Source organism: Paenimyroides aestuarii (assembly GCF_024628805.1).
In the GTDB taxonomy this organism is placed as follows: domain Bacteria; phylum Bacteroidota; class Bacteroidia; order Flavobacteriales; family Flavobacteriaceae; genus Flavobacterium; species Flavobacterium aestuarii_A.
In genome coordinates this window covers 2,016,901-2,478,273 of record NZ_CP102382.1, presented here as the reverse complement: position 1 = coordinate 2,478,273, position 461,373 = coordinate 2,016,901, and the positions used below count along the sequence as shown (strand labels likewise).

Here is a 461,373-nt window from a genome sequence, read left to right as displayed (position 1 = left end):
CCCAACAACAGAAAAACACATGTTAATCCAATGTTTTGTTTGATATAAAATTTTCCGTACGGATCTTTTTCTTCTTGGTTGATAAAAAAAGCAATCACTGGTCCTAGAATAAAAAAGTGCGCAATAATTGCAGCCAATTTGCCGTCTTTTGAAATATTATTTGCTTGCATTACTTAATTATTAATTGGTTGTTATGACAAATTCCGTACACATAGCCTTTCATTTTATGGTTTAAAAAGGCCGAGTTTTTAGATTTTGACATGATATCATTTTTAGTGAACGTCCATTCTTTTGAAGGATCAAATAAGGTTAAATCTGCTTTCTCCCCTACTTTAATCGTTATTGAATCATTCAAGAAAATCGATTTTGCTGCTTGAAGTTTTTCAATAACAACATCTAACGGAAGTATTTCTAATAGTGCACCAAAAGCCGATTCCAGCCCAATAGTTCCGTCTTTTGCCATATCAAACTCCATTTTTTTATGCTCTATATCTATCGTACAATGGTCTGAAGTAATCACATCAATTGTTCCGTCTAACACTCCATTTATCAGCGCTTGCTGGTGTATGGAATCACGAACAGGCGGATTTACTTTAAAACGTGTATCAAAATCAGATAAAACAGCATCGGTTAAAACCAAATTATGCACCGCAACACTGCAAGTAACTTGTAAACCTTTTGCTTTGGCTTCTTTAATCATTGCAACAGATTTTGCTGTAGAAATAGTAGGAACGTGCATTTTACCGCCAGTATATTCCAACAAAAATAAATTTCTTGCTAAAACAATTTCTTCTGCCAATGGCGGAATTCCCTTTAAACCTAAAAGTGTAGATTGAACACCTTCGTGCACCACTCCTTTTCCTTTAATCGATGCATCGTTACAAAAAGCAATCACCGTGGCGCCGAAATCTTGTGTATATTGCAAACCAATTTTTAATAAATTAGCATTTGCAATACTTTTCTTATAATCTCCAAAAGCAATTGCACCGGCATTTTGCATATCAAACATTTCAGCTAAGTCGGTCCCTTCTTCACCTTTGGTTAATGCGCCGATGGGGTGCAAAGTGGTAGCCGAAGATGCGGCTTTGGTCTTTACAAAGCTTACGATAGATTGACTATCAATCACAGGAAAAGTGTTTGGCTGATATGCAATTTGAGTGAACCCACTTTTTGCTGCTACATTTAAGCCGTTTGCGATGGTTTCGCGGTCTTCAAAACCAGGTTCTCCAAATGAAACCGAAGCATCCATCCAGCCACTCGAAACATGCAGATTTTCTAAAGAAATCATTTCGTATTGATCAGCAGTAATGTTTGATGCTATTTCGGTAATCACACCGTTTTCGATTTTTATATCAACTTTTTGGTGATTAAATGCACTTGAAGAATCTACAATTGTAGCATTTTTTATAACGATATTCATTGTGTGAATGGTTGTGTTGTTTAAAATTGTACAAAATTAATCAAATTATCTAATTAATAAATCACATATTGCAATTATCAATTTTGTATTTCACAAAATCTTTTAAAACGATAACCTTTTAAATATCAATAAATAACAAATATTAAGTATTCTATTTAAAACATACATTAGGATATCCCATAAAAAAATAGTATATTAGCACGTTAATTTTGAACTAAAAATACGAAATATGATCTCTGAAGGAGAAAAGTTAATTCCTATTAACATCGAGGAAGAAATGAAATCGGCATACATTGATTATTCAATGTCGGTTATTGTTTCAAGGGCATTACCAGATGTTCGTGATGGATTAAAGCCGGTTCACCGCCGTGTACTTTTTGGAATGTACGAATTAGGTGTTACTGCAACCAAAGCCCATAAAAAATCTGCCCGTATTGTTGGAGAAGTTTTGGGTAAATACCACCCACATGGCGATTCATCGGTTTACGATGCCATGGTACGTATGGCGCAAGAATGGAGCATGCGTTATTTATTGGTTGATGGACAAGGAAACTTTGGATCGGTAGATGGCGACAGCCCTGCAGCGATGCGTTATACCGAAGCCCGAATGAAAAAAATTTCAGAAGAAATTTTAGCCGATATCGACAAAGAAACGGTTGATTTTCAGTTGAATTTCGATGATACTTTAGAAGAACCTAAAGTAATGCCTACCAAAATCCCTACCTTGTTAATAAACGGAGCATCGGGAATTGCAGTAGGTATGGCTACAAATATGGCACCACATAACCTTACAGAAGTTATCAATGGTACATTAGCATATATTGAAAACAACGAAATTGAAATTGACGAATTACTGCAGCATGTAAAAGCGCCCGATTTTCCAACCGGTGGTATCATTTACGGATACGAAGGTGTAAAAGAAGCTTATAAAACCGGACGTGGACGTGTGGTGATGCGTGCGAAAGCTAATTTTGAAGAAATAGACGGTAGAGAGTGCATCGTGGTTTCTGAGATTCCTTATCAAGTGAACAAAGCCGAAATGATTAAAAAAACGGCAGAACTTGTTAACGATAAAAAAATCGAAGGAATATCTACCATTCGCGATGAATCAGACCGTAAAGGTATGCGCATTGTGTATGTGTTGAAGCGCGAAGCTGTTCCAAACATTGTAATGAACATGTTGTATAAATATACACAATTACAATCATCGTTCAGTATCAATAACATTGCTTTGGTTAATGGTCGTCCGCAACTATTAAATCTAAAAGAATTAATTCATTACTTTGTTGAGCACCGTCACGATGTAGTTACACGCCGTGCGGAATACGAATTAAGAAAAGCGCAAGAACGCGCACATATTTTAGAAGGATTAATTATTGCTTCGGATAATATTGATGAAGTGATACAAATTATCCGTAGTTCTAAAAATGCCGATGAAGCACGTGAACGTTTAATTGAGCGTTTCTCTTTATCGGAAATTCAAGCTCGTGCCATTGTAGAAATGCGTTTACGCCAATTAACAGGTCTTGAGCAAGAAAAACTTCGTGCAGAGTTTGATGAAATAATGAAGTTAATTGCTCATTTACAAGAATTATTGGCAAGCAAAGAATTGCGAATGAACTTGATTAAAGAAGAGTTAACCGAAATTCGAGATAAATACGGCGATGCCCGCAGATCACATATCGAATATGCCGGTGGCGAAATGAATATTGAAGATTTAATTGCCGATGAGCAAGTGGTAATCACTATTTCGCATGCAGGTTATATCAAACGTACACCTTTAAGCGAATATAAAACACAAAACCGTGGTGGTGTTGGTCAAAAATCAGCAGGAACCCGCGATCAAGATTTCTTAGAACACATGTATGTGGCAACAAACCACCAATATATGTTGTTCTTTACCCAAAAAGGAAAATGTTTCTGGCTGCGCGTTTACGAAATTCCTGAGGGAAGCAAACAAGCAAAAGGTCGTGCAATTCAAAACTTAATCAATATTGAAAACGACGATAAAGTAAAAGCTTTTATTTGTACCCAAGATCTGCGTGACGAAGAATACACAAGCAATCACTATATTGTAATGTGTACAAAACAAGGTCAGGTTAAGAAAACATCACTTGAGCAATATTCTCGTCCACGCCAAAATGGTATCAATGCCATTACAATTAAAGAGGGCGACGAATTGTTAGAAGCAAAATTAACCGATGGAAATTCTAAAGTATTGGTTGCTGCCAAAAATGGTAAAATGGTTCGTTTTGATGAATCAAAAACCCGCCCAATGGGTAGAACAGCATCTGGTGTACGTGGTATTAAATTGGCCGATGAACAAGATGAGGTAATTGGTTTGGTAACGGTATCCGATTTAGAATCAGAAATTTTGGTTGTTTCAGAAAACGGTTACGGTAAACGTTCGTCTTTAGATGCATACCGCGAAACAAACCGTGGTGGTAAAGGTGTGAAAGCAATGAACATTACTGATAAAACTGGTGCATTGATTTCCATTAATTCGGTTACAGATAACGATGATTTAATGATTATCAACAAATCCGGATTAACCATTCGCCTGCGTGTTTCTGATTTACGCGTTATGGGTCGTAATACACAAGGTGTACGTTTAATCAACATTAAAGGGAACGATTCAATTGCAGCGGTTGCAAAAGTAATGCGCGATGAAGACGAAGAAGATGAAATGGATGATGAATTGAAAAAAGATCTTTTAGCGGTTGATGAAAACGACATTTTAGAAGATGTGGTTGATGAGGTTGAAGAAGAAGAAGATGACGATAATGTAGAAGACGAAGAAGATACAAATGAAGAATAAATTAATGATAATGAGCATGTTTTTATTAGCATGCTCTTCTTCTTTTGCTCAAAAAAATGAGTTAAAAGAACTGGAAAAACTAATCAAAAAAAATAACACTACCGAAACGACAGCTTTACTTGCTACTGTTGAAAAATTATTGCCCAATGCCACAGAAGATCAAAAGGCAGCTTATTATTATTTCAAAGCACAAAATGAATTAAATTTGGCAAAAAGTGGTGTTGATTTTAATGAAAATCGCAGCAAAGCAATTGAATCAATCAATCAATTAATCAAGTTTGAAAACGAAACCAAAAGCAAAAAGTACACTTTAGAAATAATGCCTATAAAGAATGCATTATTGGCAGATTTAGTGAACGAAGCAGTAGAAAATAATCGCAATAAGAATTATAAAAAATCAAGCAGATTATTTGAACAAGCATACCATTTGAATACAACGGATACCATTTATTTATACAATGCTGCAAACGATGCAGTAAACGCAAAAGATTTTGATTATGCCGAAACCAAATTAAAAGAATTGATTAAGTTGGATTTCAATGGTGCATCTAAAACTTTTGTGGCCACTTCGCAAGTAAACGGCAAAGTAGAATCGTTTGGAACCGATGAAAAAGCACGCGATATGGCTGTGAGAAATGGTTCGCATTCTAAGCCCGAAACTATCGTAAACAAAAGCGCAAAAGCAAGTATTTATAATAACTTGGCGCAAATTTTGTTGAATAAAGAAAACTATTCAGAAGGAGAAAGTTATGCTTTAAAAGCGTATGAGCTAGACAAAGACAATATAAATAATTTGCTGAATGTTTTATATGTTTTTTATAACACAAACCGCATTTATAAATATGAAGAATATGCTTTAAAAGGTTTAGAGCGATTTCCCGAAAACGAAAATCTGCTTTTTAATCTAGCAGTTATCAAGTTAAAAGACGGCGAAACCGAAAAGGCTGTTGACTTTTTGAATAGAATTTTGAAACTAAACAAAAATCATTTTGAAGCATTGAAAACCTTAGGAAATATTGAGCTTCAGAAAGATGCAGAGGTTACCAATAAAATCAATGCCTTACCCAATACTGCTTCTTCCAACAAAAAAAGGGAAGAATTAATGAACGAAAAAAAACAAGTTTATACAAACACTCTAGCCTTCTACAAAAAGGCGCAAGCAGTGAACCCCAAAGATGAAAGTTTAAACGAATTGATTAAACAAATTCAAGACTTTTTAAATACGAATAATTAAAATTTTTGCATATAAAAATGAAGCCTTGCAAGTATGCAAGGCTTCATTTATTTTATGTAAGGATATTAAATCGCTTTTAAAACATCAATTAAATAATCTATTTCTTCTTCTTTGTTTTCGTGGCCGAATGATAAACGCAAACTTGGTTTTTTAATTTCCACATCGTCTAAAAATTCTGCTAAAACATGCGATGGTTTTTGGCTGCCTGATTGGCATGCACTTCCTCTTGAAACTGCTATTCCTTTCATATCTAATTGAAAAAGCATCATTGCAGCTTTTTCTGGTGAAAAAGGCAAACGAATATTTAACACGTTGTAAAAAGTAGATCCGTTTCCATTAAATTGCACATCTGCAAAAGTTTCCTGCAATTTCGCTTTACAATAATCGCGAAGTTTGGTGATTTTTTCACGGTCTTTATTTAGTTCTTGATACGATAGTTCTAAAGCTTTTGCCATACCAACCACTTGATGAGGAGCTTCGGTTCCTGCACGCATACCTTTCTCTTGTTCGCCGCCCACAATTAATGGTTTTAAAACATTCTTTTTTCGAATAAATACAAAACCTGCCCCTTTTGGACCATGAAATTTGTGTGCCGAAGCTACGATGAAATCAATTGGAATTTCATCCAAAGGAATTTCTACTTTTCCCACGGATTGCACTGTATCTGAATGAAACAAAGCATTATGATTTTGGCATAAATCGGCCACTTTTTTTAAATCTAACACAGTTCCTACTTCATTGTTAACATGCATTAAACTTAATAAAGTAGGTGTTTCATCTTTTAATAATGTTTCTAAATGATTGTAGTCTATTTCACTATTCGGCAACACGTTTACATAGTCTATTTTAGTGTTGTATTCTTTCTGCATTTCCTTTACAGCGTATAGGGTGCAATGATGTTCCATTTTGGTAGTAATGATTCTTTTAATACCTAAATCGCGAACACACGAGCGAATAATCCAGTTGTTTCCTTCCGTTCCACACGATGTGAAAATTATTTCACTTGCCGTTACATTAAATTGTTTTGCGATAGATTTTCGAGATGCTTCGATCAATGCTTTTGTATGCCTGCCTATTGCATAAGTTGATGATGGGTTTCCAAAATCATTGGTAAGAATTTTCACCATTTCTTCTACAACTTCTGGTCGTACAGACGTGGTTGCTGCATTATCAAAATATATCTGGCTCATTTATTTTATTCGTTTCTTTGTTAGATTAGTTAAAATATGGTAGTTAAAAATAAAAACCGATAGCAAAATTAAGAAATATGAAACAATTTGTAAAGTGTTTATATGTTCTTTATAATAAAAGATTGCCAAAGTGAAGGCAATTAACGGATTTATATACAACATGATCCCAACATTGGAAGCAGGCGCACCTTTTAATGCATATAAATTCATATATAAAGGTAAAAGTGTAAAAAGTACCGCAATGATTAATATATATCCGTAAAAAGAGGGCGCTGCTGGTACACTAAAACCATTAATGAAATAATATGGTAAGGAACAAATTAAGATGATAATGATTTGGAAAACCAAATTATTGAACTTATCAAAATAGTTATTTCTACGCTGCGAAATTAAATAAAAGGAATACGTCAAAGCCACCACGATAGAAAACAACAGATTATTTGCATTGCTTAAAAAGCAAATTATACAACCAATTAAACTAATGCCAATTGAAAGCCATTGCATTTTGAGCAATTTTTCTTTTAAAATAAAATGGGCTAAAAAAGTGGTGATAATGGGGCAAATAAGGTATGCAAACGAAGCCGATTGCACATTTACTTGATTCACTACATAAATAAACAAAAACCAGTTTAAACCTAATAAAAGCCCTCCAGTTAGTGTTAAGGACAATGCTTTTCTTTTATCTGCTTTATCAAGATTTTTAAAATGATTGATATCGCCCATAAAAATTTTTCTTCTAAAAAGAAGAGTAAACAAAACAATGATTACAAACGAACATACTAGTCGGTAGAATAAAATATCAAAAGCCGGAACGTATGATATTGGTTTTAAGGCCAAACTGAAAAAACCCCACAACATAAAAGCCAATAAGGCAATCATGTAATACTTTAAGTTTTGCATTGCACAAATAAAAAAGCAAATTTAGGTTAGTTTTTTTGATATGTGGGGGATATTTCACTTATTTAACAAAACTGTTTTGTGGTTAATCAATAGTAATGTTTTGCTTCCTTAAAATCCGAACTACAACAAATGCAAAAATCAATAGATATATAAAGCAAACTAATGACACAATGTATGAGGAATGCACACCAATAATATCGGCTACTTTTCCTTGAATGGGTGGAATTATACCGCCGCCCAAAATCATCATTACTAAAAAAGCAGAGCCCTGTGCGGTATATTTTCCTAAGCCCATTAAACTTAAATTATAAATGGCTGGCCACATAATGCTACACGCCAAGCCACCGCACAAAAATGCATAAATCGCAACGGTTCCTGTGGTATTTAAACCTACCAACATTGCTGCGATGCCAAATAAACTAAATGCAAACAATGTTTTTGATGGACTGTTCTTTGTAAGAATAATCAGCGCAATTTGTAGCAGTACACACACGATAAACAGATAGAAATGCTGCATATTGTATGCTGCCAATGTGTTTGCGGTGAGTATGATTCCAAAAGCTATTATGGGCAAGACAATGGTTAATAGTAACTGTTTATTTTTTGAAAGATTAAATGCGCTCACTGCACCCGCCCAGCGACCAATCATCATACTGCCCCAATAAAGTGAAATATAGGGAGCTACTTCTGAGGAAGAAAGTGCACCAAATTCGTTTGATTTTAATAATTCCCCTAAATTGCTACCAATAGCTACTTCTACTCCAACGTACATAAAAATGGCCAACATTCCCAAGACCAACTGCGGGTATTTCATTGCTCCCCAACCTTTTGGTGATTTTTTTGCTGAAAAATAGGCAAAAAAGATTCCTGATAAAACAACAATAAACGCTACACTTAGCCATTTAAAACGATTGTTATCCAAAGGCTTCTTCAAGGTTTTTATTTCGGTTTCAACAGCTTCTATTTTAGTTTTATAGGTAACTAACTCCGTTTTTGAAAGTTGCTTTACTTGCTTTTCGCTTAATTTTTGTTTTTCAAGTTGTTCTATTTTCAGAGCAGCTTCGCTTCTGTAACTATTAAATATGGGTGCAAAAGCCAAACCTAACAAAACTGTCATCAGCAACAAAATGTTTAATGCTTTTGGAGCTTTTTCAATAGATTCACTACTTTTTCCTTCAGGAAGTTTTTTAGAAAAATAAAAAAGTGCGGCTGCGCCCACAAACAATAACCCCACACAGATATATAAAAGAATAACTTTATCTAAACTCAATGCTTTGATTTGTTCTTCACTTACGGCAGCCGTTGTTCCAAAAAGTGCAAATGCCACCACCAATGGTCCAATGGTAGTACCTAATGAATTGATTCCACCGCCCAGATTTACTCGGCTTGCTCCTGTTTTTTCATCGCCCAACAAAATAGCAAACGGATTTGCGGCTGTTTGTTGCAACGAAAAACCCAATGCAACAACAAATAAACCAATCAGCATACCGTAATAAACATTCGCCTCAACAGCCAAAATCATTGCAACTGCGCCAATGGTAGAAAAAAGCAAACCAAACACAATACTGCGTTTATAGCCCCAATGCGTAACTAAATCTTTACCTTTTACGTTGCTTAAAGCAAACAAAATCAATGCTCCCACATAATATGCTGTGTAAAAAGCAAAATCAATTAGCTGTGATTGAAATTGATCTAAATGAAAATAATCTTTACAAAAAGGAATAAAGATATTGTTGCCCGCTGCAATAAATCCCCAAAAGAAAAAAACCACAATAAGGGTGTAAAGCGCCGGATAGTTTGTTTTTACAGATTGATTCATATTGTTTAGAATAAAAATCAAATATAAAAATTTAATGGATAACAGCTGTTTTGCTGCTAAAAAAGTTATTTTTGTAGCAAACTTTGTATTCTATGAAAAAAATAGTGGGTTTATTGGTGCTTGCTTTAAGCGTAACTGCTTGTAATGACGGCGATTTGGTTTTTGAAAACTTGAATTTTGATGGCAAAGAAATTCAAAAGTGTGCTGATAAAGAGCTTTATTTTAAAACAAATAATAGCGAATTGCTACTGATTGATTTTTCTAATGGAACAGATTTAGACACCTTGTCTGATTTTAATGTGCGCAGAACATTGAATACTTCCAATTCACAAATTTACTACCGAACATATGACAGTGCAATTAACTCAAATGCCATTTGTGCATTGCTGCCACCTGCAAATCCTAAGGTAACTTCGGAATACACCTCACTTCCAGGCGGAAGCATTCATTATACCCGCACAATGGTTCCAGTGGTAACAGAAACATCGGTAAACATAAGTTATGCATATACCATAAATTTCGAAAATATTACCCTAACAAATGGCAGTTCTGAAATTAAATACACCACATTACCTTACGGAACGTATGTGTATCGTGTAAACCGCATGGGCTTTAATTTTACTACAAATTTTGGAAATTGTGACAATGTTTTAACGGGAAGAAATTTAAATGAAATTGTGCAATTACAGTTGCCAGAAGGTTTTGTTTTTCCAACTAGTAATCAAACACAAACGATTACTTTAAGCAACACCAATTTTTTAAGATATGTTGTTTTTGGTAGAAACATTCCGGGCGATTTAGGTTTTTGTGAATTTCCTTCACAAATCATTAATGAAGATTGGCTGGCAACAAACGGAACCGTTCAAATTGATTCGAGTGTTCAAACAAACGCAAACGGACAAGTAACCGGTTATCAGCATACTATTCAAATTATTCAAGCCCGATTTATAAAAGATGACAATTCATTTGTGGTGAGCAATAAAACAATAGGCTCCTTTTCACCAGAACAATAAAAAAATCCGAATGTTTAATAATACATTCGGATTGGAATATTAAAGCATATCAATAGCACCTTTACCTTCACGAATAACTTCTGGTTCAGGGCCAGTTAAATCAATAATAGTTGATGCGATGTTATCTCCATAGCCACCGTCTATTACTGCATCAACTTTGTTTTGCCATTTTTCAAAAATCAATTCTGGGTCTGTTGTATATTCAAGCACCTCGTCTTCATCATAAATAGATGTTGAAATAATAGGATTTCCCAATTGTTTTACCAATTCTAATGCAATAGAGTTATCGGGTACACGGATACCAACTGTTTTCTTCTTTTTGAACTCTTTTGGTAGATTGTTGTTTCCCTCTAAAATAAAAGTGTAGGGCCCTGGCAATGCTTTTTTGAGAATTTTGAAAGATGATGTATCTAAATTTTTTACATATTCAGAAATATTGCTCAAATCATTACAAACAAAAGAAAAATTTGCCTTTTCTAGTTTAATTCCTTTGATTTTTGCAATACGCTCCAGCGCTTTACTGTTGGTAATGTCGCAACCCAAACCATAAACAGTGTCGGTCGGATAAATTACCAAACCGCCTTCTTTTAATATTTTTACAACTTTCTGAATTTCCTTTTCGTTAGGATTATCAGGATATATTTTTATAAATTTTGCCATTTTTATACAATTAGATAATTTGAAAATGAATTGTTTAGCAAATTGTTCCGAATGAAAGCTTTCAAAAAACTTTAAACTTTGAACTTTAAACTTTAAACGAACCTACCCTATTGGTTTCAATTTTGCAAAACGCAGCAGCAATTTTTTAATTCCGCCTACTTCAAAATGAATTTCAGCTTTTTTGTCTGCTCCGGCTCCTTCTAAGTTAAGAATTTTTCCTTTACCAAAACGTTCGTGCATGATAATTTGTCCTTCTTGTAACGACGAATTTTCGTTTGATGAAGCATTTGAAGTTGAAATCTTACTCATATCTTTCAATCTTCTGATGTCATGATTGGGTTTTGGGTCTTCGTTTTCTTTCACCCATTTTGGTGGAATGCCTGCCACGGGTTTGTTTAAGCGCAATTTAGATTTATCTACATCTCCAAAAATATCTTCATTGATACTTGATTTGTATCGGTAGTTGGTTTCAGGTGCAGAAAGAAATTCTATATACTGCGGATCTATTTCTTGAATGAAGCGCGACGGATCACAATCTACTAATTTTCCCCATCGGTAACGCGATTGTGCATACGTTAAATATGCTTTGTGCTCGGCACGTGTTAAGGCCACATAAAACAAGCGGCGTTCTTCTTCTAATTCGGCACGAGAATTCACGCTCATGGCACTTGGGAACAAATCTTCTTCCATACCAACTACAAAAACGGTGGGAAATTCCAATCCTTTTGCCAAGTGAATGGTCATTAATGCCACACGGTCGTCATCGCCTTTGTCATTATCCAAATCGCTTGCAAGGGCTACATCTTCTAAAAATTCAGCCAAACTTCCTCGTGCACCATCTACTTCTTTTTGTCCTTCAGTGAAATCTTTAATACCGTTTAAAAGTTCTTCAATATTGTCTAAACGGGTAATACCTTCAGGAGTGCCGTCTTTTTTCAATTCTTGGATCAATCCTGTTTTTTTTACCACATAATCTGTTAAATAATACGCATCGTTATTTTGATTAATGATTTGAAAGTTCTTAATCATGGTAACAAAATCGCTTATTTTACTTTTTGTGCCGGCGTTCAGTTTTAAATCGATTTTATCGATATGCTCCATCACTTCAAAAATACTTCTTTTGTAATGGTTGGCAGCAATATTCAGTTTTTCCACCGTAGTGTTTCCAATTCCGCGGGTTGGATAATTTATCACGCGCACGAGTGCTTCTTCGTCTTTTGGATTTACAATCAGTCGTAAATATCCTAAAACATCTTTAATTTCTTTGCGTTGATAAAACGATAAACCGCCGTAAATTCTATAAGGAATATCTTTTTTTCGCAACGCATCTTCCATTGCACGCGACTGGGCATTGGTTCGATACAAAATTGCAAAATCGCCATTCTGCATTTGATGGGTCATTTTTTCTTCAAAAATGGTTGATGCCACAAAGCGTCCTTCTTCTGCATCGGTAATTGATCGATGAATTTTAATTTTGGAACCATCGGGATTTTCGGTCCATACCAATTTATCTAATTTGGTTTTATTTTTGTCGATAACGGTGTTTGCAGCTTCCACAATATTTTTTGAGGAGCGATAATTTTGTTCCAATCGATAGGTTTGCACGTTATCAAAATCTTTCTGAAAATTGAAGATATTATTGATATTTGCCCCTCGAAATGCGTATATAGACTGTGCATCATCGCCCACCACACAAATATTTTGAAAACGATCTGCCAGGGCTTTCACGATTAAATATTGCGAGTTATTGGTATCCTGATACTCATCAACCAAAATATACCTGAAGCGATCTTGATATTTTAACAACACTTCTGGAAAACGAATCAATAATTCATTGGTTTTCAACAACAAATCGTCAAAATCCATCGCACCTGCTTTAAAACATCTTTCCACATAGGCTTGATAAATATCCCCAATTCGTGGTTTTTTTGCCATTGCATCGGCCTCCATCAGTTCGGGATTGTTGAAATAAGCCTTAACTGTAATCATATTGTTTTTGTAGTTGGATATACGGCTAAGCACCTGATTGGGCTTGTAAATATCCTTATCTAACTGCATTTCTTTGATGATTTGTCCAATTAACCGCTGAGAATCTTGCGAATCATAGATGGTGAAATTAGAAGGATGTCCCAGTTTGTCTGCTTCGGCTCGCAAAATTCGGGCAAAAACAGAGTGAAAAGTTCCCATCCACAAATTTTTGGCTTCTGCCGAACCCACAATCTTAGAAATACGCTCTTTCATTTCTTTGGCAGCCTTGTTGGTAAAAGTAAGGGCCAAAATATTAAAAGCATCAACACCTAAGTGCATTAAATAAGCAATTCGCAGCGTTAACACACGTGTTTTACCCGAACCTGCACCCGCAATGATGATCATAGGTCCATTTTTTTGCAGTACGGGAGCACGCTGTGCTTCGTTTAACTGATCGATATATTGTTGCATAGATTTATTTTCAGAAAAAACAAAGTTACTACTACTAAAAATAAGTAGCAAATAATATTATTTTAGGTTTATATTTGTTTTTTAAAATGCATTAAAATGATCGATTTAAAAGTAGATTGGAAAGAATCATTACTTATTTTACTAGGTTTAGTTGTAATTGTTCTGTTGTTTTATTTGTTTAACAGAAAGGCAATTGCGCGCGAAAAACAAACCGAAGCCTTTTTACGCGAACGTCTTCAGCAACAAGGAAATGCCGTTGCACCGCAAGAACCAGCCCGAAAAGCTACGCCACAAATTGTGCAGGCTTATGAGCGATTAATTATTTTGATGGAACGTATAGATTTACAAAAATTAGTGGTTCGAGTGGCACCTATTTCAGAGTTGAAGCAAGATTATGCCTCATTTCTAATTCAAAATATTGAACAAGAATATGATTTTAATATCTCGCAACAATTGTATGTTTCCGAAGAAGCATGGGCATTGATTGCTACCGCGAAACAAACCATTATTCAACAAATTTTAAAAACAAGTTTAAAAGAAGAGGTGCAAGATGCCCAAACATTACAACAGAAATTAATGCAAGTAAGGGAATCGAATTCGGTTACCGACTTGGCAAAAAACCGATTAAAGCAAGAATTTAAAGATTTGGTTTAATTTTTGATAATAATTAGTCATAAAATATTAAAAATAAGAATGATGAAAAAGTTTTTAACCCTTTTAGGAATTGCTTTTTTAGCAAGTTGTGAATCTTCGGACACTTGTCATTGCGAAGTGTATGAAAATATAGGCACCGAAGAACAGCCGCAGTTAAGATACATTGGCAGTTTAGACGGAAATTGTGACGATAAAATTAAAGAAGAAGACAAAATATATCAAAACGTAAGTTGCGATTAATCCTTATGAACAGCCTGTTTGGGCTGTTCATTTAATTTTCATATATTCGCTAAAATAAAACATAGTATATGAAATTTGGAATAATACGCGAAGGAAAAACACCACCTGATAAAAGGGTAGTTTTTTCGCCGCAAGAATTATTAACTTTTAAAAATACCTATCCTACTGCAACTTTTAAAGTAGAATCTTCACCAATCAGAGTTTTCAAAGATGAAGAATACGAGCAATTAGGTTTTGAAATAACAGAAGACATGGCAGATTGCGATGTGCTTTTTGGCGTTAAAGAAGTGCCTATCGAAAAATTAATTTCTAACAAAACGTATTTCTTTTTCTCGCATACCATAAAAAAACAAATATACAATCAAAAGTTGCTTAAAGCTTGTTTAGAAAAAAACATTCGTTTAATTGACCATGAAACATTGGTAGATAATAAAGGAGCACGTTTAATTGGTTTTGGTAGATATGCCGGAATTGTTGGTGCTTACAATGCTTTTAGAGCTTTCGGAATAAAATTTGATTTGTTTAACCTAAAAAAAGCCGAAGAATTAAAGACTCAAAAAGATTTAATTGATCGTTTAAACAAAGTGCTTCTTCCTCCTATCAAAGTGGTTTTAACAGGAAAAGGCAAAGTAGGCTTTGGTGCGAAAGAAATTTTAGACGGAATGAAGATGAAAGAGGTTTCGGTTGAAAAATTCTTGACTAAAGAGTTTGATGAGCCTGTTTATGTACATATCGATGTGGAAGATTACTATAAAAAAATCGATGGAACAACTGGTTCATTTGAAGATTTCAAGAAAAATCCTTTGGATTACACCAGCGATTTTGAAAAATTTTCGAAAGTAGCCGATATTTTTATTGCCGGACATTTTTATAAAGATGGGTCGCCAAAAATATTAACAAAAGAAATGCTGAACCATGCAAATAATGCCATAAAAGTAGTTGCAGATATTTCTTGCGATATCAACGGACCAATTGATTGCACTTTGCGAGCTTCAACAATTGCCGATCCAATTTACGGATATTATCCGCGAGAAAACAAAGAAGTAGCAATTGATCATCCTGCGGCTGTGGTAGTAATGGCAGTTGATAATTTACCGTGCGAGTTGCCAAAAGATGCAAGCGAAGGCTTTGGAGAAATCTTTTTAAAAGAAATCATTCCTGCTTTTTTTGATAACGACAAGGAGGGTATATTGGAAAGAGCCACTATTTGCGAAAATGGAAAATTAACCGAACGATTTTCTTATCTGACTGATTTTGTACAATAATTATACACAAACATCCTGAGTTTTTTGCTCAGGATGTTTTGCTTAAATAGTCATTGAAAACAATTGGGTTGAAGGTGTGCTTTGAATTAAATATTCATCAAAAGCCATACAAATATTGCGCACAAAAGTTTTACCCAAATGAGTAACTGTTAATTGATTGTTTTCAATTGTAATCAATTCATCGTTTAAAAATTCATTCAAACGATTTTGCAATTCCTCTTTAGGAATTATTGCATAAACAGCCGTTAAATCGGTACTGTATCGGCAAATGATATCTGTGATACAATGGCGCAAAACTAAATCATCATTTGATAAAACATGCCCTTTAAAAACAGGAATTTCATTTCTATCGATAGATGCTAAATACAAAGGAATTTGTTTTTCGTTTTGTGCAAAAGCATTTCCACAATCGCTGATTGCCGATGCTCCCAAACCAATCAAAACTGTTGTTTTAGAAGGTGTGTATCCCATAAAATTTCTGTGCAATTGCTTATTCTTAGATGATTTATACAAATCGTCTGTTGCTTTTGCAAAATGATCCATCCCTATTTCGTAATAACCAAATTGCTGCAATAACGCTCTTCCCTCTTCATAGAGCTGTCGTTTATATTCGTTTTTTGGAAGATCATGGTCTTTAAAACCCCGTTGCCCATTTCCTTTCATCCATGGCACGTGTGCATAGGAATAAAAGGAAATTCTATCGGGCATTATCTGTGCTGTTTTATAAATAGTGTCTTTTATGCTTTCAATTGTTTGAAACGGCAATCCATAAATAATATCATGAGTTATAGATTGATAGCCGATTTCTCTGGCTTTCAAAGAAACGGCACTCACTTGGTTAAAAGCCTGGTTTCTGTTAATTGCTTTTTGCACTTTTTCATCATAATCTTGTACACCAAAACTCACTCGCTTAAAACCTAAATCAAACAAAACCTGCAAATGTGTTTCTGAAGTATTATTAGGATGTCCTTCAAAACTCATTTCTAAATGCTTATGTTTTACAGATTTTTGAAAAATTCCATCAACCAATCTTTTTAATTCCGTACTACTAAAAAAGGTAGGCGTACCGCCACCCAAATGCAACTTTTTAATAATAGGCTTACTTCCAAACAGATTCAAATACAAATTCCATTCTTTTAAAACAGCATCGATATATGGTTGCTCTACTTTGTGTTGCTTTGTAATGTGTTTATGACACCCACAAAAAGTGCACAAACTTTCACAATATGGTAGATGAATATATAACGATATGCCTTCAATATTGTTTGTTAAATCAAAATTTTGTTGCAAACGATCGATCCATTTATTACTTGAAAAATAATCTTGATTCCAAAAAGGAACAGTTGGATAACTTGTGTATCGGGGGCCGGGAACATTATATTTGTTAATTAAGCTATTCATTCCAAAACTTTTAAACAAAAATAATAAGAGGCAAAAAAATAAATTCTGATATTTGTCATAAATAAACAATTCGTACTATGAAAAAAGTCATTTTAGTTTTAAGCATTCTTTTAAGTGGATTATCGGTTCATGCACAAAATATCGAAATGGATCAATTAATGAAACTCACAGAAAAAGCGCCAATTTTAATTGATGTGAGATCCACTGAAGAATACAAAGAAGGTACAATACCCGGCGCAATGAATTTGAATATTCATGAAGAAGAATTTACAAGAACCGTACGTCATTTTCCGAAAGATAGAGAGCTAATTGTTTTTTGCCAGTCTGGAGAAAGAAGTGCTGAAGCTTATGAACTATTAAAATCGTTTGGTTTTGAGAAAGTTTCACAGTTGAATGGTGGTTACGAGCATTGGAAAAAGCGTGCGGAAGATCGTTCTGAAAAATAATTTTTAAGATTTCTATAAGAATTTATCACGGGAAAAGGTGCTATATTTGAAATTATATCTAAAAAAATAAATAAAAATGGACCAAGCGTCTTTTCAAAGTTTCATAAAAACCGTTTTAATTATTGTATTGGTTTACTATCTGTTTAAGTTTACCTTTAAGTTGCTAGCACCCTATTTATTGAACAAAGCGGTTAATAAAGTTTCTGAAAACTTTCAAAAACAACAGCAAGCCTATCAAAATCAACATAATCAACAAACACAAAAACCTGATTTTGAAAGTGAATTAAAACAGAATAAAATTCCGAAAGAAAAAAAGAAAGTTGGTGAATATATCGACTTTGAAGAAGTAGAATAATATTTAAGTCTTGCATTGCAAGACTTTTTTTTCTTCAATTCCTAAATAATAAGTACATTTAGCATCAAATTTATGTACTATGAAAAATTTTAAAAACTATGTACCTCATATTTTAGCAATATTGGGTTTTGTAGTTGTGGCTTTGGCATACTTTTATCCGGTACTTTCGGGCAAGCAAATCATGCAATCCGATATTGTGCAATACACCGGAATGGCTAAAGAATTAAACGATTTTCGACAAACAAATAACGAAGAAACTTATTGGGTAAACAATGCTTTTGGCGGTATGCCCACTTATCAATTAGGCGCAAAATATCCACATAATTACATAAAAGAATTAGATTATGTGATTCGTTTTCTTCCGCGTCCTGCCGATTACGTTTTCTTATATTTCATAGGATTTTATATACTGCTTTTAACCTACAAAGTAAAACCTTTAAAGGCTTTTATTGGCGCATTATTGTTTGGTTTTTCCACCTATTTAATTGTGATTTTAGGAGCCGGACACAATGCCAAAGCTCACGCAATTGCTTATATGCCGTTGGTTTTAGCTGGTGTGCATCTGGTTTTTAGGAAAAAATATCTTTTGGGAGGAATTCTTACAATGATTGCTGCTGCGCTGGAAATTTCGGCTAATCACTTCCAAATGACATATTATCTATTGCTATTTTTAGTGATTGTATCCATTTATTATTCCGTATATTATATCAAACAGAAAGAAGTTTCTTCTCTACTAAAAATGTTTGGAATATTTGCTGTTGCTGGAATTTTAGCAATTGGTTTGAATGCAACCAATTTAATGGCTACATCAGAATATGCAAAATTCAGTACCAGAAGCGATAGCGAATTAACAATAGCTCCAGATGGTTCACCGAAAGCATCAACCAACGCAATGACCCATGAGTACATCACAGAGTATAGTTACGGTAATTTTGAAACCTTTAATTTACTCGTTCCCCGAATTATGGGCGGTGGTAATGGCGAAAAAATTGGTACACAATCAGAAACCTATCAATTTGTATTTAATTTTTTACAATCGCAAGGATACGATCCAGCTCCGGCACAACAATTTGCCGACCAAGCACCTACCTATTGGGGCGAACAGCCAATTGTAGCTGCACCAGCATATATTGGAGCTGTGGTGTTGTTTTTAGCGCTCTTGTGTTTTTTTGTAGATGATAGAAAAGCAAAATATTACTTGGGTACGGGGGCTGCTGTTTCCATTGCTTTATCTTGGGGACACAACTTCTTTTTAACCGATTTTTTGATTGATACGTTGCCGCTTTACAATAAATTCCGTGCCATAACATCCATTCAAGTAATCGCTGAATTATGTTTTCCGGTGTTGGCAATTTTAGGTTTACAGGCATTTTTTAAAGCATCTAAAGAAAAACAGTTTAAAGCCCTAAAAATGTCGGGAATTGTTTTTGCAGCACTTCTTGTTGTACTATTTGTTTTAAAAGGAACTTTAGGCTTTGAAGGGACAAACGATTCGTATTATGCGCAAGTTTTTCAACAAGCCGGGTCTGATTTTCTGGCTGCTTTAATCAATGACCGCAAGGCAATGTATTCAAAAGATTTATTGCGAACTTTTATCTTTATAGCTTTGGCTTTCGGAGCATTATTAGCATTCAATAAAGAAAAGTTAACTGCAAAAGTTACCGTAATTATCGTTGGTTTTTTAGGTGTGATTGATTTAATTTCCATTGATACCAACTATGTAAACAAAGATAACTTTGTAGCAAAATACATGGTAGAAAAGCCTTTTCAGCAAACACCAGCAGATCAGCATATTTTAAAAGATACTACACATTTTAGGGTTTTTGAACAACAAGGCGGTTTTAGTAGCGCGCGAAGCTCCTATTTTCATCATTCTTTAGGTGGATACCATGCGGCAAAACCTAAGAAAATTCAAGATTTGTTTGACTATCAAATTGCACAGCAAAACATTCAAGTTTTAAACATGTTGAATGTAAAATATGTGATTAATAAAAACGAAGAAGGAGCTGATATTGCCTTAGAAAATCCGGATGCAAACGGAAATGCTTGGTTTGTTAAAAACATTCAAAAAGTAGCAAATGCAGATGAAATGATGACAGCAATGAAATCGTTTCAATCAAAAGAAACAGCGTTGGTGTATGATGCAGTGCAAGTATCGAAAACAAATTTTGAGGTAGATAGTTTGGCACAAATACAATTAGTGCGTTATCAACCTAATAAATTAGTATATAAATCGCAGAACAAAGCAGATGGTTTTGCGGTATTCTCTGAAGTTTACTATCCAAAAGGATGGAATATTTCAATCGATGGAAAACCTACGGAAATGCTGGAAGTGAATTACACCTTACGCGGATTATATGTTCCTGCTGGAAATCATGAAATTACATTTGCTTTTGAACCAGAAGTGGTGCAAAAAGGAGGAATTGTATCATTAATAACCTCGATCATAGCATTATTAATTGTAATTGCTGGTGTTTTTTACATATGGAAATCTGCTCCGAAAAAAGAAGAAAACCCGAATTAAATCAACAGGAAATAAATCTGTTTTAACCAATAAACTACTTTCAAAGCTATGAAAAAAGTGCTCATTATTGCTTATTATTGGCCGCCAGCAGGTGGTCCAGGTGTGCAGCGTTGGTTAAAATTCGTGAAATATCTACCCGAATTCAATATAGAACCTATTGTCTATGTGCCTGAAAATGCGTCCTATCCCATTATTGATAATGATTTAAAAAGCGATGTTCAAAACCGCACAATTGTTTTAAAACAACCAATTAATGAGCCTTATAAAATAGCATCGTTTCTATCAAAAAAAAATACCAAAACAATCAGTTCTGGAATTATTAAAGCAAAGAAAAAACAAACATTTGTAGAAAAATTGTTGCTTTATATTCGCGGTAATTTTTTCATTCCAGATGCGCGAGTTGGCTGGGTAAAACCCTCTGTGAATTACTTGTCGAACTATATAAAAAAGAATGCTATTGATACCATTATTACGACAGGACCGCCACACAGCATGCATTTGATTGGTTTGGAATTACAGAAACAATTGTCCGTAAGATGGATTGCTGATTTTCGGGATCCATGGACAAATATCGGCTATCATAAAGAATTAAAACTAAGTGCTAAATCGGCTCAAAAACATAAAGATTTAGAAAAGGAAGTTTTAACAAAAGCCGATATTGTTATTACTACAAGTTACACAACTAAGAAGGAATTTGCAGAAATAACATCAAAACCAATTCATGTAATTACCAATGGATACGATGTAGAGACGGTTGAAAAACCAGCTTTAGATACCAAGTTTACAGTAAGTCATATCGGTTCGTTGCTTTCCAAACGAAACCCCAAGATTTTATGGCAGGCATTGAACGAAATTTTAAAGGAAAATGAGCAATTCAAATCCGACTTCCAACTGAAATTGATTGGTAAAGTGAGTCCTGAAATTTTAGATAGTCTAAAAGAATTTAATTTACAAAATCATACAAAAACAATAGGATATATTCCACATTCAGAAGCATTAAAATACCAACGAAGTGCACAGGTTTTGCTATTGATTGAAATTGATTCTTATGAAACAATAGGCATCATTCCGGGAAAATTATTTGAATATATGGCTGCCGAAAGACCCATCTTGGCTATTGGTCCGGAAAAAAGTGATGTGGAAAAAATTATAAAAGACACAAATACAGGTAATTATTTTAGTTACAGCGACTTAGAAAGTGTTAAAAAATATATTTCAGATTGTTATTATAAGTACCAACAAAACCAACTAAAAATAAACGGTATTGGCTTGCAATATTTCAGCCGAAAAAAACTTACCGAAAAATTGGCAGAGGTTATTAACAACCTCTAAAAATCAAAGGAGTTTACCCCGAAAAGTAAACTCCTTCTTTTAAACACACTTTTGCGAAAAAATGAATTTAAAAATTAACTAACCAAAATAACCTTATATTTCGTTTACTTTATTTTTATTTATAGAATGATTATATACTGTATTGATATACTTTAATCATTAAAATTTTACTTGTTGTGTTTACCTATTGAATGTTGGCACAAAATTGAACCTTTAAAATGAACTAAATATTACTGTAATATTAAGATAATGTAAAGTTTTATAAGATTTTTTAGCATTGAAAGAGCTTTAAAAACACACAGAATGAGTATAAATTACCGCCATTTTTTGGAATGTATGTCTAATTATATTATTTTTACTTAAAAAGAATATAATATTATGAAAAGAATTTTTTTAGTGAGCTTTTTAGCTCTTACAGGGCTTGCTTCACAAGCACAAGAAAACGTTTCTAAAAACGCACTTGGTTTACGCTTTGGTGACAGCGATGGTTTTGGTGCTGAAGTTTCGTACCAACGTTTACTTTCTGAAAATAACCGTTTAGAAATTGATTTAGGCTGGAGATCATCTAAAAACTACGATGCTATCAAGGCTACGGGTATTTACCAATGGTTATGGAATATTGACGGTGGTTTTAACTGGTATGCTGGTGTTGGTGGTGGACTAGGTTCATGGTCATACAGTTTACCAAACTACAACGAAAGCGATTTATTTATTTTTGCTGCTGGGCAAATTGGTATTGAATATAATTTCGATATACCGTTGCAAGTTTCGCTTGATTTTAGACCAGAGCTTTATCTAAATGGAAACGATTATCACGACAATTTTGGTCCTGATATCGCTTTAGGCGTTCGTTATAAATTCTAATTGCAAATTATTTAAAAAGGAGTCTATTAATTTAGACTCCTTTATTTTTGATGCAATTCTATTAATCCTTCTAATGGTTTTTGATAAAAAACACCTGCTTTCAAATGATTTTTGCTTAGTATCGATTCAAATTCTTCTTGCAAAAGAAATGCTGTGGATCCAATGAAATGTATCGGAACATCTGCGTGATTTGCATATTGTTTAATGTAATAATCTATAAAAAATTGAAAACTTTCAGTAATCATCTTTTGCAAAAAAGAATGATTTTTATGCGCAATTAAAAATGGAAGAAATGAAGCCAAATAAGCATTGGGATTAGGTTCTTTATAAAAATTTTTCTTTATATAATCGGCATCAAGATTGTAAGAAATTTCAAATTCGTGCTTTAAATCTGCGGGCATGACATTGAAATAATAGGCACGAATTAAACGGCGGCCAAAATCTACCCCAGAGCAATCATCCATAGCTAAATATCCCAACGAATTTACTGCCTGCTCTACTTCTTTACCATTAAAAAAACTGCAATTTGAACCCGTACCGTTAATGCAAACAATTCCCGGTTGCAAATCATGGCAGGTTGCATAAACTGCGGCATATGTATCTTCTAAAATTTCAAAAAATTCAGCATTCTCAAAAACGTGCACCAAAGCATCTTGCATTACCTTTTTAGAATGAACGGTACTACAACCCGATCCGTAAAAATATATTTCTTTTAGAGATGTGCGCAAATTGGCAATTTCTTCGTTTGCCAAAATACGTTCTACCAACACATTTGTATTTAAAACTTCAGGGTTTAACCCCAACGTGTTGTACACGCCCAAATGTTGTTTATTGTTAAACAATAACCAATCTGCTTTGGTAGAACCACTATCAACTACGAATTTCATAAAAAATGTCTGAATTAAATTCAAGCACAAAATACGTTATTTTATACAATAATACCTAAAGAGATGGTAGAAAAAATTATGTTGATATTATATTTTGATATTGATATTGTATTTTGATATTGATATTGTATTTTGATATTGATATTGTATTTTGATATTGTATTTTGATATTGTTTGTTGATATTGATGTTGATATTGATGTTGATATTGATCTTGATATTGATGTTGATATTGATATTGTATTTTGATATTGTATGTTGATATTGTATGTTGATATTGTATTTTGATATTGGTGTTGATATTGAACCGTTTCTCTTTAGTGTCTTACATTTCGTAAGGACATATGAAAAAAAAACTGTGTCTAAGTTCTAATCTTTGACACAGTTTGTGAAATACTTTCAATTTTTCTATAAACCATTTGTATATACAATCAGGTCTAAAAGTTTGGCAGAATAACCGTATTCATTATCATACCATGATACAATTTTAAAAAAAGTATCATTTAAGGCAATTCCAGCATCGGCATCAATGATGGATGTTCGGGTATTCGAAAGAAAATCTTGAGAAACAACCGGTTCGTTTGTAAAACCTAAAATTCCTTTATAATGGGTTTCAGATGCTTTTTTAAACACCTCCATAAGGTTTTCATATGTAGTTGGTTTTGCCAATTTCACGGTTAAATCTACCACCGAAACATTGGGTGTGGGTATGCGAAAAGCCATTCCTGTTAATTTACCATCTAATTCCGGAATAACTTTAGCAACTGCTTTTGCTGCTCCTGTACTTGCAGGAATAATGTTGTTTAAAGCAGATCTACCACCGCGAAAATCTTTCTTTGAAGCGCCATCTACAACCAATTGAGATGCCGTGGCTGCATGAACAGTAGTCATTAATCCTTCCAGAATTCCAAATTCATCGTTTAATATCTTAGCAATGGGTGCTAAACAGTTTGTGGTGCAGGAAGCATTTGAAAGAACAACATCATTTGCAGTGATTTTTTCGTGATTTACGCCCATGACAAACATTGGAATATCATCTGATGGCGATGATATTACTACTTTTTTTGCACCTGCCTGTAAATGTAAACTTGCTTTATCCATTGTTTTAAAAACTCCTGAACAATCTGCAACTACTTCTACGCCCACATCATTCCATTTTAATAAAGAAGGATCTTTTTCAGATGTAACTCTGATTTTCTTTCCATCGATTACTAAATTAGTTCCATCGATTGCAACTTCTTTATTGAATGTTCCATGAACTGAATCATATTTTAAAAGATATGCCAATAAATCAATTTCCATTAAATCGTTTATTGCTACAATTTCCACATCGTTTCGCTCAAATGATTCCCGCAAAACCAATCTTCCGATTCTTCCGAAACCGTTTATTCCAATTTTTACTTTTTTCATAACTTAAATAGATAATATATCTGATATTCTTATTAATTCTTCATCGATTTTGGCTTCGCCTTTCACTGCTTTTTCAAGCGGTGTGTATGCCATTAAATCGTTTTGCAATCCAATCATTACATTCTTTTTTCCTTTTAATAAAGCTTCAACTGCTGCCACCCCGGATCTACTTGCCAAAACACGATCAAAACAGCTGGGCGAACCGCCCCGTTGAATATGTCCAATTACCGACACCCGCACATCATATTCTGGTAAATGTTCTTCAACATAATCACTTAACTCATAAACATTTTTACCCGATTTTTCACCTTCGGCAACTATAACAATGCAACTCGATTTTCCGGAAGCTTTGCTTCGTTTCAGTTTTTCTAACAATTTCGGTAAACCGATATTTTCTTCAGGAATTAAAATTTCCTCTGCTCCTGCTCCTATTCCGGAATTCAAAGCGATAAAACCTGCATCGCGCCCCATGACTTCTACAAAGAAAATACGCTTGTGCGAGGTGGCTGTATCTCGAATTTTATCAACCGCATCGATCACCGTATTCAAAGCGGTATCATAACCCAAAGTGTGCGATGTGCCATAAATATCGTTATCAATCGTGCCGGGAATGCCAATAATGGGAATGTCAAATTCTTTAGAAAGTTGCATTCCACCGGTAAAACTTCCATCACCGCCAATAATAATCAATGCATCCAATTGATTTTTTTTAAGCGTTTCAATGGCTTTTTGTCGGCCTTCAACGGTCATAAATTCTTTAGAACGAGCCGATTTTAATATGGTTCCGCCTTTAGATACAATATATTTCACATCGCGAGGTCCCATTTCTTTTAAGTCGCCTTCTATTAATCCTTGAAAGCCACGAAAAATACCAAAACAAGCTACTTCGTAAAAAGTACAAGCCCTTACTACTGCCCTAATTGCAGCATTCATTCCGGGTGCATCACCACCTGATGTTAACACGCCGATTCTTTTTATTTTATTTGATTTCATAAACCTGCTTATTCAACTAAAGATACAAAAAAAATTGAAAAAGCCAGAATCAATTTGGTTCTGGCTTTTTATTATTTTCTTCGGTGGTATCTTCTCTTCTTTTTTCCTGAAATTTTAAAAATTCAATACCGTAATCATCATCTTCCGGAAAGTTTTCATTGTCTGTTTTCTTTTTCTTGTTTTGACTCTTTTTATTGGCATTTACTAAGATTTTTTTGATTAATTCTTTAAATGTATTAAAATCTACTTCGTATGTTAACCCAACACCTTGCTTGTAGCCAATTCCTTCCCCAATATAGTTGATCTCGTTTTCGCGATTAAAAACTCTTGCTCTTAGAGAACCGTCATCGTTTAGCAAAAGTTGCACTTCCACATCGCCCACAATCACGTTTTCTTCACGACCACCAACAGGTACACCTAACTTACTATTTACCAAAATGCGATCGCTAATTTGGGTAGAAAAAGTAACACCAACTCGCGCAGATAGATTATCTACATCTCGGTTTGGATTCACTTCGGTTTGGGAATAATTTAACCCCACCCGAAACTTGCCTTCATCGTCTGAAAATAAATCATCGAACAAACTACTTGCACGTTCAAATAAACTTCCGTAAACAGCGCTTCCGCCTGTACCTGCTGCAATAAACCCGCCCGTAGCAAGCAATGCCATTGCTTGGGTTTCGCGCGTGTCTTTATCTGCCAAGCGGTATTCAATTTCCGATTTTATACTGGAACTTACATTCGGAAAATCAATCAAGAAATCGATTTCCGGAGTGCTTAGATTTCCTTGTAGGGCAATGGTTACCTTTGTATCAATTTTGCGGTTGATTTCTGAACTTTCTACAATAATTCCTGGGTTTGCTTGGGTTCTATATACAGCTTGCAAATCTAAAATGGCATTTAATGGTTCGCCGTCCCAACGAATGGTTCCGTATTTCACCACATCGAGCTTTTTATCAATAATTCCGCCGTATTTAAAATTGTATTCTCCGTTGTACACCTGAAAATCGCCCCACATATTAAATCGCCCCAAAGTATTGATTTCCATTGTTATAAAACCAGCACCGTTGCCTTTCATTCCATGACCTGAATCGCGGTCTAATAAAATTTCAATTTCGGCATCGGGCGTTATATAAAATTCAAAATTAAGCTGCACTCCTCCAAAACGCGTATTGGTAAGCGATGTGTTGATGCCTTTTAAACGGTCTGCTTTTTCCTGAGGAGATAAAAAATGTACAAAGTTGTTATCGCCCAAACCACCTGCATCGTCTAAAGGAATTTTAATATTGGTGCCCTTGTTTGATTTTGCTTCAATTGTCACTACTAAATTTTCTACAGGACCTAATATAGAGGCGATACCATCGATAAATGCAGTTCCATAATACGGAGTTCCTTCCTTGTAATCACTATCTAAAGCCAAAAGATTATTGGAAGACAAACGTGCATCAATGTTCCAATTTTTTAATTTGTTGTGTGAAATGGTTCCATTCAGCAAACCTTTTGTTTTATGTTTAGAATCGGTGATGTTTACGTTTCGAAGGATGAATTGGCTTTCGGTTACATCTAACGGCGCATTTTCATCAAAAACATAATCAACACCAGTAAAAACAGGACGCATTCCGGCATTTGATAGATATAATTTTCCTTCGATATCAGGATTTGTGTGTGTGCCTTGAATGGTTGCCCGCCCAGAAGCATCGCCACGAACATCACTCATGATCGAAGATAAAAACGGTGCGATTGCTTTTAGATTGAATTTATTAAAACCTGCGTCAAGGTTTAAACGGCTTTTGCCTTTTGTAACAGAAATGGCTCCGTTCATATAAAAATTCTCGGTGAAATCGTTTACTATATTCGATCTTACATTAAAATTTTGGAGTGATTCATCGCCCACCACCTCAAAATTGAACAATCCCAGCAACACTTCGTTTATTTCTAAATCTTCAACAGTTATTTTTGATTTTGGCTTAAAAATTTGATCCTCTTGCACAAAAGAAACAGTTCCATTAATCAAACCTGCAAAAGTTAAATTATTTAGATCGGGGGTGATTTTATCTAATTCCACATTTTTAAAATCCAGCTCTAAATCTTTATAATTCTTGCCATGCATGCTTCCATTTAATAAAACCGTTTGATCTTTATGAGAAAGTTCAATATCTTCTATTTCAAAATCATTGATTTCTTTATTAAAAATAATACGGTTTTTATTATTGTTGAATTCATTTAAAAACCAAACAGATTCTTTAAACTGAATTTCAGATTTTTGGATGCCCACAACCGATTTATTTTCTTCGTTTATGGTGTGGTAAAAATTTAGGTAGTAGTTATCAGCCGCTTCTGTTCCTCCTTTAAATTTTGTATCGGCATAAAGCGTATCGTTTTTCTTGGCATTGTTCAGCACAAAATCGTATGCTTTGTAAAACTTTAAATCAATAGTATCAATAGCGATAAATGCATTCTGATTTTCGCGCAAACTGTTAATATCGATTTGAATATTACTGAATTTATTGTTGTCGTATTTTACAAACGGCGCATTCATGTTTAAGATAAATTCACCGGTATCTGCAGTAATTTTACCAGAAAAAGACGTTTCATTTGCAATTTCGAGCTTCGGAACTAATAAATCGATAATTTTGTTTTGAAATTGCAAGTCGTATTCAATATATGAATTTGTTGCAATGGGATTAGGAGAATAGTTTTGGTACAAGCTTCCTAGCGAATTTTCTACAATTCCTTTTAACTGGTTGAATTTAAAATTTCCGCGAATAAATCCGTTTACAATATCGGAGGATTCTATATCAATTTGGCGGATATTATTAGGTTCAAAGGATGATTTCACCAAAATGTGATCAAAGATATAGGTAGCGTTTGCGTTGGTGTAAGTGGCGTTCTCGGCAAGAATGGTTCCTTCAAAAGTATCCAAGTTTTCGCCCGTTCCTGCTAGTTCAAAATGTCCGTTAAAAACACCCAAAGAATCTTTAACAATATGCAAAGCATTCATATTCAAATGTTGCACATCAGCTTTAAAATCAACCGCCGTTTTATCTTTTGATAAATCTAAAGTGCCATTAAAATTCAACAACGCATTTGGATCGTTACTAACCAAAGTTCCAGTATATGCGGGTAGTTTCAGACTTCCGTCGATTGTAATATCTTTATAAACATAATTGTTGAAGGTAAACTGCTGCACCTGGCTTTTGATGATTGTGTTGAAAGATTCCGGATCGAAACTTTTACCATCAACACTTGCTGTAAGCGTTGCCGTTCCCATTTTTTCGTTTGCAATTAATCCTCCAATATCAAAGTTATCAAGCGAAATAGTGCCTTTATAGGTAGCGTTTTGCTTTTGGTTAACGTTCCACAATTCCACATCGGCTTTGGCAAAACCGAGATTTGTAATGGCTTCGACATCTGCATCCACATAAAAATTTTCATACGCCACAAAGCCTTGCATATTCAGCAATCCCAACTTTTCTAATTCTACTGGCAACGATTTTCCTAAAATATTTGGAAGCAGTGCCACAGCATTTGAACGCATAATATTCATGCGATTCAAATTTGCTTCCACCCGAAACGGATTTTTCTTTACAAAAAGGTTTTTTAAGGCAAAATTGCCAATAATTTCTGAACCTAATTTATCAGACAACTGGGTGTTTGCCAACTTAATATTATTTAAAGTACCGGTTGCTTTTGTGTTGATATACAGTGTATTATCAGTTCCGAATTCTTTATAAAAATACTTTAAATCGTTAGTAGCAATTTTAGATTTATTCAGATCAATGGCCAAATTTACCTTTTCAGTGAAATATTTTAAATCACCTTCGGCATAGCGCATCGCAATATTCCCTTTAATGTAAGATTCTTCGGTTTCAATTGCAAAAGGTTTTAGATCCATCGAAGTTTTGGTCATTGAAAAAGTGGTAACCAAATCTTTAATATAAATACCTCTTTTGTCTTTTAAAGCCAAGTTGGTGATATCTGCTGTAATATTTGGCCCTTTAATAAGTAAATTATTTAAAGAACCGTTCATTTCTTTGAAATCAATTGGAGTGTTGCCGGTATGATCATCGGTAATTTTAAAATGACCATTTGTTAGGTCTAAATGATCAATTTTCATCAAAAAAGTACCTTTTCCAGGCTTTCCGTCATCAAAAACGGCAATAAATTTATCTAAATTGGTAAGCGAATCGCCTTTGTATTTGTGGATATAAAATTTTACATCTTGCAGTTCGGTACTTCCAAACAACAATTTACCTTCTGTAAGTTGCTTGAAATCAGTAATATTCGTATAAAGTCGGTCAATGTAAGCTAAATCGTTATTTCGGTCATCTAGAACGTGTATCTGCTTTAAAAGTACATTTCCATCTAACTGCACAGCAACTTGCCCGATAGATGTTCGGATGTTGAACTGTTCGTTGATGCGCTTGGTGGCGTAATGCGCCAGTTCTGTTTGAACAATTGGGGTGGTAATGATAACTGCCACCAATATAAAAACCAGTGCCACACCCAACAACAATGCAAACAGTATTTTAAAAAGTTTTTTGATAGCTGTATTTGTTTTAAATTTGCTTATTAAAATTGAAACAAAAATAATTAATTTATATAAAGTTTATGTGCAATTTATACTCTTTTACGCATAAACTGTACCATTTTTTTTAAAATGAAAAACAAAAACTACATATTAGCGATAGAAAGTTCGTGCGATGACACTGGGGCGGCTGTATTGTGCAATGAGAGTGTGTTGAGCAATGTGGTGGCAAAGCAGGAAATTCATGAGTTGTATGGTGGTGTAATTCCAGAATTGGCATCGCGTGCACACCAACAAAATATTGTTCCAGTGGTTGCTATTGCTTTGAAAAAAGCAGGCATACAAAAAACCGATTTAAGCGCGATTGCTTTTACACAAGGTCCAGGTTTAATGGGCTCTTTGTTAGTAGGTGGTTCGTTTGCAAAATCGTTGAGCATGGCTTTGAACATTCCGTTAATAGCCGTAAACCACATGCACGCGCATATTTTGGCTCATTTTATTGATGAGGAAGGCTATGACAAGCCTACCTTTCCCTTTTTGGCAATGACCATTAGCGGCGGACATACACAGATTGTAAAAGTGAATTCGTTTGTTGATATGGAAATTTTAGGCGAAACAACTGATGATGCTGTTGGCGAAGCGTATGACAAAACCGCTAAAATATTAGGTTTTCCTTATCCTGGTGGTCCTTTGATTGACAAACATGCCCAAAACGGAAATCCAAAAGCATACAGATTTACCAAACCAAAAGTTGACGGATTAAATTTTAGTTTCTCGGGTTTAAAAACACAGATTTTATATTTTATACAGAAAGAAGTTCAGAAAAATCCGAACTTTATCAAAGAAAACATCGATGATATTTGTGCATCTGTACAACACATCATCATTAAAATTTTAATGGATAAAATTAAAATGGCTGTGGAACAAACTGGAATTACACAGATTGCAATTGGCGGTGGTGTCTCAGCAAATTCGGGGATTCGCAAAGCCTTAAAAGAAACCGAAACCAAATACGGCTGGAAAACTTTTATACCAAAATTTGAATATACCACTGATAATGCCGCAATGATTGGCATTGTGGGTTATCACAAATATCGTTTAGGAATTTTGAGTGATGACGAAGTGGTTTCTAAAGCAAGATTAGAGTTTTAAAAAGCTAATCTTCAAATCTTACATGTAAATTATGAAGAACATTTTTATATTACTTTTTTTGTTTTTGAAATTAAATAGTTTTTCACAAACTAATGTTGAAGTATATTCATTACTGAAAGAAATATCTTTAGTTAAACATTCACGAGAGATAGTAAACACAAACGCGGGTAAAATTTTATTAAGTTATGATTGGAAAGCTGCAGAGATATTATCAGAATATTTCTTGGACTCTAATAAAACTAAAGTGTATTCTGATTGTTTGGAAAGATATTTGACTATTGGCGAAATCGCAATCATTATTGCAGATAGAATAGATGGAATGAATTATTACAGATTGACTTTACTTCAGAATTGCCTTATGGAATTTTGTCAAGGAAATGCTAACATAATTGAATATTATTTGCCTTATATACATGAAACAAGTTTATCTGATTTTAAAGAAAGATATTTACTTTGGATTAAAAGTGAAGAATATGTGAAGTCAAGACATCTTTTTACAGATAAATCTAAAAAACAACTTAAAAGAATTCAACGAGAAAAGTTAAAAGCTTTTAAAAATAATATTTGATCATTAAAATGCAGTTATTTTACGCTCCGCACATAGACAATGAAACAAATGAGTTCACTTTTGATAAAGAAGAAAGTAAACATATTGTTAAAGTTTTACGTAAATCAGAAGGTTCTATTTTACACATTACCAACGGAAAAGGTTTTTTATTTGTTTGTGAAATTATTTTAGCATCAGAAAAAAAATGTGTGGTTACAATAAAGGAATCGCAATTTACAGAAGCAAAAAATTTTCGAATTCACATGGTGGTTGCACCCACTAAAATGAACGATCGATACGAATGGTTTTTAGAGAAAGCTACCGAGATTGGTGTGGATGAAATCACACCGATTATTTGCGATCACTCCGAAAGAAAAATTATTAAAACCGAACGTTTTGATAAAATTTTGGTCAGTGCCATGAAACAATCAAACCAAATGTATCTGCCTGTTTTAAACGAGCCTGTAAAACTAACTGACTTTTTATCGAAAGAAATCAGCGGACAAAAATTTATTGCACATTGTGAAGAAACCGATAAAGTGGAATTAAAAGACCGCATTGAAAAACAGCAGCATTACACGTTGTTAATTGGTCCCGAAGGCGATTTTTCTACCAACGAAATTAATAAAGCACTAGCAAATGGTTATTTACCCGTTGCTTTAGGAAACACCCGTTTGCGTACCGAAACCGCTGCAATTGTTGGTTGCCATACATTTGTTTTAGCAAATAATTAGTTTTATTTTATGATATTACCAACTGATTTAAAACAATTTATAAACGATAATTTAAAGCAAAACATTAATACTTTAGCTTTAAAAAAAAATCCGTTTGTTGCTTATGAATGGTCGTGGGTTTTAAATCAAATACAAGCAAAACAGAAAGCCGAAAAGAAATTACCCACTTGGTTTGCAAATAATGATATTGTTTTTCCCAACACATTATCTATCGAACAAACTTCATCGGAAGCCTTGGCAAAGTTTAAAAGCGAATTAGTTTCAGGAGAAAAACTAATCGACTTAACTGGTGGTTTTGGTGTGGATGCTTTTTATTTTGCAAAGCGATTTAAAAAGGTCGTTCATTGTGAATTTCAAGAAGATTTATCAGCAATTGTTCAACATAATTTTAGGGTCTTGAATGTGGAAAATATCGAAACTATTTCTGGCGATAGTATTTCTCATCTTGAACAATCTACAGAAAATTTCGATTGGATTTATATCGATCCTGCTCGAAGAGACGACAAGAAAACCAAAGTTTTTCTTCTGAAAGATTGCACACCTAATGTAGTTGAATTGCAGGAATTTCTTTTTGAAAAATCAGAGCATATTTTAATTAAAGTCGCTCCGTTACTTGACATTTCGTCTATATTAAACGAATTAAGCAATGTGAAAGCAATTTATGCGATTGGTTTACAAAACGAAGTGAAAGAGCTTTTAATTGTTCTGCAGAGAGATTTTACAGAAGAACCTGATTTGATCGCAGTTAACATCTCAAACGATGGAAGAATTCATCAAGATGTTTTTTCTTTAAATGACGATTCCAATTCGCAGTTGTCGCTTCCGTTAAACTATCTGTATGAACCGTTCAGCAGTTATCTTAAATTGGGATCTTACAATAGTATTGCCGCAAAATTTAAGGTGCAAAAGTTGCATAAACATTCACATTTATATACTTCAAATGAATTGATCGATTTTCCGGGAAGATCTTTTAAAATTGAACAAATTGTTCCTTACAATAAAAAAGACATTAAGTTTTTAGAAAATACAAAGTGTAATATTACCACTCGAAATTTCCCTTTAAAAGTAGAAGAAATCCGCAAAAAGCATAAAATTAAAGACGGTGGCGATTTATACGCTTTTTTTACGACTGATTTAAATAATGATAAAATAGTGGTCATTTGTAAAAAAATAACGACCAATAATTAGTCGGTCGTTATTATTATTTTTAATTTATATATCATCCTGAAATCATCTTTTAGATTCCTATGGAATGACAAAAATGCTGTAAATTATATATTAGATAAATCTATTAATACTTCAATTCTAACGTTTTAGAAGTTTCTGCTCTTAACTCTTTTAATAATTCAGGATGATCGTTTAGTTTTAATCCAAACGAAGGAATCATTTCTTTGAATTTTGCCTGCCACTCTGGAGATTTGAATTCATTCGGGAAACATTTTTCAATCAATTGCAGCATAATAGTTACAGTTGTAGAAGCTCCTGGTGAAGCACCCAATAAAACCGCCAAACTACCATCTGCAGCATTCACCACTTCAGTTCCAAAAGCCAATTCTGCTTTACCGTTTTTATCGCGCTTCATGGTTTGCACACGCTGTCCTGCAATTTCTAATCGCCAATTTTCTTGTTTTGCATTAGGAAAATATTGTTTTAATGATGCCAGCTTTTTTTCAGGTGAAGCCAAAACTTCAGAAATCAAATATTTAGTTAACGCCATATTGTCTAAGCCAGCACCAACCATCGTTCCGATGTTCCCAGTTGAAATAGATTTGAACAAATCCCAATACGATCCGGTTTTTAAAAATTTGGTTGAAAAACCTGCATATGGCCCAAAAAGTAATGATTTTTTACCGTTTACAAAACGTGTATCTAAGTGTGGAACCGACATGGGTGGTGCACCAACAGATGCCAATCCGTAAACTTTTGCAAAATGCTGTTCTGCCAATTGCTCGTCTTCGCAAACCAACCATTGACCAGAAACTGGAAATCCGCCGTAGTGTTTTCCTTCGGGAATTCCCGATTTTTTTAATAATAAAATAGAAGCACCACCTGCACCAATAAATACAAATTTTGCTGTTATGGTACGTTGTTTTCCAGTTTTTATATCTTTAACAAAGATGTTCCATTTACCATCTTTTGTGCGTTTTAAATCATAAACCTCGGTATTAAAAGTAACACTTACACCGTTTTGGTTTACCTGATGCTTAATCATTCTGCGGGTTAATTCACCAAAATTCACATCGGTTCCCAAATTCATATACGTTGCGGCAACTTTGTCGTTTTCACTGCGATTTTGCATGATAAGCGGTGCCCATTCTTTAATGGTTGCTTTTTCTTCGCTGTATTCCATTGCTTCAAAAAGAGGTTCTTTCTTTAAAGCTTGGTATCTTTTTTGAAGGAAGTTTACATTTGCATCGCCCCAAACAAAACTCATGTGCGGCACCGAATTCACAAACGTTTTAGGTGATTGAATAATGTTTTTTCGAACAAGATACGACCAAAACTGACGCGATTCTTCAAACTGTTCGCAAATATTCAAAGCTTTTGTTGTATCAATCACTCCATTTTTTTCGGGTGTATAGTTCAATTCACAAAAAGCTGCATGACCGGTTCCGGCATTGTTCATGGCATCAGAACTTTCTTGAGCAGCACTGTCTAAACGCTCAAAAATCTCGATGGTGGCATCGGGATTTAATTCTTTTAACAATAATCCAAGCGTAGCACTCATGATTCCAGCACCAATTAATACGATGTCGCTTTCTGTACCTTTGTTTGTTGACATTTTAAAATGATCTATTATTTTAAACTTTTGTTGTGTGTTCTATTAGCGGTTGCTGTTCATATAATCTTGCAACAAAATGGTCGCTGCAATTTCGTCAACCAATGCTTTATTTTGGCGTTGCTTTTTCTTTAATCCGCTGTCAATCATTGTTTGAAATGCAATTTTGGATGTAAAACGCTCATCCATTCTAATGATTTCAATTTGCGGATACAAGTTAGCTAATTTTTCTACAAATTGATTAATTTCAGCTCCGATACTTGACGCCTCATTGTTCATGCGTTTTGGTTCGCCAACTATTATTTTTGCAACTTTTTCGGTTTTAAAATAGTTTTCCAAAAACGGAAAAATATTTTTTGTTTCAACAGTTGTTAAACCCGATGCAATGATTTGCATTTCATCGGTTACGGCAATTCCGGTTCGTTTTCCGCCGTAATCAATTGCCATTAGCTTGAAATTATTCGTATTCAAACGTTCCGAAATTAGATTGTATGGTTAATTTTTTGTTTTCAGATGCTTCTACCCTACCTACAATTTGTGCATTTACATTAAACGACTTTGAAATGGCAATGATTTCTTCGGCAATTTCTGGGTTCACATACAATTCCATTCTATGGCCACAGTTAAAAACTTGATACATTTCTTTCCAACCGGTTTGCGATTGCTCTTGTATCAACTTAAACAAAGGGGGAACATCGAACAAATTATCTTTAATAACGTGCACTTTATCAACAAAATGTAAAATTTTTGTTTGTGCACCACCTGAACAATGCACCATTCCATGAATATCTTGTGCGGTGTATTTTGCTAAAATTTCTTTGATAATGGGTGCGTAGGTTCGCGTAGGTGAAAGGACTAATTTTCCTGCATTTACGGGAGCTCCTTCCACTTCATCGGTTAATTTTTTAGCACCCGAATAAATCAAATCTTTTGGAACAGACGGATCAAAACTTTCCGGATAATTTTCTGCCAGATAGTGTGCAAAAACATCATGACGAGCAGATGTTAATCCATTACTACCCATTCCACCGTTGTATTCTTTTTCGTAGGTTGCTTGCCCAAATGATTCCAACCCAACAATCACATCTCCTGGTTGAATATGGGCATTATCAATTACATGGCTGCGTTTCATTCGAGCTGTAACAGTGGAATCTACAATAATTGTTCGAACCACATCGCCCACATCTGCCGTTTCGCCACCAGTTGAATGAATGGTAACCCCGAATTTTTTTAAATCTTCGATTAGTTCTTCCGTTCCGTTGATGATAGCCGAGATAACTTCGCCAGGAACCAAGTTTTTGTTTCTACCAATTGTTGAAGATAACATGATATTGTCTGTGGCACCTACACACAACAAATCATCGATATTCATAATTAAAGCATCTTGTGCAATGCCTTTCCAAACAGATAAATCGCCGGTTTCTTTCCAATACAAATAAGCCAAAGACGATTTTGTTCCAGCGCCATCGGCATGCATGATTAAGCAATATTCCTCGTCATTGGTTAAATAATCGGGAACAATTTTGCAAAATGCCTTGGGAAATAATCCTTTATCAATGTTTTTTATAGCGTTGTGCACATCTTCTTTTTGGGCAGATACCCCGCGCTGTGCATAACGATTGGTGCTATTATCTGAATTCATATTTTTGTGTGTTGTTTTGCAAATTTACATTTAAAAAAAATGTTCCCAAAAGATTATTTTATTTTTATAAAAATAAAAGGTTTCGAATAGATCCGAAACCTTAAAATAAATGATTAATTACTGGCTTTTAAAAATTAAATAACACACCTGCATTGATTGCAAAAGGCATTCCCGGTCTTAATCCAGAAGGCACTCTTGCAACCGCATATTGGTTATTCAACACATTTAATATTTGTGATTTTAGTGTTAAGTATTTGTTTATTTCATAGCTTGCAGAAAAATCGAACACAAGAAACCCATCAATTTTATTTTCTGGTGCAATAGTTCCCTGACCTGCTTGTGTTCTGATGTCGCCATTGTAACGTGCATTAAGATAGGCTTTCATTTTTTTGTACTCTACTCCCGCACTTGCCGATAATGCATGTTTAGGGATATAAGGTATTTCATCGCCTATTGATACATTTCCCCAAGCTTCAACGCTGCTGTTAAAGTTGCTTTTTAATTGCGTTTTGGTATAGGTGTAATTAAATGTTAAAGGAATATTTACTTGGTTGCTATTGGTGATTACATAGCTTAATAAAACTTCTAAACCAGCAACTGTTGCTTTTCCGGCATTGAATAAATTACCTTCTCCTGTACCACCCGCTGCATTTGTATCTGCACCAAGCATATTTGTGTAGGAATTATTAAAGAAAACCACTTCCGATGAAAAATTATTTTTATTAAATCGCGTACCTAATTCAAAATTTACACTTTCTTCAGGTTTTTGACCTTCTTTAACCCCTGGAGGTGCAAATCCTTTATGAATACTTGTAAAAGCAGCTAATTTTTCATTGAAATTGTACAAAGCACTTATTCCAGGAATAAAGACATTTGCGGTGTTTTGATTTACTACAATATTTTCATTTGGTATTCTTTCGGTATTGTTTGTACCAAAATTTCTACTTGTAAATTTCATACTTTCGTAGCGAATACCAGGAGTTAACTTTAGATTATTTAATGTAACATTATAAAGTGCAAAGGTTGAAAAAGCATAACCGGTAGTCAATAAATTGGTTTGCGTCCCCGGAACTCCGGCAGATGTTTTCAATAATTTTTCATCTTGAATTTGGTAGCCATCTGTCCAATGAAAACGATCTTCACTTTCTTCATGGTATCTAATCCCTAAATCCAAATCGTGCTTTATTTGGCTTCCATTAAAATTAAAATTCGCAACCGTTTGAATACCTGTTGTGGTATAAGATCTGTTATTGGCACGGTATCTTAATGAATTTTCTCCGCCATTTGTATTGGCTGTCAATACATCATACGCATCTTGATATTCAGTTGGACTTTTTAAAATATTTGCTAGAGAAAAACTTTCATTATTTAAAAAAACATCTTGCAATTTGTACCAATTACGCTTAAAGTTATTTCTATAAGCTTTTGTAGTTATATTAATATTTTTAGATGGTTTGATAAGGTGCGTAGCCATTAATTGAAAATGCTCTGTGGCAATATGATCGTTTTCTGATGCCAAATACCTTCTGTTAGGATTTGCTTTAAAATCTTGATCGGTTAGCCCTAAATAGGTTTCATTGGCACCTTCTTTAGAATATTGCAATTTGAATGTTAATGATTGATATACCGCAGCATTCTTATTAGTATTTACTCTAAATTTTGCTAAATAATCATTTCCAGAAAATCCGGTGTTGGTATTGCTGTAATCAATCTTTTTAAAACCGTCAGACGAACGATTATTGTATTCAACCACATACCCAAAATTTTCATTAGAATCACCAAAGTTAAAATAGGCATTTCGGGTGTTAAAACTGCCATAATTCAACAGAGCTTTTCCTTTAAAATATTTTGGTATTTGCGTAGAAATCAAATTTACTGCACCACCTGTGGTAAATGGACCATACTGTATTTGACTGCTTCCTTTTAAAATTTCAAAAGCATGAATACGGTTTGTTGTAGGAAAATAATAAGCTGCCGGGGCAATATAAGGCGCCGGGGAAATAAGCACACCATCTTCCATCAATGTGATTTTAGAAGTTCTTGTAGGTGCTGTTCCACGAATACCAATGCTGGGACGATGCCCAAAACCTTCTTCATCAACGATAGCAACACCTGGCACACTTTGTAATATTCTATTTACATCACTATAATTAAATCGACTTAATTCTTCGGGTGAAATAAAGTAATTAGAACCCGTTTGATTTTTCGATTTAAATTTGCTTCCAATTTCTGCATCTGTAATGATGACCATTTCTTCTAATTGAACAGAATCAATTGGTTGTGTAACTTCCTGAGCTGTTGTTAAATAAAAACTAAACGTTGTAAAAGTAAGTAATACGCCTCTTTTCATGACTATTAAAATTTGGCGCAAATATATTAATTTAGAATTAATAAAAATAACACAAAAAGAACTAATAGTGAAAGAATTTTTTAACAACTTGAAAATAAAATCATTATAAATTATTTTTAATTAGATTATTCATCAACCTGCTTCAAAATCGTTGTGGCATCGGCTTGTGTTTGGGGTAAAATGGTTATATCGGCAACTTGAACATGTTTCGGTTGATTTACTGCAAAAGCAATGGTTTCCGCTATATCTTCAGCTTTTAGTGGTTGGTAGCCTTGATAGACTTTATTTGCAATAGCTTCATTTCCTTTAAATCGAACCAAAGAAAATTCTGTTTCAACGGCTCCGGGTGCAATTCCGGTGACTTTTATTCCCAAAGGAAGAAAATCTAATCGCATACCTTTTGTAAGGGCTTCAACCGCCCATTTTGATGCACAATATGTTCCGCCGTTTGCATATACTTGCTTGCCGGCAATCGATGAAATGTTGACAATATGTGCTTCACTAGAATTTTTAATAAAAGGCAAACATGCTTTGGTTACATAAATCAATCCTTTAACGTTGCTGTTTATCATAGCGTCTAAGTCATCTAAATCGGCATCTTGAAAACTTGCCAAACCATGTGCATTTCCGGCATTGTTAATCAATACATCGATGTTTTGCCATTCAACAGGAATTGTATCAAAAGCATTAAAAACTTCTTCTTTTTGGGACACATCAAATGTTAGTATTAAAGTAGGTGTATCGGCAAGCTCGGTTTGTAGTTTTTGCAAACGTTCCACTCGTCTTCCACAAAGTATCAATCGGTTGCCTGCAGCTAATTTTTTGGCAGTCGCATAGCCAATTCCTGAACTAGCGCCCGTAATTAGTATTGTTTTCATTTTAATCAGGATTTTTTGTAAAGATAAAACACATTTTTAAATAACCGTTTGCTTTAGCCCTTGCATAATACATTGCCACAAATAATTAAAGAACGATTTTTCTTTGATGCGGTCCACAGGTTTTATTGCTACTTTTTTAAATCCATCGGTATCAGTTCGCACCACCAAATTGGCAGCTGCCGTTAACAGTTTCCGTTCTTTGTTTTCTTTATTAAACAGCTTCATTTTCAGATTGTTGAAATCCATAGCATAATGTCCGTTTGCGGTATTGTTGTTTCCGCTGAAGTTAAAAGCCATGTGGTCAATTGTTCCGTTGGCCTGCACATTTAAATAAGGTTTCAAGAACGGATTCATAGCTGTGGCAGGAAAATTCTTTAAATCGCCATTGATATTGAATCGTTCTGATCGATCCATGATGTCAAATTGCCAACTTGCCACCAAATCTCCTTGTTGCATGAATTTTGTACGCACGTTTATTTGTGTTTTGGGTCCTGATGAACGCTTGTAACCACTATAAAGATTTTTAGCAGTAAGGTTAAAATCACTAAAACTGAGCTTGCCCGGACTGGTTGTGTTTTGGGTGTCTTCTGAATAAGAAAGCTTAGAATTTTTAATTTTTAAAGTGGCTACTTCAAACGGAAATTCTACATTTCGCAATCTGTAACTGTACAAGTGATTTTCCTCTGGGTTGAGCGGAACGGAAACATCGCGATAAATTGTAGCATCCATATTGTTGAGCACCACTTCGTTAAATTTAATAAAAAATGCTTCTTGGGCATCAAATCCCCACGTAAAATTATGGAGCAACAAGTTGTTAACCGAAACATTGTAATAATCTTGGGCGTATTTTAGTTGGGCTTTATGCTGCGCTTTTGAAATCTTAGGTATCAATTTAAAATGAGTAACCGATGCATTTTTTTGTTGAATTTTGGTAGATTGCGCCTGTATTTTGTAGATTCCATTGGTATCAAAATCAATTTTTCCTGTGGTTAGCAAAGGATTTTCATAGGTAAACGGAACTTTTTGTGCCAGTGTTTCATCATCCACCCGAATATTATTTAATGATAAATTAAATTTTTCAACACTTAATTTATCGGCAGCGCCTGAAGGCTCTTTTAATGTGTAGTGGGCATTGTTTACGGTTACTTTTTTAATAAAAACCAAATCGTTCAATTCATTGTTATTGTTTGACTTTTTTGAAGGATTTTTCTTAGGAATATGTACAAATTTGGGATTATTCAACTGAAATTCATCAATAGAAAGTTGCTGGTTTACTCGGTTTGAAAGTTTTTTTATTTTGATATTTACGTTGTTCACCATAAATGATTCCAAAGAATTAAAAACCGATTTATTGATGTGTATTTCGTTAATATCCAGCTTAAAAGGAATAAGCGATTGATTGCTTTTTGAATTATCTGGCAATTCATTTTGAACCGTTTTTTGGTCTTTTTGATCTAAGATATGCACCTTTATAGCATCGATTTCAATAGTGTGAACATTTACAAACAAGTCAAAACCTTCATATCCCCAATCGGTATTTTTTAAATGCAACTTGGGAACTTCCACTAAAAGTCGGGTGCTTGATTGCAAGTCGTTTTGCTTGAATTCTTTGGAAGATTTAAAAGGAAGCATTCTAAAATTTGTAACCGAAATTTGGTCTTTATCAATTGCAATTTCTTCAGATTTCACCATCTGCAAATCGTTGACCCTGCTGTAAAGCGAATCGATTTTAAAGGTGTAATCGGTATAAGTAAACGGAATGTCTTTTTGCGCCGTATATTCGCCCATATGAATTCCGTTTATTTCTGCATTAAAATTAAAAACTTCGTGAAAAAGCGTATCGTTTGCAGCATCTACCATACGCAAATGAGCTTTTTCTACGCTAATTTTATCAATATCAATAACCGAAGTAAGTTTGGAGGTGCTTTTTAAAGTGTCACGTTCTTGTGGTTTTATAACTGTTAAATCCGGACCAATCACCGAAATGGTATAAGCTTTTAAATTTTTATCTTTTATCAATTCAAAAAAATTGACACCGGTCACGCTGATTCGTTCAATTTTTCCATAGAAATCAATATCTTTCTTAATATTGCGCTGCTTTTTAGGTGTTATTGCTGCATTTTCAATCGAAATACTGTTATTAAAAATCGAAAAACTTAGGTCTTCGTAAGTTAAATCATAAGCTGTATCGTTTTGCTTATTGATAATCGCAGGAAGCTGGTTTTTTATAAGTAAATTTATGACGATGTTTGCAATAAGGGCAAGCAAGAGAAGGCTTATAGCAACAATTCCTATTGTTTTTATTGGTTTAGAAAGTTTCATGTCGTAGCAATTTGCAATAAATGTAGTGAAAATTACATAAATATGCTATGAAGCGGTATAAGTATTCTTAAAGAAAAAATAAGTATATTTATACCTATCTATTTGGATTCATCGCCAAAAAAAGATTGCCCAGTAGGTCTAAGCAATCTTAAAAAAATAAATATGAAATACAAAGTTCTGTTTTGTAATGATTCAAAGTTATTGATTTATAATTAATTACACAAAATATTTAACATGTCTGAAATTACACTGTTAAAAATTAACGATTTTAAAACAACAAATAGTCCCAATTCATTTTACACCAATACCATTGCAAACCACTTGCAGTTGCATCATTCGCGGATTGAAAAACCACATAGGCATAATTTTTATGCCGTTTTTTTATTCACCAAAGGCACCGGCACACACGAGATTGATTTTAATAGATATGATGTAAAGGCAGGTTCGGTTTTTTTTCTTTATCCCGGACAAACGCATTCATGGGAATTGTCTGATGATGCCGATGGATTTATTTTCTTTCATTCAGAAGATTTTTACGAAATGATTTATTTGAATGATTCCATTAAAGATTTTCCGTTTTTTGAATCGAACTTCTCTGAAAAATGTATTTACTTAAACGAATATCAAAGCAAGCATATTCAGACTTTGTTCGAGCAAATTATTAACGAAACCACCAATCAACAATTGAAAAACAAACAGTTGATGGTGGCTTATCTTACCCAAATGTATATTCATTTGAACCGGTTTCACGAAAAACAAAACCCCATAAACCTAACCCATTTAAAACATTATCAAACTTTGTTTTCAAACTTTGAAAAATTGGTAGATTTGCATTTTAAAGAAAACAAATCGGCATCACAATATGCTGATTTATTGAATATTACTCAAAAACATTTAAACCGTATTGTGCAATCTGTTACTCAAAAAACCACTACGCAAATTATCACCGAACGTGTAATTTTAGAAGCAAAAAGACAGTTGCTTTATACCGATTTAACCTTAAACGAAATTGCTTTAAAACTCGGTTTTAACGATTATACCTATTTTTCGCGTTTGTTTAAAAAAAACACGGGAATCAAGGCATCCGATTTTAAAAAGCAATATCAACTAGACCGTTAATTACCTTTTCAACAAGGCAAAGATTAACTATTCTTCTTGATCGTTTTTGTAAAATAAATTCAACCACATTAAACGCGACATGCGGTAATTAAAAGTAGATAGCAAAATAATTACAACCACAACGGCAATAAAAATGCTGAAAAAGTTTAGTTTAAATAATAAACCCAACACAAAAACGGCTACCATTTCTGCAACAGTCAACGCATAGCTCATATACATACCGCCAAAATAAAAACCAGGTTCACGGTGAAACGAATAGTTACAATTTGCACAACGCTCGTTCATAACGGGCATTGAAAACAAAAACGGATTTCCTTTCTTTTTAAACACTTTGGTTTGCCCGCATTTTGGACAAGTTCCCTTTAAAACTTTATTAACGTAAGACATTTCTTATTAATTTTGTATGCAAATATACAGCTAATTGCCTTTGCAGTGATTTAATAATAAACGCAAAAAGTTGTACTTTTCAGACATTAATACTTTGTATATGACAACAGCAAAAAAACAAAATACAAGTTGTTTTATTTCGTTTACCGAAGATGTTTCGCATATACCTCTTCCTGAAAAACTAAACTTTCCGTTTTATTACAATGTGCATCCGTTGTGCGAGATAGCTGCAAAGCAGGTACAGCTTTTTTTAGAGAAAAATGAAAATTTGAATCATAATTTTGGTTTAAATAATCATTCTGAACTAGCGCCAATTGGAAAAATGTTTGGTGTTTTAGTGGTTCAAAAAGATGATGAAATTGGTTTTTTGGCCGCTTATTCAGGAAAGCTGGCAAACAGCAATTCGGTTGCATTTTTCGTACCTCCGGTTTTTGATATGCTTAAAAACGATGGATATTTTTTAAAAGAAGAAGAAAAATTGAATGCACTCAACCGTCAAATTGATGCTTTTGAGAATAATGAAGAATTACAACTTCTTAAAAAACAATTAGTTGCTATAAAAAATGCAGCGCAAACTGAAATAGAAGCATATAAAAAACAAATGAAACTTCATAAAGAGCAACGCAAGCAAAAGCGAATTGCTTATAAAGAAACTGCAACTGCGGAAGAGTTTCAGTTAATTGAAGCCGATTTAATCAAACAAAGTTTGCATGAAAAACACTTGCTAAGAGTGTTAACAGCAAACTATCAATCTAAGGAAAATGAAATAAGCAATCAAATAGCTGGTTTTCAAGATAAAATAAATCATTTGAAAGAGCAGCGAAAAGCCCAATCAAACGCCTTACAGCATTGGCTTTTTAACAATTACACTTTTTTAAATGCCCATAACAAAGAAAAATCATTAGTAGCTATTTTTAAAACAGCACTTCACTCCCAACCTCCTGCCGGTGCTGGTGAATGTTGTGCGCCCAAATTGTTTCAATATGCTTTTCAACATCAATTAAAGCCTATTGCATTGGCCGAATTTTGGTGGGGAGTACCGCCTAAATCCGAAGTGCGGAAACACAAACAATTTTATCCATCGTGTTGGGGTAAGTGCGAACCCATTTTGGCTCACATGATGCAAGGTTTAAAGGTTGAAGAAAATCCTTTTTTGCAAAATCCCGCTGCAGGAAAAGAGTTAGAAATCGTTTATGATGATGCTTATTTGGTAATTGTGAATAAACCCGCAGAATTTTTATCGGTTCCGGGCATCAACATCAGCGATTCAGTTTATGAACGCATTAAAAAAAGATATCCACAAGCTACCGGACCTTTAATTGTGCATCGATTAGATATGTCCACATCGGGTTTAATGGTGCTGGCAAAAAACAAAGAAATACACGAAAATTTACAAAAACAATTCATAAAACGCCGTGTTAAAAAAAGCTATATTGCTTTGCTAGACGGAGTGGTGCAAAACAAGTCGGGAACGATTGAATTGCCTTTACGTGTTGATTTAGATGATCGCCCGCGACAAGTTGTTTGTTTCGATTATGGAAAAATGGGAGTTACAACATTTAAAGTATTAGAACAAAATGAGAAAACCACACGCATTCAATATGTTCCCATAACAGGTCGCACACACCAATTACGTGTTCATTCAGCACATAATTTAGGTTTAAATGCACCCATCAAAGGCGATGATTTGTATGGAACAAAAGCCGATCGATTGTATTTGCATGCCAATATGTTAGAATTTCATCATCCCGTACGAAATGAAAAAATGTGTTTTGAGTTGCCACCCGATTTTTAACCCTAACAAACTTTTATTACATTTGTTTTCTTATTGATGCCCATGTACACAGTTGAAGTAAAAAATAGCAAAACACGCCGACAGTTTTTAAACTTTCCGGCAAAGCTTTATGCCCACGACAAAAATTGGATTCACCCGCTAGACCAAGATATCGAAAAAGTTTTTGATACCGAAAAAAATAAATTATTTAAGCGTGGTGGAAAAGCCATTCGCTGGGTGCTTTTCAATGGAAACGATGAAATAATAGGACGAATAGCCGCTTTCATAAACCCAAAATATGAAGGAAAAAATCCGGTGGGCGGTTTTGGTTTTTTTGAATGTATCAATGATCAAAAAGCAGCCAATCATTTGTTTAATCAGGCCAAAAAATGGTTGGAAGAAAACGGTATGGAAACCATGGACGGTCCTATAAATTTTGGGGAACGCGATCAATGGTGGGGATTATTAGTAGAAGGTTTTCATGAGCCTCTTTATAATATGAATTACAATTTTCCATATTATGTGGAATTATTCGAAAACTATGGTTTTAAAACCTATTTTAACCAAGAGTGTTATTCCCTACCCTTTAATCAGCAATTGCAGTCTAAATTGTATGATCGACATGCCAATATTGCAAAAGATTCTGCTTTTAAAGCCGAACATTTAAAGCTAAACAATTTAGATAAATATGTAGCCGACTTTGTAACAATTTACAACAAAGCATGGGCAAGTCATGGCGGAGGAAAAGATATGCCGCTTTCCCAAGGCAAACTCATTTTTAAAACCATGAAACCCGTAATTGATCCAAAAATTGTGTGGTTTGTGTATTATAAAGAGCAACCTGTAGCTTTTTGGCTGAACTTACCAGACCTTAATCAATATTTTAAACATTTAAACGGTAAGTTTGGTTTGCTAGAAAAAATTAAATTTTTATGGTATAAAACCTTTCAAAAAAGCAAGCGTGTTATTGGAATTGCTTTTGGAGTTGTACCCGAATGGCAAGGAAAAGGCGTTGATAACTTCATGATTATCGAAGGTCAGAAAGTAATCAGACAACAAAGAGGTTACACCGATTATGAAATGCAATGGATTGGTGATTTTAACCCAAAAATGATTAATGTAGCCAAAAGCTTAGGAGCCAATTTAAGCAGAAAATTACGAACCTATCGCTATCATTTTGATCCGTCTAAACCGGTAGAAAAACATAAAGTTTTGAGATAAAAAAAAAGAGGCAACATGCCTCTTTTATTTTTCAAACTCTTTCAAAGTTTCTGTGATAATTCTAACGCAATCAAGCAATTGTTCTTCGTTCATAACCAATGGTGGTGCAAAACGGATAATGTTTCCATGAGTTGGTTTTGCAAGCAATCCGTTGTCGCGTAGTCGCAAGCAAATATTCCAAGCGGTGTCGCTGTCTTCACTGTCGTTAATTAAAATAGCGTTCAGCAAACCTTTTCCACGAACCAATGAACAAATGTTTGATGTTTGAATATAATCGTTCAATTTTTCACGGAATAAATTCCCTAACGCTTCTGCATTTTCTGCTAACTTTTCTTCTTTCACAATATCCAAAGCTGCCATTGCAACAGCTGCTGCCATTGGGTTTCCGCCGAAGGTAGATCCATGCTGACCTGGTTTAATCACGTTCATAACTGCATCATCAGCCAAAACCGCCGAAACCGGATACATTCCGCCAGACAATGCTTTTCCTAAAATCAACACATCGGGCTTAATGTTTTCATGGTCAACTGCTAACATTTTTCCTGTACGCGCAATTCCTGTTTGCACTTCATCGGCAATAAACAGCACATTGTTTTGTTTACACAATTCAAATGCAGCCGATAAATAACCACTATCAGGAACAAAAACACCTGCTTCGCCTTGAATAGGCTCTACTAAAAATCCTGCTACGTTTTTATTGGTGATTACTGCTTTTAACGCATTGATATCATTATATGGAATACGCACAAAACCTTCGGTATAAGGGCCATAGTTTTTACGTGCGTTGTGATCGTTTGAAAAAGAAATAATAGTAGTTGTTCGTCCGTGAAAATTATTTTCACATACAATAATCACCGCTTCTTCTTCTTGTATATTTTTTACTTCGTAAGCCCATTTGCGGGTCAACTTAATTGCTGTTTCCACAGCCTCAGCACCCGAATTCATTGGCAATACTTTATCAAAACCAAATAATTTGGTGATTTTTTCTTCGTAAACGCCTAATTTATCGTTGTAAAAAGCACGTGAAGTAAGTGTAAGTTGTTGTGCTTGTTTGTTAATTGCTTCCACCAATTTTGGATGGCAGTGCCCTTGGTTTACTGCCGAATAGGCCGACAAAAAATCGTAGTATTTTTTTCCTTCTACATCCCAAACATAAACACCTTCACCTTTTGTAAGTACTACCGGAAGCGGATGGTAATTGTGCGCTCCGTATTTTTCTTCTAATGCAATTGCATCGTTACTTGTTAATAAACTACTCATTATTATTAGTTTATAAATTTTAAAATAAGCCATTCCTTCTTAATGGAGAGAAATCATCCAAAGGTGCAAGTTAGTGAAAATGGCTGAAAAAACATAATTAGATCCCCAAGATATAACATTTACACTTCAAAAAGTGTACTTTCCAAAGACGTGTTAAACTCGTTTTCGTTGTTGTAATTGTAAAACGGAACAGCTGTTATTAAATAAGTATCTGTGTGAATGGTAATCTGTTTTTCTTTTGCTCTAATTGCTTTTAAAAAATCTTCTTTCCATTTGTCGTGTCCTTTTAAATGCTCTCCTTTCGGTTCTATGAAAACCTGAAAAGTCATTTGTTCTCCGTCACGTTGTTTGCAGAACAATAAAAAGTCTGGTTCAAATGCTCGTCCGAGTTTGTCGAAGATTTTAATTTCTCTTTCGTTACGAATTAGGTAAATGTTCTCAAACTTCTGATTAAGTCCTTCAAATCGCCTTGAAAACAGTTCTACAAATCTCTTTTCTTCACTTGTGCCGTAGTTGGCATTGTAAACATACCAAGGCTCGTTGGCTACCAATGTTTCTTGTCCATCTGCTCGTTCGCTATCTCTGTAAACCTTAATTTCTTTGTCTTTGAAAACTTTATAAATTGGTTCTTTGATATAATCTGAACCTTCGTATACTGTCGAGTTGCTCTTTATGTCTGCTTCAATGTTTTGTAAAAGTCCGTTTAAGGCTTGTAAATAGTCGAAATGGCTAATTTCTTTGAGTCGGTTAGCTGTTCCGCTAAATGTTATTTCTAACCCTGCTAAAAAGTCTGTGCTTTCAATGAAATTGGAAAGTGAACCAACATTTGGAAAGTAATGCAATAAACTATCAAAATAGAAAAACGGGTTTTTACTTAATGCAAAACGGATTGTGTTTTTCGGAATTTCAGTCAGCTTTACATCTTTAGTTTTAATTACTTCATCATTGGATTGTGTAGGCTCCAGCTCAAAAAAAGCACTTGACATTCTGCCAACTCCCGAAGATAATGTGTGTCGAAAGTTGGTTTTCGTAGCTCCTAAATCGGCAAACGATTTTATGTTGTCAAAACTCTTTGGCACTTTCTTATTGAAGAAAACGTGTCCATCTCTATAAAAATCTGTTTTCTTAAATTCTGGTTTTAAGAACAAACTTAGTTGAACCAAATTTGCATCATCTTCATAAATACCCGAATCCACAAGGGCTTTCTTCAATTCCGAAATGTAACGGCTATCTTCTTTAGTGTGGTAATACAATTCTTCCAATGTTTTTAGTTCGTTGGAAATATCATCATCAAATTTTCGGGTGAATTTTTCTTGACCTTGTTCCAAGGCAAACGGATAATATCTTGCACCACGCCCAATTAACTGAGCTTCTGAAAGTGTGGTTTTTCCTGGCTTTCCGTTTTTTCCATCGCGCTCTTCATAGAGCCGAACAATGTCAAATAAATTCAAAACATCCCAACCTTCATTCAGTTTTTGAACAGCAAAAACAGCACGAATTGGATTGTTTTCATCTTCTAAAGTATTCAATAAAAGTTGGTTTTTCTCGGCTTCTGCATCATTGTTGGCACTTAAGCAATTCTCAAATCTGAAATTAGTTTGAATACGCTTAACAATTTCATTGGCTGAAATACCTTTAGCTTCAAAGAAATGAAAAGCCTTTTGAACAATTGGAACGGTAGAAGTCTTTTGAATTTTCTCAACCATTGCAACTGAAAAATCATCAATAAGCTTGTGAAAGTTTTCTTTATTTTGTTCCGATTCTTTAATGGTTCGTTTGGCTTTAAAAAGAATTACTGGCTTTAGATTGATATTGTTTGAAGTTGCCAATTCCTGACGATACAAGTTCAAAATCAATGCCTGAATGATTCGGTATTGCTCGTCATACAAAGAACGTATAAGGTTTATTTCTTTAGAATATTTGTCGTTACGAAACTCGGCAAGGTCGTATTTAAAAATTACTTTGTCTTGATATTTTTCAACGATTGATTTACTTTCATAGTCCATTGTTGCTGTAAATTCCAAGAGAATGTTTTCAAAACTCATTCTGTGTATTTTTTCAACTAAATCGCCCCAAACACTAGCATTATTATGGTGTGCTTCGTCGCCAATCAATACTAACTTTCGATTTTCAAAATCTTCGAAACTTAAACCGTTTTCTCGAACATTTAAAAGTAAGCCCGACGTAAGCATTTGAATAGAAACAAACTTTATATTGATGTTTCTGTCGTCTGCTTCATCAAAATTATCAATCTCTTTGATAAGTACTTCTTTTCCGTCAATCACAATTTTGTTATTGAACAAATATTTTGAAGCCTGAGGATTCAAAAAATTATCTTTGGTTTTCTGAATGATATTGTTGCTGTTTACAAAAAACAAAAAATTGCGATAGCCTTTTTGGTAAAGATGCAACATTAAACCCGCCATTATCAAGGTTTTTCCGCTTCCCGTTGCCATATTGTAAAGCAAATGGTAAGGTCTTTTTGGTTTTTCCTCTAAATCTTCTTGGTCTAAATATATATATCTTTTGAAAGCTTCTACCTGATAAGGTCTTTGCTCAAATTTCAAGTTATCAGAAATCCAATTTGGTAGCTGTACTTGTGCTAAGGCTTTTTTTGCAAAAGGATTATTGAATATTTCGTGAAGAAACGCCATTTGCTTATTTTTTTAATTGATAAAAATCTTGGGTTATTTTCTTTTCTTCTTCGGTGCAAGCAAAGTCTGCATCATAAAGCGAAGATTGGTTTACATACAATTGGTTTTTATCCAACAATTCGCAAAGATGCTGTTTCTGCTCAGCAAGGCTTAGGGCTTTAAAATCTTCTAAATGTTCGTCTTGTTTTTTAATGTCCACATTGTAATTGAGGAAACTTTTGGCTTTCATTTGTTCCCAAATTTCTAAAAGCTGGGTAGCTGAGCTTGCCGAAGCTATTTGCTCAATAAATGTTTGATTGTATTTTTTGAGTTCGAGGTAAACGAATGAGCCACCTCCTTGCCAGTTGACAGATTTTGAAATGCCGCCTTGTTTACCAGCTATAACTTTTTTTAATCTTTCAACAGCAACGGTTTCTATATAATCCATTTGTTCTACACCAATGTACTGACGATTCATTTTATGCGCTACGGCTGCTGTTGTACCAGAACCAAGATGAAAGTCTAGAACAATGTCTTTTTCTTTACTAGCTAACTGAATTATTCTTTCGATTAGTGATTCTGGTTTAGGATTTTGAAATACGGTATTCTTAAAAAGCGCTTTTAAATGTTGTGTTCCATTAGTAGTTGTGCCAATATCATCCCAAATTGTTTTGGCAACTTTTCCTCTTTCAAGAGCTTCACTTAAAAATCGTTTTCTTTGAGGACCAGCTTCACCTGATACACCAAAAATAATTCTATTTTCTCGAAATAATTCTTGAAATTTCGTAAAATCATTTTTCCAAGAACATCCTACATTTGGTTTATAAACAACTCCAGTATTTGGATTAATTATATCGTATTGTTGATTTGGTCGCCAACCACCCACCTGAAAAGGATCAGCCTTCCAAAGACCTCTTGGATCATTGTCTGGATTCTCAAAACCTTCTCCATCTTCTTTCAAACGAAATTCTGTTCTATTTTCAATAAAATACTTTTTGTTTTTAAAATAAATTAAAGTATGATTGTGAGAAACTGAAATAAGTGCTGTATTGGTAACTGATTTTGTAGAATTCCAAATTACATCATTAAGAAAATTGTCACTTCCGAAAATTTCATCGGCTAATACTTTTAAGTGTGCAAATTCTCTATCATCAATAGAAATAAAAATACTTCCATCATTACTCAATAATTCACGAGCAATTTTTAGTCTATTGTAAACAAATGTCAACCAAGTAGAATGATTAAAACTATCATTATATTTAAATCCATCATTACCTGTATTATAAGGCGGATCAATATAAATCAGTTTTACTTTTCCGGCAAATTGTTCTTTCAGCGTGTGCAAGGCTAAAAGGTTGTTGCCTTTAATAATAAGGTTGTCGGTTATGGTGCCGTTTTCGTTTCGGTTAAAAAGAGATTCTTCACTTCGTTCAGAATGACAAAGAGGGTGTTCTCCTTCTTTGTCAATGCGTTTGGCATTGGTTAGAACTTTTGGTTCTAAAAGTTGGGTGATTTCATCTTGTGCTAAAATTTCATTAAAGAAAATTTCTTCGCGCTTGTCTTCTTCACGGCTTTGTCCACCCTCTAAAACGCAGTCTTTAAACGGCCAAACCAAAGCTACTTCATTGCGTTGCTTTAAATATTTTCCATCAATAGTTAAACCTACTTTGTTTTTGTATTGGGTGTAACTGTCGTTCAGATAGTTTTTTTGTTCTAAAAATTGAGTAAATAGGTTTTGGTTAAAAACTAGAGTGCCTTTTACGTTTACAAAAAATTGCTCTTTAAGGTCTGCATTATCGAGTAATAGACCAATCAATTCTTCATCAAAATTCTGTGCTTTGTTCAGAACTACCCATTTTTTTAATTCACCATTATCGGTAACGTAGTTGTTTTCTTTTTTAAGTTGGGCTTCAAGTGTTTGGTATAGTTTCATTGCAGTGGTAAAAAACAGCGTAGGCTAATTCCCTTTACTTTTACCAGAAGCCCGACCAAAGGCGTAGAACAAAGCAAAAAGGAACGCCCACGCTTTACCGCAGGCGTTTCCAACTTCTACCTTCCCGTTCTACATTGAAAAATTGGTCGTATTTCTGGTATGGGAAATTTTAAAGCGAAACGCTAATATTTATAATATGTTATCTTTTTTAAATCATCTAATTTTTTTGTGACTGTAAATATAAGATGAAAAACAAAATCTTTCTAAAAATTTTAGCACTTAATTTTATAAACAATATAAATAACACTACTTTTCACAATGTATGCAAACAATTAGTATTTTTGCAGCATGGCACGAAAAAAAACAGATAAAATCGTATTTGAAAACGTAGAAGTCCTTGATGCAGGTGCAAAAGGCGTTTCCGTGGGCAAAGCTGCCGATGGTAAAATCATTTTTATTCCGAATGTTGTTCCGGGCGATGTGGTGGATGTTCAAACTTTTAAAAAGCGAAAAGCTTATTACGAAGGTAAAGCAGTGGCTTTTCACAAATTATCTTCACAGCGTGTTGAACCTGTTTGTCAACATTTTGGAGCATGTGGTGGTTGCAAATGGCAAAACATGGGCTACGAATTTCAGTTGGGCTACAAACACCAAGAAGTAGAAAATAATTTAAAAAGAATCGGAAAGATTGAACTTCCGCAATTTGAACCAATTTTAGGTTCGAAAGAGCAATTTTTCTACCGCAATAAAATGGAATTTTCTTTTTCTAATGCGCGTTGGTTAACCGATGATGAAATTAAATCGGGCGAAGAATTGGGTAAGGAAAATGCTCTAGGTTTTCATATTCCAAAAATGTGGGATAAAATTCTAGACATTAAAAAATGTTATTTGCAGCAAGATCCTTCGAATGCTATTCGCAATGAAATTCGGGATTTTGCTAATGAAAACGGGTTGAAATTTTTCAATCCGCGCGAAAATACCGGTTTGTTGCGCACATTGAGGATCAGAACGGCATCGACTGGAGAAATCATGGTTTTGATTCAATTTTTTAAAGAAGATAAAAAGAAACGTGAATTGTTGCTTGATTTCTTAAAAAATCGTTTTCCGGAGATTACTTCGCTTCAATATGTGATCAACGGTAAATTGAACGATACCATTTACGATCAAAATGTAATTTGTTACCATGGTCGCGATTATATTTTGGAAGAAATGGAAGGACTGAAATTCAGCATTAACGCTAAATCGTTCTATCAAACCAATTCTGATCAAGCATACGAATTGTATAAAATTACACGCGATTTTGCAGGATTAACAGGCAACGAATTGGTGTATGATTTATATACCGGAACAGGAACTATTGCACAATTTGTATCGAAAAAAGCTAAAAAAGTAATTGGTGTGGAAGCAGTTCCTGAAGCAATTGCCGATGCAAAAGTGAATGCCGAACGCAATAATATTACCAATTGTGATTTTTTTGTGGGCGATATGAAAAATGTCTTTAACGATGCATTTATCAAGCAACACGGGCATCCTGATGTGATTATTACTGATCCGCCGCGCGATGGTATGCACAAAGATGTGGTGGCTCAAATTTTAAAAATTGCTCCGGAACGCGTGGTTTATGTGAGTTGCAATTCGGCAACGCAAGCCAGAGATTTAGCTTTGATGGACGAAATGTATAAAGTGGTTCGTGTGCGACCTGTGGATATGTTTCCGCAAACGCATCACGTGGAAAATGTGGTTTTATTAGAAAAACGATCATAGTGAAAAGCAGCTTTTGGGCTGCTTTTTTTTATAAACTGAACCTGTATTTTGCAGTTAGCAGTAAAAAACGAGGCATTAAACGATAGCTGGTACTGCTGTAACCAATATCGCTTACATTGAAAGTTGTGAAATTTTGCTTGTTAAACAAATTATTTCCTCGCAAACCCAAGGTGTATTTATCTCCTTTAAATTTATAAGTGGCTTCGAAATCTAGAAAAACATGGTTGCGTTGGTTAGCCGCTAAATTGCCAAAATAATAATGTTCTGTTACTGCTTTAATATCTAATAATTCCCCAATTTTATAATACACATCTAAAAAGTTGAAAACGTTTGTAAAGCTGTTTTCAAAATCGGGCGATTTTACTTTGGAACGATTCCATTCGCTGCCGATATGAAAATTGAAGGGACTTTTAAAACTGGTGCGCCATTCCATATTGTAACGCTGATTGGCAAAATTGTTTTTGCGTAGTCCGGAATTGTTTACTTCGTTAAACGATGTGGAATAGGTGTAATTACTTTCAAGTTTTAAGTTGCTTTTTATCTTTCTAAAATAAAAATTACTTGCAAAATTTACTCCAAAAGTATCGCCTCCTTTTATGAAAACACTCTCACTTAGCGAGCTGTTTTGTTCAATAAAACTGCGATTGGTAAGCACATTGCTTTGTTTGCTGTAATTGAAATTTAACGAAAAACGATAGCGGTTTAAATAGTGGCGAATGCTGTATCCGATATTTGCCATTTGCGAATCGGTAAGGCGGAATTGCCCCAAACCTTTTGAAAAGCTTCGTGAGGATGTTAACAAATACGTATCGTTTACATCAACAAACGAAGTATTGTTGAAAAACACCATATAAGATCCGTTGAAATAATGCGTAGGCGTTACATCCCACATGAAATTTACGGAAGGATTCACATAAAAAGGATGCTGCTTTTTGCTTGATTGAATGGTTGAAAAACTATTGAACAATTGATGTGCTTCTGCCCTACCCGAAACTTTAAAAGTGTTCCATTTCCAAGTGTATCCGCTTTTTGCATAAAAATCGCCCAAGGTAAACGAACTATCGGTTTGAAATCCTTCTGGACGAACAATTTCCGCATCATTAAACAATTGAAAAACAGTATTCATGGATTGGTTGTGATGCTCATATCCTACTTGAAATTCAATTAAATCGTTGTTTTTTTGTTTCAGTTTAAAATCGGCTTCAATGCCTGCAAATGTTTTATTGTTGGTGATGTCGTTGTTCATTGCGGCTGCATCAAACGCAAACAAATCGCCCATTAAATAATCGTTGATGCTGTAAAATTGCGGCAATTTGTTGGTGAAATACCTGGTTTTTAGCAATACCACATTTTTATCGTTCCATTTATGGGTGTAGGTGATTTTTTGATCGAAAAAGGTGTTGTTAGTTTGCAGATTCTCTAAAGTGTTTTTTCCATTAAATGTTAAATCGTTGGTATTGTTGGTGTTTCCTTGATTATAAACCGAACTCACTTGCAGCATTTGGGTTTTAGAAACATCATAGGTTGCTAAAATATTCACATAACCGCTTTTTAAATGACTTTTAAACTGGTTGTTTTCGATGTTTTCAAAATAGGTTGCACCTACATTGGTAATGCTGTAATTGTTGTTAAAAGCGTAGTTTTCATCGAACCCGAGAAAACCAACTGCTTTTATTTTTAACTTTTCGGTTATGGGTACAATAGAACTCAGCGAAACATGTTCGGCATTGTTTATCCGTGTACGATGGTCTTTTAACCGACTGGCTCTTGCACCGTAAAGCCCCATTAGCTGATGCAACTGTCCGCCATTACCAATAGATTCTACTTCGTAATTGTTGTAAAACATACTTTCTAACGATCCCACACGGTCTTGGCCCACATTGTTTAAACCGTAGGTTAAAAAGTTTTTATATTTTTTACTGAAGTTCATCAAGTTACCCGAAACTTCATAGCGGTTTTCTGTAGCCAAACCATAACCAGCACTTATATCGCCAAACCACAAGTCTTTGTATTCTTCATCAATGGTTAGGTTTAGCGCCACTTTATTACTTTCTTCTACCCCTTTTAATAATTTATTGTTGCTGTAACGGCGCAAAACTTGTACTTTATCAACCGGCTTGTTGGGCATATTTTTGGTAAGAATATTGTATCCCCGATTAAAAAAATCGTCGCCATCTACCATTACTTTTTCAATTTCGGTGTCTTCAAACTTTATTTTACCGTCTTTTTCAACAGTAATGCCCGGAATATTTTTCAGCAAATCTTCTACTACCACTTCACGGCCGGTGCTGAACGCTTTGGCATCGTAGCTAAGCGTGTCGCCCCGCAATTGTATGGGATTATCTATTTCTATGACCAAATCCTCTAACACTTCATTGCTTTCTTCTAACGTAAACAATAGGTTGTATTCTTTTTTGTCTTTGGTAATGGTTATGGGTTGTTGTTGCTTTTCAAAACCCATTTTGTTTACCTCTACCACAAAACTGCCTTCGTTTTCGGTTTGAATGCTAAAATTTCCTTGTGCGTTGGTAAAACCAAACTGCAAAATATGATCTTCGGTATTTTTTATTAAAACCGATGCATTTGAAATGGGCACTTTAGCCACAGAAACAACCGTTCCTTTGCAAACAGTTTGTGCGTGCAAGTAAACGGTTGTGAATAGCAAAAATAAGGTTATTAGTATTTTTGGCATCTATATGTTTACTTTTTTTGTTCTTCCCATTCGTAGATAAGTTCTCTTCCGTATCTAACTTTACCTCCATTTTCGGAAGCGTTTCTTACTTTTACTTCACCACCTCTTTTTATATTTGCTAAAATAGCTTCTAAAGCCTCATCTTTTTGGGTTATAAACTCTTTCATCGTCATTTTAGCATAAATTTTTTCAGTAGTCAAATCTTCTAAATCTTTATCTAACAAACCTAAAGCTTTTGTGTATTCTATACTTCTTGCGCTATAATTGTATTTTTTATTTACATCATACGCTTCAATAATTAAGCCTGGTAATCCTCTTAATTTCCAAGGTCCATAAGGATAAGGGATAGAAGGAGCAAACCATGCTTCCCATTCTACACCTCTAAAAATGCATATTGCTTTTTGGCATGTAATGTTATTAATTTGTTTGGTTTCGTTGGTTAGCTTCCAGTTTTGACCTGCTTTGTCTGAAATTAATATTAATTTACCTTTTTGTAAATCATCTAAAAAAAGAAAATCATTATCTTTTAAAAAAGTTAGATAATAATAATTACGTGTAATATCAGCTTTAATTACGTGTAGTGTAGTATTTTTTATTTCAGGTTTGTCATCTTTTTCATCTTTAGTTAAAGCAGAAAGAATATCTACCTCAAAAATAGATTTTTCATTATCAGCCCACAAACAACCTGTTCTTTGTAACGTTTTAGTTGTCTGATATAGAATATCATATTTAACAACTAATTTATTATTTTGCCCCCAAGTTTTTATGACTAAAAAAAATAAACTGTATATAAAAATTTTTTTCATTATTAATTTATTTATTAAAACAAGAGGGAATTAAACTTCCCTCTCTTTTTTTGTTAATTTATTATATCCATACTTATGTTCATTCCGGGATACTCAATACTAAGTTCCTCTTGTTTTCTTAAGCCTTTTTCAAAACAATCGTCAGCACTTCCTGCTGTTCCAACATAATCGAAACCGTAGATAGCTTCTCCCGTTTCAGGATGGTAAACACAAATACTAAATCTACAAGGAGCAGCATCAAAATCTAAATTCACATTTGAACTTTTGTTTGCTTCTACTTCTTTAACAATCTCATTAGAAGCAAAACTGCTTCCAGCAAAAGCTACGCAAGCTAATGCACTTAAAAATTGAAATTACAAATTACAAAATCAAAATACAATTAATTATGTTAAAATACTATAAATATGCTATTGTTTTTTAGGTTGTTCTTCCCATTCGTAGATGAGTTCTTTACTGTTACGCTTTACATTATGCCTAATAACCTCATAGTCTCTTTCAATTATGTTTACACTATTTTCAATTATTTCAAAATTACCCAATATAAAATTTTTAAAATCAATCTTCTTTAAAAAATGAGTATTTGGTTCCATTGGTAAATTTTTATCATTCTTAATTTTTATAGCTACAAAATGATATCGATGACTGTCATCATAAGCTTCTAAAATTAACCCTGGTAAACCATGCAGTTTCCATGGTCCAAAATTATAAGCCAATTCAGGAGCAAACCATGCATCCCAATTTCGCCCTCTAAAATTTGTAGAGGCTTTATAAACCTTATAATTAGAGATCGTTTTTGTTTCATTCGTTATTTCCCATTGCAAATTAAAGTTATCCGAAATAAGAAATTGCTCTTTGCCAAGTTCACCTGTAAACAGAAAAGTCTTTTTACTTTGGTCATACATGTAATACTGATCATAATTACCACCAACCTGTAAATTAATTTTTTCTCCTTCTTTTATTTCTGTATATCTTTCATGGTCGGAAAGGTTATCTAAGTATGAAATATTCGTATCACTATTTTCCTTTATAGGTCTTTTACTTTTCATTAAATCTACAAAAATAGATTGATTACTATTCACTTGAAGCAATCCGGTTCTTATTAAAGGAAAATCTGTATTGAAAATTTGATTGTACTCTATTTGTAAAGAGTATTGACCTCTCAAAAATGTTGAAAATAATAAGCAAACTAGTAACGTTAAAATTCTTTTCATATAGTTAAATCTTACATAGTGCTAGCAATTTAATTGCTAGCACATGATAATTATTGAAACATAAGAGGTATGTGACCATCAGGGGTAATGTTCTTACTTATTTGTGCTGCTAATTCAGCACCTGTTGCAGCACAATTAATTGCCCCAGCATAACCAGTACCAGAAACTATTCTAAAAAAAGTTCTTTGATCTACAACGTTTCCATCTTGGTCTGATACAGTAATTGTTATTGTACAGTAAGTAAAACCATTATCGTCTTGAAAATAATTAGAGTCTATACTAGTCTCAACTTTAGATACTACATTAACAACTTCATTCGAAGCAAAACTGCTTCCAGCAAAAGCTACGCAAGCTAATGCGCTTAAAAATTGAAATTACAAATTACAAAATCAAAATACAAAAAATTATGTTAAAATACTATAAATATGCTATTGTTTTTTAGGTTGTTCTTCCCATTCGTAGAGGAGTTCGATGCCTTGCCTTTTAAAAGGTTCGCCTTCAATAACATAACCTCTTGAATTTTTAAGATCTTTTAAATTCATGGCATCATGAAAAATTTCATCAAATGTTTTTAGATCAATTTGTTTGTGTTTCGAAAGGTTTAAGTTGGGTAAAACCGCAGTTGGTTTTTCTAATATTTCTATTAAGACAAAAGCAAACCTATTAGTATCTTCAGTTACTTCTACCATCAAACCGGGTAAGCCATAAAACTTCCAAGGTCCGTAAACCACCGGTATATCTGGGCAATACCAAACAGTCCATTTTCTACCTCTAAAAAAGGTGGTGGCTTTCTTACAGTTTAAACCTTGAATTTCTTTTTGATCGGAATGCAATTCCCAATTTATATTTATTGTAGAATCATTTATAAAATAGGGTATCTTAAGTAATTCATAAGTATAATTCAATTCATTGACGTTTTTTTTGTAATACACAAAATCATTAAATCCATCTACAGAAACTGTAAAAACAGGTTTTCCTTCAGCTTTGGTCGATTTAAGATTCTCCATTTTGTCAATATATTCTGCAGTGTTTGTTTTTTCGTTAAATAGCAACGCCCCTGTTCGTACGGTGTTATCCACATAAAATAAATAGTTATATTGCTTTTGGGAATGTAGTATATTGTAAACTAAACAAAATAAACTAACTAATATTAATTTTCTCATATATAAGTTATTAATCAATATTAGTGCTAAAATAGCACTAATATTGATTTTATTAGTATTTATTGGCTAACACCCCATGTCAAAGTCACATCTTCTTCTGCAAAAGTATATCCTTTCGCTCTAAGATCTTCTTCAAAACGAACTCTTATTCCATCACAATCTGATAAAGACACGTTTCCAACTGACCCTGCAAATTGTGTAGAATGATTCCCTTCTCGATCTCTTACCCTTACCTCAATTTTACAAGGTTTATTAAACTCTACTGGTTCATTTGTTGTTTCTTTAGTAATTGCCATACAATTATCATCTTTAACAATCTTATTAGAATCAAAACTGCTCCCAGCAAAAGCTACGCAAGCTAATGCACTTAAAAATTGAAATTACAAATTACAAAATCAAAATACAATTAATTATGTTAAAATACTATAAATATGCTATTGTTTTTTAGGTTGTTCTTCCCATTCGTAATTTGGTTCTAAGGGATCTCTAAAAAGTATATTTTGAGGTAATTCTCCACGACTAAAGTCTGTATTTGGAGTTAGATTGTATTTATATTCAATAAAATCTTTAAACTTAACAAGATCATTTTTTACTACGGGCGTTATTGTAATCGGTTCATTTGAATAGCTGATTTTATTTGCTATAAACTGAATTTTTTTATTTGATGTGCTTGCCTGCAAAATGGTACCTGGTAAACCAGAAAGTTTCCAAGGACCAAAAGATCCTGGCAAATCATACGAAAACCAAGCGTTCCAAACATTACCTCTAAAGTTTGCTATTGCTTTATAGCATTTCAAATTTGCAATATTTTTGGTTTTTGTTGTTATTTTCCATTCTATTTTTTCAAATTCATCTTTTATCCAAGCGTTTTGTCCTTTATAGATCTCATTAAACATAACTGTTTGTGGCTGGGTATTTATACGATAAAAGAAATTCTCAGAAGTGATGGGACTATTATATACGTTGTCAAAACCTGCTAATGAAATCCCTAGAATACTGTCTGTTACATTTTGACTATCCCAATCTTCAGATTTGCTTATATACTCTATAAAAATTGACTCGTCGTTATTGTAAATTAACTGTGAAGGTATTTTTTTGGGAAAGTTAAAATCATAATATGAGGTATAGTCAATAGTCACTAGCTTCTGTGAAAAAGAAGCTTGTGCTGTAAAATATACAAGTATAAAAATGTATGTAATTCTAGTGGCATTCATAATTCTAGTTTGCTACTCATTTTGATTTATCATTCTACAAAAGTTATGAAATACAGTTTTTGCACTTTTTTAGTTAGTAACTCAATATTAATTAAAAAAACCTTTATTATGTTAAAAAACTACTACTTTTCAGATTGTTCTTCCCATTCATAGATAAGCTCTCTTCCTGACCGTTGTCTTTTTTCTCTTATGATTTCTTTCCCTCTTTCAATTGTTCTACCAGAAAAAGATGATTCCACAATTTTTTCTCTTTCCAAAACAAATTCTTTTAACGTTTGTTGCACATCATATTTAATGCTTTTAAAATGTTTTAATTTGTCGTTGTAAATGTTTTCTTTAAGGTTTTCAATTTTTTTAACTGCAAAATTATAGCGTTTGCTTTCGTCATGAATGGAAATAATTAAACCTGGTAAGCCATAAAACTTCCAAGGCCCAAATGAATAGGGAATTGAAGGTGCATACCAAGCTTCCCATTTTCTACCTCTAAAATCAGTAGTTGCTTTATAACACTCAATATCATTTATCATCTTTTTTTCATTAATAGTGGTCCACTTTATGGAGAATTCATCAGTGATTTTAGATTTTTTAGACGATTTTAAATATTCAAAATATTCTACATCTTTATTATTAATATCAACAATAAATATTTTGTTATCATTAATTAAAGGCTGATAAACTTCAACAATTTCATTTTCATTTTTTTCAACTTTTTCACTTAAAGGTCTTCTTGTTTCAAGTAACTCTTCATAAATTGCTTCTGAAGGTAAAGCGTATAAATAACCTTTCATTTCAACAGCTTTTTCTGTATCAATAACTTGAAGATACTCAATTAAAAGACCATTAGATTGACCGAAAGAATAACACGCAATAAATAAACAAAAAATAATAGTAAAAGATTTTTTTTTCATTTTCGTTAAATTTTAAAACAAATTCCTATCAAATATAATTTTTTTTTTTGGATTATTTTTATTAATTAATACACATAACACTATAAAATTCTCACTGATGCACATATAATTAATATTACTTCAAGCAAAGTCTAAAAATTGTGCCTCTTTGTTGAATCAACGCATTCAAGATTTGTGAAAGTTTAATGGATTAGTACGATTAATTTGTAAAATTATATCCTTGCATTTGTGGTAATAAAAAAGCAAATTTTGGATTTTAAGGTTTCGAAATTTATATAGATAGTCCACTACAAATTAACTGACACATTAATTAACTTGCAGTTGTTCTTCCCATTCGTAGATAAGTTCGATGCCGTTTCGTGGTGCAATAAAAATTTCTGCATTTTCCCCTCTTGGTAAATTCGCTCTTCGAGATTCAAAAGACTCCTTTAAACGGTTTTCTGTTAGCATTACAAATTCTTTGTACGTTTTTTTTACACCTGATTTAGGTATAGCATTATATAAACTTACAGCCGAATCTGTTGTTTTTTCAACTTTAATTGCAGAAAAATAAATTTTTCCGGTTTTTTCTCTGGCTTCTACTATTAAACCTGGCAATCCTCTTAATTTCCAAGGTCCGTATGACATCGGAATATCGTGTGTAAACCAAACTTCCCATTCTCTGCCTCTAAAATTTGCAACCGCTTTGTGCGTAACAAATTTGCCAATTTCTTTGGTTTCGTTTGTTAAAAGCCAATTGATATCGTTAGGTGTATCTACAAACTCTTTACAAACATTTGAATTTCCGCCCACAAGAAAACTAAACGATTGGCTATTAGCATCGTAAAAAGTATATTCATTGGTTCCTGTTAGCACAACTTGTTCTGTTATACCTTCCCGATTTTTAAAAAAATCTTGATTATCTATTGGATTAGTAACATAACCTTGCTTTCTGGTATTAACATCTTTTAAAAACAATGATCCCGTCTCAGAAATTACCAACCTGCTGGTGAAATTTACCGGTATGGCAAAATTATATTGTTCTATATACGTTATTTTGTAATGCTGCGCATTTGTTGCGTGACAGTAAAGCCAAACTATGGTAAGAATGATATTTTTCATGTATTCTTTGTGTTCTCTTTTTTGTTTGTTACATTTTGAAATTCTGTTTTTATTGTAGGTTATAACACATAAGCATGCTATTGTTTTTTAGGTTCTTCTTCCCATAAAAACTTGATTGGAAATTCAAATTTCAATTCTTTTGTTAAAATACTTTTTTTTGTATAACTAACAGTAGTTCCTCGCGGCAAATCGGCTTCTAAATTATTTGTAAAATTATCTTGTAATATGAGATACTCTTTAAGTGTAATCTTATGTAGATTATTACCAGGTGGTGTACAATCATTACAAATTACGTTATATTGTATTTTTTCTACATTAAAAACTATGTTTCCGGCAATATCTTTTGCTTCTAAAATCAATCCTGGTAAACCATTTAGTTTCCAAGGACCAAAACTATAAGGAATTGAAGGTGCATACCAAACATACCATGTATTACCACGATAGGTGCCAATTGCTTTATTAACTTTTATATCATTTATTGTTTTTTGCTCATCAATTAATTGCCAGCTAATTTCTGGAAATACATCATCAACCATGTAAATTTTCCGAGCAAAATCTTCATACATACTTATAGATTTTTTAGTTAAATCTAAAAAAATAAAATCATAAGGGATACTTCTATCAAGTGTTGCATACGCGTCAGCATGTGCGATATCATTTATTTTTTCATCTAGCTCTTTTTGAGATTTATAATCTTGAACTAAAATAGATTTGTTTTCTTTAGTATTTATATACAAATAGGTATCTATGACAGATGTATAATCATATGTTTGAAATTGCTTGTAGGTAATTTTTAAATGCTGCGCATTTGTTGCGTGACAGTAAAACCAAACGAGGGTAAGAATGATATTTTTCATGTATTCTTTGTGTTCTCTTTTTTGTTTGTTACTTTTTTGAAGCTCTTTTTTTATTGTAGGTTATAACACATAAGCATGCTATTGTTTTTTAGGTTCTTCTTCCCATTCGTAAACCCGTTCCAAGCCAAATCTACCTAAAACAGTCTTTGTAACAGATACACTTCGATCGCTTTCTATTTCTGCCCAGAAAGCATCCATTACTTCATCTACCTTTTTAAAATACTGCTGCAATGTTAGTTGTTCTAATCCTTTTGAAGGAAACGGTATTTCGACTGTGAGTTGCTCCATTTTTTCTATTTTAAAAACCACACTTTTGTCTGTATCGGTGGCTTCTAGAATAAGACCTGGCAAACCGTACCATTTCCATGGCCCTGCATTTATAGGAATATCGGGCGTAAACCATGCCTCAAAAGTATTACCACGGAAGGAAGTGGTGGCTTTGTAACACGTATAATTTTGAATTTTTTTGGTTTCGTTTGTTATGTTCCACTTATAATTCAGCTCATCTGTAACCAAGAAATTCTTTTTTTGAACATCTTTAATCATTTCTATTTTATTGGCTACGTGATCTACTTTTATATAATCGTCTGGAAATTTACTGTAATCTGTAGAGCCAGTGCCTTTTTTCCATACCGTAGCACCGTTTTCATCGATATAAGTGGTGTCTTTTATCACTTTTACAGGGACAGTAGAGGCTGAAATAATATGCATTACCGTTGGTTCACCTTGTTTTACATACAAAATAGCGTCTTTTTTAAGATTGTCTTCAAAACGTTTATAGGTAATTTTATAATTGTTGGTTTGCGCTCCCATTATTTGGCAACATATCAATAAAGTAAGTACATGAAATATGTTCATAAATGAATAGTTTTTGTTAAAAATAAACAAATAATAAATAGATGCAAAACAAACTATTAAAATACTATAAAAATGGTATTGATTTACGCAAAAAATGCATGCGATTCAATTGATAATACTTCTTTTTATACTGCTTATTGATTTTTCAACAAATTAGTAAGACCTGTTTCTCCCCTGCTTTTTTTACAAAATGATTTTGTATTTTTACCGCATATTAGTACCCTATGAAAAAAATAACATGTGCCGTTCTATGCCTTTTTGCATTTTCAGCTTGCGAAAAAGATGATATTTGTGTGGGCGGCGAGTCGGTTACGCCCAATGTGGTGATTGATTTGTTTGATCGGCTTGATTCGCAATTGTTGAAACCGGCTCCCAAAATTAGTATTTTTGTGGAAGGTTATACAGATACAATTGTGTTTAGAAACACTTCTAAAATAGAAATTCCGTTGCAAATAAACACTACTGAAACCGTTTGGAACATTCGTTTGCATCAATTAAATTCGTCGAATGATACCATTTTGAAAAACGATCAATTGCGGTTTACATATAACCCCGAAGCGTTTTATGTATCAAAAGCTTGTGGCTACAAAACGGTTTTCTACAATTTTAACAGTGTAAAATTACCCAATACTTCCAGCGATGGCTGGATTGAAAATATTTTTAAAGTAACAAACGAAATTTCAAACAACAACAATGCGCACATTCAGATTTACTATTAGTTTGCTTTTGCTGATAACTGCAAAAATTTCGGCTCAAGAAAAAGCACCTCAAAAGGTATATCCAGAAGTTTACGGATTGCGTATTGGTACTGATTTGGTGAAAGCTTCACGGAATATTTGGGATAAAAACTACAAGGGATTTGAAGTGGTTGCTGATTACCGCTACAATAAAAATTGGTATTTGGCTGCCGAAGCGGGGTTTGAAGACCGTTTTCAAGAAGATGAACAACTTTCGTTTACCACCAGCGGTATGTTTTTAAAAGTTGGGGCCGAAAAAAACTTTCACAAAAATTGGTTGGATATGAACAACCTTATTTTTGTGGGCGGACGCTATGGTTTAAGTTTACACAACCAAACCTTGCACCGCTACCGCGTGAATACCGGCACAGCATATTTTGATGAAGAGCTGCAATATCCGGAATTGAAATCAACCGGACTTTCTGCCCATTGGTTAGAATTGGTGGTTGGAATTAAAACCGAAGTGGCTCAAAATGTGTTCATTGGTATGAATGTTCGCTTAAAAGGTTTGCTGTTTCAAAAACAACCCGACGGTTTTGAAAACTTGTATTATCCGGGTTTTGATCAAAAATACAGCGGCAATATTGGTGTGGGCTTTGGTTACACAGTGAGCTATTTGATTCCTTTTAAAAAGAAAAATCCTAAATAATCCATTCTTAATCGTAAACTTTTTAAAAAACAGTTACAAGAATGCCATACAGATAAAAAACTAGTGCAAATATCATATATCCATTTGCAAAAGATTTTTCATTAGGCGCTGTTAAATTTTGCCAAACATATAACTGACTTAAAAACAGTAAACTCACTAACAGCAACAATGGATTGGAACTTTGCAACACACCAAAACGCAACTTATCGGTTTGTTGGGTTTCTGAGTTAGTCATACGAATGTATGCCACTTCTCCACTACGCTCTTTTGCCAAGGCAAACCGATTGTATGCTTTGCGATGAACGATTTGGTTAAATTGGTCTTCGCTCACATTTACAGCATATTTTTCATTAAAAACTAGATAATAATCAACGTTTATACCACTTTGTTTGGAAGGGCGCGAAGTTTCGGTATAATGATTTGTGAGCTGCATTGGTTGTTCGTCGTAAGTAACAGAAGCTTTGATAAAAACTACTAACCAAAGCAACACAAAACTACCCATCGATATTTTTTGAAGCTTTGTTAAATGCTGGTTTATTATTCCCATTCGCTGCTGTATCCAACCCCAAAAAGTATATTTTGATGCGGCTGGAAGCATTCCAAATTCATTTACAGCTGGCTCGGTAGGTGTTTTAAAAAGCTGGGCGGCAATATATAAATTATAAAAAGGGACAAATAAATAATATACTTTGTTCTTATATGCCAAAGTGTCGTGTGCCCGTTTATAAAGTTGGGCAAAGGTCAACCAAAAAAGGATTAATGCTAGTAAAAACAAAATTACTTTTAAGGAAGTTAAAATGAAAAACACAAGGCAAATTGCTTGCAAAATTCCAAGAAAAAGCATTCGATTTTTAAATTCATTGCCGTTTATTCGGGCATTCATTCCAAAAAATGTTTCTTTTTTAAAATGAATTTCATCAACCTGCGGAAAACGTGCTTTTATTTTTTCAAAGGCCACTTGAACAGGATTGCTGTTGTCGTACAAAAGTTTAATTTGGTATTTATACAATGTTCCATCTGTTGCTTCCACGGTCATTAAAATGATAAATTCTTCGGTGAAATGTTCCATTTTAATGTAGTGTGTTCCCGAAAAATGCACATCGCCCAACAAACTAATATGCACCCTTCGGCAATTGGATACGTTCCATTGCAACAGCATATAATCGCCCACTTTAAAATACTTTTTATCAACAGCAAAAAGCAAAATATCGGGTGCAGCCGCTTTTTGGTGCACATGGGTGGTTTCTTGAGAGTTTGTGGCAGCTGCGTGTTGCACCGTGTGAAGGTATTGATGCAATAGAAACCGCTTATTGGCATCCATTAAAAAATCATATGCTTCGTTTATTTTCAAAAAATAAGTGTGGGCAAACGGATCTTTGTTCACATCGGGATGGTATTTTTTGGAAAGCTTTCGATAAGCTTTCTTTATAACGGTCTCCTCTGAAAAATTAGGAATTTCTAAAACAACATAATAATTAATCATCAATGCAGCTTCTATGATTTTAATTGCTAAAGAACGTCATTTTTTTAGAAAAAGCAATAAATAGGAAGCAAGAAACAAAGAGTTTATATAGTAGCCCACTTGATATTGAACGATTTTACGAAAGATTAACTTAGAATTCCTTATTTTTGCACCACATAATTTATTTTTTAATTACCCAATTAATTTAAAAAAGGAAACTAAATGGAGCACAAAAGGAAGACCCCTATAGAAAAAATAGTATCGCCTATTCAAAGTTTTATTAAACAAGAAAAATCTGGGGGAATTGTTTTAGGAATCAGTGTTATTATTGCGTTGTTTTTAGCAAACTCTGTTTTTGCTGACGAATACCATCATATTTTAGAGCATAAATTTGGGTTTCAGTTAGACGGAAACACTTATTTTGAATACAATCTGCATCATTGGATCAACGATGGTTTAATGGCTATTTTCTTTTTTGTGGTTGGTTTAGAATTAAAACGCGAAATTGTGGGTGGCGAATTATCAAATCCCCGAAAAGCATTGTTGCCAATTGCAGCTGCTTTGGGCGGTATGGTGGTTCCGGCGATTATTTATTTCGCGCTAAACCCATCGGGCGAAGTACACAGCGGTTGGGGAATACCAATGGCAACCGATATTGCTTTTGCGCTTGGAGTGCTTTATTTGCTTGGAAACCGTATTCCGTTAACATTAAAAGTGTTCTTAACTGCCTTGGCAATTGTAGATGATTTAGGAGCTGTGTTGGTAATTGCATTTTTCTATACATCCGAAATATCAATGTATTATTTGATTTTGGGCATACTGATTTTAATGGCCATGTATATTGGAAACAAATTGGGGGTTAGAAGCATTTTGTTTTATGCGATTCTGGGAATTGGTGGCGTGTGGTCAACATTCTTATTATCGGGTGTTCATGCCACAATCGCAGCCGTTTTAGCAGCCTTTACCATTCCAGCAAATGTAAAAATCGATGAAAAAGTATTCAGCTCTAGCATACAATATTTATTGGATAAATTCAAGAGCTTAGACCCCGACAACACCAAACCTACATTAACAAATGAACAGTTGCATGTTTTAGACGAGATCAAAGAAAACACGGTGGCTGCCACGCCGCCTTTGCAACGATTAGAACATGCCATGCACCCAATGGTAACCTTTATCATCATTCCAATTTTTGCGTTGGCAAATGCGGGCGTTTCTTTGGCTATTGATTTTGAACATTTATTCAGCACCAATGTAGCTTTGGGTGTGGCACTTGGGTTATTAGTAGGAAAAGTTGTGGGAGTTGTTGGTTTTACCCTACTTTTGGTGAAATTAAAAATTGCATCGTTTCCCGCTGGTATGAATGTGCGAAACTTGTTTGGTTTGGGCTTATTGGCATCCATCGGTTTCACTATGTCATTGTTTGTAACTTCATTGGCTTTTAAACATGAAGAATATATGATTCAAGCCAAAATAGGTATTTTTGTGGCATCGATTATTGGTGGTGTTTTGGGATATATTGTTCTCAATAAACAAGCAAAAAAGAACAACTAAAATAATGTTTAATGAGCAATAAACTGTTAGATTTTATCAATCTGCACTACGGTGAAGAAGATAAAGAAAAGGTTTTAGAAAATGTTACTGCAAACATTTCTTTTAGAGGTTCTAATTTATGGATTTTGGCTTGTGCAATCATTATTGCATCAATTGGTTTAAACGTAAATTCAACAGCAGTGGTGATTGGTGCCATGCTTATATCGCCTTTAATGGGTCCTATTTTAGGAGCAGGTTTAGCATTGGGAACATACAACTTTGTGCTGTTAAGAAAATCGATAAAAAATTTATTAATTGCCACAGCTGTAAGTTTATTTGTTTCGGCTTTTTACTTTTATTTGAGTCCGTTTAAAGATGTGCAATCAGAACTATTGGCTCGAACCTCTCCGAATATTTACGATGTATTAATTGCTTTTTTTGGTGGATTAGTAGGTGTAATTGCATTTACCCGAGTTGAAAAAGGTAATCCAATTCCGGGTGTGGCCATTGCAACCGCCTTGATGCCGCCTTTGTGTACGGCTGGTTATGGCTTGGCTACTTTTAATTTCTCTTATTTTGCAGGAGCTTTCTATTTGTACACCATCAACTGTTTTTTTATATGTTTGGCTACATTCTTTGTAATTAAATACTTAAAATATCCGGCATCGGCTGCTATCGATCCAAAAAACGAAAAAAGAATCCGCTACGGTATTTCTACTTTAATGATGGTGATGATTATACCAAGTTTTTATTTGGCTTATAATCTGTATCAAGAAAAAAAATTTACTAAAAATATTGACGATTTCATTAATACGGAATTTAACAGCCGTGGCTACACCGTTATCTATAAAAAGGTGTCGTATAACAGCAATCCGAAAAAAGTGGAATTGGCTTTTTTAAATAAAAAGTTGAGCAAAGAGGATATGGCTTTGTACAACAAAATGCTACAGGAAACAGGGCTTACCAACACCCAAATGATTTTTAGACAAGATGATGCCGATTTAAAAGCTGAAATTTTAAACGAGGTAAATAAACAAAACGCTACACTTTCCGAAAAAGATGTAACCATTAACAACCTGCGCCAAGAATTAAATAAATACAAAGTAAACGAACCTGGCTTGGTAAAAGAAATTAATGTGCTTTTCCCTGAATTAAAAGAAGTTTCGTTGGGAAAAATTGAAAAATACTCAGGTACAGATAGTGCCCAAATTGATTGGGTGGTTTTGTATCATTTACAAAATCCAGAAAAAAAACCCGATATCGCTAAAATAAAAAAATGGCTTAACCAGCGATTAAATGTTTCCAACACCTTACTTTTACAGGATGTTGATGAAAATAAATAAAAAACGATTCCATGAAAGATTTTTTATATGCAAAATGGATACAGCAATTTATTGTATTTTTACACTTAGCGGCGCTTGTTAGTCTTATTTTAGATTATGGTTACAGCTTGTATCCGTTTGCAAAGAACAGCATTTTGGTATTGTATATCTTGGTGCTTGTGATTGGGGTGAGTTTCACCGTTTTAAAATATTATTACCACCGTAAAGATATCATTTTATCGGTTTTTATTTTTGATGTGCTCAGCGTGCTTTTTGTGGTGTATTGCTTACTAAAACAAATTTCGCTAGAAGGTTTTTCAGACACCACACATTGGTTGCGCTTAGCAGTAATTTTAAAACTTGTTCGCGAATTTACCCGCGCAAAAATCAGCTATAAACGCTCTTTGCTCAATCCGGCACAGCTGTTCATTATTAGCTTTATGATGCTAATTTTGTCGGGAGCTTTGTTGTTGATGTTACCAAAAGCTACTACCAACGGCATTAGTTTTATCGATGCTTTATTCACCTCTACAAGTGCCGTTTGTGTTACCGGATTAATCGTGGTTGATACCAGTAGTTATTTCACCATGTTTGGAAAAACGCTTATTTTACTCTTAATTCAGGCTGGCGGTTTGGGAATTTTGACATTTGCCAGCTATTTCAGTTATTTTTTTAAAGGTGGATCAACCTACGAAAATCAATTGGCTTTGAGCGATATGACCAATTCAGAAAAAATAGGCGAAGTTTTTACCACGGTAAAGCGAATTTTAGCCATTACTTTTTTTATTGAATCCATTGGCGCATTACTTATATTTATAAATTTAGATAAAACCATTTTACCTGCATTGGGCGATCGCATCTATTTTTCTATTTTTCATGCGGTTTCAGCTTTCTGCAACGCTGGTTTTTCAACCTTGGCAAATGGTTTAATGGAAACCGGGTATGTCTATAATTATTCCTTGCAATTCATCATCATTCTTATTTTTGTTTTCGGTGGATTAGGATTTCCAATTGTTATCAATTCCATTAGATATTTAAAACATTTAATCATTCGATACATCTTAAGATTCACAGAGAAAAGAAACAACTACCGCCCATGGATTTTAACCCTTAGCAATAAAATTAATTTGCGCACTTCTTTAATTTTAATTGTTCTGGGAACCACAGTGATTTACATTAAAGAATATTACAATGTATTGCATACGCATACAGGCATAGGAAAAGTAGTTACGGCTTTGTTCACAGCTACCACACCGCGGACTGCAGGCTTCAACTCCATAGATTTTAGTGAACTGCATTTTTCATCAATCATTATCATTATCTTTCTTATGTGGATTGGAGCATCGCCAGCTTCAACAGGTGGTGGTATAAAAACCAGCACCTTTGCAATTGCCACATTGAATTATTTTAGTTTGGCAAAAGGAAAAACCAAAATTGAAGCTTTCAGACGTGAAATCGCAGATATTTCAGTTCGTAGAGCATTTGCAGTAATGAGTTTATCATTGATTGTGATAGGTTTTAGTATTTTCTTAATTTCACATTTTAATAACGAAATTCCTTTGTTAGACATTGCCTTTGAAAGCTTTTCTGCATATAGCACCACAGGTCTTAGTTTAGGTATCACAGGAAATTTAAGCAGTGAAAGCAAAATGGTTTTAATCACCACTATGTTTGTAGGAAGGGTAAGTATGCTTACCATTTTAATTGCGTTTTTCAAGAAAAGCAGGCAAGCAAATTATCATTATCCTTCTGATGAAATATTAATTAATTAAAAGTAGAAAAAATGAAATTTATAATAATAGGTTTAGGAAATTTTGGTGGATCTTTAGCCGAAAAATTAACACAGCAAGGAAACGAAGTAATTGGAGTTGATTCAAGACCTGAAAGAGTTTCTTTATTAAAAGATAAGCTGTCGCACACAATTTGCATGAACGCCACCGACCAAACTTCCATTTCGCATTTACCACTAAAAAACACCGATGTGGTGATGGTTTGTATTGGTGAAGATGAAGGGGCAAACATTATGGTTACAGCGCTATTTAAAAACTTAGGCGTTAAAAGATTGATAAGCCGCTCCATTAATCCATTGCATGAAAACGTATTGCAAGCAATTGGTGTAAGCGAAATTGTTCGTCCGGAAGAAGAAACCGCCGAGCGTTGGTCTAAAAAACTATGTTTAAAAGGCGTTGTAGATTCGTTTGAATTAAACAAAAATTTCAGTATTGTGGAAATTGTTGTGCCTCAAAAGTACATTGGAAAAACAATAGCAGATGTGAAATTCACCGAACACCACAATGTGTTGATACTAACAATAATTCGCGATACACAAGAAAAAACCTTTCTTGGACGAAGCAAAACCGTAGCAAGCGTTCAAGGAATCCCCGAACCCTCCACTATCCTATTGCAACACGATATTATCGTAATTTACGGAGCTAACGAGGATCTACAGAAATTTGCGAAAGAAGCATAGAAATTTATTATTATAAACATCATGAAAAAAGCACTAGTAATTTTTACAACCATTTTAGCGACAAACCTTTCATGCGTTTTACCGATGAAAAAATAACCGAAACTACTGAACAAAAAAACATGGAATTATTCAAAAAAACAAATTTCGGTCTTACTGCAGGAGCTTCTTATACTTTTCTTAAAAACTTTTGTTTCGAAGCGCGTTACTATTTTGGTCTGAGCAATATTTATAACGAAGACAATTTACCAAAAACACCAAATGCTGTAACGACGGCTAATGCTAAAAACCATGCATTCCAAATTGGTTTGGCTTATATGTTTAATCTAAAAAAGATGTAAAACAGTTTACAAATACTTATTGACTTTTTACTTGTTAAATTTTCAAAACTAAAACAATATTACTAATTTGATTGATACCGTAAAGTTTACATATTAAATATGCCCCAACGAGTTAAACGCTCTTTGGGGCATATTTAATTAACGAGATTTCTTAAATAAAACAGAAACTACATCTCCTTCAAAACAGTTTGATCTTTTTTAGTTAATCCTTTAACCACTAAATCGTAAGAGTTTACAACTAATTCTTGTAGCAATTTGGGAGAAACATCGCTGTTAAAATACACGCTGTTCCAATGCTTTTTGCTCATGTGGTAGCCGGGTTTAATGCCGTTGTGTTCTGCACGCAGTTCTTCAGCTTGGTCGGGATCGCATTTTAAGTTGCAAAATTCAAAGGTTTCAATATCCACCAAACAAAACATTTTGTTCATTACATAAAAAACAAGTGTGGTTTCATCGAACGGAAATTTTTCTGTAACGCCTTTAAACGATAAACAGTATTCGCGAAAATCTTCTATATTGTTCATATTAAATTTATTAAAACATAATTAAAAATCAAGCCTACTAAAATGGCGCAACCAAAGCTTAAAAAAGTGCCTATTAAAACATACTCGGTTAAATGGCGTTCTTTGGCATTGTTTAAATCACCAAATCTAAATATAGATTTTGCAGCCAATAAAAAACCTATTCCCTCCCAAAAGTTGGCTACTACAAAGCCAAAAATAAACAATCGCTCTAATATTCCAATGTATTTTCCGGCATTGAATAACACTTTTTTATCATTTTGTTTATCTTCATTACTAATTTTCTTGTGCTCTTGATAAGGCGATAAAATAATTCGAATAAAAATAGCGGTTACTTGGGTTACTAAAATAATTGCTACCAACACCAACCACCATTGCGGTTGATTGAAAAAATCAAGCGAAATGCGCAATGTTGAAAAAAGCATCAATGCCGATGCAATCGCAACAAAATGCAGCAGCTGATCCAATACAAACAAAACCGATGATTTCATTTTATGGCTTAATTGCAATTTTAACCAATCGGTAATTGCATGTAAAACAACCACATAAGCTATTGCCCACCACATTTCATCGTTCCATAAAAAAACAATGAGCAATGCAGTATGTATCATGATATGGCTTAAAAAATAAATGCTTTTCTTTTTGTGTTGCACCATTTTTTTGGTCTGAAAAACAAAATCGCCCAGAAAATGAGCTGCCAGAAATTTAAGTAGAAGTAGCCACATAATGTATCATTGTTTCTTTATAATAATTTATGAATTGTTCAATTTCTTCAAAACCGCCGCGTTTCAAGGCTTCGCTTATCGTGCTTTGTTTTTTGTTCAATTGTACTGCAATTTGTGTTTGGTTCCAAGTAGGATTTTTAAGCTTTAAATAGATAATTTCGGCCGATTTATCCGACCATTTATCCATAATAAGCAAAGATAAATCGGTCATAACCCTAAAAGTGTCGTTTAGCGATTTATGGGGTGTTTTTATGGTTAAATTTTTCTTGTCTAATGCATCAAAACCTTCACCCGAAAGCTCAAAAGCAGAACCGTTTGCTTCGGTAATTTTTGTTCCTTCAAACGATTGTTCTCCAATTCCAATGCTTAAACGCACGTCTATTTCCTTTAAATGTTTAACCCATGTTTTTAACAAAATGGCGTGTAATAAAGCATCTTCGGGGGTGGTTTTAAATTGAAAACTGTCGCCTCGGTATATTTCCCAATGAAAGGATGATGCTGCAAGCGTTTCTAAACCTTCCCTAAGGTGATGAAGCCAAATTCTGGGGTCTAAAGTGCGCGATGAAACGATATCGCCTGTTATAATTGCAATCATGTGTATGAATGTATTAAAGGTTAAAGGTACAAAAAATATCGTTTGTTTAACCTATATTTTAAAATATCGCTTATTTAACCGATAATCTGAATTATCGTCTTTAAAACCGATAATTCTAATTTCAGATGGTTTGTTCCGTTATTTATTGTGAAATTGCTCTAAATTAGAAGCAAAATCATAAAAAATTCATTAAATATGAATAATTTTGAAAGATGGAAGGCAATTTAAAAGGATTTAACATTCGGGTATATGCATTGTGTGTTATAAACAACAAGTTATTAACATTGAAAGAACCTTTTTCGGGTGTAGTGGTCACTAAGCTTCCGGGCGGTGGTTTAGAATTGTGCGAAGGAACGGTAGATTGTCTGAAGCGGGAATTTGCAGAAGAGCTCAATTTGAAAATTGATGTCAATGAACCTTTTTATATCCAAGAAAATTTTGTAGATTCATTAGCAAAAGACCACAAACAATTGTTAACGCTTTATTTTTTTGCAACTATTTTAAATATAGAGCAAATGCAAGTCTTAGATGAAAACATTCAGCAGATAGAATGGGTTGCAATTGATGGAAATAATCCGTTTACATTGCCGGTTGATCAATTGGTTTTTAATAAATTGCAAAAAAAGTATAACTTATAAATTTGTAACTATGCTAAAAGAAATACCTATAATATATGTAGTAGCTTTTTTATTTTTAATGTATCTCACTGCATATTTTGTTCGGTTTAGAAGCAAAAATGTGGATGCATTTAGCAAAATGAAATTATCATTAATACTCTTCGGTATTTATTCGGTGGTTTTATGGTTGTGCGTACCTTCTACCCCAATATTAGAAACTTTTGGCTATCCTGAAACCGTTAACGATATTAAAACAGATGGTCAGATTTTAAAATTATTACAAGATTATAACAAAGCAATTGTTCGCACTGCCGATATTCTTAAGTGGTTTTTATTTGGTTTTATCTGGTTTTTTATGACCAATATTTATTTATACACCACTCATCGCGAAAACGAATTCAACCCAAAAAATAAAGAATAAACCTAATCTATACTGCTATAAAATGAGCTTAAAATCGAAAGCCAATGTGGTTCGCAAAAAGCTAATGCACGCTTTAACCCAAAACATTGGGAAAAAATCGATCGGCGAAATGCAAAAAAAAGCAAACAATTTCCAAGTGCAGCGTGTGTTAATTAGTCGGCCCAATCATCGGTTGGGCAACATGCTTTTAATTACGCCTTTGGTGCAGGAAATTTGCAATACTTTTCCAAACTGCACCATCGATTTATTTGTAAAAGGAAAAATAACGCCCATTATTTTTCAAAATTATCCACAGATTCAAAACATTATTGAACTTCCCAAAAAACCTTTAAAAGATTTTTCGGAATATTTAAAAGTTTGGTTTTCACTAAAACGCAACACATATGATTTGGTCATAAATGTGGAAAAAGGTTCGTCATCAGGCAGAATTTCAACCATCATTCCGTCGGCAAACTTTAAATTTTATGGCGATGATTTTGAAGAGTTGAAAAGTGTTTATAACGATATAGCGCATATTGCCAAATATCCTGTTTATAATTTCCGTAGATTTTTAGAAATTCTTCACCAAAAACCTTTAAGCGGCGCTGTTCCTGTTTTAGATATAAAATTATCTGCCGATGAACTTGCCCAAGGTAGATTAAAAATAAACGATGTAACAAAAAGTGGAGATAAAAAAACCATTGCTTTTTTTACATTTGCAACAGGCGCTAAATGCTATTCGGTGGAATGGTGGAACGCTTTTTATGAAAAATTCTATCCAAAATATGCAGCAGAATATCATTTAATAGAGATTTTACCTGTAGAAAATATTTCACAATTAGAAGGAAAACTGCCCACATTTTACAGTAAAGATATCCGTGAAATTGCATCGGTAATGGCAAATTGCGAATTGGTTGTTGCAGCCGATTCAGGCATGATGCATTTAAGCAGTGCGGCATTAACCCCCACAATAGGCTTGTTTTCGGTAACGAGAACAGAAGTATATGCACCGTATGGCAACAAAAGCACCTTTGTGAACACCAATAAAGAGTCGCACGAAGATATTCTTCAAAAAATGGATGCGATTCTAACACCAAAAAATAGTTAAAACAAATATAAATTCATTTAAAATTTTAACATCAGTTAGTATCTTGCTAATCAAAATAGATGAAAATGAAACTAAAAGATTTATCCAACGAATTAGAAATATCGTTAGAAAGCCTTCAAAACTTTATTTACGATTTCAATATAGATTTAAGTTTTTGTATTGATGAACAATTCAATGTTACCGAAAAATTCAAACAATTTACTTTAAAAAACATCGATTTTCTGAAGAAATATGCCGAAGATCATTCTAAGGAAAAAACATTACCCGAAATAGCAAAAACCATTGGTGTTGATGAACAATTGGTATTGCAATTCTTTGTATCAAACGGCATTCCCGAAGAATTGGCAAAAAACATAAAAACGCATATCTCTAGTTTTTTAATACATATATATATAGGTGGAAAATACCCGTTTATAGACGAAGCATTTCCGGAAACCCAGAATTATGCAGCCAAACGATTGGTAGGATACACCGATTTATACTTTTACCTAAGCGATATGATGGATCCGTTTATGAACAAAGATCAATCAAAAACGTGGGGTATTTCAAAACCTGCAGGAATGGTGCTTTATGGTCCGCCGGGCAGTGGTAAAATCTTTTGGGCACAACAAATAGCACAAATGATTGGTTATGAATTTGTGCATGTGTACAAAGATTATTTAGCAGGAAATTTAAAAACCAATAAAAATTCGCTTACCCACTTTTTAAATGCTAAATTACAGCAACCCAAAACCATGCTTTTTATCGATTCGTTAGACGAGTTGCTTACCAAAAATGGCGAACAAAGTGTTTTTTCTGAAAATATGGAATTAATCAACTCTATTTTGCGTCATTCTCAGAAAAACATCCATCAAGAGTTGCTGATTGTGGGCTCGGCAGAAATTTTAAATTTATTTAATGATGAGGTTTTGGCACCCGGAAGGTTTGATATGCAAATACCCATTTTTCCACCCAATGCAGACGAGCGCGCCCAACTGATTATTTACCACCTCACCCAAAATTTAATAGACGAATCGCCTTTATTGGCCATTCTTAGAAAACACAATGCTTTGTGCAAATCGTTTTGGGAGCCATTGGCAAACCAAATGAAATTGTTTTCAAATACCATGATTATTGATTTCACTCAGTCACTAAAAAAGCGTTTGTATGCCTTGCACCGCAAAGATGAAACTAAAAATATTGAATTGAGCGATAAAGTACTCATGGCATCATTCAACGAAGCCAAAGCTAAATTAACAACCGATTATATCAAACGTTGCGCAATTTTTCTGATTGAAGTAAAACAAAATTTAGGACAAGATTTTCCGCATCGTATATTAGAATTAGAAGCCGATTTAGAATCGTTTCAAGCTAAAAAAGCTCCAATCAACAAAATTGGTTTTAAACAAGACGACAGCGAAAAACAAACTATTGCAAACAACAAATCAGCCGATCCAACCGATTTGGCTCTATAAAAACCAAAGTTTTAGCCTAAAAACAACAATATTTCATTTTTTTTAGGCAATGTAAAACAAGTTTTATATTTTTGTAACTCTAAAAAACGTATAATTAATGAATTTACACGAATTTCAAGGTAAACAGATACTTTCTAGTTACGGTGTACGTGTTCAACGCGGCCATGTAGCTAACACAGCTGAAGAAGCAGTAACAGTAGCAAAACAGTTAACAGAAGAAACAGGTACAGGTTGGCATGTTATTAAAGCACAAATTCATGCTGGTGGCCGTGGAAAAGGTGGTGGTGTTAAGTTAGCAAAAAACTTAGACCAAGTAAAAGAAATTGCAGGTCAAATCATTGGCATGGATTTAATTACTCCACAAACACCTCCAACAGGTAAAAGAGTAAACAAAGTATTGATTGCTGAAGATGTTTACTACCCGGGCGATAGCGAAACTTCCGAATTCTATATGTCTGTTTTATTGAACAGAGGTACTGGTAAAAACATGATTATGTATTCTACCGAAGGAGGTATGGATATTGAAGAAGTAGCAGAAAAAACACCTCATTTAATCTTTACTGAAGAAATTGATCCAGCTGTTGGTTTACAATCATTCCAAGCACGTAAAATTGCATTCAACTTAGGTTTATCAGGTGGTGCATTTAAAGAAATGGTGAAATTTGTTGATGCATTGTACAAAGCTTATGTAGGTTGCGACGCTTCAATGTTTGAAATTAACCCCGTTTTAAAATCTTCAGATGACAAAATCATTGCTGTTGATGCAAAAGTTACTTTAGACGATAACGCTTTATACCGCCATGCAGATTATGCGGAAATGCGCGATACTACAGAAGAACGCCCAATTGAAGTGGAAGCTAAAGAAGCAGGTTTAAACTATGTAGATTTAGATGGAACCGTAGGTTGTATGGTAAACGGTGCTGGTTTGGCAATGGCTACAATGGATTTAATTAAGTATGCAGGTTTTGAACCAGCAAACTTCTTAGACGTAGGTGGAACTGCAGATGCTAAACGTGTAGAAATTGCTTTCCGTATCATTTTAAAAGATCCAAACGTAAAAGCAATCTTAATCAATATTTTTGGTGGAATTGTTCGTTGCGACCGTGTGGCTCAAGGTATTGTTGATGCATACAAAAACATGGGCGACGATATTAAAGTGCCAATTATTGTACGTTTACAAGGAACAAACGCAGATTTAGCTAAACAAATTATTGATGAGTCTGGTATGCCAATTTTATCGGCTATTGAATTCCAAGAAGCATCAGATCGCGTTAAAGAAGCATTATCATAATTAATTGATTCTTTAAATTAAATATACAGATAAGTCCGATAGTTGTATCGGGCTTATTTTTTTTGCTCTAAAAAAATAGCACTCGTATCAAATCATTTTTTATTTTTGATAAAATTTAGAAAGAAAAAAATGGAAACAAGCAATGAAAATTTACAAGAAAGGTACGGTTCCGTGCCGCCAAAAAAATCTAAAAAAGGGCTCTATATCATTTTAGGCATTGTAGCACTGCTTCTTATTTCAGCAGGAATTTTTTGGAAAACAACAACAAAAAATGAGGAAGAATTGCCCGTTGAAACCGCTACCCCAGCCTACGAACAAATATTTTCTGTGGCCGAATATGATCAAATTCCAGATCATTATAAGCAATTTATCTATGACTTTATGGAATATAACGGTTATTTAGACGGCACTTACTTTTTAACTAAAATTCCAGATCGGGCAAAATCGGTTTATGCGTTTGGCGATTTTACCGATGATGACAATGATGAAGACGATTTAGCAGTTTTGTTTGAAAACAACGATTACACAAGCAGCATGTTGGTCATTTTCAATCATAAAGGTGAAGGTTTGTTTATAAAAAAATATACCGGTGATTTGCCAATTATTAATTCCTTTAAAGTAGGTTCAAAAATTTATGAAAACGAAGCAAAATTGACACCTGCTTCTTGTGGTGGATTAATTGTGAAAACCGATTATAGAAAAGAAGCAATTGTATATGACAAAAAATCAAAGAAATTCAATATACATTATCAATATACCGAAGACGATATCAGATCAATGAACGAACCCGAGGAATATTATGAGGAAGGCTATGACGAAGCTGCAACAGAGGTTGCATCCGAAGCAGCAGTTGAACCATCAATCATTAACTCTATAAATGAAGATAGCTACTAAGCTGTCTTTTTTCTTTTAACAATTGTAGGAAAATACAAAATAGTTTCATATATTAGTTATAGTCAAATAAAACAAACTGACATATAAATTGTAACGGTACGAAATTTGATATGTTAATTAAAAAAACCCTAAATATTTAAAAATGGACGACAATTTTTCACCAAGAGTAAAGGAAGTAATTACCTTTAGTAGAGATGAAGCTTTACGTTTAGGGCACGATTATATTGGTACAGAGCATATCATGCTTGGTATTTTGCGCGAAAGCCAAGGCGAAGCAATCACGATATTACAAAACTTATCAATTGATTTAGAATTTCTTAGAAATCGCTTTGAAGCGTTGATTCCTGAGAACCCTAATAAAATCATCAACACAGAAAAAAAGAATATTCACTTAACAAAACAAGCTGAAAATGCCTTGAAAAGAGCGTTTTTGGAAAAAAAATTATACAAAACCGATGTGATCAACACAGGACATATTCTTATGTCGATCCTTCGAAATACCGAAGATCCATCCACTATTCTGTTAAACCGCTGTAAAGTAGATTACGACAGTGCTAAGGAAGAATTTGTAGGTTTATTATCTAATTCAGAATCTATGAATGAACAACCACGAAACAGCGCTTTCGACGATGAAGAAAGAGGTGACAGTATGTCAGACGGTTTTAATAATCCATCTGCCCAAAACAAGTCAGGCAAAAAATCTAAAACTCCGGTTTTAGACAATTTTGGTCGTGATTTAACAGAAATGGCTGAACTTGGTAAACTAGATCCGGTTGTAGGTCGCGAGAAAGAAATAGAGCGTGTTTCGCAAATTTTATCGCGCCGCAAAAAGAACAATCCGCTTTTAATCGGAGAACCAGGTGTGGGTAAATCGGCTATTGCAGAAGGTTTGGCGCTGCGCATCACGCAAAAGAAAGTATCGCGTATTTTGTTTAACAAACGTGTGGTAACTTTAGATTTAGCAAGCTTGGTTGCAGGTACAAAATACCGCGGACAGTTTGAAGAGCGTATGAAAGCCGTAATGAATGAATTGGAAAAGAACGATGATATTATTCTTTTTATCGATGAAATTCATACCATTGTTGGTGCCGGCGGTGCAACAGGTTCATTAGATGCATCGAATATGTTTAAACCTGCTTTGGCGCGTGGAGAAATTCAATGTGTAGGTGCAACCACCTTAGATGAATACCGCCAATATATTGAAAAAGACGGCGCTTTGGAACGTCGTTTTCAAAAAGTAATTGTGGAACCTACAACAGAAGAAGAAACAGTTACTATTCTGAACAATATCAAACCTAAATATGAAGATCATCACAATGTAATTTACACACCCGAAGCTATTGAAGCTTGTGTGAAATTAACAAGTAGATATATGAGCGATCGTTTTTTACCAGACAAAGCTATTGATGCATTGGACGAAGCAGGATCGCGGGTACATATTACCAATATTGAGGTTCCCGATGAAATTTTAAGTCTGGAAAAAGACTTAGAAGAAGTGCGCGATAAAAAAACCGATGCTGTGAAACGTCAAAAATACGAAGAAGCTGCAGCTTTGCGCGATGACGAAAAACGTATTGAAAAAGATTTAGCCGTTGCACAAGAACGTTGGGAAGAAGATTCTAAAAACAATAAAATTACTGTTACCGAAGACCATGTAGCCGATGTAGTTTCGATGATGACTGGTATTCCTGTTAACAAAATTGCACAGGCCGAAAGTAAAAAATTGGCAAAATTACCCGATGCGATTAAAGGAAAAGTTATTGGTCAAGACGAAGCAGTTGCAAAAATTGCCAAATCAATCCAAAGAAATCGCGCAGGATTAAAAGATCCTAACAAACCAATTGGTTCGTTTATTTTCCTTGGGCAAACAGGTGTTGGTAAAACACAATTGGCAAAAGTAATTGCTAAAGAAATATTCGATTCTGAAGATGCATTAATCCGTATCGATATGAGCGAGTATATGGAAAAATTTGCCATTTCGCGTTTAGTAGGTGCACCTCCGGGATACGTTGGGTACGAAGAAGGTGGTCAGTTAACCGAAAAGGTGCGCAGAAAACCTTATGCAGTGGTATTGTTAGATGAAGTGGAAAAAGCCCACCCAGATGTGTTTAATATGTTGCTGCAGGTTTTAGACGATGGACACTTAACGGACAGTTTGGGTAGAAAGATCGATTTTAGAAATACCATTATCATCATGACCTCGAATGTGGGTGCACGCCAGTTAAAAGATTTTGGAACAGGCGTTGGTTTTGGAACTAAATCCAAACAAGACCAACAAGAAGATTTATCAAAATCGGTGATTGAAAATGCCTTGAAAAAAGCATTTGCACCCGAATTTTTGAATAGAATTGACGATGTGGTGGTGTTCAACGCTTTAGAAAAAGAGCATATCCATAAAATCATCAATATCGAAATTGAGAAATTATATTTGCGTGTGATGTCTTTAGGTTATCAGTTAGAATTAACGCAAGATGCCTTGGATTTTATCGCAGAAAAAGGTTTCGACAAACAATATGGAGCGCGTCCGTTAAAACGTGCCATCCAAAAGTATGTGGAAGATTTATTGGCTGAAGAAATCATCAATGGAAACATTCACGAAAATGATGTTTTAGTGATGGATAAAATGAAGGATGAAGACCAATTAAAGGTGAGTGTGAAAAACGCAAATTCTTCTTTAAAAAATTAAATCAATCAAAATTTTAAGAAAGTAGTAAGAAAACCTTACTACTTTTTTTATACCTTTTGGTCAACAAAAAAGCTATGAATCAAATCAAAAAAATAAAACGTATTGGCAACGTAATCAGTATTTTATCTAAATATGGATTCGATGATATTATTGCGCGTACCAGTGCAGAAAAATTTCTGCCCAAAGGTTTCCTAAAATCAAAACGCGGCGAAGAAATTTTTAAACTCGGCGTTTATAAGCGTGTGCGTTTAGTGTTGGAAGAATTGGGACCAACGTATGTGAAGCTCGGACAAATGTTCAGCAACCGCGAAGATATTCTGCCACCAGAAATGATTGCCGAATTAGCCGAACTGCAAGATAATGTGCCGCCTGAAGATATAGATATATTCCAAAAATTGGCAGACGAACTTTTAATTGATCCTCAAGAACAATTTGAATATATCAACCCTACTCCTATTGCATCTGCGTCTATTTCGCAAGTATATGTGGGGCGATTGATTAACGGTGAAAAAGTGGTGATTAAGGTTAAGAGAACCACTATCGAAGAAATAATTCGGTCGGATATCATGATCATGAAAGATTTGGCAAATATTCTGGAAAAAAATTATGATACTGCCCGAAAAATGAGTTTAAAACAGCTTATAAATTCGTTTGAAAACAATATGTATCGCGAATTATCGCTGACCAATGAACTGCATAATATAGAAAAATTCCGCAAAAATTTCGAAAACCGCACCGAAGTATATGTTCCGCAAACCTATAAAGAACTATCGAACAATAACGTGCTTACCATGGAATTTGTGGAGGGTTTCAAGGTGAACAATAAAGAAAAAATCATTGAAAACGGCATGCTGCCAAAAGATGTGGCGCAAACAGGCATTGTTTTGTTTATGAAAATGGTTTTAGAAGATGGTTTTTTTCACGCAGATCCGCACCCGGGCAACGTGTTTATAATGAACAACCAAAAGTTTTGCTTTATAGATTTTGGTTCTATGGGGCAGATTATGAAAGGCGATATGGCATTGTTAGAAGAAATTATTGAAAGTTTTATGATTCAAGATGCCAAAAAAATCATTCGTCTTACCAAACGTTTGGCAATTGAATATCATATTGAAGATGAAAAAACGTTGGAACGGGAAATTTACGATATTTTTCACATGCTGGAACACACCGCTTTGAACGAGATTAACGTGAACGATATTGTGGCAAAAGTAAAATCGATTATGGCAAATAATCATGTGTTGATGCCGGAATTTATCTATTTGCTGATGCGTGGAATTTCAATCATTGAAGGAATTGGCAAGCAGTTAGACCCTGAGCTAAACGTTATGGAAAGCATGCGCCCATATGCAAATGAATTGGCTTTAAAAAAATACGGTCCCAAACAAATTGCACAAAAATCAATAAAACATTTAAAAATTTTGGCAGCAAATATGCAAAACCTGCCCGATGATTTAACCGTTTTATTAGAGAAAATAAAAGATGATAAATTAAAGATCAATTTTGAAGTACAGGGCTTAGAAGATGTTCGAAAAACCCTGCAAAATGCATCAAACCGGTTAACGTATGCCATTATCATTGCTGCTTTGTCAATTGGCTCGTCTATTTTAATGATGGCTCATATTCCGCCGCTGTTCTACGGAAATTCGTTTTTAGGTTTGATAGGTTTTATCATTTCAGGCATTTTGGGCATCGTTATTATTTATTCCATTTGGAAAAAAGACAAATAGTTTTACAAAACACCAACTTTTAGTACATTTGCACTATGCAGAAAAATATCAACATATTAAACAAACGTGCCAAATTTGAGTTTGAGTTTATTGAAAAATATACGGCTGGAATTGTTTTGGCAGGAACCGAAATAAAGTCCATTCGTTTGGGGAAAGCATCTATTGCCGACAGTTTTTGTGAGTTTCAAAACGGTGAATTGTTTATGATTAATTCGCATGTAGAAGAATATTCGTTCGGAACACATTACAACCACAAAGCAAAAAGCGAACGCAAACTGCTTTTAAACAAAAAAGAATTAAAATCGTTAAATAAAAGTGTGCAAAACAAAGGTTTAACCATTGTACCACTGCGTTTGTTTACCAACGAAAAAGGCTTGGCAAAAGTTGAAATTGCTTTGGCAAAAGGTAAAAAACTATACGATAAACGCGAAACCATTAAAGACCGCGAAAATAAAATTAGTTTAGACCGCTTGAAGAAAGCTTATTAGGAAACTAATAAGTTTTTTTTGATTTTACTGACAATATCTAATTTTTAAATAATTGATTTTTTATTTGTTTGTAATCTCTTTCAAATAAATCATTATCGGTGTGAAAAGAAACATTCAAAGTAGAATCTTTGGAAAATAAATGAACATTATCACCTGCATTGCTACCAACTTTCTCAGTTATTTTTCCTTTCATAATAAGAAGAAATAAATTTGAAAGGTATTTTTTATCTTTCTGGGTTAAAAGAATAGGTGATTTCTCGTGAAATCTCATTGAATCTCTCCAAATTCTATTTGAGTCACAATCCATATCAAACCAATAATATTTTAAATAGGTACTATCTTTATGTGTTTGGTAAATTTTATAATATTCTTGAGGTCCTCCCCATTCACCACACTTATCTAACATTATATAGCATGTTAAAGTGTCATCTAAACTCATTTGTTCAAAAAATGCATTTTCATCGATAAAGAAACGATCTGAATATATGCCCATATCAGTTATTACCGATTCTTCTTTTTTACAAGAAAAAACAGAAATAGACAATAGAAAAAGACAGAAACTTATTCTCATATTTTCTTTCAAAGATATAAAAGCTCATTAAGAGATTGATAATTTTTTTTATTTTTGGAAAAAATATAACTTATGGATGATCAAAAAATTCAAGAATTAATAAATCAATTTGATACAGAAAAATTAAAGGAAAATGCCTATTTTGGGATTTTCCAATATGGTGGTGGTAATGACGAAAGTTATATAAAAGCCAATAAAGAGGGTTTACTTCTTTATTCAATGTACATGCTAATTGCTTCAAAAAATATTAATACTATTACAGACATATCAAAAGACAAAACAATACCTTTTGAACGATTTGTAGATTGGATTGATAAAGACTCATCAACAATAATTGGATATGTTGAGAAATATGAAGCTAATCCTAAAAAAGTAATAGAAAGAAACGACTCAAATGTCTTTCAAAAACTTATTCCAATTGGTTGTTTTTTACTTTTTATAATCTTTGGAGTTTGCTTTTTTGTTGGTTTAGGAGAAATAATTAGTTGGTTTTCGTAAACCTACCTATTCTTATCCTCCAGCATCGGTACAAACTTAAAATCGCCAAATTCGTGTTGCTCAAAATGCGTTTCCGAGGTTCTAATCAATAAAGTCATTACTTGAACAGCATCGCCAACAGGAATTACCAGCCTACCTCCTATTTTTAACTGTGCCATTAACGGTTGCGGAATAAAAGGCGCACCGGCAGTAACGATGATTCCATCGAATGGTGCGTCTTTAGGCAAGCCTTTGTATCCGTCGCCAAACGAAACCACACGTGGACGATAGCCTAATTTGGGTAATAAAACCGATGTTTTTCTGTACAATTCATTTTGGCGTTCAACCGTAAAAACTTTTGCACCCATTTTGCACAAAACGGCTGTTTGATAGCCCGATCCCGTACCAATTTCTAAAATTTTATCATCGGGTTTCACTTGCAATAACTGCGACTGAAAAGCAACGGTGTATGGTTGCGAAATAGTTTGTCCGGCTCCGATAGGAAAAGCAGTATCTTGATAAGCAAAATCATGAAAGCCCGATTCTAAAAACAAATGTCTTGGAATGGTATTCATAGCTGTGAGTACATTTTGGTCATAAATACCTTTTTCAGCTAATAGCTTTATTAGTTGATTTCGTAAACCTTGATGTTTTGCAGTGTCTTTCACCTTTTAAATCGTTTCTTAAGCATTCAAAATTACACATATTTTCAAAGTTAATGCAAGCTTTTATACAGAATATTTTTAACGGCAACGTAACTTTCAGCTAATAAATCACTTCGGTTTTCAAATATATTTTAACTTTGCAAAAAACATTCAGTATGTTAAAAATTGGCGTATTAGGCGCAGGTCATTTAGGAAAAATTCATTTGCGATTGTTAAATCAATCTTCAAAATACGAATTGGTAGGATTTTATGATCCTTTTAAAGAAAATGCTGCAAAAGTAGCGGCAGAATTTGGTTATAAAGCTTTTGATTCGATTACCGATTTAATTGCAGCGGTTGATGTGGTGGATATTGTTACGCCTACCCTTTCGCATTACGATTGTGCGGTGGAAGCAATTAAAGCAGGTAAACATATTTTTTTGGAAAAACCCATCTCGAATACGGTGGAAGAAGCCGAACACATTATTGAACTAGCAAAAGAATTCAATGTAAAAGGACAAGTGGGGCATGTGGAACGATTTAATCCGGCATTTATGGCTGTGAAAGATAAAATTCACAACCCAATGTTTATCGAAACCCATCGTTTGGCAGAATTCAATCCGCGCGGTACTGATGTTCCTGTGGTTTTAGATTTAATGATTCACGATATCGATGCCATTTTAAGTGTGGTAAAATCACCTGTTAAAAACATTCACGCAACGGGAACTGCCGTAATTAGTGATTCACCCGATATTGCCAATGCCCGAATTGAGTTTGAAAACGGTTGTGTTGCAAACATTACATCGAGTCGAATTTCAATGAAAAATATGCGTAAAGCTCGTTTTTTTCAAAAAGACGCCTATATTTCTGTTGATTATTTAGATAAAATCTGTGAAGTGGTGAAAATGAAAGATGCACCTGAAACTCCAGGCGATTTTGATTTAATTCTTCAGAATGCAGAAGGCGTTAAAAAGCAGATTTATTTCGATAATCCGTCTGTTCCAAGCAATAACGCTATTTTAGATGAGTTGGAAACATTTGCCAATGCCATTAACACTAACACCACGCCAATTGTAACCCTAGAAGACGGAACAGAAGCATTAAGAATTGCACATCGAATCATTAATTGTTTCGGTAAATAAATTAAATAAAGTATATTCGCATAAAATCGTATTAAAACATAAAAATGAAAAATATAGCTGTAATTGGTGCAGGAACAATGGGCAATGGAATTGCTCATACATTTGCACAAAAAGGATTTAAAGTTTGTTTAATTGATATTTCAGACAAAGCAATTGAGCGCGGAATGAACACCATTGTGTCTAATTTAGACCGTATGATTGCGAAAGGATCAATTACCGAAGCCGATAAAAAAGCTACTATTGAAAACATCATTACTTATACCGATATTAAAGACGGTGTAGTAAACGTAGATTTGGTTGTGGAAGCTGCTACCGAAAACATCAACCTAAAATTAAACATCTTTAAAGAATTGAGCGAAGTTTGCAGAGAAGATGTTATTTTGGCATCAAACACTTCTTCTATTTCCATCACACAGATTGCAGCGGTTGTTAAAAATCCGGAACGCGTTATTGGTATGCACTTTATGAATCCGGTGCCTATTATGAAATTGGTAGAAATTATCCGTGGGTACAACACCAGCGACGATGTTACCAAAAAAATCATGGATTTATCATTGGCTTTAGGAAAAACACCAACCGAAGTAAACGATTATCCAGGATTTGTTGCAAACCGTATCTTAATGCCTATGATTAACGAATCTATCGAAACATTATACAACGGTGTTGCAGGTGTTCAAGAAATTGATACGGTTATGAAATTGGGAATGGCACACCCAATGGGCCCCTTACAATTAGCCGATTTTATTGGTTTAGATGTTTGTTTATCGATTTTAAACGTAATGTACGATGGCTTTAAAAACCCTAAATATGCACCGTGTCCGCTGTTAGTAAACATGGTTATGGCAGGAAAATTAGGTGTGAAATCGGGCGAAGGTTTTTACGATTATTCTGAAAGCAAAAAAGCAGAGAAAGTTGCAAAAATGTTTTCATAATCATATAGAAAATTAATTTTGAAAGACGATTGAACAATGTTCAATTGTCTTTTCTGTTTTTTTAATAGATACATTTAGTACCTTTATAAATACTAATTTGAAATGTTTTGGCATTCTGAACTTGTTTCGGAATCACATCTTGAAATTTAAATAATGAGAAGCTGACCCGAACTTGCGAATTGAACGCAGTTAAACAAGTTCAGCTTAACAGTTACTGTACCATAACAGAGACTATTTATTAATTTGATTTTAAATAAATGGCAGATATAATTCCTTTTAAAGCAGTTCGTCCGGCGGCAGATAAAGTTTCGTTGGTCACTACGCGTCCTTATGATGATTATTCGGCAGCCGAACTGGCTTCGTGGCTCGATTTTAATCCGTTTTCGTTTCTTCACATCGTTAATTTGGCCTTTATCAATCAAGAAAAGATTGATCCGATACGCCGTTATAAAATGGTGGCTACAAAATACGAGGATTTTAAACGAGACGGCATCTTGATTAAAGACGAAAAGCCCGCAATGTATTTGTATCAAATCAAAACTAAAAAAAATAATTTTATAGGTATTTTAGCAGGAACATCGCTTCAAGATTATAAGGAAAACATCATTAAAAAACACGAAAACACCTTGCAATACCGCGTTGAAAATCTGAAAGATTATTTCAACGAAACCCGTTTCAATACCGAACCGGTTTTAATGATGTATCCAAATTGTGAAGAACTAGAGCAATGGATTGGCGAAAAAATGAATCAACCTGCCTTGTATGATTTTTCTACAACAAACCGTGAGCGCCATATTATTTGGAAAATAGATGCGGAAGGTGACTTAGATTTTATTCAACAAAGTTTCCAAAAAATGCCCAATTTGTATATTGCAGATGGTCATCATCGTTCGGCAACATCTAATTTATTGTTGAACGAAAAAGGGGTTGATGCAAGTGATAATATGAATTATTTTATGAGCTATTTAATTTGTGAAAAATTGATACAAATTAATGAATACAACCGCTTGGTTCATGATTTAAACGGTATGGAAACTGCCGAATTTTTATCTGTTTTGGAAAATGATTTTACGGTTGAAAAAGTACATGAATTTTGGAAACCTAACAAAAAATATACGTTTGGAATGTATCTAGAAGGCACATTTTATTCGCTTGCATTAAAAGAACTTCCTGAAAACGAACGCATTATCGATAGATTAGATGCTCAAATATTATACAAAAAAATATTAAACCCTTTGTTGAATATAAAAGATCTAAGAACCGATAGCAGAATTAGTTACATCCCAGGAAATAAAAATATCATTGAATTGGTAAACAAGGTAGATAATGGGGAATTTAAAATTGGTTTTATTTTATATCCATCAACAATAAGCGAAATAAAAACTCTTGCAGATAACGATTTAACTATGCCCCCAAAAAGCACCTATATTGAACCAAAATTAAGAAATGGATTAATAATTTACGAATTGTAGATTAACCACAAAAGACACAAAGATTTCACACAAAGGAAATAAAACTATGATTGAAAATGAATTATCTAATAAAGTTATTGGTTTTGCCATTGATGTTCATAAAGCCTTAGGTCCTGGATTGTTAGAAAGCGCCTATAAAGAATGTTTATTCTATAAAATTAAACAAGAAGGTATAAAGGTTGAAAAAGAAAAAGCAATGCCTTTGGTTTTTGAGAATGTAAAACTTGAGTGTGGTTATAGAATGGATTTATTGGTTGAAAATAAATTAGTAATCGAAATAAAAAGTGTAGATGCATTAAACGACGTACATTTAGCACAAACACTAACCTATATGAAATTAGGAAATTTCAAGCTTGGATTATTAATAAACTTTAATGTTGTATTATTAAAACACGGTTTAAAAAGAGTAATAAACGGCTCTTTGTAAACTTTGTGCAAAAACTTAAAAACTTTGTGGTAAAAAAAATGAATATAGCTGAAAACTTACAAAATATAAAAGATACTTTACCGGAACATGTTCATTTGGTAGCGGTTTCTAAAACAAAACCGGTTGCCGATTTGCTGGAAGCCTATAATGCAGGTCAGCGGATTTTTGGCGAAAACAAAATTCAGGAAATGACTGAAAAATGGCAACAAATGCCTAAAGACATCCAATGGCACATGATTGGCCACGTGCAAACCAACAAGGTAAAATACATGGCACCTTACGTAAGCTTAATTCACGGTGTGGATAGTTTAAAACTGTTGAAAGAGATCAACAAACAAGCAAAAAAATGGCGAAGAACCATCCATTGTTTATTGCAAGTATATATAGCCACCGAAGAATCGAAATTTGGTTTGGCACACGATGAATTGCTGCAATTGATACATTCCGAAGAATTCAAATCGCTAGAACATATCAAAGTAATTGGATTAATGGGAATGGCATCTTTTACAGAAAATCAGGATAAAATTCGTTCAGAATTTCAATCTCTAAAAGATATTTTCGATTATTTACAGCCTTACCAATTACCCAATTGTCATTTTCAGCAACTTTCTATGGGAATGAGCGGCGACTATAAAATTGCTATTGAATGCGGAAGCACTATTGTTCGCATTGGAAGTTCAATTTTTGGAGGGAGGTAATTCAAATATTCACCAGATGAAAAAAATTAAAAATTTTGTTTTAAGTATTTTACTTACTGTAATATTCCTTTTTGCTTTAAAACAATTGATTCCAGTTTTAAACCTTGATGGATACTCCGGACTTCTACTGAATACACTTCTTGTTGAAGAAACAAAATTTTCAGAAAATTATTCTCATAAAAAATTTTTGAAAATTAAAGAAGGAATGACAAAAGAAGAAGTTTTAAAAATAATTGGTAATCCAATTGTTGAATGGAATCCACAAAATGATATCGATGCCTTACAATACTCTGAATCACCTTCTAGTACTCATTATAGATTAAGACAAGTTTATTTAAAAGATAATAAAGTAGCTGAACGTATTTCTTATTTTTATGTAGATTAAAGAATTTGTTAGAAAGAAAATCATTTTTAATACCATTAACATTTTTCGTATTTTAGCCTTTAATAAACCAGCCCACTTTTTAGAGGGCTGCCAAATCATTACAGTGTACGCAATTATAGATATAGAAACCACCGGCGGACAATTTAATAAAGAAGGCATTACCGAAATTGCCATTTATAAGTTTGACGGTGTTGAAATTATAGATCAGTTCATCAGCCTGGTTAATCCTGAAATTCCCATTCAGCCGTTTGTTGTAAAACTTACTGGTATAAACAACGCTATGCTACGTCAGGCTCCGAAGTTTTTTGAGGTTGCCAAACGCATCATTGAAATAACCGAAGGTTGTATCATTGTGGCACACAACGCATCTTTTGATTATCGGGTTTTAAAATTAGAATTTGATCGGTTGGGCTATAATTTTCAGAAATCTACGCTGTGCACTGTTGAAATGTCTAAGATTTTGTTGCCCGATGCAGAAGCGTATAGCTTGGGTAAATTGGTTCGCTCATTGGGAATTCCTATTGCTGATCGTCACAGAGCAAGCGGTGATGCTATGGCTACGTTGAAATTGTTCAAGTTATTGCTTGATAAAGATTTGGACAAGCAAATTGTGAAACAACAAATTAAGAACGAGCAACATCAGGGCATTTCACCAAAATTGTTCGATATTTTACAAAATATTCCTTCCACTGTAGGTATTTTTTATGTGCACAACGATAAAGGAAATATTATTTATATCGGCAAAAGCAACAATATCCGTAAAAAGCTCAATCAAATTTTTACTGCCGATTCCAAAATTGCCAAACGCATTCAAAAAGAAGTGTACACCGTTACATTTGAGGAAACCGGCAACGAATTAATCGCTTTGCTGAAAGAACGGGAAGAGCTGTTGCACAACAAACCGGTTTTAAATATCACACAACGAAAATCGCCTTTTTTGTGGGCAGTTTATCAAGAAAAATTAGACAGCGGTTACGAAACATTGAAAATTCAAAAATCAAACGGTCGTAAAAAAGCCCTACAATCGTTCAAAACCCAAAAAAATGCCGTACAATTTATCAACGATTTGTATCAAGAAAACGAAATTGTAGAACAGGTTCAAAACGCCCTTTCAGCTTCCGAACAAATCAACTATCCCACCGACATGCACAATACACTATTTAATGATTTATTGAGTAAAAATGAATTGCTGTGGAATAAAAAAATCATTATTTTAAAAGGAAGAACTATAAACGAAAAAAGTGCAGTGGTTATTGAGAATGGTATTTTTAAAGGCTATTGTTTTTTTGATTTGAATTATCAAGTATTGAATACCGATGTGTTGCAAAAGAAATTAATTCAACTGGTTTACACCAAAGATGTCTTAAACACTATAAAACATTATCTTTACACAAAAAAAGATTATAAATTGCTATCGTTCTAGGAATGAAAAAAGTAAAAAGCAAATACGAAATTCTTCGTCAGAAAATCTACATTATTATCTATGGCACAAGCACATTAGCAGGAAAAACATTTGATTTATTGCTGTTGGTGATCATTTTGCTTAGTGTGGTATTGATTATGATGGCAAGTATCATTAGATATGATGAGCTTTACCACGATTTTTTTGTAATAAGCGAATGGATTATCACCGTATTTTTTTCTATTGAATACATATTGCGCATCATTAGTAACAAAAAACCACTCAATTACATTTTTAGTTTCTACGGATTTGTTGATTTAATATCGCTTTTGCCCATGTATTTAAGTTTTTTTATACCTGGATCCGAAGCGCTTACTGTAATTCGCTCGTTAAGATTACTGCGATTGTTTGCTATTTTAGATTTAATTCCTTTCTTAAATCAATCTTCGCATATTAAAGAATCGTTGCGTGCCAGCATGAGTAAAATCATTGTTTTTGTGTATTTTATTTTTGTTATGTCTATAATTTTAGGAACAATAATGTACATTGTAGAAGGCCGCCACAATGGTTTTACCAATATTCCAAACAGTATTTATTGGTGTATTGTAACCATGACAACGGTTGGCTATGGTGATATTGCCCCAATCACGCCTGTTGGTAAAGCAATTGCATCGTTCATCATGATTATGGGTTATGGTATCATTGCAGTGCCAACTGGAATTGTAACCGCTGAATTGGCAAAAAACAGAAAAGGTAAAAAAAATCAGAAAAATTGTCCGCGTTGCAAAATGTATATTTATAACGAATATGCTAATTTTTGCTACAATTGCGGCGAAAAATTTATAGATGGAGCAGTTAAAATCAACAACTAACTACTTAATTGTAATCATTGGTGCCACTGCAATTGGCAAAACCGCATTATCCATAAAACTGGCAAATCATTTTAATTGCGCTATTGTATCGTGTGATAGCCGACAGTTTTTTAAAGAAATGACCATTGGTACCGCCGTTCCTTCCAAAGAAGAATTAGCACAAGCACCGCACTATTTCATTCAAAATAAATCAATTACCGAAGATTACAATGTGGGCGATTACGAAAAAGAAGCTTTGGCATTGTTAGATGAATTATTCATGCAAAACCATATACAAATTGTGGTGGGAGGTTCTGGTTTGTATGTAGATGCCATTTTAAAAGGATTTGATGATTTTCCGGAAGTTTCCAATGAAATAAAAGCCAAAATCGACCAGAATTACAACACGCATGGTTTTGAATATTTACAGAAAACCTTGCAGCAATTAGATCCCGATTATTTCCATTTTTTAAACGAAAACAATCCGCAAACGTTGCAAAACCAACAGCGCATGAAACGTTTTATCGGGGTATCAATCGCAGCACAAGCACCTTACTCTTCGTTTTTAAATCAACCTAAAAAAGCAAGAAATTTTGTTCCCATTGTGATTGGTTTAGAAGCCCCACGCGAAATAATGTACCAACGTATCAACCAACGCGTTGATGCAATGATGCAAAATGGTTTGCTACACGAAGTGGCTGGTTTAAAGGAATACCAACAATTAAACGCTTTACAAACAGTTGGTTACAGAGAGCTTTTTGATTTTTTTGATGAAAAAATTTCTTTAAATGATGCAATTGAAGAAATTAAGAAAAATACCCGCCGATTTGCCAAAAGACAACTAACTTGGTTTAAACGAAACGAAGATGCAAAATGGTTTTCGTATCAAGAATCTGTGCAAAAAATTATAAAACACATACATGCAATTACCCAATAAATTTTCATCGATTTTCAAAGGAACTTGTCACGTTACCATTGATAAATGCTCGGTAAATTCCAAAATCAGGTTTACCGATTTAATGAACATTTTGCAAGCACTTGCTGGTAAACATTCCGATTTGGGCGGCATGAGTTATTTTGATATGCAGAAAAACCATCAAGCGTGGGTGCTGAGCAGTATGCGTATCGAAGTGGAAAATTTACCGCAATGGCACGAAACAATTGAAATGGAAACTTGGATTGAAACATTAGCCGGTATCAAATCCATCCGCGATTTTGAAGTGTTTCTTAACGAAAAAAAAATTATAGGCATAAACAGTTTGTGGGTGTGTGTGAATACCAAAAAACGCAGACCCGAAGCCATTTTAATTGATCATTCGCATTTAGAGAAATTTCCCAACAAAAAACCAACAAATCAATCTTTTGCAAAAATAGATCTTTCAAAACCTGCCCAACTAATCGCAGAACACACAGTGGTTTATTCCGATTTAGATGCTTTAAATCACGTGAACAACGTAAAATACATCGAATGGTGTTTGGACTGTTTGCCTATTGAAATTCATCAGCATGCAAAAATTAAATCAATTGACCTGAATTACTTAAAAGAACTAACATTTAATCAAAAAGCTGCTATTTATTGTTGCAAAACCGAAAAAGAATTTTATTTTTATATCTGCGAAAATGCTACTATATGTTTTGCAATGCGTTTAGAATTAAATGAAAACTTATGAAAAAAATAGCTGTACTTTTTTTAGCCACAACTTTTATAGGTTGTAACACAGATATTTACGACGGCGATACTCGAATTATTGTTGAGGGAAAACTGATTTATAACAATGCACCTTTACAGGGCGTAGAAGTCAATGTGTATCCTGTGTACAATCAACCTACAAATGGATCAATAACGGCTCTGTATCCTAGCGAAATAAATATAAACAGCAAGTGGATTAGTGTTTCAAAAACAAAAACCGATGCCTCTGGAACAATTAGTTTTTCCATTCCTCGAAATGAAGAAACAAATGTATATGTAATCAGAATTACGCATAATAATGACTACCGTTATTTTGGATATATATCCAATTACAATACGAATAATTACTATGTGAATTTAGGTACTTTAAATTATTCATTATGAAAAAAATGGTTTCTTTATACTGCCTATTGATTTCGTTTTCAGGTTTTTCTCAGAACGAAAAAAATTCGAGTATTGATTTTTTTAACACTTTTCAAATGACACTGGGCTTTTCAAATCTAGCACCCAATAATAGTATGATGGGCGATGCACACAAAGTTGCATTTCCGTCGCTTCAAGGACGTTTGGCAATCATAAGCTACCAGCGATTTACGGTTGGAGCGCATTTAGGCTTTCAAAGAATGATGGTTAAAAACAACAACTATTTTGGATATTTTGAAAAAACCACCGTACTCACACCTGGTTTGTATGCAAGTTTCTACCAACCTATAAACGAACAAAGTATATTAGAACCTTATATTTCGTATGACAAATCACAATATACCAGCAATGGTTTTGGCAAAGAGCTGAATTCAGAAAGCAATGGTTTAGGTTTAGGAGTAGATTACTTGCATAAAATTGGAACCAATGCCTATTTTACATTTGGCATGAAATATTCCATCCATAAAATGCAAACCGATACAGCTCCAAATTGGGAAAAATACATGAATAACTATCAATTTTTAACAGCCAAAATTGGAATTACTTTTTCTAAAAACAGATGATAAAGTACATATTTTCCGATGGAATTTTTATTAACCCGTAACTTTTGATATTTTTACAAAAAAAATCTATGTCAACATCTATATTAAAACTACAAAACGCAAGCATTTTTCAAGAAGAAGAACCTATTTTAACAGATATAAATATCGATATTCAAAAAGGCGAATTTATTTACCTGATTGGTAAAACAGGTTCGGGAAAAAGTAGTTTAATGAAAACCCTTTATGCCGATTTACACTTGAAACAAGGAGAAGGTGTGATTGTTGATTACGATTTGCGTTCATTAAAACAAAGCGATATTCCTTTTTTAAGACGCAAATTGGGTATTGTTTTCCAAGATTTTAAATTGTTACCAGACCGCAATGTGCACCAAAACCTTTTGTTTGTGTTGAAAGCAACCGGCTGGACCAATGAAAATGATATGAATGCACGAATCGAAGATGTTTTAGACCGTGTGGGAATGTTGCAACATTTAAAAAAGATGCCGCATCAAATTTCGGGTGGCGAGCAGCAACGTGTGGCAATTGCGCGTGCACTTCTAAATGACCCTGAATTGATTTTAGCCGATGAACCAACAGGAAATTTAGACCCGCAAACAAGTGTGGAAGTAATGGAAGTACTGCAAAAAATTAATGAAAACGGTAGAACTATTTTAATGGCTACGCACGATTATGCATTGCTGTTAAAATATCCGGCAAAAACATTAAAATGCGACGAAGGTAAAGTTTTCGAGGTTGTTCAAAAAACCATTTAATGCTATCTGTACTCATACCTACTTTTAATTTCAATACGGTTTCGCTTGTTAAAGAAATTTATAAGCAGTGTGTGGAAGCGCAGATTACCTTTGAAATACTTGTTTTAGATGATGCTTCGTCTTTATATCTGACTGAAAATGAAGAAATAAACCGTTTTACTTATTGTTCGTATCGTGTTTTAAATCAAAATATTGGAAGAAGCAGCATTCGCAATTTATTGGCGCAAAATGCTGCTTTTGCTTATTTACTTTTTCTTGATGCCGATGTGTTGCCAGTGCATCAAAATTTTATTGAATCCTATGTAAATGAGATTTCAAAGGAAAGGTATCTTGTGGTTGGTGGCATTTGTTATCAACAGGCAAAACCTCCTAAAAAGGAATATTTGCGTTGGTATTACGGTTATAAAAGAGAAACAAAAAGTGCTGCAGATCGACAGAAAAATCCATACTACCATTTTTCTTCAGCCAATTTTTTAGTGCAAAAAAAACTGTTTTTAAGTATCCAATTTAATGTAGCTATTAAAAATTATGGGCACGAAGACACGCTTTTTGCTTTTGATTTTATGAAACATGCGCACCAAATTACCCACATTAACAATCAAGTTTATCATTTAGGCTTAGAAAGCAACGAAGTTTTCATTGAAAAAAGTTTAATTAGTGTAGAAAGTGCATGGTTTTTAAAAAAAAATGGACTAATTGATGATTCTTTCATAAAAATATTGGCATTTTACAGCAAATTGCAAAAGTTTAAAGTAATGAATTGGTTGATTTATTTTGTAGGAAAAAAAGCCGAGCCGTTTATCTGTAAAAATTTGGTAAGCGCGCAACCGTCGTTAAAATTGCTCGATTTTTATAAACTGTATCATTTGATAAAATTAAATCGAAATGCCTAGATTTTCCATCATCATTCCGCTGTACAATAAAGAAAAGTATATTCAACACACTTTAAAAAGCGTTTTGAATCAAACCTTTCAAGATTTTGAAATCATAATTGTAAACGATGGTTCCACAGACCAAAGTGTTGCATTGGTGAATGAAATAAACGATGTGCGCATTCAACTCATTCACCAAGAAAATCAAGGCGTTTCGGTAGCTAGAAATATCGGTATAGAAAATGCACATGCCAATTATATTTGTTTTTTGGATGCAGATGATTTTTGGTATCCGCATTTTTTGCAAACTTTTAATGATTTAATTGAAAAATACAGCGATTACGAAGTTTTTTCGGCTGCTTTTGAGGTAGAAACCAAGTGGAAAACGTTTGCATCGCTTTATTCAATTGATGCTTCTAAAACAGATTTGGTGGTAAATTTCTTTGATGCCAGTAAAAAAGAATGTGTAATTTGGACCTCTTGTGCCGTGTTTAAAAAATCTGTTTTTGAACACGTAGGAAATTTTGACACCACTATAAAAATTGCACAAGATACCGATTTGTGGATTCGAATTGGTATGCACTACCCTATTGTTTTTACATGGAATATTTTGGCTATTTATAAGCACGATGCAGAAAGTTTATCAAAAAAAACAGACGATTTAACCCATCGATTGAATTTTAAAAAGTTTGAAGAAGCAGAGAAAAGTAATCAAAAATTAAAAGCCTATCTTGATTTGAATCGCTATTTTGCTGCACTTCACAGCAAATTGAACGGTAACTACCAAAATTACAAATTGTTGGTTCAACAAATTCAATTGCGAAATTTACCCTTGCGAAAGCGTGTGCTGTTAAAAACACCGGCATTTATTCTACAAAACCTGGCGAAATTGCAACAATTATTAGTAAAATGGGGCATTAGTAAGTCGATTTTAAAATAAATCTCTTAGTAACATATCCCACTGCTTTATGGCATTTTCTTTAGAAAATTTTTCATTAAAGAGCTTGGTATTCTTCAATAATTCATTGTAAAGTTCTTCGTTGCGATACATTTTTTGAAGGGATTCTGCAAAAATGTCAAGCTGTTTTTCCACAATCAATCCGTTTTGCTGATGCTTCACTAATTCATAAACAGAATTGTTGAATGATGTAGTAATTACAGGTGTTCCATGTTGCAAGGCTTCCATTAAAACCAGCGGAAAACCTTCAAAATGACTTGCCAAAACCACTACTTTGGCATTTTGATAAAAAGGAGTAACATCGTTGGTGGCTGCATGTACCACAATTTTTTGTTCTAAATTATGATTTGCTGCAAACTGCTTGATTAGTGCGGCATCTTTACCACTGCCCACAAAGTGAAACTTTACGTTTTGTACATGCAATTCCGATAAATGATAAGCTTCTAACAAAAAAGTAAGGTCTTTTACATCATTTTCAAACCTACCTACAAAAAGGATGTCTTTTTTATCTTGGTTTTGATGAACCGCCAAATCATCAAAATAATGATACAAAACTTGATGCTTGGCTGTAATTTCTTTTGAAACCAATTGATCAATATATTTTGAAACGCTCACAAAAGCAGTTGTATGCTTATAAGCAAATTGGTTCAGCACCTTCCATCTATAAAAATAAAAATCAAAATGTGCACTGTGGATGAACTGTATTTTTGGAGTTTTTCGCAATAAAAAATCATACACTTTTTGCTTTAAAATGTTTGATTTTGTGCGATGATCCACAACCACATCAATTGCATTTTCTTTAATAAATTGGCTTATTAATAAAGGTTTTTTATAAGAAGAATAATTATTTAAACTAATCGTTTCAATATCTTTAAACTTGTATGCTTCATTAATCGCAATAATGAAAACCTTATGATTCATTTCTTTTAACAAATTTGCAGAAGCACGCACATAGTTTTGAATGCCGCCGAGCGTTAAATCTGTTACAATGATTAAGGTTTTTAATGTGTTCAATTGAATTCTTAATTTATATATTTGTAGAATAAACTTTTATATGTCGATACCTCTTGTTTCTGTAATTTGTATCTGTTTTAACCACGAAGCTTTTGTGCAACAAGCATTGCTTTCGGTGTTGAATCAAACCTATAAAAATATTGAAATAATTGTAATTAACAATGGAAGTTCAGACAATTCTGAAAAAGAAATTCAGGAAGTTGTTCAAAATCACCCCAAAATAAAGTATATAAAACGCAGCGAAACAATCAGCAATACCCAAGCTTTTAATTTGGGAGTTAAAAAATCTGCTGGAACTTTTTTAATTGATCTGTCTGCCGATGACTGTTTGTTGCCAAAATGTATAGAAAAACAAGTCGCTTTTTTTATGGAACAACCCGAAGAAGTGGGGATTGTTTTTGGAAACGCCTATCATATTGATGAGAATGGGAACCGCACAAAACCTTTTTTTGAAGTAGATAATAAAAATAAAGTAATTGATAAAGCACTTTTTAAAACCGATTATATTCGAATTTTAGGCGGTGGCAACATCATGTGTTCCGTAGCTTCTATGATCACTCGAAAACATTTTATGCTTTTAAATGGCTACAACGAAGAATTGTTTTTTGAAGATTTGGATTATTGGTTACGCCTTTCAAAAAAGTATAAAATTGCCTTTTTGGATGCCTTTTTGGTGGAAAAAAGATATTTAAAACAATCATTAGGCAATCAATTTTATAAAAATGATGAATTTTCACGTAAAATTAATCAATCGTTGCGAAGGATTTTTAAAGAATCTTTGACCAGAAACACCAGCAAAGCAGAACACAAAGCTTTGCTAAAACGCATTCATTACAGCATGGAGCAATCTTTTAAAAACAAACGCTGGATTGATTTGCTGAAATTCTGTATTATTGAATTGAAATGCCGATTTTATCTGCTTAAATAACTCTTGAATTCATTAAAATCGCGGATATAATCGTTTTCATCAAAAGCATCAGACGAAACAACCAAGCAAACTGCTCCTGCTGAGAAATTTCGCAATTCACGCCATGTATTCACAGGTACATATAAGCCTTCGTTGGGTTTAAATAAGTGATATACTTTTTCCTCACTTCCGTTGTTTAACACCACTTGAAAACTTCCCGCCACAGCAATAATAAATTCTTGTTGATTTTTATGAGCATGCCCGCCACGCTCTGCACCACTCGGCACATCGTATAAAAAATATACCCTATTGATAGCAAACGGAATGGTATTTCCCTCGATAACTGATAAATTGCCTCGTGGATCTTTTATTTTTGGCAGTGTAATTATTTTGCTCATTTTATAGTTTTATGGTTAAGTATTTTTCAAGTGCTTCTTTTTCACTTTCCCAATCGCGCACAATATGTTCTTTAATTAGTTTTGCGGGAATACCTCCAATCAGCACATTTTTTCCAAACGAACGGTAATCTTTATTCAGCAAAGAGTTTGTTCCAACTAAGCAATTATCTGCTGTGTGCGTGTTGCCTTTTATGGTTGATCGAGCTCCTATAAAATTGTAAGAACCAATGCTAATTTCTTTATCAAATGACAATTTTTCATGAGTAATACTATTTTTTATCGCATGAAAATTGGTATCGGTAATTAAACAATCGTTTCCAAATTGCACCCAATCGCCAATGGTAATACTTTTATAGCAAATAATCTCTGTTCTGCTGGCAAATGAATTGATGTGTCCTAATGTTAAAAGGGCATTTGATTTAATGTATAATTTTGTATCAATACCAAACTGAACTTTTCCATGAATTTGCAAAACACCATTTAGTACCGCCTCGCCTACTGCTCTTTTTCGTTTAAAAATTTCATAGGATTGTCCGAATCCAATCAACCCAAATTGAGGTTTTCCTATTAGCTGAATTTTTCCTTTAAATTGTAAAATTTTAAAACCACGATACACCACCACAGGAAACGCCAAAGCGTCTTTCAAAGCAAAGGCTTTTAAGTTTATTCTTAAAGTTTGAAACCAGTTAATGCTGAAAAAGTGTATCAATCTGCTAATCAAAATAATGCTTTTATTTTATTCAAAATTTTAGAATCTAGTAAATATTCATCTAACCTTTTAATACTGTAAATTAACGAAATTATCACAAACAACAAGGCAATAATATCAAAATATTGTCGGTTTAATGTATAAAAACAAACAATAATAAGAGCTGCGGCGCAAACTGCAAACAGCAAAAAAAGCTGATTGGCTTTTGTTAAACTAAACGCATATTTTTTTCGGATGTAGAAATAACAATAAACAGCTCCTAAAAAATAATTGACAAGCAACGCCAAACCAATACCAAAAAGTTGCATTTTATGGTACAACCAAATAGTGAGTATCACATTTAAAAAATCGCTTACTGCATTTATATAAAAATACTGTTTCCAGTTTTTATTCGATAAAAATAAATAGCCGGTGGAATAGTTAAATCCTTTAAAAATAATGGCTGCAAGTCCAAAAATAAGAATTTGATAAACCGGTTTGAATGCTGCCGAAAACAAAATACCTATTATAAATTCTCCCAATAAATAGAGCACTAATATTGCAGGAAGAATAAGTAATAAACAAATTTCAAATTGATTGTTTATCAATAAATTAAAATCACCCTCTTCTTCAATAACTTGAGTGAGTTTTGGGAAAAAAAATTTGCTGATTGCTATAAAAATAATTCCTAAATAGGACACTAAAATAATCAATCCGGCATTGTAGTAGCTTAAAACGGTTAAATCTATTTCTTTTAAATACAAGCGAATTATATATAGGGAAAGAAATCCTAAAACTACATTTACAGACAATAATCCACCCGATTGCATCAATTTCTTAAACTGCGCTTTTATTTCTTTATTGGTAACTGTGACCGAAACGCGTTGCACACCGCTAAATTTGTAGTATAGCAAATATGTTATAAACGCATTAACAACCATGGCAATTACAATTCCGTTTACTTTAAAATAGTAATATGCTACCAAAATAATAAGCGTGTTCACAATATTTACCAGAATATTGATTCGAATGAGTTTTTTGAAGTTTTGGCTACCTTCCAAAAAAATAATTTTACTTTGGGTGCCACTTGTGCAAACGAAATAGATGCTTAAAAGAACAAACCAAAAATAGTATTGATACGAATCAAACGTTAAAAAACTTAAATAATAAGCTCCTAAAATGGAGATAGCAGCCGCCAAAATACCACTGAACAAGCAAAATAGATTTATGATTTTTAATGTTTTGTGAAACGCTAAACTGTTTTTATCTTTAAAACCAGCAACTTCCCTGATTCCTGTAAAATTTATTCCAAAATTGGTAATAGAACTTATGAGTTGCGTGGTATTTTCTATCAAGCCCACCAAGCCAAAATTAGCCGCACCAAGAAAGTAACTCGCACCAATATTTGCTACTACTTTTAACAGCATACGGATAACCTCTACAATACCAAACAAGCTTGTAGCTTTAAATAGGGTTTTATAATGTGTGTTGCTATTTTTCATTAAATTTCACAACCAATAGCTGTATAAGATTTTTTGAATACTCTATACCAATTCTGCCAATTTACAATCAATGCTTCATCTGCTAGGTTGTTTTCAATCCAAGCGGAGGGCAAATCTGAAGAAAAGGCATCTATATCATACATTTTTTCATGGTACCACGCCTCATTTAAAATGCGATTCACTAAAAAAATATCTACTGTTTCACCCAAATTTTCTTTAGACATGAGTGTTGCTGTGGTTTTATATGTTGCTTTTAAAATTTCTTGCTTTGTGTGTCCTACATTAAACAAAATACCTCCATTTAGAAGTTGTGCAATTTGATTCAACTCATCAATAGCGCTTTGATTTTGTTGCCAACAAACCTTGTAATATCTCTTAGAAAAAACAGCTCCGGCCACAGAATATAATTGATAGTATTTTAAAAGCTCGTTATCAAAAGATACCAATCTTCGAGTAATGCTTCCTAATTTTAAAAAATTGGTTCTAAAGATTGCATCAAATAAAAATGCATTTTTAGTAAAAACAGTTGGTTGAACCAGATTAAAATAATTGTTTTCTGCAACTGTATTTTCAGAGATTAAAAGGCTGTTTTTTAACCATCTAAACTTAATCATATCTGTTTTTGAATCATACACATTTTTAGTGAATTCTTTGTAATTTACCGGAGTTGTAAACCACATATCATCTTCTAAAAGTATAAAATGTTCACTGCCTTTTAAAACTTCATCTCTCCAAAAATTGGCAGGAATAACTTTTTCCGGAACTATATTTGAAGAAATAGCTGCACTTTTTTGATTGTAATAAGGTGATTTTACAACTTCTACTTCTGGAAATAAATTTACAATTTTATCTAAATATTTTTGAGGTGTTCCATCATCTAAAACCACAATTCTTGCATCGAAATGTTGTAAAAAATGATATATACTGGCAATGGTACGATGCAGCAAATACGGGCGATTAAACGATTTTATATACACATCCATTTAAAAACCATTCATTTTTTCAATAATAAAATCTTGCTCATCAACCGTTAGCGATGGGTTCAGCGGAATACTCACAATTTGCTTGTGAACCAACTCTGAAATCGGGAAACGCAAATCATTTAATTCGCTCATTGCTTGTTGTTTATGAGGCGGAATAGGATAATGAATCAACGTTTGAATGTTGTGATCCATCAAATACTGTTGAAACTCGGCCCGATGCTCTACCCGCACTGGGAACACATGAAAAACATGCGCACTAAAATCATTTACAAACGGCAAAACAATCAACGGATTTACAATTTCTGTTAAATAACGTTTTGCAATGCCTTGTCTTTTCTTGTTGTCAAAATCTAAATCTGGTAATTTCAATCGCAAAAAAGCCGCTTGTAATTCGTCTAGTCGCGAATTGATACCTTTATATATATTGTGATACTTTAATTCAGAACCATAATTTCGCAAACTGCGCACACAATCAGCAAGTTGTGCATTGTTTGTGGTTATGGCACCACCATCGCCCAAACAACCTAAATTTTTGCCTGGATAAAAACTAAATCCGGCCGCATTGCCAATAGCACCGGCTTTTCTATCATTTGCCACCGCGCCGTGTGCTTGTGCTGCATCTTCTATTAGCAGCAATCCAAAATCTTTACAAAATGTTTGAATAGCCAACGCATCGGTGATTTGTCCGTATAAATGCACCATCAAAACCGCTTTGGTATTTTGGGTAACTTGCTGCTGCAACACATCAATTGTAAGATTATAATTTAAAAAATTAGTATCGACCAATTTCGGGGTTAAACCTGCATTTTGAATGGCTAAAATACAAGCAATATAGGTATTTGCAGGCACAATCACTTCATCGCCCGGTTGCAAAGCTCCTAATTCAATATAAGCTTTAAAAATTAACAGTAAAGCATCTAAACCATTACCCACGCCAATGCAGTGCGACACCTTGCAATAAGCTGCAAATTCCTGCTCAAATTTCAACACTTCATCACCTAAAATATAATGCCCTTTATCAAAAAAAAGTTTGGTTTTTGATAAAAAAGCTTCCTGATACGGTTGGTTTATTTTTTTTATGTTTAGATAAGGAATCATAGCCTAATTTGATAAATGTTTTGTGGATATGCACGGCATCCCAATTCTTTTTTCTGATTCATTAAACCAGGATTGACACCCTCGGGAAAAGAGGCATCAGTCGCGGTACCCATATCAAAAAAAGCAAAATTAAGTTTTTTAAATTTATGGATGAGTTCAATAAACAAAAAGTCCATAGCTCTTAATTTTTTTCCTAAAGCTGACGATGCACCGTATTGCGATTTAACAATAAATCCGGCATGTACAAACAACGTAATTCCTGCCACAATTTCATCCTTATAATAAAGGTTGCATTGAATGATATTTTTATTGAATTTTTTCTTTAAAGATGTAATTTCTTCCAACGAATGCAAAGGTTTTGTTTGGTATTTTTCGCTAAGCAATGGCTCTAAAATATTCTTCCAAAAAGGTTCAAATGCATCATCTTCCACCAATAAAAAATTATTTTTTGCTGCACGGTGATAGTGCTTTAATTTACTTTTAGAAATTTTAAAATCATTAAGGTTCACTTGAAAATTACTAGTTTGCTGAACTAATTTTCTATCAAGACTTAAATCATCATTCCACATTTGCCTTTGATAAGGCGCTGGCATTTCTTTAAAAATCAAATCGGTAAAACCTTTCACCGAAAGATAGTCTTTAATATGTTGCCAAAAAAAGGCATACGTTTCATCGGTGCAATGAGGCGCAATTAGCAATCCACCAAAAGTTAAACCCTGGTGTGAATATATCGTTTTATCTAAGACATTAGCGGGCAAAATGGCTTTTAAACTGCCCTTGCAAAAAAGCATCAGCGAAAAATCTTCGAATCGGTCTTTGTGATATTCCATAAAAACTCTATGAAACAAAAAAGTTCCATTTTCAGCATTATCAACAAAGGAATCCCAATCGTTTTTAAAACGATTTTCATACCGAACAATTTCTACCAAATCTTTTGTAATCATTATAACAACGAAATAAAGCAAAAACTATAACATTTCATAATGAAAGCTTACTATTTTTTGTTAAGGTAAAATAATTCTTTAGTATATTTGCATGATAAATTTAAAAAGCAAAATGATTAAAATAACATTACCAGATGGTTCGGTGCGCGAATACGCTTCAGGCGTAACACCGCATGAAGTCGCTTTAAGCATAAGCGAAGGTTTAGCACGTAACGTAATTTCAGCAAATTTTAACGGAACAACCGTTGAAACGGTTACGCCTTTAACCACCGATGGTAGTTTAACGTTATATACTTGGAACGATGCCGACGGAAAAAAAGCTTTTTGGCACTCTACATCACACGTTATGGCACAAGCTTTGCAAGAGATGTATCCAGGCATTAAATTAACAATTGGCCCTGCAATTGACAATGGATTTTATTATGATGTGGATTTTGGTGCAAATAAGATCTCAGACAATGATTTCAAAGCCATTGAAGATCGAATTTTAGCAATATCAAAAGAAAAACACGAGTTTAAAATGCGATCTGCAACAAAAGCAGAAGCATTGGAATTATATAAGGATAACGAATATAAAACCGAATTAATTCAGAATTTAGAAGACGGAACAATAAGTTTTTGCGACCACGCAACCTTCACCGATTTGTGTCGTGGAGGGCACATTCCAAACACCGGAATCATTAAAGCCGTAAAAATACTTTCGGTTGCAGGTGCATATTGGCGCGGTGATGAGAAGAACAAGCAATTAACGCGTGTGTACGGTATATCGTTTCCAAAACAAAAAGAACTTACCGAATATTTAGAAATGATCGAAGAGGCAAAACGCCGTGATCATCGTAAATTAGGTAAAGAATTAGAATTGTTTCATTTCTCGCAACGTGTGGGGCAAGGATTGCCATTGTGGCTGCCAAAAGGTGCTGCATTGCGCGATCGTTTGGAACAATTTTTACGCAAAGCACAAAAGAAAGCAGGTTATGAACAAGTTGTAACGCCGCATATTGGTCAAAAAGAATTGTATGTAACATCAGGGCATTATGCAAAATATGGCGCTGATTCATTCCAACCAATTCACACACCAGCAGAGGGCGAAGAGTTTTTATTAAAACCAATGAACTGTCCGCACCATTGTGAAATTTACAATGCAAAACCTTGGTCGTACAAAGATTTGCCAAAACGTTATGCAGAATTTGGAACGGTTTATAGATATGAGCAATCAGGTGAATTACATGGTTTAACACGTGTTCGTGGTTTCACTCAAGACGATGCCCACATATTCTGTACACCCGACCAGTTAGATGAAGAATTTAAAAAAGTAATTGACTTAGTACTTTACGTATTTGGATCATTAGGTTTTGAAAACTTCACCGCTCAAGTTTCCGTTCGCGATTTAAGCAATCCAGATAAATATATTGGGTCGGTAGAAAATTGGGAAAAAGCAGAAAATGCCATCATCAGCGCAGCAAAAGATAAAGGCTTAAACTATGTGGTGGAATCGGGCGAAGCAGCTTTCTACGGACCAAAGTTAGATTTCATGGTGAAAGATGCTTTAGGACGCAGCTGGCAGTTAGGAACCATTCAGGTAGATTACAATTTACCCGAGCGTTTTGATTTAACCTACAAAGGAGCAGACGATAAATTGCACCGCCCTGTAATGATTCACCGTGCCCCTTTTGGTTCAATGGAGCGATTTATTGCCATTTTATTAGAGCATACCGGCGGTCATTTCCCATTATGGTTGATGCCAGAGCAAGTTATTATCTTGTCTTTAAGCGAGAAATATGAAAATTATGCAAAAAAAGTTTTAACTTTGTTGGAAAATAACGAAATTCGCGCTAAACTTGATGACCGCAACGAAACAATAGGTAAAAAAATTCGGGAAGCCGAATTACAAAAGTACCCGTATATGTTGATCATTGGCGAAGAAGAAGAAAAAAACAACCAAGTTTCAGTGCGCAAACAAGGCGAATCAGGAAAAACAAACACATCAATGAGTATTGAAGAATTTTCTTCATTAATTCAAGATGAAATAAACAAAACAATAAAACAATTTTAAGTTTAACCGCTTGGTAACAAGCACAAAATTTTAAACCCATAGCAGTACATAACAGAAGAGGTTTCAAACCTCACGAGAAGAAGGAAGATGCACACAAAACAAATGAAGCGATTCGTGTGCCAGAAGTTCGTTTAGTAGGCGATAATGTAGAACCTGGAGTATATAAAACTTCTCAGGCAATGGCAATTGCAGATGAGCAAGGATTAGACTTAGTGGAAATTTCACCCAACGCTGCACCACCTGTTTGTAAAATTATCGACTACAAAAAGTTTCTTTACGAACAAAAGAAACGTGACAAAATGTTGAAAGCTAAAACTGCACAAATTACGGTTAAAGAAATTCGTTTTGGCCCACAAACAGACGAACACGATTACGAGTTTAAAAAGAAAAATGCAATGAAGTTTCTTAAAGAAGGTTCTAAATTAAAAGCATTTGTATTTTTTAAAGGACGATCAATTATTTACAAAGAACAAGGGCAAATATTACTATTGCGTTTGGCACAAGACCTTGAAGAATATGGTAAAGTAGAAGCTATGCCCGTTCTTGAAGGAAAAAGAATGACCATGTATATTGCACCTAAAAAGAAAAATTAGTATTTTTGCAAAATATTGTTAAGTAAGATAACATAAATACCTAGGAACAAATGCCTAAAATGAAAACTAAATCTAGTGCCAAAAAACGTTTCACCGTTACAGGTTCTGGAAAAATTAAAAGAAAACACGCTTTTAAAAGCCACATCTTAACAAAGAAGTCTAAAAAGCGTAAATTAGCTTTAACACACTCTGGTTTAGTACATAAAGCAGACGAGAAAAGCATCAAAGAACAATTAAGAATCATCTAATCGTTCTTTCGGTTAAAACAATTTAATAACCCTGGAGTGGGCTGATCTTTAAAAATATTCGGTCGAAAGAGGTGTGTTTCACATCCGCCCTACTACAAAAAAAATTTAAAATTATGCCAAAAGCAAATAATGCAGTAGCATCAAGAGCAAGAAGAAAAAGAATTTTGAAGCAAGCCAAAGGTTTCTTCGGAAGACGTAAAAACGTTTGGACAGTAGCTAAAAATGCGGTAGAAAAAGCAATGCAATATGCATACCGCGACAGAAAACAAAAGAAAAGAAATTTCCGCGCGTTATGGATCATGCGTATCAACGCTGGTGCACGCTTACACGGAATGTCTTATTCTCAATTCATGGGGAAAATCAAAGCGAACAACATCGAATTAAACCGTAAGGTTTTAGCAGATTTAGCAATGAACCACCCAGAAGCTTTCACAGCTATCGTTAATAAAATTAAATAAACGTTTGTAAAACCCGTTTATCTTACTTATCAAATATAAAAAACCTGCTTTACGGCAGGTTTTTTTATTAGATTAGAAAAAATAAGTAATAAGATTAATATATTTGCAAAAACTGATTTTATGCAAGAATTAAAAAACATCATAGAGCAAGCTTGGGAAAACCGAGAGTTACTACAACAAGAAGAAACACAAAACACCATTAGAAAGGTAATTGATTTAATTGATAATGGCGAATTGCGAACTGCAGAACCAACTGATGGTGGTTGGCAAATAAACGAATGGGTAAAAAAAGCAGTTGTTCTCTATTTCCCTATTCAGAAAATGGAAACATTGGAAGCCGGAATCTTTGAGTACCATGACAAAATGCCTTTAAAACGCAATTATGCTGAAAAAGGTGTTCGTGTGGTTCCAAATGCAGTGGCTCGTCATGGAGCATATATATCCTCTGGTGTAATTTTAATGCCATCTTATGTTAATATTGGTGCCTATGTTGATGAAGGAACAATGGTTGATACATGGGCTACCGTGGGTTCTTGTGCGCAAATTGGTAAAAACGTACATTTATCCGGCGGTGTTGGTATTGGCGGTGTTTTGGAGCCTCTACAAGCCGCTCCTGTGATTATTGAAGATAATGCTTTTATTGGTTCTCGTTGCATTGTGGTGGAAGGTGTTCGTGTAGGGAAAGAAGCTGTTTTAGGTGCCAACGTTTGTTTAACTGCTTCTACAAAGATTATCGATGTAACTGGCGAAACTCCTATCGAAATTAAAGGATATGTGCCAGAGCGTTCGGTGGTCATTCCTGGTTCTTATACAAAAAAATTCCCGGCCGGTGAATATCAAGTTCCATGTGCATTAATTATTGGGAAACGAAAAGAAAGTACCGATAAAAAAACTTCTTTGAACGATGCTTTGCGTGAACATAATGTAGCTGTATAAAAAACAAAATCCCTTTAAAATGAAAATTAAAGGGATTTTTTTATTAAACACGACCATTAATTATGTTCTGAACCACTTCGGGATTAATCATCGTTGATGTATCGCCAAAATTTTCCAATTGATTCATTGCTATTGATCGCAATAGTCTTCGCAGTATTTTACCTGAACGTGTTTTTGGTAAATCATCCACAAACTGCATTTTATCTAGTTTACCAATTGGTCCGTAATGATCTGCAATTAATTGGTTAATTTCCTTTTTCAGGTTTTCTCGGTCGCGTGTGCTTCCTTCTTTTTTTAAGGAAATGTATCCATATAAAGCATTTCCTTTTATATCATGTGGAAATCCAACCACTGCCGATTCTGCTACAGCCGGATGTTGGTTAATAGCATCCTCAATCGGTGCTGTTCCCAAATTATGTCCTGAAACAATCACCACATCATCTGCCCTACCCGTGATTCGGTAATAGCCCACTTCATCTCGCAAGGCGTTATCGCCTGTGAAATAAGTTCCTGGAAAATCAGTGAAATAGGTTTTTACAAAACGCTCATGATCGCCCCAAATAGTTCGTGCAATCGAAGGCCATGGAAACTTCACACATAAACTGCCCATTACTTGGTTGCCTTTTATTTCATTGTTTTTTTCGTCCATTAAAACCGATTGTATGCCGGGCAATGGTAAAGTAGCGTAAGTTGGTTTTGTTGGAGTAACAAACGCCAGCGGTGCAATCATTATGGAACCTGTTTCTGTTTGCCACCATGTATCTACAATCGGGCATCGTTTTTTTCCGATAAAATCATTAAACCAGTGCCAAGCTTCTTCATTAATGGGCTCGCCAACAGAACCTAAAACCCGCAAGGAAGATAGATCGTGCGAAGCTACATACGAATAATCAGTAGTCATTAACGAACGAATGGCTGTGGGAGCTGTATAAAAATGCGTGATTTTATATTTATCAATGATTTCCCAATAGCGCGATGGATCAGGATAAGTAGGTATTCCTTCAAAAAGAACTGTCGTGGCACCGTTTAACAAGGCACCATATAAAATGTATGAATGTCCTGTAATCCATCCTAAATCGGCACTGCACCAAAAAACATCGGTATCTTTATAATTAAAAACATTTTGAAAACTATAAGCCGTTTGCACCATGTATCCGGCTGTGGTGTGCACCATTCCCTTAGGTTTACCGGTTGACCCTGAAGTATAAAGGATAAATAATGGATCTTCCGCATCCATAATTTCGGCAGTATTTGTGTTTTCAGCAGCTTGGTACAGTTCATCAAACCAAAGGTCTTTCTCTGGATTAAACGCCACTTTTTCATTGGTGCGTTTCACCACCAAAACTTTTTCAACGGTAGTTACTCCTTCAATTGCTTTATCTACAACTTCTTTGGTTTTAATTGTTTTTTCGCCACGGAAACCTCCATCTGAAGTTACAATTATTTTTGCAGCACAATCTTGCACACGCGAACGAATGGCCGCATCTGAAAATCCTGCAAAAATCACTGAATGTATGGCGCCAATTCGGGCACAAGCCAACATGGTTATGGCTAATTCTGGAATCATTGGCAAATAAATGCACACACGATCGCCTTTTTTAACGCCTAACGATTTTAAAACATTTGCTGTTTTTGAAACACTAGTGTACAGTTCATTGTAACTGATGTGTTGCGGTTTTTCAGACGGATTGTTTGGTTCAAAGATTAAAGCTGTTTTTTCGCCACGCTTTGATAAATGTCGGTCAATACAATTTTTAGTAATATTTAATTTAGCATTCACAAACCATTTTATAGCGCCTTTGGGAAAATCAACTTCAAAAACTTTATCCCAAACTTGATACCAAATAAAATTTTCTTCTGCAATTTTGCTCCAAAACTTTCGAGGCTCGCGGACTGACTTTTTATAATGTTTAAAATATTGTTCTAAATCGGCGATTTTGTAATAACTCATAATTTTATTTATAGGTTGGTTTTCTAAAATTAATAAAAAAAGGAATATCTATTGTAAATATTCCTTGCTTTTATGGGTTTATTATGAATTTAGAACGATAAATCGACTTTTCTAGATTGATGAAAATCGGCAATAATTTCCTGCATCACATCATCAACTGGTTTAATTTCGTTAATCAAGCCAACAATCTGACCAATTTCGAGTTCACCATTTTCCAAATCACCTTCAAACATACCGCGTTTGGCTCTTGCACGTCCCAACAATGCTTTTAAATCGTCAGTTGTGGCACATTTTCCGTACGCTTCTTGCACTTCGTTAAAAAATTTATTGCGAATTAACCGCACCGGTGCCAATTCTTTCAGCGTAAGATAAGTGTCACCTTCTTGTGCATTCACACATGCATCTTTGAAATGTTGGTGCGAAGAACTTTCGGTAGTCATTGCAAATCGGGTGCCCATTTGAACACCATCAGCACCTAAAACCATTGCAGCATGCATCGCCTTTCCGGTTGCAATTCCACCTGCGGCAATCAAAGGAATTTGTAAATGCTGTTTTACCATCGGAATTAAGGTCAATGTTGTGGTTTCTTCCCTTCCATTGTGACCACCGGCTTCAAAACCTTCAGCAACCACAGCATCAACACCCGCCTCTTGTGCTTTAACAGCAAACTTTGACGAACTCACCACATGAACCACCGTAATGCCTTTTTCTTTTAACCAAGAGGTCCATGTTTTGGGATTTCCTGCCGATGTAAACACGACTTTCACACCTTCTTCCACAATGATATTCATAATTTCATCGATATTTGGATACAACATGGGAACATTCACGCCAAAAGGTTTATCGGTTGCTTGCTTACATTTTTGAATATGTTCGCGCAAAACTTCCGGATACATGGAGCCGGCGCCAATTAAGCCCAAACCGCCAGCATTGCTAACAGCAGCAGCTAATTTGTACCCGCTGTTCCAAATCATTCCGCCTTGGATAATAGGATATTTTATATTGAATAGTTGTGAGATTCTGTTCATTTTATTTACTTTTCAGTTCCTACAAAAATAGGAAAACCAAACTAATTTATTTAATTTTTACTTAATTTTGTACGGTAGATGGATACTAAAACCGACCAATTATACCAATTTTTCATTACCGAATTTCCTTTTAACAAAGAAGGGTTAGAACTTTTTGTGCATTCTTTTGAAACCAAAAAATACAAGAAAAACCAACCAATTTTGCATTTTGGGACAACCGAAAAGGAGCTTCGTTTTTTGGACAGCGGCATTATTCGCGAGTTTTACGCCAACAATGAAAAGGAGAAAAATATTGATTTTTTTCTTGCCAACGAATTTGTAACCGATTTTTATTCTTTTGTATCCGATAAACCCACTCGCAAAAATCAGGAATGTGTAACCGACGTACAAATTAGAACCTTATCCAAAGAAAAATTTCTACATTTTTTAAAAGAATACACTTGCGGAAAATTATTTGTAGACGAAATTTTTCAGCGAATTATAGCGAAAAAAGAACAAGACGAATTCTGCCAATTCATCAATACTGCCGAGGAAAACTACAAGAACCTATTGCAACACAAACCGCTGTGGCTGCAACAAATTCCACAGTATCATATCGCCTCCTATTTGGGCATTACACCCGAAACCTTGAGCAGAATTCGAAAACGTATTTTTTAAAAATTTGGGCGTGTCCCTCCTTCATTCTTCCGTCGGGTCGGGCTTTTCGTTTCAATTTTTTTGTTCGTTCCTCACAAAAAAGATTTCCACTGCAATCCCTCACGCAAAAACCACAATTGAAATTTCTTGATATGAATCAATGAACTGTATAGCATGAACAACTCATCTTTGCAGAAATTTTAATACAAAAAAAGATGAAATTACATCATTTACGAAACGCCACACTAATTATAGAGACACAAGAAAAATTTATTTTAGTTGATCCTATGTTAGGAAAAAAAGCCACTTTATCTCCGTTCACCCTTTTCCGTTTTAAACCTCGAAAAAATCCTTTAGTGGATTTGCCTTCCAACAGTCATTCTATCTTAGAAAAAGTGACGCATTGCTTAGTAACACACTTGCATCCTGATCATTTAGACAAAGATGCAGAATCATTTTTAAAACAAAAAAACATCCCTGTAATTTGCTCTAAAAATGATGAAAAAACGCTTCAAAAACGCGGATTAAACATTGCCGAAAGTCTGGATTTTTGGAAAGAACACGATTTTTTGGAGGGAAAAATCATCGGAATTCCTGCCATTCACGGCTACGGATTTATTGCCAAACCAATGGGAAATGTAATGGGTTTTTATCTAAAATTTCCGAATGAAAAATCCATTTACATCAGTGCAGACACTATATACACGCAAGATGTAGATCGCGTATTGAGAGAACTGAAACCCGAAATTTCAGTTTTGGCGTGCGGAAGCGCTCAATTGGATTTCGGAAAACCACTTTTAATGACAATGGAAGATATTTTAAAATTCATCAAAAATGCACCGGGAAAAGTGTTTGCCAATCATTTGGAAGCGTTGAACCACTGCCCCACTACAAGAATGCAACTTCGCAATGCACTTAAAAATCATCAATTACAAGAAAAAGTTTTTATTCCAGAAGATGGTGAAAACGTGATTTTCTAGTATTCGTTTAAATGCCATTTAAGTTAAAGCGAACTTAAACAGTCAGTAACGTATTCAACATAAAAAAAATACAAAACCAAACTAACTTTTTAGTTTGGTTTTGTAATTATAATTTCAATTTTATTACCCATACTGCAATACAGAACTTCCACATATTATTAAATAGTACCACAAGGAAAGTATAAAAATTATGTATATTTATTGAATGCAGCGCATTCCAAATCAGTGATAATTTAATTAATTAATAGCATTACTTTGTAAAATTATATCTGTGGTAATTAAAAAGTACACCTTTGAATATTAAGGCTTTGAATTTTATTTAGATAATAAATACAAGTATTTTATATCTTCGATATCACTCCAGAGCCTATTAATTCATCATCTATATGCCAAGAAACAAACTGTCCTTCGGTAATGGCTGATTGTGGTTCATCAAATCGCACAAATAATCCTTTTTCGGTTTGATGCAATGTTGCTTTTTGCAACGGCTGACGGTAACGAATACGCGCCATTACTTCCATGGTTTCGCCATTGTTCAAACGCAAATCTTCGCGTATCCAATGGATTTCATGTGGCTGCACCAGAAGGGTTTTGCGAAACAAGCCAGGATGAGCATGACCTTGACCTGTATAAATGGCATTATCTGCAACGTTTGTATCAATGATAAATAATGCTTCTTGCGTTCCGCCAACATTCAAGCCTTTTCGCTGACCAATTGTAAAATAATGCGCACCGTTGTGTTCACCTACTTTTTTGGCCATTTCGGGAGTATATTTCACTGAAGTTGCTTCCCAAGTTAATTCATCAATCAACGAATCAAAAGTAGGCTTTTGATTGGTATAAACTGCATGATCTTTAGAAACTTCGTAAATAATTCCCTTTTTAGGTTTCAATTGCTGTTGTAAAAAATCAGGCAAACGTACTTTTCCAATAAAGCACAAACCTTGCGAATCTTTCTTTTCGGCTGTAATTAAATCGTTTTTGGCAGCAATCTCACGAACTTCTGGCTTTAAATATTCACCTATCGGGAACAATGCTTTTGCTAGTTGTTCTTGTGATAATTGGCATAAAAAATAGGATTGATCTTTATTGGGATCTTTTCCAGCTAATAATTTGTAAACTTTTTTTCCGTTTACAATTGTTTCTTCTTTTCGGCAATAATGACCAGTTGCTACAAAATCGGCACCTAATTCTAATGCAATTTTCATGAACACGTCGAACTTAATTTCACGGTTGCACAAAACATCCGGATTGGGTGTACGTCCGTTTTCATATTCGTTGAACATATAGTCCACAATACGTTCTTTATATTCTTCGCTTAAATCTACTGTTTGAAAAGGAATTCCCAATTTATCGGCAACCAATAACGCATCATTACTATCTTCTAACCAAGGACATTCATCGGAAATGGTAACGGAATCATCGTGCCAGTTCTTCATGAACAAGCCAATCACTTCATACCCTTGATCTAAAAGCAATTGCGCTGCAACGCTGGAATCTACACCGCCAGAAAGACCTACTACTACTCTTTTTTTCATTGTTTATAAATCGAAAAGCAAAGTTACAACAATTGATTGAGTTATATTTTATTTGGTAGTTTTTTTAGGTACAATTAGCTTTCCGTTAACATATTCGGCTTCATCAGTAATTTTTCCATTGGTATCACGAATGATGATCTTTCCATCCAATGCACCATTTTTATAATGCGTTTCTTTAATTTTTACGCCGTTTTCGGCATATTGATTAGAAATTCCATCTTCGATACCGTTTTTGTATTCTAGTTCTTCCGACAATTTACCCGAACTGTAATAGGCTTTTTTCACACCGTGCAATTTGTCGTTCTTATAGGGTTCCTCCGCCATTATATTTTGCCCGTCCACATGATAAATCTTCCAAATGCCTTCTCGCATTTTGTTGATATAAACCCCTTCAGACATTTTCTTTTTACCATTATAAAAAACAGTGTACACCGATCCGTCAGCTTTAAACTCTTTAGTAGCAATGAGCTTTTTATCGGGTTCATCGGCATAAAACTTAAAAGTTCCTATTTCTTTACCGTTTTTGAAGGTTCCTTCGTATTTTATATGGTTTGTTTTTGGATAATATCCCACCCAAACACCTTCGCGTTGCCCTTGAGCATTGGTTTTATTCACATCTTGTGCATATACCACAACCGATGCAGACACCACAGCAACTGCTGTTATAATAGATTGTTTCATTTTTCAAAGATTATTTTTTCAAAAATACGTTTTATGATTTTGTATTTGCAATTATTTTGCCAGAAATTATAATTTCACTTATCAAATTCAAGTTGCCACCACATTTATAAACTAAAAATCAAAAATTAAGTGTGTAAACTTGAAAATTAGTAAAAAAAGCGTGTATTTTTGAATTATATAATTATACTATGCATTTAAGTTTTTGGGAATTAGAAACATACTTTCGAAATATTGATTTTACTATTGTGGGAAGCGGAATTGTGGGTTTGAGTACCGCCTATCATTTGCGACAAAAACATCCTAAGGCAAAAATTGTCATCATTGAAAAAGGAATGCTTCCCGAGGGTGCAAGCACGAAAAATGCCGGGTTTGCTTGTTTTGGAACTTTGTCGGAAATACTTTGGTATCTGGAATCGAATGCTGAAGAAGATGTTTACAAGTTGGTGGAACGAAGAGTGAAAGGTTTGCAAAAATTGCGGTCATTAATTCCCGATGAGAAAATGGATTATCATCAATACGGCGGGTTTGAAATTTTTCGAGAAACCGATAAAGAGTTAATGGATAGAAGTTTAGAAAATTTGGATCGAATTAATTCTTGGTTGCATCCCATTTTTCAGGAGAATGTATTTCGAAAAGCTACTAAAAGCTTTGGTTTTAAAGATACAATTGGCATGATTGAAACCGATTTTGAAGGACATATTCACACCGGAAAAATGATGCAATCGTTTGTACAATTGGTTATTTCTAGTGGTATATCCATTTTAAATAATGTGGAAGTAAAATCAATAAACGATTTGAACACTGAAGTAGCAATTGAATTGGAAAATGGATTTCAGTTCACTTCAAAAAAAGTATTTTTGTGTACGAATGCATTTACCAAAAAATTATATGATTTGGACGTAGTTCCCGCTCGGGCACAAGTTTTAGTCACAAAACCAATTGAAAATTTACCATTCAAAGGTTGTTTTCATATGGACGAAGGCTTTTATTATTTTAGAAATGTTGGTAATCGCGTGCTATTCGGAGGTGGAAGAAATCTGGATTTGGAAGGTGAAACCACCACGGAATTTGCTACAACAACATTAATTCAAAATCAATTGGAAACTTACTTAAGAGAAATCATTCTTCCGAATCATACATTTGAAATCGATCATCGCTGGAGCGGAATTATGGGAATGGGCGAAAAACGAAATCCAATTGTGAAACAGCTTTCGGAAAATGTGTATTGTGGCGTTCGTTTAACTGGAACAGGCATTGCGATTGGCTCAATTGTAGGCGAAGAATTGGCGGATTTGTTGGATTAAATTTATAAAATACTGTAGTATATCTATCAGCACAAGCGTGACGCTTGCGCGAATTGGCATTAATTTAATTATCTAAAATTAGATAATCTTTTATAGTCCATAATTCATCAACTTTTTCAAGTGAGATATTTAAGAGCCTATTATCTGGCATCACTTCAAATTGAATCCTTACAACAATTGGATTATTCCAATTTAATGTAAAATCACCAAGTACTACATACTTCTTTAATTTTTTGACTTTATCTCTCTCAAAAATTAAAACTTTACATTTTTTACGTTTTAATATTAATTGGGAATTTTTTGTTAATAACTCATTAGCTAAGAAACAAAATCGCTTTTGATTATAAACGCTATCAAATGGTAAACTATTAATAGCTGTATTAAGAATTTTTTCTACTGTTTCTCTTCTTTCATTAGAGCTAAAGTTTTGTGCTATTATATTTTGACCTAACAATAAAATAAGTGATCCTAAAAATAATTTAATTTTTTTCATAGCAATTTCATATTAAAACTTTTTCTGATTGAAAATTATTTACGTGTATCTCTTTTAAAACAAAAAGCACCCTCTTTCAAGGATGCTTTAAATATAATCAAAAATAAATTATTTTTTCTTTTGAGCATTTTGCTGTTGCTGTGCTTGCTCCATCATTTCTTCCATTTTGCGTTGGAATTTAGATTTGGGCTTTTCTTTTGATTTATTGGTTTCGATAATTGCTTTTACTTTATCTTCTGTAACAATTTTATTTTTAATTACATACATAATTCCTATGGTAATTAAATTTGAAATAAAGTAGTACAACGACAAACCAGAAGCGTAATTGTTAAAGAAAAACAACATCATCACTGGTGAAATATAAATCATCACTTTCATGATTTTGCTCATATCCGGCATACCTTCTTGTTGCGGAGTCATGGCAGCCTGATCGCCTGTTGTCATTTTCATGTAAACAAACGTTGCCAAAGCAGCCAAAATTGGGAACAAACTAACGTGGTTTCCGTAAAATGGAATCGAGAACGGTAAAGTAAACACACTGTCATACGACGATAAATCGTCTGCCCAAAGGAATGCTTTTTGTCTTAAATCAAACGCCGATGGAAAGAAACTAAACAACGCATAGAAAACCGGCAACTGAATAAACATTGGAATACAACCTGCCATTGGGTTTACCCCTGCTTTGTTATAAAGCTTCATGGTTTCCTGCTGTTTCTTCATTGGGTCTTTCGCGTACTTTTCATTTAATTCGTTTACTTCTGGGCGAATTAATTTCATTTTTGCCTGCGAAACATACGATTTGTACTGAACCGGCGACATGATCAAACGAATCACGATTGTGAACAATACAATAGCAATTCCGTGAGGAATTAAATTCGTTAATACTGTAAAAATCGGAATAATGATTAATTTATTCAACCAGCCAAAAATTCCCCATCCTAATGGAACAATCTCGTCTAAATTTTTATCGTAATCGTTTAAGATGTTATAGTCAGTGGGACCCATATACAAATTCATGTTATACGAAAGTTCACCACCTTTATATTCTAATGGCATTACTGCCTGAAAATCTTTTAAGAAAGCAGCATTGCTATCTTCGTCTTTCACTAAATTTTCCTGACTTAATTTTGCTGTTTTGATAGGTGTTTCGGTTAATAAAACCGACGTAAACAAATGTTGTTTAAAAGCTACATAGGTTAAATCTTGTGCATCTTCAATAGTTGTTTTTGCAGGATTCAGATAATCGTCTTTTCCGTCTTCGTATTCATACACAATCTCTGCATAACGATTTTCGTAAGTGATCGATTTTTCGTTTCGGGTAGCTTTTAGCTGCCAAGTTAATTCTGCCGGATTTGCCGTATTAAGCACATTGTTTAAACCAACCGATTTTATACTTAAATCAAGCATATAATCGTTAGGTTTCAATACATAACGATACTCCAAATAAGCGGTTTCCGAAGTTTTTAACTTCATAGAAATCACTGTGTTTTCACCTTCTTTTGTTTGTGTAGGTTCAAACAACAAATCTTTCGTATTAAGAACACGGTTGTCTTTTGTGTTGAATTTTAAATTTAGTTTGGAATTATTATCTGTAATAATCTTAACTAAATCGGTATTTTGGCTCGAAATTCTCTTTTGATCGTTTACCGTTACTTCTTTAATATAACCGCCTTTACCGGAGAAAACAACTGTTAAAACCCCGTTGTTTACAGTAATGTCTTTTGCCCCAACAACTGTGGGTAATGCTGCGCCGTATGCAAACGACCCTAGTTCATTTTTAAGTTGCGCAGTAGCAACTGTGTCGTTTTGTGCATTTGCCGCTAATTGATCAATTGGCGTTTTGGCAGCAGTTTCGGTTGTGGTGGTTTCTTTCGTTTTATCGTCTTTTTTATCTGAAAACATGTTTCCAGATACCATCCAAATTAATAAAACAGTAATAATAGCCATGCCTATAAGGCTACTTTTGTCTAACTTTTTTTCTTCCATTATTGAAAAATTAATTACTCTTAAAAAGCGAATCTTTGTAGATTACGAATTAAGTTTTTTATCAACAGCAGCCTTCACAAACGCTGAAAACAACGGGTGTGGATTGGCTACTGTACTTTTATATTCAGGGTGATATTGTGCAGCTACGAAAAATGGATGGTTGGGCAATTCAATGATTTCCACCAAATTGGTTTCAGGGTTTACGCCCGAAAACACCATACCAGCTTTTTCAAATGCTTCGGTGTAATAATTATTAAACTCATAACGGTGACGGTGACGCTCGTTAATCATTGTATTTTGGTACATATCAAATGCTTTTGTACCTTCTTTTATTTGGCAATCCCAACCGCCCAAGCGCATGGTTCCACCTTTATCTGTAATTGTTTTTTGTTCTTCCATAAAGGTGATTACCGGATATGGTGTGTTGTCGTTCATTTCAGTTGAATTGGCATTTTCGTACCCCAAAACATTTCGTGCAAATTCAATAACAGCCATTTGCATTCCCAAACAAATACCCATAAACGGAATATTGTTTTCACGGGCAAAACGAACGGTTTCAATTTTACCTTCAATACCTCTTGATCCAAATCCAGGTGCTACTAAAATACCATCTAGATTCTTCATTTTATCGGCAACATTTTTAGTTGTTAAATATTCTGAATGAATACTCACCACGTTGACTTTAGTATAGTTAGATGCGCCTGCATGAACAAATGCTTCAAGTATAGATTTGTACGAATCTTGCAATTCTACATATTTACCCACCAAACCGATATTCACTGTGTGTTTTGGATTTTTTAATCGGTGTAAGAAATCGTTCCACTTGGTTAAATCAGGTAATCCTTTTTCAGGAAGATCTAATTTTTTTAAGGCAACAGTATCCAAACCTTCTTCTAACATATTATTTGGAACTTCGTAAATGGTTGATGCATCAATTGATTGAATCACCGATTCTTGCGAAACATTGCAAAACGCTGCTAATTTACGTTTGATATCTGAAGACAGTTCGTGTTCTGTTCTGCAAACCAAAATATCGGCTTTAATACCACTTTCCATTAATGTTTTCACCGAGTGCTGCGTAGGTTTGGTTTTCAACTCACCCGCTGCTGCCAAGTAAGGCACTAATGTTAAATGAACCACAATGGCGTTTTTATCGCCTAAATCCCACAATAACTGACGCACCGATTCAATATAAGGCAACGATTCAATATCGCCCACAGTTCCACCAATTTCAGTAATCACAATATCGTAATCGCCCGATTTTCCTAACAATTGCATGCGTTCTTTAATCTCATTAGTAATGTGAGGAACTACTTGCACGGTTTTGCCTAAAAATTCGCCACGACGCTCTTTTTCGATAACCGATAAATACACGCGACCTGTGGTAACATTATTCGCTTGTGAAGTAGGAACATTTAGGAAACGCTCGTAGTGTCCTAAATCTAAATCGGTTTCGGCACCATCATTGGTTACAAAACATTCGCCGTGTTCATAAGGATTTAGTGTTCCTGGATCAACGTTGATGTATGGATCAAACTTTTGAATAGTGGTTCTATATCCGCGCGCTTGTAATAATTTTGCTAGGGATGCTGCTATAATTCCTTTTCCAAGTGATGATGTTACACCGCCGGTTACGAAAATATATTTACATTGTTTCATTTGTATAATATGTTGTGTGTTGTGTTGTTTGCTATTAAACCGGGCAAAATTACAATTATAATTTGGGTTTTGAAAGTAGATTATTCACAATTTAAACATCAAATTTTAACATTTAAACCATTGCTTTTACAAATTAAATATTTACTTTTGGTATTATACTAATTGTTTAATACTAATTAAATAATAATGAATGATAAATTATTAAATGAATTATTAACTTCATGGGAAGAAACCTATAAAAAAGGTCAACTTACTCTTTGGATTTTTTTATCCTTAAAAGAAAAACCAAAATATGTTGATGAAATAAGACAATTTATTTCGGAAAAATCGAATGGAACTATGCAATGCGAAGAACAAAGTTTGTATAGAATTTTAAGAAAATTTGAACACATTGATATTTTAAAATACGAAACCCAAAAAGGTAATAAAGGTCCGGAAAGAAAATATTATCAATTAACCAATTTAGGAAACGAACTTTTTGAAAAATTTGTAACGCGAAACATTAATTTATTTTACAACGAAGAAATTAAAAATTTATTAAAAAATTAATTATGAAAACTATTACACCTTACTTAGTGAAATTTGCTTTAATAGCAGCTTTACTTACAATTGTTTTTAGATATTTTTTATCTTTTGGATTACAAAATAATAACTTAACTTTAGTTTTAGCATCTTCGATACTTTATGGTGCTGCTATGTTTTGCTCTGGTTGGTATTTTGGCTATAAAGATGGTGAATATTTACCAATTTTTGATGTTGGTTTTAGATTTCACTTGGCTACTTTTATTGTTCACAATTTAATTTCTGAAACTTGGTTTCTTTTAAAATTACAATCGAACAAAGAAAATATAAATACAGTACACTTAACATTACTTATTTGGCTGCTTTTTCTAATTATACATTATATATTGTATTTATATGTTAAAAGAAAAACCATTAAAGGCTTAGATAAAAACAATTTATTTGAATAAACTATGGCTTTGGATATTTGTTTTTAATATTTCGTATCAGAACTTCTAATCCGTTTAGTTTAATTTCATACATCATCGCCAATTGTTTACCCAATTTACCTGCCGGAAAACCTTTGTTTTTGTACCACACATAATAAGGCTCGGGTATATCAACTAAAAAATACCCTTTGAATTTTCCAAAGGGCATTTTTGCATGTGCTAAATCTAACAATTCTTTATTATTATTATTTTCCATTTAGTTATAAATGAACACATTGTGTTTTTTTAATTAAAGTGTTACATTAAACAATTGCTCTTAAATTATCTTCAATTAGAGCTCTTGCAAATAGGTATTTATCAGGATGCACTTTTTGCAAAATTGATAATCTGTGTAAATCTTCTTCGTCTAAATCTTCTATTGAATGATAATTTTTTTCTTCTTTTTGATCAATAATAATTTTAGTAAGATCATAAAGAATGATTTCTTTTTCTTCTTCTGATAGCATATTTTTTTAATTTAAGGTTTACCTAAATATACGCATTTTTATAAAACCTTACAATTACATGACCCAGAAATTAGTTCCAGTTAAAACTTATGCTTTTTTTAATATCGGGGTGCAAACTTAAAAAAACTGGGCAGGTCATTGCTGCACGCTCTAAAATAACTCGGTTTTTTTCATCGGAAACTCCTTTCATATTTAAAACCACTATTATTTCACTGATTTTTCTAGGCTCGGCTTGCATTATTTTTGTAACATCGGCTGTGGATCCTTCTATATGAACATTCATAGCATTTGCCTTAATACCCATAATACTAAACATACACGTTGCCAGTGAATTGGCAACCATATCTGTTGGTGAAAAAGCTTCGCCTTTGCCATGATTATCGGTTGGGGCATCGGTTATAATAACTGTACCCGATTGCAAATGGGTCGATTCGGTGCGTAATGTTCCTTTGTAAACAACTGTACTTGTAGGCATTATTGAGCTTCTTTTAGGGTTAAATCTTCATTGTATTGCAAAATGTAAACTGCATTGTTATAAACACCACCATTTTCATTCACGTATGCAAATTTGTTTTCAACTTGTTGCGATCCGTAATCAAAAATATTAGAATCTTCTTCAGATTCAAACATGCGGGTAATAACATCGTAAGTGACATCGTATCCACGAACGGCAAACCTGCTCGGATTTTTTCCATAAGCAGTTCGATAGGTATTTACAAACTTGCTTTTCTTGGAATTTTCGGCATCGTTTGTAATTGATGGAAAGGTATATTTTAAAGCAATTAGATCGTTAATGGCTACATCAGAAGAATCTAATACCTCTAACTTTTCAAGTGTTACCAACTGAATTATAAACTCTTTTTGCAATGTTTTCAGTGTGTTTAAAAGCTCTACCGTTGTGGTTAGCGAATTGGCATCATACACAATATAATTTGTTTGCTCGTTTGAGAGTAAATTTCTTAAAATCGTTGGACTTACTTTTTCATCTGTTAGCACATTTAACGAGGTAATTGTAGGATAATTCGTAGCAAAATAGTTGGCATTTGTATTCTTTCCGTCGGTAATGGCAATGATTCGCTCTTGTTTAGAAAGCAAATATTCAAGCATTTCTTTTTTTACCATATCGCTGTTTGGCATGGTGTGTACTTGGCGAGGATACGGTTTACCTTTGTCGGTAGAAAGTGGCGAAACCACAATAGTGTGCTGGTTTTTAAAAGCTTCGGAAACAGCATCAACATTTTTTTGAAAAAACGGGCCAATAATTACATCGGTTGCAGCAAAATCGAAATCATCTTTTAAAGTGCTTACATCAAGTGCTCGTTTCGTTTCTTTAGAATCTACAATTCGGATGTTTAAATTATAGTTTTTATCTTTTAGATGTTCAATTGCTAGCTTTGCACCCGAATAAAAATCTAAAGTCATGTTTAAAAACACGTCTTCTTTAATATTTTGATGTATCGATGGATTATTAAAATGATGTTTTACTGTATTAAAAGGCAACAACAAAACCAATTCTTTAGTTGAACCATCGTTTGGCAACGTTAAATCGATTCCTTTTTTTGTAGAAAAAACGCTGTTTTCAAAAGGAACTGTATTAGGAATTTTACTATTCGGGATGCTATTATCCGCTTCATAACCCACAATGAGTGTGGTTCCTTGTTTTAAACCATTGATAAGTTCGGGATTCCATTTCATTAATTGTTCTTGTGAAACATTGTAAGATTTCACGATACTGTAAATGGTCTGCTTGGGTTGAACAACAATGGTTTTTGCATTTCCACTTGTATAATTCACCGTATTTAAAACTGCATTCTGAGAAACAGGAATATTAATCGCCTGGCCAACTTTCAAACCATTTTCTAACAAGCCCGGATTTAATTCATACAAAACCGAGACCGTTGTGTTGTTTTTAACGGCAATTCCGTAAATAGTTTCGCCTTTTTCAACAATTACTGTTGTGCTGGCAACGTTTTTTAGCGATGATGCATTTGAATGAGCACCACTTAAATTTAAAGATTGCCCAATCTTTAAACCATTTTCCTTTAAACCAGGGTTTAAATCGTATAATTTTTCAATGGCAATATTGTATTGCTTTGAGATGCCATAAATGGTTTCTTTTGGTTGCACAGTATGCTGAACACCCGCTGTGGTTGGTATTTTTAATATTTGATTTTCACTGATGCCATCAACTGCTTCCGGATTCAATAAAAACAAAACATTTTTGGTGGTATTATATTTTTTTGCAATCTGTGTAACTGTTTCGCCCTTTGCAACAGTGTGTGTTGTAGTAGCTGTTTGTGCATACAAAGTTGTTGCACCAAACAAAACCGATAATGTTAATAATATTCTTTTCATAAAAACAAATATAAAAACAAATAGGCTGTTTTGCACCATCAAATATTTAATAATTTGACACCTTAATGTGCGATTTATTATTTCATGAAAAGCTCCAAGCTAAAATTCTGCTTCGTTTATTACCTTGCATCATGGGCACTATTTCAATGCGTTTTGCTTTTTGTTGAAGTTGATTTTGCAAGGGTTTCAAATGATTTTCATTGGATATTAAGCTGGTAAACCAACCAACTTGCGCTTTAAAAAAAGTACTCTCTTCTATATAATTTGTTACAAAAGATAACTCACCGCCTTTGCACCACAATTCATTGTTTTTACCCGAAAAATTATGAATCAGTTTGGGTGTTTTGCGTTTATCTAATCCTTTTAATTTACGAAGCGTTTGTGCTTCAGCTTCTTCTTTCGATTTAAAAAAAGGCGGATTGCACATCACAGCGTCAAAAAAATCATTTTTAGCGATGATTCCTGAAAGTATTTTTTTGCTATCAGACTGATGTCGTACGGCAATTTTTGAAGATAAATGTGGATTTTTATCAATAATTTTTTGAGCAATTTCTATTGATTTCGGTTCGATATCGCTTGCCACAAAATTCCAATCATAAACGGCATTTCCAATGAGCGGATACACCAAACTTGCACCGGTTCCAATGTCTAAAATAGTCGTTTTATAAGAGTTGTCAACCTTTAATAAATCGGCTAAATAATGAATATAATCTGCTCTACCCGGAATGGGCGGCACTAGATTTTGATGGGGAATTTCCCAAAAATGCAACTTATAAAAATGCAGTAACAACGCTTTGTTTAAAAAATATACTGCTTTTGGATTTGCAAATTGTAAGGTGTCAAACCCATCTCTGTTTTTTACAATAAACTGCTTTAATTCAGGAACTTTTGCGGTCAATTCCTCAAAATTATAAGATTGATTATGAAAACTTCGCGGATGCAATTTATTTTTTGAATGATTCATTTTTAATCAAGAATTAGTTCTGCTATTTATAACAGAGAATATCAAGTTAATTGTCGGAATTAAAATACTGCCTAATAAAGTAATAATAAGACTGATATTAAACCACATTAGATCAATAAAGCTGCTTTCAAAATTTAGAAAGTATATTAAAATCGAAAGAGAAATAACTATGAACAAAAAGTGTAATTTTATCAGCATTGGATAAAGTTTCAATTTTATCTTTTCAACAATTAAATACAATATTCCTTGAAGAAAAATGAAAATCGATATTAATATTGATAAATGTAAATTTGAAAGTACAATATACGTATCATGTACATTTATATCAATGGTAGCATCTAAATCAGTATCAAAAATCATTGATATTAAGAAATAAACTACTGCTGTTATTATAAAAAAATAAGATGTTTTGATTGACACTTGAACTAATTTTAATAAAAATAAACAAAAAACCGTTGCTTTCACAACGGTTTTAATATTATTCCCACTCAATCGTTGCTGGTGGTTTAGAGCTGATATCGTAAGCAACACGGTTGATACCTTTCACTTCATTAATGATTCGGTTTGAAACCAATTCCAAAAATTCGTAAGGCAATTTACTCCAAGTTGCGGTCATAAAATCAATGGTGTTTGCCGAACGAACAACTGCTGTATATTCGTATGTACGCTCATCGCCCATTACCCCAACCGATTTTACCGGTAGCAATACAACGAAAGCCTGTGAAACTTGATCGTATAAATCATGGTTGTATAATTCATCGATAAAAATTTGATCGGCTTCTTGCAAAATTCTCACTTTTTCGGCATCTACTTCACCTAAAACGCGGATTCCTAATCCTGGTCCTGGGAACGGATGACGGTAAACCAATTCACGCGGAATTCCTAATTCAACACCTACTTTACGCACTTCGTCTTTGAACAATTCGCGCAAAGGTTCTAACAATTGCAATTTCATGTGTTCTGGTAATCCGCCCACATTGTGATGTGATTTTATGGTTGCCGATGGCCCTTTTACAGACTGTGATTCAATAACATCAGGATAAATAGTTCCTTGTGCCAAGAATGATGCATCTCCAAATTTTTGAGATTCTTCATCGAAAACAGCCACAAAGTCGCGCCCTATTGATTTGCGTTTTGCCTCAGGTTCATCAATTCCTTTTAAATTGGTTAAGAAACGTTCCGAAGCATCAACCATTTTAATGTTCATGTGAAAATGCTTGCCGTAATTTTTCATTACTTTTTTACCTTCGTCTTTGCGCAACAAACCGGTATCAACAAAAATACACGTTAATTGATCGCCAATAGCACGGTGAATTAAAACAGCCGCCACCGACGAATCAACACCGCCCGAAAGACCCAAAATAACTTTTTTATCGCCAACCACTTCTTTAATTCGTTGAATTTCGGTTTCGATAAAATCTTTTAAAACCCAGTTTTTCTCTGCTTTACAAATATCAAAAACAAAGTTTTCTAACATTTTAGATCCAAATTCAGAATGGGTTACTTCGGGGTGAAACTGCACTGCATAAATACTTCTGGCTTCGTTTGCCAAAGCAGCAATTTCTATATTCGATTTTCCTGAAACAACGAAACCTTCTGGTGCTTTTTCCACTTCATCAAAATGGCTCATCCAAACGGTTGATTTATCAGGAATTCCGTTAAATAATCTATTAGCAGCTAATACGGTTAATTCAGATTTTCCATATTCGCCTTTTACACCTTTCTTCACTTCGCCACCCAAAAGATGCGAAATCAACTGCATTCCATAACAAATTCCCAAAACAGGAACTCCCATTTCAAACAATTCTTTTTCCACTAAAGCAGCCTCACTGCCAAAAACAGAAGAAGGACCGCCCGAGAGAATAATTCCTTTGGGATCGTGTTTTTTTATTTCGCTAATAGGTGCATTGTAGGGAATAATTTCAGTGTAAACTCCAAATTCTCGAATTCGGCGGGCAATTAACTGGTTGTATTGCGAACCAAAATCTAAAATAATAATACCTTGTGTCATTGTGCTGTTTGTGTTTGTGCAAAAATAACCTAAATCTTGCATTTTTAAAATATATTATGCGTTTTTTACCATTATTTTTTTGTTTTGATAAATAATGGAATTATTTTTGTTAAACTTACAAAAAGATAAAAAATTGTTTTGCTTATGAATTCTTTTAAGAATTTACTTCTTGCTGCGGCTTTTGTACCTGCTTTTTTTTCTTGCACAGAAAAAAAAGAAGAAAAAGTTTTTATTCAGCCGGATTTATTAGACACTATTTTTAGCAGTTCGTTTGAAGGCGTAATTCCTTGTCCGGATTGTCCTGGAATTGAATCATCTGTAAGAATTTATAGCGACAGCACCATTTCGCGAACGGTTTATTACCAAGACCGAAATGAATTGCCGATTACCAAAGTGGGCACTTGGAAACTAAACGATAGTATTTTTACTGCAACTTTTGACAGAGAAAAATTGTTTTTCAAGATTAAAGATTACAATAAAATTTTGCGTGTGGGTAGCGATTTAAAAGAAGTTACCGGCGAATTTGCAAATGATTACGTGTTGCACAAACGCAAAACCTTTAAGCCCGAAAATATTGAAGGTATTTATTGGGTGGGCGATACATTGAATCTATACAATAAATTGCAAATCAAACATTTGAAAAAGGAAAACTATAATTTGGTTTTTTCGCACTACAATAGATTGGATTCGTTGAGTAATTGCAAAACTTCATTTAAAGCTGTATTAGATAAAAATCTGCAATTAAACAGTAAGTTGAATGATAGTTTGGGCGATTTACGCATTGTTTTTACTCGGAAAGCTGCTCATGTTTTGTTTGAAAATGTTTCAAAAGATTCTTTGCGTTTTAAATGTAACGATACTATTCGTTTTGTTCCGTACAAAGGTTCTTATAAGAAAAGATAGTTGTTTTTTTTAGCAGAAAAACAACTATCTCATTGATAATCATAAAAAAAGCTGTTCAATTGAACAGCTTTTTTTATTAAAATCTATATCCTACACTAAAGTCACCTCTAAAAATACCAGACGCATTAGGGTTTTCGTCCATAAGGTTTCTACCGTAACCTGCTTTTATTTCGAAAACAAAACCAATAGTGTTTACCCATTTCCAACCTAAAGCAAAACCTGCTGCAACGTCAAAGTAATCATCTTTTCTTTCATAATAATAATAATTTCCATACGGATCTGTTGTATAATAATTATTAATGTAGTTATAAGTTCTTCCAGAATAGAAATCTGCAAAACCTTCTACAAACATCCCTTTTGCACCGTATTCTTGACTTTTATTGAAATAAAATCGGTAGTAAGGTGATATTGAGAAAAGCTGTTCTGTATAAGCTATATCTTCATTGCTTCCAAAGCCAATAAGCATATTTGCACCAAAACTTTGGTTTCTGTCAATAATTCTTTCGTAACCTAAATCGAATGAATTTCCAGATAACAATCTTATTGTACCTATGCGCAATTCATTTTTTTTGTTGAAAACCATATCCGATGATTCGGGATAAGTGGTTTGTGCGTTTCCAATAATGCCTGTAAGCAGGGAAAACATTAGTGCAACTTTTTTCATAATTTATAGTGTTATTTTTTTAAGAATTAATTACTGCGCTTCCATATCAACCGTAGTTTCTGCAGCGATTTTTTTGTAAGTTCCATCGATTAATTTTCCTCGTATAGCTTCAAAAGCAGCCAATGTTTGGTCGATATCTTCGTAGGTATGTGATGCGGTTGGAATTACACGCAATAAGATGATTCCTTTTGGAATAACCGGATATACCACAATTGATAAAAAGATGCCATAATTTTCACGCAAATCGTTTACCATAATCATTGCTTCAGGTATAGATCCTTCTAAATAAACAGGTGTCACGCAGGTGTTGGTATCACCGATATTGAAACCGCGGTCTTTTAAACCATTTTGTAGGCGGTTTACGTTGTCCCACAATGTATCTTTTAAGCTAGGGTTTTCTCTCAACAACTGTAAGCGTTTCAATGCACCTTTAACCAAAATCATTGGTAGTGCTTTAGCAAACATTTGCGAACGTAAATTGTATTTTAAATAATCGATAATATCTTGATCGGCAGCAATAAATGCACCAATTGAAGCCATAGATTTTGCAAAAGTAGAGAAATACACATCAATGCCATCTTGACAATTTTGCTCCTCTCCTGCTCCTGCTCCTGTTTTTCCTAAAGTTCCAAAACCGTGTGCATCATCAACCAACAAACGGAAATTGTATTTTTCTTTTAAAGCAACAATTTCTTTTAGTTTTCCTTGCTGACCACGCATACCAAAAACACCTTCGGTAATCACCAAAATACCTCCGTTTTGTTCGGCAGCCATTTTAGTAGCACGTTGCAAGTTTTTTTCTAAAGACTCCACATCGTTGTGTTTGTAAGTGAAACGTTTACCCATGTGCAAACGTACCCCATCGATAATACACGCATGTGAATCTACATCATAAACAATTACATCGTTTTTAGTAACCAATGCATCGATGGTAGAAACCATTCCTTGGTATCCAAAATTTAATAAATAAGCGGCTTCTTTATGTACAAAAGCGGCTAATTCATCTTGTAATTTTTCGTGCCAATCTGTATGCCCAGACATCATGCGAGCTCCCATTGGGTATGCTGCGCCAAATTCTGCTGCTGCATCGGCATCAGCTTTCATAACTTCAGGGTGCGTAGCCAAACCTAAATAGTCGTTTATAGACCAGTTTAAAACTTCTTTCCCTTGAAACTGCATTCTTGGTCCTAACTTTCCTTCTAATTTAGGAAATACAAAATAACCTTCTGCTTGTGAAGCCCATTTTCCTAATGGACCTTTATTATCGTGAATTCTTTCAAATAAATCTTTAACCATTTTTATTTGTTTTTTTAACCGTGCAAATGTAGTGATTTTTTTAATGTAAAATATTTTATTTATTAACGTTTTGAAAATGATTGCTTTAACACTACTTAAATTTTAAATAGTGAATGATTGTAATTGCAATCACTGCATAACTGTATAATAAAATAAATAAGATGATACATGCTGTTTTACGTTCTTTAGTTGATGCGCTTCGCATATGCTTTTTGAGTTTTCTATAATTAAAAATTGTATAAATTGAGAGCGTAATGGCTAATAAATATGCAAGCACCAACGCAATTTGAAATCCAATAGAATGCCTTAATGCAAAGGCGTCGTTGCCTTTAAACATTTTCATTTTATCTTTGAGTGGATGCTGGTACAAGTTGACCGCTTTTTTATCGATGAGTTTATTTAAACTTCTTTCGTGGATGTATTCTAATTCTTTTTCAATAATCTGCTTACTAAAAAAAGGTTCTACCCCCACTATGGCATAGTGTTTAATTTTTTCATTTTTGATTTGATCAGCACCTTTTTCATCGACATAATGAATTGCAACTGGTGTATAAATCATTTCTAGGAAATTAAGCGGCGTGGATACCTTTCTGGTTTCTTCTTTATGAATAGACAACACTTCTAGTTTGTTCCACTTTGGATGCGAAATTTTAAATTCTAACGACCTGAAATAGGGTGAAAAGGTGTAGCAAACGGCCGCAATTACTGTAAAAGTGCAAAATAAATTCACGAATTGTTTGTCGGATCTTTTTCGTGTACCAAAAAAAGCACGGTCTATAATTACAATTATAAAACTGATTACAAAACCGTAAATAAACAGGCGCACACTGTTTAACAATACCCATGTTGAAAACAGCAACCAAAGAATAACTTTAAACGGATTGTATTTCATTGTTGAATTATAATTTATCAAATATAAAAAAAAGCAGACAGAAATAATAAACCCTCAAAAAGTTTAACTTCATGAGGGTTTTCAATTTTTTAAGCATTATAAACTTTTAATGCTTCTTTAATAATATCGGCCGATTTAATTAAGTCTTCTTTATTAAGAACATACGCCAATCGCACTTCGTTTAAACCAACACCAGGTGTTGAATAAAAACCTGCAGCTGGAGCAACCATCACAGTTTCACCGTTCAAATCATAAGATTCTAATAGCCATTTTGCAAAATCTTCTGCATTTGCAACCGGCAATTTTGCGATACAATAAAAAGCACCTTTTGGCATGGAAACCTGAACGCCATCAATAGCATTTAGTGCGTTTACCAAGGTATCTCTTCTGTCTTTGTATTCTGTAATTACGTTATCAAAATACGATTGTGGCGTATCTAAAGCTGCTTCTGAAGCAATTTGGGCATAAGTTGGTGGCGATAAACGCGCTTGTGCAAATTTCATAGCCGTTGCCATTAATTCTTTATTTTTTGAAACAATGCAACCAATACGGGCACCACACATACTGAAGCGTTTAGAAACAGAATCAATCATGATAGCGTTTTGAGCGATACTTTCTTCGTTCATTACAGAAAAATGCTCGAACCCATCATATGCAAACTCGCGATAAACTTCATCGGCAATTAAAAACAAATCGTGTTTTTTAACCAATGCTGCCAATTGCTGAATTTCCTCTTTGCTGTACATATACCCCGTAGGGTTTCCTGGATTACAAATTAAAATTGCTTTGGTTTTTGAAGTGATTAGTTTTTCAAAATCTGCAATTGGTGGCAATGCAAAACCTGTTTCAATGCCCGACATTACTGGAACTACTTTCACACCGTTTTGGGTTGAAAATCCATTATAATTTGCATAGAAAGGTTCTGGAATAATGATTTCGTCTCCCTCGTCCATTGTAGATCCCATTGCAAAAATCAATGCTTCTGAGCCTCCCGTGGTAATAATGATGTCTTCTTTATCAATAGGCAGTCCTTGCTTTTGATAATAGGCAGCCAACTTTTCTCTATATGAATCAAAACCTGCAGAATGACTATACTCTAGCACAGAGATATCGGCATTTTTAACAGCGTTCAAGGCAACCTCTGGTGTTTTAATATCGGGTTGACCAATGTTTAAGTGATACACTTTATTTCCTTTTTTCTTTGCTGTTTCAGCAAAAGGCACCAATTTTCTTATTGGCGATTCTGGCATTTGCAAGCCTTTATGTGAAATTCTAGGCATGATGTTTAGTTTATTTGATTTGCAAATTTAGTTTTTTATATCAAACAAAACACCTCTTTTTTTATTTGTTTAAATTTAGTTAAAATAAAGGCTAACCTATATAATTTAAGTATTTTTGTGAAATTTCAAAGTACACAACAACATACTATGAGCAAAATTATCTCCTTTTTGTCATCTACCCGGTTAATGGCCGTTCTTTTCCTTGTTTTTGCAGCTGTAATGGGAATTGCAACTTTTATAGAAAATGAATACAATACAGACACTGCCCGGATTTTAGTTTACAACACCAAATGGTTTGAAGCCATTATGCTGATTTTTGTTTTTAACTTTATTGGAAATATTAAAAGATACAATTTATTCAGCAAGGCTAAATGGGACACTTTAATTCTGCATTTGGCTTTTATTTTAATCTTAATCGGAGCTTTTGTAACACGCTATATTAGCTTTGAAGGAATGATGCCGATTCGAGAGGGCGAAACAGAAAATCAATTTTATTCCGACAAAACTTTTGTGTCTATTTGGGTTGATGGTGATTATCAAGGTGAACCTAAACGTAAGAAAATTGAGCAGCAACGCTATTTCTCTGCAGCACTTAATCAAGACAATTTCATTAGCAATTTTGCTTCAAATGATTTTAAAATCAAGGATAAATTTGATCAAACACCTTTTGAAGTAGAATTCAAAGACTTTATAATGGGTGCCGAAGAAACAATTGTAGCAGATAAAAACGGAAAAAGTTTTCTGAAATTAGTAGAATCCAGCCATGGAGAACGCCATGAACATTTTATTGAAGAAGGAACCCAACAAGATATCCACGGTATGCTGTACACTTACAACAAAAAGGTAGAAGGCGCCGTAAATTTCTTTACAAACGAAAGCGGTGAAATGCAAATTAACACACCATTTTCCGGTTCTTACCGTATCATGGCCACACAAGTTACTGGCGAAGTTACCGCAAACACTACCGCTCCGTTAAACTATCGTTCCCTGTATGAATTAGGTGGTTTGGTACAGTTTGTAATGGATCGGCCAATAAATGGAAAGCGTGTTTTGAAATCGAACGGAGATTATAAGGCAAAAGGCACAACCGATGCTTTAGTTTTAAACGTACGTTCACAAGGACAAGAAAAAGAGGTTACTTTAATGGGATCGAAAGGACAAATGGGCGTTCCGCAATCTTTTAAATTAGGTGATTTAGAATTCACTTTATTTTATGGATCAAAAGTTTACACCACTCCTTTTCAAGTAAAATTGAACGATTTTATTGCTGAAAAATATCCAGGAACCGAAAAGAATTATTCTTCGTTTGAAAGCCAAGTAACGATTATCGATCCAGAAAAAACATTTGATTACCGCATTTATATGAACCATGTTTTAGACCACAAAGGCTATCGTTTCTTTCAAGCTTCTTACGATCCAGACGAAAAAGGAACACATTTATCTGTAAACCACGATTTCTGGGGAACTTGGATTACCTATATTGGTTACACCTTACTATATATTGCCATGTTGTGTATTTTATTCAACAAAAACACCCGTTTTAACGACCTAAAAAAGAAATTAGACAAAGTTCGCAGTAAAAAAGCTGCACTAACCATTTTATTGCTCTTTTTTGGATTTATTGCAAACGCACAACACGCACACAATAAACCTACTGCAAAACAGATTGATTCGTTATTGGTTAAAACAACCGTTTCACAAGAACATGCCGATTTGTTTGGAACTATTATCATTCAGGATGCAGGCGGACGTATGAAACCCATTAACACCTTTTCATCTGAATTGCTCCGAAAAGTAAGCAAAAGCGATCATTTCCGAGGTATGGATTCGGATCAAGTAATGCTTTCTATCACCCAATTTCCGCAGTTGTGGTACCATGTACCCATTATTAATCTTAAAAAAGGAAACGACAGTATCCGCTCGGTAATTGGAATTCCAGCCGATGCAAAATTTGCAACATTAGCCGATTTTTTTGACGACAAAGGAAACTATAAATTAGATAAATATTTAGATGAAGCCCAAAGAGCCGCTGTAAAAGATCAGTTTCAAAAAGATTACATCACTGCCAACGAAAAAGTAAATCTTTTATATTCGGCAATTAGCGGACAAATCATGAAAATATTTCCAATTCCCGGACACGAAAACAACAAATGGGTTTCGTATTTAGAATTGAACGAATCGGGCATGAAAGGTATGGATTCTATCTATACTAAAAACATATTGCCCATGTACACCACCTCGCTTTTAAAATCAATTGAAACAAAAGATTTTAAACCGTCTAATGAGTTGCTGACATCAATCATCAACTATCAAAAAAAATACGGCAGCGAAGTGATGCCAAGCGAACAAAAAATTAAAACTGAAATTTTATATAATAAATACGACATCTTTAAAAAGTTGTTCTCTTATTATATGTATGTTTCAGCGTTAATGTTCATTATCTTAATCGTTCGTATATTTAAAGAAAATAAAATTTTAGCCGTTTTAACAAAAATATCTACCATTTTAATTATTGCTTTATTTGCATTACACACCTTTGGCTTAATTGCCCGTTGGTATGTTTCAGGGCATGCACCATGGTCTGATGCCTATGAATCGATGATTTTTGTGGGATGGGCTACGGTTTTATTTGGATTACTCTTTGGACGAAAATCCGAATTAACCATTGCTTCCACTGCCTTTGTTGCCAGCATGATTTTAATGATTGCACATTGGAATTGGATGGATCCTGCAATTGGAAACCTTCAACCAGTGCTTGATTCTTATTGGTTAATGATTCACGTTGCCGTAATTGTTGGTAGTTATGGACCTTTTACGCTAGGAATGATTTTAGGCGTTGTAGCATTGCTTTTAATGGTTTTCACCACGAAAAACAATAAAGCCAAAATGGAATTAAACCTAAAAGAAATCACTTATATCAATGAAATGGCATTAACAGTTGGTTTGGTGATGCTAACAATAGGAAACTTTTTAGGCGGACAATGGGCAAATGAAAGTTGGGGACGCTATTGGGGCTGGGATCCTAAAGAAACATGGGCATTGATATCAATTATGGTTTATGCGTTTGTGATTCACATGCGCTTTGTTCCGGCATTGCGCGGTTTATGGATTTACAACCTTATATCTGTTTTAGCATTTTACAGTATTTTAATGACCTATTTTGGAGTAAATTTCTACTTATCAGGCTTACACTCTTATGCAAAAGGCGATCAAGTAGTAACACCAATGTTTATTTGGATTTCGGTAGCATCAGTAGCGATACTGGCCTCTATTGCATACTTAAATTACAGAAAATTTTATAAGAAATAAACTAGAAAAGCTTTCCTTTGGAAGGCTTTTTTTGTAAATTTATAAACCTAAATATCCTTTAAACTATGAAAATTTTAGTATGTGCAGCCGCTTTTTTAGCATTGAGTTGCAATGATAAACAAAAACCAACCCCTAATCCTGAACAAATTATGGAACAACAAAAAAGTGTAGAACCAATCTATCAATTTAAAGTTAAAGATATCACTGGAAGCGATTTTAACCTGGCCGATTTAAAAGGAAAAAAGGTGCTTATTGTAAACACAGCATCTAAATGCGGGTTAACGCCACAGTTTGAACAATTAGAAGCCTTGTATCAAAAATATAAAAATCAAAACTTAGTAATTATTGGTTTTCCTACCAACGATTTTATGAGTCAAGATCCGGGAACTAATGAAGAAATTGCAGAATTTTGTAAGTTGAATTACGGAGTTACTTTTCCAATGATGAGTAAAATTGTAGTAAAAGGCGACAACAAAGAACCTTTGTTTGAATATCTTACCACCAAAGCACAGAATGGTTTAGATGATTATGAGGTGGAATGGAATTTTCAAAAGTTTTTGATTAATGAAGACGGTAAACTAGCAAAAGTGATTAGTCCGCGTACTTTGCCAAACGATCAAGAAATAATCAATTGGATTGAAGGAAAATAAGCTTATTCAAGCAAAAAATTTCAGGATAGTTTGTATCTTTGATTAATTAATTTTTAGAAATGAATTATCCTGAAATACCTTTGGCTCAGAGCATTTTGCAACTTTTTAAGGCAAAGGAAATCAAACATATTATTATATCACCAGGTTCTAGAAACGCACCGCTCACAATTGGGTTTACAAACGATTCTTTTTTCACCTGTTACAGCATTGTAGATGAACGCTGTGCTGCTTTTTTTGCTTTAGGAATTGCTCAGCAAACGCTTCAACCTGCTGCCGTTTTGTGCACATCTGGTTCGGCTTTGCTCAATTATTATCCAGCAGTTACCGAGGCTTTTTACAGTCAAATTCCTTTGATTGTTGTTTCGGCAGACCGTCCTACTTCTAAAATCGATATTGGTGACGGACAAACCATTCGCCAACGAAATGTTTTTGAAAATCATTCGCTGTTTAATGCCAATTTATCAGACGAAGCTTCCGTGGCAAACGATGAATTGATTCAAAATGCCATAGCTGCTGCCAAAAATAAAAAAGGTCCGGTGCATATCAATGTTCCTTTTGAAGAACCACTTTATAATTTGATACATGCACCAACTTATCAAGCAACGGTTATTGATATACCGCAAGCTGTGGTGGATTCCTCTGATTTCAAAAAAGTTTTTTCAACCATAGAAAATGCAAATAAAATAGTTGTACTAATTGGGGCTCAAAATCCAAACGCAATTTCAAAAGAACATATTGATTACTTAGCCAATTTACCCAATGTATTGCTTTTAACCGAAAGCAATTCCAATGTGCATCATGCGCGTGTTGTGGCTAATATTGATACTTTGATAACTACTTTTTCTGAAGAACAAATTCAGGATTTCCAACCCGATGTTTTGCTGACTTTTGGAGGAATGATTGTATCAAAACGAATAAAAGCGTTGTTCAGAAAACATCCGCCTGCTTTTCATTGGCATATCGATGAATTAAGAGCTTATGACACTTTTGGTGTTTTAACTGATCATTTGGTAATTGCTCCCAACGATTTTATTGATGAAATGAAGCAGCAAATTAGTGCAAAAAGTTCTTCGTATGCGGATTCCTTCCTACAAACAATGCAAAGAAGAAGAGAAAAGCACAACGAATATGTGGCATCTATTCCTTTTTCTGATTTAAAATCGTTTGGTATTATTTGGAACCATTTACCGCAAAATATACAACTGCAGATAAGCAACAGCGCTGTGATAAGGTATGCCCAATTATTTGAAACACACCAAAGTATAGATGTGTATTGCAACCGCGGCACGAGTGGTATTGATGGATCCACATCAACCGCAATTGGAGCAGCAGTTGCCACACAGCAACCCGTTGTTTTTTTAACGGGTGATATCAGCTTTTTTTACGACAGCAATGCATTATGGAACAATTATATTCCAAAAAATTTTAAAATCATCATCATAAATAATAGTGGTGGTGGCATTTTTAGAATTTTGCCTGGTCATCAAGAAAACAACACTTTTAATACATTTTTCGAAACAGAACATCATTTAACCGCCGAACATTTAGCAAAAATGTATCAATTTGATTATCTTACGGCAAAAAATGAAGAAGAATTAAATATGGCATTGAAATTGCTATTCTCCAACGATTCGCATCCGCAAATTTTAGAAATTTTTACACCTTCTAAGATTAATCGTGATTTGTTGCGAAATTATTTCACAAGTATCTCTTAAATAAAAATTTAGTATGAAAAAAATGATCATTCCAATCGCAGTTGTTTCATTTATGTTGGCAAACTGCTCGGGCTTACAACAAGTTGCTAATCAACTTCCGCAAATCTTAGAAAATGGTTCGCTAGGACAAACCCAAATTGCTGCTGGTTTAAAAGAAGCTTTACAGCAAGGTATAGACAAACAAGTGGTAAACCTTACCAAAACCGATGGTTTTTATAACAATTCATTGGTGCGAATTGGTTTGCCAAGTGAGTTACAAAAAGTAGAAAAAACCTTACGCGATGTGGGCTTGGGCAGCCTTGCAGATGAAGGAATTAAATCGTTGAACAAAGCAGCAAGTAACGCCGTTAAAGAAGCAACACCCATTTTTGTAGATGCCATTACCAGCATGACTATTTCTGATGCTACAAATATTTTAATGGGCAACCGAAATGCAGCTACTCAATATTTGCAAAAAACTACCAAAACATCGCTTTACAACAAATTTAATCCTGTAATTAAATCTTCGTTTACCAAAGTTGGTGCAGATAAAGTATGGAGCAATATCATTACAAAATACAACGCACTACCAATGGTGAAAAAAGTAAATCCCGATTTAACCGATTATGTTACTCAGCAAGCATTAAGCGGCGTTTACACCATGATTGAAAAAGAAGAAGCAAACATTAGAACAAATGTTTCCGCACGTTCCACAAACCTTCTGAAATCGGTTTTTGCCATGCAAGACAAGAAATAATGAAAAGGTCAGTTTAAAGCTGACCTTTTTTTATTTAATTTTAGCACCGGTATAGTAAAGTGCCAAAATTGAATAGAGAAAAAACACGTACTGGAAAATAATAAAACATGACACAGCTTCAGATTATAGAAATTATTAAGCAAACCTTGCCCCAATTTGATGTCAATAATGAAGGTGATTTAATAAAAGCTGAAAAAATTTTAAAAGCCTATCAAAAGACCGATGCCACTCTAAGCCACAACGAGATTGAAGCATTTCTTGATTTCTATAAAAACAATGGAAATAAGTACGAGGAACTGTTACAAGAAAAAAACATACACAAGCTTCTTGCAGATCCAGCGCATCAAATAGTTTTAGCCGATTGCGTCTTTTTTGCTAAATTTAAAGATTTATATGAAGAATTTGCGGTTGATTTTGCAGAACCTATTGCTGATTATATCCAATGGAATGTAAAAAATAATCGTTGGGCAAATCTTAAAAATTTCTATAACAATTACCACCAAATCATCAGTTTTGAAAACAGAGATTTGTTAATTGAAAGTATAACCTCAAAAAACAACCTGATTAGAAGTGTTATTCCTTATCCCGAACGTTATCCGTTGTTGCTGAACGAATATAAATATAGTGTGGATAGAAATTTTTTTGCCATACAATCTGCTATCGATGCCGCCTATTTCAACAGTGAAATTTTAGATATAAATAACGATATTGCCGATTATCAATTCGCACATTTTTCAAGCAAACCTTATTTTGGAAGAATTTTAGTTGCTTTGGGTGCTTTTGATGCTTACACCGATGAACTTAAAAAAATCTTGACTGATAATTCAAAGATTGGGATGAGTTGGGCAAGCAAAAACCTTACAATACCAAAAAAGAAAAAAGTTATTGTTGAAAAAGATTACGGCGTAACTGCCGAGCGAATCATGTTAGCAATATTCTATTTAATTATTGGTTTATTAGGGTACTTTTTATATACAAAAAACATTTACACTTTCTGGACACTTTTGGTTTTTGAAACGCTTCTCTTTATTATTTTAAATAAAAAGTTGAATAATCATTATATATCAAATGGTACAATAAAAGGAAACTTTAATCACAGAAAACTAAAAAAATTCAGTTTTAAATTGCTGATTCTTCAGGTGTATGCATTAATAATTGCGGCAATTTTGGCGTTAGGTGCTGCATTGGTTGGCATAGTCTTTTTATCTGGAGGTGTTGGTATTGGTGGATTTTTAGTTATTTTCTGGATTATTAGAGCAACTATCAAAAAGAATTAGCCATATAAAAGCTAAAAACCCTCATTTAGAGGGTTTTTAGTTGATTTATTTTAAACCTAAACTTCCATTGGTATCTTCGTATGGATCTTTGGGTTTCACTTTTAGCAAATCGTACAACTCATGAATGATAAATTTCACTTCTTTAAAATTGTTGTTTTCCATTGCTTTATCGCCCGAAGCGATTAATTTACTTGCTTTTTTTGCATCTTTGTATTTATCTAAATCTAGATATTTATAATGGTAATATAAGGAACCATACGATTCTTCTTTTTGATAATAAATGTCGGAACACAATTGATCCAACTCTTTAGTTTTTCGTTTAATAAGCGCTTTTTCGTTCGATTCAAGAAAAACTTTTTCGCTTTTAATGATTTTTTGAAATTGTTCTTTTTGACGAGGAGTTGCTTCATCCAACCTGCTTTCCGCTTCGGCTTTTGTATTTTTGTACAAATCAATCTCATAAATCACATCTCGAAAACGCACGATTTGATCGTATGCTTGCAAAGCACGTCTTTTGCGTTCATCCAGCTGAAAAATGCGTTCTGATTGGTCGTCTTCATCCACCTCAACCAAATCAAATTTTATATTGAAAAGTTCGTCTTTTATCTTTTTAAATTTCACTAAAACCGCAATATCTTCCGGATCTGCATCATCAATATCATCCACATAGCTCAATTCGGTTTCAATAGCATCAAGAACCTTATCAATATCTTCATCAAATTTCTTTCTGTTGATATTTTTGGTATGTGGATTAAAAATTTCTTTCTTTTCAAAATCAATCGAACTGATATAAACCGCCACCGAAAGGTCGCGCGATTCACTCATACTGAATTTCAGCTCAATATCCATTCCTTTTAAAAGATTCATCGGAAAATCTTTGGAATTGATTTCAATATAACCAATACTCATATTGCTTGCTGGCAATGTGGCACTTTTTCCTTCTAAAATATTGATGATTAATTTGTCGTTTGCCTCTACACTAAAATTTTTCGATGTGGTTTTATAAACGGTTTTTGTAAGCGGCAGAATATCATTTTTCTTGAAAATTCGCTCTAAATAAGTGTCGCCAAACTGATCATCGACTTCTAAACAAATATCATTGGGCAAAGGTTGCCCCGAAATGTTATAAATTCCGTGGTTAATGGCTATGTTGTTTGCTTCGTAAACCAATTCCTGATTTTGATTGAAAACCGAAACCGTAAACTGATTTTTTTGTTTAGGAAGAACTTTTACAAATTCAGAAAATTTGTTTTTAAAGGTCATTAAACCGGTATCAAATCCTCCATCTTTCCTAATAATTCGATAAAATCCATCAAAATCATCCAAAGCATTACCCACCAAAAGTTCCTCACTATCTTGGGTGTTTACTTCGTAAATCAATTTAAAATCGATTGTATTTTTAGGTAGATTTTCGGTGTTTTCAGTCACAGAATTGTTTATTGTTACAAGCTCGGGGTCTGTTTCTTTTGTTCCGGCAAAATACGCAGCACCAGCCATTACAGCAGTTGTAGGGTCAATTGAATGATCTACCATAATGCCAAAAACCTCCTGCAAATGTTGTCGTATATATGGAATGTATGTGGTGCCGCCCACTAAAATAATGCGTTCTATTTCGTTGGTACTTTTTTGATTGTCTTCTAAAAGTTTTTGTATCAATACAATGGTTTCGTCAACTTTCGGAGCAATTACCTCATTAAATTGCGTTCTAGAAATTTCAAAATCAATGTAATGGTCGCCGTCGTTCCATTCAATTTCGGTATGAATTACTTCTTTCACAGACAATTCTTTTTTCACCTCTTCTGCCTTGTACAGCAATTCGTAATACAATTTTGCATAGAAGTTATTTTCTTTGGTTATTAATTTTTTGAATAAATGCTGTTCCTGCAAAATTTGTTCAATCTTTGGAACAAACAAATGTTCAATCACCAAATGGTCTAGATCTACACCTCCCAAGAAATTATTGCCTTCATGGTCGGTTATTTTTAGTTCGCGTTCGTTAATTTTCACCAAAGCTACATCAAAAGTACCGCCACCAAAATCATATACCAACCAATTTTTTTCTTGCGTTTGATCTTGTTCTTGCGAATTGGCATACGCCAAACAAGCAGCAATGGGTTCTTGCAACAAAACCACTTGTTGAAAACCAGCCAATAACCCGGCTTTTTTTGTAGCATTTGATTGTACCGTATCGAAAGAAGCCGGAATGGTAATCACAATAGCTTGCGGTTTTTCATCGGGCAAAAAACTTTGCAGCTCTTTAAGAATCATTGCCGATAATTCCACCGGGCTTTTTTGCTCCTGTGTATCGGCTATCTGATATAAATGTTCGGTACCCATTTTCCGTTTGAAAGACGAAAACACATCTAAATGAGCCGTTTTTAGAAGCTCTCGGGCTTTGTCGCCAATAAATATTCTGCCTTTCTTGTAAGCAACAATCGAAGGTAATGTATCGCTAAAGCCCACGGGATTTTTGTAAATAGTTACTTTACCGTTTGTGAATTGAGCAATACCCGAATTGGTTGTTCCTAAATCTATTCCGAAATTAATTGTTCCCATATTATTCAGCAATTACAATTCCTTTTTGTAGCAAAACCGTTCCTGTGCCATCATTTTGAAAAATAGCAGGCTTTAAAACTTTAGTAATGATTGGGTTTGCAGCATTTCCAACAATATTAGCTTCTACCGAAGTATCGCGTGCATCGTATTGTTTGCCAATTGGGTTGCTGACTGTGTAGCCCATTTCTTGCAGTTCATGATGAATACGTTCAAAATTTCGTTCAAAAAGGGAAATGTTTTGATCGCTGGATTTTTTTTCGATTTCAAAAATTTGGTTAATAATTTGAAGCATGTTTTATAAGAGTTTTAAAAGTACAATGTAGGTATTTTTTTAAAATTTGACAAATAAATGCGCAATTTAAGATGCCCTTTTTAATGTGGAAAATTTTAGTTGGGGGTGATGGAAATGCCCCAAATAGCAAGAAACTAATTGGGGCATTTTTCATACTTTGAGTTTAATATATTACTCCTTATTTTTAATTACCAATCGGAAACCTTCGCCGTGGATGTTTAAAATCTCTACATTTTCATCGGGCTTTAAGTATTTTCGTAATTTGGCAATGTACACGTCCATACTTCTTGATGTGAAATAATTGTCATCGCGCCATATTTTTGTTAAGGCTACTTCGCGTGGCATTAAATCGTTTTCATAAAGAGCCAACATTTTCAACAATTCATTCTCTTTTGGTGACAATTTGATAGGTTCTTCGTTTTCGAATGTTAAAAAGCGAAGTTTGGAATTCAAATTAAACTTACCGATTTGAAATTCGAATTTAGTATTTTCTGCTTTTACTTCCGATGATTTGCGTTGCATAATTGCTTTAATCTTCATTAGTAAAACTTCAGAATCGAATGGTTTGTTTAAATAATCGTCTGCTCCTACTTTGTATCCTTTCAAAACGTCTTCTTTCATTGTTTTGGCAGTTAAGAAGATAAGCGGAATTTCCTTATTTTTATCTCTAATTTCGCGCGCCAATGTAAAACCGTCTTTATAAGGCATCATTACATCTAGAATGCATAAATCGAAGGTGTCTTTCTTAAATTTTTCGAATCCTTCCATACCGTTTTTGGCAAGAGTTACCTCGAAATCGTTCATTATTAAATAATCTTTTAAAATAGATCCGAAATTTGGATCATCTTCTACTAGTAAGATTTTTTTGTTGTTTGTTTCCATATTTACACTATTTGTTGTTTCGTTTTAATTTATTAATGGTATTTTGATAATAAAGGTGCTGCCTTTTCCTTTTTCGCTTTCCACATACACTTGTGCATTGTGGTCATCTACGATTTGTTTCACATAAGCCAAGCCTAAACCGTGTCCTTTCACATTGTGCAAATCGCCGGTGTGTTCGCGGTAAAACTTATCAAAAATCTTTTTGGTTGCAGCTTTACTCATTCCTGCTCCTTTGTCTTTTATTCGTACGATAATGGTGTCTTTTACATTTTCGGTATAAATATCAATAACTGGGGCATTGGGCGAATATTTAATAGCGTTGTCTAAAATATTTACAAAAACGCTTGTAAAATGTGTTGGGTTTATTAGAACGGTATCTCTTGTGGTGTTGAAATGCGTGTTCAATTCGCCTTCGCGGTCTTCAATCAACAAAGAAACGTGGTCTATAGCAACTTCGAGCACCTCGGTTAATTCTACTTTTTCTTTGGGAATATCTAATTCTTTTTTCTCTAATTTCGATATTCTTAATATGTTTTCAATTTGTGCGTGCATGCGTTTGTTTTCGTCGCGGATCATTTGCACATAGCGCAACACTTTTTCTTCATCGCTTATGATTTTTGGGTTTTTAATGGCATCTAAAGCAAGGTTTATGGTTGCAATAGGTGTTTTAAACTCGTGTGTCATATTGTTGATAAAGTCATTCTTTATCTCTGAAATCTGCCTTTGAGTGATTAATTGTCTAATAGCACTGTAATAGGCCGCAATGATAACAATTGTAAACAATAAGGATATCAGAATGAAAGGCAATAAATCGGATACTAAAAATTTTGATTTCTGCGGAAAACTAATATACAGTTGGTATTTTGATCGATTTTCTAAATCGGTTAAAATAGGCACTGAATAGGTGTTTTTTTCGTTGAAAACAAATTTACCCGATTTCACAGATGTTTCTAATCCGTTATTAAAAACAGCATATTCAAAATTGGTAGTAAGTTTCCTATTTGCGAGCTCTTGCTTCAATAGTGATTGCAACACTTTGTTGTCTAAGCGCTCTTCAATGGGATAGGTGGATACAATATCGTTATAATAAATATCAAAAAACTCTACCACATTCCCTTCTTTTTTAATTACTTCATCGGGTTTGTTTTGCGTATTTAAAGACCTGTGAACACCTGGTTCTAATCCGTCGATAGGTTGTTCTTTTCCTTTATATATTTCTGTTTTGCTACTGCTTATATAATTTTTATAATCTTTTTTTGATCCGCTGGCACTGTCAATGAACTTTTTTCCAAAGTTGAAATCTTTAATATTTTCAACCGATATGATGTTTGAATAAACAATTTCTTGATTGGTTCTGTTGTCTTTTTCGATATAAAATATCTCCTTTATGGCTTTTTTATCTAGTGCTTTTCCTGTTTTTGTTTGATATTCATAAAACTTCTTGTTAAATGCATATCGTTCTTTTTCTTTTACTTTATCGGCCACCTTACCAATGGTTTGATTTACCAAGTGCTGAAATTGAATATCATTGTTTTGATAGCTTGCACTGATCCAATAAAGTTGTATTAAAATGATGCCTAATAAAGCCAAGCTCATTAGCACAATTAAAAACTGAAACCTGTATTTATTCATTATTTTTTTAAACTATACTTCAAATTTAACATTTTAACAATTCAAAAATAGTGCTTTTAACCTAAAGTTAACATTAAAAATCAAATTGTTTTAATTTTTTCTAAAACATCGTCAACACTCTTAAATGTTTCGTTTAAATCGATATTCTCAACAACGAAAGTAGCTAAGAGCGATTTCTCTTCATCAGGTAGTTGGTTTTTTACCCTGTTTAATACTTCTTGTTTTGTAACCTGATCTCTTTTCATAACACGTTGCATACGAATTTCTAAAGGAGCAGTAATTAATATAGTGGCACTACATTCTTTATATGCACCCGATTCAAACAAAACAGCAGTTTCTTTAAAAACAAAAGGCTGGTGCTGATTACGTTCAAGAAAATTTTTAAAATCAATCTTCACTGCCGGATGAACAATCTGGTTCAATTGTTTCAAAAGTTGGGCATCATTGAAAACCAATTTTGCAATTTTGGATCGATCTAAAAAACCATCGTTTTGCAACACATCATTATTGAAAAGTTGTTGTACTTTTTCAATGATTTCGGGCTTTTTCATCACTTCTCTACCCGCGTCATCGGCCACATAAACGGCGTAGCCTTTTGATTGGATATAATTAATCACGGTGGTTTTTCCACTACCAATCCCGCCGGTAACTCCAATAATCTTTGTCATTTATTTAAAAAACATTTCGGGCATTGCTTCAACAGCATCCTCCTTTTTTATATTTAACAGAAAATAACTATACAAAAACCCTGCCCCATATCCAAAAAATTGAATAAAACTTGCAATTATAGTTAAAAAACTTATTTTTAAGCTTTTTGTTGCAACTAAACTTTGCATGAATAATGCCAAAAAATAGAACACATACAATGCAATGAATACATATATTCCTAGAAAAATAGCCAAAACCGAAAAGCAAAACCCAACAATAAACAACGACGGAAACCAATAGGTGATTTTGTTGTATTCAGGATAGCGCTGGTTTAAAATAGGGCGTGCCTTTCCAAATTTATTTACTTGTTTGTAGAATTTTTCCCAATCGATTCTGCGTTTGTGGAAAACATAAGCATTTGTTATTAAAGCAGTTTTAAAATGCAATTTCCACAAGCGTATCGATAAATCGGGATCTTCGCCAGGATGAATTTTTCCAAAACCTTTCGATTCCATAAATGCTTTTTTAGAAATTCCCATATTGAAACTTCGTGGTTGAAACTTACCTAATTTTTCAGATGCTCCGCGAACGCCACCTGTTGTTAAAACCGATGTCATTACTTGGTTAATTGCCTTTTGAACATCAGAAAACGATTCATGTGCAGCATCGGGTCCGCCAAAACAATCTACATAATTGTTAGTGAGATACGCATGCACTTCCGTTAAATAATTGGGTGGAAGAATACAATCTGAATCCAAAATTATGAAATAATCTCCTTTTGCCACTTTCATGCCATAATTGCGCGAATCGCCCGGACCGGAATTATCTTTATAGTGGTAAGCAATGTTTAGTTGATCGCTGTATCTGTTCACCACCTCACGGCAATCAATAGTTGATCCATCTTCCACCACCACCACTTCAAAATAATCGGTATAGGTTTGTTTGGATAAACTGTAAAGCAATTCTTCCATTTCCTCCGGACGGTTGTATATAGGTATTACAAAAGAATAATTCATTTAAAATTTTTAGTTAACCCAGCGGTTTATTGCTGTTGTTTTTATTAATAAGTGGTACAAATGTACCGAAAAACAAAATATTTATAACCTGAGTTCGATTATTATTATTTAGGATAAATATATTGTATAAAAAAAGAAATAGTTGTATATTTAATTATCTGATTGTTAAACATTTAAACAACTATTTCTTATGATTAATTTCGATAAAATTACAGAAATTTTTTGTCTTGTTGATGAATTTTGCCAGCAATTTTTTCCTTTTCTTGAAAAAAACAGTATTGGAAACAAATCTAAAAGACCCCCAATGATGTCACCCAGTGAAATAATAAGTATTATGATTCTTTTTCATTTGAGCGGTTTCAGATGCTTTAAGCACTTTTACATTTTCTATATTCAAAAACATATGCAAGCTGAGTTTCCTAAAACAGTGTCTTACAATAGATTTACAGAGCTTATGCAATCCAACATACTTCCGCTCACAATGTTTTTAAAAACCTGCTGTATGGGCAATTGTACAGGTATTTCATTTGTTGATTCCACTCCAGTAAGGGTTTGTAAAAACAAGCGAATCAAAAACAATAAAGTGTTCAAAGATATAGCTACCGTAGGCAAGTCCACTATGGGGTGGTTCTATGGGTTCAAGCTTCACTTAATTATCAATGAAAAGGGTGAAATTCTAAGCTTTACTATTACACAAGCCAATGTAGATGACCGTGAACCTCTTAAAAATGAAGGATTTCTCAAAGGGATTTTCGGAAAACTCTTTGCAGATAAAGGGTATATCTCTAAAAAAATTGCAGACATATTATTTGTTGATGGTGTTCATCTAATCACACAACTTAAAAACAATATGAAAAACTGTTTAATGACCTTGTCTGACAAAATACTATTGAGAAAACGTTCTGTTATTGAAACAGTTAACGATGAATTGAAAAATATGTGTCAAATTGAACATTCAAGACATAGATCTATAGGAAACTTTCTTACAAACCTTATTTCGGGTCTAATTGCTTATTCATTTTTTCCTAAAAAACCTTCAATACAATATAATGAACTAAAAACAAATCAGTTAACAATGTTCTGATTAATCGAACTCAGGTTTATAACATTTTTGCATTAAATAACCCTTGCAATTTTTAGGTGTTTTTTAAGAAATGGATAGAAGTTTTTTTAGTACATTTAAGCCTTGATACCCTTTTACATTTAAAAGGTTAAAACATTATTGCTATGAACGAAATTAAAATATTATGGGTTGATGACGAAATTGACCTTTTAAAACCACATATACTATTTTTAGAAAAGAAAGGCTACCAAGTAACTACTGCTACCAATGGGCAAGATGCGATTGATTTGTTCGATGAAGACAATTTTGACATTGTTTTTTTAGATGAAAACATGCCGGGAATTACTGGTTTGGAAACTTTGGCAGAACTAAAAGAAAAAAAATCGACCACTCCTATTATAATGATTACAAAGAGTGAAGAAGAATATATAATGGATGAAGCCATTGGTTCTAAAATTGCCGATTATTTGATAAAACCCGTAAATCCCAATCAAATATTATTGAGTTTAAAAAAGAATTTAGACCATTCAAGGTTGGTTTCCGAAAAAACTTCTTTAGATTATCAAAAAGAATTTCGAAAAATTGCGATGGATATGATGCATGCAAATTCGCACCAAGATTGGGCCGATTTGTACAAGCGTTTGATTTTTTGGGAAATGCAATTAGAAAACATTGAAGATCAAAATTTGGCGGAGATTCTAGAACGCCAAAAAGAAGAAGCCAATATTCAGTTTGGTAAATTTGTAGAAAAAAACTACGAAGATTGGATCAATGATGAAGAAACTGCCCCATTATTTTCGCACAAATTATTCGTAAGAAAAGTAGTTCCTGAGCTTCGTGGCGAAGAAAATATCTTATTTATTGTGATTGATAATTTGCGATACGATCAATGGAAAGCATTTGAAGGCATCGTGAACCAACATTATAAAGTATCAAAAGAAGATTATTATTTTTCAATACTACCCACAGCAACTCAATATGCCCGAAACGCCATTTTTTCTGGATTAACGCCCCTAGAAATGGAAAAACAATTGCCACAATATTGGAAAAACGATACAGACGATGGCGGAAAAAATCTTTTTGAAGCCAATTTCCTAGAAGAGCAATTAAAACGTTTGCGCATAAACATTAAACACGAATACCATAAAATCACCAATTTAAAAGACGGCAAAAAATTCGCAGATAATTTTAAATCAATGAAAGACAATAAGTTAATTGCATTGGTTTATAATTTTGTGGATATGATATCGCATGCAAAAACCGAAATGGAAGTTATAAAAGAATTAGCATCAACCGATAAAGCGTATCGTTCGCTTACTCAAAGCTGGTTTAAAAACTCTCCGTTATTAGATATTATTCAACAAGCACAAAACAACGGTTTTAAACTAATTATCACAACCGATCACGGTACCATTAACTGTAAAAATCCGTCGCAAGTGATAGGTGACAAAAACACAAGTTTAAATTTGCGTTATAAAACAGGGAAATCACTAACCTATGAACCAAAAGATGTATATGTGGTGAAAGATCCTAAAAAAGTACAATTACCGGCGATAAATATCAGTAGTTCGTATATCTTTGCTAAAAGCGATTATTTTTTGGCGTATATTAACAACTATAATTATTATGTGAGTTATTTTAAAAATACTTATCAGCACGGAGGAATTTCGCTAGAAGAAATGATTATACCATTTATTACATTAACACCAAAAAAGTAAAAAATGACCATTACCTACTCTATCCAAAATTTAGATGAAGTGGCGAAGAAGTTAATCAATAGCAGCACGCACAAAACATGGCTTTTTGAAGCACAAATGGGTGCAGGAAAAACCACGTTGATCAAAGCACTTGCAAAAAATTTGGGTGTAAACGATATGGCAAACAGTCCTACTTTTTCAATTGTAAACGAATATTTCGGAGATCAAGGCAAGGTTTTTCATTTTGATTTGTATCGATTAAAAAATCAAGAAGAAGCTTATGATATGGGATTAGATGAATATTTTACTGAAAATGTGTGGTGTTTTGTAGAATGGCCCGAAATGGCTATGGATGTAATACCCGATGAAACCCACAAAGTTTCGATCAGAATAATAAATGAACACACACGCGAATTAAATTTTGAATAATTTATGGATACAATGAGCCCTTTTTCAAAATCGCAATTAATTCCTCAAGAGGAAAAACTGGAAATCCGTAAAAAACGCGGACAACTTTTTATTGGCATTCCCAAAGAAGATTTTAAAATTGAAAAAAGGGTGTGCCTTACACCCGAATCGGTAAATATGCTTGTAAAAGCCGGACACAAAGTATTGATTGAAGCAGGTGCGGGTGTAGAAGCTAGTTATGACGATAAAAAGTACAGCGAAGCAGGTGCTGTAATTACCCACGACAAAGAAAAAGTTTTCGGCTGCCCTATTCTATTAAAAGTAGAACCACCTACAATAGAAGAAATACGGCTCATGAAACCCAAAACCTATCTGTTTTCAGCCATACAATTAAAAACGCAAACAAAGGAATATTTCGCAGCACTCGAAAAAAAGAAAATTACTGCTTTGTGTTATGAATTCATCAAAGACCGCTACAACGCTTATCCGTTTTTAGATGCAATAAGCCAAATTGCCGGAATTGCTTCAATTCAAATTGCTGCCGATTATATGTGCAGAATGAATGGTGGCAAAGGATTGCTTTTTGGCAATGTAGCCGGTGTGCCTCCAACAGAAGTTGTTATTCTTGGGGCAGGTTTGGTGGCAGAATCGGCCATACGAACAGCATTGGCTTTAGGCGTAAACGTGAAAGTGTTTGACAATAATATTCACAAATTAAAACGTTTACAAAAAACACTACCCACACAAGTCTTCACATCAACCATACAAGAAAAAGTACTTTCAAAAGCGCTTATGCGTTGCGATGTGGCCATTGGCGCCGTAAAAGGTTGCAACCGCTCCCCTATTTTGGTAACAGAAGAAATGGTGCAACGCATGAAACCAGGTGCTGTGATTATAGATGTTTGCATAGACAATGGTGGTTGTTTTGAAACATCGGAAGTAACCACACACGAAAAACCAACTATCACAAAATATGGCGTGATTCATTATGGAGTGCCCAATATCACAGCAAAATATTCTAAAACAGCCTCTTTGGCTATAAGCAACATTATATCGCCCTATTTGCTTGATTTAAGTGAAAACGGTTCTATAGATGATGCGGTGAGCTACGACAACACCATTCGTTCGGGAATTTATATGTACAAAGGAATTTTGGTTAACGAAGCAATAGGCAAATGGTTTCACTTAAATTATAAAGACATTAATTTAATAGTGCTTTAAATGAGAATAGTTGTACTTTTGGCAAAATTATTTTAATATGAAATTTTCACAGCGTTTCGCTTACTATTTATTAGGACTTTTAATTGGCGGTATCATTGTATTCTATTTTTTCGATGCAAAAGATACGGAGTTTTGCTACCTACCCAATTGTAGGGTTTTAAAAGATTTACGTTCAAAACCATTAACAATTTCTGATAAAGCACAAACAAGTTTCGACCAATCGGTGGTAGATATGAACGATATTAAAATGTGCTTAACCCACGGTGATGTAGATTTTGACAGAAGCAACATTGCCGAGCAAAATGGTAAATTATACGTTATTGAAGGACAAAATGCTCAAAAAGAACCTATTACTGTAGAAATGATCAATTACAGCGACAAAGTGCTTATTAAAGACGTTTATCCCACAAAAAAATAATTTTGTTTTTTTATTTCTGAAAATGAAACAGTTATAAAAAAAATAAAAAAAAACACACAAAAGCCCTTGCAGAATAGGAAATTCCCTCTATATTTGCATCACAATTAACGAAGGAAACAACGTTAAGGAGAAATGGCAGAGTGGTCGAATGCGGCAGTCTTGAAAACTGTTGACTGTAACAGGTCCGGGGGTTCGAATCCCTCTTTCTCCGCAAAAATGGTCTGGGGAGATACTCAAGCGGCCAACGAGGACGGACTGTAAATCCGTTGGGAAACCTTCGCAGGTTCGAATCCTGCTCTCCCCACAAAAAAGCTTAACATATTGTTAGGCTTTTTTTGTTTTATCTACCTTAAATAAACTGCATTACACTTCTTTTAATTGTTCCTTTTTAATATTTTTGTAAAACTTAAATTTTAAAAATGGAAAATAAACAACATATTATTGACCGATTTGTAAGTTACGTGACCGTAGATACAGAATCGGATCCAAATTCAGAAACTACACCATCAACCAAAAAACAATGGGATTTAGCCAACCAATTAGTGGAAGAGCTGAAACAGATTGGTATGGAAGATGTAACGATTGATGAAAACGCATACATCATGGCAACATTGCCAAGTAACGTATCGCACGATGTGCCAACAATTGGTTTTGTTTCGCATTTTGATACATCGCCCGATTTTACTGGTGCAAATGTAAAACCCCAAATTGTACATAACTACGACGGTGGTGATATTGTATTAAACAAGGAAGAAAACATTATTCTATCCCCAAATTATTTTGATGACTTGTTGCAATATAAAGGGCAAACACTAATAACAACAGACGGAACAACGTTGTTAGGTGCAGATGACAAAGCAGGTATTTGTGAGATTGTATCCGCTATGGAATATCTGATCCAGCACCCAGAGATTAAACATGGCAAAATCCGAATTGGCTTTACACCCGATGAAGAAATTGGCCGAGGAGCCCATAAATTCGATGTAGCAAAATTTGCAGCTGATTGGGCATACACCATGGACGGAAGCCAAATTGGTGAATTAGAATACGAAAATTTTAATGCTGCAGGTGTAAAATTAATCTTTAAAGGAAAAAGTGTACACCCAGGATATGCAAAAGGAAAAATGATTAATTCTATGCTTTTGGCAAATAAATTCATATCTAAATTACCAAGCAAAGAAGTGCCAGAAAAAACTACCGGTTATGAGGGCTTCTTTCATGTAAACGATATTCATGGATCAATCGAAGAAACAGAAGTGCACATGATTATTCGCGACCACAGTATGAAAAAATTTAAAAAGCGTAAAAAGTTAATCCGCGAAATGGTAAACAAATTCAACAAAAAATACGCTGAGAAATTTGGTGATAAAATCGTTGAATGTGAAATTAAAGACCAGTATTATAATATGAAAGAAAAGGTTGAACCTGTGATGCATATTGTTGATATTGCTGAGCAAGCGATGAAAGAATTAAATATAAAACCAATTATAAAACCAATTCGTGGTGGTACGGATGGCTCACAGCTTTCGTATATGGGATTACCTTGTCCAAATATTTTTGCAGGCGGACACAACTTTCACGGAAAGTACGAGTATGTTCCAGTTGAAAGTATCATGAAAGCTACACAAGTTATTGTAAAAATTGCCGAAATCACCGCTAAAAGATAATTCTTTTTAAATAAAAATTAGTTCTAAAATCAACACTCGATTTATTAGACAAAATTAAACACTTGCAAAAGTATTTTTGCAGGTGTTTTTTTTGATTTATAGGTTTATGCTGAACATGTTTTTGTCAATTTTGACTGCAAATAAGCGTATTCTATCCTCTGTATGAAGTGTTACAGATTGCGATTGCAAAAGTCCGTTTAATGACGCTGAAATAATTTCCAACATAAACTCTATAAATGGTGTTGAATTTCCTTTTTTATCGTATTCAAATAATTTGTTGTAATGGTCATCTTGTTTTTGCTTGATGAGTGATTCCACAACTAATTTTAATAAGGCATCGGTAATCTGATAAGGTGATTTCATCCGCTACTTACTATTTTTTTAATATTGTTTGATGCAATCTCATAAACTCGATTTCATTTATTATAGTATCATTTGATAGTATCAAAAGTATGAGAAAACTAATAAGCCACAGGTAAATCGTTTAGTTCTCTCTTGTAGGTCTTCCAGTTAGGCATAAACCTGCTTAAAAGAGCCTTAAAATTATCATTGTGATTGCGTTCTATAAAATGTATTAACTCGTGAACAATCACATACTCTAAACAATGCCTTGGCTTTTTAGCAAGTTCAAGGTTTAATAGTGTTTTTCTTTTTTCAATAATACAAGAACCCCATTTAGTCCGCATCTTTTTTACATCCCAAGAATTGCAATTTTGTCCAGTTTTATCTTCCCAAAACTCTAAAATTTCTGGAACAATATTTTTGAGGTGGTTTCTGTACCACTCATTGAAAACTTTTTTTCATATCTACCTATTCTTCTTAAAATTCTCTGCTTGTTCAAGTACATTTTTATATACATCTTCTTGTGTAATGGGTGGATAACCAAACTCGTGTAGTTTGATGATGATGTCCATTTTGAGTTGCGCTTTAATGTCGTCCCGATCACTCCAATCGGGATATTTAGCGTTGTTATCTACAATCTTTTTGATTTCTCGGGCAAGTTCCAGCATTTTGTCTTTCTCAAATTCAAAACCATATTGTTTGCAGATCATATCCAAAATATCATAAAAGGCTTTTTCTTCGTAATCAATCCCTAAATCTTGGAAAGAATCCATTTCTATTCGTAGTTTTATGATGAGATTCAGCATTTGCTCGGCGGTATCAAACTGGATGCCTTCATAATCTAAGATATCGCCTTCGCTGCGTTCGTTATATCGGTTAATGATCGATTGTAATCGTTCGGAAAAATCTTGTCCTTTTACTTTGTTTACTTTTTTAAAATCGTTGATTGCCTGCTTCAACAAGCGTTCTAATATTTTGATTTTTGTATTGGGTAATTCTAAATTAGCTATTTTCTCGATGAATTTATCATTGAACAAATCAATGGCATTGGCTTTATTGTCATCTAATTTAAAAATCTCTTCGACTCCTTCTGAAATAATGGCTTCTTCTACCAACTTAGCAACTTTAAGGTTCATCTGAGCTGTATCGGGTGCTTCGCCTTTTGTTAGTTTCACCACAATTGATTTTACGGCAAAGTAAAAATGAATTTCATCTACTTCTTTTTCTGTAAACAATTCTGAACCGCTGACTAAATTGTAGGAAGATTTTAACTTTTTGGTTAGGTTCACAAAAAACTTTTCTGATTCTTCGGTTTGTAATACAAATTCCGAAGCGCTGTTTAAACAGTTTAAACGCTGAATAGGCGAGCCTTCGAAATAATCTTTTGTATCAAAGCGATGAAAAAATTTGCCTAATAAATCCAATTGGTCTCTAACCAATATTTCCGCCTGCGAAATATCTTCAAAATCATCATCGGCAGTTTGGCTATTAAACATACTTAGGGCATGATTCAGATTCTTTTTGATGCCGATATAATCAACTACCAAACCACGATCTTTTCCTTGGTATTTACGATTTACACGCGAAATAGTCTGTATTAAATTATGCGTTTGTAAAGGTTTGTCAATATAAATCGTATCTAAAAAAGGAACATCAAAACCTGTTAACCACATATCCACCACAATGGCAATTTTAAAATTAGAGTTGATTTGCTTAAACTGTCGATCCAGTTCTTTGCGATCTTCTTTACTACCTAATAAATCCCACAATTCCTTTTCATCATCTTTATTACGTGTCATAATCAACTTTACACGCTCTATAGGCTTGATTTCCTTTTGTTCTTTTTCGGTTAAACCTTCAGGAAGCATCATTTCACCCCACTGAGGTCGTAAAGCTAAAATCTCTTTAAATAATTTGTAAGCGATACCACGAGATGCACAAACAAACATTACTTTGCCGGCTACCGTTGCGTTTTCTTCCAAACGATTTTCATAATGTTCCACAAAATCTTTCGCAATAGCTTTTATACGGTCACCATCGCCTAAAACGACTTCCATTTTGGCAATGGCTTTTTGACTGGCTTCTACATGATATTCCGAAGCGCCTTCTGCCACTGCATTTTCATAATATTGTTCAATTTCCTGAACTTTATTGTAATCTAAATTCACTTTTGCAGCCCGACCTTCATACACCAAACGAACCGTAATTTCATCATTTACCGATTCAAACATCGTATATTGATCTACCACGTCACCAAATACTTCCAACGTTTTATCAATTGGTGTTCCGGTAAAACCTACATAGGTTGCATTGGGTAAAGAATCGTGCAGGTATTTGGCAAAACCATACGATTTCGTGACACCTTTCTCTTCGTCAATTTTTACTTTCAAATCTAAATTGACTTGGGAACGATGGGCTTCATCTGAAATACAAATGATATTGGTTCTATCGGATAAAATTTCGGCGTCTTCCGCAAACTTTTGCACCGTTGTTAAATACACACCGCCACTTTCAATTCCTCGTAGACGATCTCTTAAATCAGCTCTTGATTCAATATTGACGATGTTTTCATCGCCAATAAATTTTTTGGCATTGGTAAAATCCTTTGATAATTGGTCATCTAAATCGGTACGATCTGAAATGATGATGATGGTTGGACTTGCAAAATCGGTTGAACGCATTAATAACCTCGAAAGATATAACATGGTATAACTTTTACCACAGCCTGTTGCGCCAAAATACGTTCCACCCTTACCATCACCTTCCGGTTTGCGGTGTTTTAAAATATTTTGATATAATTTATTCGATGCGTAATATTGCGGATAACGTGTCAGAATTTTAAGTTCGCTTTTTGAAGTATCCGGAAATAAAACAAAATGGTGAATAATATCCACCAGTCGTCTTTGGTTCAACATTCCGTGAACAATTGAAGTTGTGGTGTCAATTCCTGTCAACGCTTTTTTCTCATCGCCTGTAATTTTATTCCAACCATAAAAGAATTCGTAAGGAGAAAATACCGTTCCTGCTTTGTTGTTTACCCCATCACTAATTACACAAAACACATTGTATTTCATCAGTTCCGGAATAGCCCTGCGGTAACGAACTGTTAATTGTTTAAAAGCATCGTAAATGGTAATTTCCTCCTCAATAGCGGTTTTAAACTCAAACACCACTACTGGAATGCCATTGATGTACAAAATTAAATCGGGAATACGCAATTCCGAACCTTGAATTTCTAATTGATTGACAATTTTAAACGAGTTTTGTTTGATATTTTCTATATCGATATACCGAATATGTACATCTTTTTTTGACGGATCGTTTCGTTTAAATACCAAACCATCTGCCAATAATTTACAAATGTATTTGTTAGATTCATATAAATTAGAAGCCGATTGAAAAGCAATTTCATTGATGATACTTTCCAGTTCAATCTCTTCTAAATCGGAATATCGACCCAACAAAAAAGCACGTAAATCATCATTTATTAAGACTTCTTGATTGGAAGGTCTAACCAATTCTTTTCCGTTGATATATTGATAACCTTCTGTTTCCAAAAGGCTAATAAAAGCTTGTTCTAATTGAGATTCGGTGTATTTCATTTTTTTTAATTAATTGGGGCGAATCGTTGGGGCGAATCGTTGGGGCGAATTGCAATTCGCCCCAACTACGAAATTATTATATTCAATAAAATTTATCATCGTTCCAGCGTTTCGGATTATTTCTAATATAGTCAGAAATTCTTTCGTAAGCCTGTTCGCTTCTGATAATATGCTCATAATAATTCCTTTGCCAAATCTTAAAATCTAATTCTTTTATCTTTTCTGTTGGGGCGATTGGGGCGAATTGCAATTCGCCCGTACTGTTTATTTTTTCGCTCGTTCTTCCTGAAGATTTTTCGCCTATATTTAAAATATAATCTTTTATTTTTTTTATCGTTGCTATTTTATATCCTCTGATAATTGCTCCCACCGTTTGTGATGGCGATTGAAATTTCCCAATCTCATTATTTCCTTTTTGAAATTTTATTTCTATGATTGAATGAAAATGATTAGGCATCACGACAAATTCGTGCAACAAAACATTATCTCTAATTGCACTTGTATTTCGCCACTCTTTTTGTGCTATTTCTCCATAACTGTTCAATATCATTTCTCCGCTTACAACCTTCCCAAACAAATGCGCTCTATCCTGACAACAAATCGTGATAAAATACAATCCTTCCTGGCTATAATCATAACCTTGTAAACGTATCGAACGGCGATGGTGTTTTTGGGGATTGTAGTTTGGCATTTTTATTTTTCTAATCGGAAGCTAATTAATTCAAAATAGGATTTAATAAATATCTTCATTTTCTTCAATACCCATCATCATATTATAGTGACCAATATTATGAGTATAAAGAAATATTTCCTTAAACACTTTTAAATATGTTTCTATAGATTGATCTGGCAGCTCAACGTATAAATCATCTGGTAATGTATGCGATCCCTCGTTTATCCAACTTAACAATGATCTGAAAATTTCCTTTTCTTGCGGATTAGGGAATTTTGACAACAATGTCTCATCTCTTTTGTTTCCTAAAATACTAAAGTAATTTTCGATTACTCTTCTCATTGCATTTTGAACAGTAATACCTGAATTCTTTTCGTAATCCTTTATTTCATTCCACAATAATTCATAAGAAGAAGAAATTGGATTTTTGTCTAAGTATGAATACGATTTAGTAACGGAGTTTACTTTTCGAAGTATATAATATTGATTTTTCTCTCCCTTACCTCTATTAATACCTTCGAAGGATGCTTCTTTATGAAAATAAATATTATGGGTTAAGAGAATCACTTGTTTAATACTACCAATATCGTTTCGTACTTCTTTTAATATTTCTTTAATTAATGTACTTACGACAAATAAAACATTACTATCTAAACTTGATATTGGATCATCGATTACCAAAATACGGTCATCATTTACTGTATTTTCATCAAGTCCTCCTTTCGCAAGTTGTAAGTAATAAAGGAAAGTAATAAAAGTAATTTCACCCTCGCTTAAAGTTGTTTCTGCTATTTCGCCATCTTCTCTCTGTATTTGATAAAAGCCATCTTCAGTTGCGGGTACAATTTTAAAATTTAAAAATCCGTATGCCTTTAAAAGTTTGTTTATTTCATCTACTGTTGGTTGAATACTTGTAACGTTTTTGCTAAGCTTTGTAATTTCACTTTTTAGTGCTTTATATGCTTCTAACTTTAAAGTCCTATTTGCTTCTAATTTTGATATTCCGCTATCAAGTCCAGTAATATTTGAATTATACTTTGTAATATCAACCCTAAATTCCTCAACTAGAAATTTCCATATCTCCTGAATTAACTTGTTTTTCTCTGAAATAAAATTCTCTACTATTTCATTGTGTTTTTTAATTTCTTGATTTGCAGTATCAATCAGTTTTTTAATTAAATCTAATTGCTCTTTAAGCGAAACAAGTTCTATTTTACGACTAGGTTCTTTTATTTTACTATTTAGAAGTTCATTATTAGTAGTATTTTGACTAATTAACGTTTTTAGGTATGCGGAAAATTTATTAATGTCCAACTTAGAGCCTTTTAGATTCTTATGCTCTGTTTCAATAGAATTCAGTTCATTAATAATGTTTTCATTACTGTTATTATATTCTTGCTTTAAGTCTTTTATCTTTTTTAAATCATTTACATACACTTCATCAAAGAAACTTTCTAACTGATTCCTAAAATCTTCTGTTATTGTCTGTTGCTGACAGAATGGACAAGTTTCATCTTCCTCTATATAATTTCTACCTTCATTTACCCAATCATTGATATTTAACTTCTGAATTAATTTAGCTATATCTACATCTGCTTTTCCAACTATTATTTTATTCCAAATTGAGTCCTTTTCAATAAATAAAATATTTTCATAACTAAAATCATTAATTGGTATTATTTTTTGAGGAACTTCTCCAAATATAGTTTTTGCTTTTTCTCTTAATAATTCTATACTTTCTAAATTGGCAGTATTGCTTGAAAATTCTTTTAAAAATCTAGTTTTAAATAATTCTCCAGATTTCATTGAACCTACAAAAGCATCTTTAAATTCTTTCTCGTACTTTTTGTATATTTTTTTCCAGCATTCCTCAGTGAATTCTTTTTCTACTTTGTTTTTTTTGTCAATCTGAACTTTAAGGGTATCCTTTATTTTTGTACCTTCATCTTTTAACTTCTTTAATTCTTCTTGTTTTTCTTCTATTACTTTTATTTCATCTGTGGTTGCTTGTCCCAAAGTAAAGATTCCATTTATATTTCCTTTCCCGAAATTATGTTCTCTAAAGGCTTTATTATACACTAAAGTCGTAATGGGTTGCTCATCTTTCCACGAGACTTTACAATTCATAAATTTTGGATTAGCAGATTCTTGTAAAAAATTTGACAAAGTAGTTTTCCCACATCCGTTTGTTCCGTATAAGAAATTTACTTTTTTTAAATTATCAATTAATACTCCATCTGTTGGGTCGTAAGTAGCAACTCCTTTTAAAGTAATCGAATTAATCATAATATTTTAGTTTTCAATAGTTATCAGTTTTAGTTTTTTCCGTCGGGGCGGTTGAGGGCGGTTGGGGCGAATTGCAATTCGCCATTACACCGCTATCTTTTTCTTTTCTTCCTCCCCAACCGCCAAACGTGACAACAACAAACTTTGTAGTTGTGCGAGTTTTTGGTTTTGTCTTTTTAAAATTTCCTTACAATTATGCAGTTTTGAAATTTGATTATCGAACTGTACTTGGATAGTATATTTTGGTTTTAAAATATTTCTAAAATACAAATCTCCCGTTGTAATCATAGATTGAGCAGAGCCACTATCTAAGGTTCTTAAATCATCATTTTTCAAATAATAATAAGTAAAAAACTTACTCATAACATTTTCTTGTAATTCGACGACTATACTAAGATTAGTTATATAGGAAAAATTTGGTGATAATTTTACTTCTCCTGTTCCACTAACTCCTCGACACAAAACAAGAATCTGAGGTTCTTCGTACATATACTCTGAATAATATCCTCGAACTCCATATCCTGAAAAGACAGGATATCCAGCAGTCAGGAATTTATCAGAATCTAACATTTTACCGTATTTCAAATTAGAAACTGTTTCCAACTTTCCAACTTCCCACCCCTCCGGAATCTCCTTCCCAAGTTCTTCATTCCAAACCATCTTTCCACCAGAAGATTTATACGGCACTATTCCCCCATTGGGGGTTAGGGGGCTTGGAAACTCAAAATCTACAAACCAATGTTTATACAAAGCCTGCGCAGTGGCTTCCAGTTTTTCGCAAATCTGCTCGTTGACTTTTATTTTGTTGGCGATGCTTTGGTATTGCGCCACAATCTTTCGCTGTTCTTCGATGCTCGGAATAGGTAATTCAACTTCACACATATCTTTCCAATCAAAAACTTCTCTAACACTTCCAATAGAATGGTATCTCGCATATCGATCAAATTCTGGTCGTGAGAACCACATCATCAAATAATCAGGAGAGAGTTCATTTTCATCAATAATTTTAAAACTGGTATAAGCCTGAGAAATCATAGCCTCATCAAAATCTTTTAATAATGCTATACCTATTTTATCGCCTCTCCTAGATGTATCTGGTATATAAACGAAGTTATTTTTCTCAATCAATTTATATTTTGACATATCGGACCCAATTGTATTGGCTACTGATGTTATGAATCTTTTTTGCACAGAAACTCCTAATAGTGGGGCATCTGATAAATCCCTATTCCGATTATCTATTAATTTAATATATTTTCCTAGCTTTTTATAACTCATATCCCAAAGTTTTAAATACATTATAAACTTCGTGTTTTAATGCTTCTTCTTGCTGAAACAAGTCTTTTAATTCGCTTTGTAAACTTTGCATTTGGGTATCGTAATCTATGTTTTCATCACGGTTTACAAACTCAATGTATTTACTAGGTACTAGCGAATAATCTTTTTTACGGATGTCTTCCAGACTGGCACTGTATGAATATTCAGGAATATCCTGATAGGTTTCTTTCCAATTTTGCTGTTGCCAATTGTGGTAATGAGTTGCTATTGCTGTAATTTCTTCTTCGCCAAACTGAACAAACTTCTTCTCAAATGGTTCTCCTTTTTGGCGCAAATCCATAAACAGCACTTCGCCTTTGCGGTTACGGTAATTTTTAATGCCGTCATTCACTTCAAACGTTCTTTCGTTTTTATTGCGGTTCAGAATCCAAAGCGTAACCGAAATATCGGTAGAATAAAACATTGCTCGTGGTAAAATCACAATAGCTTCCACCAAATCATTTTCGATAATCTGTTTACGGATTTTATATTCTTCGCCACCGCCAGAAAGTGCACCGTTCGCCAAGATAAATCCGGCAACTCCATTTTGAGACAACTTTGAAATCATGGTCAAAATCCATGCATAATTAGCATTAGACTTTGGCGGTACTTCGTATCCTGCCCAACGTGCATCGTCTGTTAATTCGTTTTCAGCACGCCAATCTTTTAAATTAAAAGGCGGATTTGCCATGATGTAGTCGGCTTTCAACTCTTTGTGCTGGTCATCGCCAAAAGTATCGGCTGCTTTATTGCCTAAATTAGCAGAAATGCCACGAATGGCAAGGTTCATTTTTGCCAGTTTAAATGTGGTATTGGTCAGTTCTTGTCCATAAATGGAAATATCTTTTTTGTTTCCCTGATGTTTTTCAATAAACTTCAACGATTGCACAAACATACCACCCGAACCGCAAGAAGGATCGTAGATTTTTCCTTTGTAAGGTTCAATCATTTCGGCAATCAGGTTCACAATGCTTTTTGGCGTGTAGAATTCACCTTTTCCTTTTCCTTCGGCTATCGCAAATTTGCTCAGGAAATATTCATACACACGCCCCACAATATCTTGCGCTTCATCTTTTAGCGTATCAATATTGTTTATGGTATCCAACAAAGCCGAAAACTTAGACTGATCCAAACCTAAGCGTGAAAAATAATTGTCGGGCAAAGCGCCTTCCAAAGATTTATTGGTGCGTTCAATGGTTTTCAGTGCAGAATCAATTTTCAACGTAATATCTTCTTGTTTTGCGTTCTCGATGATAAAAGACCAACGGGAGGCTGACGGGAGGTAAAACACATTTTCCGCCTGATAAAATTCGGGAATATCCAAAAAAGCTTCTTTGTGTTCGTTGATGAGTTCTTGTCTTCGTCTCAGAAATTTATCATTCGCAAATTTGAGGAAGATGAGACTCAAAACCACGTGTTTGTATTCAGACGGTTCTACAGAACCACGTAATTTATTGGCAGAATCCCATAAGATTTCTTCGGTACTTTTTGTTTGAACTTTTTTAGCCATTTGTGATAATGATAGTGTTTTAATGTTGTCCGTAAATATACTAAATGTTAAAATACAAAAGAAACGAAAAGAAAGGAAAATATGATGAGGAAACCCGTAAATAGGTGAGATTTTTTTTGTTAAAAAAATCAAAATCATCATCTGCTAAGTCAAAATTTATGAAATTATACCTATTGTGTATTTACAGATTTAAAAGGAAAGAGCATGTTCATTAAATTAAAAAAAATTATATTAATTTGATTGTCAATTCATTAAAAACATGAACAGTCTTATTCTAAACTACTAAATTATTTTAAAAGAATTTACAAAAGCGGAATCTTTCATTAGAATGATTTTTCACTTCCAAATGTTTACGATGTAAACTATCTGAACTACATTAAACATGACTTCCAAAACTGTTTATTAATTGGTAATAGAGGATGCATCAGCAAAATATTCAGGAAGATTTATTCCATTATTTCGAGGTTAAACTCTCCGTTCCTATGAGAAAAAATCAATATACTTTTCTACAATTTTCTAAAACAAAATCTAAAATTAGAAAGCGCATTAAAACTGAAATTTCTCAATTATCGATTCAATATCTGAATTTTTACGTTTTAAAAGAAGTTAAAACAAAATAAAAATTTATTTCTGCTAAATGCACAGCAGGTAAAAAAAATCCATATTTACACCTTCAAAATTATAAAACACTAACTTTCATGTAAATACACTTTAAATGTAGTTTTGAACAGGTATTGTGAAGATAGCTAATTACTGCTTTTCAAGCTACTGCGCTGATAGAAAAAAAAATGAGTTAAAAATTATATGCATGCATATAAAATGATTATATTTGCAGTTCATAAGTGTTTTTTTTGGTTAATTAAGAGGTTGTATGTTTTCTAACTGCAACCTCTTTTTAGTTCACTTAAAATTTTGGTTTTTGCTATATATCTTTTTATTTATGGATTAATTAAGTGCAGCGAAAGTATTTAAACAATAATAAATCCATAAGCTTACAATAATATGTTGCTTAAAAGATTTTGTTTTCTCTAATCCAGTTGCAAGCTGCTTTTATTACCTCATCATTTTTTGTGTTTGATAAATCATTGATGATAACCTGGGGCACAATTGCTTCTTTATAGCTTTTTACTGTACGATCTGTAACATATGTTTTGCCAAAAGCATACACCGTTTTAGAAAGGCAATTAAACATTCCAAAAATGTTAAGAATCTTAGAACTCTTACCTTTGATCATTTATTTTACGATCCATCGCATTTTAATAAAGATTTTAAGCAGTTAACCGAAAGCAATCCTTCGTTTTTTCTAAAAAGTGTTAATACTGAAAAAGAAAACATTTGGCTATTCTTTTGATTCTTTTAGATAAAAAAGATTAATGGCATTGCTTTTATGATAGTGAGCGTGTAAGAAAGCAAAAGGCTTAGAACTTAATCTAAGCCTCGATTATTTAAGGAGATTCATCTAATTGTATAGATTATTCCTGCTCAGTGGCATCAAAGTTTATGTCGTTATAAGCTGCTTTCGTGAGCGTTATATCGGCATCTTTTTCTTCGTTCAGTGTTTCTTCTAGCAAAGAGGCTACTTCCTCTTCGCCTAAGGTTTTTGCAAATGCTACTAAAGTACCATAGGAAGCAATTTCATAATGCTCTATTTTTTGTGAAGCAGAAATAATGGCAGCATCACGAACCGCACCTGGTTCGGTTTCTTCTAAAATACTCTCTCCTTCTTTAATCAAACCCTCCATGGCATCACATTTTTTTCCTCGGTCTGATTCATCTAATATATCAAAAACTTTACGCAAACGTTCCACTTGTTGTTCTGTAACATTTACATGAGTTTCAATTGCTTTCTTAAGTTTGATGCTGCTACAGTTATTAGCCATTTTAGGCAATGCCTTTAAGAGCGCTCGCTCGGCATACACAATATCCTTTAGTTCATCAATAAACAAGGATCTTAAGCCTTCAGCAGCTGAACTTTTAGGGCTTACCATTCTGGTATTTTGTGAATTTTGGTTTTCTGTTTTTTGTTCCTTTTTCATATTCTTAATTTTTAATTATTGTTTAATTTCTAAAAAGTTTAACTAACTAATTAATAAAGCGTGCACGTTGTTCTTTTGTTGGTAGTGTGCAGTTATCAGTACGGATGTGCTTTCGATTCTTTGCTACTAAATCATAAATTTTATCGCGAATTACTTTGGGAATTATCTTAAAAATACCAAACCATTTATACCAGCCTTTTAACAAGCTACCTATTTTTAAAATAGCATCCGACTTTTTGTATGTTTTACCGTTTGGGTGAATTAAATACAAGGTGTTGAATTTATCTAAAGGTAAATTGTTTTTTGAAAGAAAATTTTGTCCAAAATCTCCTTGCAAAGATGCGAAGTTGATAACCCCTTTTTTATCATTACGCATCACCCAATTCACCCAATAATTACAGAATCCACATTCGCCATCGTATAATAAAATATATATATCATTCATTTTTTGTGCTACTTATAATTTAACAATCCTTCTGCAAGTGATTTCCATTGCAGGTTACTTATACCTAAAATACCAAAGGTTGCGAGGGTGATATTCCGTATTTTTTTTGCTACATGTGATACATTGAGATTTATTTGTTCGTTTCTTCCATGAATTGATAAATAAATCTTAGTAGCATCACGGTACAATATAAATGTATTCGAAGCTTCACTAGTAAAAAAATGGTCTATTTCATTTCCTTTTTTCTTGGGGTTGTGTGCCGGTCGCAATTGCATAACTAATGCATCACCAACCATTTTTGATTCGTTAACTAGTTGGGCTATGTGTACAAAATCATACGGAGCAAAAAGTATTTTTTGAAGTTTAGAAAATCTAATTTTTATAAAAAAACCTTCAGTTGCCCATCCGTCTGAACTGTTACCATTTTTATCTAATAGTATAAATTCAGTATTCGTTAAATGCGCATAAAGTGTCCAATTATTCACATGGAGCAATCTATTTTTTATACTGGCATAAACCGCGTCTGAAGTATTACATTCTTCAATTTTTATGCTGCTGTAAGTGTCTGTACACCTTCCTATTCGCTGTTCTGGAACTCGCTTTCTCAGTTCTATTGGTATAGTATGCCAATCATCCTGTTTCATAAAATATTTTTTTTGGTAGGTTCGATAGAACTAACAATTTTTAGCATTATAATCCAATTCATTATCTTTGTCAGCATCTGGTTTATAAGCCACTTTATCTCTCCTAAACAATTTTCCGTTTAAACCATCAATGATTTTCCCTGAAAGATAATTAGGTTCCTTATCAAATTTATTGCTTAAGATTTCACTGTCGTTGCAATTTAATTTATCTGTATCCATAACTTTTATATTTAGTTAAAAAAAGAGTATGGTAGTGGTTTTTATTACAAATCAATTAATACTGTTCTAGTTTACTTAAATACAAAATCGAGACCATAATTCTTGAACGTTTGCGATATTTATACCGCTTTTGTTATCCAATAATCCGGCGGGGTTCAAGGTTTAAAACATATTGAAATCATTTTAACCTATTATGTAAAAAACTATATAACAATCAGTTAACAAAAAAATATAGCTCTAATTGTAGTTTTAAGCACTATTAATTTAAAATACAATATAAAAATCAATTTTAATTATAATTATTTATAAAATAATCAAAAATCATATTAAATAAATAGCACTATTTTTAAATAAGATGTATAAATTGACCAATAACTCAAAAAAGAACAATAGGTAAAGATTTCTCAAAGTGTATATAAAAACCACAAGTAAGTAAGCATTTAAAATGTGCTACTTTAATGAATCACTTATAACTCAAAAGATAAGCAAAGATGGAACATTGTTTGCCCATAGATTATTATACAATTTAGTTTTTTGGAGAGATGATGTTAGGTATTGACTAAGTAAATCCAGAAAAAATATGGAAACATTAATTATAAAATTTGTAGCATTATGGCAACAGCAAGATGGAGCAAATATCCGGAGAATCAGCCTGAAGAATCAGGAGTTTATGTGGTGAATTGGAGAATAAATAACGTGTACATGACCGTTTTATCTTTTTTTGACCGCAACACAAAAAAATGGTACAATTGTAATGATCGGGATCAATTATTAGAGGGAATTAACGCATTTAATCCTTTTAAAATCGTTCCCAATATATAGAATTCCGTAATAAAAACGTATCCTATCAAATGAATTTAAACCTTCATAAGCGCTCTTTTGTAGTGCTTTTGTTCACAAATATTTTTAAAATATGAAAGACTTATTCTTCAAAAATTGGGAAAGTTTGTACCACATACTAATTTGTGGAACAATAGCGTATTTAAGCCTCTTTATATTCATTAAAATATCTGGGAAAAGAACATTAGCCAAATTAAATGCATTCGATTTTGTGGTATCTGTAACACTTGGGTCTATATTATCGTCTATTATTTTATTAAAAGTATCGATTGCCGAAGGATTAACCGGTCTTTTTATAATCATCTCGTTGCAATACCTATTAGCTTTTCTTGCTAAAAAATCAGATACAATGGAAAAAGTAATTAATTCCACACCAAGCCTTTTATTTTACAATGGAAAATTTTTAAACGATGCTCTACAAAAGGAACTGATTACAAAAGAGGAAGTTTATGCCGAAATCAGGAGTTATAAAATTGAGAAAATTGAGGATGTACGTGCCGTGGTATTGGAACTTAATGGAGATATGACCGTAGTAAAAAAATCGGATGTATTGAATAAAAAAACTTCTTTAAAAGATATAATCAAAGAATAAAAATCAAAAATTTAGCAGCTAACAAACACTTATTTATTTTATACGATACAATTATAGTTTAACAAAATAAAACAAATCATCTATGAACAATAACTTGCAAAACAGTGAAAAACCACAGTCTGATGTGTATGTGGAACTTTTTGGATTAGATCAAAATAAATTACAAAACGGTGTTATTTTTAGTAGAGGTAATTCGCTAAAGCAGGATTGTAAAATATCCTATGAACCAAATGAAAATCCATTACCTCCCGGGATTTACTCGTTTGATTTATTTTACGAACCAGATATCACTGTTGATGATGCTGCTCCGAATCAACAAACTACAAATCACCAAGCAAACAGCAACATAATACTTAAACTGAATAAACCAATAGATTAAAATTAGCAGGCAAAATGAAATCTTTCTAAAAAAATAAGAAAATGAAAACCGTATTATTCACCGAACACGATTTTAAAAAAACACCAACAGGCTTTGTGTATATTACAACATGTATCGATGCTGAAAATAGAAAATTTACTATTGAAGCACTTCAAGCCGATAATACCTACAAGGAAGTTACTGTATTAACTAAAGCTAAAAACAACATATTTGAAATTCATAAACCACCTTTTGATGGTAGAATTTTATACTATAATACTCCCGAAAATAAAGACAACAATTTATAATATAAAATTAAAAGAGTTTAATTTTAAACCCGTTAAACCTAAACTATCTGATTTCAATTTAACTATCTTCATTATTTTGGCTGAATATAAATCGATTGACTTTGAACATCAAATTTTTATAAAAACAAAAGGTTTTTGAGATTGTATCTAAAATTGAACGAAGTGGTTACAACAGAAGGAAGAGAAAACTATTTGTGTTTATGGAAGAAATTAGAATGAAAATGTTGGAAAAGTAAAACGCATTTGAAAACTATTCTGTAATGAACTGTATGCTTTTAGAAGTCTGCAAAATCTACCGCTTTCTTAATTGTTAGAACCTGGTCAGCAAACTCAAGTGCTTCTTTGTTTTCTTTTTTTCCTTAGGATTTTTTGGGTTTTCATGTAAGTACCGTTTTAAGAATTCAAATTCTCTGATGTGTTTACGTTTTCCTTCTTCATAAATGTGAGATCCTTTGTACGTCTCAATATACAAACTAATTTTTCCTTCAGATGATTTTTTTTTGTTTAACAGAAAACTTCATATTTATAAATTTATATGTAAAACTTTGTACAATCGGTTGTACAATAGTTGTTACAAAAGTATGGCTAAAGTATAAAAAAGAAAATGACTATCAAACATAAATATTTGATAATCAACTAAAAGAAAGTAAATCTTACTAAAGAAAACTATATTTATTTTCCAATACAGAAATTCGCAAAAATATTCCCCAACAATTCATCATTTGTTACTTCGCCAGTAATTTCTCCAAAATAGTACAAAGCTTGGCGAATGTCGATTGCCATAAGGTCGGCAGATATGTTCATATCTAGCGCGTACTGCACCTTTTGTATTTCTTCTAAAGCTTTAAGCAATGCATCGTAATGGCGCGAATTGGTTATTACAGTTTCATTGTTTCGCAACACACCTGTATTCACAAAAGATAGTAGGGTGTTTTTCAGTTCTTCAATGCCCATTTTATTTTTTGCAGAAATGGTTTCAAGCTTAACGTTTAAAGGTTCAAGTTGTTTTTTAATCGTTTGAATTTCATCTTCTGAAAGCAAATCCATTTTATTGATCACAACAACCAAAGGTTTTAACGGAAATTGATTTTTTATTTTTTCAATTTCTATAATGTATTCCGAGCTTTGAACTTTAAACTTTAAACTTTCAAATAGATACAAAACCACTTGGGCTTGCTCTATTTTTTCGAACGTTTTCTTAATTCCGATGCTTTCCACTACGTCTTTTGTATCTCGAATTCCGGCAGTATCAATAAATCGGAACCCAATTCCATTAATCACCAATTCATCTTCAATCGTGTCGCGGGTAGTGCCGGCAATGTCTGATACAATGGCACGTTCTTCATTTAGTAATGCATTTAAAAGCGTAGATTTTCCCACATTTGGTTCGCCAACTATTGCTACAGGAATTCCGTTTTTAATCACATTTCCAACGGCAAAACTGTCAATTAATCGTTTAAGTACAAATTGAATGCGATCCACTAAATTTCGAAAAGCTGTGCGGTCTGCAAACGCTACATCTTCCTCTGAAAAATCGAGTTCTAATTCGATTAACGATGCAAAATTTAGCAGTTCTTCACGCAATTTGGCTATTTCGTTACTAAAACCGCCGCGCATTTGCTGCATGGCTATTTGGTGCGATGCTTCGTTGTCTGATGCAATTAAATCGGCAACTGCTTCGGCTTGTGATAGATCCATTTTTCCGTTTAAAAAAGAACGCATGGTAAATTCACCTGCCGTGGCCATTCTGCAACCTTTCCTTAACAATAATTGTATGATTTCTTGTTGAATAAATGTTGAGCCATGACACGAAATTTCAACGGTTGGCTCGCCTGTATAAGAATTGGAACCTTTAAACAAGGATACCAAAACCTGATCCATAACCTTTTCATTCTCTACAACATAACCTAAATGCAAGGTGTGCGATTTCTGTTTTAAAAGATCCTTACCCTTCACCGAACGAAATATGTTTGCAACTGTTTCTATTGCTTTTGGACCAGAAACCCGTATCACGGCTATGGCACCTGCACCCGAAGCCGAAGCTAAAGCAACTATTGTATCGTTTAAAATCATAAAAAAAGAATTGAATAGCAAAGTTACGCCAAGTTTATAAATTCTACCAATATAAAATGTTTCGACTATTTGTTTAGGGAAAATAGTTTGATGATTACATTTTTTTTTGTAATTTCCTATCAGCAAAACCAACAACCTTAATGCCATGAAAAAGATTCTTTTCCCAACAGATTTTTCTGAAACTGCCAGCAACGCTTTTGTATATGCGTTGAAATTAGCACAAAGTATTGATGCAGAAATTTATGTGTTGAACACCTACGAAATGCCTATTATTTCAACTACTTCAGCAGGTCAACCAGAACTGATTCAAAGTGTTTACACTTCTATTGAGTTGAATCATTTTGATACTTATAAAAAAGAGGTTCCTAAACTGCGAGCAGTGGCAGAACAGTTGAATTGCGGCGATATACCACTCACTTTTATTTTTGAAGAAGGTATATTGCTTACAATTCTGCAAAAAATAATTACCGAAGAACATATTGATTTTATTGTGATGGGAACCAATGGCAACTCGGGTTTTGAAAAAAAACTATTAGGGTCAAACACCGTTCATGTAATGGAAAATGTAGAAATACCTATTTTAAGTGTTCCTAAAAAAGCAACATTTAAACGTTTGAATCATTTTGGTTTTGCAACAATGCTTCGCGAAAGTGATAAAGCTGGTTTGCAGCAAATTATTAAAATTGCAGCAGCTTTGAAAGCAGATGTTAAAGTGTTGCATGTTTTGCGAAAAGAAAACCCAAGCGCAATGGAAGTTTTAAATAGTTGGAAAAAAGAATTTAACGCTACAAACGTAAGTTTTCATACGGTTTTAAATGAAAAATTAGAAGATAGCGTTTTCTTTTTTATCGATGATCAACTGATTGATTTAATGTGTATTGTGAAAAGACATTTAAACTTTTTTGAAAAGATATTTTCAAGCAGTTTAAGCAAGCAGTTATCATATCATGCCGATGTACCTGTTTTGGTATTGAAGGAACAAATAAACAAGTAGTTATTATGAAATTTTAGATCTTCTCAACATCAAATAAATCACCAAAGGCGCACCTAATATGGATGTTACCGCATTGATGGGCAATATAAATTGTTCTCCAGGTAACTGACAAATAATATCACACACCACAAGCAGCAATGCACCAATTATGATATTACCAATAAACAATTGAAAGTGATTGGTGGTTTTATAAACAATGCGAGTAATATGCGGTACGGCTAAACCCAGAAAAGCTATTGGCCCTACAAAAGCTGTGCAAACTGCAACCAACAAACACGTGATTAAAATGATAAAAAATTTTATTTTTTGTATGTTTAAGCCCATGGTTTTTGCATATTGCTCTCCCATTAATAGCGTATTCAGTGGTTTGTTTAACAAAAAAGAAACTGACAAAGTTGTTAAAATGATTGGAACAATAAAGCCTATTTGTTGCCACGAAATATTTCCTAAACTACCTAAACTCCAAAACGTGAATTTTTTTAGTTCTTCGGCAGTAGAAAAATAAGCCAGAATATTTACAAAAGCACTCGTAAAACTACTGAACATTAAACCAATTATTAATAAAGTAGCTATTTGCCGAACACGTTGTGAAATTCCTAAGATAATAAGCATAACCAAGGTGCTTCCTGCCAAAGCAAAAAGGATAATGGCTACATTTCCGGTTAAATAATTTTGAACAGTCGCAGAAAATAAACTTTTCCCTAAAATACAAATAGCAACTCCCAAACTTGCACCAGAACTCACTCCCAAAATATAAGGTTCAGCCATGGGGTTTTGAAAAAGAGTTTGCATCATCATTCCGGCTATTGAAAGTGCCATTCCCACAACGCACGCAATGATTAATTTTGGCAATCGGTATTCTAAAACAATGTATTCCCAACTGACTTTTCCCGAGAAATTACCCGTTAAAATATCAATAATATCAAGCACCGGAATACGAACCGAACCAATCATTAAATTGCAAATTGCGGCAATTACCACGAATGCTAAAAGTAACAAATGATATTTTAAATAGTTTTTAAACATTATTTTAGGGGTTCAATAAATACAGGCTTATAATTGGAAAGCAATTCCGGATGAAGAATCGAAATAAAATCTTTTAGCACCAAATCAGGTCGGTTGGGTGCATCTTCATAAAAGACAATTCCGCCAGTTGGTCCTTTTTTTATTGAATAGGAAAAAATTTGTTTGTTTTGATAAGGTGCAAACTTTTCGTAGTGTTTATTCGCTTCCGTCATTTGATTATAAGTGGTAAATTCACCAGGACCAATCCAAATATTGGCGTTTAAGGCTTTGTCTAGAACAGCTTCAAATGACAATGACAAACTGCCAGTACCTTTTGTATGACTCCACAAATAATGTCCACCTGCATCTTTAATAAACGCTGCCATCCAGCTTTCACCTTGTGGCACATACCAAACATCCTGAAAAATAGCGCCGCTTAAAACTGTTGGTTTGTTGCGAACATTCTCTACCAACTTCTTGGCATTGGTGTATTCTGAAACTATATTGTTAAAATATTCATCGGCTTTTTGCTGTTGATCAAATAAAACTCCGAAAAATTTCACCCATTCTGCTTTTCCTAATGGAGAAGTTTCTACCCAATCGGCATTATACAAAACCGGAATACCAGCTTTTTCAAATTGGTTGAATTTAGATGTTTCACTGTCAATGCTCAACCCAACGATTATTTGAGGTTGCAAATCAACTGTTTTCTCAAAATTAAGATTTTCCTTGTCAGACAATTCTTGAATACCACCTTGCGCTATTTTTTTTCGAACAATCGCAGAAGAAATATAATTCAAATTGGGAAATCCTACTAATTTATCTGAATGATTTAAAGCTACAACCGATGATATATGGGTGGTTGAAGTCACAACCAAATTTTTTACAGGTACTTGAATAAAAGGATATTTTGATAAGCTATCAGGAATTTCTTTGTTTGATTTTGCACAAACGTATGTAAACGATTTTTCAGCATTTGGCCAAGGTTTGGTGACTTTCATAACTGTGAAATCGGCATAATTGTGTATTTCTAATCCGTTGGCAAATTCAATTTGGTTATTAATTTTTTCGTTTGTGAGTTCTGTAGCCTTTTTACAACTGATAAAAGCTATAAAAACCGATAGTAATACATATTTTAAAACATTCATTTTTGTGCGCTTAGTTATGCAAAGATAGTTTAACTAAAGCTTTTATTGAAGTTTATATTTAATTTTCCGAATATATTGAAATGTTAACTGCAAGAAATATATCATCTATAATTAGATAGCTAAGTCTTGGCTTAAAAATTTTATTTTAAACAAATTTAAACAAGTGGTGATATTAAAAACGTTTTATTGAATCTTTTTTACTTATATTCACGAAATTGCCATGTCGAAATATCAAAAGCCCTGCATTAGTTTGGATTCTACTTGCGTTTTAGGTAAGATTGATGCTTACTGAGTTAATTCATTTCTAGGATGGTAAAAATCTGTTTTTTGCGATTTTAAGGATATGCCCCAAAAAAGCAAGAGAAGGATGACGGTAATGTTTTTCATATTTTTCAGTTGTTAGGTTGCCCTTTTAGGGTGTTTTTTGAGATGTTCTACTGGTTGGTATCCCAATGCGCTGCATTGGGTTATACTCTTCCCGAGGCGTTGCCATCGGGTTAGGTTCTATTTCCCTTTCATGGAAATACGGTTTCAAATGGCTGAAAGCCTTTTTTATACCAGCGAAAGGCAACGTCTTTGGTTATTAGGCAAGTTGGTTGTTGTGCCCTGAAGGGGCAATATATTCTGTCCACAAATAATTTTCATCAAAATCAACATTGTATTCTTTCAAAAACTGAATGTATTCTTCCTGAAACGTTTGGGTTTTATGATGCTCCTTTTGGTTTTCAATGTACTTTTTCACTCTTTCTACCACTGACTGGCTTACAGAATAGCCTGCATAACCGCCTTGCCAGGCAAACTGATGATAGGCTTCGCCTTTGGTTTTAATCCACCGACTGCTATTGCGTTTGATTTCTTCTACAAACTTGGCTAAAGCAATATTCTTTGACATTGTGGTAAGAATATGAATATGGTTTTCTGTTCCATTTATTTTTATAGGAATAGAACCGTTTTTCTTTATAATTCCACCGATGTAGGCATAAAGCTCGTTTTCTATTTCTGGACGAATTAGAGATTGATTGTGTTTTGTGTGAAAAATAATGTGTACATACATTTTCGATAATGATTGTGACATAGTTTTTTATTTGTTATGTTGCCCTTGCAGGGCGTTGTTTTTCTCTATTTATGCCCGAGGTGTTGCCGTCGGGTTGGGTTCTATATCCCTTTCAGGGAAAACTATATTGCGTTTATCTCTTCCCGAGGCGTTGCCATCGGGTTAGGATCTATTTCCCTTTCAGGGAAAGGTTGGTTATGTTTATCAATTCCTCAATGCGATGCATTGGGTTGGGTTCTATATCCCTTTCAGGGAAATACGTTATCAAATGGCTGAAAGCCTTTTGTACTCCAGCCAAAGGCAACGCTTTTGGTGTTATAAATCGTGTTGAAATGCGCCCTGAAAGGGCAATATAGTTTTGTGTTCTCCATTTTTTTTTTTAGGTTTATCATATCATTTCTCCATATGCTTGGTTTGTTATGTTGCTCTTTGGGTTCGCCGATTTTCAATTCAGGGCGTTTTCTTTTATTCTGTCTAATCCCAATGCGATGCATTGGGTTTGGTGGTCTTTTTCCCTTTCAGGGATAGTTTGGTTGTGTTCATTTACAGTCTTCGAGCCCTGTTTACAATTAACCTAAATGCATAAAAACGTCTTCAATTTCATCGATAATGTGTCAAATCTCCTGAGAACATATTGGCTGCTTGTAATGCTGCATCAAAGCTGGGGGTTGTGATAAAAAGATAGCAATTCATTTCTTCATCATCTGCCATAATTTTTTTCATTTCTGCATAAATTTCATCGGTAAGGTAGATTTGTTTAGGCTCCGATGGGGCATCATAATAGGAATTGCCATAGTTTCTTTCGGGTTCTGGAAGCGCATAGTTGATGGGCAATGAAAACGTAATGATTTTTGATTTTTCGATGAATTTAAAATTGACTCCTTCGCCTCTAAATCCTTCTGGATGGAGTTCTGGATTTCCAAAATCCTTTATCAATTTATCCAAAATGCTGGTGATGTTTTGTGGTGTAGCATAACTTGTGTTAGCATACGCCATGATGGCTTTTTCGTCTTCCCAATCGGTGATGATTCCAAGGCTTTCGAATGATACTCCCGCAAATTTTGCCAACGGACGATCTTGGCTCATGGATCCTGTAGAGTAATTGATATACCCCATGTCGATTGAATCTTGGGAAATCCATTCTTCGTTTACGCTAACATTGAAATCTGAATTTCCACGAAAAATGTCCTCATTTTGAAAGAATTTTTCAATGTTTAAATCAAAGTTAAATTGGTCTAAATTCAGCGGTTTTTTTCCATATTCTTCTGTATTTCCTACACAAGAATTCAATAAAAGTAAAAATAAAACTGAGCCTATTGATAGATTGATTTTCATAAAATTATTGGTTTAAATTATTGGATTAGATTTCCTTTGGAATCGTAAAAATGATCATTTACTTCATAAATAGTAAGGGTGCCATCATTTTTGAAATCAATATAATTCCCATCTGGGTTTGAAGGCATGGTTTTTAGTACCTTTCCGTTGGTATCGATCAAATAAACCTTTCCGTCTTTTTCTACCATAGCGGCTCCTTGATAAAAATCAGTTGCTTGGGTGTACACTGCTGGCAAAATTTCCTTTCCTTGTGAATTGAGGTAGCCAAATTGTTTTCTGTTTTCTTTCAGAACCGAAAAAAAGATGCGTCCCTCTTGAAGATAGCCCAGATCTAAATATTTTGGAGTTACAAGTATTTTTCCTTTCAAATCCATGAGACCACGTAGGTCATAATAGCCTTGTTCTACACTATAATGAACCATTTCAGGTGACACCATATCTATTGGAACTTCGCTAAGCGGAATGCTTAACTTTCCGGATTTGTCAATCAACCCAAATTTTCCATCTCGGGAAATGATGACCACATTTGGGTTACCTTCATAATACGAAACATCTGTGATTTTTTCTGAAATTTCGATTTTATGTCCATCAATTGTTTGGAATTCATAAAAACTTCGCCCCCGTTTGGAACGATTCAAAACAAATATATTTCCTACCAAATCAATCCCATCATATGCATATGAAAGTATTTCGTCTTTTCTGTTTTTCAATATGCCTTGGTATTTATTTTTGTCCGAGAAAACGGCATAATTTCCTTTTAAATTTTTCACGAATTCAACACCTTCTGGAAGTTTTTCCAGTTTCTTATTTTTCAAATCCAAAAAGTAACCCATGGAACCATCTTCTAGCATTTCATAGTAAAAAAGACTATCTTTTTTGTACAACTTTTCATAGTTAGCAGGAATGATGATTTTTGAATGTTGATCCATCAAACCGTATTTTTCTTTTGTTTGATCATAGAAAATTTGGACTTCTTCGAGTGGTTCGTATTGGATTGCAATGGTATTGAGTGAAAGTGTTTCTTCAGAATCCGAAAGGTAAAAGTTGAATGCATTGATTTCATTTGGATATGAAATTTCAACCGTTTGATAAAGAGGCCAATGAAGATCTTCGTATTTACTTTCAAATGCACGATATCCCTTGACCATTTCACGAAACTCCTTGTCTTGTAACTGATCCAAATCATTTAGATCTTTCAAATAAGCTCCAATTTTATTTTTATAAAGAAAACTAGGCTCCGATATTGCCTTCAGTATTTTCAGTATTTCTTCTTTGCCGGAAGCATTTAGAGCTTCTTTCATTACATTTTTTGTCGAATTTAATTCCCCAATGATGACGGGATTTACGCCCATCACAGGATAAGCCGAGTAGCTGTTGTGATCAACCGGGATGCCATTTTCAGTGATTCCTTGTACTCCTTTAATTTTACGGTACAAATCCATCGGAATTTTCAGCCCAATTCTTTCTGCACCAACGGTGTCGATTTTGATGAGGTGGTTTTTAAACAAAACCGAATCTTTTGCCGATCTATCCAAAACCAATGTGTCCAAACTTTTGGGAAACGTATAGTCAATTTTCACCAAAAGACTATCCGCACGTTCAAGTCCAATTTTTGTTGGTGATAACCTTTTATTTTGGGCATAAATTTCTTTGATTTCATATTGCAAATCATTGGTTTCTAAATAGGAAAAATCATAGTCATAATTCTCTGAGTCAAAATCAAAAGTTGAGTTTGGAAGTTGGTATTTCTGTTTTGTAGAAATTGAATCTTTTATATGTTGAAAATCCAATCGAATTGAATCTTCATCAGCTAAACGAAACCAATCTGCCGTGTCTATTTCTTCCTTCATTTCGCCATCACCAAAGCCAAAAGACATCGTAAAATAAAAGGTAAGGCCACTTACTTCATCTACTTGATTTTGAATGAAATCTACATCTTTTTGAAGTTGGTTTTTTAAGGAACCTTCTGAAAGACTTTCCATTTCGGCTAGATATTCCGATTTGGATTCAGCTTTTTCAAATCCTTTCTCTGAACAGGATACAAGTGCAATAGAAATAATTAGAATTTGAATGATTAGGTTGATTTTCATAAAATTGGGGTTAAAAATGTTTGTTTCAAATTGTTTGTGGTGTTTTGATTGTTAAAGGTTTATTCTCAACCACCAATGCATTGGGTTGGGTTCTATATCCCTTTCAGGGAAATATGGTATCAAATGGCTGAAAGCCTTTACTACATTAGTCAAGGGCAACGCTTTTGGCTATTTTGTATATTGGTTGATGTTTTTTTTAGACAAAACCCCTCCAAAAACAAAAAACCTTTGCCCGAAATTTCGAAGCAAAGGCTTTTGAAAGGCTTAGGCGGATTAGTTGCTTAAGTGTGGATATTTCTCAAAGAATTTCTTTTTGAAGTAACGACCCAATAGTCCAAATTTCGCTTGGGTGTCCATTCCATTTTTCTCAAATGCCAAGGTGGTTTCAGGCATCCGTCTCACCTCATTATAGTACAAAATATCGACCGGTTTTCCGTCAATGTCAATTGATAATTTGTTCGGTTTTTGTTGCGCAATGGCCGACATACGGGTCACTTTTTCTGCATTGGTGATGGTTCCTACACGCGCATTGAGCAATCTGGTTTGGTCAAAAATCAAATGTTCTTTGGGTGCGCCTTCTTCAAAAAATAAATAATGTAATTCATCGCCACTCAACACCAAATAACTGGCATGATCGGCTTCTTGGTACTTCGCTTTTACGCCAACCGCTGCCCATGCAACCGTTTTGGCTGCCGTGGCTGCAGCAGAAGCTACTTTATTGCCTACAGTTGTGATGTGTGCACATTCTGTAAAGGCATCTATGGGTGCACCTTGCATTTGTTTTTCTAGGGATGAAAAATATTTCGGAATCAGCTCTTGTTGCATTTCAGGTGTTTTATTCAAGGCATCATCTCCTGAATATTTTTGTGCTGCTTGCTTTTGTTTGTTCATCATATAACGCATATAAATGAACGATCCTATAAAAAGCACAGCAACTATGATGATAATTGTTGGTGACATAATTAATTTATTTTAAATGTTTTACAATTTTTTAGTAGGGATAATTTTTTCGCTTTCATCTTCATCTTTACTCCACAAAACAAAAATGGCAGCGAGCAATCCAATGACCAAACTGATGATGGCAGCGACGGTTTTTCCAAAAATTCCAATCATAAAGGAAGCAATCAAAATGACCAAGAAAAATTGTCTCCCGCTCAAGTCATCAAAGAAATACATGGTATAAGCCAAATAGACAAATGTTGCCAAAACCACCAATGCCGAAAAAAGTTTGTAAAGAAATTTCATTTTACTCTTCTTCGATTAGCATATTCAACTTCCCGTCCTTATCGGTTTTGTATTCGATTTCGTAATATGTGGTTTCGATACGGCGTCCGTTCATTTGTGTAGCACCCGTTGTAGGCGTCACTTGCAACACGATATGATGCTCTAAAAACCCTTCGCTTTGCGCTTGTATTCGGTAATCGCCAATACCGGCATATTCATATTCCTCGGCTGGAATCATAGCGGCAGCTTCTGAAATATACGTCGGAACTTTTGACAAATCAAATTCGCTATACGGCATAGAATGCACTTTCCCCACGTATTCAGTATCCTCGCGTTCTACTTTGATTTCGGGTGAAAGAACCAAGCTTACTCTTTCCACTTTCTTATCTTCTCCAGGTTTTCCCAGCGTTACGTTTACCACATTGGGTTCATTGCTAAATCCATCATGGTTACTTACAATAAAATTAATTTGATGTACCAAATCCTCAGCTTTGATATTTTTGTCGATTTCTGTCTTTAATTCGGTTACTTTTTCGGGTTGTGCCAAATCGTATTTTTCAGACGAATTGAGTAAATCACAACTTTGTAGGGTTAAAATACTTGCCGCAGCAAATAAGACGATTGTTTTTTTCATATTATTTAATATTAATAGTTTAAAACTTCTTTATATTTAATTTCACTTTCTATTAAGTTTGGATTTTCAGGGTCATAATACAAAACAACTTTATCTCCTTTTTTGTAATTATTATCTGACCAACCATCTTCACGTCCTCCAAAATTTGCTGTTTTCAAAGATTGTGTGTTTTCTACCATAAATTGAACAGTATAAATTACATCCGCACCTTTTCCAATTCTCCCATTGGATTCGGTTGTAATAATTTCGGCTTCGGCACGTACATAATTTTTTAGTCGTTCTTTGGTTTCTGCCTTTTGTTTTGCGTTATGGCTATTGGGGCCGTACATAAAAAAGACTGCACCTCCAAAAACCAAAAGAACCAATACGATGAACCCAATTTTTGCTCCTTTACTTTGCATATTATTGTTTATGAATGGTTACATTTTCTAAATAAAAATCCGCACCGTTATAGATTACGGTTCCGCTAAACGTCAATTCACCATTCGAAACTTCTTGGTAATCATCGGTTGTGAATTTAATTGTTTCGTTGGAGAAATTCTTATCCACGATAGCTTGATTCCGCTCTTCCTCACCACTTAATGGCGTTTGATTATCTGCAATTAAAATTTCGGCATCCAATAATTTTTCTCCCTTGCAAAATCCGTCAGTATAAATGTTCATTCTGCTTTTCTTTCCTCCTTTAACACTAGAAAACACACCACAAAAAGAGGCGTATCCCTTCACCGAAACCAGCTTTCCATTCATAGATTGGTCATTAGCCAACGCATTCATTTGTTCTGTCGTTAGCATTTCGCCTTGTTTTGTTGGTTCGCCTTTGTGGGTGCAACTTATAAATATGGTTAAGCCTGATAGTAGGCATAAAATGTATTTTTTCATAGTTTCCTTTTTATTTCAATTAATTATTTTAAATCTCAAACCATTCCAAATTTTTCCAAGGACTTCCTTTTTTGTCTTGTAAAAATCCTACTGTTTTTTTTAGAAATTTTCTACCCAAAGCATTATTTAATCCTATATTCTGTTCACCAATAAGAAAATCAACTCCAAAGTCTTCCCAGTTCGAATAGTTCGGACGAACAAATTCATTAATTTTTTCGAGAAGTCTCAGGGCTTCTTCTTTTTGGATAAATTGGACATCGGTCGAAGCAGTGATGATATGGCTAAGAACAGCAGCATAAAGCGCATTGGCCCCTTGTTTTTCCAGATTCCAAAAAATAGAATTGGCATTGCCTTCTATGGCTTCCAAAAGGGTGTGTTCAGTCGAAATTTGGGCAAGTGCAAAGAAATCAGCCAAGGTTTTTTTACAACTTTCGGTATCAACAATGCCAAAATCCCGTTTCAGCGCCATTTTAAAATCAGAAAATCGTTCTTCTTTTCCTTGGTATTCACCAAAAGTATAGAGATGAATGGGATATTTTTCACTGTCTTTGTTTTTGTCAAAAACCGAAACCCAATCACCAAAAAGAATCGACCGAAATGGAGCGCCCAAAGCTGTTCCAAACGATTCTTGAAACGGAGTATTTTGGATTAGCTTTTGTTCTAGTTCTCTTTGGGCGAGAGCGGCTTTATCTTTGTTTGATTTTTCTTGTGCCTCCTCTGCATTGGCCTCCTCAATCCCTTCTGCTATTCCCTCTTTTACAGAGGAAATAATTTCTTTAAAAAACTTGAACATATTATTTAATTTTTTCTTCAATTTTCTTGATTAAATCGCCCTCACTGGGGATTCCTGCGGTTGGTAAAATACCGTGCTGGTCTTCATGCTCTCGTTTGTTTTGTTTGGGTTCTTCGCCCCAAATGGTATCTCGAACCAATACTTTTTCGCTTGCCAAATCCAAAAAGGAAAGGGCATAATATTGTTGATACGCTTTTTCTGACGAACGGTTTGGGTCTTCTCCATCTTCTACATAAACCCCACGCAATTTGCTGTCATGCTTTACCAGCACTATTCCTTTGATTTCGCCATTTGGAAAATATTGATTGGTTTTCAGCGCTTCATTGCGTTGTTTGTTATACACCAAATTTCCTTCCCAATCAAACAGCATAAATCGTCCATCCCAATTGACTTCTTGGGGTTCATAAGGGTAGTCTTCAATTTTTTTGGAGGCAAAAAAATCGGTTAAAGATGATGGAATTTGAGCCGATAGTTCGCGGTTTTCTTGGATGTTACTAATCTTATTATACAACCAAAAAATCCCTGCAAATGTTATCAAAAGAAAAATGCCGACTCCTATTAATATTCTCTTGTTTTTCATGGTAATATGAATGGATTTTCAAATTAATTCATTCAAAATTAACCCATGAAAGCTTCAAAAAAAGGGCAATTCTATATTTGCTTGCTCTCTTTTTATATTCGCAAGCGTTAGGTCGATTTTTGGGGATTAAAAATTTGCGTCGATATGTGCAATTAGCTCTGCACGCTTACGCTGCGAAACGGGAATGATGGCGCCATTGCACATTTCTATCTGTCCATCTTTGTAGTATTTTTTCAAAAAATTGGTATTGATAAGATACGATTGATGGCAGCGAAAAAAGAGCGGACTCGGTAACAGGGAATCAAATTCTTTCAACACTTTACTCACCAATATTTTGCTTTTATCTGCCAAATGGAATGTGGTGTATCCCTTGTCACTGTTGCAGTATAGGATATCTTCTATGTTGACAATCTCAATGACATCTGTACTGCGCAACGCAATTTTTTTGGAAAATTGGGGAGCCGCAAAATGCTGCAACGCCAATTGGGTTTGTTGTTTTTGTACTTTAAATTTTTCTGTTTTCTGATGGCATTTTTCAATAGCTGCTGTAAAAGCATCTGTGTCCAAAGGTTTTAGCAAATAAGCCAACGCCCCCAAATTCAAGGCTTGCAAGGCAAATTGGTCATAAGCCGTGATGAAAATAATCTGCAAATCGGTTGGTATTTCAGAAAAAAGCGATAGACTGTTGCCGTCTTCTAACTGAATATCAGACAAAATCAAATCTGGCTGTAAATTGGGAAGTTCCAACTTTGCTTTGGCAATGCTGGTTGAATAACCCACCAATTCTAAATGAGGATTGTCATCCACCAAAGAAATAATGTACTGCAAAATATGGCTTTCGTCTTCTAAGATATATACTTTCATCTCTTTTTGTTTAATTCAAGGGTTCTATTGGAAAATGCAAAATTACCTCATAACCCGTTTGATTTTCATTATTTAATCTTCTGGATTGGAAGCCTGCCTTTAGTTCTTTGCGGTTAAACAAAAGGTCCAATCGCTCTTGGATTATTTTTGTTGATAATGATTTTTTAGAAGGATTCATCGGTTTTGGAGTACTTGTGCCATTGTCTGTGATGGTGATTTGCAATTGCTGTACATTTTTGGCGAATTGAATGTGAATTTGGCCCAAATAATCAATTTTTTTGAAGCCATGCTCAATGGTGTTTTCAACAAAAGGCTGCAAAAGCATGGGCGGAACTCCTATGTTTTCAGTATCTAAACCATTGATTTCTATGGTGTACTCAAATTTATTTTCGTAGCGAATTTGTTGCAATTTAAGGTAATTTTTAAGCGATTCTATTTCCTGTTCCAAACTGATAAAATCTTGTCGGTTATGCTCCAACACATGGCGCATTAATTTAGAAAAAGCCACCAAATATTCATTGGCAACACGCTTGTTTCCACTGCCAATCAGTCCCTGAAGATTGGAAATGGCATTGAAGATAAAATGAGGGTTGAGTTGCATTTGGCTATATTTTTGTTCTAGAAGCAGTTTTTTATTTTCCAGTGCCAAATGTTTGTTCTGCTCAGACAACACACGCTGACGATAATAATTGTACATAAACAAAACCACTAATAAAAAAACCAAGGCAGAAATTCCAAACATCCATTTTTGCTGCGCTATGATTTTTTGATTGGTAGCATTGGTTGATTCCAAAATTTTGATGGCTGTTTCCTTTTTCTCGGTATCATAAGCAGCATGCAGCTCGGCGATTTTTTGTGCCTGAATTTTCTCTGCATTCCTTTTGTCCCATTGCACCAAAGAATCCAATGTGATGTACGCATTTTTGTAATCACCCATGATGGCATACACGCCACTCATCCCGTTGTAGATGGGGTTTAGATTGCTCTCCGGATGGTGTTCATTTGCCCAATTTAATCCCTGTTGATAATAAGACAAAGCCTCGTTGTATCGCTTGGCTTTGAGATATAGTTGTGCCAAATTGTTAAAAGCAAAAACATAGAGATTATTGTTTTTTTTAAGATAATCAAAATACAATTTTTCAGCTTGTATGGCCTCATCAAATCTATTTTGTCTAATTCTCAACTGTGCCTCGTATTCATAAGTTCGCATCAGAGCAAGGCTATCCAGCGTGCGAGTAGCAAGGGTGCGACAACTGTCGAGATAGGTTTGCATCAATTGTTCTTCCCCCAATCTTTCTGCCAATAAAAAAGAAATATCAAAATAACGTTGTTTGATGATGGGGTGACTTTTGAAGGGATGTTTTTGGAAATGCACATCCGAAAATTCTTTGGCTTTTTCGGTTTGGCGATTATTGAAATAGGCTTTTGCCAAAAGGTCATAATAGCGATAGGTATATTGACTCTGCTGTTTTTCTGCCTCTTGAATGGCTTGATAAATTTCATTAAAAGTACCCGATGGAATGGTGGTGGTATTGGCAATTGAAATGTTGAGCATTTCATAGGATTTCAAAACTTTCCATTCGGCAGGAATAGAACCAGCAATTTTCTGCAGTTGGTTTTTTGCTCGTTCGTTTTCGTTATTCAATTTGAATTGATAAGCCTTAAAGTAATGATAAACAGGATTTAAGGTGTCGTTATCGGTTTTAAACAATTGCGCCATTGAATCTGAAACAGCCATTCTTTGAGAAGCATTGAGCGTATCAAACCGAAGAGGGATTGTGGCGAGTTTTTGGGTAGTTCGTAATTTTTCAGGCAAATCTTTGCTTTTGCTGCAACTCATTTGCAACATTAAAAAAAAGAACCAAAAAATTATTTGAATAAACCACTTAGCCATTTTAACAAACCACTTATCCTTTTTAAAAATGAAATAAACTAAAACAACAATTATTAATTTTCATATTCATTCATCTCCATAACTTTATTGTCTTTTAAAAGGATTTGAGTGTATATTCTTCGATACATTGTAGCCTCATAAAACAGCATTTTAAAAGTACCTTTCTCGTTTTGATATGCATTTTTGCTACTTGGTTTTCCTAAACTTAGAATACATTCTTCTTCGCTCATTCCTTTTTTGATTTCCCGATTTTTAATAGTGCTCCAGAATTCTTTTTTTACGTTTGGATAGATTTTTTCTGGATTTTCAAATAAAAATAATTGCTGAAGATTCGTGCTCGAAAAACACGACCCCAAAGTTCCGCTCACACAGCCGTCTATAAAATAGTGTTTCCCGTCGGATTCATTTTCAAACAAAACCCGAACAGGATAGTTAGAATACGTCCCCACTCCTACTTTTACCACTTTTATTTTCGCAAAACGTTCCGGATTGTGCATATAGGATTTTTTGCCGTTCAGTTCATAACCCCATCTATCAGCATTGAGCCAAACGGTTTTTCCTTCCAATTTTTTTTGCACTGCATCGATTTCATCTAGCCAAACGACAGAAGAAGCGTCCCAATTCACAATTTTTTCTTCGTTATCGGTTTTTAGTTCTTCCAGATAATACTCCTTTCCTTTGTTTTCAAAGTAATAAAGCGTTTTATCATAACCATATTTATCAGGAACTTCTTTTGATTTTTTGTAGATGAAAATTTCGTTTTCAAAATCTTTCGTAAGCACTTTTTCCTCAGTATTGGTTTTAAAACTCAATTCCTTGGGTGAACTTGGAACCATTGGCAAAACCATAAAACGCAATCCAGGTTTCAGTGTATTATATCTAATTGGCTCTACCCATTTTTCCGCCGACTTTTCTTTCACGTTGGTTTCTGAAGTGTTAACCTGATAAGGATTTTGCGAAAAACTGCTGAGCGAAAATGTTGCAGTAAAAAGCAAGCCAAGAATGGTATTTTTTTTCATTTTTTGATGTGTTTTTTTGAGAATTAAATTTAAAAAAAATATTTGATTGTCATTTTTAAAAAAATTTAAAACGCTAAGGCCACAAAGATTTTAATGATGATTGATGACTTTCATTCAAAAAAATATTTAACATGAAAGTCCAGAAAAAATCAATTGCAAAAAAATTACTTTGCAATCGGGCAACCCCAACCGTCGTAATCTGCATTGTATTTATGGGCAATTTCGATGAGTTCCCAAACATAATCATCAATATCAATGGTAGAATTTACCCTCGAAATATTTAATTGATACGCATTTTTTGGCATATCGTCTCGAAAGTCTTTTGACAACACTTTATAGCCTATTTGCTGCACTTCGTCAATATAATTTTCTCTGTTTGCTTCCGAATCAAAATACAACCAATGATCAATTTCCCTTTCTATTTCTGGGTTGTCTTCGTGCTTGCTTAACTGAAACAAAACTTTTCTGTTTTGTATGCTTTGGTATTGGTAGTCATTCGGATACAGAAAATTAAAATAATCTTCCCATTCTGCATCTTCTTTAAAATCGGTTGCAAATTGATAATCTGAATGATTTTTTGCCATAACTTCTCCCATAATTGCATCGTAACGATCTGTATTTTTCGAGTAAAGGTACAAATCAAAAGTTCCGTTGCTTTTCAGCGCACCAACCATGATCGCACCTTTTGCGGTTAAAGCATCTACAATATCATCTTCAATTTGGCAAATTTTAGGAAATTCTTCGTTGGTTGGAAGTCCATTTTCGTCGGGATCTTTCAGCTTTACCGAAAACCAAGTTCTGTGATGATAATCAGCAATCGGTGCTATTTTATCCAAAGCCAAATTAATCCGAATACTTGCGGGATTATTGTCTACTTTGCAGGCATAAAAAACCCAATCTTGTGGAATTTCCATTGGTTTTTCTTCTTTTTTGTTGAATAAATTTTTGAACATTTTTGTATGTCTTTATTTAAATGAATATTTTTGGTACACATCAATATCTTCCATTTTTCTAAGTGCCGGATTTTGGCTGTGAAGAATTTGTTTAGTAGTTATTATTACATCATCCAAATCAAAACCTTGAATGGTTCTTCCTAATAAGAAAGAAACGGTATAATCGGTCCAATTTTGTCCCAATTGATTGGCTGTTTTTGCAGCTTGTTCCATGATAGAAAACGTTTCGGTTTCGGTGATATAACCACACCAATAACACCATTTTGCCAAAGAAACGGCTCTACAAATATCCCACGCAAAAGCAGATTTAGTTTGTTCTACGATTGCTAAATCCAATCCTAAACCTTTGGCAATGTTTTTTTGAATTTTACTTAATTCAGGTGAAGATTGTTGAAAAAGTGGCTCAAATTCTGTACTTCTCTGCAACATCAATAAATCGTTTAGGGTTTCTTTAGCTTCCTCTGAGTTTGAAATTTCCCATTGTTGTTTCAATCCGTAAGTAATTACATCTAAGTTTCCTTCGGGACTTATTCCTAGAATTTTTTCTCCCCTATGATAAAAAAGAATGGCTCCAAATGTTAATAATCGTTTTTGTTCTTCTGTTAAAGGATTTCCAGAATGATTGCTGTTAAAGTTTTCTAGTTGCTGTGCTTTTCTTTTTTTCATCATATTTTGCAACACGACCATATAGATAATGAAAGCAATAGCAACGCCGCCAATAATAAAGTAAATGTTTGTGTTCATATTTTTAATTTTAAAGTAATTATTTTTTACATTTCAAATTTCAAGGTTTCGCCTTCTAAATAAATTCCTTTTGATTGGGTGATTTTAATTTTCTGTTCTGCTGTAAACCCAATTGTTTCGCCATTTTTTAAGGTAACATCGGATTCGATAATGTAACTCAAAACCGGCAATAGAAACTCATACAAATCGCCTCCTTTTATCGGACTTTTCAGGATTTCGATTTCTGTTTTCCCGAATTCTTTCATTCCGTACGTGTAAATGCTGCTGTGGTTTTCCTCGTTGATAATCCCAATATAAATCCACAATTGTAACGGTAACATATCTTGATTCAAGAAATCTGCAAAATCGAGATACAAATTTTTTGGAAGCAAAAGGGTTTGTGTTCCTTGATAAATTCCAATCGCATTGTTACTGGTTCTAAGAATAGAAGCATTGACTTTTGTTAAAATTTTAAATCGTTCCAACTGATTGGTCCCGCTTGCCAAAACGGAAACAATAGCGTGATTGGTATGATTAGGCACTTCTTCAGCGGCGTTTTTCCACAAATAGTTAAATCCGAAAATAGGCTCCAAATCACTTTCTGGAACGGGAACAGGCATTATTGCAACAGCAACGGTTTCATTTTCAATCTTGAAGGTTGTTACGGAATCATCGCCCGAAACTTCGGAAACATTCAGTTTCCAATAATTTTGTAAATCATCAATAATATGATTGAGTGAGTAACTTTCCTCGGAATTAAACATCGGCATTGAAAGCAGTAGATTGCTTTCTTTCTGTGGTGTTTCGTTTTCTTTTTTCTTTTTAAACTTGTCGAAAAATCCCATAAGTGCTTTTTATTTTTAATTATTTTGACACAATTCAAAGTATCTCTTCAAATATAATTTTTAATTCTTAATTTTTCTTGTAGAACTTGTTTTACAAATCATGTAGTTTTTGTTGTGACAATCTGTTTAAAAAAAATTAATTTGCATTATTGATAAAATAGAGTACTTTTGCAACGTTTTAGGTTGCTATTTTATGCATGAAAAGGGAAATAGGTGCGATTTTTTCAATTCCTATGCTGTTCCCGCAACTGTAAGCTTCGTTTACTACTGTAAATACTTGTTTTTATCTGTGCCACTGATTTTTTTGGGAAGGCGAAAACAAGATGCAAGCCAGGAGACCTGCCTAATGAATACTAATTGATTATACCTTCGGGAAAAAAGGTTAACAAATGAGCAATAGATTTTTTCATTCATTGGCAGCGTGTTTTATGGGTTTTGTGGCTTTTTCGCAAAACACTGCTCCTATTGAATTAGATGAATTGGTTATTGAAAAAATTAAAATTTCTGCACAATCAAAATCCCAAAATCTTGTCGTTTTAAACGATTCGCTTATTGAAAACAGCATCGGAACGTTTACTGATTTTCTGCAAAAAAACACTACAATTTATTTTAAAGAAAGTGGCTATGGAATGGTGAGTTCGCCTGCTTTTAGAGGAACTACTGCCCAGCAAACAAGTGTTTTGTGGAACGGAATAAGAGTTAATTCGGCGTTATTAGGGCAATCTGATTTTAATGCTACCGCTTTTAAAAGTTACGACAACATTGTGGTTAAAGCAGGTGGTGGAAGCGTTTTGTATGGAAGCAGCGCTATTGGCGGAACGATTCATTTAAACAATCAATTGCAATTTAACCGTAAAACTGAAAATGAGTTGCAGTTGCACTACGGTAGTTTTAATACTCAAAGCATTCATTATAAAATAACAACTGGTTTTGATAAATTTGCAGTCAATGCTCATTTTGGTTACAATAAAAGCGATAATGATTACGAATGGATTGGTAAAAATCGCAAAAACATTAATGGTCAATTTTACAATACCAACTTTGGATTGGAAGCGGCTTATAAGATCAATCGGAAAAACACCTTGTCTTTTTATTCCACAACTTATAATGACGACCGCCACTTTGCATTGCTCACCCCATTTCAAACCAAAACAAAATATCAAAACAACAATTACCGCAATTTATTGAAGTGGCATTTTAAAACGAATACCTTTTTAAACACTTTTTATGCGGCTGTGTTGAACGAATCATATACCTATTTTGATCAATTGCCCACCAACAGCAAATCGGGCGGAAAAGCAAATACGCTGTACTTTAAAAATGAAAGTTTCTATAATGTTTTGCAACATTTTAAACTATCGGGCTTTGTTGAATACCAAAAAACAACAGGTGAAGGACAAAATTCGAGCTTGCCATTTTCTACACAAGAAATTTTTGCAGTGAGTGTTTTGGGGAATTATGAATTTACGGAACGCTTTGGAATGGAAGCAGGTGCTAAAAACGAAATGGCAAAAGATTACAGCAATCCGTTTTTGTTTTCTGCAGGATTTTTTTACAATTCACCGTTTTATCAGTTAAAAATAAATACATCTAAAAATTATCGCATACCCACATTTAATGATTTATATTGGCAACCGGGTGGAAACTTGAATTTGAAACCTGAAACCAGCTTGCAATTGGATGTCAATCAAAACTTTATCTTCAAAAACACACGAATGAATGTTTCGGCATATACTATTTCTATTAAAGATATGATTCGATGGATTCCAACAAACAGTGGTTTTTGGGAAGCCAATAATGTGGACGAAGTACGCGTTTTTGGAATAGATTTTTTTGCAAACTACCAGAAAAAATGGGCGTATCATGTGGTGGAATTGCAAGCCAATTATGGATACACCCAATCTATCGATCAAACTACAAAAAAACAGTTGACCTATACACCATTGCATAAATTGAATGCGCAATTGATTTATAAATATCGGAATTTCAGTGTGAGTCCGTCGTTTTTATATGTAGGAAAAATCTATACTACTGCTTCAAACACCGCAGCATCGGCTTTGAATTCTTATGGAATCATTGATGTAGATTTTCAGCAAAAATTCAATCTAAAAAACAACCCGTTTTATATCAATCTAAAAATAAAAAATGCTGCCAATACGGTTTACACCAATATGCCCGAACGAGTGATGCCAGGCAGAAACATTCATCTACAATTAATAAAAAAGTTTTAAAAAATGAAAAAAATTTTAGCCCCGTTATTTGCTGTTACCTTATTGTATAGCTGTAGCAATTCAGACGATAATTCAGTTGCTCCTAATCCTGATGAAAAATATTTAGACGGATTTTTTGTATCGAACGAAGGAAATTTTAATGGAGGAAATGCCTCTGTATCGCATATAAATAGTGGTTTAAGCACTGTTGCAAACGATATTTTTAAAACGTCGAACGCCCGCTCATTAGGAGATGTTGCCCAACACATGGTGGTTACCGATAAATATGTGTACATAGTTGTGAACAATTCAAACACGATTGAAGTAGTAAATAAAAAAACATTCAAATCGGTTTATACGATCTCTGAAAACGTTACTTCTCCCCGATTTGCTGTTGTTAAAAACAATAAATTATATGTAACGAGTTTGGTTGACGCTAAAGTAAATGTTTATAATGCCGAAACATTTGCTTTTATAAAAAGCATTGCACTGAACCATACTGCAGAACAAATTGCGGTTGCAAACAACTATATTTATGCTGCCAATGGATTTTATAGTGGCGGAATGGCAATTGAGGTGATTAACCCTGAAAATGATACCAATACGATGGATATTGCGTTTGAAAAAGCCATTGTTGGTATTTCAACAAACGGACAAAACGTATATGCTTTAAGTGCGAATGATACCACCACGAGCATTTCTATTGTTAACAATACCAGCATTGCATCAACAAAAGTTTTAGAACAACCCATTGCGCGCAATATTGTGGCAGAAGGAAGCAATGTGTATTACACAGCCGGCACAGGTGTTTATAAAATGAATAATTCGTTAACCTCTTCTAGTACAAAATTATTTGATGTGGCCGCTGGTGATGAATATTCTGTTTTTTACGGATTTAATGTTTTGAACGGAACTATTTTTACATCTGATGCAAAAGGTTTTACAGATAATGCTAAAATTGTGATTTATAAAGAAGACGGATCGATTATTAAAGAATTTACAGCTGGTGTAGGAACAAATGGATTTTATAAGTTCTAAGAAAACTTTTGTTTTTTTAAATTTGAATCCACGATAAAACGATCATTAAGGATGTTATTCTTTGAAAATAATGTTTTTAAAATACTTCGAATTTAGTTAACTTTATAGATTTTCTGAGCGACAGAACTTAATTTTATAGTTTTGTATTATATAATTTGATAACATAAGTTTCGAAGTAAGTACGTGCTTGCTCAGCTGGTCTAAATTTTCATTCAAGATAAATTAAATTGTGTTGTATCCAAATGTAATAGAGCAAATATTTAATGGTATTTCATCTGTCGGAATCAGTTACTTATGTTGATTTTTGGGTACTTATCAAGTTGCGAAAATTTGAGAAATTTAATAAACGTTCTTTATGCTCATCCCTCAAAATGTTATCACTTGGGAATGGGCAAGAACGTTTTAAGTTCTTATTTGCAGGAGCTAAGCAAAATCGAAACTACCACATTCTAATAATCATCTGTTCAAAAAATCAAATCATAAAATCAGCAAGCACCAAAGCAGCCATAGCTTCTACAATCACAACTGCGCGGGGAACTACACATGCATCATGCCTGCCTTTTCCTTTGATAATTTCTAATGTTCCTTTAGTGGTTAACATTTCTTGGGGTTGCAATAAAGTGGCAACTGGTTTAAAGGCCACATCGAAATAAATATCCATTCCATTGCTTATTCCGCCTTGAATTCCGCCTGAAAAATTGGTCTTGGTAGATTCGTCTTCATTGTAATAATCATTATGTTCAGAGCCAAACATTTTGGTTCCTTCAAAACCACTGCCAAAACTAAATCCTTTGCACGCATTTATAGACAGCATTGCCTTTGCCAAATTAGCTTCTAACCGATCAAAAACCGGTTCGCCTAAACCAATGGGAACATTTTTTATTACGCAAGTTACAATGCCGCCTACTGTGTCGCCTTTCTTTTTGGTGTCAAGGATTAGTTGTTCCATTTGTTGCGCAATTACCGGATCAGGACAGCGCACATCGTTGCTTTCTGCTAGATCTAATTGTAAGTCCGTATATTTTTTGTTTACCGAAATAGTTCCCACAGAAGAAACGTAAGCGGTAATTTCAATCGGATTAATAAGTTGCTTGGCAATTGCACCGCCAACCACCCGAGCAGTAGTTTCGCGAGCAGAACTCCTTCCTCCTCCCCTATAATCACGATGTTTGTATTTTTGTTGATACACATAATCGGCATGACTGGGGCGAAATGCATCTTTTAGTAAATCGTAATCGGCTGCTTTTGAATTATTGTTTTGAATTTGAAATGCTATGGGCGTTCCCAATGTTTTTCCTTCAAAAATCCCCGAAAGAAAAACCACTTCGTCCGCTTCTTTTCTTTGGGTAACTAATTTGGATTGCCCTGGTTTTCTGCGATTTAATTCTGCCTGAATAAAAGCTTGGTCTAAAACAATGTTTGATGGGCATCCATCAATAATTCCACCAATAGCCTCGCCATGGGATTCACCAAAAGTGGTTAATCTAAATTTTGTACCAAAAGAGTTTCCTGCCATTGTATTATTTTTATGTAAAAATACTAAAAGCTGCCTAAATTCTTTAGACAGCTTTTAAAATTTAAGTAAACAACAAACAAATTTTGCTTTCGTGTAAAAACAAATATTATACACTAAAAGTACTATTCTGATTAGTATGTTGCAAATTAAATATGATATTTAACATTTTCTTTCAAAATAGTCAAAACTTCATTCGTTTTTATTAAAATTTTGGACAACTGCCAATTAATAGGTGATTCACCTTTGCTAGTAAGGTATTTATTGGCTTGTGAAAAGTGTTTATTACCAAACCACTTTCCTTGATTGGCACTCATTGGTGATGGATGCCCACTTGTTAAAACCAAATGTTTCGAACGGTCTATATTTTTTCCTTTTTTCTGCGCATGATTTCCCCACAGCATAAAAACTAAATCCTTTTTATGGTTTGATAAAAATGAAATAACATTCTCAGTAAACTGTTCCCAACCCAATTTTTGATGACTTCCGGCTTGCCCAGCCTTAACCGTTAAAACATCGTTCAACAATAAAACGCCTTGTTTGGCCCATTCGGTTAAATCACCATGACCTGGATTAGAGAAATTGACATCGGTTTGTAGCTCGCCGTAAATATTTCGTAACGATGGAGGCAAACCAATTCCTTTATTAACAGAAAAACTCAATCCATGAGCTTGCCCAACTCCATGATAAGGATCTTGTCCTAAAATAACCACTTTCACTTTATCTAATGAACAATGCTTAAACGCATTAAAAATCATTTCTTTTGGCGGATAAATCGTTTCCTTTTCATAATCAGCATCAACAACTTGCTTTAATTTCGTATAATAATCTTTTGATGATTCCAAGGCAATAAATTCTTTCCAGCTGTTCATTTTATTTTTTTTATTCAAATGTAGTACATATTCCTTTAAATGATAAATTGTTTGTAAATTTGGTGTTAATACATTACAATAAAATGAGCAATAAAAAAAAGCATTTTAGACTAATCTTTATTCTTTCAATATTTATTTTATTATTGAATGATCATTTTCTAAAAGATTATTTTGGTAACTATTTCACAGGCAAATTGTCAGATTTTTCTGGTCTATTTGCTTTCCCCTACTTTTTATGCTTACTTTTTCCTTCCAAAATAAATTTCAATTATATAGTCACTGGCTTGTTTTTTATTTTTTGGAAATCTGAATTTATAGAACCTTTACTCCATTCTTTTCACTTAATAGGTATCGGACTTAATAGAACAGTCGATTATTCTGATTTGATTGCTTTAAGCGTTTTGCCATTTTCTTATCTATATTGGTATTCTAATTGGAATGATTATATAAATTTCCATAAAGCTTTAAAACCAATGGTACTAGTTGTTTGTGCTTTTTCATTTGTTGCTACATCGATGCCAAAACAATACGGAAATCTTAACCTGAAAACAAATTTAGAAGTTCGATTAAAGGCTAATAAACAAGATGTTATATCGATTCTTAATCTTTCAAAGAACAAAAAAAATTATGATTTTGAGTTTAAGCTTTCAGAATATAACGCAACCATAAATGCAATTGTTAAAGTTGATAGGTTAGAGAACGGCTTAATTAGCATTAAGTTAGACAGTATTTTAGATTTTGATGTTCGAGGCGGTTTATTTGTGGGTGTTGATGAAGATGATGTTGATTATATTAAAAATCTTAATAGTAGAGATTTTGAGAAATTTTTTGTAGAGAACGAACTACCTAAAATATTTCAGAATAAAAATGAATCGAAGTAATTTACAGGTGAGAAACCATGCCTATTCATAGAGATTTTTTTAGTAACTTTGACTATTAAAAGCAAAAGCTTTATAGCGAATTTACAATGAAATTGATTGCAAAAAAAACATTACAAGATTTAGAATTCAGCACGATATTAGAGCAGATAAGCGCATTGTGTACTACCGAGATGGGAAAAGAACAGGCATTGCTTATTGAGCCAATTCCAAGCAAAAACGAATTGATGCAACATTTGCAGCAAACATCTGAATATGTTTCATCGTTTAGTAATCAAAATGCCATTCCGTCGCATTATTTTGATCCAATTAGTTTTGAATTAAAAATGCTGCGCATTGAAGATAGTTTTTTAGAAGCTTCAAGCTTTAAGAAAATAGCCACATTGGTCCAAACTGCCAACGAATTAATACTTTTTTTTAAGAAATTTCAAGAATATTACGGTGCCTTGTATCAGGCAACAACCATTACCCAGCCCAACAAAATCATTTTGCAAAAAATAGAACAAGTGCTGGATAAATATGGTGAAATTAAAGATACTGCTTCGGTTGATTTAAAAGCAATTCGGCAAAATATTCAAATTCTTCGCGGAAAAATCAATCAAAGCTTTGGTGTTGCTTTGCAACAATACAACAATGCAGGTTATTTAGATGATATTAAAGAATCAATCGTAGAAAACCGACGGGTTTTGGCAGTTATGGCCATGTACCGCAAAAAAGTAAAAGGCACTGCTTTAGGCCAGTCGAAAACAGGGAGTATTGTTTATATAGAACCTGAAAGTACGTTTAAATTCTCGCGCGAATTAAGCAATTTAGAATATGAAGAACGCGAAGAAATCATGCGTATTCTAAAAGTGTTAACCAATGAAGTGCGTCCGTTTTATGATGATTTGTTGGTGCTTCAAAATTTGCTGTGCCATGTCGATATAGTGGCTGCAAAAGCAAAGCATGCCCAAAAAATAAATGGTATTTTGCCAACTATCACAACCGAAAAAAAACTGTTTTTCCGAGAAGCATACCACCCAATTTTACTGCTAAACAACCAAGCAAAGAAGAAAATAACCTATCCGCAAACCATAACACTGCACAACCAAGAGCGCATTATAGTGATTTCGGGTCCGAATGCCGGCGGTAAATCAATAACCTTAAAAACAATTGGCTTGTTGCAATTAATGTTGCAAAGCGGCATGTTGATCCCCGTACACGAACGAAGCGAAACCTTTTTGTTTGATCGCATTTTAACTGATATTGGCGATAACCAATCCATAGAAAATCATTTAAGTACATACAGTTATCGTTTGAAAAATATGAACTATTTTTTAAAGAAATGCAATGATAAAACTTTGTTCTTAATTGATGAATTTGGTACAGGATCCGATCCGGAATTGGGCGGGGCTTTGGCAGAAGTGTTTTTAGAAGAATTTTATGAGCGTGAAGCTTTTGGTATCATAACCACACATTATACCAACCTTAAAATTCTGGCAAACGAATTGCCCCACGCAACAAATGCAAACATGATGTTTGATGAACATTCGTTAGAACCCATGTACAAGCTAAGTTTAGGGCAAGCAGGAAGTTCTTTCACCTTTGAAGTGGCTCAAAAAAACGGCATACCGTATAGTTTAATTAATCGGGCAAAGAAAAAGGTAGAAACCGATAAAGTTCGGTTTGATAAAACCATTGCAAATTTGCAAAAAGAACGCTCGCGCTTAGAAAAAACTTCCGAAAATTTGCGCGAAGAAGAAAAACGTGCACGAGAAGAAAGCAGTAAATTGTCAAACATTAACACCAAAATTCAAGATAAATTAGAACGCTATCAAGAATTGTATGACTCCAACCAACGTTTGATTTATTTAGGACAACGTTTAGATGATCTTTCCGAAAAATATTTCAATAATAAAGATAAAAAAACGCTTATTGGCGAATTATTAAAAACAGTGGAGATTGAAAATTCAAAGCGAAAAAAAATCACCCTGAAAGAGAAAAAAGTTAAAGAGCAGAAAGAATTGAAAATCAAAGTTGAAGTAGAACAAAAACTAGATAAAATTCGTCAAGAAAAGAAAGAAAAAAAGATTAAAGAACAGCAAGTACAACAAGCCAACAAAACCAATTTTGTATTAAAAGTAGGCGATCGTGTTCGTATGATTGATGGAAAATCGGTAGGAACAATTGATGTTATCGAAAAAAATAAAGCTACGGTAAACTATGGTTTTTTCACATCAAAAGTAGCATTAGAACAATTAGAAATGGTAGAACGAAAAAAGTAAATGTAATGCGTGTAATTGATAAAATACCCGAAGGAAAGCAATTGATTTTGTTTGATGGCGTTTGTAATTTTTGTGATGAAACGGTTCAAAAAATCATTAAAGCAGATTCAAAAAATGTGTTTGTTTTTGCCTCGCTCCAATCCGATTTTGGCAAAGAAGTGGTGCAATATATCGGCATAAAACCCGAAACCGATTCTATTGTTTTGTATCAGCCCGGCATTGCATATTACACCGAAAGCAGTGCAGCCATAGAGATTGCTAAACAATTGAGCGGTTGGTATCCGTTGTTGCAAATTGGAAAAATTGTTCCTGCTTTTTTACGAAACAAAATCTATCAATACATCGCAAAAAACAGGTACAAATGGTATGGAAAAAAGGAAGCATGCAGCATACCACCACCGGAAACCCGAGCAAAATTTTTATCATAATATAAAACAAATAATTTCTTCAAACGTACAGCAATCTGTATATTTGTGCTTTTAAACAACAAACCAATGCAAATATCATATAACTGGTTAAAACAATTCATTAAATTAGAAATTACTCCTGAAGAAACAGCCGAAATACTTACCAATTTAGGTTTAGAAGTAGAAGGTATTAATGCATACGAAAGCTTAAAGGGCGGTTTGAAAGGCGTAGTGGTTGGGCATGTACTCACATGTGAACAACACCCCAATGCAGATAAACTTCGCATTGCCAAAGTAGATTTAGGCAATGGTGAACCACATGTTCAAATAGTTTGCGGAGCGCCCAACGTAGCAGCCGGTCAAAAAGTACCTGTTGCCACCATTGGTACGGTATTATATGATAAAGAAGGGAACGAATTTGTAATTAAAAAAGGTAAAATTCGCGGCGAAGAAAGTTTTGGAATGATTTGTGCCGAAGACGAATTGGGCATAGGCGAAAGTCATGACGGAATTATGGTTTTAGACGAAAAACTGAAACCGGGAACACCAGCTGCTGATATCTTTGAAATTTATACCGATACTGTTTTTGAAATTGGTTTAACGCCAAACCGTGCAGATGCAATGAGCCATTTAGGTGTTGCTCGAGATTTGCGTGCTGGTTTAATTCAAAACAAACCCAATAACAGCTATTCCGAATTAATCACTCCTAGTGTTAGTAAATTCAACGTGGATAAGCGTACCCTTCGATACGATATTGTGATTGAAGACAGCAAATTGGCACCTCGTTATGCGGGCGTTACCATTTCGGGTATCGAAGTGAAGCCATCGCCAGCTTGGTTGCAAAATACCCTGAAAGCTATTGGCATTACTCCGAAAAACAATATTGTTGATGCAACAAATTATGTGTTGCACGAGTTGGGGCAACCCTTACACGCATTTGATGCCGCACGTATTAAAGGAAATAAAATCATCGTTAAAAATGCAGAAGCAGGCACAAAATTCATCACATTAGACGGAGTTGAACGCATTTTGCATGAAGACGATATCGTTATTTGCGATGAAAACCAACCGTTGTGTTTAGCTGGTGTGTTGGGTGGATTACATTCAGGTGTAAACGAACATACAAGTGCTATTTTCTTAGAAAGTGCCTATTTTAATCCGGTGAGTATTCGCAAAACTGCCAAACGTCATGGAATTTCAACAGATGCTTCTTTCCGATTTGAACGCGGCATTGATCCAAACATCACTAATTACGCATTAAAACACGCAGCTATATTAATTGCAGATATTGCAAACGGAGAAATAACTTCGGATATAACTGATATTTACGCAAAAAAAATAGAGGATTTTTCGGTTTTCTTGAATTATAATAATGTTAACAAAATTTTAGGCGAAAATATTCCAAACGAAACCATCAAGAAAATATTGGTTTCTTTAGACATAAAAATCACCAATATTACCGATAAAGGTTTAGGATTATCAATTCCGGCTTATCGTGTAGATGTGCAACGCGAGATTGATGTGGTCGAAGAAATTCTGCGTGTTTATGGCTTCAATAATATCAAAATTGGTTCAAAAATCAATGCAACTATTGCTTATGGCAGCAAAACCGATGACCATAAAGTGCAAAATATTGTGGCAAACCAATTAGTGAGTCAAGGTTTCTATGAAGCCATGTCTAATTCGCTCACCAGCACAGCTTATTCTGAATTTATTTCAGAGCAAAACCGAAACCAGCAAGTAGCAATTCTGAATCCATTGAGCCAAGACTTATCAGTGATGCGACAATCGTTATTATTTGGTGGATTAGAAGCGATAGCCTATAACATCAACCGAAAAAATAGTGATTTAAAACTTTTTGAATTCGGTAAAACCTATGCAAAACCACTTTCGGGTTATGAAGAATACAAACATTTAGCGCTTTTTGTGACTGGAAATACCAGTACAGTCAATTGGAATGTTGCCACTACAAGTACAGATTTCTTTTTGTTTAAAGGTTATGTAGATGCAATATTATTGCGCTTAGGGTTGAAAAATGTAGCTACCAAACCCAATGAAAGCGAGCAGTTTTCAGAAAGCATTTCCTATTATTTGGGCGATCGTTTAGTGGTTTCATTTGGATCGGTTAAGAAAAGTATTTTAAAACATTTTGATATCAAACAAGAAGTTTTTTATGCCGATTTTAATTGGAGTACGATTTTGAATGTGGTTTCAAGCAAAATTAAGTTTACAGAACTATCAAAATATCCGATTGTAAAACGCGATTTGGCATTGTTGATTAAAAACGAAGTTTCGTTTGCAGATATTTACAAAACGGTAAAATTAGCCGATAAGAATTTAATCTTAGACATCTCTTTATTTGATGTGTATCAAGGCGATAAATTACCCGAAGGAACAAAGTCATACGCAATTAGCATGAAATTGCAGGATAAAGATAAAACCCTAACCGACGCCGAGATAGACAAAGTGATGCAGAAAGTACAAAAACAACTGCAAAGCGAAGTAGGTGCAGAATTAAGATAAAAAAAAGGAGCTTTAAATTAAGCTCCTTTTTTTTACATCTTTTTAAAAATTAAATCTGATTTAAAATCTAAATCAATATCTTTTATCACCACACCGCCTTGCGAGTCAAAACGGGTAAAATTATAATCTTTAATTTCCTCAGTGGCTTTTAATTCATCTACATAATTCTTTCCTTCGGCATTTGTTTTTACAGTAATTGCTACTTTTTCTTTGGTGTAAATCCAATTTTTTTCAAACATAAATTTACCGTTTTTCGATTGGCTGTGATCAATTACATAAGGTTTTATCAAAGTAAATTCTAAACGTTTTAAGTTAAAATTAGTATCATATTGAAAAAAGCCTTCGTAAAACTGTTCCGAATAAAATTCAATAATATAATCTCCAGATTTTGTTCTAGATCTTGAAAACGAATAATCTTTGAAATTATTAAAAAAGTCTAATTCAGGTATGTTCACGTATTTTCTGATTACTACTTCCGTTAACCAATACATGGGCGAATCGTTACCGCTGTATCGGTCAAAAAAAACGGTATCCATAGAAACAACATTCTTTGGATGGTTCAGAACGCTTTTATTAATTTTTTTGTTTTTTAAATTGATAGAAACATCATACATTAAAGCAGATTTAAGCAATTCTGTACTATCATTCATCGCTGCTTGGTGCGACACAAAGTACTGGTAATTATCATACGAATAATTATTATACATTTGGTTGCGTACTTTTTTAATAATATCAATAATACCTGCCCGAGATAACTTGTCGATAACCATTTCTTCTAAATCGGTATCTTCAATCTGTGCCTGTACGTTCCATGTATTAAAACATAGAAAAGCAAAAAGTATAATGATGTTTTTTTTCATTTGTATAGTATTAAGGTGCAAAATTAATGCATTATTATAGAATAACAATATGCGCTTTAATATTATACAACTAATGTACCAATTTTATTGTGCTGGTTTTAAATTAAACGGATATCTGTTTACAAGGTTTGAATTATAGTACGATCCTTTTGATGATGATGTGGATAATTCTTCCCAGATTTTTAATGGTACATGTGCGTGAATATATTCTTCAGACCGAGTAGTATATACAATTAAATAGCCATCTTCTTCGTTGCAACTGTAATACTCAATTCTTTTAATCCAAGAACTTTCAGGGGTTAGTTGCATTTTTTTTATGGGATAATTGGCTTTTGTGATTTCTTTTCGGGCTTCAACAAAGGTGCTGTAGCTGCCTTTTAGTTCATCACATTCTTTTTTATTGTTGCACGCTAAGAAAGATGCCGCTACAAATGCTAAAAGTAAAATCTTTTTCATACTATTTAGTTTTTTAGATGTATTATAAAATTAGCATTTTTTATTGAAGTTTTAAAATTTTTAACAATTATACTTCATAAATCCCATCTTCTTTAATAACGATTTTCTTTTCTTTGTAAAGCACACCAATAGTTTGCTTGAAAGTTTTTTTGCTCATCTCCAGCACACTTTTAATTTCATCGGGATGGCTTTTGTCGTTCAAACCTAGAAATCCGCCGCTTTTTTCTAATTCATTTAAAATTTTGGATGCAGCATCTGATACTTTTTCAAAACCAATTTTGGTTCTTGAAACATCAATTTTTCCGTCGGGGCGAATGTTTTTAATGTAACCAATAATACGATCTCCAGTTCTAAAATCTTCAAAAACTTCGCTTTGGTACATCAATCCCTTGTGTTTTTCGTTGATGATTACATTGATGCCGGCATCGGTTATGTGTGATACAATCAAGTCAACCTCCTCGCCTACTTTCACTGTAATGGGATCATTGCTTAAAAATTGATTAAGTTTAGAAGAGCCTACCAATCGATTGGTTTTTTCATCTAAATACATATATATCATATAATAGTTGCCTTCGGTCATGGGGCGTGCTTGCTCTCTAAAAGGCACAAACAGATCTTTTTCTAATCCCCAATCCATAAAAGCACCGTATTGATTGATGTAATTTACCTTTAAAAGTGCAAATTCATTTAAAAAAATATATGGTTCAATGGTTGTGGCTACAGGGCGTTCTTCTTGGTCTAAATAGATAAAAACTTCTATTTCGTCGCCAATTTCAAAATGCTCTGGTAAATATTTTTTGGGCAATAAAACATCTTGTGAACCATCGGTTAAATACAATCCAATGTTTGTGCGGCGAGCAATTTCTAATTTATTAAAGGTACCTATAGCTATCATAAAATTTTATTTTTACAAAAGTACAAACAATATTCGTAATACTTTTTAAGAATACTTTTACAATTGGTTTAATTTATTTTTTGTACCTTACAAATAAAAAAAGAAACTATGAAGAAAATGTATCACTACGCAACTGTTGAAAAAGCGTTAACCGAATTGAAAGAAAAAGGATTTACTACAGATTTTAATGTAGAAGAAAGCAAAATACTTGCGAAACCCAATGATTTTGAGATTGTTGAAATTTACCGATACGAAGGTATGAGCAATCCCGATGATGAATCTACGGTGTATGGTATTAAAAACACCACAACTGATGAACGAGGTGTGTTTGTTGCTGGAAATTTATCTTTTGCAGAAAATGAAGTGGCAAAAATTTTATTAAAAATTGAAATTGATGATAGAAAAAATGAAGACTAAAAAGTCTTCATTTTTTTATGGTTTTATTTCCAAATCGAATGTTTTTATAAGCACATCCAACGCCGGATTCAGTTCTTTTAGATAATCTAATTTATCATTTATGGTGTAAGCTCTTTTAATTTCAGCTTTTTCATTCACTTTCACCTCTATTTTTAAATGATAATTATTCAATTTTTTATGAATGAAAGATACTAAATCATACAAGTTTTCTTCAAAAGACAGTTTGCTTCCTTCGTTTGGAAATTCAACAATCAACAAACAATCGTCTAAGGAAAGCTGTGCCATATTCATAGTGCTCGACATCAACATTCTACCGGTTGCGTAATATTGTTTAGAGCAATAATCCCAATATTCCTTTAGTTGTTCAAAAGTGAATGAATCTTTTGGTAAATCTTCTTGATTGATCGCAACTGGATTAATGGAGGCTTCTAATTCTCTTTTCTTGCGAATACTTTTTAATGATAAAGCCGAAACTTGATGCTCGTTTGTTCCTTTAGAAATAATTACTTTTTGAGTTTCTAATTCTTCTTTTGGCGATGAATTATTATCTGTTTTTTCCGGCTCTTTTTTAGGTTCGGAACCACGCACAACTTTCGCATCTTCCACAACAATTGTATGGTTTTTTGATGCGTTTTTAAAGAACGAAGCTGGAATTAGGTGTGAACTAAATTTTTTTTTTCAGGATGTGTTAAAGTAGCCAATTGCATTAAACAAAGCTCTACCAGCAAACGTTGATTTGCCGAAGCTTTGTATTTTAAATCGCAACTATTGGCAATGTTTATCGCTTCGATTAAAGTTTCTTGATTGAATTTTTCTGCTTGTTGATAAAATAATTTTTTATTTTCATCGCTCACATCAAGTAAATTTAATGTGTGTGGATTTTTACAAACCAACAAGTTTCTAAAATGAGTTGCCAATCCCGATACAAAATGATTGCCATCAAAACCTTTTGCCAAAACCGAATCAAAAGTAAGTAACAAATTTGGAATATCGCTTGCCAGAACAAAGTCGGTAACGCGCAAATAATAGTCGTAATCTAAAACATTTAAGTTTTCTGCAACTGCTTGGCGAGTTAAATTGGTTCCGCAAAAAGAAACTACTCGGTCAAAAATAGACAATGCATCGCGCATAGCTCCATCTGCTTTTTGGGCAATAATCTGCAAAGCATCTTCTTCAAAGGTGATGTTTTGGCTGGTTGCTACTTCCTTCAAGTATTCCTTTGCATCATTAACTGTAATTCTTTTAAAATCAAATATTTGACAACGAGATAAAATAGTAGGAATAATCTTGTGTTTTTCGGTAGTTGCCAAAATAAAAATGGCGTGTTTTGGTGGTTCTTCCAACGTTTTTAAAAATGCATTAAAAGCCGCTGAAGAAAGCATGTGCACCTCATCTATGATATAAACTTTGTAAATACCGGTTTGCGGAGGAATACGCACTTGATCAATCAGATTACGAATGTCTTCTACCGAGTTGTTAGAAGCCGCATCTAATTCAAACACATTAAAAGCAAAATCTTCGTTAGGATCATCATAACCAATTTGATTGATTTTTCGTGCTAAAATACGTGCACAAGTAGTTTTTCCCACTCCGCGCGGACCGGTAAAAAGCAGTGCTTGTGCCAAATGATTATTTTCAATGGCATTCACCAATGTACTTGTGATGGTTTGTTGCCCCACAACATCTTTAAAGGTTTGCGGGCGGTATTTTCGTGCCGATACAATAAATTGTTCCATGAATTAAATGCTTACTGCAAATATATCAAAAATGTTTGATTAATCTTCTTTTGGATAATATCCCGAATCGCCCAACTTCTTTTTCCAGTTGGCTTTCACTTGTTCCATTTTTAAATCGCGTGCCGCTTTTTGGTAATTAATTTTTCCTTCCGCAGCCAATTCTTTAATAATGGTTTCGATATAAAAATCTTCTAAAACTTCTGCCGGATCATATTTTGTTTTTAGCTGAATATCAAAAAGTTTTGCCGTTTGATTGCTCCAAAAAGCACTCCATCCACTTTTTAAATCTTTCACCAATTCAAAAGTAGTTTTGTTTGTTTGGCGATTGATCAGTTTTACTAAAATTTGGCCATCTTTGCGTGACAATTTTTTTAATCGGTCTTCAAATTGCTCTTTTAAATACTTTTCAGATCGTTTTAAATATTTTCTTTTTTGTGAATTACTCTCCATTTTCGCCATATTCTCGTTCATTACGGTTAAGTTTTCACTTGTTAAAACCGCATACGGATACACGCGCAAAATGCGACGTCTTAAAATACTTTGGATTTTGATGCGCTCTAACTCTTCTTTCGAAAAATTGATGTGCATTTCAGGTAAAAGAAATTCTTTTTCAATCTCGCCATCCTCCAAAACATTGGTTCTTAGAGAGTCGGCATACTTTTCCCAATCATGAACTTGTGCAGTCATTTGCAAGGCAAAAAAGAAAAAAAACAACATTAAAATTTTTCTCATGTTAATTCGTGTAATTAAAGGTAAATATAGAACAAAATTATTACTATTTTCGTTTAAAATTATATAAAAATAATGGAAACAAAAACCGTACTAAAAACCGAATCTTTAGCATTTTTAGAAAAATATTTAAACAACGCCTCGCCAACCGGCGTTGAAAAAGAAGGACAAAAATTGTGGATGGATTACATAAAACCTTATGTAGATACCATTTTTACAGATACTTATGGAACATGTGTGGGTGTAATAAACCCCGATGCCGATTTTAAAGTGGTGATTGAGGGGCATGCTGATGAAATATCTTGGTATGTGAATTATATTACCGATGACGGAATGATTTATGTAATTAGAAACGGTGGCAGCGACCATGTAATTGCTCCTTCAAAACGTGTGCATATCCATACAAATAAAGGAATTGTGAAAGGTGTTTTTGGTTGGCCAGCTATTCACACACGTTTGCGAACGGGAAAAGAAGAACCAACGCCTAAAATTGAAACTATTTTTATTGATTGCGGATGCGAATCAAAAGCCGAAGTGGAAGCTTTGGGTATTCATGTAGGTTGTATTGTGACCTATCCGGATACTTTTGAGATATTAAACGGCAACAAGTTTGTTTGTAGAGCATTAGACAACCGAATGGGTGGTTTTATGATTGCCGAAGTAGCTCGTTTATTAAAAGAAAATAATAAAAAGTTGCCTTTTGGTTTATATATCACCAATGCGGTGCAAGAAGAAGTGGGCTTGCGAGGTGCTGAAATGATTACACAAACTATTAAACCAAATATTGCAATCGTTACCGATGTTTGTCATGACAGCACTACCCCAATGATTGATAAAAAAGTAGAGGGCGATACCAAAATTGGTGCTGGTCCTGTGATAACTTATGCTCCAGCGGTTCAGAATAATTTACGCGATTTAATTATCGACACAGCAGAAAAAAATAAGATACCGTTTCAGCGAGCAGCTTCGTCACGCGTTACTGGAACCGACACCGATGCGTTTGCATACAGCAATGGCGGTGTGGCCTCGGCTTTAATTTCATTACCGTTAAGGTATATGCATACCACTGTTGAAATGGTGCACAGAAACGATGTAGAAAACGTTATTCAACTCATTTATGAAACGCTTTTGAATATTGAAAATAAGCACGATTTTAATTATTTTAAATAGTTTTTTGTTGAGATAAATAAAGAGGCTGTCCAAAAATTGGACAGCCTCTTTATTGCTTCGTATTCGTAGAAAATTTAGATGGTACGCTCGTCCCAATCTCTAATTTCACGCTCGATATCTTCTCGCGTTCTACCAGATTTTTCTTGGATTTTTCCTAACACCTCATCAAATTTTCCTTCTGTAAAAACTTTATCGTCTTCAAACCATTCTCCATATTTTTGTTTAACGGCTCCTTTTACACGATTCCATTTTCCTTCTAATTCTAATCTGTCCATAGCATTACATTTTTAAAAATTATATATTAAATTTATTTTGATTATTAATGATTTAAAATAATTGTCTAAAATTCTGTTTTTGTTTCATAAGCAGCTTTGTAAACAACATCTTCTTTTTCGTTTGCGCTATTGTTTACGTTTGCAGGAGGTTCATTTTTTGATAATTCGGATATTTTATCTTCTAAAGTGGCAATGACTTTATCCTTTTGGTGTGCAAAGCGGTTGGTGATTTTTTGAAGCTTTTGATCGAAATTATTAGACTCTTCAGAAACCTCTTCCAACAAAATGTTTTTCAAATTATCTGTTGATGTTTCAATTGCCTCAACCCCCTTTTTAAAGTTATTCAACAATTTGTGTCGAATTTTTTCTCCTTTTGCAGGAGCAAGTAATAACCCGACTGTAGCTCCGGTTGCAGCTCCTACAAGTATGCTTCCAATTTTAATCAAATGATTCATATTATCAATTTTATGGTTTCTAGTTTAAATGTTGGATGCTAAATGCTAATAAGCACTTTAAATCCTTCGCATGTGCTAGGTTGCTTGTTGCACTGGCGAACTATTTGGAACGTTTTGTTGTACAGCTCTATATCCAAAATCTGCTTTTTTTTGAGGGCTCATCTTAAAGTAGTGAATATTTGGCAAGATGTCTTGTTTGAGTTGATTTTCTGCATATACTTCTTTTAAGCGCTGAATATCGTACTTGATAAAGTATGGTTTTCCGTCAAGTAAGCTCTCGACTATTTCAACAGCAGCAAGAGCGGCACAAGTACCAGCATGTTCATCCATATAAGGAATTGTTAGCATATTCATTCCTGTTTCATCTGATATGCTATTTTTAATAAAACGAACCTTCATTCCCGCAAGAATTTGAAGTTCAACAGCAATACAACAAATAAGTTCTGATATTGGCATACCACTCTCTAATTTTCTGAAAAATCGCACCTACATTTTCATCGTGGTACTTATGCAAATAAAGACCTGGCATGATTGCTTTAATTCGATTTGAAAAACCTTCGACTTGATTAGTCATTTTCGCAGATTTTTCCATTTTTAGTGTCATCTCTAAAAAATTCACTGCATTTGAATAGCAATTTTTTGAATTTTTTAATGCTTGTATTTTTACGATTTCCATAGCTTTCTTTTTTAATTAAAATCTATAAAAAATTGTGCCAATGGAACTACGAAACTAAATTCATTATACTACGAAAAATGAATTTTGTGGTTGCGCCCAAAAATTTCAATCCTATCCTAACCCACTCATTATCTGCATAAAAAACAGAAATAAAAGCAATAATAACTATATATTTAAACTGGAAAAATATTATAAAAAGATTGTACTTTTTAATGCAAGAAAAGATAATAGCTTTCGAAAATAAATTGATAAGAAATTTAATTTTATAGAAATAGTTCACAACATGTGGATATTTTCACTCACATTTTTATTTAAAATTCATAAATCAATATTCCTTTGTTCTTAATACATCTTTATCCTTAGTTCGATATGAAATTCCCTCAAACAAAATGAATTTATTCATTATTCAAAATAAATCATGAAAATTATGCAACTTTTTAAATGCAAATCTTTCAAATCTCTAATTAATATGTTATTGAAATCCATTAGGCAGTTAACCAATTCTTAACTTTTATTCTGGGTAGTCAGTCAACAAAAAAATACATTATTATAATAATAGTTAATTTTTTATATCTATATTCCGAAAGCTAACTATACAAGTCATAAATTTAAAGAATAGATGTAGTTTTTTAATTAAAATAGTATCTTCGCAACAAACAATTAAAAATATTTTATGAAAAGATATATCAATAAACTACAATCTTATTGGTTAGCCGATGTAAGTTTTGCTACGCTATTAGTAATGCTTATTGCTGTTGTATTTGTACTACCCATCGTAATGCAAAACAACAATCATGGGGTTTTGGTATTCAATATACTTCTGCTAAGCGTGTTCTTGACGGGGGCTTTTTCCACATCAAACAAATGGCTGATTTTTATTAGTATTACGTTATTTAGTGTACACCTTATTTTGAGAGCAGTTCGCTTTGGCAATAATCCCTATTCCTATTATGTATTGGAAAATGTGATTGCTATTGCCAATGCTTTTTTATTCATTATCATTAATTTACGCCTTTTATTCCGCGACCAAAGTATCAATGCTTACCGAATAATCGGAGCTATAAATGTGTATCTGCTTATAGCGCTGATGGGTGCACTGGTGTTAGAAGTAATTCATGCAACTGTGGGTTCATCCATCGCAGGAAATGTAAACTTAAACGGCAGTGATATTGATTATATACATTTTATTTACTTTAGTTTATCTTCGTTAACTACAGTTGGTTTTGGTGATATTTATCCTGTAAATGTTTTTTCTAAAATGCTGGCTACTTTTTTGTCATTGCTAGGTGTGCTTTTTCCTGCTGTAATCATTGCTCGATTGGTGGGAATGGCTGCAAACACAAAAGATTTTAAGTAGCCCTTGATAAACAAAATTTCCTAGAATGGTTTAAAAAAACAATGCTTTTAAACCATTCTTTCTCCATTCAAATCGCTTAGTAACACATCGGTCATATAATCAACAAACGGTTGTGCTGCTTTAAAAATAGCAACGGCTTTCTTGTGAAAGTCCTTTTGCGAAATTTCTTCATCGGTTAGCGAATGTGTTAGTAAAAACTGTTTTTTCTTTATAAGATGGATACGTTCATGGTTTTTATCAAAGCCTTTGGGTGCTGTTTTTACTTCTTCACCTTCCAATTCGCCAAAAACTTCCTTAATTTCTTTCGCATTAAGAATGATTTCTAACTCATTATCTAATTCAATTTCTTTTCTAATTCTTAATAAATCTTCTTTGTTGGGTCCAAAAAAGCCAACCCCAATAAATGACTGGTTATTCGGTTCGATATGCAGGTAATAACCACCACGCAAATCAGGCTTTACCCTTCCCACCGACATGGAAAAGTGTGCCTTATAAGGTGTTTTGTCTGGTGAAAATCGAACGTCGCGGTAAATTCTATAAATTTTAAGAGGTTCTAAGTTGCTGTCGATACGCTGAAATTCTTTATAGACTTCTTCAAATAATTGATTAGCTTCAGCCTTAGCAGTTTCAAACAGCTCTTTATTTTCTAAAAACCACTCGCGATTATTATTTGCTTTTAGCTTTTTAAGAAATGTAAAGATTTTAGTATTCATGATTTTTCTTTTAAAGATAGCATTTTAATTCGCATACATTAAAACATTTGATGCATTTTTGCCTATGTTTTTTGCAATTTTTGCCGTTGGTAAATCATTTGCACCTCCATTGAATGGGTCTTCGATTTCTTCTGCAATTAATTCAATACTCAATAAAACGTAGAAAATAATCATTACCAAAGGTACTATATAGTAGCCGGTTGAAAACACATAACCAATGGGCAGGGTTAACACATACATAAAGATGAATTTTTTAATAAAAGCTGCATAAGCCATTGGTATTGGCGTGTTTTTAATGCGTTCACAAGCACCGGCAACATCTAACAAACCATTTAAATTTTGATCAATTATCAGTTTATCTTCAAAGGAAATAACTTTATCGGCAGCTAGTTTTTGTAACATTACATACATTCTGCTCACTACTTTTGTGGGCGGATGTTGCGCTTTTAAGTACTCGTCGTATTCTGGATGTTCTTCCTCATCCAACATATATTTTGTTGATTCGCTTGTTAAGTGGGTGTGCAATACTTTTGCAAATAGCTTTATTTTGTTGCTGAAAAATACACGATTCGTTTTATCTTCCTCAGGCAATAAGGCATTTAGTTTCACGGAAAGATTTCGGGAGTCATTTACCAATTTTCCCCACATTTTTCTGCCTTCCCACCATCTGTCGTAAGCGGTGTTTGTCCTAAAAACCAACAAAAGCGACAATACAAAACCAATTACACTATGCATAATTGATGCGTTTTTTAAGGCTGAATTCTGTCCCAAATCAAAATAATCGAGTTCTAAATAAGCCACTAACCATGACAAAGCACCCATTAATAAAATAGACGGCCACAATTGCCGAATGGTATCCGACTTGTGTACTTTAAAAATAAATCCTAACCAATCTTTTGCGTTATATACTTTCATGTGCTATCGTTTTCCTAATTCTATAACTTCTAAATTTTTTATTTTTCCTTCTTCTATTTCAAAACGCAGCATAGTGCGCATTTGATGAAACCCATAAATACCTGCTGCCCCTGGGTTTAACGTTAAACAATGTAATTGTTGATCAAACTGTACTTTTAGGATATGCGAGTGTCCGCAAATAAAAATATCTGGTTTGTGTTTTAAGAAACCTTCTTTAATTCTTGCAGGATACTTTCCCGGATAACCACCAATATGCGTTATCCAAACTGTCATTCCTTCGCATGTAAAAACAGCATCTAACGGAAATTCTTTTCGTGCTTCTGCATCATCAATATTTCCGTAAACAGCCCGCAAAGGTTTGTGCTTTTTTAATGCATCGGTCACCTTTAAATCGCCAATATCGCCCGCATGCCACACCTCATCTGCTTGTTCTGTATAGTGCAATATTCGGTCATCAATGTAGCTGTGTGTGTCAGACAGTAACAAAATTTTCTTCATTTATTTGGTTTGATTTGTGGTGTAAAATAAAATCATTTCTTCGATGGCGTTGCTACAAACCGGGCAAAAATCTTTTGTATTATTAATTTTCATTCGGCAAGTTAATGTAGGAATATACAGTCCGTTGCCTTTTAATCCTTCAAATGCACCTATCACACCTTGTTTATATGTAGAATAAGGCGTTGGAACCGGCATTTTATCGCTCAATAAATACTTCCATTTAGACGAAAAATCAACCAATGATGTTATATTTTTCTCCCAAGGTTCCACACTTAAGATTGCTTTATTTTCAAAAACATCTTCTTCGTAAAAATATTCATCTGCCAAACCAGCAAAACTATGACCGAATTCATGAACTACAACCGGTGCAAATTCTTTGTTCTTCGTAGTTGTTAAACTGTACGAATTCAAAATTCCGCCACCGCCATAAAAATCGGTATTTGCTAAGATGATAATGTGCTGATACGGAATGTTTTCCAGTTGGGTGTGCAATAATTTGGTGTGTAGCGTGGTTAAATATCTTTCTGAATAAAACGTATCAAAATTTGATTGAACCGCCGTATTCAGCCAAATATTTTTTGATGGAATACTTATGCCCGATTGCTTTGAAACGGTTTTCACAGCTACAATTTCAAAATAATCTTGGTATTTTTTAAAAACCTGATGTTTAAATAAATTTTCAACAGTTTTGTGGGCGTATTTCATGAAAAGATCTAATTCGGCTTCAGTATATCCTTCGGCAACCAACGCTATTTTTATTGGATTTTTTACTTTAGAATGATGAACAATTTCATACGGATTGTTAACATCTTTAGCTTTTCGAATCAAAATATCTTTTGGGTCGATAAATTGCTGCGATACTATTTGTTCTTGTCTATCTGCTGTAAAAAAAGTAATATCAACCCGAATTGGTTCTTTAGGAAAAGGAATTAAAAAAGAGTTTTCAAAACTTTTAAATTGTTTTTTTGCATCTTCCAAGGTTAACCATTCCTGAAACAAACTTCCAAATGGCAACACATAGATTAATTGATTGTTTGCTGTGCTATAAACCCTAATTTGACCGTTGCCTTGAATGGGCGTAACAGACAGATTATCAACCCGCCCGTGCCATTTATCTAACTGTATCTTATCACCTAAAAAAGCTTGCTGATTTTCGTGATTTCCAGCAAAAATATAATCTAAACGCAAGGTTTTATCATCAAAATAATCATCGAAACGCTGTGCATTTGCTACAAAATGTAGCAGCAAAAAGAATAGAAAGAATTGTTTTTTCATAAAATATTGTTTCTACAAAAATATTTAGTTTTTTGTTAATACACGCATTCTCTGAAATTAAAGTATATTTGTATGTTTAAAATTTTAATAATTGAGGTACTTTATTCAGTTTGCATATAACGGTACAAATTACCACGGCTGGCAATTGCAACCAACCGCAATCAGCGTACAAGAAGTGTTAACAAAGGCTTTAAATATATTGTTTAAAGATCCTTTTGAGTTAATTGGTGCTGGCAGAACCGATGCCGGTGTGCATGCAAAATTAATGTATGCACATTTTGATACCGATGTGGATTTTGATGCAGCTAAAATGGTTCAAAAATTGAATTCGTTTTTGCCTGAAGATATTACCGTTTTTAATTTCTTTGAGGTGGATAAGGAGGCACACGCCCGTTTCGATGCCGTTTCGCGTTCGTATGAATATCATATCCATACATTCAAAAACAGCTTTTTAAAGAATTTAAGTTATTATCAGTTTAAAAATTTAGACATTGATAAAATGAACGAAGCAGCTCAAATTTTGCTGCAATATGAAGATTTTGAATGTTTCAGTAAAACACATACCGATGTTTTTACGTTTAACTGCAACATCACCACTGCTTATTGGGAAAAAAACGGTTCACAATTGATTTTTCATATTTCTGCAAATCGTTTTTTGCGCAATATGGTTCGCGCCATTGTGGGAACGCTGATTAATGTGGGTATCGGAAAAATCTCGGTTCAAGATGTGCATCAAATCATTCAAAGTAAAAATCGTGGAAAGGCTGGTTTTTCAGTACCTGCCCACGGATTGTATTTAACAAAAGTAGTTTATCCATATATAAATGAAACAAACTAAAACTTCTACACTAAAAAAAGTAATGCACTACGCCCAACCCTACAAAGACAAAATTTTTTGGGTGGTTGTAACGGTTATCACGCTTTCTATTTTCGGAGCGTTGCGCCCTTACATGGTTAAAAACGTTGTAGATGTGTATATTGCAAAAGCCGATTTAAACGGATTGAATATTTACGTTGCTTTAATGGCTTTGGTACTTCTTTTAGAAGTGTGTTCGCAGTTTTTCTTTACCTATATTGCAAGTTGGTTGGGACAAAACATTATTAAAGACATTCGCACAACGTTGTTTAACAAAATGCTTAAATTTCGATTGAGCTTTTTTGATAACGAGCCCGTTGGTAAATTAATCACTCGAAATGTATCCGATATTGAAAATATTGCAAGTATTTTCAGCCAAGGACTCTTTATGATTGTGGGCGATGTTTTAAAAATGTTGGTTGTTCTAGGCATTATGTTGTGGATGAATTGGAAACTAACGCTCATTGTGATTGTAGCCATGCCCATTTTACTGTATGCTACCCGAATTTTTCAAAAACACATGAAAGTTGCTTTTGAAGAAGTGCGTTTACAAGTTGCCAATTTAAACACTTTCATACAAGAACGTTTAACAGGAATGAAAATCGTTCAACTGTTCAACCGTGAGCAAATTGAATACGAAAATTTTAAAAAAATCAACCAAAAACACAACGATGCTTGGCAGAAAAACATTTTGTATAACTCTATCTTCTTCCCCATTGCCGATATTGTTTCGGCGGTAACATTGGGTTGTGTGATTATTTATGGTGGATTTACGATTGTTCAGGGCGATAATTTAACCACAACTGGCGATTTGTTTGGATATACCATGATGATTTCGATGTTGTTTAACCCGTTACGACAAATTGCCGATAAATTCAATGTGATGCAAATGGGGATTGTTGCCGCAGACCGGGTTTTTGAAATTTTAGACCGTGATGATTTAATTCAGGAAGAAGGCAAACTTACAGCTCCTGCTTTTAATGGCACCATTGATTTTAAGAATGTAGCTTTTAGTTACAGCAACGGCAAAAAAGTAATTAACAATATCAATTTGAATATTAAGGCCGGACAAACCGTTGCCTTTGTAGGAGCTTCAGGTGCTGGAAAATCGACTATAGCCAATCTTTTAAGCAGATTTTACGATATTGAATCAGGCGAAATTTTGATTGATGGAAAAAATATTAATGAATTTACTTTAAGCAGTTTAAGAAATCAAATTGCGGTGGTTTTGCAAGATGTTTTCTTGTTTTCGGATTCTATTTTAAACAATATTATTTTAGATAATCCAAATGTCAGCAAAGAAGATGTGATTGCCGCAGCAAAAAAAATTGGGATTAACGATTTTATAGAAAAACTTCCGGGCGGATACGATTACAACGTAAAAGAACGCGGTGTGATGCTGTCATCGGGTCAGCGACAATTAATTGCATTTTTGCGTGCATATATGAGCAATCCAAGTATTTTGATTTTAGACGAAGCTACTTCTTCAATTGATACCTATTCAGAAGAATTGTTGCAAAATGCAGTGGAAATCGTAACAAAAGACCGCACATCAATCATCATTGCGCACCGTTTGGCAACCATTGTAAATGCCGATTTAATCGTGGTGATGGATCAAGGTGCTATTTTGGAAACCGGCACACATGCTCAATTACTTGCAAAAGAAAGTGGTGCTTATAAAAATCTGTACGAATCGCAATATGCAAGTTCAACATCAGTCAATTAACAAATAAAAAAGCGTATAAAAGTTTTAAAAAAATTCTTAAATTCGCAACACAAATAAAGCATATTTAATATTAAAAAAAATCAACGCTGAAAAGCTGTATGCTTAAAGCTAAAAACAAATAAAAATGAAATACGACATCATTATCTTAGGTAGCGGTCCAGGCGGATACGTAACAGCTATTAGAGCTTCGCAATTGGGTTTTAAAGTTGCCGTGGTAGAAAAAGAAAATTTAGGCGGAATCTGTTTAAACTGGGGGTGTATTCCTACCAAAGCGTTATTAAAATCTGCACAAGTTTTCGATTATTTAAAACATGCTGCCGATTACGGTTTAACGATCAATGGCGAAGTTGACAAAGATTTTAATGCCGTAATAAGTCGTTCACGCGGTGTTGCAGAAGGAATGAGCAAAGGTGTTCAATTCCTAATGAAGAAAAACAAAATCGAAGTGATTGATGGTTTCGGAAAAGTAAAACCAGGCAAAAAAGTAGATGTTACAGATAAAGACGGCAACGTAACCGAAATTTCTGCAGATCACATAATTATTGCAACGGGTGCTCGTTCTCGCGAATTACTAAACTTACCGCAAGATGGTAAAAAAGTAATTGGTTACCGCCAGGCGATGACCTTGCCAACGCAACCAAAGAAAATGATCGTTGTTGGTTCAGGAGCAATTGGTGTAGAGTTTGCTCATTTCTATAATTCAATGGGAACTGATGTAACGATTGTTGAATTTATGCCAAATATTGTTCCGGTTGAAGACGAAGATGTATCAAAGCAATTTGAACGTTCTTTGAAAAAATCAGGAATCAACATCATGACCAATTCATCTGTTGAAAAAGTTGATACATCGGGCGAAGGCGTTAAAGCTACCGTAAAAACAGCTAAAGGCGAAGAAGTTTTAGAAGCTGATATTTTACTTTCTGCAGTTGGTATCAAATCAAACATAGAAAATATCGGATTAGAAGAAACAGGAATTGCTACAGATCGCGATAAGATTTTAGTAAACGATTTCTATCAAACAAATATCCCAGGATATTACGCAATTGGCGATGTAGTTCCAGGACAAGCCTTGGCACACGTTGCTTCGGCTGAAGGAATTTTATGTGTAGAAAAAATTGCAGGTTTGCATGTGGAGCCGTTAGATTACGGAAACATTCCTGGTTGTACCTATGCAACACCGGAAATTGCATCGGTTGGTATGACAGAGAAAAAAGCAAAGGAAGCGGGTTACGAAATTAAAGTTGGTAAATTCCCGTTCTCTGCATCAGGAAAAGCAAAAGCAGCCGGAACTCCAGACGGTTTTGTAAAAGTGATTTTCGATGCAAAATACGGCGAATGGTTGGGTTGCCACATGATTGGTGCTGGCGTTACCGATATGATTGCAGAAGCAGTTGTTGCCCGTAAATTAGAAACCACAGGTCACGAAATTTTAAAAGCAGTACACCCACACCCAACAATGAGTGAAGCGGTAATGGAAGCCGTTGCTGCTGCTTACGATGAAGTGATTCACTTGTAAGATTTTGTTTAAAGTTTAAGGTTCAATGTTTAAAAAGTTGAACTGAATAAAAAAACCTCAAAGGAATTCATCTTTTGAGGTTTTTTTGTATGTTTACTTTTTAAAATAATACTAATGCTTTTCCGAATTTTAGTTACTTTCTGTTTGTTTATTTCATTTGCAAAGACATTTGCTCAAGAAGAAGCAAGATGTGTTCGAATTAATAATTTTTCTGTTGAAGAACGAAATCAAAACTATCCTTTTAATAAAGCAGCACGAATTGTTTTTGCTTCGTTTGAAGAAGATCCAAAAAAATTATCAAAAAAGCAAATTGACAAATTAATAAAACAAAGTCTATTAGAATTAGATAAAAGTGGGAAAATAGAAGAATTTATACACGGTTCTATCATAAAAATGTATTTTGATGAGCTAAAAAATAATTTTTCATATTATGACGCTGATTGTTTTGAAGAAAAAGTTGATTTAAATGAGGAACAGAAAAATGAATTTACCGATTTAATTTTTAATTTCGGAATTAAGGCAAAAGACCTCGGAAGTATCGGATCTGGTTGCTATACACCAAGAAATGCTGTTTTATTTTTTGATGAAAATAATCAATTATTCGGTTTTTTAGAAATTTGTTTTCAATGTAACGGGTTTAGAAAAAGTTCTAAAAATATTGATTTGTATGATGAGTGCGGCGAGAAATTATATCTATTAAAAGATCAATTTGCGAAAGCAGGTATTCAATATGGGGTGAAAAAGAAATGATCTATCCTCCGCTCACCCCTTAATCCTTATGTTATTCCTAATAAATCCGTAGCTTCTTGTAAAATAATCTGTTTGCGTTTTTTGTTGAATTTAAAATGGTCTAACAATACTGGGTTTTTGACTAATTCGCGTACCAAAATACAATTTTTAGACAATAATTTCTGTTCTTCTTCATTGGTTAATGTTGTTAAACAGGTGATGGGATACAAACCAAATTGATCTGTTAATCGCTTAATGCTATTCTTTTCTGGATAATTCCAACTGATTAATTGAATACGATAATGTTTGGCAAAAGCAATACTATCGGTTGTAAAAAATGCATTTGTAATTAAAAAACCTTTGGTGGGTTTAAAAGGTCTGCCAAAAAATGTGAAATCTGCTTTTTTTAAATCGTTAAATCGTGATAAAAAATACATCGGAGTGGTTACACTTATTTTGGCATCCATATCGTTTCGGAATTTACATTCACAAACAATATCTGTTCTTCGGTTCGAAACAATTACATCAATCTCATGTGTAACTGTAGATTTTCCTTCTAAAACCTGACTGGTAATTGTATCAAAACCTTGAACCTCAAAGATTTTTGCGACCCATTTTTCAAAATAAAAACCTTCCGGACCTAAATCTTTTAAAGCTCTTTTTAAACTGTAACGAGCCGCTACCGAAGATTTTATGGTTTTTAACAATGCAAAAGCCTTTTCATACAGTTCTTTTGTTGTAATTCCGTTATAAATTTCTTGGGTTATGGTAGTGCAAATTGCTTGTGCATCTTTCTTGTCTGCTCCTGAATTTACCAAGGAGCGGTATAAACTTTCTTTAGAAAAAACAGCTGTTTCTCCAGACTGCTTTTTAATTAGTATTTCCATCTGTTTTATAAAGGTTGATATTTGAGATAAAACTAATAAATTATTTCAATTTTTACTTATAAAAAAAACCTCTTTTAAGGAAAAAAGAGATTTTTTGGTATGAAATACAATCGTGCGTTTTATTTCAACACATCAAAATACAATTTTTGTTCATATAGTATATTTCCGTGTTTATTTTTTAGAGTCGTAAAAGCGGGCTCTGTTGTTTTTGATTCTGCTATTTGATCCATGGCTTTTGAAAGAAAATCTTTATAATACAAAAGAAAAACTTTATCGTATCCTTTTGTGTCTGCAATAGCTAGTTTATAAACATCTTTTTGCAACTCTTCAGAAATTGGTTGCATATCGATTTGGTGAGCTGCTGCTGCACTTTTATAATCGCTTTGTAAGGTTTCTAAATCCTGTAAATGATCGCTCAAATATTTTTTCAGTTCTGGATTTGCAACTTTTTCTTTTCCAATTTTAAAAGCTTCGATTTGATATTGCAAGTTCGATATCTGTTGGTTGACAAATGCAGCTTCTGGATGTTCTTTCGCTTTTTTGTTTTTTGTTACAACGGGTTGATCTGCTGTTTCAGAATTGGGTTGTTTGTTGCAACCGATAAGTAAAAGTACGGTAAAAAATAAAATATAGTTTGTTTTCATAAAGCAGTTAAATTTTTTAATAAAAATACAAACTTTTATTCAATTAATTAATTTTTAGATAAAAAAATTAAAAATAATTTTACTTTAATATAAAATCGATTTAAATAATTCACTTTTATGCCTCATAAAATATTGTAAAAGGTTGGCTTTAATAAAAATCTTAATTGTATATTTGTGGCGTTATTCGCGAGGAAAAATTTGACTGATTGCAACCTCTTTAAAAAATGCTAAAGCAGAAAACTACTTTAGTAAAAGGCATGCAATTTAGTTACCTCCTTAAATTTTTTAAAACTAAATTATGGCATATTATTTTACATCAGAATCTGTAAGTGAAGGACATCCAGACAAAATCGCAGATCAAATTTCAGACGCATTAATCGATAATTTTTTAGCTTTCGACGAGGAATCTAAAGTTGCCTGCGAAACATTAGTAACAACAGGCCAAGTAATTTTGGCGGGCGAAGTAAAATCAAACACCTATTTAGATGTTCAGCAAATTGCACGCGATGTGATTAAAAAAATTGGTTATACAAAAAGTGAATATATGTTTGATGCCAATTCGTGCGGTATTTTATCGGCTATTCATGAGCAATCGGCAGAGATTAACCAAGGGGTTGATAAGGTGAACAAAGAAGAACAAGGTGCAGGTGACCAAGGAATTATGTTTGGATATGCAACCACCGAAACCGAAGATTATATGCCATTGGCTTTGGATTTATCACATAAATTGTTGCAAGAGCTGGCAGATTTGCGCCGTGAAAACAGTGAAATTACCTATTTGCGACCAGATGCTAAATCACAGGTAACTTTGGAATATGATGATGACAACAAACCCAAACGCGTGGTAACTATTGTATTATCAACCCAACACGATGATTTTATTAAGCCCGAAAATGCATCTTTAGAAGCCAAAAACAAAGCAGAAAAAGCGATGCAAGATCAAATTAAAAAAGATATTGTTTCAATTTTAATTCCTCGTTTATTAAAAAAATACCCGCAATACCAAGCATTTTTCAATGATGAAATTACTTATCATGTGAATCCAACAGGTGTTTTTATTATTGGCGGACCACACGGAGATACTGGCTTAACGGGCAGAAAAATCATTGTGGATACTTATGGCGGCAAAGGTGCACACGGAGGTGGTGCTTTTTCAGGAAAAGACCCAAGCAAGGTAGATCGTTCTGCTGCGTATGCTGCGCGATACATTGCAAAAAATTTAGTGGCTGCCGGTGTGGCCGATGAATTGTTGGTTCAAGTTTCTTATGCAATTGGAATTGCAGAGCCAATGGGTGTTTTTGTAAACACTTACGGCACTAAAAAAGTAGATGCTAGCGACGGCGAAATTGCAAAAAAAATCACTGAATTATTTGATTTACGTCCGTATCATATCGAACAAACGCTAAAATTAAGAAAACCTATTTACAGTGAAACTGCAGCTTACGGACATATGGGGCGAAAAAACCAAACCGTTACCAAAACATTTAAAAGTCCAAATGGTGATGAAAAAACCATAGAAGTTGAGTTATTTACTTGGGAAAAGTTAGATAAGATTGATGCTGTAAAGCAAGCTTTTAACCTATAATCAACCTAAAAAAGACTATTTAAACCGCTTTCGTAAAAAAAAAGCGGTTTTTTATTTTACAAAATGCATTAATCATTCGATTTTTTTAATACATTAGTTGTATTAGTTGTACACAGAAAAAAATTATGATTGACAAAATTATTGTTGGTAGCGAAGAATGGTGTTCTTTACCCAATTTAAAGGTTCCGGCTATAAAAGTGCGCGTAGATTCAGGTGCAAAAACCTCTGCCTTACATGCCGAACAAATTGTTCCTTTTGAAAAAAATGGTGAAAAATGGGTGAAATTTGTCATTCATCCCATTCAAAGAAGTGCAAAAAGCACCATAAACTGTGAAGCAAAAGTTATTGATAAACGTGTTGTTAAAAGCAGTACCGGAACACGTGAAAGCAGATATGTGATTCAAACCGAGCTTTCCTTAGGGGAACAGTCATGGAATATTGAACTTACCTTAACAAACCGCGATTCTATGGGCTTTAGGATGCTTTTGGGCCGCGAGGCGATGACGGGTAGAATCATTGTGGATCCTGATGAGCATTTTAAATTTGGCATCGTTACCCCAGAAAAACTAAAAGAATATTACAGCACATCGCACTTGGGTGATAAAAAAGGTTTGCGAATTGGTGTTTTGGCAAGCAATCCAGAGCTGTATTCCAACCGACGCATTATGGAAGCAGGTGAATTGCGAGGTCATGAAATGCACTTTCTAAACATTAAACATTGTTATATGAAATTAGATGCCGATCATCCGGAAATTCACTACCGTGGCGGTCGAATTTTAAATGATTTTGACGCTGTTATTCCTCGAATTCGTCCAAGTATGACCTATTATGGTTGCTCTTTAATCCGTCATTTTGAGTCGTTAAAAGTATATAGCTTGAACAATGCCGCATCAATCACTCAATCGCGCGACAAATTATATTCTTTGCAAATGCTTTTAAATCACGGTGTTGACATTCCTACAACTGGTTTTGCAAATTCCCCTTTAGATACCAACGATTTGATAAATATGGTGGGTGGTTCGCCATTAATTGTTAAGCTCTTAGAAGGTACGCAAGGAAAAGGGGTGGTTTTGGCTGAAACCAAAAAAGCAGCCGAATCGGTAATTAACGCCTTTAAAAGTGTGGGAGCCAATATTTTGGTTCAAGAATTTATAAAAGAAGCCAATGGAAAAGACTTGCGCTTATTTGTGGTTGACGGAAAAGTTGTGGCGGCTATGCAGCGCGAAGCTTTGCCCGGAGAGTTCAGAGCCAACATTCATTTAGGTGGAAAAGCATCGATTGTAAAAGTTACGCCCGATGAAAAGAAAATTGCCATTAAAGCAGCAAAAGCCATGAATTTAAAAGTTGCCGGAGTTGATATAATTCGCTCTGCCAAAGGACCTTTGCTTTTAGAAGTAAATTCTTCTCCAGGTTTAGAAGGAATTGAGGGTGCAACTGGCAAGGATATTGCAGGTGAAATGATAAAGGCCATTGAAAAAAACTTTAAATGGCTTCATTAATAACTGTAAACAAAAAATAAAATGAAAAAGATTCTTTATTTATTCTCATTAGTATTAGTAACTTTTACTACTATGGCACAAAACAACAACACAATTACTCCACAGGTAAATGTAAACGGCGAAGGTTCGGTAAAAATAAAACCCGATTATGCAATTATCACAATGGGTGCAGAAATTAAAGACTTGGATTCTGCAAAGGCAAAAAAGCAAAACGATGAAATTATTGCCAAAATGATTCAAGTAATCAAAAAAAGCAATATTGCCGAAAAAGATTATCAAACACAGCGTGTGAATCTTTACAAAACAAGAGAATATCAAGAGAAAAAAGACTATTTCGTGGCGAGCCAAACAGTTACCATTACGTTGCGAAATTTAGATCATTATGAAAAATTAATGGCCGATTTAATGGAAGCAGGGGCAAATACAATCAACGGAGTAGAATTCAAATCAACCCAAACTGAAAAGTATGCTACTGAAATTAGAGCAAAAGCCGTGCTTGATGCCAAGAAAAAAGCACAAGACTATGCGGCTGCCTTGGGACAGAATATTGGCAAAGCATTGATTATTAACGATCAATCGTCAATCAATAATCCGCGCGTATATATGATGAAAACGGCAATGGCCGATGAATCTGCGGGCATGAATCAAACATTGGCAGTGGGCGAAATTGAAATTTCTACCAATGTAAATGTAGTTTTTGAATTGAAATAAGTATATGAACCCATCGAAAGAGTTATGGATTACTAAATTTTTTAAATTGAGTAATCCATCTTTTTTTACTGCATTTAGCGAAGAAACATTTTACGAAAAAATTCGTGAAACAGGCTTTGTATATGGTTTTACGACCAAAACAATACAACCTATCTTTAATTCATTTGATCTTACACAAGAAGAATTTACCAAAATTGTGCTTTTAGAAGCTTTGTACGGAACATTTGTGCTTACTAAAAAACAAACCGATTTTCACGAATTTACCAAACAAGCCGAAGATTTTTATGCAAAAATAAAGAATGCCAAAACCGAATCTTATTTTTCATTCATTACCTTTCCCTCAAAAAAAGCATTTGCTTCACTCGAAAAAATTTTAAATGACCGCACGCATCGTTCTGCTAATTATTTAAACAAAACATTTTCAGAACATTTATCAAACTTTTTAATTTTTACAGATGTTTTGTGTTTTAGACGATTTTTGATGAATGAAACCGAAATTCTGAATTATTACAACTATTTAGAACACACGATTTCGCATTTGGTGGTGATTAGTTTTCATCAAAAACAGAATGTAACTAAATACGACCAAAAGATACAGCAAATCATGCAAACCTCTTTGAAATATGTTGACAAAGCACAATTTACGCCTGATCTTTTAGCCTTAAACACACAAAATATTAAAACTTTTTATGGGAAAAGTTATTTGGCAGATATTGCGCTAATGGTTTTATGGAACGATGAAAAAATCGATCGCAAAGAATTTAAATTTATTCTGGAACTCAACAAAAAATTGGAACTCCAAAAAGTGGTCACTAAAAAAGCACTGCGATTTATGTTGGAATTTATCAACGCACATAAAAAAGAAATTCCCTATTTTCAGTTTTCGCATCCTTTAAAAAAGCTGTATAAAAACACGAATAAAAGCGTTGCTTTATTTATTAAAAGAAACAAGAAAAGCTTAATTAAAGAATTGGAAAACAACAAACTACTTATGCAACTTGTTGTAAAAGCCACATACAGTAATCTTTCTAAAAAAGAAAAACAACAGCTTAAAAATCAGTTTATTGAACTGGGGAAAACAGTACCTGCGTTTACTATTTTTTTAATTCCGGGCGGCAGTTTGCTTTTGCCTATTCTTATTAAATTATTACCTGAATTACTTCCAAATTCGTTCAATGAAAACAAATAAATTCCATAAAAGCACATATTTTTGCTACATTTGGATTTAAAATTGGTAAGGTGCGTATAGTTCGTTTTATTGCAACGGTAATTTTATTAATTGTTGTTTTTTCTTGTAAAAAGCAACCCAATGTGTATGACCATGTAAAAATTCACACGCAAATCACCAATAAAAACTATACCGATTTTTCGTTAGATGATTTGTATTATGATTTATTATATGATATCAACTTTGCTGAAAATTCAAAAAATGCCGCCTTAAAAATAAATTATTTTGAAAAAACAGCTTTCAAAAAATCTGATTCACTTGCAATATTTCGGGCAAATAATCTACAAATAGCCTTAACAGCGCACCACTCTGTAAGTAAAGAACGCTACAAAACGCTGTTCAGTGCGGCAAATTATTTTGAAAACAACAATTCGCTTTATGATGCCTATCTAACTAATTATTTGATTGCTGAATATTATTTTTATTTGCAATATTTTCAGTTGGCGGAAAATTATGCCTACAAAGCCATTGAAAACTTGGGTACTAATAACAATGAATATGCTTTTGAGAAAGCCTCTACCCTACTTTTAATCAGTACCATTCATTGGCAACAAAAAAAATTTCAAGAAGCTTTTAAAGCGCTTAAAAATTATGAAGATGTAGCTGAATATTTCAATACAAAGCTGATTCATCCAGAAAAAATTAAACTCATTGAAAGCCGATATGCCAATCATTTTGCGGTGGTGGAAAGTAAAATTGGAACTACCGATTACACCCAAACCATAAAAAAATTAGCCTTAACATATCATGTCAACAGTAAAAGCAGTGGTAAAAATAGAAAAATTCATCAACTGAATACGTTGCATAATTTAATTTTACATAAAATTGAAGCCAACGATTTAGACAGCTTAGATTTTTATTTGAGCCAGTTAAAAAACGAAAAAGAATTTTTGTTCAGCATTCCGGTATTGCAATTAAATTACACTGTTATCGGTGATTACCTCGTAAAAATTAAGAAAGATACCGCGGCGGCAAAAGAATTTCAAAAAAATCTTTTGATTGAAAATAAGGAAAAATATCAAAATGTATTTTTAGAAAAACGCGTTTTAGAACAATTGATTCAACAATCAGATTCGTGTTCGGTTGCCATTAATCAACATTATTTGGATGTGGTTGGAAAAATTAAAAAAGAAAACGATCAAAAATTATTGGTGAACCAAAAAGTGGTTTATGAAAACCATGTATTGCTTCGAAAAAATGCACAATTGAAACGAGAAATATATTTTGTGGTTGCCACCATTTTAACGGTTTCGCTCTTGGTTTTATTAGTGATTTTCAACATTATACAAAAGATAAATCTAAAGAAAATTAAACTAAAAAATAATTATATCGAACAAGATACCCAAGCATTGGAAGTTACATTGAACTATAAAAATGCAATTGAAAACAAGTTGAATGAAAGCAAAAAGCAGATTTTCATGGAATTGCATGATAATATCGTGAACAAATTATTTTCGACCCGTTTTTCTTTGCATAAAGATTATATGAATCCCAATAGCTTGGCTGTTGCTGCAAATACCCTACTAGATGTAAAAAAAACCTTGATCGGAATTTGTGACAATTACAGCGAAATAAACAATTTGTTTGAAAAAGATTCATTTCACAAAATGCTGATTGAATTAATTGAAAATCAACCAAATAACTTTATTTCTTTTCAATATGAGTTTGATCAATCCATAGAATGGTTCAAAACGCATCCAAAAGTGCGCTTTCATTTGTATCGGGTATTGCAGGAATTACTGCAAAATATTCACAAACATTCTTCGGCAACTAAAGCAAAAATTCAGATTTTTAAAGAAGGCGAACATGTAAGGTTAGTTGTAACCGACAACGGTAAAGGTTTTACAAAAACTGCCAAGAAAGGTTTGGGAATAAGCAATATTTCTAACCGCTTAAAAGAAATTGATGCCGATTTTAAAATGGAAAATAATAACGGTATGCGATTTATTATAACTGTTAAATTTTAAGCCATGCACCAATTCATTAAAGTATTTATATTTGTAGGAATGCTTGCAATGCTGAGTAATTGCAGAGAGAAAAAAGTGCATTATACCGGCAATTACAAAATTGATAGCATCACTATGCGCAAAAAATACAACAAGGAATATGCTGCGCATCCAAACAATTTAAAAAAATTACACTCTTTATATAAGCAAGAAGGTGATAGCATTTTGTTGGGTATTAACCATCAACTGTACAGCGATTATTTGGTTAAAAATACCAAGTACGACAGTGCTTATTATTACTTAACCCTGGCTCACAATTTGTTTAAAAACAACAACGAAAAACGCTTTTTTAACTCCATAAGAAAAGTTGCGATTACCAACCGTTTAGAACTTTTAACCCAGTCTAGAATCGAGCTTGAAAAAGCCGAAACTTTAAGGCTGAAAGATAAACAACTGCAAAAATTGTATGTAGATGTTTTTAGTTTGCCGCTTTTACAACAGCATGATTCATTGGATTACAACCAAAAAATGCAGTTTTATATAGAAAACAAAGCTTCTTTTGATGAAATTTTAGATAAAAATCCATTTTTAGAAAACTATTTAACCAGCGAAACCAGTAAATTTTTAATGCGAAAAGCACAGCATGATGATGTAGTTATGCGCACCGGCCAACGAATTGAGCAGTTATTAAAGGAAAAACGCACCAGCGAAGATGTTTTTTTCACCAATTTATTCTACACCATTTTTGCAAAAATAAACAATCCCGATGCCCGTATTCAAAAAGATTTTGATCTATACAAAGCACATTTAGCCTCTATTCCCACCAAAGAAACCGAAGCTTTGTATTACTATTTAAAAGCAAAATACTTTCAAAAGCTAGAAACAAAAGATTCCGTTTACAGCAATTATTTGAAAGCATTGGAAATTAGTCGCGAAACCAACAATTTCATGTATGAACACCACATTTTAGAGCAGCTAATCGTGACAGACAAAGCGCTTTCGAAAAAATATATGGCAGACTATATAAAAATGAACGATTCGCTGCTTTCCTATAAAAACTACATTGATGATTTTATTTTCAGTAATAATTCAAACACGTTTTCATTAAAATCAGAACAACAAAACATTCAAAAACGCAATTTGAATATCATAGCTTTTACCTTTTTGGTGCTGTTTTCCATGGTGCTTTATTATTTTATTTACCGAAACGTAAATATGAAACAATTGGCGCGCAAACACCGGGATTATTTAGATGAAAAAACAAAAATGTATAAATATCTGATTGATATTAAAGAACAAATGGATGCGTCTATTTTAAAAGAAAACAACAACACCAAGCAGCTCATCTATACCAAAGCCATTAGTAAAATAGATGATTTAATGATTTATTTTAACGATCCCCAGCCCGATTTAACCCTTTTACAGAATAAAATTAAGGAGATTGAAGACGAATCGCGCCGTATTTCTCACATCATTTCGGCTACTGAATACCATATTGTGGATCTTAATTACATCATCAACGATATTAAAAACCATTATTCAGATTTTATAAAGATAGAAACATTTATCGATCATAAAATTATTTTAAACGACGTGGAGTTTAAAACTTTGTTGCGCATTACACTTTTTACCCGCAAATTCATCGATCGTGTGAAGTTTAAAGAAAATCTAACATGTTTTCTATCCATTTATAAGAAAAACCACAAAACCATCTACAAAATTTGGCTAAGCAAACCTATAGTCTTAAATAAAGAACAAATCAGCTTTTTAAAAGATCGAACTATTTACTTTGAATCAACAACCAGCGAAACAGAAAGCACATTACTTCTTTATATTGCGTAATTAGGTGCAAAAAAACTATTCCTTTTTTAATTGATTTAAGATGTTTTCGATAGAAACATCAATTGCATCATCAAACCACAAATGTCCGTTTTTTACATATAAATTACTTTCAAAATTATTGGTAAACAAACCGCCCGTTCCTAAACCTTGTGGCATTTTGTTTTCTAACGTAAAAGTAAATTGAGCAATTGCATTTAAACCAATATTGCTTTCTAAAGCTGATGTAATCCACCAACCAATACCTAAACGTTCGGCAATTTCGATCCATTCTTTTGTACCTTTAAAACCACCTACTAAACTAGGCTTCAAAATGATGTATTTTGGCTTGATTTTAAGCAATAGATTTTCTTTATCGTTCACTTTTGTCACACCAATTAATTCTTCATCCAACGCAATTGGAACAGGTGTAGTTTTGCACAAATCTGCCATACTGTCATATTGCTTCTGTTTAATTGGTTGTTCAATACTATGTATTTTGTATTCAGATAATTGTATTAATTTATTTAAAGCTTCACTTTTACTAAAACCACCATTAGCATCAACCCTAATTTCAATCATTTCGGGCGTAAAATGGGTTCTGATACCGGCTAATAAATTCATTTCTTCTTCAAAATCAATGGCTCCGATTTTAATTTTAATGCACTTAAATCCGTTTGCAATTTTATCTTGAATTTGTTGCTGCATAAATTCAGGAGTACCCATCCAAACCAAACCATTTATAGAGATGGCTTTTTTACTTTCGGTAAACAAACTTGGAAATAAAACAAAAGGGTGATTACTTTGCAACGACAAAAACGCTTGCTCCACTCCAAATTGAATAGAAGGCCACTCTCGTAATTCATTCCAAAGCGCATCTACACCTAAATGAATATGATCGCACACCCATTGCATTTTGTCTGAATAATCCAATCGGTCGTCATAACTCAATCCTCTAAACAAACCGCACTCACCTATTCCGATTTTACCATCATCTTGAATAATTAAAAAATAAGTCTCCTTTGTATGCATCACACCTCTTGATGTTCCCGATGCTTGTTTAAAGTTTAATAGGTATTTTTTAAATGTTGCTTTCATGGAAAATATATCATTAGTTTTCAAAAAAATACCCTGAAAAAATCAGGGTTTCTTTTATATTTCAATTGAATCACCCACAGGCAATAAAATCAGTTCTTTGTGTTTGTTTGCGAATTTTTGTTTTGCCACTTCGTGATCGATTTTAATGTATCCAAAAGTATCATAATGATAGCCTAACACTTTGGTTACATCTAGAAATTCAGCAGCCACAGCAGCGTCGTCAACATCCATTGTAAAGTTGCTTCCTATTGGCAAAATGGCTAAATCTAACGGATTTCGCATAGAAACCAGCTTCAAATCGTAAGTCAACGCGGTGTCACCGGCAATATATAAATTTTTATTATCGGCTTCAATTACAAATCCTCCAGGTTGTCCGCCATAAGTTCCATCGGGAAAACTACTTGAATGAATGGCATTTACATATTTTACGCGTCCAAAATCAAAATCCCAGCTTCCCCCGTGATTCATTGGATGTGCTTTAAAACCTTTTGCTTCGTAATACCCTGCAATCTCTGCATTTGACACAATCGTTGCACCTGTATTTTTTGCAATAGTTTCTACATCTAAAATATGATCGCCGTGTGCATGTGTAATTAAGATATAATGGGCCTTTAAAGAGTTTACATCAATATGTTTTGCCAATTCGTTTGCCGAAATAAAAGGATCTACAATAATATGAATGTCGTTTATTTCGATTCCTAAGGACGCATGTCCGTAATACGTTATTTTCATAGTTTTAATTTAAAATGATTGCAATTGAGAATAATAAAGATACAAAAAAAGTAGTGAGTGCAATGCGTTTTAATTCGGGATCTAACTTTCGAGGATTTTTTGTTTTTCCCACAATGTCTATATTTTTAAACAGCGGAATCAATGCCAAAACATATGCAAACTGATACCATTTTGTGAAGGTTCCAAAAGCAAAAATATTGAACGCAATAACAGCAGTAATGATTAAAAAAAAGTGGTAATTTTTAGCTTTTGCATATCCCATTTTCACTACAAGTGTGTTTTTATTCATGGCGGCATCGTTTTCAATATCGCGCATATTATTCATGTTTAATACAGCTGTACTTAGCAAGCCAATTGCAATTGCTGGAAACAATATTTTTAAATCGATGCTATGCATATATAAATAATACACCCCTAAAGTGCTTACCAATCCAAAAAAAACAAACACAAACACATCGCCCAATCCACGATAACCATAAGCAGACGAGCCAACTGTATATTTTATAGCAGCACCAATGCATGCCACAGCCAAAACCAAATAAATTATTGCTTCAAAAAACTGTTCCTTGCCAAACGAACAATAGATTACAGCCACCGATGAAAGCAAAGCCAATACCGAAGTGATTATAATCGCTTTTTTCATAGCTTGTTTGGATATTTCGCCGCTTTGAATGGCTCTTTTGGGTCCTACTCTATTATCGTTATCGGTACCTTTCACTGCATCGCCATAATCGTTGGCATAGTTAGAAAGCACCTGAAAAAACAACGTGGTTAGCAAACACAATCCAAAAATTAACCAAAACGAAGCGTGAGATGGAACGGCGTGATAAGCACATGCACTGCCCAAAATAATACCGGAAACCGACAATGGCAACGTACGCAAACGTGCAGCTTTAATCCATTTTTTCATGAATATGTGTGTTTACAAATTGAGTGATAGTAGAAAAAACAAATGCTTTTTCTTCTTTATGTGCGGTGTGTTTGGCACCTGAAACAATACATTTTTGAACAACTCCCGAAGCATTATCAAATGCATTGACCTGATTCATAGAACCAAATTCATCTAATTCGCCTTGAATAACCAAAATTGGGACTGTGATGCGGGGAATAAAATGCTCGATATTCCAACTTTGATGCGCATTAGAAAGCCACGTTTTGGTCCAAGCGTAGTATAAATCATATACTTTATCACCGTGGTATTTTTGTAAAGCCTTTGCAATTTGTGTGTTGTGTAACATTTCTTCTGCTTCGCGAACACCTTGCAAAGTTTCTTTTTCAATCCGCACGTGAACTCCTTCAACAATCAACAATGTTGTATTCTGTGGATACATTCCGGCATAAATTGTTGCCACCGATGCTCCATCTGAAAAACCAAACAAAACAGGTTGTTCCACTTGCCAATACTGCAACAAATCATTCAGAATAACCGCTTCTTGCTCCAAATAATCTATAGGTCGTTTTATGGTATAATTTTCCGATTTGCCGTAACCTCGTCGGTCATAAGAAATCACATTACAATTCAAAGCCATTGCCAATTCCTCTGGCCATTCCCTCCACAAAACGGTGCAACCTAGCGAATCGTGCAATAAAACAATGGTTTTTCGAGGGTTTTCAACCGACCATTTCTTGTAATAAAGCTTTGATGTTTGTATAAAAACGGTTTCTTCACTCGTTGTCACATCCATGAATGTTTATTTTTTTCTATTTTGTAAAGAATTTCATTTGCCATTTGTTGCAACAGTGTGAAATCGTAATAAAACAACGTCACCGTTCCGCCAGCAGTATGCAAATTTAGTGAACCTATTTGGTTTTTTTCTTGAAAATAACTTTGTGAAATAGAAACTTTTTGAATTTTATAGATAGGCAGATAAATGGTAGCAATATCCCAAACACCTTTTTTTAGAACGATAAAATCATCGTGATACATCAATTTTTCGTTTTTGTAGCCCAGATACATCAATAGATAAATTGCAAAAAAAGCAAGAACCACCACCCATGAATAATACAAAGAATCGGTTGCATATAACACTCCCATAGCAATGAAAACAGGTAAGCACAGCCACAACACTTTTAAAAGCAAAACCCGTTTATTCGGTTTGAAAAATTGCTGGTTATCTAACAAATTTTTGCTAAAAATAACGTGAAATAATGCGTTTAATTCAAAAAAGTTAGCTCCAGGAATAATCAATCCTTTTTTATTTTTATTATCTTCTGTTGATGCAACTTGTTTTATTTTTACTTCAAAGAGATTCATGAGCCTTTGAAAATAATTTTGCTGAAACAAAAACATTTGCACCTTGCTTGATTTTACGGATACAATATGCGAATCGGTTAAACCATAAGATGCTGTGATGTTTTGTTTTTTAAAATTGATTTGGTAATTGTAATAAGTGAGCAAGGTGCGTCCTAAATTAAAAAGAACAATTAAAACAATGAGCGCTAAAATCATGAGCACGCCCACAAAACCAATATATTGCTCGTAGGAAGCATCAAAAATATCATCGTAAACCGTCGTGTTGTTATCTATGTAAAAAAGATCTTGCAACTGGTCTATAATTTGAAAAGAAAATGCAAACATTAAACCTAAAGTTTGGAAATAATTGCGTGTTAGACCAATTTTTATAAGACTTGGCAAACCAATTTTTATGGTGTTTGATATTGTATTAGCTTGATTTTTTGTAGCTTCTTCAGATGATTCATCCGTATCAAAATCATGAATTGTTGACACTTCGGTTGATTCGTAGTTTGTAATTACTTCTTTAAATGCTAAAGCCTTTTTATAATCAACACCATTGATTTCAATTTCGGTTTTAGAGCTTCCGGCTGTGTCAATACTTATCAAATACAAACCAACTAATTTATGCACAAATTTCTGGTTTAGATTTACTTCGTGAATTTTATCTAAACTCACAACTGTAGTTGATTTGCTTAGCCAACCTTTTTTTATAATCAATTCATTATGAACAACTTCATAAGAAAAATAAAAAAAATCGACCAATTTTCTTAGAAAAGTAAAAAACGTAATTACAGCAATTCCTGCCAATAAATACCAGCTTTTTTCTCCTTTTCTAACAAACATGATGGCTAAAATGGGCCACGATGCCCGAACAACAGTCCACAAAGAGGTTGCTAAAACCAAAAACAAGGCTTTGCGGTCTAATTTATTAGGTTGATTAAAATTATAGTTCGTTTTCTGACTCATTGTTTAAATCTTCCATTCGATTCATTAAAAAACTTTTCCAACGCTCTGCTTCTTCCAATGTGAGCCCAGGAATAGATATATCTGAAAAATTGTTTGCAGCAGTGTATAGAGCCAATGTTGCCAAACCTAATTTTTTTGCATACCATCCTTGTTTAATCACTACGTGTTGCAAGCGAATATAAGGCGAAATGTGGGTGTTTTTAAAAATTAAACCTTTTTTAAAGATGACATCATGCTGGCGAAAGGCATATCGTTTCTTTTTGTAGGAAATTAAGGGAAATATAGCCAAAAGCAAACAGATAAATAGGATTCCACTAATGAAATACCACTTTTCTACTTCCTCAAAAATAAAAAAAAGAGCCGTAGCACCAGCCGCGCCTAAAAACAAAATAATCAAGGAATTTAGCCATACTATTTTTCTGTAATTGTGATGCAATGGCTGTGTTTCCACCTCTTGATATGTGGGTATTTCGTTTATTGAAATTGTATTGTTTTGAAACATGGTTTTAAATTTTCAATAAGTGTAAAGTTAAATAAACTTCTATTAAAATAATATTGATTTCGTATTTATTACAAACAAAAAAAAGCTGTCCAAAATTTGAACAGCTTTTTCACAAAATATACCTTTCAATTATGCGTTTTTCTTTAGATAAGTAGCAATCACATTTTTTTCGGCATCTAACAGTTGTAATTCGTCTTTTTTTATTTGGATCGATTTTACACTTCCAAAAGGTACACTGTATATTAAATGTTTCATTTCATCACCGCAATAGCGCATGGTTGACATGCCTTTATCAAAGCTCACTTTATTGTCTGTGATATTAAATTCGCCACCTTGTCCATTACAGCCATCACTAGAGCTGTAGTAGTTGTCATTAAAAGACAACACCAATTCTTTTTGCTCATCGGTTGGAACAAAATCACGATTTTGAACATCTAATCGCTTCAAAACCCAAGAAGTATTGTTTAATGTATTTTTTATTTGTTCGGATGTTGCTTTCTGCGAATCGAACTTATTTTGAGAACATACACACGACATAATTCCTAAATTAAACATTAAAACGATTGCTAAAAATATGATTCTTTTCATTTGATTTTTATTTCAAATATACTACTTTTTCTTCTTTAAACTAAATCCATACGCCAATCTTAATGCAATTTGATCGGTTTCGTAGTCGCTGTAATGTTCGTATCGCAAGCTGGCATCTAAATATTTATTGGCAAAACCAAAAACTGGTGCCAATATTAAAGAATTATCAAGATTACCGTTTACACCAAAAGCTGCACCCGCTTCACCCATCGCATAAAATTGATTTCCAAAAAAATACTTTACACCTAATTTTGCAGGGATAAAACCAACATCTTCTGGTTCTGTAAATAAATGTGTGTAACCCGATGTGAGTGTTAATGATGTTTTTCTGCTCATATCATATTGTGTACGCACGTCTATTCCCACACTTCCATCATAGGCTCCGTCTGTGGGAAATCCGCCATTTAGCCCAAAACCTAATCTAAAACCTCTGTTGTAATTGGTTTGGCTAAAGGCCATTGCGCTTAAAAATAAAGTTGTTGCTGTTGTTAAAAGAACTTTTTTCATACTATTTTTATTTTTTTAGGCAATAGCAACAAATGTTGTGCCAACGAGTGCCTATCTTTGCAAAAAAAAATGGAATGACGCTTAAAAAGTACACACAAGAATTTGGCTATAACTTTAAATTGGCTTACCCAATAATTTTGGCGATGCTTGGCCACACCATTGTTGGAATTATAGACAATATTATGGTTGGGAAAATTGGCGCTACTCAACTGGCAGCGGCTTCGCTTGCAAATAGTTTTGTGTTTATTGCGTTATCAATTGGCGTGGGATTTTCTTCTGCAATCACTCCATTGGTTGCTGCAGCCGACACTGAAAATGACACCGCTAAAGGTAGATCTGTTTTTATAAACGGAGTGTTTCTATGCACCGTTTTAGGATTGATTTTGTTTGCGCTTTTGTATTTCTTCAAACCTTTTATTGATTTGATGAATCAGCCAGCTGAAGTAGCACAAATGTCTAAACCATTTTTAGATATCGTTGCGTTATCACTAGTTCCTTTGGTAATCTTTCAAGGTTTTAAACAATTTGCCGATGGAAAATCGCAAACCAAATATTCTATGTATGCCACAATTATAGCCAATATCATAAATGTGCTTTTTAATTATCTATTGATATATGGTGTGTGGATTTTCCCCGAAATGGGTATAATGGGTGCTGCTTATGGCACTTTAATTTCGCGCGTTGTAATGCTTGTTTACTTTGTATATATCATGTACAAATTACCTGTTTTTAAAATTTATTTAGAAAAAATAGCGTTCAAAGAAATCAACCTAAAAATGAGCAGATACATTAGTGCAATTGGTATTCCATCATCGATGCAGTCATTATTTGAAGTGGCTTTGTTCACAGGTGCTGTTTGGCTTTCGGGAATGTTGGGAACTTCTTCACAAGCAGCCAATCAAATTGCTTTGTCTATGGCTTCCATGACTTTTATGTTTGCTTCGGGGTTGAGCGTTGCAGCCATGATACGTGTGGGCAATCAAAAAGGTTTGAAAGATTATGTGAAAATGGAAACCGTTGCCAAATCAATTATGTTAATGACCTTGATTCTTTATTCAGGCTTTGCATTGTTTTTTGTGTTATTTCACAACTATATTCCCTTGCTTTTTTTAGATAATACCGATATTAGCCAAGCAATTACAAACCAAGAAGTAATTGATATTGCTGGAAAATTATTACTGATTGCCGCGATTTTTCAAATATCAGACGGTATTCAGGTAACCGCATTGGGCGCTTTAAGAGGCTTGCAAGACGTGAATTTGCCCATGATTATTACTTTTATATCTTATTGGGTAATTGGTTTTCCGCTGTGTGTTTATTTAGGACTATACACCCGTTTACAAGCAGAAGGTATTTGGTATGGATTGTTGGCAGGATTAACCGTGGCTGCAATTTTTTCGTATCTTCGCTTCCATTTCATGTCAAAAAGATATATTAACAATAACATAAAAATTTAAGCAATGGATTTACCAAAATTTGTTTTAGCCGATAACACCGATTTTCCTGATCATTTATTTGTGATACATTTAGAATATCCCCGATTCATTATTGATTTAGAAACAGAAAACATTGAATTTTTAGAGGAATTAGACGAATCTGAAGAAATAGAACTTAAAGAAGAAATGGATCGTTTAATTGATCTTGCTGGTGAATTTTACGAAAGAGAAATTACCCGTTTTGCCGATGATGAATAAAACAAAGAGGCTGTCCAAAAAGTTTGGGCAGCCCTTTTTTTGTTGTGTTTTCTCTAAAAAATTCGTATTTTAGAGTTGAACAAAAAACCCAACTATGGCTAAGGTAACATTTAAAAATCAAACAGGCAACTCTCCAGAACTTTTCCCTATCAATATTTTTGATTTGATTCCAGAAGACCACCCCGTTCGGTTGGTGGATTCGGTGGTTAATCAATTGGATATCAGCGATATTACAAATCTTTACTTAGGCGGAGGTTGCTCTGCATATCATCCGAGAATGATGATTAAAGTGTTGTTTTACAGCTATTTGTCCAACATTTATTCGTGTAGAAAAATCGCCAAAGCCCTTACCGAAAACATTCATTTTATGTACATTTCGGGAAATTCTACGCCAAATTTTAGAACCATCAACGAATTTAGAGGGAAAATTTTGAAGGAGAAAATCAAAGATTTGTTTGCCGAAGTGGTGAAAATGCTGGTAGAATTGGGCTACATCAGCCTTGATATTCAGTATATTGACGGCACAAAAATAGAGGCAAAATCCAATAAATACACCTTCGTTTGGCGGGGTTCTGTGGAAAAGTACAAAGAAAAATTAGAAGTTAAAATCAATACGATTCTTTCAGATATTGAAAACAGTATTCAATCAGATAATCAAGAACTTAACAAGGAAGAACTGCCCAAAAAAATCAATTCCGAAGAACTAAAAGAGAAGTTATCTGAATTGAACAAAAAACTAAAAGAACCTACCAAAAAACAGGCAAAAGAGCTACAAAAACTTCAGGATGAGCATCTTCCAAAATTAGAAAAATACGAAAAAGACCTAGAAACTTTAGGCGATAGGAATTCTTACAGCAAAACCGACCCCGACGCTACTTTTATGCGGATGAAGGAAGATCACATGAAAAACGGACAGCTTAAACCGGCTTATAATACGCAGATTTCAACTGAAAACCAGTTTATTACACACATCTCTATCCATCAAAAACCTGGTGACACCACCACTTTAGAATCTCATTTGGAAGGTTTTGAAAATGCTTACAAAAAACAAAGCAAAGAAGTGGTTGCCGATGCAGGATACGGAAGTGAGGAGAATTACGAAATGCTTGAAAATAAGAGCGTTACAGCGTATGTGAAGTATAATTATTTTCATGCAGAACAGAAAAAGAAGATGGAAAACAATCCGTTTTTGGTTCAGAATTTATTCTATAACCAAGAACAAGATTTTTACGTTTGTCCGATGGGTCAACGAATGGAAAATATAGGCAAAGGCAAACGAATTTCGAGCAACGGATACGAATCGCAAGTGTCTTATTATCAAGCTAAAAACTGCAACAATTGTCCGCTTCGAGGGGAATGTTTCAATGCAAAAGGCAACCGAAAAATAGAAGTCAACCACCGATTAAATGAATTAAAACACAAGGCTAAAACATTATTAACTAGCGAAGAAGGTTTAAAACACCGAAGCAAACGCCCGATAGAAGTAGAAGCTGTCTTTGGTCAACTCAAAAGCAATAATAAATTTAACAGATTTACATTCAAAGGATTAGAAAAAGTAGAATTAGAATTTCTACTGATGGCTCTTGGACATAATTTTAGAAAAATGGTGGCTAAAGGAGCGACTTCTAAGAAAATTGTTGTAAAAACCGCAAAACGAGGTTCAAAAATGATTTTTGAAATTGAAATTTTCATTTTTAAGCATCAAGAATTTTCTTCAACTAAAAATAATCATCAAAATTTTCACTATCAAAAATTAGCCGCATAAAAAAAAGACTGCCCTTTTTGGACAGCCTCTTTTTTATGCGAGTATTCGATCTAATGTAAAACAAATCAATGCATCAATCGTTTTATAAGGATCAGCGCTAAAAGTTCCGTTTTTACGATTGGCAACAATCGCATTTAACGACAATGCTCTGTGTCCTAAAAGTTTTGCTAATCCATAAATTGCAGCGGTTTCCATTTCTAAATTGGTGGCTTTTAATCCTTTATAAGCAAACGAATCTATTTTATCATTCAAAAATGCATCTTGCAAGGGTAATCGTAAAATTCTGCCTTGTGCACCATAAAATCCGGGGGCTGTTATGGTAATTCCTTCAAAAATTCTATCAGATTGAAATTTCTTCAATAAATCATTATCAGCAGAAATAACATAAGGCAAACCTTTAGAAAGATCCCAATTGGTGTGGTTTACAAACGCTTTTTCTATGGATTGATTTTGAATATTTTGTAGCTCATAACTGCGCAACATATTGTCTGTACCAATAGCAAATGCCGACATTAACAATGAATCAACAGGTATTGCTGTTTGCAAGGAACCTGAAGTTCCCACGCGAACAATATTTAAACTGGTTAAATTTGGTTTTACTGTTTTTGTGGCGAAATCGATATTTACCAAAGCGTCTAATTCATTCAGCACAATATCGATATTATCAGGACCAATTCCAGTTGAAATCACGGTTATCCGCTTGCCTTTATAAATTCCGGTTTCGGTTTTGAATTCGCGCTTTTGTGTAGAAAATTCAATCGAATCAAAATATTTTGTTATGGATGCTACCCGATCTTGATCGCCAACAAAAATAATATCATTGGCAATGTCTTGGGGTTTTAAATTCAAATGATAAACGCTGCCATCCGGATTTAAAATAAGTTCTGAATCTTTTATCTTTTGCATATCAACCTCCCACTCGTTTTACTTTATATCCCTCATTTTTAAGATAATCTATTATTTTATCCCGAAAATTTCCTTGAATAATAATTTCACCATCTTTTGCACTTCCACCCACACCACACAAGGTTTTTAATTCTTTAGCTAAAACCTTTAAATCATCAGTAGATCCTACAAAACCTTTTATAACAGTTGCTACTTTTCCACCGCGGTTTTTCTTGTCTAAATGCGCTTCTAATAATTGTTTGTTGGGTGCTAATGTTTCTTCATTTTCAGAATTTTGTTCAAAATCGAAATCTTTATTGGTTGAAAAAACAAATCCACCTAAATCTTCTAAACTCGATATTTTTTTTGCCATTTTTTAACGATAAATTTTGATAATCAAATATACATAAACTATATAGAAAGCTTATTTTTGTAAGAATAAAATTAACAATTTTGAAGCTATCTGATTTACATCAACTTACACAAGAAATTATCGATGCCATTGCCACCAAACAACCGCTGCTCGCAAAAAACCGAATTGCAAAAATTCAAGAATTAATCGATTCTTTAATTGATTCTACCACAAATAACGAGGAATTGGTTGAGCTATCGAAATATCAAACCTTGATTACTGTGCTAAATAATAAATTAAAATAGTACATTTACTTAATTTTTAATTACAACTTTTTATGAAAACCGTTAGAATTGTTGGCGTACCCGAACATTTTAATTTTCCTTGGCAATTAACGATTGATGAAGGAATGTTTAATGAAATAGGTATTGATTTACAATGGACCGATATACCCGAAGGCACAGGAAAAATGTGTGAAATGTTGCGCAAAAATGAAACCGATTTAGCCGTGATTTTAACCGAAGGAATTTTAAAAGACATTGCCAATGGAAACGAGTCGGTTATTTTGCAAACCTACGTGCAATCGCCTTTGCAATGGGGAATTCACGTAAACGCGAAGAGCAATTACCAAACGGTTGATGATTTGTATGGAAAAAAAGCAGCCATTTCGCGCTATGGTTCTGGTTCAGAATTGATGACTTATGTGAATGCAGCCAATCAAAAATGGAGTTTCGATTCCCTATCATTCGAAATAATAAACACCTTAAGCGGTGCTGTTGAAGCATTAACCAACAACACAGCCGATTATTTTATGTGGGATCGTTTTATGACGCAACCCATTGTTGATCAAGGTGTTTTTAGAAGAATTGGTGTGTGCCCCACTCCCTGGCCATGTTTTATGATTGTTGCCCGCAAAGATTTTTACAACCAAAACAAAGCTTTGGTAAACAATTTGATAGAAACCATAAATCAAACCACGGCCGAGTTTAAAATGATACCAAGTATCGATAAAACCTTGGCAAGTGTTTTCAACCAAAAGTTAGAAGATATTCAGCAATGGTTGCAAATAACCAAATGGTCGCAAAAAAAACCAACAGAAACGCAATTTAATCAAATTATTGCCGATTTAATACAGTTTAAAATTATAAACCAACCATTGAGTTATTCTGAAGTTGTTGTTTAAAAATAGTTAATGAAAATAGCCAACATCAAATTATTGCGTACTCTAAATAAGCTTAGCCTACCTAAGCCTTGGGATACTATTATAATTTTATTGTTGACTATTTTAACTTTAATACCGGTTTTCATTATTCTGCATCAAAATTTAATCGATCCAGAATGGCCCATACACTTAGACCGCATTTTATTATTCGTAGTAATTACAGCAGTTGTAACGTATGTTTTGCATTACATTAAACGCTTTTTGTTCTTTGCGATAATTACCTATTTACTAGTACTTTTATTTGGCACTTTATCAACAGGTTACGGTTTTAAGTCGGTTTTCGAAGATTACCGTTCCATGATTTATGCCATGAGCGACAACCCCAATCCACAAGACATTATTGTATCAAAACTGTTGCCCTTTCCCAACAAATCAAAAATTATTAAGGCAATAGAATACGATAATCCCAAAGTGCGCAACTTTGCAGTGGGTGCAACTGCTAAACATTTTAGAAATATCAAAGGATACAAAGAATACCGACAAATTATTCAATGTTTTGCCATTTTTAAAGAAATTCAAGACAAATGGAACTATGTAAACGATCCCAAAAATCGGGAATATATTGCCACTGCTTCTGAATCATTACAGCATTTTTCGGGCGATTGCGACGATCACTCTATTTTAATGGCGGCATCTATCCGGGCAATTGGAGGAACTCCGCGATTAATCCACACAAAAGAACACATGTATCCTGAAATGTTAATTGGAACAAAAGCCGATTTAGAAAACATTGTGTATTTAATTAAAGAAGTTCTGTTTGTAAAAGAATCAAAAGGAAAAACGATACATTACCATATAGATGAACGCGGGCAAGTGTGGCTAAATTTAGATTATACCGCAAAATATCCGGGCGGACCTTTTATGAGTGAAGAAATTTTAGGAGAATTAACCTTGAACTAATGACCAATATATTTATAACAACCGGTGCTGTTTTTGGCGCTTTAGGAATTATTTTCGGAGCCTTTGGTGCACATGCTTTAAAAAAGATTTTTAACAATGAGCAACTAAAAAACTTTGAAACAGGTGTGAAATATCAAATGTATCATGCCATTTTGTTAATAATTGTAGGTTTCAACCTTAATTATATCACAAAATTGCAAACCTTGTTATACTATTCATTAACTTTAGGAATTGTTTTATTTAGTTTTAGTATCTATGCACTTTGCATAAGCAGTGCATGGAATAAAAAAGTTAAAATACTTGGACCCATTACGCCAATTGGAGGTTTAATGCTACTAACAGCTTGGGTTTTGCTAATTTTAAACTCTATAAATTAATTTTATTTTTATTAACATTAAATTTTATACATTTACACAGAATTAAATTAACTATTTTAAATGAAAAAATTATTTGCACTTGCTTTTACTGCAGCAGCTTTAGTTTCTTGTAATAAAGACGGATACACGATTAAAGGTGAAGTAAAAGGTTTGGAAGACGGAACAAAAGTTTATATTAATAAACAAGACGAAAACGGATTTACAAAGATTGATTCAACCGAAATTAAAGGTGGTGTTTTTGAATATAAAAGCGAAAAAACACCTGAAACCGATTTATATTTTATTGAGTTAGGAAATCCACAGCAGTTTACAATACCTTTTATTGTTGAAAGCGGAGACATTAAATTTACTTTTGATAAAGCAAAACCAGAAGATGCAAGAGTAAAAGGTACTAAAAACAACGATTTACTTGCATCATACAACGAAGAAGCATACAAAATTCAGACTGAAATAATGGATTTTCAAAAGCAAAACCAAGCTAAATTCATGGAAGCACAGCAAAAAGGCGATCAAGCAACTATGCAGTCTTTAATGGATCAAATGACAAAAATTCAAGACAAATATGTAGATCAAAACAAAAAATTCATCACTACCAATAAAGATTCTTATATTTCCTTATTGTTGTTGTCGCAATTGGCAATGTCTGATGCTTTAAAGTCAGAAGAAATCAGTAAATATTTCAACGATTTAGACGCATCGGTTAAAGAAACGAAAAAAGGAAAAGAGTTTGCCGAAAACTTGAAAAAGATGGAAACAAACCAAAAAGAAATGCAGGCAAAACAGCAAAAAGTAGCAGTTGGGCAAAAAGCACCAGACTTTTCTGCAACAACACCTGATGGTAAAACAGAATCGTTAATGGCCAATTTAGGTAAGGCAACAATCATTGATTTTTGGGCTTCATGGTGTGGACCTTGTCGTAAAGAAAATCCAAACGTGGTAGCACTTTACAACAAATATAAAGACAAAGGTTTAAAAATAATTGGTGTTTCATTAGACAAAGAAAAAGAAGCATGGATGAAAGCAATTGCCGATGATAAATTAGCTTGGATGCATGTATCAAACTTAAAATTTTGGGAAGATCCAATTGCGAAAGAATATGCTGTTGAATCAATTCCTGCAACATTTATCTTAGATGCCAACGGAACAATCGTAGCAAAAGATTTGCGAGGAGCTGAATTGGAAGCAAAAATCGCAGAAATTTTAAAATAATTTAATGTGAAAATATTAGAAAAAGTCGGTATATTGTTACCGACTTTTTTTGTTAATATGCGTAAACTATTCTACTTTATACTATTACTTATACCTTGCATGCTAAATGCCCAGCATATCATTCAGGGGAAAATAAAAAACAACAAAAAAACATTTAAGGTTTACCTAAAAACATTTGCTAACAATGATTACATAAAAGCCGATAGCGCCACAGTAACAAACAATTATTTTGAGTTTAAAATTCCTAATGACAATAGATTAGTTTATTTAGAAAGTACAGATTTAGACTCATTAGTACTTAAACTTTATAATACAAACGGTACTACAAAAATAATTTACGACCTATCTAATCAAAGTTACAAGATAAAAGGAACAGCTATCAATGAAGGGTTGGCAAAATACGAAAAATTTATAGCGCCTCTCGTAGCAGAGCTTAAAAACTTATCAAAACAAAAACCGTTTATTAAAAACACTTCTAATTTTACAATTGAAGAACGAACTGCGTATAATCAGCACTTTTGGTTAACACAAATAGTAAAAAACCGCATTGAATTAATGCAGTTTGATTTTATTAATGATAATAAAGATAATGCTTTCTCAAAAATTTTAATTGCCCAAAAGTTAAACGGGGTATTTAAAGAGATAGATTATACTTATTGGGAACGGTTTTATAGTAATTTAAATGAAAACGAACGTAAAACTGAAAAAGCTATTAAATTAGCTTTGTTTTTAAGAGAATATGAATCTGTTAAAATAGGTGCGAAAGTTGCCCCTTTTTCGTTGAATGATACAAATAATACACTACAAAGTTTGTATGAAAATTTAGGAGAAAAATATACACTTATAGATTTTTGGTCATCATGGTGCATGCCTTGTCGAGAAGAAAATCCAAATTTGGTAAAGATTTACAAGCAATATCATACACTGGGGTTAAATATTATAGGTATTTCGTTGGATACACAAAAAGATAAATGGATTCAAGCCATAGAAAAAGACCAATTAACTTGGTTACAGTTATCAAACTTACGTGGCTGGAATGAACCTCTCCTAAAAAATTTTAAGGTAACTGCTATTCCTAAAACAATCCTGCTTAATAAGAAAGGGGAAATAATAGCTAAAGATCTACGAGGCTTGGAATTAGAAAAAAAATTAGAAACTTTGTTTGAGAAATAAATATTTAATACTTATAAAAAAAATCCAACAATATCTGCTGCGATTTTTTAAAAAGTTGAACCCACGATGTTAGTATCTCGTCAATTGTGTAAATTGAAAAGCTAATTCAGAAGATTATAAGGTATTAATTCGGGTATTTCTTTTATTACAGAACTAGTGAACTAAAAAATTTACTATCTAAATGAACCTATGAACTTAACTCCTTTTCAAATACGAAGAAAGGAAATTCTTATTGTAAAAAAGATAAACGATTAACGCATCTTTAAAAGCATTTCTTCCAAGCTTGTTTTCCAATGCGGAACGGCAACTTGGTACACTTCTTTAATCTTTGATTTATCAAGCAATGAAAAATGAGGGCGCTTTGCAGGTGTTGGAAAAGCATCACTGCCAATGGCATTTATTTTGGTATGCAATCCTTTTATTTCTTTTATCGCCGTGGCAAATTCATGCCAACTTATTTTTCCTTCGTTACTGTAATGATAAACTCCTTGAACAAACACAGGTGCTTCAACAATCGTCATGATGGCTTGTGCCAAATCGCGGGCATAGGTCGGCGTGCCCACTTGGTCTGCAACTACACCGATTTCTTCCCGTTCGTTCATTAAACGCAACATGGTTTTTACAAAATTAGCGCCATACACAGAATATACCCAAGCGGTACGAATGATGACATTGTTGGCTCCTGAAGCTTGTAAAGCTTGTTCGCCTTGCAGCTTTGTTTGTCCGTACACATTAATGGGGTCTGGTGTATCGGTTTCCTTTAACGGCGTTTCACTGTTGCCATCAAACACATAATCGGTGGATATATGAATGACTTTTGCTTGGTGTGCTGCTGCCCACTCTCCTATTGTTTGCACAGCAATATGGTTTACGGCATTGCACAGTTCTTGATCACTTTCGGCTTTGTCAACAGCAGTATATGCGCCTGCACTTACAATAATCTCTGGTTTTTCGGTATTTAAAACTTCGAGAATCTGCTCCGGGTTACTTAAATCCATTTCCTCACGATCTACAAAAACCATTTGGTGTTGAGGATATGATTCTTTTAAATCGTGCAATTCAGATCCTAGTTGACCTTGACGACCGGTGATTAATATTTTCATAGTTATATAATGATCTGATGAACAAATAAACGATTCTACAGTTCTACGATTAGACGTTAAACAATTGATTAAAAGTTGGTAAGATGATGTCTTTTTCTGATACGATCTCTGCTTCTGCCTCTATTCCCCAATCAATAAGTAATTCAGGTGAATTGTATAAAACGCCTTGTTCTGATTCTTTGTTATAAAAATTATCGCATTTATAAAAAAAGATTGCTTCTTCGCTCAATACCGAAAAACCATGTAAAAAACCACGGGGAACAAATAACTGTTTGTTATTTTCTGCTGATAAATGCACAGCTACATGCTGACCAAAAGTGTCTGAGTCTGGACGAGCATCAACAGCTACATCAATTACTTCGCCTTTTAAAACGCGTACCAATTTTGCTTGGGCATGACTTCCCGCTTGGGCATGCAATCCGCGTATCACTCCTCTTTTGGAATAACTTTGATTGTCTTGCACAAAATGGGTGTTTGTTCCTGTTAAATCGTTAAATGTTTTTTCGTTAAAGCTTTCAAAAAAGTACCCGCGTTCGTCTTCAAACTTGCGTGGTTCTATAATAAAACAGCCTTTTAAATGGGTCTCTGTTGCTTTCAAACTAGCCTTGATATTGTTTGTTATAATATTTCTGATAATCTCCCGATGTGACGTTGTTCAGCCAATCTTGATTGTCCATAAACCAATCAATTGTTTTTGCCAACCCTTGTTCAAAGGTTACGCTTGGATACCACCCCAATTCCTTATTGATTTTATTGGCATCGATGGCATAACGCAAATCGTGCCCCGGACGGTCTTTCACAAAAGTAATTAACTGCTCACTAGTGCCTGGTTCCCTCCCTAATTTGGCATCCATTTGCTTGCACAATTCTTTTACTAAATCAATATTTGTCCATTCATTAAATCCACCAACATTGTAACTAGCACCGTTTTTTCCTTCGTGGAAAACCAAATCAATCGCTTTGGCATGATCAATCACAAACAACCAATCACGGGTATATTTTCCATCGCCATAAATCGGCAACGGCTTGTTATTGATGATATTATGAATACACAACGGAATTAATTTTTCTGGAAAATGATTCGGCCCATAATTGTTGGAACAATTGGTCATAATGATCGGCATGCCGTATGTATCATGATATGCACGCACAAAATGGTCAGAAGATGCTTTGGAAGCGGAGTAAGGTGAATGTGGATCGTATTTAGTATCTTCGGTAAAGAAACCTTCGCTGCCCAACGCACCAAAAACCTCATCGGTTGACACATGATGAAAACGTTTACCCTCATAATTGCCTTTCCAAACTTCGCGCGCGGCATTTAATAGATTCACCGTACCAATTACGTTGGTCATCACAAAAGCCAATGGATCAGCAATGGAGCGATCTACATGCGACTCGGCCGCCAAGTGAATAACGCCGGTTGGTTGGTATTTTTCAAAAACACGATTAACTGCCTGTGCATCACAAATATCAACTTTTTCAAAATGATAATTTGGCAAGTGATCGATATCTTTTAAATTTTCTAAATTACCGGCATAGGTCAGTGCATCTACATTTACGATGGTATAATCGGGGTATTTGGTCACCAACTCACGAACCACGTGCGAACCGATGAATCCGGCACCACCTGTAATGATAAGGGTATGTTTCATTTTTTTGAATGTTTCTAATCGAATGGGTTCAAAGATACTATTTTATTATTACTTTTCTGTTTGTTGCTGAAATTTCCAAGAGGTTTGCATAGAGGTTTGCAAACTGGTTGTGGGCTGCCAATTAAGTTGGTTTTTTGCTAACGAATAATCGGCAAATGCTTGCACAATATCACCTGCTCTGCGGGGTTTCATTTCATAGGGTATTTTGATTCCGTTTGCTTGTTCAAAAGCATGTACAATTTCTAGAACTGTTGAGCCGGTACCTGAACCCAAATTAAAAAATTCTAAATGAGCTTGGTTTTTCTTATCCAACAAACGTTGCATGGCTTTAACGTGGGCATCGGCTAAATCGTTTACATCGATATAATCGCGAATAGCTGTGCCGTCGCGCGTGTCGTAATCGTTGCCAAAAATTCCCAAACACTCCCTTATTCCCATAGCTGTTTGCGTAACATATGGAACCAAATTATTAGGTATGCCGCTTGGCAATTCACCAATCACTCCAGATGCATGAGCACCAACAGGATTAAAATACCGCAAGGCTATGGCGTTTTTTTGTGTAGCTTTCACAAAATCTTCAATAATCTCCTCGCCCATTTTTTTGGTGTTTCCATAAGGCGACTCTGGTTTTTTCAGTGGTGTTTGTTCATGTATCGGCATTTCGTCTGCTTGTCCGTACACGGTACACGATGAGGAAAAAATAAAATGATCTGCCGCATAATCGTCCATTGCTTGCAAAACATTCATCAATCCCAACAAATTATTGCGGTAATAAAGCAAAGGTTTTTCTACTGATTCGCCAACTGCTTTGTATGCTGCAAAATGAATGACACCATCAATCTCATGTGATTGAAAAAAAACATTCACCGCATTTGCATCTTTCAAATCGATATTATAAAAAACCGGCTGTATGTTGGTAATGGATGTGATTTTTTCCCAAACGTTTAGATGGGAATTTGATAAATCGTCTATAATATACACTTGAAAACCGGCTTGCTGCAAAGCCACTACGGTGTGGGAACCAATATAGCCTAAGCCGCCTGTTACCAATATATTTTTCATTTTTTCTTTTTTAAGAGTCAATTTCGGGTTCTTACTCGGTGCTTTTAATGCTTTCTTTTTCGGCTACGCTTTTGCGCAAACCCGAACTTGAGAAACGGTGATCGCGTTGGTTAAAATACAATGCAATACCTTTTTCCTCACAATAAGCTCTGCCTGTAAAATTCTTATCGCGGTATTCTTCTCCTAAAATACGAACATCGATTTTAAACGACCGAAGGATATCTTCTAAATCTTGCTCGGTTGCATAAGGAACAATCTCATCAACATGAATACATCCTTTTAACTGAATATACCGCTCTACAACGCTTTGTGCGGGTTTGTTTTTTTCAGGTCGATCTATTGTGGGATCGGTTTGCAATCCACAAATTAAATAATCGCACTGGCGTTTTGCGTCTTCGAGCATTTTTATATGTCCTGCGTGCAACAAATCGAATGCACTAAAAGTAATTCCTATTTTCATAATGTTTTGTATAACTCTTCAGATAAAATGTATTTTCGAAGGATGCATCACTTTTACTTCCTACCTTTTCTGTACACCGTCTAAAAAGCATTTATGGGTGGAAATTTACCACTTTTTTATGGATTGAAGAAAAACTTTTTAAGCGTGCGTGCATATTTGAATAAGCGAAACATTATTTTTTAGTTTGTTACTCCTTATTTATACTACTGCTTTCGGAGTGACCTTTAACGGTAACAAAATTTGATTCTCACAAAATATCAAAAAACTTTTAACTATTGATTGTGCTACATGATGCTTAATATGCATTAATATCTTGAAAGATGCTTTTAATACTATCATTCAAATTATTTCAATAATGCTTCAAAGGATACCGAGCGCCAACAATGTCTTACAGTCTGCCATCTACCGGTTCTTGTAAAACTCCTTTCACATCATAAATCACGCCGGATGGGTTCAAATGTTTTCGAACATCCATCGATAAAAATTGTTGATGGGCTACGGCTAAAACTGCTGCATCGAAGGTGGTATTTTCTAAAGATTCTAAAACACTGACTTCTTTTGGAAGCACACGATTTCTCCAATTCACCCATGGATCATATACGGAAACACAGCATCCATAATCTATAAGTGCATCTACCACATCCCATACTTTGGAATTGCGCATATCGGGACAATTTTCTTTAAAAGTGACACCTAATACCAAAACTTTAGCTTTTTTTATCTTCACATCATTTTGAATCATTAGTTTCACTACTTGGGATGCTACAAATGCACCCATTGAATCGTTTAACCTACGTGCCGATAAAATCAATTCTGAATAATAGCCCATTTGTTGTGCCTTTTGTGCCAAATAAAACGGATCCACCCCAATACAATGTCCGCCTACTAAACCTGGTTGAAAGGGCATAAAATTCCATTTGGTTCCTGCAGCTTGCAATACTTCTTTGGTATCGATACCCATTAACGCAAAAATTTTTGCCAATTCGTTTACAAATGCAATATTAATGTCGCGCTGCGCATTTTCGATCACTTTTGCTGCTTCGGCTACTTTGATTGAAGATGCTTTGTGTGTTCCAGCAGTTATAACCGATGCATAAAGTGCATCAATCTCCTGAGCAATTGCGGTTGTTGAACCAGAAGTTACTTTAATAATTTTTTCAATAGGCCGTTCTTTATCGCCCGGATTTACGCGTTCTGGTGAATATCCTGCAAAGAAATCAGTATTGAACTGTAAACCTGATTTTTTTTCTAAAATAGGCACACATTCTTCCTCTGTTACTCCTGGATAAACAGTTGATTCATAAATCACTACATTTCCTTTTCGCAGTACCAAACCCACCAATTCAGACGCTTTTTTAAGAGGCGTTAGATCGGGTGTGTTGTTTTTATCAACAGGTGTAGGCACGGTGATGATGTAATAATCGGCTATTTCCAAATCTGCCTCACAGTCTGAAAAACGCAAACCGTTAGAAGCAGTAGTGCCTACTAATGAGGTATTTAAAACAGCCTCTAAGTTTTCTTTTGACACCTCTAAGGTTCGGTCTTCGCCATTATTAAGTGCTGCAATTCGGTTTGTATCGATATCATAACCAATCACATGGTATTTTTTGGCAAATAGGCAAGCTAATGGAAGCCCCACATAGCCTAATCCAATGACCGCAATTATAGGTTGTTTGTTCATATTTCTTCTTTATAAACAGCTTTTTAAAATCAATTAACAAGCCAAAACACCATTTATATTGAACCTTATTGTTTTCAATAGTTTAAAAACTGAAAACATCAATACCTTTTGTTGGAACAATCTACAAGTTGGTGCTTACTGCCGCAAAAATAGTTAAATGTAAAATGAGTACCCAAAAGTACTCATTTTTATTTATTTTTCATTACAACTCAATATCATAGAGTTTTAATTTATTGTACAGCGTTTTTCGATCAATGCCTAATATTTGTGCTGCTTTTGTTTTGTTGTATTTTGCCTTTTCTAATGCCACTCTGATTAAATGCTCTTCGTTTTTCGATGAATACAACTTCATTTCTTCTTCTGCTGAAATACCGTTGCTAAAACTAGTCGCTGCATTTTCATCTGTCTCATTGCTCTTTAACAAATTGTTTGGCTGAAACATTTCGGCAGGTAGTACAGAAGTTTCAATAAAATCGGATTTACTTAATAATACCGCACGTTTAATTACATTGCGCATTTCTCTTAAATTTCCTGGCCATTCATAATTTAAAAACAATTCTGTAACTTCATCAGACAAACCATGAACATCGCGCTCTAATTCCTCATTTGATTGCGCTATAAAAAAATTTGCAAATTCAAGAATATCCTTACCTCGTTCATTTAAACGAGGAGCTTGAATGGAAAATTCGTTTAATCGATGGTATAAATCTTCTCTAAAATGTCCGTCTCGAACTGCTTTTTGTAAGTCTTCGTTGGTAGCAGCAATAATGCGAATATCTACATTTACTTCTTTACTGCTTCCTACAGGTTTCACTTTTCGTTCTTGCAAAGCACGAAGTAGTTGCACTTGAACATCGTAGGTTAAATTACCTACTTCGTCTAAAAAAATAGTTCCTCCATTAGCTGCTTCAAAATGACCAACTTTATCACCCGTTGCACCTGTAAAGGAGCCTTTTACATGGCCAAAAAATTCGCTTGCAGCTAAATCTTTTGGGATTGCCCCACAATCAACCGCCACATAAGGCATGTTTTGACGCTTGCTTAATTTGTGAATGGAATAGGCTATATTTTCCTTTCCGGTACCACTATCACCTATAATCAATACCGAAATATTTGTAGGTGCCACCACGTTTATAAACTCGTGCAATTGTTTAGACTTTTCACTTTTACCTTTAATGAAATGACTACCCGTGTAAGCATTTTTTACAGGTCGTGTTTCATTGGTTTCAGTATTTTTTTCGGAGTGAACCACCGTAGCTATTTTTCCGGAATCTTTCAGTGCTTTGTCAATTGTATGCAGGATTTCATCGGAATTTATGGGTTTTGATACATAGTCAAAAGCACCCATTTTCATCACATTTACTGCTGTTTTGATATCGGTGTAACCAGTCATTAATATTACTTGAATGGCTGGATTGATATCTTTAATAAATTTAAGTATTTCGATACCATCATTATCTGGCAAGCGGACATCGGTTAAAACTAGGTCAATTTTTTCATCGTTTAAGATTATAGCCGCTTCTTTGAATGAAAAAGCATGGAACACTTCGAACCCTTTTTTGGTTAGAAATGTCTTCATCATCAGGCAGAAAGACACATCATCTTCTATTATTAAAATTTTTTTCATTCTTGGGCAAGATATTTTGTATTACATAATAATAAGGATTTTGAAAGGTACAAAATTTTCTATTAATACATATTTTTTATTTGGTGAAATTTTTGCTTCCCTCAAAACACGATTATTAATCCTATGTAGTTACAAACTTGGTATAAAATCTGCCTAAAAAAATATTAAAACGGATACCCAATGGCAATATTAAACATAAGGTTATCTCGGCGCCATGTTTTTCGTGAAAAGTCTATTTCATTGAACGTCCAGCGGTCTCCTTTGGGATAGTAAGGTATGCGCAAAGGCATTGCCAAATCGGTACGAAGAATGAGGATATTAAAATCGAAACGCAAACCAAAACCAGCTCCAACGGCAATTTCTGACAAAAATTCTTTGCTAAACTGTCCGCCGGGTCTTGTAGTTTCTTCATTAAAAAGCCATACATTTCCGGCATCTACAAACACGGCTGCATTTAAAAAACTAATAATATTGGCACGGTATTCTAAATTTGCTTCTAATTTCACATCTCCTGCTTGATCATGGTAAAACGATGAACCTTCTCCGCGCGGATCATAGCTACCCGGACCCAAGGTACGTGCTCGAAAAGCACGAATACTATTGCTACCACCCACAAAAAATTGTTTAGAAAAAGGCATGTGCACCGAATTTCCATACGGATATGCCACTCCTGCAATAAAACGGCTAGCAAGTTGCGAGGTATTGTTCAGTTTTAAATAGTACCTAAAATCGTGCTCTGTTTTGATGTATTGGCTATATGCAACACCCAAAATGGTTTTAGGCGCTTCTTTTTCTGCATTTGCTCCTGATATAATACCTGTTAAATTGGCCGATAAGTCTAATAATCCTTTGTAATAAAAAGTGTGTTTTTTAGGCAACATGGTATTGGTGAAAATATACGAATATACCGGACCAAAAATCAATTGCTTTTCGGTAACACGGGCTAATGGTGGATATTTTGCAATCTCTTCTTCATATTTTGCAGTGGTTTTTTCAGGTGCAACATAGGTAACTTCAAGCAGTTTTAGATCGTGTTCGCGCAAGGCGTTTTCTTTCCATAAATAGCCAAATGATGCATTGAAATTATGCAATGTGTATAGTTGGGTGCGGTTTTGATATTCGTATCCTAATTGCACCCGAGTACGCGGCACAAAGGCACTCGATGACTGAAATTTAAACGGGGCAATGATGCGCGGCCAAGTTAAACTAAAACGGCTACCCACACGGTAAATATTATTGGCTTCCTTACTGCCACCTAATTGAAAATCGATGGCTGTGTAGAGTGTTGCTGTAAACAATTCTGCTCCGCGCAGAAAATTGCGGTGGCGCCAATTAAAGTTTACTTCTCCGCCCACATAACTTGCAGAATTCGATTTTCCCAATGTTTCCAATCGAAGCGATTTAAAATCGTTTGGAGTGAGGTAATAATACACATCGAATTTTTGAGCGGTTGAGTCTTTTAATACAAATTGATTTTTTACAAACTTAAACGTACCCAAATTGATCAGCCGGCTTAAAGTGAGGTTGTGATTGGAACGATTGTACAAATCGCCTGATTTAAAATACAACGCCCGATCATAAATTTGCGGACGGAATTTTTCTTTTGGGTCTAAAATATATACATTGTCTTTCCACAGAATGGTATCGGTGTTTGCACGCACCAAATTGCGGCGGTTGCGCGCATTTCGCAAGTTATAATCCGAAAAGATATAAATTTTATCAATCGTAAACTGCTCTTTTGCCAGTTCGGGTGTATCGTTTTTAATTTTTACTTTTAAGTTGACTTTGTGTTTTACTTCGGTACTATCTACTTGTACAATAATGTTGTTTGGGTCAAAATAATAAAAACCATTTTCTTTTAATTTCGCATCGATACGCTCGCGTTCATTTTTAATGACATCTAAACTAAACGGATCGTTTATTTTTAAAAGCGATTCATCGGTTGTTTTCCGGATTTCTTTTGCCAAAATGGTTGAATCTTGTGGAAATGTAACCTCATTAATTGTATATTGAACGCGCGGCGATACTTCATAATTGATATGTACTTTCTTATTTTTGGGCACGGTATCATAACTTGCCGAAATATTAAAATAGCCATTATTCTCACCCGTGTTTTCGATTAAATCTAAGTTGAAAGGAATGTCCACATCACTTAAATAGACCGGTTTTTTTCCTACTTTATACTTTAACCAATGTTTGAATCCCTTGTCTTTCTTTGGTTCGCTTACTTTATTGTAGATATATATTTGAGGACGCAACCCCAAAAATGATTTGTTGGGTTTTGGGGTTAACGATTCTTTTAACAAATCTTCTAATGCCGATTTTTTACTTTTCGGCAAGGAATCGCTTAAAATAGTAATAGATGCACCTGTGTATAGATAATCACCTTCGGGCACAAAACGCGTATTGCTACAGCCAACCAAAAACAAAGCTGTGGCTGCAAAAAGTAGTTTATTTAGTTGTTGAGGTAGCTTGTTCATTTTGTAATTTTCTTTGTTGTTTTCTAAAGGCGCGGTTTCGTTTGCTGCGGTTGATCAATTCTCTAAATTTGTTGTAATCTAATGTAATCACAAAACCAACACCGGTTTCAATAATTTGTCCTTGTAGTGCCACTTGGTATTCGTCTTTTCGATAGGCTTTTAATAAATACCTGCCGTCTTTAGACAATAAATATTCTATCTGAATATCGCCTGCAATATTGGTCATTTGTTCGTTTTGGCGTTCATTTCCTTCTAAACCAAAATTACTGCCCACACTCACTTTTAAACGATCATTCAACAATGTTTTAGAAATATTTACATTCAAATCGGTACGGTTTTGTTGGGTACCTGTGCTGTAATCGTCGGTAGATTCTAAATCAAAATTCAATTCCACACCATCAATTAAATCAGCAGCAATATTGTTTAACTGCTCCGAAAGCATACGGCTTACACTTTGGCGGGCAACGCTTTCTGCAGACATTCCTGCACTGCTTTGAAATGGATTTTCGCCAATGAAACGATTCAACAATAGCAAAGCAAAAACTTGTTTGTTCATTTCCGACTCTTCGGTGCGCAGTTCACTTAGTTTATTGCTTACAGCTGCGGTGATTTCAGTTGGTATGCCGGGATTATTGCCATCTACTTCTATATCAAACGTAATGATTGGTTTTAGCAATTCGCCCGACATTTTTAACAAGGTATTAAAAGGAATACGTTGTTTGTATAGGTTCGAAATTTCGTCGTTGCCCACTTGTTGTTGTACCAAATCATAAGGTGCAGCTTTGGTTTTATAAATCGCTGTGATATCAACATCTGCTTTTGTTGGCTCGCCCGTCCAAGTGATAGAACTTCCTTTTTGAATGATGAATCGACGTTTTAACAAACTTACCGACATTTCATAAGCACCTTCGTTTACCTCATATCTTCCCACAAGGGTGGTTTTGCCCGATGGATCAATACCACCTGTTAACTGCCCTTCTCCTTGCAATTTGATAAAATCTCCGTTTGCTTTATCAATTACGATAGACATTTGTGCTTCCTTGTCTAACTCGATATTTAAGTTTACATCCAAGCCGCTTAGTGTTTGGTTTAAATCTTCTTCGGGGTCTTCTATGGTATCTTCCAAAGCCAATTGATCTTGATCTACAAATTCTATAATACCTTCGCGTTCTTGCAATGCCGGACTTGATTGCGGCATTACAAATGTGAAATCGGTTTTATCGGTTACATTTATCGTTCCATCTATTTTTGGAAGATCTAAATTGCCTTTTACACCAATATTGGCATTGATAGCCATCACCCCATAAAGCATTTGATTATCGGTTTTAGTAGAATTCACCACTTTGAAATTGCGCGCCGAAAGATTCAAATCAAAATTAAAATCTTGATACGTTTTGGTAAGCACTGCACCGTTTATGGTTAAGGCATTTCCATCGGTATCATTTATTTTAAACGATTTAAACACAATTCCTCTATTAGTAAATTGAATTTCATCGTTCATGTTTTGAAAAGTAGTGTTGAGCTGTGTTACGCCAAAACCGGCATCGTTAAACTGTACATTCCCCAATATACTTGGTGCATCAGTGGTGCCGGTAAGTTTCAATTTACCCGAAATATACCCCTTAGCATCGCTGAGTTGGTTCATTGAAAAACCTTGAATACTGGTCATTTGCAAGGCTTTTATATCTAAATTTGCATCAAATTTACTCGCTGCGGTATCATAGCTTCCCAATAGCGACAGGTTGTTGTTGAAGCCGCTCAATTTAATATCTGCATTATATAAGGAAGATGTTTCGTTTGCCACCAAAGCATCTATTGTTCCAATAGCATTTCCAAAAACTTTTAAATCTTTAATGTTTAAATCGGCTGTTAATCGCAAATCATTCATCACATCTTTTAATACCGCTTTTCCATTGATGGTTCCTTCAGCAGGCAACGAATCTTTACGAACAATCTCTGTTAATGTTTCAATTTTAAAATCTTTAAACTGAATATTTAAAGGCGCTGCAGGTGTGTCGCCTTCTGAATTGATCGTAATGGAACTGTTGGCGCTTGTAAGGTCTAAATTTTGTGCCACCAATCCGGTTGGATACACAGTAAGTTTATTGTTCGGTGCAACACTCCAAGCATCATAATTCAACACAAAACCGTCTTGTTTCAAGCTTAAATCAATCAAATCATTGGCTGTGGCTACATTTCCGGCAATTTTATATTGAACTTCCTCGTTGTCGTCTTTAACCAATAAATTGTAATCAATGACATCGTTTGCTATAAATCCATCTAAAACAATATTTTCCAACCTAAATTGTTCGCTGTCTAACTGGTTCAATGTTACGGAATAATTCAAACTTTCTTCATCGTTTCCAGCCGATAATTTAATGTCATTCAGTTGATAAGCATCATATTGCACTTGGGGCACACTTCCATATACCGTAATTTTACGCGAATCGGCATTATAGGAACCGTACAGATTGATGGTTTGAAACGATGTAAGCGCAGGTGCAAACTTGCGAATGAGGTCGTCGTTTTTAATTTTTCCTTTAAAATCAAAATATTGCGATGGACTAATTGGTTTTTTGGGATCGCTTTCTTTTTGAAAATGATAATATTGATTTAATGTGCTTAGCAACGAAGCACTAATTTCGGTTAATTTATATTTTCCGGTAATGGCTGCATCAACAATTTGTGATTTTAAGTCGATGCTATTGATGCTGTCATTGCTCACCGCTTTTAGGCTAATTGTACTGATTGGATAAATTTCGTCACCGTCTGAAAGCACAAAATCTTGCAACAGCATTTCGCCATTCAAAGCATCGGGATTAAGCGATGAAAAATCGGCATTTAACTTTCCTGCCAAAGCCATTGGTGTATCGTAAAAACCAAGTTTGTTAAGATCGATTTTAAAAATGGTACCATCGGTTTTTACAGTTGGCTGCGTGGCGTTGTACACTCCGCTGGCTGCGATATTTAATTTTGCGTTTTCATCATCAGAACGAAGTGTTGCCTCGTAATTTCCATTGGAAATTTTTCCTTTTAAATCAACGCCTTGGTAAGTGTAACCTTTATAAGTTGCTTGTGTTACAAATGCATCTATCGTGGCATTGTTTTGCTCGAAATTAAAGCCAGTTCCGTTTATTTTTGCCTGAGCAGTTACGATGCCCAAATCGGGTTGTTTCAACAATTTGCCTACGTTAAAAGATGCTAACGACGCATTGATGTCATACTTTTCGGCATTTTTCACTTTTTGATTAAATGTTCCAGTGAATTTTGCATTACCAAAGGAAGATTGTAATCCTAAATCGGCATATAAATCATTCAAACCGCCTTTAATTTTCCCGGAAAGGTTCATGTTTTCCGGAATTTCTATGCTATTTGGAATCGCATTTTTTGGCGCTAAATTATTGATCAAACGCTTATCTGCTGTGAGGTTTGCAATTTTTAAATTCATCCATAAACGATCGGTATCCAATGCGTTTTTTATGGTTCCCGAAGCATTTACATTTAAACTACCCAAGCCTGAAAGTTTGAATTCTTGTACTAAAAGATCGTTTACTTTTCCTTTTAGGTTGGCAGAAACATTCAGAACCGCAGTGGGATACGAATTAAAAGGTGCCGTATTTTTTAAATCGGGTGCCAACCAAAGAATATCTTTAAAGCCGATTTTCGTATCGGGCAAATTGGCTTCTAACGCTACATTTCCCAGATTATTCGTAAAATCATCAATTGACTGGTATTGCAGTTTTAAACTGCGTTGCAAAAAGGTGTTGGGAGTCTTTAATGTTAAGTTTTCTAAAAGAGTTTCCTTTTCACCATATACAAATTTTGTTGACAGTTCTTCCAACAAAAAGCCACTGGTTTCAGTAAAACTTGCCTCTTGAATAATTCCTTTCACATTGCTGCCTATCAATTCTAAATCGTTGATGTTTGCTGTTAATTTTTTAATATCTAAATGATTGGCATTAAATGCTTTTGAAGTATTTTCGCTCAAACCGTTGTTGTAAACCACATTTACATTTTGCAGATTGGCTTTGTTTAAAAATACTTTAAACGGATTGGTTTCAGCGGCAACTTCTTCTTGATTATTAGTTGCTGAATCATTGACACTTTGTGATGCTTTTGACATGGGTGTGAGCAATACATTTACAAATGCATCATGAAATTGAAGGTCCGAAATATTAAAGCTATTAGTAGGCAGGTCTATTTTTTTAATTTTTGACTGCAATTTAGCAAAGACTATTTTTGCGCGTGTAGCACTATTTTCATCATCGTATAAAACATCAAAATTTGTGAGATTTAATGCGTTAACAGCAATGTTTAAAGGGTTTTCTTCAGATAAAGAATCTACCTTTTCTTCGGTATTAGCAGCTACTTCTTTTAGCATGCCTTGGTTAAAAATCAATTGAAACCCGTCGGCATTAATGTAATCAACAGCATAGTTGTTTTTTTCTAAGTCAAAAACCTCTACCACGGTTTGCAAATCGGTTAATTTTAAAGCAATATCGTTTTTGCTGGTGCGATCGTTGTATGTAACATTTATATTTTGTAGGTGTATCTTATCTAAATCTATTATAAAAGGTTTGCTTTCATCATCCTCTTCATCATTAGTGGCAAATGCATCAATAATATAGTCAAAATTAAAAGTGCTGTCTGCGCGTTTTTCCACGTTTGCTGTTAATCCATCAAGTTCAATAGCAGTAAATTCGGCTTTGTTGTTTAATAATTGGGGAAGGTCTAAACCAACATTTAGGTGGTTAACGTATAAAAGCGTATCGGCATTTTGATCTTCGAGATATAATTGTTCCAGCTCAATTTTATTAGGAAAATGAACATACACCCGATTTAAAGAAACCTTGGTTTGTATTTTTTCTTGCAAATAGTTTACCAATTTATCCTTCACAAAATTTTGCACAGCAGGAAACTGAAGCGAATAAATTGCCGCCAAAATTAACACCAATAAAGAGGCTAAAGTTATTAAAACGTACTTAATAACTTTTAAAATTTTCTTTTTCAAACTCAATTTCTTACTTTTTTACTAACAAAAGTACCATATATTAATGATATTTAAAAGCAAATTATGAGTTTGTTGGGAAATGTTAAAAATTGTTTTTGGTGATTGGTTTGGGGGTAAAAAAAATCGCCTTTAAAAAGGCGATTTTAATCAATTAAATAACTTTTAAGTCAACTAAGCAACTTTTCATAAGTTCAAAAGTACGTGCGATGTCATTATCTAAGCCGATAGAAAAACGAATCAATCCATCAGACAAGCCCATTTCTTTTTGTTCATCGACCGGAATTTCTGATGATGTGGATGTTCCAGGTGCACTGAATAGGGTTTTGTAAAACCCTAAGCTTACGGCCAAATATCCAATGTTTCGTTCTTGCATTAATTCCATAACTGCATTGGCATTTTCTAATGAACCAACATCGATTGTTAACATACCACCAAAACCAAACTCGCTATTGTACATGCTTTTAAAAATTTCATGAGATGGATGGGTTGATAATCCTGGATAAACCGTTTTAACCCCTAATTCATTAAAAGCTTCGGCCAAATAAAGCGCATTGGCACTGTGTTGCTTCATTCGTAAATGTAGGGTGCGCATGTTTTTTAAAATACTTGCCGACCGCATACTATCCATCGTGGAACCTAACAACATACATGCACCATTGTTTACATTCTTTAAACTGTTGATAAATTCAGCGCTGCCACAAACCACGCCGCCTACTGTATCGCTGCTGCCGTTTATATATTTGGTTAAACTGTGAATTACAATATCGGCTCCTAAATTGGCAGGAGTTACGCTTAGTGGTGAAAAGGTATTATCAACCACCACTTGTATATTGCACTGTTTGCCAATTTTAGAAATCGCAGGAATATCCGCCACTTCTAGCAAGGGGTTGCTAACGGTTTCTAAATAAATTACTTTGGTATTGGGCCTTATCAGCGACTGAATTTTATCGATATTAGTAATATCAACAAAATCGATTGTTACCCCAAATTCAGGTAAAAAATTCTTTAAAAAAGCATAAGTTCCGCCATAAATGGTTCTGCTGGCAATAATATGATCGCCACTTTTGCACAATTGCATAAGCGTTGCTGTAATTGCACCCATACCCGATGCAGTGACGTTGGCAGCTTCGGTATTTTCTAGTTGTGCCAAAGCTTCGCTTAAATACAAATTAGAGGGCGAACTGTGACGACTGTACAAATAACAACCGTCTGTATTGCCTTCAAATGTATCAAACATTGTTTTTGCGGCTAGGAAAGTATATGTTGAAGAATCGGAAATTGAGGGATTCACACCGCCAAATTCTCCAAAAAATTGTAAGTCTTGAATTTTATCTGCTGGTTTAAACATTTTTTGTATTTTTTATTTAGCGTTTTAAAATTAGGAACACCTATTTGTTTATCCAAATAAAAAACTGTATATTAGAAAATTAATCATCAAAAAGTTTAATTTTGCCGAATAAAAATCTACAATATCGACAAATAACTTAAAATATAATATGAAATTAGACGAAACAGATTTAAAATTAGTGGCATTGCTACAAAAAAATTGCAAGCAAACCACAAAAGAACTTGCAGACCAATTGCAACTTTCTACCACCGCTGTATATGAACGCATTAAGAAATTAGAAAAGCAACAAATTATTACCGATTATGTGGCAATTGTGAATAAAGATAAAATCAATCGCAGTTTTATGGCGATTTCTCACATAAAAATTAAATCGCATTCAAAAGATGCCATTTTGCGCTTTGAAAAGAAAATACATGAAATTCCTGAGGTTTTAGAGTGTTTTCATGTGAGTGGTGAGTATGATTATATTTTAAAAATTGGTGTTGCAGATATGGAAGCTTATCGCGAGTTTATGCTTTCTAAACTCACAACGATGGAAGAGGTTCAAAGCACACACAGCATGTTTGTTATTAAAGAAGTGAAGAATTTGAAAACCTATGAGATTTTATAGCGTTTTCAATTACTTATTGCTCCAAGGGTGAAATTTTTCTATTTCTTCTTTTAATTTATTTCTATCTAGATGCAAATAAATTTCAGTAGTTGTGATGGATTCGTGCCCCAGCAGCATTTGTATGGAGCGTAAATCAGCTCCGTTTTCTAACAAGTGTGTGGCAAAAGAATGCCGCAGCGTATGTGGACTGATATTTTTATTTAACCCAGCCATTTTTGATAAATTTTTCAAAATCGTAAAAATCATTGCACGGGTCAACTGCCCTCCTCTCCTATTTAAAAACAGAATGTCTTCGGCTTCTTTTTTTATTTTTAATTGAAAACGAATTTCATTTAAATAGAAAAGAACCTTTTTCATAGCAGATTGGGTGATGGGTACAAAACGCTGTTTATCACCTTTTCCCAAAACTTTTATATATCCTTCGTCAAAAAAAAGATCCGACAGCTTTAAGTGAACCACCTCAGACACACGCAACCCACAACTGTAAAGTACTTCAATGATTGCATCGTTACGCACCCCTTCGTGGGTATCTTTTTTAATCAATGACTGCAACAAATCGATCTCGTCAACAGTAAGCACCACTGGCAATTTTCTTGATTGTTTGGGCAATTCAATAAAGGCTACCGGATTTTGGTCAATTGTTTGCTGTAAAATTAAAAAGTTGTAATAGTGATTTAATGCCGAAAGTATTCGTGCTTGAGTGGATGGTGCTAAAAAATCGGCTATAAAATGAATAAAACTTCTGATATCATGTTCTTGAGCATATGCTATTTTACAATTGCTTCCCAAAAAGTGTTGTAACTTTTCTAAATCATACAAATAGTTCACTAGTGTATTTTCTGCTACACCGCGTTCTAATCTTAAATAATATGCATATTGTGCAATAGTATCACTCATAGGAAAAGCCACCTTTACGGTGGCTAAATATATTTGTAATTTAAAATGCTAATGTATGGTGCAAGCTTAAAACTTATAACCAACTGATAATTGAACCGAAGTGTTTGTTAAAGGTGCAAATTTTAAATTATTGTTGATATAATCAATTTCACGTTGAAGTTCTTCTCCTGCATCCGGAATTGTAAACTTACGGTAATCATTATCTATTTTATAAATATCTTGTAATCCCATATAGTAACGGAAGTTAAAGAATACTCCACTGTCTAAGTAATATGAAAAACCACCTGTAAGGCCATAATCTAATCTTTCATAGAAATCATCTGGATCTTTACTGCGGTAACCAGCTTCAAACAAAGCTTGGTCTAATTGAGAATATGAGGCAGCATAACGCGGATCTGTTAAATACAAATACGAGCGAGCGGTATTGTATTTATTGGCATCAAACTGACCTTGCGCATGCAACATATAACCTACTTGCCCACCAAATTCTACGGAAAAATTTTTGCTTGCGTAGTATTTAAAGGTAATTGGCAAATACATATAATGCATGGTAACATCTTCTAACTTGAATGTTTCAGTAGTTTCGCCAGTTAACATATCAATTTGATTATATTCAGCACCTTTGTAACCTTGCACTGCATATTGCAATTCGGCTTGAACGGCAAACTTTTTATAAAAAGACAAGGGAATTTCAACTGTTCCTCCTATTTGCAACCCAGGCTTGAATTCTTGAGTGTTTCCACCTGTTAAGCGTGACATATTAGGACCAATCTTAATTCCTGTTTCTATTAAGTTTCGATGATTGCGTTGCGCAAAGCTATTCGTTGTTAACAACCCTAAAAAAGCGATTGACAGTACTATTTTCTTCATTAGTTCAGCTTTAAATATATTTGAAGCCTTAAAGATATAAAAAAAGCCTTTCAAAAATGAAAGGCTCTTAAAATTTTATTAAATTTCTTTAAAAAAATTACAATTTAAAGGTTAAACCGAAGGTTGCTGTATCAAAAAAGTTATTAAAGTTATTGATATTAGCATAGAAATCGGTTGTAGCTTTAGCATTTGGCGTATCCATTTTCGAGGAATTAAAACCTATAACATTGCTCAGTGCAAAATTTACTGCAATTTTAGGTGTTACAAAGTAATTGATACCTAAAGTAGCATTCACACCAAAACGGTTTGTTTTATCTAAATCTCTAGTGATTGTGGTGCTAGTTGCTTCATCATATCTCGAAATTTCTCCGCCTAAAGAATTATAGCCAATTCCCACTTCACCATAAGGTTGAAATCTATTTAAATCCATGAAGTAATAACGTCCGAAAACCTCAAAACCTACGTTGTTAGCCTTTTGGGTATTTCGATCTGCTACTACATCTGAATAATTTTCAATCTTAGCAGAACCAAAATTTAATCCTAACCCTACTGCAAAGTTATCATTAATGAAATAACCTGCTTTCGGTGTGAAATTAAATTCCGAAGTTTTTACTGTTTCTAACTTGTTGTCTTCAGAATTTGCTTGTAAACTTCCTTCTAATAAAACATCTCCTTGGTTAAAACCAAAAGTGCGTTCTTGGGCTTGTGCTGCAACACTTGTAGCCAATACAGCTACTGATAATAAAATCTTTTTCATTCTAATAATTATTTTTTGTGGTACAAATTTAGCGAATCACAATATCCACAGACAACTTATTTAACAATACTTTAATCACTCGATAATGATTTATTCATGTTTCATTCAACTCATAGAGTAATAATAATATTGTAAGTGTTTTCATTTATTTCCTTTTAATTTTTACAATCTAGTTTGTTATCTTTACTAAAATTAAAAACTCCATTCATGAAAATAGCCATTATTAATGGACCTAATTTGAATTTATTAGGAAAAAGAGAACCCGAAATCTACGGTAATATAAATTTTGAAGATTTTTTTAAATCACTACAAAACGAATATCAAACTGCTGATTTAATTTACTTCCAAAGCAATCACGAAGGATTTATAATTGACACCTTGCATGAGATTGGCTTTTCATACGATGGCATTATTCTAAATGCGGGTGCATATTCCCATACATCAATTGCTATAGCCGATGCTGTTCGTGCCATCTCAACGCCCGTTATTGAAGTGCATTTAAGCAATATTTATAGCAGGGAACCATTTAGACATCATTCCTATATTTCTGAAACAGCGGCTGGTGTTATATGTGGTTTTGGTTTGCAATCCTATAAATTAGCGCTTCAATCCCTAATCAACCTTTAGTGAAAAAGAATTGTTTTTTTAACATAATTTTTTAATTTTGCAACGAGATTATGGACGCCAGAAACCATGAAAAACGGAGCGATGCCGAAAAGCTATACGAGTAGGACACTGAAAAAACATAAAAATGGACGCACAAAAAGTGGATATGTTCCTAATGACCAACGGAAAATTCTTTGAAAGTCATCAATTAGGATACATTAGAGAAGAACTTTTAAAGTTAGACGATTCTCAATGGTCAATCATTCAAACACAACAATTTAAAGACCCAACAACCAGCTTGATTATTTCTTTAGTAGGAGGGGGAAGTTTAGGTATTGACCGATTCATTATCGGAGATACCGGAATGGGTATTGGTAAATTATTAACTTGTGGCGGTTTTGGAGTTTGGACTATTATTGATTTCTTTTTAATCATGGGGGCTACCAGAGAAAAAAACATGGAGAAGTTGCAACAAGTATTCTTTAATGCCTCGTATTAAAAAAAATACCTTTTATTTTTTATTACTCATAGCCTGCATTGCGGGCTATATTTGGCTTTTTTACAATATTAAAACCGTTTCAAATACCCATGCGGAAGTAACAGTTTGCAGTATTAAAAGAATAACAACTTTTCCTTGTCCTTCGTGTGGATCAACACGAGCTGTAATAGCTTTAATGAATGGTGATATTCAGAAAGCATTGCTGTTGAATCCGTTGGGAATCATCATCGCAATAATCATGCTGGTGCTACCTATTTGGTTGTTGTTTGACTTATTCTTTAATAAAACTACTTTCTTAAAATTTTATAAGGATACAGAACAATTCTTGCAAAAGCCTAAAATTGCTTGGACAGCAGTCTTGTTACTTCTTTTAAATTGGATTTGGAACATCATAAAAGATGTATGATTTTAAACAAGCGTTTTTCTTATACCCCCAGCGAACACGAAGCAGAAAAAGCATCGAATAGCTATTTAATGTCGTTGGTGGCTTTGGTGGCCGGCTTGCCCTTGCCCATTGTTAACTTAATCGCTACCATAGTGTTTTATTTTAGCAATCGAAAAGGAACTTATTTTGTGCGTTGGCATTGCACGCAAGCATTGCTTTCGCAATTAGTTGTATTTATTTTTAACAATATATGTTTTTGGTGGACTATTGCCTTGATTTTAAACAAATCCGGCGTGAATACCATATATTTTGTATATCTTTCAGTGGTAATCATTTTTAACATTATAGAATTTATAGCCACGATTTACACAGCAATTGAAACACGCAAAGGAATTCATATTGAATGGTGGGGCTACAATAAATTAACCCACCGCTTTTGTAAACCATAAAAAAACTCCCAAAAATAGCTTTTTTTGGGAGTTTCTCTTTTTAGTAGGCTTTTGCAAACAATACTCTGCCTTTTGAAGGCTTGCCTGTAAGTACACAAACACCTTCTTCTGCTTTTTGATCCATTGGGATGCAGCGAATGGTTGCTTTGGTTAACTCTTTAATGCGCTCTTCTGTTTCGGGTGTTCCGTCCCAATGTGCCAATAAAAAGCCGCCTTTTGTTTTTAAAACTTCTTTAAATTCATCAAAAGAATTCACTTCAGTGATATGTGTTTCTCTAAAATTCAATGCCTTTGTAAACAAATGTTCTTGAATTTCATTCAATAAATTTTCGATATAATCTACTGCGTTTGCTGCCGAAACAATTTCTTTGGTCAATGTATCTCTTCGGGCTACTTCAAAAGTACCGTTTTCTAGATCTTTCGGACCAATAGTAATGCGCACCGGCACTCCTTTCAATTCCCATTCCGCAAATTTAAAACCCGGTTTGTGGGTGTCGCGGTCATCGTATTTCACAGATATACCTTTCTTTTTAAACGCTGCAATCAATTCATCGGCTTTGTTGCCAATTTCTTGTAATTGCTCTTCGGTTCTGTGAATAGGAACAATCACCACTTGTATCGGTGCTAATTTGGGTGGCAACACCAAACCATTATCGTCAGAATGTGTCATAATCAACGCACCCATTAAGCGCGTGGAAACCCCCCAAGAAGTAGCCCAAACATAATCTTGTTTGCCTTCTTTATTGGTAAATTTCACATCGAACGCTTTGGCAAAATTCTGTCCTAAGAAATGCGAGGTGCCTGCTTGCAACGCTTTTCCGTCTTGCATTAAAGCTTCAATGGTATAGGTTTCATCGGCACCTGCAAAACGCTCAGTTTCGGTTTTGTAACCTTTTATAACTGGTATTCCCATGATATTTTCAACCACATCCACATACACATCCTGCATTTGCTTTGCTTCAACCAAAGCTTCTTCTTTAGTGGCATGAGCCGTGTGGCCTTCTTGCCATAAAAATTCAGCAGTTCTTAAAAACAAACGGGTACGCATTTCCCATCGCACCACATTTGCCCATTGGTTGATAAGTATCGGAAGGTCGCGATAAGATTGTATCCATCCCTTATAAGTGCTCCAAATAATTGCTTCGGATGTAGGGCGAACTATTAATTCTTCCTCTAATTTTGCATCGGGATCCACCATTAATTTCCCAGGGTTGTTTGGATCATTTTTTAAACGATAATGCGTAACAATCGCACATTCTTTTGCAAAACCCTCGGCATTTTTCTCTTCAGCTTCAAATAAACTCTTCGGAACAAACAAAGGAAAATAAGCATTGCTGTGACCTGTTTCTTTAAAACGAGTATCTAATTCGCCTTGTAATTTTTCCCAAATAGCGTATCCGTAAGGTTTAATAACCATACATCCGCGAACACCCGAATTCTCGGCCAAATCGGCTTTCACAACCAATTCATTATACCATTTTGAATAATCTTCTGCCCTAGTAGTTATATTCTTGCTCATTTTTTGTATTTTGGTATATATTTTGATAAATTAAAATTAACAAATAATTAAGTGCAAATCTACTTAAATTTGTAATGTTCAACAATAAAAACTTTAAATATGCTACATATACCTATTAAAAGATTCAATGTGTTGAGCTTTTGCCTATTTGCAGCAGCAGGAGCAACACTTACAGGCTGTTCTAGTTTAAGCCAACAGCCTTATGATGTGGATGGAATTTACAACAACAGCAAAATTGTTGTGGAAGATACTCATGAAAAAGGTAAATACTACGCAGAGTATTTCAAAGAAAAAACGGAAGATAACGAAGCGTATTTTACCGATGTTGACAATTATTCCTCAAATTACAATCAACCAAACGGCGGCTGGGGCGATGCTACCACTGATACCCAAATTGTTTATAATTTTGACAACTGGGGTTGGGGCAATCCTTATTGGGGCTGGAACAATTGGGGTTGGGGCAGTCCATTTTGGGGCTGGAACAACTGGGGCTTTGGCTGGGGCATGGGAATGGGCTTTGGCTGGGGCGGTGCTTGGGGCTGGGGTAATCCTTATTGGGGCTGGGGTAATCCTTACTGGGGTTGGGGCTATCCTGGAGTTGGCTTTAGAAATATTTCGAGAAGCAATTCCTATAGAGCTTTAACTTCGCGTCAATGGGCTACAAACAACCGCATGGCGACCACAAACGCTCGTGGTTTGCGAAGCAGTAGTTTATCAAACAGAAATAGTTTTGGTAGATCTACCACCTTTGCCCGTGAAAACTCTAGAGCTACCCGAATGGCGGTATCGCAAGGAAGATTTGAAAGCAACCGAAACAGCTTCGATAGATCTCGCAACACCAACAATAATTTTAACACCCGTACTAATAGATCCAACCGCATAGAAACCAATCGCATGCAAAGAAGTGCACGCCCAGTTTACACACCTTCTAGCAACTCTCGAATGAATTCAGGCGGAAGTTTTGGTGGATCGCGCGGCGGTGGCAGCATGGGCGGTGGAATGCGTTCTGGTGGCGGAAGAAGATAAAAAAATAATTTTTAAGAAATATAAAGACAAATAGCTCTATGAAAAAAATATATCTACCATTGCTTGCCATTTGTGGAATCATGCAAACGCAAGCACAAGAGTTTAATCCGAATGATGCGGTGCGAATTGGAACGCAACAAGTAAATGGTTCGGCTCGATACAATGCCATGGGTGGTGCTTTTGGTGCATTGGGTGGCGATATTTCTGCCATGCAAATAAACCCAGCAGGAACGGCTTTGTTCAATTACAATAATTTTAGTTTTACAGGCAATTTGCAGTTGCAAAACAGCACATCGATTTTTAACGGTAATTCGTCAAAAGCGAATGAAAGTGACTTGAATTTATCAAATTTTGGTGCTGTTTTTGTAATCGATTCTAAAAATCAAGAGAAAGCATTAAAAAAAGTATCTATTGGTTTGGGATATCATTCCAACGCACGATTTAACGACCGTACGTTTTCGAGCGGAATAACCAATCAATCGGTTACCAATTACTTTTTAGACCACGCCAACAACGGATTTAACGGCGGAAGCGTGCCTTTAGATTTGGTGCAAACAATGGAAAATGAATCGATTAGCGATTTGTATGATTACTTAAATACCATTCCCAATGGTTTTTCTGCTCAGCAAGCTATGCTGGCTTACCAAGGATATTTAATCAACGACACAGGTACGGGATATACCTTGAATGGTGCCGGAAGCAGTTTTTATCAAGAAAACGAAACTTTTACCACTGGTTTCAACAATCAACTAACGGCTAATGTGGCGTTTGATATCGACAAAAAACTATATGTAGGAGCCAATTTAAACCTTCATTTCATTGATTATCTTACTTCTTCTGCCATTTATGAAGAAAACCGTGCAGCTATTACCGATGGTTATAAAGAATTGTTGTTTAGAAATAACGTATATACTTACGGTTCGGGATTCTCTTTTAATGTAGGGGGAATTTACAAAGCAACCGAAGCATTTAGAATTGGAGCATCGTATCAATCACCTACTTGGATGCGTTTGCAAGACGAGTTTTCTCAGAGTTTGCAAACAAGTATTGCTACAGGAGGTAGTTTTCAGTTATACAATATAGATCCAGCCATTACAACACTTTACAACAAATATTCAGTGAAAAACCCAGGAGCGTTTACAGGAAGTTTGGCGTATGTGTTTGGAACAAAAGGTTTATTGAGCATGGATTACATCCGTAAAGATTACAGTACCATAGAATACAGTGCAGATGATGCCAACTATGATCTTACCAACGATTTCTACAGAAACAATTTACAAGCTACCAATGAATTTAGAATTGGTGGTGAGTATCGATTAGACCGTGTAAGTCTTCGTGCAGGATACCGCTTTGCAAGCAGCCCGTATAAAAACAAAACCATTATGGACGATTTAACAAGCTATAGTGGCGGTATTGGTTACAGTTTCGGAGCGTCGCGTATTGATTTGGGTTATCAGTTCTGGCAGCAAGATGCGCAGCAACGAATGATTAGCTCGGGTACCAATGGTTTGGCAAATATTCAATCTAAAAACCACAACATCAGCTTGAGCTATACCGCAAGTTTTTAAGCAAAATAGCATAAATAGACTAGTCCTTACCTTCCAAGTAAGGGCTTTTTTTGTGGTATCTTTGCAAAAAATATAATTCATAATGAAATCACTACAAAGACTGCTTATTTTAGGCGGTTTATCTTTTATTAATGTACATATTATTTGCACAAGAAGTTACTGCAAATCAGTACACTGCAAATAACAAAGGAAAAATATTTATTTACTGGGGAGCCAACCGCGGATATTATTCCTCATCAGACATCCATTTTCAGGGCGAAGATTACAACTTTACGGTGCTTAATGCAAAAGCGCACGACAAGCCCAAAGGTTGGCACATAGACTATATCAACCCAACGCGAATGACCATTCCCGAAACCAATTTTAGGATTGGCTATTACATTACCGATAAGTACAGTATTTCTGCCGGTTTTGATCACATGAAATATGTAATGACGCAAAATCAAGAAGCTGTAATAACCGGTTATTACCCGAATCAAGGTTCTTATGGCGAAGTGTTAGAAAACGGAAAAACGAAACTTACCGATGATTTTTTGCAGTTTGAACATACCGACGGATTAAATTATATAAATGCCGAAGTTGCTCGAACCGAAGATATATCGAAGTTTTTAGGCATACGCGCAACCGATAAAATACAGTTTAATGCAATTGCTGGCTTGGGTGCAGGTTTTTTGTATCCAAAAACCAATGCCAAACTTTTTGGAAGACCACGCTATGACCAATTTAAAATAGCGGGTTATGGAATATCGGCAAAAGGTGCCCTGAATCTTACTTTTTTTTAAACACTTTTTTGTGCAATACGAAACCAAAATAGGATATATTGATATTACAAAAGCGCCAATTTCAACCAAAGAAGGCGAATATGCATCGCATAATTTCACTTTTTTACAAAGCATTATCGTTGTAGGTGGTATTTTTAGATTGTAATTTAACGCATTTTTACCAATTAAAATCGTAATTTTGCACCCTGAATTTTAATTTTATGAGAACTAAATCTTTAAAGAAAAATAAAATCAACGTAGTGACCCTTGGATGTTCCAAAAACGTGTACGACAGCGAAGTGCTAATGGGGCAATTGAAAGCAAGTGGAAAAGACGTTACACACGAAGCTGCCAATAACGAGGCAAATATTGTGGTGATCAACACTTGTGGTTTTATTAATAATGCAAAAGAAGAATCTGTAAACACGATTTTAGATTATGTGGACAGAAAAGATCAAGGTTTGGTTGATAAAATTTTTGTAACCGGATGTTTATCTGAACGTTACAAACCCGATTTAGAAGCAGAAATTCCTGATGTGGATCAATATTTTGGGACGACCGATTTGCCCTTGCTGCTAAAAGCCTTAGGAGCTGATTACAAACACGAATTATTGGGCGAACGATTGACCACCACACCAAAAAATTATGCCTATTTAAAAATTTCAGAAGGATGCGATCGTCCGTGTTCATTTTGTGCAATTCCTTTAATGCGCGGTAAACATGCATCGCAACCCATTGAAAAATTGGTGAAAGAAGCCGAAAATTTGGCAAAAGACGGCGTTAAAGAGTTGATTTTAATCGCACAAGATTTAACGTATTACGGATTAGATCTTTACAAAAAACGCAATTTAGCAGAATTGCTTGAAAACTTGGTAAAAGTAGAAGGTATTGAATGGATTCGTTTGCATTATGCTTTCCCAACTGGTTTTCCAATGGATGTGTTGGATTTAATGAAACGCGAGCCAAAAATTTGTAATTATATCGATATTCCGTTGCAACACATTGCCGACAATGTTTTAAAATCAATGCGCCGTGGCACCACTTATGCAAAAACCACACAGCTTTTAAAAGATTTTAGAGCAGCCGTTCCCGGCATCACCATTCGCACCACTTTGATTGTGGGCTATCCGGGTGAAACCGAAGAAGATTTTGAAATCCTTAAAAATTGGGTACAAGAAATGCGTTTTGAACGTTTAGGATGTTTTACCTATTCACACGAAGAGAACACCCACGCTTATTTGTTAGAAGACGATGTGCCTGCCGATGTAAAACAAAACCGTGCCAATGAAATCATGGATATTCAGGCTCAAATTTCATGGGAATTGAATCAAGAAAAAATTGGAAAAACATTTCGCTGCATCATCGATCGAAAAGAAGGCAATAATTTTGTTGGAAGAACCGAATTCGATTCGCCCGATGTGGATAATGAAGTGTTGATAGATGCCACCAAACACTATTTAAAAGTAGGCGAATTTGCTACTATTGAAATTTATGATGCCTCCGAATTTGATTTATACGGCACACCGGTAACTAAATAAAAAATCAAACCGAAAGACTAAAAAACTTTCGGTTTTTTATTGATTATAAAATATGTCTAGTATTCTTTTACTATTTCTCTGCTTGTTTATTGGTATCGCCCTACAAAGAGTAAAAAATTTCCCTACAAACACCGCTACGGTGCTAAACCAGTATATTTTGTATGTGGCATTGCCCGCCATGGCTTTGCATTATTTACCCAAAATACAATTAAGCTGGGACTTGCTTTTGCCCGCATCGGTCGCTTGGATTGCCTTTGGATTATCGTTTGTATTGTTCCATTTTTTAGGATCGATTTATAAATGGTCAAAAAAGCTAACAGGCTGTTTAATCATTACATCTGGTTTGGGAAACACCTCATTTGTAGGCATTCCGATTATTCAGGCTTTATATGGCGATGAAGGTTTAAACACCTTAATCATTGTAGATCTTCCAGGTACATTTGTGGTACTTTCAACTGTGGGGGTGCTGGTAGCAACGCTGTATTCCAATCAAAAAAAAGCCGAGGCATCTATCCTAAAAAAAATGTTCACTTTTCCGCCTTTGTTGGCTTTTTTAATAGGTGTGTTATTAATTGTCTTTCAGATTGATTTTCCCGAAGTGTTGAGCACCACTTTTAAGCAATTGGCAGCCACTATATCTCCCGTAGCACTTATTTCGGTGGGTTATCAATTAAAATTTAAAACCTATGGTAAACATTTTAAGTTTCTATTGCTAGGACTTTTTTTCCAACTTGTTATATTGCCATTTGTAATACTCACCCTGTTTTATTTTGTGTTAGGAAGAACCGATCTGGCCACCAAAGTATGCATCATCGAAGCAGCCATGGCACCAATGATCACAGGCGCTATTTTGGCATCGACTTACGGACTAAAACCCGAATTAAGCAATATGATGGTGGGTTATGGCATACCGCTATCGTTTGTTACTATTGCCGGTTGGTATTTTATTGTTGCCCATTTGTTGGGGTGATTGATAAATGGTTTTATAGATCGTCTAACGGACTTTTGATTTTGCTTTTAGAAACGTCGGAAACATGGGTGTAAATCTGCGTGGTTTTGATGCTGTGGTGCCCCAAAAGTTCTTGAATAAAACGTAAATCAGCACCACTCTCCAATAAATGCGTAGCATAACTATGCCGAAGTCCATGGATACCAATCTCTTTATGAATACCAGCTTTCTTCATTGAACGTTTAAAAACTTTCTGCACACTTCCAATACTATATTGCCCTTTGTATTGCCCATTAAACAGCCAAATATTTGGTTTGTAAATTAAATAATATTCTCGCATTAGTGGTAAAACAGATTCCGGTAAAGTGACATAACGATCCTTTTTTCCTTTTGCCCCTTGGATGTGAACCTGCATCCGCTTACTGTCGATATCGTTGATTTTAATGTTCACGATTTCGCTCACTCGAAGCCCCATTCCATAACAAAGTTGAAGCATCAGCAAATGCTTTGGATTATCAACCTTTTCAAATATTTTTTTTATATCAGCCTTGCTTAGCATTTTTGGCAGTGTTTGTGGCATTTTAGGTCTTGGTATATCAAAAAACATTTTAGGCCTATGCAAAACTTGCTCAAAGTAAAACTTAATGGCATTAATTTTACCATTCATTTTACGCTCTTTCATGTGTAAATCATTTACACAATACAAAAAATATGCCTTCAGTCGATTGGGAGATAACTCATCAACGGAATGATTTTTTAAGAGAATCAGCAAGTGAGAAAATTCGTTGACATAAGTATTGATAGTATTTTGGCTATAAGATTTCAATTTTAACTGATCTATAAAATCCAATAAAGGTTTTTGGTTTATAGGTTTAAGAAGCGATAAATACTTATCTTCAATGCGATTGGCATCCATAGATAAAGCCATTCTTATGGAGGGAAAATCTGGTAAATACCATTTTTTATGTGATTGAGACCATTTAGCTGATGGAAAACGAGATTTTAGTTCATTTTTAAGATGTAGATTATATGGAAAGGATATCCAAATAACCGATTTATGGTTATGTTTTCCCGGCTGAAATTCATATTCACTTAAATTCATGTCTGTAAAATGTATATATCAAAAATAAAAATAAAATATCATATATAAAAAATGGACAGCATGTAAAATTATATCTATCTGAATTATGATGTATTAAATAAAAAAATCAATTTGTTAGAATAAAAAAATGTCCATATATTTGCGTGTTAGCTGTAACTTTATGAAAGCAACCTACAAACTAAATATCGAAAATCCTTGTAAAAAGAAGAGCTGGAATGAAATGAATATTTCGGACAGGTCAAGATTTTGTTCTTTATGCAATAAGAGCGTTTTTGATTTTATGAATTGGACAGACGAAGAAATTATTAACTTCCTAAATAAATCTGATGAAACGATTTGTGCAAGGCTCAGCTATGGACAAATAAATAGAATAATCTCCATAAAAGAAAAATCGAAAATAAATAAGTGGCAAAAAATTGTCGCAAGTATTGTAATAATATCTTCAACAAATATTTACGCAACAGAAACGAATGTTGAAATAATTAAACACTTTCAACAATTCAATTCAGAAACATATAAAAAGCAAATAGACAAACCAAACTTAATCGAAAACGACACTATAAAAAATAAAATTTCAGGAACATTAATCGAAGAAGATTCTAAAAATCCAATTCCTAATGTAATTGTTGAAATAAAAGGAACTGACATAAAAACAGAAACCGATTCGTTAGGACATTTTCACTTTTTGCTACCAAAGGATTATTTAAGAAAAGAAATTGTAATATTAGTAAATGCAGAATATGGTTTTGAAGGACAAACCGAAAGAACTATTTACAAAAATGAACTACCAATTTCAAATCTAATAATTGAAAAACCAGGCGTTCTAATTGGAGAAATCATTTATTACAAGCCGAAGAAATGGTGGCAATTTTGGAAAAAAAGATAAAAAAAGCTACAGCTAACAAGGTATTGCCAAAAGCGGGGCTGAAGTGCAAGGTTGAACATTTGTAATTCTATTCCGCAAAAACCATTTTTTATTTCCTCTTTTTTGTACATTAGCAAATAAAAAAATGGTTTTGCTAACAGCGGTAATAAATTGAGTTTTTGTGCTTCTAATTCCCCGCCTTCGGCAATACCCGATCCGTTAGGCAACATACGAAAAACATACTGCAAAAAATGAGAAAATGAGTTATTTAAGAAATATTATTCTCGAAGAAAAAGACAAATTACCAAAAGAAGTTTCTAAAACTGTTAATCAGTTTTACAACAAAATCAAAAGTGACAGCTATTATCCTGACAATAAAAATGTAATCAAGCTAAAACCTTTTTCAACGATAGAAGTAAACAATTTTTTATTAGATTGTTTAGCCGAATACGATAAGACTGAACGATTATACATTGAACATCACGATATTGTAGGATTAAGAGGTGTTTGGACTGTTTTATCTTTTTCCAAAGAAGAAAATACTTTGAAATATTTCGATGGCTTAATTGACAAATACATATCGGGAAAACCTTTCTATTTACATTTTTTGTTCGAGCTTTTTGGGTATTCTGATGTTCAAAACCCACTATACGACAAAATCAAAAAATATTATGATAGAATTTTTGATAATCTACCAGCCTATCAGCTACTAAAAAATATTGGTGTTGAGCCTCAAAATAAATATGACTGGTCAATATCTTTTAAACTTACAACAGATGGCGAATGGTTTACTCCCAATAATTTGTCAGACGAGCAAAAAGAGAAAAGATTTTCATTTGATATGAGATTAGGGCAACCACAGACAATGGGAGATACTTATAATATCGACATCCAAAATGATTTATCTCAAAAGCGTAAGAGAATAACTTTTTCTGAAAGTCGCATCCTTGAAATCAATGTTGATAAAACAGTTTTTAAAAACCCGGATTTATTAAATCTAAATGAGTTTATCAACAAAGTTGAACAATATTTTGAAATTAAATTCAATTTTGAAAAAATCGCAAATTTATCAGTGAGCAAAGGTATTAAGAAACAGCAAGTAGAAAAATGGATAAAAAATGAGTTTAAAAATTAATGTACGTTGCCTAACAATGGCTATAAGTAATGCGGGTTTAAGTGCTAAATCAAAGTTTGGGACATCCATTCCGCCAAAGCTAAGCTTTGACGTTTTCGGAAAAAAGAAAGATAAAACGCAAAGCGTAGCTTTGGCTACCATCCGTGTCAAACTGAAAAGTTTCGGCTTCGAGAACCCGCACTACTCATAGCCCAAACCGTTGTATGCCATTTGAACAAAGCCAATGAAAAATACTAAAGACAAAATAAAAAGAATTAAAGTTGACTCTCTTTACGGAAAGAAAAAACATTTTAATGCGGCTGACAGAAAAGAAAAGCAACACTATTGGATAGGAATTCCATTAATTGTAATTAATGTTCTGACTGGCTCTGTTTTGTTTTACGTTTTAACAGATGGTGTTACAAATTGGATAAAATTTATACCATTAGTTTTAGCACTTATTGCAGCTCTTTTAAGCGGATTTCAGACTTTTTTAAATCTTCAAAAGAAAGTTGAAGGACACAGAAGAGTTGGGAATAAATATTTAGCTATTATGAAAAGATGCGATAGACTTCAAGCGTATATTGAAGATGATGCAATAAAGGACAAACATTTGATTGAAAGTGTTGAAGAAATTGCAAACGAAATAGAGGTCATAAATAAAGAAGCGGAATCGTTTCCTACAAGTAAATCAGATTATGAACTTGCCAAAAAAGGAATTGAATCTGGAGAAGAATCATATACTGAAAGCGAATTAGAATTATAATATGGCAAGTTCAATAGATACATATTTAAGAAGCTTATCCTACTCTTTTTACTTAAAAAAGGATTCAGCTGAAATTACAAGAATAAATACTTCAAAAGACAATCTTTTGGCAAACCTTGATAAGGAGTTAGGTATTCTTATCAAAAGAAGGTTTGTTTTTGGGTCGTATGACAGAGATACTATTCTTCCTCGTTCAATTGATAGCAAATCCGACATTGACATAATGGTTGTATTCAACCATACGGAATATGAAAGAACACCTGAAACGTATAGAGGCTGGTTAAAAAATTTCGGTGATAAATATTACAAAGATAGATATGGTTCAGAAGTAGTGAGGTCATTTCCTACTGTAACTATTAGACTTGGAAATATTCATTATGACCTTGTTCCAGCAAAAGAAGAGAGTACTTATTGGTCTTCGACATTGTATATCCCTGGTGACTATGGTTGGCAAACAACCGACCCAAATGATGTTAAGTCAAAACTTACCGAAGTAAATACGAAATATAATTCAGTCGTTCGGCCAATTATACGTCTTATGAAAGCGTGGAATTGCACAAATGGGTATCCGTATGATTCATATAAATTAGAGCTTTTTATCACTGGATTGAATTTTTATGGAGATAATGTAGAAAAAGGATTTTTCTATGCTGTTGGACAATTATCAACTGAATGGAACGATTCTCAAACAAAAAAGGATAAAGTAACAAGTTTAAAATACAATATTGGAAAGGTAAAAGAATGTTTGGAAAATTATGATGTAGATGGTGCGAAGAGATGGTTACATAGAGTTTTACCTTATGGATAATAAAAAAAACGGCATACAACAATGGCTATAAGTAATTGCTTGTTCTCGCCTACTTCTGAAAATCCTCGCGGATTTTCAGTTTGGTGTGTGCTTGCAAAATTAAGTGATAAACCACGCAACTACTCATAGCCGAGACCGTTGTAGGCAATTTTAACCGAACAGACGACTGACAAACAAATGAGCGAAAAAAAATGGTACATTTTACGAACAAATCCAAAAGCCGAAAAAAAAGTCGCTCTGCGGTTGACAACTCTTGGAATTGAGAATTATTTGCCTCTTCGCAAACAAATTAAATCGTGGAGTGACCGAAAAAAATTAGTGAGCGAAGTGCTTTTTAAGAGTTTTGTTTTTGTGTATCTGACTGAAAAAGAACGACAAAACGTTTTCGAAGTTCCTGGAATTGTGCGCTATTTGTATTTCGCAGGAAAAATTGCAACTTTGAGTGAAAAAGAAATTGAACATATTAAATATTTTTGTAGTTTAGACGACATAAAAATTGATGAAAATTATGAGAAAGGCGACCAAGTAGAAGTGATAAATGGACAATTGATTGGACTAAAAGGAGAATTAATCTGTTCGACAAGCGGAAATAGACTGAAAATTTACATTCCTGTTTTGGATTGTTTTGCCAACATTACCATCAGCAAAACAGAAGTGAGAAAAATACAAGTTGCAGTTTAGTTTTCGTAAAGACATTTTGAAAAATTGTTTGTCAGTTCATTATTGTTACTGACGACGGCGAAGCGCTGACTACACTCACGTAAAACATCGAAAAATGACGCTAAAACGGTAAAAAATCAAAAAAATAAACAACAAAAAATAAAAAAACTGCCTACAACATAGTATTGCCAAAATGCGGGGCTGAATGGTATCTGTAGAAACTTTTGAGCTAATTCAAGATTAAGTTTCCTATTCACATTTAGTCTTAAAATTCCCCGCACTTCGGGCAATACTCAATCGTTGTAGGCAATGCTAGAAAAAACGACACCGAATGAAACAATTAACGATTTTATTTTTTTTGATATTTTTAATCAGTTGTAACCCAAAAGCACAGACACAAAATAATAGTAAGTCAAATGTGAATATGGAAAAGTCTGATAGTATTTATGGAGAAAAACTTATTGACAATGACTTCCTAAAATATGCTGACAATTCAAAAATTGACAGTTTAAAAGCACAACTCATTAGCAACTTTTACATTTATAATGACGATAATCTCAAAATAGCTCATATTGATGCAGAAGAACTTGCCGAATTTAGTTTTGACTTTTTCCTTCCGCAAATAAATAAAATATTGGAAAAAAGAAATGTGAGTTTGACCGTAAAATCGGCAGATGATTATGAAAAAACAAATGACATAATAATCAACGGGGAAAAATTAAATCTTTACACGAAAAAAGAACTTGATAATCAAACATTTTGGGACACAGCACCAAGAAACTTTTTTAAGAAAGTGAATGAAATACTTAACAACAAAAAAATAGACGAACAATTTTATTTACTTTACGGTGGTAATGATTTACATACAATGCTTTTAACAGACAAACAGTTTTTAATCATTTCAGAATATTATAAAGACAACGAAAAAGAAAAACCATACAAACCGTAAAAACACTGCCTACAACAAGGGTTTTGCGTCAGGCGGGCTGAAGTGCAAAATTCAAGTTTTGTACTTCTATTGAAATTTGTATTTTAGCTGAACGTTTCGGCTTCGAAATCCCGCCCGAACGCAAAGATTCTGTGTTAAAAACCTAATGTTTTTTTTATAATTTTGTAAAAATTAAAGCGACTACAAGTTAGCTTCTATAGGGTGGAAATCTATTTGAGTTTTCGCCCTATTTTCTTCAAAGTTGACTTCGTAGAATGTTTTGGTTTTATATAAAATATACGTTAATTCTAATAATTTTCTCTGCACAGCTACTAACCCCTTCATTTTAACTCCTGTTTTGTTTACTATGCGTTGATACAATTCACGGTGCTCCTGATTGAATTTTACTGCCGTCATTGATGGAAAATGAAGTGTTTTGCGTAAATTCCTGTTGCCCTTTTTGCTGATTCTTGCCTTGCCTTTTACCGATGTGCCTGATTGCTTTTCCCTAATATCCAACCCGGCATAACTGGTTAACTGTTTTTTGTTTCTTATCAGTTCAAAACCATTGGTTTCTGCTAAAATTGCAATGGCTGTGGCTTTTCCCACGCCTGGTATGCTACTCATATATTGTATTGCTTCGCTAGCTTCTTGGCTGTTTTCTACCTCTTTCAACATATCGGTGTTGATTTCTTTTTCTTGTTTTTCCAGCAATGAAATTCTTGCTTTCAATCGTTTGATTGTTCGTATATTGGGCATAGCTTCTGCCTTTTCTGCATGAAGCTGGTTCATACAAACCACGCGCTCGCTGATTACTTGGTTTTTCTCCCTGCTCAACTGCTGAAGCTCTTTGTAAACCTTATTTGACGGTTGCCACTCTTCTAATTTTCTGCTTAATCCAAATTGTGCAATGGCGATGGAGCAACTTTTATCGGTAATGGTTTTAATGTCTAAAGTACGCATGAAATTGCTGATTTTAGTAGGCAATACAATCACTACTTTCTCTCCTTTATCATAAAGAAAGTAAGCAAAACGCTCGTGATAAACCCCTGTTGACTCCATCACAAAAACAACTTCTACGTCTTTAGATTTCGTTTTATCGACCCATTGTAATAGCGATTTAAAACCTTTTTCGTTATTACAGAAAACCTGATAATTTTTCGTTTCTATTGTTAAATCTTCATGGAGGGTTCCTAAAGCTACAACCAGCTCATCTTGTGCAACATCAACTCCCAAAACTTGTTTTAATATCTTCATACGTTGTAAATTTTATTAAAGCAAAATCTTCCTTCGTTTTGTCTCCTAATTGTTATTCAAGATGTTTATAAAACTCTTTACATTCTGTTCAAACTCTAAAAGAAGTAAAGGAATGAGGATGGTTCTTTGCGAGAATATATCTTTTAGATTATTAAGCCCCGAATGTTCTCTCATTCCTTTTGCTTTTTATTTGCAAATTTATTACTTTGCAAACATAGGAGCCCCAAAACGTTAGCAACAATTTAATCAAACTCCCATGAAGAAATTATTTGTATTAATTTTATTAATTAGCTCAATCAATGTTTTTTCGCAGAAAAATATTTTTGACACTTTGACAATTGATAGCACTACAAAAATTATTGGTAGATATCCGCAATATGATAAAACCAAAACTTATAAAAAATATAACTTTATCATTGAGGATTCTATAGAAATCACAAAATTTATACAGAATATTAAACTCGGTGAAGAAATTCCAAATTCTTCCGAAAGACCAGCTTTCAGAATTACTGTTGTTAAAAATTTTAAAGAAGAAGGAACTTGGACAATTAACCCTACTCAGAAAAGTGTAATGACACATGATGGTCACACTTATAAGTTTGACTTAAATCAGATTACGAATTTGAATGAAAAATATCCTTTTGGCTATTACTATGAAGAAGTAATCTTTAAAAGTCCTGAGGAATATCAAAAATATTTAACAATACAGAAAAACAATCCGAATTTCCTTTTTGATTATGCACCAAATTTTAAATATGAGGGAAGTTTTGAAATTGAATTTAAAAAATCAAATAAGTTTTCAAGTCCAAAAGCAATTAGTGAGTTTCTATATCCATACATTGATAAAATTGTTGAGAAAGATAAATATCGAGTTACTTATACTCTTAACGAAAAAAATATGAGAAATAATGGAAAATCTTATACGATGACTATTACAGGACCAAAGTGTATATACGAGAAATTAAAAATAAAAAAACATAAAAATGAAAACTGGCAACCTACTATTGAAGATGGTTGGTTCTTTTATAGAAAATAATCAAACTGTTGCTAACAAGGGCTATAAGTAATGCGGGCTTATGGGAAAAATCCGAAGGTTTGTACATAAAAGTCGCTCGCATTTTTTTATATTTGAGAAAATTTAAAAATAAAAAAACGCTCGCTTGGACTAGTGCTTAACCGAAAGTTTCGGCTTCAAAACCCCGCACTACTCATAGCCGAGCCGTTGTGGTTAATGTAAAAAACCAACGAAATTGAATGAACAAAACGATATTTGAGATTACCAAAATGGATTGTCCTTCAGAGGAAAATCTAATCCGAATGAAATTAGACGGAATCTCAAGCATTGTGAATTTGGACTTTGACATTCCCAACCGAAAACTGACCGTTTTTCACAGCGGAGAAACTGACCAAATCGAAAAGTCTGTCCTCGAACTGAATTTAGGCGGAAAGAAAATATCGACCGAACAAACCGACCAAACTGAATTTAATGAAAACTCAAACCAGAAAAAACTACTCTGGTCTGTACTCGGAATAAATTTCGCATTTTTCCTAATCGAAATGACTACTGGAATAATCTCAAAATCAATGGGATTAGTTGCCGATAGTTTGGATATGCTTGCCGACAGTTTCGTTTACGGAATTAGTTTGTTTGCGGTTGGCGGAACTCTAACAAGAAAAAAACGGATTGCAAAACTTGCTGGTTATTTTCAAATAACACTTGCGATTATCGGATTTGTGGAAGTTTTAAGGAGATTTTTCGGAGACGAGAAACTTCCCGATTTTTCAACAATGATTATCGTTTCGATTTTTGCACTTATTGCAAACGGAATTTGTCTTTACATTTTACAAAAGTCAAAGAGCAAAGAAGAAGCTCATATGAAAGCAAGTATGATTTTCACCTCGAATGACGTGATTATCAATTTGGGAGTGATTATCGCAGGAATTTTAGTAAATTGGTTAAGTTCAAATAAACCTGATTTGATTATCGGGACAATCGTTTTTGTTTTGGTAATTCAAGGAGCATTTAGAATATTAAAATTGAGTAAATGAATAAAAAAACACTAACCACAACAATGGCTATAAGTAATTGCTTGTTCTCGCCTACTTCTGAACCCCGAAGCGTCGGGGCTTGCGGATTTTCAGCTTGGTGTGTGCTTGCAAAGTTAAGTGATAACCCACGCAACTACTCATAGCCGATAACGTTATCTGCTATTTTATCAAAAAAACGTTATAAATGAGAATATTTACTAAAGAAGAATTAATCGGACAATGGAGTAATGAAATTTTTAGAGTTACGTTACAAGAAAATGATAAAATTGAATTTTTAAACTTTGACATTACTAATGAGTTAATGTTTGGTGACTATATAATTTTTGATAATTTTTTAATCTTAAAATATAATTTTAACAAACATTCTTTTTCAAAAACATTCAAAATTATTGACTTAAAATTCAATTTAAAATTATTAGATTACTCTGACAACGTTGGAAAAGAGATAGAATTGAAAAGAACATATTATGAAAAAGGACTACTCAAACAAATTAATTTTAATGAATTTGATGGAACAATTGAAGAAATAAAAAAAGAACTAAATATAAATACTTTTCATTTTAATACAGCTAAAGATAAAAGAGGAAATGATACTAACTTTTTTAGACATTGGGATAATGAAAATAGAATAGCAGTAGTAATTAAGAAAGATTTTTTAAATGAATTAAAAAAGGATAACGATATTTTTTTAACTGCTGAAAAATCTATTCGCATTGGACAATTAGGTTATTATTACAACATATTATTAAAAAAATATGATGATTATGAATATGGTAAATCACCTTTTGATTTGAGAAGTGTATATGATGACTATTATTATAATAACATTCATAACGATTATTATGGCTTTGACTGAAAATGAATATCAGAAACTTATTGACGAAATTGACGTTGAGTTAGATAAAAAATATAGAAACGAAAAATACGAAGTAGAAAAGTATCAAAATTTATATAACTCAAGTTTAGAAAAATATTCAAAAAATTGCTTAATATGTGTAGAACTTGAAAATCAAAATTTACCATATGACTGTTTATCAAAACCTGTTTATTGTGTAAAAAATAATTATGATTTTGAAATAATAATAAAATATGAAGAACTAACAGAATAAAAAAAACAGCAGATAACAAGGGTTTTATGCAAGTGGGGCTGAAGGAATTTTAATGAACATTTGTACCTGTTTGAACATTTGGAATTTTAATCAACTTAATTGCTAACTTGCCCCACCTACATAAAGCCCAGAACCGTTAGCAGTAACCGTATGAGAAACGTAGTATACATATTGATATTTGGAATTCTGATATTTCTAATTTCTTGTAAACAAAACGACAAGAAAAATGAAATGTATAATGAAAACAGAGAATTAGTTCCGAATCCAGAAGGACAAATAATGGATAAAGTAACTGTGGCTGACAATGAAATAAAATGCAACTTTGACAAATTACTTAATGATCCTAAAACGCCAAAATTAGCACAGGAGTTGTTCAACAACACAGCTAAATATTCAGAAGAGCCTCTTTTATATTTTGGTAAATTAAAAGACAAGGACAAAGCAACAAGAGAATTTTATTTCAGAGTATTGACTAACTCATACAAAATTTCTGATGGAGCATATTCTGAAGGTCTTGGAAATCTTGGAAAAGAGTTTATTGAAGATAATCCAAAAGATTTCGCTTTATTCTTTGACAATAAAGTTTGTTTTAACGAAACTGACTTGAAAGTTTGGGCAAAAATTGTGTTACTTGAATTTGAAATTATTGACGAAAATATAGAAACTGGAAAAGGAAAACCATTAGTAAATGGATATTGTAAAAAATTAATTAAGGATAGCGAAAATTATTCTGAAAGTCAAAAGACTACGATTAAAAAATTCTGTAACTTTTTACAAAATGAATGGGGGGACTTTTTAAAGCATATAGACTGATAAAAACGGCTACTGCTAACAAGGGTTTTGCGTCAGGCGGGGTGACGTATAAACTTGAAGCTTTGTGCTTCTAATGAACTTTAGTAATAAATTGAAGCTTTGTGCTCCGAAACCCGCCCGAACGCAAAGCCCTAAACCGTTATGTGGCATTTAAAAAAACGACAATGAAGATAAATCTCATCATACTTTTTTCACTTTTGACTTTGTTGTCCTGTCAATCACAGACTACGAATAATAAGGAAATTGAAATATCTTCAACTAATTCAGCCAACTTTCAAGTTAGCTTCGACACTCTAAATATTTCGATTGACGGATACCTAAGAAAAGTTGTTCTGTTTCAAGACAATTTTTACGGGATGTTTGAGACAGGCAGAAAGAACACATCACAGAGATTTAAGAAAATGATAGTGTTCAGTCAAAATGGAGATTTCGTTGAAGACGTTTTCGTCCCACAAGAAGTTCAAGGAATGCCACACTATGACCTGATAGTGCAAAATGACAGCTTATACGTGAAAGAATCCCAATTTGAAGAAATAAATCTACTGTTGGGTAAATATGTAGCTGACTTTAAACTGACCGAAACAAGAAAATTAAAATTTTACCAAGACGAACAGTATGACATTTATGCAACTTGCAATGGCGAATGGGGCGGTACAATTTATTTCAAAGACAAGAAAACCAACGAAAGTTTTGAAGCTTCTTCAACTTGTCCAGTGGTCATTAACAAAATTGATGGGGAATATTACGTAACTAACTATATGGGACATATGATGGGGTTTGCAAGTGTTTTGAAAATCAAAGACCCGTCAAAACTTGAAAAATCTGACTTAAAATTCGACCGACACGAAGGAAGCCGCTTTGAAAAAGGTGTTGAAACGTTGCTAGATACAATGGACTTTTATATACCGACTTCATTTGTTGCCGACAAGCAACTTTTTCACCTTTACTCTGACGAAAATGGAACATACATAGGACAAATCGAAAATGGGAAAATAAAACCAATTCACAAATTTGACTTTATTTTTCACGCTCATTTCAATCAACATCTTGACAATGGAAAACAATTGTTGACTTGCAGTTTTAAAGACAGTGAAAAAAGCGGAATACTAATAATTGACGGGAATAGGTTTCAATTTTATCGACAGAAATGAAGAAAAAACGCCACATAACAGCGTGTATAAGAAATAGCGGGTTCAGTGCTAAATCAAAGGTCAGTGCTTTTAATGAAAGTCAATGCCGAACTGAAAGTGAAGTACTTTTTTATCCGCTACTTCTCATACACGCAAACCGTTACCACCAATTAAAACCAATCAAGTGAAATTCTATTGTAAAAAGTGCAAAAACGAAATAAACGAGCTGAATTTACCAGAAGAGCAGAAATTTGAAGTTATTGGATTGGTAAAACAAGACTTCAAACTATTTGCTATCAAAAAGCTAATGGATGAATTTAAAGTCAGTCACAAAGAAGCGAAAATAATTGTGACACATTTAAATCCAGAATATGGAAAATGTCATCGATGTGATTTTGACGAACTGAAAAAACAAAACGCTGAATGTCCGAAATGTGGAGCCTTTAACTATAATCTTGATGAACCGATTTTTAACAATGATTTTTGCACACATTTGGAATGGAAACTTCATTTTGAAAATTTAGGAATCGAAAGCGTAAAAAGATTTTGGTGCGATGGAGTTGACCCAATTCCTTTTGACTTAAAATCATTATCAAAAGAGAATATAAAGAAAAACAAGTCTATTTTGACTCGTGCTTGGATTGGAGAAGACGGACAAGGAGTTTATGAAATGGAAATAAAACTCGGAAAAAAAGCTGTTGAGAATTATATAAACGGATTGAGTTTAATTGACTGTATTCCTGAAAAGGAAAATAAGGATTGGATTAAAATTAAACCTGAATTGAATAAGATTCAGGTGGAACTGATATAAAAATAACTGGTGGTAACAATGTATATAAAAAATAGGCGAAATAGTAGTAAACTCAAGGGTTTTGGCTCGTATCTAACTTTGTGCTTTACCGAAAGTTTAGTGTTTCGAAATCGCCTACTTTTCATATACTAACCGTTGTACGTAATGTTAAAACAAATCTCGTGAAAATTATACTCGTAATATTATTGTCTGTTTTTAGTTTTGCTAAGGTATTTGCAACTGCACAATATCCTGACAGAATCGTATTTAATAACAAAGAATATTCTTTACTCACAAATCCACTTGAAAAATATTTTGAAAAGAATGAAGATAAACGACCTAAAGGTGGTGTAATGTCAACAGCTTTATGGAGAGGCTATGTTGCAACATTCGAAATAATTGAAAATCAACTTTACGTAAAAGACATAAAAATTCAAATTTGGAATGAAAAATCCGATGATACAGAATGGAAAAGTGTGATAAATGAAGTCTTTCCGAAAACTGAAGATCGGAAAATTGATTGGTTCAATGGTCTACTTACTTTACCATATGGAGAATTAATTAATTATGTTCATATGGGATATGGTTCAACTTATGAAAATTATATAATAATTGAAATTGAAAAAGGTAAATATATAAAGTCCAAAGATTTAAACTTCAAGGAGTATGAGAATCTTAAAGAAAAACAATTTGAAGCTTACAAAAAGTCTAACGAATATCTTGAACGTAAAAAAGAACTAAAAAAAGATGGTTGGAAACAAAAAGATATAGATGGATTTTTAAGAAGTTTCGTTACTGAATACACCGAAAAATTACTAATTGAATAAAAACACTACGTACAACATCGGTTTGGCGAAATGGCGGGTTAAGTCATAATACGAAGTTTCGTCATTTTTATCCACAACAGCTTTTTATATTTCCTTTTTTAGTAATTTAGTAAAAATAAAAAGCTGTTGCTAACATCAGTGGAAAGTTTGAAGTTTAGGCTTCCAAATCCGCCACTATCGCCAAGCCGTAGCTCGTTGCCAGTAATTTGAACACATCGACCGAAAAATGAACTAAGAAAAAATAATAAGAGAAGAAGCAAGAGAATTTTATGAAAATAGTTCTCTTTCAAATCCAAATAAAGATTCATCTGATAAATTGAGTGATTTAAAATATCGATTATCGGACTTCTACTCGCCTGAATTTAAGGCGATTTTTTTGGACGAAATTAAAAATACTGTAACCGAAGAATTAAAAGAACATAGAGACAGGTCTCACGGAGGAAAACCGAGTTCGACTTGTCAATACGAAATTTCGGCTGAAAGATTAATTTTTTATCTCAACCAAGAATTAGGAACTTTACCAAAAGTTGTGCATCAGAAATACGAAATTCTAGACAAGAGCATTCGAGAAAAAGTATTTGTTAGTTATAGCCACTTTGATAAAGAATATTTAAGTGACATTCAAAGACACTTTAAGCCATTTAAAAGTCAAATCGACTTTTGGGATGATTCGAGAATACAGCCTGGACAAAAGTGGAAAGACGAAATCCGAAATGCTATTTTGGAAACCAAAGTTGCTATTCTTTTGGTTAGTACAGATTTCTTGGGTTCTGATTTTATTTCTTCAGACGAACTTCCACCTTTATTAGAAGCTGCCGAAAAAGAAGGTGCCGTAATTTTAATTGTAATTTTAAAACCTTGTCTATTTGAGGAATTTGACGATTTAAATCAATTTCAAGCAATGAATCCACCGAACAGACCTGTAAGTAAAATGGATGAAAATGAAAAAGAGGAATTATTTGTAAATCTCGTAAGACAAACTAGAAAAGTACTGAATGAAAAATAAAAAACTACTGGCAATCGAGTAGACTGCCCTGCCAGAAACTGACAGGGAGAGCCTCTCACACCACCGTACGTACGGTTCTCGTATACGGCGGTTCGTAAATCATCAATCAAAAGCTCTTTACACCTTTTGAGCTATCCATAATTTACTTTAAGACTAGGCTAAGCTAACTTTCCTAGTCGAATTTCTTGGAGATTTACGTTCAGTCCTTCCTTGTTTGTGAGGCCTATGCGGTATCTATTCGCAACTCGTTACTTTCAAGTACTATGACCTCTGCTGACTTCTTGGCTTGATTAACTCGTAATTGCCAAGACCTCCCCTGGTAAATGCTTTTTCCTTCCGTCTATCGCCGGTACATCTACATAACAATAATCTGATTTAATAGCATGTTCAGAACACTGTTTTGGACTTCGTATTGCTGTGGATACTCATCCTTATTGTTATGCCTCTTATGTACTTTCTGTTCGTCGGTACAGACTTTTGCAGTCCTGCTTCCTTCAGTGCATACCTCACGATAAACCACCTTGCAGCTTGCTAACGATTCGGGGTTCAATCCGCTCGTAAGGGACTCACACCCTCTGGAAAAATAACACCCCGAAAACTTGGTTCTTAAAACTAAATTTGTATTTTTGAACTATTTGAAAAGCTTTCGGGGTGTGTCCTGCATATGCAGGGCACACACAAGGGTTTTGCGATAGTGGGGCGAAAGTGCAAAGTTCAACGCTAGTTCTTCGGTTCAACTTTTGTGCAAAATTGAAAATTTGTGCTTCGATTGCCCCACCATCGCAAAGCCCCGAAACGTTGGCAGTAATGCTACAAACCGAAACACAGACGAAACAATGGAAGAAATAATTCAAAAATTAGACAAATATTTATCTACACTAAGACCTGAATATTATTCGGAACTTAACGAACCTTTGGACGACTCTCAATTAGACAAATTAGAAGAATATTATAAAATTGAAATACCAAAGGATTTACGAACATTATACAAATGGAAAAACGGACAAAAACCAAATTGTTATGAAGCTTTTGTAAATAATTCTTGTTTTATTCCTTTACACCAAGCACTTTATGACGCTTCTGAACTTACGCCAATGATTGGATTTGACTTCGAAATCGAAAATTGGTGGAACGAAAACTGGATACCAATTTTTCAAAATGGAGGTGGCGACAGTATTTGCTTTGACCTAAAAGGAATTTTTACTGAACAAAAAGGACAGTTAATAGAGTTTTGGCACGCTGACAATGACCGAAATGTTGTTGCACCGACCCTCGAAGCATTTTTCAGTAAAATCATTAATTTTTATGAAACCAAAGAGAAGGAGGAATTTGATGAATACTTTGAAGTTGAAGAAATTGAAAACTATCCAAAGAAATTCATTTTAGAGTAACCCGAAAAAGCACTACTGCCAACAAGGGTTTTGCGATAGTGGGGCGAAACTGCAAAGTTCAACGGTTGTTCTTCGGTTCAACTTTTGGGTAAAATTGAAGATTTGTGTTTCGATTGCCCCACCATCGCAAAGATTCTGTGTTAAAAACCTAATGTTTTTTTTATAATTTTGTAAAAATTAAAGCGACTACAAGTTAGCTTCTATAGGGTGGAAATCTATTTGAGTTTTCGCCCTATTTTCTTCAAAGTTGACTTCGTAGAATGTTTTGGTTTTATATAAAATATACGTTAATTCTAATAATTTTCTCTGCACAGCTACTAACCCCTTCATTTTAACTCCTGTTTTGTTTACTATGCGTTGATACAATTCACGGTGCTCCTGATTGAATTTTACTGCCGTCATTGATGGAAAATGAAGTGTTTTGCGTAAATTCCTGTTGCCCTTTTTGCTGATTCTTGCCTTGCCTTTTACCGATGTGCCTGATTGCTTTTCCCTAATATCCAACCCGGCATAACTGGTTAACTGTTTTTTGTTTCTTATCAGTTCAAAACCATTGGTTTCTGCTAAAATTGCAATGGCTGTGGCTTTTCCCACGCCTGGTATGCTACTCATATATTGTATTGCTTCGCTAGCTTCTTGGCTGTTTTCTACCTCTTTCAACATATCGGTGTTGATTTCTTTTTCTTGTTTTTCCAGCAATGAAATTCTTGCTTTCAATCGTTTGATTGTTCGTATATTGGGCATAGCTTCTGCCTTTTCTGCATGAAGCTGGTTCATACAAACCACGCGCTCGCTGATTACTTGGTTTTTCTCCCTGCTCAACTGCTGAAGCTCTTTGTAAACCTTATTTGACGGTTGCCACTCTTCTAATTTTCTGCTTAATCCAAATTGTGCAATGGCGATGGAGCAACTTTTATCGGTAATGGTTTTAATGTCTAAAGTACGCATGAAATTGCTGATTTTAGTAGGCAATACAATCACTACTTTCTCTCCTTTATCATAAAGAAAGTAAGCAAAACGCTCGTGATAAACCCCTGTTGACTCCATCACAAAAACAACTTCTACGTCTTTAGATTTCGTTTTATCGACCCATTGTAATAGCGATTTAAAACCTTTTTCGTTATTACAGAAAACCTGATAATTTTTCGTTTCTATTGTTAAATCTTCATGGAGGGTTCCTAAAGCTACAACCAGCTCATCTTGTGCAACATCAACTCCCAAAACTTGTTTTAATATCTTCATACGTTGTAAATTTTATTAAAGCAAAATCTTCCTTCGTTTTGTCTCCTAATTGTTATTCAAGATGTTTATAAAACTCTTTACATTCTGTTCAAACTCTAAAAGAAGTAAAGGAATGAGGATGGTTCTTTGCGAGAATATATCTTTTAGATTATTAAGCCCCGAATGTTCTCTCATTCCTTTTGCTTTTTATTTGCAAATTTATTACTTTGCAAACATAGGAGCCCCAAAACGTTAGCTGCAAGCAAGACAAAAATGAATCAGAAAAAGGAATTTAGGAATAATGGAGCAATTGGAGCCTTACTTGATGAATACGAAAAGTCATTGAATGAACTCATTGAAACTATTAATGACATTTCAGAAAATGAATTAGCAGAAATTATTGATTTTGAAACTAATGATGAAGATTGCAAGTCAATACAAAACATTCTGACTCACGTTGTCCAAAGTGGATATACCTATGTTGTGGAAATTAGAAAATGGTTGGGTGAAAACGTAGATTATAAAAACAAAATAAAACTTCAAACTGCCCAAGATTATAAATTGGCACTAAATGAAATGTTTAAATACAATGAACAGTTATTTTTTGACTATCCGAATCTTGAATTGTGCGAAAACGACCCGAAGAAAAAAATAAGTGTTCGGTGGGGACAAAACTATGATGTTGAACAACTACTTGAACACGCAATTGTGCATATATTGAGACACAGAAGACAAATTGAAAAATTTAAAGAAAAAAAGCCAGCAGCTAACAATGTATATAAAAAATAGGCGAATTAGTGCTAAATTCAAGTGGTTTGACTCGTATCAAACACCATGCTTAACCGAAAGTTTTGTACTTCGAAATCGCCTACTTTTCATATACTAGACCGTTGCCCACAATTTAAGAAATGCGAACACTCATCATAATTTTAGCTCTAATTGTAATTTCCTGTAAAGGACAAAACAAAGAGGATATTCAGACTGAAAAACCAGTATCTGATGAAATAACAACATCGGATATTGAATTAATTAAGTCAGAAAAACAAAACGGACTATTGATTTTATTCCCTTGCTTTCCTTGTGATGCCAAAAACACATTTTCCGAATTTAAAATTTCAGAGATTAGCATAAAAAATGGATTTTCGGTTTTAGCTATGAACTTTAATCAACATTTATTCTTAAACAAATCGGAAAAACAAAAATTAGCAGAACAATTGGAGAAAATAGTATTAGAAAACAACTTGTCCAAGGAAAACATTTTTATTGGTGGATTTTCGAGTGGTGGAAATGTAAGTCTACTAATCAGCGATTATCTTGTTGCAAGCAAAAGTAAAATCCAGCCGAAAGGAGTCTTTGTTGTGGACTCGCCTATTGACCTTTTAGCTCTTTATAAGACGGCTCAAAAAAACTTGAAAATGGAGTTTTCAGAACCATCAATTCAAGAAGCAACTTGGATAAAAAGTTTCTTTGACAAAGAATTTGGAAATCCTGAAAATGGAATTGAAAATTATGAGAAGTACTCGCCTTTTACTCTCGAAACACAAAATATCGAAAACTTAAAGAACCTTAAAAATCTAAAAATCAGATTTTACACAGAGCCTGATTTAAAATGGTGGCAAGAGAACAGAAAAAATGACTACGAAGACCTAAATGCTTATTATCTTAAAAATTTGTCGGACAAATTAAAAACTGAATTTGGAAGTGAAAATATCGAACTCATAGAAACAGAAAATAAAGGTTATAGAGCAAATGGAGAAAGACACCCTCATTCTTGGACAATTGTGAACGAAAAGGACTTGATGAAATGGATGACAGAATAAAAAAAACTGTGGGCAACAATGGCTATAAGTAATTGCTTGTTCTCGCCTACTTCTGAAAATCCTCGCGGATTTTCAGTTTGGTGTGTGCTTGCAAAGTTAAGTGCAAAACCACGCAACTACTCATACACGCAGACCGTTGGTGGAAATGGTTGAAAAACTAAGCGCTGAAATATTAACACTAAATAAATACAATTATGACAAAAGCAATTTTTAAACGGTTTGTAATGGTTGTCTTCGGACTAACATTTTTGATCTCTTGTCAACAGGATGATTTGCAAAACGTTCCTGATGAAAAAGCAAGTGATGGGTTAAATAGTTTTCTTGGCAAGAAATTAGAAAACCCATATTCTGTAACAAATATGCGTAAGGCATTTAATAGTTTAAAGGCGAAAAATCAAAAAAATGGTGTAGCCTTGCGAACTGATATAAATGAGGATGATGTTGAAGTAACCGATTTGTATGTAAAGTTCTTTATTGAAAATGCTGACCAACTTGATAAGCTTGAAGCTGACTCCTTAAACTTTTCCATTTTACCATTAGATTATGAAATAGTCAAAGAAGGTGATTTGGAAATTGACGAAAACACACTAACAGAAGAAGGTTACTGGCTTTATACTTCTGTTCCTGTTAGTTATAAAATGCCTACAGATACAAGATTTGAAGTTATTGAAGAATTGTTTTTACCCGAATTAGAAGATGACGAAGAAGACGGTATCTTTGAACGTAATAGCAATGCAATATCAAATAAGTTTACTGCATCATTTTTAGAAGAATTAGAAGAAGAATCACTACGATTAACAGGTAATATAGAGCAGAGCGAAGTTCAAGGTTCTGACTTGCAAATGAGAAGACCAAAAAGAAGACCACAAGGACATATTAGAGTTCAGAATACTACAACTGGTGCAATTGACCCTGTAATTGGCGTTAAAGTAAAAACAAGAAGATGGTTTAAATGGGGTAAAGGCTACACAGATAACAACGGATTTTACAGTGTAGATAATACTTTTAGAAGAGATGTAAATTATGAAGTAGTTTTTAAAAATTCTCGTGGATTTAAAATTTGGCCTTCTATCATTAGCGTTACTTCTGGCAGATATAGTGGAGGTAAACATAGTTCTGCGGGGCATAGCATAACATTTTTTACAAATTCAAAGGGTTGGCGTTTTTCTACTGTAAATAATGCAACAGTAAATTATTTCAACTATTGCAATCAATTTGGAGTTGGAACACCGCATTCTAATTTAAGAATAGTTGCGCAAGATGCTACTGGTTCAAGTTCTGCACCAATGCTTAGGAGAGTTTGGGGCTTAATTGGTTTTACAACAAACTCACAACTTGTTACTTTCTTATCAAAAGCAAATGGCTTAACAATAGCTGCTAATAAAATTTGGATTTTAGCAAAGTTAATCTTGCCAGATGTAATTATAAAAGCAGCACCTTCTCAAGGAACGGCAAGAGTTTTTGAAGTTACCTTTCATGAATTAGCACACGCTTCACATTTTAAACAAGTAGGTAGTGGATATTGGATAAAATACATAAACTATATTATTACTTACGGACCTTATGGTGATGGACACGGTATGAATAATGGCGTAGCAGCAGTAGGTGAAATGTGGGGCTACTATTATGGTTATTTTCTTACTTTGCAACATTTTGGAAATAACAACAATAATCCAATTATTAGACCAGTTGCATTAGAAAATTTCACACCTTTTAACAGACCTGATGCTAGAGATATTATAAGACCTAGAGATGCGACAAATAGAATTTTCAGAATGGAGGGTTGGATTCCTGTTGGTATTGTTCACGATTTAATAGACAACAATGCAGATGTTGTTAGACCTGGATTCACCGATAATGTAAATGGTTATACCATTGGTCAAATTTTTGGAGCCTTGAGACCTGGAGTAGAAACCGTTCAAGGTTTTAGAAATAGGCTATTACAAAATAATGGAAACCATCAGCAACAAGCCGTAAATGATTTGTTTAATGCGTATTTTTATAACTAATATTGATAATTATGAAAAAGCTTATAATATTAGTTTTATTAGCATTGTCTTTTATGGGGTGTGAGCCTGAATATTGTTATAATTATTCTATTCTCAATATCTCTCAAAATAATGTAGAACTGTTATTTTATGGAGAAGAAGATTCACAAATAATATTAGAGAATGATAAGCAAATTGAACAATCTTCTTTTTGTGACGATAGAGGAGATAAATCTTATTTCGAATATTATTTAATCGACTCTGTTCAAGTTAAAATAAATAGTATTGTAAAAAAAACCTACTATCCAAATGATACAGGTAAAAGTATTTTTAAAACTCGAGACCGTGAATCTTGGAAATTGGTAGAAAGTAGAGACCATTACAGTAAGTTTGTTTTTGAAATAACGGAAGTGGATTTGCAATAACCACTTCCACCAACAACATATTTGCAAAAGTGTGGCTAAAGGCTTAACTCAAAGTTCTGTACAAGAATAAAGTTAGGTATTTAGCCTAAACTTTTGGTATAAAAACCCCAACTACTCATAGCCAAAACCGTTAGCTGTAACCTTTCCAAAAATGCCGTTAAAGAAATTAAGATTTATATTTATGGGATTAATAAGTTTGTTATCAAGTCTAGGATTCTCTCAAGACCATAAAATTTCGGAAAAATTAGAAAAAATCGGATATTTTGATTTAATAGACGATAACTTAAAAAAAATCAAACTAAAAGAAAAAATTGATTTTGACTACAATGACAATTCAAATCAATATATTGGAAAAGGTTGGTTAACATTCCCAAACGATTATTATATTTCTGACGTATATAATCTAAAAGAATATAAAAATGGTTCTTCAACTTCGGAGTTTAGAGCTTTTGAAGTTTGGTCAAGTAGTTTGTTTAGAGGACAATTTGTTGAATATTTAGAATCAGCAAAAATAGTTTTTGAAAAAAATGGATTAAGATTAGATTGGAAAGACGAAACTTTTGACGAAAATAGTACAGAAAAAATATATCATAGAATAACAGTAAATGAAACTGAATACATTATTTTTTCTGAACAAGTTAATAGAGAAAATATTGGTCAGGCTATGTATGAATATCTAAATTCTTTTAAAAATATTTTAAACAAATCCATTCAGCAACAAAATAAAGATTATAAAGTTATATTAGTAACCCTGCCAGAATATGTAGTCTTTGTCCTATTAAATAATAATATGTTAGTAGATTTCAAGAAAATAATTTCTAAAACAAAGAATAAAATCGAAGAATAAAGGCTACAGCTAACAAGGGCTATACGTAATGCGGGGTCAAGTGAATATTTTAAATTTTCTGCTTGTAATTCGCTTCGCCTTTTGTATATTTAGTGAAAATTTAAAATATATAAACGGCTTCGCTCTACTTCGTGCCGATTTGAAACTTTCAGCTTTCAAATCCCTCACTACGTATAGCCGAAACCGTTAGCGGTCAGCTTAAAAGCAAGCGACACAGAAAGAAATGAACGAAATTCAAAATATAGAAACTGAAAGAACGATAATGCGTAAACTGACAAAAGAAGACGCATCCGATTTCTATAACTTAAATCTTGACAGAGAAGTATTAAAATACACAGGAGACAAACCTTTTGAAAACATACAAGCTTCAATTGACTTTTTAACCAACTACGACCAATATGAAAAATATGGGGTTGGACGACTTGCTGTTATTGACAAAGCAACTACAAAATTTATTGGTTGGTGCGGACTAAAATATAGCCAAGATAAAAACGAATATGATATTGGATTTAGATTTAAGAGAAACTATTGGAATAAAGGTTTTGCTACTGAAACTGCAAAAAAATGTCTTGATTTTGGTTTTACAGAACTTGGAATTGAAAAAGTAGTTGGACGAGCAATGAAAGAAAATGTTGGTTCAATCAGAGTTCTTGAAAAAATAGGTATGAGATTTAAAGAAAACTTTGATTTTGATGGACAAGAAGGAGTAATTTACGAACTAACAAAAAGTAAATAAAAAGCCGAACCGCTAACATCGGTTTGGCAATATGGCGGCTGAAGTGCTTCTATGAAACATTTGTGCAAGGTTCAACAGCAGTAATTCTATTGAACTTTTGTGCTGAAAATCCCCGCCTTCGGCAATACCCAAACCGATGTAGCGAAATCCGCTTACGCTTCTTTCGCTACATCGGGGCGGCGGCTTTGCAAAATCCTTTCCCCGAGCAAGCTCGGAAAAAGAACTTCGCAAAGCCGCCGCCCCGTTGGCAGAAACCGTATGAGAACCGTATAAAAAAAGAAAATATGAAAAAAATTATTGTTTTATTTATTGGAATGTTAATTTCAAGCTGTTCAAATGACAATTCAATTGAGGAGAATAACGAAGTTCTTGAAAATCTAAATAATGTTGAACTGAAAATAAATGGGGTAAATTCAGAAGATAATATTGTGGATGTCAATTCATATTATAGTTGTGATACAGATTTGAATGTCACAGTTACTTCAAAAAAAAATAATGTAACAGGAGATTTAATTGTCTTCAATCTTACAAAACAAGGTGAATTAAAATCAATATATTTTGCTGATAAAAGTGGTGAATTTCGAAAAGATTATTATTCAGCGGATTTTGTTCCATCATCAACAATTACTATTTCTGAATTTGAATTTGTTGAAAACACTAAACTAAAGTTTAAGTTCAACGGACAACTTTTCAAAAAGAAATATAGCTTAAATCAACAAAATGAAACTGTTGAAATAGAGGGCAATGTTGAAATTAAAAAATTTTCAGAAAATATATGCAATACATTTGTCAACTTCATAACTTTGAACAACAACATTAAATTTTCAAACATAACTAGAATTAATGACAACAACCTTCCAAATTCTAGCATTCGATATGAAGGCAATTCATTAAATGGTTACAACATAAATATTAAAAATCTAAATCAAAATTTACCTGACTTACCTCTTGGAACTTACTCTTTTTCTAACAATTCAACAACTGAAAAAATAGAATTTAGAAAATATGTTGGATTACCAAAGTCATTTTCGACAAGCATTATAATTCCATCAGATTGGATTTTATATGAAACACAGGGAAGTTTTACAATCGTTGAAAAAACTATAATTAATGGTTTTCAAGTTGTGAAAATTAAACTTAATTTTACTGCATCACAAAATGGAATAGTCGAATATACTATAAACAATGCAGACTTTATTACAGCTTATTAAAACGGCTATCTGCCAACAGCGGTTTTGCAAAAAAGCGGGTGAAATGGTTAGTTGAACATTCTACCTCGCATCAACTTTTGTGCTATGTTGAAAGTAAGTGCTTCTAAATCCGCCACTTCGCCATGCTGCAAAACGTTACCAGTAATTATAAAACGACAATGAAGAAAATTACAACTATCATTTTCACAATCCTAACATTTGGCTTAGGACAAACATTTGGACAAACGGACAAAAACGGAAATCCCGTGTTCAATTCCGTTTCTAATAACGAAAAATCGTTTGACGATTTTTTAATTCTCTCTAATTATTACACACTCAAAAACAACATTGAAAATAAACAATCCTCTGTGTTCGTTTCTGAAAATCCAACATTAGACCAAGTTGAAAAGGCGGCAGTAAATCTTCCCTCTGACTTTTTTATCTTGACAAAGGAAAGCAAAATGGTTGTTATGGTTATGTTGCAGAACAGCCCTAAACGACAATTTATGACGATTGAAATGCTAACAAATCAACAATCAACTTTCGCTTGCAACCTTGTTGGCGACATTACCGAAAACAGAGCAAACGAAATCATTGAAGAAAAATATGACACGACAGCAACAATTGACAACGGAAAATTGAAATTTAACGGTAAAGAATTTAAAATCATTTCAAGTCAAGAAATTGAACAAGCCGTTTCTGCACTAATAAAAAAAGAAAAATTAAACAAAAAGAAGCCGTCAGACATTATGCTCCCATCAAGGAATGAAATTAGATCCTTCATACTTACCGAAACGAAGGAAGGTGGTAAACTTGACTTTTTTACGGAAATCAAAGGAAAAGAATATGACGGAGTTCAAATAAAAGCAGGAGTGTTTACGACAATACAAAGTGTTGCTCTTTACAATTGGGGACGGGCTTGTTTTGACATTGGCGTTAATACAATTGATGACGCTTACGAGATATTTGCCGAACATAAAGGCAAACCTGTAAACGAGCGAGACAAAGAATATATTAAAGCGGGATTTTACAAAGAATGGGAATAATAACTACCGCTAACACGGGTTTTGCGTCAGGCGGGCTGAAGTGCAAAATTCAACAATAGTAATTCTCTTAGGATTTTGTATCTTAGTCGCAACTTTCGTGTTGAAAATCACCTACTTTTCATTTACTAACCGTTGTGCGTCAGTTGAACCAAAATCGATGAAAAACCTGAGAAACATAGTATTGCTAATATTCACTTTACTTTTTGGAATTGGAAATTGCCAAAAAGTAAATGGCAAAGCAAAAGATGTGGAGGAAATCAAAAATTATGAAAAAGAAATTGACGAACCGATTAATGAATACTTACCCAAAAATTTAATACCAATTCGAGAGAATTTTAAACGGGTAAATTCAATAGAAAATTGGACAGAAATAACGCAAATTGACATTTGGGAAACTACCGAAGGTGGATTTGTAAATTTCTATTTTCAAGCACATAAATTGGAAAAAATAATTACTCGCCACTTTGGAGAAACAGCACAAAAAATGACAGAATATTACTTGTTAAACGGAGAATTATCTTTTGTTTTCGAGAAATTTTATAAATACAACAGACCTATTTACTGGGATTCTAAAGCCAAAAAAGAAAATAATGATACTGAAGTCTTCGAATTTGAGAAATCCGAAATTATTGAAAATAGAAGTTACTTTACAAATGGAAAACTTTTACACCAAATAAACAATCAAGATTACAGTTCCCCATTTGCAACTGACTACATTTTAAAAGAACAAGAAAGGCTTTTGTCTGAATTTAATAGATTGATAAAATTAGAAAAACAAAAATAAAAAAAAAACTGATAACACCAGTAACCCTTGCAAAACTCCCATTTTTGATAACATTTAGAATATCTAACCTTGTTTAAAGCCTTTTAAAGAAGATTTGTTATCTGTTTTGTGTACTGATTTTTTGTTCGGATATGTGCAAATACATTTTTTTTGAGTATAATTAATCTCTAAAAATAAAATTGGATATCTACAAAAGTTGTATTTTTAAAGCTATTTTCCATCTGAATTATATGAAAGAAATCCTATACATACTCACGACAATACTTTTCTTTTCATGTACAGAGAAAACAAAAATTAATCAATCTGAAAATACGCAAATAAAGGAAGAAATTTTTTATAACGATACTATTAATTCCAGCCAGCCTATTAAAATTTCGCAACAAGAAAAAGAATTTAATGACTTTTTAGAGTCTATTAAAAAATTTAAACTTCAACCAATTGATACAATACTAATTAGTTATGAGACAAAACAACTTGAAGAATATGAAATAGGAAAAAATAGCATTAAAATTTTTAAAAAAGACAGTTTAAATATAGATTGGATTAAGATCAACTCAAACAGGATTATTATTGAAAAACTAAAATCCATTAATCCTAGAATTGATAACGAATATGAAGAAATGTTCTGTAACAATGTCCAAAAGGTGAAATTATATAATTTTAATAATGATGAAATTATCTTTATAGAATTTACCTCTCATCCTTGTACAGGACTTGGCTGTAGTGTTACTGATTATTTGATTTATGATGTAAAAAATAATCAAGTTAACCTATTCGGTAACTTTAGAACCGCTGATTTAGACCTCTATAATTTCCCTATTGATTCTAATCTAAATTATATTTCAACAGAGTATCAAGGAGATTTTCATGGAGCAACACCAATACATTTTATTAGCAAAGTTTACTCATTGGATAAAAATGGAAAATTTCACCTTAAAAAAGATTTGAAAGGGAAAGATTATTTTTATAAAATTTCAACTTTTCCAAATGATAAAACTAAAGCATTTGAATATGAAAGAAATTGGTTTTAAAAATCCTTTTTATAGTACACAGAATCTCTCCAGCACAATCAAGAATTTAAGTATTCCTTTCAATAAAACACACATAATCAGGCTTCATCAATGAGCCATGAAGGTATGCATAGGTTATTTGTAGGAAAGCATTCAATTGGACTTATTTCAATCAGTTAAAGTTAAATTAGAAACACCAAAAACATCAAACCAAAAAGATTATAAGCCGCAACCTTATATCTTTAGAAAATCAAGAAAAAGAATTGAAACTTTGTTTTCTCAGATGTGTGACCAATTCATAATTAGAAGAAATTACGCCAAATCATTTGAAGGATTTAAAACAAGAATTTTAGCAAAAATAACATCGTTAACTTTAGTTCAATTTATCAATAAGTTTCTATTTAAAAGACCAATTAATCAAATCATTTAATTTCACCCAACGGGTTAATTAAACAATTAACAATCCAAAATTGCGCAATTGTTCGCCTTGTTTTGAGAAAATAAAAGGTTCAAAATCTTGATTGGTGTAGGCTTCAAAACTGTTTTTCATTTGTTGATAGGACATTGTTCCTTTAGAACTTTCTTTTAAATCATTACAAAACTGTACCAACCACTCTCCTATTTCTTTATCCACATCAATTTGCAATAAATCATTTTTAGAATGCACATTTATACGGGCTTTTTCAAACGTTTTGCCTTTTTTCGATTTGGTAAAATATTCCAAAACAGGTTTTGTAACCAACCAAATCACTTTTTGGGTTGATTTAAAGCTAGGAAAATTTTCATTCTCTAAAACCGATACTATATAATCGTGCGGAATTTTAGTGCGCGGAATTTTAAAATCGAACCATTCTTGCAATTCAAAATCAAAACACAAACCGTGCATATAATTAAAAAGTGATTTTTTCAATCCGAACGAAAACTTGTCGTGAATGGCACCCGATTTTTCTTTATGCACCAAATCATTGTTGGCAAATGTTCCTTTTTCTTTTGAAAGATTGATCACATCAAACGCTTCTGGATTCAATCCAACCGGACTGTGAGCGGTCATGGCAAACTGATGCCAAAAACCCGATTGCATGATGCCAACCTCAAACATTTGTCGAACCATTTCCAATGAATCAATCGTTTCTTGTGCCGTTTGTGTTGGGAAACCATACATTAAATATGCATGTACCATGATTCCGGCTTCGGTAAAATTTCTGTTTACACGCGCCACTTGTTCAACCGTGACGCCTTTGTCAATCAATTGCAACAATCTGTCTGATGCCACTTCCAACCCGCCCGAAACTGCAATACAGCCCGATGCTTTTAATAATCGGCACAAATCTAAAGTAAAATTTTTTTCAAACCGAATATTCGTCCACCACGAAACCGAAAGTTTGCGTTTTATAATTTCTAACGCCACTTCGCGCATTAAAGCCGGTGGTGCTGCTTCATCAACAAAATGAAAACCGCTGTTGCTTGTTGTGGCAATTAATTGTTCCATTCGATCAACAATTTCCTTGGCAGCAATGGGTTCATAAATCTTTATATAATCTAACGAAATATCGCAAAAAGTACATTTTCCCCAATAACAACCGTGTGCCATCGTTAGTTTATTCCAACGTCCATCGCTCCACAAGCGGTGCATGGGATTCACCACTTCAATCACCGAAATATAGTTTGATAAATCGATATCGGTATAATCCGGGCAACCTACTTGGCTTTGCTTATAATCGGGTATCAGCGGATTGTTGCTGTATTTCACTTCATCATTTTGCAACAAAAAAGTACGCTTTAATTCACTGGCAGAAATTTCATTATTCACAAAACGAATCAATTGTTCGGTTGGTGCTTCGCCATCGTCTAAATTAATAAAATCGAAGAATTGAAACACACGCACATCAGACAATGAACGCAATTCGGTATTTGGAAAACCGCCGCCCATAACCATTTTAATGTCTGGATAATTTTGTTTGATAAACTGCGCACAACGAAACGCACTGTATAGATTTCCTGGGAAAGGAACCGAAAAACCAACAATTTTAGGTTTTGTTTTTTCTATTAATTCGTTCAGACTTTTGAGCGTGATTTGGTCGATATACGTTGGTTCGTGGTGCAACTTTTCATACAATTCATCAAAAGAATTGGCAGATCTCCCCAAACGTTCGGCATAACGGCTGAATCCGAAATTTTCATCGACTGTTTCTATGATAAAATCTGATAAATCTTCTAAATAAAGCGTGGCAAAATGCTTGGCTTTGTCTTGAAAACCCATCGACCCAAAAGCCCAATCCAACTCATCTAATTGCGAAAAACGGCTTGCTTGAGGTAAAAAATCATCTTGAACAATAGCATTTGCCAACGTTGGATTTTTTCCCTGAAGAAACGAAATCACTGCATCAATCGAATGAATATAATCCGTTTTTAAAGCAAAAATCCGTTGTGCATTTTCACCCAACACACAATCATGCTGTTCCACAAAAGCAAACAAATCAATTAATCCTTGTTTGGAAAACAACTTCAAAATCACTTCTATCCCTAAATCGGCTTGATAGGAAGAAATATTTTTGGTGTTTAAAAATCCTTTTAAATAAACCGTGCCCGGATAAGGCGTGTTCAATTGCGTGAAAGGCGGCGTGATGAGTAAAATTTGTGTCTCCAAACAATGAAAAATTTAAGCAAAAATACGATTTACTTATCATTTTTTGGTGTGATTTCGCTTTTTAGTCGTTTATAATTTTACCAATAATTTATAGTTTATATGGTGCAACGATTTTAGTATTTTACTAAATTTGAAAAAAATCAGATAAATGTTCCAAATTCCCTACGAACAAACCGGCTATTTCTCTAAATTAATGATTGATTACCTTGGTAAAAACAATCAGTTGAGCAGTTTATACAACCGTTTTCCTTCTATAGAAAATTTTAAAGACCAGATTTTAGAAAAGCAAACAAATTTCTCCAGTGCAAACCGAGAGATACTTGCCGAGAGCCTGCAAAATCAATATGCTCATTTTTCGGTAACAGCTGCCACTCAGAACAACATCAATCGTTTAAAGGACACCACCACTTTTACGGTAGTTACAGGGCATCAGCTGAATTTGTTTACAGGACCGCTTTATTTTTTGTACAAAATAGTTTCTACAATTAATTTATGTAAGGAATTGAAAAAGACGTATCCCGAATACGATTTTGTGCCGATTTATTGGATGGCGACAGAAGATCATGATTTTGATGAGATTAACTTTTTCAATTTCAACCAGAAAAAATTTCAGTGGAATAAAGAAGTTTCAGGTCCGGTTGGCAGATTGAATACCGATGGATTACAGGCTGTTTTTGAAGAATTTAAAAAGCATTTACCCTTAGGAAATCACGCCAACGAACTAGCTAATTTATTTGAAAACGCTTATTTGAAACACCACAATTTAGCCGATGCTACCCGGTTTTTAGCCAATGAATTGTTTGGCAATGAAGGTTTGGTGATTATTGATGGGGATGATGTGGCATTGAAAAAACTATTTATTCCGCACATTAAAGAAGAATTGACTAATCAGTCGTCTTTTAAGGAAGTCGAGAAAAGTTACGCTATTTTAAAAGACGCTATTATTCAAGTGAATCCGCGTGAAATTAATTTGTTTTTTATTGAAGACGGTTTGCGTGAACGTATTGTTTTTGAAGATGATTTTTATAAAGTTTTAAATACGGAACTACAGTTTACAAGAGAGGAATTGTTGCATTTGGTGGATACCAACCCAGAGAAATTCAGTCCGAATGTAATTCTACGTCCGCTGTATCAGGAAGTAATTTTACCAAATTTATGCTACATTGGCGGTGGCGGCGAATTGGCTTATTGGTTAGAGTTGAAGGAAGTTTTTACTTTGCACAACATTACCTTCCCGATGCTTTTGTTGAGAAACTCTGTTTTACTGGCAACTGAAAAACAAAATCAAAAACGAGCGAAATTAAACCTTTCGTGGGAAGAATTATTTTTAAAAACAGATGAGTTTCAACAAAAGAAAACAAAAGATTTCGCTCAAAATATATTCGATTTTGAACAGCAAAAACAGTTTTTAAAAGAACAATTTGCAGCGTTAAAAGAAGTTGCCTTACAAACCAACAAATCTTTTATTGGTGCTGTAAATGCGCAAGAAGTTAAACAAATTAAAGGTCTAGAAAATTTAGAAAAACGCTATTTTAAAGCCGAACGTTTAAAAAATCAGGATCATTTAGACAGAATGCTCGATTTAAAAATTGCTTTGTTTCCAAACAACAGTTTGCAGGAACGCGTGGATAATTTTTCAACTTTTTATGTTGATTATGGTAAAGAAATGATGGATATTTTGTTAGAAAACTTAAATCCGTTGGAGCAGCATTTTGCAGTCGTGGTTTTGTAGCTAGGCATGCGTTAGGGATAGCAACAGAAAGCCCACAGCGAGGAGACACGACGAGCGAGGACTTGTCGTGAATAGCCCGACCCCCTATTCTTTTGCGGAATTTTAATACTTTGCACCAATGGTGTTTTAAGCCTATATCTTGGTTATGAAACGCAATTTTAGGGGGAAACGCCCAAAAAGAAATTTTTAAATAACTTCACCCACCACAAAAGTACTTCCGCCGATGTAAATTAGGTCGTTTGGTGTAGCATGTTGTTTGGCAAACGCTAAGGCATTGGGAATGGTATCAAAAACCGTGGATTGGAAACCGTTTGCTATTAATTTTTCTTTTAAAATGTTTGCATCTAAACCGCGAGGAACATTTGGCTTTGCAACAAAATAATGGGCATTTTTGGGTAGCAATGGCAAAATAGTATCAATATCTTTATCGTTTACAACGCCAAAAACCATATACAATTGATCAAATTTTTGTTGCTGAACTTGCTTCATTACCAGTTCAAGTCCGTTTTTGTTGTGTGCTGTATCTGCAACAATCAAAGGTTTTTCAGACAAAACGGTCCATCTGCCTTTTAATCCCGTATTTTTTTGAACATTCAAAAAGCCTTGAACCACTGCTTCATCGGCAATTTCAAAATGGTTTTTTAATAACTGAATTGCTTGATAGGCCGTTTTTTTGTTGTGCGTTTGATAATTTCCTTTTAAATCGGAGTCTAAATCGGGTATATTTTTGATTGCAGATGCAAAATAAATTGGTGCATTTTGCTGTTGCGCCACTTGCTGAAACACGTCTTTGGTTTGATTGGTAAATTCACCAATAACCACAGGGATTTTGTTTTTAATGATTCCTGCTTTTTCTGCTGCTATTTCTTCTAAAGTATTGCCCAAAACATTCATATGATCCCAGCCAATATTGGTAATAACACTCACTAATGGCGTGATGATATTGGTAGAATCTAAGCGACCGCCTAAACCAACTTCGATCACTGCGATATCAACCTTTTCGTCTGCAAAATATTGAAATGCCATGCCCACAGTCATTTCAAAAAAACTTAATTTATTCGTTTCTAAAAATGTTTTGTTTTTCTCAATAAAATGTACCACAAAATCTTTAGTTATTTCTTCGCCATTAATGCGAATGCGTTCGCGAAAATCAACCAAATGTGGAGAGGTGTACAAACCTACTTTTAAACCACATTCTTGCAAAACAGAGGCTATTAAAGAAGATGTAGAACCTTTTCCGTTGGTACCGCCCACGTGTATGGTTTTAAACTGCTTTTCGGGCTGGTTTAAATGGGCAGAAAAAAGCAACGTTTTTGTTAAATCTTTCTCAAAAGCAGCGGTGCCAATTCGCTGAAACATGGGCAGCTGTGCAAACATCCAATCTAAGGTTTGGGAATACTTATCCATAAAAGCAAAAAATGTGTTCTATTAATTTAATTATCTGATATTTTTTTCATTATTTAGCACAAATAATTTTTTCAAAAATATCAATCTACAAAAATCATTTTTTTTACGCGTTAAATAAAACTTTATGATGACATTTTTTTTGCAAGCTGCACCTGACAGTTTAACCCAAACAACACAAGCCATTGTAGAAAACGTTGCCACAACTAAGGAACTTTCTTTGTTTGAGTTTGTTATGAAAGGCGGTGTTTTTTTAATACCAATTGTAATTTTATTTATTTACACTATTTATCTAACCATTGAAAGATATTTGTTTATTCAAAAAACAGCAAAAAAAACCAATTCTGGTTTAATGGATTCTTTAGGCACACAATTAAACTCTGGAAATTTAGATTTAGCAGTAGCTTCTGTTCAAAGAGAAGATACTTCGGAAGCTAAAGTTTTGCACGAAGGTTTGCTTACAATTGGAAGACCCATTTCAGAGATTGAGTCGAATATGGAAAAAGTTACCAATATCGAGATTGCAAATATGGAACGAAAATTGAACCATTTAGGAACCATTGCTGGTATTGCGCCAACATTGGGTTTTGTGGGGACTATTTCGGGAGTAATTAAGATTTTTTATAATATTTCGATTACTGAAAATATTAGTATTGCCAATATTTCTGGAGGATTATATGAAAAAATGATCAGTAGTGGTGCCGGATTAATTGTAGGAATTATTGCTTATGCCGCATACCACATGTTGAATGGAAAAATTGATAATTTTGCCTTACGTGCTCAGAAAATCATCTTAAAATTTATTAACATAATACAACGACCAAATGGCCATAAAGAGAAATAGACGATTTCATGCGGAAGTCGCCACTTCATCGTTAAGCGACATCATGTTTTTTCTGCTACTTTTCTTTATCATTATATCTACTTTAGCAAACCCAAATGTAATTAAAATGACATTGCCTAAAGCAGAATCAACAGAAAAAACAAACAAACAGCTAATAACTTTATCTGTAAATGAAAACAAAGAATTTTTTATTGATAAAGAACCCGTTAATCCACAAGATTTAGAAGCGCATTTGCTAGCAAAGCTAGGCGAAGATAAAACCCAGACTGTGGTGGTAAGAATTCCTTATAACTTACAGGTACAAGATTTGGTAAATGTTTTACAAATTGGTGTTAAGAACAATCTTAAATTTGTAATTGCAACTAATAAACGATAAATTGAATTTTAAAAAAAACTGAGCTTTAGATTAAGCTCAGTTTTTTTATTTTTTCTTCCTTTTTTCTGCTCGTTTGCGTTCTACAGCTCGGTTTCTTGGTGCCGATTTTCTAGGGGTGCGTTTACCGGGACCGCCTAAATTCACTTTTTTGTTTTTATCTTTTTTCTCGTGAAAAGCTTCACCACGCTCATTATCGATTTTACGTTTGTTGGTTTTCATTTTAACCTTATCCTTTTCAAACTCTAAACGTTGCTCTTCTATTTTTACATGCGGTGGAATTTCATGTAACGGAATTTCATAATCCATTAAAGATTCAATTTCAAAATGGGTTTCTTCTTCTTTAGGGCTCACAAAACTTATGGCAATACCGTCTTTATCGGCACGCCCTGTTCTACCAATTCGGTGAATGTATTGTTCCGGAATTTCGGGCATTTGTAAGTTAAAAACGTGTGTGATATCGGTAATATCTAATCCACGCGCCATTACATCGGTGGTTACCAAGCCCCGCAATTCACTATTTTGAAACAATTCCATTGTGTTTAAACGGTAATTTTGTGTTTTGTTGGAATGTATCACGCCAAATTGTTCTGGAAATGCTTCTTCTAAATGTTCTAAAACATAATCTGCCAAACGCTTGTTATTTACGAACAATAACACACGCGTGGTGGTTTCATCGGTTGTTAAAATATCTTTTAAAATGTTTAATTTCGTAAGAAAATTTGGTACGATATAAGCACTTTGTTTGATTTTTTCTAATGGTGTTCCCGATGGTGCCAATGAAATTTCTTCTGGAAAATTGAAGTATTCATCTAACAGTTCATCTACTTCTTCGGTCATGGTGGCAGAAAACAAAATATTTTGTCGTTTATCTTTCATCATCGAGAGAATGGATGTTAATTGGGTACGAAAACCCAAATTCAATATTTCATCGAATTCATCAATCACCAGTTTCTGCAAATTATCAAAGCGTAAAATATTATCGAGCGCCAAATCCATCACTCTGCCGGGGGTTCCCACCAAAATATCAATTCCGTTGTAAACCGATGTTTTTTGTGTATTGATGTTTACTCCTCCATAAATTCCCAAAACACGGATAGACATATATTTGGTTAATTTTTCAACTTCTTCTACCACTTGAACAACCAATTCGCGGGTAGGAACCAATATCGCAACGCGAGGTGCATCGGTTGGTTGAAATTTCCATTGTTTTAGTATAGGTAATAAATAAGCAAATGTTTTTCCGGTTCCGGTTTGAGCAATTCCCATAACATCCTTTCCCGATAAAATTGCATTGAATGATTTTTCTTGAATGGGTGTAGGGTTTACAAAGCCTAAATCATCGATTGCTTTTTGTAAAGATTTTGGTAGATTGAATTGCTCAAATGTTGCCATAAAAAAATATTTTGGGCAAAGATAAGCATTCTAGAAAGGAAATGTGGAATTAAACAATCAAATGATTTTTTTTATCACGCGAAGTTTGTGTGTATGGCGGCCACTATCGATATTTAGAATACCTAAATGATCTAAACGGTCAATACGCACTTTACCGTGTGCATGAATGATATAGTTGTTTTCCATGATGATGCCTACGTGAATAATTTGCCCTTCTTCGTTATCAAAAAAAGCCAAATCGCCTACTTCGCTTTCTTCAATAAAGCTTAAAGGTTCGCCAATTTTTGCTTGTTGAGAAGCGTCTCTGGGAATATAATATCCGTTTAAACGATACACCATCTGCGTGAGCCCTGAACAATCGATGCCAAAAGGGGTTTTTCCGCCCCAAAGATAGGGTGCGTTTAGGTATAAAAAAGCAGTTTGTAGAAGGTTTGCTTTGGGCTGAATTCCAGTAGTTTGATTTCCATCAAAAATAAGAGCATTGGAATTAATATCAGGAAAATTTAAAAAAGACAAATCGCTTCCTAACGAAACAGGCATTAACGTGTTTGCACCTGTGACATAATCAATTAAATCTGCACAATATTTTTTAGGTGTTTGCTGTAATTGCAAGTATTGACTTTCAGAAATGGTAATAAATTGTTTGTTATCAATCCATCCTTCATATAAATCAGTAGATAAGGAAATTTTAGACCATTTTTCTTTTTGTTCTAAAATAATAAATGTTTCTCCGAAAAGAACTTGAGTAACTAATTCACTTCTATCCGAAGGCTCAAAACGCAAAGGAACAATTGCTAAATTACAAATTGCAAACATATTTAAGTTTTAAAGGAAGATGAGAAGGAATTTGATGTACCTTCTCATCTTTATAAAATATATAATTAAACCTTTTCTATAACAATTGCCGATGCACCACCGCCACCATTACAGATTGCAGCTGCACCAATTTTACCATTGTTTTGTTCTAAAATGTTTAATAAAGTAACCACAATACGTGCTCCTGAACACCCAAGTGGATGACCTAATGATACAGCACCTCCGTTCACATTTACTTTTGCAGGGTCTAATTCTAGAATATTTGTGTTTGCAATACCAACCACTGAAAAAGCTTCGTTAAACTCAAAGAAATCAACATCGTTGATAGCAACACCTGCCTTATCTAAAGCTTTTGGTAATGCTTTTGCGGGTGCGGTTGTAAACCATTTTGGCTCTTGTGCTGCATCTGCAAATCCTTTTATGTATGCTAAAGGTTTTAAACCCAATTCATTTGCTTTCTCTTCGCTCATTAAAACCACTGCCGCAGCACCATCATTAATAGTAGAAGCATTTGCGGCTGTAACAGTACCCTCTTTTGTAAAAGCAGGGTTCAATGCCGGAATTTTCTCTAACTTCACATTGGTATATTCCTCATCTTTAGTAACCATGATAGGATCACCTTTTCTTTGCGGAACCGCTACCGGTACTACTTCGTTATCAAATTTACCTGCATCCCAAGCAGCTGCGGATCTTTTATATGAATTGATAGCAAATGCATCTTGCTCTTCTCTTGAAATGTTGTATTTAGTTGCCGTTGCATCTGCGTAAACGCCCATTGCTTGATTTTCATACGCATCACTTAAACCGTCTTTTTGCATACCATCAATAAAGTTGGTTCCGCCAAACTTAACACCGTTTCTTAAATGAGCGTAATGTGGAATCATACTCATATTTTCCATACCACCAGCAACAACAATAGCTGCATCGCCATTTGCAATTGCCTGTGCGCCTTGCATTATTGCTTTCATCCCAGAAGCACACACTTTGTTTACCGTAGTACAAGGAACCGAATGAGACAATCCAGCCAATATAGCAGCTTGGCGCGCAGGAGCCTGACCAACGCCAGCTTGCACTACATTCCCCATTAAAACTTCTTCAACTTTATTTGGATCTAAATTGATTTTATCTAAAGCACCTTTAATTGCTGCTGCACCTAATTTTGTGGCAGGAACGGAAGATAATGCGCCCATAAAACTACCAATTGCAGTTCTCGCAGCTGATACAATTACTACTTTTTTACTCATAAATTATTAAAGTTTTGTTTCATGCGAATGTACTAAAATTAATGCTTTTTTACAACATTTTTTTGACAATCAAATTACAGCCTGCTTTTTGTTCGTTTAATATGAAAAAATAAATAATACTTTATTTTACTGATTATTAATAGAATGGTAGTGTAAAACATTTTGTTTTTAAAAAAAATACAATAAATACTTGCAAAGTCTTAAATCTCGTTATACATTTGCAACCGCTTAACTGATTTAAGATGAGTTGTAGCAGGAGAGGTGCCGGAGTGGTAACGGAGCAGATTGCTAATCTGTCATCGGGTAACCGATGCCAGGGTTCGAATCCCTGTCTCTCCGCGGTTAATGACCAATTCGGGGTGTAGCGTAGCCCGGTCATCGCGCCTGGTTTGGGACCAGGAGGTCGCAGGTTCGAATCCTGCCACCCCGACATTTTAAACAGTTGTTTGTTTAAGGTTGGGTCCAATAGCTCAGCTGGATAGAGCAACTGCCTTCTAAGCAGTAGGTCTCAGGTTCGAATCCTGATTGGATCACAAAAATTAAGATTCTTTGTTAGAATCGTTTCGACTCGATAGCTCAGTTGGTAGAGCACAACACTTTTAATGTTGGGGTCCTGGGTTCGAGCCCCAGTCGGGTCACAATTGAAGTTTACAGGCCGCGTGGAGGAATTGGTAGACTCGCCATCTTGAGGGGGTGGTGCTGAAAGGCGTATGGGTTCGACTCCCATCGTGGTCACGAAAAAGTCGAAATAATATTGACTCGATAGCTCAGTTGGTAGAGCACAACACTTTTAATGTTGGGGTCCTGGGTTCGAGCCCCAGTCGGGTCACAAAATTTTATTGATAAGTTACGAACTTTTTGGTTCAATGACTCGATAGCTCAGTTGGTAGAGCACAACACTTTTAATGTTGGGGTCCTGGGTTCGAGCCCCAGTCGGGTCACAAAATTTTATTGATAAGTTACGGACTTTTTAGTTCAATGACTCGATAGCTCAGTTGGTAGAGCACAACACTTTTAATGTTGGGGTCCTGGGTTCGAGCCCCAGTCGGGTCACAAAAATCATATTCTTTTAGATTTTTAGGAGAGGTGCCGGAGTGGTAACGGAGCAGATTGCTAATCTGTCATCGGGTAACCGATGCCAGGGTTCGAATCCCTGTCTCTCCGCGGTTAATGACCAATTCGGGGTGTAGCGTAGCCCGGTCATCGCGCCTGGTTTGGGACCAGGAGGTCGCAGGTTCGAATCCTGCCACCCCGACATTTTAAACAGTTGTTTGTTTAAGGTTGGGTCCAATAGCTCAGCTGGATAGAGCAACTGCCTTCTAAGCAGTAGGTCTCAGGTTCGAATCCTGATTGGATCACATACAAATCGTACTTAATTAGTGCGATTTTTTTATGTGTATATCTACTTGTTTTAAGCTTTATTGACATTACAAATAGCAGTGTTATTTATGCAGTTGAAAATTTTGTGATAGTACATTTAATTGCCTTTTTTTAAATCGTGGATTCAAGTTTTAAATGCAACTCGTCTATTTTCGTTCATTTTTAGAGCAAAAACTTCGTTAGGCGTTTTGAAACCAAATCTTTTTCGTGGTCTGTTGTTTAAAATATTAATAACTGTATTAATTTGATCTTGGGTTATCGATTCAAAGTTAGAACTTTTGGGAAAATATTGTCTTACTAAACCATTTAAATTTTCATTAGCACCTCTTTCCCAACTATGATAGGGCTTTGCAAAAAAGTAATCAATTGCGAGCTTTTCTGAGAGTTGCTCGTGGTTGGCAAATTCCTTTCCATTGTCTGATGTAATGGTGTGTAATAAAGGTTTCCAGTTTTTTAAAAGTTCTATGGTTTTGGTTTCTACGGCTTTTGCTTCTTTGCTGTCAATTTTTCCTATAAAAAGTAATCCTGTGGCTCGGTCGTTAATCGTTAGTAGTGCACCTTTATGATCTTTACCAATAACTAAATCTATTTCTAGATCTCCAAATCGTTCTTTTTTCTCCACAATTTGCGGTCGTTTGCTGATATCTACCCTATTGGCTATCAAGCCTCTATTGTCTTTTGAACTACCTCTTTTGCGGTATTTTTTACCTTTGGTTCTCAAATGTTTGTATAGGTTGCCACCGGCTCGCTTATCTTTCCAGATATACTGATAAATACGTTCGTGAGAAACCATTTTTTTTCCTTCTAAAACGGCTCTTCCCACCATTTGCTCTGGACTGAAATCTTGTGCTAAATACTGTTTTACATTGCTTATAACCTCTGGAGTGAATGTAAGTTTTTTAGGCTTGATTTGATGCCTTTTTTGGGCTTTTCGATGTGCTAAACTGGCTTTATAGATGCCGTTTCTGCCATCAGAATTTCTCTTGATTTCTCTGGAAACAACCGATTTGTCTTTCCCGATATAGTCGGCAATTTCAATAATTCGTTTACCTAAGCTGTGGTAAGTTTCAATTTTGTATCTTTGTTCAAGCGTTAAATGTCCCATCTTTATTTTGTAGTGTCGAAACCACAAAGTAAGGTATTTTTTCGCCAACAGGGGGAACATTTTAGCCCCGCGGGGCTAAAATGTTCCCCCTGTTTTTTTTATGATGTTGCATTTATTAGTTGAATCTAAGATGTAAAAAAAACGTGTAAATCTATAAATCTGTGGTTTGCTTAAGATTTAAAGTTTCAAGTTCTTTTAGATGAACTTGTCTCGAACCATAGTTCGATGGTTATGATGCAAATTTACAATTGACTTTAGCCACATTTCATGTATAATGTAAATTGTACTGCTGTACATTGAAGAAAAAAAGGCGGCGACCCGAGCTTGCGAATTGCGCCGCACCAACCGAGCGCAAAGCGAACGGTACACGTAGTAAATAACAAAAAAGAAAGCCCGTCTTGAAAAAGACAGGCTTTATTAAAAAAAGGCGGCGACATACTCTCCCACATGAAGATGCAGTACCATCTGCGCTATCGGGCTTAACTTCTCTGTTCGGAATGGGAAGAGGTGAGCCCCGATGCTATAACCACCTTAAATCTTTGTTTAAGGTTTAAAGTTTCTTTTGTTTCAGGTTTTTAACCTTGAACGTGTTAAACTTCGAACTTTAAACGCAGCTTTGCTGCAATATTGTTAACATATTTTCGATACTTTTATTTATTTGTAGATATTTCAGTCTTAATACTTAATACTTTCGTCTTAATACTAATACTATACTTTACAAAGCAACTTCCAGAGCACATAAGCATACGGGCTATTAGTACTACTCGACTATGACATTACTGCCTTTACATCTATAGCCTATCAACGTTGTCATCTCCAACGACCCTTTAAAGAAATCTCATCTTGTGGTGGGTTTCGCGCTTATATGCTTTCAGCGCTTATCCCTTCCCAACGTAGCTACTCAGCGATGCACCTGGCGGCACAACTGATACACCAGAGGTTGGTCCAATTCGGTCCTCTCGTACTAGAATCAGATCCACTCAAATTTCTAACGCCCACAGTAGATAGAGACCGAACTGTCTCACGACGTTCTGAACCCAGCTCGCGTGCCACTTTAATGGGCGAACAGCCCAACCCTTGGGACCTTCTCCAGCCCCAGGATGTGACGAGCCGACATCGAGGTGCCAAACCCCCCCGTCGATATGAGCTCTTGGGGGAGATCAGCCTGTTATCCCCGGCGTACCTTTTATCCTTTGAGCGATGGCCCTTCCATGCGGAACCACCGGATCACTATGCTCTACTTTCGTACCTGATCGACTTGTAGGTCTCTCAGTCAAGCTCCCTTTTGCCATTGCACTCTACGCACGGTTACCAAGCGTGCTGAGGGAACCTTTAGAAGCCTCCGTTACTCTTTTGGAGGCGACCACCCCAGTCAAACTACCCACCAAGCAATGTCCCCCGCAACGCGGGGTTAGATCTCAGATAAGCAAAGGGTGGTATTTCAACAATGACTCCACAACGCCTAGCGACGCCGCTTCATAGTCTCCCACCTATCCTACACATCACTTATCCAAGAACAATACTAAGCTATAGTAAAGGTGCACAGGGTCTTTTCGTCCCACTGCGGGTAATCGGCATCTTCACCGATACTACAATTTCACCGAGCTCATGGCTGAGACAGTGTCCAGATCGTTACACCATTCGTGCAGGTCGGAACTTACCCGACAAGGAATTTCGCTACCTTAGGACCGTTATAGTTACGGCCGCCGTTTACTGGGGCTTCAATTCAATGCTTCTCCGAAGATAACATCTCCTCTTAACCTTCCAGCACCGGGCAGGTGTCAGGCCCTATACTTCATCTTACGATTTGGCAGAGCCCTGTGTTTTTGATAAACAGTCGCCTGGACCTTTTCACTGCGGCCACGCCTGAGCGTGGCGACCTTTCTCCCGAAGTTACAGGTCTATTTTGCCTAATTCCTTAGCCATGAATCTCTCGAGCACCTGAGGATACTCTCCTCGACCACCTGTGTCGGTTTGCGGTACGGGTTCTAATAATCTAGGTTTAGAAGCTTTTCTTGACAGCCTTTAGGTACACTATCTCTTTGCCCGAAGGCTCCGAGTACTATCGCATTTCTCCAAGTCTTGCGCATTTTACTACAAAACCTATAGGTACGTGCTTTAACGAACTATTCCGTCAGTTCGCGGTACTTTCACCACTGCGTCACTCCATCACAATTATTACAAGTACGGGAATATTAACCCGTTGGCCATCGACGTCCCCCTTCGGGTGTGCCTTAGGTCCCGACTAACCCACAGCTGATTAGCATAGCTGTGGAAACCTTGGTCTTACGGTGTGCGGGTTTCTCGCCCGCATTATCGTTACTTATGCCTACATTTTCTTTTCTAAACAGTCCAGCAATTCTCACAAATCACCTTCTACCCAGTTTAGAATGCTCCCCTACCACTGTACCTTGTACAATCCATAGCTTCGGTAGTATGCTTATGCCCGATTATTATCCATGCTCGATCGCTCGACTAGTGAGCTGTTACGCACTCTTTAAATGAATGGCTGCTTCCAAGCCAACATCCTAGCTGTCGGGGCAATCAAACCGCGTTTTTTCAACTTAGCATACATTTGGGGACCTTAGCTGATGGTCTGGGTTCTTTCCCTCTCGGACATGGACCTTAGCACCCATGCCCTCACTGATGAAAATCATTTAATAGCATTCGGAGTTTGTCAGGAATTGGTAGGCGGTGAAGCCCCCGCATCCAATCAGTAGCTCTACCTCTATTAAACTTTTTCAGCGCTGCACCTAAATGCATTTCGGGGAGTACGAGCTATTTCCGAGTTTGATTGGCCTTTCACCCCTACCCACAGGTCATCCGAAGACTTTTCAACGTCAACCGGTTCGGTCCTCCATTTGGTGTTACCCAAACTTCAACCTGCCCATGGGTAGATCACACGGTTTCGCGTCTACCATTACTGACTCATGCGCCCTATTCAGACTCGCTTTCGCTTCGGCTGCGTAACTTAATTACTTAACCTTGCCAGCAACGGTAACTCGTAGGCTCATTATGCAAAAGGCACGCCGTCACCCAACGAATGGGCTCCGACCGCTTGTAGGCGTATGGTTTCAGGTTCTTTTTCACTCCGTTATTCACGGTTCTTTTCACCTTTCCCTCACGGTACTGGTTCACTATCGGTCTCTCAGGAGTATTTAGCCTTGGCGGATGGTCCCGCCGGTTTCAATCAAGGTTTCACGTGCCCCGACCTACTCAGGATACCACTATCTATTACATCTCTTACCAATACGGGACTATCACCCTCTGCGGTTCATCTTTCCAAATGATTCTTATTCGATTTGCATAAAATTCTGTGGTCCTACAACCCCAAAATTGCCGTAACAACTTTGGTTTGGGCTTTTCCGCGTTCGCTCGCCACTACTTACGGAATCACTTTTGTTTTCTTTTCCTCCGCCTACTTAGATGTTTCAGTTCAGCGGGTTTGCTTCCTTTTCAGGATGACATGTCTTCAACATGACGGGTTGCCCCATTCGGATATCTACGGATCACCTCGTGTGTGCCAATCCCCGTAGCTTTTCGCAGCTTATCACGTCCTTCTTCGCCTCTGAGAGCCTAGGCATTCCCCATACGCCCTTATTTTGCTTATTGTGCTCTACTTTTTTAGTTCTATGTTGTAAGTTATAGCTTATAGGTTCGAAAACCTAAAACGTATTTCTTATAACGTACTACCAAAAAATGTGCTTTATATTATTTCTAATATCTTTTCTACTTTTTAAATGTATCTCAATATGTCAATGAACTTTTTTTATTGTATAATGTAGTTTGTAATAGTGTATAATGTTCATTATACAATATACAACTTACATTTTACAGTAAATTGTGGAGAATAAGGGAGTCGAACCCTTGACCTCCTGCGTGCAAGGCAGGCGCTCTAGCCAGCTGAGCTAATCCCCCAATTTAATTACGAATCTTTTAATTACGAATTACGAATTGTGGATTCTTAACTTCTAGAATTTCCTTTGAATAAAATACTTTGTAGTCCCGGGCAGACTCGAACTGCCGACCCCTACATTATCAGTGTAGTACTCTAACCAGCTGAGCTACGAGACTCTGTATTTTTTATTCTGCTTTTTTTTGAACCAACAGTTAAAGAGTAAAAGATGTTTAAACCATCTCTAGAAAGGAGGTGTTCCAGCCGCACCTTCCGGTACGGCTACCTTGTTACGACTTAGCCCTAGTTACCGGTTTTACCCTAGGCAGCTCCTTGCGGTCACCGACTTCAGGTACCCCCAGCTTCCATGGCTTGACGGGCGGTGTGTACAAGGCCCGGGAACGTATTCACCGGATCATGGCTGATATCCGATTACTAGCGATTCCAGCTTCACGGAGTCGAGTTGCAGACTCCGATCCGAACTGTGACCGGTTTTATAGATTCGCTCCTTGTCGCCAAGTGGCTGCTCTCTGTACCGGCCATTGTAGCACGTGTGTGGCCCAGGACGTAAGGGCCGTGATGATTTGACGTCATCCCCACCTTCCTCACAGTTTACACTGGCAGTCTTGCTAGAGTTCCCGACATGACTCGCTGGCAACTAACAACAGGGGTTGCGCTCGTTATAGGACTTAACCTGACACCTCACGGCACGAGCTGACGACAACCATGCAGCACCTTGTAATTTGTCCGAAGAAATATCTGTTTCCAAATACGTCAAACTACATTTAAGCCCTGGTAAGGTTCCTCGCGTATCATCGAATTAAACCACATGCTCCACCGCTTGTGCGGGCCCCCGTCAATTCCTTTGAGTTTCAGGCTTGCGCCCGTACTCCCCAGGTGGGATACTTATCACTTTCGCTTAGCCACTCAAACCGAAGCTCGAACAGCTAGTATCCATCGTTTACGGCGTGGACTACCAGGGTATCTAATCCTGTTCGCTACCCACGCTTTCGTCCATCAGCGTCAATCATTTGTTAGTAACCTGCCTTCGCAATTGGTATTCCATGTAATATCTAAGCATTTCACCGCTACACTACATATTCTAGTTACTTCACAAATATTCAAGCCCTACAGTATCAATGGCATTTTTTTGGTTAAGCCAAAAACTTTCACCACTGACTTATAAAGCCGCCTACGGACCCTTTAAACCCAATGATTCCGGATAACGCTTGGATCCTCCGTATTACCGCGGCTGCTGGCACGGAGTTAGCCGATCCTTATTCTTACAGTACCGTCAAATTCCCACGCATGGGAGTGTTTCTTCCTGTACAAAAGCAGTTTACAATCCATAGGACCGTCATCCTGCACGCGGCATGGCTGGTTCAGGCTTGCGCCCATTGACCAATATTCCTCACTGCTGCCTCCCGTAGGAGTCTGGTCCGTGTCTCAGTACCAGTGTGGGGGATCTCCCTCTCAGGACCCCTACCCATCATCGTCTTGGTATGCCGTTACCACACCAACTAACTAATGGGACGCATGCTCATCTTATACCAATAAATCTTTATAATAATATTGATGCCAATACTATTAACTATAAGGTATTAATCCAAATTTCTCTGGGCTATCCCTTAGTATAAGGTAGATTGCATACGCGTTACGCACCCGTGCGCCGGTCTCAAAGCAGCAAGCTGCTTCTACCCCTCGACTTGCATGTGTTAGGCCTGCCGCTAGCGTTCATCCTGAGCCAGGATCAAACTCTTCATCGTATATTTTTTTTTATTGTTGATGTGTCGTTTAAAACCTCTTGGTTGCCCAAGAGCTTTTACTCTTTAATTCTCTGTTAATCCAATATGTCTATGAACTTATTCTTCTTATCTTCGCCTCTCTCTCAAAGCGGTTGCAAAAGTAAAACTTATTTTTTAATCAGCAAATTTATTTTTGCTTTTTTTGAAAAAGTTTTTTTTTGTGGGCGATGAGGGGTTCGAACCCCCGACCCCCTCGGTGTAAACGAGGTGCTCTGAACCAGCTGAGCTAATCGCCCTTTTTCTTTTTTGAACGGACTGCAAAGACAACAACCTTTTTCTATACCATCCAAATTTATTTTTTAGTTTTTTTTCTATGAATGTAGCTTTCGTTGTCCTGAAAGCGGTTGCAAATATACTACTCTTTTTTTGGCTTTTGCAAATGGTTTTTGAAAGTTCTTTAATTTTTTTTGTAATTGTTGGAAAGCGTGTGGTTTTGAAGTTTAAGCTAGGTAAGAATAATCTTTGCCAAAGTTCCAAACTTTGGCAAAGTTGTTTTGAAGCTCCAGAAAAAAAACTACTTTTTCACCAGTTTTTTAACCGCTATGCCTTGCTTGGTTTGCAAGTGCAGCATATATGTGCCGTTTGCTAAGTGTTCTACATTTAATTGTATTTCGGTTTCGTTGTTGTAGGTTTGGGTACTTAATTGCTTGCCTGCAATATCATAGACCGTGATTTGCTGTATTTGCATATTTTCGGCGTTGGTGATGTTTACTACGCTGTTTGCCGGGTTAGGGTATAAATTAAATTTTTCTGCCAACTGCTCGGTGGTGCTTAACGCAATTACATTAGGCGGCACTGCACTGATAGCCGTTATTTTGATGTTGTCGTAACGGTTTTGGGCATACCCTAATGGCCCATTTAGTGGGCTATCTAAAGAAGTGAATAACATTATGGTATCTGGTGCAAAATCGTGCAGCAAGTTGGTAGATGTGCTGTTTTTTAAAAAATCGCCCGAAAAAACCTTATTGAAATAAGGAATATTAAAATAAACCTTTCTATTGCCATAATCTAAATAAACCTCTATTTTTATCCACGTATTAAACGGCAAATAATGATCCAGTCCCAACCCATAAGGAATAATATTTTCTGGTGCGGAATCTACCTCTCCTGTGGTATCAGCAGCTCCTCTGATAATAGCAAGAGTTTTTTCAAAATCTAAAAGAGCTATAGGAAATTCAAGCGAAATAAAAGGGTCTCCTTTAAGGAGAAATATACCACTTTGGTTACCTACAACTCCCACTGGTTGCTTAGGCCCTGTAAAATAATCAATCTCGAATTTTAAAACCTCATTTCCGGCGGTGCGGTTTCCCATCAGTGGGCTCAGGTTGCTTTTATAAGCACGTAATGACTCACCTGGTGATAAAGGAATACTGATATCTAGCACTTTACCTTTTCCTGATTCATTTACAATACTAAAAAAATTGTTGGATTGCGTGTACATAGAATAGGTAAGCCAACCGCCTTGTCCGGGTATTTTGGCTGTGGGGTCTGTTCCTAAATATCCCCAATTAAAGCTGTCGAAATTTTCGGTATAGAGTACTTGGCTGTATGCAGTATTCATAAAAAACAAGTACATGCACCATACGAGTAGCTTTTTCATAGTTGTATATTTTTTATAGTGCAAGGCTGCTTTTTTGGGCAGCCTTGCATATTTATAAGGTTACGTGTAAATATAATGCAGAATTTTGCCACAACCATAAACTGTTTTGCAAAAAGTCCAAGCTAAGTTTATAGGTTCCGTCTATGTCCACTTTATGCAACTTTAAACTCTGTGGCACATCAAACACAATTTCGTGCGAATCGCATTGACCGTTGCTGGGGTTGCCGTTTATGTTCCAAACTGTTCCGTTTATGGAAAGGTCATTATAGTAGTACAAATCTAAAGTACCCAATGCTGGAGCGTTTCCCTGTGAATGATTACCCCATGAATCGAGAACCGGCTGCCAATTCTGGTCAGGATCGCTACCCGTTGGCAATGTTTTAATTTCAGGATGTAACAAAGCTGTTGTTACTAACGAACCGGTAAATTTATCATAAACTTCCACTTCATAGAAAAACACTTTACCGTATTCATACAACAAATCACGTTCCGGACCGGTTAACTGTCCAAAGAAAAAACCGTCATCTTCTCCTGGCATTCCAGGATGAGCTGCTTGCTGAGGTTGACCTTTTCTAGCCAAATGGAAAGTTTCACTTTCTACGCGATACGTCCAACCTGCTTGCGGATATGCTCCTATATCAAAAAAATTGGTTATTCTCACCAGCTTACCGGCTTCTTGCCCTTGACCCGGAATGGTTGAATTTCCACCATACAAATTCGGATAATTCCCTCCTAAATTAGTTGCCAAAGGAATCGCAGCACCCGTGACTGGGTCGTGAAAAACACCATCGTCATCGCCGTCAAAATATGCTAAGCCCACGTATGCAAAAACTTTTAATTTATAGGGCGACGCAAATTCTGAATTGCCGTTGTTAAATAAATAAGATGGTTGTTTTCTGCGAACATTTCTGTTCCAAATGTCCCACGGTGAGGCATAATTATCACCCGCCCAAATAGTTCCGCTTTGCCCGCTGTTTCCATGTGCATTTCCTGGATTGTTGTTGTTAAAGCTGTTGGTTTGGTAGTGCGAACCTGTTTCAGCATTTTGCTGATCCAAATCGTCAACAATTGTGTCGGTTGTACATGCTGTAAGGGTTAGGCCTATTACCCCCCCCTACAAAATTTTGCTTAATTTACTCATAATTATCAAATTTTAGTTGATTGAAATGTAAATATAACAAAAAATTTAACACCTTGTTAAATAAAACAAAAATTATTTATAAAGCATTTAGTTTTTAGTAATTAGCTTTTAGTTTTTTTTAGTTTGAAACTTTGGCATAGTTGTACAATTTTACAAAATACAATTTACAGCATACAGTAAAATCCGCGTTAGGGATAGCAGCGAAAATCCTTTTTGTGAGCTTGCGAACAAAAAGATTGTAGCGAATAGCCCGACCCGACTGTTTACTTGTTTTTTTCTGTGATATACGAAATGGTGTGTGGGTTCTGAGCTTTGTTTTGAAACGGAATGGAAGGGGAACGCCCTAATAAATAATTTGAAAATAGATTTATGATTAATAAAAATCTACATTTATTTTGGTTCTTACGGCCTTGAAGGTACCGATGCTGTCTAAACTATTGATGCTTTTTTGGATGGATGCTTTTAAGGAATGTGCCGATTTATTGATGGGCATTTTTACTAAAATGATTTGTATGTATTTGTTTCGGATACGGTTTACAGATGGTTCTTGTGGTCCTAACACTAGGATATCGGCGATGTTGCTTCGCAGGTTGGTTGCAAGCCATTGGGCTGCGTCTTTTGTTTTATCGAAATTGGTGTGTTTTAGTTGTAATCGTATCAAACGGTAAAAAGGCGGATATTTAAAATGTAGGCGTTCATACATTTGTTCTTTGAACATGGCTTGATAGTTGTTTTGGGTAACTTGTTGTATGGTGTTGTGATACGGATTATAGGTTTGAATGATTACTTTTCCTTGTTTGTTTTTTCGGCCGGAACGCCCGGCTACTTGTGTAAGCAATTGATATGCTCGTTCGTATGCTCGAAAATCTGGTAGTGTGAGTAAACTGTCTGCATTCATGATACCTACAAGTGTAACGTTATCAAAATCGAGTCCTTTGGCTAGCATTTGTGTGCCAACCATTACGTCTATTTCTCTGTTTTTGAATCCGTCGATCAGGCGTTCAAAGGCAAATTTTCCGCGTGTGGTATCTTGATCCATTCGTGCGATATTTTTATTTGGAAAAATGGTTCGCAGGGCATCTTCTATCTGTTCGGTTCCTAACCCTTTGGTGGATAATTCATTGCTGTGGCACGAATGGCATTTGGTGGGCATTGCCATGGTGTATCCGCAATAGTGGCATTTTAAATAATTTTGTCGTTTGTAATAGGTGAGGCTTACATCGCACATGGTGCAATGCGGAACGTGGCCGCAGGTTAAGCATTCTAAAACGGGAGAAAAACCTCGGCGATTTTGAAAAAGCAATACCTGTTCGCCATTGTAAAAGGCTTCGTTCATGGCATCGATTAATTTGATGCTGAAAAAGCCGTTTATTTCTTTCTTTTTTCGAGCTTCTTTTAAATCTACTACTACTACTTCTGGCAATTGAACATTTGTAAATCGTTGATTGAGTTCCACATAGCCATATTTTTGTTGGTAGGCATTGTAATAACTTTCTAAGCTTGGTGTGGCAGAGCCTACCAACACTTTGGCTTTGAACATTTTTGCTAATACAATAGCTGCGTCGCGTGCATGAAAGCGCGGCGCTGGATCGGCTTGTTTATAACTGGCTTCGTGTTCTTCGTCTATAATAATTAACTGTAAATTTTTGAAGGGAAGAAAAACCGATGAACGCGATCCTATTACAATTTGTGCATTTTCGGTATGGTTTAAAACGTGGTGGTACACCTCTACCCTTTCGTTTTCGGAATATTTTGAGTTGTAAACTGCTACTTTGTTGCCAAAATAGGCTGTTAACCGCTGTACTAATTGCGTGGTTAAACCAATTTCGGGCACTAAAAAAAGTACTTGCTGTTGGTTTTGTACAGCTTCTTTTATCAACTCTATATACATTTCGGTTTTTCCGGAACCGGTTACTGCGTTTAAAAGGGTTACATCGTGTTTTTGAAACGATGTTTGAATATTTTGTAGCGTTGCTTGCTGTTTTTGGGTGAAATCGATATCATCTAAAAAGGCATCATTGAACTGTACGCGGTCTTCAGCCAATGTATAAACCGTAAAAATTTCTTTCTTTTCTAAATTACTAAAAATGGCTGCTGAAACTTCGGCTTCTTTCAACAACTCTTTTAAGGCAATGGGTGTGTTTTTGGCTTGTAATTGAAAATACTTTAAAACAAGTGCACGCTGTTTTTCTGTTTTCAGTTGATGGTCTAACAGGTGTATTAGTTTTTGTTCTTCTTTATAGTTTTCGTGCAAAGCAACATATTTTACTAGTTTTGGCTTGTATTTTTCGTGAATATGTTGGTTTAGGTAAATGATTTCTTTTTGCAGTAAGGCATCAATCACATGGAAAACCTTTTTTTTGTTTAATATATTCTGAACCTCATCAAACCGAAGAATGGGTTGCTGTTCAAAAGCTTCAAAAAGCAGGTATTCATCATCGGTAAGTGTGCTTAAATCTACCGTTAAATGGGTATTTAAGCTTAAAATGGTTTCGCTTTCTAACAAAAAAGCCGAAGGCAAAGCTGCTTTGTACACTTCGCCCAACGAACACATATAATAATTGGCAATCCACTGCCAAAATTCTAATTGAATTGGAGTTGCAATGGGTTGTTCATCAATAATTGTAAGGATATCTTTGGGTTCATAAAGTGCTGGTGTTTCATGGTGTTTTGCCCACACAATTGCGGTATATACCAAGCGTTTGCCAAATGGAACGGCAACGCGCATACCAGGCTGCAAAAACTGATGTTCTGCTTGAGAAACCTTATATGTGAAGGTGGTTGCTAGCGATAAGGGTACAACAACATCTATAAAATAATCCATAAAACAAAGATACAAAAAGCTTTTAGCGTTTTATTCTTAATCGTTTTTATTTATATTGATTTTATCAATTTGATGTTTAACGTAAAAAAACCTACAAGGTTCTTAAAACCTTGCAGGTATATTATAGTTTATTTTACAAAATTATTTAACGCGTACCCAGGTTTGTGTGCGTCCTAATGCTTGGATTCCAATGTATCCACGAACGTCTAATTTATCGGCACCGTTTAGTTTTAATAAACATTTATACTCTTTTCCTGAAGAAGGATCAATGATTTTACCGCCCGAATATTCTTGCCCGTCTTTTGAAAGTCCTTTGATAATAGTTAAACCTTTAATGGGTTTTCCTTTGTCTGAACCTGGACATTTATCGCATTTGGCATCTTTTTTATCGGTTAAAATTTCAACTACTTTTCCGTAAATTTTACCATTTTTTTCTGAAATTTCTACAATCGATTTTGCTTTACCGGTTTCATCGTCAATTGTTTTCCACTTTCCGGTTACTGTTTGTGCTTGCATGCTGATTGCAGCAAAAGCCGTTAATACAAAGGTTGCTAATACTTTTTTCATATCTAATTCTTGTTTTTATTGTTACTAATATACAAATTTCTTCTTTTGGCTGTATAAATCGCAGCATTTAATTCAAAACCTAATAATAAAATCATGCAATTGATCCAGATGTAAATCATTATAACCAAAAGTGTGCCAATTGATCCATACAACTCATTATATTTTGCAAATTTCGACACATAAAACCCGAAGGCTACTGATGTGAGCGACATTAAAATGGTTGTAAAAACCGATCCGTATGATATAAAAGCTAAATGTTTGGTTTCTTTTGTTCCGAATTTATAGAGAATGGAAACAGTGAGTAAAATCATTAATACCACAAAGAGATTTCGGGCAATATCTGCCGCCCAAGGAAAATCGGAAACGTGCATTAATACTTCGACTGTTAAATAAACCGCTACGGAAAGTACCAACATTAAACTTAACAAAACCGATAATACGATGGCTATTAAATATTGCCGGAAAAAATTTCTTGATACCGATAAATGTGCCGATGACTGAAACCCATTGATGATGGCATTTACGCCATTTGCCATAAAAATCACCGACATAATCACCCCGGTTGACAATAAACTTCTATACGAATTGCTCATAATATCAATCAGTATCAATTCAATGGCATCATAAGTAGTGGGCGGTACATTTTCTTCTACAAAAAGCAAAAAGCTTTCTTGAAAATTATCTATTGGAATATAAGGTATTAAATTCAGTAAAAATAATGCAAACGGAAACAAAGCCATAAAAAACGTGAAGGCAATAGATCCTGCTTTGTAATTGAGGGCACCTTCAACAATTCCTGCAAAATAAATACGCAATAACTGATACAGCGTTAAACCTTCCAATCCAGGAACTTTTGCCCGCATGGAAAACTTAATGAGTTTGCCTACTATTGGTATTTTTGTTATTTTCACTGTTTTTTTGCCCAATTTAAAGAACCGCTTTTAAACTTAAATCCATATTGTAAACCGAATGTGTCAATGCACCACTCGATATAAAATCTACACCACATGCTGCATAATTGCGAATGGTTTTTTCGTTGATATTTCCAGAAGATTCAGCCAAACATTTGCCATTAATCATTGCAACGGCAGTTTTGGTATCTTCATAATTAAAATTATCAATTAAAATTTGATAAACGCCTTCGTTTTGCAGAATTTCTTCGATTTCGGTTAAATTTCGGGCTTCCACAATAATCTTTAAATCTTTGTTGTGGTCTTTTAAGTATTGTTTTGTTTGTGTGATTGCTTGGGAAATGCCGCCTGCAAAATCGATATGATTGTCTTTCAGCATAATCATGTCATACAGCGCAAAACGATGGTTTTTGCCACCGCCAATCTTCACCGCCCATTTTTCTATGGCACGAATTCCTGGTGTGGTTTTGCGGGTATCCAGCACTTTTGCTTTGGTGCCTTCTACCAAATCAACAAAAAATTTGGTTTTAGTGGCAATGGCACTCATTCGCTGCATGGAATTCAATACCACGCGCTCTGCTTTTAAAATTGATTGTGATTTTCCGGTTACATAAAAAGCAATATCGCCGTATTTTACAGGAGTTCCATCAGGAATCAACACTTCAACCTGCATTTCCGGATCCACATAATGGAACACCATTTTAGCAAAATCAACTCCTGCCAAAATACCTTCATCTTTTACCAAGAGTTTTGCTTTTCCAATGGCATTGACCGGAATACAAGCTAGTGAGCTGTGATCACCATCGCCCACATCTTCGCGAATGGCATTTTCTATGATTAATTTTAATTCGTTCGTAAATTGTTCTTCTGAAATCATTTTTTTCTATCTTTAATTGCTAAAGTACAAATTTTTGGTATTTTTACTAACTCTCACTCAAAGGAAAATGAATAACTATTATAAAAAAAAGACAGATACTATTAATTTGTATTTAGAATTAAATGTAAGAGCTTCCTTCTTTGGAAAAACACTTCTATTGATTACTATTTTAATCGCACTAATACCACTCTTTTTCTTTGCTCGTGATTCCTATAAGAATCCAGAAAATTCATCTGATTTTATTTTACCTGCAATAATTATAATTGGGCTAATTATTATTTTTCCCGTTCGCTATTTAATTTGGAATTCTTTTGGTAAGGAATTCATCATTATAAATGCTAAAACCATTAGTTATAATTACAATTATAGAATTATCACTACAAACCTAAAAACAATTCCATTTAATAAATTAGCTACTAGAATTGATATTGTTAAAGAAGAAAATAATATTGAATATGGTAAACTTGTTTTCTTTAATTATCATAAGGAAACTAATTTACCGGAATTAATCTTTGAAACATCTGTTTTGCTTTGCTTAGATGATTTAAAAAAAATTGAGCATTCCATATGGGAATTATTGAATCCAAAAGAAGAAAGCATATTAAATACATTTTTTGTTAACTAATTTTTTTTAATTCATACTTATGATCAAACCCACAATTTCTTGGAACGATTTTGAAAAGATCGATATGCGTGTAGGAACCATCATTGATGCACAACCATTTGAAAAAGCTAAAAATCCGGCGTATAAACTGTGGATTGATTTTGGAGCAGAAATTGGCATTAGAAAAACATCGGCACAAATTACCGTTTTGTATGCTGTTGAGGAATTAATGGGGAAACAAATTGTGGCTGTGGTTAATTTTCCACCCAAGCAAATTGCCGATTTTATGAGCGAATGTCTGGTTTTAGGGGTTGTGGCCAGCGATAAAGAAGTTACCCTGCTTGCTCCAGGAAAAAAGGTAGAGAATGGTTTGGCAATTGGTTAAACTAAACTAGTTTTAATAGTACACGACAAAAGTATATATCGTTAATTTTAAACCACATAGATTAGCTATAATAATGTATATAAGATTTTATAGTTCGTCATTGACGAAACATAGCTTATATGTATTATCAAATAAGTTTTAACTCTTTTATATTCAAATACTTGATTTCTATTACCACGGATGAACGGATATAATTTTTCAGATAATGCTACTCACAATTAATCTTCACAGATTTTGAATGCGATGCATTCAATAAAAATGATGCTTCTTTATAATTTGCTTTAAGTAATATATAATAATCTGTGCATCTGTGGGAATTTTATAATGAATTAAGGGGTTATCAAAAAATGAAAAATTTCCTGCCTTCAAAAGGTAAAACCTGTGTTTCTTACGTGGTAAAATAGTATAATTTTTAATATCATTGTTCCTTTTGTTGTGTATTAAAGCTATTTTTGCAAAAACAAATTTCTATGAACATCAAACTTTTGGCAATTGGTAAAACCGACAATAAGAATCTGCAAGCGTTAATTGACGAATATACCAAGCGTTTGGGCTTTTACATTAAGTTTGATTTAGAAATTATTGCCGATATTAAAAACGTTAAAAACCTTTCGGAAGCGCAACAAAAACAAAAAGAAGGCGAATTGATTTTAAGCAAACTTACCGCAACCGATCATTTGATTTTATTAGATGAAAACGGAAAAAGTTTTTCCAGCGTTGGTTTTGCGGATGAACTGCAAAAGAAAATGAATGCCGGCATTAAAACCTTGGTGTTTGTAATTGGCGGACCTTATGGTTTTTCAGACGAAGTGTATAAAAAAGCAAACGGAAAAATATCGCTTTCTGCCATGACGTTTTCACACCAAATGGTTCGTTTGTTTGTTATTGAACAAATTTACCGTGGTTTCACTATTTTAAAGAATGAACCGTATCATCATCAATAAAACATTGAAATAGTATAATGTAAATTGTATTTCTGTATATTGTTGTTGAGGGTTTGAGGTTTAAAGTTGAAGGTTTAAAGTTGAAAGTTTAAGGTTTGAATTTGATCTTTGAATTTGATCTTTGAATTTGATCTTTGAATTTGATCTTTGAATTTGAAGTTTGAATTTGATATTGAATTTGATATTGAATTTGATATTGAATTTGATATTGAGTTTGAAGTTTGAAGTTGAGGTTTGAAGTTGAGGTTTGAAGTTTGAATTTGATGTTTGAATTTGATCTTTGAATTTGAAGTTTGAATTTGATATTGAATTTGATATTGAATTTGATATTGAGTTTGATATTGAGTTTGAAGTTTGAAGTTGAGGTTTGAAGTTGAGGTTTGAAGTTTGAATTTGATGTTTGAATTTGATGTTTGAATTTGATGTTTGAATTTAATATTGATACAAAAGGCTTTAGCCAAATCTTTTAAAATACTTTTGTATGATATGTTTTAGTCATCTTGACTTAGCTCGATGTGACAATTCTAAATAAAACCTAATTCACATAAACCTCACTATTCAAGCTTTCTGAAATCTTTTGTTTTTCTAATTCGATTAGAATATTTACAAAAGTTTCAACACCTATATTTTTATCAATTCTTACCAAATAAGTTTGTATTTTATCCAAAGGATTTTTTGCATCAGCTACCGATTTTAACAACAAACTTTGAACTCCTTCTGCTAATTCATAAACGGGTTGTTCTTCTAATGCAAAACTTTCAAAAGGCATTTTTACATACGCATTTTGTTTGTGAAGTGTATCGCTATACACCAAATAAATAGCTTTGGTATCTTCGTGCATGCCGCCTTTTTTGTGTTTCTTTTCGGTTAATTCTTGTAAAAACGGAGCTACTTCATTCATTGTTAAATCTCTATCAATTGAAAGCACCCAATGTGTGTTTCCTATTAAGCTGTTTTTTTGGATTTCAACTTTTCCTGCTTCGTTTTTTAGAATATAAGCCGGACTAAAATCGGTCATTTCGGTTACAACAGAAAAATCAGATCGACTGATTTTCATTTCTTTTTGTTGGCACGATGTGAATAAAATCGCACCAAAAATCAAGGTAAATAGTTGAGTTTTCATAATCATTAATAGATTTTTTTACCACAGATGCACAGATTTAAATTTTTATCTTTTTAAATTATAAACTGCACACAGATAATTTTAATAATCGAAATTAGAAAATCTTAATAGTTTTTTAAGAAACAATCGTATTTATCTGTGCATCTGTGGCAAATTTAACAATATGTTTTCGTATAAAGTTTTACACATTCCACAGCTTCTCTCACATCATGCACGCGCAACAAATTAGCACCTTTTATCAACGAAATCGTATTTAAAACGGTTGTTCCGTTTAATGCATCTTGCGGTGTGGTTTCAAAAAACTTGTAAATCATCGACTTTCTTGAAAGTGCCGATAATACCGGAACATTCAAATTTTGCAACAAATCCAACTTATTCAAAACTTCGTAATTCTGATCCAACGTTTTCGAAAAACCAAAACCAGGATCCACAATCACATCTACAATTCCGTGCTGTTGTGCCTGTGCCATTTTATCGGAAAAATAATAAATCATTTCGTGCATCACATCGTCATAATCGGTAAACTGTTGCATATTTTGCGGCGTTCCTTTCATGTGCATCATAATGTAAGGCGCTTTAAAACTGCCCACCACTTGCATCATTTGATCGTCTAAATTGCCTGCCGAAACATCGTTTATCATTGCTGCACCCAAATCCAAGGTTTGCTTGGCAACTTCGGCTCGGAACGTATCAATCGAAAAAACAGCATTCGGAAATTTTTTCACCAAATGCTTCACCACCGGCACCATGCGTTCCAACTCTTCTTCTTCTGAAACAAAAGGCGCATTTGGTTGGGTAGAATACGCGCCAATATCAATAATAGCAGCGCCTTCTTGCAACATTTTTTCGATTTGTTGTTCGATTTTTTCTAAGGAATGATGCCATCCGCCATCGAAAAAAGAATTGGGCGTGATGTTTAAAATCCCCATGACTTTTGGCGTTTCAAACGTGACTAATTGTCCTTTGCAATTGATTGATTTCATTATTTATTGGAATAAATACCTGCTTTTGTTTTTATTGTGCGAACAGATTGTTATTTTTGGTAAAATTTATACAAAGATACTTGAATATGCTTTCAACAGCGGAACAATATGATAAAATAATTGCCATTTGCAGACAATTATACATTAACAAATTACAAGATTACGGCTGTGCGTGGCGCATTTTGCGATTGCCCTCGTTAACCGATCAAATTTATATCAAAGCATGCCGAATTCGGTCGTTACAAGAAAATGATGTACGAAAAATTGATGAAGACGAAACTTCGGAATTCATCGGAATCATTAATTACAGCATCATGGCGTTGATTCAATTGGAAAAAGGCGTTTCTAAAGAAGCCGATTTATCCACCCAAGAAGCCATTGATTTGTACGACAAGCACATTGCCATTACCAAAGAATTGATGATGAACAAAAACCACGATTACGGCGAAGCTTGGCGCGATTTGCGGATTTCATCGCACACCGATATCATTTTGCAAAAGCTGCTGCGAGTGAAACAAATCGAAGACAACAAAGGAAAAACCCTCGTGTCTGAAGGGTTAGATGCCAATTACCAAGACATGATCAATTATGCGGTTTTTGCATTGATTTTAATGAATTTTGCCCAATAACATATATCTAAACTTATATTGAACAATGGAAAACTTAAAAAAATATCTACCGTGGACAATTAGAATCATTATTTCGTTTTTATTCTTAATTTCTGCCGTTGCCAAATTATACCCGAGTCCGTATTTTGCGATTTCAACGTTTGAAGTAAAACAGTTATATCCAATGGGTTTTTCAGAAGATGTGGCGGTATATTTTTCGCGCATTTTAATTGGAATTGAACTGGCATTAGGCATTTTATTGTTGCAGAATAACTTTTTGCGAAGAATTGTGATTCCTGCAACGATGTTAATGTTAGTGGTTTTTACGGTTCATTTGGGAATTGATACCATACAAACAGGCGGAAATTCTGGAAATTGTGGTTGTTTTGGAAGTTTATTACCCATGACTCCCATTCAAGCAATCATTAAAAACGTGATTGCTATCATCTTGTTAATCATTTACTTATACATTACACCAAAATCGGTAAAAGAAGGTAGTAATTGTTGGGTGTTATCCACCATAACTTTTGCAGCCATTTTAGCGTTGTTTATGATCGCACCTATTCAGCCAAAAGTAGCAGAAATTGCTACAGAAGAAATGGAAACACCTTTAGAAACTATTGAAAATCAACCAACTGAAACGATTGCTGTAAATCCGACTGAAACTACTGTTACTGAAGAAGTTCCGACTGAAACGGCTAAACCGGTTGTTGATGAACCTGCAAAGGTAAAATCGGGCTACACACAATATTTTTCGAATATCGATCAAGGAAAAAAAATCTTGGCATTGTTTGTACCAGGTTGCGAACATTGCCGTGATGTGGCGAAAGAGCTGACGGAGATGAAGCGAAAAGACAAAAATTTCCCTAAAATACAAATTGTCTTTATGAACGAAGAACCCGAAAAAATTTCTGATTTCTTTGAATTTGCCGGAGCTACTTATCCTTATAAAATCATTGAAGTGATTCCGTTTTGGAAATTGTTGGGGAACAACAAAGACACGCCTGGAATCATCTATTTTTGGAATGGAAATAAAATCAAAGAATGGGACGGCATTAACGAGAAAAAATTTGTGGGTTCCGAGTTAAAATCGCTCTTAAAAAAGAATTATTCCGAAATTAAAAAATAGTGCTGAGGTATTTTCTAAATAAACTGGGGTATTCGTTTTTTACGCTTTTTGGTGTAATAACCGTTGTGTTTATCTTGTTCAATATTTTGCCGGGCGATCCTGCCAGAATGATGCTGGATCAAAACGAAAACTCGGAACAATTGGCACTCATCAAAAAGAAATACGGCTTTGACCAACCCGTTATCAATCAATATTTTTATTATTTGAACGATTTATCGCCGGTATCATTTCACAAAAAACAAGCTGGTCATTACACGTTTTATACCGAAGAAAAATACGGCGGAACTGTTTTATTCAGCACCCAAAAGTATGATGTGGTTTTAAAAACACCTTATTTGCGCGAAAGTTTTCAAAAAAACGGTAAAAAAGTAACCGAAATCATTGCTCATACCCTACCCAGCACAGTGGTTTTAGCCGTTTTTTCGATTGTAATTGCATTGCTAATCGGAGTGTTTTTAGGGATCATTTCGGCATTAAACGCCAATAGCTTTTTCGACCGAATCATCGCACTCATCAGCACCTTGGGAATGAGTGTTCCCTCGTTTTTCAGTGCCATTTTGTTTGCATGGATTTTTGGTTTTTTGTGGCATCAATACACGGGTTTAAACATGACCGGCAGTTTGTACGAAGTGGACGATTTTGGCGAAGGCACCCATTTAGCCTTGAAAAACGCCGTACTTCCGGCAGTGGTTTTAGGCATTCGTCCGTTGGGTGTGGTCATTCAATTAATGCGCAATTCGTTGCTCGAAGTCTTGAACCAAGAATACATTCGCACGGCAAAAGCCAAAGGATTATCCACCTATAAAATCATCACCAAACACGCCTTGAAAAATGCACTAAACCCTGTTGTTACTGCCATGTCGGGTTGGTTTGCATCCATGTTGGCCGGTGCGGTTTTTGTGGAATATATTTTCGGATGGAACGGTTTGGGTAAAGAAATTGTAGATGCATTGAACAATTTAGACCTGCCGGTAATCATGGGATCGGTGATTGTGGTAGCAACTACATTTGTGGTGATTACCGTTTTGGTAGATTTAATCTATGCCTATTTAGACCCAAGAATTAAACTGAAATAGTGTTATTATCGAAAGGTTTATTAAATCAATCTTTGGCAGTTCGATCCTATATAAAGCTTATAATTAAAGACTACTCAATACATTTAGCTACTCAAACTATATTTTATCTACATCAACACTAAAAAAAATGAAAATTAATTTAAAAACAGAAAGATTAAATATTAGACTCATTACTGAATTAGATATTGAAAACGTTTATAATTTACAGTCTTTAGAAGAAACAGCCAAGTTTAATACCGCAGGAATCCCACAGAATATAAGTGAAACAATCGTTTCTGTTGAAAAATGGATTGCTGATAACAACCAAGAAAATATCAAGCGATATACTTTTGTAGTTGAATTGATTGAAGAAAATAAATTTATAGGATTAATTGGAATAAATTTAGGAAAAGAACATTATAGAAATGCGGAAGTTTGGTTTCAATATCATTTCAATTTTTGGAATAAAGGTTATGCGACCGAAAGTTTAAAAAGAATAATAGATTTTGGGTTTGAAAATCTTAGCCTTCATAGAATAGAAGCTGGCTGTGCAGTTGAAAACATTGGCTCTGTAAATGTTTTAGAAAAAGTTGGAATGTTAAGGGAAGCGCATACTAGAAAATTACTACCTTTAAAATCTGGCTGGTCAGATAATTATGGCTATGCAATTTTATCAACTGATGAACGAAAATAATTAAATATGAAAAAGATTTTTATAAGCCTTTTGGCTTTAGGATTTATTGCGATAGGTTGCGATACTAAACAAAAAACCAACGAACAGTCAGCACCAGCAACCGAAATTACAACCGACAGCGTTGTGGTTTCCAACGAAGCTTTTAGTGCGGTAACCCTTAACAAAATGTTTGAAGATCCATCTGGAAACAAAATATCGTTTCAAAACATTCTAGCCAAACACAAAGGAGCACCCATTGTGATTGATGTTTGGGCATCATGGTGCCCCGATTGTATCAAAGGATTTCCCGAATTAAAAAACCTTCAACAGCAATATCCAAAAACTGCATACGTTTTTCTATCACTAGACAAAACAAAAAACAAATGGACCGAAGCTATTGCAAAATATGACTTGCAAGGCGACCATTACTATTTAAACGAGAAAATGAAAGACGAGTTTGGTCAGTCCATTCAATTAGATTGGATTCCACGCTATATTGTGGTGGATGCACAAGGAAACATCGCCCTAAAAAAAGCCATTGTAGCAAATGACACCCTTTTAATAAACACCTTAAACAAGATACAACCTTCATTATGAGACATAAAATAATAGCCGGAAACTGGAAAATGCACAAAAATGCTTCAGAAACCACTCAGTTTTTAAACGATTTAGTAAACAATATGCCCACCGGCAAAGAAGTAGAAGTCTTGGTGGCACCTTCTTTTACCAATTTAATGTTGGCAACCCAAATGCTAGAAGACACCAACATTAGTGTGGCTGCACAAAACATGCACCAAGCAGAAGGCGGCGCTTTCACAGGCGAAATTTCAGCCGATATGCTGTCGAGTATCAATGTGCAAACTGTAATTTTAGGCCACTCAGAACGCCGACATTATTTTAACGAAACACCAGCGCTTTTAGCCAATAAGGTAGATACCGCTTTGCGCCACAACATGCGTGTGATTTTTTGTGTGGGCGAAGAATTAAAAGACCGCAAAAGCAAACAATTTCAAAACGTGGTGTTTTATCAGTTAAAAGATTCATTGTTTCACCTGCCAAAAGAAGCTTGGGAACACATCGTGATTGCCTACGAACCCGTTTGGGCAATTGGAACCGGCGAAACAGCCACTCCGGAACAAGCACAAGAAATGCACCAGTTTATCCGCGAACAAATTGCACACCACTACGGCAATTTGGCAAACAATGTAACCATTTTATACGGCGGCAGCGTGAAACCAGACAACGCACCCACCATTTTTGCACAACCCGATGTGGACGGCGGTTTAATTGGCGGTGCTGCACTAAATGTAGCCGATTTTACAAAGATTATTGAGGCGGTTTAAAAAAAATTATTCGAAAATGTGGATTTCCGCAATTTTCTTTAAAAATTAGTTTTTATTTTTACCATCTTTAATTAAACTTGATATTCAAGTTGATAAATATCGAATAATATAAACACTTATATGCTTAATTTAAAAATAATTTTTTTTAAGTTATATTTTGCTTATATTAAATATTATGGCAAGCTTTATACAAAATATAATTGACGAAATAATTGACCAATATTTGTTCGCAGACGAAACAAAACGTCCGTGGATTATTGGTTTTAGCGGTGGAAAAGATTCTACCGTAATGCTTCAATTGGTTTGGGAAGCTTTAAGACAAATCAAAGACTTACACGGAGTTGTAGGCAGAGATATTTATGTCGTTTGCAATGACACAATGGTCGAAAATCCTGTAATTACGGAATATGTTCATCGTGTTTTAGTGAAAATAGAACAAGCCGCAGTTGAGCAAGATATTCCTGTACGTGTGATAAAAACCATCCCTCGATTAGAAGATTCTTTTTGGGTAAACCTAATTGGTAAAGGTTATCCTGCACCAAACAACGCTTTTCGTTGGTGTACAGAGCGATTGAAAATCAAACCGACACAAAGATTTATAGTTGAGCAAGTTGATGAATTTGGAGAAGCTGTTATTTTGATTGGAACACGTTCGGCAGAATCGGCAAGTCGTGCCAAATCAATGAAGAAACACGCTATCAAAGGGAAACGACTAACCAAACACCCAACACAACCCAATACATTTATGTATGCACCTATCCGACATTTGATGTTGGAGGAAGTTTGGTACATAATTAACACAATGCCATCACCTTGGGGTGCGGATAATAGCGAATTGTTTCAAATTTATTTAGATGCAAGTGCAGATGATTATGAATGTCCAACAGTTGTAACCGATAAGGAACACAAATCTTGTGGACAAAGCCGTTTTGGTTGTTGGACTTGTACAGTTGTGAAACAAGACAAATCAATGTCTGCATTGATTGAAAACGGTTTAACTTGGTTGCAACCACTTTTAAAATTAAGAAACGAATTGGCAGAAGAGCGAAATATTATCGAAAATCGTATGCCACGACGAAGAAACGGAACAGATGCAATAAACGGAATGGGACCGTATTTTCCTTGGTATCGTGCTTCTGTTCTGCAAAGATTACTTCAAGCACAAAAAGAAGTACAGAAAGAAAAACCGCATATAGAGTTGATTACAAATCAAGAATTGATTGCGATTCAGACGATTTGGTATCGTGATTTTGTTTTTGACCAAAAGGTTTCGGAAATTTACCACAACGCTTATAAAACAGATTTGGATATGAAAAACCAAAACGATAAAAAAGAAAAAGAATTGGAATTGCTAAAGAAAACTTGTGAAAAAAATCCTCAGGATTATGAGCTAATTCAAGAGCTTTTGACATTACAAAAAAACAAATCACTTTTGAATCGCAAACGTGGTTTGAAAGATGATATTGAAACAAGAATTGAAGCTTTTATCTAAATCTAATTTGAACGAAAAATTACCATATTATATACATTGTTTAACGCATTTAAAAAGAGATGCGAAGAATGGTGGTGCACCACACAAACCAATTCTTTTTTTAAGTATTATTCGGTTGTTTGAAAAAGGAATTTTTACAGATAATCAAATTCATATTTTACCCGAATTAGTTGCCTCTTTCAAATCAAATTGGTCAAAATTAGTTGTAACTAATCATCATCCGATTTTTGCAATGCCATTTTATCATATGAGTTCCGAGCCATTTTGGAAATTGATAGCAAATGTTGGCTGTGAAAAATGGATTGAATCTAAAAGTTCAATGCGTAGTTTACAAAATCTGACAACAGCTGTAAATTTTGCTTTGATTGATATTGAACTTGCTGAATTAATGCTAAAGCCCGAAAATCGGGACGTACTTAAAATTTCTATTTTAGACCGATATTTTCCCGAAACAAAATCAAATTACGGAAACAACGGAAATGACGATTTGCCAAATATTTCAGTTCTGAATGAGCCGTCAGAAGAATACAAAAGAAAAATTATTGAATTGAAAAACCAAGTTGATGAAAATGCTTTTCAGGAAGAGGTATTTATTCGAGGTGGATTATTCAAAAGAGAAATTCCGAAAATTTATAACAATACTTGTGCAATTACAGGACTGAGAATTGATGCTATTACAAATATTTCAATGGTTGATGCTTGTCATATTGTTCCATTTTCAGAAGGTTATGATGACACATTAACTAATGGCATTGCACTTTGTCCGAATTTACACAGAGCTTTTGACAGAGGCTTAATTTCCATTTCAGACAATTACGAAGTAATTCTGAATAAGAATTTTGTAGAAAGTAAATCAGTTTATAATCTTTCACAATTTGCAGGAAAGCAGATTTTACTACCTAAGCAATTAGAATTTTATCCAACTCTGGAAAATATTGCACTTCATAGAACACGATTTAAATTTTGATGCTTCTCTGCGTGAGGGATAGTAGCGACATCCTTTTGTGTAGTGAAACGAAACAAAAGATATAGCGAATAGCCCGACCTGAAAGGACACGCCATAAAAAAACACTTCTTTTCAGATGTGCCTGATTTTTCCGAAACACATACAACATTACACGATTTTTCAGATATAGAAACCAATGAATTAAACACTTTGGTAAATACTTTGAAAAATACTTTTAGAGACAAGTTTACAAGTATAAACGATAAATATTCACGTTCTAAAAACGACCTTGATTCTATTCGCAGAAAAATAAATGCAGCAGAGAAAGATACAGAAGATGAATACATTGCAAAATTAAGAGCAGATAAAGAGCGATTAGACCACCGTGTTATCTCCATTGGTAATGATATAGATGATTTACGAGAAAAAATAGGTTCGTTTAAAGCTGAAATGAAAACGCTAAAACAACGTCAGGAAGATTTAAGGAAAAAAATTGATGATTCAAGGCGTTATTCAGAAAAAGACAGCATTACTCAAAGACAAATTGAAAATCTAAAGCATTTTATCAAAGAGTTTAAAGATGCTACAAAGAAAAAATTGGAAGAAAATATCTTAAACGAATTGAACGGTTTAATGCACAAAAAAGGGTTCATCAAAAAAGTGGTTGTGGACATTAACCAAGCAGGTGATGATGTTGATATTAACCTTTTCAACGCAAGAAATGAAAAAATTGACAAAGGTTCGTTGTCAATGGGTGAACGCCAAATGTATGCTTCTGCCCTATTGAAAGCCTTGGTTGATGAATCGGATATTTCATTTCCTGTTTTCATTGATTCTCCAATGCAAAAATTTGATAAAGACCACGCAGAAAATGTAATCAAAGAATTTTATCCAAATGTTTCGGAGCAAGTAGTTTTATTTCCTTTAATTCATAAAGAATTGACGGAAAGTGAGTTTGAGCTATTGAAACCAAATATCAGCAAAGCGTATATTATTCACAATATTAGTACAGATGCTTCAACTTTTGAAGAAGCAACTCCAGAAAATTTAATTAAAAAGTACAACGAATTATACAATGCAAATTAACATCAGAACATCGGAAGCCAATCAGGAAATCGTTAGAAAACTAACGTCAAAATTGCCTGTTGGAACAAAAGAAAATGTAATTGCAAGAATTGCGTTAGGCTATTCGTTACAAAACGATAAACATTTTTCTTCATCTGAATTTAACGTGTACGATTCCAAAGGAAAAGAATATAAAGACCATATTTTATTTGATGCAAAATATCGAGATTTTTATGTGTCTTTGATTTGCCAACATTATGGAATTTACAAAACAGACGATAATATTCCGAAATACATAAAATTACACATTGACCACGGTTTAGAGTTAATGGATAATTTATTTTCAAGCCAAAACAACTATACTTTTTTTGACTTCTTAACAGAGCATTTAGATAAAGGGATTTCATTTTTAGACTCTGTAAAAGTTGATTTAGGAGCAGTCAAAAACAACAATCAAAGCATAGAAAAAACATACTTTGGCGAACCAATTAAAATTTTGGTTGGAAATACATTAGATGATAAAACAAAAGATATTGTTTTGAATTTTAATGACACAAACCAGTACAACAATAATCACATTGCGGTTGCAGGAAGTTCGGGTACTGGAAAAACACAATTTGCATTACAGATTTTAAAGGAAATTTCTGAAAAATCAAATCATCACGTAAATTTCATTTACCTAGATTTTAAAGGTTTGAAAGATGATGATTTGAAAGATATGCAACCGTTCTTCGAGAAAACTAAATCTCAATTTATTGATGCACCAAATACGCCTTTTCCTGTAAATCCGCTTTCATTTATCGACAGCATCAATGATACAAACAAGCGGTTAGGCATAGACAAATTTGTTGATATTATTTGTAAATACTCAAATATCGGCATAAAACAACGTGGTACTTTGAGAGACGCAACAAGTGAAGCATTTGTTTTAAAGAAACCAGGAGAATATCCAAGTTTTACAGAAATCAATGAGCGACTTTTAGAAATTGTCGAAGACAAACGAGATACGTTAACGGAGATAATTGATGAATTAAGCCGATACAATGTGTTCCAAGAAGATAAAAAGATTAAAAATTTCTTGAATCAAAATGTTTATTTGTCTTTGTCAGGTGATTTGTCAAATTCAGTTCGCTTTACTTCGTTATTCTTAATCATCAATTACATTTACAACGTATTTATGAATATGGAAAGCACACCAACCGAAAACGGTTGTCGTGCAATGCGTTATGTGTTGTTAATTGACGAAGCACACGTAATATTCAAAGAGAAAAAGTATCAAGATATTTTAGAGAAAATTTTGCGTGAAATCCGTTCAAAAGGAGTTTCTGTTGTTCTTTTATCACAAGGAATAGAGGAATTTAACCAACCGACTTTTGATTTTTCAAGTATGTGCGAAATTTCGTTTTTGCTGAATGTAAAAGACAAAAACAACACAAAAGCAATCAACAAGTTTTTAGGGTTTAGCGATAAAGACGGAACAAAAGCATATAGAAGTCTTGAAAAAATCCAAAAAGGACAAGCAATATCTAACATCAAAGAATTTCCAAAAGGAGAGTTATTTGAGATTAAACAGTTTTATAATTCATAAATTATGGACGAAAATATAATTCAAGGAAATCCAACCAAGACATTTTTTATTGAAATGATTACTCGAGACATTTCAATAAAAGATGCTATATTAGATTTGTTGGATAATTCAATTGATGGAGCAAACATAATAAACCCTTTAACTTATGAAGGCTTGTATATTAATATTACAATTAGCAAAGATGAGTTTATTGTAAATGATAACTGTGGAGGTTTCTCTTTAGATACTGCAAAGAAGTACGCCTTTAGATTTGGTCGTCCTGATGATGCTCCAGAAGCTAAAGGTTCAGTTGGTAGATTTGGCATAGGAATGAAAAGAGCACTCTTCAAAATCGGTAAAACGTTTGAAGTTGAATCCAAAACAGATAATGACCATTTTGAAGTAAATGTAGATGTTAATGAATGGAGAAACAAAACAAAAACGATTAAACAAAATGAAGTTGAAAAAGAGATTGAAGATTGGGATTTTAGATACGTTAATATAACTGAAGAAAATTGTAATTTATCTGAAAATGGCACTTATGTAAAGGTTACTAATCTTCATAGTGAGGTTGCAGATTTGTTTGAAGATGAAGAATTTTTAAGTACTTTAAAAGGTGATATTGAACGTTTGTTAAATTTTAGTTTAGAGAAAAAAATTAAAATAACGCTTAATGATCAGGAACTAGATAGTAAAGACATCAAAGTATTTAATGAGCAATCGGAGCCATATTTCTATGAGGGAGAAAAAGACGGAGTGAAATTTAGAGTCATTGCAGGACTGGGAGAGGTTGGAAACCCAAGTGTTTCAGGTTGGTATATTTACTGTAATGACAGGTTGGTTTTAGAAGCTGATAAAACAGAAGCAACAGGTTGGGGAACTTCAGGTATACCAAAATGGCATATGGATTATGTCATGTTTCGTGGAATTGTATTTTTAGATGCAGAAGAAACAATAAATCTTCCCCTAACGACTACTAAAAAAGGAATTGATACAACTTCTGATATTTACAAATCGGTTCTTGTTTATATGAGAGAAGCAACTTCTAATATAATTCCATTTTTAAAACAAATAACTAAATTGGGAGATGAAGCAAATAATTACAGGAAACTTTTAGCAGAACAAGAAACGAAAATATCTGTTGTTGATATGAAAAGCGTACCAATCTCTCCTGAAAAAAGAAAATTTACCGCTCCTGAAATTGATACTGACCTGATAGCTCAAAGAAAAGAATTTGTCAGAATTGCTTATGATGTAAAAAAAGATATAGCTAATAAAGTAAAGTATCACTCTGGTTCAAAATCTTATAAGGAGCTTGGGGAAACGACATTTTATTATTATATCAAAATGGAAGATTTAGAAAATGAATAGTCCCAAGAGATTAAATTACGAAACAAGACCAGCAAAGTTTACTGAGAGAAAAATGCTACTTTCAAGTTTTCTGCGCATTTGCAATCAATATAAAGATAGATACCAATATATTGGTTTGGGAGGTCTTTCATTTACTGATTTTAAATTATTCCATAAAGAACTACATATTAATGAAATGCATAGTTTTGAGGCAGGTGGTTTTTCAATGGATAAGCTTAATGTAAATTGTCCATATTCATTTATTAATATCAAAAAAGAATCAAGCACAGAAGCTCTACCTAAAATTGATTTAACTAAGAAAACTCTTGTTTGGTTAGACTACGATGATTCATTAGAAAACTTTATGTTTGAAGATTTGGCTATTTTAATGAATAAATTACCTGTTGGTAGTATTTATTTAATGAGTTGTAATAGACAATTAAAAAGTGACGAATCGGGAGAAATCTATACGGTTGAAGAGTTTAGGGAGAAGTTTGGAGGTCTTACACCATTTAATGTGACAGAAAAAGATTTATCAGGAGGAGAAGATTTCAATACTATTAGAAAAATGTTATCTCAATTGATAAATAAAACAATTAAGGATAGAAACAGAAACGGTGAAAATATAATATTTCAACAGTTATATAACATTTTATATCAAGAAAATAGAGGGGCAAGAATGTTTACGTTTGGTGGTATAATAACGGAATCTGATAAAACATTTGAAGAATTAAATCTGTCTGATTTTGATTTTATAAAGAATGATGATTCTGTTTATAAAATTGATATTCCAAACCTTACTTCCAAAGAAATAGATTTAATAAATAAAAATATTTCTAATGATGAAGCCTTAAAAGATATTATTGATAAAAGAATTGCCACAGAAGTTGAAGTTGAAAAGCATAAAGATATATATAAATACTTGCCTAATTTTTATGATGTTAGACTTTAATCTTTGAACGACTAAAACTTCTTTCAAAAGACGACTGGAAAAGAATTATTGATATTGCAAATCAAACCAAAATTTTTACTATTCCGGAATTAGGAAATGTAAAATCCATCCAAACCGCCATCGCAAAAAAAGAAACAATCAAAGAGCAATCTTTAATAAAAGCGTTTGAGTCCCTCCAAAAATTGAAAAGGTTTGGGATAAAGGTATAAGAGATGTTTAGAAAGAGAAATTATTTTTCACTACCTTAGCAAAAACAACAGTTCGCTATGAAAAAAACACTTTTAACAGTTGCTTTATTAATGGGGTTTTGTTCCCAGGCACAAGATTTTTTGGTAGGTCCTAGTATTTCGTATCAATCGCAGGCGGGCAATGTGCTAAAAGTGGGTGGCTATTACATGCAGCCGTTGGCACAAAACGAAGTAGGCATAAAACTAGAAGCCAATGCCAATATGGCCTATTTTAGAGAGCAGTTTGTGGTGATACCCGAAGGCAGTTTTACCTTCTACCCTACTCTTAACCGATTGATTGTTCCGTTTGCCGAAGGTGAAATCACGCCTTATACTGTTACACCAAAAGTGGGCTTGTCTATCGCAACTATGCTGGAATTGGGCGTTGGTTACGGTTTTGATATGCAAACCAAACAAGATGTAAAACCCATTAAAGGTTTTACCTTTTCATTGGGATTTTATATTCCGTTGAATGCTTTTTAATGGACTTTTCGATATAAATTTATCTTAACAATGCTATTCAATGGTTTTTTATCACAGATACACAGATAGGTTAAAGTTTGATTATATGATGCTTAACGCTATTTTTCTATGTGCCTATTTGGTTTTAATAGAATTCAGGTGACTAATAAATTTCACAGATTTTCAATGCGTTGCATTCAATAAGTTGGATAATTAATGAATAAAATCTGTGCATCCGTGGGAATTGGATTTTTTTAATAATCAAACGGAAAACGGCGTTCTTTGTTCAATTTGGTATCGTTTTCAATAATTTCAGACGGAATTACTTTTAAAAACGATGGGTGTTGCTCAATAGCATATTCAATTTTTTCAACAATTTCATCAATCGTTTCGTTGTCGTAATCAATTTGCAAAGGTTCTTTAATGGTAAAAGTTTGCAAGATACCTTTTTTCTTTAGCCACAATCCTTTTTTATCAAACGAACGGCGAAATCCATCGATCACAATAGGCACCACAATTGGTCGGTGTTCTTTAATGATGTGTGCCGTACCTTTTCGCACGGGTTTAAAAGATTTGGTGGTTCCTTGCGGAAAAGTAATCACCCAACCGTCTTGCAAGGCTTTTTTAATATTTTCGGTATCGTTGGGGTTTACTGCTTTTTTTTCGGTGACATCTTTGCCTTTTTCTCGCCATGTTCGCTCAACGGTAATGGCTCCGGTATAGCTCATTATGCGCGGTAAAATGCCGGCTTGCATGGTTTCTTTGGCACTCACATAATAAATATTCATTTTGGGATTCCAAATATAAAACACGTTTTTTATGTTGTCTTCTCTGCCTTTTAAACTGGCATTAAACACGTGAAACATAGCCACCACATCGGCAAAATAGGTTTGGTGGTTCGATATAAAAAGTACGTTGTTCTCGGGCAGTTGTTTGATGATTTCAGAGCCATCGATCACCAATTCGTTAAAGCCGCGGTACCGCTTGTGGGTTAAAAAGCCAAATACACGAATAAGCCATCTTTTTATAAAAATGATGTTTCCAAACGGATCTTTTCTGAATAAACTCATACACTGTTTTAAAAAGCAAAGATATTATTTAATCGCACGTTATCATTGTTTTTTAACATTTTCACTGCCTTGTACCAACTCTTTTTTAAGCAGTTTTTCGATTTCTTTTGCTCTATTTACCGTCATAAAATGACCGCCATTTGGAATGATATAATCGGCGTGTACGTTTTTTATAGGCAAAATATGGTCATTGGTTCCATGGATATGTATGCAATTAGTGGGAATATATTGGTTGTTCCAATTCACAATTTGATCGATTGCCCAATGTAAAAAAGGCGCATCGGTATCTTTTATGATGGCTTTTAAAAGTTTTTTTTCTGCTGAAGAATGTACTCCGAAAAGCCAATGGGTGAAAAAATTGGTCGATTTTAGCAAAAAAGTAGGAACAAGATGGTGCAATTGAAGTGCTCCGGCAAGCAAAAACCATTGGGGAAGTTCGTTTTTATTTTTTGCTGATGCCAGTAGAATAACTTTTTGAACGGGAATAATTTTAGCAATTTCCACAGCCAACATACCGCCGAAAGACAATCCTATCAAAATGCAGTCTTTTTCAAAATCTTTTGAAATGCGTTGGGCATAGCTTTCGATGGTTTCGTTTTTTAAGGGAGCAATCCACGGTATAAATTGCGCAGGTACATCGGAAAAATCAATGTTTGTAAAAACCCGTTCATCTACTCCTAACCCGCTAAAAATATAAATTTTGTTCAATTTAATCACTATAAAAATTAAAACACCACTTTCAATGTTTCTTTTATTTCACTCAATATCATGGCGGTTGCACCCCACACAATATGTTCTTCAATCACAAAAGCTGGTACCGAAATATTGGTGGCATACGATGTGGTCATTTCCACGTTTTGCACTAATGCATCACTTAAAAGCTCGGAAACGGGCAGTTCAATCACAGCACTCACCTCATCGGGCTGTAAGATAAATTGTGGCGTGTTTTTGGAAATACCCATAAACGACGACACCATAAAATTGCTCGGCGGAATATAAATATCACTCCATTGCTTCACAATTTCGATTTCTGAAGCAGCAATTCCCACCTCTTCTGTGGTTTCTCTCAAGGCAGTTTCCTGCAAATCTTTGTCGGTCAACTCTCTTTTTCCACCTGGAAAAGCAATTTGCGAGGAATGCACCCCGGGATAGGATGAGCGAACAATGAGCAACAAATGAGCCGCATTGTTTTTTGGATAAAACAAACTTAAAACCGCAGATGCTTTAGGATTTTGAGCAGAATAATCGTAATTTTGAAGGTATTGAATACGCTCTAACGGTGCCATTTTTAAATGGGCATCAAGAGCAAACAAAGGTTGGGAAACCACAACATTGATTTTTTCTAAAAATTGATCGAATTGCATAACACAAAAATATCTTAAATATAAACAATGTTTAGTAAAGAAGAAGCACTACAAATAAAAAAAGATTTCTGGACAGGTTTTGCAGAAGCTTATCCCCGCAAATGGTTGTTGCACAACACCAAGATAAAAGACGTTGCCTTTAAATTTTTTGTGGACAACAAAACGGCGCAGGTAGCATTGGAAATTGAACCAAAAGACGATGAAAAACGCAAAATTTACTTTGAAAAGATAGAATCGCTAAAAACGATTTTGTTGGAAGAGTTTTTAGAAGACGCTATTTTTGAACGCAATTATTATTTGCCCAATGGAAAATTAATCAGCCGAATTTGGGTTGATATCGATAAAAAAGTGAGCGTGAACAACAAAGCAACTTGGGAAGAAATTTATGAATTTTTCGCAGAAAAAATGGGAAATTTTGAGTTGTTTTTCTACGAATATGAAGATTATATTAAAGATTTAGAAATTAACACCTAAGCATCGTTTCTATTTAAAAACTTTTAGTACTTTAATGTTTTTAAAATTTAGCCTTGAAAAAGTATCATTTCTATTTCATTATAATATGTTGCTTGTGTTGTTGCAGTACGTTTTCGCAAACGAAAGACAGTATTTCAACCACGCAACAACAGATGCAAAAAATAGAAGATCTTTCTAAAAAAGGAAAGTTTACCCGGCAATTGCACAAGTTGATTTTTCGAAAAAAACCACGCAACGTAAACACCAATGTACAAGCCGTAAAACAAGCCGACATTGATTACGATTTTGAGAAATTTCAAGGAAAAATTATTCGGAAAATTAATATCGAAACGTATGATCCATTTGGGTTTTCGATACAAGACAGTACGCGTGTTCCAACAAAATCAATAGAGAAATTAGGAAATCGCTTGCATTTAAAAACCAAAAAATTCACGGTGCGCAGTTTGCTGCTTTTTAAACGCAACCAACCACTCGATTCTATTAAATTGAAAGAATCAGAACGTTTATTGCGCTCGCAACGCTATATTCGCAGGGTTTCGGTTAAACCTATTAATCTTTCAGAAAACAACGATTCGGTTGATATTGAAATAAAAGTTTTAGATTCTTGGAGTTGGTATCCCACAGGATCTTTATCCACCTCGAGTGCCCGATTGAACTTAACAACCCGCAATTTTGGTGGTTTTGGTCACTATTTCAACAATCAATACCGCACCCGTTTTAAAGAAGGCAGACACGCCTATCGCACCCAATATCAACTAAACAATATTGGACAAACATATATAGATGCCGGTGTTTTTTACAATTTGGATCTTTTGGGAAATTATACCAAACAAATCTATGCCAACCGTCGCTTCTTTACCCCGATGACTCGTTTGGCAGGAGGTTTTACTTTGCTGCAAAATGCTTCAAAAGATTCGGTGCCTAATTTAGAAGGAAAAAGATTGCTGCAAAGTTTCAAATCGAACGATTTGGATGTGTGGCTGGGACACTCCAAACCATTGTATTACAGGTACAATAATCTGCATAAAGTACAAACCAATTTGGTTACTTCGCTGCGTTTTTTTAATCGCAATTACACGGAACAACCCATTGGCGAATATGATCCTTATAACTTTTATACTGATCAAAAACTGTATTTGGCAACTGTTGGTTTGGCTTCGATTAACTTTGTACAAGACCGTTATATTTTTTATTATGATGTGATTGAAGATATTGCAGTTGGAAAAACTTTTATGGTTACAGCCGGTATGCAACGAAAAAACAACATCAACAGACCTTATATTGGAGCCAAATTTTCATTGGGAAAATATACCAGCTCTGGGTATTTTGGGGGTGAAGTGCAATGGGGCAGTTTTATGAATGGCAATCATTTAGAAGAAGGCGTTTTAAGAATTGAAGGCTTGTATTTTTCTAAATTGTATCAATGGGGCAAATGGCGTTTTAGACACTTTTTTAACCCAGAAATTGTAGTGGGATTAAACCGTTGGGACTATGCAATGGATAAAATTACCCTGAATGGAATTTACGGAATTGATGGTTTTGACAGTTATGAATTGCGCGGAACTAAGAAAGTTTTACTGAATTTTCAGTTGCAATCCTATGCGCCGTATGATGTGTTAGGCTTTCGATTCAGTCCGTTTTTAAGCACCTCGTTAGGCTTTATGGGCGATAACGATAACCGTTTTGTAACCAAAGATATGTACAGTAAAATTGGTTTGGGTATTGTGATAAGCAACGATTATTTGGTTTTTAACAATTTCCAGCTATCATTGGCTTTTTATCCAAGTATTCCAGGAAACGGACGCAATATCATTAAAACAAATAACTTGCGAAACACCAATTTTGATTTGCAACAGTTTAATTACGGCAGACCTGAATTGGTGCCTTATAATTAAAACAAATCGCTTCCAAAAATAGAAGCGATTTGTATTTATTTCTGCCACTCTTTGGTTTCATTAAAAACATGGGTTAATATAGCTTCGTCTAAATCGGTAAAGTCAACATTTCTGCGACTCATAACAATTTTTGCGGTTTCAAACGCTTTTTTTGGCAAATAGACTTGTGTGCCTTGTGCACCACCCCATGTGAAATTTGGAATGTAATTTCTTGGGAAACCTGCACCAAAAATATTGGTAGCCACACCAACCACAGTACCTGTGTTAAACATGGTATTGATACCACACTTGCTGTGATCGCCCATCATTAAACCACAAAACTGCAAACCAGTATTTTCAAAACGTTCGCTTTCATAATTCCATAACTTCACCGATTCATAATTATTTTTAAGGTTGGAATTGTTGCTATCAGCACCAATATTACACCATTCGCCCAAAACAGCATTTCCTAGAAAACCATCATGACCTTTGTTGGAATACGCAAAAAGAACCGAATTATTAATTTCACCTCCCACACGCGAATGCGGACCAACCGTTGTTGCACCATAAATTTTTGTTGCCAATTTCACTTGTGCATGCTCGCACAATGCAAATGGTCCACGAATTACAGATCCTTCCATAATTTCAGCATCTTTTCCTATATAAATAGGTCCTGTTGTGGCATTTAGGGTACAAAAGTTTAATACAGCACCTTCTTCAATAAAAATATTTTCAGTCCCCAACACGTTCACTGTTGACGGGATAGGTTGCGATTTACGGTCTTCTGTTAGCAATTCAAAATCCTCGCGAATTGCTTGATCGTTTTTCTGAAAAATATCCCAAGTATGCTCTATTTGTAAACAATCTGCTTCGATTTCTAGCAGTTCATAATCTTCAAAAACCACTTCTTCTTGTTCGTCAGTCGTAAAGAATGCAATAATTTCATCGTTTTTTACAATCGCCTGCTTGGGTTGCAAAAACTGAATCATTTCCACTAAAACTTCGTTGGGACAAAATGATGCATTTATCATTACGTTTTCTGCCATTTCAACCATCGGGAATTTTTCAGACAAATATTCTTCGGTCACCGTAGTGGTGGTAGTTCCTAAATATTTTTCCCATTTTTCGCGAATAGTTAAAATTCCAATGCGTATATCGGCAACAGGTCGTGTAAAGGTAAAAGGCAACAAATTGTTACGCACCGATCCGTCGTATAATATGTAGTTCATTTTATGTTTATTTATAAAGGCTAAAGTTACAAAGATTTTGTTTAGGTAAACAGTTTAAATACCAACAAAAAAAGCCCTACTTTTCGGTAGAGCTTTTATATGATTATACATCCAAAAATTATTTTTTGAATTTAGCGTATTTGTTTTTGAATTTATCGATACGACCTGCTGTATCAATTAATTTAGATTTACCTGTATAGAATGGGTGCGACGTGCGCGAAATCTCCATTTTAAAAACTGGATACTCTACTCCATCAACTTCAATTGTTTCTTTTGTTTCAACTGTTGACTTGGTGATGAATACGTCTTCGTTAGACATATCTTTAAACGCTACTAATCTGTAATTTTCTGGGTGAATACCTTGTTTCATTGTAAATCTTGTTTTAAAATTAATGGCTGCTTTTTGTTCTGATGCTTTTATCTTTCAAAAAGGTATAAACAAAACAACAGCTTTTTATGTAATTGTTTATTTTTCAGAATGCAAATTTAATAACATATTTTTAATCTGCAACTATAACTTTATACTTTTTTTATTACAAAACAGTAAAATTTTCTACCACCTATTTTTGTATATTTGTAAGATTTTATAAAACGCAACATTCTATGAATATTATAAGTAAAAAAACAGGTTTAACTTTCGGCTTTATTTTAATGGCTTATTATGTATTGGTAAACCTTATTGTTTTTTTTGCAGATTACACCTTGTTTGTGAAATCATACCTAACCATTGTAAACATTGTGGTGGTACTGATTTTAGGAATTTCTTGTATATGGATAACTAAAAAACGTTTAAACAACCTTATTACTTTTAAAGAAGGTTTTACTGCTTTTTTTATAATGATTGTTTTAGGTTTCCTTGCAAACTATATTATTCAATATATATTGTTCAACTTTGTAAATCCAGAAGCAAAAATCGTGAATAATCAATTAATGATTGAAATGACACAGAAAATTGGTAAAGATTTAAACTTGTCCGAAGCTGAAATTAACGAGAAAATTAGCATAGTGAACAATAATGCCGATGAAAATTTTTCTCTTAAAACCTTGTTTTTCAATTATGCACAAACCGTTTTGGGTGCATCAATCGCAGGTTTATTAATTGCATTGACCTTTAAAAATAAATCAGAAGTTTCAGCACAAACCAACCAATAATGAACATTACTTTACTAATTCCTTTACTGAACGAAGCGGAATCACTACCTGAATTACACGCTTGGATTACAAAAGTAATGCAACAGAACAACTATTCGTATGAATTGGTTTTTATTGATGACGGAAGCACCGATGACTCTTGGAAGATTATTGAAACACTGTCTGTGACCGATACGCATGTTAAGGGAATTCGTTTTCAGAAAAATTTCGGAAAATCGCAGGCGCTACACGCTGGTTTTGCAATGGCAAAAGGCGATGTGGTTATTACAATGGATGCCGATTTGCAAGACAGCCCCGATGAAATTCCATCTCTGTACCAAATGATTGTAAATGATGGGTACGATTTAGTTTCGGGCTGGAAAAAGAAACGATACGACTCCGTTGTTTCTAAAAACCTTCCATCGAAATTGTTCAATTGGGCGGCTCGCAAAACTTCGGGTGTGCAACTAAATGATTTTAATTGCGGTTTAAAAGCTTACAGCAACAAAGTGGTAAAAAACATTGATGTGTATGGCGAAATGCACCGCTACATTCCTGTGTTGGCAAAAAATGCAGGTTTCAACAAAATCGGTGAAAAAGTAGTACAGCACCAAGCGCGAAAATACGGCGTTTCAAAGTTTGGAATGAATCGGTTTGTAAACGGTTTTTTAGATTTAATTACTATTTGGTTTTTATCCAAATTTGGTAAACGCCCTATGCACTTGTTCGGAGCTTTGGGCGTAATCATGTTTATCGTTGGTTTTTGCAGTGCAGCATTTATCGGCATCTATAAACTATACAAGCTTTCTGTGCACGAACCGGCTGTTTTGGTAGCAAACAATCCGTGGTTTTATATTTCGCTTACCGCCATGATATTAGGTACACAATTGTTTTTGGCAGGTTTCTTGGGAGAAATTATCCTTAGAACAAAAAACAACGAACCGCGTTATAAAATATCCACAAAAAGCAACTTATAATTTAATTTATTAAAAAATGGAAATCCCAAAAAACATATTAGAACAAAGCAATAAATGGATTCAAGATCCTTTTGATGCAGAAACACAAAACTTAGTTAAAGAATTAGTAAGCTCTTCGCCAAAAGAATTAGAAGACGCTTTTTACCGCAATTTAGAATTTGGAACCGGCGGAATGCGAGGCGTTATGGGCGTTGGTACCAACCGAATCAACAAATATACTTTGGGAAAAAACACCCAAGGTTTATCACAATATTTAAAACAAAGTTTTCCAAACGAGCAAATAAAGGTAGCCATTGCGTATGACTGCCGCCACAATAGTAAATCATTGGCAAAAGTAGTTGCCGATGTTTTTTCTGCAAACGGAATCAACGTATTTTTGTTTGAAGATTTACGCCCAACACCCGAATTGTCTTTTGCGGTTCGATACTTAAATTGTCATGCAGGAATTGTGTTAACCGCATCACACAATCCCCCAGAATACAACGGTTACAAGGTGTATTGGCAAGATGGCGGACAATTGGTTCCACCGCAAGACAAAGAAATTATCCAAGTGATTGACAGTTTGGATTATTCAGATGTTTTGTTTGATTCAAACCCGGAATTAATTGAATATATCGGCACAGAAATCGATGAAGCCTTTGCGCAATCATCCATAGAAAATTCTACCTTTAATCTGCCTGAAAATGCGCGTAAAAATTTAAAAATCGTTTATACATCGCTCCACGGAACATCGATCAAAGCCATTCCGAATGTTCTACAAAAAGCAGGATATACCGATGTGCATATTGTGGCGGAACAGGCTGAACCAAACGGAGATTTTCCTACGGTTCAATCGCCCAATCCAGAAGAACCGGAAGCATTGCAAATGGCACTTGATTTGGCACATGCAACAAACGCCGATATTGTGATAGGAACCGATCCCGATTCTGACCGCTTGGGAATTGCCGTGCGCGATAACGAAGGAAAAATGACTTTGTTAAGTGGAAATCAGGCAATGGTGGTTATGACTGCCTTTTTATTGGAACAATGGAAACGCGAGGGAAAATTAGAAGGTAAAAAACATTTTATAGGATCAACCATTGTATCAACACCAATGATTTTGGCACTTGCCGAAGCCTACGAAGTGGATTGTAAAGTGGGATTAACCGGTTTTAAATGGATAGCGAAATTTATAAAAGATTTTCCTGACCAAAAATTTATTGGCGGTGGAGAAGAAAGTTTTGGATTCATGGTGAGCGATGCCGTTCGCGATAAAGATGCTGTGGCTTCTACCCTATTGATCTGCGAAATTGCGGCTATTGCAAAAGCATCTGGATCATCGGTTTACAAAGAGTTGCAAAACTTGTATGCCGATTTTGGCTATTACAAAGAACATTTAATTTCGTTGACTAAAAAAGGAAAAGACGGTGCCGAAGAAATTGCCAAAATGATGACCGAATTGCGCAACAATCCGCCGAAAGAAATTGCTGGTGAACGTGTGGTTTTTGTAGAAGATTATCAAAGTTCAATCGCTACTAATTTGTTTTCAAACGAAACCGAGCCTTTGTTCTTACCAAAATCAAACGTGTTGATTTATTATTTAGAAGACGGCTCTAAAATTTGTGCACGTCCAAGTGGAACCGAGCCTAAAATTAAATTCTATTTTAGCACCAACACACCTATTGAAAACGTTGAAGAAATAAAAGATGCCGATGAATATCTTGCAGATAAAATTCAACGTATTATTAACGATATGAAATGGAATTAATGGACGAAAATTTAAAAAAGATATTTCCGTTTGCTAAAAACTATAAATTCAATATTGTTGCAAATGTTGGGTTTAATGTGCTATATGCACTATTTGCAACTTTGGGGATGGTTTTTATCATGCCGGTGCTTTCGGTGCTTTTCGATGAAAATAAAAAAGAAAATATAACCTTACCCAAATATGAAGGTTTTTTTGAAGCTTTAGCAAATTGGAAAACTTACATTTCATACTACGTAGATCAGTATTCTACGGAATATGGAGTGCAATATGGCTTAATGCTAACCGTGGGCTTGGTTTTAGTTACCTTTTTACTTAAAAATTTATCAAATTATTTTGCACTTCAAAATTTAACGAAACTTAAAAACGGAGTACTTCGAGATTTACGCGACAAAATGTTTAGTAAAATTATTTCCTTACCTGTTTCTTATTATTCTGAAAAAAGAAAAGGTGATGTAATGGCACGTATGTTGGGTGATGTAAATGAAGTTCAAAATTCGTTTTTTATGATTTTAGAATTGATCGTAAAAGAACCTTTGACTATTATTTTTTCATTAATTGCAATGATTTCTTTAAGTTGGAAATTAACCATCTTTGTCTTCATATTTATTCCTATATCAGCATTAGTAATTTCTATAATTGGAAAAAGTTTAAAAGGAAAATCAACCAGAGCACAGCAAGAAAATGGCTATTTAATTTCGATTACCGAAGAAACTCTTTCTGGCTTAAAAGTGGTGAAAGGATACAATGCTGAAAACTATTTTTCTAAAATATTTAAAGATTCCATTAATCGTTTGTACATCTTGACAAATGGTATTGCCAAAAAAAATAATTTAGCATCGCCTATGAGTGAGTTTATGGGAATTGTGGTTATTGGTGTTTTATTAATTTACGGTGGAAATTTGGTTTTGGTAGAAGGTTCTTTAAAAGGGTCTGATTTTATTGCCTATATTGGTTTGGCATACACCGTTTTAACGCCTGCAAAAGCTATTTCAAAGGCAAGTTATCAGGTTAAAAACGGTATAGCAGCCGCAGAACGCGTTTTTGAAATTCTTGATACACCAAATGTAATTCGCGATACCGAACAATCTATTGCTATAACACAATTCAGTGATCAAATAAGCATAAAAAATGTAACCTTTTCGTATGATGGCGAACAAAATGTATTGAAGAATTTTTCACTGGATATTCCCAAAGGAAAAACCGTTGCATTGGTTGGTCAGTCGGGTTCTGGTAAAAGTACCATTGCCAATTTATTGATGCGTTTTTATGACGTAGAACAAGGAAATATTTTGTTTGATGGCACTGATATTAAAAACATTCAATTGGTTTCTCTGCGCGATCAGTTAGGTTTGGTAACCCAAGACAGCATCATGTTTAATGGAAGTATTGCCGAAAACGTGCGCATTGGAAAACAAAATGCCACCGATGAAGAAGTAATTGATGCGTTAAAAATTGCCAATGCATTTGAATTTGTTCAGCATTTACCGGAAGGAATCAATACAAATATAGGCGATGGCGGCGGAAAACTGTCAGGCGGACAAAAACAGCGTATTTCTATTGCGCGTGCCGTGTTAAAAAATCCGCCGATTATGGTTTTAGACGAAGCAACATCTGCATTAGATACCGAAAGCGAACGCTTGGTTCAAGATGCGCTCGAAAAAATGATGGCAAACCGTACCTCCGTTGTAATTGCCCACCGTTTATCAACCATTCAAAAAGCCGATGTTATTGTGGTGATGAATCGTGGCGAAATTGCAGAACAAGGCACACATGAAGAACTTTTAGCAAAAAATGGAACATACGCTAAACTGGTTTCCTTACAATCGTTTGATAGTTAACTGTTCAATTTCACTAAAAAACGTGCTAAAAGAATTTTAAATAGAATTTTTGATTGTTAGCGATAGCAAATCTCCCTATAAATGCCCCAAATTGTCTTTCACTTTTGGGGCATTTTTATCGAAAATTTTAATATCCTTTCAAATGATACAGCAATATATAACGCTTAAAGCGGTAATTTTACCATTATTTTGATACATTTACTAGTATTTAATCAAAATTAACATTAAAATAGTAGTATATTTGATAAAAACACAACAAATCATCTATCACTATGAAAAACGCTCTGTTATATATGAGTTTTATTATGATTATTTGCGCTTCTTGCAAAAAGAAAGAACTTGTTGAAGCTGCGCCAAAAATGGAAAAAAAATATATTAACGACCCTCTGGTTTACGAAGTGATAAATGCTGTTTTGGAACTGCCTGAGTTTAAAAAAGATTCTGTAGATTATATGATTGATTTTGCCAACCCGCTTCTTTTTGATTTGGAAATGGATGGAGATAATTTTTATGGCTATGCAGAAAAATATTTTGGGGAATTTGACAAAGTTGCTTTTGAAAATCAAATAAAAGCTTTGAAATATAGTTACTATCAAAAAGGTAAAATAAATAATATAACATTGGTAGATTACGATTTAACAAACATTAAAACGGATCAACAATTTGATAGTTTAAATCAATCACTAAACAAATACCTTCCGTATGTTGCCATTAGTTTTCCAATCTTCAACAAACAAAAAAATACAGCCTTTATATCTTATCATTACGATTGCGGTTTTTTGTGTGGATATGGAAAAAAATTCTTCGTAAAAAAAATAAATGGCAAATGGCAAATTATTTTAGTTTACGATGAATATATAAGTTAATTATAACTCATAAAAAAAGCCCTCAATGGAGGACTTTTTTGTTTTATTCAACTCTAAACGATACTTTACAGATTACACCATAAGTTGAAATTTTACCATCGTTTACATGGCATTTCATATCTTTCACATAAACAGAATCAATATTTCTGATTGATTTTGATGCTTCTGCCACTGCTTGTTGTACAGCATCATCAAAGCTTACTTTTGATTGCGCAATTACTTCTATTACTTTTACAATACCCATTACAATTAATTTTTAAATTTATTAAATATAACCATTTTATGTGCAACAATAAAACTGTTGCATAAAAAAGTTTTTACAATTCTTCTTCAACTTCTGCTTCGGGAGCGTTATTCATAACCGATTGAATTCCGTTTTGGCATCCTGCAGCTGACTCATACATTTGGCTTGAACCAATAATTTGTCCATTTGTAGCTTTTAAATTGAAATAATGCTTTTCGTTTTTTGCTTGTAATGTTTCAAATTTAGTTTCGTCTTGGCTGTTTTTCTTAACCGATTCAATACCATTCATACAAGCTGCTTTGGTTGTGTAACCCTCGCTCGATAAAATGATTTGACCATTAGAAGCCTTTAAATTAAATTGAAATTCTTCGTTTTTTCTTTTACTTACAACAAATTTGCCCATGTTTTTTGTTTTTAAAATTAGTAATTGATGTTTAATATACTCTTATTGAATAAATTCTAAAACGGTCTTTGTGATAAAATCTATTTGTTCTTTTTCTAATTCGGTATGCATTGGCAAAGCAATTACTTGCTCTGCAAACATATTCGTTACCGGAAAATCGGCATCGTTATAGCGTGTGTCTGCATACGCTTTTTGTTTGTGCAACGGAATGGGGTAATAAATGGCACACGGAATTCCTTTTTCTTGTAAATGCGTTAAAAGTGCATTGCGTTTTCCGTTGGTAATGCGTAGAACATATTGGTGAAAAACGTGGTCATCGTCCGTTGTATCAAATGCAGGTGTAATAATGTTTTCATTCACAGAAAACGCATCGTTATAAGCTTTTGCGGCCTTTCTTCGCGCTTGGTTATAGCTGTCTAAAAGCGGTAATTTTGTGTTTAGAACTACTGCCTGAATACTGTCTAAACGTGAATTTACCCCAACCACATCGTGATGGTATCGTTCATACATTCCATGATTTACAATGCCGCGAATAGTGTGTGCCAATTCGTCGTCATTTGTAAAGATAGCACCGCCATCGCCATAACATCCTAAGTTTTTAGAAGGAAAAAACGATGTAGCACCTACATGACCTATTGCTCCTACTTTTGTTTTTGTACCATTTGCAGCTGTATAATTTGCTCCTATTGCCTGTGCATTGTCTTCTATAACAAATAGATTATGTTCTTTTGCAAGATCCATAATTGCGTCCATATTAGCTGCGCGTCCGAATAAATGTACCGGCACAATGGCTTTGGTTTTTGGTGTAATGGCTTTTTGAATGGCTTCAACCGAAATGTTCATCGTATCTTCTTCCACATCCACCAAAACAGGGGTTAAACCCAACAAAGCAACCACTTCTACCGTTGCCGCAAAGGTAAAATCGGCAGTTATCACCTCATCGCCTGGTTTTAAACCCAAACCCATCATGGCAATTTGCAAAGCATCGGTTCCGTTTGCACAAGGAATTACGTGTTTAACACCCAAATACTGCTCTAAATTCTTTTGAAATTCTTGCACTTTTGGGCCGTTGATATAAGTTGTTGTATCCAACACTTCCTGAATACCGGCGTTTACTGTTTCTTTTATATGTTCGTATTGACTTTTTAAGTCAACCATTTGTAGTTTTTTCATTTTAATTAAAGTAGCTTTATTGCAAAGATAATTAAAATGTTATTGCTGATGAACGGTTTCTTTCAACAACTGCAATGATTGCGGATAAATCTTTTTAAAATAATCTAAATATTCATCGATTACATCAATATCCACAGTAACGGTTGTAACGCCATTTTCTTCCGTAAACGTATAATTTTCATGACCTCCCGACCATTTTTCAACCAATTCGCCTTCGGTCACTTCTTGATTGCCTTGCACAAAACCGTAATGGCGCACAGAAACAAATTTTGCTGGGATATGTTCTTCCACCATGGAAACCATTCCGCCTCTCTCGCCTTTTTCATCGGTACCTATAAATAATATTTTACTACCTTTTTCCCAAGTACCTTCATAGGTTGATGTGGGGTTAAAAGCTGCTGTCCAGCTTTCGTAAGTGCTTTTGTCATTCAAACCCAGCATGCTTTCGTACACTTTTTGTGCCGAAGCTTCGATTGCAATTGTGAACTGTAATTTTTCCATAATTTACTATTTTTAAACGCCAAACTGACGCAAATGATGATCTAAATGTTTATAATACATCGTGTTCCATTCGGTGGCTGTCATTTTTCCAAACGAAAAATTTTCTCTTCCTTCAAAATACTGCGCGCCTAATTCTTGTGTTTTTAAAATATTGCCAATTAATTTAGCTTTTTCCGTTTCAAAATCGCGTTCGTTGCTAATTACAAATGCAGGTGCAGTTCGCTCGTTTTGTTTATAAGGCTTGGGGCTTGTAACTATTTTTTTTACAAAAGCTTTCATCATTAGTTTCATAAAAAAACCAGGCTTCTTAAACTGTTCTGGTTCAAAAGTATAGGCATACGGCACATTGCAATGCGCCAGCATTTGCGCCACATTCATAGTTCCCCATTTTGCAGGTGTGTTGTGTTGCAAATCATTAATGCGATTTACCACTTCGTTGGCACCTTCCGTTGTAAAGATATTTTTTATCATTTCTCAAAATTTTAGTCAAATGTAAGAAATTCCAATCTTTAAAATCTTTTCATAGGGCAATTTAAAGGTAATTTGTATTTTTACTGCTTAAATTTGTTTCATGGGTTTTCTTTATCAGTTAGGCATCAATTTAGCGGCAATTTTACTACCTATTTCGAGATTTTTTAGTTCGAAAATGAAATTGTTTGTTGACGGAAGAAAACAATCCTTTGCTATTTTAGAAAAGCAAATCAACAAAAAGCAAAACTATATTTGGTTTCATGTGGCATCATTGGGCGAATATGAACAAGGCTTGCCAGTGATGGAAGCTTTTAAAGCGAAATATCCCGAATATAAATTGTTGCTAACGTTCTTCTCGCCTTCTGGTTTTGAAATTAGAAAAAAAAACAAAATTGCAGATGTTACGATTTATCTTCCTTTAGATACAAAGCGCAACGTGAAACGCTTTTTAGATGTTGTGCAGCCTAAGATGGTATTCTTTATTAAGTATGAATTTTGGCCGAATTATTTGTTCGAACTGAAAAACAGAAACATTCCAACGTATTTGATTTCAGGAATTTTCAGAAAAAACCAATTGTTTTTTAAATGGTACGGCGGTTTTTACAGAAAAGCCCTTTTAAGTTTCGATTATTTTTTTGTTCAGAATGATACCTCGCAAAAGTTGCTACAAAGCATTGGTTTTTCAAACAGCACTGTGCACGGCGATACGCGTTTTGACCGAGTAGCACAGATTGTGGAACGTGCACAACCTTTAGATTTTATTGAAACATTTAAAAACAACACCACAACAATCGTTATAGGCAGTTCATGGGTTGATGATGAAGCCATTTATTTGCCATACCTTAATAATAGTGAAAATGTAAAGTTTATCATTGCGCCACACAATATTAAGGAAGAAGAAATTTCCCGATTGCTTACAAAAATTGATAAAAAAACGGTTCGATATACCAATTATCAATCCGAAGATTTGAAAAATGCCGATGTTTTCTTAATTGATACTATTGGTATTTTAACGCAGATTTATGCTTATGCCGATATTGCGTATGTTGGTGGCGGCTTTAAAACCGGATTGCACAATATTTTAGAACCTGCAACCTACGGAACTCCTGTGGTGATTGGTCCTAAGTACGAAAAATTTCAAGAAGCAAAAGATTTAGTTGCATTGGGAAGTTGTTTGGTTGTGAACAATACAGCAGAATTAAAAACTACTTTTAACCGATTAATTGCTGATGTTTCATACAAAAATGAATTAGGGCAAAAAAACCAAGCATTTATTCTGAAAAACAAAAATGCTACAAAAATTGTGATGGAGTTTATTGAAAGAAATATCCTATGTTATAAACTATGATAGAAAACAACAATAAAAAGATCGACTATATATATAGTTTCTTTCTAAAAAAAATTATTTGAAACAAAAGGATACAAAGAAGAACTATAACCATAATAATATCTTGAAAGAATAAATTGTAAATAAATTCTTTAGGAAACAGCGGGTTATTTAAGTCCATTTGAGTTTTGATTGTTTTTAAAGTACTCAATAAAATCAAAGCTACACTTTGAATAATTGCAATAACGCTGATTATTTTTGAAATCTTCATTTCTTACGATTCACATAAGAATTCACAATATAAAAAACCGAAGAAACAATAGGAACAAAGAAAAAAGCAGCAACCCATACCGCTTTTGATATAGAAGTTTCTTTCTGATTTTTGATTAAAAGTACACATGCCCAAACAAATGGAACAACCATTACAATTGGTAGTATTTGCCAAAAGAAAAGTCCAAAACTAAAATTGTTCACTAGTTTTTCCATAATTTTAAGTTTATTTCCAAAGATATGATAAAGTTTGAACTTTTAAAAACCGAAACCATTCCCCAAATTGTAAACCTAATGGTTGCTTTTTATGCAATTGATGGGTATCCTATCAACAGAGAAACCACTACCAAACTGTTTTTTGAATTTGTGAATAAACCCGAAGCCGGTGTTTGTTTTGTGATTACCTTTAACAATGAAATTTGCGGATACATGGTTTTGATACAATTTTTTAGTTTTGAAATGAGCGGAAATGTGCTTTTGCTAGATGAATTATATATCGACCAAAATTTTCAAGGAAAAGGAATTGGTAAAAAAGCTATGGAATTCATCAAGCAATTTGCACAGGAAAACAACTACAAAAAAATTGTGCTGGAAGTAGAACCACACAATCAACGCGCTATTCAATTATACGAAAAAGAACAATTTAAAAAACACAAACGCGATTTAATGATTTTTTCTCCAAATAAATAAAAGCAACTTTGTTTTATTTATTCATATTCACAATTTTGTCATTCCGACGAAGGAGGAATCTTTCAGGTCTTAGAAAAGATTCTTCACTTCACTACGTTTCGTTCAGAATGACAAATTGAATTTTTATTATTATTTTCTCGTAAATCTTTATCCAACAAAAACAAAAATCCAAAACCAATGACATAGCACAACATATCGCCCCATGAAAACGATGTTCCAATAACAATTCGCGCCAACTTATTATCTTGCAAACCTAAAATAGTTACCAGTTTAAAATACTGCGCTGTTTCAACCGCAAACGAAAAAATCAAAGTAAACCACGCCAAATAAATGGGTTTTATCTTTAAAAATGTACGCAAAAAATAGTAAATCAGCCATACCACAATTACATCGCCCACAAACGGACGAATAAAAGCATCGTGCACAAAAATCGCAATAAACACTTCAACCAAAAATAAAATCAGAGTGATTATAAAAAAGCGTAAATTAAATTGTAAAAACTTCATAAAATCAAGCTATAAAACATCAAACATAAAGAAAAATGGTTTAAAATTTGTATCTTGGGCACTTTAATTTTTTAGTCTATCAACAAATCTTAAAATGAAAAAATTACTACGCACGTTCGTGTTATTGGTTTCTTTTCCCATTTTCGCACAACAAGGTGGCATGTGGGTTCCTTCTTTACTAAAAGGAATGAACGAAAAAGAAATGAAAAGTTTGGGCATGAAAATGTCGGTTACCGATATTTACGATGTAAACAATTCAAGTTTAAAAGATGCAGTGCCCCAATTCAATGGCGGTTGTACAGCAGAAGTGATCTCACCGAAGGGTTTGCTTTTAACCAATCACCACTGCGGATATGGTGAAATTCAATCGCATTCTACCGTTGAACACGATTATTTGCAGGATGGTTTCTGGGCAAAATCGTATGAAGAAGAGTTGCCAAATCCCGATTTAGAAGTTACTTTTATTGTGAGCATTCACGATGTGACCAAAGAAATCATGAGCGGTGTGGACAATCTGAGTTCCGAAGCCGAAAAAAAAGCTGCTGTTCAAAAAAACATGAACGATTTGCAAAAATCATTCAAACGCGAAGCGTGGCAAAATGTGATGATTCGTACGTTTTTTGAAGGAAACCAATACATGCTGTTTGTAACCGAATCGTATGAAGATGTGCGTTTGGTGGGTGCACCGCCATCATCTATTGGTAAATTTGGATCGGATACTGATAACTGGGTTTGGCCGAGACATACGGGCGATTTTTCGTTGTTTAGAATTTATGCCGATAAAAACAACCGCCCTGCGAAATATTCAAAAGACAATGTGCCATACACTCCAAAGCATTACTTTCCGGTATCAATACAAGGTGTTGAACCTAATGATTTCACATTGGTTTATGGCTATCCAGGGAGAACGCAAGAATATTTGCCGTCTTTTGCAGTAGAACAAATTGTGAACGATTTGAATCCGGCAAAAATTGAAATTCGCGACAAGGCATTGAAAGTAGCCGATGGGTTTATGCGCCAAGATCAAGCTATAAAAATTCAGTATGCATCGAAATATGCCGGAATTGCAAATTATTGGAAAAAATGGATTGGCGAAAGTCAAGGTTTAAAAAAATCGAATGCAGTTGCTATAAAAAAAGCATTTGAACAAGAGTTTTTAAAACGTGCCAAGCAACAAAACAAAATGGACGAATACGGGGATTTGTTGCCACAGTTTGAAAAAATTTATAACGAAATAACGCCTTATACATTAGCACGCGACTATTTTATGGAAGTTGTTTTACGAAACAATGAGTTGCTTTCTGTTGGATTTCGTTTGTATCAGCTAGAAAATGCTTATACAAAAGTGGGCGAACAAGGATTTAACGACCGTAAAGAAAATTTAGTTAAAGGATTAGCATCCTTATATAAAGACTATAATAAAGATGTGGATCATGGAATTTTTACAGAAACCATGAAATTATATGGCACAAAAGCTCCTGCAAATTTAACCCCAGATGCTATTAAAAATAAAGATTACACAGCATTAGGTAATGATATTTATGCCAACTCGGCATTAACATCTTACGATGGTTTACAAAAGTTAATGAGCGGCAATGCAGAAGACGTAATTAAAAATATGCAAAAAGACCCAGGTTATGCCTTGGCAAAAAACCTTGCAGAAAATTATTTTAATATTATAGCACCAAAGTATGATAAAATGGCGTTAGAATTAGAAGGTTTACAACGTACTTATATGAAGGCACAGTTAGAATTGTTTCCTGATGCACGCATTTTCCCAGACGCCAACTCCACTTTACGTGTTACTTACGGAAAAGTAAACGGTTACCAACCAAGCGATGCGGTTACTTACAGCCACGTAACCTATTTAGAAGGAGTTATGGAAAAATACGTTCCTGGTGATTATGAATTTGATGTTCCTAAAAAGTTAATAGATCTATACAATACCAAAGATTTTGGGCAATATGCAGATAAAAACGGAAAACTTCCTGTGAATTTTATTGCAACTAACCACACAACAGGCGGAAATTCTGGTTCGCCGGCTTTAGATGCAAACGGAAATTTAATTGGTTTAAACTTTGACCGTGTTTGGGAAGGAACCATGAGCGATATTCATTACGACCCGGCTATTTGCAGAAATATTATGGTAGATACACGCTATATTTTGTTCGTTATTGACAAATACGCAGGTGCAAAACACCTAATTGAAGAGATGAAAATAATAAAACCGACCACAAACAAAAAAACAAACCATTAATAATCAATGTTTTATAAGTAAAAAATATTTTTTAAAAAAAAATATAAAAAAATATTGCGGTATTAAAAAATTCATATCTTTGTAGAGAATTAATAATTAACTTTTATAATTAAAAAAATGAAAAAATTAGCATTATCATTAGTATTAGTAGCTTCTGTAGCATTCGTTTCTTGTAAAGATACAGCTAAAGAAACTACAACTGAAGAAACTACAGTTGAAACTACAACTACAGAGGAAACTCCAGCTGTTGAAGAAACTCCAGTTACTCCAGTAGAAGAAACTACTACTACTACAACTGAAACTACTACTGAGACTCCAGCTGCTACTGAAGAAGCTCCAGCTACTCACTAATATTTTAGTTACGATAGAAAACTAATTAAGCCTTGCATAGCAAGGCTTTTTTATTGATAACAAAAAAAGGATATTGAAAAATACCCTTTTTTAATCTTTAGTTAACCGTTGTTGGGTTTAACGGAATTGCTAAATCTTGCTTTATAAATTCGCCACCAATCATTGGTATAAATAAGCGGTTGTATTTATGACCTTCTGTTTTTGAATGCAATACACCGCGAGTGGTGTGCATGGTAAACATTGCCAATTCTTGCAATAATCCTTTAGGTAAAATCAATATAATTGTATCTTTATTAAGAATTTTTTCATAGGAAGCATTCATGCAACTGGAATTCTATTTTAAATTATAGACAATATCCAGAAAACCAACACTATTTCACCGTTTTATCTTTCATATTTAATCGTGCCATGATGGGGAAATGGTCTGAATTTTTAAAGGTATTAAAGGTTTTAAATTCTTTCACATCAAACACCTCATCGACCAAAATATAATCAATTCGTGCCGGATAGTATTTATAGCTATAGGTTTGCCCAAAGCCTTTACCTGCTTCTACGAAGGCGTCGTTCATATCGCCAATAATGTTTTTATACACATACGAAAAAGCCGTATTGTTCATATCGCCACAAATTATTTTGTGTCCTTTAAAGTCTTGCATGTGTGCCTGAATTAATTCCGACTGCAATTGCTGTACTTTAAAAGCTTCGCTTAAGCGGTTAAAAATCCGCTTGGATTTGCTTTCATCAATTTCATTAATATCCGGACTGATATTAACCGATTGTAAATGAATACTATACACACGAATAGTGTCTTTATTTTTTACAATATCCGCATAAACCACATTGTTATCTGAATTGGGCAAGGCAATTTCGCCTTCATCAATTATTCGGAATTTTGAAAAAATGGCTTGACCCGTTTTAATTTTCTTTCCGTGCATGATAATATGACGGAATTTATAGTCGTCTAATTCATAACGAGCAGACTTGGAATATTCTTGAAAGCAAATGATGTCAGGGTTTTGTTCTTCTATAAATCGTTTAATATTTTCCGGTACATTCTCATTGGGCAACCATTCAAACAAATTAAAAAGCCGAACATTATAGCTTAAAACAGTAAAATCGGTTTCTGAGATTTCTTTGTTGGTTGCGTAGAATTTATAGAATTTTGTAAAAAAAGTATATCCGATTAAAAATACGATAACCGAAAGCAACACTTGTTTTTTGAACTGCAATGCCCAATACAAAACAAAAACCAAATTCAGCATTAAAAGTGTAGGTAAAATAAGTGTTAAAACCGATAAAAAAGGAAACAGTTTTGGAGCCATAGAAGGCAATACATAGCCCATTAATGTTAGGATAACCAACATAATGTTTATAACGTAGGCTGTTTTATTGAACCATTTTAGCTGTTTCATACATCTATTTTTGCTTAAACAAAAATTCTTTTTCTTCTTTTGTTAAACTATCGTATCCCGACTTGCTAATTTTGTCTAAGATAACATCTATTTTTTGTTGAACGCTATTATTGGTAGAATTATTTTTGGTTGGATTCATTTTGTGTACCGTGCGCAGATTCGATTTTTTCTTCGGCTTAAATGAAAAATCAAGGGATCCTGCTAGATATTTTCCATAACAAAAACCAAAAATACTGCCGCCTAAATGGGCTAAATGTCCGCCAGCATTATCAGTAAAAAACTGAAATATATCTATTCCCAAAGATAATAGAGCTAGGTAATATATAGGAACTTTAGCAATAATTACATTTACCCGCATATCTGGTTTGTAACCAACAATAGTAAAAAGCAAAGCTACAGTTGCACCAGATGATCCTATCATTGAGCTTTGCATACCAAGAATATTTGCTATTATAAAATAAAAAACGCCTGCAAATATCCCCCCAAAAAAATAGGCTTTTAAAAATTGATTTGAACTGAAAAAGGTAAAAAACAAATTACTAAACCAGTATAAAATTAACATACCTAAAAATAAATGCAAAGCACTAGCATGCAGAAAACTGTATGTAGCAAATTGCCAAATGCGGTAATTAAAAACCTGAAAGTTGCTAAACAATGCCAATTGTTCAATAATACTTATATAGAAACCAGGGGCAACAAACTTCATTAGCATTACCAAAAGACTGATAGTGCTAACAACGATAATAAGTTTAATTTCTACACTTAGGTTTTTAATATCGAACTTTTGCATAATTTGTTATTTATCCCAACGAAATTGATCAAACTGTTTTTTTCTCCAAATCCACATTAAAATAAAACCTACAACCGCACCGCCGATATGAGAAAAATAATTTATAATACCATTACCGAAAACAGATACGCCTCCAAAAAAACCGAATGCTAAATCCAAAGTTAAAATAATAGGTACAAAATATTTTGCTTTAATTGGTACCGGAACAAAGAATAATGACAAGCTGGTATTGGGAAACATAAAAGCAAATGCAACCATTAAACCATAAATAATCCCTGTGGATCCGAACGAAACAGACATATAAGCCAAAAGCATATTTTGAAGTTTACTATCACTAACAAACTCAGACCATTGGTTATCAAACATGCCCTTTCCTAACAACTCAAATATACTACTTTCTGAAAATCCATTTAAAACTAAAATATTTACTGTGTCGTGAATAACAAAATATTTGAATAAAGCATCAACAATACAAGCTCCTAATCCGCATGCAAAATAAAAAATAAGAAATTTTGCTCCGCCCCAAATTTGTTCTAAAACCGAACCGAACGAAAATAATACAATTATGCTAAAAAAAACATGAAAAAAACCGGCATGTAAAAACATTCTTGTAACAGGCTGCCAAAATTCAAAACTGGGATTTTCAAAATAATACATCGGAAAATAATCCATTAATTGCGGAATAAAAAAAGTTCCAACAAAAATGATTATGTTTACAATTAACAATTGTTTTACTACAGGGGTAATCTGATTCATTACATAAATTTTTTATCAATATCTTCTACTTTCATAGTAATAAAAGTAGTTTTGCCAAAAGGCGATGTTTGCGGATCTGTACATCCAAACAAACTATTTACTATATGTTCTTGTTCTTTTTCAGTGAGATATGTTCCCGTTTTAATCGCTAAACTCAGCGCCAATGATTTTGCAATACGGTCGTTTAAAACACTGTGATCACTAGGAACATCGTCTTGCAAATCGTTCAGTAAATCTTCCAATACAATTGAAACTTCACTTTCGGTTATAGAAACTGGAATGCCTAAAATCACAATTTTTTCATTTGTTAATTCCTCAAACAAAAAACCCATTTGTACCAATTGTGGTTCAATATTTCGCAGCAATTCCAACTCATAAGCCGTGTAATATAACGATAATGGAAACAATAACTGCTGACTTGCATTTTGTTTAACTGCCAGTGCATGCACATAGTGTTCATACAAGATTCGTTGATGGGCTTTGCGCTGATCGATTATAATCATGCCCGACTTTATGGGACTAATGATGTATTTTTTTTGAAATTGATAGGTTTGTTGATGATTTGCCGCTTGGGGTGTTTCCTCATCAAACAGCGAACCAGTGATGACCTCTTCATCAATTTGATGATTTGCAGATGTTAGAATGAGCTCTTTGGCATCTGAAATACCTTCGTAAAGGGTTTCCCAACCGCCCGAACGGTGTTGCTTTTTATCTTGAAAAGAATTCGTGCCCGAAAAAGACGTTCCCGAAGGCTTTGGCTTCACACTCTCAAAAGGATTAAATCCCGCACCTATTTGTTGTGCCATGGTGTTGCTGGCTTTCATACTTTCAAACGGATTGTAAAAAGCATCTACTTCAACCGTTGGTTCCACCGATTTTGTACCTTCATAACTGTATGGAACATCTAAATCACTGTCTTTTTGAAAATCGAGCACCGGAGCCACATTAAATTGTCCTAAACTGTGCTTAATCGTTGCGCGCAAAATAGCATATAAGGCTTGCTCATCATCAAACTTAATTTCGGTTTTTGTGGGATGAATATTAATATCAATGCTGTTGGGAGGCAAGGTTAAATACAGAAAATAACTAGGATGCGTACCATCTTTCAGCAATCCTTCAAAAGCGGCAGTAACCGCATGATGCAGGTAGCCACTTTTTATAAAGCGATCGTTCACGAAAAAAAACTGTTCGCCCCTACTCTTTTTAGCAAATTCGGGCTTTGCCACAAATCCATGTATTTCAACAATTTCGGTAGTTTCTTGAACGGGAACCAACTTTTCATTGGTTTTTGTGCCGAAAACATTCACAATACGCTGTCTGATATTCGATGCAGGCACATTGAAAAGCTCGCTTCCGTTGTTGATGCATGTAAACTGAATAGCAGGATGTGCCAAAGCCACCCGCTCAAATTCATCAATTACATGGCGCAGTTCTACCTGATCAGACTTTAAGAAATTGCGACGAGCCGGAATATTGAAAAACAAATTTTTTACAGAAAACGAAGTGCCGCTAGGAACCACCGCAATTTCTTGCGATATAATTTTGCTTCCTTCAATCACCACATGAGTGCCCAGTTCGGCAGTATGTTCTTTAGACTTTAACTCTACATGCGCAATTGCCGCAATAGATGCCAATGCCTCACCTCTAAAACCTTTGGTTTGCAATTGAAACAAATCTTCGGCAATGGAAATTTTAGACGTAGCATGGCGTTCAAAACACATGCGGGCATCAATTTCGTTCATTCCTTTGCCATTATCTATTACCTGAATAAGCGTTTTTCCGGCATCTTTAATCACCAATTTAATTGCAGTTGCACCCGCATCCACGGCATTTTCTAGCAACTCTTTCACCACCGATGCAGGTCGTTGCACCACTTCTCCGGCGGCAATTTGGTTGGCTACGTGATCGGGCAATAAACGTATAACGCTAGACATGTATTTTTATACTTTTTTTGAATGATTTACAAAAATACAATTTTATGTGGGATTTTACTTATCAATTAGCCCCTGCAATGAGTTAAAGAAAACCAAAAAAGATGGAAGGGGTTATGGGGTAATGTGTTAGATTTTCTGTAGCAATTTTAATTTTTACTATTTATGATTGATTTCTACTAGATTTTGCAGAATATAATGCACCAAAATATAAAACATCACAGCCACTGCGAAGAAGGTTAATAAAAGCATTAAATTAAAAAATCAACCAAATAGCCATTCAAGAATTGTATTTCTTATCGAAACTAACAAAACGATTATCCACGGTGTTAAAGAAAAAGCAATGGTAATTAAGTATTTTGATTTTAATCTAAAATTATCTGAATACCATAAATACAAACCAGCAAAAGGAAATATAAACGAAAAAAACGCAAAAAGCATCAATAATAAAGTTAATCCAAAACCTGGATCGTCTAAAACATCACTAAATGATGAAAGAAAAAAAAAGGCAAACCACAGTAAAGTAAAAACTATTGTGATAATTTTTAACAAAAAAGATTGTCTTTTTTTATCCATAATACTCCCAGGGATTCATCTAACAAAGTAAATCATATTTATTTATAAAAATAATATTTTTCGTAATTATTATATTCACAAATCATTTATAAAAACCAATAATATTTTTTATTCATAAAATAAAGCGTAACAAATTATAATTTTATATTTTTGTGCACCTATCAATAATGATATTATGAAAACAATTCAATTTAGAGAGGCTATTTGCGAAGCAATGAGCGAAGAAATGCGCCGCGACGATAAAATATATTTAATGGGTGAAGAAGTTGCCGAATACAACGGAGCTTACAAAGCCAGTAAAGGTATGCTTGACGAGTTTGGTGCAAAACGGGTAATTGATACACCAATTGCAGAACTTGGTTTTGCAGGTATTGCAGTAGGTTCTGCAATGAACGGTTTACGACCTATTGTAGAATTTATGACGTTTAACTTCTCTTTAGTGGGTATTGACCAAATTATTAACAATGCAGCAAAAATGCGCCAAATGAGTGGTGGACAGTTCACTATGCCAATTGTTTTCCGCGGACCAACAGCATCTGCCGGACAATTAGCCGCAACGCACTCTCAAGCTTTTGAAAATTGGTTTGCAAACACACCTGGTTTAAAAGTGGTTGTACCATCAAACCCTTATGATGCAAAAGGGTTATTAAAATCGGCTATTCGCGACAATGATCCAGTGATTTTTATGGAATCGGAACAAATGTATGGCGATAAAGGCGAAGTACCAGAAGGCGAATACACCATTCCGTTAGGCGTGGCTGATATTAAACGCGAAGGTACCGATGTAACCATTGTATCTTTTGGAAAAATTATCAAAGAAGCCTATCTTGCTGCAGACGAGTTGGCAAAAGAAAATATTTCTTGTGAAATTATCGACCTGCGCACTGTGCGCCCAATGGATTATGAAGCCATTATTAAATCGGTACAAAAAACAAACCGCTTAGTTGTTTTAGAAGAAGCTTGGCCGTTTGCATCGGTTGCTTCAGAAATCACATACATGGTTCAAGAGCGCGCGTTTGATTATTTAGATGCACCCGTACAACGCATTACAACTGCCGACACACCTGCACCCTATTCACCTGCCTTATTAAAAGAATGGTTGCCAAATGCACAAGATGTGATTAAAGCAGTTAAAAAAGTTATGTATAAAAAATAGTAAAATTTCATTTACATTTGTAACTCCAATCAAAAAAGATTGGAGTTTTTTTATTTATGAAAAAGTTGTTATTGATTGTTATTACTTTATTATCGCTGCAAGTAATGGCACAAACTAAAGTAGGCGGAAAAGTTTTTGATGAGAAAAACGAACCAGTTGCCTATGCCAGCGTATATTTTAAAAACACTTCAGAGGGCGTTATTACAAATGAAGATGGTAAATTTTATTTAGAATCCAACAACAAGCAAGATACATTGGTGGTATCGTTCACAGGCTTTGCAGATGTTTATTTGCCACTTGAAAAAGCTGTGAATTATGATCTAAGCATTGAATTGCGAGAAGATAATGTTCTCTCAGAAATAAAAATATATACGGGCAAAACCTCAAAGAAAGACAATCCGGCACTAGACATCCTTCGGAAAATATGGGAAAATCGCCGAAAAAACGGGTTGCATAAATTTGACCAATATGCCTATCAAAAATACGAAAAAATTGAATTCGACTTAAATTCCATCGACAGTGCCTATATGAAAAGCCGCGTATTTAAAGGTATGGAATTTATTTTTGAAAAGGTTGACACTTCCAATATCACCGGAAAAACCTATCTGCCCATCTTTATTAATGAACAAGCATCAAACGTTTATGGCGACAATGTAGCCAACTTAAAAAAAGAAATTTTAGCAGGTAATAAAAATTCAGGCTTTGAAAACAACCAGCACATAATGGCGTTTTTAAAGGATTTGTATGTAGAATATGATATTTACGACAATTATCTAAAATTGTTTGATAAAGATTTTGTGAGCCCGCTTTCGCGCACCGGCATCAACGTATATAATTACGTTTTGACTGATACGGCTGACATCGACGGCAAAAAATGCTACAATATTGTGTACTATCCGCGCAGAAAAGGCGAACTAACTTTTAAAGGCGATTTTTGGGTGAACGACGGCACTTGGGCAATCAAGAAAATAAATATGGCAATCAGCAAAGATGCCAATATCAACTGGGTACGCGATATTTATATTGAACAAGAATTTGATGTGCTGAACGATTCGGTTTTCTTGCTTACGAAAGATCATTTAATGACCGACTTCAGTATCCGTCAAAACGAAAAATCAAAGGGAATGTATGGCAAAAGAACTACTTTCTACAAACAATTTGAATTTGATAAAAAGAAACCCGTCAATTTCTACAAAAGCGAAGTAAACAGCTATAACGAAGCTTTGATGAATCGTCCGGATGAATTTTGGGAAGGATACCGTTTTGAACCTTTATCGGAACAAGAAAAAGGCATTTACACCATGCTAAGCGAACTGAAACAAAACAAACGCTTTCAAACCTATGTGAACTTAGCAACCATTTTAGCGAGCGATTATGTGCAAATAGGCAATTTTGATTACGGCCCTATTTTTTCTTCGTTTGGATTTAATGATATCGAAGGTTTTCGTTTAAGAGCCGGCGGTAGAACCTATTTTGGGCAAAACGATATGTGGCGTTTGGAAGGATACACCGCTTACGGTTTTAAAGACAATAAGTTTAAATACGGAATTTCGGGCAGATTTATGCTTGATAAAGATTCGCGTTTTATTTTCTTTGCTGGAAACCGCAGAGATGTAGAGCAAATAGCAGCTTCTTTATCACCCATTACTGATGTTTTGGGCAGAAGTTTTGCATCGAGTGCCTTGTTGGCAAGTGGCGATAATAGTAAATTATCTAACATCAACCTAACATCGGCCGGGTTAGAAATAGAACCGTTAAAAAATCTAAAGTTTTCAACATCGTTCCATTACAAAACATTGCGCTCTGCATCGCCCACCTTTTCATTGGCTTATTACGACGAAAACGGAAATGTGCAACCTGAATTGCATCAATCGGAAATCAACCTATCAGTGGATTACACACCACGCAGAAAAACAGTTGGTTATGGCGTTGACCGAACCGATGTAGATTACAACTACGCCCATTTATTTTTCAATTATTCATTGGGTGTGAAAGGCATGTTGGGCAGCGATTTCGATTACAAAAAAGTGCAATTATTATACCGCCACCCAATCTTAGTAGGCGGCTTTGGTAGATTCACCCCTACATTAGAAGCCGGAAAAACCTATGGAACTGTTCCATTAGGGTTAATGAGTGTGATTCCTGGAAATCAATCCTATTTTATTATAGATAACGCTTTCAGCCAAATGAATTTTTATGAATTTATTACCGATGAATATGTGGCTTTGCATTTAGAACACAATTTTAACGGAAGAATTTTCTCTAGAATTCCAGGCTTGCGCAAATTGGCACTTAGAGAGTTTGTTGGAATTCGTGGAGTTTGGGGCGATGTTTCACAGCAAAACAGGGATATCAACGCCTCAAACATTCCTTATATCGCACCAACAGACAAGGTTTATTATGAATATTTTGTGGGTGTTGGTAACATCTTTAAATGTATGCGGGTGAACGTAAATTGGCGCGGAAATTATCTCGAAAATCCCAATGTACGCAAAATGGGCGTGAATGTGGTGTTTGGATTCCATTTTTAATTTGTAAGAAACTGAATTTTAACGTACTTTTGCAAGCAATTTTGAAATAAAGAAATATACAGATATGACAAACGTTGAACAATTCGATGTATTCATCGAAATTCCAGCAGGAAGTAGAAATAAATACGAGTTCGATTTTGATTTAAAAATGATGCGATTTGATCGTTTATTATTTTCATCAATGAAATATCCAACAGATTACGGATTTATCCCAGAAACATTGGCTTTAGACAATGACCCGTTAGATGTTTTGGTTTTAACAACAGAACCTACCATTCCTGGTTTGTTAATGGAAGTAAAACCAATTGGTGTGTTTTACATGGCAGATGACAAAGGAAACGATGAAAAAATCATCTGTGTACCAACAGGCGATCCTTTAATGCGCGAATTGAACGATTTAGGTGATATCAACAAACACCTTATCAAAGAAATTGAACATTTCTTTAAAGTATATAAAGACTTAGAAAACAAAAAAGTTGAAATCAATGGTTTTGGTGATAAAGCAGCAGCTATTACAATGATTAAAGAATGCCAAGAACGTTTTGCACAATTACCCGCAGAAAAACAACAATCTTTTAGTATTAGATAATTATCCCATCATGTGATAATTTAAAAAAAAATCGGAAGATTGGTCTTCCGATTTTTTTTATATATTCGAAGGTGCTTTTGTTTAAAACAGAAAACCTCATCGATTCATTAAATTCTTTATTCTGCTTGCCGCGATAATTGATGCTATTATACTCAAAACAAGCAACGTAACTATTACCAAAATTCCGTTTTGCCATGAAAAAACAATTGGATAAGGAAAGTTTTCTGATATCTTCACAAAGCCAAAATGTTGTTGCAATAAAGTGATAACAACTCCTAAAGTTAATCCAACAACAATTCCAGATACTGCTAAAATTAGACCTTGGTACAAAAATATTTGTTGGAGTTTTCTTTGAGTGAATCCCATATCGAACAAAGTTTTTATATGTTCCTTTTTTTCAAGGATAATCATGATTAATGAGCCTGTTAAACAAAACAACGTAACAATGATAATGAGGGTAAATATGAGATAAATCGCCAAGCTTTCGGTTTTTAGCATTTTGTATAAACCTTCATTAAGTTGTGCTCTATTTTTAATTTCGGTATTCGGAAAAATCTTTTGTAAATTGGCAATTACATCTTTTTCAGATACAGCATTCAATAGTTTTATTTCAATTTTTGAAACTTCGTTTGGTTTATAATGCAATAAATCTCTTCCAACCGAAATATCGGTGTAAATATATTTATTGTCGGTTTCTATATTTTCCAAGCTATAGATTCCCGATGGATAAAGCGGAAGTTTGGTGTAGGCCTCATCAGGCATTGTAATCATCCCCTTTCCGGGTTTCATTGCAAAAACTTCAAGCAACTTTTCGTTGGAATACATTCCTGCCGAAATTTCATTTGCCAGACCATTTCCTAACACGGCATCGTTGGTATTACTTTGCAGCCATTGCCCGTATGCTATATGCTCGTTAATAGCTACCGTTTTGGTATAGTTGGCATCAACAGCTTTAATAAAAGCTACAATTTGCTTTTCGCCATAGGTAAAAATCACCCGATCTTCAATCACTTTTGAAAATGCGATACTTTTCTGAAATCTTTCTAATTCTTTTTCTTGTTGTTCGCTAATCGCAATTTTTTTTCCGGTTGATGGTAATACTACTAAATCCGGATCAATCATATTCGCAAATGATAATGCAAAATTTTCTAATCCACTAAAAACCGACAGCACCACAAACAAAGCCATACTGCTCACCACAATTCCTATGGTTGAAATACGTGTGATTATATTAATGGCTTTGGTTTTACTTTTACTAAAAGCATACCTTTTTGCTATGTAGAATACCGTGTTCAAAGTATGTTATTTTTTCTTTCTACGAGCTAATAAAGCTCTGTTTTCAATAGGATTTTCATCGCCTTTCAATGCGTTATCGATTTTTTCGATATAATCTAAACTATCATCGATATAAAAAACCAAGTTGGGTACTTTTCGCAATTGATTTTTCACCCGTTGTGCCAAATCATGTTTTATAAGCGGCGCATTTGATTGGATAGCTTTTAACAATTCGCCCGCTTTTTCAGTAGGAAAAATACTCAAATATACCTTTGCCACAGATAAATCGGTGGTAATATTTACTTTTGAAACGGTAATAATAAGGTTTGAAATACCGTTTTTACGGATTTCCCCTTGCAGTATATCAACTAAGTCGGCTTGTAACAAAGCCCCCATCTTTTTTTGTCTGTTTGTTTCCATGTTTGCAAAAATACAAAAATCGAACAGATATATATTTATCTTTGTAGAAACAAAATGAAGTAGTATGCGTAAAATTGAACATATTGGTATTGCAGTTAAAAGTTTGGAAACATCAAATGCTTTATTTGAGAAGCTGTTCGGTGCCCCTGCCTATAAAGAGGAAGAAGTGGCAAGCGAAGGTGTAAAAACTTCTTTTTTTATGAACGGTCCCAACAAGATTGAACTTTTGGAAGCAACAAATCCCGATTCGCCCATTGCAAAATTTTTAGAAAAAAAAGGCGAAGGTATTCATCATATTGCATTTGATGTAGAGGATATTTTAGCTGAAACGGAACGATTAAAAAACGAAGGATTCACTGTTTTAAACGAAACTCCAAAGAAAGGAGCTGATAATAAATTAGTTGCATTCTTGCATCCAAAAGGAACAAATGGTGTACTGATTGAGTTGTGCCAAGAAATAAAATAAAAAATAAAAATTATTTAAAGAACGCTTGCAAATACTAAAAAAACATAGTAATATTGCACTCGCTAACTACAAGTAGCCGGTCCTATAGCTCAGTTGGTTAGAGCACCTGACTCATAATCAGGTGGTCCCTGGTTCGAGCCCAGGTGGGACCACAGAAAAACCTCTCAAATACTTTATTTTGAGAGGTTTATTTTTTATGCTTTTGATTATATTGTTGTTTAAAATTTGCAATTTGGTAATTGGGAACAAAAAAAACTCCCAACAACATTTGCTGAGAGTTTTTAAAAAATTGAAGTAAACTTTAAATTATTTAATACTCAAATGATAAGGCATCATTGCTTGTACGCCTTGTGATTGTTTTAAATAGTTCATTCGTTGTAATAATTCGTAATTTTCTGTACCTATTTCTTTTTTAATAGCATCTTGTCCTGCTGTTGACACAGACATTCCTAAAAATTTACGGAACAAATCGGCTAATTCAATTTCATATTCTGGATAAAGTTTTACTTTGTAATCATCGGTTTTTACCAATTTGGCTGCATAAGCTATGGCATCATCTAAGCTTCCTAATTCATCAACTAAGCCTAATTCTTTTGCCATGGTTCCTGTCCAAATACGTCCTTGTGCCATTTCATCTACTTTTGCTTTATCAATGCCTCTACCAACAGCTACACGCGAAATAAAAGTATCATAAATAATTTCTATACTTTCGGTAAGTGTTTGGCGGTATTTTGGCGACATTTCTTCAAAAACACTGTATCCGTCAGCATTTTCGTGTGTTTTTACTGTTTCTGCATTCACCCCAAATTTATCGGCCACTTTCTTGAAATTCGGAACCATTCCAAAAACACCTATTGAACCGGTAATTGTGCCGGGTTCTGCAAATATTCTGTTGGCATTACATGCAATATAATATCCACCAGAAGCAGCAACATCGCCCATAGAAACAACTACGGGTTTCACTTTTTTGGTTAATTCAATTTCTCTCCAAATAATATCAGATGTTAATGCGCTTCCGCCTGGCGAATTTACACGCAATACTACAGCTTTGATTTTGTCATTGGTTCGTGCTTCTTTCAATGCTCGGTTTATGGACTTTTCTCCAATGGTGTTCACGCTTCCCTCGCCTCCTTGAATTTCACCTTGCGCAAAAATTACTGCAATTTGATCTTTAGCAGCTATTTTAGAGCTATTTAAATGAGTGTTTTTTATGTAATCTAAAATTTCTATTTCATTGATTTCCTCATCGGTTTTAATACCTAAAGCTTTTTTTATACCACTATGGTATTGATCCAAATATGCAATTTTATCGATTAATTTATTTTCTAATGCCAAATTAGCATTGCGTGCATTCAAATTAGTAGCAACATTATTGAGTGTTTCTACCGAAATTTTTCTATTCTTAGAAATGTCTCCAACATACGATTCCCAAATCGAATTTAAAAGAACGGTTAACTGCTCCTTGTTTTCATTGCTCATAGTTTGCTGTAAAAAAGGTTCCACGGCACTTTTGTATTTTCCATGGCGAATTACTTCCATGTGGATTCCGGTTTTTTCTTGTAAATCTTTCATATACAAGACTTCCGATGCCAGACCTTTAAAATCAATACTTCCCATTGGGTTCATATACACAGTGTCTGCTACCGAAGCCAAATAATATTCTCCTTGTGAATAATAATCGGCATAAGCCACCACAAATTTGCCCGTTTTCTTGAAAGCTTCCAATTGCTCCATAATAGCTTTTCGCTGGGTAACACCTAAACTGCTGCTGTTATTTTCAATAGAAATTCCTTTGATTTTATCATCGTTTTTAGCATATTCAATCGCTTGTAACACATTGATTAAACCATCGTTATTGGTTTCTCGGAAATCAAATTCTTCAATATAAACACTGCCTCCGTAATCATTGGTAACATCGGCTAAATCTAACTTTATCACCGAATTATTTTTGGTTGATTTTGACGAAGAAGACGAACCACCTGCCGATGCAACCACGCCTACAATCAACAGCAAAAAGAAAGACATCATGCAAAACAAGATGATACCTACGAATGTTGCTAATACATTTTTTAAAAAATTCATTGTTGTAAATTTAATCTTTCTGTATTAGTAGTATAATTGTATAAAATGTTACAAAAATTGGATTCTTTTTTTCGGGGAACGAAATGAAACAATTATTATTTTTGCAATATGCACACATATCATAAAGTTATTCTAGCATTAGGAAGTAATTTGGGCGATAAAAAAAGCCATTTAGAAGATGCTATTCGCCATATTCACAACCATATAGGGATTGTTACACAAACCTCGGCAGTTTATGAAACGCCTGCATGGGGTTTTAATAGTTTTCCGTTTTATAATATGTGTGTGCTTGTGCATACAACTTTAGTAGCCGAAGAATTGTTGGCTGCCTTACAACAAATCGAAAGAAAATTGGGCAGAACTGTTAAAACAAGTGCAAGTTACGAAGCCCGAACGGTGGATATAGACATTATTTATTTTAACAATGAAGTTTTAAAAAATCCCAATTTACAGATTCCGCACAATGAAATGCAAAATCGGCAGTTTGTTCTGGTACCGCTTAATGATTTGGTTTTCGATTGGAAACATCCTGTTTTAGATAAAACAACGCAAGAATTATTGATGGAATGTACTGATGTATCGGAAATAAAAAAAATAGATCACATAAAATTACCTATTGAGGATTTTGCTTTTGAAACAATTCATTTTTTAGCTATTGAAGGAAATATTGGTGCAGGAAAAACGACACTAGCAGAAAAAATAGCTCAAGATTTTAATGGAAAAATGCTTTTAGAGCGTTTTGTTGAAAATCCGTTTTTACCTAAGTTTTATAACGATTCTAAACGATACGCTTTTCCGTTAGAAACCTCTTTTTTGGTTGATCGAACTGCGCAATTAAAAGAACAATTACACCTTTATAAAACTAAAGACAATTTATTGATTGCTGATTATTATATTTATAAGTCGCTGATTTTTGCAGAAGTAACGCTTGATACAGATGAATTTTTATTATATAAAGCCATTTTCGATGCCATGACTAAAGAAGTCAAAACACCCGATTTGTATATTTATTTGCATCAAAGCAATGAAAATTTATTGCAAAACATTCAAAAAAGAGGGCGATCTTATGAAAAAGACATTCAAGCGAATTATTTAGAACGCATCACCCAAGGCTATCGCGCATTTATAAAAACATTGCCCAAAGAAAATGTGCTGGTAATTGATGTTACAAACAAAGATTTTGTAAACAATCACCAAGATTATTTATATATTTTAGAAAAAATAGATGAAAAATTGCGAAATAAAGCTATGAATTAGTCTGCATTTTCTGAAAAACATCCCATATCACAATACCGCCGCTTACAGATACATTTAAAGAATGTTTAGTACCAAATTGCGGAATTTCTACCACATAATCGCTTTGGTTGATAACTTCTTGATGCACACCTTTCACTTCGTTACCAAAAAACAAGGCATATTTTGTTTGCTTTTCTGGTTGGAAATCCTGCAACATTACCGAACCTTCAACTTGTTCTAAAGAAACAATTCGCACATTTTCTGCTTTCAATCGTTGCACCAATTCAACCACGTTTTTTTCATGTGCCCATTCCACAGTTTCGGTAGCTCCTAAAGCCGTTTTATGAATTTCCTTATTCGGGGGTGTTGCGGTAATTCCGCACAAATAAATTTTTTCAATTAAAAAAGCATCACAGGTTCTAAAAAATGAGCCAATATTGTGTAAACTTCTAATATCGTCAAGCACCACAATTATAGGCGTTTTTGTTGCTTGTTTAAATTCATCGGTATTTTTTCGGTTCAATTCGTCTAAAATCAGTTTTTTCATGCTTCTTTTTAAAAATCCAAAGATACCCAATTTACAAGTTTTAAAAAAAATCCTTTCAAATATTTTCATATAAATACCACAGCGAATAAATTTGCAGCACAAAAGAAAAATAAGTTGAAAAATGTTGTAAAACACATTATAACGTCGCCTATCATCATTTATACCTTTCGATGTGTGCTTGGTTTTTTGGCAGGATACCTTTTAATGTTACAATTCCCAAAAATGGAACTTTTCTGGACGTTGCTATCCATAATTTTAGTGATTTCACCAGAAGGGAAAGATTCACAGAAGTTAACTTTAGAACGTGTTCGTTCTAACTTTATTGGTTCAATAGTAGGTTTGCTTTGTTTTTTAATCCACGCAACCAATATATATGTATTGCTTTTAGGAATTGTGGCAACCATTGTGATTTGCTATCTGTTTAAACCAACTTATATATTTATTTCCTAAAAAAGCATTTTGAAGCTTTTTGGTTCAATTATTAAAGCTCATGTAATTTTTTATTATATTTGATATGTTAATTTTTAACAAAAATAGCAAGCAATATATAAACATCTTAAAAATAAAAATCAATGAAACTAGGTGCATTTTCAATAAGTTTGGCAGTAAAAGACATACATCAATCTAAAGATTTTTACGAAAAATTGGGATTTGAATACAAAGGTGGAAATATCGACCAAAATTGGATCATTTTAAAAAATGATAATGCTGTTATTGGACTCTTTCAAGGTATGTTTGAGGGAAATATTCTAACATTTAATCCGGGTTGGGACAATGATGCGCAAAATTTGGAATCATTTGACGATGTGAGAACCATACAAGAGCATTTAAAAAAGCAAGGAATTGCATTAACTGCAGAAGCAGATCATAACACATCAGGAGCGGCTCACATCACACTAATCGATCCAGATGGAAACCAAATATTAATTGATCAACACAGATAAAATCTTACAATGAAAAATATTAGAATTGAAGTAAAATGGGCACTGCTTTTTGCAATCATGAGTTTAGTTTGGATGTGGCTAGAAAAACTAAGCGGCTTACACAGTACGTACATCGATTATCACATGTATATAACCAACTTATTTGCAATTCCTGCCATTTGGTTTATGGTTATGGGTTTGAAGGATAAAAAGAAAAATTTTTATAATGGTATCATGACTTATAAACAAGGATTAATTTCTGGAGCCATCCTTTCCCTTTGCATCGCTGTATTAAGCCCTATTACACAATGGATTACTTCGTATATCATAACTCCGGAATACTTTCCAAACGTAATAAAGCGCTCAGTAGAGTTGGGTTACTATCCATCCACATCTGCGGCTGAAGCATACTTTAATTATAACAACTATGCCATACAAAGTGCCATCGGAGCGCTAGCAATGGGTATTGTTACTACTGCAATTGCAATGATTTTTATTAGAACAAAGAAATAATCTAAAATTTTAAATATATAAAATGGCAACAGTACACACTTACTTAAATTTCAACGGAAATTGCGAAGAAGCGTTCAATTTCTACAAGTCGGTTTTTGGGGGAGAATTCACTTACCTTGGAAGATTTAGTGAAATGCCTCCGCAAGAAGGAATGCCACCAATGAGTGAAGCCGATCAAAACAAAATCATGCATGTTGGTTTACCAATTGGTTCAACAGTTTTAATGGGTAGCGATACAGGTGGTGAATGGGCACCGGCATTTTTGCAAGGAAATAATTTTTCAATCTCGATTAATCCTGAAAGCAAAGAAGAAGCAGATCAATTATTCAATGGTTTATCAGCAGGTGGACAAATTACCATGCCCATGGAAGATACTTTTTGGGGTGCTTATTTTGGTATGTTTACCGATAAATTTGGTATTAATTGGATGATTAATTTTGAATCACATCAAAACGCATAAATGAATATAGAAGATTTGTTTAAAGATAAAACCATAAAAGCAAAAGCAAAAGTAAAAACATTGGGTGAATGGTTACTAAGCGATGAAATGCCTATTGAAGAATTATTGGCTTTTGCAGAGCAACAAAAATCTACACACAAAGCAACTTGTATAGAAGCAATTGAATGGGCTACTAAGAAAACACCCAGTATTGCAAACGAAGCTGTTTTTGAATATGTTACTGAATTGTTGAAAGAAGAAGAACCGCGCTTGAAATGGGAAAGTGCTAAAGTGATTGGAAACACTGCAAAATTGTATCCTGAAAAATTAGAGAAAGCTATAGACAATCTTTTGCTTAATGCGGAAAACGAAGGCACAGTTGTGCGTTGGGCAACCGCATATTCCCTGGCAGAAATCATAAAATTAAAAACAGAAAACAACTGGAAATTAGTACCAAAAGTAGCAGTTCTTTGCGAAAAAGAAGCAGACAACGGTGTTAATAAAAAATATGCAGACGCATTGAAAAAAGTTAAAAAATAAATGCTGTCACAAAAAGTGTAGCATTTTATGCGTTTATATTACGCTAAGCTTAAAAAATGCTCAAAGTACATCGTCTTGAGCATTTTTTTTCAACTAATCGATTCTTTTCGTAAAACTTTTCCGTTAGGAGTTTCTTTAAATTTCTCTATGAAAATTGTTTCGCGCGGTTTTTCATATTTTTCCAAACTGTCAAAAGCTTCAGGCACCAACGTATAGGGTTTGTGTTCAATAACCAAAACCAATTTTTCACCTAATTCTTTATCCGATTTTCCCATCACGTAAAAGCGATAAGGAATGTATTCTGCTAACTTTTGTTCAATCACTTCGGGGATTAATTTTACGCCACCGCTGTTCACTAAATTATCATATCTGCCTTTCCATTCAAACTGAATTTCATTGGGCATTTCAACTAAATCATTGGTCACAATTAAATAATCGGCAATAAGAGGTGCTTCAATTACTAAACAACCGCGATGGTCTTGCGAAATATTGGCATGTGGCAACACGGTAAAATATTTTTCATCAATTCGTTTGGCTGCAATGTGTGTAATGGTTTCGGTCATTCCGTAGGTTTCATAAACATTCACCATCATATCCATCAATAAATCTTTAGTTTGATCGCTAAGTCTTGCCCCTCCTACAATTAATGTTTTGCATTGTTCTATTTGGGTTATGGAATGATGAACTTGCAAAGGTACCATTGCCACAAAATCATACACTTTATTTGTGTTTTTAAGAGGTTCTTTCGTTGGGCTCACAAAATCGAGTTCCAAACCTAACAACACGGCTCTAATAAACATCATTTTTCCTGCAATGTAGCACGTTGGCAAACAAAGCAAAGCAGTATCTTTTGGTTGCAATTTAAAAAATTCTCCTGTGGCCAATGCAGATGCTTCCATGGCTTGTTTGCTCAGTTCTATGCGTTTGGGAGTGCCTGTTGTTCCGGAAGTGGTGAGAGAAATATAGGTGTTATCGTCAAACCATTCTAAAATTAAGCGGCCAAGGTCTTTTTCGTGCGCTTCGCCATCTCTAATTAAAGCAATTGCCAATTCACAAATGCTATTTTTGGTGTATGATCTGCCGTTTAATTTAAAATCGGGATGAATACAAATTTTCTTTTCCATAGCTAAATAGGTTTAAATAATTTCTGTTTCCAATTTGCCCAATTATATTTTTTTGAAAAAATAAGCAACAAGATAGGAAAAATAATGAACACTTGTATCAACATTTCATAAATATTGCTTGAACCATTAAAAATAAAAAGGGCATCGGTTTGAAAAACAGCATCGTTTGATGTCACCAATAAAGCTCCTAACAGATTATTGGCTGCGTGAAAACCCAATGCAAGCTCTAAACCTTCGTCCATCAAAGTCATTATTCCCAAAACAAATCCACAACCAATATAAAAAATCATAACCGTGAGCCCCATGCTTGAAACTTCAGGGTTACTTAAGTGCATCAACCCAAAAACCACCGAGGTAATGATCAAAGCTGCGATTCGATTTTTGGTTACAAATGCAGAAAATTGCATAAAATAGCCTCTAAAAAAATATTCTTCGAAGCTGGTTTGTATCGGTATAAAAATCAAAGCAATTATAAAAAGTGGAATAAATGATTGTGCATTGAATTGCAACTGAAAACTTTCGGGTTGCAATAGATAACTAATCAGCAATACCAAAATATTAATGCCTCCCCAAACGCCAAACGAGAAAAAAAATCGTTTATAATCAATTTGTGCGCGCGATGTGGTTAGTTGTTTTATAGAATATTTGTGAATAACAAGCCACCAACCAAATAGCAAAACCAAGAAAAACGCAAAAGGAATTAAAAAGGTAAAAAAAGTAAAGTTTTTGCCCAAACGGTTAATAGAGTCTTGTATCATGGTGCTTGCATCTAAATTCATCATACTTGAAACAATGATATTCAGCGCCATAAAACCAATGAACCCAACAATAAAAGGAATATACTTTAAAATACTTGGTTGATCTTTTTTGAATTGTTCTAAATACATAAAAAAACGAATATTTATCTACGAAGTTAACTAAATTTGTAAAAAAATTGATACAGATGATTAAGATTTTCCATAATCCAAAATGCAGCAAATCGCGCGAAGGTTTGTGCACCCTTCAAGACCTTGGCAAAGAGGTAGAAATTGTTCAATACATAAAAAATCCGCTTTCTTTTAACGAGATAAAAGCACTTTTAAAAGTTTTAAAAATAGATGCTATTGATTTGGTTCGAACCAAAGAGGCGGTTTGGAAAGAACATTTTAAAGGTAAAGAGTTGACTTCTGATGCTATTATTCAAGCTATGGTTGATTTTCCGCAGTTAATAGAACGTCCCATTGTTGTTAATGGCAACAAAGCTGTGATTGCCCGTCCGGCTGAAAAAATTAAAGAAGTTTTATAAAAAAACTATTTGTTTTAAAAAAAACGCAATTTAATACTCCTTTTTAACATCAAATTTGCAAAAAATAGGTCATCAAATCCTACTTTTGCATAACTTAAATTCAAAAATGTATGAAAGCAATAAATTATGTTTATTGTACTGTTTTTGCATTGGCTACGTCAACCGTTTTTTCGCAAGAAAACAATCAAGTATTGGTTACCGGAACTGTTGTTGAAAAAGCAACAAACACGCCGCTAGAATATGCAAATATTACTATTGAAAGTACTACAAACGCTAATAATATTACAGGTGATGTGACCGATGCCACAGGAAAATTCAGTATTCCGGTTACACCCGACACCTACAAAATAAGAGTAGAATATTTAGGATACAAAACCTTTACCATCGATTCAAAAGAAATCAACACCGCTCTTAGCCTTGGAACCATTGCTGTGGAAGGGGATAATGAAGTTTTAAGCGCCGTTGTCATTGAAACGCAACGTGCTGCAGTTGAACTAAAGTTGGATAAGCGAATATACAATGTGGGCAATGACGCCGTTGTGAAAGGTGGAACGGCAAGCGATGTTTTAGACAATATTCCATCGGTTGAAGTTGATTCTGAAGGAAATGTAAGTTTGCGTGGAAACGAATCGGTGCGTGTGTTAATCGATGGAAAACCTTCTGGCTTGGCATCAAATATTGGCGATGCTTTGAAAATGATTCCCTCTGAATCGTTAGATCGTGTAGAGGTAATTACCAATCCATCTGCCCGATACGAAGCAGAAGGTAGTGCCGGCATCATCAATATCATTCTAAAAAAAGGAAGCAACAACGGCATAAACGGAAGCGTGACGGCTAATATTGGCGATCCTTTGAGCTATGGTACCAATGCAAGTATCAATTATCGCGAGAAAGATTTTAATCTATACACCAATGTTGGATTCGCCAAAAACAAAACGTTTGGAAATTCTTTAAACGAATCGCAATATTTTGATGAAAACGGCAACACCTCAAGTTATGTTGATGAATATTCAAAAAACACCCGCGAGCGGGAAAGTTTTAACGGTAATTTTGGCTTTGATTGGAATTTAACCGACAAGCTCATTTGGACACAAGGGTTCACTTACCGGAAAAGTACAGGCGATAATCCGCGCACATTGAATTATTCTAATTATGATGCCAACCGCAATTTATTGTACCGAAACACCCGTCAAACCGAAGAAGACGATAGGAAAGAAACAGTAGAGTATACCACCGATTTCACCTATAAATTCAACGAAGAAGGGCATCAATTATATGTTTCGGGCAGTGTGAACAAGAATACCGACATTGAAGACTCGAACATAGCAACCATTAATCAAGCAAATACGGTTTTGGCCCAAGATGTAACCAAAGCCACTGAAAACGAATTGCGACACATTGCACGTGTTGATTATGTATTGCCTTTCAATGAAAACAGTCAGTTCGAAGCAGGTTATTTAGGTAATTTTAATGAAATTGGCACAAAATTCAACATTAATTCGTTGAACGATGCAGGAGTTTTAGAACCCAATGATTTATTTAGAAACGATTTACAATATCTTGAAAAAGTACATGCTTTGTATGCACAATACGGAAACAAAATCAACAAATTTGGTTATATGTTTGGATTGCGCTGGGAAGCAACGGAAATAGATGTAAATCAATTCACCACAATGGATTTCAACAACAAAAAGTACAACAACTTTTTTCCAAGTGCTTTTTTGAATTATGAAGTTGGAAGTAATGAAAATTTCACCATAAGTTACAGCCGCAGAGTACGCCGACCACGCGGGCGTATGTTGAACCCAATTAGTAATTATTCCAGTTCAATTAATTTCTTTATGGGAAATCCCGATTTGGATCCATCGTTTACCAATGCTTTTGATTTAGGCTATATGAAACGAATTGGGCAGCTTACTTTAACATCTTCTGTTTATTACAACCATACTACCGATGCCACGCAGTTTGTGCGCCGTGTGGATGGTGTGAACGAAGAAGGCATTCCCATTACGATAAGTGGTCCAATAAACTTGGCAACCGAATACCGCTATGGATTAGAGTTGAATGCCAACTACAATCCGTTTCGCTGGTGGCGTTTAAATGCCAATGCTAACTTGTTTCAGGTTTCTACACGTGGCGACTACACCTATACAGACTTTGAAGGAAACACGGTGAACCAAAACTTTGACAACGATGCATTTACATGGAATGGTAGAATTAATTCGCGCGTAACACTTCCATCGAAAATAGATTGGCAAACCAACTTCATGTATCGCGGAGGACAAAAAACAGCTCAAGGAAAAATTCTAGGAATTGCTTCGGTAAACATGGCTTTGAGCAAAGAAGTTTTAAAAGATAAAGGTACAATCGCCCTAAATGTGCAAGATTTATTCAATTCGCGCAAACGAATCATGGAAACCAATATTGCGCAAGTAAATTCTTATGCTGAAATGCAATGGAGAGAACGCACCATCAACTTATCATTTACTTACCGTTTCAACCAAACCAAACAAGATCGACAAAAAGATCAAAAAAGACAATCTTCTTCAGGAGAAGATATGGAAGAAATGATGTAATGTTTGAAAAAACTCGGTAAAAATGCCGAGTTTTGTTTTTTTTAAAATAGTACACTTTGAACTCAACATTAAAAGGAATCATTCTCGTTGCTTTAGGAGCTAGTAGTTACGGCATGCTGGCATCGTTTGTAAAAATGGCTTATAAACAAGGATTTACAACCGCCGAAGTTACTTTTTCGCAATTTTTTTTGGCAATACTATGCCTTTTGGTTGTGAATTTATTCATAAACAACACCAAGAAAGCTACCAAAAGCGATGTAATAAAACTGCTGACCAGTGGCACATCTATGGGGTTTACAAGCGTGTTATACTATTTGTGCGTAAAATACCTCCATGCATCAATTGCTGTGGTTTTGTTAATGCAGTCGGTTTGGATTGGTGTATTAATCGAAGCTTTTATTGCTAAAAAAATGCCTACGTTTTCAAAATTTGCAGCTGTTGTTTTTGTTTTATTGGGAACTGTATTGGCAACTAACTTGTTAAACAACGAAATAATCTATGATTTTAAAGGATTTTTATTCGGATTTTTGGCTGCTATTTCTTTCTCAATAACCTTATACAGCACCAACAGCATTGCAAAAGAGTTGAATGCTTATAAACGCAGTTTGTTTATGCTTTTGGGGGGCGGTATCATTGTGTTGCTTTTTAGTTTGCTTACGCAAATACTTCCCTCCTACTTAAACATGCAATTAATTGCTTCGGATTTTATTGCTTTAAAAACATTCGATTTTTCCATTTTATATACGTGGGGCATTTTACTTTCAGTTTTTGGAACAGTGTTACCTCCTATCCTATTAAACAAAGGATTTCCATTAACAGGAGTTGGTTTAGGAAGCATTGTTTCGGCAGTGGAACTTCCTGTTTCAGTAACTTTTGCATTTATCTTTTTGCAGGAACAAGTACTGTTTTCGCAATGGATTGGAATCGCAATTATTCTTGCCGCAGTTTTATTAATCAATTGGAATTTAATCCGTACAAAGTAAAAGCCCAATTAAATAATATTAAACTAAAATCCATCAATATGAAACTGATGGATTTTTTTATTGCTTAATTTATTAATTTTATTTACATTTGTATAAACAAAATTAAAACACTACTTAATTTTATTAATATGAAAGCAAAATTACCCACCCAATGCCCAAGTTGTGAAACATTGCTGAGTGTATCGCAATTAAGTTGTGAAAATTGCCAAACGGTGGTTCAGGGGAATTATCCGTTGCCGGTATTTTTAAAACTGTCACCTAAGCAACAAGAATTCATACTACAGTTTTTTTTAACCAGCGGTAGTTTGAAAGAAATGGCAGCTCAATTGGGAGTAAGCTATCCAACGGTGCGCAACCAGTTAGACGATATGATACAACACATTAAAGACCTAAATATGTAATTTATGAAGAAATTATTACAAATTCTAAAAAACCCTTTTGCCCTTGTTGAAGATAAAAAATTGTTCTTTGTTGGAATATCTACTTTCATTATAGGTATTTTGTTAGCATATTATTTTCAATTACAGCAACAAATCTTAAGATTAAATATATCAGAAACACCTGATTTAAAAAAAGTCATTATATGGCATTTAATAATTGTTGTTTCCTTAACGATTGCATTTTTTACTTTGGGGAAAATAATCAATAAAAAAACGAGATTTATCGATATTTTGAATACCGTTCTCATTGCATTAATTCCTATTTATATTTCATTCTTCCAAAATTTCAATAATTTTTTAACCGAAGAAACCGAAAAAATGCTCAACGCTTTAAAAGACGGAAGTATTTATACACAATCACCCCCTCTATTATTCATTTTTGTTGGAATAGCTGGTCTTGTATTTTTCATCTATTATATTTATTTGCTATTCATTGGCTTTAAAACAGCAACAAACGCCAAAAAAACAGCACACTACGCACTATTTTTTGTAATCCTTTTTTTTACAGATGCAATATGTTCATTTTTAATCAACTCAATCTAAATATCATGAAAAAAATCATCCTACTTTTTGCCCTACTCTTTAGTTTTGTTTCCTTTGCCCAAATTGAAGGAACTTGGAACGGAAATATTGAATTACCCACCGGAAAACTTCCCTTTGTGTTGCATATCACCAAAGAAAATGGGCAATACAAAGCAACATCCGACAGTCCGGATCAAGGGGTTTATGGAATCGAATTACAGGAAATTCGTTTTGAAAACAATAAATTATTCTTGAAAGATGCGCGTATGTTTATGAGCTATGAAGGCGAATTAGCGAACGCGAACACTATCAACGGAAACTTTAAACAAGGCGGACAATCGTTTAAACTAAATTTCACAAAAGGTACCTTTACACGCAATCGTCCGCAGGAACCACAACCACCATTCAGCTATAAAATCCAAGATGTAACATTTGAAAACAAAGAAGCCGGAATAAAATTGGCCGGAACATTGACCATGCCAAATGGCAAAGGACCATTTCCCGCAGTTGTTTTAGTATCGGGCAGCGGCGCTCAAGACCGAAACGAAGAATTGTTGGGACACAAACCTTTCTTGCTTATTGCCGATCGCCTTACAAAAAACGGTTTTGCTGTGTTGCGTTATGATGATCGAGGTGTGGCACAATCGGAAGGTAATTTTGAAACAGCCACTACTTTTGATTTTGCGAAAGATACCAAAAGTGCCCTTGAATATCTTAAAACCATTAAAGAAATCGACAGAAAAAACACCGGTATCTTAGGACACAGCGAAGGCGGAATGATTGCCCAAATTGTTGCTGCTGAAAACAAAGATGTTTCATTTATAATTTCGCTTGCCGGTCCCGGAATTGCGATTGACGAGTTAATGCTTACTCAAAAATACGAGATTGAAAAAGCATACGGACTATCAAACGAAGATCTAGAAGCCAGTAAAAATCTTTACAAGAAAATCTATGAAATCATTAAAAACAATCCGTCCAATGAAAAAGCAAAGCAAGCGATTAAATCGTTCTTAAAAACAGATCCAGATTATAAAGAACTATCCGAAAAACAAATCAACGACTTGGCTGCTGCAACAGATTCTAATTGGTTTACAACTTTTATTAGATACAATCCTGAAAAAAATCTTGCCAAAATAAAAGCAAAAGCTTTGATCTTAAACGGCGAAAAAGATGTGCAGGTTACCGCAAAAGAAAATTTAGAAGGTTGGCGAAAAGGTTTGGCACACAATAAGAATGTTACCATAAAATCATATCCAAACTTAAACCATTTGTTTCAATTGGCAAAAACAGGCATGCCGGATGAATACGGTACTATTGAAACCACCATGGAACCTGCTGTTTTAGAAGATATTACCCAATGGTTGAACGAAAATGTAAAATAATATGAAACCACTTTTCACAGAAAAACAACGCTTTAACCAATGGTGGTTGTGGTTGTTGCTTACAGTAAGTTCAATAGCACCAATAATTGGGTTGTATCGAGAATATATCAATAGATCATCTTTTCAAAATATAAGATTATCAAGTTTTATTATAATCTTCTCAGTATTTTTACTTCTAGCAATTCTACGAATGAAAACCACAATTACACAACAAAACATTCAATTAACATACTTCCCGTTTGTTTGGAAAACCATAAAGCTGTCTGATATCGACACAATGAAAGTAATTAATTACGGATTTGTCGGCGGTTGGGGAATTCGTTTTTGGACACAATACGGAACGGTTTACAATGTACGTGGCAACAAAGGTTTGCACATAAAATTGAAAAATGGCAAGCAGCTGGTTATTGGCACCCAAAAACCGCAAGAATTAGAAAAAATAGTTACACAATTAGGCTTTTAATTGCCGATATAAAATCGATTTTACGCAACACGCATCGTTCAAAAAAACTACAAACAAATTATAGAAATGGATATGATTTTAGAATATTGCAACCAAATGCTGCTTCTTGTAGGAATAATTTTTATACTTGCTGCAGCAGTAATGTATGTGTTTCCACCAAAAAAAATCAACAGTTTGTATGGATATCGCACAGCATCATCTATGCAAAACCAGAAAAAATGGAATTTTGCGCAAACATACAGCGCCAAAATCATGATGCTTACCGGAGTTGTTTTTTTATTGATTGCCCCCACCAAAGGCTTATTTAAAACCAATGAAACCACTGATGTTGTGTTGGGTTTAGGTGTGATGATTATTGGAACAATTTTAATGGTTGTAGTTGTGGAACGCGCACTAAAAAAGATAGACTAGCACACAACAAAAAAATTATTTTACATTTTTTACTTTTACCAAAACACCACAAAGTTTTGCTTGGAACAAGTTAGCAATAGTTGCTAAAATGCAGTTACCAATTAATTTGATACACTACCGAAAGCATTGCGTATTTTAAATAGATTTCAAACAAAAACAACATTACTCTATTCAAAATACGCAACATAATTTGAAAGAAATAATCAATATTAACAAGCTATTTCAAAAAAAAAACATTTTTTTGTTAATTAAAAAACTTTCGTATATTTAGGTGTTGTGCGTCAGTGTAAAAAGACAGCCCACCCACAAATGGCACATTTGGTTTTTCCCGACATACAAGCCAACGCTCAAAAAACCAAAAGAGCCATTTTATGCCAACGCACCGACAAGACTGTGAATAAAAAGATGAGATAAATTGACACGGATAAAAATTATTTCTTTACTTTTGGACAAAATTTGCCAAAGCAGAATATGTCAAAAACAGACAACATAACATTTGGAGAGTATATCAGGACACTCAGAGAAAATGCAAACCTGCCATTGAGAAAGGTTGCAGCTGAGTTGGATATTGACACATCGACACTTAGCAAAATTGAGAAGAACGAAAGAAATGCAAACGAACAAATCATTGACGGCATTTCAAGAATTTTTCATATTGACAAATCAGAATTGAAAGTTCGCTATTTGAGCGACAAGATTACTTACCAACTTCAAGACGAAGAAAACGGACTTGAAATTTTGAAAGTAGCCGAAGCAAGAATTAAATATCAAAAACGAGCAAACAGCAAATGAATATAGACAAGAATACAAAAGATAAGAAACAAGAGCTTTTGGCTTATTTCAGAGACCGTGCAAGCGAATTTTTAACTGATGTTAAGACAAAGTTTGCCGACACTCAATCAGACAAGAGAGCAAGAGCAATTAATGAAAAGCTAAACCAGACCAAGGATAATCTTATTGCTACTTTGCTCCAAAAAGCGGAGAAAGAAAAATGGACTAATCAAGAGAAGTTAGAAACAATTTTGATGATTACCTATTGCCACATTGTGGTAATGATTGAAAGCCGAAATTCTGTAAGACCTTATGAGTATATGGACTTTTCAAGAAGAGTTGGCGAGTTGTGGGACCCGTTCTGCAAACTTTGTTTCTACTATCCAATCAATGATGTTTCATTGTTTGTTCCGCCTTTATTCTCGGAAGTCAAAAAGAAACTTACAGATGAAATCATTGAATACATTGACAACCTCAACATTTCAGACGAAGAAAAACGAGAGCTAAAATCATACTACGATAAGGTTTGGAGTTTGGTGACATCAGGAGAAATTCAATTAGAATTGGATTTACATTTCATTTCAAACGAACAGAAATATGTAGTTGATTTTAAAAGTGGATTTGGCTCAAACGAAAAAGGAAATACAAATCGACTTTTATTGGTAGCAACCATTTACCATAACCTTGACGACAATTTCAAATGTTTACTATTCGTAAGAGCAGAAGAAAATAACAGTTATTTCAATACGCTCAAAAATTCAGGTATTTGGGAAGCGTATTGTGGAAGCGAAGCATATCAGAAAATCAACGAATATTCAGGCTACAATTTGAAAAATTGGATTGAAACCAACATTGATTGGGAGAATGATTTTAATGCTGAAACTACACAGCATTTAACAGACAACAACCTTTTACAATATTTACTTTGGTAATGATAAGCGAAGCAAGAAAATATCAAGCGTTTTACACTAAATCAACTCCAATCGTTGATTATATGGTTTCAAGATTATCGCTAAAACCTAGTGATACAATTTTTGAGCCTTGCGGTGGTGATGGTGTTTTTGTAGAAGCAATTCTCAATGAAAATGAATTTGCTCACATTGATATTTGCGAGCTTAACTCAAAATCCATAGAAGTCCTAAAGGAAAAGTTTTCACATTTTCTTAATGTAAATATTCGTGAGTGCGACACTCTATTAGATTCTGAATTAGATTTTAATTCTTGCTTTGGTGGTTATTACGACAAAATAATTGCCAATCCACCTTACGGTGCTTGGCAAGATTATTCAAAAAGAACTGTTCTTAAAAAATTATATCCTGATTTATATGCTAAAGAAAGCTATGGATTGTTTTTATATCGCTGTATTCAATTACTCAAAGAAGATGGAATTTTAAGTTTCATAATTCCTGACACATTTCTCAATCTGCATATGCACAAGGCTTTGAGAAAACACATTTTTACGAATACTCAAATTGTAGAATTAGCTTTGTTTCCTTCTTCTTTCTTTCCGGGAGTAAATTTCGGTTATGCCAATCTTTCCATAATAACATTAAGAAAGAAAAGCGATATTAAAGCGTGTATGAATAATACCTTTTCTGTAATCAATAATTTTGATGAAGTAGAACAACTGAACAATGTAAAAGACAATAGCCTAAAAACCTTTACGTTTAAGCAAGAAGATGTTTTCAATAATCCAGACCACGCATTTTTAATAGCTGAAAACAGCGACATATTAAAACTAATAAATCACTCAAAACTAAAAATCGGAGATATTGCCGATTGTGTTACAGGTTTCTATTCAGGAGATGATAAAAGATTTCTACAGGTAATAAGCCCCGAACTAAAAAACGGCAAAAATTATGACCTTGTAAATACTGATTCAATTTCATCTGACTATAAAAATAATGCTGACATTTTAAGCGGAATAGATGGCGACAAACATTTTTTGCCAATCGTAAAGGGCGGAAACACCAAGTATCTAAAACCTGAAAGTTGGTTTATGAATTGGAGTAAAGAAGCCGTTCAGCATTACAAAACAGACAAAAAATCAAGATTTCAAAACCCAAAATACTACTTCAAATTTGGCATTGGTGTTCCAATGATTAGTTCATCTAGCATAACAGCATCTTTGATTGAAAACAAGCTATTTGACCAAAGCATTGTAGGCATTTTTCCAAAAGATGAAAGTCTAACATATTACTTATTGGCTTTCTTCAACTCCCCTACTTGCAACAAATTGATAAGAACTATCAATCCATCAGCAAACAACCCAGCGAATTACATCAAAAAAATTCCTGTTATCATTCCCGAAAAATCAGTATTGGACTTAATAACAGAGAAAGCCAAAAGGATTGTTGATTCTATCAAACAAAAAGGAATTTATGATGAGAAAACGGAAACCGAAATTTGGACTATAATCGAAGAAGTATATAAGATATGAACCCTTATAACAGCCACACACATTGCCAAGTCGCACCAGCCGACCCTCAAGCCAAAACTTGGCAAAGAGTGTGTCTGTCCCAACGCACAACTGACAGACAAGCAGGACGAAAAAAGAACACCGAACGCACAACAGCGGTTTGGCGTAATGGCGGGTGCAGTGCTTCGTATGACAGTTTTGTTGTAGGTTCAAGTGCAGTTCTTCGATTTAACTTTTGTGCTAAATATCCGCCACTACGCCAAGCCGCAAACCGTTATAGGTGATTTTATGACGACAAGACTAAACATATTACTGTTCATCATTTTGACTGCTTGTAATTCGAAGTCAGCTGACATGACTATTGGAAATGTTTCTATCGACAGTTCGACAGTACAAATCAAAACTCAACTTCAAGACACGGTTGACATTAAATTCGACACCATAAAAATTAACGACCACATATACATTCAGACCATCACGAACAATCATTTCAATTGCTTATTATCAATACAAGGCGACACAATTGTAAAATCGGAACACTATTACTTTGAAGCTAAGTTTCTCGACATTGACGAAGATGGTTACAAAGACATTCGTGTTTTTGTTTTTAGTAATACGCCAAATCAATGCGACAATTACCTGTTTGACAAGAAGCTCAAAAAATTTAAACACATAGAGAATTGCGACCTTGACATTCAAAAAATAAAAGGGACAGACTTTTTATATTCATATAATCGTGCGGGTTGTGCTGATATGAATTGGGAAAGCCATTTAAGTAAAATTGAAAACTATAAATTAGTTGATTACGGATACATTTATGGACAAGGTTGCGATTTTGAAATTGAAAAGAATCCGCAAGTAATTGAAATTTACAAAGTGAATAACTTAGACACAGACGACAAGAAATTGATTAAGAAACTATCCTATCAAAAGCACATCAAAGAATTTGGCGACAAATGGGACTTTATAGAAAAGTATTGGACAAAAAACTACAAGACGTTTGAATAGTGAAAAGAAAAACCACCTATAACACGGGTTTTGCGTCAGGCGGGCTGACGTGCAAACTTGTAGCTTTGTGCTTCTAAAGAACTTTAGTAATAAATTGAAATTTGTGCTTCGAAACCCGCCCGAACGCAAAACCCGAAACCGTTAGCTGCTATTTTTGACAACCACTTATAAATTTAAAGAATGGGACAAACTGCAACTCTATATCGTATAGACAAAAATGATTTTTCCAAAATTGTTGATAATCCAAATGACTTTGGGCTTTTTCAAATTTCAAAAGGCTACGAAATTTTTGAGAAGTCATTTGACGGACTTCAATTTGTATTATCAAAGGGACTTGACAATCCAAACAAAGAATTAATAGAACAAATATTTTATCCAAAGACTTTTCTCGGAGAACAAATTGATTTTTCAAAACTTGACTTTGAAAACCTGCCTGACGATTTTGATTTTGAACAGCAACCAGTTTATTATAATGACCCAAATAGAGTTTCAGAAATTTGCAATCTGTTGGAGACGATTTCAGTAGAGAAATTTCAAAAAGATTTTGACTATAATGAATTAAACAGAAAAGACATTTATCCAGGCAAAATTTGGAATGACGAGACAGCGGACAACATTGCGTTTAACGTAAGACATATGACCTTAGAGTTTCAGAATCTTAAATCGATTTTCAAGGTTGCAAAAGAAAATGACCAATTCTTGTTAAGTTACATTGGATAAAACAGCAGCTAATCGAGTAGACTGCCCTGCCAGAAACTAGCAGGGAGAGCCTCTCACACCACCACGCGTACGGGTCACGTACTTGGCGGTTCGCAAAGAGATGGGTTAAGTTGTAAATGTAATTCGGTTAAGGAAACATAACCTCTTTTCTTCAAGCGTTGTAGAGTAATGGTGGTGTTTAAAATAGGACTTTGTGCTATTGCCCAACCACCTTTTACTCACGCTTTTTTTATTGTTTTATTGGTGTTCGTGAATGCAAAGCATTTCGTGTTCTGCTCCAAGCATAGGCGTGGTCTTGGCTGGCGCCCAATCGAATCAGGTTTTTCCTTTTCCTTTCGGGTTTCTTCCAATGATGCCAAATGCAGTAGCGCAGTCGGTTGCGTAACCAACCATCTAAATCGCGTAATTTGCCTAAAATACTTGTGCCTTGAAAATAGTTCAGCCATCCGCGTTGCACTTCTTTTATCTTGGCAATACGCTCTTCAAAGGTGGCAGGTGTGGTTTTTCGGGTAATTGTTTTAAGTCGTTCTTTTAGTTTCTTCCACGCCTTTTCGGCTACTATGAATTGGTATTGATTCTTGCTTCCTTTTTCATACGTAGGTACGAACCCAAATCCTAAAATCGTGAAGTTGACGGGTTTTCTTATACCGCTCTTTTCTTCATTTATAGTCAATTTGAGTTTGTCCTTGAGAAACTTTTCAATCACCACTCTTGTAGCTTGGGCTTGATTGTGGCTTTTGCTGTAAATACTAAAATCATCCGCATAACGTACAAATTTGTGTCCTCTTCGGGTCATTTCTTTATCCAATTGATGGAGTAAGATGTTTGACATTAGTGGACTTAAGGGAGAACCTTGCGGAACGCCTTTTCTTCGTTTGCGTAGCTTTCCATTGATTTTAATCGGTGCTCTGAGCCATTTGCGTATCAGTTGCATCGTAACTTTGCATTTCACTTTTTGATAGATTAAATTCAGTAATAAACAGTGGTCAACTTCGTCAAAGAAATTTTTCAGGTCGATATCCACAATGTGGTTTAATCCTGAATGGATGTAGTCTCGTGCTTGTCCAACGGCTTGTCGGGCATTTTTGTGAGGTCTAAATCCATAGCTGTAATTACTAAATTCGGGTTCAAAAAGCGGTGCAATAGTTTGTGCTACGGCTTGTTGCAACACACGTTCTGTAGTAGTTGGAACGCCCAATAATCGGGTTTTTCCGTTTTCCTTGGGAATTTCAATACCTAAAATGGGTTGTACTTGGTAGTTGCCTTGTTTGATTGCTTCAATCAGTTGTAGTTTCTTTTCAGAAAACACCTTACGGAGTTCTCGGATAGAAACACCATCAACACCCGCATTGCCTTTATTGGCAATCACGTGTTCCAATGCTTTTTGAAGTTGAAAAGGTTGTACTACTCTTGTTATCATTTTAGTTGTTTTTCAACCTGTTTTCGTTAAGTGGGGCTATCCGCCTTGGCGAGATTCCGTTACCTATTGAAAACCTCTTTACGTTCAGTCCTTCCTTGTTTGTGAGGCCTATGCGGTATCTATTCGCATCTCGTTACTTTCAAGTACTATGACCTCTGCTGACTTCTTGGCTTGATTAACTCGTAATTGCCAAGACCTCCCCTGGTAAATGCTTTTTCCTTCCGTCTATCGCCGGTACATCTACATAACAATAATCTGATTTAATAGCATGTTCAGAACACTGTTTTGGACTTCGTATTGCTGTGGATACTCATCCTTATTGTTATGCCTCTTATGTACTTTCTGTTCGTCGGTACAGACTTTTGCAGTCCTGCTTCCTTCAGTGCATACCTCACGATAAACCACCTTGCAGCTTGCTAACGATTCGGGGTTCAATCCGCTCGTAAGGGACTCACACCCTCTGGAAAAATAACACCCCGAAAACTTGGTTCTTAAAACTAAATTTGTATTTTTGAACTATTTGAAAAGCTTTCGGGGTGTGTCCTGCATATGCAGGGCACACACAGCACCTACCCAAAAGTGGCGGTTCAGTGGTTAAATCAAGCTTTGTGCTTCTATCAAAGTTTGTGCTTGGTTGACAGTGAAGTGCTTCGAAATCGCCACCTTCGGGTAGCTGCAAACCGTTATAGGCAATTTTATAAAAACTACATACCAATATAAATTCAAAATATTAAATTGAAAAATTTAAGTAAAAGCTATAAAAGATATCATAGAATTAGTAAAGCTGAAAGAAAAAGGCGTAATAAAGCAAGAATTATTAGAATTCATCCGTTTACTAATTTTAAGGATTTTTATGTTGATTATATCAAAAGGAGAAAAAAAACAGTCATTTTAAAACCTGACAATAATTTTGAACTTTTAATTTATCCAAAAGAAGTGATAAATTTTATAGCAAATCTTAAAAGCCTTAAAAATAATGATGATATCTCAGAAATTTTAATTGATTTAGATGATGTTCAAAATATTGATATTGGAGCTATTTCTTTATTATTATCATCTGTTGAAGAATTAACATTAAATAATAAATTAGTTTCTGGCTCCGTTCCTAAAAATAAAAATGCTTATAATTTTTTATTAGAAAGTGGTTTTTTCCAAAACATCAGTAAGGTTAACAAGAGATTAACTAATAATATAAAAACAAGAAAAAACGAAAATAAAAACTTACTCCTTCTGGGATATTCCACAACTAAAGGAAAAGGTAAAATAGTTGGTGAAAATATAAAATTAGCGATGGAGGCTTTAACTGGCACAAAGCAACATTATAGACCAATATATACTTTGATAATGGAAATGAATGCTAATTCAATTGAACATGCTTATTATAAAGGTAAAGATGAAAAACATTGGGTGCTTGGTATAAATTACAAGAAAAATGAAAATAAATTATACTTTACTTTTACTGATAACGGATTAGGAATATTACAACAATTAAATATTAGATTGGACAGAAGAATCAAACAATTATTAAAAGACAGAAAATTTTCAAATGACCTTATGTTAAAGAATTTGTTTGACAAAAAGTACAATTCAAGATTTAAAACACAGAATAATAGAAATAGAGGTTTACCAATAATTCAACATCAAAGCGTTAAGAATACTGTAAAAAACCTAATTTGTATCACAAATGACGTATATTTGAATTTAGAAACAAAGAATAGCATAATTTTAGATAGAGAATTTAGTGGAACTTTTTACTATTGGGAATTAGATTTAATATTATTACAAAAAGATGGAGAACATTTTAATTAAAGTTTTAGATTTTACAGAATATCCTGACGTTAGATATATCGAGCAGGATGAAAACTCTGGAGAACAATTTTATTATGATGTTGTAAAACCTAATTACGAAAAAGCAATTTCAGAAAATAAAATTTTACTTGTAGATTTAGATAACACTGCTGGTTATGCATCTTCTTTTTTAGATGAAGCGTTTGGTAATTTAGTATATGATTTTGAATATAAAAACATTATTAGTCATTTAAAAATTAAATCAGAGCAAGAACCTGATTGGGAAGAAATAATTTTAAACGAAATTTTACCATCTTGGAAGAAAAAATATGAAAAGGGTAATCCTAGAAAAGAGGTTAAATGAAAACAATTATCTTAGTAATTATAATTATATGCTATTTATTGTTTAAATTAATACAATTCTCAATCTCAATAGATATTGACGTTTCAAATTTATTAGCATTCATATCTATTTTAGTAGATATAGGAATGCCATTATTAATTGCTTATTATCTACAAAACAAATTTTTAATTCATAGATCTTTAAAGTCTTATCACATAACTCATTGTGACCAAATTCTTGTAGAATACAAACAATTTATTGATGAACTTTCAAAAGGTGACTATAACAGGAGAGAAATTACAAATAAATTTAAAATATTTTCAATTAGATTTAATTCGATTGATAAAAACAACAATAAGAGATTTAAATCTAATATTAAGTTGCAAGATATTAATCGTAGAATTCAAATGTTAGTTACAAACTCAAGTTGTTATAATAATACAAGAACAAGTGCTAAAGTTAAGCTAAGTAATCGTTTATTAGCTGATCTGTATTTGGAGTTCGAAAATCTATTAGAATTAAATGGCGATTTAATTTTTGAACTAAATAAATAAAACTGCCTATAATCGAGTAGACTGCCCTGCCAGAAACTGACAGGGAGAGCCTCTCACACCACCGTACGTACGGTTCTCGTATACGGCGGTTCGTAAATCATCAATCAAAAGCTCTTTACACCTTTTGAGCTATCCATAATTTACTTTAAGACTAGGCTAAGCTAACTTTCCTAGTCGAATTTCTTGGAGATTTACGTTCAGTCCTTCCTTGTTTGTGAGGCCTATGCGGTATCTATTCGCATCTCGTTACTTTCAAGTACTATGACCTCTGCTGACTTCTTGGCTTGATTAACTCGTAATTGCCAAGACCTCCCCTGGTAAATGCTTTTTCCTTCCGTCTATCGCCGGTACATCTACATAACAATAATCTGATTTAATAGCATGTTCAGAACACTGTTTTGGACTTCGTATTGCTGTGGATACTCATCCTTATTGTTATGCCTCTTATGTACTTTCTGTTCGTCGGTACAGACTTTTGCAGTCCTGCTTCCTTCAGTGCATACCTCACGATAAACCACCTTGCAGCTTGCTAACGATTCGGGGTTCAATCCGCTCGTAAGGGACTCACACCCTCTGGAAAAATAACACCCCGAAAACTTGGTTCTTAAAACTAAATTTGTATTTTTGAACTATTTGAAAAGCTTTCGGGGTGTGTCCTGCATATGCAGGGCACACACAAGGTATTGCCAAAAGCGGGGCTGACGGAATTCTAATGAACTTTTTGCTATATTTGAGCTTTGGTATTTCTATTGAAGTTCGGTGCTAAAAATCCCCGCCTTCGGCAATACCCAGACGATGTAGCGAAATCCGCTTACGCTTCTTTCGCTACATCGGGGCGGCGCCTGCACCGCACGATGCGCTTGTCGCTTCGCGAACTTCGCACATCATGCGGTTTTGCAAAATCCTTTCCTCGAGCAAGCTCGGAAAAAGAACTTCGCAAAGCCGCCGACCCGTTAGCGGTAATATTAAGACGACACAACAGACAATGAAATTTTATTTAGGACTAACAATATTTCTACTTTTTTCTTGCCAAAACCGACAAGACAAAAGCGTTATGTCAAATAAGGACGCCACACAAATACATTCAACTGAAAGAGTTTCTACAGACACTGTTCAACTTGAAGAGGTTTTCATTGACAGCACAACTGTTGGAAGGAAGAAGTTCAATAAGGTAGAAGTTTATAAATACAGAGCAACAGACAGCAATTATGTTGACATAAATTTTTACATCAAGCAAGGGGATAAATGGAAACTTAATCAGACAATACATTTTTTGAAAGACGGAGTTATAGGTTGTGACACAAAATTGAGCGACTTCAATAATGATGGATTAAATGATATGACAATTGTATCCGCTGTTGCAGCAAGAGGAGCTAATGAGGTAAGACGCTTATTCATTTATGACAAGACAAAGGACCAGTTAATCGAAATGAAAAATTCGGAGAATTATCCTAACATGCTTTACAATAAGGAACTGAATTGTATTGACGCATTCTTAGTTTATGGTGGTAGCTCGACAGTTTTTCTTAGAATTAGCGGAGACAGTTTAAAAGAGTTTGCAAGTGTTGAAGCAATGGACGGTGTGACAGTTAAAGAAATTGACAGAAATGGAAAGGAAAAAGTCATATTTCAAGACACGACAAATAAAGCAGCTTACATTCGTTTCAAGACATATAAACCATTAAAGGAATATGATGAATATTAGAAATACTACCGCTAATCGAGTAGACTGCCCTGCCAGAAACTAGCAGGGAGAGCCTCTCACACCACCACGCGTACGGGTCACGTACTTGGCGGTTCGCAAAGAGATGGGTTAAGTTGTAAATGTAATTCGGTTAAGGAAACATAACCTCTTTTCTTCAAGCGTTGTAGAGTAATGGTGGTGTTTAAAATAGGACTTTGTGCTATTGCCCAACCACCTTTTACTCACGCTTTTTTTATTGTTTTATTGGTGTTCGTGAATGCAAAGCATTTCGTGTTCTGCTCCAAGCATAGGCGTGGTCTTGGCTGGCGCCCAATCGAATCAGGTTTTTCCTTTTCCTTTCGGGTTTCTTCCAATGATGCCAAATGCAGTAGCGCAGTCGGTTGCGTAACCAACCATCTAAATCGCGTAATTTGCCTAAAATACTTGTGCCTTGAAAATAGTTCAGCCATCCGCGTTGCACTTCTTTTATCTTGGCAATACGCTCTTCAAAGGTGGCAGGTGTGGTTTTTCGGGTAATTGTTTTAAGTCGTTCTTTTAGTTTCTTCCACGCCTTTTCGGCTACTATGAATTGGTATTGATTCTTGCTTCCTTTTTCATACGTAGGTACGAACCCAAATCCTAAAATCGTGAAGTTGACGGGTTTTCTTATACCGCTCTTTTCTTCATTTATAGTCAATTTGAGTTTGTCCTTGAGAAACTTTTCAATCACCACTCTTGTAGCTTGGGCTTGATTGTGGCTTTTGCTGTAAATACTAAAATCATCCGCATAACGTACAAATTTGTGTCCTCTTCGGGTCATTTCTTTATCCAATTGATGGAGTAAGATGTTTGACATTAGTGGACTTAAGGGAGAACCTTGCGGAACGCCTTTTCTTCGTTTGCGTAGCTTTCCATTGATTTTAATCGGTGCTCTGAGCCATTTGCGTATCAGTTGCATCGTAACTTTGCATTTCACTTTTTGATAGATTAAATTCAGTAATAAACAGTGGTCAACTTCGTCAAAGAAATTTTTCAGGTCGATATCCACAATGTGGTTTAATCCTGAATGGATGTAGTCTCGTGCTTGTCCAACGGCTTGTCGGGCATTTTTGTGAGGTCTAAATCCATAGCTGTAATTACTAAATTCGGGTTCAAAAAGCGGTGCAATAGTTTGTGCTACGGCTTGTTGCAACACACGTTCTGTAGTAGTTGGAACGCCCAATAATCGGGTTTTTCCGTTTTCCTTGGGAATTTCAATACCTAAAATGGGTTGTACTTGGTAGTTGCCTTGTTTGATTGCTTCAATCAGTTGTAGTTTCTTTTCAGAAAACACCTTACGGAGTTCTCGGATAGAAACACCATCAACACCCGCATTGCCTTTATTGGCAATCACGTGTTCCAATGCTTTTTGAAGTTGAAAAGGTTGTACTACTCTTGTTATCATTTTAGTTGTTTTTCAACCTGTTTTCGTTAAGTGGGGCTATCCGCCTTGGCGAGATTCCGTTACCTATTGAAAACCTCTTTACGTTCAGTCCTTCCTTGTTTGTGAGGCCTATGCGGTATCTATTCGCATCTCGTTACTTTCAAGTACTATGACCTCTGCTGACTTCTTGGCTTGATTAACTCGTAATTGCCAAGACCTCCCCTGGTAAATGCTTTTTCCTTCCGTCTATCGCCGGTACATCTACATAACAATAATCTGATTTAATAGCATGTTCAGAACACTGTTTTGGACTTCGTATTGCTGTGGATACTCATCCTTATTGTTATGCCTCTTATGTACTTTCTGTTCGTCGGTACAGACTTTTGCAGTCCTGCTTCCTTCAGTGCATACCTCACGATAAACCACCTTGCAGCTTGCTAACGATTCGGGGTTCAATCCGCTCGTAAGGGACTCACACCCTCTGGAAAAATAACACCCCGAAAACTTGGTTCTTAAAACTAAATTTGTATTTTTGAACTATTTGAAAAGCTTTCGGGGGTGTGTCCTGCATATGCAGGGCACACACAGCAGTTACAAGAAATGGCGAAAAAAGTACAAAATTCACGTTCAGTTTTCGCAAGAAATTTTATCTTAGCAGAAAATACGCAGTTCCGAAGTTCGCCACTTCTTGTAGCTGCAAACCGTTAGCTGTAATTTTAACCGAACAAACTGCAAAAAATAAAGTATGAAATTTTTCCTGACGACATTCTTATTTATTCCCTTAATCTTATTCGGACAAAACAATATTGAAGAAATAATAAATCAAGAATTTGAAAAAGGACATTTCAACGGAGCGGTTTTGTACTATGACGGAAACCAAACTCAAAAAATAAGCAAAGGCTTTTCTAACATTCAGTTTGATGTAGAAATTGATAATAAAACTCGATTTCCAATAGCATCAATAACCAAACTTTTTACATCACTTGCAATTATCCAACTTCAAGAAAAAGGTCTGATTAATTTCAACGACAAAATTGAAAAATTTATTCCCAATATTTCCGAAGAATGTAAAAGCATTACAATAGAAGATTTAATAATTCATCATTCCGGCTTGGAAAATGAACCAATAAAAGCTGTTGTAAATAAATATTCTATTGACGACTACATAAATGAGTTTGTCAAAAAATCGCCAAATAACACTTTAAAATTCAACTATAACAATGTTGATTTTGTATTGTTGTCAAAAATCATTGAAATAGTTACGGCTAAACCATTTTCAAAAGCAATCGAAGACTTAATTTTGAAACCATTAAAATTGGAAAATGCAGGATTTGTTAGTGAAAACGAAGTTATCAAAAACTTGGCTTACGGTTATCATAATTATTCTTTTGGGGAAGGAAACAAAGATGAACCTCTGTTCAATGATAGAAGATATATCTCAAATTATTTTGGAGCAGGTGGAATTTATTCGACAACTGAAGACTTACTAAAACTTTTACTCGCTATAAAAGACAATAAATTAATTTCCGAAAAATCAAAAACTCAATATCTTTTAAAACCTCAAACCGATGAATACATTGATTGGCTTTCGGGAAAACCTACATTTGGATTTTATTTCGATGAAAACTCAAATGTTTACAGACGAAGCGGAAATATTGACGGCTTTAATTCTCAAATCATCACAAATAAAAACTTTGACAAAATCCTAATTATTCTTTGCAATACTGACACTGCTGACCTACAAAACTTAGCGAACAAAATCTACTTCAAAAAATAAAAACTACCGCTAATCGAGTAGACTGCCCTGCCAGAAACTGACAGGGAGAGCCTCTCACACCACCGTACGTACGGTTCTCGTATACGGCGGTTCGTAAATCATCAATCAAAAGCTCTTTACACCTTTTGAGCTATCCATAATTTACTTTAAGACTAGGCTAAGCTAACTTTCCTAGTCGAATTTCTTGGAGATTTACGTTCAGTCCTTCCTTGTTTGTGAGGCCTATGCGGTATCTATTCGCATCTCGTTACTTTCAAGTACTATGACCTCTGCTGACTTCTTGGCTTGATTAACTCGTAATTGCCAAGACCTCCCCTGGTAAATGCTTTTTCCTTCCGTCTATCGCCGGTACATCTACATAACAATAATCTGATTTAATAGCATGTTCAGAACACTGTTTTGGACTTCGTATTGCTGTGGATACTCATCCTTATTGTTATGCCTCTTATGTACTTTCTGTTCGTCGGTACAGACTTTTGCAGTCCTGCTTCCTTCAGTGCATACCTCACGATAAACCACCTTGCAGCTTGCTAACGATTCGGGGTTCAATCCGCTCGTAAGGGACTCACACCCTCTGGAAAAATAACACCCCGAAAACTTGGTTCTTAAAACTAAATTTGTATTTTTGAACTATTTGAAAAGCTTTCGGGGTGTGTCCTGCATATGCAGGGCACACACAAAAAAGAAAGCCTATCTTGAAAAAGACAGGCTTTATTAAAAAAAGGCGGCGACATACTCTCCCACATGAAGATGCAGTACCATCTGCGCTATCGGGCTTAACTTCTCTGTTCGGAATGGGAAGAGGTGAGCCCCGATGCTATAACCACCTTAAATTTTTGTTTAAGGTTTAAAGTTTCTTTTGTGTTCTAGGTTGCCCTTTGAACATTAAACTTCGAACTTTAAACGCAGCTTTGCTGCAATATTGTTAACATATTTTCGATACTTTTATTTATTTGTAGATATTATTTCAGTCTTAATACTTAATACTTTTGTCTTAATACTAATACTATACTTTACAAAGCAACTTCCAGAGCACATAAGCATACGGGCTATTAGTACTACTCGACTATGACATTACTGCCTTTACATCTATAGCCTATCAACGTTGTCATCTCCAACGACCCTTTAAAGAAATCTCATCTTGTGGTGGGTTTCGCGCTTATATGCTTTCAGCGCTTATCCCTTCCCAACGTAGCTACTCAGCGATGCACCTGGCGGCACAACTGATACACCAGAGGTTGGTCCAATTCGGTCCTCTCGTACTAGAATCAGATCCACTCAAATTTCTAACGCCCACAGTAGATAGAGACCGAACTGTCTCACGACGTTCTGAACCCAGCTCGCGTGCCACTTTAATGGGCGAACAGCCCAACCCTTGGGACCTTCTCCAGCCCCAGGATGTGACGAGCCGACATCGAGGTGCCAAACCCCCCCGTCGATATGAGCTCTTGGGGGAGATCAGCCTGTTATCCCCGGCGTACCTTTTATCCTTTGAGCGATGGCCCTTCCATGCGGAACCACCGGATCACTATGCTCTACTTTCGTACCTGATCGACTTGTAGGTCTCTCAGTCAAGCTCCCTTTTGCCATTGCACTCTACGCACGGTTACCAAGCGTGCTGAGGGAACCTTTAGAAGCCTCCGTTACTCTTTTGGAGGCGACCACCCCAGTCAAACTACCCACCAAGCAATGTCCCCCGCAACGCGGGGTTAGATCTCAGATAAGCAAAGGGTGGTATTTCAACAATGACTCCACAACGCCTAGCGACGCCGCTTCATAGTCTCCCACCTATCCTACACATCACTTATCCAAGAACAATACTAAGCTATAGTAAAGGTGCACAGGGTCTTTTCGTCCCACTGCGGGTAATCGGCATCTTCACCGATACTACAATTTCACCGAGCTCATGGCTGAGACAGTGTCCAGATCGTTACACCATTCGTGCAGGTCGGAACTTACCCGACAAGGAATTTCGCTACCTTAGGACCGTTATAGTTACGGCCGCCGTTTACTGGGGCTTCAATTCAATGCTTCTCCGAAGATAACATCTCCTCTTAACCTTCCAGCACCGGGCAGGTGTCAGGCCCTATACGTCATCTTACGATTTTGCAGAGCCCTGTGTTTTTGATAAACAGTCGCCTGGACCTTTTCACTGCGGCCACGCCTGAGCGTGGCAACCTTTCTCCCGAAGTTACAGGTCTATTTTGCCTAATTCCTTAGCCATGAATCTCTCGAGCACCTGAGGATACTCTCCTCGACCACCTGTGTCGGTTTGCGGTACGGGTTCTAATAATCTAGGTTTAGAAGCTTTTCTTGACAGCCTTTAGGTACACTATCTCTTTGCCCGAAGGCTCCGAGTACTATCGCATTTCTCCATCTCTAACGCATTTTACTATTAAAGATATAGGTACGTGCTTTAACGAACTATTCCGTCAGTTCGCGGTACTTTCACCACTGCGTCACTCCATCACAATTATTACAAGTACGGGAATATTAACCCGTTGGCCATCGACGTCCCCCTTCGGGTGTGCCTTAGGTCCCGACTAACCCACAGCTGATTAGCATAGCTGTGGAAACCTTGGTCTTACGGTGTGCGGGTTTCTCGCCCGCATTATCGTTACTTATGCCTACATTTTCTTTTCTAAACAGTCCAGCAATTCTCACAAATCACCTTCTACCCAGTTTAGAATGCTCCCCTACCACTGTACCTTGTACAATCCATAGCTTCGGTAGTATGCTTATGCCCGATTATTATCCATGCTCGATCGCTCGACTAGTGAGCTGTTACGCACTCTTTAAATGAATGGCTGCTTCCAAGCCAACATCCTAGCTGTCGGGGCAATCAAACCGCGTTTTTTCAACTTAGCATACATTTGGGGACCTTAGCTGATGGTCTGGGTTCTTTCCCTCTCGGACATGGACCTTAGCACCCATGCCCTCACTGATGAAAATCATTTAATAGCATTCGGAGTTTGTCAGGAATTGGTAGGCGGTGAAGCCCCCGCATCCAATCAGTAGCTCTACCTCTATTAAACTTTTTCAGCGCTGCACCTAAATGCATTTCGGGGAGTACGAGCTATTTCCGAGTTTGATTGGCCTTTCACCCCTACCCACAGGTCATCCGAAGACTTTTCAACGTCAACCGGTTCGGTCCTCCATTTGGTGTTACCCAAACTTCAACCTGCCCATGGGTAGATCACACGGTTTCGCGTCTACCATTACTGACTCATGCGCCCTATTCAGACTCGCTTTCGCTTCGGCTGCGTAACTTAATTACTTAACCTTGCCAGCAACGGTAACTCGTAGGCTCATTATGCAAAAGGCACGCCGTCACCCAACGAATGGGCTCCGACCGCTTGTAGGCGTATGGTTTCAGGTTCTTTTTCACTCCGTTATTCACGGTTCTTTTCACCTTTCCCTCACGGTACTGGTTCACTATCGGTCTCTCAGGAGTATTTAGCCTTGGCGGATGGTCCCGCCGGTTTCAATCAAGGTTTCACGTGCCCCGACCTACTCAGGATACCACTATTTATTACATCTCTTACCAATACGGGACTATCACCCTCTGCGGTTCATCTTTCCAAATGATTCTTATTCGATTTGCATAAAATTCTGTGGTCCTACAACCCCAAAATTGCCGTAACAACTTTGGTTTGGGCTTTTCCGCGTTCGCTCGCCACTACTTACGGAATCACTTTTGTTTTCTTCTCCTCCGCCTACTTAGATGTTTCAGTTCAGCGGGTTTACTTCCTTATCAGGATACTAGATCTTCAATCTAGTGGGTTGCCCCATTCGGATATCTACGGATCGTCTCGTGTGTGCCAATCCCCGTAGCTTTTCGCAGCTTATCACGTCCTTCTTCGCCTCTGAGAGCCTAGGCATTCCCCATACGCCCTTATTTTGCTTATTGTGCTCTACTTTTTTAGTTCTATGTTGTAAGTTATAGCTTATAGGTTCGAAAACCTAAAACGTATTTCTTATAACGTACTACCAAAAAATGTGCTTTATATTATTTCTAATATCTTTTCTACTTTTTAAATGTATCTCAATATGTCAATGAACTTTTTGCTTCGCGCTTTACGCACTAGGCTTTTAGCTTTAAGCTTACAGCTTATTGCTTCTTGTGGAGAATAAGGGAGTCGAACCCTTGACCTTCCCGCCTATAGCGGGACGCCCCAGCCCCTTTTGGCTGAATCTCTTGTGGTGGAGAATAAGGGAGTCGAACCCTTGACCTTCCCGCCTATAGCGGGACGCTCCAGCCCCTTTTGGCTGAATCTCTTGTGGTGGAGAATAAGGGAGTCGAACCCTTGACCTCCTGCGTGCAAGGCAGGCGCTCTAGCCAGCTGAGCTAATCCCCCGTATCGTAGTTGTTAGTTAACAGTTTATAGTTAACAGTAACTGTACGGTTAGCTAACCTCTAGAATTTCCTTTGAATAAAATACTTTGTAGTCCCGGGCAGACTCGAACTGCCGACCCCTACATTATCAGTGTAGTACTCTAACCAGCTGAGCTACGAGACTCTGTATTTTTTATTCTGCTTTTTTTTTGAACCAACAGTTAAAGAGTAAAAGATGTTTAAACCATCTCTAGAAAGGAGGTGTTCCAGCCGCACCTTCCGGTACGGCTACCTTGTTACGACTTAGCCCTAGTTACCGGTTTTACCCTAGGCAGCTCCTTGCGGTCACCGACTTCAGGTACCCCCAGCTTCCATGGCTTGACGGGCGGTGTGTACAAGGCCCGGGAACGTATTCACCGGATCATGGCTGATATCCGATTACTAGCGATTCCAGCTTCACGGAGTCGAGTTGCAGACTCCGATCCGAACTGTGACCGGTTTTATAGATTCGCTCCTTGTCGCCAAGTGGCTGCTCTCTGTACCGGCCATTGTAGCACGTGTGTGGCCCAGGACGTAAGGGCCGTGATGATTTGACGTCATCCCCACCTTCCTCACAGTTTACACTGGCAGTCTTGCTAGAGTTCCCGACATGACTCGCTGGCAACTAACAACAGGGGTTGCGCTCGTTATAGGACTTAACCTGACACCTCACGGCACGAGCTGACGACAACCATGCAGCACCTTGTAATTTGTCCGAAGAAATATCTGTTTCCAAATACGTCAAACTACATTTAAGCCCTGGTAAGGTTCCTCGCGTATCATCGAATTAAACCACATGCTCCACCGCTTGTGCGGGCCCCCGTCAATTCCTTTGAGTTTCAGGCTTGCGCCCGTACTCCCCAGGTGGGATACTTATCACTTTCGCTTAGCCACTCAAACCGAAGCCCGAACAGCTAGTATCCATCGTTTACGGCGTGGACTACCAGGGTATCTAATCCTGTTCGCTACCCACGCTTTCGTCCATCAGCGTCAATCATTTGTTAGTAACCTGCCTTCGCAATTGGTATTCCATGTAATATCTAAGCATTTCACCGCTACACTACATATTCTAGTTACTTCACAAATATTCAAGCCCTACAGTATCAATGGCATTTTTTTGGTTAAGCCAAAAACTTTCACCACTGACTTATAAAGCCGCCTACGGACCCTTTAAACCCAATGATTCCGGATAACGCTTGGATCCTCCGTATTACCGCGGCTGCTGGCACGGAGTTAGCCGATCCTTATTCTTACAGTACCGTCAAATTCCCACGCATGGGAGTGTTTCTTCCTGTACAAAAGCAGTTTACAATCCATAGGACCGTCATCCTGCACGCGGCATGGCTGGTTCAGGCTTGCGCCCATTGACCAATATTCCTCACTGCTGCCTCCCGTAGGAGTCTGGTCCGTGTCTCAGTACCAGTGTGGGGGATCTCCCTCTCAGGACCCCTACCCATCATCGTCTTGGTATGCCGTTACCACACCAACTAACTAATGGGACGCATGCTCATCTTATACCAATTAATCTTTATAATAATATTGATGCCAATGCTATTAACTATAAGGTATTAATCCAAATTTCTCTGGGCTATCCCTTAGTATAAGGTAGATTGCATACGCGTTACGCACCCGTGCGCCGGTCTCAAAGCAGCAAGCTGCTTCTACCCCTCGACTTGCATGTGTTAGGCCTGCCGCTAGCGTTCATCCTGAGCCAGGATCAAACTCTTCATCGTATAATTTTTTTTATTGTTGATGTGTCGTTTTAAACCTCTTGGTTACCCAAGAGCTTTTACTCTTTAATTCTCTGTTAATCCAATATGTCTATGAACTTATTCTTCTTGTCTTCGCTTCTCTCTCAAAGCGGTTGCAAAAGTAAAACTTATTTTTTTATCAGCAAATTTATTTTTGCTTTTTTTGAAAAAGTTTTTTTGTGAATTTTAAAAACCTCAATCACATCTTCATGCTACAATTTTTTATCACATTTTTCTTTTGCAGTATTTCAAATATCTTGTTGCAATTTTAAAATAGTTTAAATAGTACGCTCTTTAAATTGCTTTCTAAAAAACCTTATTTAACAACGTGTGTCTGATTTTTTAGTGATGCAAATGTAGGGCGTTTTTTTATTCTGACAAGGTTTTTTTGAAAAAAAATAATTAAAAAAATCTTATAATCTTGTTTTCAAACAGTTGCGTTAAATAGTTTTTTTTAACCTCAATACAAAATATAGGTTTAATGATTAAATCTGACAGCTTTGATCGGTTCAAAGAGCGTTTTTAAAGCACGAAAAAGAGGTTTTTGGTTAAGAAACCTTCCTCGAATATCCTTAGTAGAATTAAATCTAGTTATAAAATCAATCAGATTTTACGAACATACTAGCAATTCCATAGGCGCAAATTGCAGCGCTAAGTCCAAAAACATTGGCATCTAGTCCAAATGGTAGCTTTGTATCTATTATTATTAAAAAAATGGAAAGACCACCCCCTACTATCATAGAAATTAATGCTGGAGTAGGTTTTGGTTTTTTGAAAACTATTGCGGCAATTACAGGTACTAAAAGACCTGAAACCATAAATGCATAAGCATAAAGCATTAATGCTAGTACATTTTCCATAACCGAAGCAAGTAAAATGGCGAGAAATCCGATGAGTAAGGTAGAAAGTTTAGACATTCTAATAATTGTATGGCTGTTTTTCTTTTTATGATCAGGTATTAAATCACCCACCACATTACCAGAGGCTGCCATTAAACAACTGTCGGCCGTGGATAAAACTGCTGAAAAATAAGCCGCCATCACAACGCCGGTTAAACCTATGGGTAAAATATTTTTTATTAATAAGGGTAGTCCTAGTTCTACATCGTTTAAAACACCGCCTTCAATGGGTACTAACTTTTGTTGAATAGCTACATTTGCAAGCATTCCTAATACAACACCTGTAAAAGCCATAATAGGCCATTCTAAAACACCCGCAAAGTACCAAGCTTTTTTTGCTGTTTTAACATCCTTACAAGCGAATATGCGCTGATAAAGTGTCATTCCAACAAACCAAATGGGTATAATTGTTACACTCCAATTAATAATTTGTTGCCAAGTAATATTTTTTAGCGAAAGCATATCTTGGTTTAAATAAGGCAATATACCTTGCATTCCACCTAATTTAATATAAGCAACCGGAATTGCAACGAGCATTAATCCCGCAAGCAAAATAATCCATTGCACAGTATCGGTATAAATTACCGCTTTCATCCCACCAAGCATGGTATAAAAAACGGCAATTATTCCCATTATCCAAAGCATGGTTTGCGTATCAACTGCGGGAAAAGCAGCTGTTGAAAGTTTTGCTCCTGCCAAAAATTGCGAACTTGTGAAACCTGTGTAGCCAATAATACAAATGATTGCTGCCACTAGTGCTACTTTTTTATTGTATAGATATTTGAAAACTTGAGGAAGTGTAAGAAAATAACCGCCTCTTTTTTGCTGCCATTCAAAAACTTTTGGTATCAAAAAAACAGCACTTAACCATGCACCTATTAAACCTGTAAAAAGCAACCACGAACCCGATAAACCCATTGTAAAACCAACTCCTCCTAAACCTATTGAAAAACCGCCGCCTACATCTGTTGCTACCACCGATAGCCCCACATGACCTGCTGACAAAGTACCGCTGCCGGTATAATAATCTCGTTCGTCGGTGTGCTTATTTGCAAAATAGAACCCCACCCCTAGCATTCCCAAAAAATAAATAATAAAAATTAATACATCAATCCAATGTGGCATCTTTTCTTTTTTATTTAGTTTAACAATAAATTTATTGATTATTATTACAGCACGAGAATATTTTACACTTGTAAAAGACCTATTTTTAAAACAACCCTTCTATAATTTTTGACTATTTTAAAAATCCATGTAGTTGATTCAATGTATGGTAGAAAAAAAAGCAACAAATCAACGTTTTATAAAAGACAGTCATTAAATTATTTAAAACAACGCGTATTTAAGTTTTATGAGTTTAAAAAATTCGTACCGCTGTTTAACTCTATCTTTTTAAGTGGTAGCATATTGTGCTAAAAAAATAAAAAAATCGTAAGTTAAACACGTTTCGAAGCATAAATATAATAAAAAAATCAATAAAAATAGTGTTTTTGGGCGAATTGTTTAAAAAACAATAATCTACAGAAGATATAACTTATAAATACAAAAGAATAAATCCACGCTAAATAATGAGATCTTTTTTAAAGAAGCTAAGAGAAAAAAAAAAGCAAGCATGTACGCAACTTCTCTTTTGCTTTCAACAACAAAGCAATTCAAAATCACCCAATTTTTTTTAGCAAATCGCTATTAAGGAAACATCTAAATTAAAAAAGACAAAACTAATTTATCTATTAATTTTGTCTTTTCTATTTGTAATGATTTGATAGTTTACGAATTTATCCTTAGATATACCTTCATGTTTAATTGCTCACATTCAAACTATCTGCAGGAGTGTCAACAATTGGAATTACTGTTTCGTTTACCGGAATAATAAATTCAGTAACCCATTCGTTTGATTTTTGCGTGTTTAAGGTGGAAGTTTTATAAAAGGAAATAGGTTTTAAATCGGCACGTTGCGTTAAATTTTTCTTAGCTATTTCTTGCTTCACTTCTGCCCAAGCTTTGTCGCTATGGATATAGTCGCCTTTTAAAACAGTCTTGTATCCATGAAAAGCGGGCATTTTTTCACACATTACATCACTGCCCTCTGCTGTACTAAAAAAGTTTTTTATCGGCATACATACGGAATAACGTACAGTTCCGGATAATACGTTGATGTTTTCAAAAATGGTAAAAGGTGCTCCGTAAGGTTCCAATTCAAAGTTTTTTGCGAAATTATTCATGTGTTCCATACTTTGAAACATTTTATCGCCAAGGTTTTCAATATCTGATTCTACTATTTGTTTCATATAAAACATTTCAGGAATCATAACGATGCCTTCGTTTTTAATAGTGAAATTTTTAAGGCTTTCTGTGATGTTTTTATTAATTTTTGATAAGCTTTGTTCAAAAATAGGCCCGATAAGAGATTGAGGCGTGCCTTGAAAAAAAATCTCGAACTTTTCTTTAAATGATAAGTTTCCTTTTATATTCCAACCAATGGTAGTTTTTCCATTTGCCTCATCAAAAAACATTTGGGTATCGTACTCATTTCCGTCTATATTCATCTTTAAATATATGGTATCATTAGGAATTGATTTAGAGATAGAAACTTCATTATTGCTCCACATTATTTTGGAGTTGGTTCCTTTGTAGATAGAATCTAACTTAAAACTATCAGGATTGTTTTCATAGGCATTCCAATCAGGGAAATTTTGCAAATTATTCACATAACGAAACAATCGTTGATTAGATAATTCGGTTTTTTCACTCACATTTATTTCGTATTCGCTTTTTCCTGTTGCGATATAAACGGTTAGAAAAACTGCTGCCAAAGCAGCGATGATAAATACATACTTTACAATTTTCATAAACAATTTTAGCTTTTTAAGGTAGTTTTAATAATGAATAATATGCCCATAAACAATAAAAAAGTAAGTAAAACCCACAAACTGCCTTTGTAATATATTTTGTGCATTTTTAAATCTTTGCGATACATAATAACTATTAGGCTAACAAAAACTACGATAAAAGCAACTGCAAAAATAATTTGTCCTTGGGTAAACATCTCTTTTTTATACAAATATATGTATTTTAACAACATAAAAAAAGCTTGCGCAATGCAAGCTTTGTATTAAATTTTCACTGTCCAGTTAAATGGATCGTCGGTTAATTTATTTTGAAGTTTTGTCAATGCGTTTTTCAACTGCAACGCATAAGCGTCTTCATCGGCAATATTGGGCAGTTCATAATAGTCATCTTTGTAAGCAAATCCTTCAATTTGATTAACAACTGCGGCTGTTCCTGCCCCAAAAATTTCTTTTAAACTACCTTCTTTTGCTGCCTGAATAATGGCTTCTACTTTTACAGGTTCAATTTTCACTTGATATCCCAAATGTTCTGCAAGCGCAATTAAACTTTTACGGGTTACACCATCTAAAATACGATCAGATGTTGGTGCAGTGTATAAGGTATCATTGATTCTAAAAAACACATTCATGGTTCCAGATTCTTCTAAATGTGTGTGCGTAGAATCGGTCCAAATTACTTGGTTATATCCTGCTTCTTGAGCAAGTTTGGTTGGATAAAACTGTGCCGAATAATTTCCTGCCGCTTTTGCAGCGCCAATACCTCCATTTGCTGCTCGGCTGTAATAATCTGCAATTTGTACTTTTATTTTGCCGGAGTAATACGATTTTGCCGGAGACAACAAAATACAGAATAAAAATTCGCTTGAAGGGCTTGCAATCACGCCACTTTCAGTAGCAATCATAAATGGGCGAATGTATAATGAATTACCTAAGCCTTTGCGTACCCATTCTTTTTCAACTTTAATCAACTCTTTTAATCCACCAATAAAACGTGTTTCATCGATCGTTGGCATTGCTAAACGAATTGCCGATTTATTGAAGCGGTGAAAGTTTTCATCGGGTCTAAACAACCAAATATCATTATTGTCTTGTTTATATGCTTTCATTCCTTCAAAAATAGCTTGTCCGTAATGAAAAACTCTTGCTGAAGGGTCTAAAGTAATTGGAGCGTAGGGTTTAATTTCTAAAGCACCCCATTCACCATTTTTGTATGCACATGTTAGCATGTGATCGGTAAATTTGGCACCAAATTTTACATTTTCAAAATCAAAAGTATCTATTTTTGAAACGGCAACTTTAGTTAGTTGTAAGTTGTTTAAAATGTTTGAATCCACTTTGTTGTTTTTATGCTGTTAAATTTGTTATGTTGTCTGTTTTGCAAAGTTAGAAAAAAAATCGGGTTTTAATTACCTAAAATTATGCGATTTACATTATAAGCAAACTTTCAATGAAAATCTTTCAATATCTTTAATCAATCTAAATACAAGCTATTCAAAATGTTATTCACTTTAATGAACAATTTCTATATTTGTAAAAAATAAGAACAATGAAAAAAATCGTATTCTTTTTTGCAGCAACCGCTTTATTGGTTGCATGTGATAAAAAACAAGACAGCAACGCTACCGAAACCGCTAACAACACAACCGATGAGAAAATGAATTTCCAGGTGTATGGTGACAGCATTTCTGCCGAAGGCGCTATTTCAAAGGAAGAAATGTTGGCAAAATATGAAGACATGAAACCAACCGACACGTTAGCTGTTAAATTGGATTCAGAAATAATTGCTACATGCAAAAAGAAAGGTTGTTGGATGACCTTGAAATTGGGCAAGGATAAAGAAGCTTTTGTAAAATTTAAAGATTATGCTTTTTTTGTTCCTAAAGAAGGTGCAGAAAATCATAGAACCATAATATCAGGAAAAGCTTTTATAGAAACAACACCGGTTGATGAATTAAAGCATTATGCAAAAGATGCAGGCAAGACCGATGCTGAAATTGCTGCAATCACAGAACCAAAAGTAGAATATCGTTTTATGGCAGATGGCGTTTTAATTGCTGAAAATTAATGAAAAAAATAATTCTTTTAGTGTTGCTTTCAGCTTTTGCTGTGAGTTGCAACAAACAAAACAAAGCGGATGAAACAAATACCGCAAAAGACACCGTTTCTTCAGATTTTAAAATGTATGAAATGAGCGAAATGGCTGCTTTAATGGAACAAATGTATGCATACAATACGCAGCTAAAAGAACGTATTGTGAACAATCAAGACTTGGGTGCATATCCAATGGCGTTTGACAAAATTCACACGGCAACCTTAACAGAAAGTGCCGATAGAGATGTTTTTTTTAATGAACAAGCCGCACTATTTATTGAAGCACAAAAAGCCATATATGCCGATACGGTTTCTGCCAAAGAAAATTTCAATAAAATGGTGAATCAATGTTTGGAATGCCATGCAAAAAAATGCGGCGGACCCATTCCAAGAATCAAAAAGCTTTATATTCCATAATGAAACGCGAGCTGATTCTTACAAACGACGGATCGCATAGTTTACTGGTTACAAACATGGGCGAAACATTTCATTCTAAGCATGGCGCTGTGCAAGAATCGCTACATGTTTATATAAAAAATGGATTGGAACACGTTTGTAAAAACTCCATTAACGTTTTGGAATTTGGTTTTGGAACAGGCTTAAACGCATTGCTAACCATGCAATATGCTAGTGAGAATAACGTTATAATTCATTACGAAACCATTGAAGCTTATCCGCTAGTGGCGCAAGAATATCAAGCGTTGAATTACAACAGTTTTGTGGAAACAACACTATCGTTGCAGTATTTACACGAACTTGCTTGCAATAAGTTGGAAAAAGTTACAACACATTTTAGTATCTTGAAGCATTTTTGCAAAATTGAAGATTTTGCTTCAACCAAGTTTTTTGATATTATTTATTTTGATGTGTTTGGATACGATTACCAAAGCGAACTATGGTCTGAAGAAATTTTACGCAAAGCATACAATTTACTACAACCAAACGGCATTTTTGTAACCTATGCGTGTAAAGGCTTAATAAACCGCAGATTAAAAGAGATTGGCTTTAAGGTAAAAAAATTACAAGGACCACCAGGAAAAAGAGAGATGGTTTTTGCTGTTAAAAAAATCTAAAAAAACTAGAATTAAATCAATTCGTGTGGTATATTTATATAAAAATTAAATGTTATGACCGAGCGATTAATTCACACTATAAAAATTTTAGAAAAAGTAAGTTTTAATAAAGATTTATTTATAAAAGAATTTACTAAAGCGATTAACTTTTTACTGCCTTTCGAGATTGATCAATTAAAAGAATGGATCATCGATTACACAAAAAACAAAACCGAATTTGAAGAAGTTTTGGCATTAGTATAAAAAATAAAGCTGTCCTTTCTGGACAGCTTTTTTATGCAGTAATTTTCGGACTAATAATTTCTATATCTTGAAAAGTAATAGCGCCTTTAACAACCCCGCTTATTGTGGTTCGAAGCGCATCAATGATATGAATTTTTAATTCGTTTTTAGGAAAAATCAAACTTACTTCTCTTGATGGTTTTGGATTTTCGAATTCAATGAGGTTTTTTTGATCCTTTTCATTCAAGTTTAAAGTGTGTAGATAGGGCAAAAAAGTTACACCCAAACCTTCATTTGCCAAGCCAATCAATGTTTCAAAACTTCCCGAAGTGAGTTCAAACCTGCGAAAAGCATCTAATTTTGATGCCTTGCAAATATTTAAAATTCCATTTGTAAAACAATGCCCATCTTGCAACAATAAAATATCATTAATATTCAAATCATTAGCAGATAGTTGCACCAAATCTTTTCTATAATCGGCTGGAAAATACCCCACAAAAGGTTCATAATACAGTACAATTTCTTTTAGATCGCTTTCTTTTAAAGGAGTGGCGGCAATTGCAGCGTCTAGCTGTCCTTTTTTTAACCGATTAATGATTTCATCTGTAGTGTGCTCCTCAACAATTAAATTAATTTTAGGATATTTTTTAATAAAATTCTTTAAAAACATTGGCAAAAGAGTGGGCATAATTGTAGGAATGATGCCTATCTTAAAATCGCCACCAATAAAGCCTTTTTGCTGTTCTACGATGTCTTTAATACGATCGGCTTCGTTTACAATGCTTTTTGCTTGTTCAACAATTCGTTTGCCCACCTCGGTGAGTTGAATAGGTTTTTTATTGCGATCAAAAATTTTCACTTCAAGCTCCTCTTCTAACTTCTGAATTTGCATGCTTAATGTGGGTTGTGTTACAAAACACTTTTCGGCAGCAATGGTAAAATTTTGAAATTCGGCTACGGCAAGTACGTAATTTAGTTGTGTAATAGTCATTTTTAATGATTTTATCTATTGAATCATAAGTACTATCGATTGTTTCTTTACACAAATATCGGCTATTTATTTGTAAATTTGAATGAATACAAAAAATTAATCACATGAAAATTTTAGGATTACCACAAAAGGAAACCAAAGAAAACATTGAGCTTTTAAACGTTCTTTTATCGAACTTTCAAGTATATTATCAAAATTTGCGCGGCTTACATTGGAACATTCGTGGAAAGCGATTTTTTGAATTACACGTAAAGTTTGAAGAATTGTACAATCAAGCCCAATTGCGAATCGATGAAATTGCAGAGCGTGTGCTTACATTAGGTGGCACTCCTTTACATACATTTGAGGATTATTTAGCAAACAACAAACTCAATGTTGCGAACAACATAACAAACGACGAAAAAGCGGTGGAAATGGTTGTGAATTCATTAGCCGATTTACTGGTAATTGAACGCGAACTTTTAGAAAAATCGGGCGCTATTAACGATGAAGGAACCAACGCAATGATGAGTGATTTAATCACGGAACAAGAAAAACAAATCTGGATGATGCAGGCGTTTTTGGGGTAATTTTAAATATTATTCTTACAAAAACAATTTCTCTAATTTATAGTTAATGATTTTGATTGTATAGATTTATGCAGCAAAATTATTTTAAAAACCAAAAACCTCAACAGCATACGGCTATTGAGGTTTTTGGTTTTATAGAATTTCCAAAAAAATGGAAGAAATAATCTGGTATAGAATATTAATTATTCAGCATTACCGGCATAACAAGCATGGTAACTGTTTCGCCTTCGTCTAATCCATCGATCGGAGTTAAAATTCCGGCACGGTTCGGTAGCGACATTTCCAATTGTATTTCATCGGACTGCAAGTTGGTCAACATCTCGGTTAAAAAGCGCGAATTGAAACCGATTTGCATATCGTCTCCTGTGTAATCACACGTTAAACGCTCGTCTGCTTTGTTTGAATAGTCAATATCTTCTGCGGAAATATTCAATTCAGTTCCGGCAATTTTTAAACGAATTTGGTGTGTGGTTTTGTTTGCATAAATTGCAACACGGCGAACAGAACTTAAAAACTGTGTGCGTGAAATAATCAATTTATTGGGATTTTCTTTTGGTATTACTGCTTCGTAGTTTGGATATTTTCCATCAATTAATCTACAAATCAATGTGTAATTATCAAAACTAAACATCGCATTTGAGTCGTTATATTCAATAGAAACGGCTGCATCAGCTGTGGCTAAAATATTTTTTAAAATATTTAAAGGCTTTTTAGGCATGATAAAGTTTGCTTCTGCAGAGCTGGTAACATCGGTGCGGGAATATTTCACCAATTTATGTGCATCAGTAGCAACAAAAATCACACCTGTTGGTGCAAATTGAAAATATACACCCGACATCACCGGACGCAAATCATCATTTCCAGCAGCAAAAATCGTTTTACTGATTGCTGTGAACAATATTTCGGCACTAATTTCTGCTTTTGAAGGATCTTCTAACATTTCTGCCTTTGGAAATTCTTCGCCTGGCAAATATGCTAAAACATACTTTCCTAAATCAGAGCTGATTTCAATAGTACTGTTTTCTTTTACTGTGAAAGTGAGCGGTTGTTCAGGAAATGTTTTTAAAGTTTCTAATAATAAACGTGCCGGAACGGCAATTGAACCTTCGCTTGTTGATTCGATCTCTAAAGTAGCAGTCATGGTGGTTTCTAAATCCGATGCCGATACTTTTAATTGATTTTGATCAAGTTCAAATAAGAAATTATCAAGAATATGTAAGGTGTTGCTGCTATTTATTACGCTTCCTAAAACTTGTAATTGTTTCAATAAATACGAGCTCGATACAATAAATTTCATCTGTTTCTTTTATTTATGCCTTTACGGCAAATTTTTACAAATATATTTCATTTAAGGCGAAAAATAAAACTTTATTTTTACCCTTTATAATAGCATAAAATATCTATTTCTTTAACCACGTAGATTTCTTTATTTTATTTGAACTATTTTTTGTTGTTAGCAATATGAACACATATTTTTCTTAAATCAGACAGCTCTTTAAGTGCTGAAGGATTTTTTGAAATATTTATTAGTGGTTTGTACTTTTGTATTAAACTTTTTTCCAAAGTATCAAAATCATCATTAAATTCAATCCAATTTACTACCAAATTATCATTAATCCAATTAATAATTTTTTGTTCATCTGTATTAGAAAATTTATAATTGTGTTTATTTTTTTTAGATACAAGCGAACCCTTAAGAGGTCTATATCCAAGAATAGCACCAATACTTCTAAAAAATGTTCCATGTCCATTAGCGCGAAGTTCTTGATTTAAAAATCTTGTTCTTAAACTCTTCTTTGCAATACCCATATAAATAATATTATGTCGTCTATCTGATAAAAAAAGATTAAATGGATTTGGAATTTTGTCAATATTTGAAATTCGAATGCAATAAATTCCTGAAGTATTTGGAACTATATTGTCAATTTCACTTGCCTTTCTATACTTTTTTTCATTCATTAAATCATTTTCAAACAATAATTTATCTTTTAGAGAAATATCGGTCAATTCAAGTATTGGTTTTATTATTTTGGTTTTATTTGTTATTGTATTTATTATTGATTTTTCTATAAGAGAAACTGATGCACCTTCTCTTTTAAAAAGATGGGAATAATTTCTTGTTCTACCATGAATTTGAAATGCCAGAATTTTGGAACCATCTCTTTTATTATACCAATTATTTTCATTTAATTCATCTGCAATTTGTTGAGTTGTCATAGACATCCCTTTTTGCCGCAAAACTTTCTCTATCGCTTCGTGTAATGTCATACTCATTATATCATTTTGCTAATAGTGTTTCTAATACAACTAAATTAAACTACCTTGTGTATTTCTTTTTGCGTAAATAAGTAAAAATAAATCCAAAAACAGCCAATACAGCCAACGGTAAAACAACTATTATGATTTGAATAAAACTATAGTCGGTATAAACTTTTTCTTTATCAAGCAATGCTAATTTCACTTCTTTGGTTCGCAATTCCATCAGTCCGGTATCGTCTAACAAATAATTTACCGCATTTACCAAAAATTCTTTGTTTCCGTACAAGGTGTTGGTCCATTTGTCATAACCTAGTTCCATTGGTTGATAATCTTGATCAAGCTGATTGCGCACTACATCGCCATCTGAAATCACAATCATTTTTGTGGCTTTTCCCTCATTCAGATAACCTTCTGTTTGAAAAGGAACTATGCGGTTTTTAAAGACCGATGTGAAACTTCCTTCTAACAAAACTGCCAACGGAAACGATTGCATTTTTACTTTTTTAGGATCTACTTTTTCATTGATAGTGTTTGATAAACTCACGACACTTGGTGTTCCTACTTTAACAGAAAGCGGTGACGAAGCCAGCAATACCGTTTTTTTGATATTGTTTTTCAGCGTGTCGATACTGTTTGCGAAATCAAATTTCACTACTTCTATATTTTTTACAATAGGATGATTGGATCCGCTCACTACATACGGAGCAAATTTCCAGTTAAACGTTTCGTAAACGGTTTCGCTGCCTTGCTGACCAACTGCCAGTTTTATAGGCGATCCGTATTCGTCTTTCACCAAATCAGGATTTACACGCACACCGTATTTAAAAAGCATTTCGCCCAAACTTTGATCTTTTGGATAAGCAAGCATTTCGCTACTTGGATTGTACAAACTGTCCATATCTGCTTGTACTTGATCCAACATCCAGATCGATTTGCCGCCGTTCATTACAAATTGATCCAACACTTGTATTTGATTTTCATCGAAGGCTTTTGTTGGTTTTGTGATGATGGCTAAATCATAAGCTTGTAAATCTTTTAATGTTTTCTGCGGATTTACAGCCACACTGTCTAGCGTAAACGGTGCAATAAAATAACTGTCTTTTAAGGTGCGCAAAAAATCGGCAATGTACACATCATTGGGTTCACCAATTCCTTTAATAATGGCTATTTTTTTAGATTTTTCGGTATTTACTTTATAGATTGCTTCGGTAATTGCATATTCTAAATGTTGCACAGAAGATGCTATCTTTTCTTCGGTTGAAGCACTCATCATGCCTTTTAGCAATTGTATTTTTGCATGGTTTTCGCCTTTGGTTGCCACTGCCCACGGAAAAACCATTTCTTGCGACTGTTTGCCTTTGTCGTTTACCGAAATATTTATAGGTTTCATACCGTTTGCATACAACTGCTCTGCCATTTGTGTAGCTTCGTTTTCGTTGGCGATCGGGTTTACAAAAATAAAATTAACAGCACTGTTATATGCCTGAAACTCTTCTAATAACTGCTTGGTTTCGGTTTGAAGTTTCCGCAATTCCGCAGGAAAATCTCCTTCTAAATACACATCAATAAAAACGGGTTCGCTTACCTGATCAAGTATGTTTTTAGTAGTTTCGGATAATGTGTAGCGCTTGTCTGAAGTTAAATCGAAACGATGATACACATATCCACCTACAATATTTAAAACAATCAATGCAATTGCAATGCCTAAAAACGACTGAATTCTTTTACTACTTTTCATTATTTACGCACGCTTTTAAGGTTAAACACTGTTGCCATTAAAAAGAAAATAGTTAATGATACAAAATAAATAACATCTCGGGTATCAATTACCCCTCTGCTCATACTTTTAAAATGATAGCTCATTCCCACTTTTTCTATAATTGTTGCCGATGATTTGAACAATTCTGCTAATTGATCAAAACCCATATACAAAACAAAGCAAATGACTACCGCAGTAATAAAAGCTACAATTTGATTTTCAGACAACGACGAGCAAAAAATACCGATACTTGTGTAAGCAGCCATTAAAAACAATAGTCCCAAATAAGAACCAATAGTGCTGCCCATATCCATATTTCCAGCCGGCAAACCATACGGGTTTAATATGATGATGTATAAAAGCGTTGGCAAAATGGCGATAACAACCAACAAAAAAGCACCTAAAAACTTACCAGTAACGATTTGATTTAAGCTCAATGGTTTGGTTACCAATAATTCAATAGTTCCTTGTTTGCGCTCGTCTGAAATACTTTTCATGGTAATTGCAGGAATCAACAAAAGCAAAACCAACGGTGCTAGTTGAAAAAACGGGGTTAAATCATTATAACCGCTTTGCAGAATGTTATAAGATCCGTCAACAATCCACAGAAAAATTCCATTTAAAATTAAAAATACGGCGATAACCAAATAGCCGGTAAGCGAACCAAAAAACGATTTGATTTCTCTTAATAACAATGCTTTCATTCTATAAATTCAATTTAATAGTGTAAAGGTGGTTAAAATTTATGCAATTTTGAATAAATCAATCCAATGTAACCAATTTATCAACACTCCACGCTTGGGGTTTATCATTAAAAAATGCTTTTGTAAAAGCCCAAACCTCTTTAAAAAGCTCGGAATTTCGATACTTTTCTAAATCTTCTTCTTCATTCCAAATAGAATATGTGAAAAAGATACTTGGATTGCTTTTATCTTGATAAAGCTCTAAAAAATTGTTTCCTGGAAAATTTCTTATATCGTTTTTAACACTGTGAAAGTTCTCTAAAAACAACGGAATTTTCTCTTCGTGAAAACTCATTTTAACTATTCTTATAAACATATCTTTATTTATTCGGTAAATTCAATAATTACGGTGTCGCGGTATGACACACCAAACAAGCTTTTGGCATTGCCCACATTTTCTAAATCGGACTTATATATTGCCATTTGCAAAAAACCCAAATCATTAAAAATAAACAACATATCACCTTCAAATTCGCGCAACGACTTGTTTTCTGTATTAAAATCACCATAAAAAGCATTAATGCGGTTAATGCGGTATCTTTTGGCAGCAATTTCAAACTTTCGTTCTTTCCGAACACGTTCAAACAGTTCCTTGGTGATATTGGTAACAGCGTTTCCGTAATGGTCAATATAAATCACAGAACCTTTAATGGCGTTTTCGTCATCTGCAACTTTTGGGCGCAATTCCACCAACAATTCGCAATCGTTGTAATCGATTGGTGCACCTAATTCCTCAAAAGGTTCCTTGTTTAAGATACTTTCTGCCACATGATTATAAAGCGAAATGGTATCCGAACAAAAATCGGGTATTTTTAAATCAATAATTTCAATCGCATCTTCGGCAGAAGCCAATAGCGTAATGGTACCATTGTTGGCCGTTAAAATGTAGTGACCGTTTAATTTTGCAAGCAAAAACGATGTTTGATCAAACATTTCTGCTTCCACCAAAACCATGTGAATAGTACCTTTCGGAAAATTATTATACGCTCCATAAAGCACATAACTTGCGTTGGCAATATTGTAAAAATCAATACAATGCGAAATATCAACTATTTGAACCAACGGCATGCGCGATAAAATTTTACCTTTAACCGCTGCAACAAAATGATCTTTTATACCGTAATCTGTTGTTAATGTAATAATTGACATTCGCTTTTTTTGTTAGTGTTTTTTGTTTTTTTTTATTAGATTTGATATATGCAAAACTAATTATTTTAATTAAACAATGTAGCTTTTGAACGAAAGAATCATAGAATTAGAACACATTACCCCGAAAGATTTTTGGGGTCCGCAAGATATACATTTAGAGGTGATTAAAAAGCTGTATCCAAAACTAAAAATAGTAGCCCGCGGAACTACCATGAAAATTTTTGGCGAAGCTGAAATTTTGGATCAGTTTGAAACGCGTTTTGAACGTATTTTAAAGTATTACGATAAATACAACCAGCTCAACGAAAACATTATTGAACGATTGATTTTAGATGATGTTCCGCAACGAATGGATAAATCAGATGAAATTTTGGTGCACGGTTTGGGTGGAAAACTCATTAAAGCCACCACACCTAATCAGCAGAAATTGGTAGATTTGGTTTTTAAAAACGATATGGTTTTTGCCATTGGTCCTGCGGGAACCGGTAAAACCTACACGGGTGTTGCTTTGGCGGTAAAAGCGTTGAAAGAAAAGCAGGTAAAACGTATTATTTTGACCCGACCAGCAGTTGAAGCAGGGGAAAATTTAGGTTTTTTACCGGGCGATATGAAGGAAAAACTCGATCCGTATATGCAACCTTTATATGATGCATTGCGCGATATGTTGCCACCAACCACCTTAGAAGATTACTTGTTAAAAGGAATCATTCAAATTGCTCCATTAGCATTTATGCGCGGACGTACGCTGGACAATGCGTTTGTGATCTTAGACGAAGCCCAAAACACCACCCACAGCCAAATGAAAATGTTTTTAACGCGTATGGGTAAAAATGCCAAGTTTATCATTACGGGCGATCCGGGTCAGGTTGATTTACCACGAAAAGTAACATCGGGCTTGCGCGAAGCGTTGCGCATTTTAGAAGGTGTAGAAGGTATAGGGTTTGTGTTTTTAGACGATAAAGACATTGTGCGCCACCGCTTGGTTAAGAAAATTGTGGAAGCTTACAAAAAGGTTGAAACTGCCAACGAATTTGCATCACATCAAAATTATTATCAGAACAATCAAAATACAGAAAATCCGACGAGTTAGTCAGATTTTTTTATGTAAATAGTTTCACTAGTGTCCCATTAAAATTGTGACGTATTAATAATTAAACAAACTATAATCATTAGAGTACTGATTATTATATACGTCATGATTCTAAATTTTATTAGAAATTACTATCCTTCAGACCTCCCAGGTTTTAAAAACCTGGGAGGTCTAATTAAAAATAGCTTATAGTATTAAACCAACTTCATCAAAACATTCGCATCAATACTTTCGTGAGATGCATGATATATAACTTTACCATCTTTAATCAATAAAATTTGAGGCGATTGATGCTCCACTTTAAATACTTCCGCGATCTCATTTGAGATGTTTCTGTAAGCAATTAAATCTAAGTAATAGGCATCCATCACATCCTGCAATGAAAAATCACTTTCAAAATTCTTTAGCGCCATTTTACTGATGATGCAACGCGTGCTGTGCTTGAAAAGCAAAACGGGTTTGTTCCAAGATTCATTAATTATTTGATCAATTTGATCTATATGTTCTAAGACCTTCCAATTCATTTTTGTAAATTTAATCTCAAATATACGTCAATTTATCCTATTTGATAACTTTCTTAAAAGCTTAAAAACGTCATTTTGTCATTTTCACCCTTCTTAAAACACTCAAAACAAGACAAATAGTCATTAAATAACATTTGGAACACCGTTTGAAAAGTAGATATCAACAACACAACCATAAAAATTAAAAAAATGAATTTAAATAATTTTACAATAAAATCGCAGGAAGTACTGCAACAAGCTCAGGTTTTAGTACAAACTTTTGGGCAACAACAAATAGAAAACGAACATCTTTTAAAAGCCATTTTAGAAATTGATGAAAACGTTACGCCTTTTATCTTAAAAAAAGTCGGTATAAATATCGATCAGTTAAAATCGCAAAACGATCAAATTATTGAATCGTTTCCAAGGGTTGAAGGTGCGCAAATTGGCTTGTCGCGCGCGGCTGGAAATGCTTTGAACGAAGCACAAGTCATCGCCAAAAAAATGAACGATGAATATGTATCCATCGAACATTTATTTTTGTCAATTTTTAAATCGAAAAGTAAAATTGCATCGTTTCTAAAAACAGGCGGAGCCACCGAAAAGCAAATCGAAGCAGCAATCAACGAACTGCGCAAGGGCGAACGCGTAACGTCGGCATCAGCAGAAGAAACCTATAACTCTTTGAATAAGTACGCCAAAAATCTAAATGAATTGGCAAACAGCGGAAAGCTGGATCCGGTGATTGGTCGTGATGAAGAAATTCGCCGGGTATTACAAATTTTAACACGCCGTTCTAAAAACAACCCCATGTTGATTGGTGAACCAGGTGTGGGTAAAACCGCTATTGCCGAAGGTTTGGCACACCGAATTGTTCAGGGCGATGTTCCTGAAAACTTGAAAGATAAAATGGTTTTTTCACTAGATATGGGTGCATTGATTGCTGGAGCAAAATATAAAGGTGAATTTGAAGAACGCTTGAAATCGGTGGTGAAAGAAGTAACTTCATCAGATGGAGCTATTATTCTATTTATCGATGAAATTCATACATTGGTTGGTGCCGGCGGCGGTGAAGGTGCAATGGATGCAGCTAATATTTTAAAACCAGCTTTGGCTCGTGGTGAACTAAGAGCTATTGGTGCAACCACTTTAGATGAATATCAAAAATATTTCGAGAAAGATAAAGCATTAGAACGTCGTTTTCAAAAGGTGGTTATTGAAGAGCCCGATACCGAAAGCGCCATTTCTATTCTTCGTGGAATTAAAGAAAAGTACGAAACACATCATAAAGTGCGTATTAAAGACGAAGCTATAATTGGGGCAGTAGAACTTTCACAGCGCTATATTTCTAATAGATTTTTACCCGATAAAGCAATCGATTTAATGGACGAAGCGGCATCGAAAATCAGAATGGAAATCAATTCAAAACCAGAGGAATTAGATGTTTTAGACCGAAAAATCATGCAGCTTGAAATTGAAATTGAAGCGATTAAGCGTGAGAATGACGAAGTGAAATTAAAAGCTTTAGGGATTGATTTAGCCAATTTAAAAGAAGAACGCAATCAGATTTTTTCGAAATGGAAATCGGAAAAAGATGTGGTTGACAATATTCAGAATGCTAAATTAGAAATCGAAGAATACAAACTGGAAGCTGAACGTGCAGAGCGCAACGGTGATTATGGTAAAGTTGCCGAAATTCGTTACGGAAAAATTCAGGATGCAGAAAACCGTTTGGCTAGTTATCAAAAGCAATTAGAAGAAAATCAAAAAGGAACTTCGCTAATCAAAGAAGAAGTTACTTACGAAGATATTGCCGAAGTGGTTGCAAAATGGACTGGTGTTCCTGTGACGAAAATGCTGCAAAGCGATCGGGAAAAACTGTTGAATTTAGAAAACGAACTGCACAAACGCGTGGTGGGTCAGGAAGAAGCAATCGAAGCCATTTCAGATGCCGTTCGTCGCAGTCGTTCTGGTTTGCAAGATCCTAAAAAACCCATCGGATCGTTCTTATTTTTGGGAACAACGGGTGTGGGTAAAACCGAATTGGCAAAGGCATTGGCAGCATACTTGTTTGATGACGAAAACGCCATGACCCGAATTGATATGAGCGAATATTCAGAGCGTCACAGCGTGAGCAGATTGGTGGGTGCACCTCCCGGATATGTGGGTTATGATGAAGGCGGACAGTTGACAGAAGCGGTTCGAAGAAGACCTTATTCGGTTATTTTGTTAGATGAGATTGAAAAAGCACACCCTGATACCTTTAATATTTTATTACAGGTGTTAGATGAAGGACGATTAACCGATAACAAAGGCCGTTTGGCTGATTTTAAAAACACCATTATTATCATGACGTCAAACATGGGAAGTGCGATCATTCAGGAACAATTTGATAATCATCCAACTGAAATTGCCGCAGAAAATGCCAAAGAAGAAGTGTTGAACCAATTAAAAACAATGGTTCGACCGGAATTTTTAAACCGTATTGATGAAATTACGATGTTTACGCCGTTAACCAAAGGAAACATTGAACAAATTGTAGGCATACAATTAAGAGGTGTGTTTAAAATGCTGGCAAATCAACACATCACAATGGATGCAACGCCAGAAGCAATCAATTATCTGGCTAAAAAAGGTTTTGATCCGCATTTTGGTGCCCGACCGGTGAAACGAGTGATTCAACGCGAAGTTTTAAACCAGCTTTCGAAAGAAATATTAGCAGGAAAAATTAAAACCGACAGTATTATTTTGTTGGATAGTTTTGAAGATCAATTGGTTTTCAGAAATCAAGAATAAGCAATAAAAAGTGTCTTAAATTAAGGCACTTTTTGTTTTTTTATACAAATATATTCCCTATCTTACCAATAAAAAACTATGGAACATGTAGAAATTTTTGCAGGAAGCGCTATTATGGCAATGGCGGTAAAAAACACTTTGGAAGAAAACAATATTGGTTATATTGAACGCAACGATATTGAGTCAGCCATCACCGCTGGTTTTGGTTCAGCTGATAAAGCAGTGCATATTTTTGTTTTGGAAACAGACGAAGAAAAAGCTCGCTACGCTTTAGCCGAAACCAATTTTGACGATATTGATGAAGTGGGCGATTTAATCGACGATACAAGCGAAGAATAAAAAAAAAGCTGTTCTCATGAACAGCTTTTTTATTTTAATTAGCGTACTAATTTTTTGTATTTGATACGTGTTGGTGCCACATCTCCCAAACGTTTCTTACGGTTTTCTTCGTATTCTGAAAACGATCCTTCGAAGAAATATACTTCAGAATCACCTTCAAAAGCAAGAATGTGTGTACACACACGGTCTAAAAACCAACGGTCGTGCGATATAATTACGGCACAACCTGCAAAGTTTTCCAAACCTTCTTCCAATGCTCGTAAGGTATTAATATCCAAATCATTGGTTGGCTCATCTAATAACAACACGTTTCCTTCTTCTTTCAACGTCATTGCTAAATGCAAACGGTTTCGTTCACCACCCGATAAAGTAGCAACTTTTTTATTTTGATCTGATCCTGCAAAATTAAATCGCGACAGATAAGCACGAGCATTAACCTGGCGACCACCCATCATAATTAACTCTTGTCCTTCGGCAAAATTATCGTAAATTGATTTTTCTGTATCTATATTTTTATGTGATTGATCCACATAAGCAATTTTAACCGTATCGCCCACTACAAATTCTCCGGCATCAGGGGTTTGCTCGCCCATAATCATACGGAAAATGGTTGATTTACCTGCACCGTTTGGCCCGATAATCCCAACAATACCAGCCTGAGGAAGCGTAAAGTTTAAATTATCATACAAAATTTTATCACCAAAAGCTTTTGCAACACCCTTAGCCTCAATAACATTTGTACCTAAGCGCGGTCCGTTTGGAATGTAGATTTCCAATTTTTCTTCCAATTGCTTTTGATCTTCATTCAGCAAGCGGTCGTAATTTTGTAAACGTGCCTTTTGTTTGGTTTGTCGGCCTTTTGCACCTTGACGCACCCAATCTAACTCACGTTCTAGGGTTTTTCTGCGTTTTGAAGCTGTTTTTTCTTCTTGTTCTAAGCGTTTTGCTTTTTGATCCAACCAAGAAGAATAGTTTCCTTTCCATGGAATACCTTCTCCCCTATCTAATTCTAGAATCCAACCAGCAACGTTGTCTAAGAAATAACGGTCGTGGGTTACGGCAATAATGGTTCCTTTATATTGTTGCAAATGTTGCTCTAACCAATGCACCGATTCGGCATCTAAATGGTTGGTAGGCTCATCTAGCAACAAAACATCTGGTTCTTGCAACAACAAACGGCACAAAGCAACACGGCGGCGCTCACCACCCGAAAGTACTGAAATTGGGGTATCAGGTTCCGGACAACGAAGGGCATCCATAGCCACCTCTAGTTTATTATCTAATTCCCATCCGCCTACTGCATCAATTTTATCTTGCAAATCTGCTTGGCGATCCATCAATTTCTGCATTTTATCTGCATCTTCATAAACCTCTGGCAAACCAAACATATCGTTAATTTTGTTGAATTCGTCAAGAATAGCCACCACATCGGCCATTCCTTCGCGCACAACTTCAATTACGGTTTTGGATTCGTCTAACTGCGGCTCTTGCTCTAAATATCCTACGGAGTATCCAGGTGCAAAAACCACATCGCCTTGGTAATTTTTATCAACCCCTGCAATGATTTTAAGCAAGGATGACTTACCAGAACCGTTTAAACCTAAAATTCCAATTTTAGCTCCGTAGAAAAAGCTTAAATAAATATCTTTAAGTACTGTTTTATTTGTCGATGAGTAGGTTTTACTCACTTTCGACATTGAAAAGATTACTTTTTTATCGTCTGACATAATTTTTTTAGTGAATTTTAATACCTTTCAAAAATACCACAAAAGTTTGTATTAATAAAAAATAATATGATGGTACTTATTAAACCATTTTGTATTTTTGACGAAAAATATAACTAATATGGAATTTACAGAGAACTTTAGAAAATCGAACGATTTTAAAATAAACGGTCAGTTTTTGTATATTATAGACGCAAATGGTCATGAATTAGAACTATTTGTTGGAGAAGAAGTTTTAACGGCACGATGGAGCGATGAAGGACGCTTAATTGTTGTTTTAAAAAGCGGTGGTGTAAGGTCGTATGAAGATGAGGTGAATTATATTACAATATAACAATTTTTGAAAAACCAATTATTGCCAGTACATAAAATTTGTATTGGCTTTGTTTTATTAAATCTTTTGAAATCATAGGAAAAAAGTTTTGAATATTATGGATTTATCAATTGTAATTGTAAACTATAATTCATGGAGTGTTTTAAGTAATTGTTTAGAAAGCGTTTTAAGCTTAAAGTCAATTTTGAACATTGAAGTTATTGTGGTTGACAATCAATCTACAAAAAATATGATGGCTTCCTATGAGTTGAAATATCCTACGGTAAAATGGTTGCGCAATTCTGGCAATAATGGTTTTGCAAATGGTTGTAATTTAGGGGCGGCAAATGCAGTTGGGGATAATTTGTTTTTTTTAAATCCCGATACGAAACTAAATTCAGGTGTTTTAGAGCATTTTATTAAAATTTACGATAAAGAAAATATAGGAATTTTATCATGCCTGCAAACCAACAACAATGGTACTTTTCATAAATACAACTTACTTTTTCCTAATTCATTAAGAGTTTTTGGAATTTTAAGAAGTTTTGAACGATTTTTTAAAAAGAAACAATTAACACAACATTTTAAAGAAACAGCTACAAGAAGTTATCCAGATTGGATTTCGGGATCGGCAATATTTATATCTAAACAAAATTTTGAGCTAATTGACAAATGGAACGAAGATTATTGGATGTATTTTGAAGATGTTGATCTATGCAAAAAAATTCAGGAAAATAATTTACCTTGTGTTGTTACAAAGGAAGTATCTCTTTTTCATTTGCACGGCGGTGCTTCAAGAGTAAATCCAAAAACAAAAGCAATAACAAAATCCGAAGTAATAAAATCGCGGCACGTTTACATATCTAATTATTTTTCTGCTAACAGCCAAAAATGGCTTCACCCTTTATTAATGACAAATAATTTGTTAAGTGTTGGCATTTTATCGCTGCTTTCTTTTCCTTTGTTTTTTTTAAAAAAGCTACAAGTTAATCGTTACAAATTTTTAGAACTTTGCAATTATTATGCTTCAGCATTAAAAAACAAAACGTGGTTAAGTAACAGATCAACAAATTTTAAATTCTCAAAATGAAGAAGATTCTTGTAATACAGCAAAAAATGATCGGCGATGTGTTGGTTTCTTCTATTATTTGCGAAAATTTGGCAATTGAATTCCCCGATGCTCAAATTGATTATTTAATTTATGATACAACGTTTCCGGTACTTTTAAACAATCATTCCCATTACAACATTATTCATTTTACAAGCAAACAACGCAATTCAAAAATCGAACTATTAAAATTTGCTAGCCAAATTAGAAAAGAAAATTATGATGTAGTAATTGACAGTTATTCTAAATTAGAAAGTTGGATAATTACCGGATTTTCAGGGGCAAAAACTAAAATTTCGTTCGATAAAAAATATATAAATGCGATTTACACACATGTTGTAAAACGTCATAGACAACCAAAAACGAACTTAGGTTTAACAATTGAACAAAGATTAGCACTTTTAAAGCCTTTGGGTATTTTAAGTCCTAAAATATTAAAACCAACTTTAATTGTTAGCGAAAACGAAAAAAAACAAACTATTGAACTTTTAGAAAAGCATCATATCGATAAAAGAAAATCTTTAGGAATGATTAGTTTATTGGGAAGTAGTGAATCTAAAACCTATCCTTTGGAATATATGGCAAAGGTTATAGACGAAATTGTTGCTTCCAAACCCATAAATTTGCTGTTTAATTATATTCCGAATCAAATCAACGAAGCCAAAAAGATTTTCAACTTGTGCAAACCTGAAACTCAAAAGCACATTTATTTTGATGTGATAGGAAAGTCATTGCGCGATTTCATAGGTTTGATGAACGAATGCGATTTTATTATTGGAAACGACGGTGGAGCAATTAATATGGCAAAAGCATTAAACAAACCTGCGTTTACAATATTTTCGCCAGTTATTGATAAATTAGGTTGGAACAGTTTTGAAGACGGAACACAATATATTTCTGTGCATTTAAAGGACTTTAAACCAAATCTTTTTGAAAATTTATCCGCTAAAGATATTAAAATTAAAAATGAACAACTATATTTAGAATTTGAACCCAAGTTGTTTAATCCCTTATTGATGCATTTCTTAAAACATAATGCATAACACCATGAATAGTAATCCAAAGATTTCAGCTTTAATCATTACTAAGAATGAAGCGCATAATATTGTTGAATTAATAGAAAATTTAAGTTTTGCTGATGAAATTATCATTGTTGATTCTTTCAGCATTGATGCTACAGAAGAATTGGCAAAAAAATTTGATAAAGTAAAGTTTTATAAACATAAATTTGAAAATTATGCTTCGCAACGAAATATTGCTTTAGGCTATGCAACCAATCCTTGGATTTTATTTTTAGATGCAGATGAACGACTTACTCCTAAATTAGCTACAGAAATTCAGGAAACATTGAAAAGCCCTACTGCCGACGCTTATTTTTTTTACAGAACCTATTATTACAAAGATAAACCAATGCGCTTTACAGGCTTACAAGCTGATAAAAACATACGTTTATTTAAAAAAGAAGTAGGTACTTACACCGGTTTGGTTCATGAAAAATTAATGGTAGAAGGTAAAATTGCATCGCTTAAAAACAAATTGATTCACTATTCATTTCACGATTTTGAAAGTTATAAAGAAAAACTAAAGAATTACGGAAAACTAAAAGCTAAAGAAAAATTTAGTAAAGGTGAAAAATACAATGTTTTTAAACACTACTCTCATTCAGCGTATTGTTTTTTAAATCGTTTCTTTTTTAGACTAGGTTTTTTAGACGGACAAAAAGGTGCGGTAATTAGCTACCTTATGGCGTATTCTATTTGGGAACGCTACAAAGAAATGAAGCGCTTACAGAAAAAATAAATTATTTTTTCCAGAATTTAATACGCTTTTTAAGCCTTTGCTTTCTGTGAAATTTTTCCTGAAAATCGCTGGTTAATTCCCCCAACAACTCAAAAATTTCTGTTTCGGTTTTTTGTGTGTATAATTTTGCATATTCGTTTGCCATAATGGCAATCATATCCCTTTTGGGTGTTAATCGGCGAAGGTTGTACATGCGTTGCTCAAAAGGCAATTCGCTGTGAAAACGCATACGGTTTAAATCTACCAAATAAAAAGAATAGGTTTGGTCGTCATTGATTTTTATCAGCGTATTTCCGGGTGAATGATCTTTAAACTCTACTCCTGCTTGGTGCAATTGATAGCAAAACCTTGTAAACGCACGCAAAATTTCTTCATGATTTTCTAAACTTGGATTTTGAACCAAATCTCTATAAGTATATTCCGTTACAATGTGTTCACAAACGTAAAAACTTTTTCCTAAGCCCAACCCTAGGTGTTCTTCTGCAAAAGCAATTGGTTGCGGTGTTCCAATATTTTTATCGAGTAATTTAAGCGCATATTCATAAGAACGTTTTGCCTTTGAAGCACGAATAAATCGATAAACAAAAGCATTCAATAGATTGGGCTTTTTAAAAGCTTTAATGTTTAAAACCAAATCGTTTAGCGGAAAAGTTTTAATGGTGTTTCTGTTGCCTTTCACAAACAAATCTCCAGTAATTTCAAAATTTTCAATAATTTTTCCTATTTCAGCTTTGTGACGTTTAAATATTTGATGAACTGTAAACTTCATTTTACTTTTAGTATTAATGCTACAAAAATAGCGATAATAGTTCTCTCTTTTCATTTATTATTTAATCAATACACACAAACCCATAGATGATAAACTTTCAATTATAATAAATATACATATATTTGTAGGAAAATGTTGATGCTTAATGAAAAATGACACCCAGAAAGTAGTTGTTTTAATTCCTATATACAGAGATTTTTTTGATGATTTTGAAATAAAATCGCTAAAAAGTGTTCATAACGAACTAAGTAATTTTCCTATCATCTTTATTGCACCGGAATCGTTAAATACTGATTTTCTGAATCGTTATGAAATTACTTTTAATTTTGAAATTTATAGATTCGAAGATGATTATTTTCGGTCAATAGAAGGATATAACCAATTATTACTTTCATCACATTTTTATAAAGCTTTTCTAAATTATGAATACCTGCTGATTTGCCAAACCGATGCTTACGTTTTCAAAAACGAATTATCTTCATGGGTTTCCAAAGGTTTTGACTACATTGGTGCTCCATGGCTTGACAGTAAAAAAGTGTTGTTTAATCACACATCAAGATCTATTTTTAATAAAATAAAGAAAAAAATCGGTTTAAAAGAAAGGTTATACAACCATATAAACCAAGTAGGAAATGGCGGGTTTTCTCTGAGAAAAACTGCAAAATTTCATGAAATTTCAACAAAAGAAGAGGTTGCCATCAACAATTTTTTAAAAAACAAAGAAAAAGAAAACTATCATATAGAAGATGTTTTTTGGTCGTTATATGTTCCTCAAAAATATCCTTTTTTAAAACCCGATTATCAAACTGCTATGCGCTTTTGTGTAGATAGAAAACCTGAAGTTGCGTTTACCTATTTAAATGGCAAATTACCTTTTGCTTGTCATGGATTTAACAAAAAAGGTGTTGTAAAATTTTGGTCTAAATACATATCATGAATATTTTAAATGTAACATCAATTGTAGAATGGCGTGGTGGTGATGCGCAAATGTACACGATATATAATTTGTTAAAAAAGCACAAAGCACTTAACCAATATATCTTGTGCCCAATAAATTCTGTTTTGTATGAAAAAGCCGTTCATGACGATGCTCAAGTGTTATCATATATCAAAAAAAATAAAGTTTTTTCGCTTATAAACCCTATAATTGATGCGGTTAAAAAACATGATATCGATGTGTTGCACATTCATGATTCTAGTGCTTTATCGGCAGCAATTATTGCGAAAATATGTTTAAAAAAAGAGGTGAAACTCATCTATAGTCGCAAAAGAAACAATCGAATAAAAAAGAATTTTTTCAAAAAATTAAAATACGATAATAAATACATTTATAAAATTGTATCCGTTTCGAAAGCTGTAGAGCAAATATTTCATGACATCCATATTTCTTCTGAGAAACTGCTCACAATTTACGACGCAATTAATGTGGCTGCATTTAGCAATAAAAACAAAGTTGGGTTAATTCACAAAGAGTTGAATCTTTCGCAAGACATACAGATCATTGGAAACATTTCTTCATTATCTAAACAAAAAGATTTAGTTACTTTTATAAATACTGCTGAAAAAGTAATTAAGAAAAATCAAAATGTGCACTTTGTTATTCTTGGAAGCGGTTCCGAAGAACAACTTTTGAAAGAATTGGTGCATACAAAAAAAATAGAAAACTATGTGTTTTTCTTAGGTTTTAAGCCAAATGTTGCAGATTATTTAAACGAATTTGATGTTTTATTAATGACTTCGGTTACGGAAGGTTTGCCCTTAACAATTTATGAAGCTTTTGCCTCGCAAATACCAATAGTTTCCACAAAAGCCGGAGGAATTCCTGAAGTGATTACAGATGGAGAAAATGGCTTTTTAACAGAAATTGGCGACGACAAAACGCTTGCAGAAAAGTGCTTATTGCTACTTAACAACAGCAATTTAGCCAATAATTTTAAAGAAAAATCGTTTACTTTGGTAAAAAATAATTTCGATTTAAAAAACTTAGAAGAAAATTATTATAATTTTTACACCACTTTATAATTACAATTTATGAAAATAACAATTGTAGCTTTTGACCTTTGGGGGTTTAATAAAAAAGTTGCTGATTATTTAATCAAACAAAATCACGAGATTACTTTTTTAGATAGTAACAATATTCGTTTTATTTACAAAAACAAATTACAACGTGTTTTAAATTTTTTAAGCAAATTATTCCTTAATAAAAATATAAAAAAAGATTTTATAAATAAAACGCTTATCAAAGAGATTTCAAATCTAACAACGCAAGATTATATCCTAATTGTAAATCCTAACCAATTTCGAAATGATATTACTTTATTACTAAGAGATAAAACAGCAAATTTTATTGCATATAATTATGACTCTCTAGCAAGAATACCCTTACCATCAAATTATAATGAATTATTTGATAAAATTTTTTCCTTTGATATTAAAGATGTAAAGGAAAACAGTTTTTTAACATTGCTCACAAATTTCATTTATTTGGATAAAAACATAAATCCTTTTCCAAAAAACAAAGCATTTATAATTTTATCGAAGTCCTATGAGCGAGAAGTTATATTGAGTAAAATTGCCAATATTCTTGATGAAAAAGGTTTTCATAATTATGAATTTATTGTTGCAAATCCAGAAACTAAAAAAGTGAATAAACGAATTCATTTAACAGAAGAACACGTAAAGTTAGAAGTAGTTATTGAAAAAATGAAAGATGCCGAAATATTAATTGATTTGGTTAGACCTAACCAAACAGGTTTAAGCTTCAGGATTTTTGAAGCCATGGCATTGCATAAGAAAGTGATAACTAATAACGAGACCGTAAAAAACTATGATTTCTACAATGAAAATAATATATTAGTTATAAATAAAGATCGAATTGATATTCCAGATGCATTTTTAATTAACTCGTATCAAGAAATTCCAAAAGAAATATATTCAAAATACACAATAGAAAATTTTGTGAATACCTTATTTCCTAATTTAAAGAAAAAAAAATATGACTAAAACAAAAATTTATGTTTTTTGTCCTGAAATAAAAGTTCCAACAGGTGGTGTAAAACAATTATACAAATTAGCTGAACTGTTATCAAATGAAAACTATGATGTTTTTTTAACACATGGAAAAAAGAATTTTAAAAACAATTGGTTTTCTACAAAAGTTAAATTTGCGTATTATCCTTATCTCTTTTACAAAATTTACAAATTAACTCGAAAAAACAAAACCAAATACATTTTTAAAGATTTCTTCAAAGAACTCTTTATGGATAAATCATTACCTGAATCTGATTCCATTCTCATTTATCCGGAAATTTGGGGAGACAGAATTAATACATTAACTTCTAACAAATATATAGTTTATAACCAAAACTGTTATTACACTTTTAATTTATACCCTTTTTTAAAAAACAATACCGAACACTCCTATAACAATGACAATTTCTTAGGCTTTTTAACTGTTTCTAAAGATTCTAAAGAATATTTGAATTTGGCATTCCCAAACCAAAAAACAGAGCGTATTTGTTTAGGTATAAACCCTACATTTTCATTTAGTAGCAAAAAAGAGAAGATAATTGCTTTTATGCCGAGAAAATTAAAAGAAGATTTCAATCAAATCTATCATATTCTTGTAAACAATCCTCACTTTAAAGATTGGAAATGGCAACCTATTGATAATTGTACAGAAGATGAAGTTGCCGTTATATTACAAAAAAGTGCCTTTTTTTTAAGCTTTAATTATAATGAAGGTTTTGGTTTACCACCAGTAGAAGCTATGGCATGTGGTTGTTATGTTATTGGATATGCAGGAAATGCAGGAAATGAGTATTTTTTTAAGAAATTTTCTACATTAATTCCTGACAGAAATATAATTGAATTCACAAAATCTCTTCTAGAAAAAGTAATGATATTTAATGAAAATCCGTTATCTTTAATTAATTTAGGACAAGAAGCTTCAATATATGTTCACAAAACATATAATCTAGAATACGAGAAGCAGTCAACGCTAAATGCAGTAAATAATATATTAAAAAATGAAAACCCTCTATAACATATTGTTTTTAATAACAATCATTAGCTTTGCTTCGTGCCGCGATGATTTTAATTTTGAGCCCGCATCGGGTTCCGAACTCACTTTTTCTAAAGACACCGTTTATTTAGACACTATTTTTTCAAATATCGGTTCAAGTACTTACAATCTAAGAGTTTACAACAACAGCAATAAAGACATTAAAATACCAGCAATTCGATTAGCAAAAGGTGAAAATTCTAATTTTCGATTAATGGTTGATGGAATGCCCGGAAAAAGTTTTGAAAATGTAGAACTTTTGGCAAAAGACAGTATGTTTATCTTCGTTGAAACAACGGTTGATATTAAGCAGCAAACCAATGGAGCCGAATTTTTATACACCGATGAAATTCTTTTTCAGGCAGGCAGCAATCAGCAAAAAGTGAATTTGGTTACTTTGGTTAAAGATGCTGTTTTTTTGTATCCTCAAAAATTTCAAAACGGTTCTTATGAAAGCATCACCATAAACGACGAACAAGTATATGGTTTCTTTTTAGATGAAAACGATGCTACAAACGGCAACGAATTAGAATGGAACAACACCAAACCATATGTGATATATGGCGCAGCAGCTGTTCCGCCGGGTAAAACTTTAAACGTTACTGCTGGCACAGAAGTACATTTTCACCGCAATTCTGCTTTAATCGCTTTCCCTACATCAACAATCAATGCACAAGGAAGTATTGAAAATTCTATTTTAATGCAAGGCGACCGTTTAGAACCCAATTTTGAAGACACTCCCGGACAATGGACAGGGGTTTGGATTGGGCAAAACAGCAACATTTCTATTGCAAACACCGTTATCAAAAATGCAGTTAACGGCTTATTAATCAACGCGAATAACGGCACTGCTTCGTTAGAAAATGTGCAAATTTACAATTGCGAACAATTTGGTTTGTTATTGGCAACTGCAAATGTTATGGGCAAAAATGTTGTTACCAACAACTGTGGTAGGGCTGCATTGGCAATTACCAACGGCGGCGTGTATGATTTTACACATTGTACGTTTGCAAATTATTGGAGCCGACAAAACCAAACCGCTGCAATAATAGATAATGGCGATGGAACCCTTCCGTTTGCTTTGCAGGCACAATTTAAAAACAGTATTATTTATGGAAATGCCAGCGAATCAATTGTATTAGTTCCAGCAAATAACCAATCAAATTTCAACTTTTCATTTGATTATTGCCTGATTAAATTTCAAAATACAGGAAACCGATACAATACCGAAGTTTTTCCTTATAATTTCAATAATCCAACAAATTACAACAATAATTTAATCGCTAAAAATTTCAACGAGCATCAACCCTATTTTTCAAACACACAGAAAAATAAAATGATGATTACCGATAAAGCAACGTCGTTAATTAATTACGGAAATTCGCTTTTTGCACAACAAGTTCCGAACGATTTGCTGGGAAACAGCAGGCTAACTGCACCCGATTTAGGTGCTTATCAACACGTAACTTCTTCGGTAGATTAAATTGCTAATATTATTTTTTAGTAGTAATTTTGTTTTTTAGTTATAAATAACAATACAACAAACCTTAAAACGATGATTCAATTTTTTGAAAATGCGTCTGGTACAGTTTATGCTGTGCAAACCTCAATTCCATTAAACATGGACGATGTAGCAAAACTAAATTGGTTATTTGGCAATGCTGCACCAATCGAAACACCCGCTGTAAACCAAACTTTTGTGGGGCCGCGTGCTGCCATGATTACACCTTGGAGTACTAATGCAGTAGAAATTACACAAAACATGGGTGTAAACGGAATCATTCGTATAGAAGAATTCCAAAAAACAGAAGAAGATTTTAACGACTTCGACCCAATGATTTCTCAAAAATATCCTTCGCTTACGCAGGATATGTTTACCATTGATATACAACCGCAACCCGTTCAAGAAATTGATGATATTGCAGCTTACAACAAACAAGAAGGTTTGGCTTTAAGCGATGAAGAAGTAACTTATCTAAACAATGTTGCTGCTAAAATAGGTAGAAAATTAACCGACTCTGAGGTTTTTGGATTTTCACAAGTAAATTCAGAACATTGTCGTCATAAAATTTTCAACGGCACTTTTGTAATTGATGGAATGGAACAACCAACTTCCTTATTCAAATTGATAAAAAGCACGTCGGAAACCAATCCAAACGATATTGTTTCGGCTTATAAAGATAATGTGGCTTTTGTAAAAGGACCACGCGTAACACAATTTGCCCCAAATACCGCAGACAAACCCGATTATTACACAGAAAAAGAATTTGATTCGGTAATTTCCTTAAAAGCCGAAACCCACAATTTCCCTACCACAGTAGAACCTTTTAATGGTGCTGCAACGGGTTCGGGCGGTGAAATTCGCGATCGCTTAGCAGGTGGTCAAGGCTCGTTGCCTTTAGCAGGAACAGCAATTTATATGACTTCGTATTCGCGTTTAGAAGACGATAGAACTTGGGAAAAAGCAATGAATGAAAGAAATTGGTTGTACCAAACACCAATGGATATTTTAATAAAAGCATCAAACGGTGCTTCCGATTTTGGAAACAAATTTGGACAGCCCCTTATTACAGGTTCGGTTTTAACCTTTGAACATGAAGAAAACAACCGCAAAATTGGTTACGATAAAGTAATCATGCAAGCCGGTGGTATTGGCTACGGAAAAGCCGATCAAGCAAAAAAACACGAACCACAATCTGGCGACCAAATTGTAATTTTAGGAGGTGAAAACTACCGAATTGGTATGGGCGGTGCCGCAGTTTCTTCAGCAGACACGGGTGCTTTTGGTTCGGGTATCGAATTAAATGCCATTCAACGCTCCAACCCCGAAATGCAAAAACGTGCAGCCAATGCAGTGCGCGGCATGGTGGAATCAGATGTAAACCCTATTGTTTCTATTCACGATCACGGTGCAGGCGGACATTTAAACTGCTTGTCGGAATTGGTTGAAAACACCGGCGGATTGATCGATTTAGATAAATTGCCAGTTGGAGACCCAACCTTATCAGCAAAAGAAATTATTGGTAACGAATCGCAAGAGCGTATGGGATTGGTTATTGGTAAAAATGATATGGATACCTTAAAACGCGTTGCTGAACGTGAGCGTTCTCCGATATATACCGTAGGCGAGGTTACCAACAACCAAAGATTCACTTTTCAATCGGCTACAAGTGGCGAAAAACCAATGGATTTAGCTTTAGCAGACATGTTTGGTTCTTCCCCAAAAACCATTATGAACGATGAAACTGTTGTTTATAATTATGCCGATATAGTATATGAAAAAGAAGAAGTTTACAACTATTTAAACCAAGTTTTGCAATTAGAAGCTGTTGCTTGTAAAGATTGGTTAACCAATAAAGTAGATCGTTGCGTGGGCGGTCGTGTAGCCAAACAGCAATGTGTGGGTCCTTTGCAATTGCCGCTAAACAATGTAGGTGTCATGGCGCTTGATTTTAAAGGGAAAGAAGGTATTGCAACCACAGTGGGCCACTCACCTATCACCGCATTGGTAGATCCTGTTGCAGGTAGTAGAAATGCCATTGGCGAAGCGTTATCGAACATTCTATTTGCTCCTATAAAAAATGGATTAAGTGGTATCTCCCTATCAGCCAATTGGATGTGGGCGTGTAACAACAAAGGCGAAGATGCCCGTTTATACGAAGCAGTAAAAGGCTGCGCCGATTTTGCAATTGAATTGGGAATTAACATTCCAACTGGGAAAGATTCGCTTTCAATGAAGCAAAAATACCCTGATGGTGACGTAATTGCTCCAGGAACGGTGATTATTTCGGCTGCAGGAAACTGTACAGACATCAAAAAAGTGGTAGAACCTGTTTTATCAAAAAGTGCAGATTCTATTTATTATATCAATTTATCCAAAGATCAATTCAAATTAGGAGGATCCTCTTTTGCACAAATTTTAAACAAGGTGGGCAACGATGTTCCAACAATTACCGATGCCGCTTACTTTAAAAAAGCATTCAATACCATTCAAGAATTAATCAATGACAATCAAATCGCAGCAGGGCACGATGTGGGTTCTGGTGGTTTAATCACCACTTTGCTAGAAATGTGTTTTGCCGGATATAATTTAGATGCCGATATTGATTTAACAGGCTTAAACGAATCTGACATCATTAAAGCGCTTTTCAATGAAAACATCGCCGTAGTGTTACAAGCTCAAAACGACCGTATTTTTGAAAGCAAAATGGATGCAAACGGTATCGAGTTTGTAAAAATTGGTGTTCCTTCAGAAGGCCACGATTTAAAAGTAATCTTCGGAAAAGAGTTTTACAACTTTAATATCAATGAATTACGCGACACTTGGTTCATTACTTCGTATTATTTAGATAAAAAACAATCTAAAAACGGAATGGCTCGCGAACGCTTAATGAATTATAAAAACCAACCGTTACAGTTTAACTTTCCGTTTCATTTCAACGGACAAAAGCCTGTAATTGAGAATACAAAACCACGACCAAAAGCAGCAATTATTCGTGAGAAAGGATCAAATTCTGAACGCGAAATGGCCAATGCTATGTACTTAGCCGGATTTGACGTTAAAGATGTACACATGACCGATTTAATCACTGGTCGTGAAACATTAGAAGATATTCAGTTTATTGGTGCTGTTGGTGGCTTTTCAAATTCAGATGTTTTAGGTTCTGCAAAAGGTTGGGCTGGTGCATTTATGTACAACGAAAAAGCCAACACTGCATTGAAAAATTTCTTTGCACGTCCGGATACTCTTTCAGTAGGAATTTGCAACGGATGTCAATTGTTTATGGAATTAGAATTGATCAATCCGGAGCATGAAGTACACGGAAAAATGCATCACAACACATCCCAAAAACACGAGTCAAACTTTGTTTCTGTAAAAGTACAACCAAACAAATCGGTAATGCTTTCTACCTTAGCCGGAACAACTTTAGGGGTTTGGATTTCGCATGGTGAAGGAAAATTTAATTTACCAAATAGCGAAAGCGACTATCACATTGTGGCAAAATATGCGTATGATAAATATCCTGCCAACCCAAATGGATCTGATTACAACACCGCAATGATGTGTGATAAAACCGGACGCCATTTAGTAACTATGCCTCATATAGAGCGTTCTGTTTTTCCATGGAATTGGGCAAACTATCCCGCAGGCAGAAAAGACGAAGTTTCGCCATGGGTAGAAGCTTTTGTAAATGCACGCAAATGGTGCGAGGAAAATCAGTTATAAATTATCAATTAATAAGTTAGAAATGCAGCCAGTTAATAAAACTGGCTGTACTTTTTTAGGGCTATTTTGCTTTTTTGTTCCGAAAAAAACTTATTTTTTTGTTAAAATAAATTTCTTTCTCTCTTTACTTGCTATTTTCGTGGAAACACTTAAATACAAAAAATGATAAAAACACTAGTACTTTTTCTTTCCTGCTTGTCGATCACTTTTTCCCAGGCACAAACCAAAACCGAAAATGATCTGTATGTTGCGGGGTATCGAAATGAAGATTTTAATACAGCATATTTAGCATTTTCAAAAAAGAAAAACGATTCACTCTATTTTTTTTCAAATGATGAAAGTCGATACAGTGCATTGCCATCACATAGTTTTGAAAAGGATACATTGGGCATAAAAACAAAATTGATTGTTACAGATAACAAAATATCTCTTTACTACACTTCAGATGAATACAAACAAGATTATCATTATTTTAAAGTAGAAAATTCTGAGTTTACAATTGATCAAGTGAGAGAAATTAAAGGCAAAAGATATACAACTGAATTAGATAAGGTAGCAATGATTCCTAATCGGGATTTAAAAATACAGCGCGAAATTTATTTTTTAGATTCATTGAATGTAGAAATCACGTATACTTACACTTTAAATAATACGATACTTTTCACTGAAAAAGAAATTAAAAACATTGCTTTTCAACTGGTTGACAATAAAGTTTTCTTTAGTTTTTATGATGGTGAATTAAACCTTAACAATCGTTGGTATCAGTTAACAAATCTTCAAAAAGACAAATTTTCTTTTGTTCATTATGCCGAGACTAAAAAAAATGTTGATGTTTACACATTAAATTCTGCCAAAAACCAAGAGATTAATTCATCAAATTTTAAAATGTGTTGGGATCGTCGCCCTTATGAATATTATAACTATGAACCTGACATTAAATATACAAATGGCAATAATGCTTTATTAAAACGATTAATTAAAGATGCTCCAACAACAAAAGGAAATGGATTTATAACCATACATTTTGCCATAAATTGCGAAGGAAAAGTGGGAAGATTTGGTTTAGAACAAATGGACACGAATTATCAGTCAGCATCGTACAATCCAGATTTAATCAAGCATTTAATACAAGAAATAAGTAAAATAACCGAATGGAATCTTCCTGAAAAAATTCAGACAGATACACATCGTTTTTTAATGTTTAAAGTTACTAATGGAAAAATAACCGAAGTATGGCCTTAAATAAATTCGTTTTATACAATATTTTAATTTTTATAGGATTTTGCCATTCTTTGTATTCTCAGGAATCCAATCCGTTTTCTCATTTATCAAAAGAAGAACGTATGAAGTTGGCTGATAAATACCATGATTTATCACAAACTGTTTATCAAACTTCGGAAATGCATCGAACATACAAAGACAGTGCTTTAATGGCCGTTCCTGATCATGTGGAGTATATGGAGCGGGCATCATATTCTTATAAAAAAGCAGGGGAACACATAAAGGCTATGGAAATGCTTAACAAAGCTGTAAAGATTGATACAACAAACGGAAAAACAGCCGCATTGGAATACAAAGCGTGGAGTATGTTGTATTTTTACCGCGATTATGAAAGCACCATTAAAGATGTGGATAAAGTAATTGAAATTAGTAAATTACCCTACAAAGCGTGTCATGGCGAATCGTGTTTACTTTTAAAAGCGCAAGCATACTATCAATTGGGGGAATACAAACAAGCAATTGAAACCTTTAATTATTTGTTTACTCTGCTTAAAGAACAAGGTGCTGATCCAAAAGACGATTTTTTAAGTAATTTCTATTTGGCACGGTGCTATTTTAAATTGAATGATTTTGATAAATCGCTTTACTATTTAGAAGAACAATTAGCGATGCCCTATAGTGTGAAAGCTGAATTGAATTTTTATGCCGGACAGATTTATGTGTTAAAAAACAATACCGAAAAAGCAAAACAGCATTTTTTAAAGGCAAAAGAACTGTACCTACAAAATGATAAATTGAACGAACCGTATATTGAACGCTTCGACGAAATATTTTTACACGATATTGAATTGGAAATTAGTGAATTATAAAAAATCCGTCTTAAAATTTGTTAAGACGGATTTTTAATCTTTAGTTAACCGTTGTTGGGTTTAACGGAATTGCTAAATCTTGCTTTATAAATTCGCCGCCAATCATTGGTATAAATAAGCGGTTGTATTTATGACCTTCTGTTTTTGAATGCAATACACCGCGAGTGGTGTGCATAGTAAACATTGCCAATTCTTGCAATAATCCTTTAGGTAAAATTAATTGTTCGCCTTTAACAAAAAACTGCCATCCGGTTGGTTCAAATTCAAATTCGCAAGAAACAGCCACATCCATCACTTCTACTTTATCTAATAAAAATTTGAATTTAGCAATGGTTTTCACAAAGTGTTTTTCATTATTAACGCCAAATTGAAAATCAAAATTTAAATCTAAAGTTCCGTTTTCTGTTTCTGTTTCATTTACTTTAAACTCTTCTGTTGTAATATTAATTAATCTGAAATTAATATTTACTGGTTGTTCATTCATATTATTTATTTACTATTAATTATTCAATGTTTTTAATTGTTCCAAATAAGAGCGATCGTTAGACAAACGGGGAATTTTATTTTGTCCGCCCAACTTGTCTTGTTTGCTTAACCACAAATGAAAAAGGTTTGGCTTTGCTACGTTTAACTTTAATTCGTTAAGTGTCATACTGTTGTAACGCTTGGCTTCGTAATCAGAATTAATGCTTTGTATGTTTTCATCTAATCGTTTTGCAAATGCTTTTAAATCAGATGGATTCTTTTTAAACTCGATCATCCATTCATGCGCTCCTTTTTCTTTTCCTTCCATAAAAACCGGCGCAACTGTGTATTCTACAATATCAACCTGAAATTCATTTGCTGTTATTGCGAGCGCTTTGTCGGTATTTTCAATCATTAATTCTTCGCCAAAAACATTAATGTAATGCTTGGTGCGTCCCGTGATTTTTATTCGATACGGATTTAATGAAGTAAACCGAACAGTATCTCCTATTAAATAGCGCCATAAACCCGAATTGGTTGTAATAACCACCGCATAGCTTTTATTCATTTGAACATCGGCTAAAGATACAGTTTTTTGGTGAGATGTTGCAAATGTATCCATTGGAATAAATTCATAGAAAATTCCATAATCTAACATGAGCAGCATATCATTTGCATTATTGCGGTCTTGAATGGCAAAAAATCCTTCGGAAGCATTATAGTTTTCATAAAAACGAAAATTTTCTTTAGGAAAAAGCTTTTGATACTGTTCGCGATAGGGTTCAAAACTGATTCCGCCGTGAAAATACACTTCGGCATTGGGCCAAATTTCAAGCAAACTAGATTTATTAACGTCTTGCATCACATTGTTCAGCAAAACCAATAGCCACGAAGGTACGCCTAATAAACTGGTAACATTCTCGTTTTTGGTTTCTTTTACAATGGCTTTCATTTTTTCGTTCCATTCGCTCATTAATGAAACTTTGCTGTTTGGTGTGGAACTCAATTCTGCCCAAAAAGGTAAATTATCAATTAAAATAGCCGAAAGATCACCAAAAATCGTGTTATTGTCTGCATAAAGCTGTTTACTTCCGCCTAAACGAAGGCTTTTTCCTGTAAAAAGTTGCGAATCTTCGTTATTGTTTAAATACAAACACAGCATATCTTTCCCCGCTTTGTAATGGCAATTTTCTAGAGCATCGGTACTAACGGGTATAAATTTACTTTTGGCATTGGTGGTACCGCTCGATTTTGCAAAATATCTAATTGGTTCGGGCCAATAAATGTTGTTTTCACCTTTTCTACTGCGTTCTATAAGCGGTTCCACTTCTTCATAGGTTGAAACCGGAACGCGCTCAGCAAATTGGCTGTAGCTGAAAATCGAAGAAAAATCGTACTTCTTCCCTATTTCGGTAAATTTTGCCCGTTGAATTAGTTGCAACAGCAATTCGTTTTGCACATCGTGGGGATACTTAATAAATAGTTCTATTTGATGTATCCGTTTTTTTAAAATCCACGAAACAATAGAGTTGATAATTGATAATGCCATGATTTTTTAATTGCGCAAACTGCAAAGTATTCTATTTACTTTGTACTTTTACAATTCATTCAAAAATATAAAAAATCTTATGCAATACGAAGGAGTTTTGAATAAAATGCATACCGAATTAGCAAATCCTATACAATATTACTTGGTTTTTGACCAGGCTTTTATTCATATCAATCAAATTATTTATAAAGACATTGAAATTCAACATGTTGGCTACCAATGTTTGAATTGCAAAAAAGAGAAGAAAATTTTTAGACAAGGTTTTTGTTATGATTGTTTTATGAAAAGTGCTGCAGCAGGAGATTGGATTATGCGGCCAGAACTAAGCACAGCTCATTTAGACATTGAAGATCGCGACTTAGAATATGAAAAAAAGGTTCAATTGCAACCACATATTGTATATTTGGCTGTGGCAAGTGATGTAAAAATTGGTGTGACCCGTAAAACACAAGTGCCCACCAGATGGATTGACCAAGGCGCATCGGCTGCGATTCCGGTAGTTGAAGTTCCCAATAGGTATTTAGCCGGAATTACCGAAGTAGCCCTAAAAAAGCATTATACCGATAAAACCAACTGGCGAAAAATGGTGCTTAACCAAATTGTTTCTGTGGATTTAGACCAAGAAGTAAAGAAAATAGAAGCCCTTTTGCCTGAAGAAGTACATGCCTATTTCCGAAACACTGCGCACAATGTGTACGAATTAGCGTATCCGGTGGAGCAATACCTGACATCGTGCACTAGTTTAAATTTAGACAAAACACCAAATTTTAAGGGCAAAATTATTGGAGTAAAAGGACAGTATTTAATGTTTGAAGACGGTACTGTTTTCAACCTTCGCAGTTATGAGGGGTATAAGGTTATCCTTAATATCGAATAGCTGAAAGATAATTGCTGCATTTAATAATTCTTTAGTGCAAATTTTCTTAGTCCTTTTCACTATTAATTGATACCATACGTTTATATACTATTTTTATTATAAGTATATTTGTAAAAATTTCAATTTAAAAATGGCCGATCAAATCAATCCATATAAAGATTCTAATCTTGGTAAAAAACAGCAAGTTGAGCAAATGTTTGATACAATTTCTGGAAATTACGACAGTTTAAACCGAATGATTTCCATGGGAACTGATCAAGGATGGAGAAGAAATGTACTGAAAATGGTTTCTGAAACAAATCCTGAATCAATTCTAGATATCGCCACCGGTACAGGTGATTTGGCTATATTACTTTCAAAATCGAATGCAAAACGCATTGTTGGCTTAGATCTTTCTGCAGGAATGCTAGAAATTGGAAAAGAAAAAGTAAAAGCTTTGGCCTTACATCACAAAATTGAAATGATACAAGGCGATTCTGAAAATTTACCTTTTCAAGACAATACTTTTGATGCAATTACCGTTGCTTTTGGTATACGCAATTTTGAAAATTTGGAAAAAGGCTTGTCTGAAATTGCTCGCGTTTTAAAACCTAACGGAATTTTTGTTATCTTAGAAACCTCGGTTCCTACAAAATTTCCGTTTAAACAAGGGTACAATTTTTATATGAAAACCTTTATGCCGCTAATGGGTAAAATGTTTTCTAAAGACAAAAAAGCCTACGAATATTTATCAGAATCGGCAAAAAACTTTCCTTATGGCGAAGAATTAAATGCCATTTTACGGAAAGTTGGTTTTAAAAATGTAAAGCACACTCCACAAACAATGGGTGTTGCAACTATTTATTCAGCATCAAAATAAAATATGAAAAATTTATTTATTGCCATTTGTTTATTCGCTTCGGTTCAGTTATCTGCACAAGGCATGTTTGGGAAAAATCCCTACAAAAACCAGCAAACATGGGATCAACAAAGGGTTCATTACGGATATTATTTAGGATTTAGCTCGTACAATTTTAAGTTTGATTATTCTAAAAGTTTTCTCGATAAAAATGGAAGTAACGAAATTTTAGTCGAACCAACAACTGGTTTTAATGTAGGTTTGGTGGGAAACTTACGTTTAATGGAATATCTAGATTTGCGATTTGAACCAGGTTTGTATTACACCCGCAGAAAATTGATTTTTCCGCACATTACCAACCCTGATCAAAACACGCGCGATGTAGCTTCAACTTATATACATTTTCCCATATTGCTGAAGTTTTCTGCATTGAGAGCTGGAAATATTCGTCCGTATATCTTAACAGGTATTTCGCAATCATTAAACTTAAGCAGCAATGAAACCTCTAAAGATGATAATTACCAAGGTCGTTTTAGAATGAAAAAATGGACTGCAAATTACGAACTAGGTTTAGGAGTTGATTTATACTTTGAACATTTTAAATTTACACCTTCCATCCGTGGCGTATTTGGTTTACAAGACGAACTTATTCGCGACAAAAATCCAAACAGTCCATGGACCGGCGATATAGAATCTATGAAAACACGTGGTTTGTTTATTAACTTTACGTTTCACTAAAAGTTTAATAATAATCTGTTTATTATTCTATTTGGTTGGAATTCTAAACTCTAAATTTTACATTTTTTAACTTAAATTGAAAGTGTTATAAAATCAAAAAAGCAGTTCAATACGAACTGCTTTTTTGATTATTAACAAGGAACAATTTTTATAAATTATTAATTAATGCTTTGGTTGATTCCAAATATAAACCATAAGCCTCTTTGTTTTCCAACAATAAGTCTCTTAAACATTCTCTATATTGAAAACTCGACGCATTTGTTAGAACAACATTAACAATAAAAGCAAACTTTTATCCATAAATTGCACTATTTCAATTGATTAAAAATGAAATAAATGTCTAGTTCCTTTTAAATTCACTCAAAACAATAGCAGTTGCGGTTGCCACATTTAAACTTTCGGTTTGTTGCAAATCGCCAAAACGTGGAATAGCAATTTTAGCCGTCACCAAGGCCTCAATTTCTTTAGATATTCCGTTGGCTTCGTTGCCCATTACAATAATTCCGTTGGTAGGCAAATCGGTTTTATAGATATTAGTTCCATCCATAAACGTTCCATAAACAGCTGCTTGGGCTTGCTTTAAATAGCTCGCCAAATTGGTGTAGTGAATGTTTACACGCGTTAGTGAGCCCATAGTTGCTTGTACTACTTTTGGATTGTAAAAATCTACTGTTTCATTGCTACAAATTAGGTCAGTGATACCAAACCAATCACACAAACGAATAATGGTACCTAAATTTCCAGGGTCGCGCACATCGTCTAAAGCAACTTTTAACCCATTGGGTTCTGGCAACACCTCTTTCTTCATTTTAAAAACAGCCAAGCATTCGTTTGGTGTGGTTAAAAACGATATTTTTTTCAATTCTGCTTCCGATATTTCGGTAACTAATTCTTTTGAAACATCGATTTTTAATGGTTGCGTTGTATAAATCTGTTCCAATTCTATGTTGGAATGCAACAATTCGGTAATAACCTTGAATCCTTCAGCTACAAAAACACGGTGGGTGTCGCGAAATTTTTTTTGCTTTAATTGCGTTATATATTTGATTTGGTTCTTAGTAAGCATTCGTAAAAAATTGTAATTTTACCAGTTGAAATTGATTTGATCTTGAAAAATAATTTATCAAAAATACTATTTATCACTGTAATATCCAGCTTTTTTTTAGCATGTTCTTTAACTAAGCGTGTTTCTAATGAAGAACGCCTGTTAATGGAAAACGAAATTGTGGTGAATAATAAAAAAGAGAAAAGCGAAACCGTAACACAGCTTTTATACCAGCAGCCAAACAGCAATCTGTTAGGTTATCGCCTGCGTTTACAAATGTATAACATGGCTAAGGTGAACCCCGATTCTAGCTATCAAGCGTGGTTAGACAAACACCGAAAAACCGAACGTTTTTTAACTAAATTGCTTTCTGCGAAGCAAGTAGATCGTTTGGGTACTTCGTTTTTTGTTTCGGGTTTAGGAAAAACCTTGAAAGAGCTTGGCGAAGCGCCGGTAATATTTAACCAAGAGCGCACCAATAAATCTGTAATTCGTTTAAAAAATCATTATTTTAACCAAGGATATTTCAACACTAAGGTTTCTTATGAATTAGACAGCATCAAACCAAAAAAAATAAGTGCTTTATACAAGGTGGATACCGGCAAAGCTTATGTGTATGACAGTATTGCTGTGATGGTGCAATCAACCGAATTAGATTCGCTTTATAAAACCAATAGACGCGCCAGCATTATTAAAAAAGGAGCTCAGTACAACGCAGCAAAATTAGACGAAGAACGCGATCGCATTACATCTTTCTTTAGAAATAATGGGGCTTACGATTTTCAGAAAACATACATTAACTATGTGATGGACACTTTAAAGCAAAATCACACGGCTGATATCTATTTAAACATTGATAATAAAAGCATTAAACAAGGCGACACCCTTACTACCGAACCTTTTAAATTGTATAAAATAAGCAGGGTGAATATTTTCACAAGCAATACATCGGCAGAAACGCAAGTGATTACAGATTCGATAGCGTATAAAGACCTAAATATTTATAGCAAAGGACCATTGAGCTATAAACCAAAAGTGTTGCGAAATGCGGTTTTTATTGACAAAGACACTTATTTTTCTGACATCCGAAGGTTAATCACTTCGCGTTCATTGAGTAATCTAAAAGTTTTTAATTATCCTACTATTGAATACATTCCCGATCCGGCTGATAGCTTAGGAAAAAGCCTTATTGCCAACATTACCCTAAACCCTCGTAAAAGAATCACCTTTAATCCATCGATCGATGTAAGCCATTCCAATATTCAAGATTTTGGTATTGAAGGAAGTATTGGTTTTATGTTTCGAAATTTGTTTAAAGGAGCCGAAATTTTAGATGTAAGCTTTCGTGGAAACATTGGATCATCTGCATCGAGATATCGCAGTGTTCAAAACACCTTTTTTGATATTTTAGAATATGGTGCCGATGTAAAACTTACTTTTCCGCGATTTGTATTTTTTTCAAACCAAATCGATAAAATCATCGATCGCACCTCTTTTCCTAATACTTCATTAAGTTTAGGATTTTTCAATCAGCAAAACATTGGTTTAGACAAGCAAAATCTTACCGGAATTTATAATTACAGTTGGTCGTACAAACGCAGAAACACCATTAGTTTTGATGTTTTTAATTTGCAATTTGTTCGAAACATGAATCCTGGAAACTATTTCAATGTGTATCGATCTTCCTATAATAGATTGAACGAAATTGCGCAAACCACCAATACCAATCCAGATTATTTAGACCAAAACGGCAATTTGAATATTGCCAACAGCGGCGCCGATTTATTTATGTTTGATGTTTTAAGTGGAAACACTAATGCTAATGAAGAAGACATTAGAACCATTTTAAGTATTGCTGAACGAAAGCTGCGATTAACCGAAAACAACCTTATCTTAGCAAGTAATATTGTTTATACTTATTCCAACCGATTCAATATTAAAGATCAAGATTTTTTCACCTTTCGCACCAAGTTAGAATCAGCAGGAAGTCTATTAAATCTATTGGCAAAATCGAATAACAAAGTCAATACATCAAATAAAAATACCATTTTAGATGTGGCATATTCCCAATATATTAAAGGAGAAGTAGATTTTGTAAAATATATTGATTTAGGCAATCAAAACGTTTTGGCATTGCGGGCATTTGCCGGTATTGCGGTTCCCTTTGGCAATTCAGACAACATACCCTTTTCGCGAAGCTATTTTGCGGGTGGAACCAACGACAACCGTGCTTGGCAGTCCTACCGCTTAGGTCCTGGGCGCAGCGGCAGTATCCTAGATTTTAACGAAGCAAACATGAAACTAGCTTTCAATGCAGAATACCGCTTCAATGTTTCTGGCCCATGGAATTTAGCCCTTTTTGCCGACGCAGGAAACATTTGGAACGCTTTAGATGATATTGAAGACGAAGAAATGACCTTTACCGGATTAGAATCATTGA

425 protein-coding genes, 20 tRNA genes, 6 rRNA genes, 6 pseudogenes and 1 riboswitch (2 of these 458 cut by a window edge) are annotated in these 461,373 nt (G+C 34.4%); of the genes and pseudogenes, 244 read left to right on the top strand and 213 right to left on the bottom strand.

The annotated features are described in order from the left end of the window. A protein-coding gene (locus NPX36_RS11990; protein WP_257498955.1) for a hypothetical protein crosses the window boundary here: on the bottom strand, window positions 1-170 show its 5' portion. The gene continues 163 nt to the left of window position 1, outside the view; only the first 170 of its 333 coding nucleotides appear in the window; its start codon is at window positions 168-170; the stop codon falls past the left edge of the window. Next, window positions 170-1,420, bottom strand: a complete 1,251-nt coding sequence (locus NPX36_RS11985) for a dihydroorotase (protein WP_257498954.1) — start codon at window positions 1,418-1,420, stop codon at window positions 170-172. Before NPX36_RS11985 ends, NPX36_RS11990 begins: the two co-directional genes overlap by 1 nt. Before the next feature lie 232 nt (window positions 1,421-1,652). On the opposite strand from NPX36_RS11985, the gene gyrA reads away from it, so the two are divergent. Both gyrA and NPX36_RS11975 read left to right on the top strand, forming a co-directional pair. After that, window positions 1,653-4,238: a DNA gyrase subunit A gene (gene gyrA / locus NPX36_RS11980; RefSeq protein ID WP_317618276.1), complete on the top strand. Its 2,586-nt coding sequence runs from the start codon at window positions 1,653-1,655 to the stop codon at window positions 4,236-4,238. Next, window positions 4,228-5,472 carry a tetratricopeptide repeat protein gene (locus tag NPX36_RS11975; protein WP_257498952.1) on the top strand — a complete coding sequence of 415 codons (1,245 nt, stop codon included), beginning with the start codon at window positions 4,228-4,230 and terminating at the stop codon, window positions 5,470-5,472. Before gyrA ends, NPX36_RS11975 begins: the two co-directional genes overlap by 11 nt. 65 nt (window positions 5,473-5,537) lie before the next feature. Here NPX36_RS11975 and NPX36_RS11970 read toward each other — a convergent pair whose 3' ends face one another. The 3 genes from NPX36_RS11970 to NPX36_RS11960 form a co-directional block, all read right to left on the bottom strand. Continuing rightward, window positions 5,538-6,662 (bottom strand): cysteine desulfurase family protein, encoded by a 1,125-nt coding sequence (locus NPX36_RS11970; protein WP_257498951.1) that lies wholly within the window; start codon window positions 6,660-6,662, stop codon window positions 5,538-5,540. Continuing rightward, a complete protein-coding gene (locus NPX36_RS11965) occupies window positions 6,663-7,562 on the bottom strand; it encodes an EamA family transporter (protein ID WP_257498950.1) in 900 nt (299 codons plus the stop codon). Window positions 7,563-7,644: 82 nt separating this feature from the next. Further along, window positions 7,645-9,381: an MFS transporter gene (locus NPX36_RS11960; RefSeq protein ID WP_257498949.1), complete on the bottom strand. Its 1,737-nt coding sequence runs from the start codon at window positions 9,379-9,381 to the stop codon at window positions 7,645-7,647. A gap of 92 nt (window positions 9,382-9,473) precedes the next feature. Here NPX36_RS11960 and NPX36_RS11955 point away from each other — a divergent pair, with 92 nt between their 5' ends. Beyond that, a complete protein-coding gene (locus tag NPX36_RS11955; protein ID WP_257498948.1) occupies window positions 9,474-10,394 on the top strand; it encodes a hypothetical protein in 921 nt (306 codons plus the stop codon). A 39-nt stretch (window positions 10,395-10,433) separates the two neighbouring features. Here NPX36_RS11955 and NPX36_RS11950 read toward each other — a convergent pair whose 3' ends face one another. Continuing rightward, on the bottom strand, window positions 10,434-11,054 hold the full coding sequence (locus NPX36_RS11950) for an L-threonylcarbamoyladenylate synthase (protein ID WP_257498947.1): 621 nt from the start codon (window positions 11,052-11,054) through the stop codon (window positions 10,434-10,436). Between the two features lie 102 nt (window positions 11,055-11,156). Beyond that, window positions 11,157-13,493, bottom strand: a complete 2,337-nt coding sequence (locus tag NPX36_RS11945; RefSeq protein WP_257498946.1) for an ATP-dependent helicase — start codon at window positions 13,491-13,493, stop codon at window positions 11,157-11,159. A gap of 96 nt (window positions 13,494-13,589) precedes the next feature. Between NPX36_RS11945 and NPX36_RS11940 the strand changes: the two genes are divergently transcribed. The 3 genes from NPX36_RS11940 to NPX36_RS11930 all read left to right on the top strand — a co-directional run bounded on the left by NPX36_RS11940 (window position 13,590) and on the right by NPX36_RS11930 (window position 15,652). Next, window positions 13,590-14,147, top strand: coding sequence for a DUF7935 family protein (locus NPX36_RS11940; RefSeq protein WP_257498945.1), 558 nt, complete (start codon window positions 13,590-13,592; stop codon window positions 14,145-14,147). A 42-nt stretch (window positions 14,148-14,189) separates the two neighbouring features. Beyond that, on the top strand, window positions 14,190-14,387 hold the full coding sequence (locus NPX36_RS11935; protein WP_257498944.1) for a hypothetical protein: 198 nt from the start codon (window positions 14,190-14,192) through the stop codon (window positions 14,385-14,387). 68 nt (window positions 14,388-14,455) lie between these two features. Then, entirely contained in the window at window positions 14,456-15,652 is a 1,197-nt protein-coding gene (locus tag NPX36_RS11930; RefSeq protein ID WP_257498943.1) for an NAD(P)-dependent oxidoreductase, read from the top strand. Between the two features lie 42 nt (window positions 15,653-15,694). Here the strand turns inward: NPX36_RS11930 and hemN are convergent, their stop codons facing one another. After that, window positions 15,695-17,053, bottom strand: coding sequence for an oxygen-independent coproporphyrinogen III oxidase (gene hemN, locus NPX36_RS11925; RefSeq protein ID WP_257498942.1), 1,359 nt, complete (start codon window positions 17,051-17,053; stop codon window positions 15,695-15,697). Window positions 17,054-17,130: 77 nt separating this feature from the next. Between hemN and NPX36_RS11920 the strand changes: the two genes are divergently transcribed. The 5 genes from NPX36_RS11920 to NPX36_RS11900 all read left to right on the top strand — a co-directional run bounded on the left by NPX36_RS11920 (window position 17,131) and on the right by NPX36_RS11900 (window position 22,574). Continuing rightward, on the top strand, window positions 17,131-17,499 hold the full coding sequence (locus tag NPX36_RS11920; RefSeq protein ID WP_257498941.1) for a rhodanese-like domain-containing protein: 369 nt from the start codon (window positions 17,131-17,133) through the stop codon (window positions 17,497-17,499). 76 nt (window positions 17,500-17,575) lie between these two features. Further along, the gene (locus tag NPX36_RS11915; protein WP_257498940.1) at window positions 17,576-17,854 is read left to right on the top strand and encodes a DUF4834 family protein; all 279 of its coding nucleotides are present in this window, start codon (window positions 17,576-17,578) and stop codon (window positions 17,852-17,854) included. Between the two features lie 79 nt (window positions 17,855-17,933). Next, entirely contained in the window at window positions 17,934-20,378 is a 2,445-nt protein-coding gene (locus tag NPX36_RS11910; RefSeq protein WP_257498939.1) for a YfhO family protein, read from the top strand. A 48-nt stretch (window positions 20,379-20,426) separates the two neighbouring features. Then, on the top strand, window positions 20,427-21,710 hold the full coding sequence (locus NPX36_RS11905) for a glycosyltransferase family 4 protein (RefSeq protein WP_257498938.1): 1,284 nt from the start codon (window positions 20,427-20,429) through the stop codon (window positions 21,708-21,710). A 378-nt stretch (window positions 21,711-22,088) separates the two neighbouring features. After that, a complete protein-coding gene (locus NPX36_RS11900; protein ID WP_257498937.1) occupies window positions 22,089-22,574 on the top strand; it encodes a hypothetical protein in 486 nt (161 codons plus the stop codon). Between the two features lie 41 nt (window positions 22,575-22,615). On the opposite strand, the gene NPX36_RS11895 is transcribed toward NPX36_RS11900, so the two are convergent. The 4 genes from NPX36_RS11895 to NPX36_RS11880 all read right to left on the bottom strand — a co-directional run bounded on the left by NPX36_RS11895 (window position 22,616) and on the right by NPX36_RS11880 (window position 30,367). Further along, on the bottom strand, window positions 22,616-23,461 hold the full coding sequence (locus NPX36_RS11895; protein ID WP_257498936.1) for an N-acetylglucosamine kinase: 846 nt from the start codon (window positions 23,459-23,461) through the stop codon (window positions 22,616-22,618). Between the two features lie 407 nt (window positions 23,462-23,868). Continuing rightward, entirely contained in the window at window positions 23,869-24,870 is a 1,002-nt protein-coding gene (gene gap, locus NPX36_RS11890) for a type I glyceraldehyde-3-phosphate dehydrogenase (RefSeq protein WP_257498935.1), read from the bottom strand. A gap of 3 nt (window positions 24,871-24,873) precedes the next feature. Next, a complete protein-coding gene (gene pfkA / locus NPX36_RS11885) occupies window positions 24,874-25,863 on the bottom strand; it encodes a 6-phosphofructokinase (protein WP_257498934.1) in 990 nt (329 codons plus the stop codon). 49 nt (window positions 25,864-25,912) lie between these two features. Then, a complete protein-coding gene (locus NPX36_RS11880; RefSeq protein WP_257498933.1) occupies window positions 25,913-30,367 on the bottom strand; it encodes a translocation/assembly module TamB domain-containing protein in 4,455 nt (1,484 codons plus the stop codon). 156 nt (window positions 30,368-30,523) lie between these two features. Here NPX36_RS11880 and tsaD point away from each other — a divergent pair, with 156 nt between their 5' ends. Genes tsaD through NPX36_RS11860 form a run of 4 tightly spaced genes read left to right on the top strand, consistent with a single transcriptional unit; the run spans window position 30,524 to window position 34,012 of the window. Next, the gene (gene tsaD / locus NPX36_RS11875) at window positions 30,524-31,543 is read left to right on the top strand and encodes a tRNA (adenosine(37)-N6)-threonylcarbamoyltransferase complex transferase subunit TsaD (RefSeq protein WP_257498932.1); all 1,020 of its coding nucleotides are present in this window, start codon (window positions 30,524-30,526) and stop codon (window positions 31,541-31,543) included. 31 nt (window positions 31,544-31,574) lie between these two features. After that, window positions 31,575-32,111: a hypothetical protein gene (locus NPX36_RS11870; RefSeq protein WP_257498930.1), complete on the top strand. Its 537-nt coding sequence runs from the start codon at window positions 31,575-31,577 to the stop codon at window positions 32,109-32,111. Window positions 32,112-32,119: 8 nt separating this feature from the next. Then, window positions 32,120-32,824, top strand: coding sequence for a 16S rRNA (uracil(1498)-N(3))-methyltransferase (locus tag NPX36_RS11865; protein WP_257498929.1), 705 nt, complete (start codon window positions 32,120-32,122; stop codon window positions 32,822-32,824). Window positions 32,825-32,833: 9 nt separating this feature from the next. Beyond that, a complete protein-coding gene (locus tag NPX36_RS11860) occupies window positions 32,834-34,012 on the top strand; it encodes a class I SAM-dependent methyltransferase (protein ID WP_257498928.1) in 1,179 nt (392 codons plus the stop codon). A 103-nt stretch (window positions 34,013-34,115) separates the two neighbouring features. Here NPX36_RS11860 and mqo read toward each other — a convergent pair whose 3' ends face one another. The 6 genes from mqo to NPX36_RS11830 all read right to left on the bottom strand — a co-directional run bounded on the left by mqo (window position 34,116) and on the right by NPX36_RS11830 (window position 42,795). Beyond that, window positions 34,116-35,606: a malate dehydrogenase (quinone) gene (gene mqo, locus NPX36_RS11855; protein ID WP_257498927.1), complete on the bottom strand. Its 1,491-nt coding sequence runs from the start codon at window positions 35,604-35,606 to the stop codon at window positions 34,116-34,118. Between the two features lie 42 nt (window positions 35,607-35,648). Further along, window positions 35,649-36,050: a Holliday junction resolvase RuvX gene (ruvX, locus tag NPX36_RS11850; protein WP_257498926.1), complete on the bottom strand. Its 402-nt coding sequence runs from the start codon at window positions 36,048-36,050 to the stop codon at window positions 35,649-35,651. A gap of 10 nt (window positions 36,051-36,060) precedes the next feature. Beyond that, the gene (locus NPX36_RS11845) at window positions 36,061-37,245 is read right to left on the bottom strand and encodes an AIR synthase related protein (RefSeq protein WP_257498925.1); all 1,185 of its coding nucleotides are present in this window, start codon (window positions 37,243-37,245) and stop codon (window positions 36,061-36,063) included. A gap of 127 nt (window positions 37,246-37,372) precedes the next feature. Further along, a complete protein-coding gene (locus tag NPX36_RS11840; RefSeq protein WP_257498924.1) occupies window positions 37,373-39,595 on the bottom strand; it encodes a TonB-dependent receptor family protein in 2,223 nt (740 codons plus the stop codon). A gap of 125 nt (window positions 39,596-39,720) precedes the next feature. After that, window positions 39,721-40,473, bottom strand: a complete 753-nt coding sequence (locus NPX36_RS11835) for an SDR family NAD(P)-dependent oxidoreductase (protein ID WP_257498923.1) — start codon at window positions 40,471-40,473, stop codon at window positions 39,721-39,723. A gap of 36 nt (window positions 40,474-40,509) precedes the next feature. Beyond that, on the bottom strand, window positions 40,510-42,795 hold the full coding sequence (locus NPX36_RS11830; RefSeq protein ID WP_257498921.1) for a DUF748 domain-containing protein: 2,286 nt from the start codon (window positions 42,793-42,795) through the stop codon (window positions 40,510-40,512). A 234-nt stretch (window positions 42,796-43,029) separates the two neighbouring features. Between NPX36_RS11830 and NPX36_RS11825 the strand changes: the two genes are divergently transcribed. After that, entirely contained in the window at window positions 43,030-43,914 is an 885-nt protein-coding gene (locus NPX36_RS11825; protein ID WP_257498920.1) for an AraC family transcriptional regulator, read from the top strand. Window positions 43,915-43,941: 27 nt separating this feature from the next. On the opposite strand, the gene NPX36_RS11820 is transcribed toward NPX36_RS11825, so the two are convergent. Further along, the gene (locus NPX36_RS11820; protein WP_257498918.1) at window positions 43,942-44,301 is read right to left on the bottom strand and encodes a DUF983 domain-containing protein; all 360 of its coding nucleotides are present in this window, start codon (window positions 44,299-44,301) and stop codon (window positions 43,942-43,944) included. 100 nt (window positions 44,302-44,401) lie between these two features. On the opposite strand from NPX36_RS11820, the gene NPX36_RS11815 reads away from it, so the two are divergent. Continuing rightward, window positions 44,402-46,096, top strand: coding sequence for an RluA family pseudouridine synthase (locus NPX36_RS11815; protein ID WP_257498917.1), 1,695 nt, complete (start codon window positions 44,402-44,404; stop codon window positions 46,094-46,096). A 42-nt stretch (window positions 46,097-46,138) separates the two neighbouring features. Beyond that, complete coding sequence (locus NPX36_RS11810; RefSeq protein ID WP_257498915.1) at window positions 46,139-47,296, top strand: hypothetical protein; 1,158 nt, start codon at window positions 46,139-46,141, stop codon at window positions 47,294-47,296. A gap of 24 nt (window positions 47,297-47,320) precedes the next feature. Here the strand turns inward: NPX36_RS11810 and rocD are convergent, their stop codons facing one another. The 3 genes from rocD to NPX36_RS11795 all read right to left on the bottom strand — a co-directional run bounded on the left by rocD (window position 47,321) and on the right by NPX36_RS11795 (window position 53,122). Then, entirely contained in the window at window positions 47,321-48,556 is a 1,236-nt protein-coding gene (rocD, locus tag NPX36_RS11805) for an ornithine--oxo-acid transaminase (RefSeq protein WP_257498914.1), read from the bottom strand. Between the two features lie 119 nt (window positions 48,557-48,675). Further along, complete coding sequence (locus tag NPX36_RS11800) at window positions 48,676-51,210, bottom strand: DEAD/DEAH box helicase family protein (RefSeq protein ID WP_257498912.1); 2,535 nt, start codon at window positions 51,208-51,210, stop codon at window positions 48,676-48,678. 4 nt (window positions 51,211-51,214) lie between these two features. Next, the gene (locus NPX36_RS11795; protein ID WP_257498911.1) at window positions 51,215-53,122 is read right to left on the bottom strand and encodes a DNA methyltransferase; all 1,908 of its coding nucleotides are present in this window, start codon (window positions 53,120-53,122) and stop codon (window positions 51,215-51,217) included. A 348-nt stretch (window positions 53,123-53,470) separates the two neighbouring features. Between NPX36_RS11795 and rlmD the strand changes: the two genes are divergently transcribed. Next, on the top strand, window positions 53,471-54,886 hold the full coding sequence (rlmD, locus tag NPX36_RS11790; RefSeq protein WP_257498910.1) for a 23S rRNA (uracil(1939)-C(5))-methyltransferase RlmD: 1,416 nt from the start codon (window positions 53,471-53,473) through the stop codon (window positions 54,884-54,886). 28 nt (window positions 54,887-54,914) lie between these two features. On the opposite strand, the gene NPX36_RS11785 is transcribed toward rlmD, so the two are convergent. The 11 genes from NPX36_RS11785 to NPX36_RS11735 all read right to left on the bottom strand — a co-directional run bounded on the left by NPX36_RS11785 (window position 54,915) and on the right by NPX36_RS11735 (window position 65,696). Then, window positions 54,915-57,578: a TonB-dependent receptor gene (locus NPX36_RS11785; RefSeq protein WP_257498909.1), complete on the bottom strand. Its 2,664-nt coding sequence runs from the start codon at window positions 57,576-57,578 to the stop codon at window positions 54,915-54,917. A gap of 8 nt (window positions 57,579-57,586) precedes the next feature. Next, window positions 57,587-58,384, bottom strand: a complete 798-nt coding sequence (locus tag NPX36_RS11780) for a GLPGLI family protein (protein ID WP_257498908.1) — start codon at window positions 58,382-58,384, stop codon at window positions 57,587-57,589. Between the two features lie 53 nt (window positions 58,385-58,437). After that, window positions 58,438-58,638, bottom strand: coding sequence for a hypothetical protein (locus tag NPX36_RS11775; RefSeq protein WP_257498907.1), 201 nt, complete (start codon window positions 58,636-58,638; stop codon window positions 58,438-58,440). Between the two features lie 153 nt (window positions 58,639-58,791). Continuing rightward, entirely contained in the window at window positions 58,792-59,595 is an 804-nt protein-coding gene (locus tag NPX36_RS11770) for a GLPGLI family protein (RefSeq protein ID WP_257498906.1), read from the bottom strand. 428 nt (window positions 59,596-60,023) lie between these two features. Further along, window positions 60,024-60,758 (bottom strand): GLPGLI family protein, encoded by a 735-nt coding sequence (locus NPX36_RS11765; RefSeq protein WP_257498905.1) that lies wholly within the window; start codon window positions 60,756-60,758, stop codon window positions 60,024-60,026. Window positions 60,759-60,817: 59 nt separating this feature from the next. Beyond that, window positions 60,818-61,054, bottom strand: a complete 237-nt coding sequence (locus NPX36_RS11760; RefSeq protein ID WP_257498904.1) for a hypothetical protein — start codon at window positions 61,052-61,054, stop codon at window positions 60,818-60,820. Window positions 61,055-61,192: 138 nt separating this feature from the next. Further along, window positions 61,193-61,972, bottom strand: coding sequence for a GLPGLI family protein (locus tag NPX36_RS11755; RefSeq protein ID WP_257498903.1), 780 nt, complete (start codon window positions 61,970-61,972; stop codon window positions 61,193-61,195). 122 nt (window positions 61,973-62,094) lie between these two features. After that, window positions 62,095-62,880, bottom strand: a complete 786-nt coding sequence (locus NPX36_RS11750) for a GLPGLI family protein (protein WP_257498902.1) — start codon at window positions 62,878-62,880, stop codon at window positions 62,095-62,097. 306 nt (window positions 62,881-63,186) lie between these two features. Further along, a complete protein-coding gene (locus NPX36_RS11745; RefSeq protein ID WP_257498901.1) occupies window positions 63,187-63,981 on the bottom strand; it encodes a GLPGLI family protein in 795 nt (264 codons plus the stop codon). 77 nt (window positions 63,982-64,058) lie between these two features. Then, window positions 64,059-64,838, bottom strand: a complete 780-nt coding sequence (locus tag NPX36_RS11740) for a GLPGLI family protein (protein ID WP_257498900.1) — start codon at window positions 64,836-64,838, stop codon at window positions 64,059-64,061. A gap of 78 nt (window positions 64,839-64,916) precedes the next feature. Then, window positions 64,917-65,696, bottom strand: coding sequence for a GLPGLI family protein (locus NPX36_RS11735; RefSeq protein ID WP_257498899.1), 780 nt, complete (start codon window positions 65,694-65,696; stop codon window positions 64,917-64,919). 224 nt (window positions 65,697-65,920) lie between these two features. Between NPX36_RS11735 and NPX36_RS11730 the strand changes: the two genes are divergently transcribed. Next, window positions 65,921-66,415, top strand: coding sequence for a DUF6452 family protein (locus NPX36_RS11730; protein ID WP_257498898.1), 495 nt, complete (start codon window positions 65,921-65,923; stop codon window positions 66,413-66,415). Next, window positions 66,390-67,082, top strand: a complete 693-nt coding sequence (locus NPX36_RS11725) for a DUF6048 family protein (RefSeq protein WP_257498897.1) — start codon at window positions 66,390-66,392, stop codon at window positions 67,080-67,082. The genes NPX36_RS11730 and NPX36_RS11725 overlap by 26 nt, the downstream gene beginning before the upstream one ends. 22 nt (window positions 67,083-67,104) lie before the next feature. Here the strand turns inward: NPX36_RS11725 and NPX36_RS11720 are convergent, their stop codons facing one another. Further along, window positions 67,105-68,565 (bottom strand): DnaJ domain-containing protein, encoded by a 1,461-nt coding sequence (locus NPX36_RS11720; RefSeq protein WP_257498896.1) that lies wholly within the window; start codon window positions 68,563-68,565, stop codon window positions 67,105-67,107. Window positions 68,566-68,766: 201 nt separating this feature from the next. On the opposite strand from NPX36_RS11720, the gene nhaA reads away from it, so the two are divergent. The 5 genes from nhaA to NPX36_RS11695 all read left to right on the top strand — a co-directional run bounded on the left by nhaA (window position 68,767) and on the right by NPX36_RS11695 (window position 74,207). Further along, the gene (gene nhaA / locus NPX36_RS11715; protein ID WP_257498895.1) at window positions 68,767-70,098 is read left to right on the top strand and encodes a Na+/H+ antiporter NhaA; all 1,332 of its coding nucleotides are present in this window, start codon (window positions 68,767-68,769) and stop codon (window positions 70,096-70,098) included. An 11-nt stretch (window positions 70,099-70,109) separates the two neighbouring features. After that, window positions 70,110-71,420, top strand: a complete 1,311-nt coding sequence (locus tag NPX36_RS11710) for a DUF389 domain-containing protein (protein WP_257498894.1) — start codon at window positions 70,110-70,112, stop codon at window positions 71,418-71,420. Between the two features lie 11 nt (window positions 71,421-71,431). Next, complete coding sequence (locus NPX36_RS11705; protein WP_257498893.1) at window positions 71,432-73,171, top strand: TrkH family potassium uptake protein; 1,740 nt, start codon at window positions 71,432-71,434, stop codon at window positions 73,169-73,171. A gap of 11 nt (window positions 73,172-73,182) precedes the next feature. After that, window positions 73,183-73,869 (top strand): potassium channel family protein, encoded by a 687-nt coding sequence (locus NPX36_RS11700; RefSeq protein WP_257498892.1) that lies wholly within the window; start codon window positions 73,183-73,185, stop codon window positions 73,867-73,869. 71 nt (window positions 73,870-73,940) lie between these two features. After that, window positions 73,941-74,207: an outer membrane beta-barrel protein gene (locus tag NPX36_RS11695; RefSeq protein WP_397376452.1), complete on the top strand. Its 267-nt coding sequence runs from the start codon at window positions 73,941-73,943 to the stop codon at window positions 74,205-74,207. Between the two features lie 167 nt (window positions 74,208-74,374). Here the strand turns inward: NPX36_RS11695 and NPX36_RS11690 are convergent, their stop codons facing one another. From NPX36_RS11690 to NPX36_RS11680, 3 genes are read right to left on the bottom strand one after another with little or no spacing between them, the layout of a single operon-like run. Next, entirely contained in the window at window positions 74,375-74,731 is a 357-nt protein-coding gene (locus NPX36_RS11690) for an MmcQ/YjbR family DNA-binding protein (RefSeq protein WP_257498891.1), read from the bottom strand. Further along, on the bottom strand, window positions 74,728-75,453 hold the full coding sequence (locus NPX36_RS11685) for a DUF3307 domain-containing protein (RefSeq protein ID WP_257498890.1): 726 nt from the start codon (window positions 75,451-75,453) through the stop codon (window positions 74,728-74,730). Before NPX36_RS11685 ends, NPX36_RS11690 begins: the two co-directional genes overlap by 4 nt. Beyond that, window positions 75,434-76,048: a SatD family protein gene (locus NPX36_RS11680; RefSeq protein WP_257498888.1), complete on the bottom strand. Its 615-nt coding sequence runs from the start codon at window positions 76,046-76,048 to the stop codon at window positions 75,434-75,436. Before NPX36_RS11680 ends, NPX36_RS11685 begins: the two co-directional genes overlap by 20 nt. A 212-nt stretch (window positions 76,049-76,260) precedes the next feature. Here NPX36_RS11680 and NPX36_RS11675 point away from each other — a divergent pair, with 212 nt between their 5' ends. The 9 genes from NPX36_RS11675 (at window position 76,261) to smpB (ending at window position 86,716) form a co-directional block, all read left to right on the top strand. Beyond that, window positions 76,261-76,686 (top strand): NUDIX domain-containing protein, encoded by a 426-nt coding sequence (locus NPX36_RS11675; protein WP_257498887.1) that lies wholly within the window; start codon window positions 76,261-76,263, stop codon window positions 76,684-76,686. Window positions 76,687-76,696: 10 nt separating this feature from the next. Continuing rightward, on the top strand, window positions 76,697-77,086 hold the full coding sequence (locus NPX36_RS11670) for a hypothetical protein (RefSeq protein WP_257498886.1): 390 nt from the start codon (window positions 76,697-76,699) through the stop codon (window positions 77,084-77,086). 22 nt (window positions 77,087-77,108) lie between these two features. Next, complete coding sequence (locus NPX36_RS11665; RefSeq protein WP_257498885.1) at window positions 77,109-78,173, top strand: glycosyltransferase family 9 protein; 1,065 nt, start codon at window positions 77,109-77,111, stop codon at window positions 78,171-78,173. A 65-nt stretch (window positions 78,174-78,238) separates the two neighbouring features. Next, window positions 78,239-79,627 carry an AAA family ATPase gene (locus NPX36_RS11660; protein ID WP_257498884.1) on the top strand — a complete coding sequence of 463 codons (1,389 nt, stop codon included), beginning with the start codon at window positions 78,239-78,241 and terminating at the stop codon, window positions 79,625-79,627. A gap of 97 nt (window positions 79,628-79,724) precedes the next feature. After that, window positions 79,725-80,918, top strand: coding sequence for an ADP-forming succinate--CoA ligase subunit beta (sucC, locus tag NPX36_RS11655; protein ID WP_257498883.1), 1,194 nt, complete (start codon window positions 79,725-79,727; stop codon window positions 80,916-80,918). 129 nt (window positions 80,919-81,047) lie between these two features. After that, the gene (locus tag NPX36_RS11650; protein WP_257498882.1) at window positions 81,048-81,812 is read left to right on the top strand and encodes a hypothetical protein; all 765 of its coding nucleotides are present in this window, start codon (window positions 81,048-81,050) and stop codon (window positions 81,810-81,812) included. Window positions 81,813-81,954: 142 nt separating this feature from the next. Then, on the top strand, window positions 81,955-84,498 hold the full coding sequence (locus NPX36_RS11645; RefSeq protein ID WP_257498881.1) for an ATP-dependent Clp protease ATP-binding subunit: 2,544 nt from the start codon (window positions 81,955-81,957) through the stop codon (window positions 84,496-84,498). A 74-nt stretch (window positions 84,499-84,572) separates the two neighbouring features. Beyond that, on the top strand, window positions 84,573-86,228 hold the full coding sequence (locus NPX36_RS11640) for an ABC1 kinase family protein (protein ID WP_257498880.1): 1,656 nt from the start codon (window positions 84,573-84,575) through the stop codon (window positions 86,226-86,228). 35 nt (window positions 86,229-86,263) lie between these two features. After that, entirely contained in the window at window positions 86,264-86,716 is a 453-nt protein-coding gene (gene smpB, locus NPX36_RS11635; RefSeq protein ID WP_257498879.1) for an SsrA-binding protein SmpB, read from the top strand. A 37-nt stretch (window positions 86,717-86,753) separates the two neighbouring features. Here the strand turns inward: smpB and NPX36_RS11630 are convergent, their stop codons facing one another. Further along, window positions 86,754-87,287 (bottom strand): hypothetical protein, encoded by a 534-nt coding sequence (locus NPX36_RS11630; protein WP_257498878.1) that lies wholly within the window; start codon window positions 87,285-87,287, stop codon window positions 86,754-86,756. A 72-nt stretch (window positions 87,288-87,359) separates the two neighbouring features. Here NPX36_RS11630 and NPX36_RS11625 point away from each other — a divergent pair, with 72 nt between their 5' ends. Continuing rightward, the gene (locus NPX36_RS11625) at window positions 87,360-87,785 is read left to right on the top strand and encodes a hypothetical protein (RefSeq protein ID WP_257498877.1); all 426 of its coding nucleotides are present in this window, start codon (window positions 87,360-87,362) and stop codon (window positions 87,783-87,785) included. 2 nt (window positions 87,786-87,787) lie between these two features. On the opposite strand, the gene NPX36_RS11620 is transcribed toward NPX36_RS11625, so the two are convergent. After that, window positions 87,788-88,432 carry a protein-L-isoaspartate(D-aspartate) O-methyltransferase gene (locus NPX36_RS11620; protein WP_257498876.1) on the bottom strand — a complete coding sequence of 215 codons (645 nt, stop codon included), beginning with the start codon at window positions 88,430-88,432 and terminating at the stop codon, window positions 87,788-87,790. A gap of 152 nt (window positions 88,433-88,584) precedes the next feature. Between NPX36_RS11620 and NPX36_RS11615 the strand changes: the two genes are divergently transcribed. From NPX36_RS11615 to NPX36_RS11545, 15 genes are all read left to right on the top strand, one after another. Further along, the gene (locus tag NPX36_RS11615) at window positions 88,585-89,550 is read left to right on the top strand and encodes a Gfo/Idh/MocA family protein (protein ID WP_257498875.1); all 966 of its coding nucleotides are present in this window, start codon (window positions 88,585-88,587) and stop codon (window positions 89,548-89,550) included. Window positions 89,551-89,594: 44 nt separating this feature from the next. Further along, complete coding sequence (locus NPX36_RS11610) at window positions 89,595-90,482, top strand: 3-hydroxyacyl-CoA dehydrogenase family protein (RefSeq protein ID WP_257498874.1); 888 nt, start codon at window positions 89,595-89,597, stop codon at window positions 90,480-90,482. A 257-nt stretch (window positions 90,483-90,739) separates the two neighbouring features. Further along, window positions 90,740-91,954, top strand: coding sequence for a DUF1015 domain-containing protein (locus NPX36_RS11605; RefSeq protein ID WP_257498873.1), 1,215 nt, complete (start codon window positions 90,740-90,742; stop codon window positions 91,952-91,954). Between the two features lie 46 nt (window positions 91,955-92,000). Next, window positions 92,001-92,381 carry a GxxExxY protein gene (locus NPX36_RS11600; protein WP_257498872.1) on the top strand — a complete coding sequence of 127 codons (381 nt, stop codon included), beginning with the start codon at window positions 92,001-92,003 and terminating at the stop codon, window positions 92,379-92,381. A gap of 38 nt (window positions 92,382-92,419) precedes the next feature. Next, window positions 92,420-93,079 carry a YggS family pyridoxal phosphate-dependent enzyme gene (locus NPX36_RS11595; RefSeq protein ID WP_257498871.1) on the top strand — a complete coding sequence of 220 codons (660 nt, stop codon included), beginning with the start codon at window positions 92,420-92,422 and terminating at the stop codon, window positions 93,077-93,079. Between the two features lie 16 nt (window positions 93,080-93,095). After that, the gene (locus NPX36_RS11590) at window positions 93,096-93,464 is read left to right on the top strand and encodes a hypothetical protein (protein WP_257498870.1); all 369 of its coding nucleotides are present in this window, start codon (window positions 93,096-93,098) and stop codon (window positions 93,462-93,464) included. A gap of 103 nt (window positions 93,465-93,567) precedes the next feature. After that, a complete protein-coding gene (locus NPX36_RS11585) occupies window positions 93,568-94,887 on the top strand; it encodes an exonuclease domain-containing protein (RefSeq protein WP_257498869.1) in 1,320 nt (439 codons plus the stop codon). Window positions 94,888-94,889: 2 nt separating this feature from the next. Next, complete coding sequence (locus NPX36_RS11580; protein WP_257498868.1) at window positions 94,890-95,738, top strand: ion transporter; 849 nt, start codon at window positions 94,890-94,892, stop codon at window positions 95,736-95,738. After that, complete coding sequence (gene miaA / locus NPX36_RS11575) at window positions 95,713-96,654, top strand: tRNA (adenosine(37)-N6)-dimethylallyltransferase MiaA (RefSeq protein WP_257498867.1); 942 nt, start codon at window positions 95,713-95,715, stop codon at window positions 96,652-96,654. Before NPX36_RS11580 ends, miaA begins: the two co-directional genes overlap by 26 nt. Then, on the top strand, window positions 96,638-97,387 hold the full coding sequence (locus NPX36_RS11570; RefSeq protein WP_257498866.1) for an acyl-[acyl-carrier-protein] thioesterase: 750 nt from the start codon (window positions 96,638-96,640) through the stop codon (window positions 97,385-97,387). Before miaA ends, NPX36_RS11570 begins: the two co-directional genes overlap by 17 nt. Beyond that, window positions 97,384-97,791: a hypothetical protein gene (locus tag NPX36_RS11565; RefSeq protein WP_257498865.1), complete on the top strand. Its 408-nt coding sequence runs from the start codon at window positions 97,384-97,386 to the stop codon at window positions 97,789-97,791. The genes NPX36_RS11570 and NPX36_RS11565 overlap by 4 nt, the downstream gene beginning before the upstream one ends. Then, on the top strand, window positions 97,788-98,393 hold the full coding sequence (locus NPX36_RS11560; RefSeq protein ID WP_257498864.1) for a hypothetical protein: 606 nt from the start codon (window positions 97,788-97,790) through the stop codon (window positions 98,391-98,393). The genes NPX36_RS11565 and NPX36_RS11560 overlap by 4 nt, the downstream gene beginning before the upstream one ends. 68 nt (window positions 98,394-98,461) lie before the next feature. Next, on the top strand, window positions 98,462-99,145 hold the full coding sequence (locus NPX36_RS11555) for a cell division ATP-binding protein FtsE (protein ID WP_257498863.1): 684 nt from the start codon (window positions 98,462-98,464) through the stop codon (window positions 99,143-99,145). Further along, window positions 99,145-100,038 (top strand): glycosyltransferase family 2 protein, encoded by an 894-nt coding sequence (locus tag NPX36_RS11550; RefSeq protein WP_257498862.1) that lies wholly within the window; start codon window positions 99,145-99,147, stop codon window positions 100,036-100,038. The genes NPX36_RS11555 and NPX36_RS11550 overlap by 1 nt, the downstream gene beginning before the upstream one ends. Further along, on the top strand, window positions 100,031-100,957 hold the full coding sequence (locus tag NPX36_RS11545) for a glycosyltransferase family 2 protein (RefSeq protein WP_257498861.1): 927 nt from the start codon (window positions 100,031-100,033) through the stop codon (window positions 100,955-100,957). Before NPX36_RS11550 ends, NPX36_RS11545 begins: the two co-directional genes overlap by 8 nt. On the opposite strand, the gene NPX36_RS11540 is transcribed toward NPX36_RS11545, so the two are convergent. Next, on the bottom strand, window positions 100,949-101,989 hold the full coding sequence (locus tag NPX36_RS11540) for a glycosyltransferase (RefSeq protein ID WP_257498860.1): 1,041 nt from the start codon (window positions 101,987-101,989) through the stop codon (window positions 100,949-100,951). The two genes, NPX36_RS11545 and NPX36_RS11540, sit on opposite strands and share 9 nt — an antisense overlap. A 40-nt stretch (window positions 101,990-102,029) precedes the next feature. Here NPX36_RS11540 and NPX36_RS11535 point away from each other — a divergent pair, with 40 nt between their 5' ends. Then, a complete protein-coding gene (locus NPX36_RS11535; protein ID WP_257498859.1) occupies window positions 102,030-102,917 on the top strand; it encodes a glycosyltransferase in 888 nt (295 codons plus the stop codon). Here NPX36_RS11535 and NPX36_RS11530 read toward each other — a convergent pair. The 6 genes from NPX36_RS11530 to NPX36_RS11505 all read right to left on the bottom strand — a co-directional run bounded on the left by NPX36_RS11530 (window position 102,902) and on the right by NPX36_RS11505 (window position 108,509). Next, window positions 102,902-103,294 (bottom strand): sugar 3,4-ketoisomerase, encoded by a 393-nt coding sequence (locus NPX36_RS11530; protein ID WP_257498858.1) that lies wholly within the window; start codon window positions 103,292-103,294, stop codon window positions 102,902-102,904. The genes NPX36_RS11535 and NPX36_RS11530 overlap by 16 nt on opposite strands. A gap of 1 nt (window position 103,295) precedes the next feature. Next, window positions 103,296-103,940 (bottom strand): LbetaH domain-containing protein, encoded by a 645-nt coding sequence (locus NPX36_RS11525; protein ID WP_257498857.1) that lies wholly within the window; start codon window positions 103,938-103,940, stop codon window positions 103,296-103,298. A 71-nt stretch (window positions 103,941-104,011) separates the two neighbouring features. Next, the gene (locus NPX36_RS11520) at window positions 104,012-105,484 is read right to left on the bottom strand and encodes a lipid II flippase MurJ (protein ID WP_257498856.1); all 1,473 of its coding nucleotides are present in this window, start codon (window positions 105,482-105,484) and stop codon (window positions 104,012-104,014) included. Further along, entirely contained in the window at window positions 105,484-106,467 is a 984-nt protein-coding gene (locus NPX36_RS11515) for a glycosyltransferase family 2 protein (RefSeq protein WP_257498855.1), read from the bottom strand. The genes NPX36_RS11520 and NPX36_RS11515 overlap by 1 nt, the downstream gene beginning before the upstream one ends. Continuing rightward, window positions 106,468-107,565: a DegT/DnrJ/EryC1/StrS family aminotransferase gene (locus NPX36_RS11510; RefSeq protein ID WP_257498854.1), complete on the bottom strand. Its 1,098-nt coding sequence runs from the start codon at window positions 107,563-107,565 to the stop codon at window positions 106,468-106,470. Then, window positions 107,562-108,509: a FemAB family protein gene (locus tag NPX36_RS11505; RefSeq protein ID WP_257498853.1), complete on the bottom strand. Its 948-nt coding sequence runs from the start codon at window positions 108,507-108,509 to the stop codon at window positions 107,562-107,564. Before NPX36_RS11505 ends, NPX36_RS11510 begins: the two co-directional genes overlap by 4 nt. A 112-nt stretch (window positions 108,510-108,621) precedes the next feature. Between NPX36_RS11505 and thrS the strand changes: the two genes are divergently transcribed. From thrS to NPX36_RS11480, 5 genes are all read left to right on the top strand, one after another. Then, a complete protein-coding gene (gene thrS, locus NPX36_RS11500) occupies window positions 108,622-110,562 on the top strand; it encodes a threonine--tRNA ligase (protein WP_257498852.1) in 1,941 nt (646 codons plus the stop codon). Between the two features lie 38 nt (window positions 110,563-110,600). Further along, on the top strand, window positions 110,601-111,155 hold the full coding sequence (infC, locus tag NPX36_RS11495; RefSeq protein WP_257500747.1) for a translation initiation factor IF-3: 555 nt from the start codon (window positions 110,601-110,603) through the stop codon (window positions 111,153-111,155). 50 nt (window positions 111,156-111,205) lie between these two features. Beyond that, window positions 111,206-111,403, top strand: coding sequence for a 50S ribosomal protein L35 (rpmI, locus tag NPX36_RS11490; RefSeq protein WP_257498851.1), 198 nt, complete (start codon window positions 111,206-111,208; stop codon window positions 111,401-111,403). Between the two features lie 113 nt (window positions 111,404-111,516). Further along, entirely contained in the window at window positions 111,517-111,861 is a 345-nt protein-coding gene (rplT, locus tag NPX36_RS11485; RefSeq protein ID WP_091096657.1) for a 50S ribosomal protein L20, read from the top strand. 120 nt (window positions 111,862-111,981) lie between these two features. Then, window positions 111,982-112,797, top strand: coding sequence for a 2,3,4,5-tetrahydropyridine-2,6-dicarboxylate N-succinyltransferase (locus NPX36_RS11480; protein WP_257498850.1), 816 nt, complete (start codon window positions 111,982-111,984; stop codon window positions 112,795-112,797). Between the two features lie 43 nt (window positions 112,798-112,840). Here NPX36_RS11480 and acs read toward each other — a convergent pair whose 3' ends face one another. Together acs and NPX36_RS11470 are read right to left on the bottom strand one after the other, a co-directional pair. Then, window positions 112,841-114,748: an acetate--CoA ligase gene (gene acs, locus NPX36_RS11475; RefSeq protein ID WP_257498849.1), complete on the bottom strand. Its 1,908-nt coding sequence runs from the start codon at window positions 114,746-114,748 to the stop codon at window positions 112,841-112,843. 89 nt (window positions 114,749-114,837) lie between these two features. Further along, complete coding sequence (locus tag NPX36_RS11470) at window positions 114,838-115,776, bottom strand: NAD(P)H-dependent flavin oxidoreductase (RefSeq protein WP_257498847.1); 939 nt, start codon at window positions 115,774-115,776, stop codon at window positions 114,838-114,840. A 78-nt stretch (window positions 115,777-115,854) separates the two neighbouring features. Between NPX36_RS11470 and NPX36_RS11465 the strand changes: the two genes are divergently transcribed. Both NPX36_RS11465 and NPX36_RS11460 read left to right on the top strand, forming a co-directional pair. After that, a complete protein-coding gene (locus tag NPX36_RS11465) occupies window positions 115,855-116,433 on the top strand; it encodes a Crp/Fnr family transcriptional regulator (protein WP_257498846.1) in 579 nt (192 codons plus the stop codon). 194 nt (window positions 116,434-116,627) lie between these two features. Then, the gene (locus NPX36_RS11460; protein ID WP_257498845.1) at window positions 116,628-117,392 is read left to right on the top strand and encodes an MBL fold metallo-hydrolase; all 765 of its coding nucleotides are present in this window, start codon (window positions 116,628-116,630) and stop codon (window positions 117,390-117,392) included. A 341-nt stretch (window positions 117,393-117,733) separates the two neighbouring features. Here NPX36_RS11460 and mnmA read toward each other — a convergent pair whose 3' ends face one another. Together mnmA and NPX36_RS11450 are read right to left on the bottom strand one after the other, a co-directional pair. After that, entirely contained in the window at window positions 117,734-118,930 is a 1,197-nt protein-coding gene (mnmA, locus tag NPX36_RS11455; protein ID WP_257498844.1) for a tRNA 2-thiouridine(34) synthase MnmA, read from the bottom strand. Between the two features lie 48 nt (window positions 118,931-118,978). Beyond that, window positions 118,979-119,611, bottom strand: coding sequence for a toxin-antitoxin system YwqK family antitoxin (locus NPX36_RS11450; protein WP_257498843.1), 633 nt, complete (start codon window positions 119,609-119,611; stop codon window positions 118,979-118,981). Window positions 119,612-119,799: 188 nt separating this feature from the next. Between NPX36_RS11450 and NPX36_RS11445 the strand changes: the two genes are divergently transcribed. Then, window positions 119,800-120,915, top strand: coding sequence for an NAD(P)/FAD-dependent oxidoreductase (locus tag NPX36_RS11445; RefSeq protein ID WP_257498842.1), 1,116 nt, complete (start codon window positions 119,800-119,802; stop codon window positions 120,913-120,915). Window positions 120,916-120,979: 64 nt separating this feature from the next. Here NPX36_RS11445 and NPX36_RS11440 read toward each other — a convergent pair whose 3' ends face one another. The 3 genes from NPX36_RS11440 to NPX36_RS11430 form a co-directional block, all read right to left on the bottom strand. Then, on the bottom strand, window positions 120,980-121,408 hold the full coding sequence (locus tag NPX36_RS11440; protein ID WP_257498841.1) for a hypothetical protein: 429 nt from the start codon (window positions 121,406-121,408) through the stop codon (window positions 120,980-120,982). Between the two features lie 108 nt (window positions 121,409-121,516). Next, complete coding sequence (gene yidC / locus NPX36_RS11435) at window positions 121,517-123,394, bottom strand: membrane protein insertase YidC (RefSeq protein ID WP_257498840.1); 1,878 nt, start codon at window positions 123,392-123,394, stop codon at window positions 121,517-121,519. 42 nt (window positions 123,395-123,436) lie between these two features. Beyond that, window positions 123,437-125,053 (bottom strand): CTP synthase, encoded by a 1,617-nt coding sequence (locus tag NPX36_RS11430; RefSeq protein ID WP_257498839.1) that lies wholly within the window; start codon window positions 125,051-125,053, stop codon window positions 123,437-123,439. A gap of 186 nt (window positions 125,054-125,239) precedes the next feature. Between NPX36_RS11430 and NPX36_RS11425 the strand changes: the two genes are divergently transcribed. Together NPX36_RS11425 and NPX36_RS11420 are read left to right on the top strand one after the other, a co-directional pair. Further along, the gene (locus NPX36_RS11425; RefSeq protein ID WP_257498838.1) at window positions 125,240-125,602 is read left to right on the top strand and encodes a PadR family transcriptional regulator; all 363 of its coding nucleotides are present in this window, start codon (window positions 125,240-125,242) and stop codon (window positions 125,600-125,602) included. Between the two features lie 2 nt (window positions 125,603-125,604). Then, window positions 125,605-126,024, top strand: a complete 420-nt coding sequence (locus NPX36_RS11420; RefSeq protein WP_257498837.1) for a hypothetical protein — start codon at window positions 125,605-125,607, stop codon at window positions 126,022-126,024. A gap of 1 nt (window position 126,025) precedes the next feature. Here NPX36_RS11420 and NPX36_RS11415 read toward each other — a convergent pair whose 3' ends face one another. From NPX36_RS11415 to guaA, 6 genes are all read right to left on the bottom strand, one after another. Continuing rightward, window positions 126,026-126,259, bottom strand: coding sequence for a DUF3820 family protein (locus NPX36_RS11415; RefSeq protein ID WP_257498836.1), 234 nt, complete (start codon window positions 126,257-126,259; stop codon window positions 126,026-126,028). 46 nt (window positions 126,260-126,305) lie between these two features. Further along, window positions 126,306-126,509 carry a hypothetical protein gene (locus tag NPX36_RS11410; protein ID WP_257498835.1) on the bottom strand — a complete coding sequence of 68 codons (204 nt, stop codon included), beginning with the start codon at window positions 126,507-126,509 and terminating at the stop codon, window positions 126,306-126,308. A 70-nt stretch (window positions 126,510-126,579) separates the two neighbouring features. Further along, window positions 126,580-126,984 (bottom strand): OsmC family protein, encoded by a 405-nt coding sequence (locus NPX36_RS11405; RefSeq protein WP_257498834.1) that lies wholly within the window; start codon window positions 126,982-126,984, stop codon window positions 126,580-126,582. Then, window positions 126,984-128,864 carry a LysM peptidoglycan-binding domain-containing protein gene (locus NPX36_RS11400; RefSeq protein WP_257498833.1) on the bottom strand — a complete coding sequence of 627 codons (1,881 nt, stop codon included), beginning with the start codon at window positions 128,862-128,864 and terminating at the stop codon, window positions 126,984-126,986. Before NPX36_RS11400 ends, NPX36_RS11405 begins: the two co-directional genes overlap by 1 nt. 82 nt (window positions 128,865-128,946) lie before the next feature. Next, window positions 128,947-129,828, bottom strand: a complete 882-nt coding sequence (gene rlmF / locus NPX36_RS11395) for a 23S rRNA (adenine(1618)-N(6))-methyltransferase RlmF (protein ID WP_257498832.1) — start codon at window positions 129,826-129,828, stop codon at window positions 128,947-128,949. 478 nt (window positions 129,829-130,306) lie between these two features. After that, a complete protein-coding gene (gene guaA / locus NPX36_RS11390) occupies window positions 130,307-131,839 on the bottom strand; it encodes a glutamine-hydrolyzing GMP synthase (RefSeq protein ID WP_257498831.1) in 1,533 nt (510 codons plus the stop codon). 144 nt (window positions 131,840-131,983) lie between these two features. Here guaA and NPX36_RS11385 point away from each other — a divergent pair, with 144 nt between their 5' ends. Further along, complete coding sequence (locus NPX36_RS11385) at window positions 131,984-132,742, top strand: copper resistance protein NlpE (RefSeq protein ID WP_257498830.1); 759 nt, start codon at window positions 131,984-131,986, stop codon at window positions 132,740-132,742. A 76-nt stretch (window positions 132,743-132,818) separates the two neighbouring features. On the opposite strand, the gene NPX36_RS11380 is transcribed toward NPX36_RS11385, so the two are convergent. The 4 genes from NPX36_RS11380 to NPX36_RS11365 form a co-directional block, all read right to left on the bottom strand. Next, a complete protein-coding gene (locus NPX36_RS11380; protein WP_257498829.1) occupies window positions 132,819-133,406 on the bottom strand; it encodes a hypothetical protein in 588 nt (195 codons plus the stop codon). A 30-nt stretch (window positions 133,407-133,436) separates the two neighbouring features. Continuing rightward, window positions 133,437-134,702: an aminotransferase class I/II-fold pyridoxal phosphate-dependent enzyme gene (locus NPX36_RS11375; protein ID WP_257498828.1), complete on the bottom strand. Its 1,266-nt coding sequence runs from the start codon at window positions 134,700-134,702 to the stop codon at window positions 133,437-133,439. A gap of 91 nt (window positions 134,703-134,793) precedes the next feature. Next, a complete protein-coding gene (locus tag NPX36_RS11370) occupies window positions 134,794-135,594 on the bottom strand; it encodes a hypothetical protein (protein ID WP_257498827.1) in 801 nt (266 codons plus the stop codon). 89 nt (window positions 135,595-135,683) lie between these two features. Then, a complete protein-coding gene (locus NPX36_RS11365) occupies window positions 135,684-136,874 on the bottom strand; it encodes a pyridoxal phosphate-dependent aminotransferase (protein ID WP_257498826.1) in 1,191 nt (396 codons plus the stop codon). Between the two features lie 147 nt (window positions 136,875-137,021). Between NPX36_RS11365 and ccsA the strand changes: the two genes are divergently transcribed. The 5 genes from ccsA to NPX36_RS11340 all read left to right on the top strand — a co-directional run bounded on the left by ccsA (window position 137,022) and on the right by NPX36_RS11340 (window position 144,561). Next, window positions 137,022-140,183: a cytochrome c biogenesis protein CcsA gene (ccsA, locus tag NPX36_RS11360; RefSeq protein ID WP_257498825.1), complete on the top strand. Its 3,162-nt coding sequence runs from the start codon at window positions 137,022-137,024 to the stop codon at window positions 140,181-140,183. Window positions 140,184-140,332: 149 nt separating this feature from the next. Beyond that, complete coding sequence (locus tag NPX36_RS11355) at window positions 140,333-140,833, top strand: glutathione peroxidase (RefSeq protein ID WP_257500746.1); 501 nt, start codon at window positions 140,333-140,335, stop codon at window positions 140,831-140,833. Between the two features lie 59 nt (window positions 140,834-140,892). Next, window positions 140,893-142,548 carry a 2-succinyl-5-enolpyruvyl-6-hydroxy-3-cyclohexene-1-carboxylic-acid synthase gene (menD, locus tag NPX36_RS11350; RefSeq protein ID WP_257498823.1) on the top strand — a complete coding sequence of 552 codons (1,656 nt, stop codon included), beginning with the start codon at window positions 140,893-140,895 and terminating at the stop codon, window positions 142,546-142,548. 13 nt (window positions 142,549-142,561) lie between these two features. Next, a complete protein-coding gene (locus NPX36_RS11345) occupies window positions 142,562-143,284 on the top strand; it encodes a DUF4197 domain-containing protein (RefSeq protein WP_257498822.1) in 723 nt (240 codons plus the stop codon). A 107-nt stretch (window positions 143,285-143,391) separates the two neighbouring features. Beyond that, on the top strand, window positions 143,392-144,561 hold the full coding sequence (locus tag NPX36_RS11340; RefSeq protein WP_257498821.1) for a hypothetical protein: 1,170 nt from the start codon (window positions 143,392-143,394) through the stop codon (window positions 144,559-144,561). 45 nt (window positions 144,562-144,606) lie between these two features. Here the strand turns inward: NPX36_RS11340 and NPX36_RS11335 are convergent, their stop codons facing one another. The 6 genes from NPX36_RS11335 to NPX36_RS11310 form a co-directional block, all read right to left on the bottom strand. Continuing rightward, complete coding sequence (locus NPX36_RS11335; protein WP_257498820.1) at window positions 144,607-147,117, bottom strand: Hsp70 family protein; 2,511 nt, start codon at window positions 147,115-147,117, stop codon at window positions 144,607-144,609. Window position 147,118: 1 nt separating this feature from the next. Further along, complete coding sequence (locus tag NPX36_RS11330) at window positions 147,119-147,409, bottom strand: hypothetical protein (RefSeq protein ID WP_257498819.1); 291 nt, start codon at window positions 147,407-147,409, stop codon at window positions 147,119-147,121. A 171-nt stretch (window positions 147,410-147,580) separates the two neighbouring features. Further along, complete coding sequence (locus NPX36_RS11325) at window positions 147,581-148,291, bottom strand: response regulator transcription factor (protein ID WP_257498818.1); 711 nt, start codon at window positions 148,289-148,291, stop codon at window positions 147,581-147,583. A 24-nt stretch (window positions 148,292-148,315) separates the two neighbouring features. Then, window positions 148,316-149,923 (bottom strand): sensor histidine kinase, encoded by a 1,608-nt coding sequence (locus tag NPX36_RS11320; protein WP_257498817.1) that lies wholly within the window; start codon window positions 149,921-149,923, stop codon window positions 148,316-148,318. 80 nt (window positions 149,924-150,003) lie between these two features. After that, the gene (gene coaE, locus NPX36_RS11315; RefSeq protein WP_257498816.1) at window positions 150,004-150,591 is read right to left on the bottom strand and encodes a dephospho-CoA kinase; all 588 of its coding nucleotides are present in this window, start codon (window positions 150,589-150,591) and stop codon (window positions 150,004-150,006) included. Beyond that, window positions 150,592-151,587 (bottom strand): glycosyltransferase, encoded by a 996-nt coding sequence (locus NPX36_RS11310; protein WP_257498815.1) that lies wholly within the window; start codon window positions 151,585-151,587, stop codon window positions 150,592-150,594. A gap of 190 nt (window positions 151,588-151,777) precedes the next feature. On the opposite strand from NPX36_RS11310, the gene NPX36_RS11305 reads away from it, so the two are divergent. From NPX36_RS11305 to pepT, 8 genes are all read left to right on the top strand, one after another. Then, entirely contained in the window at window positions 151,778-152,671 is an 894-nt protein-coding gene (locus tag NPX36_RS11305) for an IS982 family transposase (protein ID WP_257498814.1), read from the top strand. Window positions 152,672-152,814: 143 nt separating this feature from the next. Further along, entirely contained in the window at window positions 152,815-154,368 is a 1,554-nt protein-coding gene (gene porX / locus NPX36_RS11300) for a T9SS response regulator signal transducer PorX (protein WP_257498813.1), read from the top strand. Between the two features lie 3 nt (window positions 154,369-154,371). Continuing rightward, window positions 154,372-154,776 carry a tRNA (adenosine(37)-N6)-threonylcarbamoyltransferase complex ATPase subunit type 1 TsaE gene (tsaE, locus tag NPX36_RS11295; protein ID WP_257498812.1) on the top strand — a complete coding sequence of 135 codons (405 nt, stop codon included), beginning with the start codon at window positions 154,372-154,374 and terminating at the stop codon, window positions 154,774-154,776. A 3-nt stretch (window positions 154,777-154,779) separates the two neighbouring features. After that, window positions 154,780-155,976 (top strand): alanine dehydrogenase, encoded by a 1,197-nt coding sequence (locus NPX36_RS11290; protein ID WP_257498811.1) that lies wholly within the window; start codon window positions 154,780-154,782, stop codon window positions 155,974-155,976. A 37-nt stretch (window positions 155,977-156,013) separates the two neighbouring features. Further along, entirely contained in the window at window positions 156,014-156,394 is a 381-nt protein-coding gene (locus tag NPX36_RS11285; RefSeq protein ID WP_257498810.1) for a DUF4258 domain-containing protein, read from the top strand. Window positions 156,395-156,520: 126 nt separating this feature from the next. Continuing rightward, window positions 156,521-156,605 (top strand) — tRNA-Ser (locus NPX36_RS11280). Between the two features lie 12 nt (window positions 156,606-156,617). Then, window positions 156,618-156,698, top strand: a tRNA-Tyr gene (locus NPX36_RS11275). 115 nt (window positions 156,699-156,813) lie between these two features. Continuing rightward, complete coding sequence (gene pepT / locus NPX36_RS11270; protein ID WP_257498809.1) at window positions 156,814-158,061, top strand: peptidase T; 1,248 nt, start codon at window positions 156,814-156,816, stop codon at window positions 158,059-158,061. A 96-nt stretch (window positions 158,062-158,157) separates the two neighbouring features. Here pepT and NPX36_RS11265 read toward each other — a convergent pair whose 3' ends face one another. From NPX36_RS11265 to NPX36_RS11240, 7 genes and pseudogenes are all read right to left on the bottom strand, one after another. Then, entirely contained in the window at window positions 158,158-158,424 is a 267-nt protein-coding gene (locus NPX36_RS11265; protein ID WP_257498808.1) for a Fic family protein, read from the bottom strand. 98 nt (window positions 158,425-158,522) lie between these two features. Beyond that, window positions 158,523-158,849, bottom strand: a pseudogene (locus NPX36_RS14405) (SprT-like domain-containing protein); the annotation flags it as partial. Window positions 158,850-158,867: 18 nt separating this feature from the next. Further along, a complete protein-coding gene (locus tag NPX36_RS11260; RefSeq protein ID WP_257498807.1) occupies window positions 158,868-162,005 on the bottom strand; it encodes a type I restriction endonuclease subunit R in 3,138 nt (1,045 codons plus the stop codon). 82 nt (window positions 162,006-162,087) lie between these two features. Next, on the bottom strand, window positions 162,088-162,696 hold the full coding sequence (locus NPX36_RS11255; protein ID WP_257498806.1) for a transposase: 609 nt from the start codon (window positions 162,694-162,696) through the stop codon (window positions 162,088-162,090). 42 nt (window positions 162,697-162,738) lie between these two features. Continuing rightward, window positions 162,739-164,964 carry an AAA family ATPase gene (locus tag NPX36_RS11250; protein WP_257498805.1) on the bottom strand — a complete coding sequence of 742 codons (2,226 nt, stop codon included), beginning with the start codon at window positions 164,962-164,964 and terminating at the stop codon, window positions 162,739-162,741. 84 nt (window positions 164,965-165,048) lie between these two features. Then, window positions 165,049-166,242: a restriction endonuclease subunit S gene (locus tag NPX36_RS11245; protein WP_257498804.1), complete on the bottom strand. Its 1,194-nt coding sequence runs from the start codon at window positions 166,240-166,242 to the stop codon at window positions 165,049-165,051. Beyond that, window positions 166,232-167,791 carry a type I restriction-modification system subunit M gene (locus NPX36_RS11240; protein ID WP_257498803.1) on the bottom strand — a complete coding sequence of 520 codons (1,560 nt, stop codon included), beginning with the start codon at window positions 167,789-167,791 and terminating at the stop codon, window positions 166,232-166,234. The genes NPX36_RS11245 and NPX36_RS11240 overlap by 11 nt, the downstream gene beginning before the upstream one ends. A 306-nt stretch (window positions 167,792-168,097) precedes the next feature. On the opposite strand from NPX36_RS11240, the pseudogene NPX36_RS14430 reads away from it, so the two are divergent. After that, window positions 168,098-168,428: pseudogene (locus NPX36_RS14430) on the top strand (IS982 family transposase); the annotation flags it as partial. Between the two features lie 372 nt (window positions 168,429-168,800). On the opposite strand, the gene NPX36_RS11235 reads toward NPX36_RS14430, so the two are convergent. From NPX36_RS11235 to NPX36_RS11215, 5 genes are all read right to left on the bottom strand, one after another. After that, complete coding sequence (locus tag NPX36_RS11235; RefSeq protein WP_257498802.1) at window positions 168,801-168,983, bottom strand: hypothetical protein; 183 nt, start codon at window positions 168,981-168,983, stop codon at window positions 168,801-168,803. Between the two features lie 280 nt (window positions 168,984-169,263). Beyond that, entirely contained in the window at window positions 169,264-169,827 is a 564-nt protein-coding gene (locus NPX36_RS11230) for a YciE/YciF ferroxidase family protein (RefSeq protein WP_257498801.1), read from the bottom strand. Between the two features lie 46 nt (window positions 169,828-169,873). Beyond that, complete coding sequence (locus NPX36_RS11225) at window positions 169,874-170,272, bottom strand: thiol-disulfide oxidoreductase DCC family protein (RefSeq protein ID WP_257498800.1); 399 nt, start codon at window positions 170,270-170,272, stop codon at window positions 169,874-169,876. 8 nt (window positions 170,273-170,280) lie between these two features. Continuing rightward, window positions 170,281-170,916, bottom strand: coding sequence for a hypothetical protein (locus tag NPX36_RS11220; RefSeq protein WP_257498799.1), 636 nt, complete (start codon window positions 170,914-170,916; stop codon window positions 170,281-170,283). A 30-nt stretch (window positions 170,917-170,946) separates the two neighbouring features. Continuing rightward, window positions 170,947-171,135 carry a hypothetical protein gene (locus tag NPX36_RS11215; protein ID WP_257498798.1) on the bottom strand — a complete coding sequence of 63 codons (189 nt, stop codon included), beginning with the start codon at window positions 171,133-171,135 and terminating at the stop codon, window positions 170,947-170,949. 612 nt (window positions 171,136-171,747) lie between these two features. On the opposite strand from NPX36_RS11215, the gene NPX36_RS11210 reads away from it, so the two are divergent. The 5 genes and pseudogenes from NPX36_RS11210 to NPX36_RS14425 form a co-directional block, all read left to right on the top strand. Continuing rightward, window positions 171,748-171,957: a hypothetical protein gene (locus NPX36_RS11210; protein WP_257498797.1), complete on the top strand. Its 210-nt coding sequence runs from the start codon at window positions 171,748-171,750 to the stop codon at window positions 171,955-171,957. Between the two features lie 91 nt (window positions 171,958-172,048). Next, the gene (locus NPX36_RS11205) at window positions 172,049-172,567 is read left to right on the top strand and encodes a DUF421 domain-containing protein (protein WP_257498796.1); all 519 of its coding nucleotides are present in this window, start codon (window positions 172,049-172,051) and stop codon (window positions 172,565-172,567) included. 82 nt (window positions 172,568-172,649) lie between these two features. Continuing rightward, window positions 172,650-172,946 (top strand): hypothetical protein, encoded by a 297-nt coding sequence (locus NPX36_RS11200; protein ID WP_257498795.1) that lies wholly within the window; start codon window positions 172,650-172,652, stop codon window positions 172,944-172,946. Between the two features lie 41 nt (window positions 172,947-172,987). After that, entirely contained in the window at window positions 172,988-173,233 is a 246-nt protein-coding gene (locus NPX36_RS11195) for a hypothetical protein (protein WP_257498794.1), read from the top strand. Further along, window positions 173,181-173,532 (top strand): annotated as a pseudogene (locus NPX36_RS14425) (IS982 family transposase); the annotation flags it as partial. The gene NPX36_RS11195 and the pseudogene NPX36_RS14425, both read left to right, overlap by 53 nt. Before the next feature lie 11 nt (window positions 173,533-173,543). Here the strand turns inward: NPX36_RS14425 and NPX36_RS11190 are convergent. Together NPX36_RS11190 and mnmE are read right to left on the bottom strand one after the other, a co-directional pair. After that, window positions 173,544-173,744, bottom strand: a complete 201-nt coding sequence (locus NPX36_RS11190; RefSeq protein WP_257500745.1) for a hypothetical protein — start codon at window positions 173,742-173,744, stop codon at window positions 173,544-173,546. 161 nt (window positions 173,745-173,905) lie between these two features. Next, window positions 173,906-175,306, bottom strand: coding sequence for a tRNA uridine-5-carboxymethylaminomethyl(34) synthesis GTPase MnmE (mnmE, locus tag NPX36_RS11185; RefSeq protein WP_257498792.1), 1,401 nt, complete (start codon window positions 175,304-175,306; stop codon window positions 173,906-173,908). Between the two features lie 145 nt (window positions 175,307-175,451). On the opposite strand from mnmE, the gene NPX36_RS11180 reads away from it, so the two are divergent. After that, complete coding sequence (locus tag NPX36_RS11180) at window positions 175,452-176,300, top strand: universal stress protein (RefSeq protein WP_257498791.1); 849 nt, start codon at window positions 175,452-175,454, stop codon at window positions 176,298-176,300. A gap of 3 nt (window positions 176,301-176,303) precedes the next feature. On the opposite strand, the gene NPX36_RS11175 is transcribed toward NPX36_RS11180, so the two are convergent. The 18 genes from NPX36_RS11175 to NPX36_RS11090 form a co-directional block, all read right to left on the bottom strand. Beyond that, entirely contained in the window at window positions 176,304-177,326 is a 1,023-nt protein-coding gene (locus NPX36_RS11175; RefSeq protein WP_257498790.1) for an iron ABC transporter permease, read from the bottom strand. Then, on the bottom strand, window positions 177,326-178,453 hold the full coding sequence (locus NPX36_RS11170; protein WP_257498789.1) for an ABC transporter substrate-binding protein: 1,128 nt from the start codon (window positions 178,451-178,453) through the stop codon (window positions 177,326-177,328). Before NPX36_RS11170 ends, NPX36_RS11175 begins: the two co-directional genes overlap by 1 nt. Window positions 178,454-179,036: 583 nt before the next feature. Next, window positions 179,037-179,528, bottom strand: coding sequence for an IS200/IS605 family transposase (tnpA, locus tag NPX36_RS11165; RefSeq protein ID WP_257498788.1), 492 nt, complete (start codon window positions 179,526-179,528; stop codon window positions 179,037-179,039). 579 nt (window positions 179,529-180,107) lie between these two features. Next, a complete protein-coding gene (locus tag NPX36_RS11160; protein ID WP_257498787.1) occupies window positions 180,108-180,842 on the bottom strand; it encodes a hypothetical protein in 735 nt (244 codons plus the stop codon). Window positions 180,843-180,859: 17 nt separating this feature from the next. Next, a complete protein-coding gene (locus tag NPX36_RS11155) occupies window positions 180,860-182,932 on the bottom strand; it encodes a WG repeat-containing protein (RefSeq protein ID WP_257498786.1) in 2,073 nt (690 codons plus the stop codon). 273 nt (window positions 182,933-183,205) lie between these two features. Then, entirely contained in the window at window positions 183,206-183,892 is a 687-nt protein-coding gene (locus NPX36_RS11150; RefSeq protein ID WP_257498785.1) for a hypothetical protein, read from the bottom strand. Window positions 183,893-183,913: 21 nt separating this feature from the next. Beyond that, window positions 183,914-184,177, bottom strand: a complete 264-nt coding sequence (locus NPX36_RS11145) for a hypothetical protein (protein ID WP_257498784.1) — start codon at window positions 184,175-184,177, stop codon at window positions 183,914-183,916. A gap of 1 nt (window position 184,178) precedes the next feature. Beyond that, entirely contained in the window at window positions 184,179-184,790 is a 612-nt protein-coding gene (locus NPX36_RS11140) for a hypothetical protein (protein ID WP_257498783.1), read from the bottom strand. Window positions 184,791-184,801: 11 nt separating this feature from the next. Next, on the bottom strand, window positions 184,802-185,191 hold the full coding sequence (locus tag NPX36_RS11135; protein WP_257498782.1) for a DUF3592 domain-containing protein: 390 nt from the start codon (window positions 185,189-185,191) through the stop codon (window positions 184,802-184,804). 1 nt (window position 185,192) lies between these two features. Next, window positions 185,193-185,669 carry a hypothetical protein gene (locus NPX36_RS11130; protein ID WP_257498781.1) on the bottom strand — a complete coding sequence of 159 codons (477 nt, stop codon included), beginning with the start codon at window positions 185,667-185,669 and terminating at the stop codon, window positions 185,193-185,195. Window positions 185,670-185,697: 28 nt separating this feature from the next. Continuing rightward, complete coding sequence (locus tag NPX36_RS11125) at window positions 185,698-186,462, bottom strand: DUF1266 domain-containing protein (RefSeq protein ID WP_257498780.1); 765 nt, start codon at window positions 186,460-186,462, stop codon at window positions 185,698-185,700. A 1-nt stretch (window position 186,463) separates the two neighbouring features. After that, entirely contained in the window at window positions 186,464-187,042 is a 579-nt protein-coding gene (locus tag NPX36_RS11120; RefSeq protein ID WP_257498779.1) for a hypothetical protein, read from the bottom strand. A 126-nt stretch (window positions 187,043-187,168) separates the two neighbouring features. Further along, on the bottom strand, window positions 187,169-187,906 hold the full coding sequence (locus NPX36_RS11115; RefSeq protein ID WP_257498778.1) for a LytR/AlgR family response regulator transcription factor: 738 nt from the start codon (window positions 187,904-187,906) through the stop codon (window positions 187,169-187,171). A gap of 10 nt (window positions 187,907-187,916) precedes the next feature. Then, window positions 187,917-189,800, bottom strand: a complete 1,884-nt coding sequence (locus NPX36_RS11110; RefSeq protein WP_257498777.1) for a tetratricopeptide repeat-containing sensor histidine kinase — start codon at window positions 189,798-189,800, stop codon at window positions 187,917-187,919. Window positions 189,801-189,853: 53 nt separating this feature from the next. Continuing rightward, entirely contained in the window at window positions 189,854-190,819 is a 966-nt protein-coding gene (locus NPX36_RS11105; protein ID WP_257498776.1) for a hypothetical protein, read from the bottom strand. A gap of 164 nt (window positions 190,820-190,983) precedes the next feature. Next, a complete protein-coding gene (locus tag NPX36_RS11100) occupies window positions 190,984-191,772 on the bottom strand; it encodes a DUF695 domain-containing protein (protein WP_257498775.1) in 789 nt (262 codons plus the stop codon). 12 nt (window positions 191,773-191,784) lie between these two features. Then, window positions 191,785-192,516, bottom strand: a complete 732-nt coding sequence (locus NPX36_RS11095; protein WP_257498774.1) for a DUF1266 domain-containing protein — start codon at window positions 192,514-192,516, stop codon at window positions 191,785-191,787. A gap of 26 nt (window positions 192,517-192,542) precedes the next feature. Beyond that, window positions 192,543-193,340, bottom strand: a complete 798-nt coding sequence (locus NPX36_RS11090) for a DUF4261 domain-containing protein (protein WP_257498773.1) — start codon at window positions 193,338-193,340, stop codon at window positions 192,543-192,545. A 163-nt stretch (window positions 193,341-193,503) separates the two neighbouring features. Beyond that, window positions 193,504-193,701, top strand: a riboswitch (cobalamin riboswitch). Window positions 193,702-193,729: 28 nt separating this feature from the next. Here NPX36_RS11090 and NPX36_RS11085 point away from each other — a divergent pair. From NPX36_RS11085 to NPX36_RS14400, 3 genes are all read left to right on the top strand, one after another. After that, the gene (locus tag NPX36_RS11085) at window positions 193,730-195,571 is read left to right on the top strand and encodes a TonB-dependent receptor plug domain-containing protein (protein WP_257498771.1); all 1,842 of its coding nucleotides are present in this window, start codon (window positions 193,730-193,732) and stop codon (window positions 195,569-195,571) included. 3 nt (window positions 195,572-195,574) lie between these two features. After that, on the top strand, window positions 195,575-196,588 hold the full coding sequence (locus NPX36_RS11080; RefSeq protein ID WP_257498770.1) for a YncE family protein: 1,014 nt from the start codon (window positions 195,575-195,577) through the stop codon (window positions 196,586-196,588). Window positions 196,589-196,861: 273 nt separating this feature from the next. Further along, complete coding sequence (locus NPX36_RS14400; RefSeq protein WP_397376471.1) at window positions 196,862-197,041, top strand: DUF4372 domain-containing protein; 180 nt, start codon at window positions 196,862-196,864, stop codon at window positions 197,039-197,041. A 19-nt stretch (window positions 197,042-197,060) separates the two neighbouring features. Here the strand turns inward: NPX36_RS14400 and aroC are convergent, their stop codons facing one another. Both aroC and ung read right to left on the bottom strand, forming a co-directional pair. After that, window positions 197,061-198,104: a chorismate synthase gene (gene aroC / locus NPX36_RS11075; protein ID WP_257498769.1), complete on the bottom strand. Its 1,044-nt coding sequence runs from the start codon at window positions 198,102-198,104 to the stop codon at window positions 197,061-197,063. Between the two features lie 146 nt (window positions 198,105-198,250). Continuing rightward, on the bottom strand, window positions 198,251-198,973 hold the full coding sequence (gene ung, locus NPX36_RS11070) for a uracil-DNA glycosylase (RefSeq protein WP_257498768.1): 723 nt from the start codon (window positions 198,971-198,973) through the stop codon (window positions 198,251-198,253). Window positions 198,974-199,056: 83 nt separating this feature from the next. On the opposite strand from ung, the gene NPX36_RS11065 reads away from it, so the two are divergent. The 4 genes from NPX36_RS11065 to pheT all read left to right on the top strand — a co-directional run bounded on the left by NPX36_RS11065 (window position 199,057) and on the right by pheT (window position 205,045). Continuing rightward, window positions 199,057-199,854, top strand: a complete 798-nt coding sequence (locus NPX36_RS11065) for a hypothetical protein (protein WP_257498767.1) — start codon at window positions 199,057-199,059, stop codon at window positions 199,852-199,854. Between the two features lie 86 nt (window positions 199,855-199,940). Continuing rightward, a complete protein-coding gene (locus tag NPX36_RS11060; protein WP_257498766.1) occupies window positions 199,941-202,115 on the top strand; it encodes an endonuclease MutS2 in 2,175 nt (724 codons plus the stop codon). Window positions 202,116-202,120: 5 nt separating this feature from the next. Further along, window positions 202,121-202,543 (top strand): thiol-disulfide oxidoreductase DCC family protein, encoded by a 423-nt coding sequence (locus NPX36_RS11055; RefSeq protein ID WP_257498765.1) that lies wholly within the window; start codon window positions 202,121-202,123, stop codon window positions 202,541-202,543. 66 nt (window positions 202,544-202,609) lie between these two features. Continuing rightward, a complete protein-coding gene (gene pheT, locus NPX36_RS11050; RefSeq protein WP_257498764.1) occupies window positions 202,610-205,045 on the top strand; it encodes a phenylalanine--tRNA ligase subunit beta in 2,436 nt (811 codons plus the stop codon). A 32-nt stretch (window positions 205,046-205,077) separates the two neighbouring features. Here pheT and NPX36_RS11045 read toward each other — a convergent pair whose 3' ends face one another. From NPX36_RS11045 to NPX36_RS11035, 3 genes are all read right to left on the bottom strand, one after another. Beyond that, window positions 205,078-205,905 carry a hypothetical protein gene (locus tag NPX36_RS11045; RefSeq protein WP_257498763.1) on the bottom strand — a complete coding sequence of 276 codons (828 nt, stop codon included), beginning with the start codon at window positions 205,903-205,905 and terminating at the stop codon, window positions 205,078-205,080. A gap of 84 nt (window positions 205,906-205,989) precedes the next feature. Further along, window positions 205,990-206,361, bottom strand: coding sequence for a KTSC domain-containing protein (locus tag NPX36_RS11040; RefSeq protein ID WP_257498762.1), 372 nt, complete (start codon window positions 206,359-206,361; stop codon window positions 205,990-205,992). 67 nt (window positions 206,362-206,428) lie between these two features. Then, window positions 206,429-207,256, bottom strand: a complete 828-nt coding sequence (locus tag NPX36_RS11035; RefSeq protein ID WP_257498761.1) for a CvfB family protein — start codon at window positions 207,254-207,256, stop codon at window positions 206,429-206,431. A 108-nt stretch (window positions 207,257-207,364) separates the two neighbouring features. Between NPX36_RS11035 and NPX36_RS11030 the strand changes: the two genes are divergently transcribed. Then, window positions 207,365-207,673 carry a hypothetical protein gene (locus NPX36_RS11030; protein ID WP_257498760.1) on the top strand — a complete coding sequence of 103 codons (309 nt, stop codon included), beginning with the start codon at window positions 207,365-207,367 and terminating at the stop codon, window positions 207,671-207,673. 15 nt (window positions 207,674-207,688) lie between these two features. Here the strand turns inward: NPX36_RS11030 and NPX36_RS11025 are convergent, their stop codons facing one another. From NPX36_RS11025 to NPX36_RS11015, 3 genes are read right to left on the bottom strand one after another with little or no spacing between them, the layout of a single operon-like run. After that, window positions 207,689-208,279, bottom strand: coding sequence for a hypothetical protein (locus NPX36_RS11025; protein WP_257498759.1), 591 nt, complete (start codon window positions 208,277-208,279; stop codon window positions 207,689-207,691). A gap of 47 nt (window positions 208,280-208,326) precedes the next feature. Next, complete coding sequence (gene dnaX / locus NPX36_RS11020; RefSeq protein WP_257498758.1) at window positions 208,327-209,409, bottom strand: DNA polymerase III subunit gamma/tau; 1,083 nt, start codon at window positions 209,407-209,409, stop codon at window positions 208,327-208,329. Window positions 209,410-209,448: 39 nt separating this feature from the next. Continuing rightward, window positions 209,449-210,141, bottom strand: coding sequence for a DUF4294 domain-containing protein (locus NPX36_RS11015; protein WP_257498757.1), 693 nt, complete (start codon window positions 210,139-210,141; stop codon window positions 209,449-209,451). Between the two features lie 72 nt (window positions 210,142-210,213). Between NPX36_RS11015 and NPX36_RS11010 the strand changes: the two genes are divergently transcribed. Continuing rightward, entirely contained in the window at window positions 210,214-211,308 is a 1,095-nt protein-coding gene (locus tag NPX36_RS11010) for a M42 family metallopeptidase (RefSeq protein ID WP_257498756.1), read from the top strand. 74 nt (window positions 211,309-211,382) lie between these two features. On the opposite strand, the gene NPX36_RS11005 is transcribed toward NPX36_RS11010, so the two are convergent. The 4 genes from NPX36_RS11005 to NPX36_RS10990 all read right to left on the bottom strand — a co-directional run bounded on the left by NPX36_RS11005 (window position 211,383) and on the right by NPX36_RS10990 (window position 212,714). Then, a complete protein-coding gene (locus NPX36_RS11005) occupies window positions 211,383-211,583 on the bottom strand; it encodes a CsbD family protein (RefSeq protein ID WP_257498755.1) in 201 nt (66 codons plus the stop codon). Window positions 211,584-211,648: 65 nt separating this feature from the next. Then, window positions 211,649-212,038 (bottom strand): YtxH domain-containing protein, encoded by a 390-nt coding sequence (locus NPX36_RS11000; RefSeq protein WP_257498754.1) that lies wholly within the window; start codon window positions 212,036-212,038, stop codon window positions 211,649-211,651. A gap of 75 nt (window positions 212,039-212,113) precedes the next feature. Continuing rightward, a complete protein-coding gene (locus tag NPX36_RS10995) occupies window positions 212,114-212,494 on the bottom strand; it encodes a cyanophycin synthetase family protein (protein ID WP_257498753.1) in 381 nt (126 codons plus the stop codon). Beyond that, entirely contained in the window at window positions 212,457-212,714 is a 258-nt protein-coding gene (locus tag NPX36_RS10990) for a hypothetical protein (RefSeq protein ID WP_257498752.1), read from the bottom strand. Before NPX36_RS10990 ends, NPX36_RS10995 begins: the two co-directional genes overlap by 38 nt. Window positions 212,715-213,387: 673 nt before the next feature. On the opposite strand from NPX36_RS10990, the gene NPX36_RS10985 reads away from it, so the two are divergent. Continuing rightward, entirely contained in the window at window positions 213,388-214,071 is a 684-nt protein-coding gene (locus NPX36_RS10985; protein WP_257498751.1) for a potassium channel family protein, read from the top strand. Between the two features lie 47 nt (window positions 214,072-214,118). Here the strand turns inward: NPX36_RS10985 and NPX36_RS10980 are convergent, their stop codons facing one another. Genes NPX36_RS10980 through NPX36_RS10965 form a run of 4 tightly spaced genes read right to left on the bottom strand, consistent with a single transcriptional unit; the run spans window position 214,119 to window position 217,472 of the window. Next, complete coding sequence (locus NPX36_RS10980; RefSeq protein ID WP_257498750.1) at window positions 214,119-214,784, bottom strand: DUF2461 domain-containing protein; 666 nt, start codon at window positions 214,782-214,784, stop codon at window positions 214,119-214,121. 24 nt (window positions 214,785-214,808) lie between these two features. Continuing rightward, window positions 214,809-215,699 carry a bestrophin family protein gene (locus tag NPX36_RS10975; protein WP_257498749.1) on the bottom strand — a complete coding sequence of 297 codons (891 nt, stop codon included), beginning with the start codon at window positions 215,697-215,699 and terminating at the stop codon, window positions 214,809-214,811. Window positions 215,700-215,702: 3 nt separating this feature from the next. Further along, window positions 215,703-216,197, bottom strand: coding sequence for a metallophosphoesterase family protein (locus NPX36_RS10970; RefSeq protein ID WP_257498748.1), 495 nt, complete (start codon window positions 216,195-216,197; stop codon window positions 215,703-215,705). Further along, window positions 216,198-217,472, bottom strand: coding sequence for an IgA Peptidase M64 (locus NPX36_RS10965; protein ID WP_257498747.1), 1,275 nt, complete (start codon window positions 217,470-217,472; stop codon window positions 216,198-216,200). Between the two features lie 91 nt (window positions 217,473-217,563). On the opposite strand from NPX36_RS10965, the gene truA reads away from it, so the two are divergent. The 4 genes from truA to NPX36_RS10945 all read left to right on the top strand — a co-directional run bounded on the left by truA (window position 217,564) and on the right by NPX36_RS10945 (window position 222,320). Continuing rightward, window positions 217,564-218,310: a tRNA pseudouridine(38-40) synthase TruA gene (gene truA / locus NPX36_RS10960; protein ID WP_257498746.1), complete on the top strand. Its 747-nt coding sequence runs from the start codon at window positions 217,564-217,566 to the stop codon at window positions 218,308-218,310. Next, entirely contained in the window at window positions 218,297-220,054 is a 1,758-nt protein-coding gene (locus NPX36_RS10955; protein WP_257498745.1) for an ABC transporter ATP-binding protein, read from the top strand. Before truA ends, NPX36_RS10955 begins: the two co-directional genes overlap by 14 nt. 124 nt (window positions 220,055-220,178) lie before the next feature. Continuing rightward, window positions 220,179-221,570: a dihydrolipoyl dehydrogenase gene (lpdA, locus tag NPX36_RS10950; RefSeq protein WP_257498744.1), complete on the top strand. Its 1,392-nt coding sequence runs from the start codon at window positions 220,179-220,181 to the stop codon at window positions 221,568-221,570. Window positions 221,571-221,714: 144 nt separating this feature from the next. Then, on the top strand, window positions 221,715-222,320 hold the full coding sequence (locus NPX36_RS10945; RefSeq protein ID WP_257498743.1) for a hypothetical protein: 606 nt from the start codon (window positions 221,715-221,717) through the stop codon (window positions 222,318-222,320). A 26-nt stretch (window positions 222,321-222,346) separates the two neighbouring features. On the opposite strand, the gene NPX36_RS10940 is transcribed toward NPX36_RS10945, so the two are convergent. Beyond that, a complete protein-coding gene (locus NPX36_RS10940; protein ID WP_257498742.1) occupies window positions 222,347-223,186 on the bottom strand; it encodes a restriction endonuclease in 840 nt (279 codons plus the stop codon). A gap of 119 nt (window positions 223,187-223,305) precedes the next feature. After that, window positions 223,306-223,830, bottom strand: a complete 525-nt coding sequence (locus NPX36_RS10935; protein WP_257498741.1) for a hypothetical protein — start codon at window positions 223,828-223,830, stop codon at window positions 223,306-223,308. A 298-nt stretch (window positions 223,831-224,128) separates the two neighbouring features. Between NPX36_RS10935 and metK the strand changes: the two genes are divergently transcribed. From metK to NPX36_RS10905, 6 genes are all read left to right on the top strand, one after another. Then, entirely contained in the window at window positions 224,129-225,415 is a 1,287-nt protein-coding gene (metK, locus tag NPX36_RS10930; protein WP_257498740.1) for a methionine adenosyltransferase, read from the top strand. A gap of 125 nt (window positions 225,416-225,540) precedes the next feature. Further along, window positions 225,541-226,914 carry a 30S ribosomal protein S6--L-glutamate ligase gene (gene rimK, locus NPX36_RS10925; RefSeq protein ID WP_257498739.1) on the top strand — a complete coding sequence of 458 codons (1,374 nt, stop codon included), beginning with the start codon at window positions 225,541-225,543 and terminating at the stop codon, window positions 226,912-226,914. 21 nt (window positions 226,915-226,935) lie between these two features. Beyond that, window positions 226,936-227,625, top strand: a complete 690-nt coding sequence (locus NPX36_RS10920; RefSeq protein WP_257498738.1) for an SIMPL domain-containing protein — start codon at window positions 226,936-226,938, stop codon at window positions 227,623-227,625. A gap of 4 nt (window positions 227,626-227,629) precedes the next feature. Continuing rightward, window positions 227,630-228,814, top strand: coding sequence for an LETM1-related biofilm-associated protein (locus NPX36_RS10915; protein WP_257498737.1), 1,185 nt, complete (start codon window positions 227,630-227,632; stop codon window positions 228,812-228,814). 50 nt (window positions 228,815-228,864) lie between these two features. After that, window positions 228,865-230,820, top strand: a complete 1,956-nt coding sequence (locus tag NPX36_RS10910; protein ID WP_257498736.1) for a sensor histidine kinase — start codon at window positions 228,865-228,867, stop codon at window positions 230,818-230,820. A gap of 3 nt (window positions 230,821-230,823) precedes the next feature. Beyond that, window positions 230,824-232,641, top strand: coding sequence for a hypothetical protein (locus tag NPX36_RS10905; RefSeq protein ID WP_257498735.1), 1,818 nt, complete (start codon window positions 230,824-230,826; stop codon window positions 232,639-232,641). Between the two features lie 15 nt (window positions 232,642-232,656). Here the strand turns inward: NPX36_RS10905 and NPX36_RS10900 are convergent, their stop codons facing one another. The 8 genes from NPX36_RS10900 to NPX36_RS10865 all read right to left on the bottom strand — a co-directional run bounded on the left by NPX36_RS10900 (window position 232,657) and on the right by NPX36_RS10865 (window position 239,246). Beyond that, window positions 232,657-233,715, bottom strand: a complete 1,059-nt coding sequence (locus NPX36_RS10900) for an o-succinylbenzoate synthase (RefSeq protein ID WP_257498733.1) — start codon at window positions 233,713-233,715, stop codon at window positions 232,657-232,659. Window positions 233,716-233,769: 54 nt separating this feature from the next. Further along, entirely contained in the window at window positions 233,770-234,447 is a 678-nt protein-coding gene (locus NPX36_RS10895) for a metal-dependent hydrolase (protein WP_257498732.1), read from the bottom strand. A gap of 4 nt (window positions 234,448-234,451) precedes the next feature. Continuing rightward, entirely contained in the window at window positions 234,452-235,357 is a 906-nt protein-coding gene (locus NPX36_RS10890) for a 1,4-dihydroxy-2-naphthoate polyprenyltransferase (RefSeq protein ID WP_257498731.1), read from the bottom strand. Next, window positions 235,341-236,132 carry an alpha/beta fold hydrolase gene (locus NPX36_RS10885; protein WP_257498730.1) on the bottom strand — a complete coding sequence of 264 codons (792 nt, stop codon included), beginning with the start codon at window positions 236,130-236,132 and terminating at the stop codon, window positions 235,341-235,343. Before NPX36_RS10885 ends, NPX36_RS10890 begins: the two co-directional genes overlap by 17 nt. Then, a complete protein-coding gene (locus NPX36_RS10880) occupies window positions 236,123-237,649 on the bottom strand; it encodes a PH domain-containing protein (protein ID WP_257498728.1) in 1,527 nt (508 codons plus the stop codon). The genes NPX36_RS10885 and NPX36_RS10880 overlap by 10 nt, the downstream gene beginning before the upstream one ends. Then, window positions 237,627-238,151, bottom strand: a complete 525-nt coding sequence (locus NPX36_RS10875) for a PH domain-containing protein (RefSeq protein WP_257498726.1) — start codon at window positions 238,149-238,151, stop codon at window positions 237,627-237,629. The genes NPX36_RS10880 and NPX36_RS10875 overlap by 23 nt, the downstream gene beginning before the upstream one ends. Before the next feature lie 129 nt (window positions 238,152-238,280). Next, window positions 238,281-238,739, bottom strand: coding sequence for an META domain-containing protein (locus tag NPX36_RS10870; protein WP_257498725.1), 459 nt, complete (start codon window positions 238,737-238,739; stop codon window positions 238,281-238,283). Window positions 238,740-238,760: 21 nt separating this feature from the next. After that, a complete protein-coding gene (locus NPX36_RS10865; RefSeq protein ID WP_257498724.1) occupies window positions 238,761-239,246 on the bottom strand; it encodes a hypothetical protein in 486 nt (161 codons plus the stop codon). 74 nt (window positions 239,247-239,320) lie between these two features. Between NPX36_RS10865 and NPX36_RS10860 the strand changes: the two genes are divergently transcribed. From NPX36_RS10860 to NPX36_RS10850, 3 genes and pseudogenes are all read left to right on the top strand, one after another. Then, window positions 239,321-240,703, top strand: coding sequence for an MATE family efflux transporter (locus NPX36_RS10860; protein WP_257498723.1), 1,383 nt, complete (start codon window positions 239,321-239,323; stop codon window positions 240,701-240,703). A gap of 3 nt (window positions 240,704-240,706) precedes the next feature. Next, a complete protein-coding gene (locus tag NPX36_RS10855; protein WP_257498722.1) occupies window positions 240,707-240,940 on the top strand; it encodes a hypothetical protein in 234 nt (77 codons plus the stop codon). A gap of 94 nt (window positions 240,941-241,034) precedes the next feature. After that, window positions 241,035-242,609 (top strand): annotated as a pseudogene (locus NPX36_RS10850) (IS1182 family transposase); the annotation flags it as partial. A gap of 129 nt (window positions 242,610-242,738) precedes the next feature. On the opposite strand, the gene NPX36_RS10845 reads toward NPX36_RS10850, so the two are convergent. Together NPX36_RS10845 and NPX36_RS10840 are read right to left on the bottom strand one after the other, a co-directional pair. Then, complete coding sequence (locus NPX36_RS10845; RefSeq protein WP_257498721.1) at window positions 242,739-243,611, bottom strand: nucleoside phosphorylase; 873 nt, start codon at window positions 243,609-243,611, stop codon at window positions 242,739-242,741. Window position 243,612: 1 nt separating this feature from the next. After that, a complete protein-coding gene (locus NPX36_RS10840; RefSeq protein ID WP_257498720.1) occupies window positions 243,613-243,963 on the bottom strand; it encodes a translation initiation factor in 351 nt (116 codons plus the stop codon). Window positions 243,964-244,043: 80 nt separating this feature from the next. Here NPX36_RS10840 and NPX36_RS10835 point away from each other — a divergent pair, with 80 nt between their 5' ends. The 6 genes from NPX36_RS10835 to NPX36_RS10810 are packed head-to-tail and all read left to right on the top strand — an operon-like array spanning window position 244,044 to window position 248,823. Beyond that, window positions 244,044-244,247: a hypothetical protein gene (locus NPX36_RS10835; RefSeq protein WP_257498719.1), complete on the top strand. Its 204-nt coding sequence runs from the start codon at window positions 244,044-244,046 to the stop codon at window positions 244,245-244,247. A 32-nt stretch (window positions 244,248-244,279) separates the two neighbouring features. Beyond that, entirely contained in the window at window positions 244,280-245,125 is an 846-nt protein-coding gene (locus tag NPX36_RS10830) for a substrate-binding domain-containing protein (RefSeq protein WP_257498718.1), read from the top strand. A 9-nt stretch (window positions 245,126-245,134) separates the two neighbouring features. After that, entirely contained in the window at window positions 245,135-246,064 is a 930-nt protein-coding gene (locus tag NPX36_RS10825) for a transglutaminase domain-containing protein (protein ID WP_257498717.1), read from the top strand. Next, window positions 246,064-246,441, top strand: coding sequence for a DUF423 domain-containing protein (locus NPX36_RS10820; RefSeq protein ID WP_257498716.1), 378 nt, complete (start codon window positions 246,064-246,066; stop codon window positions 246,439-246,441). The genes NPX36_RS10825 and NPX36_RS10820 overlap by 1 nt, the downstream gene beginning before the upstream one ends. Window positions 246,442-246,501: 60 nt before the next feature. Continuing rightward, a complete protein-coding gene (locus NPX36_RS10815; RefSeq protein WP_257498715.1) occupies window positions 246,502-247,650 on the top strand; it encodes a TlpA disulfide reductase family protein in 1,149 nt (382 codons plus the stop codon). A 6-nt stretch (window positions 247,651-247,656) separates the two neighbouring features. Beyond that, window positions 247,657-248,823 (top strand): TlpA disulfide reductase family protein, encoded by a 1,167-nt coding sequence (locus tag NPX36_RS10810; RefSeq protein ID WP_257498714.1) that lies wholly within the window; start codon window positions 247,657-247,659, stop codon window positions 248,821-248,823. Between the two features lie 251 nt (window positions 248,824-249,074). Here NPX36_RS10810 and rfbD read toward each other — a convergent pair whose 3' ends face one another. The 10 genes from rfbD to NPX36_RS10760 all read right to left on the bottom strand — a co-directional run bounded on the left by rfbD (window position 249,075) and on the right by NPX36_RS10760 (window position 265,247). After that, window positions 249,075-249,926, bottom strand: a complete 852-nt coding sequence (gene rfbD, locus NPX36_RS10805; protein ID WP_257498713.1) for a dTDP-4-dehydrorhamnose reductase — start codon at window positions 249,924-249,926, stop codon at window positions 249,075-249,077. 49 nt (window positions 249,927-249,975) lie between these two features. Then, window positions 249,976-250,524, bottom strand: coding sequence for a dTDP-4-dehydrorhamnose 3,5-epimerase (rfbC, locus tag NPX36_RS10800; RefSeq protein ID WP_257498712.1), 549 nt, complete (start codon window positions 250,522-250,524; stop codon window positions 249,976-249,978). A 1-nt stretch (window position 250,525) separates the two neighbouring features. Beyond that, window positions 250,526-251,578, bottom strand: coding sequence for a dTDP-glucose 4,6-dehydratase (rfbB, locus tag NPX36_RS10795; RefSeq protein WP_257498711.1), 1,053 nt, complete (start codon window positions 251,576-251,578; stop codon window positions 250,526-250,528). Window positions 251,579-251,626: 48 nt separating this feature from the next. Then, window positions 251,627-252,640, bottom strand: coding sequence for a UDP-glucose 4-epimerase GalE (gene galE, locus NPX36_RS10790; protein WP_257498710.1), 1,014 nt, complete (start codon window positions 252,638-252,640; stop codon window positions 251,627-251,629). Window positions 252,641-252,671: 31 nt separating this feature from the next. Then, window positions 252,672-253,100 carry an adenylyltransferase/cytidyltransferase family protein gene (locus tag NPX36_RS10785; protein WP_257498709.1) on the bottom strand — a complete coding sequence of 143 codons (429 nt, stop codon included), beginning with the start codon at window positions 253,098-253,100 and terminating at the stop codon, window positions 252,672-252,674. A 388-nt stretch (window positions 253,101-253,488) separates the two neighbouring features. Next, complete coding sequence (locus NPX36_RS10780; RefSeq protein WP_257498708.1) at window positions 253,489-254,781, bottom strand: nucleotide sugar dehydrogenase; 1,293 nt, start codon at window positions 254,779-254,781, stop codon at window positions 253,489-253,491. A gap of 202 nt (window positions 254,782-254,983) precedes the next feature. Continuing rightward, entirely contained in the window at window positions 254,984-256,408 is a 1,425-nt protein-coding gene (locus tag NPX36_RS10775) for a sigma-54-dependent transcriptional regulator (protein WP_257498707.1), read from the bottom strand. A 164-nt stretch (window positions 256,409-256,572) separates the two neighbouring features. Then, window positions 256,573-258,888, bottom strand: coding sequence for a translocation and assembly module lipoprotein TamL (tamL, locus tag NPX36_RS10770; protein WP_257498706.1), 2,316 nt, complete (start codon window positions 258,886-258,888; stop codon window positions 256,573-256,575). Continuing rightward, window positions 258,860-263,899 carry a translocation/assembly module TamB gene (locus tag NPX36_RS10765; RefSeq protein WP_257498705.1) on the bottom strand — a complete coding sequence of 1,680 codons (5,040 nt, stop codon included), beginning with the start codon at window positions 263,897-263,899 and terminating at the stop codon, window positions 258,860-258,862. The genes tamL (NPX36_RS10770) and NPX36_RS10765 overlap by 29 nt, the downstream gene beginning before the upstream one ends. Window positions 263,900-264,050: 151 nt before the next feature. Continuing rightward, complete coding sequence (locus tag NPX36_RS10760) at window positions 264,051-265,247, bottom strand: aminotransferase class I/II-fold pyridoxal phosphate-dependent enzyme (protein ID WP_257498704.1); 1,197 nt, start codon at window positions 265,245-265,247, stop codon at window positions 264,051-264,053. Between the two features lie 148 nt (window positions 265,248-265,395). Between NPX36_RS10760 and NPX36_RS10755 the strand changes: the two genes are divergently transcribed. After that, window positions 265,396-265,857 carry an Lrp/AsnC family transcriptional regulator gene (locus tag NPX36_RS10755; protein WP_257498703.1) on the top strand — a complete coding sequence of 154 codons (462 nt, stop codon included), beginning with the start codon at window positions 265,396-265,398 and terminating at the stop codon, window positions 265,855-265,857. Window positions 265,858-265,866: 9 nt separating this feature from the next. On the opposite strand, the gene xerD is transcribed toward NPX36_RS10755, so the two are convergent. From xerD to NPX36_RS10740, 3 genes are all read right to left on the bottom strand, one after another. Continuing rightward, window positions 265,867-266,754, bottom strand: coding sequence for a site-specific tyrosine recombinase XerD (xerD, locus tag NPX36_RS10750; RefSeq protein WP_257498702.1), 888 nt, complete (start codon window positions 266,752-266,754; stop codon window positions 265,867-265,869). Window positions 266,755-266,820: 66 nt separating this feature from the next. After that, window positions 266,821-267,624 (bottom strand): porin family protein, encoded by an 804-nt coding sequence (locus NPX36_RS10745; protein ID WP_257498700.1) that lies wholly within the window; start codon window positions 267,622-267,624, stop codon window positions 266,821-266,823. Between the two features lie 97 nt (window positions 267,625-267,721). Then, the gene (locus tag NPX36_RS10740; protein ID WP_257498699.1) at window positions 267,722-268,381 is read right to left on the bottom strand and encodes a porin family protein; all 660 of its coding nucleotides are present in this window, start codon (window positions 268,379-268,381) and stop codon (window positions 267,722-267,724) included. A gap of 207 nt (window positions 268,382-268,588) precedes the next feature. Between NPX36_RS10740 and aroQ the strand changes: the two genes are divergently transcribed. The 4 genes from aroQ (at window position 268,589) to NPX36_RS10720 (ending at window position 270,320) form a co-directional block, all read left to right on the top strand. Beyond that, entirely contained in the window at window positions 268,589-269,008 is a 420-nt protein-coding gene (aroQ, locus tag NPX36_RS10735; RefSeq protein ID WP_257498698.1) for a type II 3-dehydroquinate dehydratase, read from the top strand. A 124-nt stretch (window positions 269,009-269,132) separates the two neighbouring features. Further along, window positions 269,133-269,486: a TM2 domain-containing protein gene (locus NPX36_RS10730; protein ID WP_257498697.1), complete on the top strand. Its 354-nt coding sequence runs from the start codon at window positions 269,133-269,135 to the stop codon at window positions 269,484-269,486. Then, window positions 269,473-269,892, top strand: a complete 420-nt coding sequence (locus NPX36_RS10725) for a DUF2752 domain-containing protein (RefSeq protein ID WP_257498696.1) — start codon at window positions 269,473-269,475, stop codon at window positions 269,890-269,892. Before NPX36_RS10730 ends, NPX36_RS10725 begins: the two co-directional genes overlap by 14 nt. Next, window positions 269,889-270,320, top strand: coding sequence for a DUF4870 domain-containing protein (locus NPX36_RS10720; RefSeq protein ID WP_257498695.1), 432 nt, complete (start codon window positions 269,889-269,891; stop codon window positions 270,318-270,320). Before NPX36_RS10725 ends, NPX36_RS10720 begins: the two co-directional genes overlap by 4 nt. A gap of 40 nt (window positions 270,321-270,360) precedes the next feature. Here NPX36_RS10720 and proS read toward each other — a convergent pair whose 3' ends face one another. Next, window positions 270,361-271,839, bottom strand: a complete 1,479-nt coding sequence (gene proS / locus NPX36_RS10715) for a proline--tRNA ligase (RefSeq protein ID WP_257498694.1) — start codon at window positions 271,837-271,839, stop codon at window positions 270,361-270,363. Between the two features lie 99 nt (window positions 271,840-271,938). Here proS and NPX36_RS10710 point away from each other — a divergent pair, with 99 nt between their 5' ends. The 5 genes and pseudogenes from NPX36_RS10710 to NPX36_RS10690 all read left to right on the top strand — a co-directional run bounded on the left by NPX36_RS10710 (window position 271,939) and on the right by NPX36_RS10690 (window position 277,702). Then, the gene (locus NPX36_RS10710; protein ID WP_257500767.1) at window positions 271,939-272,865 is read left to right on the top strand and encodes a hypothetical protein; all 927 of its coding nucleotides are present in this window, start codon (window positions 271,939-271,941) and stop codon (window positions 272,863-272,865) included. 38 nt (window positions 272,866-272,903) lie between these two features. Continuing rightward, entirely contained in the window at window positions 272,904-274,433 is a 1,530-nt protein-coding gene (locus NPX36_RS10705) for an OmpP1/FadL family transporter (protein ID WP_257498692.1), read from the top strand. 131 nt (window positions 274,434-274,564) lie between these two features. Further along, window positions 274,565-275,360 (top strand): annotated as a pseudogene (locus NPX36_RS10700) (hypothetical protein). Between the two features lie 55 nt (window positions 275,361-275,415). Continuing rightward, on the top strand, window positions 275,416-276,732 hold the full coding sequence (rimO, locus tag NPX36_RS10695; protein ID WP_257498690.1) for a 30S ribosomal protein S12 methylthiotransferase RimO: 1,317 nt from the start codon (window positions 275,416-275,418) through the stop codon (window positions 276,730-276,732). Window positions 276,733-276,784: 52 nt separating this feature from the next. Continuing rightward, window positions 276,785-277,702, top strand: coding sequence for an AEC family transporter (locus NPX36_RS10690; protein WP_257498689.1), 918 nt, complete (start codon window positions 276,785-276,787; stop codon window positions 277,700-277,702). A 13-nt stretch (window positions 277,703-277,715) separates the two neighbouring features. Here NPX36_RS10690 and NPX36_RS10685 read toward each other — a convergent pair whose 3' ends face one another. Further along, window positions 277,716-278,783 carry a tyrosine-type recombinase/integrase gene (locus tag NPX36_RS10685; protein ID WP_257498688.1) on the bottom strand — a complete coding sequence of 356 codons (1,068 nt, stop codon included), beginning with the start codon at window positions 278,781-278,783 and terminating at the stop codon, window positions 277,716-277,718. 160 nt (window positions 278,784-278,943) lie between these two features. On the opposite strand from NPX36_RS10685, the gene NPX36_RS10680 reads away from it, so the two are divergent. The 6 genes from NPX36_RS10680 (at window position 278,944) to NPX36_RS10655 (ending at window position 283,945) form a co-directional block, all read left to right on the top strand. Further along, a complete protein-coding gene (locus NPX36_RS10680; protein ID WP_257498687.1) occupies window positions 278,944-279,669 on the top strand; it encodes a carboxypeptidase-like regulatory domain-containing protein in 726 nt (241 codons plus the stop codon). 238 nt (window positions 279,670-279,907) lie between these two features. Next, on the top strand, window positions 279,908-280,783 hold the full coding sequence (locus tag NPX36_RS10675) for a hypothetical protein (protein ID WP_257498686.1): 876 nt from the start codon (window positions 279,908-279,910) through the stop codon (window positions 280,781-280,783). 223 nt (window positions 280,784-281,006) lie between these two features. Then, window positions 281,007-281,528: an SLATT domain-containing protein gene (locus tag NPX36_RS10670; RefSeq protein WP_257498685.1), complete on the top strand. Its 522-nt coding sequence runs from the start codon at window positions 281,007-281,009 to the stop codon at window positions 281,526-281,528. Between the two features lies 1 nt (window position 281,529). Then, the gene (locus NPX36_RS10665) at window positions 281,530-282,336 is read left to right on the top strand and encodes an SMODS domain-containing nucleotidyltransferase (protein WP_257498684.1); all 807 of its coding nucleotides are present in this window, start codon (window positions 281,530-281,532) and stop codon (window positions 282,334-282,336) included. A gap of 177 nt (window positions 282,337-282,513) precedes the next feature. Continuing rightward, window positions 282,514-283,017, top strand: coding sequence for a UpxY family transcription antiterminator (locus NPX36_RS10660; protein WP_257498680.1), 504 nt, complete (start codon window positions 282,514-282,516; stop codon window positions 283,015-283,017). Window positions 283,018-283,420: 403 nt separating this feature from the next. Then, on the top strand, window positions 283,421-283,945 hold the full coding sequence (locus NPX36_RS10655; protein ID WP_257498679.1) for a hypothetical protein: 525 nt from the start codon (window positions 283,421-283,423) through the stop codon (window positions 283,943-283,945). A gap of 180 nt (window positions 283,946-284,125) precedes the next feature. On the opposite strand, the gene NPX36_RS10650 is transcribed toward NPX36_RS10655, so the two are convergent. After that, a complete protein-coding gene (locus tag NPX36_RS10650) occupies window positions 284,126-285,181 on the bottom strand; it encodes an IS110 family RNA-guided transposase (protein WP_257498668.1) in 1,056 nt (351 codons plus the stop codon). A 256-nt stretch (window positions 285,182-285,437) separates the two neighbouring features. Between NPX36_RS10650 and NPX36_RS10645 the strand changes: the two genes are divergently transcribed. From NPX36_RS10645 to NPX36_RS10600, 10 genes are all read left to right on the top strand, one after another. Beyond that, window positions 285,438-286,217 carry a hypothetical protein gene (locus NPX36_RS10645; protein ID WP_257498678.1) on the top strand — a complete coding sequence of 260 codons (780 nt, stop codon included), beginning with the start codon at window positions 285,438-285,440 and terminating at the stop codon, window positions 286,215-286,217. Between the two features lie 218 nt (window positions 286,218-286,435). Then, complete coding sequence (locus tag NPX36_RS10640; RefSeq protein WP_257498677.1) at window positions 286,436-287,230, top strand: cation transporter; 795 nt, start codon at window positions 286,436-286,438, stop codon at window positions 287,228-287,230. 184 nt (window positions 287,231-287,414) lie between these two features. After that, window positions 287,415-288,086 (top strand): hypothetical protein, encoded by a 672-nt coding sequence (locus NPX36_RS10635; RefSeq protein WP_257498676.1) that lies wholly within the window; start codon window positions 287,415-287,417, stop codon window positions 288,084-288,086. Continuing rightward, entirely contained in the window at window positions 288,073-288,339 is a 267-nt protein-coding gene (locus NPX36_RS10630; protein ID WP_257498675.1) for a hypothetical protein, read from the top strand. The genes NPX36_RS10635 and NPX36_RS10630 overlap by 14 nt, the downstream gene beginning before the upstream one ends. A 150-nt stretch (window positions 288,340-288,489) precedes the next feature. Beyond that, window positions 288,490-289,152, top strand: a complete 663-nt coding sequence (locus NPX36_RS10625; RefSeq protein WP_257498674.1) for a hypothetical protein — start codon at window positions 288,490-288,492, stop codon at window positions 289,150-289,152. A gap of 164 nt (window positions 289,153-289,316) precedes the next feature. Continuing rightward, window positions 289,317-290,303 (top strand): hypothetical protein, encoded by a 987-nt coding sequence (locus NPX36_RS10620; RefSeq protein ID WP_257498673.1) that lies wholly within the window; start codon window positions 289,317-289,319, stop codon window positions 290,301-290,303. Window positions 290,304-290,466: 163 nt separating this feature from the next. Continuing rightward, window positions 290,467-291,093: a hypothetical protein gene (locus NPX36_RS10615; protein WP_257498672.1), complete on the top strand. Its 627-nt coding sequence runs from the start codon at window positions 290,467-290,469 to the stop codon at window positions 291,091-291,093. 161 nt (window positions 291,094-291,254) lie between these two features. After that, complete coding sequence (locus tag NPX36_RS10610; protein WP_257498671.1) at window positions 291,255-291,899, top strand: hypothetical protein; 645 nt, start codon at window positions 291,255-291,257, stop codon at window positions 291,897-291,899. Between the two features lie 316 nt (window positions 291,900-292,215). Further along, window positions 292,216-292,905 carry a toll/interleukin-1 receptor domain-containing protein gene (locus NPX36_RS10605; RefSeq protein ID WP_257498670.1) on the top strand — a complete coding sequence of 230 codons (690 nt, stop codon included), beginning with the start codon at window positions 292,216-292,218 and terminating at the stop codon, window positions 292,903-292,905. 836 nt (window positions 292,906-293,741) lie between these two features. Beyond that, window positions 293,742-294,296 (top strand): SMI1/KNR4 family protein, encoded by a 555-nt coding sequence (locus NPX36_RS10600; protein ID WP_257498669.1) that lies wholly within the window; start codon window positions 293,742-293,744, stop codon window positions 294,294-294,296. Window positions 294,297-294,482: 186 nt separating this feature from the next. Here NPX36_RS10600 and NPX36_RS10595 read toward each other — a convergent pair whose 3' ends face one another. Beyond that, window positions 294,483-295,538: an IS110 family RNA-guided transposase gene (locus NPX36_RS10595; protein WP_257498668.1), complete on the bottom strand. Its 1,056-nt coding sequence runs from the start codon at window positions 295,536-295,538 to the stop codon at window positions 294,483-294,485. Between the two features lie 252 nt (window positions 295,539-295,790). Here NPX36_RS10595 and NPX36_RS10590 point away from each other — a divergent pair, with 252 nt between their 5' ends. From NPX36_RS10590 to NPX36_RS10535, 12 genes and pseudogenes are all read left to right on the top strand, one after another. Next, window positions 295,791-296,306 (top strand): DinB family protein, encoded by a 516-nt coding sequence (locus NPX36_RS10590; RefSeq protein WP_257498667.1) that lies wholly within the window; start codon window positions 295,791-295,793, stop codon window positions 296,304-296,306. A 119-nt stretch (window positions 296,307-296,425) separates the two neighbouring features. Further along, window positions 296,426-297,337: a hypothetical protein gene (locus tag NPX36_RS10585; protein WP_257498666.1), complete on the top strand. Its 912-nt coding sequence runs from the start codon at window positions 296,426-296,428 to the stop codon at window positions 297,335-297,337. A gap of 18 nt (window positions 297,338-297,355) precedes the next feature. Continuing rightward, the gene (locus NPX36_RS10580) at window positions 297,356-297,490 is read left to right on the top strand and encodes a hypothetical protein (protein ID WP_257498665.1); all 135 of its coding nucleotides are present in this window, start codon (window positions 297,356-297,358) and stop codon (window positions 297,488-297,490) included. A 41-nt stretch (window positions 297,491-297,531) separates the two neighbouring features. Then, the gene (locus NPX36_RS10575; protein WP_257498664.1) at window positions 297,532-299,346 is read left to right on the top strand and encodes a hypothetical protein; all 1,815 of its coding nucleotides are present in this window, start codon (window positions 297,532-297,534) and stop codon (window positions 299,344-299,346) included. Window positions 299,347-299,357: 11 nt separating this feature from the next. Further along, window positions 299,358-299,750: a hypothetical protein gene (locus NPX36_RS10570; protein WP_257498663.1), complete on the top strand. Its 393-nt coding sequence runs from the start codon at window positions 299,358-299,360 to the stop codon at window positions 299,748-299,750. A 181-nt stretch (window positions 299,751-299,931) separates the two neighbouring features. Continuing rightward, window positions 299,932-300,597 (top strand): hypothetical protein, encoded by a 666-nt coding sequence (locus tag NPX36_RS10565; RefSeq protein ID WP_257498662.1) that lies wholly within the window; start codon window positions 299,932-299,934, stop codon window positions 300,595-300,597. 223 nt (window positions 300,598-300,820) lie between these two features. Continuing rightward, window positions 300,821-301,333 carry a GNAT family N-acetyltransferase gene (locus tag NPX36_RS10560; protein ID WP_257498661.1) on the top strand — a complete coding sequence of 171 codons (513 nt, stop codon included), beginning with the start codon at window positions 300,821-300,823 and terminating at the stop codon, window positions 301,331-301,333. 284 nt (window positions 301,334-301,617) lie between these two features. After that, entirely contained in the window at window positions 301,618-302,544 is a 927-nt protein-coding gene (locus NPX36_RS10555) for a hypothetical protein (RefSeq protein ID WP_257498660.1), read from the top strand. A gap of 158 nt (window positions 302,545-302,702) precedes the next feature. Beyond that, window positions 302,703-303,569: a hypothetical protein gene (locus NPX36_RS10550; protein ID WP_257498659.1), complete on the top strand. Its 867-nt coding sequence runs from the start codon at window positions 302,703-302,705 to the stop codon at window positions 303,567-303,569. A gap of 247 nt (window positions 303,570-303,816) precedes the next feature. Then, window positions 303,817-304,353, top strand: coding sequence for a hypothetical protein (locus NPX36_RS10545; RefSeq protein WP_257498658.1), 537 nt, complete (start codon window positions 303,817-303,819; stop codon window positions 304,351-304,353). Window positions 304,354-304,583: 230 nt separating this feature from the next. Next, window positions 304,584-305,384, top strand: a complete 801-nt coding sequence (locus NPX36_RS10540) for a hypothetical protein (RefSeq protein ID WP_257498657.1) — start codon at window positions 304,584-304,586, stop codon at window positions 305,382-305,384. 130 nt (window positions 305,385-305,514) lie between these two features. After that, window positions 305,515-305,793 (top strand): annotated as a pseudogene (locus tag NPX36_RS10535) (transposase); the annotation flags it as partial. A gap of 18 nt (window positions 305,794-305,811) precedes the next feature. On the opposite strand, the gene NPX36_RS10530 reads toward NPX36_RS10535, so the two are convergent. After that, entirely contained in the window at window positions 305,812-308,010 is a 2,199-nt protein-coding gene (locus NPX36_RS10530) for a B12-binding domain-containing radical SAM protein (RefSeq protein WP_257498656.1), read from the bottom strand. A gap of 148 nt (window positions 308,011-308,158) precedes the next feature. Here NPX36_RS10530 and bshC point away from each other — a divergent pair, with 148 nt between their 5' ends. After that, entirely contained in the window at window positions 308,159-309,742 is a 1,584-nt protein-coding gene (gene bshC, locus NPX36_RS10525) for a bacillithiol biosynthesis cysteine-adding enzyme BshC (RefSeq protein ID WP_257498655.1), read from the top strand. Between the two features lie 186 nt (window positions 309,743-309,928). On the opposite strand, the gene NPX36_RS10520 is transcribed toward bshC, so the two are convergent. Next, on the bottom strand, window positions 309,929-311,149 hold the full coding sequence (locus NPX36_RS10520; RefSeq protein WP_257498654.1) for a bifunctional folylpolyglutamate synthase/dihydrofolate synthase: 1,221 nt from the start codon (window positions 311,147-311,149) through the stop codon (window positions 309,929-309,931). Window positions 311,150-311,276: 127 nt separating this feature from the next. Between NPX36_RS10520 and NPX36_RS10515 the strand changes: the two genes are divergently transcribed. Next, on the top strand, window positions 311,277-311,990 hold the full coding sequence (locus NPX36_RS10515; protein WP_257500744.1) for a MotA/TolQ/ExbB proton channel family protein: 714 nt from the start codon (window positions 311,277-311,279) through the stop codon (window positions 311,988-311,990). Continuing rightward, window positions 311,971-312,366 (top strand): ExbD/TolR family protein, encoded by a 396-nt coding sequence (locus NPX36_RS10510; RefSeq protein WP_257498653.1) that lies wholly within the window; start codon window positions 311,971-311,973, stop codon window positions 312,364-312,366. Before NPX36_RS10515 ends, NPX36_RS10510 begins: the two co-directional genes overlap by 20 nt. 45 nt (window positions 312,367-312,411) lie before the next feature. On the opposite strand, the gene NPX36_RS10505 is transcribed toward NPX36_RS10510, so the two are convergent. The 3 genes from NPX36_RS10505 to NPX36_RS10495 form a co-directional block, all read right to left on the bottom strand. Continuing rightward, window positions 312,412-313,758: a DEAD/DEAH box helicase gene (locus NPX36_RS10505; protein WP_257498652.1), complete on the bottom strand. Its 1,347-nt coding sequence runs from the start codon at window positions 313,756-313,758 to the stop codon at window positions 312,412-312,414. A gap of 57 nt (window positions 313,759-313,815) precedes the next feature. Beyond that, a complete protein-coding gene (locus NPX36_RS10500; RefSeq protein WP_257498651.1) occupies window positions 313,816-314,574 on the bottom strand; it encodes a C40 family peptidase in 759 nt (252 codons plus the stop codon). A gap of 65 nt (window positions 314,575-314,639) precedes the next feature. Beyond that, window positions 314,640-315,818 carry a thiolase family protein gene (locus NPX36_RS10495; RefSeq protein WP_257498650.1) on the bottom strand — a complete coding sequence of 393 codons (1,179 nt, stop codon included), beginning with the start codon at window positions 315,816-315,818 and terminating at the stop codon, window positions 314,640-314,642. 255 nt (window positions 315,819-316,073) lie between these two features. On the opposite strand from NPX36_RS10495, the gene NPX36_RS10490 reads away from it, so the two are divergent. The 11 genes from NPX36_RS10490 to NPX36_RS10440 all read left to right on the top strand — a co-directional run bounded on the left by NPX36_RS10490 (window position 316,074) and on the right by NPX36_RS10440 (window position 317,176). Beyond that, window positions 316,074-316,157 (top strand) — tRNA-Ser (locus tag NPX36_RS10490). A gap of 16 nt (window positions 316,158-316,173) precedes the next feature. Further along, window positions 316,174-316,248, top strand: a tRNA-Pro gene (locus NPX36_RS10485). Between the two features lie 29 nt (window positions 316,249-316,277). Further along, a tRNA-Arg gene (locus NPX36_RS10480) sits at window positions 316,278-316,351 on the top strand. Between the two features lie 32 nt (window positions 316,352-316,383). Then, window positions 316,384-316,456: transfer RNA gene (locus NPX36_RS10475), tRNA-Lys, on the top strand. A 15-nt stretch (window positions 316,457-316,471) separates the two neighbouring features. Further along, a tRNA-Leu gene (locus tag NPX36_RS10470) sits at window positions 316,472-316,553 on the top strand. A 21-nt stretch (window positions 316,554-316,574) separates the two neighbouring features. Then, window positions 316,575-316,647: transfer RNA gene (locus NPX36_RS10465), tRNA-Lys, on the top strand. A gap of 39 nt (window positions 316,648-316,686) precedes the next feature. Next, window positions 316,687-316,759: transfer RNA gene (locus NPX36_RS10460), tRNA-Lys, on the top strand. A gap of 39 nt (window positions 316,760-316,798) precedes the next feature. Next, window positions 316,799-316,871 (top strand) — tRNA-Lys (locus tag NPX36_RS10455). A 27-nt stretch (window positions 316,872-316,898) separates the two neighbouring features. Continuing rightward, a tRNA-Ser gene (locus NPX36_RS10450) sits at window positions 316,899-316,982 on the top strand. Between the two features lie 16 nt (window positions 316,983-316,998). Then, a tRNA-Pro gene (locus tag NPX36_RS10445) sits at window positions 316,999-317,073 on the top strand. 29 nt (window positions 317,074-317,102) lie between these two features. Continuing rightward, window positions 317,103-317,176: transfer RNA gene (locus tag NPX36_RS10440), tRNA-Arg, on the top strand. 146 nt (window positions 317,177-317,322) lie between these two features. Here the strand turns inward: NPX36_RS10440 and NPX36_RS10435 are convergent. The 13 genes from NPX36_RS10435 to nadC form a co-directional block, all read right to left on the bottom strand. Further along, window positions 317,323-318,303 (bottom strand): IS30 family transposase, encoded by a 981-nt coding sequence (locus NPX36_RS10435; RefSeq protein WP_397376470.1) that lies wholly within the window; start codon window positions 318,301-318,303, stop codon window positions 317,323-317,325. Window positions 318,304-318,725: 422 nt separating this feature from the next. Beyond that, window positions 318,726-318,837 (bottom strand): 5S ribosomal RNA (gene rrf / locus NPX36_RS10430). A 201-nt stretch (window positions 318,838-319,038) separates the two neighbouring features. After that, window positions 319,039-321,914: ribosomal RNA gene (locus NPX36_RS10425) — 23S ribosomal RNA — on the bottom strand. A gap of 233 nt (window positions 321,915-322,147) precedes the next feature. Then, window positions 322,148-322,221: transfer RNA gene (locus NPX36_RS10420), tRNA-Ala, on the bottom strand. 82 nt (window positions 322,222-322,303) lie between these two features. Continuing rightward, a tRNA-Ile gene (locus NPX36_RS10415) sits at window positions 322,304-322,377 on the bottom strand. Window positions 322,378-322,446: 69 nt separating this feature from the next. Next, a 16S ribosomal RNA gene (locus NPX36_RS10410) occupies window positions 322,447-323,964 on the bottom strand. The 16S, 23S and 5S rRNA genes sit together here with 3 tRNA genes alongside, the layout of an rRNA operon. 200 nt (window positions 323,965-324,164) lie before the next feature. Beyond that, a tRNA-Val gene (locus NPX36_RS10405) sits at window positions 324,165-324,239 on the bottom strand. Between the two features lie 278 nt (window positions 324,240-324,517). Next, entirely contained in the window at window positions 324,518-325,603 is a 1,086-nt protein-coding gene (locus tag NPX36_RS10400) for a T9SS type A sorting domain-containing protein (protein ID WP_257498648.1), read from the bottom strand. Between the two features lie 52 nt (window positions 325,604-325,655). Then, complete coding sequence (locus NPX36_RS10395; RefSeq protein ID WP_257498647.1) at window positions 325,656-326,660, bottom strand: hypothetical protein; 1,005 nt, start codon at window positions 326,658-326,660, stop codon at window positions 325,656-325,658. A 457-nt stretch (window positions 326,661-327,117) separates the two neighbouring features. Further along, window positions 327,118-329,568, bottom strand: coding sequence for a replication restart helicase PriA (gene priA, locus NPX36_RS10390; RefSeq protein ID WP_257498646.1), 2,451 nt, complete (start codon window positions 329,566-329,568; stop codon window positions 327,118-327,120). Window positions 329,569-329,709: 141 nt separating this feature from the next. Next, a complete protein-coding gene (locus tag NPX36_RS10385; protein WP_257498645.1) occupies window positions 329,710-330,135 on the bottom strand; it encodes a DUF2147 domain-containing protein in 426 nt (141 codons plus the stop codon). Between the two features lie 2 nt (window positions 330,136-330,137). Next, window positions 330,138-330,998 carry a YihY/virulence factor BrkB family protein gene (locus NPX36_RS10380; RefSeq protein WP_257500743.1) on the bottom strand — a complete coding sequence of 287 codons (861 nt, stop codon included), beginning with the start codon at window positions 330,996-330,998 and terminating at the stop codon, window positions 330,138-330,140. 64 nt (window positions 330,999-331,062) lie between these two features. After that, entirely contained in the window at window positions 331,063-331,923 is an 861-nt protein-coding gene (gene nadC, locus NPX36_RS10375) for a carboxylating nicotinate-nucleotide diphosphorylase (protein WP_257498644.1), read from the bottom strand. A gap of 67 nt (window positions 331,924-331,990) precedes the next feature. On the opposite strand from nadC, the gene NPX36_RS10370 reads away from it, so the two are divergent. The 3 genes from NPX36_RS10370 (at window position 331,991) to rlmH (ending at window position 333,856) form a co-directional block, all read left to right on the top strand. Continuing rightward, on the top strand, window positions 331,991-332,548 hold the full coding sequence (locus NPX36_RS10370; RefSeq protein ID WP_257498643.1) for a hypothetical protein: 558 nt from the start codon (window positions 331,991-331,993) through the stop codon (window positions 332,546-332,548). A gap of 19 nt (window positions 332,549-332,567) precedes the next feature. After that, window positions 332,568-332,912: a tRNA-binding protein gene (locus NPX36_RS10365; protein ID WP_257498642.1), complete on the top strand. Its 345-nt coding sequence runs from the start codon at window positions 332,568-332,570 to the stop codon at window positions 332,910-332,912. Between the two features lie 470 nt (window positions 332,913-333,382). Continuing rightward, window positions 333,383-333,856, top strand: coding sequence for a 23S rRNA (pseudouridine(1915)-N(3))-methyltransferase RlmH (gene rlmH / locus NPX36_RS10360; protein ID WP_257498641.1), 474 nt, complete (start codon window positions 333,383-333,385; stop codon window positions 333,854-333,856). A 535-nt stretch (window positions 333,857-334,391) separates the two neighbouring features. Here rlmH and NPX36_RS10355 read toward each other — a convergent pair. Together NPX36_RS10355 and folP are read right to left on the bottom strand one after the other, a co-directional pair. Continuing rightward, entirely contained in the window at window positions 334,392-334,979 is a 588-nt protein-coding gene (locus tag NPX36_RS10355; protein ID WP_257498640.1) for a hypothetical protein, read from the bottom strand. A 155-nt stretch (window positions 334,980-335,134) separates the two neighbouring features. After that, window positions 335,135-335,962, bottom strand: coding sequence for a dihydropteroate synthase (folP, locus tag NPX36_RS10350; protein WP_257498639.1), 828 nt, complete (start codon window positions 335,960-335,962; stop codon window positions 335,135-335,137). An 86-nt stretch (window positions 335,963-336,048) separates the two neighbouring features. Here folP and NPX36_RS10345 point away from each other — a divergent pair, with 86 nt between their 5' ends. The 13 genes from NPX36_RS10345 (at window position 336,049) to NPX36_RS10285 (ending at window position 348,852) form a co-directional block, all read left to right on the top strand. After that, window positions 336,049-336,591, top strand: a complete 543-nt coding sequence (locus NPX36_RS10345; RefSeq protein WP_257498638.1) for a DUF1599 domain-containing protein — start codon at window positions 336,049-336,051, stop codon at window positions 336,589-336,591. A 25-nt stretch (window positions 336,592-336,616) separates the two neighbouring features. Further along, a complete protein-coding gene (locus tag NPX36_RS10340; RefSeq protein WP_257498637.1) occupies window positions 336,617-337,699 on the top strand; it encodes a DoxX family protein in 1,083 nt (360 codons plus the stop codon). Further along, window positions 337,699-338,775: an ABC transporter permease gene (locus tag NPX36_RS10335; protein WP_257498636.1), complete on the top strand. Its 1,077-nt coding sequence runs from the start codon at window positions 337,699-337,701 to the stop codon at window positions 338,773-338,775. The genes NPX36_RS10340 and NPX36_RS10335 overlap by 1 nt, the downstream gene beginning before the upstream one ends. A gap of 127 nt (window positions 338,776-338,902) precedes the next feature. Continuing rightward, window positions 338,903-339,448, top strand: coding sequence for a GNAT family N-acetyltransferase (locus tag NPX36_RS10330; protein ID WP_257498634.1), 546 nt, complete (start codon window positions 338,903-338,905; stop codon window positions 339,446-339,448). Between the two features lie 6 nt (window positions 339,449-339,454). Continuing rightward, window positions 339,455-340,024 (top strand): TlpA disulfide reductase family protein, encoded by a 570-nt coding sequence (locus tag NPX36_RS10325; protein WP_257498633.1) that lies wholly within the window; start codon window positions 339,455-339,457, stop codon window positions 340,022-340,024. Next, window positions 340,021-340,770: a triose-phosphate isomerase gene (gene tpiA, locus NPX36_RS10320; protein WP_257498632.1), complete on the top strand. Its 750-nt coding sequence runs from the start codon at window positions 340,021-340,023 to the stop codon at window positions 340,768-340,770. The genes NPX36_RS10325 and tpiA overlap by 4 nt, the downstream gene beginning before the upstream one ends. 175 nt (window positions 340,771-340,945) lie before the next feature. Continuing rightward, the gene (gene dndC, locus NPX36_RS10315; protein WP_257498631.1) at window positions 340,946-342,262 is read left to right on the top strand and encodes a DNA phosphorothioation system sulfurtransferase DndC; all 1,317 of its coding nucleotides are present in this window, start codon (window positions 340,946-340,948) and stop codon (window positions 342,260-342,262) included. Further along, complete coding sequence (locus NPX36_RS10310) at window positions 342,234-343,229, top strand: HNH endonuclease (RefSeq protein WP_257498630.1); 996 nt, start codon at window positions 342,234-342,236, stop codon at window positions 343,227-343,229. The genes dndC and NPX36_RS10310 overlap by 29 nt, the downstream gene beginning before the upstream one ends. Before the next feature lie 117 nt (window positions 343,230-343,346). Next, window positions 343,347-344,294, top strand: a complete 948-nt coding sequence (locus NPX36_RS10305; RefSeq protein ID WP_257498629.1) for an Atg14 domain-containing protein — start codon at window positions 343,347-343,349, stop codon at window positions 344,292-344,294. Continuing rightward, the gene (locus NPX36_RS10300) at window positions 344,284-345,861 is read left to right on the top strand and encodes a DndE family protein (RefSeq protein WP_257498628.1); all 1,578 of its coding nucleotides are present in this window, start codon (window positions 344,284-344,286) and stop codon (window positions 345,859-345,861) included. The genes NPX36_RS10305 and NPX36_RS10300 overlap by 11 nt, the downstream gene beginning before the upstream one ends. A 3-nt stretch (window positions 345,862-345,864) precedes the next feature. Further along, entirely contained in the window at window positions 345,865-347,211 is a 1,347-nt protein-coding gene (locus tag NPX36_RS10295) for an ATP-binding protein (RefSeq protein WP_257498627.1), read from the top strand. Then, window positions 347,204-348,142, top strand: a complete 939-nt coding sequence (locus tag NPX36_RS10290; RefSeq protein ID WP_257498626.1) for an O-methyltransferase — start codon at window positions 347,204-347,206, stop codon at window positions 348,140-348,142. The genes NPX36_RS10295 and NPX36_RS10290 overlap by 8 nt, the downstream gene beginning before the upstream one ends. 266 nt (window positions 348,143-348,408) lie before the next feature. Next, entirely contained in the window at window positions 348,409-348,852 is a 444-nt protein-coding gene (locus NPX36_RS10285) for a hypothetical protein (RefSeq protein WP_257498625.1), read from the top strand. A gap of 233 nt (window positions 348,853-349,085) precedes the next feature. Here NPX36_RS10285 and NPX36_RS10280 read toward each other — a convergent pair whose 3' ends face one another. Genes NPX36_RS10280 through NPX36_RS10270 form a run of 3 tightly spaced genes read right to left on the bottom strand, consistent with a single transcriptional unit; the run spans window position 349,086 to window position 351,265 of the window. Continuing rightward, window positions 349,086-349,901: a lysophospholipid acyltransferase family protein gene (locus tag NPX36_RS10280; protein ID WP_257498624.1), complete on the bottom strand. Its 816-nt coding sequence runs from the start codon at window positions 349,899-349,901 to the stop codon at window positions 349,086-349,088. 42 nt (window positions 349,902-349,943) lie between these two features. Next, complete coding sequence (locus NPX36_RS10275) at window positions 349,944-350,609, bottom strand: alpha/beta fold hydrolase (RefSeq protein ID WP_257498623.1); 666 nt, start codon at window positions 350,607-350,609, stop codon at window positions 349,944-349,946. A 17-nt stretch (window positions 350,610-350,626) separates the two neighbouring features. Beyond that, window positions 350,627-351,265: an NUDIX hydrolase gene (locus NPX36_RS10270; protein WP_257498622.1), complete on the bottom strand. Its 639-nt coding sequence runs from the start codon at window positions 351,263-351,265 to the stop codon at window positions 350,627-350,629. Between the two features lie 27 nt (window positions 351,266-351,292). Between NPX36_RS10270 and NPX36_RS10265 the strand changes: the two genes are divergently transcribed. Then, window positions 351,293-351,739, top strand: coding sequence for a DUF4268 domain-containing protein (locus NPX36_RS10265; RefSeq protein WP_257498621.1), 447 nt, complete (start codon window positions 351,293-351,295; stop codon window positions 351,737-351,739). A 152-nt stretch (window positions 351,740-351,891) separates the two neighbouring features. Next, window positions 351,892-353,634: a BamA/TamA family outer membrane protein gene (locus NPX36_RS10260; protein WP_257498620.1), complete on the top strand. Its 1,743-nt coding sequence runs from the start codon at window positions 351,892-351,894 to the stop codon at window positions 353,632-353,634. Window positions 353,635-353,669: 35 nt separating this feature from the next. Here the strand turns inward: NPX36_RS10260 and NPX36_RS10255 are convergent, their stop codons facing one another. Both NPX36_RS10255 and NPX36_RS10250 read right to left on the bottom strand, forming a co-directional pair. Continuing rightward, window positions 353,670-354,842, bottom strand: coding sequence for a GlmU family protein (locus NPX36_RS10255; RefSeq protein WP_257498619.1), 1,173 nt, complete (start codon window positions 354,840-354,842; stop codon window positions 353,670-353,672). Between the two features lie 118 nt (window positions 354,843-354,960). Beyond that, window positions 354,961-355,212, bottom strand: a complete 252-nt coding sequence (locus tag NPX36_RS10250; RefSeq protein WP_257498618.1) for a type B 50S ribosomal protein L31 — start codon at window positions 355,210-355,212, stop codon at window positions 354,961-354,963. Between the two features lie 233 nt (window positions 355,213-355,445). On the opposite strand from NPX36_RS10250, the gene NPX36_RS10245 reads away from it, so the two are divergent. From NPX36_RS10245 to NPX36_RS10225, 5 genes are all read left to right on the top strand, one after another. Beyond that, window positions 355,446-355,994, top strand: a complete 549-nt coding sequence (locus NPX36_RS10245; RefSeq protein ID WP_257498617.1) for a DUF4199 domain-containing protein — start codon at window positions 355,446-355,448, stop codon at window positions 355,992-355,994. Continuing rightward, entirely contained in the window at window positions 355,994-356,950 is a 957-nt protein-coding gene (locus NPX36_RS10240; RefSeq protein WP_257498616.1) for a glycosyltransferase family 2 protein, read from the top strand. The genes NPX36_RS10245 and NPX36_RS10240 overlap by 1 nt, the downstream gene beginning before the upstream one ends. Before the next feature lie 16 nt (window positions 356,951-356,966). After that, entirely contained in the window at window positions 356,967-358,697 is a 1,731-nt protein-coding gene (locus NPX36_RS10235; protein ID WP_257498615.1) for a phospho-sugar mutase, read from the top strand. Further along, a complete protein-coding gene (locus NPX36_RS10230) occupies window positions 358,697-360,535 on the top strand; it encodes an ABC transporter ATP-binding protein (RefSeq protein WP_257498614.1) in 1,839 nt (612 codons plus the stop codon). The genes NPX36_RS10235 and NPX36_RS10230 overlap by 1 nt, the downstream gene beginning before the upstream one ends. 359 nt (window positions 360,536-360,894) lie before the next feature. Beyond that, window positions 360,895-361,401 (top strand): hypothetical protein, encoded by a 507-nt coding sequence (locus NPX36_RS10225; RefSeq protein WP_257498613.1) that lies wholly within the window; start codon window positions 360,895-360,897, stop codon window positions 361,399-361,401. Between the two features lie 43 nt (window positions 361,402-361,444). On the opposite strand, the gene NPX36_RS10220 is transcribed toward NPX36_RS10225, so the two are convergent. The 5 genes from NPX36_RS10220 to NPX36_RS10200 form a co-directional block, all read right to left on the bottom strand. Beyond that, on the bottom strand, window positions 361,445-361,645 hold the full coding sequence (locus tag NPX36_RS10220) for a dodecin family protein (protein WP_257498612.1): 201 nt from the start codon (window positions 361,643-361,645) through the stop codon (window positions 361,445-361,447). 73 nt (window positions 361,646-361,718) lie between these two features. Beyond that, window positions 361,719-362,048 carry a YegP family protein gene (locus tag NPX36_RS10215; protein ID WP_257498611.1) on the bottom strand — a complete coding sequence of 110 codons (330 nt, stop codon included), beginning with the start codon at window positions 362,046-362,048 and terminating at the stop codon, window positions 361,719-361,721. A gap of 42 nt (window positions 362,049-362,090) precedes the next feature. Continuing rightward, window positions 362,091-363,221 (bottom strand): DegT/DnrJ/EryC1/StrS family aminotransferase, encoded by a 1,131-nt coding sequence (locus NPX36_RS10210; RefSeq protein WP_397376450.1) that lies wholly within the window; start codon window positions 363,219-363,221, stop codon window positions 362,091-362,093. Window positions 363,222-363,260: 39 nt separating this feature from the next. Beyond that, window positions 363,261-363,722 (bottom strand): SRPBCC family protein, encoded by a 462-nt coding sequence (locus NPX36_RS10205; protein ID WP_257498610.1) that lies wholly within the window; start codon window positions 363,720-363,722, stop codon window positions 363,261-363,263. Between the two features lie 12 nt (window positions 363,723-363,734). Next, entirely contained in the window at window positions 363,735-364,193 is a 459-nt protein-coding gene (locus NPX36_RS10200) for a DUF1569 domain-containing protein (protein WP_317618258.1), read from the bottom strand. A gap of 100 nt (window positions 364,194-364,293) precedes the next feature. Here NPX36_RS10200 and NPX36_RS10195 point away from each other — a divergent pair, with 100 nt between their 5' ends. Then, window positions 364,294-365,541 carry a 3-deoxy-D-manno-octulosonic acid transferase gene (locus NPX36_RS10195; protein ID WP_257498609.1) on the top strand — a complete coding sequence of 416 codons (1,248 nt, stop codon included), beginning with the start codon at window positions 364,294-364,296 and terminating at the stop codon, window positions 365,539-365,541. 246 nt (window positions 365,542-365,787) lie between these two features. On the opposite strand, the gene NPX36_RS10190 is transcribed toward NPX36_RS10195, so the two are convergent. Further along, entirely contained in the window at window positions 365,788-366,006 is a 219-nt protein-coding gene (locus tag NPX36_RS10190; protein ID WP_257498608.1) for a PLDc N-terminal domain-containing protein, read from the bottom strand. A 24-nt stretch (window positions 366,007-366,030) separates the two neighbouring features. Here NPX36_RS10190 and NPX36_RS10185 point away from each other — a divergent pair, with 24 nt between their 5' ends. Continuing rightward, the gene (locus tag NPX36_RS10185; RefSeq protein ID WP_257498607.1) at window positions 366,031-366,480 is read left to right on the top strand and encodes a GNAT family N-acetyltransferase; all 450 of its coding nucleotides are present in this window, start codon (window positions 366,031-366,033) and stop codon (window positions 366,478-366,480) included. Between the two features lie 83 nt (window positions 366,481-366,563). Here NPX36_RS10185 and NPX36_RS10180 read toward each other — a convergent pair whose 3' ends face one another. After that, window positions 366,564-366,986 carry a ribosomal maturation YjgA family protein gene (locus tag NPX36_RS10180; protein ID WP_257498606.1) on the bottom strand — a complete coding sequence of 141 codons (423 nt, stop codon included), beginning with the start codon at window positions 366,984-366,986 and terminating at the stop codon, window positions 366,564-366,566. Window positions 366,987-367,080: 94 nt separating this feature from the next. On the opposite strand from NPX36_RS10180, the gene NPX36_RS10175 reads away from it, so the two are divergent. Together NPX36_RS10175 and NPX36_RS10170 are read left to right on the top strand one after the other, a co-directional pair. Further along, window positions 367,081-369,243, top strand: coding sequence for a S46 family peptidase (locus NPX36_RS10175; protein WP_257498605.1), 2,163 nt, complete (start codon window positions 367,081-367,083; stop codon window positions 369,241-369,243). Between the two features lie 117 nt (window positions 369,244-369,360). Continuing rightward, entirely contained in the window at window positions 369,361-369,594 is a 234-nt protein-coding gene (locus tag NPX36_RS10170) for a hypothetical protein (protein WP_257498604.1), read from the top strand. Between the two features lie 97 nt (window positions 369,595-369,691). Here NPX36_RS10170 and NPX36_RS10165 read toward each other — a convergent pair whose 3' ends face one another. From NPX36_RS10165 to mutL, 5 genes are all read right to left on the bottom strand, one after another. After that, a complete protein-coding gene (locus NPX36_RS10165; protein ID WP_257498603.1) occupies window positions 369,692-369,916 on the bottom strand; it encodes a hypothetical protein in 225 nt (74 codons plus the stop codon). Window positions 369,917-369,965: 49 nt separating this feature from the next. Continuing rightward, a complete protein-coding gene (locus tag NPX36_RS10160) occupies window positions 369,966-371,006 on the bottom strand; it encodes an endonuclease/exonuclease/phosphatase family protein (RefSeq protein WP_257498602.1) in 1,041 nt (346 codons plus the stop codon). A gap of 4 nt (window positions 371,007-371,010) precedes the next feature. Beyond that, window positions 371,011-371,712, bottom strand: a complete 702-nt coding sequence (locus tag NPX36_RS10155; RefSeq protein WP_257500741.1) for a rhomboid family intramembrane serine protease — start codon at window positions 371,710-371,712, stop codon at window positions 371,011-371,013. Window positions 371,713-371,802: 90 nt separating this feature from the next. Further along, on the bottom strand, window positions 371,803-372,552 hold the full coding sequence (locus tag NPX36_RS10150; RefSeq protein WP_257498601.1) for a rhomboid family intramembrane serine protease: 750 nt from the start codon (window positions 372,550-372,552) through the stop codon (window positions 371,803-371,805). Beyond that, a complete protein-coding gene (gene mutL, locus NPX36_RS10145) occupies window positions 372,552-374,486 on the bottom strand; it encodes a DNA mismatch repair endonuclease MutL (protein WP_257498600.1) in 1,935 nt (644 codons plus the stop codon). The genes NPX36_RS10150 and mutL overlap by 1 nt, the downstream gene beginning before the upstream one ends. Window positions 374,487-375,234: 748 nt before the next feature. Between mutL and NPX36_RS10140 the strand changes: the two genes are divergently transcribed. From NPX36_RS10140 to NPX36_RS10130, 3 genes are all read left to right on the top strand, one after another. After that, entirely contained in the window at window positions 375,235-376,215 is a 981-nt protein-coding gene (locus NPX36_RS10140) for a pyruvate dehydrogenase complex E1 component subunit beta (RefSeq protein ID WP_257498599.1), read from the top strand. Window positions 376,216-376,271: 56 nt separating this feature from the next. After that, window positions 376,272-378,746 carry a DUF5686 and carboxypeptidase-like regulatory domain-containing protein gene (locus tag NPX36_RS10135; RefSeq protein WP_257498598.1) on the top strand — a complete coding sequence of 825 codons (2,475 nt, stop codon included), beginning with the start codon at window positions 376,272-376,274 and terminating at the stop codon, window positions 378,744-378,746. A gap of 64 nt (window positions 378,747-378,810) precedes the next feature. After that, the gene (locus NPX36_RS10130; protein ID WP_257498597.1) at window positions 378,811-379,335 is read left to right on the top strand and encodes an inorganic diphosphatase; all 525 of its coding nucleotides are present in this window, start codon (window positions 378,811-378,813) and stop codon (window positions 379,333-379,335) included. A 96-nt stretch (window positions 379,336-379,431) separates the two neighbouring features. On the opposite strand, the gene NPX36_RS10125 is transcribed toward NPX36_RS10130, so the two are convergent. Both NPX36_RS10125 and rbfA read right to left on the bottom strand, forming a co-directional pair. After that, window positions 379,432-380,631, bottom strand: a complete 1,200-nt coding sequence (locus NPX36_RS10125) for an ABC transporter permease (RefSeq protein WP_257498596.1) — start codon at window positions 380,629-380,631, stop codon at window positions 379,432-379,434. 6 nt (window positions 380,632-380,637) lie between these two features. Then, a complete protein-coding gene (rbfA, locus tag NPX36_RS10120; protein ID WP_257498595.1) occupies window positions 380,638-381,030 on the bottom strand; it encodes a 30S ribosome-binding factor RbfA in 393 nt (130 codons plus the stop codon). A gap of 64 nt (window positions 381,031-381,094) precedes the next feature. Between rbfA and mce the strand changes: the two genes are divergently transcribed. Beyond that, window positions 381,095-381,496: a methylmalonyl-CoA epimerase gene (gene mce, locus NPX36_RS10115; RefSeq protein WP_257498594.1), complete on the top strand. Its 402-nt coding sequence runs from the start codon at window positions 381,095-381,097 to the stop codon at window positions 381,494-381,496. A gap of 78 nt (window positions 381,497-381,574) precedes the next feature. Beyond that, window positions 381,575-381,648, top strand: a tRNA-Ile gene (locus NPX36_RS10110). A gap of 154 nt (window positions 381,649-381,802) precedes the next feature. Here NPX36_RS10110 and sppA read toward each other — a convergent pair. Next, window positions 381,803-383,578 carry a signal peptide peptidase SppA gene (gene sppA / locus NPX36_RS10105; protein WP_257498593.1) on the bottom strand — a complete coding sequence of 592 codons (1,776 nt, stop codon included), beginning with the start codon at window positions 383,576-383,578 and terminating at the stop codon, window positions 381,803-381,805. A 108-nt stretch (window positions 383,579-383,686) separates the two neighbouring features. On the opposite strand from sppA, the gene folK reads away from it, so the two are divergent. After that, a complete protein-coding gene (folK, locus tag NPX36_RS10100; protein WP_257498592.1) occupies window positions 383,687-384,835 on the top strand; it encodes a 2-amino-4-hydroxy-6-hydroxymethyldihydropteridine diphosphokinase in 1,149 nt (382 codons plus the stop codon). Here folK and NPX36_RS10095 read toward each other — a convergent pair. Further along, a complete protein-coding gene (locus NPX36_RS10095) occupies window positions 384,825-385,361 on the bottom strand; it encodes an RNA methyltransferase (RefSeq protein WP_257498591.1) in 537 nt (178 codons plus the stop codon). The genes folK and NPX36_RS10095 overlap by 11 nt on opposite strands. A 114-nt stretch (window positions 385,362-385,475) precedes the next feature. Here NPX36_RS10095 and NPX36_RS10090 point away from each other — a divergent pair, with 114 nt between their 5' ends. From NPX36_RS10090 to NPX36_RS10070, 5 genes are all read left to right on the top strand, one after another. Continuing rightward, entirely contained in the window at window positions 385,476-385,811 is a 336-nt protein-coding gene (locus tag NPX36_RS10090; RefSeq protein WP_257498590.1) for an FUSC family protein, read from the top strand. A gap of 122 nt (window positions 385,812-385,933) precedes the next feature. Next, on the top strand, window positions 385,934-386,305 hold the full coding sequence (locus tag NPX36_RS10085; protein ID WP_257498589.1) for a VOC family protein: 372 nt from the start codon (window positions 385,934-385,936) through the stop codon (window positions 386,303-386,305). Window positions 386,306-386,314: 9 nt separating this feature from the next. Further along, entirely contained in the window at window positions 386,315-386,797 is a 483-nt protein-coding gene (locus NPX36_RS10080) for a DUF4199 domain-containing protein (protein WP_257498588.1), read from the top strand. 22 nt (window positions 386,798-386,819) lie between these two features. Continuing rightward, entirely contained in the window at window positions 386,820-387,257 is a 438-nt protein-coding gene (locus NPX36_RS10075; protein ID WP_257498587.1) for a VOC family protein, read from the top strand. After that, window positions 387,258-387,776 (top strand): HEAT repeat domain-containing protein, encoded by a 519-nt coding sequence (locus NPX36_RS10070; protein WP_257498585.1) that lies wholly within the window; start codon window positions 387,258-387,260, stop codon window positions 387,774-387,776. An 89-nt stretch (window positions 387,777-387,865) separates the two neighbouring features. Here the strand turns inward: NPX36_RS10070 and NPX36_RS10065 are convergent, their stop codons facing one another. After that, window positions 387,866-388,900 carry an AMP-binding protein gene (locus NPX36_RS10065; protein WP_257498584.1) on the bottom strand — a complete coding sequence of 345 codons (1,035 nt, stop codon included), beginning with the start codon at window positions 388,898-388,900 and terminating at the stop codon, window positions 387,866-387,868. Window positions 388,901-388,902: 2 nt separating this feature from the next. Then, complete coding sequence (locus NPX36_RS10060; RefSeq protein WP_257498583.1) at window positions 388,903-389,787, bottom strand: CPBP family intramembrane glutamic endopeptidase; 885 nt, start codon at window positions 389,785-389,787, stop codon at window positions 388,903-388,905. A 56-nt stretch (window positions 389,788-389,843) separates the two neighbouring features. Between NPX36_RS10060 and arsC the strand changes: the two genes are divergently transcribed. The 13 genes from arsC to NPX36_RS09995 all read left to right on the top strand — a co-directional run bounded on the left by arsC (window position 389,844) and on the right by NPX36_RS09995 (window position 401,880). Further along, the gene (arsC, locus tag NPX36_RS10055; protein ID WP_257498582.1) at window positions 389,844-390,185 is read left to right on the top strand and encodes an arsenate reductase (glutaredoxin); all 342 of its coding nucleotides are present in this window, start codon (window positions 389,844-389,846) and stop codon (window positions 390,183-390,185) included. A 110-nt stretch (window positions 390,186-390,295) separates the two neighbouring features. Continuing rightward, a complete protein-coding gene (locus tag NPX36_RS10050; RefSeq protein ID WP_257498581.1) occupies window positions 390,296-392,761 on the top strand; it encodes a TonB-dependent receptor domain-containing protein in 2,466 nt (821 codons plus the stop codon). 56 nt (window positions 392,762-392,817) lie between these two features. Then, a complete protein-coding gene (locus NPX36_RS10045; RefSeq protein ID WP_257498580.1) occupies window positions 392,818-393,744 on the top strand; it encodes an EamA family transporter in 927 nt (308 codons plus the stop codon). Window positions 393,745-393,872: 128 nt separating this feature from the next. Next, a complete protein-coding gene (locus NPX36_RS10040) occupies window positions 393,873-394,145 on the top strand; it encodes a DUF2089 domain-containing protein (protein WP_257498579.1) in 273 nt (90 codons plus the stop codon). A 3-nt stretch (window positions 394,146-394,148) separates the two neighbouring features. After that, entirely contained in the window at window positions 394,149-394,727 is a 579-nt protein-coding gene (locus tag NPX36_RS10035; protein WP_257498578.1) for a YIP1 family protein, read from the top strand. 5 nt (window positions 394,728-394,732) lie between these two features. Further along, window positions 394,733-396,088, top strand: a complete 1,356-nt coding sequence (locus NPX36_RS10030; protein ID WP_257498577.1) for an alpha/beta hydrolase family protein — start codon at window positions 394,733-394,735, stop codon at window positions 396,086-396,088. A 190-nt stretch (window positions 396,089-396,278) separates the two neighbouring features. After that, the gene (locus NPX36_RS10025; protein WP_257498576.1) at window positions 396,279-396,551 is read left to right on the top strand and encodes a hypothetical protein; all 273 of its coding nucleotides are present in this window, start codon (window positions 396,279-396,281) and stop codon (window positions 396,549-396,551) included. A gap of 66 nt (window positions 396,552-396,617) precedes the next feature. Further along, window positions 396,618-396,962, top strand: a complete 345-nt coding sequence (locus tag NPX36_RS10020) for an SdpI family protein (protein WP_257498575.1) — start codon at window positions 396,618-396,620, stop codon at window positions 396,960-396,962. Window positions 396,963-397,433: 471 nt separating this feature from the next. Further along, on the top strand, window positions 397,434-397,754 hold the full coding sequence (locus NPX36_RS10015; RefSeq protein WP_257498574.1) for a helix-turn-helix domain-containing protein: 321 nt from the start codon (window positions 397,434-397,436) through the stop codon (window positions 397,752-397,754). After that, window positions 397,751-398,665, top strand: coding sequence for a hypothetical protein (locus NPX36_RS10010; RefSeq protein WP_257498573.1), 915 nt, complete (start codon window positions 397,751-397,753; stop codon window positions 398,663-398,665). Before NPX36_RS10015 ends, NPX36_RS10010 begins: the two co-directional genes overlap by 4 nt. Then, window positions 398,665-400,173: an Eco57I restriction-modification methylase domain-containing protein gene (locus tag NPX36_RS10005; protein ID WP_257498572.1), complete on the top strand. Its 1,509-nt coding sequence runs from the start codon at window positions 398,665-398,667 to the stop codon at window positions 400,171-400,173. Before NPX36_RS10010 ends, NPX36_RS10005 begins: the two co-directional genes overlap by 1 nt. Window positions 400,174-400,440: 267 nt before the next feature. Next, window positions 400,441-401,160 carry a hypothetical protein gene (locus NPX36_RS10000; protein ID WP_257498571.1) on the top strand — a complete coding sequence of 240 codons (720 nt, stop codon included), beginning with the start codon at window positions 400,441-400,443 and terminating at the stop codon, window positions 401,158-401,160. A gap of 180 nt (window positions 401,161-401,340) precedes the next feature. Then, the gene (locus NPX36_RS09995) at window positions 401,341-401,880 is read left to right on the top strand and encodes a YfbM family protein (RefSeq protein ID WP_257498570.1); all 540 of its coding nucleotides are present in this window, start codon (window positions 401,341-401,343) and stop codon (window positions 401,878-401,880) included. A gap of 229 nt (window positions 401,881-402,109) precedes the next feature. Here NPX36_RS09995 and ltrA (NPX36_RS09990) read toward each other — a convergent pair whose 3' ends face one another. Then, on the bottom strand, window positions 402,110-403,300 hold the full coding sequence (ltrA, locus tag NPX36_RS09990) for a group II intron reverse transcriptase/maturase (protein WP_397376449.1): 1,191 nt from the start codon (window positions 403,298-403,300) through the stop codon (window positions 402,110-402,112). Window positions 403,301-404,035: 735 nt separating this feature from the next. On the opposite strand from ltrA (NPX36_RS09990), the gene NPX36_RS09985 reads away from it, so the two are divergent. From NPX36_RS09985 to NPX36_RS09970, 4 genes are all read left to right on the top strand, one after another. Further along, window positions 404,036-405,109, top strand: coding sequence for a hypothetical protein (locus NPX36_RS09985; RefSeq protein WP_257498569.1), 1,074 nt, complete (start codon window positions 404,036-404,038; stop codon window positions 405,107-405,109). Continuing rightward, the gene (locus NPX36_RS09980; RefSeq protein WP_257498568.1) at window positions 405,090-405,452 is read left to right on the top strand and encodes an STAS-like domain-containing protein; all 363 of its coding nucleotides are present in this window, start codon (window positions 405,090-405,092) and stop codon (window positions 405,450-405,452) included. Before NPX36_RS09985 ends, NPX36_RS09980 begins: the two co-directional genes overlap by 20 nt. Continuing rightward, a complete protein-coding gene (locus NPX36_RS09975; protein ID WP_257498567.1) occupies window positions 405,449-405,985 on the top strand; it encodes a hypothetical protein in 537 nt (178 codons plus the stop codon). Before NPX36_RS09980 ends, NPX36_RS09975 begins: the two co-directional genes overlap by 4 nt. Window positions 405,986-407,039: 1,054 nt before the next feature. Further along, complete coding sequence (locus tag NPX36_RS09970; RefSeq protein ID WP_257498566.1) at window positions 407,040-407,690, top strand: hypothetical protein; 651 nt, start codon at window positions 407,040-407,042, stop codon at window positions 407,688-407,690. 232 nt (window positions 407,691-407,922) lie between these two features. On the opposite strand, the gene ltrA (NPX36_RS09965) is transcribed toward NPX36_RS09970, so the two are convergent. Further along, window positions 407,923-409,113 (bottom strand): group II intron reverse transcriptase/maturase, encoded by a 1,191-nt coding sequence (ltrA, locus tag NPX36_RS09965; RefSeq protein ID WP_397376449.1) that lies wholly within the window; start codon window positions 409,111-409,113, stop codon window positions 407,923-407,925. Between the two features lie 724 nt (window positions 409,114-409,837). Here ltrA (NPX36_RS09965) and NPX36_RS09960 point away from each other — a divergent pair. Beyond that, window positions 409,838-410,869, top strand: coding sequence for a serine hydrolase domain-containing protein (locus NPX36_RS09960; RefSeq protein ID WP_257498565.1), 1,032 nt, complete (start codon window positions 409,838-409,840; stop codon window positions 410,867-410,869). Between the two features lie 719 nt (window positions 410,870-411,588). Here NPX36_RS09960 and rrf (NPX36_RS09955) read toward each other — a convergent pair. The 9 genes from rrf (NPX36_RS09955) to NPX36_RS09910 all read right to left on the bottom strand — a co-directional run bounded on the left by rrf (NPX36_RS09955) (window position 411,589) and on the right by NPX36_RS09910 (window position 422,077). Next, window positions 411,589-411,700 (bottom strand): 5S ribosomal RNA (rrf, locus tag NPX36_RS09955). Between the two features lie 202 nt (window positions 411,701-411,902). Then, window positions 411,903-414,778, bottom strand: a 23S ribosomal RNA gene (locus tag NPX36_RS09950). Between the two features lie 215 nt (window positions 414,779-414,993). Then, a tRNA-Tyr gene (locus NPX36_RS09945) sits at window positions 414,994-415,067 on the bottom strand. An 83-nt stretch (window positions 415,068-415,150) separates the two neighbouring features. Next, window positions 415,151-415,227: transfer RNA gene (locus NPX36_RS09940), tRNA-Ala, on the bottom strand. Between the two features lie 88 nt (window positions 415,228-415,315). Next, window positions 415,316-415,389: transfer RNA gene (locus NPX36_RS09935), tRNA-Ile, on the bottom strand. 70 nt (window positions 415,390-415,459) lie between these two features. Then, window positions 415,460-416,977: ribosomal RNA gene (locus NPX36_RS09930) — 16S ribosomal RNA — on the bottom strand. Window positions 416,978-417,594: 617 nt separating this feature from the next. Continuing rightward, window positions 417,595-419,019 (bottom strand): sodium:solute symporter family protein, encoded by a 1,425-nt coding sequence (locus NPX36_RS09925; protein WP_257498564.1) that lies wholly within the window; start codon window positions 419,017-419,019, stop codon window positions 417,595-417,597. 674 nt (window positions 419,020-419,693) lie between these two features. Further along, complete coding sequence (locus NPX36_RS09920) at window positions 419,694-420,743, bottom strand: hypothetical protein (protein ID WP_257498563.1); 1,050 nt, start codon at window positions 420,741-420,743, stop codon at window positions 419,694-419,696. A 263-nt stretch (window positions 420,744-421,006) separates the two neighbouring features. Continuing rightward, complete coding sequence (locus tag NPX36_RS09910; protein WP_257498562.1) at window positions 421,007-422,077, bottom strand: branched-chain amino acid aminotransferase; 1,071 nt, start codon at window positions 422,075-422,077, stop codon at window positions 421,007-421,009. Between the two features lie 212 nt (window positions 422,078-422,289). Between NPX36_RS09910 and NPX36_RS09905 the strand changes: the two genes are divergently transcribed. Genes NPX36_RS09905 through NPX36_RS09890 form a run of 4 tightly spaced genes read left to right on the top strand, consistent with a single transcriptional unit; the run spans window position 422,290 to window position 424,150 of the window. Then, on the top strand, window positions 422,290-422,808 hold the full coding sequence (locus NPX36_RS09905; protein WP_257498561.1) for a DUF4920 domain-containing protein: 519 nt from the start codon (window positions 422,290-422,292) through the stop codon (window positions 422,806-422,808). Further along, on the top strand, window positions 422,808-423,251 hold the full coding sequence (locus NPX36_RS09900; RefSeq protein ID WP_257498560.1) for a hypothetical protein: 444 nt from the start codon (window positions 422,808-422,810) through the stop codon (window positions 423,249-423,251). Before NPX36_RS09905 ends, NPX36_RS09900 begins: the two co-directional genes overlap by 1 nt. Then, a complete protein-coding gene (gene mnmD / locus NPX36_RS09895; protein ID WP_257498559.1) occupies window positions 423,251-423,907 on the top strand; it encodes a tRNA (5-methylaminomethyl-2-thiouridine)(34)-methyltransferase MnmD in 657 nt (218 codons plus the stop codon). Before NPX36_RS09900 ends, mnmD begins: the two co-directional genes overlap by 1 nt. 54 nt (window positions 423,908-423,961) lie before the next feature. Continuing rightward, the gene (locus tag NPX36_RS09890) at window positions 423,962-424,150 is read left to right on the top strand and encodes a hypothetical protein (RefSeq protein WP_257498558.1); all 189 of its coding nucleotides are present in this window, start codon (window positions 423,962-423,964) and stop codon (window positions 424,148-424,150) included. 31 nt (window positions 424,151-424,181) lie between these two features. Here NPX36_RS09890 and NPX36_RS09885 read toward each other — a convergent pair whose 3' ends face one another. After that, window positions 424,182-425,120, bottom strand: a complete 939-nt coding sequence (locus NPX36_RS09885; RefSeq protein WP_257498557.1) for a LysR family transcriptional regulator — start codon at window positions 425,118-425,120, stop codon at window positions 424,182-424,184. A 104-nt stretch (window positions 425,121-425,224) separates the two neighbouring features. Between NPX36_RS09885 and NPX36_RS09880 the strand changes: the two genes are divergently transcribed. Next, window positions 425,225-425,689, top strand: coding sequence for a Dps family protein (locus NPX36_RS09880; RefSeq protein ID WP_257498556.1), 465 nt, complete (start codon window positions 425,225-425,227; stop codon window positions 425,687-425,689). 178 nt (window positions 425,690-425,867) lie between these two features. On the opposite strand, the gene dnaN is transcribed toward NPX36_RS09880, so the two are convergent. From dnaN to NPX36_RS09850, 6 genes are all read right to left on the bottom strand, one after another. Further along, the gene (gene dnaN, locus NPX36_RS09875; RefSeq protein ID WP_257498555.1) at window positions 425,868-426,986 is read right to left on the bottom strand and encodes a DNA polymerase III subunit beta; all 1,119 of its coding nucleotides are present in this window, start codon (window positions 426,984-426,986) and stop codon (window positions 425,868-425,870) included. A 143-nt stretch (window positions 426,987-427,129) separates the two neighbouring features. After that, on the bottom strand, window positions 427,130-427,957 hold the full coding sequence (locus tag NPX36_RS09870) for a GIY-YIG nuclease family protein (RefSeq protein ID WP_257498554.1): 828 nt from the start codon (window positions 427,955-427,957) through the stop codon (window positions 427,130-427,132). 49 nt (window positions 427,958-428,006) lie between these two features. Next, window positions 428,007-429,686 (bottom strand): gliding motility-associated ABC transporter substrate-binding protein GldG, encoded by a 1,680-nt coding sequence (gene gldG / locus NPX36_RS09865; protein WP_257498553.1) that lies wholly within the window; start codon window positions 429,684-429,686, stop codon window positions 428,007-428,009. Continuing rightward, a complete protein-coding gene (gene gldF / locus NPX36_RS09860; RefSeq protein ID WP_257498552.1) occupies window positions 429,686-430,411 on the bottom strand; it encodes a gliding motility-associated ABC transporter permease subunit GldF in 726 nt (241 codons plus the stop codon). Before gldF ends, gldG begins: the two co-directional genes overlap by 1 nt. Before the next feature lie 58 nt (window positions 430,412-430,469). Further along, complete coding sequence (locus NPX36_RS09855) at window positions 430,470-430,766, bottom strand: putative quinol monooxygenase (protein ID WP_257498551.1); 297 nt, start codon at window positions 430,764-430,766, stop codon at window positions 430,470-430,472. Window positions 430,767-430,774: 8 nt separating this feature from the next. Beyond that, window positions 430,775-431,599 carry an SAM hydrolase/SAM-dependent halogenase family protein gene (locus NPX36_RS09850; protein WP_257498550.1) on the bottom strand — a complete coding sequence of 275 codons (825 nt, stop codon included), beginning with the start codon at window positions 431,597-431,599 and terminating at the stop codon, window positions 430,775-430,777. A gap of 85 nt (window positions 431,600-431,684) precedes the next feature. Here NPX36_RS09850 and NPX36_RS09845 point away from each other — a divergent pair, with 85 nt between their 5' ends. Beyond that, window positions 431,685-432,689 carry a PhoH family protein gene (locus tag NPX36_RS09845; RefSeq protein ID WP_257498549.1) on the top strand — a complete coding sequence of 335 codons (1,005 nt, stop codon included), beginning with the start codon at window positions 431,685-431,687 and terminating at the stop codon, window positions 432,687-432,689. Window positions 432,690-432,883: 194 nt separating this feature from the next. Here NPX36_RS09845 and ytxJ read toward each other — a convergent pair whose 3' ends face one another. Further along, a complete protein-coding gene (ytxJ, locus tag NPX36_RS09840; RefSeq protein WP_257498548.1) occupies window positions 432,884-433,213 on the bottom strand; it encodes a bacillithiol system redox-active protein YtxJ in 330 nt (109 codons plus the stop codon). Between the two features lie 189 nt (window positions 433,214-433,402). On the opposite strand from ytxJ, the gene clpB reads away from it, so the two are divergent. Continuing rightward, window positions 433,403-435,988 (top strand): ATP-dependent chaperone ClpB, encoded by a 2,586-nt coding sequence (gene clpB / locus NPX36_RS09835; RefSeq protein ID WP_257498547.1) that lies wholly within the window; start codon window positions 433,403-433,405, stop codon window positions 435,986-435,988. Window positions 435,989-436,066: 78 nt separating this feature from the next. Continuing rightward, a complete protein-coding gene (locus NPX36_RS09830) occupies window positions 436,067-436,327 on the top strand; it encodes a DUF2007 domain-containing protein (RefSeq protein ID WP_257498546.1) in 261 nt (86 codons plus the stop codon). Between the two features lie 38 nt (window positions 436,328-436,365). On the opposite strand, the gene ettA is transcribed toward NPX36_RS09830, so the two are convergent. Then, the gene (ettA, locus tag NPX36_RS09825; RefSeq protein ID WP_257498545.1) at window positions 436,366-438,054 is read right to left on the bottom strand and encodes an energy-dependent translational throttle protein EttA; all 1,689 of its coding nucleotides are present in this window, start codon (window positions 438,052-438,054) and stop codon (window positions 436,366-436,368) included. 118 nt (window positions 438,055-438,172) lie between these two features. Between ettA and NPX36_RS09820 the strand changes: the two genes are divergently transcribed. The 4 genes from NPX36_RS09820 (at window position 438,173) to NPX36_RS09805 (ending at window position 441,272) form a co-directional block, all read left to right on the top strand. Continuing rightward, a complete protein-coding gene (locus tag NPX36_RS09820; RefSeq protein ID WP_257498544.1) occupies window positions 438,173-438,385 on the top strand; it encodes a hypothetical protein in 213 nt (70 codons plus the stop codon). Between the two features lie 97 nt (window positions 438,386-438,482). Next, window positions 438,483-439,454 (top strand): glycosyltransferase, encoded by a 972-nt coding sequence (locus tag NPX36_RS09815; RefSeq protein WP_257498543.1) that lies wholly within the window; start codon window positions 438,483-438,485, stop codon window positions 439,452-439,454. After that, window positions 439,451-440,515 (top strand): glycosyltransferase family 9 protein, encoded by a 1,065-nt coding sequence (locus NPX36_RS09810; protein ID WP_257498542.1) that lies wholly within the window; start codon window positions 439,451-439,453, stop codon window positions 440,513-440,515. Before NPX36_RS09815 ends, NPX36_RS09810 begins: the two co-directional genes overlap by 4 nt. Before the next feature lie 4 nt (window positions 440,516-440,519). Next, the gene (locus NPX36_RS09805) at window positions 440,520-441,272 is read left to right on the top strand and encodes a glycosyltransferase family 2 protein (RefSeq protein WP_257498541.1); all 753 of its coding nucleotides are present in this window, start codon (window positions 440,520-440,522) and stop codon (window positions 441,270-441,272) included. Between the two features lies 1 nt (window position 441,273). On the opposite strand, the gene NPX36_RS09800 is transcribed toward NPX36_RS09805, so the two are convergent. Continuing rightward, window positions 441,274-442,041 carry a lipopolysaccharide kinase InaA family protein gene (locus NPX36_RS09800; protein ID WP_257498540.1) on the bottom strand — a complete coding sequence of 256 codons (768 nt, stop codon included), beginning with the start codon at window positions 442,039-442,041 and terminating at the stop codon, window positions 441,274-441,276. A gap of 145 nt (window positions 442,042-442,186) precedes the next feature. On the opposite strand from NPX36_RS09800, the gene NPX36_RS09795 reads away from it, so the two are divergent. The 8 genes from NPX36_RS09795 (at window position 442,187) to NPX36_RS09760 (ending at window position 453,421) form a co-directional block, all read left to right on the top strand. Then, window positions 442,187-442,978: a DUF5672 family protein gene (locus NPX36_RS09795; protein WP_257498539.1), complete on the top strand. Its 792-nt coding sequence runs from the start codon at window positions 442,187-442,189 to the stop codon at window positions 442,976-442,978. Next, the gene (locus NPX36_RS09790) at window positions 442,975-444,063 is read left to right on the top strand and encodes a glycosyltransferase (RefSeq protein WP_257498538.1); all 1,089 of its coding nucleotides are present in this window, start codon (window positions 442,975-442,977) and stop codon (window positions 444,061-444,063) included. Before NPX36_RS09795 ends, NPX36_RS09790 begins: the two co-directional genes overlap by 4 nt. 9 nt (window positions 444,064-444,072) lie before the next feature. Beyond that, window positions 444,073-445,044, top strand: coding sequence for a hypothetical protein (locus tag NPX36_RS09785; RefSeq protein WP_257498537.1), 972 nt, complete (start codon window positions 444,073-444,075; stop codon window positions 445,042-445,044). Continuing rightward, complete coding sequence (locus NPX36_RS09780) at window positions 445,037-446,086, top strand: glycosyltransferase (protein WP_257498536.1); 1,050 nt, start codon at window positions 445,037-445,039, stop codon at window positions 446,084-446,086. The genes NPX36_RS09785 and NPX36_RS09780 overlap by 8 nt, the downstream gene beginning before the upstream one ends. Continuing rightward, window positions 446,070-447,587, top strand: a complete 1,518-nt coding sequence (locus tag NPX36_RS09775; RefSeq protein ID WP_257498535.1) for a hypothetical protein — start codon at window positions 446,070-446,072, stop codon at window positions 447,585-447,587. Before NPX36_RS09780 ends, NPX36_RS09775 begins: the two co-directional genes overlap by 17 nt. A gap of 72 nt (window positions 447,588-447,659) precedes the next feature. Then, window positions 447,660-451,331 (top strand): phosphoribosylformylglycinamidine synthase, encoded by a 3,672-nt coding sequence (gene purL / locus NPX36_RS09770; RefSeq protein ID WP_257498534.1) that lies wholly within the window; start codon window positions 447,660-447,662, stop codon window positions 451,329-451,331. 162 nt (window positions 451,332-451,493) lie between these two features. Next, complete coding sequence (locus NPX36_RS09765; RefSeq protein ID WP_257498533.1) at window positions 451,494-452,573, top strand: hypothetical protein; 1,080 nt, start codon at window positions 451,494-451,496, stop codon at window positions 452,571-452,573. Further along, the gene (locus NPX36_RS09760; protein ID WP_257498532.1) at window positions 452,564-453,421 is read left to right on the top strand and encodes a tetratricopeptide repeat protein; all 858 of its coding nucleotides are present in this window, start codon (window positions 452,564-452,566) and stop codon (window positions 453,419-453,421) included. The genes NPX36_RS09765 and NPX36_RS09760 overlap by 10 nt, the downstream gene beginning before the upstream one ends. A 40-nt stretch (window positions 453,422-453,461) precedes the next feature. On the opposite strand, the gene NPX36_RS09755 is transcribed toward NPX36_RS09760, so the two are convergent. Both NPX36_RS09755 and NPX36_RS09750 read right to left on the bottom strand, forming a co-directional pair. Next, window positions 453,462-453,905, bottom strand: coding sequence for a hypothetical protein (locus NPX36_RS09755; protein WP_257498531.1), 444 nt, complete (start codon window positions 453,903-453,905; stop codon window positions 453,462-453,464). Between the two features lie 15 nt (window positions 453,906-453,920). Continuing rightward, window positions 453,921-455,435 carry a GH3 auxin-responsive promoter family protein gene (locus NPX36_RS09750; RefSeq protein ID WP_257498530.1) on the bottom strand — a complete coding sequence of 505 codons (1,515 nt, stop codon included), beginning with the start codon at window positions 455,433-455,435 and terminating at the stop codon, window positions 453,921-453,923. Window positions 455,436-455,514: 79 nt separating this feature from the next. Here NPX36_RS09750 and NPX36_RS09745 point away from each other — a divergent pair, with 79 nt between their 5' ends. The 3 genes from NPX36_RS09745 (at window position 455,515) to porT (ending at window position 457,888) form a co-directional block, all read left to right on the top strand. Further along, complete coding sequence (locus NPX36_RS09745; protein WP_257498529.1) at window positions 455,515-456,312, top strand: DUF2797 domain-containing protein; 798 nt, start codon at window positions 455,515-455,517, stop codon at window positions 456,310-456,312. A 130-nt stretch (window positions 456,313-456,442) separates the two neighbouring features. Continuing rightward, a complete protein-coding gene (ubiE, locus tag NPX36_RS09740) occupies window positions 456,443-457,171 on the top strand; it encodes a bifunctional demethylmenaquinone methyltransferase/2-methoxy-6-polyprenyl-1,4-benzoquinol methylase UbiE (RefSeq protein ID WP_257498528.1) in 729 nt (242 codons plus the stop codon). A 3-nt stretch (window positions 457,172-457,174) separates the two neighbouring features. Beyond that, window positions 457,175-457,888, top strand: a complete 714-nt coding sequence (gene porT / locus NPX36_RS09735; RefSeq protein WP_257498527.1) for a type IX secretion/gliding motility protein PorT/SprT — start codon at window positions 457,175-457,177, stop codon at window positions 457,886-457,888. 340 nt (window positions 457,889-458,228) lie between these two features. On the opposite strand, the gene NPX36_RS09730 is transcribed toward porT, so the two are convergent. After that, the gene (locus tag NPX36_RS09730) at window positions 458,229-458,954 is read right to left on the bottom strand and encodes a TrmH family RNA methyltransferase (RefSeq protein WP_257498526.1); all 726 of its coding nucleotides are present in this window, start codon (window positions 458,952-458,954) and stop codon (window positions 458,229-458,231) included. Between the two features lie 36 nt (window positions 458,955-458,990). Between NPX36_RS09730 and tamL (NPX36_RS09725) the strand changes: the two genes are divergently transcribed. Continuing rightward, on the top strand, window positions 458,991-461,373 hold the 5' portion of the coding sequence (gene tamL, locus NPX36_RS09725; protein WP_450091404.1) for a translocation and assembly module lipoprotein TamL. Its footprint extends 176 nt past the window's final position; the window shows 2,383 of its 2,559 coding nt (coding positions 1-2,383); it begins with the start codon at window positions 458,991-458,993; its stop codon lies off the right edge, out of view.

Excerpts from the sequence above, each read along its gene's own strand:
- NPX36_RS11985 (WP_257498954.1), bottom strand. The coding sequence starts at position 1,420 with ATGAATATCGTTATAAAAAATGCTACAATTGTAGATTCTTCAAGTGCA.
- NPX36_RS11975 (WP_257498952.1), top strand. The coding sequence starts at position 4,228 with ATGAAGAATAAATTAATGATAATGAGCATGTTTTTATTAGCATGCTCT.
- NPX36_RS11970 (WP_257498951.1), bottom strand. The coding sequence starts at position 6,662 with ATGAGCCAGATATATTTTGATAATGCAGCAACCACGTCTGTACGACCA.
- NPX36_RS11965 (WP_257498950.1), bottom strand. The coding sequence starts at position 7,562 with ATGCAAAACTTAAAGTATTACATGATTGCCTTATTGGCTTTTATGTTG.
- NPX36_RS11960 (WP_257498949.1), bottom strand. The coding sequence starts at position 9,381 with ATGAATCAATCTGTAAAAACAAACTATCCGGCGCTTTACACCCTTATT.
- NPX36_RS11955 (WP_257498948.1), top strand. The coding sequence starts at position 9,474 with ATGAAAAAAATAGTGGGTTTATTGGTGCTTGCTTTAAGCGTAACTGCT.
- NPX36_RS11950 (WP_257498947.1), bottom strand. The coding sequence starts at position 11,054 with ATGGCAAAATTTATAAAAATATATCCTGATAATCCTAACGAAAAGGAA.
- NPX36_RS11945 (WP_257498946.1), bottom strand. The coding sequence starts at position 13,493 with ATGCAACAATATATCGATCAGTTAAACGAAGCACAGCGTGCTCCCGTA.
- NPX36_RS11940 (WP_257498945.1), top strand. The coding sequence starts at position 13,590 with ATGATCGATTTAAAAGTAGATTGGAAAGAATCATTACTTATTTTACTA.
- NPX36_RS11935 (WP_257498944.1), top strand. The coding sequence starts at position 14,190 with ATGAAAAAGTTTTTAACCCTTTTAGGAATTGCTTTTTTAGCAAGTTGT.
- NPX36_RS11930 (WP_257498943.1), top strand. The coding sequence starts at position 14,456 with ATGAAATTTGGAATAATACGCGAAGGAAAAACACCACCTGATAAAAGG.
- hemN (WP_257498942.1), bottom strand. The coding sequence starts at position 17,053 with ATGAATAGCTTAATTAACAAATATAATGTTCCCGGCCCCCGATACACA.
- NPX36_RS11920 (WP_257498941.1), top strand. The coding sequence starts at position 17,131 with ATGAAAAAAGTCATTTTAGTTTTAAGCATTCTTTTAAGTGGATTATCG.
- NPX36_RS11915 (WP_257498940.1), top strand. The coding sequence starts at position 17,576 with ATGGACCAAGCGTCTTTTCAAAGTTTCATAAAAACCGTTTTAATTATT.
- NPX36_RS11910 (WP_257498939.1), top strand. The coding sequence starts at position 17,934 with ATGAAAAATTTTAAAAACTATGTACCTCATATTTTAGCAATATTGGGT.
- NPX36_RS11905 (WP_257498938.1), top strand. The coding sequence starts at position 20,427 with ATGAAAAAAGTGCTCATTATTGCTTATTATTGGCCGCCAGCAGGTGGT.
- NPX36_RS11900 (WP_257498937.1), top strand. The coding sequence starts at position 22,089 with ATGAAAAGAATTTTTTTAGTGAGCTTTTTAGCTCTTACAGGGCTTGCT.
- NPX36_RS11895 (WP_257498936.1), bottom strand. The coding sequence starts at position 23,461 with ATGAAATTCGTAGTTGATAGTGGTTCTACCAAAGCAGATTGGTTATTG.
- gap (WP_257498935.1), bottom strand. The coding sequence starts at position 24,870 with ATGAAAAAAGTAAAAATTGGAATAAACGGTTTCGGAAGAATCGGAAGA.
- pfkA (WP_257498934.1), bottom strand. The coding sequence starts at position 25,863 with ATGAAATCAAATAAAATAAAAAGAATCGGCGTGTTAACATCAGGTGGT.
- tsaD (WP_257498932.1), top strand. The coding sequence starts at position 30,524 with ATGAAAAACAAAAACTACATATTAGCGATAGAAAGTTCGTGCGATGAC.
- NPX36_RS11870 (WP_257498930.1), top strand. The coding sequence starts at position 31,575 with ATGAAGAACATTTTTATATTACTTTTTTTGTTTTTGAAATTAAATAGT.
- NPX36_RS11865 (WP_257498929.1), top strand. The coding sequence starts at position 32,120 with ATGCAGTTATTTTACGCTCCGCACATAGACAATGAAACAAATGAGTTC.
- NPX36_RS11860 (WP_257498928.1), top strand. The coding sequence starts at position 32,834 with ATGATATTACCAACTGATTTAAAACAATTTATAAACGATAATTTAAAG.
- mqo (WP_257498927.1), bottom strand. The coding sequence starts at position 35,606 with ATGTCAACAAACAAAGGTACAGAAAGCGACATCGTATTAATTGGTGCT.
- ruvX (WP_257498926.1), bottom strand. The coding sequence starts at position 36,050 with ATGGCAATTGATTACGGCGGAAAACGAACCGGAATTGCCGTAACCGAT.
- NPX36_RS11845 (WP_257498925.1), bottom strand. The coding sequence starts at position 37,245 with ATGAATTCAGATAATAGCACCAATCGTTATGCACAGCGCGGGGTATCT.
- NPX36_RS11840 (WP_257498924.1), bottom strand. The coding sequence starts at position 39,595 with ATGAAAAGAGGCGTATTACTTACTTTTACAACGTTTAGTTTTTATTTA.
- NPX36_RS11835 (WP_257498923.1), bottom strand. The coding sequence starts at position 40,473 with ATGAAAACAATACTAATTACGGGCGCTAGTTCAGGAATTGGCTATGCG.
- NPX36_RS11830 (WP_257498921.1), bottom strand. The coding sequence starts at position 42,795 with ATGAAACTTTCTAAACCAATAAAAACAATAGGAATTGTTGCTATAAGC.
- NPX36_RS11825 (WP_257498920.1), top strand. The coding sequence starts at position 43,030 with ATGTCTGAAATTACACTGTTAAAAATTAACGATTTTAAAACAACAAAT.
- NPX36_RS11820 (WP_257498918.1), bottom strand. The coding sequence starts at position 44,301 with ATGTCTTACGTTAATAAAGTTTTAAAGGGAACTTGTCCAAAATGCGGG.
- NPX36_RS11815 (WP_257498917.1), top strand. The coding sequence starts at position 44,402 with ATGACAACAGCAAAAAAACAAAATACAAGTTGTTTTATTTCGTTTACC.
- NPX36_RS11810 (WP_257498915.1), top strand. The coding sequence starts at position 46,139 with ATGTACACAGTTGAAGTAAAAAATAGCAAAACACGCCGACAGTTTTTA.
- rocD (WP_257498914.1), bottom strand. The coding sequence starts at position 48,556 with ATGAGTAGTTTATTAACAAGTAACGATGCAATTGCATTAGAAGAAAAA.
- NPX36_RS11800 (WP_257498912.1), bottom strand. The coding sequence starts at position 51,210 with ATGGCGTTTCTTCACGAAATATTCAATAATCCTTTTGCAAAAAAAGCC.
- NPX36_RS11795 (WP_257498911.1), bottom strand. The coding sequence starts at position 53,122 with ATGAAACTATACCAAACACTTGAAGCCCAACTTAAAAAAGAAAACAAC.
- rlmD (WP_257498910.1), top strand. The coding sequence starts at position 53,471 with ATGGCACGAAAAAAAACAGATAAAATCGTATTTGAAAACGTAGAAGTC.
- NPX36_RS11785 (WP_257498909.1), bottom strand. The coding sequence starts at position 57,578 with ATGCCAAAAATACTAATAACCTTATTTTTGCTATTCACAACCGTTTAC.
- NPX36_RS11780 (WP_257498908.1), bottom strand. The coding sequence starts at position 58,384 with ATGAAAAAAATTTTTATATACAGTTTATTTTTTTTAGTCATAAAAACT.
- NPX36_RS11770 (WP_257498906.1), bottom strand. The coding sequence starts at position 59,595 with ATGAAAAGAATTTTAACGTTACTAGTTTGCTTATTATTTTCAACATTT.
- NPX36_RS11765 (WP_257498905.1), bottom strand. The coding sequence starts at position 60,758 with ATGAGAAAATTAATATTAGTTAGTTTATTTTGTTTAGTTTACAATATA.
- NPX36_RS11760 (WP_257498904.1), bottom strand. The coding sequence starts at position 61,054 with ATGGCAATTACTAAAGAAACAACAAATGAACCAGTAGAGTTTAATAAA.
- NPX36_RS11755 (WP_257498903.1), bottom strand. The coding sequence starts at position 61,972 with ATGAATGCCACTAGAATTACATACATTTTTATACTTGTATATTTTACA.
- NPX36_RS11750 (WP_257498902.1), bottom strand. The coding sequence starts at position 62,880 with ATGAAAAAAAAATCTTTTACTATTATTTTTTGTTTATTTATTGCGTGT.
- NPX36_RS11745 (WP_257498901.1), bottom strand. The coding sequence starts at position 63,981 with ATGAAAAATATCATTCTTACCATAGTTTGGCTTTACTGTCACGCAACA.
- NPX36_RS11740 (WP_257498900.1), bottom strand. The coding sequence starts at position 64,838 with ATGAAAAATATCATTCTTACCCTCGTTTGGTTTTACTGTCACGCAACA.
- NPX36_RS11735 (WP_257498899.1), bottom strand. The coding sequence starts at position 65,696 with ATGAACATATTTCATGTACTTACTTTATTGATATGTTGCCAAATAATG.
- NPX36_RS11730 (WP_257498898.1), top strand. The coding sequence starts at position 65,921 with ATGAAAAAAATAACATGTGCCGTTCTATGCCTTTTTGCATTTTCAGCT.
- NPX36_RS11725 (WP_257498897.1), top strand. The coding sequence starts at position 66,390 with ATGCGCACATTCAGATTTACTATTAGTTTGCTTTTGCTGATAACTGCA.
- NPX36_RS11720 (WP_257498896.1), bottom strand. The coding sequence starts at position 68,565 with ATGATTAATTATTATGTTGTTTTAGAAATTCCTAATTTTTCAGAGGAG.
- nhaA (WP_257498895.1), top strand. The coding sequence starts at position 68,767 with ATGGAGCACAAAAGGAAGACCCCTATAGAAAAAATAGTATCGCCTATT.
- NPX36_RS11710 (WP_257498894.1), top strand. The coding sequence starts at position 70,110 with ATGAGCAATAAACTGTTAGATTTTATCAATCTGCACTACGGTGAAGAA.
- NPX36_RS11705 (WP_257498893.1), top strand. The coding sequence starts at position 71,432 with ATGAAAGATTTTTTATATGCAAAATGGATACAGCAATTTATTGTATTT.
- NPX36_RS11700 (WP_257498892.1), top strand. The coding sequence starts at position 73,183 with ATGAAATTTATAATAATAGGTTTAGGAAATTTTGGTGGATCTTTAGCC.
- NPX36_RS11695 (WP_397376452.1), top strand. The coding sequence starts at position 73,941 with ATGCGTTTTACCGATGAAAAAATAACCGAAACTACTGAACAAAAAAAC.
- NPX36_RS11690 (WP_257498891.1), bottom strand. The coding sequence starts at position 74,731 with ATGAACAATATAGAAGATTTTCGCGAATACTGTTTATCGTTTAAAGGC.
- NPX36_RS11685 (WP_257498890.1), bottom strand. The coding sequence starts at position 75,453 with ATGTGGCTACTTCTACTTAAATTTCTGGCAGCTCATTTTCTGGGCGAT.
- NPX36_RS11680 (WP_257498888.1), bottom strand. The coding sequence starts at position 76,048 with ATGATTGCAATTATAACAGGCGATATCGTTTCATCGCGCACTTTAGAC.
- NPX36_RS11675 (WP_257498887.1), top strand. The coding sequence starts at position 76,261 with ATGGAAGGCAATTTAAAAGGATTTAACATTCGGGTATATGCATTGTGT.
- NPX36_RS11670 (WP_257498886.1), top strand. The coding sequence starts at position 76,697 with ATGCTAAAAGAAATACCTATAATATATGTAGTAGCTTTTTTATTTTTA.
- NPX36_RS11665 (WP_257498885.1), top strand. The coding sequence starts at position 77,109 with ATGAGCTTAAAATCGAAAGCCAATGTGGTTCGCAAAAAGCTAATGCAC.
- NPX36_RS11660 (WP_257498884.1), top strand. The coding sequence starts at position 78,239 with ATGAAACTAAAAGATTTATCCAACGAATTAGAAATATCGTTAGAAAGC.
- sucC (WP_257498883.1), top strand. The coding sequence starts at position 79,725 with ATGAATTTACACGAATTTCAAGGTAAACAGATACTTTCTAGTTACGGT.
- NPX36_RS11650 (WP_257498882.1), top strand. The coding sequence starts at position 81,048 with ATGGAAACAAGCAATGAAAATTTACAAGAAAGGTACGGTTCCGTGCCG.
- NPX36_RS11645 (WP_257498881.1), top strand. The coding sequence starts at position 81,955 with ATGGACGACAATTTTTCACCAAGAGTAAAGGAAGTAATTACCTTTAGT.
- NPX36_RS11640 (WP_257498880.1), top strand. The coding sequence starts at position 84,573 with ATGAATCAAATCAAAAAAATAAAACGTATTGGCAACGTAATCAGTATT.
- smpB (WP_257498879.1), top strand. The coding sequence starts at position 86,264 with ATGCAGAAAAATATCAACATATTAAACAAACGTGCCAAATTTGAGTTT.
- NPX36_RS11630 (WP_257498878.1), bottom strand. The coding sequence starts at position 87,287 with ATGAGAATAAGTTTCTGTCTTTTTCTATTGTCTATTTCTGTTTTTTCT.
- NPX36_RS11625 (WP_257498877.1), top strand. The coding sequence starts at position 87,360 with ATGGATGATCAAAAAATTCAAGAATTAATAAATCAATTTGATACAGAA.
- NPX36_RS11615 (WP_257498875.1), top strand. The coding sequence starts at position 88,585 with ATGTTAAAAATTGGCGTATTAGGCGCAGGTCATTTAGGAAAAATTCAT.
- NPX36_RS11610 (WP_257498874.1), top strand. The coding sequence starts at position 89,595 with ATGAAAAATATAGCTGTAATTGGTGCAGGAACAATGGGCAATGGAATT.
- NPX36_RS11605 (WP_257498873.1), top strand. The coding sequence starts at position 90,740 with ATGGCAGATATAATTCCTTTTAAAGCAGTTCGTCCGGCGGCAGATAAA.
- NPX36_RS11600 (WP_257498872.1), top strand. The coding sequence starts at position 92,001 with ATGATTGAAAATGAATTATCTAATAAAGTTATTGGTTTTGCCATTGAT.
- NPX36_RS11595 (WP_257498871.1), top strand. The coding sequence starts at position 92,420 with ATGAATATAGCTGAAAACTTACAAAATATAAAAGATACTTTACCGGAA.
- NPX36_RS11590 (WP_257498870.1), top strand. The coding sequence starts at position 93,096 with ATGAAAAAAATTAAAAATTTTGTTTTAAGTATTTTACTTACTGTAATA.
- NPX36_RS11580 (WP_257498868.1), top strand. The coding sequence starts at position 94,890 with ATGAAAAAAGTAAAAAGCAAATACGAAATTCTTCGTCAGAAAATCTAC.
- miaA (WP_257498867.1), top strand. The coding sequence starts at position 95,713 with ATGGAGCAGTTAAAATCAACAACTAACTACTTAATTGTAATCATTGGT.
- NPX36_RS11570 (WP_257498866.1), top strand. The coding sequence starts at position 96,638 with ATGCAATTACCCAATAAATTTTCATCGATTTTCAAAGGAACTTGTCAC.
- NPX36_RS11565 (WP_257498865.1), top strand. The coding sequence starts at position 97,384 with ATGAAAAAAATAGCTGTACTTTTTTTAGCCACAACTTTTATAGGTTGT.
- NPX36_RS11560 (WP_257498864.1), top strand. The coding sequence starts at position 97,788 with ATGAAAAAAATGGTTTCTTTATACTGCCTATTGATTTCGTTTTCAGGT.
- NPX36_RS11555 (WP_257498863.1), top strand. The coding sequence starts at position 98,462 with ATGTCAACATCTATATTAAAACTACAAAACGCAAGCATTTTTCAAGAA.
- NPX36_RS11550 (WP_257498862.1), top strand. The coding sequence starts at position 99,145 with ATGCTATCTGTACTCATACCTACTTTTAATTTCAATACGGTTTCGCTT.
- NPX36_RS11545 (WP_257498861.1), top strand. The coding sequence starts at position 100,031 with ATGCCTAGATTTTCCATCATCATTCCGCTGTACAATAAAGAAAAGTAT.
- NPX36_RS11535 (WP_257498859.1), top strand. The coding sequence starts at position 102,030 with ATGTCGATACCTCTTGTTTCTGTAATTTGTATCTGTTTTAACCACGAA.
- NPX36_RS11530 (WP_257498858.1), bottom strand. The coding sequence starts at position 103,294 with ATGAGCAAAATAATTACACTGCCAAAAATAAAAGATCCACGAGGCAAT.
- NPX36_RS11520 (WP_257498856.1), bottom strand. The coding sequence starts at position 105,484 with ATGAAAAATAGCAACACACATTATAAAACCCTATTTAAAGCTACAAGC.
- NPX36_RS11515 (WP_257498855.1), bottom strand. The coding sequence starts at position 106,467 with ATGGATGTGTATATAAAATCGTTTAATCGCCCGTATTTGCTGCATCGT.
- NPX36_RS11510 (WP_257498854.1), bottom strand. The coding sequence starts at position 107,565 with ATGATTCCTTATCTAAACATAAAAAAAATAAACCAACCGTATCAGGAA.
- NPX36_RS11505 (WP_257498853.1), bottom strand. The coding sequence starts at position 108,509 with ATGATTACAAAAGATTTGGTAGAAATTGTTCGGTATGAAAATCGTTTT.
- thrS (WP_257498852.1), top strand. The coding sequence starts at position 108,622 with ATGATTAAAATAACATTACCAGATGGTTCGGTGCGCGAATACGCTTCA.
- rpmI (WP_257498851.1), top strand. The coding sequence starts at position 111,206 with ATGCCTAAAATGAAAACTAAATCTAGTGCCAAAAAACGTTTCACCGTT.
- rplT (WP_091096657.1), top strand. The coding sequence starts at position 111,517 with ATGCCAAAAGCAAATAATGCAGTAGCATCAAGAGCAAGAAGAAAAAGA.
- NPX36_RS11480 (WP_257498850.1), top strand. The coding sequence starts at position 111,982 with ATGCAAGAATTAAAAAACATCATAGAGCAAGCTTGGGAAAACCGAGAG.
- acs (WP_257498849.1), bottom strand. The coding sequence starts at position 114,748 with ATGAGTTATTACAAAATCGCCGATTTAGAACAATATTTTAAACATTAT.
- NPX36_RS11470 (WP_257498847.1), bottom strand. The coding sequence starts at position 115,776 with ATGAACAGAATCTCACAACTATTCAATATAAAATATCCTATTATCCAA.
- NPX36_RS11465 (WP_257498846.1), top strand. The coding sequence starts at position 115,855 with ATGGATACTAAAACCGACCAATTATACCAATTTTTCATTACCGAATTT.
- NPX36_RS11460 (WP_257498845.1), top strand. The coding sequence starts at position 116,628 with ATGAAATTACATCATTTACGAAACGCCACACTAATTATAGAGACACAA.
- mnmA (WP_257498844.1), bottom strand. The coding sequence starts at position 118,930 with ATGAAAAAAAGAGTAGTAGTAGGTCTTTCTGGCGGTGTAGATTCCAGC.
- NPX36_RS11450 (WP_257498843.1), bottom strand. The coding sequence starts at position 119,611 with ATGAAACAATCTATTATAACAGCAGTTGCTGTGGTGTCTGCATCGGTT.
- NPX36_RS11445 (WP_257498842.1), top strand. The coding sequence starts at position 119,800 with ATGCATTTAAGTTTTTGGGAATTAGAAACATACTTTCGAAATATTGAT.
- NPX36_RS11440 (WP_257498841.1), bottom strand. The coding sequence starts at position 121,408 with ATGAAAAAAATTAAATTATTTTTAGGATCACTTATTTTATTGTTAGGT.
- yidC (WP_257498840.1), bottom strand. The coding sequence starts at position 123,394 with ATGGAAGAAAAAAAGTTAGACAAAAGTAGCCTTATAGGCATGGCTATT.
- NPX36_RS11430 (WP_257498839.1), bottom strand. The coding sequence starts at position 125,053 with ATGAAACAATGTAAATATATTTTCGTAACCGGCGGTGTAACATCATCA.
- NPX36_RS11425 (WP_257498838.1), top strand. The coding sequence starts at position 125,240 with ATGAATGATAAATTATTAAATGAATTATTAACTTCATGGGAAGAAACC.
- NPX36_RS11420 (WP_257498837.1), top strand. The coding sequence starts at position 125,605 with ATGAAAACTATTACACCTTACTTAGTGAAATTTGCTTTAATAGCAGCT.
- NPX36_RS11415 (WP_257498836.1), bottom strand. The coding sequence starts at position 126,259 with ATGGAAAATAATAATAATAAAGAATTGTTAGATTTAGCACATGCAAAA.
- NPX36_RS11410 (WP_257498835.1), bottom strand. The coding sequence starts at position 126,509 with ATGCTATCAGAAGAAGAAAAAGAAATCATTCTTTATGATCTTACTAAA.
- NPX36_RS11405 (WP_257498834.1), bottom strand. The coding sequence starts at position 126,984 with ATGCCTACAAGTACAGTTGTTTACAAAGGAACATTACGCACCGAATCG.
- NPX36_RS11400 (WP_257498833.1), bottom strand. The coding sequence starts at position 128,864 with ATGAAAAGAATATTATTAACATTATCGGTTTTGTTTGGTGCAACAACT.
- rlmF (WP_257498832.1), bottom strand. The coding sequence starts at position 129,828 with ATGAATCATTCAAAAAATAAATTGCATCCGCGAAGTTTTCATAATCAA.
- guaA (WP_257498831.1), bottom strand. The coding sequence starts at position 131,839 with ATGACACAAGGTATTATTATTTTAGATTTTGGTTCGCAATACAACCAG.
- NPX36_RS11385 (WP_257498830.1), top strand. The coding sequence starts at position 131,984 with ATGAATTCTTTTAAGAATTTACTTCTTGCTGCGGCTTTTGTACCTGCT.
- NPX36_RS11380 (WP_257498829.1), bottom strand. The coding sequence starts at position 133,406 with ATGAAAAAAGTTGCACTAATGTTTTCCCTGCTTACAGGCATTATTGGA.
- NPX36_RS11375 (WP_257498828.1), bottom strand. The coding sequence starts at position 134,702 with ATGGTTAAAGATTTATTTGAAAGAATTCACGATAATAAAGGTCCATTA.
- NPX36_RS11370 (WP_257498827.1), bottom strand. The coding sequence starts at position 135,594 with ATGAAATACAATCCGTTTAAAGTTATTCTTTGGTTGCTGTTTTCAACA.
- NPX36_RS11365 (WP_257498826.1), bottom strand. The coding sequence starts at position 136,874 with ATGCCTAGAATTTCACATAAAGGCTTGCAAATGCCAGAATCGCCAATA.
- ccsA (WP_257498825.1), top strand. The coding sequence starts at position 137,022 with ATGAGCAAAATTATCTCCTTTTTGTCATCTACCCGGTTAATGGCCGTT.
- NPX36_RS11355 (WP_257500746.1), top strand. The coding sequence starts at position 140,333 with ATGGAACAACAAAAAAGTGTAGAACCAATCTATCAATTTAAAGTTAAA.
- menD (WP_257498823.1), top strand. The coding sequence starts at position 140,893 with ATGAATTATCCTGAAATACCTTTGGCTCAGAGCATTTTGCAACTTTTT.
- NPX36_RS11345 (WP_257498822.1), top strand. The coding sequence starts at position 142,562 with ATGAAAAAAATGATCATTCCAATCGCAGTTGTTTCATTTATGTTGGCA.
- NPX36_RS11340 (WP_257498821.1), top strand. The coding sequence starts at position 143,392 with ATGACACAGCTTCAGATTATAGAAATTATTAAGCAAACCTTGCCCCAA.
- NPX36_RS11335 (WP_257498820.1), bottom strand. The coding sequence starts at position 147,117 with ATGGGAACAATTAATTTCGGAATAGATTTAGGAACAACCAATTCGGGT.
- NPX36_RS11330 (WP_257498819.1), bottom strand. The coding sequence starts at position 147,409 with ATGCTTCAAATTATTAACCAAATTTTTGAAATCGAAAAAAAATCCAGC.
- NPX36_RS11325 (WP_257498818.1), bottom strand. The coding sequence starts at position 148,291 with ATGGAAACAAACAACAAAAAAATCTTACTAGTAGAAGATGATCCAAAT.
- NPX36_RS11320 (WP_257498817.1), bottom strand. The coding sequence starts at position 149,923 with ATGAATAAATACAGGTTTCAGTTTTTAATTGTGCTAATGAGCTTGGCT.
- coaE (WP_257498816.1), bottom strand. The coding sequence starts at position 150,591 with ATGACAAAGATTATTGGAGTTACCGGCGGGATTGGTAGTGGAAAAACC.
- NPX36_RS11310 (WP_257498815.1), bottom strand. The coding sequence starts at position 151,587 with ATGAATTATTCTTTTGTAATACCTATATACAACCGTCCGGAGGAAATG.
- NPX36_RS11305 (WP_257498814.1), top strand. The coding sequence starts at position 151,778 with ATGATTAATTTCGATAAAATTACAGAAATTTTTTGTCTTGTTGATGAA.
- porX (WP_257498813.1), top strand. The coding sequence starts at position 152,815 with ATGAACGAAATTAAAATATTATGGGTTGATGACGAAATTGACCTTTTA.
- tsaE (WP_257498812.1), top strand. The coding sequence starts at position 154,372 with ATGACCATTACCTACTCTATCCAAAATTTAGATGAAGTGGCGAAGAAG.
- NPX36_RS11290 (WP_257498811.1), top strand. The coding sequence starts at position 154,780 with ATGGATACAATGAGCCCTTTTTCAAAATCGCAATTAATTCCTCAAGAG.
- NPX36_RS11285 (WP_257498810.1), top strand. The coding sequence starts at position 156,014 with ATGAAATTTTCACAGCGTTTCGCTTACTATTTATTAGGACTTTTAATT.
- pepT (WP_257498809.1), top strand. The coding sequence starts at position 156,814 with ATGGAAAATAAACAACATATTATTGACCGATTTGTAAGTTACGTGACC.
- NPX36_RS11265 (WP_257498808.1), bottom strand. The coding sequence starts at position 158,424 with ATGAAATCACCTTATCAGATTACCGATGCCTTATTAAAATTAGTTGTG.
- NPX36_RS11260 (WP_257498807.1), bottom strand. The coding sequence starts at position 162,005 with ATGAAATACACCGAATCTCAATTAGAACAAGCTTTTATTAGCCTTTTG.
- NPX36_RS11255 (WP_257498806.1), bottom strand. The coding sequence starts at position 162,696 with ATGCCAAACTACAATCCCCAAAAACACCATCGCCGTTCGATACGTTTA.
- NPX36_RS11250 (WP_257498805.1), bottom strand. The coding sequence starts at position 164,964 with ATGATTAATTCGATTACTTTAAAAGGAGTTGCTACTTACGACCCAACA.
- NPX36_RS11245 (WP_257498804.1), bottom strand. The coding sequence starts at position 166,242 with ATGAGTTATAAAAAGCTAGGAAAATATATTAAATTAATAGATAATCGG.
- NPX36_RS11240 (WP_257498803.1), bottom strand. The coding sequence starts at position 167,791 with ATGGCTAAAAAAGTTCAAACAAAAAGTACCGAAGAAATCTTATGGGAT.
- NPX36_RS11235 (WP_257498802.1), bottom strand. The coding sequence starts at position 168,983 with ATGTTTAATTGCCTTTCTAAAACGGTGTATGCTTTTGGCAAAACATAT.
- NPX36_RS11230 (WP_257498801.1), bottom strand. The coding sequence starts at position 169,827 with ATGAAAAAGGAACAAAAAACAGAAAACCAAAATTCACAAAATACCAGA.
- NPX36_RS11225 (WP_257498800.1), bottom strand. The coding sequence starts at position 170,272 with ATGAATGATATATATATTTTATTATACGATGGCGAATGTGGATTCTGT.
- NPX36_RS11220 (WP_257498799.1), bottom strand. The coding sequence starts at position 170,916 with ATGAAACAGGATGATTGGCATACTATACCAATAGAACTGAGAAAGCGA.
- NPX36_RS11215 (WP_257498798.1), bottom strand. The coding sequence starts at position 171,135 with ATGGATACAGATAAATTAAATTGCAACGACAGTGAAATCTTAAGCAAT.
- NPX36_RS11210 (WP_257498797.1), top strand. The coding sequence starts at position 171,748 with ATGGCAACAGCAAGATGGAGCAAATATCCGGAGAATCAGCCTGAAGAA.
- NPX36_RS11205 (WP_257498796.1), top strand. The coding sequence starts at position 172,049 with ATGAAAGACTTATTCTTCAAAAATTGGGAAAGTTTGTACCACATACTA.
- NPX36_RS11200 (WP_257498795.1), top strand. The coding sequence starts at position 172,650 with ATGAACAATAACTTGCAAAACAGTGAAAAACCACAGTCTGATGTGTAT.
- NPX36_RS11195 (WP_257498794.1), top strand. The coding sequence starts at position 172,988 with ATGAAAACCGTATTATTCACCGAACACGATTTTAAAAAAACACCAACA.
- mnmE (WP_257498792.1), bottom strand. The coding sequence starts at position 175,306 with ATGATTTTAAACGATACAATAGTTGCTTTAGCTTCGGCTTCGGGTGCA.
- NPX36_RS11180 (WP_257498791.1), top strand. The coding sequence starts at position 175,452 with ATGAAAAAGATTCTTTTCCCAACAGATTTTTCTGAAACTGCCAGCAAC.
- NPX36_RS11175 (WP_257498790.1), bottom strand. The coding sequence starts at position 177,326 with ATGTTTAAAAACTATTTAAAATATCATTTGTTACTTTTAGCATTCGTG.
- NPX36_RS11170 (WP_257498789.1), bottom strand. The coding sequence starts at position 178,453 with ATGAATGTTTTAAAATATGTATTACTATCGGTTTTTATAGCTTTTATC.
- tnpA (WP_257498788.1), bottom strand. The coding sequence starts at position 179,528 with ATGTCACAATCATTATCGAAAATGTATGTACACATTATTTTTCACACA.
- NPX36_RS11160 (WP_257498787.1), bottom strand. The coding sequence starts at position 180,842 with ATGAAAATCAATCTATCAATAGGCTCAGTTTTATTTTTACTTTTATTG.
- NPX36_RS11155 (WP_257498786.1), bottom strand. The coding sequence starts at position 182,932 with ATGAAAATCAACCTAATCATTCAAATTCTAATTATTTCTATTGCACTT.
- NPX36_RS11150 (WP_257498785.1), bottom strand. The coding sequence starts at position 183,892 with ATGTCACCAACAATTATCATCATAGTTGCTGTGCTTTTTATAGGATCG.
- NPX36_RS11145 (WP_257498784.1), bottom strand. The coding sequence starts at position 184,177 with ATGAAATTTCTTTACAAACTTTTTTCGGCATTGGTGGTTTTGGCAACA.
- NPX36_RS11140 (WP_257498783.1), bottom strand. The coding sequence starts at position 184,790 with ATGAAAAAAACAATCGTCTTATTTGCTGCGGCAAGTATTTTAACCCTA.
- NPX36_RS11135 (WP_257498782.1), bottom strand. The coding sequence starts at position 185,191 with ATGCAAAGTAAAGGAGCAAAAATTGGGTTCATCGTATTGGTTCTTTTG.
- NPX36_RS11130 (WP_257498781.1), bottom strand. The coding sequence starts at position 185,669 with ATGAAAAAATACATTTTATGCCTACTATCAGGCTTAACCATATTTATA.
- NPX36_RS11125 (WP_257498780.1), bottom strand. The coding sequence starts at position 186,462 with ATGTTCAAGTTTTTTAAAGAAATTATTTCCTCTGTAAAAGAGGGAATA.
- NPX36_RS11120 (WP_257498779.1), bottom strand. The coding sequence starts at position 187,042 with ATGAAAAACAAGAGAATATTAATAGGAGTCGGCATTTTTCTTTTGATA.
- NPX36_RS11115 (WP_257498778.1), bottom strand. The coding sequence starts at position 187,906 with ATGAAAGTATATATCTTAGAAGACGAAAGCCATATTTTGCAGTACATT.
- NPX36_RS11110 (WP_257498777.1), bottom strand. The coding sequence starts at position 189,800 with ATGGCTAAGTGGTTTATTCAAATAATTTTTTGGTTCTTTTTTTTAATG.
- NPX36_RS11105 (WP_257498776.1), bottom strand. The coding sequence starts at position 190,819 with ATGAAAAAAAATACCATTCTTGGCTTGCTTTTTACTGCAACATTTTCG.
- NPX36_RS11100 (WP_257498775.1), bottom strand. The coding sequence starts at position 191,772 with ATGTTCAAAAATTTATTCAACAAAAAAGAAGAAAAACCAATGGAAATT.
- NPX36_RS11095 (WP_257498774.1), bottom strand. The coding sequence starts at position 192,516 with ATGAACACAAACATTTACTTTATTATTGGCGGCGTTGCTATTGCTTTC.
- NPX36_RS11090 (WP_257498773.1), bottom strand. The coding sequence starts at position 193,340 with ATGGGATTTTTCGACAAGTTTAAAAAGAAAAAAGAAAACGAAACACCA.
- NPX36_RS11085 (WP_257498771.1), top strand. The coding sequence starts at position 193,730 with ATGAGCAATAGATTTTTTCATTCATTGGCAGCGTGTTTTATGGGTTTT.
- NPX36_RS11080 (WP_257498770.1), top strand. The coding sequence starts at position 195,575 with ATGAAAAAAATTTTAGCCCCGTTATTTGCTGTTACCTTATTGTATAGC.
- aroC (WP_257498769.1), bottom strand. The coding sequence starts at position 198,104 with ATGGCAGGAAACTCTTTTGGTACAAAATTTAGATTAACCACTTTTGGT.
- ung (WP_257498768.1), bottom strand. The coding sequence starts at position 198,973 with ATGAACAGCTGGAAAGAATTTATTGCCTTGGAATCATCAAAAGATTAT.
- NPX36_RS11065 (WP_257498767.1), top strand. The coding sequence starts at position 199,057 with ATGAGCAATAAAAAAAAGCATTTTAGACTAATCTTTATTCTTTCAATA.
- NPX36_RS11060 (WP_257498766.1), top strand. The coding sequence starts at position 199,941 with ATGAAATTGATTGCAAAAAAAACATTACAAGATTTAGAATTCAGCACG.
- NPX36_RS11055 (WP_257498765.1), top strand. The coding sequence starts at position 202,121 with ATGCGTGTAATTGATAAAATACCCGAAGGAAAGCAATTGATTTTGTTT.
- pheT (WP_257498764.1), top strand. The coding sequence starts at position 202,610 with ATGCAAATATCATATAACTGGTTAAAACAATTCATTAAATTAGAAATT.
- NPX36_RS11045 (WP_257498763.1), bottom strand. The coding sequence starts at position 205,905 with ATGAAAAAAAACATCATTATACTTTTTGCTTTTCTATGTTTTAATACA.
- NPX36_RS11040 (WP_257498762.1), bottom strand. The coding sequence starts at position 206,361 with ATGAAAAAGATTTTACTTTTAGCATTTGTAGCGGCATCTTTCTTAGCG.
- NPX36_RS11035 (WP_257498761.1), bottom strand. The coding sequence starts at position 207,256 with ATGATAGCTATAGGTACCTTTAATAAATTAGAAATTGCTCGCCGCACA.
- NPX36_RS11030 (WP_257498760.1), top strand. The coding sequence starts at position 207,365 with ATGAAGAAAATGTATCACTACGCAACTGTTGAAAAAGCGTTAACCGAA.
- dnaX (WP_257498758.1), bottom strand. The coding sequence starts at position 209,409 with ATGGAACAATTTATTGTATCGGCACGAAAATACCGCCCGCAAACCTTT.
- NPX36_RS11015 (WP_257498757.1), bottom strand. The coding sequence starts at position 210,141 with ATGAGAAAAATTTTAATGTTGTTTTTTTTCTTTTTTGCCTTGCAAATG.
- NPX36_RS11010 (WP_257498756.1), top strand. The coding sequence starts at position 210,214 with ATGGAAACAAAAACCGTACTAAAAACCGAATCTTTAGCATTTTTAGAA.
- NPX36_RS11005 (WP_257498755.1), bottom strand. The coding sequence starts at position 211,583 with ATGGACAGATTAGAATTAGAAGGAAAATGGAATCGTGTAAAAGGAGCC.
- NPX36_RS11000 (WP_257498754.1), bottom strand. The coding sequence starts at position 212,038 with ATGAATCATTTGATTAAAATTGGAAGCATACTTGTAGGAGCTGCAACC.
- NPX36_RS10995 (WP_257498753.1), bottom strand. The coding sequence starts at position 212,494 with ATGCCAATATCAGAACTTATTTGTTGTATTGCTGTTGAACTTCAAATT.
- NPX36_RS10990 (WP_257498752.1), bottom strand. The coding sequence starts at position 212,714 with ATGGAAATCGTAAAAATACAAGCATTAAAAAATTCAAAAAATTGCTAT.
- NPX36_RS10985 (WP_257498751.1), top strand. The coding sequence starts at position 213,388 with ATGAAAAGATATATCAATAAACTACAATCTTATTGGTTAGCCGATGTA.
- NPX36_RS10980 (WP_257498750.1), bottom strand. The coding sequence starts at position 214,784 with ATGAATACTAAAATCTTTACATTTCTTAAAAAGCTAAAAGCAAATAAT.
- NPX36_RS10975 (WP_257498749.1), bottom strand. The coding sequence starts at position 215,699 with ATGAAAGTATATAACGCAAAAGATTGGTTAGGATTTATTTTTAAAGTA.
- NPX36_RS10970 (WP_257498748.1), bottom strand. The coding sequence starts at position 216,197 with ATGAAGAAAATTTTGTTACTGTCTGACACACACAGCTACATTGATGAC.
- NPX36_RS10965 (WP_257498747.1), bottom strand. The coding sequence starts at position 217,472 with ATGAAAAAACAATTCTTTCTATTCTTTTTGCTGCTACATTTTGTAGCA.
- NPX36_RS10955 (WP_257498745.1), top strand. The coding sequence starts at position 218,297 with ATGAAACAAACTAAAACTTCTACACTAAAAAAAGTAATGCACTACGCC.
- lpdA (WP_257498744.1), top strand. The coding sequence starts at position 220,179 with ATGAAATACGACATCATTATCTTAGGTAGCGGTCCAGGCGGATACGTA.
- NPX36_RS10940 (WP_257498742.1), bottom strand. The coding sequence starts at position 223,186 with ATGGAAATACTAATTAAAAAGCAGTCTGGAGAAACAGCTGTTTTTTCT.
- NPX36_RS10935 (WP_257498741.1), bottom strand. The coding sequence starts at position 223,830 with ATGAAAACAAACTATATTTTATTTTTTACCGTACTTTTACTTATCGGT.
- metK (WP_257498740.1), top strand. The coding sequence starts at position 224,129 with ATGGCATATTATTTTACATCAGAATCTGTAAGTGAAGGACATCCAGAC.
- rimK (WP_257498739.1), top strand. The coding sequence starts at position 225,541 with ATGATTGACAAAATTATTGTTGGTAGCGAAGAATGGTGTTCTTTACCC.
- NPX36_RS10920 (WP_257498738.1), top strand. The coding sequence starts at position 226,936 with ATGAAAAAGATTCTTTATTTATTCTCATTAGTATTAGTAACTTTTACT.
- NPX36_RS10915 (WP_257498737.1), top strand. The coding sequence starts at position 227,630 with ATGAACCCATCGAAAGAGTTATGGATTACTAAATTTTTTAAATTGAGT.
- NPX36_RS10905 (WP_257498735.1), top strand. The coding sequence starts at position 230,824 with ATGCACCAATTCATTAAAGTATTTATATTTGTAGGAATGCTTGCAATG.
- NPX36_RS10900 (WP_257498733.1), bottom strand. The coding sequence starts at position 233,715 with ATGAAAGCAACATTTAAAAAATACCTATTAAACTTTAAACAAGCATCG.
- NPX36_RS10895 (WP_257498732.1), bottom strand. The coding sequence starts at position 234,447 with ATGAAAATAACGTATTACGGACATGCGTCCTTAGGAATCGAAATAAAC.
- NPX36_RS10890 (WP_257498731.1), bottom strand. The coding sequence starts at position 235,357 with ATGAAAAAATGGATTAAAGCTGCACGTTTGCGTACGTTGCCATTGTCG.
- NPX36_RS10885 (WP_257498730.1), bottom strand. The coding sequence starts at position 236,132 with ATGGATGTGACAACGAGTGAAGAAACCGTTTTTATACAAACATCAAAG.
- NPX36_RS10880 (WP_257498728.1), bottom strand. The coding sequence starts at position 237,649 with ATGAGTCAGAAAACGAACTATAATTTTAATCAACCTAATAAATTAGAC.
- NPX36_RS10875 (WP_257498726.1), bottom strand. The coding sequence starts at position 238,151 with ATGTTTCAAAACAATACAATTTCAATAAACGAAATACCCACATATCAA.
- NPX36_RS10870 (WP_257498725.1), bottom strand. The coding sequence starts at position 238,739 with ATGAAAAGAATCATATTTTTAGCAATCGTTTTAATGTTTAATTTAGGA.
- NPX36_RS10865 (WP_257498724.1), bottom strand. The coding sequence starts at position 239,246 with ATGAAAAAAGTTCTTTTAACAACAGCAACAACTTTATTTTTAAGCGCA.
- NPX36_RS10860 (WP_257498723.1), top strand. The coding sequence starts at position 239,321 with ATGACGCTTAAAAAGTACACACAAGAATTTGGCTATAACTTTAAATTG.
- NPX36_RS10855 (WP_257498722.1), top strand. The coding sequence starts at position 240,707 with ATGGATTTACCAAAATTTGTTTTAGCCGATAACACCGATTTTCCTGAT.
- NPX36_RS10845 (WP_257498721.1), bottom strand. The coding sequence starts at position 243,611 with ATGCAAAAGATAAAAGATTCAGAACTTATTTTAAATCCGGATGGCAGC.
- NPX36_RS10840 (WP_257498720.1), bottom strand. The coding sequence starts at position 243,963 with ATGGCAAAAAAAATATCGAGTTTAGAAGATTTAGGTGGATTTGTTTTT.
- NPX36_RS10830 (WP_257498718.1), top strand. The coding sequence starts at position 244,280 with ATGAAAACCGTTAGAATTGTTGGCGTACCCGAACATTTTAATTTTCCT.
- NPX36_RS10825 (WP_257498717.1), top strand. The coding sequence starts at position 245,135 with ATGAAAATAGCCAACATCAAATTATTGCGTACTCTAAATAAGCTTAGC.
- NPX36_RS10820 (WP_257498716.1), top strand. The coding sequence starts at position 246,064 with ATGACCAATATATTTATAACAACCGGTGCTGTTTTTGGCGCTTTAGGA.
- NPX36_RS10815 (WP_257498715.1), top strand. The coding sequence starts at position 246,502 with ATGAAAAAATTATTTGCACTTGCTTTTACTGCAGCAGCTTTAGTTTCT.
- rfbD (WP_257498713.1), bottom strand. The coding sequence starts at position 249,926 with ATGAAAATATTAATCACCGGTCGTCAAGGTCAACTAGGATCTGAATTG.
- rfbB (WP_257498711.1), bottom strand. The coding sequence starts at position 251,578 with ATGAAACATACCCTTATCATTACAGGTGGTGCCGGATTCATCGGTTCG.
- galE (WP_257498710.1), bottom strand. The coding sequence starts at position 252,640 with ATGAAAAATATATTGGTAACAGGCGGCTTAGGCTATATTGGTTCCCAC.
- NPX36_RS10785 (WP_257498709.1), bottom strand. The coding sequence starts at position 253,100 with ATGAAAATAGGAATTACTTTTAGTGCATTCGATTTGTTGCACGCAGGA.
- NPX36_RS10780 (WP_257498708.1), bottom strand. The coding sequence starts at position 254,781 with ATGAACAAACAACCTATAATTGCGGTCATTGGATTAGGCTATGTGGGG.
- NPX36_RS10775 (WP_257498707.1), bottom strand. The coding sequence starts at position 256,408 with ATGAAAAAAATTTTAATAATAGAAGATGATGTGTCTTTCTGCCTGATG.
- tamL (WP_257498706.1), bottom strand. The coding sequence starts at position 258,888 with ATGAACAAGCTACCTCAACAACTAAATAAACTACTTTTTGCAGCCACA.
- NPX36_RS10760 (WP_257498704.1), bottom strand. The coding sequence starts at position 265,247 with ATGTTTAAACCAGCAGATAAAATTCAAGACTTACAATTTTTTGGAGAA.
- NPX36_RS10755 (WP_257498703.1), top strand. The coding sequence starts at position 265,396 with ATGAAATTAGACGAAACAGATTTAAAATTAGTGGCATTGCTACAAAAA.
- xerD (WP_257498702.1), bottom strand. The coding sequence starts at position 266,754 with ATGAGTGATACTATTGCACAATATGCATATTATTTAAGATTAGAACGC.
- NPX36_RS10745 (WP_257498700.1), bottom strand. The coding sequence starts at position 267,624 with ATGAAGAAAATAGTACTGTCAATCGCTTTTTTAGGGTTGTTAACAACG.
- NPX36_RS10740 (WP_257498699.1), bottom strand. The coding sequence starts at position 268,381 with ATGAAAAAGATTTTATTATCAGTAGCTGTATTGGCTACAAGTGTTGCA.
- aroQ (WP_257498698.1), top strand. The coding sequence starts at position 268,589 with ATGAAAATAGCCATTATTAATGGACCTAATTTGAATTTATTAGGAAAA.
- NPX36_RS10730 (WP_257498697.1), top strand. The coding sequence starts at position 269,133 with ATGGACGCACAAAAAGTGGATATGTTCCTAATGACCAACGGAAAATTC.
- NPX36_RS10725 (WP_257498696.1), top strand. The coding sequence starts at position 269,473 with ATGCCTCGTATTAAAAAAAATACCTTTTATTTTTTATTACTCATAGCC.
- NPX36_RS10720 (WP_257498695.1), top strand. The coding sequence starts at position 269,889 with ATGATTTTAAACAAGCGTTTTTCTTATACCCCCAGCGAACACGAAGCA.
- proS (WP_257498694.1), bottom strand. The coding sequence starts at position 271,839 with ATGAGCAAGAATATAACTACTAGGGCAGAAGATTATTCAAAATGGTAT.
- NPX36_RS10710 (WP_257500767.1), top strand. The coding sequence starts at position 271,939 with ATGCTACATATACCTATTAAAAGATTCAATGTGTTGAGCTTTTGCCTA.
- NPX36_RS10705 (WP_257498692.1), top strand. The coding sequence starts at position 272,904 with ATGAAAAAAATATATCTACCATTGCTTGCCATTTGTGGAATCATGCAA.
- rimO (WP_257498690.1), top strand. The coding sequence starts at position 275,416 with ATGAGAACTAAATCTTTAAAGAAAAATAAAATCAACGTAGTGACCCTT.
- NPX36_RS10690 (WP_257498689.1), top strand. The coding sequence starts at position 276,785 with ATGTCTAGTATTCTTTTACTATTTCTCTGCTTGTTTATTGGTATCGCC.
- NPX36_RS10685 (WP_257498688.1), bottom strand. The coding sequence starts at position 278,783 with ATGAATTTAAGTGAATATGAATTTCAGCCGGGAAAACATAACCATAAA.
- NPX36_RS10680 (WP_257498687.1), top strand. The coding sequence starts at position 278,944 with ATGAAAGCAACCTACAAACTAAATATCGAAAATCCTTGTAAAAAGAAG.
- NPX36_RS10675 (WP_257498686.1), top strand. The coding sequence starts at position 279,908 with ATGAGTTATTTAAGAAATATTATTCTCGAAGAAAAAGACAAATTACCA.
- NPX36_RS10670 (WP_257498685.1), top strand. The coding sequence starts at position 281,007 with ATGAAAAATACTAAAGACAAAATAAAAAGAATTAAAGTTGACTCTCTT.
- NPX36_RS10665 (WP_257498684.1), top strand. The coding sequence starts at position 281,530 with ATGGCAAGTTCAATAGATACATATTTAAGAAGCTTATCCTACTCTTTT.
- NPX36_RS10660 (WP_257498680.1), top strand. The coding sequence starts at position 282,514 with ATGAGCGAAAAAAAATGGTACATTTTACGAACAAATCCAAAAGCCGAA.
- NPX36_RS10655 (WP_257498679.1), top strand. The coding sequence starts at position 283,421 with ATGGAAAAGTCTGATAGTATTTATGGAGAAAAACTTATTGACAATGAC.
- NPX36_RS10650 (WP_257498668.1), bottom strand. The coding sequence starts at position 285,181 with ATGAAGATATTAAAACAAGTTTTGGGAGTTGATGTTGCACAAGATGAG.
- NPX36_RS10645 (WP_257498678.1), top strand. The coding sequence starts at position 285,438 with ATGAAGAAATTATTTGTATTAATTTTATTAATTAGCTCAATCAATGTT.
- NPX36_RS10640 (WP_257498677.1), top strand. The coding sequence starts at position 286,436 with ATGAACAAAACGATATTTGAGATTACCAAAATGGATTGTCCTTCAGAG.
- NPX36_RS10635 (WP_257498676.1), top strand. The coding sequence starts at position 287,415 with ATGAGAATATTTACTAAAGAAGAATTAATCGGACAATGGAGTAATGAA.
- NPX36_RS10630 (WP_257498675.1), top strand. The coding sequence starts at position 288,073 with ATGGCTTTGACTGAAAATGAATATCAGAAACTTATTGACGAAATTGAC.
- NPX36_RS10625 (WP_257498674.1), top strand. The coding sequence starts at position 288,490 with ATGAGAAACGTAGTATACATATTGATATTTGGAATTCTGATATTTCTA.
- NPX36_RS10620 (WP_257498673.1), top strand. The coding sequence starts at position 289,317 with ATGAAGATAAATCTCATCATACTTTTTTCACTTTTGACTTTGTTGTCC.
- NPX36_RS10600 (WP_257498669.1), top strand. The coding sequence starts at position 293,742 with ATGGAAGAAATAATTCAAAAATTAGACAAATATTTATCTACACTAAGA.
- NPX36_RS10595 (WP_257498668.1), bottom strand. The coding sequence starts at position 295,538 with ATGAAGATATTAAAACAAGTTTTGGGAGTTGATGTTGCACAAGATGAG.
- NPX36_RS10590 (WP_257498667.1), top strand. The coding sequence starts at position 295,791 with ATGAATCAGAAAAAGGAATTTAGGAATAATGGAGCAATTGGAGCCTTA.
- NPX36_RS10585 (WP_257498666.1), top strand. The coding sequence starts at position 296,426 with ATGCGAACACTCATCATAATTTTAGCTCTAATTGTAATTTCCTGTAAA.
- NPX36_RS10580 (WP_257498665.1), top strand. The coding sequence starts at position 297,356 with ATGGCTATAAGTAATTGCTTGTTCTCGCCTACTTCTGAAAATCCTCGC.
- NPX36_RS10575 (WP_257498664.1), top strand. The coding sequence starts at position 297,532 with ATGACAAAAGCAATTTTTAAACGGTTTGTAATGGTTGTCTTCGGACTA.
- NPX36_RS10570 (WP_257498663.1), top strand. The coding sequence starts at position 299,358 with ATGAAAAAGCTTATAATATTAGTTTTATTAGCATTGTCTTTTATGGGG.
- NPX36_RS10565 (WP_257498662.1), top strand. The coding sequence starts at position 299,932 with ATGGGATTAATAAGTTTGTTATCAAGTCTAGGATTCTCTCAAGACCAT.
- NPX36_RS10560 (WP_257498661.1), top strand. The coding sequence starts at position 300,821 with ATGAACGAAATTCAAAATATAGAAACTGAAAGAACGATAATGCGTAAA.
- NPX36_RS10555 (WP_257498660.1), top strand. The coding sequence starts at position 301,618 with ATGAAAAAAATTATTGTTTTATTTATTGGAATGTTAATTTCAAGCTGT.
- NPX36_RS10550 (WP_257498659.1), top strand. The coding sequence starts at position 302,703 with ATGAAGAAAATTACAACTATCATTTTCACAATCCTAACATTTGGCTTA.
- NPX36_RS10540 (WP_257498657.1), top strand. The coding sequence starts at position 304,584 with ATGAAAGAAATCCTATACATACTCACGACAATACTTTTCTTTTCATGT.
- bshC (WP_257498655.1), top strand. The coding sequence starts at position 308,159 with ATGTTCCAAATTCCCTACGAACAAACCGGCTATTTCTCTAAATTAATG.
- NPX36_RS10520 (WP_257498654.1), bottom strand. The coding sequence starts at position 311,149 with ATGGATAAGTATTCCCAAACCTTAGATTGGATGTTTGCACAGCTGCCC.
- NPX36_RS10515 (WP_257500744.1), top strand. The coding sequence starts at position 311,277 with ATGACATTTTTTTTGCAAGCTGCACCTGACAGTTTAACCCAAACAACA.
- NPX36_RS10510 (WP_257498653.1), top strand. The coding sequence starts at position 311,971 with ATGGCCATAAAGAGAAATAGACGATTTCATGCGGAAGTCGCCACTTCA.
- NPX36_RS10505 (WP_257498652.1), bottom strand. The coding sequence starts at position 313,758 with ATGGCAACATTTGAGCAATTCAATCTACCAAAATCTTTACAAAAAGCA.
- NPX36_RS10500 (WP_257498651.1), bottom strand. The coding sequence starts at position 314,574 with ATGTTTGCAATTTGTAATTTAGCAATTGTTCCTTTGCGTTTTGAGCCT.
- NPX36_RS10495 (WP_257498650.1), bottom strand. The coding sequence starts at position 315,818 with ATGAGTAAAAAAGTAGTAATTGTATCAGCTGCGAGAACTGCAATTGGT.
- NPX36_RS10435 (WP_397376470.1), bottom strand. The coding sequence starts at position 318,303 with ATGGGACATTTAACGCTTGAACAAAGATACAAAATTGAAACTTACCAC.
- NPX36_RS10400 (WP_257498648.1), bottom strand. The coding sequence starts at position 325,603 with ATGAAAAAGCTACTCGTATGGTGCATGTACTTGTTTTTTATGAATACT.
- priA (WP_257498646.1), bottom strand. The coding sequence starts at position 329,568 with ATGGATTATTTTATAGATGTTGTTGTACCCTTATCGCTAGCAACCACC.
- NPX36_RS10385 (WP_257498645.1), bottom strand. The coding sequence starts at position 330,135 with ATGAAAAAAGTATTAGCAACCTTTGTATTAACGGCTTTTGCTGCAATC.
- NPX36_RS10380 (WP_257500743.1), bottom strand. The coding sequence starts at position 330,998 with ATGCGGGCAAAAGTTCCTGGATTGGAAGGTTTAACGCTGTATCAGTTA.
- nadC (WP_257498644.1), bottom strand. The coding sequence starts at position 331,923 with ATGATTTCAGAAGAACAATTTACGAACGAATTAAAATTAATCATAGAA.
- NPX36_RS10370 (WP_257498643.1), top strand. The coding sequence starts at position 331,991 with ATGAATAACTATTATAAAAAAAAGACAGATACTATTAATTTGTATTTA.
- NPX36_RS10365 (WP_257498642.1), top strand. The coding sequence starts at position 332,568 with ATGATCAAACCCACAATTTCTTGGAACGATTTTGAAAAGATCGATATG.
- rlmH (WP_257498641.1), top strand. The coding sequence starts at position 333,383 with ATGAACATCAAACTTTTGGCAATTGGTAAAACCGACAATAAGAATCTG.
- NPX36_RS10355 (WP_257498640.1), bottom strand. The coding sequence starts at position 334,979 with ATGAAAACTCAACTATTTACCTTGATTTTTGGTGCGATTTTATTCACA.
- folP (WP_257498639.1), bottom strand. The coding sequence starts at position 335,962 with ATGAAATCAATCAATTGCAAAGGACAATTAGTCACGTTTGAAACGCCA.
- NPX36_RS10345 (WP_257498638.1), top strand. The coding sequence starts at position 336,049 with ATGCTTTCAACAGCGGAACAATATGATAAAATAATTGCCATTTGCAGA.
- NPX36_RS10340 (WP_257498637.1), top strand. The coding sequence starts at position 336,617 with ATGGAAAACTTAAAAAAATATCTACCGTGGACAATTAGAATCATTATT.
- NPX36_RS10330 (WP_257498634.1), top strand. The coding sequence starts at position 338,903 with ATGAAAATTAATTTAAAAACAGAAAGATTAAATATTAGACTCATTACT.
- NPX36_RS10325 (WP_257498633.1), top strand. The coding sequence starts at position 339,455 with ATGAAAAAGATTTTTATAAGCCTTTTGGCTTTAGGATTTATTGCGATA.
- tpiA (WP_257498632.1), top strand. The coding sequence starts at position 340,021 with ATGAGACATAAAATAATAGCCGGAAACTGGAAAATGCACAAAAATGCT.
- dndC (WP_257498631.1), top strand. The coding sequence starts at position 340,946 with ATGGCAAGCTTTATACAAAATATAATTGACGAAATAATTGACCAATAT.
- NPX36_RS10300 (WP_257498628.1), top strand. The coding sequence starts at position 344,284 with ATGCAAATTAACATCAGAACATCGGAAGCCAATCAGGAAATCGTTAGA.
- NPX36_RS10295 (WP_257498627.1), top strand. The coding sequence starts at position 345,865 with ATGGACGAAAATATAATTCAAGGAAATCCAACCAAGACATTTTTTATT.
- NPX36_RS10290 (WP_257498626.1), top strand. The coding sequence starts at position 347,204 with ATGAATAGTCCCAAGAGATTAAATTACGAAACAAGACCAGCAAAGTTT.
- NPX36_RS10285 (WP_257498625.1), top strand. The coding sequence starts at position 348,409 with ATGAAAAAAACACTTTTAACAGTTGCTTTATTAATGGGGTTTTGTTCC.
- NPX36_RS10280 (WP_257498624.1), bottom strand. The coding sequence starts at position 349,901 with ATGAGTTTATTCAGAAAAGATCCGTTTGGAAACATCATTTTTATAAAA.
- NPX36_RS10270 (WP_257498622.1), bottom strand. The coding sequence starts at position 351,265 with ATGCAATTCGATCAATTTTTAGAAAAAATCAATGTTGTGGTTTCCCAA.
- NPX36_RS10265 (WP_257498621.1), top strand. The coding sequence starts at position 351,293 with ATGTTTAGTAAAGAAGAAGCACTACAAATAAAAAAAGATTTCTGGACA.
- NPX36_RS10260 (WP_257498620.1), top strand. The coding sequence starts at position 351,892 with ATGCAAAAAATAGAAGATCTTTCTAAAAAAGGAAAGTTTACCCGGCAA.
- NPX36_RS10255 (WP_257498619.1), bottom strand. The coding sequence starts at position 354,842 with ATGAACTACATATTATACGACGGATCGGTGCGTAACAATTTGTTGCCT.
- NPX36_RS10250 (WP_257498618.1), bottom strand. The coding sequence starts at position 355,212 with ATGAAACAAGGTATTCACCCAGAAAATTACAGATTAGTAGCGTTTAAA.
- NPX36_RS10245 (WP_257498617.1), top strand. The coding sequence starts at position 355,446 with ATGAATATTATAAGTAAAAAAACAGGTTTAACTTTCGGCTTTATTTTA.
- NPX36_RS10240 (WP_257498616.1), top strand. The coding sequence starts at position 355,994 with ATGAACATTACTTTACTAATTCCTTTACTGAACGAAGCGGAATCACTA.
- NPX36_RS10235 (WP_257498615.1), top strand. The coding sequence starts at position 356,967 with ATGGAAATCCCAAAAAACATATTAGAACAAAGCAATAAATGGATTCAA.
- NPX36_RS10230 (WP_257498614.1), top strand. The coding sequence starts at position 358,697 with ATGGACGAAAATTTAAAAAAGATATTTCCGTTTGCTAAAAACTATAAA.
- NPX36_RS10225 (WP_257498613.1), top strand. The coding sequence starts at position 360,895 with ATGGAAAAAAAATATATTAACGACCCTCTGGTTTACGAAGTGATAAAT.
- NPX36_RS10220 (WP_257498612.1), bottom strand. The coding sequence starts at position 361,645 with ATGGGTATTGTAAAAGTAATAGAAGTAATTGCGCAATCAAAAGTAAGC.
- NPX36_RS10215 (WP_257498611.1), bottom strand. The coding sequence starts at position 362,048 with ATGGGCAAATTTGTTGTAAGTAAAAGAAAAAACGAAGAATTTCAATTT.
- NPX36_RS10210 (WP_397376450.1), bottom strand. The coding sequence starts at position 363,221 with ATGAAAAAACTACAAATGGTTGACTTAAAAAGTCAATACGAACATATA.
- NPX36_RS10205 (WP_257498610.1), bottom strand. The coding sequence starts at position 363,722 with ATGGAAAAATTACAGTTCACAATTGCAATCGAAGCTTCGGCACAAAAA.
- NPX36_RS10200 (WP_317618258.1), bottom strand. The coding sequence starts at position 364,193 with ATGATAAAAAATATCTTTACAACGGAAGGTGCCAACGAAGTGGTAAAT.
- NPX36_RS10195 (WP_257498609.1), top strand. The coding sequence starts at position 364,294 with ATGGGTTTTCTTTATCAGTTAGGCATCAATTTAGCGGCAATTTTACTA.
- NPX36_RS10190 (WP_257498608.1), bottom strand. The coding sequence starts at position 366,006 with ATGGAAAAACTAGTGAACAATTTTAGTTTTGGACTTTTCTTTTGGCAA.
- NPX36_RS10185 (WP_257498607.1), top strand. The coding sequence starts at position 366,031 with ATGATAAAGTTTGAACTTTTAAAAACCGAAACCATTCCCCAAATTGTA.
- NPX36_RS10180 (WP_257498606.1), bottom strand. The coding sequence starts at position 366,986 with ATGAAGTTTTTACAATTTAATTTACGCTTTTTTATAATCACTCTGATT.
- NPX36_RS10175 (WP_257498605.1), top strand. The coding sequence starts at position 367,081 with ATGAAAAAATTACTACGCACGTTCGTGTTATTGGTTTCTTTTCCCATT.
- NPX36_RS10170 (WP_257498604.1), top strand. The coding sequence starts at position 369,361 with ATGAAAAAATTAGCATTATCATTAGTATTAGTAGCTTCTGTAGCATTC.
- NPX36_RS10165 (WP_257498603.1), bottom strand. The coding sequence starts at position 369,916 with ATGAATGCTTCCTATGAAAAAATTCTTAATAAAGATACAATTATATTG.
- NPX36_RS10160 (WP_257498602.1), bottom strand. The coding sequence starts at position 371,006 with ATGAAACAGCTAAAATGGTTCAATAAAACAGCCTACGTTATAAACATT.
- NPX36_RS10155 (WP_257500741.1), bottom strand. The coding sequence starts at position 371,712 with ATGAAGTTTGTTGCCCCTGGTTTCTATATAAGTATTATTGAACAATTG.
- NPX36_RS10150 (WP_257498601.1), bottom strand. The coding sequence starts at position 372,552 with ATGAATCAGATTACCCCTGTAGTAAAACAATTGTTAATTGTAAACATA.
- mutL (WP_257498600.1), bottom strand. The coding sequence starts at position 374,486 with ATGTCTAGCGTTATACGTTTATTGCCCGATCACGTAGCCAACCAAATT.
- NPX36_RS10140 (WP_257498599.1), top strand. The coding sequence starts at position 375,235 with ATGAAAACAATTCAATTTAGAGAGGCTATTTGCGAAGCAATGAGCGAA.
- NPX36_RS10135 (WP_257498598.1), top strand. The coding sequence starts at position 376,272 with ATGAAAAAGTTGTTATTGATTGTTATTACTTTATTATCGCTGCAAGTA.
- NPX36_RS10130 (WP_257498597.1), top strand. The coding sequence starts at position 378,811 with ATGACAAACGTTGAACAATTCGATGTATTCATCGAAATTCCAGCAGGA.
- rbfA (WP_257498595.1), bottom strand. The coding sequence starts at position 381,030 with ATGGAAACAAACAGACAAAAAAAGATGGGGGCTTTGTTACAAGCCGAC.
- mce (WP_257498594.1), top strand. The coding sequence starts at position 381,095 with ATGCGTAAAATTGAACATATTGGTATTGCAGTTAAAAGTTTGGAAACA.
- sppA (WP_257498593.1), bottom strand. The coding sequence starts at position 383,578 with ATGAATTTTTTAAAAAATGTATTAGCAACATTCGTAGGTATCATCTTG.
- folK (WP_257498592.1), top strand. The coding sequence starts at position 383,687 with ATGCACACATATCATAAAGTTATTCTAGCATTAGGAAGTAATTTGGGC.
- NPX36_RS10095 (WP_257498591.1), bottom strand. The coding sequence starts at position 385,361 with ATGAAAAAACTGATTTTAGACGAATTGAACCGAAAAAATACCGATGAA.
- NPX36_RS10085 (WP_257498589.1), top strand. The coding sequence starts at position 385,934 with ATGAAACTAGGTGCATTTTCAATAAGTTTGGCAGTAAAAGACATACAT.
- NPX36_RS10080 (WP_257498588.1), top strand. The coding sequence starts at position 386,315 with ATGAAAAATATTAGAATTGAAGTAAAATGGGCACTGCTTTTTGCAATC.
- NPX36_RS10075 (WP_257498587.1), top strand. The coding sequence starts at position 386,820 with ATGGCAACAGTACACACTTACTTAAATTTCAACGGAAATTGCGAAGAA.
- NPX36_RS10070 (WP_257498585.1), top strand. The coding sequence starts at position 387,258 with ATGAATATAGAAGATTTGTTTAAAGATAAAACCATAAAAGCAAAAGCA.
- NPX36_RS10065 (WP_257498584.1), bottom strand. The coding sequence starts at position 388,900 with ATGGAAAAGAAAATTTGTATTCATCCCGATTTTAAATTAAACGGCAGA.
- NPX36_RS10060 (WP_257498583.1), bottom strand. The coding sequence starts at position 389,787 with ATGTATTTAGAACAATTCAAAAAAGATCAACCAAGTATTTTAAAGTAT.
- arsC (WP_257498582.1), top strand. The coding sequence starts at position 389,844 with ATGATTAAGATTTTCCATAATCCAAAATGCAGCAAATCGCGCGAAGGT.
- NPX36_RS10050 (WP_257498581.1), top strand. The coding sequence starts at position 390,296 with ATGAAAGCAATAAATTATGTTTATTGTACTGTTTTTGCATTGGCTACG.
- NPX36_RS10040 (WP_257498579.1), top strand. The coding sequence starts at position 393,873 with ATGAAAGCAAAATTACCCACCCAATGCCCAAGTTGTGAAACATTGCTG.
- NPX36_RS10035 (WP_257498578.1), top strand. The coding sequence starts at position 394,149 with ATGAAGAAATTATTACAAATTCTAAAAAACCCTTTTGCCCTTGTTGAA.
- NPX36_RS10030 (WP_257498577.1), top strand. The coding sequence starts at position 394,733 with ATGAAAAAAATCATCCTACTTTTTGCCCTACTCTTTAGTTTTGTTTCC.
- NPX36_RS10025 (WP_257498576.1), top strand. The coding sequence starts at position 396,279 with ATGAAAACCACAATTACACAACAAAACATTCAATTAACATACTTCCCG.
- NPX36_RS10020 (WP_257498575.1), top strand. The coding sequence starts at position 396,618 with ATGGATATGATTTTAGAATATTGCAACCAAATGCTGCTTCTTGTAGGA.
- NPX36_RS10015 (WP_257498574.1), top strand. The coding sequence starts at position 397,434 with ATGTCAAAAACAGACAACATAACATTTGGAGAGTATATCAGGACACTC.
- NPX36_RS10010 (WP_257498573.1), top strand. The coding sequence starts at position 397,751 with ATGAATATAGACAAGAATACAAAAGATAAGAAACAAGAGCTTTTGGCT.
- NPX36_RS10005 (WP_257498572.1), top strand. The coding sequence starts at position 398,665 with ATGATAAGCGAAGCAAGAAAATATCAAGCGTTTTACACTAAATCAACT.
- NPX36_RS10000 (WP_257498571.1), top strand. The coding sequence starts at position 400,441 with ATGACGACAAGACTAAACATATTACTGTTCATCATTTTGACTGCTTGT.
- NPX36_RS09995 (WP_257498570.1), top strand. The coding sequence starts at position 401,341 with ATGGGACAAACTGCAACTCTATATCGTATAGACAAAAATGATTTTTCC.
- ltrA (WP_397376449.1), bottom strand. The coding sequence starts at position 403,300 with ATGATAACAAGAGTAGTACAACCTTTTCAACTTCAAAAAGCATTGGAA.
- NPX36_RS09980 (WP_257498568.1), top strand. The coding sequence starts at position 405,090 with ATGGAGAACATTTTAATTAAAGTTTTAGATTTTACAGAATATCCTGAC.
- NPX36_RS09975 (WP_257498567.1), top strand. The coding sequence starts at position 405,449 with ATGAAAACAATTATCTTAGTAATTATAATTATATGCTATTTATTGTTT.
- NPX36_RS09970 (WP_257498566.1), top strand. The coding sequence starts at position 407,040 with ATGTCAAATAAGGACGCCACACAAATACATTCAACTGAAAGAGTTTCT.
- ltrA (WP_397376449.1), bottom strand. The coding sequence starts at position 409,113 with ATGATAACAAGAGTAGTACAACCTTTTCAACTTCAAAAAGCATTGGAA.
- NPX36_RS09960 (WP_257498565.1), top strand. The coding sequence starts at position 409,838 with ATGAAATTTTTCCTGACGACATTCTTATTTATTCCCTTAATCTTATTC.
- NPX36_RS09925 (WP_257498564.1), bottom strand. The coding sequence starts at position 419,019 with ATGCCACATTGGATTGATGTATTAATTTTTATTATTTATTTTTTGGGA.
- NPX36_RS09920 (WP_257498563.1), bottom strand. The coding sequence starts at position 420,743 with ATGAAAATTGTAAAGTATGTATTTATCATCGCTGCTTTGGCAGCAGTT.
- NPX36_RS09905 (WP_257498561.1), top strand. The coding sequence starts at position 422,290 with ATGAAAAAAATCGTATTCTTTTTTGCAGCAACCGCTTTATTGGTTGCA.
- NPX36_RS09900 (WP_257498560.1), top strand. The coding sequence starts at position 422,808 with ATGAAAAAAATAATTCTTTTAGTGTTGCTTTCAGCTTTTGCTGTGAGT.
- mnmD (WP_257498559.1), top strand. The coding sequence starts at position 423,251 with ATGAAACGCGAGCTGATTCTTACAAACGACGGATCGCATAGTTTACTG.
- NPX36_RS09890 (WP_257498558.1), top strand. The coding sequence starts at position 423,962 with ATGACCGAGCGATTAATTCACACTATAAAAATTTTAGAAAAAGTAAGT.
- NPX36_RS09885 (WP_257498557.1), bottom strand. The coding sequence starts at position 425,120 with ATGACTATTACACAACTAAATTACGTACTTGCCGTAGCCGAATTTCAA.
- NPX36_RS09880 (WP_257498556.1), top strand. The coding sequence starts at position 425,225 with ATGAAAATTTTAGGATTACCACAAAAGGAAACCAAAGAAAACATTGAG.
- dnaN (WP_257498555.1), bottom strand. The coding sequence starts at position 426,986 with ATGAAATTTATTGTATCGAGCTCGTATTTATTGAAACAATTACAAGTT.
- NPX36_RS09870 (WP_257498554.1), bottom strand. The coding sequence starts at position 427,957 with ATGACATTACACGAAGCGATAGAGAAAGTTTTGCGGCAAAAAGGGATG.
- gldG (WP_257498553.1), bottom strand. The coding sequence starts at position 429,686 with ATGAAAAGTAGTAAAAGAATTCAGTCGTTTTTAGGCATTGCAATTGCA.
- gldF (WP_257498552.1), bottom strand. The coding sequence starts at position 430,411 with ATGAAAGCATTGTTATTAAGAGAAATCAAATCGTTTTTTGGTTCGCTT.
- NPX36_RS09855 (WP_257498551.1), bottom strand. The coding sequence starts at position 430,766 with ATGTTTATAAGAATAGTTAAAATGAGTTTTCACGAAGAGAAAATTCCG.
- NPX36_RS09850 (WP_257498550.1), bottom strand. The coding sequence starts at position 431,599 with ATGTCAATTATTACATTAACAACAGATTACGGTATAAAAGATCATTTT.
- ytxJ (WP_257498548.1), bottom strand. The coding sequence starts at position 433,213 with ATGAATTGGAAGGTCTTAGAACATATAGATCAAATTGATCAAATAATT.
- clpB (WP_257498547.1), top strand. The coding sequence starts at position 433,403 with ATGAATTTAAATAATTTTACAATAAAATCGCAGGAAGTACTGCAACAA.
- NPX36_RS09830 (WP_257498546.1), top strand. The coding sequence starts at position 436,067 with ATGGAACATGTAGAAATTTTTGCAGGAAGCGCTATTATGGCAATGGCG.
- ettA (WP_257498545.1), bottom strand. The coding sequence starts at position 438,054 with ATGTCAGACGATAAAAAAGTAATCTTTTCAATGTCGAAAGTGAGTAAA.
- NPX36_RS09820 (WP_257498544.1), top strand. The coding sequence starts at position 438,173 with ATGGAATTTACAGAGAACTTTAGAAAATCGAACGATTTTAAAATAAAC.
- NPX36_RS09815 (WP_257498543.1), top strand. The coding sequence starts at position 438,483 with ATGGATTTATCAATTGTAATTGTAAACTATAATTCATGGAGTGTTTTA.
- NPX36_RS09810 (WP_257498542.1), top strand. The coding sequence starts at position 439,451 with ATGAAGAAGATTCTTGTAATACAGCAAAAAATGATCGGCGATGTGTTG.
- NPX36_RS09805 (WP_257498541.1), top strand. The coding sequence starts at position 440,520 with ATGAATAGTAATCCAAAGATTTCAGCTTTAATCATTACTAAGAATGAA.
- NPX36_RS09800 (WP_257498540.1), bottom strand. The coding sequence starts at position 442,041 with ATGAAGTTTACAGTTCATCAAATATTTAAACGTCACAAAGCTGAAATA.
- NPX36_RS09795 (WP_257498539.1), top strand. The coding sequence starts at position 442,187 with ATGAAAAATGACACCCAGAAAGTAGTTGTTTTAATTCCTATATACAGA.
- NPX36_RS09790 (WP_257498538.1), top strand. The coding sequence starts at position 442,975 with ATGAATATTTTAAATGTAACATCAATTGTAGAATGGCGTGGTGGTGAT.
- NPX36_RS09785 (WP_257498537.1), top strand. The coding sequence starts at position 444,073 with ATGAAAATAACAATTGTAGCTTTTGACCTTTGGGGGTTTAATAAAAAA.
- NPX36_RS09780 (WP_257498536.1), top strand. The coding sequence starts at position 445,037 with ATGACTAAAACAAAAATTTATGTTTTTTGTCCTGAAATAAAAGTTCCA.
- NPX36_RS09775 (WP_257498535.1), top strand. The coding sequence starts at position 446,070 with ATGAAAACCCTCTATAACATATTGTTTTTAATAACAATCATTAGCTTT.
- purL (WP_257498534.1), top strand. The coding sequence starts at position 447,660 with ATGATTCAATTTTTTGAAAATGCGTCTGGTACAGTTTATGCTGTGCAA.
- NPX36_RS09765 (WP_257498533.1), top strand. The coding sequence starts at position 451,494 with ATGATAAAAACACTAGTACTTTTTCTTTCCTGCTTGTCGATCACTTTT.
- NPX36_RS09760 (WP_257498532.1), top strand. The coding sequence starts at position 452,564 with ATGGCCTTAAATAAATTCGTTTTATACAATATTTTAATTTTTATAGGA.
- NPX36_RS09755 (WP_257498531.1), bottom strand. The coding sequence starts at position 453,905 with ATGAATGAACAACCAGTAAATATTAATTTCAGATTAATTAATATTACA.
- NPX36_RS09750 (WP_257498530.1), bottom strand. The coding sequence starts at position 455,435 with ATGGCATTATCAATTATCAACTCTATTGTTTCGTGGATTTTAAAAAAA.
- NPX36_RS09745 (WP_257498529.1), top strand. The coding sequence starts at position 455,515 with ATGCAATACGAAGGAGTTTTGAATAAAATGCATACCGAATTAGCAAAT.
- ubiE (WP_257498528.1), top strand. The coding sequence starts at position 456,443 with ATGGCCGATCAAATCAATCCATATAAAGATTCTAATCTTGGTAAAAAA.
- porT (WP_257498527.1), top strand. The coding sequence starts at position 457,175 with ATGAAAAATTTATTTATTGCCATTTGTTTATTCGCTTCGGTTCAGTTA.
- NPX36_RS09730 (WP_257498526.1), bottom strand. The coding sequence starts at position 458,954 with ATGCTTACTAAGAACCAAATCAAATATATAACGCAATTAAAGCAAAAA.